This is a genomic window from Conexibacter sp. S30A1 (genome assembly GCF_023330665.1).
In the GTDB taxonomy this organism is placed as follows: domain Bacteria; phylum Actinomycetota; class Thermoleophilia; order Solirubrobacterales; family Solirubrobacteraceae; genus Palsa-465.
In genome coordinates this window covers 1-448,708 of record NZ_CP097127.1, presented here as the reverse complement: position 1 = coordinate 448,708, position 448,708 = coordinate 1, and the positions used below count along the sequence as shown (strand labels likewise).

Annotated in this window: 427 protein-coding genes, 16 tRNA genes, 1 other RNA gene, 10 pseudogenes and 1 riboswitch (1 of these 455 cut by a window edge); of the genes and pseudogenes, 176 read left to right on the top strand and 278 right to left on the bottom strand. The window is 68.5% G+C overall.

Annotation, left to right across the window (positions count from 1 at the left end; all coding sequences use genetic code 11):
• From M3M54_RS02230 to M3M54_RS02200, 7 genes are all read left to right on the top strand, one after another.
• Positions 1–1,254, top strand: the 3' portion of a protein-coding gene (locus tag M3M54_RS02230; protein ID WP_249019757.1) for a DDE-type integrase/transposase/recombinase. Its footprint begins 114 nt before the window's first position; the window shows 1,254 of its 1,368 coding nt (coding positions 115–1,368); the start codon falls outside the window, past its left edge; the stop codon is at positions 1,252–1,254.
• 3 nt (positions 1,255–1,257) lie between these two features.
• Positions 1,258–2,073 carry an ExeA family protein gene (locus tag M3M54_RS02225; protein WP_249019415.1) on the top strand — a complete coding sequence of 272 codons (816 nt, stop codon included), beginning with the start codon at positions 1,258–1,260 and terminating at the stop codon, positions 2,071–2,073.
• Positions 2,070–3,341, top strand: coding sequence for a YfjI family protein (locus M3M54_RS02220; RefSeq protein WP_249019416.1), 1,272 nt, complete (start codon positions 2,070–2,072; stop codon positions 3,339–3,341). The genes M3M54_RS02225 and M3M54_RS02220 overlap by 4 nt, the downstream gene beginning before the upstream one ends.
• A gap of 584 nt (positions 3,342–3,925) precedes the next feature.
• Positions 3,926–4,336: a hypothetical protein gene (locus tag M3M54_RS02215; protein ID WP_249020560.1), complete on the top strand. Its 411-nt coding sequence runs from the start codon at positions 3,926–3,928 to the stop codon at positions 4,334–4,336.
• Complete coding sequence (locus M3M54_RS02210) at positions 4,329–4,808, top strand: sigma-70 family RNA polymerase sigma factor (RefSeq protein ID WP_249020559.1); 480 nt, start codon at positions 4,329–4,331, stop codon at positions 4,806–4,808. The genes M3M54_RS02215 and M3M54_RS02210 overlap by 8 nt, the downstream gene beginning before the upstream one ends.
• On the top strand, positions 4,808–5,071 hold the full coding sequence (locus tag M3M54_RS02205) for a hypothetical protein (RefSeq protein ID WP_249020558.1): 264 nt from the start codon (positions 4,808–4,810) through the stop codon (positions 5,069–5,071). Before M3M54_RS02210 ends, M3M54_RS02205 begins: the two co-directional genes overlap by 1 nt.
• The gene (locus M3M54_RS02200) at positions 5,071–6,300 is read left to right on the top strand and encodes a site-specific integrase (protein ID WP_249020557.1); all 1,230 of its coding nucleotides are present in this window, start codon (positions 5,071–5,073) and stop codon (positions 6,298–6,300) included. The genes M3M54_RS02205 and M3M54_RS02200 overlap by 1 nt, the downstream gene beginning before the upstream one ends.
• 70 nt (positions 6,301–6,370) lie before the next feature.
• Here M3M54_RS02200 and M3M54_RS02195 read toward each other — a convergent pair whose 3' ends face one another.
• Positions 6,371–7,288: a helix-turn-helix transcriptional regulator gene (locus M3M54_RS02195; protein WP_249020556.1), complete on the bottom strand. Its 918-nt coding sequence runs from the start codon at positions 7,286–7,288 to the stop codon at positions 6,371–6,373.
• Positions 7,289–7,355: 67 nt separating this feature from the next.
• Here M3M54_RS02195 and M3M54_RS02190 point away from each other — a divergent pair, with 67 nt between their 5' ends.
• The 4 genes from M3M54_RS02190 (at position 7,356) to M3M54_RS02175 (ending at position 11,539) form a co-directional block, all read left to right on the top strand.
• Positions 7,356–8,261 carry a substrate-binding domain-containing protein gene (locus M3M54_RS02190; protein ID WP_249020555.1) on the top strand — a complete coding sequence of 302 codons (906 nt, stop codon included), beginning with the start codon at positions 7,356–7,358 and terminating at the stop codon, positions 8,259–8,261.
• Positions 8,262–8,271: 10 nt separating this feature from the next.
• Positions 8,272–10,146 carry an ATP-binding cassette domain-containing protein gene (locus M3M54_RS02185; RefSeq protein ID WP_249020554.1) on the top strand — a complete coding sequence of 625 codons (1,875 nt, stop codon included), beginning with the start codon at positions 8,272–8,274 and terminating at the stop codon, positions 10,144–10,146.
• A gap of 9 nt (positions 10,147–10,155) precedes the next feature.
• A tRNA-Gly gene (locus tag M3M54_RS02180) sits at positions 10,156–10,229 on the top strand.
• 689 nt (positions 10,230–10,918) lie between these two features.
• Complete coding sequence (locus tag M3M54_RS02175) at positions 10,919–11,539, top strand: phosphatase PAP2 family protein (RefSeq protein ID WP_249020553.1); 621 nt, start codon at positions 10,919–10,921, stop codon at positions 11,537–11,539.
• A 364-nt stretch (positions 11,540–11,903) separates the two neighbouring features.
• Here the strand turns inward: M3M54_RS02175 and M3M54_RS02170 are convergent, their stop codons facing one another.
• Positions 11,904–13,112: an ISAzo13 family transposase gene (locus M3M54_RS02170; RefSeq protein WP_249020552.1), complete on the bottom strand. Its 1,209-nt coding sequence runs from the start codon at positions 13,110–13,112 to the stop codon at positions 11,904–11,906.
• On the opposite strand from M3M54_RS02170, the pseudogene M3M54_RS16870 reads away from it, so the two are divergent.
• Positions 13,011–13,625, top strand: a pseudogene (locus M3M54_RS16870) (type II toxin-antitoxin system VapC family toxin); the annotation flags it as partial. The gene M3M54_RS02170 and the pseudogene M3M54_RS16870 sit on opposite strands and share 102 nt — an antisense overlap.
• Positions 13,626–13,990: 365 nt before the next feature.
• Here the strand turns inward: M3M54_RS16870 and M3M54_RS02165 are convergent.
• Both M3M54_RS02165 and M3M54_RS02160 read right to left on the bottom strand, forming a co-directional pair.
• Complete coding sequence (locus M3M54_RS02165; RefSeq protein ID WP_249020551.1) at positions 13,991–14,458, bottom strand: hypothetical protein; 468 nt, start codon at positions 14,456–14,458, stop codon at positions 13,991–13,993.
• Positions 14,459–14,744: 286 nt separating this feature from the next.
• Entirely contained in the window at positions 14,745–15,590 is an 846-nt protein-coding gene (locus M3M54_RS02160) for a class I SAM-dependent methyltransferase (protein ID WP_249020550.1), read from the bottom strand.
• Between the two features lie 385 nt (positions 15,591–15,975).
• Between M3M54_RS02160 and M3M54_RS02155 the strand changes: the two genes are divergently transcribed.
• The 3 genes from M3M54_RS02155 to M3M54_RS02145 all read left to right on the top strand — a co-directional run bounded on the left by M3M54_RS02155 (position 15,976) and on the right by M3M54_RS02145 (position 19,768).
• On the top strand, positions 15,976–17,214 hold the full coding sequence (locus M3M54_RS02155) for a hypothetical protein (RefSeq protein ID WP_249020549.1): 1,239 nt from the start codon (positions 15,976–15,978) through the stop codon (positions 17,212–17,214).
• A 63-nt stretch (positions 17,215–17,277) separates the two neighbouring features.
• Positions 17,278–18,264, top strand: a complete 987-nt coding sequence (locus tag M3M54_RS02150; protein ID WP_249020548.1) for an ERCC4 domain-containing protein — start codon at positions 17,278–17,280, stop codon at positions 18,262–18,264.
• Positions 18,265–18,364: 100 nt separating this feature from the next.
• Positions 18,365–19,768 (top strand): PP2C family protein-serine/threonine phosphatase, encoded by a 1,404-nt coding sequence (locus M3M54_RS02145; protein ID WP_249020547.1) that lies wholly within the window; start codon positions 18,365–18,367, stop codon positions 19,766–19,768.
• Positions 19,769–19,807: 39 nt separating this feature from the next.
• On the opposite strand, the gene M3M54_RS02140 is transcribed toward M3M54_RS02145, so the two are convergent.
• Positions 19,808–20,500: an ATP-binding protein gene (locus tag M3M54_RS02140; RefSeq protein WP_371878612.1), complete on the bottom strand. Its 693-nt coding sequence runs from the start codon at positions 20,498–20,500 to the stop codon at positions 19,808–19,810.
• A 133-nt stretch (positions 20,501–20,633) separates the two neighbouring features.
• Between M3M54_RS02140 and M3M54_RS02135 the strand changes: the two genes are divergently transcribed.
• Positions 20,634–21,029, top strand: a complete 396-nt coding sequence (locus M3M54_RS02135) for a hypothetical protein (protein WP_249020545.1) — start codon at positions 20,634–20,636, stop codon at positions 21,027–21,029.
• A gap of 47 nt (positions 21,030–21,076) precedes the next feature.
• On the opposite strand, the gene rpiA is transcribed toward M3M54_RS02135, so the two are convergent.
• The 4 genes from rpiA to ilvD form a co-directional block, all read right to left on the bottom strand.
• Positions 21,077–21,787 (bottom strand): ribose 5-phosphate isomerase A, encoded by a 711-nt coding sequence (gene rpiA, locus M3M54_RS02130; protein WP_249020544.1) that lies wholly within the window; start codon positions 21,785–21,787, stop codon positions 21,077–21,079.
• A gap of 67 nt (positions 21,788–21,854) precedes the next feature.
• The gene (locus M3M54_RS02125; protein WP_249020543.1) at positions 21,855–22,661 is read right to left on the bottom strand and encodes a GGDEF domain-containing protein; all 807 of its coding nucleotides are present in this window, start codon (positions 22,659–22,661) and stop codon (positions 21,855–21,857) included.
• 46 nt (positions 22,662–22,707) lie between these two features.
• Positions 22,708–23,886 (bottom strand): MFS transporter, encoded by a 1,179-nt coding sequence (locus M3M54_RS02120; RefSeq protein ID WP_249020542.1) that lies wholly within the window; start codon positions 23,884–23,886, stop codon positions 22,708–22,710.
• Between the two features lie 36 nt (positions 23,887–23,922).
• A complete protein-coding gene (gene ilvD / locus M3M54_RS02115; protein WP_249020541.1) occupies positions 23,923–25,812 on the bottom strand; it encodes a dihydroxy-acid dehydratase in 1,890 nt (629 codons plus the stop codon).
• A 174-nt stretch (positions 25,813–25,986) separates the two neighbouring features.
• On the opposite strand from ilvD, the gene M3M54_RS02110 reads away from it, so the two are divergent.
• From M3M54_RS02110 to M3M54_RS02100, 4 genes and pseudogenes are all read left to right on the top strand, one after another.
• A complete protein-coding gene (locus M3M54_RS02110) occupies positions 25,987–26,190 on the top strand; it encodes a heavy-metal-associated domain-containing protein (protein ID WP_249020540.1) in 204 nt (67 codons plus the stop codon).
• A pseudogene (locus tag M3M54_RS16865) lies at positions 26,190–26,300 on the top strand (cation transporter); the annotation flags it as partial. The gene M3M54_RS02110 and the pseudogene M3M54_RS16865, both read left to right, overlap by 1 nt.
• Before the next feature lie 83 nt (positions 26,301–26,383).
• Positions 26,384–26,866 (top strand): HAD-IC family P-type ATPase, encoded by a 483-nt coding sequence (locus tag M3M54_RS02105; RefSeq protein ID WP_249020539.1) that lies wholly within the window; start codon positions 26,384–26,386, stop codon positions 26,864–26,866.
• A complete protein-coding gene (locus tag M3M54_RS02100; protein ID WP_249020538.1) occupies positions 26,859–27,068 on the top strand; it encodes a metal-sensing transcriptional repressor in 210 nt (69 codons plus the stop codon). The genes M3M54_RS02105 and M3M54_RS02100 overlap by 8 nt, the downstream gene beginning before the upstream one ends.
• Before the next feature lie 65 nt (positions 27,069–27,133).
• On the opposite strand, the gene M3M54_RS02095 is transcribed toward M3M54_RS02100, so the two are convergent.
• The 3 genes and pseudogenes from M3M54_RS02095 to M3M54_RS16860 form a co-directional block, all read right to left on the bottom strand.
• On the bottom strand, positions 27,134–28,972 hold the full coding sequence (locus M3M54_RS02095; protein WP_249020537.1) for a coagulation factor 5/8 type domain-containing protein: 1,839 nt from the start codon (positions 28,970–28,972) through the stop codon (positions 27,134–27,136).
• A 684-nt stretch (positions 28,973–29,656) separates the two neighbouring features.
• Positions 29,657–30,031 (bottom strand): hypothetical protein, encoded by a 375-nt coding sequence (locus M3M54_RS02090; protein WP_249020536.1) that lies wholly within the window; start codon positions 30,029–30,031, stop codon positions 29,657–29,659.
• A gap of 322 nt (positions 30,032–30,353) precedes the next feature.
• Positions 30,354–30,602, bottom strand: a pseudogene (locus tag M3M54_RS16860) (YdeI/OmpD-associated family protein); the annotation flags it as partial.
• 135 nt (positions 30,603–30,737) lie between these two features.
• Here M3M54_RS16860 and M3M54_RS02085 point away from each other — a divergent pair.
• The 7 genes from M3M54_RS02085 (at position 30,738) to M3M54_RS02065 (ending at position 35,436) form a co-directional block, all read left to right on the top strand.
• Positions 30,738–31,058: a YbjQ family protein gene (locus M3M54_RS02085; protein ID WP_249020535.1), complete on the top strand. Its 321-nt coding sequence runs from the start codon at positions 30,738–30,740 to the stop codon at positions 31,056–31,058.
• 166 nt (positions 31,059–31,224) lie between these two features.
• Positions 31,225–31,476 (top strand): ribbon-helix-helix domain-containing protein, encoded by a 252-nt coding sequence (locus M3M54_RS02080; RefSeq protein ID WP_249021739.1) that lies wholly within the window; start codon positions 31,225–31,227, stop codon positions 31,474–31,476.
• Positions 31,477–31,496: 20 nt separating this feature from the next.
• The gene (locus M3M54_RS16855) at positions 31,497–31,715 is read left to right on the top strand and encodes a toxin (RefSeq protein ID WP_371878635.1); all 219 of its coding nucleotides are present in this window, start codon (positions 31,497–31,499) and stop codon (positions 31,713–31,715) included.
• A 141-nt stretch (positions 31,716–31,856) separates the two neighbouring features.
• Positions 31,857–32,408 carry a GNAT family N-acetyltransferase gene (locus M3M54_RS02075; protein WP_249020534.1) on the top strand — a complete coding sequence of 184 codons (552 nt, stop codon included), beginning with the start codon at positions 31,857–31,859 and terminating at the stop codon, positions 32,406–32,408.
• A 1,081-nt stretch (positions 32,409–33,489) separates the two neighbouring features.
• A complete protein-coding gene (locus M3M54_RS02070) occupies positions 33,490–34,860 on the top strand; it encodes an MFS transporter (RefSeq protein ID WP_249020533.1) in 1,371 nt (456 codons plus the stop codon).
• Complete coding sequence (locus tag M3M54_RS16850; RefSeq protein WP_371878611.1) at positions 34,857–35,228, top strand: type II toxin-antitoxin system HicA family toxin; 372 nt, start codon at positions 34,857–34,859, stop codon at positions 35,226–35,228. The genes M3M54_RS02070 and M3M54_RS16850 overlap by 4 nt, the downstream gene beginning before the upstream one ends.
• 61 nt (positions 35,229–35,289) lie before the next feature.
• Complete coding sequence (locus M3M54_RS02065) at positions 35,290–35,436, top strand: type II toxin-antitoxin system HicB family antitoxin (protein ID WP_249020532.1); 147 nt, start codon at positions 35,290–35,292, stop codon at positions 35,434–35,436.
• 330 nt (positions 35,437–35,766) lie between these two features.
• On the opposite strand, the gene M3M54_RS02060 is transcribed toward M3M54_RS02065, so the two are convergent.
• Positions 35,767–36,570 (bottom strand): DUF4232 domain-containing protein, encoded by an 804-nt coding sequence (locus M3M54_RS02060; RefSeq protein ID WP_249020531.1) that lies wholly within the window; start codon positions 36,568–36,570, stop codon positions 35,767–35,769.
• Between the two features lie 131 nt (positions 36,571–36,701).
• On the opposite strand from M3M54_RS02060, the gene M3M54_RS02055 reads away from it, so the two are divergent.
• Positions 36,702–37,079 carry a hypothetical protein gene (locus tag M3M54_RS02055; RefSeq protein WP_249020530.1) on the top strand — a complete coding sequence of 126 codons (378 nt, stop codon included), beginning with the start codon at positions 36,702–36,704 and terminating at the stop codon, positions 37,077–37,079.
• A gap of 481 nt (positions 37,080–37,560) precedes the next feature.
• Here the strand turns inward: M3M54_RS02055 and M3M54_RS02050 are convergent, their stop codons facing one another.
• Complete coding sequence (locus M3M54_RS02050) at positions 37,561–38,853, bottom strand: tyrosine-type recombinase/integrase (protein ID WP_249020529.1); 1,293 nt, start codon at positions 38,851–38,853, stop codon at positions 37,561–37,563.
• Positions 38,854–39,742: 889 nt separating this feature from the next.
• The gene (locus tag M3M54_RS02045) at positions 39,743–40,525 is read right to left on the bottom strand and encodes a hypothetical protein (protein ID WP_249020528.1); all 783 of its coding nucleotides are present in this window, start codon (positions 40,523–40,525) and stop codon (positions 39,743–39,745) included.
• A gap of 1,349 nt (positions 40,526–41,874) precedes the next feature.
• Here M3M54_RS02045 and M3M54_RS02040 point away from each other — a divergent pair.
• Positions 41,875–43,899 carry a recombinase family protein gene (locus tag M3M54_RS02040; protein WP_249020527.1) on the top strand — a complete coding sequence of 675 codons (2,025 nt, stop codon included), beginning with the start codon at positions 41,875–41,877 and terminating at the stop codon, positions 43,897–43,899.
• Between the two features lie 159 nt (positions 43,900–44,058).
• Here the strand turns inward: M3M54_RS02040 and M3M54_RS02035 are convergent, their stop codons facing one another.
• The 3 genes from M3M54_RS02035 to M3M54_RS02025 form a co-directional block, all read right to left on the bottom strand.
• A complete protein-coding gene (locus M3M54_RS02035) occupies positions 44,059–44,445 on the bottom strand; it encodes a hypothetical protein (RefSeq protein ID WP_249020526.1) in 387 nt (128 codons plus the stop codon).
• Between the two features lie 349 nt (positions 44,446–44,794).
• Entirely contained in the window at positions 44,795–45,826 is a 1,032-nt protein-coding gene (locus tag M3M54_RS02030; protein WP_249020525.1) for an MGMT family protein, read from the bottom strand.
• A 369-nt stretch (positions 45,827–46,195) separates the two neighbouring features.
• Positions 46,196–46,268: transfer RNA gene (locus tag M3M54_RS02025), tRNA-Glu, on the bottom strand.
• Positions 46,269–46,360: 92 nt separating this feature from the next.
• Here M3M54_RS02025 and M3M54_RS02020 point away from each other — a divergent pair.
• Together M3M54_RS02020 and M3M54_RS02015 are read left to right on the top strand one after the other, a co-directional pair.
• Positions 46,361–46,444 (top strand) — tRNA-Leu (locus tag M3M54_RS02020).
• Between the two features lie 87 nt (positions 46,445–46,531).
• Positions 46,532–48,169 (top strand): redoxin domain-containing protein, encoded by a 1,638-nt coding sequence (locus tag M3M54_RS02015; RefSeq protein ID WP_249020524.1) that lies wholly within the window; start codon positions 46,532–46,534, stop codon positions 48,167–48,169.
• A 27-nt stretch (positions 48,170–48,196) separates the two neighbouring features.
• Here the strand turns inward: M3M54_RS02015 and M3M54_RS02010 are convergent, their stop codons facing one another.
• The 7 genes from M3M54_RS02010 to tkt are packed head-to-tail and all read right to left on the bottom strand — an operon-like array spanning position 48,197 to position 57,924.
• On the bottom strand, positions 48,197–48,790 hold the full coding sequence (locus M3M54_RS02010; protein ID WP_249020523.1) for a histidine phosphatase family protein: 594 nt from the start codon (positions 48,788–48,790) through the stop codon (positions 48,197–48,199).
• Positions 48,787–49,755 (bottom strand): ROK family protein, encoded by a 969-nt coding sequence (locus M3M54_RS02005; RefSeq protein WP_249020522.1) that lies wholly within the window; start codon positions 49,753–49,755, stop codon positions 48,787–48,789. The genes M3M54_RS02010 and M3M54_RS02005 overlap by 4 nt, the downstream gene beginning before the upstream one ends.
• Positions 49,752–50,462, bottom strand: a complete 711-nt coding sequence (pgl, locus tag M3M54_RS02000) for a 6-phosphogluconolactonase (protein WP_249020521.1) — start codon at positions 50,460–50,462, stop codon at positions 49,752–49,754. Before pgl ends, M3M54_RS02005 begins: the two co-directional genes overlap by 4 nt.
• A complete protein-coding gene (locus tag M3M54_RS01995; protein ID WP_249020520.1) occupies positions 50,459–51,529 on the bottom strand; it encodes a glucose-6-phosphate dehydrogenase assembly protein OpcA in 1,071 nt (356 codons plus the stop codon). Before M3M54_RS01995 ends, pgl begins: the two co-directional genes overlap by 4 nt.
• A 54-nt stretch (positions 51,530–51,583) precedes the next feature.
• Positions 51,584–53,125 carry a glucose-6-phosphate dehydrogenase gene (gene zwf / locus M3M54_RS01990; protein WP_249020519.1) on the bottom strand — a complete coding sequence of 514 codons (1,542 nt, stop codon included), beginning with the start codon at positions 53,123–53,125 and terminating at the stop codon, positions 51,584–51,586.
• Positions 53,122–55,869 carry a bifunctional transaldolase/phosoglucose isomerase gene (locus tag M3M54_RS01985; RefSeq protein WP_249020518.1) on the bottom strand — a complete coding sequence of 916 codons (2,748 nt, stop codon included), beginning with the start codon at positions 55,867–55,869 and terminating at the stop codon, positions 53,122–53,124. The genes zwf and M3M54_RS01985 overlap by 4 nt, the downstream gene beginning before the upstream one ends.
• Positions 55,870–55,890: 21 nt before the next feature.
• Positions 55,891–57,924, bottom strand: coding sequence for a transketolase (tkt, locus tag M3M54_RS01980; protein ID WP_249020517.1), 2,034 nt, complete (start codon positions 57,922–57,924; stop codon positions 55,891–55,893).
• 72 nt (positions 57,925–57,996) lie between these two features.
• On the opposite strand from tkt, the gene M3M54_RS01975 reads away from it, so the two are divergent.
• Together M3M54_RS01975 and M3M54_RS01970 are read left to right on the top strand one after the other, a co-directional pair.
• Positions 57,997–59,064: an alpha/beta fold hydrolase gene (locus tag M3M54_RS01975; RefSeq protein ID WP_249020516.1), complete on the top strand. Its 1,068-nt coding sequence runs from the start codon at positions 57,997–57,999 to the stop codon at positions 59,062–59,064.
• A 218-nt stretch (positions 59,065–59,282) separates the two neighbouring features.
• Positions 59,283–59,356: transfer RNA gene (locus tag M3M54_RS01970), tRNA-Pro, on the top strand.
• A gap of 86 nt (positions 59,357–59,442) precedes the next feature.
• Here M3M54_RS01970 and M3M54_RS01965 read toward each other — a convergent pair.
• From M3M54_RS01965 to M3M54_RS01930, 8 genes are all read right to left on the bottom strand, one after another.
• On the bottom strand, positions 59,443–59,727 hold the full coding sequence (locus M3M54_RS01965; protein ID WP_249020515.1) for a DUF167 domain-containing protein: 285 nt from the start codon (positions 59,725–59,727) through the stop codon (positions 59,443–59,445).
• Between the two features lie 176 nt (positions 59,728–59,903).
• Positions 59,904–60,257, bottom strand: coding sequence for a hypothetical protein (locus M3M54_RS01960; RefSeq protein ID WP_249020514.1), 354 nt, complete (start codon positions 60,255–60,257; stop codon positions 59,904–59,906).
• Between the two features lie 185 nt (positions 60,258–60,442).
• Positions 60,443–60,925, bottom strand: coding sequence for an NADH-quinone oxidoreductase subunit B family protein (locus tag M3M54_RS01955; protein WP_249020513.1), 483 nt, complete (start codon positions 60,923–60,925; stop codon positions 60,443–60,445).
• On the bottom strand, positions 60,912–62,363 hold the full coding sequence (locus M3M54_RS01950; protein WP_249020512.1) for an NADH-quinone oxidoreductase subunit C: 1,452 nt from the start codon (positions 62,361–62,363) through the stop codon (positions 60,912–60,914). Before M3M54_RS01950 ends, M3M54_RS01955 begins: the two co-directional genes overlap by 14 nt.
• Entirely contained in the window at positions 62,360–63,637 is a 1,278-nt protein-coding gene (locus M3M54_RS01945; protein ID WP_249020511.1) for a proton-conducting transporter membrane subunit, read from the bottom strand. Before M3M54_RS01945 ends, M3M54_RS01950 begins: the two co-directional genes overlap by 4 nt.
• 187 nt (positions 63,638–63,824) lie before the next feature.
• Positions 63,825–64,442: a hypothetical protein gene (locus M3M54_RS01940; RefSeq protein WP_249020510.1), complete on the bottom strand. Its 618-nt coding sequence runs from the start codon at positions 64,440–64,442 to the stop codon at positions 63,825–63,827.
• On the bottom strand, positions 64,439–65,368 hold the full coding sequence (locus M3M54_RS01935; protein WP_249020509.1) for a respiratory chain complex I subunit 1 family protein: 930 nt from the start codon (positions 65,366–65,368) through the stop codon (positions 64,439–64,441). The genes M3M54_RS01940 and M3M54_RS01935 overlap by 4 nt, the downstream gene beginning before the upstream one ends.
• Entirely contained in the window at positions 65,365–67,308 is a 1,944-nt protein-coding gene (locus M3M54_RS01930) for a proton-conducting transporter membrane subunit (protein WP_249020508.1), read from the bottom strand. Before M3M54_RS01930 ends, M3M54_RS01935 begins: the two co-directional genes overlap by 4 nt.
• A gap of 788 nt (positions 67,309–68,096) precedes the next feature.
• On the opposite strand from M3M54_RS01930, the gene M3M54_RS01925 reads away from it, so the two are divergent.
• Entirely contained in the window at positions 68,097–68,465 is a 369-nt protein-coding gene (locus M3M54_RS01925; RefSeq protein ID WP_249020507.1) for a helix-turn-helix transcriptional regulator, read from the top strand.
• A gap of 407 nt (positions 68,466–68,872) precedes the next feature.
• Here the strand turns inward: M3M54_RS01925 and M3M54_RS01920 are convergent, their stop codons facing one another.
• The 6 genes from M3M54_RS01920 to M3M54_RS01895 all read right to left on the bottom strand — a co-directional run bounded on the left by M3M54_RS01920 (position 68,873) and on the right by M3M54_RS01895 (position 75,484).
• Entirely contained in the window at positions 68,873–70,321 is a 1,449-nt protein-coding gene (locus M3M54_RS01920) for a plasmid pRiA4b ORF-3 family protein (protein ID WP_249020506.1), read from the bottom strand.
• 200 nt (positions 70,322–70,521) lie between these two features.
• Positions 70,522–71,154 carry a class I SAM-dependent methyltransferase gene (locus M3M54_RS01915; protein ID WP_249020505.1) on the bottom strand — a complete coding sequence of 211 codons (633 nt, stop codon included), beginning with the start codon at positions 71,152–71,154 and terminating at the stop codon, positions 70,522–70,524.
• A gap of 106 nt (positions 71,155–71,260) precedes the next feature.
• A complete protein-coding gene (locus M3M54_RS01910; RefSeq protein ID WP_249020504.1) occupies positions 71,261–72,670 on the bottom strand; it encodes a rhodanese-like domain-containing protein in 1,410 nt (469 codons plus the stop codon).
• A 193-nt stretch (positions 72,671–72,863) separates the two neighbouring features.
• On the bottom strand, positions 72,864–74,126 hold the full coding sequence (locus M3M54_RS01905; RefSeq protein ID WP_249020503.1) for an FAD/NAD(P)-binding oxidoreductase: 1,263 nt from the start codon (positions 74,124–74,126) through the stop codon (positions 72,864–72,866).
• Between the two features lie 123 nt (positions 74,127–74,249).
• On the bottom strand, positions 74,250–75,098 hold the full coding sequence (locus tag M3M54_RS01900) for a sulfurtransferase (RefSeq protein WP_249020502.1): 849 nt from the start codon (positions 75,096–75,098) through the stop codon (positions 74,250–74,252).
• On the bottom strand, positions 75,095–75,484 hold the full coding sequence (locus tag M3M54_RS01895; protein WP_249020501.1) for a hypothetical protein: 390 nt from the start codon (positions 75,482–75,484) through the stop codon (positions 75,095–75,097). Before M3M54_RS01895 ends, M3M54_RS01900 begins: the two co-directional genes overlap by 4 nt.
• A 134-nt stretch (positions 75,485–75,618) precedes the next feature.
• On the opposite strand from M3M54_RS01895, the gene M3M54_RS01890 reads away from it, so the two are divergent.
• On the top strand, positions 75,619–77,133 hold the full coding sequence (locus M3M54_RS01890; RefSeq protein WP_249020500.1) for an MFS transporter: 1,515 nt from the start codon (positions 75,619–75,621) through the stop codon (positions 77,131–77,133).
• Positions 77,134–77,183: 50 nt separating this feature from the next.
• Positions 77,184–77,474 carry a LacI family DNA-binding transcriptional regulator gene (locus M3M54_RS16700; RefSeq protein WP_371878610.1) on the top strand — a complete coding sequence of 97 codons (291 nt, stop codon included), beginning with the start codon at positions 77,184–77,186 and terminating at the stop codon, positions 77,472–77,474.
• A 97-nt stretch (positions 77,475–77,571) separates the two neighbouring features.
• On the opposite strand, the gene M3M54_RS01885 is transcribed toward M3M54_RS16700, so the two are convergent.
• Positions 77,572–78,423 carry an endo alpha-1,4 polygalactosaminidase gene (locus tag M3M54_RS01885; protein ID WP_249020499.1) on the bottom strand — a complete coding sequence of 284 codons (852 nt, stop codon included), beginning with the start codon at positions 78,421–78,423 and terminating at the stop codon, positions 77,572–77,574.
• A 56-nt stretch (positions 78,424–78,479) separates the two neighbouring features.
• Here M3M54_RS01885 and M3M54_RS01880 point away from each other — a divergent pair, with 56 nt between their 5' ends.
• Positions 78,480–78,842 carry a PRC-barrel domain-containing protein gene (locus M3M54_RS01880; protein ID WP_249020498.1) on the top strand — a complete coding sequence of 121 codons (363 nt, stop codon included), beginning with the start codon at positions 78,480–78,482 and terminating at the stop codon, positions 78,840–78,842.
• A 59-nt stretch (positions 78,843–78,901) separates the two neighbouring features.
• Positions 78,902–79,240 (top strand): lipopolysaccharide assembly protein LapA domain-containing protein, encoded by a 339-nt coding sequence (locus tag M3M54_RS01875; RefSeq protein WP_249020497.1) that lies wholly within the window; start codon positions 78,902–78,904, stop codon positions 79,238–79,240.
• A gap of 4 nt (positions 79,241–79,244) precedes the next feature.
• On the opposite strand, the gene hpnH is transcribed toward M3M54_RS01875, so the two are convergent.
• The 6 genes from hpnH to shc are packed head-to-tail and all read right to left on the bottom strand — an operon-like array spanning position 79,245 to position 86,906.
• The gene (gene hpnH, locus M3M54_RS01870) at positions 79,245–80,249 is read right to left on the bottom strand and encodes an adenosyl-hopene transferase HpnH (protein WP_249020496.1); all 1,005 of its coding nucleotides are present in this window, start codon (positions 80,247–80,249) and stop codon (positions 79,245–79,247) included.
• Position 80,250: 1 nt separating this feature from the next.
• Positions 80,251–81,897 carry a 4-hydroxy-3-methylbut-2-enyl diphosphate reductase gene (gene ispH, locus M3M54_RS01865; RefSeq protein WP_249020495.1) on the bottom strand — a complete coding sequence of 549 codons (1,647 nt, stop codon included), beginning with the start codon at positions 81,895–81,897 and terminating at the stop codon, positions 80,251–80,253.
• A complete protein-coding gene (hpnE, locus tag M3M54_RS01860) occupies positions 81,894–83,261 on the bottom strand; it encodes a hydroxysqualene dehydroxylase HpnE (protein WP_249020494.1) in 1,368 nt (455 codons plus the stop codon). The genes ispH and hpnE overlap by 4 nt, the downstream gene beginning before the upstream one ends.
• Positions 83,258–84,172, bottom strand: a complete 915-nt coding sequence (locus M3M54_RS01855; RefSeq protein ID WP_249020493.1) for a squalene/phytoene synthase family protein — start codon at positions 84,170–84,172, stop codon at positions 83,258–83,260. Before M3M54_RS01855 ends, hpnE begins: the two co-directional genes overlap by 4 nt.
• Positions 84,139–84,996, bottom strand: coding sequence for a squalene synthase HpnC (gene hpnC / locus M3M54_RS01850; protein ID WP_249020492.1), 858 nt, complete (start codon positions 84,994–84,996; stop codon positions 84,139–84,141). Before hpnC ends, M3M54_RS01855 begins: the two co-directional genes overlap by 34 nt.
• Complete coding sequence (gene shc / locus M3M54_RS01845) at positions 84,993–86,906, bottom strand: squalene--hopene cyclase (RefSeq protein ID WP_371878609.1); 1,914 nt, start codon at positions 86,904–86,906, stop codon at positions 84,993–84,995. Before shc ends, hpnC begins: the two co-directional genes overlap by 4 nt.
• 33 nt (positions 86,907–86,939) lie before the next feature.
• On the opposite strand from shc, the gene M3M54_RS01840 reads away from it, so the two are divergent.
• A complete protein-coding gene (locus tag M3M54_RS01840; RefSeq protein ID WP_249020490.1) occupies positions 86,940–88,367 on the top strand; it encodes an aspartate aminotransferase family protein in 1,428 nt (475 codons plus the stop codon).
• Between the two features lie 17 nt (positions 88,368–88,384).
• Here M3M54_RS01840 and M3M54_RS01835 read toward each other — a convergent pair whose 3' ends face one another.
• Both M3M54_RS01835 and M3M54_RS01830 read right to left on the bottom strand, forming a co-directional pair.
• A complete protein-coding gene (locus tag M3M54_RS01835) occupies positions 88,385–89,299 on the bottom strand; it encodes an ABC transporter permease (RefSeq protein ID WP_249020489.1) in 915 nt (304 codons plus the stop codon).
• Positions 89,300–89,303: 4 nt separating this feature from the next.
• Positions 89,304–90,263 (bottom strand): ABC transporter ATP-binding protein, encoded by a 960-nt coding sequence (locus M3M54_RS01830; protein WP_249020488.1) that lies wholly within the window; start codon positions 90,261–90,263, stop codon positions 89,304–89,306.
• Positions 90,264–90,408: 145 nt separating this feature from the next.
• On the opposite strand from M3M54_RS01830, the gene M3M54_RS01825 reads away from it, so the two are divergent.
• From M3M54_RS01825 to fabF, 5 genes are all read left to right on the top strand, one after another.
• Positions 90,409–91,566, top strand: a complete 1,158-nt coding sequence (locus M3M54_RS01825) for a sensor histidine kinase (RefSeq protein WP_249020487.1) — start codon at positions 90,409–90,411, stop codon at positions 91,564–91,566.
• Positions 91,563–92,237 (top strand): response regulator transcription factor, encoded by a 675-nt coding sequence (locus tag M3M54_RS01820; protein WP_249020486.1) that lies wholly within the window; start codon positions 91,563–91,565, stop codon positions 92,235–92,237. The genes M3M54_RS01825 and M3M54_RS01820 overlap by 4 nt, the downstream gene beginning before the upstream one ends.
• A 116-nt stretch (positions 92,238–92,353) precedes the next feature.
• Positions 92,354–93,280 (top strand): LLM class flavin-dependent oxidoreductase, encoded by a 927-nt coding sequence (locus M3M54_RS01815; RefSeq protein WP_249020485.1) that lies wholly within the window; start codon positions 92,354–92,356, stop codon positions 93,278–93,280.
• The gene (locus M3M54_RS01810; RefSeq protein WP_249020484.1) at positions 93,277–94,947 is read left to right on the top strand and encodes a class I adenylate-forming enzyme family protein; all 1,671 of its coding nucleotides are present in this window, start codon (positions 93,277–93,279) and stop codon (positions 94,945–94,947) included. Before M3M54_RS01815 ends, M3M54_RS01810 begins: the two co-directional genes overlap by 4 nt.
• Positions 94,948–94,976: 29 nt before the next feature.
• Positions 94,977–96,212 (top strand): beta-ketoacyl-ACP synthase II, encoded by a 1,236-nt coding sequence (gene fabF, locus M3M54_RS01805; protein WP_371878634.1) that lies wholly within the window; start codon positions 94,977–94,979, stop codon positions 96,210–96,212.
• Positions 96,213–96,345: 133 nt separating this feature from the next.
• Here fabF and M3M54_RS01800 read toward each other — a convergent pair whose 3' ends face one another.
• The 7 genes from M3M54_RS01800 to M3M54_RS01770 all read right to left on the bottom strand — a co-directional run bounded on the left by M3M54_RS01800 (position 96,346) and on the right by M3M54_RS01770 (position 101,858).
• Entirely contained in the window at positions 96,346–97,017 is a 672-nt protein-coding gene (locus M3M54_RS01800) for a hypothetical protein (protein ID WP_249020482.1), read from the bottom strand.
• Positions 97,018–97,187: 170 nt separating this feature from the next.
• Positions 97,188–97,736 carry a hypothetical protein gene (locus M3M54_RS01795; protein WP_249020481.1) on the bottom strand — a complete coding sequence of 183 codons (549 nt, stop codon included), beginning with the start codon at positions 97,734–97,736 and terminating at the stop codon, positions 97,188–97,190.
• Positions 97,733–99,019: a DUF58 domain-containing protein gene (locus tag M3M54_RS01790; protein WP_249020480.1), complete on the bottom strand. Its 1,287-nt coding sequence runs from the start codon at positions 99,017–99,019 to the stop codon at positions 97,733–97,735. The genes M3M54_RS01795 and M3M54_RS01790 overlap by 4 nt, the downstream gene beginning before the upstream one ends.
• 59 nt (positions 99,020–99,078) lie before the next feature.
• Positions 99,079–100,053 (bottom strand): AAA family ATPase, encoded by a 975-nt coding sequence (locus M3M54_RS01785; protein ID WP_371878633.1) that lies wholly within the window; start codon positions 100,051–100,053, stop codon positions 99,079–99,081.
• 4 nt (positions 100,054–100,057) lie between these two features.
• The gene (locus M3M54_RS01780; protein ID WP_249020478.1) at positions 100,058–100,567 is read right to left on the bottom strand and encodes a hypothetical protein; all 510 of its coding nucleotides are present in this window, start codon (positions 100,565–100,567) and stop codon (positions 100,058–100,060) included.
• A gap of 1 nt (position 100,568) precedes the next feature.
• The gene (locus M3M54_RS01775) at positions 100,569–101,330 is read right to left on the bottom strand and encodes a DUF4129 domain-containing protein (protein WP_249020477.1); all 762 of its coding nucleotides are present in this window, start codon (positions 101,328–101,330) and stop codon (positions 100,569–100,571) included.
• A 78-nt stretch (positions 101,331–101,408) separates the two neighbouring features.
• Positions 101,409–101,858: an Lrp/AsnC family transcriptional regulator gene (locus M3M54_RS01770; protein WP_249020476.1), complete on the bottom strand. Its 450-nt coding sequence runs from the start codon at positions 101,856–101,858 to the stop codon at positions 101,409–101,411.
• A 142-nt stretch (positions 101,859–102,000) separates the two neighbouring features.
• On the opposite strand from M3M54_RS01770, the gene M3M54_RS01765 reads away from it, so the two are divergent.
• Together M3M54_RS01765 and M3M54_RS01760 are read left to right on the top strand one after the other, a co-directional pair.
• Positions 102,001–103,092, top strand: coding sequence for a Glu/Leu/Phe/Val dehydrogenase dimerization domain-containing protein (locus tag M3M54_RS01765; protein WP_249020475.1), 1,092 nt, complete (start codon positions 102,001–102,003; stop codon positions 103,090–103,092).
• Entirely contained in the window at positions 103,089–106,640 is a 3,552-nt protein-coding gene (locus M3M54_RS01760; protein WP_249020474.1) for an indolepyruvate ferredoxin oxidoreductase family protein, read from the top strand. Before M3M54_RS01765 ends, M3M54_RS01760 begins: the two co-directional genes overlap by 4 nt.
• Positions 106,641–106,643: 3 nt before the next feature.
• On the opposite strand, the gene M3M54_RS01755 is transcribed toward M3M54_RS01760, so the two are convergent.
• Both M3M54_RS01755 and M3M54_RS01750 read right to left on the bottom strand, forming a co-directional pair.
• Complete coding sequence (locus M3M54_RS01755; RefSeq protein ID WP_249020473.1) at positions 106,644–107,849, bottom strand: hypothetical protein; 1,206 nt, start codon at positions 107,847–107,849, stop codon at positions 106,644–106,646.
• Positions 107,850–107,898: 49 nt separating this feature from the next.
• A tRNA-Gly gene (locus M3M54_RS01750) sits at positions 107,899–107,969 on the bottom strand.
• Between the two features lie 64 nt (positions 107,970–108,033).
• Between M3M54_RS01750 and M3M54_RS01745 the strand changes: the two genes are divergently transcribed.
• A tRNA-Trp gene (locus M3M54_RS01745) sits at positions 108,034–108,106 on the top strand.
• Positions 108,107–108,500: 394 nt separating this feature from the next.
• Here the strand turns inward: M3M54_RS01745 and M3M54_RS01740 are convergent.
• From M3M54_RS01740 to M3M54_RS01725, 4 genes are all read right to left on the bottom strand, one after another.
• Positions 108,501–109,067: a histidine phosphatase family protein gene (locus M3M54_RS01740; protein ID WP_256465806.1), complete on the bottom strand. Its 567-nt coding sequence runs from the start codon at positions 109,065–109,067 to the stop codon at positions 108,501–108,503.
• A complete protein-coding gene (locus M3M54_RS01735; RefSeq protein ID WP_249020471.1) occupies positions 109,067–109,516 on the bottom strand; it encodes a GNAT family N-acetyltransferase in 450 nt (149 codons plus the stop codon). The genes M3M54_RS01740 and M3M54_RS01735 overlap by 1 nt, the downstream gene beginning before the upstream one ends.
• 121 nt (positions 109,517–109,637) lie before the next feature.
• Complete coding sequence (locus tag M3M54_RS01730; protein WP_249020470.1) at positions 109,638–110,051, bottom strand: PIN domain-containing protein; 414 nt, start codon at positions 110,049–110,051, stop codon at positions 109,638–109,640.
• Positions 110,042–110,236: a hypothetical protein gene (locus M3M54_RS01725; protein ID WP_249020469.1), complete on the bottom strand. Its 195-nt coding sequence runs from the start codon at positions 110,234–110,236 to the stop codon at positions 110,042–110,044. The genes M3M54_RS01730 and M3M54_RS01725 overlap by 10 nt, the downstream gene beginning before the upstream one ends.
• Before the next feature lie 325 nt (positions 110,237–110,561).
• Between M3M54_RS01725 and M3M54_RS01720 the strand changes: the two genes are divergently transcribed.
• A complete protein-coding gene (locus M3M54_RS01720; RefSeq protein WP_249020468.1) occupies positions 110,562–111,794 on the top strand; it encodes a cysteine desulfurase-like protein in 1,233 nt (410 codons plus the stop codon).
• Between the two features lie 74 nt (positions 111,795–111,868).
• Here M3M54_RS01720 and M3M54_RS01715 read toward each other — a convergent pair whose 3' ends face one another.
• The 9 genes from M3M54_RS01715 to M3M54_RS01675 all read right to left on the bottom strand — a co-directional run bounded on the left by M3M54_RS01715 (position 111,869) and on the right by M3M54_RS01675 (position 122,614).
• Entirely contained in the window at positions 111,869–112,540 is a 672-nt protein-coding gene (locus M3M54_RS01715) for a peroxiredoxin (protein WP_249020467.1), read from the bottom strand.
• Between the two features lie 59 nt (positions 112,541–112,599).
• On the bottom strand, positions 112,600–113,835 hold the full coding sequence (locus M3M54_RS01710; RefSeq protein WP_249020466.1) for an anaerobic glycerol-3-phosphate dehydrogenase subunit C: 1,236 nt from the start codon (positions 113,833–113,835) through the stop codon (positions 112,600–112,602).
• Positions 113,819–115,150, bottom strand: a complete 1,332-nt coding sequence (gene glpB, locus M3M54_RS01705) for an anaerobic glycerol-3-phosphate dehydrogenase subunit GlpB (protein ID WP_249020465.1) — start codon at positions 115,148–115,150, stop codon at positions 113,819–113,821. The genes M3M54_RS01710 and glpB overlap by 17 nt, the downstream gene beginning before the upstream one ends.
• Entirely contained in the window at positions 115,147–116,718 is a 1,572-nt protein-coding gene (gene glpA, locus M3M54_RS01700; RefSeq protein ID WP_249020464.1) for an anaerobic glycerol-3-phosphate dehydrogenase subunit GlpA, read from the bottom strand. The genes glpB and glpA overlap by 4 nt, the downstream gene beginning before the upstream one ends.
• A 20-nt stretch (positions 116,719–116,738) precedes the next feature.
• Positions 116,739–118,247 (bottom strand): glycerol kinase GlpK, encoded by a 1,509-nt coding sequence (glpK, locus tag M3M54_RS01695; protein ID WP_249020463.1) that lies wholly within the window; start codon positions 118,245–118,247, stop codon positions 116,739–116,741.
• A 9-nt stretch (positions 118,248–118,256) separates the two neighbouring features.
• Entirely contained in the window at positions 118,257–119,498 is a 1,242-nt protein-coding gene (locus tag M3M54_RS01690; RefSeq protein WP_249020462.1) for a D-arabinono-1,4-lactone oxidase, read from the bottom strand.
• A 53-nt stretch (positions 119,499–119,551) separates the two neighbouring features.
• Complete coding sequence (locus M3M54_RS01685) at positions 119,552–120,223, bottom strand: hypothetical protein (protein WP_249020461.1); 672 nt, start codon at positions 120,221–120,223, stop codon at positions 119,552–119,554.
• 90 nt (positions 120,224–120,313) lie between these two features.
• A complete protein-coding gene (locus M3M54_RS01680) occupies positions 120,314–121,633 on the bottom strand; it encodes a protein kinase (protein WP_249020460.1) in 1,320 nt (439 codons plus the stop codon).
• Between the two features lie 3 nt (positions 121,634–121,636).
• On the bottom strand, positions 121,637–122,614 hold the full coding sequence (locus tag M3M54_RS01675) for an ROK family protein (RefSeq protein ID WP_249020459.1): 978 nt from the start codon (positions 122,612–122,614) through the stop codon (positions 121,637–121,639).
• A gap of 65 nt (positions 122,615–122,679) precedes the next feature.
• Here M3M54_RS01675 and M3M54_RS01670 point away from each other — a divergent pair, with 65 nt between their 5' ends.
• Positions 122,680–123,699: a M48 family metallopeptidase gene (locus M3M54_RS01670; RefSeq protein WP_249020458.1), complete on the top strand. Its 1,020-nt coding sequence runs from the start codon at positions 122,680–122,682 to the stop codon at positions 123,697–123,699.
• A gap of 111 nt (positions 123,700–123,810) precedes the next feature.
• Complete coding sequence (locus M3M54_RS01665) at positions 123,811–124,224, top strand: hypothetical protein (RefSeq protein WP_249020457.1); 414 nt, start codon at positions 123,811–123,813, stop codon at positions 124,222–124,224.
• Between the two features lie 71 nt (positions 124,225–124,295).
• On the opposite strand, the gene M3M54_RS01660 is transcribed toward M3M54_RS01665, so the two are convergent.
• Positions 124,296–124,378: transfer RNA gene (locus M3M54_RS01660), tRNA-Leu, on the bottom strand.
• Positions 124,379–124,479: 101 nt separating this feature from the next.
• Here M3M54_RS01660 and M3M54_RS01655 point away from each other — a divergent pair.
• Positions 124,480–125,352 (top strand): homocysteine S-methyltransferase family protein, encoded by an 873-nt coding sequence (locus M3M54_RS01655; protein WP_249020456.1) that lies wholly within the window; start codon positions 124,480–124,482, stop codon positions 125,350–125,352.
• Positions 125,353–125,354: 2 nt separating this feature from the next.
• Here the strand turns inward: M3M54_RS01655 and pdxH are convergent, their stop codons facing one another.
• A complete protein-coding gene (gene pdxH, locus M3M54_RS01650) occupies positions 125,355–125,972 on the bottom strand; it encodes a pyridoxamine 5'-phosphate oxidase (protein ID WP_249020455.1) in 618 nt (205 codons plus the stop codon).
• 155 nt (positions 125,973–126,127) lie between these two features.
• Between pdxH and M3M54_RS01645 the strand changes: the two genes are divergently transcribed.
• Both M3M54_RS01645 and M3M54_RS01640 read left to right on the top strand, forming a co-directional pair.
• A complete protein-coding gene (locus M3M54_RS01645; RefSeq protein WP_249020454.1) occupies positions 126,128–126,826 on the top strand; it encodes a hypothetical protein in 699 nt (232 codons plus the stop codon).
• Positions 126,819–126,941: pseudogene (locus tag M3M54_RS01640) on the top strand (2-oxoacid:acceptor oxidoreductase family protein); the annotation flags it as partial. The gene M3M54_RS01645 and the pseudogene M3M54_RS01640, both read left to right, overlap by 8 nt.
• A 15-nt stretch (positions 126,942–126,956) precedes the next feature.
• Here the strand turns inward: M3M54_RS01640 and M3M54_RS01635 are convergent.
• The gene (locus M3M54_RS01635) at positions 126,957–128,306 is read right to left on the bottom strand and encodes a transposase (protein ID WP_249019411.1); all 1,350 of its coding nucleotides are present in this window, start codon (positions 128,304–128,306) and stop codon (positions 126,957–126,959) included.
• On the opposite strand from M3M54_RS01635, the gene M3M54_RS16695 reads away from it, so the two are divergent.
• From M3M54_RS16695 to M3M54_RS01615, 4 genes are read left to right on the top strand one after another with little or no spacing between them, the layout of a single operon-like run.
• Positions 128,196–128,993: a 2-oxoacid:acceptor oxidoreductase family protein gene (locus tag M3M54_RS16695; protein WP_371878632.1), complete on the top strand. Its 798-nt coding sequence runs from the start codon at positions 128,196–128,198 to the stop codon at positions 128,991–128,993. The genes M3M54_RS01635 and M3M54_RS16695 overlap by 111 nt on opposite strands.
• A complete protein-coding gene (locus M3M54_RS01625; protein WP_249020451.1) occupies positions 128,986–130,239 on the top strand; it encodes a transketolase C-terminal domain-containing protein in 1,254 nt (417 codons plus the stop codon). The genes M3M54_RS16695 and M3M54_RS01625 overlap by 8 nt, the downstream gene beginning before the upstream one ends.
• A gap of 20 nt (positions 130,240–130,259) precedes the next feature.
• Positions 130,260–131,294 (top strand): thiamine pyrophosphate-dependent enzyme, encoded by a 1,035-nt coding sequence (locus tag M3M54_RS01620; RefSeq protein WP_249020450.1) that lies wholly within the window; start codon positions 130,260–130,262, stop codon positions 131,292–131,294.
• On the top strand, positions 131,291–132,988 hold the full coding sequence (locus M3M54_RS01615; protein WP_249020449.1) for an NAD(P)-binding protein: 1,698 nt from the start codon (positions 131,291–131,293) through the stop codon (positions 132,986–132,988). The genes M3M54_RS01620 and M3M54_RS01615 overlap by 4 nt, the downstream gene beginning before the upstream one ends.
• Before the next feature lie 59 nt (positions 132,989–133,047).
• Here M3M54_RS01615 and ppsA read toward each other — a convergent pair whose 3' ends face one another.
• The gene (ppsA, locus tag M3M54_RS01610; RefSeq protein ID WP_249020448.1) at positions 133,048–135,438 is read right to left on the bottom strand and encodes a phosphoenolpyruvate synthase; all 2,391 of its coding nucleotides are present in this window, start codon (positions 135,436–135,438) and stop codon (positions 133,048–133,050) included.
• Positions 135,439–135,667: 229 nt separating this feature from the next.
• On the opposite strand from ppsA, the gene M3M54_RS01605 reads away from it, so the two are divergent.
• On the top strand, positions 135,668–137,284 hold the full coding sequence (locus M3M54_RS01605; RefSeq protein ID WP_249020447.1) for an MDR family MFS transporter: 1,617 nt from the start codon (positions 135,668–135,670) through the stop codon (positions 137,282–137,284).
• A gap of 21 nt (positions 137,285–137,305) precedes the next feature.
• Here the strand turns inward: M3M54_RS01605 and M3M54_RS01600 are convergent, their stop codons facing one another.
• The 5 genes from M3M54_RS01600 to M3M54_RS01580 all read right to left on the bottom strand — a co-directional run bounded on the left by M3M54_RS01600 (position 137,306) and on the right by M3M54_RS01580 (position 141,284).
• Entirely contained in the window at positions 137,306–137,554 is a 249-nt protein-coding gene (locus M3M54_RS01600) for a transglycosylase family protein (RefSeq protein ID WP_249020446.1), read from the bottom strand.
• A 326-nt stretch (positions 137,555–137,880) separates the two neighbouring features.
• Positions 137,881–137,963, bottom strand: a tRNA-Leu gene (locus tag M3M54_RS01595).
• A gap of 27 nt (positions 137,964–137,990) precedes the next feature.
• Positions 137,991–138,776, bottom strand: a complete 786-nt coding sequence (locus M3M54_RS01590) for an inositol monophosphatase family protein (protein WP_249020445.1) — start codon at positions 138,774–138,776, stop codon at positions 137,991–137,993.
• Positions 138,776–140,263 carry an acyl-CoA carboxylase subunit beta gene (locus tag M3M54_RS01585; RefSeq protein WP_371878631.1) on the bottom strand — a complete coding sequence of 496 codons (1,488 nt, stop codon included), beginning with the start codon at positions 140,261–140,263 and terminating at the stop codon, positions 138,776–138,778. The genes M3M54_RS01590 and M3M54_RS01585 overlap by 1 nt, the downstream gene beginning before the upstream one ends.
• Positions 140,264–140,363: 100 nt before the next feature.
• Complete coding sequence (locus M3M54_RS01580) at positions 140,364–141,284, bottom strand: hydroxymethylglutaryl-CoA lyase (protein WP_249020443.1); 921 nt, start codon at positions 141,282–141,284, stop codon at positions 140,364–140,366.
• A 59-nt stretch (positions 141,285–141,343) separates the two neighbouring features.
• Here M3M54_RS01580 and cofD point away from each other — a divergent pair, with 59 nt between their 5' ends.
• Genes cofD through cofE form a run of 3 tightly spaced genes read left to right on the top strand, consistent with a single transcriptional unit; the run spans position 141,344 to position 143,723 of the window.
• Complete coding sequence (gene cofD, locus M3M54_RS01575) at positions 141,344–142,309, top strand: 2-phospho-L-lactate transferase (RefSeq protein WP_249020442.1); 966 nt, start codon at positions 141,344–141,346, stop codon at positions 142,307–142,309.
• Positions 142,306–142,965 carry a 2-phospho-L-lactate guanylyltransferase gene (gene cofC / locus M3M54_RS01570; protein ID WP_249020441.1) on the top strand — a complete coding sequence of 220 codons (660 nt, stop codon included), beginning with the start codon at positions 142,306–142,308 and terminating at the stop codon, positions 142,963–142,965. Before cofD ends, cofC begins: the two co-directional genes overlap by 4 nt.
• On the top strand, positions 142,965–143,723 hold the full coding sequence (gene cofE, locus M3M54_RS01565; protein WP_249020440.1) for a coenzyme F420-0:L-glutamate ligase: 759 nt from the start codon (positions 142,965–142,967) through the stop codon (positions 143,721–143,723). Before cofC ends, cofE begins: the two co-directional genes overlap by 1 nt.
• Here the strand turns inward: cofE and M3M54_RS01560 are convergent.
• The 3 genes from M3M54_RS01560 to M3M54_RS01550 are packed head-to-tail and all read right to left on the bottom strand — an operon-like array spanning position 143,680 to position 147,024.
• Complete coding sequence (locus tag M3M54_RS01560; RefSeq protein WP_249020439.1) at positions 143,680–144,633, bottom strand: DMT family transporter; 954 nt, start codon at positions 144,631–144,633, stop codon at positions 143,680–143,682. The two genes, cofE and M3M54_RS01560, sit on opposite strands and share 44 nt — an antisense overlap.
• A complete protein-coding gene (locus tag M3M54_RS01555; protein ID WP_249020438.1) occupies positions 144,630–146,090 on the bottom strand; it encodes an aminotransferase class V-fold PLP-dependent enzyme in 1,461 nt (486 codons plus the stop codon). Before M3M54_RS01555 ends, M3M54_RS01560 begins: the two co-directional genes overlap by 4 nt.
• Positions 146,041–147,024 carry a LysR substrate-binding domain-containing protein gene (locus M3M54_RS01550; RefSeq protein WP_249020437.1) on the bottom strand — a complete coding sequence of 328 codons (984 nt, stop codon included), beginning with the start codon at positions 147,022–147,024 and terminating at the stop codon, positions 146,041–146,043. Before M3M54_RS01550 ends, M3M54_RS01555 begins: the two co-directional genes overlap by 50 nt.
• Positions 147,025–147,105: 81 nt before the next feature.
• On the opposite strand from M3M54_RS01550, the gene M3M54_RS01545 reads away from it, so the two are divergent.
• The 11 genes from M3M54_RS01545 to M3M54_RS01495 all read left to right on the top strand — a co-directional run bounded on the left by M3M54_RS01545 (position 147,106) and on the right by M3M54_RS01495 (position 158,226).
• On the top strand, positions 147,106–147,990 hold the full coding sequence (locus tag M3M54_RS01545) for a fumarylacetoacetate hydrolase family protein (RefSeq protein ID WP_249020436.1): 885 nt from the start codon (positions 147,106–147,108) through the stop codon (positions 147,988–147,990).
• On the top strand, positions 147,987–148,178 hold the full coding sequence (locus tag M3M54_RS01540) for a ferredoxin (protein WP_249020435.1): 192 nt from the start codon (positions 147,987–147,989) through the stop codon (positions 148,176–148,178). The genes M3M54_RS01545 and M3M54_RS01540 overlap by 4 nt, the downstream gene beginning before the upstream one ends.
• Before the next feature lie 11 nt (positions 148,179–148,189).
• Positions 148,190–149,428 (top strand): NAD(P)/FAD-dependent oxidoreductase, encoded by a 1,239-nt coding sequence (locus M3M54_RS01535; protein ID WP_249020434.1) that lies wholly within the window; start codon positions 148,190–148,192, stop codon positions 149,426–149,428.
• Positions 149,425–150,120: a type 1 glutamine amidotransferase gene (locus tag M3M54_RS01530; RefSeq protein ID WP_249020433.1), complete on the top strand. Its 696-nt coding sequence runs from the start codon at positions 149,425–149,427 to the stop codon at positions 150,118–150,120. The genes M3M54_RS01535 and M3M54_RS01530 overlap by 4 nt, the downstream gene beginning before the upstream one ends.
• Positions 150,117–151,430 (top strand): glutamine synthetase family protein, encoded by a 1,314-nt coding sequence (locus M3M54_RS01525; RefSeq protein WP_249020432.1) that lies wholly within the window; start codon positions 150,117–150,119, stop codon positions 151,428–151,430. The genes M3M54_RS01530 and M3M54_RS01525 overlap by 4 nt, the downstream gene beginning before the upstream one ends.
• The gene (locus M3M54_RS01520; RefSeq protein ID WP_249020431.1) at positions 151,430–152,635 is read left to right on the top strand and encodes a cytochrome P450; all 1,206 of its coding nucleotides are present in this window, start codon (positions 151,430–151,432) and stop codon (positions 152,633–152,635) included. Before M3M54_RS01525 ends, M3M54_RS01520 begins: the two co-directional genes overlap by 1 nt.
• Positions 152,632–153,555, top strand: a complete 924-nt coding sequence (locus M3M54_RS01515) for a VOC family protein (RefSeq protein ID WP_249020430.1) — start codon at positions 152,632–152,634, stop codon at positions 153,553–153,555. The genes M3M54_RS01520 and M3M54_RS01515 overlap by 4 nt, the downstream gene beginning before the upstream one ends.
• Positions 153,552–154,355 (top strand): acetoacetate decarboxylase family protein, encoded by an 804-nt coding sequence (locus M3M54_RS01510; protein WP_249020429.1) that lies wholly within the window; start codon positions 153,552–153,554, stop codon positions 154,353–154,355. Before M3M54_RS01515 ends, M3M54_RS01510 begins: the two co-directional genes overlap by 4 nt.
• On the top strand, positions 154,352–155,800 hold the full coding sequence (locus tag M3M54_RS01505) for an aldehyde dehydrogenase (protein WP_249020428.1): 1,449 nt from the start codon (positions 154,352–154,354) through the stop codon (positions 155,798–155,800). The genes M3M54_RS01510 and M3M54_RS01505 overlap by 4 nt, the downstream gene beginning before the upstream one ends.
• Positions 155,797–157,296, top strand: a complete 1,500-nt coding sequence (locus M3M54_RS01500) for an APC family permease (protein WP_249020427.1) — start codon at positions 155,797–155,799, stop codon at positions 157,294–157,296. Before M3M54_RS01505 ends, M3M54_RS01500 begins: the two co-directional genes overlap by 4 nt.
• An 87-nt stretch (positions 157,297–157,383) precedes the next feature.
• On the top strand, positions 157,384–158,226 hold the full coding sequence (locus tag M3M54_RS01495; protein WP_249020426.1) for a thioredoxin domain-containing protein: 843 nt from the start codon (positions 157,384–157,386) through the stop codon (positions 158,224–158,226).
• On the opposite strand, the gene fabI is transcribed toward M3M54_RS01495, so the two are convergent.
• The 6 genes from fabI to cofH all read right to left on the bottom strand — a co-directional run bounded on the left by fabI (position 158,210) and on the right by cofH (position 164,476).
• A complete protein-coding gene (gene fabI / locus M3M54_RS01490; RefSeq protein WP_249020425.1) occupies positions 158,210–158,995 on the bottom strand; it encodes an enoyl-ACP reductase FabI in 786 nt (261 codons plus the stop codon). The two genes, M3M54_RS01495 and fabI, sit on opposite strands and share 17 nt — an antisense overlap.
• Positions 158,996–159,011: 16 nt before the next feature.
• Positions 159,012–160,235 (bottom strand): beta-ketoacyl synthase, encoded by a 1,224-nt coding sequence (locus M3M54_RS01485; RefSeq protein ID WP_249020424.1) that lies wholly within the window; start codon positions 160,233–160,235, stop codon positions 159,012–159,014.
• Positions 160,236–160,267: 32 nt separating this feature from the next.
• Positions 160,268–160,513, bottom strand: coding sequence for an acyl carrier protein (locus tag M3M54_RS01480; protein ID WP_249020423.1), 246 nt, complete (start codon positions 160,511–160,513; stop codon positions 160,268–160,270).
• Between the two features lie 44 nt (positions 160,514–160,557).
• Positions 160,558–161,319: a 3-oxoacyl-ACP reductase FabG gene (fabG, locus tag M3M54_RS01475; protein WP_249020422.1), complete on the bottom strand. Its 762-nt coding sequence runs from the start codon at positions 161,317–161,319 to the stop codon at positions 160,558–160,560.
• Entirely contained in the window at positions 161,312–162,154 is an 843-nt protein-coding gene (locus tag M3M54_RS01470) for an ACP S-malonyltransferase (RefSeq protein ID WP_249020421.1), read from the bottom strand. The genes fabG and M3M54_RS01470 overlap by 8 nt, the downstream gene beginning before the upstream one ends.
• Positions 162,155–162,244: 90 nt before the next feature.
• On the bottom strand, positions 162,245–164,476 hold the full coding sequence (cofH, locus tag M3M54_RS01465; protein ID WP_249020420.1) for a 5-amino-6-(D-ribitylamino)uracil--L-tyrosine 4-hydroxyphenyl transferase CofH: 2,232 nt from the start codon (positions 164,474–164,476) through the stop codon (positions 162,245–162,247).
• 40 nt (positions 164,477–164,516) lie between these two features.
• Here cofH and M3M54_RS01460 point away from each other — a divergent pair, with 40 nt between their 5' ends.
• Positions 164,517–165,500, top strand: coding sequence for an ABC transporter substrate-binding protein (locus M3M54_RS01460; protein ID WP_249020419.1), 984 nt, complete (start codon positions 164,517–164,519; stop codon positions 165,498–165,500).
• 7 nt (positions 165,501–165,507) lie between these two features.
• Here M3M54_RS01460 and M3M54_RS01455 read toward each other — a convergent pair whose 3' ends face one another.
• The gene (locus M3M54_RS01455) at positions 165,508–165,870 is read right to left on the bottom strand and encodes a hypothetical protein (RefSeq protein WP_249020418.1); all 363 of its coding nucleotides are present in this window, start codon (positions 165,868–165,870) and stop codon (positions 165,508–165,510) included.
• Between the two features lie 62 nt (positions 165,871–165,932).
• Between M3M54_RS01455 and M3M54_RS01450 the strand changes: the two genes are divergently transcribed.
• The 3 genes from M3M54_RS01450 (at position 165,933) to M3M54_RS01440 (ending at position 167,539) form a co-directional block, all read left to right on the top strand.
• Positions 165,933–166,886, top strand: a complete 954-nt coding sequence (locus tag M3M54_RS01450) for a folate-binding protein YgfZ (protein WP_249020417.1) — start codon at positions 165,933–165,935, stop codon at positions 166,884–166,886.
• Between the two features lie 84 nt (positions 166,887–166,970).
• Entirely contained in the window at positions 166,971–167,162 is a 192-nt protein-coding gene (locus tag M3M54_RS01445; RefSeq protein ID WP_249020416.1) for a hypothetical protein, read from the top strand.
• Positions 167,163–167,176: 14 nt separating this feature from the next.
• Positions 167,177–167,539, top strand: coding sequence for a hypothetical protein (locus tag M3M54_RS01440; protein ID WP_249020415.1), 363 nt, complete (start codon positions 167,177–167,179; stop codon positions 167,537–167,539).
• Here the strand turns inward: M3M54_RS01440 and M3M54_RS01435 are convergent.
• Genes M3M54_RS01435 through M3M54_RS01420 form a run of 4 tightly spaced genes read right to left on the bottom strand, consistent with a single transcriptional unit; the run spans position 167,497 to position 170,316 of the window.
• On the bottom strand, positions 167,497–168,642 hold the full coding sequence (locus M3M54_RS01435) for a CdaR family transcriptional regulator (protein WP_249020414.1): 1,146 nt from the start codon (positions 168,640–168,642) through the stop codon (positions 167,497–167,499). The genes M3M54_RS01440 and M3M54_RS01435 overlap by 43 nt on opposite strands.
• A 39-nt stretch (positions 168,643–168,681) precedes the next feature.
• The gene (locus M3M54_RS01430) at positions 168,682–168,969 is read right to left on the bottom strand and encodes an ATP-dependent Clp protease adaptor ClpS (RefSeq protein ID WP_249020413.1); all 288 of its coding nucleotides are present in this window, start codon (positions 168,967–168,969) and stop codon (positions 168,682–168,684) included.
• Between the two features lie 17 nt (positions 168,970–168,986).
• Positions 168,987–169,781, bottom strand: a complete 795-nt coding sequence (locus M3M54_RS01425) for an MBL fold metallo-hydrolase (protein WP_249020412.1) — start codon at positions 169,779–169,781, stop codon at positions 168,987–168,989.
• Positions 169,782–169,824: 43 nt separating this feature from the next.
• Entirely contained in the window at positions 169,825–170,316 is a 492-nt protein-coding gene (locus tag M3M54_RS01420) for a hypothetical protein (RefSeq protein WP_249020411.1), read from the bottom strand.
• A gap of 73 nt (positions 170,317–170,389) precedes the next feature.
• On the opposite strand from M3M54_RS01420, the gene moaA reads away from it, so the two are divergent.
• Positions 170,390–171,406, top strand: coding sequence for a GTP 3',8-cyclase MoaA (gene moaA / locus M3M54_RS01415; protein ID WP_249020410.1), 1,017 nt, complete (start codon positions 170,390–170,392; stop codon positions 171,404–171,406).
• Positions 171,407–171,442: 36 nt separating this feature from the next.
• Positions 171,443–172,006 carry a hypothetical protein gene (locus M3M54_RS01410; protein ID WP_249020409.1) on the top strand — a complete coding sequence of 188 codons (564 nt, stop codon included), beginning with the start codon at positions 171,443–171,445 and terminating at the stop codon, positions 172,004–172,006.
• Here M3M54_RS01410 and M3M54_RS01405 read toward each other — a convergent pair.
• Both M3M54_RS01405 and M3M54_RS01400 read right to left on the bottom strand, forming a co-directional pair.
• Positions 171,948–172,616, bottom strand: coding sequence for a hypothetical protein (locus M3M54_RS01405; RefSeq protein WP_249020408.1), 669 nt, complete (start codon positions 172,614–172,616; stop codon positions 171,948–171,950). The two genes, M3M54_RS01410 and M3M54_RS01405, sit on opposite strands and share 59 nt — an antisense overlap.
• A 141-nt stretch (positions 172,617–172,757) precedes the next feature.
• On the bottom strand, positions 172,758–174,575 hold the full coding sequence (locus M3M54_RS01400) for a phosphoenolpyruvate carboxykinase (GTP) (protein WP_249020407.1): 1,818 nt from the start codon (positions 174,573–174,575) through the stop codon (positions 172,758–172,760).
• Between the two features lie 284 nt (positions 174,576–174,859).
• On the opposite strand from M3M54_RS01400, the gene M3M54_RS01395 reads away from it, so the two are divergent.
• From M3M54_RS01395 to M3M54_RS01385, 3 genes are read left to right on the top strand one after another with little or no spacing between them, the layout of a single operon-like run.
• A complete protein-coding gene (locus M3M54_RS01395) occupies positions 174,860–175,666 on the top strand; it encodes an enoyl-CoA hydratase/isomerase family protein (RefSeq protein ID WP_249020406.1) in 807 nt (268 codons plus the stop codon).
• 10 nt (positions 175,667–175,676) lie between these two features.
• On the top strand, positions 175,677–177,167 hold the full coding sequence (locus M3M54_RS01390) for a long-chain fatty acid--CoA ligase (protein ID WP_249020405.1): 1,491 nt from the start codon (positions 175,677–175,679) through the stop codon (positions 177,165–177,167).
• Entirely contained in the window at positions 177,164–177,682 is a 519-nt protein-coding gene (locus tag M3M54_RS01385; RefSeq protein WP_249020404.1) for a GNAT family N-acetyltransferase, read from the top strand. The genes M3M54_RS01390 and M3M54_RS01385 overlap by 4 nt, the downstream gene beginning before the upstream one ends.
• A 29-nt stretch (positions 177,683–177,711) precedes the next feature.
• Here M3M54_RS01385 and rnpB read toward each other — a convergent pair.
• Positions 177,712–178,060: RNase P RNA component class A (gene rnpB / locus M3M54_RS01380), an RNA gene on the bottom strand.
• A 47-nt stretch (positions 178,061–178,107) separates the two neighbouring features.
• Complete coding sequence (lexA, locus tag M3M54_RS01375; protein ID WP_249020403.1) at positions 178,108–178,716, bottom strand: transcriptional repressor LexA; 609 nt, start codon at positions 178,714–178,716, stop codon at positions 178,108–178,110.
• A 109-nt stretch (positions 178,717–178,825) separates the two neighbouring features.
• On the opposite strand from lexA, the gene M3M54_RS01370 reads away from it, so the two are divergent.
• Positions 178,826–178,910, top strand: a tRNA-Leu gene (locus tag M3M54_RS01370).
• Between the two features lie 32 nt (positions 178,911–178,942).
• Positions 178,943–179,899, top strand: coding sequence for a VOC family protein (locus M3M54_RS01365; RefSeq protein ID WP_249020402.1), 957 nt, complete (start codon positions 178,943–178,945; stop codon positions 179,897–179,899).
• Here M3M54_RS01365 and M3M54_RS01360 read toward each other — a convergent pair.
• Positions 179,874–181,346 (bottom strand): PQQ-binding-like beta-propeller repeat protein, encoded by a 1,473-nt coding sequence (locus M3M54_RS01360; RefSeq protein WP_249020401.1) that lies wholly within the window; start codon positions 181,344–181,346, stop codon positions 179,874–179,876. The genes M3M54_RS01365 and M3M54_RS01360 overlap by 26 nt on opposite strands.
• A 211-nt stretch (positions 181,347–181,557) precedes the next feature.
• Here M3M54_RS01360 and M3M54_RS01355 point away from each other — a divergent pair, with 211 nt between their 5' ends.
• The 4 genes from M3M54_RS01355 (at position 181,558) to M3M54_RS01340 (ending at position 186,708) form a co-directional block, all read left to right on the top strand.
• Positions 181,558–182,475 carry an N-acetylmuramoyl-L-alanine amidase gene (locus tag M3M54_RS01355; protein ID WP_249020400.1) on the top strand — a complete coding sequence of 306 codons (918 nt, stop codon included), beginning with the start codon at positions 181,558–181,560 and terminating at the stop codon, positions 182,473–182,475.
• Between the two features lie 37 nt (positions 182,476–182,512).
• On the top strand, positions 182,513–184,957 hold the full coding sequence (locus tag M3M54_RS01350) for an AAA family ATPase (protein ID WP_249020399.1): 2,445 nt from the start codon (positions 182,513–182,515) through the stop codon (positions 184,955–184,957).
• Positions 184,954–185,784: a hypothetical protein gene (locus tag M3M54_RS01345; RefSeq protein ID WP_249020398.1), complete on the top strand. Its 831-nt coding sequence runs from the start codon at positions 184,954–184,956 to the stop codon at positions 185,782–185,784. The genes M3M54_RS01350 and M3M54_RS01345 overlap by 4 nt, the downstream gene beginning before the upstream one ends.
• A gap of 159 nt (positions 185,785–185,943) precedes the next feature.
• Complete coding sequence (locus M3M54_RS01340; RefSeq protein WP_249020397.1) at positions 185,944–186,708, top strand: MOSC domain-containing protein; 765 nt, start codon at positions 185,944–185,946, stop codon at positions 186,706–186,708.
• On the opposite strand, the gene M3M54_RS01335 is transcribed toward M3M54_RS01340, so the two are convergent.
• From M3M54_RS01335 to M3M54_RS01235, 21 genes are read right to left on the bottom strand one after another with little or no spacing between them, the layout of a single operon-like run.
• Positions 186,692–187,825 carry a hypothetical protein gene (locus M3M54_RS01335; RefSeq protein ID WP_249020396.1) on the bottom strand — a complete coding sequence of 378 codons (1,134 nt, stop codon included), beginning with the start codon at positions 187,823–187,825 and terminating at the stop codon, positions 186,692–186,694. The genes M3M54_RS01340 and M3M54_RS01335 overlap by 17 nt on opposite strands.
• On the bottom strand, positions 187,822–188,493 hold the full coding sequence (locus M3M54_RS01330) for a Rieske 2Fe-2S domain-containing protein (protein ID WP_249020395.1): 672 nt from the start codon (positions 188,491–188,493) through the stop codon (positions 187,822–187,824). Before M3M54_RS01330 ends, M3M54_RS01335 begins: the two co-directional genes overlap by 4 nt.
• Complete coding sequence (locus M3M54_RS01325) at positions 188,493–188,948, bottom strand: hypothetical protein (RefSeq protein ID WP_249020394.1); 456 nt, start codon at positions 188,946–188,948, stop codon at positions 188,493–188,495. The genes M3M54_RS01330 and M3M54_RS01325 overlap by 1 nt, the downstream gene beginning before the upstream one ends.
• Position 188,949: 1 nt before the next feature.
• A complete protein-coding gene (locus M3M54_RS01320) occupies positions 188,950–189,390 on the bottom strand; it encodes a glycine cleavage system protein H (protein WP_249020393.1) in 441 nt (146 codons plus the stop codon).
• Positions 189,387–189,692, bottom strand: coding sequence for a hypothetical protein (locus M3M54_RS01315; RefSeq protein WP_249020392.1), 306 nt, complete (start codon positions 189,690–189,692; stop codon positions 189,387–189,389). The genes M3M54_RS01320 and M3M54_RS01315 overlap by 4 nt, the downstream gene beginning before the upstream one ends.
• A gap of 1 nt (position 189,693) precedes the next feature.
• Complete coding sequence (locus M3M54_RS01310; protein ID WP_249020391.1) at positions 189,694–190,155, bottom strand: hypothetical protein; 462 nt, start codon at positions 190,153–190,155, stop codon at positions 189,694–189,696.
• The gene (locus tag M3M54_RS01305; protein ID WP_249020390.1) at positions 190,152–192,227 is read right to left on the bottom strand and encodes a (Fe-S)-binding protein; all 2,076 of its coding nucleotides are present in this window, start codon (positions 192,225–192,227) and stop codon (positions 190,152–190,154) included. Before M3M54_RS01305 ends, M3M54_RS01310 begins: the two co-directional genes overlap by 4 nt.
• Positions 192,224–193,183, bottom strand: a complete 960-nt coding sequence (locus M3M54_RS01300; RefSeq protein WP_249020389.1) for an electron transfer flavoprotein subunit alpha/FixB family protein — start codon at positions 193,181–193,183, stop codon at positions 192,224–192,226. Before M3M54_RS01300 ends, M3M54_RS01305 begins: the two co-directional genes overlap by 4 nt.
• A 10-nt stretch (positions 193,184–193,193) precedes the next feature.
• Positions 193,194–193,964 (bottom strand): hypothetical protein, encoded by a 771-nt coding sequence (locus M3M54_RS01295; protein ID WP_249020388.1) that lies wholly within the window; start codon positions 193,962–193,964, stop codon positions 193,194–193,196.
• Positions 193,965–193,976: 12 nt separating this feature from the next.
• A complete protein-coding gene (locus M3M54_RS01290; protein WP_249020387.1) occupies positions 193,977–195,125 on the bottom strand; it encodes a radical SAM protein in 1,149 nt (382 codons plus the stop codon).
• On the bottom strand, positions 195,122–196,267 hold the full coding sequence (locus tag M3M54_RS01285; RefSeq protein ID WP_249020386.1) for a biotin/lipoate A/B protein ligase family protein: 1,146 nt from the start codon (positions 196,265–196,267) through the stop codon (positions 195,122–195,124). The genes M3M54_RS01290 and M3M54_RS01285 overlap by 4 nt, the downstream gene beginning before the upstream one ends.
• Positions 196,264–197,217 carry a radical SAM protein gene (locus M3M54_RS01280; protein WP_249020385.1) on the bottom strand — a complete coding sequence of 318 codons (954 nt, stop codon included), beginning with the start codon at positions 197,215–197,217 and terminating at the stop codon, positions 196,264–196,266. Before M3M54_RS01280 ends, M3M54_RS01285 begins: the two co-directional genes overlap by 4 nt.
• Positions 197,214–197,657: a glycine cleavage system protein H gene (locus tag M3M54_RS01275; protein WP_249020384.1), complete on the bottom strand. Its 444-nt coding sequence runs from the start codon at positions 197,655–197,657 to the stop codon at positions 197,214–197,216. The genes M3M54_RS01280 and M3M54_RS01275 overlap by 4 nt, the downstream gene beginning before the upstream one ends.
• On the bottom strand, positions 197,657–198,676 hold the full coding sequence (locus M3M54_RS01270) for a biotin/lipoate A/B protein ligase family protein (protein WP_249020383.1): 1,020 nt from the start codon (positions 198,674–198,676) through the stop codon (positions 197,657–197,659). The genes M3M54_RS01275 and M3M54_RS01270 overlap by 1 nt, the downstream gene beginning before the upstream one ends.
• A gap of 2 nt (positions 198,677–198,678) precedes the next feature.
• Complete coding sequence (locus M3M54_RS01265; protein ID WP_249020382.1) at positions 198,679–199,974, bottom strand: (Fe-S)-binding protein; 1,296 nt, start codon at positions 199,972–199,974, stop codon at positions 198,679–198,681.
• A 3-nt stretch (positions 199,975–199,977) separates the two neighbouring features.
• Entirely contained in the window at positions 199,978–200,745 is a 768-nt protein-coding gene (locus tag M3M54_RS01260; RefSeq protein WP_249020381.1) for a hypothetical protein, read from the bottom strand.
• 1 nt (position 200,746) lies between these two features.
• Positions 200,747–201,796 carry an FAD-dependent oxidoreductase gene (locus M3M54_RS01255; protein WP_249020380.1) on the bottom strand — a complete coding sequence of 350 codons (1,050 nt, stop codon included), beginning with the start codon at positions 201,794–201,796 and terminating at the stop codon, positions 200,747–200,749.
• Positions 201,789–202,991, bottom strand: a complete 1,203-nt coding sequence (locus M3M54_RS01250) for a heterodisulfide reductase-related iron-sulfur binding cluster (protein ID WP_249020379.1) — start codon at positions 202,989–202,991, stop codon at positions 201,789–201,791. The genes M3M54_RS01255 and M3M54_RS01250 overlap by 8 nt, the downstream gene beginning before the upstream one ends.
• Before the next feature lie 20 nt (positions 202,992–203,011).
• Positions 203,012–203,743 carry a 4Fe-4S dicluster domain-containing protein gene (locus tag M3M54_RS01245; RefSeq protein WP_249020378.1) on the bottom strand — a complete coding sequence of 244 codons (732 nt, stop codon included), beginning with the start codon at positions 203,741–203,743 and terminating at the stop codon, positions 203,012–203,014.
• Complete coding sequence (locus M3M54_RS01240; RefSeq protein WP_249020377.1) at positions 203,743–204,117, bottom strand: DsrE family protein; 375 nt, start codon at positions 204,115–204,117, stop codon at positions 203,743–203,745. Before M3M54_RS01240 ends, M3M54_RS01245 begins: the two co-directional genes overlap by 1 nt.
• Before the next feature lie 9 nt (positions 204,118–204,126).
• Complete coding sequence (locus tag M3M54_RS01235; RefSeq protein WP_249020376.1) at positions 204,127–204,369, bottom strand: sulfurtransferase TusA family protein; 243 nt, start codon at positions 204,367–204,369, stop codon at positions 204,127–204,129.
• Between the two features lie 166 nt (positions 204,370–204,535).
• On the opposite strand from M3M54_RS01235, the gene M3M54_RS01230 reads away from it, so the two are divergent.
• The gene (locus M3M54_RS01230; protein WP_249020375.1) at positions 204,536–204,895 is read left to right on the top strand and encodes a helix-turn-helix transcriptional regulator; all 360 of its coding nucleotides are present in this window, start codon (positions 204,536–204,538) and stop codon (positions 204,893–204,895) included.
• Positions 204,896–204,923: 28 nt separating this feature from the next.
• Complete coding sequence (locus tag M3M54_RS01225; protein ID WP_249020374.1) at positions 204,924–205,511, top strand: DsrE/DsrF/DrsH-like family protein; 588 nt, start codon at positions 204,924–204,926, stop codon at positions 205,509–205,511.
• 66 nt (positions 205,512–205,577) lie between these two features.
• Here the strand turns inward: M3M54_RS01225 and M3M54_RS01220 are convergent, their stop codons facing one another.
• Positions 205,578–205,802 carry a hypothetical protein gene (locus M3M54_RS01220; RefSeq protein ID WP_249020373.1) on the bottom strand — a complete coding sequence of 75 codons (225 nt, stop codon included), beginning with the start codon at positions 205,800–205,802 and terminating at the stop codon, positions 205,578–205,580.
• Positions 205,803–205,851: 49 nt separating this feature from the next.
• Positions 205,852–205,923: transfer RNA gene (locus tag M3M54_RS01215), tRNA-Gln, on the bottom strand.
• Between the two features lie 65 nt (positions 205,924–205,988).
• Here M3M54_RS01215 and M3M54_RS01210 point away from each other — a divergent pair.
• Positions 205,989–207,386 carry a deoxyribodipyrimidine photo-lyase gene (locus M3M54_RS01210; protein WP_249020372.1) on the top strand — a complete coding sequence of 466 codons (1,398 nt, stop codon included), beginning with the start codon at positions 205,989–205,991 and terminating at the stop codon, positions 207,384–207,386.
• Between the two features lie 21 nt (positions 207,387–207,407).
• On the opposite strand, the gene M3M54_RS01205 is transcribed toward M3M54_RS01210, so the two are convergent.
• From M3M54_RS01205 to M3M54_RS01190, 4 genes are read right to left on the bottom strand one after another with little or no spacing between them, the layout of a single operon-like run.
• Positions 207,408–208,649, bottom strand: a complete 1,242-nt coding sequence (locus M3M54_RS01205; RefSeq protein WP_249020371.1) for a cyclopropane-fatty-acyl-phospholipid synthase family protein — start codon at positions 208,647–208,649, stop codon at positions 207,408–207,410.
• Positions 208,646–209,374 carry a DUF1365 domain-containing protein gene (locus M3M54_RS01200; protein ID WP_249020370.1) on the bottom strand — a complete coding sequence of 243 codons (729 nt, stop codon included), beginning with the start codon at positions 209,372–209,374 and terminating at the stop codon, positions 208,646–208,648. Before M3M54_RS01200 ends, M3M54_RS01205 begins: the two co-directional genes overlap by 4 nt.
• Entirely contained in the window at positions 209,371–210,615 is a 1,245-nt protein-coding gene (locus M3M54_RS01195; RefSeq protein ID WP_249020369.1) for an NAD(P)/FAD-dependent oxidoreductase, read from the bottom strand. The genes M3M54_RS01200 and M3M54_RS01195 overlap by 4 nt, the downstream gene beginning before the upstream one ends.
• A gap of 34 nt (positions 210,616–210,649) precedes the next feature.
• Positions 210,650–211,486 carry a DICT sensory domain-containing protein gene (locus M3M54_RS01190; protein WP_249020368.1) on the bottom strand — a complete coding sequence of 279 codons (837 nt, stop codon included), beginning with the start codon at positions 211,484–211,486 and terminating at the stop codon, positions 210,650–210,652.
• A gap of 21 nt (positions 211,487–211,507) precedes the next feature.
• On the opposite strand from M3M54_RS01190, the gene M3M54_RS01185 reads away from it, so the two are divergent.
• Complete coding sequence (locus tag M3M54_RS01185) at positions 211,508–212,431, top strand: TIGR01777 family oxidoreductase (protein WP_249020367.1); 924 nt, start codon at positions 211,508–211,510, stop codon at positions 212,429–212,431.
• Positions 212,428–212,895: an SRPBCC family protein gene (locus M3M54_RS01180; RefSeq protein ID WP_249020366.1), complete on the top strand. Its 468-nt coding sequence runs from the start codon at positions 212,428–212,430 to the stop codon at positions 212,893–212,895. The genes M3M54_RS01185 and M3M54_RS01180 overlap by 4 nt, the downstream gene beginning before the upstream one ends.
• On the opposite strand, the gene M3M54_RS01175 is transcribed toward M3M54_RS01180, so the two are convergent.
• The 14 genes and pseudogenes from M3M54_RS01175 to M3M54_RS01115 form a co-directional block, all read right to left on the bottom strand.
• Positions 212,875–213,576, bottom strand: coding sequence for an anti-sigma factor domain-containing protein (locus M3M54_RS01175; RefSeq protein ID WP_249020365.1), 702 nt, complete (start codon positions 213,574–213,576; stop codon positions 212,875–212,877). The genes M3M54_RS01180 and M3M54_RS01175 overlap by 21 nt on opposite strands.
• Positions 213,573–214,157: an RNA polymerase sigma factor gene (locus M3M54_RS01170; protein WP_249020364.1), complete on the bottom strand. Its 585-nt coding sequence runs from the start codon at positions 214,155–214,157 to the stop codon at positions 213,573–213,575. Before M3M54_RS01170 ends, M3M54_RS01175 begins: the two co-directional genes overlap by 4 nt.
• A 33-nt stretch (positions 214,158–214,190) precedes the next feature.
• Positions 214,191–214,493 (bottom strand): TrkA C-terminal domain-containing protein, encoded by a 303-nt coding sequence (locus M3M54_RS16690; RefSeq protein ID WP_256465835.1) that lies wholly within the window; start codon positions 214,491–214,493, stop codon positions 214,191–214,193.
• Between the two features lie 27 nt (positions 214,494–214,520).
• Positions 214,521–214,865, bottom strand: a pseudogene (locus M3M54_RS16685) (TrkA family potassium uptake protein); the annotation flags it as partial.
• 18 nt (positions 214,866–214,883) lie between these two features.
• Complete coding sequence (locus M3M54_RS01160; RefSeq protein ID WP_249020362.1) at positions 214,884–215,306, bottom strand: NAD-binding protein; 423 nt, start codon at positions 215,304–215,306, stop codon at positions 214,884–214,886.
• 19 nt (positions 215,307–215,325) lie between these two features.
• Complete coding sequence (locus M3M54_RS01155; protein WP_249020361.1) at positions 215,326–215,730, bottom strand: hypothetical protein; 405 nt, start codon at positions 215,728–215,730, stop codon at positions 215,326–215,328.
• Positions 215,730–216,893, bottom strand: a complete 1,164-nt coding sequence (locus M3M54_RS01150; RefSeq protein WP_249020360.1) for a YbdK family carboxylate-amine ligase — start codon at positions 216,891–216,893, stop codon at positions 215,730–215,732. The genes M3M54_RS01155 and M3M54_RS01150 overlap by 1 nt, the downstream gene beginning before the upstream one ends.
• Positions 216,890–217,540 carry a redox-sensing transcriptional repressor Rex gene (locus M3M54_RS01145; protein WP_249020359.1) on the bottom strand — a complete coding sequence of 217 codons (651 nt, stop codon included), beginning with the start codon at positions 217,538–217,540 and terminating at the stop codon, positions 216,890–216,892. Before M3M54_RS01145 ends, M3M54_RS01150 begins: the two co-directional genes overlap by 4 nt.
• Before the next feature lie 9 nt (positions 217,541–217,549).
• A complete protein-coding gene (locus M3M54_RS01140) occupies positions 217,550–217,795 on the bottom strand; it encodes a glutaredoxin family protein (RefSeq protein WP_249020358.1) in 246 nt (81 codons plus the stop codon).
• Positions 217,792–218,781, bottom strand: coding sequence for a tRNA (adenosine(37)-N6)-threonylcarbamoyltransferase complex transferase subunit TsaD (gene tsaD / locus M3M54_RS01135; protein WP_249020357.1), 990 nt, complete (start codon positions 218,779–218,781; stop codon positions 217,792–217,794). The genes M3M54_RS01140 and tsaD overlap by 4 nt, the downstream gene beginning before the upstream one ends.
• A gap of 1 nt (position 218,782) precedes the next feature.
• Entirely contained in the window at positions 218,783–219,262 is a 480-nt protein-coding gene (gene rimI, locus M3M54_RS01130; protein ID WP_249020356.1) for a ribosomal protein S18-alanine N-acetyltransferase, read from the bottom strand.
• A complete protein-coding gene (gene tsaB / locus M3M54_RS01125; RefSeq protein ID WP_249020355.1) occupies positions 219,259–219,984 on the bottom strand; it encodes a tRNA (adenosine(37)-N6)-threonylcarbamoyltransferase complex dimerization subunit type 1 TsaB in 726 nt (241 codons plus the stop codon). The genes rimI and tsaB overlap by 4 nt, the downstream gene beginning before the upstream one ends.
• Entirely contained in the window at positions 219,981–220,421 is a 441-nt protein-coding gene (tsaE, locus tag M3M54_RS01120; RefSeq protein ID WP_249020354.1) for a tRNA (adenosine(37)-N6)-threonylcarbamoyltransferase complex ATPase subunit type 1 TsaE, read from the bottom strand. Before tsaE ends, tsaB begins: the two co-directional genes overlap by 4 nt.
• Positions 220,422–220,447: 26 nt before the next feature.
• Entirely contained in the window at positions 220,448–221,113 is a 666-nt protein-coding gene (locus M3M54_RS01115) for a uracil-DNA glycosylase (protein ID WP_249020353.1), read from the bottom strand.
• Positions 221,114–221,174: 61 nt separating this feature from the next.
• On the opposite strand from M3M54_RS01115, the gene M3M54_RS01110 reads away from it, so the two are divergent.
• From M3M54_RS01110 to M3M54_RS01095, 4 genes are read left to right on the top strand one after another with little or no spacing between them, the layout of a single operon-like run.
• A complete protein-coding gene (locus tag M3M54_RS01110; RefSeq protein WP_249020352.1) occupies positions 221,175–221,921 on the top strand; it encodes a Rossmann-like and DUF2520 domain-containing protein in 747 nt (248 codons plus the stop codon).
• A complete protein-coding gene (gene panC / locus M3M54_RS01105; RefSeq protein WP_249020351.1) occupies positions 221,918–222,760 on the top strand; it encodes a pantoate--beta-alanine ligase in 843 nt (280 codons plus the stop codon). Before M3M54_RS01110 ends, panC begins: the two co-directional genes overlap by 4 nt.
• Positions 222,761–222,773: 13 nt before the next feature.
• Complete coding sequence (panB, locus tag M3M54_RS01100) at positions 222,774–223,622, top strand: 3-methyl-2-oxobutanoate hydroxymethyltransferase (protein ID WP_249020350.1); 849 nt, start codon at positions 222,774–222,776, stop codon at positions 223,620–223,622.
• A 10-nt stretch (positions 223,623–223,632) separates the two neighbouring features.
• The gene (locus M3M54_RS01095; protein WP_249020349.1) at positions 223,633–224,223 is read left to right on the top strand and encodes a DUF47 domain-containing protein; all 591 of its coding nucleotides are present in this window, start codon (positions 223,633–223,635) and stop codon (positions 224,221–224,223) included.
• On the opposite strand, the gene M3M54_RS01090 is transcribed toward M3M54_RS01095, so the two are convergent.
• The 4 genes from M3M54_RS01090 to M3M54_RS01075 form a co-directional block, all read right to left on the bottom strand.
• Positions 224,210–224,782, bottom strand: a complete 573-nt coding sequence (locus M3M54_RS01090; protein WP_249020348.1) for a DapH/DapD/GlmU-related protein — start codon at positions 224,780–224,782, stop codon at positions 224,210–224,212. The two genes, M3M54_RS01095 and M3M54_RS01090, sit on opposite strands and share 14 nt — an antisense overlap.
• On the bottom strand, positions 224,779–227,637 hold the full coding sequence (gene uvrA, locus M3M54_RS01085; protein ID WP_371878608.1) for an excinuclease ABC subunit UvrA: 2,859 nt from the start codon (positions 227,635–227,637) through the stop codon (positions 224,779–224,781). The genes M3M54_RS01090 and uvrA overlap by 4 nt, the downstream gene beginning before the upstream one ends.
• 81 nt (positions 227,638–227,718) lie before the next feature.
• Positions 227,719–229,713, bottom strand: coding sequence for an excinuclease ABC subunit UvrB (gene uvrB, locus M3M54_RS01080; protein WP_249020346.1), 1,995 nt, complete (start codon positions 229,711–229,713; stop codon positions 227,719–227,721).
• A 15-nt stretch (positions 229,714–229,728) separates the two neighbouring features.
• Entirely contained in the window at positions 229,729–230,556 is an 828-nt protein-coding gene (locus tag M3M54_RS01075; RefSeq protein ID WP_249020345.1) for a serine hydrolase, read from the bottom strand.
• Between the two features lie 180 nt (positions 230,557–230,736).
• On the opposite strand from M3M54_RS01075, the gene M3M54_RS01070 reads away from it, so the two are divergent.
• Complete coding sequence (locus M3M54_RS01070) at positions 230,737–232,005, top strand: HNH endonuclease signature motif containing protein (RefSeq protein WP_249020344.1); 1,269 nt, start codon at positions 230,737–230,739, stop codon at positions 232,003–232,005.
• Here M3M54_RS01070 and M3M54_RS01065 read toward each other — a convergent pair.
• From M3M54_RS01065 to rpsA, 3 genes are read right to left on the bottom strand one after another with little or no spacing between them, the layout of a single operon-like run.
• Complete coding sequence (locus M3M54_RS01065; protein WP_249020343.1) at positions 231,993–232,613, bottom strand: lytic transglycosylase domain-containing protein; 621 nt, start codon at positions 232,611–232,613, stop codon at positions 231,993–231,995. The genes M3M54_RS01070 and M3M54_RS01065 overlap by 13 nt on opposite strands.
• Entirely contained in the window at positions 232,598–233,218 is a 621-nt protein-coding gene (coaE, locus tag M3M54_RS01060) for a dephospho-CoA kinase (RefSeq protein WP_249020342.1), read from the bottom strand. The genes M3M54_RS01065 and coaE overlap by 16 nt, the downstream gene beginning before the upstream one ends.
• Positions 233,219–233,272: 54 nt before the next feature.
• Positions 233,273–234,604, bottom strand: coding sequence for a 30S ribosomal protein S1 (gene rpsA / locus M3M54_RS01055; protein WP_249020341.1), 1,332 nt, complete (start codon positions 234,602–234,604; stop codon positions 233,273–233,275).
• 69 nt (positions 234,605–234,673) lie between these two features.
• Here rpsA and M3M54_RS01050 point away from each other — a divergent pair, with 69 nt between their 5' ends.
• On the top strand, positions 234,674–235,873 hold the full coding sequence (locus M3M54_RS01050) for an NAD(P)/FAD-dependent oxidoreductase (RefSeq protein ID WP_249020340.1): 1,200 nt from the start codon (positions 234,674–234,676) through the stop codon (positions 235,871–235,873).
• Here the strand turns inward: M3M54_RS01050 and polA are convergent.
• The 27 genes from polA to murJ all read right to left on the bottom strand — a co-directional run bounded on the left by polA (position 235,807) and on the right by murJ (position 264,277).
• Positions 235,807–238,422: a DNA polymerase I gene (gene polA / locus M3M54_RS01045; protein WP_249020339.1), complete on the bottom strand. Its 2,616-nt coding sequence runs from the start codon at positions 238,420–238,422 to the stop codon at positions 235,807–235,809. The two genes, M3M54_RS01050 and polA, sit on opposite strands and share 67 nt — an antisense overlap.
• A 12-nt stretch (positions 238,423–238,434) precedes the next feature.
• On the bottom strand, positions 238,435–239,814 hold the full coding sequence (locus M3M54_RS01040; protein WP_249020338.1) for a hypothetical protein: 1,380 nt from the start codon (positions 239,812–239,814) through the stop codon (positions 238,435–238,437).
• Positions 239,815–239,823: 9 nt separating this feature from the next.
• Complete coding sequence (locus M3M54_RS01035; protein WP_249020337.1) at positions 239,824–240,999, bottom strand: hypothetical protein; 1,176 nt, start codon at positions 240,997–240,999, stop codon at positions 239,824–239,826.
• Complete coding sequence (locus M3M54_RS01030; RefSeq protein WP_249020336.1) at positions 240,999–241,163, bottom strand: hypothetical protein; 165 nt, start codon at positions 241,161–241,163, stop codon at positions 240,999–241,001. Before M3M54_RS01030 ends, M3M54_RS01035 begins: the two co-directional genes overlap by 1 nt.
• 37 nt (positions 241,164–241,200) lie before the next feature.
• Positions 241,201–242,007 (bottom strand): tryptophan synthase subunit alpha, encoded by an 807-nt coding sequence (gene trpA / locus M3M54_RS01025; protein WP_249020335.1) that lies wholly within the window; start codon positions 242,005–242,007, stop codon positions 241,201–241,203.
• Positions 242,004–243,176: a tryptophan synthase subunit beta gene (gene trpB, locus M3M54_RS01020; RefSeq protein WP_249020334.1), complete on the bottom strand. Its 1,173-nt coding sequence runs from the start codon at positions 243,174–243,176 to the stop codon at positions 242,004–242,006. Before trpB ends, trpA begins: the two co-directional genes overlap by 4 nt.
• Positions 243,173–243,817 carry a phosphoribosylanthranilate isomerase gene (locus M3M54_RS01015; RefSeq protein ID WP_249020333.1) on the bottom strand — a complete coding sequence of 215 codons (645 nt, stop codon included), beginning with the start codon at positions 243,815–243,817 and terminating at the stop codon, positions 243,173–243,175. The genes trpB and M3M54_RS01015 overlap by 4 nt, the downstream gene beginning before the upstream one ends.
• Complete coding sequence (gene trpC, locus M3M54_RS01010) at positions 243,814–244,617, bottom strand: indole-3-glycerol phosphate synthase TrpC (protein WP_249020332.1); 804 nt, start codon at positions 244,615–244,617, stop codon at positions 243,814–243,816. Before trpC ends, M3M54_RS01015 begins: the two co-directional genes overlap by 4 nt.
• On the bottom strand, positions 244,614–245,654 hold the full coding sequence (gene trpD, locus M3M54_RS01005; RefSeq protein ID WP_249020331.1) for an anthranilate phosphoribosyltransferase: 1,041 nt from the start codon (positions 245,652–245,654) through the stop codon (positions 244,614–244,616). The genes trpC and trpD overlap by 4 nt, the downstream gene beginning before the upstream one ends.
• Complete coding sequence (locus M3M54_RS01000) at positions 245,651–246,226, bottom strand: aminodeoxychorismate/anthranilate synthase component II (protein ID WP_249020330.1); 576 nt, start codon at positions 246,224–246,226, stop codon at positions 245,651–245,653. Before M3M54_RS01000 ends, trpD begins: the two co-directional genes overlap by 4 nt.
• A gap of 6 nt (positions 246,227–246,232) precedes the next feature.
• Complete coding sequence (gene trpE / locus M3M54_RS00995) at positions 246,233–247,627, bottom strand: anthranilate synthase component I (RefSeq protein WP_249020329.1); 1,395 nt, start codon at positions 247,625–247,627, stop codon at positions 246,233–246,235.
• A gap of 17 nt (positions 247,628–247,644) precedes the next feature.
• Positions 247,645–248,268, bottom strand: coding sequence for a bifunctional phosphoribosyl-AMP cyclohydrolase/phosphoribosyl-ATP diphosphatase HisIE (hisIE, locus tag M3M54_RS00990; RefSeq protein WP_371878630.1), 624 nt, complete (start codon positions 248,266–248,268; stop codon positions 247,645–247,647).
• Between the two features lie 23 nt (positions 248,269–248,291).
• Entirely contained in the window at positions 248,292–249,881 is a 1,590-nt protein-coding gene (locus tag M3M54_RS00985; RefSeq protein ID WP_249020327.1) for a diguanylate cyclase, read from the bottom strand.
• 3 nt (positions 249,882–249,884) lie between these two features.
• Complete coding sequence (era, locus tag M3M54_RS00980) at positions 249,885–250,793, bottom strand: GTPase Era (RefSeq protein WP_249020326.1); 909 nt, start codon at positions 250,791–250,793, stop codon at positions 249,885–249,887.
• Positions 250,790–251,197 (bottom strand): rRNA maturation RNase YbeY, encoded by a 408-nt coding sequence (gene ybeY, locus M3M54_RS00975; protein ID WP_249020325.1) that lies wholly within the window; start codon positions 251,195–251,197, stop codon positions 250,790–250,792. The genes era and ybeY overlap by 4 nt, the downstream gene beginning before the upstream one ends.
• A complete protein-coding gene (locus M3M54_RS00970; protein ID WP_249020324.1) occupies positions 251,197–252,168 on the bottom strand; it encodes a PhoH family protein in 972 nt (323 codons plus the stop codon). Before M3M54_RS00970 ends, ybeY begins: the two co-directional genes overlap by 1 nt.
• 15 nt (positions 252,169–252,183) lie before the next feature.
• Entirely contained in the window at positions 252,184–252,624 is a 441-nt protein-coding gene (locus M3M54_RS00965) for a GatB/YqeY domain-containing protein (RefSeq protein ID WP_249020323.1), read from the bottom strand.
• 334 nt (positions 252,625–252,958) lie between these two features.
• Positions 252,959–253,813 (bottom strand): 50S ribosomal protein L11 methyltransferase, encoded by an 855-nt coding sequence (locus tag M3M54_RS00960; protein WP_249020322.1) that lies wholly within the window; start codon positions 253,811–253,813, stop codon positions 252,959–252,961.
• 6 nt (positions 253,814–253,819) lie between these two features.
• Complete coding sequence (dnaJ, locus tag M3M54_RS00955) at positions 253,820–254,959, bottom strand: molecular chaperone DnaJ (protein ID WP_249020321.1); 1,140 nt, start codon at positions 254,957–254,959, stop codon at positions 253,820–253,822.
• On the bottom strand, positions 254,956–255,966 hold the full coding sequence (gene hrcA / locus M3M54_RS00950) for a heat-inducible transcriptional repressor HrcA (RefSeq protein WP_249020320.1): 1,011 nt from the start codon (positions 255,964–255,966) through the stop codon (positions 254,956–254,958). The genes dnaJ and hrcA overlap by 4 nt, the downstream gene beginning before the upstream one ends.
• A 33-nt stretch (positions 255,967–255,999) precedes the next feature.
• Positions 256,000–256,389, bottom strand: a complete 390-nt coding sequence (locus tag M3M54_RS00945; RefSeq protein WP_249020319.1) for a MaoC/PaaZ C-terminal domain-containing protein — start codon at positions 256,387–256,389, stop codon at positions 256,000–256,002.
• 5 nt (positions 256,390–256,394) lie between these two features.
• A complete protein-coding gene (locus M3M54_RS00940; RefSeq protein WP_249020318.1) occupies positions 256,395–256,841 on the bottom strand; it encodes a MaoC family dehydratase N-terminal domain-containing protein in 447 nt (148 codons plus the stop codon).
• A 36-nt stretch (positions 256,842–256,877) separates the two neighbouring features.
• Positions 256,878–258,302, bottom strand: a complete 1,425-nt coding sequence (locus tag M3M54_RS00935; protein WP_249020317.1) for a hypothetical protein — start codon at positions 258,300–258,302, stop codon at positions 256,878–256,880.
• Positions 258,283–260,097, bottom strand: coding sequence for a translation elongation factor 4 (gene lepA, locus M3M54_RS00930; RefSeq protein ID WP_249020316.1), 1,815 nt, complete (start codon positions 260,095–260,097; stop codon positions 258,283–258,285). The genes M3M54_RS00935 and lepA overlap by 20 nt, the downstream gene beginning before the upstream one ends.
• 32 nt (positions 260,098–260,129) lie before the next feature.
• Complete coding sequence (locus M3M54_RS00925; protein WP_249020315.1) at positions 260,130–261,155, bottom strand: glycosyltransferase family 4 protein; 1,026 nt, start codon at positions 261,153–261,155, stop codon at positions 260,130–260,132.
• The gene (locus M3M54_RS00920; protein WP_249020314.1) at positions 261,152–262,699 is read right to left on the bottom strand and encodes an O-antigen ligase; all 1,548 of its coding nucleotides are present in this window, start codon (positions 262,697–262,699) and stop codon (positions 261,152–261,154) included. Before M3M54_RS00920 ends, M3M54_RS00925 begins: the two co-directional genes overlap by 4 nt.
• Before the next feature lie 33 nt (positions 262,700–262,732).
• Entirely contained in the window at positions 262,733–264,277 is a 1,545-nt protein-coding gene (murJ, locus tag M3M54_RS00915; protein WP_249020313.1) for a murein biosynthesis integral membrane protein MurJ, read from the bottom strand.
• Between the two features lie 58 nt (positions 264,278–264,335).
• Between murJ and rpsT the strand changes: the two genes are divergently transcribed.
• Complete coding sequence (gene rpsT / locus M3M54_RS00910) at positions 264,336–264,605, top strand: 30S ribosomal protein S20 (RefSeq protein WP_249020312.1); 270 nt, start codon at positions 264,336–264,338, stop codon at positions 264,603–264,605.
• Here rpsT and holA read toward each other — a convergent pair.
• Genes holA through leuS form a run of 3 tightly spaced genes read right to left on the bottom strand, consistent with a single transcriptional unit; the run spans position 264,602 to position 268,537 of the window.
• Positions 264,602–265,570, bottom strand: a complete 969-nt coding sequence (gene holA / locus M3M54_RS00905) for a DNA polymerase III subunit delta (RefSeq protein WP_249020311.1) — start codon at positions 265,568–265,570, stop codon at positions 264,602–264,604. The two genes, rpsT and holA, sit on opposite strands and share 4 nt — an antisense overlap.
• A gap of 4 nt (positions 265,571–265,574) precedes the next feature.
• On the bottom strand, positions 265,575–266,057 hold the full coding sequence (locus tag M3M54_RS00900) for a TIGR00725 family protein (protein WP_249020310.1): 483 nt from the start codon (positions 266,055–266,057) through the stop codon (positions 265,575–265,577).
• Between the two features lie 2 nt (positions 266,058–266,059).
• On the bottom strand, positions 266,060–268,537 hold the full coding sequence (leuS, locus tag M3M54_RS00895; RefSeq protein WP_249020309.1) for a leucine--tRNA ligase: 2,478 nt from the start codon (positions 268,535–268,537) through the stop codon (positions 266,060–266,062).
• A gap of 83 nt (positions 268,538–268,620) precedes the next feature.
• On the opposite strand from leuS, the gene M3M54_RS00890 reads away from it, so the two are divergent.
• Positions 268,621–268,693, top strand: a tRNA-Ala gene (locus M3M54_RS00890).
• Between the two features lie 40 nt (positions 268,694–268,733).
• Here M3M54_RS00890 and M3M54_RS00885 read toward each other — a convergent pair.
• From M3M54_RS00885 to M3M54_RS00875, 3 genes are read right to left on the bottom strand one after another with little or no spacing between them, the layout of a single operon-like run.
• Positions 268,734–269,693, bottom strand: coding sequence for a TrkA family potassium uptake protein (locus M3M54_RS00885; protein WP_249020308.1), 960 nt, complete (start codon positions 269,691–269,693; stop codon positions 268,734–268,736).
• 1 nt (position 269,694) lies between these two features.
• Positions 269,695–270,339 carry a hypothetical protein gene (locus M3M54_RS00880; protein WP_249020307.1) on the bottom strand — a complete coding sequence of 215 codons (645 nt, stop codon included), beginning with the start codon at positions 270,337–270,339 and terminating at the stop codon, positions 269,695–269,697.
• The gene (locus M3M54_RS00875; RefSeq protein ID WP_249020306.1) at positions 270,339–271,109 is read right to left on the bottom strand and encodes an AIM24 family protein; all 771 of its coding nucleotides are present in this window, start codon (positions 271,107–271,109) and stop codon (positions 270,339–270,341) included. Before M3M54_RS00875 ends, M3M54_RS00880 begins: the two co-directional genes overlap by 1 nt.
• Before the next feature lie 111 nt (positions 271,110–271,220).
• Here M3M54_RS00875 and M3M54_RS00870 point away from each other — a divergent pair, with 111 nt between their 5' ends.
• A complete protein-coding gene (locus M3M54_RS00870) occupies positions 271,221–272,846 on the top strand; it encodes a putative manganese-dependent inorganic diphosphatase (protein WP_249020305.1) in 1,626 nt (541 codons plus the stop codon).
• A gap of 19 nt (positions 272,847–272,865) precedes the next feature.
• Here the strand turns inward: M3M54_RS00870 and rsfS are convergent, their stop codons facing one another.
• Genes rsfS through obgE form a run of 5 tightly spaced genes read right to left on the bottom strand, consistent with a single transcriptional unit; the run spans position 272,866 to position 277,566 of the window.
• Positions 272,866–273,222, bottom strand: coding sequence for a ribosome silencing factor (rsfS, locus tag M3M54_RS00865; protein ID WP_249020304.1), 357 nt, complete (start codon positions 273,220–273,222; stop codon positions 272,866–272,868).
• Positions 273,219–273,857, bottom strand: coding sequence for a nicotinate-nucleotide adenylyltransferase (nadD, locus tag M3M54_RS00860; protein ID WP_249020303.1), 639 nt, complete (start codon positions 273,855–273,857; stop codon positions 273,219–273,221). Before nadD ends, rsfS begins: the two co-directional genes overlap by 4 nt.
• Positions 273,850–275,121 carry a glutamate-5-semialdehyde dehydrogenase gene (locus tag M3M54_RS00855; RefSeq protein WP_249020302.1) on the bottom strand — a complete coding sequence of 424 codons (1,272 nt, stop codon included), beginning with the start codon at positions 275,119–275,121 and terminating at the stop codon, positions 273,850–273,852. The genes nadD and M3M54_RS00855 overlap by 8 nt, the downstream gene beginning before the upstream one ends.
• A 15-nt stretch (positions 275,122–275,136) precedes the next feature.
• Positions 275,137–276,234: a glutamate 5-kinase gene (gene proB, locus M3M54_RS00850; protein WP_249020301.1), complete on the bottom strand. Its 1,098-nt coding sequence runs from the start codon at positions 276,232–276,234 to the stop codon at positions 275,137–275,139.
• A 9-nt stretch (positions 276,235–276,243) separates the two neighbouring features.
• On the bottom strand, positions 276,244–277,566 hold the full coding sequence (gene obgE / locus M3M54_RS00845) for a GTPase ObgE (protein WP_249020300.1): 1,323 nt from the start codon (positions 277,564–277,566) through the stop codon (positions 276,244–276,246).
• Between the two features lie 48 nt (positions 277,567–277,614).
• Between obgE and mscL the strand changes: the two genes are divergently transcribed.
• Positions 277,615–278,016 carry a large conductance mechanosensitive channel protein MscL gene (mscL, locus tag M3M54_RS00840; RefSeq protein WP_249020299.1) on the top strand — a complete coding sequence of 134 codons (402 nt, stop codon included), beginning with the start codon at positions 277,615–277,617 and terminating at the stop codon, positions 278,014–278,016.
• A gap of 24 nt (positions 278,017–278,040) precedes the next feature.
• On the opposite strand, the gene rpmA is transcribed toward mscL, so the two are convergent.
• From rpmA to M3M54_RS00740, 21 genes are all read right to left on the bottom strand, one after another.
• The gene (gene rpmA, locus M3M54_RS00835; RefSeq protein WP_249020298.1) at positions 278,041–278,304 is read right to left on the bottom strand and encodes a 50S ribosomal protein L27; all 264 of its coding nucleotides are present in this window, start codon (positions 278,302–278,304) and stop codon (positions 278,041–278,043) included.
• The gene (gene rplU / locus M3M54_RS00830) at positions 278,294–278,623 is read right to left on the bottom strand and encodes a 50S ribosomal protein L21 (RefSeq protein WP_249020297.1); all 330 of its coding nucleotides are present in this window, start codon (positions 278,621–278,623) and stop codon (positions 278,294–278,296) included. The genes rpmA and rplU overlap by 11 nt, the downstream gene beginning before the upstream one ends.
• 2 nt (positions 278,624–278,625) lie before the next feature.
• Complete coding sequence (locus M3M54_RS00825; protein ID WP_249020296.1) at positions 278,626–280,548, bottom strand: Rne/Rng family ribonuclease; 1,923 nt, start codon at positions 280,546–280,548, stop codon at positions 278,626–278,628.
• Between the two features lie 41 nt (positions 280,549–280,589).
• Positions 280,590–281,786: an FtsW/RodA/SpoVE family cell cycle protein gene (locus M3M54_RS00820; RefSeq protein WP_249020295.1), complete on the bottom strand. Its 1,197-nt coding sequence runs from the start codon at positions 281,784–281,786 to the stop codon at positions 280,590–280,592.
• 7 nt (positions 281,787–281,793) lie between these two features.
• Entirely contained in the window at positions 281,794–283,932 is a 2,139-nt protein-coding gene (locus tag M3M54_RS00815; protein WP_249020294.1) for a penicillin-binding transpeptidase domain-containing protein, read from the bottom strand.
• On the bottom strand, positions 283,932–284,546 hold the full coding sequence (gene mreD, locus M3M54_RS00810; protein ID WP_249020293.1) for a rod shape-determining protein MreD: 615 nt from the start codon (positions 284,544–284,546) through the stop codon (positions 283,932–283,934). The genes M3M54_RS00815 and mreD overlap by 1 nt, the downstream gene beginning before the upstream one ends.
• 13 nt (positions 284,547–284,559) lie before the next feature.
• Complete coding sequence (gene mreC, locus M3M54_RS00805; protein ID WP_249020292.1) at positions 284,560–285,432, bottom strand: rod shape-determining protein MreC; 873 nt, start codon at positions 285,430–285,432, stop codon at positions 284,560–284,562.
• Between the two features lie 24 nt (positions 285,433–285,456).
• Entirely contained in the window at positions 285,457–286,506 is a 1,050-nt protein-coding gene (locus M3M54_RS00800) for a rod shape-determining protein (protein ID WP_249020291.1), read from the bottom strand.
• A gap of 141 nt (positions 286,507–286,647) precedes the next feature.
• Positions 286,648–287,997 carry a transposase gene (locus M3M54_RS00795; RefSeq protein ID WP_249019411.1) on the bottom strand — a complete coding sequence of 450 codons (1,350 nt, stop codon included), beginning with the start codon at positions 287,995–287,997 and terminating at the stop codon, positions 286,648–286,650.
• 212 nt (positions 287,998–288,209) lie between these two features.
• Entirely contained in the window at positions 288,210–288,758 is a 549-nt protein-coding gene (locus M3M54_RS00790) for a nucleoside triphosphate pyrophosphatase (protein ID WP_249020290.1), read from the bottom strand.
• Positions 288,755–289,162: a nucleoside-diphosphate kinase gene (gene ndk / locus M3M54_RS00785; RefSeq protein ID WP_249020289.1), complete on the bottom strand. Its 408-nt coding sequence runs from the start codon at positions 289,160–289,162 to the stop codon at positions 288,755–288,757. Before ndk ends, M3M54_RS00790 begins: the two co-directional genes overlap by 4 nt.
• Before the next feature lie 65 nt (positions 289,163–289,227).
• Positions 289,228–289,770, bottom strand: a complete 543-nt coding sequence (locus tag M3M54_RS00780) for a zinc ribbon domain-containing protein (RefSeq protein WP_249020288.1) — start codon at positions 289,768–289,770, stop codon at positions 289,228–289,230.
• 30 nt (positions 289,771–289,800) lie between these two features.
• Positions 289,801–289,929: a hypothetical protein gene (locus M3M54_RS16680; protein ID WP_256465805.1), complete on the bottom strand. Its 129-nt coding sequence runs from the start codon at positions 289,927–289,929 to the stop codon at positions 289,801–289,803.
• Positions 289,926–291,197, bottom strand: coding sequence for a folylpolyglutamate synthase/dihydrofolate synthase family protein (locus tag M3M54_RS00775; RefSeq protein WP_249020287.1), 1,272 nt, complete (start codon positions 291,195–291,197; stop codon positions 289,926–289,928). Before M3M54_RS00775 ends, M3M54_RS16680 begins: the two co-directional genes overlap by 4 nt.
• Positions 291,198–291,199: 2 nt before the next feature.
• A complete protein-coding gene (locus M3M54_RS00770; RefSeq protein WP_249020286.1) occupies positions 291,200–293,812 on the bottom strand; it encodes a valine--tRNA ligase in 2,613 nt (870 codons plus the stop codon).
• 65 nt (positions 293,813–293,877) lie between these two features.
• A complete protein-coding gene (gene clpX / locus M3M54_RS00765; RefSeq protein ID WP_249020285.1) occupies positions 293,878–295,149 on the bottom strand; it encodes an ATP-dependent Clp protease ATP-binding subunit ClpX in 1,272 nt (423 codons plus the stop codon).
• Between the two features lie 16 nt (positions 295,150–295,165).
• The gene (gene clpP, locus M3M54_RS00760) at positions 295,166–295,870 is read right to left on the bottom strand and encodes an ATP-dependent Clp endopeptidase proteolytic subunit ClpP (protein WP_256465804.1); all 705 of its coding nucleotides are present in this window, start codon (positions 295,868–295,870) and stop codon (positions 295,166–295,168) included.
• Positions 295,794–297,116 carry a trigger factor gene (gene tig, locus M3M54_RS00755; RefSeq protein WP_249020283.1) on the bottom strand — a complete coding sequence of 441 codons (1,323 nt, stop codon included), beginning with the start codon at positions 297,114–297,116 and terminating at the stop codon, positions 295,794–295,796. Before tig ends, clpP begins: the two co-directional genes overlap by 77 nt.
• Positions 297,117–297,146: 30 nt before the next feature.
• Positions 297,147–298,298, bottom strand: a complete 1,152-nt coding sequence (locus M3M54_RS00750; protein ID WP_249020282.1) for a thiolase family protein — start codon at positions 298,296–298,298, stop codon at positions 297,147–297,149.
• A 58-nt stretch (positions 298,299–298,356) separates the two neighbouring features.
• Positions 298,357–298,429: transfer RNA gene (locus M3M54_RS00745), tRNA-His, on the bottom strand.
• Between the two features lie 18 nt (positions 298,430–298,447).
• Positions 298,448–299,335, bottom strand: a complete 888-nt coding sequence (locus M3M54_RS00740) for a DMT family transporter (protein ID WP_249020281.1) — start codon at positions 299,333–299,335, stop codon at positions 298,448–298,450.
• 90 nt (positions 299,336–299,425) lie between these two features.
• On the opposite strand from M3M54_RS00740, the gene M3M54_RS00735 reads away from it, so the two are divergent.
• Together M3M54_RS00735 and M3M54_RS00730 are read left to right on the top strand one after the other, a co-directional pair.
• The gene (locus M3M54_RS00735) at positions 299,426–299,905 is read left to right on the top strand and encodes an Lrp/AsnC family transcriptional regulator (protein WP_256465803.1); all 480 of its coding nucleotides are present in this window, start codon (positions 299,426–299,428) and stop codon (positions 299,903–299,905) included.
• A gap of 35 nt (positions 299,906–299,940) precedes the next feature.
• Entirely contained in the window at positions 299,941–301,404 is a 1,464-nt protein-coding gene (locus tag M3M54_RS00730) for an aldehyde dehydrogenase family protein (protein ID WP_249020279.1), read from the top strand.
• Positions 301,405–301,418: 14 nt separating this feature from the next.
• Here M3M54_RS00730 and M3M54_RS00725 read toward each other — a convergent pair whose 3' ends face one another.
• Positions 301,419–303,722: a glycoside hydrolase domain-containing protein gene (locus M3M54_RS00725; protein WP_249020278.1), complete on the bottom strand. Its 2,304-nt coding sequence runs from the start codon at positions 303,720–303,722 to the stop codon at positions 301,419–301,421.
• Positions 303,723–303,839: 117 nt separating this feature from the next.
• Here M3M54_RS00725 and M3M54_RS00720 point away from each other — a divergent pair, with 117 nt between their 5' ends.
• The 7 genes from M3M54_RS00720 (at position 303,840) to M3M54_RS00690 (ending at position 312,356) form a co-directional block, all read left to right on the top strand.
• Positions 303,840–305,168: an MFS transporter gene (locus M3M54_RS00720; protein WP_249020277.1), complete on the top strand. Its 1,329-nt coding sequence runs from the start codon at positions 303,840–303,842 to the stop codon at positions 305,166–305,168.
• A gap of 220 nt (positions 305,169–305,388) precedes the next feature.
• The gene (locus M3M54_RS00715; RefSeq protein ID WP_249020276.1) at positions 305,389–306,786 is read left to right on the top strand and encodes a diguanylate cyclase; all 1,398 of its coding nucleotides are present in this window, start codon (positions 305,389–305,391) and stop codon (positions 306,784–306,786) included.
• A gap of 92 nt (positions 306,787–306,878) precedes the next feature.
• Complete coding sequence (locus M3M54_RS00710; RefSeq protein WP_249020275.1) at positions 306,879–307,649, top strand: hypothetical protein; 771 nt, start codon at positions 306,879–306,881, stop codon at positions 307,647–307,649.
• Positions 307,649–309,388, top strand: a complete 1,740-nt coding sequence (locus M3M54_RS00705) for an FAD-binding protein (RefSeq protein ID WP_249020274.1) — start codon at positions 307,649–307,651, stop codon at positions 309,386–309,388. Before M3M54_RS00710 ends, M3M54_RS00705 begins: the two co-directional genes overlap by 1 nt.
• On the top strand, positions 309,385–310,209 hold the full coding sequence (locus M3M54_RS00700; RefSeq protein WP_249020273.1) for a succinate dehydrogenase/fumarate reductase iron-sulfur subunit: 825 nt from the start codon (positions 309,385–309,387) through the stop codon (positions 310,207–310,209). The genes M3M54_RS00705 and M3M54_RS00700 overlap by 4 nt, the downstream gene beginning before the upstream one ends.
• 49 nt (positions 310,210–310,258) lie before the next feature.
• Positions 310,259–311,155 (top strand): tRNA glutamyl-Q(34) synthetase GluQRS, encoded by an 897-nt coding sequence (gene gluQRS, locus M3M54_RS00695; RefSeq protein ID WP_249020272.1) that lies wholly within the window; start codon positions 310,259–310,261, stop codon positions 311,153–311,155.
• Positions 311,156–311,312: 157 nt separating this feature from the next.
• Positions 311,313–312,356 (top strand): fatty acid desaturase, encoded by a 1,044-nt coding sequence (locus M3M54_RS00690; protein ID WP_249020271.1) that lies wholly within the window; start codon positions 311,313–311,315, stop codon positions 312,354–312,356.
• Here the strand turns inward: M3M54_RS00690 and M3M54_RS00685 are convergent.
• On the bottom strand, positions 312,353–313,492 hold the full coding sequence (locus tag M3M54_RS00685) for a CaiB/BaiF CoA-transferase family protein (protein ID WP_249020270.1): 1,140 nt from the start codon (positions 313,490–313,492) through the stop codon (positions 312,353–312,355). The genes M3M54_RS00690 and M3M54_RS00685 overlap by 4 nt on opposite strands.
• 89 nt (positions 313,493–313,581) lie before the next feature.
• Here M3M54_RS00685 and M3M54_RS00680 point away from each other — a divergent pair, with 89 nt between their 5' ends.
• From M3M54_RS00680 to M3M54_RS00660, 5 genes are all read left to right on the top strand, one after another.
• On the top strand, positions 313,582–313,776 hold the full coding sequence (locus M3M54_RS00680) for a hypothetical protein (protein WP_249020269.1): 195 nt from the start codon (positions 313,582–313,584) through the stop codon (positions 313,774–313,776).
• 94 nt (positions 313,777–313,870) lie between these two features.
• Positions 313,871–314,542 carry a Bax inhibitor-1 family protein gene (locus M3M54_RS00675; RefSeq protein WP_249020268.1) on the top strand — a complete coding sequence of 224 codons (672 nt, stop codon included), beginning with the start codon at positions 313,871–313,873 and terminating at the stop codon, positions 314,540–314,542.
• A 61-nt stretch (positions 314,543–314,603) separates the two neighbouring features.
• Positions 314,604–315,281 carry a hypothetical protein gene (locus M3M54_RS00670; protein ID WP_249020267.1) on the top strand — a complete coding sequence of 226 codons (678 nt, stop codon included), beginning with the start codon at positions 314,604–314,606 and terminating at the stop codon, positions 315,279–315,281.
• A 24-nt stretch (positions 315,282–315,305) separates the two neighbouring features.
• On the top strand, positions 315,306–315,635 hold the full coding sequence (locus M3M54_RS00665) for a hypothetical protein (RefSeq protein WP_249020266.1): 330 nt from the start codon (positions 315,306–315,308) through the stop codon (positions 315,633–315,635).
• Between the two features lie 193 nt (positions 315,636–315,828).
• Positions 315,829–317,223: an ammonium transporter gene (locus M3M54_RS00660; protein ID WP_249020265.1), complete on the top strand. Its 1,395-nt coding sequence runs from the start codon at positions 315,829–315,831 to the stop codon at positions 317,221–317,223.
• A gap of 86 nt (positions 317,224–317,309) precedes the next feature.
• On the opposite strand, the gene ahcY is transcribed toward M3M54_RS00660, so the two are convergent.
• From ahcY to metK, 3 genes are read right to left on the bottom strand one after another with little or no spacing between them, the layout of a single operon-like run.
• Positions 317,310–318,758, bottom strand: a complete 1,449-nt coding sequence (ahcY, locus tag M3M54_RS00655; protein ID WP_249020264.1) for an adenosylhomocysteinase — start codon at positions 318,756–318,758, stop codon at positions 317,310–317,312.
• Positions 318,758–319,693 (bottom strand): PfkB family carbohydrate kinase, encoded by a 936-nt coding sequence (locus tag M3M54_RS00650; protein WP_249020263.1) that lies wholly within the window; start codon positions 319,691–319,693, stop codon positions 318,758–318,760. Before M3M54_RS00650 ends, ahcY begins: the two co-directional genes overlap by 1 nt.
• Entirely contained in the window at positions 319,690–320,943 is a 1,254-nt protein-coding gene (metK, locus tag M3M54_RS00645; protein WP_249020262.1) for a methionine adenosyltransferase, read from the bottom strand. Before metK ends, M3M54_RS00650 begins: the two co-directional genes overlap by 4 nt.
• A 153-nt stretch (positions 320,944–321,096) precedes the next feature.
• Between metK and M3M54_RS00640 the strand changes: the two genes are divergently transcribed.
• Entirely contained in the window at positions 321,097–322,215 is a 1,119-nt protein-coding gene (locus tag M3M54_RS00640; protein ID WP_249020261.1) for an NAD-binding protein, read from the top strand.
• Positions 322,216–322,220: 5 nt separating this feature from the next.
• Here the strand turns inward: M3M54_RS00640 and M3M54_RS00635 are convergent, their stop codons facing one another.
• Positions 322,221–322,520 (bottom strand): hypothetical protein, encoded by a 300-nt coding sequence (locus tag M3M54_RS00635; protein WP_249020260.1) that lies wholly within the window; start codon positions 322,518–322,520, stop codon positions 322,221–322,223.
• Between the two features lie 20 nt (positions 322,521–322,540).
• Here M3M54_RS00635 and M3M54_RS00630 point away from each other — a divergent pair, with 20 nt between their 5' ends.
• Positions 322,541–323,209 carry a sterol desaturase family protein gene (locus M3M54_RS00630; protein WP_249020259.1) on the top strand — a complete coding sequence of 223 codons (669 nt, stop codon included), beginning with the start codon at positions 322,541–322,543 and terminating at the stop codon, positions 323,207–323,209.
• An 11-nt stretch (positions 323,210–323,220) separates the two neighbouring features.
• On the opposite strand, the gene lhgO is transcribed toward M3M54_RS00630, so the two are convergent.
• Positions 323,221–324,414, bottom strand: a complete 1,194-nt coding sequence (gene lhgO, locus M3M54_RS00625) for an L-2-hydroxyglutarate oxidase (protein ID WP_249020258.1) — start codon at positions 324,412–324,414, stop codon at positions 323,221–323,223.
• Positions 324,415–324,475: 61 nt separating this feature from the next.
• Between lhgO and M3M54_RS00620 the strand changes: the two genes are divergently transcribed.
• The 4 genes from M3M54_RS00620 to M3M54_RS00605 all read left to right on the top strand — a co-directional run bounded on the left by M3M54_RS00620 (position 324,476) and on the right by M3M54_RS00605 (position 327,427).
• Positions 324,476–325,366 carry a class II glutamine amidotransferase gene (locus M3M54_RS00620; protein ID WP_256465834.1) on the top strand — a complete coding sequence of 297 codons (891 nt, stop codon included), beginning with the start codon at positions 324,476–324,478 and terminating at the stop codon, positions 325,364–325,366.
• Positions 325,367–325,434: 68 nt separating this feature from the next.
• A tRNA-Ser gene (locus M3M54_RS00615) sits at positions 325,435–325,523 on the top strand.
• 57 nt (positions 325,524–325,580) lie between these two features.
• Positions 325,581–326,612 carry an LLM class flavin-dependent oxidoreductase gene (locus tag M3M54_RS00610; protein WP_249020256.1) on the top strand — a complete coding sequence of 344 codons (1,032 nt, stop codon included), beginning with the start codon at positions 325,581–325,583 and terminating at the stop codon, positions 326,610–326,612.
• A complete protein-coding gene (locus tag M3M54_RS00605) occupies positions 326,609–327,427 on the top strand; it encodes an alpha/beta hydrolase fold domain-containing protein (protein WP_371878629.1) in 819 nt (272 codons plus the stop codon). Before M3M54_RS00610 ends, M3M54_RS00605 begins: the two co-directional genes overlap by 4 nt.
• A gap of 9 nt (positions 327,428–327,436) precedes the next feature.
• Here M3M54_RS00605 and M3M54_RS00600 read toward each other — a convergent pair whose 3' ends face one another.
• The 4 genes from M3M54_RS00600 to M3M54_RS00585 form a co-directional block, all read right to left on the bottom strand.
• Positions 327,437–328,063 carry a LysE family translocator gene (locus M3M54_RS00600; protein WP_249020254.1) on the bottom strand — a complete coding sequence of 209 codons (627 nt, stop codon included), beginning with the start codon at positions 328,061–328,063 and terminating at the stop codon, positions 327,437–327,439.
• Between the two features lie 12 nt (positions 328,064–328,075).
• The gene (locus M3M54_RS00595; protein WP_249020253.1) at positions 328,076–328,627 is read right to left on the bottom strand and encodes a glutathione peroxidase; all 552 of its coding nucleotides are present in this window, start codon (positions 328,625–328,627) and stop codon (positions 328,076–328,078) included.
• Positions 328,624–330,252 carry an APC family permease gene (locus M3M54_RS00590; protein WP_249020252.1) on the bottom strand — a complete coding sequence of 543 codons (1,629 nt, stop codon included), beginning with the start codon at positions 330,250–330,252 and terminating at the stop codon, positions 328,624–328,626. The genes M3M54_RS00595 and M3M54_RS00590 overlap by 4 nt, the downstream gene beginning before the upstream one ends.
• 103 nt (positions 330,253–330,355) lie before the next feature.
• A complete protein-coding gene (locus M3M54_RS00585; protein WP_249020251.1) occupies positions 330,356–331,486 on the bottom strand; it encodes a CaiB/BaiF CoA-transferase family protein in 1,131 nt (376 codons plus the stop codon).
• Positions 331,487–331,582: 96 nt separating this feature from the next.
• Between M3M54_RS00585 and M3M54_RS00580 the strand changes: the two genes are divergently transcribed.
• A complete protein-coding gene (locus M3M54_RS00580; protein ID WP_249020250.1) occupies positions 331,583–332,743 on the top strand; it encodes an acyl-CoA dehydrogenase family protein in 1,161 nt (386 codons plus the stop codon).
• Here M3M54_RS00580 and M3M54_RS00575 read toward each other — a convergent pair.
• Positions 332,718–333,872 carry an MFS transporter gene (locus M3M54_RS00575; RefSeq protein WP_249020249.1) on the bottom strand — a complete coding sequence of 385 codons (1,155 nt, stop codon included), beginning with the start codon at positions 333,870–333,872 and terminating at the stop codon, positions 332,718–332,720. The genes M3M54_RS00580 and M3M54_RS00575 overlap by 26 nt on opposite strands.
• A 103-nt stretch (positions 333,873–333,975) precedes the next feature.
• Here M3M54_RS00575 and M3M54_RS00570 point away from each other — a divergent pair, with 103 nt between their 5' ends.
• From M3M54_RS00570 to M3M54_RS00540, 7 genes are all read left to right on the top strand, one after another.
• Positions 333,976–334,971, top strand: coding sequence for a LacI family DNA-binding transcriptional regulator (locus tag M3M54_RS00570; protein WP_249020248.1), 996 nt, complete (start codon positions 333,976–333,978; stop codon positions 334,969–334,971).
• 37 nt (positions 334,972–335,008) lie between these two features.
• Positions 335,009–335,752, top strand: coding sequence for a sulfite exporter TauE/SafE family protein (locus M3M54_RS00565; protein ID WP_249020247.1), 744 nt, complete (start codon positions 335,009–335,011; stop codon positions 335,750–335,752).
• 33 nt (positions 335,753–335,785) lie between these two features.
• Positions 335,786–336,496, top strand: coding sequence for an RNA methyltransferase (locus tag M3M54_RS00560; RefSeq protein ID WP_249020246.1), 711 nt, complete (start codon positions 335,786–335,788; stop codon positions 336,494–336,496).
• 60 nt (positions 336,497–336,556) lie between these two features.
• Complete coding sequence (locus M3M54_RS00555; RefSeq protein WP_249020245.1) at positions 336,557–336,832, top strand: DUF503 domain-containing protein; 276 nt, start codon at positions 336,557–336,559, stop codon at positions 336,830–336,832.
• 48 nt (positions 336,833–336,880) lie between these two features.
• Positions 336,881–336,967 (top strand) — tRNA-Ser (locus M3M54_RS00550).
• Between the two features lie 37 nt (positions 336,968–337,004).
• On the top strand, positions 337,005–337,217 hold the full coding sequence (locus M3M54_RS00545) for a hypothetical protein (RefSeq protein WP_249020244.1): 213 nt from the start codon (positions 337,005–337,007) through the stop codon (positions 337,215–337,217).
• The gene (locus M3M54_RS00540) at positions 337,214–337,423 is read left to right on the top strand and encodes a hypothetical protein (protein WP_249020243.1); all 210 of its coding nucleotides are present in this window, start codon (positions 337,214–337,216) and stop codon (positions 337,421–337,423) included. Before M3M54_RS00545 ends, M3M54_RS00540 begins: the two co-directional genes overlap by 4 nt.
• Positions 337,424–337,694: 271 nt before the next feature.
• Here the strand turns inward: M3M54_RS00540 and M3M54_RS00535 are convergent, their stop codons facing one another.
• Positions 337,695–339,419 (bottom strand): APC family permease, encoded by a 1,725-nt coding sequence (locus M3M54_RS00535; RefSeq protein WP_249020242.1) that lies wholly within the window; start codon positions 339,417–339,419, stop codon positions 337,695–337,697.
• Between the two features lie 288 nt (positions 339,420–339,707).
• On the opposite strand from M3M54_RS00535, the gene M3M54_RS00530 reads away from it, so the two are divergent.
• Both M3M54_RS00530 and M3M54_RS00525 read left to right on the top strand, forming a co-directional pair.
• Positions 339,708–339,781: transfer RNA gene (locus tag M3M54_RS00530), tRNA-Arg, on the top strand.
• 253 nt (positions 339,782–340,034) lie between these two features.
• Positions 340,035–340,307, top strand: a complete 273-nt coding sequence (locus M3M54_RS00525) for a hypothetical protein (RefSeq protein WP_249020241.1) — start codon at positions 340,035–340,037, stop codon at positions 340,305–340,307.
• 353 nt (positions 340,308–340,660) lie between these two features.
• On the opposite strand, the gene M3M54_RS00520 is transcribed toward M3M54_RS00525, so the two are convergent.
• The 3 genes from M3M54_RS00520 to M3M54_RS00510 all read right to left on the bottom strand — a co-directional run bounded on the left by M3M54_RS00520 (position 340,661) and on the right by M3M54_RS00510 (position 344,093).
• Complete coding sequence (locus M3M54_RS00520; protein WP_249020240.1) at positions 340,661–341,215, bottom strand: peroxiredoxin; 555 nt, start codon at positions 341,213–341,215, stop codon at positions 340,661–340,663.
• 348 nt (positions 341,216–341,563) lie between these two features.
• The gene (locus tag M3M54_RS00515) at positions 341,564–341,902 is read right to left on the bottom strand and encodes a hypothetical protein (protein WP_249020239.1); all 339 of its coding nucleotides are present in this window, start codon (positions 341,900–341,902) and stop codon (positions 341,564–341,566) included.
• 1,297 nt (positions 341,903–343,199) lie between these two features.
• A complete protein-coding gene (locus tag M3M54_RS00510) occupies positions 343,200–344,093 on the bottom strand; it encodes a hypothetical protein (RefSeq protein ID WP_249020238.1) in 894 nt (297 codons plus the stop codon).
• 270 nt (positions 344,094–344,363) lie between these two features.
• Here M3M54_RS00510 and M3M54_RS00505 point away from each other — a divergent pair, with 270 nt between their 5' ends.
• The 3 genes from M3M54_RS00505 to mobF all read left to right on the top strand — a co-directional run bounded on the left by M3M54_RS00505 (position 344,364) and on the right by mobF (position 347,276).
• Entirely contained in the window at positions 344,364–344,510 is a 147-nt protein-coding gene (locus tag M3M54_RS00505) for a helix-turn-helix domain-containing protein (protein ID WP_249020237.1), read from the top strand.
• Between the two features lie 55 nt (positions 344,511–344,565).
• Positions 344,566–346,278: a type IV secretory system conjugative DNA transfer family protein gene (locus M3M54_RS00500; protein ID WP_249020236.1), complete on the top strand. Its 1,713-nt coding sequence runs from the start codon at positions 344,566–344,568 to the stop codon at positions 346,276–346,278.
• Positions 346,279–346,622: 344 nt separating this feature from the next.
• A complete protein-coding gene (gene mobF, locus M3M54_RS00495; RefSeq protein WP_249020235.1) occupies positions 346,623–347,276 on the top strand; it encodes a MobF family relaxase in 654 nt (217 codons plus the stop codon).
• Positions 347,277–347,676: 400 nt separating this feature from the next.
• On the opposite strand, the gene M3M54_RS00490 is transcribed toward mobF, so the two are convergent.
• The 8 genes and pseudogenes from M3M54_RS00490 to M3M54_RS00460 all read right to left on the bottom strand — a co-directional run bounded on the left by M3M54_RS00490 (position 347,677) and on the right by M3M54_RS00460 (position 354,240).
• The gene (locus M3M54_RS00490) at positions 347,677–348,126 is read right to left on the bottom strand and encodes a hypothetical protein (RefSeq protein ID WP_249020234.1); all 450 of its coding nucleotides are present in this window, start codon (positions 348,124–348,126) and stop codon (positions 347,677–347,679) included.
• A 128-nt stretch (positions 348,127–348,254) separates the two neighbouring features.
• Positions 348,255–348,467 (bottom strand): hypothetical protein, encoded by a 213-nt coding sequence (locus M3M54_RS00485; RefSeq protein WP_249020233.1) that lies wholly within the window; start codon positions 348,465–348,467, stop codon positions 348,255–348,257.
• 163 nt (positions 348,468–348,630) lie between these two features.
• The gene (locus tag M3M54_RS00480) at positions 348,631–349,386 is read right to left on the bottom strand and encodes a hypothetical protein (protein ID WP_249020232.1); all 756 of its coding nucleotides are present in this window, start codon (positions 349,384–349,386) and stop codon (positions 348,631–348,633) included.
• A complete protein-coding gene (locus M3M54_RS00475) occupies positions 349,379–350,011 on the bottom strand; it encodes an RNA polymerase sigma factor (RefSeq protein ID WP_249020231.1) in 633 nt (210 codons plus the stop codon). Before M3M54_RS00475 ends, M3M54_RS00480 begins: the two co-directional genes overlap by 8 nt.
• Before the next feature lie 1,171 nt (positions 350,012–351,182).
• The gene (locus tag M3M54_RS00470; protein WP_249020230.1) at positions 351,183–352,094 is read right to left on the bottom strand and encodes a nucleotidyl transferase AbiEii/AbiGii toxin family protein; all 912 of its coding nucleotides are present in this window, start codon (positions 352,092–352,094) and stop codon (positions 351,183–351,185) included.
• Positions 352,091–352,549 carry a hypothetical protein gene (locus M3M54_RS00465; protein WP_249020229.1) on the bottom strand — a complete coding sequence of 153 codons (459 nt, stop codon included), beginning with the start codon at positions 352,547–352,549 and terminating at the stop codon, positions 352,091–352,093. The genes M3M54_RS00470 and M3M54_RS00465 overlap by 4 nt, the downstream gene beginning before the upstream one ends.
• Before the next feature lie 12 nt (positions 352,550–352,561).
• Positions 352,562–352,696: pseudogene (locus M3M54_RS16845) on the bottom strand (type IV toxin-antitoxin system AbiEi family antitoxin domain-containing protein); the annotation flags it as partial.
• A gap of 203 nt (positions 352,697–352,899) precedes the next feature.
• Positions 352,900–354,240 carry a site-specific integrase gene (locus M3M54_RS00460; protein WP_249020228.1) on the bottom strand — a complete coding sequence of 447 codons (1,341 nt, stop codon included), beginning with the start codon at positions 354,238–354,240 and terminating at the stop codon, positions 352,900–352,902.
• Between the two features lie 127 nt (positions 354,241–354,367).
• On the opposite strand from M3M54_RS00460, the gene M3M54_RS00455 reads away from it, so the two are divergent.
• The 5 genes and pseudogenes from M3M54_RS00455 to M3M54_RS16835 all read left to right on the top strand — a co-directional run bounded on the left by M3M54_RS00455 (position 354,368) and on the right by M3M54_RS16835 (position 357,997).
• Positions 354,368–354,435 (top strand) — tRNA-Arg (locus M3M54_RS00455).
• Positions 354,436–354,652: 217 nt separating this feature from the next.
• Positions 354,653–355,936: an FIST signal transduction protein gene (locus M3M54_RS00450; protein ID WP_249020227.1), complete on the top strand. Its 1,284-nt coding sequence runs from the start codon at positions 354,653–354,655 to the stop codon at positions 355,934–355,936.
• 1 nt (position 355,937) lies between these two features.
• Positions 355,938–356,453 (top strand): GAF domain-containing protein, encoded by a 516-nt coding sequence (locus M3M54_RS00445; protein ID WP_249020226.1) that lies wholly within the window; start codon positions 355,938–355,940, stop codon positions 356,451–356,453.
• Between the two features lie 66 nt (positions 356,454–356,519).
• Positions 356,520–357,365, top strand: a pseudogene (locus M3M54_RS16840) (GGDEF domain-containing protein); the annotation flags it as partial.
• A gap of 153 nt (positions 357,366–357,518) precedes the next feature.
• A pseudogene (locus M3M54_RS16835) lies at positions 357,519–357,997 on the top strand (HD-GYP domain-containing protein).
• 785 nt (positions 357,998–358,782) lie between these two features.
• Here M3M54_RS16835 and M3M54_RS00430 read toward each other — a convergent pair.
• Positions 358,783–359,109: a hypothetical protein gene (locus M3M54_RS00430; protein WP_249020223.1), complete on the bottom strand. Its 327-nt coding sequence runs from the start codon at positions 359,107–359,109 to the stop codon at positions 358,783–358,785.
• A 721-nt stretch (positions 359,110–359,830) separates the two neighbouring features.
• On the opposite strand from M3M54_RS00430, the gene M3M54_RS00425 reads away from it, so the two are divergent.
• The gene (locus tag M3M54_RS00425; RefSeq protein WP_256465832.1) at positions 359,831–360,505 is read left to right on the top strand and encodes a transposase; all 675 of its coding nucleotides are present in this window, start codon (positions 359,831–359,833) and stop codon (positions 360,503–360,505) included.
• Positions 360,506–360,646: 141 nt separating this feature from the next.
• Here the strand turns inward: M3M54_RS00425 and M3M54_RS00420 are convergent, their stop codons facing one another.
• Positions 360,647–361,111, bottom strand: a complete 465-nt coding sequence (locus M3M54_RS00420) for an ANTAR domain-containing response regulator (protein WP_249020221.1) — start codon at positions 361,109–361,111, stop codon at positions 360,647–360,649.
• 477 nt (positions 361,112–361,588) lie between these two features.
• Here M3M54_RS00420 and M3M54_RS00415 point away from each other — a divergent pair, with 477 nt between their 5' ends.
• Entirely contained in the window at positions 361,589–362,374 is a 786-nt protein-coding gene (locus M3M54_RS00415; protein WP_249020220.1) for a slipin family protein, read from the top strand.
• A 151-nt stretch (positions 362,375–362,525) separates the two neighbouring features.
• Here the strand turns inward: M3M54_RS00415 and M3M54_RS00410 are convergent, their stop codons facing one another.
• On the bottom strand, positions 362,526–362,663 hold the full coding sequence (locus tag M3M54_RS00410; RefSeq protein ID WP_249020219.1) for a hypothetical protein: 138 nt from the start codon (positions 362,661–362,663) through the stop codon (positions 362,526–362,528).
• A 108-nt stretch (positions 362,664–362,771) separates the two neighbouring features.
• Between M3M54_RS00410 and M3M54_RS00405 the strand changes: the two genes are divergently transcribed.
• From M3M54_RS00405 to M3M54_RS00375, 7 genes and pseudogenes are all read left to right on the top strand, one after another.
• Complete coding sequence (locus tag M3M54_RS00405; protein WP_249020218.1) at positions 362,772–362,951, top strand: hypothetical protein; 180 nt, start codon at positions 362,772–362,774, stop codon at positions 362,949–362,951.
• A gap of 385 nt (positions 362,952–363,336) precedes the next feature.
• Complete coding sequence (locus M3M54_RS00400) at positions 363,337–363,519, top strand: AAA family ATPase (protein WP_249020217.1); 183 nt, start codon at positions 363,337–363,339, stop codon at positions 363,517–363,519.
• Positions 363,520–363,568: 49 nt separating this feature from the next.
• Positions 363,569–363,646 (top strand): annotated as a pseudogene (locus M3M54_RS16830) (hypothetical protein); the annotation flags it as partial.
• A 109-nt stretch (positions 363,647–363,755) separates the two neighbouring features.
• The gene (locus M3M54_RS00390; protein WP_249020215.1) at positions 363,756–364,070 is read left to right on the top strand and encodes a hypothetical protein; all 315 of its coding nucleotides are present in this window, start codon (positions 363,756–363,758) and stop codon (positions 364,068–364,070) included.
• Between the two features lie 319 nt (positions 364,071–364,389).
• A complete protein-coding gene (locus M3M54_RS00385; protein ID WP_249020214.1) occupies positions 364,390–364,803 on the top strand; it encodes a VOC family protein in 414 nt (137 codons plus the stop codon).
• The gene (locus M3M54_RS00380; protein ID WP_249020213.1) at positions 364,796–365,311 is read left to right on the top strand and encodes an SRPBCC domain-containing protein; all 516 of its coding nucleotides are present in this window, start codon (positions 364,796–364,798) and stop codon (positions 365,309–365,311) included. The genes M3M54_RS00385 and M3M54_RS00380 overlap by 8 nt, the downstream gene beginning before the upstream one ends.
• 185 nt (positions 365,312–365,496) lie before the next feature.
• Complete coding sequence (locus M3M54_RS00375) at positions 365,497–366,330, top strand: phosphoglyceromutase (protein WP_249020212.1); 834 nt, start codon at positions 365,497–365,499, stop codon at positions 366,328–366,330.
• 14 nt (positions 366,331–366,344) lie between these two features.
• On the opposite strand, the gene M3M54_RS00370 is transcribed toward M3M54_RS00375, so the two are convergent.
• From M3M54_RS00370 to M3M54_RS00320, 11 genes are all read right to left on the bottom strand, one after another.
• Positions 366,345–367,220 (bottom strand): ABC transporter permease, encoded by an 876-nt coding sequence (locus tag M3M54_RS00370; RefSeq protein ID WP_249020211.1) that lies wholly within the window; start codon positions 367,218–367,220, stop codon positions 366,345–366,347.
• A complete protein-coding gene (locus M3M54_RS00365) occupies positions 367,217–368,170 on the bottom strand; it encodes an ABC transporter ATP-binding protein (RefSeq protein ID WP_249020210.1) in 954 nt (317 codons plus the stop codon). The genes M3M54_RS00370 and M3M54_RS00365 overlap by 4 nt, the downstream gene beginning before the upstream one ends.
• A 24-nt stretch (positions 368,171–368,194) precedes the next feature.
• The gene (locus tag M3M54_RS00360; RefSeq protein WP_249020209.1) at positions 368,195–369,265 is read right to left on the bottom strand and encodes a hypothetical protein; all 1,071 of its coding nucleotides are present in this window, start codon (positions 369,263–369,265) and stop codon (positions 368,195–368,197) included.
• Between the two features lie 84 nt (positions 369,266–369,349).
• Entirely contained in the window at positions 369,350–370,231 is an 882-nt protein-coding gene (locus M3M54_RS00355; RefSeq protein WP_249020208.1) for a PhzF family phenazine biosynthesis protein, read from the bottom strand.
• 60 nt (positions 370,232–370,291) lie between these two features.
• Positions 370,292–371,365, bottom strand: coding sequence for a Fe-S cluster assembly protein SufD (gene sufD / locus M3M54_RS00350; protein ID WP_249020207.1), 1,074 nt, complete (start codon positions 371,363–371,365; stop codon positions 370,292–370,294).
• Positions 371,358–372,833, bottom strand: a complete 1,476-nt coding sequence (sufB, locus tag M3M54_RS00345) for a Fe-S cluster assembly protein SufB (RefSeq protein WP_249020206.1) — start codon at positions 372,831–372,833, stop codon at positions 371,358–371,360. Before sufB ends, sufD begins: the two co-directional genes overlap by 8 nt.
• Positions 372,833–373,150, bottom strand: coding sequence for a bifunctional 3-phenylpropionate/cinnamic acid dioxygenase ferredoxin subunit (locus tag M3M54_RS00340; RefSeq protein WP_249020205.1), 318 nt, complete (start codon positions 373,148–373,150; stop codon positions 372,833–372,835). Before M3M54_RS00340 ends, sufB begins: the two co-directional genes overlap by 1 nt.
• A gap of 73 nt (positions 373,151–373,223) precedes the next feature.
• On the bottom strand, positions 373,224–373,622 hold the full coding sequence (gene sufU, locus M3M54_RS00335; RefSeq protein WP_249020204.1) for a Fe-S cluster assembly sulfur transfer protein SufU: 399 nt from the start codon (positions 373,620–373,622) through the stop codon (positions 373,224–373,226).
• Entirely contained in the window at positions 373,622–374,857 is a 1,236-nt protein-coding gene (locus M3M54_RS00330; protein ID WP_249020203.1) for a SufS family cysteine desulfurase, read from the bottom strand. The genes sufU and M3M54_RS00330 overlap by 1 nt, the downstream gene beginning before the upstream one ends.
• Positions 374,857–375,642 (bottom strand): Fe-S cluster assembly ATPase SufC, encoded by a 786-nt coding sequence (gene sufC / locus M3M54_RS00325; protein WP_249020202.1) that lies wholly within the window; start codon positions 375,640–375,642, stop codon positions 374,857–374,859. The genes M3M54_RS00330 and sufC overlap by 1 nt, the downstream gene beginning before the upstream one ends.
• 62 nt (positions 375,643–375,704) lie before the next feature.
• Positions 375,705–376,193 (bottom strand): Rrf2 family transcriptional regulator, encoded by a 489-nt coding sequence (locus M3M54_RS00320; protein WP_249020201.1) that lies wholly within the window; start codon positions 376,191–376,193, stop codon positions 375,705–375,707.
• A 70-nt stretch (positions 376,194–376,263) separates the two neighbouring features.
• Here M3M54_RS00320 and M3M54_RS00315 point away from each other — a divergent pair, with 70 nt between their 5' ends.
• Complete coding sequence (locus M3M54_RS00315; protein ID WP_249020200.1) at positions 376,264–377,508, top strand: HRDC domain-containing protein; 1,245 nt, start codon at positions 376,264–376,266, stop codon at positions 377,506–377,508.
• Between the two features lie 13 nt (positions 377,509–377,521).
• Positions 377,522–379,336 (top strand): M3 family oligoendopeptidase, encoded by a 1,815-nt coding sequence (locus tag M3M54_RS00310; protein ID WP_249020199.1) that lies wholly within the window; start codon positions 377,522–377,524, stop codon positions 379,334–379,336.
• Between the two features lie 50 nt (positions 379,337–379,386).
• On the opposite strand, the gene M3M54_RS00305 is transcribed toward M3M54_RS00310, so the two are convergent.
• From M3M54_RS00305 to M3M54_RS00285, 5 genes are all read right to left on the bottom strand, one after another.
• Positions 379,387–379,695, bottom strand: a complete 309-nt coding sequence (locus M3M54_RS00305) for a hypothetical protein (protein WP_249020198.1) — start codon at positions 379,693–379,695, stop codon at positions 379,387–379,389.
• Positions 379,696–379,782: 87 nt separating this feature from the next.
• A complete protein-coding gene (locus M3M54_RS00300; RefSeq protein WP_249020197.1) occupies positions 379,783–380,853 on the bottom strand; it encodes an ABC transporter ATP-binding protein in 1,071 nt (356 codons plus the stop codon).
• Positions 380,853–381,746 carry an ABC transporter permease gene (locus M3M54_RS00295; protein WP_249020196.1) on the bottom strand — a complete coding sequence of 298 codons (894 nt, stop codon included), beginning with the start codon at positions 381,744–381,746 and terminating at the stop codon, positions 380,853–380,855. The genes M3M54_RS00300 and M3M54_RS00295 overlap by 1 nt, the downstream gene beginning before the upstream one ends.
• The gene (locus M3M54_RS00290; protein ID WP_249020195.1) at positions 381,743–382,606 is read right to left on the bottom strand and encodes an ABC transporter permease subunit; all 864 of its coding nucleotides are present in this window, start codon (positions 382,604–382,606) and stop codon (positions 381,743–381,745) included. Before M3M54_RS00290 ends, M3M54_RS00295 begins: the two co-directional genes overlap by 4 nt.
• A gap of 62 nt (positions 382,607–382,668) precedes the next feature.
• Positions 382,669–383,814 (bottom strand): ABC transporter substrate-binding protein, encoded by a 1,146-nt coding sequence (locus M3M54_RS00285; RefSeq protein WP_249020194.1) that lies wholly within the window; start codon positions 383,812–383,814, stop codon positions 382,669–382,671.
• Positions 383,815–384,024: 210 nt separating this feature from the next.
• Here M3M54_RS00285 and M3M54_RS00280 point away from each other — a divergent pair, with 210 nt between their 5' ends.
• Both M3M54_RS00280 and M3M54_RS00275 read left to right on the top strand, forming a co-directional pair.
• Positions 384,025–384,723, top strand: a complete 699-nt coding sequence (locus M3M54_RS00280; protein WP_249020193.1) for a glycerophosphodiester phosphodiesterase — start codon at positions 384,025–384,027, stop codon at positions 384,721–384,723.
• A gap of 10 nt (positions 384,724–384,733) precedes the next feature.
• The gene (locus M3M54_RS00275; protein WP_249020192.1) at positions 384,734–385,477 is read left to right on the top strand and encodes a gamma-glutamyl-gamma-aminobutyrate hydrolase family protein; all 744 of its coding nucleotides are present in this window, start codon (positions 384,734–384,736) and stop codon (positions 385,475–385,477) included.
• Positions 385,478–385,523: 46 nt separating this feature from the next.
• Here the strand turns inward: M3M54_RS00275 and M3M54_RS00270 are convergent, their stop codons facing one another.
• Positions 385,524–385,913 (bottom strand): Rid family detoxifying hydrolase, encoded by a 390-nt coding sequence (locus tag M3M54_RS00270; RefSeq protein WP_249020191.1) that lies wholly within the window; start codon positions 385,911–385,913, stop codon positions 385,524–385,526.
• 58 nt (positions 385,914–385,971) lie between these two features.
• On the opposite strand from M3M54_RS00270, the gene M3M54_RS00265 reads away from it, so the two are divergent.
• Together M3M54_RS00265 and M3M54_RS00260 are read left to right on the top strand one after the other, a co-directional pair.
• Positions 385,972–387,198 carry an MFS transporter gene (locus M3M54_RS00265; protein WP_249020190.1) on the top strand — a complete coding sequence of 409 codons (1,227 nt, stop codon included), beginning with the start codon at positions 385,972–385,974 and terminating at the stop codon, positions 387,196–387,198.
• A gap of 9 nt (positions 387,199–387,207) precedes the next feature.
• Complete coding sequence (locus M3M54_RS00260) at positions 387,208–389,202, top strand: thioredoxin domain-containing protein (RefSeq protein WP_249020189.1); 1,995 nt, start codon at positions 387,208–387,210, stop codon at positions 389,200–389,202.
• On the opposite strand, the gene M3M54_RS00255 is transcribed toward M3M54_RS00260, so the two are convergent.
• Positions 389,199–390,539 carry a glutamine synthetase family protein gene (locus M3M54_RS00255; protein ID WP_249020188.1) on the bottom strand — a complete coding sequence of 447 codons (1,341 nt, stop codon included), beginning with the start codon at positions 390,537–390,539 and terminating at the stop codon, positions 389,199–389,201. The two genes, M3M54_RS00260 and M3M54_RS00255, sit on opposite strands and share 4 nt — an antisense overlap.
• 143 nt (positions 390,540–390,682) lie before the next feature.
• Here M3M54_RS00255 and M3M54_RS00250 point away from each other — a divergent pair, with 143 nt between their 5' ends.
• On the top strand, positions 390,683–391,153 hold the full coding sequence (locus tag M3M54_RS00250) for an ATP-binding protein (protein ID WP_249020187.1): 471 nt from the start codon (positions 390,683–390,685) through the stop codon (positions 391,151–391,153).
• On the opposite strand, the gene M3M54_RS00245 is transcribed toward M3M54_RS00250, so the two are convergent.
• From M3M54_RS00245 to M3M54_RS00235, 3 genes are all read right to left on the bottom strand, one after another.
• On the bottom strand, positions 391,111–391,491 hold the full coding sequence (locus M3M54_RS00245; protein WP_249020186.1) for a helix-turn-helix domain-containing protein: 381 nt from the start codon (positions 391,489–391,491) through the stop codon (positions 391,111–391,113). The genes M3M54_RS00250 and M3M54_RS00245 overlap by 43 nt on opposite strands.
• Before the next feature lie 31 nt (positions 391,492–391,522).
• Positions 391,523–392,071: a carboxymuconolactone decarboxylase family protein gene (locus M3M54_RS00240; protein WP_249020185.1), complete on the bottom strand. Its 549-nt coding sequence runs from the start codon at positions 392,069–392,071 to the stop codon at positions 391,523–391,525.
• Positions 392,072–392,231: 160 nt separating this feature from the next.
• Positions 392,232–392,747: a hypothetical protein gene (locus M3M54_RS00235; RefSeq protein ID WP_249020184.1), complete on the bottom strand. Its 516-nt coding sequence runs from the start codon at positions 392,745–392,747 to the stop codon at positions 392,232–392,234.
• Positions 392,748–392,785: 38 nt separating this feature from the next.
• Positions 392,786–392,948, bottom strand: a riboswitch (cyclic di-AMP (ydaO/yuaA leader).
• A gap of 168 nt (positions 392,949–393,116) precedes the next feature.
• Here M3M54_RS00235 and M3M54_RS00230 point away from each other — a divergent pair.
• On the top strand, positions 393,117–394,622 hold the full coding sequence (locus M3M54_RS00230) for a DHA2 family efflux MFS transporter permease subunit (RefSeq protein ID WP_249020183.1): 1,506 nt from the start codon (positions 393,117–393,119) through the stop codon (positions 394,620–394,622).
• On the top strand, positions 394,619–395,314 hold the full coding sequence (locus M3M54_RS00225) for a TetR/AcrR family transcriptional regulator (RefSeq protein ID WP_249020182.1): 696 nt from the start codon (positions 394,619–394,621) through the stop codon (positions 395,312–395,314). The genes M3M54_RS00230 and M3M54_RS00225 overlap by 4 nt, the downstream gene beginning before the upstream one ends.
• A gap of 1 nt (position 395,315) precedes the next feature.
• On the opposite strand, the gene M3M54_RS00220 is transcribed toward M3M54_RS00225, so the two are convergent.
• Both M3M54_RS00220 and M3M54_RS00215 read right to left on the bottom strand, forming a co-directional pair.
• Entirely contained in the window at positions 395,316–395,846 is a 531-nt protein-coding gene (locus tag M3M54_RS00220; protein ID WP_249020181.1) for a cytochrome c, read from the bottom strand.
• A 97-nt stretch (positions 395,847–395,943) separates the two neighbouring features.
• Entirely contained in the window at positions 395,944–399,252 is a 3,309-nt protein-coding gene (locus M3M54_RS00215) for a DNA polymerase III subunit alpha (RefSeq protein WP_249020180.1), read from the bottom strand.
• A 102-nt stretch (positions 399,253–399,354) separates the two neighbouring features.
• Here M3M54_RS00215 and M3M54_RS00210 point away from each other — a divergent pair, with 102 nt between their 5' ends.
• Positions 399,355–400,539, top strand: coding sequence for an MFS transporter (locus M3M54_RS00210; RefSeq protein WP_249020179.1), 1,185 nt, complete (start codon positions 399,355–399,357; stop codon positions 400,537–400,539).
• A 50-nt stretch (positions 400,540–400,589) separates the two neighbouring features.
• On the opposite strand, the gene M3M54_RS00205 is transcribed toward M3M54_RS00210, so the two are convergent.
• From M3M54_RS00205 to M3M54_RS00190, 4 genes are all read right to left on the bottom strand, one after another.
• Entirely contained in the window at positions 400,590–401,729 is a 1,140-nt protein-coding gene (locus M3M54_RS00205; protein ID WP_249020178.1) for an aldo/keto reductase, read from the bottom strand.
• Between the two features lie 33 nt (positions 401,730–401,762).
• Positions 401,763–402,005, bottom strand: a complete 243-nt coding sequence (locus M3M54_RS00200; RefSeq protein ID WP_249020177.1) for a hypothetical protein — start codon at positions 402,003–402,005, stop codon at positions 401,763–401,765.
• Positions 402,005–403,222 carry a DNA polymerase Y family protein gene (locus tag M3M54_RS00195; RefSeq protein ID WP_249020176.1) on the bottom strand — a complete coding sequence of 406 codons (1,218 nt, stop codon included), beginning with the start codon at positions 403,220–403,222 and terminating at the stop codon, positions 402,005–402,007. Before M3M54_RS00195 ends, M3M54_RS00200 begins: the two co-directional genes overlap by 1 nt.
• A gap of 245 nt (positions 403,223–403,467) precedes the next feature.
• Positions 403,468–404,976: an ISKra4 family transposase gene (locus tag M3M54_RS00190; RefSeq protein ID WP_249019551.1), complete on the bottom strand. Its 1,509-nt coding sequence runs from the start codon at positions 404,974–404,976 to the stop codon at positions 403,468–403,470.
• 350 nt (positions 404,977–405,326) lie between these two features.
• Here M3M54_RS00190 and M3M54_RS00185 point away from each other — a divergent pair, with 350 nt between their 5' ends.
• Both M3M54_RS00185 and M3M54_RS00180 read left to right on the top strand, forming a co-directional pair.
• Complete coding sequence (locus M3M54_RS00185; protein ID WP_249020175.1) at positions 405,327–406,562, top strand: pilus assembly protein TadG-related protein; 1,236 nt, start codon at positions 405,327–405,329, stop codon at positions 406,560–406,562.
• Between the two features lie 123 nt (positions 406,563–406,685).
• Positions 406,686–408,095 carry a pilus assembly protein TadG-related protein gene (locus tag M3M54_RS00180; protein ID WP_249020174.1) on the top strand — a complete coding sequence of 470 codons (1,410 nt, stop codon included), beginning with the start codon at positions 406,686–406,688 and terminating at the stop codon, positions 408,093–408,095.
• A 16-nt stretch (positions 408,096–408,111) separates the two neighbouring features.
• Here the strand turns inward: M3M54_RS00180 and M3M54_RS00175 are convergent, their stop codons facing one another.
• Both M3M54_RS00175 and M3M54_RS00170 read right to left on the bottom strand, forming a co-directional pair.
• Positions 408,112–410,901: an NAD-dependent epimerase/dehydratase family protein gene (locus M3M54_RS00175; RefSeq protein ID WP_249020173.1), complete on the bottom strand. Its 2,790-nt coding sequence runs from the start codon at positions 410,899–410,901 to the stop codon at positions 408,112–408,114.
• Between the two features lie 141 nt (positions 410,902–411,042).
• The gene (locus M3M54_RS00170; protein WP_249020172.1) at positions 411,043–411,783 is read right to left on the bottom strand and encodes a polysaccharide deacetylase family protein; all 741 of its coding nucleotides are present in this window, start codon (positions 411,781–411,783) and stop codon (positions 411,043–411,045) included.
• A gap of 59 nt (positions 411,784–411,842) precedes the next feature.
• Here M3M54_RS00170 and M3M54_RS00165 point away from each other — a divergent pair, with 59 nt between their 5' ends.
• Positions 411,843–413,987, top strand: a complete 2,145-nt coding sequence (locus M3M54_RS00165) for an AAA family ATPase (RefSeq protein WP_249020171.1) — start codon at positions 411,843–411,845, stop codon at positions 413,985–413,987.
• On the opposite strand, the gene M3M54_RS00160 is transcribed toward M3M54_RS00165, so the two are convergent.
• Genes M3M54_RS00160 through greA form a run of 3 tightly spaced genes read right to left on the bottom strand, consistent with a single transcriptional unit; the run spans position 413,971 to position 415,437 of the window.
• The gene (locus M3M54_RS00160; protein WP_256465802.1) at positions 413,971–414,186 is read right to left on the bottom strand and encodes an RNA-binding S4 domain-containing protein; all 216 of its coding nucleotides are present in this window, start codon (positions 414,184–414,186) and stop codon (positions 413,971–413,973) included. The genes M3M54_RS00165 and M3M54_RS00160 overlap by 17 nt on opposite strands.
• 15 nt (positions 414,187–414,201) lie before the next feature.
• Positions 414,202–414,966, bottom strand: coding sequence for an SDR family NAD(P)-dependent oxidoreductase (locus tag M3M54_RS00155; protein WP_249020170.1), 765 nt, complete (start codon positions 414,964–414,966; stop codon positions 414,202–414,204).
• A gap of 21 nt (positions 414,967–414,987) precedes the next feature.
• A complete protein-coding gene (gene greA / locus M3M54_RS00150; protein WP_249020169.1) occupies positions 414,988–415,437 on the bottom strand; it encodes a transcription elongation factor GreA in 450 nt (149 codons plus the stop codon).
• Positions 415,438–415,541: 104 nt separating this feature from the next.
• Here greA and M3M54_RS00145 point away from each other — a divergent pair, with 104 nt between their 5' ends.
• A complete protein-coding gene (locus M3M54_RS00145) occupies positions 415,542–417,254 on the top strand; it encodes a hypothetical protein (RefSeq protein WP_249020168.1) in 1,713 nt (570 codons plus the stop codon).
• 7 nt (positions 417,255–417,261) lie between these two features.
• Here M3M54_RS00145 and M3M54_RS00140 read toward each other — a convergent pair whose 3' ends face one another.
• Positions 417,262–417,660, bottom strand: coding sequence for a DUF3307 domain-containing protein (locus tag M3M54_RS00140; protein ID WP_249020167.1), 399 nt, complete (start codon positions 417,658–417,660; stop codon positions 417,262–417,264).
• The gene (locus M3M54_RS00135; RefSeq protein WP_249020166.1) at positions 417,657–419,444 is read right to left on the bottom strand and encodes a CHASE2 domain-containing protein; all 1,788 of its coding nucleotides are present in this window, start codon (positions 419,442–419,444) and stop codon (positions 417,657–417,659) included. The genes M3M54_RS00140 and M3M54_RS00135 overlap by 4 nt, the downstream gene beginning before the upstream one ends.
• An 88-nt stretch (positions 419,445–419,532) precedes the next feature.
• Between M3M54_RS00135 and M3M54_RS16780 the strand changes: the two genes are divergently transcribed.
• Positions 419,533–420,996, top strand: a complete 1,464-nt coding sequence (locus M3M54_RS16780; protein WP_305883091.1) for an ABC-F family ATP-binding cassette domain-containing protein — start codon at positions 419,533–419,535, stop codon at positions 420,994–420,996.
• A 27-nt stretch (positions 420,997–421,023) separates the two neighbouring features.
• Positions 421,024–422,493: a hypothetical protein gene (locus M3M54_RS00120; RefSeq protein WP_249020165.1), complete on the top strand. Its 1,470-nt coding sequence runs from the start codon at positions 421,024–421,026 to the stop codon at positions 422,491–422,493.
• Here M3M54_RS00120 and M3M54_RS00115 read toward each other — a convergent pair.
• The 3 genes from M3M54_RS00115 to tnpA form a co-directional block, all read right to left on the bottom strand.
• Positions 422,391–422,816, bottom strand: a complete 426-nt coding sequence (locus tag M3M54_RS00115; RefSeq protein WP_249020164.1) for a nuclear transport factor 2 family protein — start codon at positions 422,814–422,816, stop codon at positions 422,391–422,393. The two genes, M3M54_RS00120 and M3M54_RS00115, sit on opposite strands and share 103 nt — an antisense overlap.
• Positions 422,813–423,868, bottom strand: coding sequence for a hypothetical protein (locus tag M3M54_RS00110; RefSeq protein ID WP_249020163.1), 1,056 nt, complete (start codon positions 423,866–423,868; stop codon positions 422,813–422,815). The genes M3M54_RS00115 and M3M54_RS00110 overlap by 4 nt, the downstream gene beginning before the upstream one ends.
• Before the next feature lie 242 nt (positions 423,869–424,110).
• The gene (gene tnpA / locus M3M54_RS00105; RefSeq protein ID WP_256465801.1) at positions 424,111–424,635 is read right to left on the bottom strand and encodes an IS200/IS605 family transposase; all 525 of its coding nucleotides are present in this window, start codon (positions 424,633–424,635) and stop codon (positions 424,111–424,113) included.
• Here tnpA and M3M54_RS00100 point away from each other — a divergent pair.
• Genes M3M54_RS00100 through M3M54_RS00085 form a run of 4 tightly spaced genes read left to right on the top strand, consistent with a single transcriptional unit; the run spans position 424,519 to position 427,075 of the window.
• Positions 424,519–425,760: an RNA-guided endonuclease InsQ/TnpB family protein gene (locus tag M3M54_RS00100; protein WP_371878607.1), complete on the top strand. Its 1,242-nt coding sequence runs from the start codon at positions 424,519–424,521 to the stop codon at positions 425,758–425,760. The genes tnpA and M3M54_RS00100 overlap by 117 nt on opposite strands.
• The gene (locus M3M54_RS00095) at positions 425,757–425,918 is read left to right on the top strand and encodes a sigma factor (protein WP_249020160.1); all 162 of its coding nucleotides are present in this window, start codon (positions 425,757–425,759) and stop codon (positions 425,916–425,918) included. Before M3M54_RS00100 ends, M3M54_RS00095 begins: the two co-directional genes overlap by 4 nt.
• 42 nt (positions 425,919–425,960) lie before the next feature.
• Positions 425,961–426,587, top strand: coding sequence for a nuclear transport factor 2 family protein (locus tag M3M54_RS00090; protein ID WP_249020159.1), 627 nt, complete (start codon positions 425,961–425,963; stop codon positions 426,585–426,587).
• Between the two features lie 41 nt (positions 426,588–426,628).
• Complete coding sequence (locus M3M54_RS00085; RefSeq protein WP_249020158.1) at positions 426,629–427,075, top strand: SRPBCC domain-containing protein; 447 nt, start codon at positions 426,629–426,631, stop codon at positions 427,073–427,075.
• Here the strand turns inward: M3M54_RS00085 and M3M54_RS00080 are convergent.
• Positions 427,053–427,931, bottom strand: a complete 879-nt coding sequence (locus M3M54_RS00080; RefSeq protein ID WP_371878688.1) for an N-acetyltransferase family protein — start codon at positions 427,929–427,931, stop codon at positions 427,053–427,055. The two genes, M3M54_RS00085 and M3M54_RS00080, sit on opposite strands and share 23 nt — an antisense overlap.
• Before the next feature lie 474 nt (positions 427,932–428,405).
• Between M3M54_RS00080 and M3M54_RS00075 the strand changes: the two genes are divergently transcribed.
• A complete protein-coding gene (locus tag M3M54_RS00075; RefSeq protein ID WP_249020156.1) occupies positions 428,406–428,927 on the top strand; it encodes a hypothetical protein in 522 nt (173 codons plus the stop codon).
• Here the strand turns inward: M3M54_RS00075 and M3M54_RS00070 are convergent.
• Both M3M54_RS00070 and M3M54_RS00065 read right to left on the bottom strand, forming a co-directional pair.
• Positions 428,924–429,742, bottom strand: a pseudogene (locus tag M3M54_RS00070) (sulfite exporter TauE/SafE family protein). The gene M3M54_RS00075 and the pseudogene M3M54_RS00070 sit on opposite strands and share 4 nt — an antisense overlap.
• Before the next feature lie 110 nt (positions 429,743–429,852).
• The gene (locus tag M3M54_RS00065) at positions 429,853–433,269 is read right to left on the bottom strand and encodes a methylmalonyl-CoA mutase family protein (RefSeq protein ID WP_249020155.1); all 3,417 of its coding nucleotides are present in this window, start codon (positions 433,267–433,269) and stop codon (positions 429,853–429,855) included.
• 102 nt (positions 433,270–433,371) lie between these two features.
• Between M3M54_RS00065 and M3M54_RS00060 the strand changes: the two genes are divergently transcribed.
• The gene (locus tag M3M54_RS00060) at positions 433,372–434,229 is read left to right on the top strand and encodes a 3-hydroxybutyryl-CoA dehydrogenase (RefSeq protein ID WP_249020154.1); all 858 of its coding nucleotides are present in this window, start codon (positions 433,372–433,374) and stop codon (positions 434,227–434,229) included.
• A 31-nt stretch (positions 434,230–434,260) separates the two neighbouring features.
• Here the strand turns inward: M3M54_RS00060 and M3M54_RS00055 are convergent, their stop codons facing one another.
• A complete protein-coding gene (locus tag M3M54_RS00055) occupies positions 434,261–434,764 on the bottom strand; it encodes a MarR family winged helix-turn-helix transcriptional regulator (RefSeq protein ID WP_249020153.1) in 504 nt (167 codons plus the stop codon).
• Positions 434,765–434,809: 45 nt separating this feature from the next.
• Between M3M54_RS00055 and M3M54_RS00050 the strand changes: the two genes are divergently transcribed.
• Entirely contained in the window at positions 434,810–436,006 is a 1,197-nt protein-coding gene (locus M3M54_RS00050; RefSeq protein ID WP_371878606.1) for a 4-hydroxybenzoate 3-monooxygenase, read from the top strand.
• Here the strand turns inward: M3M54_RS00050 and M3M54_RS00045 are convergent.
• Positions 436,003–437,109: an alcohol dehydrogenase catalytic domain-containing protein gene (locus M3M54_RS00045; RefSeq protein ID WP_249020151.1), complete on the bottom strand. Its 1,107-nt coding sequence runs from the start codon at positions 437,107–437,109 to the stop codon at positions 436,003–436,005. The two genes, M3M54_RS00050 and M3M54_RS00045, sit on opposite strands and share 4 nt — an antisense overlap.
• Positions 437,110–437,313: 204 nt before the next feature.
• Here M3M54_RS00045 and M3M54_RS00040 point away from each other — a divergent pair, with 204 nt between their 5' ends.
• Positions 437,314–438,540 (top strand): NAD(P)/FAD-dependent oxidoreductase, encoded by a 1,227-nt coding sequence (locus M3M54_RS00040; protein ID WP_249020150.1) that lies wholly within the window; start codon positions 437,314–437,316, stop codon positions 438,538–438,540.
• 87 nt (positions 438,541–438,627) lie between these two features.
• On the opposite strand, the gene M3M54_RS00035 is transcribed toward M3M54_RS00040, so the two are convergent.
• Positions 438,628–442,041 carry a pyruvate carboxylase gene (locus tag M3M54_RS00035; protein ID WP_371878687.1) on the bottom strand — a complete coding sequence of 1,138 codons (3,414 nt, stop codon included), beginning with the start codon at positions 442,039–442,041 and terminating at the stop codon, positions 438,628–438,630.
• Between the two features lie 75 nt (positions 442,042–442,116).
• Here M3M54_RS00035 and M3M54_RS00030 point away from each other — a divergent pair, with 75 nt between their 5' ends.
• Complete coding sequence (locus M3M54_RS00030) at positions 442,117–442,848, top strand: haloacid dehalogenase type II (RefSeq protein ID WP_249020148.1); 732 nt, start codon at positions 442,117–442,119, stop codon at positions 442,846–442,848.
• Positions 442,849–442,851: 3 nt separating this feature from the next.
• Here M3M54_RS00030 and M3M54_RS00025 read toward each other — a convergent pair whose 3' ends face one another.
• The gene (locus M3M54_RS00025; protein ID WP_249020147.1) at positions 442,852–443,895 is read right to left on the bottom strand and encodes a PLP-dependent aspartate aminotransferase family protein; all 1,044 of its coding nucleotides are present in this window, start codon (positions 443,893–443,895) and stop codon (positions 442,852–442,854) included.
• A gap of 122 nt (positions 443,896–444,017) precedes the next feature.
• Between M3M54_RS00025 and M3M54_RS00020 the strand changes: the two genes are divergently transcribed.
• Complete coding sequence (locus M3M54_RS00020) at positions 444,018–444,899, top strand: LLM class flavin-dependent oxidoreductase (protein ID WP_249020146.1); 882 nt, start codon at positions 444,018–444,020, stop codon at positions 444,897–444,899.
• A 42-nt stretch (positions 444,900–444,941) separates the two neighbouring features.
• A complete protein-coding gene (locus M3M54_RS00015; RefSeq protein WP_249020145.1) occupies positions 444,942–445,958 on the top strand; it encodes an aldo/keto reductase in 1,017 nt (338 codons plus the stop codon).
• A gap of 143 nt (positions 445,959–446,101) precedes the next feature.
• On the opposite strand, the gene M3M54_RS00010 is transcribed toward M3M54_RS00015, so the two are convergent.
• Together M3M54_RS00010 and M3M54_RS00005 are read right to left on the bottom strand one after the other, a co-directional pair.
• Positions 446,102–448,018 (bottom strand): AMP-binding protein, encoded by a 1,917-nt coding sequence (locus M3M54_RS00010; RefSeq protein WP_249020144.1) that lies wholly within the window; start codon positions 448,016–448,018, stop codon positions 446,102–446,104.
• Positions 448,019–448,048: 30 nt separating this feature from the next.
• Entirely contained in the window at positions 448,049–448,699 is a 651-nt protein-coding gene (locus M3M54_RS00005) for an acetate uptake transporter (protein ID WP_249020143.1), read from the bottom strand.
• Between the last annotated feature and the right edge of the window lie 9 nt (positions 448,700–448,708).

Sequence of the window (448,708 nt, the reverse complement as noted above, 5' to 3'; positions counted from 1 at the left end):
GGGCGTGAGCATGTCGGGCCTGATGGGCAGCTCGTCAGGGTCGCGCGCGGCACTCTGGATGAGTGGATTCGTGCTTATCGCCGCGGCGGGTTCGAGGCTTTGCTTCCCCGGCGGCGGGTCGTCCCGGTCAGGACACCGGCCGAGACATTGGAGCTGGCGTTCGCTTTGAAACGTGAGCGGCCGGAGCGAACCGCCGCGCAGGTCAGGCAGATCATGCTCGCCAGCGTCAAGGACGGTGAGGACGTGCCGGGGTTGCGGACATTGCAGACGCATCTGGCTCGTGCCGGGTTGAACGTCAGGGGTGATGGTCACACTGCAGGGAAGGTTTATGGCCGGTTCGAAGCCGCTGCCCGGAATGAGCTGTGGACTGGGGACGGGTTACATGGCCCCAGGCTCGCCGGCACCGCCGCGCGGGCGGTGCTCGTCGCGTTTATCGACGATCACTCTCGCCTGCTGACCGGGTGGCGGTGGGGGACCGGTGAGGATGTGTTCCGCCTCGAGGCCGCGCTCCGTGCCGGGTTGATGAGCCGTGGGGTGCCCGGCCAGATTTTGGTTGACCGCGGCTCGGCGTTCGTGTCCTCACAGCTATTTCGTGCGTGTGCGGTGCTTGGTGTGAGGCTGATTCACGCAAGCCCGAGGGCGGCGACAACGAAAGGGAAAATCGAACGCTTCTTCCGGACCGTGCGCGACCAGTTCCTGGTGGAGATCGATGATGGCATCGAGCTGGCGGAGCTGAACCGTCGGTTCTCCGCGTGGGTGGAGGTCGTTTATCACCGCCGGGTGCACTCAGAGACCAAGCAAGCCCCGCTGGCCCGGTTTGATGCGGCGGGCGCACCCCAGTTGCCGACCCCGGCGCTGTTGCGCGAAGCGTTTCTGTGGAGTCAGGAACGGACGGTCACGAAGACCGCGACCGTGTCGCTTTACGCCAACCAATACGAGGTCAACGCCGCGCTCGCCGGCTGCAAGGTCGAGTTGGTGTTCGACCCGTTCGATCTCACGATGATCGAGGTTCGCTACCAGCATCGCCCGATGGGGACCGCCACACCTTTGGTGATCGGCCGCCGCACCCACCCACAAGCCCAGCGGGAGCTGCCGCCACCACCGGCCGGCACAGGGATCGACTACCTGAAGCTGCTGGCTGAGCAGCGCGACGCTGAGCTGGGTGGTCAGCGGATCGACTACGCCAGCCTCACAAACAACGGCGACGGCGACGGCGAGAAGGATCGTGACATCAACCAAAAGCAGGAGGGATGAGCAGTGAGTATTGACAGGTTGCGCGCCCATTACGGGTTCACACGCATGCCGTTCGGGAAGGATCTGGCACCGGGAATGTTGCATGCCCATGGCTCGCATGCTGAGGCGGTCGCCCGGATGGCGTGGTGCATCAGTGAGCAGGCGATCGGTGTGATCAGCGGGGAGTGCGGCGCCGGCAAAACTGTTGCTGCCCGCGCCGCTGTGGCGAGCCTTGATGCCTCAAGGCACACGGTGCTTTATCTCGGAACCCCCGGCGTCGGGTTGCGCGGTATCTACGGGCTGATCATCAACACCCTGGGCGCCACCCCTAGGTTCCATCACGCCGCTCTGATCCCCCAAGCCCAAGAGATGCTCGCCGCCGAGAGCGCGGAGCGTGGCAAGCATGTCGTGATCATCATTGATGAAGCCCATTTGCTTGACGCGGAGAGCCTGGAGGGGATCCGGTGTTTGTCAAACATGGGGATGGACCAGACCGCCCCGTTCTGTTTGCTTTTGCTCGGCCAACCCACACTTCGGCGTCGGCTGCGCAACGGCACGTTCACCGCGCTGGACCAGAGGATCGCGGTGCGTTACACGATCAACGGCCTCGACCTGAAAGAGACCCGAAGCTATGTGCAGCATCATTTGGCGCTCGCGGGCCGCTCGGACACCCTGTTCTCCGATGATGCGATCAGCCTGATCCACACCACGTCCCGTGGTCTGCCGAGGTTGATCAACAACCTCGCTGTCGCGGCGCTGGTTGCCGCGTTCGCGGCAAACAAGGCGATCGTGGATGAGAGCTCGGCACGGGTCGCCGTCACAGAGGTCTCAGCCGAATGACCGCCACCCTGTCGCTGCTTGACCCGCCACCGGAGGATCAGCCTACAAACAGCGGGCTGCTGCCAGCACCGCCAGGCTGGCCGCAAGCACCAGCACCCGCCGTCTACCACGAGCTGCTCGGCGAGATCGTGGGCCGCGTCGCCCCGCACACCGAGGCTGACCCGGTCGCGATCCTCACCCAGCTGCTGGTCGGGTTCGGTACCGCCATCGGTCGTGGCGCGTGGTTCCAAGTCGAAGCGACCCGCCATCACACCAACGAGTTCATGCTGCTGGTCGGTGACAGCGCGAAGGCGAGAAAGGGGTCATCTTGGGATCATGTCCGTCGGCTTCTGGTCAGTGTCGACACGTCGATCGACTCACGGATTCTCACCGGCCTATCCAGTGGCGAGGGGTTGATCTGGGCGGTCCGTGACCCAGCCGGCCAGGATCCCGGTCACCCTGATCAGCGGCTGCTGGTGATCGAACCAGAATTCGCGTCAGTATTGAAGGCCGCAAGCCGTGAGATCTCGACACTCTCACCAACTCTGCGCTCAGCGTGGGATGGACGGCCACTGGCGATCCTGACCCGCACCGCGCCGGCGCGCGCCAGCACCGCGCACATCACGCTAATCGGTCACATCACCCAACACGAGTTGCGCCGCCACATAACCCAGGCAGAGCTCTCCAACGGGTATCTGAACCGGATCCTGATCGTCTGCTGCCGCCGCCAGCGCCTGCTCCCAGAAGGCGGCGAACCTGACCCCCTCGCCGGCACCGGCCTTGATCGCCTGCTCGCCACGGCGCTACGCCAAGCACGCACAGCCGGCCAGATCAAGCTTGATCCCGACGCCCGGGAGATGTGGCATCACGCCTACCGCACACTCGCCCAGCCACAGGCCGGGATTATCGGCCAGATCACCGCCCGCGCCGAAGCGCACGTCATCCGCCTCGCGCTTCTCTACGCCCTCGCTGACGGCAAAACCCAGATCGGCAGCCCGCACCTGAGCGCCGCACTCGCGCTCCAGGACTACGCCACCCGGTCCGCAGCATGGGCGCTCACCGGTGCGACCGGTCAGCCACTCGCCGAACAGATCCACACCATCCTCACAAACCATCCCGGCGGACTGACCCGCAGCCAAATCAGCCAGACCCTCAACCACAACCAGCCCGCCGGGCAGATCGACCACGCCCTCCAAGCCCTGCACGCCGCCCACCGCGTCCACAGCACCCAGATCCCGACCGGCGGACGACCCGCCCAGCTCTGGGCCGCCAGCAGCAGCGGGACATAACCGGCCGGCTGCCTACCGCCACGCGCGAGTGGGTCGAATCGCTCGCCGAGCACCCGGCCGCGCCACCAGACCGGTCACTCAGAAACCTGAGCACCTCATGGCGAGCGATCAAAAGCGAAAGCGAAGCGGTCACAAACGCGCGACAAGCAACCGCAAGCCCACGACCCTGACCGCCCTTCATTGCGAGCCGATCAGCCGTCAGCCCGGGACCCCACCCCGGACTTACTTCTTCTTTCGTACCCCACCCCCCGATGCCGCCGAACAAAAGCATCACCGTCCCGAAAATCAACGGCGCTCAACACCCAAGAGCGCCCCTTGGCGGCATAGTCAACCGTTGCACATGCGTTGGTCAAAGCGTGTCCACAGTGTGCCCACAAACCCCGGTTTGCGGCGGAAAGCCCTGCAAATTGCGCTCTTGACGTGGGTTATCGCGCGTTGTAGCGTCTGCGGCGTCAAACATAGTGGCCCCGGCAGTGTTGACGCACCACCGGGGCCTACGCGAGGAAGGTCGGGCCTTCCGCGCGCGCACGCAGCCTACCGCAGGCGTTCGCGTCGCATAGGGCCTGCCCGGAAAGGGTCAGGCAATGACTAGAGGAGTTCCACGCAGGGTCGCGCAGAGCTTCAAGCGCGCCAGCCAGCCGGTCCGGGTGGTGGTGACCCTCAGCCAGGGCGAGCTTGAGGAGCTTGAGCTGCTTGTCCACTGCCGCTCACCGAAGGCGACACGCTCGGAGGTCGTGCGTGAGGCGATCGGCTGGATGCTCGCGCGTGAGGCGACGAGACTGGTGCGCTATCGCACCCTCGAAGCCAAGCGGGCTGAGGAGGAGCGCATGGCGGCCGAGGCGATGGCGTTCAAACGTCAGCAGCGCGATGTCTGGGACGCTGAGCACGAGCGCACGCTCGCGCTGGCGCTCGCCCGCGGCGAGACGACCACCATCAGCAAGCGGGCGCCGGTCACGGTGAACCAGATCATCGACGAGGTGCGCGGCGATGCTTGAGCACTACTGCCAGGCGCTCGCCCACCGCTACTACGCGCCAGGGCTTGAGGCTCAGGATCTGGCGCAGGAGGCGCGCATCGGGATCTGGCAGGCGCGCAGCGGCTTTGATCCCGATCTTGGGCCGTGGGAGCCGTTCGCACGACTGGCTGCCAAGCGTGCGGTCCTTGACGCTGTGCGCGCGGCGACACGGCAGAAGCACCGGCCGCTCGGCCAGGGCGTGCCGCTTGACGACGCACAAGCGGTCGCTGCCAGCGGCGCCGATGACCCGCTGGCGGTCGTGATCGCCCGCGAGCAGCTCCGGGCGGTGCTTGTGTGCGTGAGTACGCTCTCAGCCCGCGAAAGCGACGCGCTGGCCGGATACGTGAACGGCCACACCTATGAGACGATCGCCAAGCGCCTCGACTGGCACACCAAGGGCGTCGATAACGCCTTGAGCCGTGTTCGGCGCAAGGTGCTGGCGGTGACCGGATGATGACCGAGCGGCAGTTCGCCGAGCGGGCGCTGGACGGGCTCACAGAGGCTGCTGTGCGGCTGCTGGCCGTCTCCGCGCTCCAATCCCACCTTGAGATAGACGAGTGCCCAGGATGCTTGCGCGCACGTAGGAGCTACCTCGAGGCGCTCGCTGACGGCTGGCAGCTCGTGCCGGCCGTCGGGCTGATCTGTCCGGCTTGCGTGCAGGCCAACGATCAGGTGGCGGATCTGACGCGCGCACTGAACTACACGGAGGAGGACTGATGACTACACGCGTAACGGGCCACGTCAGCCTGCGCCAGCGCCAGCGCGGGCCGGTCTACTACCTGAAGTACCGGCTTGCGGACGGCCGGCAGGTGCAGAAGCTGCTCGGCCCGGCATGGACGGAGCGCGGCCGGCCGCCAGCGGGGTGCTACACGCGGAAGATGGCCGAGGACAAGCTCGCGGAGATCCTGACCGATGAGCGGCGCGGAACGCTGGCCGTCGAGAAGTCCGGCGCGACGTTCGCGGACGCGGCGGCAGAGTTCCTGCGCTACATCGAGCAGGACCGCGAGCGCGAGCCCGTGACGATCGGCGACTACCGCGGCGTTATCAACGGCTACCTCCTCCCCCGGTTCGGTGAGCGCGATATCGCCTCGATCACGGCACAGGAGATCGAGCGCTACCGCGACGAGCTGAAGGCGCTCAAGCGCCCGGACGGCTCGCGGCGGCTGAGCAACCGCGTGGTGGTCCGGCACTTGGTGGTGCTCAACGGCATCTTCAAGCGGGCCGCGCGCGTGTGGAAGATCCAGGTAAACCCGGCGTCCGCGGATCTGGTGGACCGTCCCCCGGTTCGCTACGACAGCGGCGCCTACAAGACGCTGGAGCCCGACGAGGTTCGTCTGGTCGCCTCGCGCATGAAGGTCCCGGAAGAGTCGGCGCTGGTGCTGACAGCCGCGTTCACGGGCCTGCGGCTCGGTGAGCTGCTGGCGCTCCGCTGGCGAGACGTTGACTGGAGCCTACGGCGCGTTCACGTCGAGCGGTCCCTGTCGCAGTTCGGGGTCGAGAAGGTCCCGAAGTCCGGCAAGGTGCGCTCCTCGGTGCTGGTGGACGAGGTGGCGGCGGCGCTCGACAGCTTGAGCCGGCGCGAGCTGTTCACGGCGCCCGACAACCTCGTCTTCTGCTCGCAGACGGGCACCTACCTGTCGCACGGCATGATGCGGCGCAGGTTCTACGCGGCGCTGGACGGCGCTGGGCTGCCGCGTGTGCGCCTGCACGACCTACGGCACTGCTTCGCCACCTTCGCGGTCCAGGCGTTCGACGTGCCCAAGGTGCAGGGTTTCATGGGACACGCGCACGTCAGCACGACGATGCGATATTGGCACCGCTCGCCAGCGCACGACGATGCGGCCCGGTTGCAGCAGGTGCTCGGCTCGACGTGTCCCGAAACGTGTCCCGAACTGCCCGCTACTGAGCGCAACTCAGAGCAACTCAGCACCTCAAATCGCCCGTAAACACTGGGGTTGCACCGGCTCCTTTGGGCCTGCAAAGCCGTTTACACCGGTTCGAGTCCGGTCGTCGCCTTCACGTGGTGGGCGCCTGGGCGTGCTCGGATGCTGCCAACACGGTGCCGCAGCCAGCCAGGTCATAGCCACCGAGGCGCGATACGCGTGCACGGTAGGGACGGCTGTTGAGCACATCGAGCAGCGCCACGAAGCCAGGGTGCTCGCGCCAGCGCGCGGCCAGCCACAGCTCCACCGTGTGTTCCTCGATCTGCACGAAGCGAAGGCCGAGCTGACGCGCGGCGCCCTCGGTGGTGAGCCCAGCGGTGCCGAGCGCCGCGGCCGCGCGGGCGGAGTCACGGTGGCTGCTGGCGACGACGCCCGCCGCTAGGCGTCCATAGCCCAGCGCCGTGGCTGCGCGGTGCAGCGCTCGCTGGCTCGAGGCGCTCTCCTGACGCTGGACGATAGGCAGTCTCGCGTCCAACACCGCATCGAGCGTCCGCATTTTCAGCTGCGGCGCCAAGCACAGCCCGACCTGCCAGCTGGCCAGCCTGACCCGCGTCAGATCGACATGGGCCCTGCCGAGGCTCCCCGGAGGCCCATGCACGACAGCACCATGAATGGCTTGCGCGTCCAGCGCTGCGAGGGCGTTGCCAGAGGTCGCGTCGATCGCGACCAGGCCTGCCCGGGCACTACTGCCGAAGCCGGTGCTCACAGCGGAAAGCATCCGCTCCGCCACCGCAAGCGCAGGGTCACATCCCGCAAGGACAAGCGCGCCAGGCCCGGGCGTAGCCGACCGCACGCGCCCCTCCGGCACGGCGAACAGCTCCTCGACCGTGCAGTCGAGCACTCGGGCGATCCGCACCGCAGCGTCGGCGGCGGGCATGTTGACGCCGGCTTCCACCGCGACGATCAGCTGGCGGCTGACGTCGGCAGCGGCAGCCAGCTCTGCCTGCGTCAGCCCCAAAGCCGACCGTCGCGTGCGTAGCTCGGCTCGCATCAGATGAATATATCTGCCAGGATTCTGGCATCGTGGCCGCCAGATGCAGCAACCGTTGGAGCCACCCGTGAGCAATAAACGCCTGGCAGACCAATCACCGCGGCGCCGGCGTGGCGCGGTTAGTGCGCTCGCCGCGACGCTCGCCGTGGTCGCCGTCACGTCCGGGTTGGCCGCCGCAGCGGCGGCGGCCAGACGCTCGGGCGTCGTGGATGTTTACTCGGCCGGGTCGCTCGACACACTGCTCAGCAAATCGATCGGGCCGGCCTTTCACCGGGCGACCGGCTATACGCTCGTCAACACTCCTGGAGGATCTTCGACGCTCGCAGCCGAGATCCGCAACAAGACCGTCGTGGCGGATGTGTTCATCAGCGCCGCCCCGTCGGTCAACGCGCTGCTCGAGGGCCGCAAGAACGGCAGCTGGGTGACGTGGTACGCCTCCTTCGCCGCCTCCCCCTACGTGCTCGGCTATTACCCGAAGGGCCGGTTTGCCCACGACCTGCGCACCATGCCCTGGTACAAGGTGATCACGATGCGCGGTTTCCGGCTCGGGCGCACGAACCCGAGCCAGGACCCTGGCGGCGTGCTTGCGGTCAGAGCACTTCGGGAAATCGCGAAGAGCAGGCATCTGCCGGCGCTCGACAGGCTAGCCAGCGAGTCCTCCGACGAATATTCGGAGACCACCGAACAGGCGGGCATCCAGAACGGCGAGCTTGACGCCTCGTTCATGTACGAGGCTGACGCCAACTCTCAGCACAGCCCGTTCGTTGCGCTAACGGGGGTGAAGGTGCGCGGCGACTACACCGTCGCGCTGCTGCGCCGCGCGCCCCACACCGCCGCAGCGGAGGCCTTCATCAGGTTCCTGCTGGGTCCGAGCGGCCAGAGGGCGCTACGCGCAGATCACTTCATCGTCCTCTCCCCCGCACGCGCGACTGGCAGCGGCGTTCCGCCGGCGCTTGGCGGCGTGATCCGCTGATGCTCGCGCCGTGAAACGCCGCCAGCCGCGCCCGCTGCCCTGGCTCGGTGGGCTACTGGCCGTCTACCTCGGCTTTCCGCTGGTGGCCTTCGTCGTGCGCGTTCTGGGCGGCGGTCAGGAGGGCTGGAACGTCCCCGGGCTGTGGTCAGCGCTGGGGGTGTCGGTGATCAGCGCGAGCGCATCGCTCTTGATCGGCGTGATCACCGGCATCCCGCTGGCCTACATGCTGGCCAGGCGCGGCGGGCGACTGAGCGGCGCGATACGGGTGCTCGTGCAGCTTCCCCTGGCGCTGCCGCCACTGGTGACGGGCATCATCCTGATCTACATCGTGGGCCCCTACTCGTTCCTTGGTCGGCTCTCCGGACAGCGACTCACGGAGACGATCTGGGGTCTCATCATCGCCCAGTCGTTTGTATCGATCCCATTCCTGGTTGTCGTCGCTCGCAGCGCCTTTGCTGCGGTCGACGAGACTCTCGGCGAGGTTGCCGCCACCCTCGGGCACGGGCCGCTCGGGCGCTTTTTGCGAGTGGATGTGCCCGCTGCCTCGGACGGCATCCGCACCGGCATGATCCTGATGTGGCTGCGTGCCTTCGGCGAGTTCGGGACGGTCGTGATCCTCGCCTACCACCCCTACAGCCTGCCGGTGTACGTGGACAACCTCTTCTCCTCAGGACCGCTCTCGCAAGCAGAGGCGCCGACCGTGCTGGCGTTTGTCGTCGCGGCGCTCGCGATCTCGCTGAGCGCAATCCACCGCCTTCCGCGTGGCCTGCGCCATGGCCAGCTGGGGCCGCCACCCGACCCCACGGCACCACAGCAAGCAGCGCCAAGCGCGCTGAGCTTCCAGATCCGCGCGAACCTAGGAAGCTTCAGCCTGACGATCGGTAATGCCGCCGTGAGTGGCCGTATGGCGATCGTCGGCCCCTCGGGGTCTGGTAAGACGCTGACCCTGCGCGCGCTGGCGGGAGTTGCCGACGTCGCAAGCGCAGCGATCCGCTGCGGCGACCGAGATCTGGCTCTGCTACCCGCCGAGCGCCGACGGATCGGCTATGTGCCGCAGGGCTACGGCCTGCTGCCAGGGCGAGCCGTCTGGGACCAGATCATGTTCGGCACCGACGCCGACCCGCACGTGGCGGCCTGGTGGCTTCAACGACTGGCGATTGGTGAGCTGATGCACCGCTACCCCGGGCAGCTGTCCGGGGGACAGCGTCAGCGCGTAAGCCTCGCGCGAGCGCTGGCGATCGCGCCTGAGCTGGTTCTGCTGGACGAACCGTTCTCCGCACTCGACACGCCGGTCAGGGCGCAGCTGCGGCGCGAACTGCGAGTGCTGCAACGAGAACACGGCCTGGCCACCGTGCTGGTCACGCACGACCCACAGGAGGCCGCGATGCTCGCCGACGAGCTGATTATCCTCGCCCGCGGCCACGTCCTGCAGGCGGGCCCCGTCAGTGAGGTGTTCAGACATCCACTGTCGCTGGAGGTCAGCTCGATCCTGGGCCTGCGCAACGTGCACCAGGGTCGGGTGACGGCCGACGGCACGCACGTGCGCAGCGGCCGCCTGAGCGTCGCGCTGGCCGAGCGGGCAACCCCGGGCGCTGATGTACTGTGGGCCGTCGCGCCCGAGCGCGTGACCGTGCTGAGCGCCCCTCACGCACGCCCGCCGGTCGATACGGCAACCCACCTCACGCTGCCGGGCATCGTCACCGACCTCATCGACCTCGGTAGCCACGTCGAGGTGACCGCCACACTCGACCCCGGGATCGAGCTCACATCGCGCACCGCCACGCCCCTTGTGGGCGGCCCGGGTGAGGCGTGCGCGATCCACCTGGAGCGGGATGCCGTCCGCGCCTGGCAGGTGACCGCTCAATCCCCTGCGCAGCTATACTGAGCGACCCACGCGGCTGTAGCTCAGTTGGCTAGAGCGTCTGCTTGCCATGCAGAAGGTCGAGAGTTCGAGTCTCTTCAGCCGCTTGTCAGAGAAGCCCTGCCAATCGCGGGGCTTTTCTTGTTGGCGGCACCTGTCGCGAGGGCCGATATCGGCTTTGCACAGCACGGCCGGACAACATTTGAAGGGTCGGGGCGTCGCTCTCGGCGTTGGTCATCTGCGCGTCTCGCAGAAGGTTGAGGCACATTCGGCGAGCGCGTCTGCCCACATGAGCGCTCGCTTCACCGTGGTTGGCCATCTCCGCGCGCGCCCGTCACTCGGTCGCTTGAGCGGCAGGTGGTCCGGCTCGATCTGCGACCAACCGGAGGCCGATTTGCCAGCGGACATCTTGGACACCCGCACCGAGTGCATGGACTGCATGGCTGGATCGAAGTTGTCTGAGCGGTCGCAGGCGGACACAGATTGGCCGATCGACACGGCGGCTCGCCCCGTGTCATCACAATCGACCGAAGCCAATCGAGCGAAGCGAGATCCTCAGCTGGAGCGACGCGGCCTCCGACGCGCGAAGCTCGCTTCGGCTGGGCCGGACCGGTTCTTCAATGCGTTGGCCGGTCTGGCGCGGAATCGCGTGGTTCATCGTGGATTGTGGTGGCTCGGCGGGACCGTCTGATGAGCGCTGGATGCAATGGCAGGCGCCTTCTCGTCAGGTGCGGAACGGACCTTCAAGTCGCACCCTGCGACCATCGATGTGAACGAGCTGCGAACATAGGGCCCTGTGGATTGGTCAATCGTTCATTCGCTAAATGGATTTCTTTTTCACCACGACGCGATCGAGGATCCGTTGCTGTGGTGGGCGCAGAACGCGGAGCTTCTGTTCCTGGTCTTCGTCCTTGGGTTAACCGCGTTCGCCCGCCATCAAAGGTTCGCGCCCGTGCGACGGGCTGCCGTCGCGGCCGGGCTGAGCGCTGGACTGGGACTGCTGGTGGGCAAAGTCATCACCGAGTTCTACGATCGCGCACGTCCGTTCGTCGCCCACCCCGGTGCGGTGCACTTGTTCGCCAGCCACGGTCGTGACGCGAGCTTTCCGAGCGACCACGCAACCGCGTCGATGGCTATCGCCGTCGCGTTGCTGCTACGCAGGCGCTTCCGGCTGGGAGCGCCTGCGCTCGTGTTAGCGGTGATCCTGGACTTCGCGCGGGTCGCGGCCGGATTCCACTACCCAACTGACGTTCTCGGCGGTGCCGCGATCGGAGCACTTGCCGCACTCGCTCTATGGGCCTCTCAGCCACGCCGGCTGATCAACGCAGTCTCCAACTTCGCGGGCGAGTGGTGGGACCGAGCCCTGGACGCTGCGCTCAAGCGCCTTCTCCGCGTCGGCGTAGCCGAGCACCGCTAGCACCTCGACGCGGTCGCCCCGGTCGACTACGAACTGCGAAACCTCCTCGCGCAGGCCGGATCTGTCGCATATGCGTGCGGCGGCCGCTCGCTGCATGGCGGGGGCGGCTTCACTGTCGCCCAGTACAGAGGCTCGAACGATCTCCACAGCAGCGGTCGAGACATGGTCAAGTCGGACCTGCAGTGATCGGGCCATGCAAGGGAGTGCGGCGCAATCCGCGCGGCCCGGACCGTGGGTGGGGCGCGCATCGGCTAGGCACCCGGAGCAGTTGCCGCAGGCACCTCACTTGCGCGTAAGGCACGCTGGACCATTGGTGCCCGGAGGACCTACAGGTTTGCTACCGGTACCGCATGCTTAGGAAGCGTCAGTCGATAAGTCGCGGTTTGATGAGGTAGTTCCACTCGCCGTGGAACTCGTCCGGGGTTAGGTTGACCGCGGCCAGTTCAGCGTCGGGGACTTCGACGCCCCGCTGGTAGGTGTTCTCATCGAGCTGGGCGTAGACCTTCAACCCCGCGGTTGAGGTCGTCGCGCCGATCAGCTCGACGATCACTTGACGAGAGACGAGCGGCCGTCCACGCCAGTTTCTTGAGATGTAGCTGAACAGGCGGTGCTCGATCTTGTTCCACTTCGACGTTCCGGGCGGGAAGTGGCAGACCTGGATCTGCAGGCCGGTCTGATCAGCGAAGCGCTGTAGCTCGGTCTTCCAAAGCCTGGTCCGGTAACCGTTAGAGCCGCCACAGTCCGCGGTGATCGTCAAGGTCTCAGCGTTGGGGTAGCGCGGTTTGCCGAGCTGCTCCCACCAGCTTCGGATCGACGCGACCGCGAACTGTGCAGTGTCGGCGTCGATCCCGACGCTCACCCACCCCTCGTCGTTGGCGATGTCATAGACACCGTAAGGGTTGACCTTGCCCAGCTGTTGGTCCTTGAAATCATGAACCCGAACCGGGATCGGATCGCCCTTCGCTCGCCACTCGCGCCCACCGTTCTTGAAGTCCCCTGACAGCTCCTTCTTCTTGGTGTCCACAGACACCGCCGGCTGCCCAGCGCTGAGCGCCGTCTGGACGGTCCGGTTGATATGACGAAACTGAGCGTCGCGATCGGGATGACTAGATCCCTCCTTGGTCTTGCGGTTGGCCTGCAAGCTGTAACCAAGGGACCGCAGATACCGCGCGACCGTCTCGTGGCTGACCTGATGCCCTTGATCGCGTAGCGCACCAGCGATCGACCTGACGCTCTTCGCGGTCCACAGAAGCGGCGACTGCGGGTCACCACGAGCATCATCCCGGACAAGCCGCTCAAGATCCGTCAGCAACATCGGATCGCTCTCACTCAACGCCTTCGGGCCCCCACCACGCACACGAACCCGGCCGTGCTCGATCGACTCGCCAGCCTGGACCTCACGCACACCACGGCGGACCGTTCCCTCATTCAGGCCAGTCGCACGAACCACCGCCGCCTGACCACCACGACCATGCGAAAGCGCCTCCGCACCAGCCCACAACCGCCGCTGACGCTCGTTCAGATCACCAGCCAACGCCCGGTAACGCTCCCCGATCGCACGCTCATCGATCACACACAAAGAGTTCTACAAAACCCACAAAACTCCTTGACTTATTATCTGACGCCTCCTAAGCGGCCGTCGGCAACCTCTTGGCTCTGCCTGACCCGCTGCCGCTCGCGGCGGGCTCGGAGCCGCCGTCCTCGGTGCTCGCGCGACTGCGGCAGCATGAGCGCCGATCAACAGCTGACCTACCTGGACTCCTCGGCGATCGGCAAGCTCGTGGTCCGGGAACCAGCGTCATCCGCGCTTCGGCGCCACCTTTCGCGGCGCCAACCGCTGGTCAGCAGCGCGCTGGCCGGCACAGCGCTCGCGCGAGCGCCGCTGCCTAGCGGACCCGAGGCGCTGGCACGGGCCGAGCAGGTTCTGCGGTGCATCCAGCTTCTACCGGTCAACGATCGGGTCCTCCACCGAGCCCAACGCATGGAGCCGCTGGAGCTGCGCTTGCGCGACGCCATGCATCTCGCCAGTGCGCACCAGCTCGGAGTGTCCGTGCGCCAGATCGTCACCTACGACGACCGTATGGCCAACGCGGCCCGCTCGCTCGGCTGGAGGGTCGTAGCCCGAGCTGATCCGCCGCGGCTGCTGCACTCACGCAAGAACACTGGAGGACACGGCGTTTACCCACCAGCCGCTCTGGGCTGCGCACGAGGCTGCAGACGACCGTGCTCTGGAGTGTGTCCCGGCAACCGCCGATGCCCTGAGACCACGCCAGCAGCCGGCGTCCGTGGGCCGCACCCGGACGAGTTTGGCCGCGCCCGGACGAGTTCGGCCGCGCCACGAGCACCTCGGTCGCAAGGGCCGGGCAGCCGCGCGCAGCCCCATCCAACCAGGATGGTCGGCCCATCAGACCAGACCGCAGCAGCAGGCATCGGACAAGCTCAGCTGCGTCTTCAGCAGGTGCCGGAGGGCACTGCGACACCAACGCCGCTGCTGGGAGCGTCCACCACGCCGGTGGAACCGTCTTCGAGTACCGCCCCCAGGTGCACGACGAACCAGAACCCACGCCAGGAGATCATTGAGGCGATACCGAGCGAGTGCAGAGCACCCCCCTCCTCATACACCAGGCGCGAGTTCGCCGTCTCCCAGTACCGGTCTCGGTTGCTGCAGACGTTCAGCGCTACCAGGTGCGCGAACGATGCCGGCACGATGACGCGGACCAGACGCGCCGTGGCCGCGCCGGCCCCGAGCAGAGCGTGCGCGGCCTTGAGATCAAGCGCGTAGTGGCCGACCAGGCGCTCGTGCCAGTCGACCTGTGGGTCGAATATCGCCTTGACCTGGACGTAAGCTGCCTCAGGGAAGAACGCTGGCATGGCGGGCGCGAGCCTTCCGGTACGAATCCCCTTCCACAGCGCCTCCATCTCGCAACGGAAAGCAGCGGTCAGCGTCGATGGCAGCTTCAGCGTCTGCGGGCGATCTGCGACCCGCCGCCCAGGGCACGCTGCAGGCGTTGGATGTCGGGCAGCGAGCTTGGCTGCTTTGACGTCAGTCGAGGCCCGACTCGACAGCGTGACGTGGGCCGCGGCAGCTGCATGCGTGCCGTGAGGCTCGCGACGCGGTCTGTCATGCCCACCGCCCAGGACCATGACCAAGGCCAGCGCGGCGATCCCGACGGCGAGCAGAGTGCGCCACAACACGCGCTTTGGGTCAGGTGGTCGTGAGCGGCTTGGTTGCCGTGAGAACGCAGGCCTCCGCGACGATCCGGCGAACCTGCACGTCCGTGTAGCCTGCCTCGCGGACAGCCGCCTCCCAGCGCGCTGCCGTCATCGGTTTCTCGCGGATACGCAGCGAGAAGAGCACGATGTTCTTTGCCAGACGCCACCAGCCGGCGGGACCTCGCGCAAGCATGGCTCTGGCCTTGGTGGTGATGATCGTCCTGTCCTCAACGCTCGCGCCTCGCCCGAACATCATGTCGCCGATGACCAGCCTGCCACCAGGTTTCAGCCAACCCAGGCAGCGGTCCAAAACCAACTCTTTGTCTGCGTCGCGAAGGTGGTGAAGCGCGTAGTTTGTGACGACCAGATCGAGGCTCTCATTTGGGAGTTCGAGCGCCTCGATCGGCGTGGCGACCGTCTTTACGTTTTCGACTCCGAGCTCACGCGCCTTTGCCTCCAAACGCTCAAGCAGCGGTCTGCTGATATCAACGGCGAGCACGTGCGCGCAGGAGGGCGCCAGCGGCAGCGTGACCTGACCGGAACCGCAGCCGATGTCCAGCGCGACCGGTGAGTGCGCCGCTTCGCAGGCCTCCACGACGGCCGCAACGACCTGCGAGAGACCGGCAGAGCTGGTCGTGTCCCAGCTCTCCGCACGACTGTCCCAGAGCTCACGTTCGCGCTTTGCCGACAGCGACTGCGCACGGGTCATCGGCTGGACACCCACGGACGGCGGCGTTGCCGCAGCCGCGAGCCGCGGCTGCGCGTCGGAGTCAGCGCCTGACTGCTCGAGCAGCACCGCCGGCTGCGGCGGTTCTATGGGGTGCTGTTCGCTGGTCATTGGTTTCGGGGAGGCCCCGGCGCGTGCTTTGCAACTCGATTGGGCGCGGCAGGAAGAAGCTCACAGGCCAAGGTCAAGGCAGTCTCAGCAAGACGTGAGACATACCTTACCTTTATCTGCACGTCCGCCGCCCGCCAGCCACCGGAACGGACCCGCCCGGCGAAGCGCAGCGGGCCACGGCACCGTCGCGGACACGTCCCGGGTGGCGACTGCAGGCTGGTCCACGACCGTGCTTTGTACCATCGAGCGGCATTGAACGCACGTGAGGTCAGAGTCGCTTTGCGCCACCGCGGCATGACCGGTCTCGCCGCGGGGCGCATGCATACGCTCGCACTCGTCGGACCGAACCGGCGAGCCGGGCTGGCGCCTACCCACGGAGACTCGGATGCCTCGTCGCCCCGAGCGTGAGCTTCGCGCGATCCGCAAGGATCTGCAACGAGCACACGACGCGCGCCACGACCGGCCCGGAGGCAGCTATCGGAGACGCAGATTGGCGCTGGCGGGAGCATTCGCTGTCGTGCTGGCGGTCGCCGGGCTGATGGGCAACGCCATCGCCGGCAGCAGCGCAAAGCGCCCAGCACGCGCGCCGCGCGAGGTCACCGCCCCGATGCAAACGACGGGCCAGACGACGACCTCACGGTCCGCCACCGACACTAAACGGACACCGCCCGCCAAGCCCCGACCGGTCGTGTCGCGCTTGGAGCTCACCTTCCAAGAGCCTTCCGATCCAGACATCGCAACCGGCAGGACCGCACTCGGGCAGCCGGTGCGTACGCTCGCGACGCTCGTGCTGTACCCGAGCGAGCGGTCTCCCGAGGGCGCCGGGACCGCGGCTCACGCGAGCGTGCGCCGGGCGTATCCGCTGGTCATCTTCTCCCAAGGCTTTGACCTCGCGCCGACCGTCTACGGCGGGCTGCTGCACGCCTGGGCCAAGGCCGGCTACGTGGTGGCGGCGCCAACTTACCCAGACACCGACAGCACCGCGCCGGGCAGGCTCTACGAAGCCGACATCGTCAACCATCCGGCGGATCTGCGCTTTGTCCTGGCTTCGCTGCTGGCGGCATCACGCAACCGGCACAGCCGCCTGTACCGCCTGATCAACCCGCGGGAGATCGCGCTGATCGGCCATTCGGACGGTGGCGACGTGACGCTCGCTGTGGCCGCGGACTCATGCTGCGAGCTGCCCCACATCGCGGCCGCTGTGATCCTCTCGGGAGCCGAGCTCAGCTCATTCGGCGGCAGCTACTTCAGCCACGGGTCACCGCCGCTGCTGGTCGCGCAGGGTAGTGCCGACACCATCAACCTGCCCGCCTGCAGCGTGCAGATCTACAACGCGGCGCCGCAGCCCAAGTACTACCTGAACATACCCAACGCCGAGCATGAACCCCCCTACGTCGACCCCGGTCCGATGCGCACCGGCGTGATCCGCGCGACCGTGGCCTTCCTGAACGCCTACCTGAAGCGACGAACGGCCGCTCTGGTCGCGCTCGACCACGGTGGCCTGTTGCCTGCGCACGAGACGCTGACCTCAGCTCCAACTGCCCCACCGCTCGCCAACACGACCGTGGTCGGCACGACAACGCTCACCACTCCCGTGACCAACACGTTCTGCCCGGGAGCCTGAAGCTCGGGGCGGACCGGCGCGAGCAGTCGCCCAATCTCCGCAGCGCCCTTCACACTGAACGCAATGGAGATGCTCCTGGCGCGTAACCCCGACCCCTCCAGCTCGCTGCCATACCTGCTGTGGCTGCCGCTTGAGGGAGGCCTGGTGTTCCGGACCAAGGGCACCTGGCCCCGCACCGGTGCCCTCTACTGCCACCCTGCCGGGCCAGAGGAGTGGCCCGAGCGGCCTGAGCTCGTCGAGCGGGTGCGACTGCGCTCCTGCGTACGCCGTGGCGCGGCGATCGACATCGTCTGCGACCGCGGCCGAGAGCAGCGCTCACAGCTTGTGTTCACGCGAGCGCGCGGCCGTGAGGCGATCTTCTGGCAGTCTCCTCGCACCCGCAAGCAATCACGCCCCGACGTGGTACTGCCGAGCGCGCGTGCGCAGGGCCTGAGCGAACTGGAGATCCTGATCGACGCACACGAGCGCTACCCGTACCGGTTCGCGGACCAGCAGGCCCGCACGACCAGGCGCGGTCTTACCTGCGGCGACTACGCCGTGGCCGTTGCGGGTCGCATCGTCTGCGCGGTCGAGCGAAAGTCCATGCAAGACCTCGTGGCGAGCCTCACCAGCGGCCGCCTGCGCTACGCACTGGCCGAGCTGGCCGCTCTCCCCCGTGCCGCCGTGGTTGTTGAGGAGGGCTACGCACGCGTGTTTTCGCACGAGTACGTGCGGCCTGCGAGCATTGCCGACGGCCTGGCCGAGCTCCAGATCCGTTGGCCCAATGTCCCGATCGTGCACTGCGAGACCCGCAAGCTGGCGTCCGAGTGGACCTATCGGTATCTGGCTGCAGCGTATGTCTGGGCGCGTGATGAACCCGCCGCACTTGCCCGCCTCGCCGCAGCAAAGACGATCGAGACCACCACCGGCCCGCCTGCTCCCGTGCCCACCAGCGCGGAGCTGCGGTCGTGGGCGCGGTCGCACGGCTTTGCGACCGCTGAGCGTGGCCGCATCAGCGCCGAGATCCGCGCCGCCTGGGAGCGGGCGCAGCTATCAGACTCCGCGGCGTAGTACAGCGTCGCACCGCGCACCTATACGATTGCCCTGCACGCAGGTGTGTCGGACTGCTCGGCGCATTCGTCACCGAACCGAACTTGGGGAAGGTCGAGGTATGAGACGCAACCGCCCGGGACTGAGGGTCCGAGTGGCTCTGACGGTGACGATCGGCGCCCTGCTCGTTGCCATCGGACTGGGTCTGTTGCTGCGCAACACGCTTCAGCTGCGCGCCAGCGCCAACGCAACGATTCGCGGCGACGCCTACCTCCTGCGAGTCGTCGACCTCGAGCGGCTCGCCGTCGACGCCGAGACGGGACTGCGCGGCGATGTGATCACGCGACGGCGGCTGTTTCTCTCGCCGCTGCGCTTCGCTGACCGGGAACTGCCCAACACCGTGCGTCTGCTCCGCCTGTCGATCGCCAGAACGGGGCTGTACGGGAGCAAGAGCAGACATCTGATCACCGCGGTGGTTGCCTACATCCGCCAGTACGTTCCGCACGTGCTGGTGCTGGTGGCGCATGACCCTGCCGCTGCGCGGTCGTTTGCGACAACGCTCGAGGGCAAGCAGAAGCTCGACACGATCCGCAGCCAGGCCGCCATCCTCGAGCGCGAGCTGTCGACGCGCGACGCGCGACGACAGGAACGGGCGCACCGGATAGCCAACCAGTCAGTGACCGACGCGATCGGCGCGCTGGTGCTGCTCACGCTGCTGACCGGCCTGACCGGCGGCTACCTCGGTCATCTGGCCGACACGCGCGAACGGGCGAGGCGGGCCAGCGAGGACACCGCACGGACGCTCCAGGAAAGCATCCTGCCGGAGGCGATCGCCGAGATCCCCGGCTGTGACCTGGCCGTCCGCTTCCTGCCCGGCGCCGGGCCCGTCAGCGGCGACTTCTACGACGGGTTCGCCGTCTCCACGGACACGTGGGCGCTGATCATCGGTGACGTTTGTGGCAAGGGGGCGGCCGCTGCGGCGGCCACGGCGATGGCCCGCTGGACACTGCGCAGCTCGCTCGAGCAGGGGGCCACACCCGAACAGGCGCTCAGGCTGCTGAACTCGGTGATGCTCGGAAGGCAAAGCGACAGACGCTTCATCACGGCGGTCTGCATGGCGATCCGGGTGACCCCAGGCTCAGCGCGAGTCGATCTCGCCGCCGCCGGGCATCCGCCACCGATCCACCTCCGCACCGGCGCGGCCCCACGCGCCGTTGATGCACATGGGGATCTGCTGGGGGTCTTTGACACGATCCGCCTGAGCACCAGCACTTTCGAACTCGAACCAGGCGACGCGCTGGTGGCCTACACCGATGGCGTGACCGACCAGGGTCCGGGCCCGCGCGAAACGCCGGAGCGGGCGCTGGCCACCCAGGCGGGCGCTGACGCCAACGCGCTGGTCGCGACGCTCGAGCGTCTGGCCCAGTCCCCGCCCGGACCGCATCCTGACGACATAGCGATCATCGCACTGCGTTTTCTCGGTACACGCCAGCAGCTTGTGGTGCCCTCCACGGCCGACGCGTGAGAGCCTCGGCACAGCGGCATTCATAGCAGAGCAACACGGCTACTCCGGCGGACCATCCTGGTCGGCGAGCAGCACGTCCGCAAAGATGAAGCCGTCGCGCACAACCACCTCCCCGGGCCGCACGGCGATCGGCGCACGGAAGCCGGGGCCATCAACCACGACCGTGTGAAACTCGCCGTTCTCGCCGCAGGGGTCGACCCCCGCCGGCAGGCGCGCGAGCAGGGCCTCGTCATACCAGCAACCGGCGATGGGCTCAACGACCTGGGCGCTGTCGACGCAGGCGACAATCGCCTTGACACCGGACCTGAGCGCCTGACGCGCCAGCTCGGCGGTTGGCTGTCCCCAGAGCGGAAACTGCGGTTCGATCCCAGACCCGGCCAGCGCCCGCTCGCGGTAGCCACGCACGTCCTGCAGATAGAGATCGCCAAACACCATCACATCGATCCCCTCGCCGCGCGCGCGGGCGACCGCCGCACCCATCAGCCGCTCGTAGTCCTCGTTGCTGCACGGCCACGGCAGCTCCACCACGTGCAACGGCAGTCCCAGTGCCCCGGCCTGCGCCTGAAGCAAAGCGCGCCGCACGCCGTGCATGGCGACGCGGTCAAACTCGCTGTTTACGGTGGTGAGCAGGCCAACCACCTCAAGCTCACCCGCCTCACGGACGCTGTCAAGCGCCATCGCACTGTCCTTACCCGAGGACCAACTCACCCACGCTCGCGGTCGGCTGCTCACCAGGCGCAGGGTACCCTCCCGGCCGGATCGCTGAGCGAACCAGTTTGCCTGCACCGGGAGCGCTGACGGTCGAGCTGACCAGGCGCAACGCCCCAGACGGCGAGCGGAGATCACAGCCGATAGGGTTCTGCAGATGCCATCGCCGCGCTTTCGCTTCGTCTGCGCCCCCTCTGCACTGGCCGGTGTTTCCTCCGAGTGGAGCCGGGACATGCTGGCCGAAGGCGAACTGGCGCTGCTCGGCTCCGAAGGCCTCGAAGCGATCGACCGGGTCGCCCACGACCTCGGCCAGCGCGCGATCCTGCTGCTGCGCTCCGAATCGGATCCGGTGGGCCAGGAAGAAACGGTCATGGCCTATGCGCAGTCGCTGCCGTTGGTATGGGTCGCGCCTGCCTTCGGCCAGAGGACCCGCCGTTGGGCTGCTGAGCGCGGGCCGATGACCCTGCTGACAACGTCTGCGGGCGGTCTCGACGCCGAGGAGCAGCAGCGGATCGACCGGTTTCTGGCGATCCTGTCCCGTCAGTCCGAGTAGCGCGCTAGGCGCGCGGGCCGCGACCCCACCCGGCTCTGCAGCACCGCTCAGGCCAACTCGAAGCTGTAGCCCTCAAACAGCCCTGTCTCGATCACCCCGGAGACCTGCTTCAACTCGGCGTGCAGCCCCGACGGTATCTCATCAAACCACGCGTCGATCACAAGGTTGCCCCACTCGGTGATCACAGGACCGTCCTTGCCGGCGGCCAGCCTCAGGCCCCAGCGTGCACACCCCTGAGCCGCAAGCGCCCGTCCGACCAGGTCCACCGCATGCCGGTGCACCTCCACAGGTACTGGAAAGTTCTCTCCGAGTCGCTGCACCAGCTTGCTCGGATCGATCGCCAGATACATGCGCCGGCAGGTGGCCCACAGGATCTTCTCCATGAACATGGCGCCTCCGCGTCCCTTCAGCAAGCGGTCCTGCGGGTCGATCTCGTCGGCGCCGTCGACCCCCCAGTCCGGCTGTACCGAGCCGAGCGGCAGGGTCCGCAGGCCGAGCCTGGCGGCCGCCGCCTGCGTCTCGTAGGAACTCGTCACGACCTGCACCTGAAGCGACTCCTCGCGGACCCGCGCGCCGATCGCCCACAGCGACAGATAGCTTGCCGAGCCTGACCCGATCCCAACCAGTGCACCATCCTCGACACGCCCAGCGATCCGGCGAGCGACCTCCTGCTTGGCCTCCAGGTTCGACACCTGCTCAGGCCAGTGCAGCGCCTCTGAGGCGTAGAGCGCGCTGAGATCGTCGCTGCCAGCAGACACGGTGAAGGCACACCTTAGCGCCCACCGCCTTCCGGCACCCACAGCGTCATCCGCCCCCTACAGCGGCTCAGGCGGCTCGCCGTCGCGCGCCGCCGAGCAACCGGCGTTTGGCAGCGAGCAGACGCTCATCCGCGCGCTCGATCAACGCCTCGATCGTCGTTCCGTCGTCAGGGAAGACCGCGGCACCGAGGCTGGCCCGCAGCTCGTCGTTGCCGGCCGACGCGTTGGCCACCGCAGCGCTGATCTTGCCAGTCAGCGCCTCCGCGACAGCCGTCTCGGGCGCCAGCACGCAGAACTCGTCGCCCCCGAACCGCGCCACGGTGTCCTGCGTGCGCAGCGCTCGCACCAGCTGGTCTGCGACCGCCCTCAGCATCTCGTCACCGGCGGCGTGACCGAAGCGGTCATTGAGCGGCTTGAAGCCGTCAAGGTCGATCATCACCACGGTGAAGCGCCGCGCCGAGCGACGGTGACGCGCGATCTCGTGGGCTGCCACCGAGAGCAGCATGCGCCGGTTTGCGATACCGGTCAGCGCGTCGCTGAACGCGGCCTGCTCAAGCGTCTCACGCTCTCGGCGCAGCCTTCCCAAGCCGTGCTGGACGACGAGCACGCTCGCGAGCGGCACGACCACGACCATCCACACGGGGGGCAGCGAGCCGGCGGGCGCGAGCACCAGCACCGCGCCGGCGGCGAGCGCCACAACAGGCGCGGTGAGCGCCACAGCCGCCACCGCCGAATCCGCCTCTGCAGCGATCAACAACGCACCCGGGAGCACGATCCAGAAGCCCTCGCTGACAGAGGTGAGACCGGCCAGCAGCGCGAGCACCAACCCGACCAAACCAGCCCGAATCAACCCATCTCGAATCAACCCATCCATCGCCGGAGCAGTTTGCTACCGGCGCCGGACGATGCAGCGGCGCAGCCTAGGCGTTCTCACCGGCCTCGGCACCGAAGCGTCCGCGAAACCGCACTGCGCCCACAGCGGCCAGCCCGGCAGCGGCGAGCGCCAGCCCGAACGGTGCATGCACACCGGCCGGGGCGATCAGGAAGCCCGCCAACGCTGAGCCGCCCGCCACCCCGGCGACCAGCCCCGAGAGCGTCCAGCCGAAGGCTTCGTGTTCGCTGCCGGGAATCACAACGTGACCTACCAGCGAGTTCATGCACGAGAGCGCGGGGGCAATCGCAAGGCCTGCAATCAGGCTCGCTATCGCCGCCACGCCCAGTGACCCTGCGAGCGTGAGCGGCACGATCGAGACGCAGTTGAGCGCCAGCAGCGCGGCGTAGCGCGAGCCAAGCGGAGCGCCCGAGCGTGCCCGGCTGTAGGTGATGCCGCCCAGCATGCTGCCCAGACTCCAGAGCGCCAGCAGGTAGCCGGTCGCGGCGCGTGAGTGCTCGTGCAGCGCCAGCGATGGGATACCGACCTCGACGCCGCCGAGCGCGACCCCCATCAGTGAAACCGGTATGAGCAGCCAGCGCAGATCCACGCTGGCGAGCGCTGAGCCGCCTTCATGGGCCAGCAGACCGTGCTGATCGCCGAGACCGAGCAGCGGCGAGGTCATGAACAGCAGACTGCCGGCCAGGACCACAGCGGCGAGCATCGCCATCGCGAACTCCGCCGAGACCAGGGTCACCGCAAGCGTCGCCGCCAACGGTCCGACGATCCAGATCGTCTCCTGCGAAATCGCCTCAATCGCGTAGGCGGTCTCACGCACCGCATGCCGCTCGTAGAGCTCGCCGAACAGTGCCCGCACGACAGGGGCGATCGGTGGTACCGACGCGCCCACGAGCGCGGCGCAGGCGACCAGCACCGCCGCGCCCAGGTGCGCGCGGGCAGCCAGCGCGAGCGCAATGAATGCACATGCCTGCAGTACCGCCGCGGGACCGACCACAAGCCTACGCCCGACCCGGTCAACCAGCCGACCGAGCAGCGGCCCGCACGTCGCTGCAGCGAGCGCACTGGCTCCCACGGCCGCGCCGGCAGCCGCGTAGGAGTCGGTCGCCTGTCGCACCAGCAGCAGCGTGGCAAGCGAGGTCATGCCCTGGGGCATCCTGCCCACGAGCCCGGTCCCGATCAGGCGCGCAGCACCTGCGCGCGCCAGCACAGCGCGATATTCGGCGGCCACGGAGGACTTACGGCGTCAAGCGCGCAGCGGGTCGGACGCGGCGGCCGCGGCCGCCGCGCGCTCCACGGCGCTCACGTCACGCACAGCACCGGTGTCTGCGGAGGTGGCCATCGCCGCGTAAGCACGAAGCGCCGGGGAGACGACACGCTCACGCAGGTGCGGCAGGTAGCCGGCACCCGCCTCCGCCAGCTCACGTCTGGCCTGAAGCTCCTCATCTGAGACCTCGAGCGTCAGCCGGCGAGCGGGGATGTCAATCGTGATCGTGTCGCCCTGCTCGACGAGCGCAAGCGTTCCACCGGCCGCTGCCTCCGGTGAGACATGGCAGATCGACAGCCCGGACGTGCCGCCCGAGAAGCGCCCGTCGGTGATCAGCGCACAGGCCTTGCCAAGACCCTTGGCCTTCAGGTAGGAGGTCGGGTAGAGCATCTCCTGCATGCCCGGCCCGCCACGCGGGCCCTCGTAGCGGATCACGACCACGTCGCCCGCCGCCACCCGCCCGCCGAGGATCGCATCCACCGCGTCCTCCTGGGACTCGACCACGAACGCCGGCCCGCTGAAGTGCCACAGCTCCTCCTCGACGCCGGCCGTCTTGACGATCGCGCCGCGCGTCGCCACGTTGCCGTAGAGCACCGCCAAGCCTCCCTCCTGCGAGTAGGGGTGGGCGACATCACGGATGCAGCCGGTGACCGGGTCTGTGTCGAGCGTCTCCCAACGCTCCGACTGCGAGAAGGCACTTGCGGAGCGCCGGCACCCGGGCGCCGCGTGGAACAGCTCGATTGCCGCCTCGCTCGGCGACCCGCCACGGATGTCCCAGGCGCGCAGCCACTCGTCGAGGGCCGGAGAGTGCACCGTATGCACCGACTCGTCCAGCAGCCCGCCGCGCCACAGCTCCCCCAGGATCGCCGGGATGCCGCCGGCGCGATGCACATCCTCCATCAGATAGGCCGAGCTTGGCGCAACCTTGCACAGACACGGAATGCGCCTTGAGATCTCGTCGATGTCGCGCAGCGTGAAGTCGAGCTCAGCCTCCTGCGCGGCGGCCAGAATGTGCAGCACCGTGTTGGTCGAGCCGCCCATCGCAATGTCGAGCGTGATCGCGTTGGCGAACGCCTCGCGGCTTGCGACGGCGCGCGGCAGCACGGCGTGATCGTCCTGGTCGTAGTAACGGTGGCAGAGCTCGACGACGAGCTCGCCGGCGCGCTCGTAGAGCCCGCGGCGCGCGGTGTGCGTGGCGAGCGTCGAGCCGTTCCCCGGCAGGCTCAGGCCCAGCGCCTCGGTCAGGCAGTTCATCGAGTTGGCGGTGAACATCCCCGAGCACGAACCACAGGTGGGACAGGCCTGCTCCTCGATCAGCGCCACATCCTGGTCTGACACACGGTCATCGGCGGCGTCGACCATCGCCGTGATCAGGTTGAGGCCCTTGCGCACAGTTCCGTCGACGAGCACCGCCTGGCCACCCTCCATCGGCCCGCCGGAGACGAACACTGTCGGGATGTTCAGCCGCAGCGCGGCGTTCAGCATGCCGGGCGTGATCTTGTCGCAGTTGGAGATGCACACCAGCGCGTCGGCGCAGTGCGCGTTGACCATGTACTCGACGCTGTCTGAGATCAGCTCGCGAGACGGCAGCGAGTAGAGCATTCCGCCGTGGCCCATGGCGATCCCGTCGTCGACGGCGATCGTGTTGAACTCGCGCGGGATCCCACCCGCCCGCTTGACCGCCTCGGCGACGATCTGTCCGACCGGCGCGAGGTGCGTGTGGCCGGGAACAAACTGGGTGTAGGAGTTGGCGACGGCGATGATCGGCTTGCCGAAGTCTTCGCGTGCGACCCCGGCGGCTCGCAGCAGCGCGCGCGCCCCGGCCATGTTGCGCCCGCGTGTGACGGTGTTTGACCTGAGCTCTGGCATGCACAGAGCCTACCGCGCATCAGCGTTGTCACTCCTGATGCCGGCGCCGGCCCGCTGGCCGGCGCCCCGTCCGGGCCCGGACCCCGCCCACAACCGTGCACCGGCGCCTCTCGCATATACACCTGGGGGGTATATTCTTGGTCGCAGCGCACGCCACGACAAAGGAGCAGCGAAATGACCGAGCAAGCAAGTTACCTGGTCCCGGGAATGACCTGCGAGCACTGCCGACAAGCCGTCAGCAGCGAGATCTCCAAGCTGCCGGGCGTCGAGTCAGTCCTGGTCGATCTGGAGAGCAAGCGCGTTGAGGTCAGCGGACATGAGCTGGACGATGCGGCGCTGCGGGCGGCGATCGACGAGGCGGGTTACGAGGCGGCCTGATGGCAACCGCCGTCCGCGAGGAGGCGCCCGAGCACGCCACGCTGGCGATTGACGCGATGACCTGCGCGTCCTGCGCGACGAGGATCGAGCGGCGGTTGAACCCGCTCGACGGGGTCAGCGCGACCGTCAACTTCGCCTCGGAGCAGGCCGAGGTCAACTTCGACGCCGGGCGTGTCTCGCTGCCGGCCGGGGTGTGCGCCGAGGCGACGCGCCAGGCGGCCGCGGGCGCGACCGTCGTCGCCGTCGCCTGGGATGGCCGCGCCCGCGGGCTGATCGCAGCGGCGGACACCGTCAAGCCGGACGCCGCGGCAGCCGTCTGCGCACTGCGGGAGTTGGCGCTCGCACCGGCGCTTTCACCGGCGACAACCAGGCTGCGGCGCAGGCGGTGGCAGCGCGGGTCGGGATCACACGCGTGCTCGCCGGCGTGCTGCCGGAGAACAAGGCGGCGGAGGTCGCAAAGCTCCAGGCCCGCGGCGAGGTGGTGGCGATGGTCGGCGACAGCATCAACGACGCACCCGCGATTGCCCAGGCCGACCTCGGCCTGGCGATCGGCACCGGGTCGGACGTCGCGATCGAGACGGCCGCCATCGCGCTCGTGTGCGGCGACCCGCTGGCCGCCGCCGACGCGATCCTGCTGGCGCGGCGCTTCACGCCGCGAGGGGCATCCCTTGCCTGAGGCTGAAAACACAAGTTCCGCGCCTGCCGGCCACGGCTACGCAGCCGACAAGCAGGCGCTCGAGTCGGTCGCCCTGCGGATCCTCGACGACCACGTCAACCACTGCGTCGCAAACGCCCTGGCATCAGGCGACCCGGACATCGCCAACGAGAAGACGCGCGAGCTGCTCGACGCGGTCAAGCGCTTCAACGCCAGCCGCTGAGCCTGATGGCTGACCCCGTGGGGCGTCCCGGCGGTGCAGCGGCACCGCCGGGACAGCCTTGAGCCCTAGGGGTAGGTCGTCACGTCGACGGGCACATCGGCGTTGGCCGCGGTGGACGAGCCGCCCACGCCGTTGATCACGTTGTCGATCCCGCCATAGCCGCTGGTGGCGTTCAGGAACACCGTGAGCAGACTGTGGAACTGGACGCCGGCCGTGTCGGGCGCGACGAACGCGTCGCTCGCCTGGATCGGGATGCCGAGGTCGAAGAACGAGTAGCTGCCCATGCCGTAGCCCTGGAAGGTCTTCACCCAGGGAGCCACGGCAAACGCCGGGTAGCCATCGAAGGTCGGCGAGGCCATCCAGGCCGCCTGGCTCGGCGGGTCATAGGGCATCTCGTTCTGGAAGAAGACATCCTCGCCGTTCTGCCCGTTCCAGATGACCTCGGTCTTCTGGAAGTGCTCGACCGCCAGGCCGTAGGCGTAGACGTCGTTGCCGTTGACGATCACACCGGTGTTTGAGGTGTTCTGCGTCCAGCCCACGCCGGCGCCGTGGTCGGCCCGCCAGGCCCAGATGTCATCGAGGATCGTGTTGCTGTCGTTGACGACCATCGCTGTTGTCGCCATACCCGGCTCGGCGCCGCCGATCCGGAAGAACACGTCCTGGACGAGCGTCGGATCGTTGGGGTCGGCCAGACCCGGGTGGCCTCCGAACATGTCGAAGCGGCCCTGCCCACCCAACTGCAGCAGCACGGGCGAGTTGACCGGGCCGGCGTCAAAGATCATGCCCGAGAGCTTGATCCCCGGCACCGAGGCGGTCTGCATCGCGACGTTGCCGTTCTGCGGAATCAGAGTCGCGAAGCCGAGCCCCATCACGATCGTGTTGGGGTGATCGACCCGGATCGTCTGCGGCAGGTCGTAGACGCCCGGGGTGAGCAGCAGGTTGCTGCCCATCATTAGCGCGCGGTTGATCTGCCACACCGGCGTGCTCGGGCTTGCAACGAAGAAGCTCGAGATCGGCAGCGAGTAGCCGGCCTGCGAGCCTGACTGGTATGAGGGCCCGACCGAGTTGCGCTGTAGCGCCGGCACGAACACGCGCATGTTGCCGCTCGAGTCGGTGTAGAGGTAGGGCTCCTCCTGGCTGACGGGCGTCGATGCGAGGGTCGTGTACTGACCCGTGCCGCCGGTCACAGGCTGCCCGAAGTTGGTGGCCGGTGCGCCGTTGTCACCCATGAACACCTGGTTCCAGACGGGGTTGGTCCAGTTGTCGATGTTGCTGTTGCGGGTGAAGTACTGCTGCTGGCCGCAGTTGCAGATGATCCCGCCGTTGAACTCGTCGTTGGCCAAGTAACCGCCGCTGACGAAGCCCTGCCCGCAGTAGTCCTGAAGGAACAGGTTGCCGTTGACGATCACGCTGCGCATCGGGTCGGCCTGCGAGACCGCCCAGAAGTCGGCGCTGTTCAGGCACGATGCGGACTCTCCCGGATTCGGGGCGTAGGATGGCGGGCTCGCGGGCAGATGGACGTTGATCTCGAGATTCGAGAGCGAGCGCCAGAAGTTGTCGGTGCCCTCGCAGACGACCTTTTTTGGGCCGACGTTTGAGCACTGGTTGAAGACGTCCACGGCGCCGTTGATCACGACATCGCTCGGCTGCGCCCCAAGGCCCGCGACCTCGGTGTAGAAGCCGACCTGGAAGACCAGCGGGTCCGCCGCCGAGCCGTATGTCCCCGGCTCGAAGAAGATCGCGTAGCGCTGGGGGCCGAACTGGTTTGGCACCTGCTGGGTGGATATCGCGTTGAGCTCTGACTGGATGCTCGCCTGCGACATCGACGGGTTGAAGATGATCACGTTGGAACCCAGGTTCGGGTTGGCGTTGCTCATCGTGTGGCGGTAGCCGTGTCCATGCATGGGCGCAGCTGACGCTGCAGCCGGCGCTGAACAGAGCACCATGCAAGCCAGGGCCACGAGTGGCCTATTCCACTTCACGCTCTCCTCCTTCGTCGGACCGTGACGGTTGTGCTTCCGGGCTTCTCACGCTCGGACCAGGCGAACTTATCACCTTTCGCATACATAAGGTCGCTGCAAATATGATGAAACGCGTTGCAGAAAACGAGCTTCTTGCTGAAACGCGTTACAGCCCGGTGAGCGATCCGATGTACCGCCCAACGTGGAGCCGAGCCGCAAACCGGCGCGGAGCCCACCACTGCTCATGCCGGAGCTACGGTGAGCGAGTCCTCGAACACCAAAACCCCCGTAGAGGCCGGGGGTTTTGGCAGTACCGCTACCGGGATTCGCATGCGCAAGGCGACGCGACAGCGGCGGTGTTCTGCCTGCGAACCGACTAGTTTTCCGGTCGCCTGCGCATTGACAAGATGGGTCCGATGCAGGCCGACGCAGGCCGCAAACCCCGGACCTGCACCACTCTAGGAGCGGCAAGGCTGTCGACCGCGCTCTCGGGCGTTCGCGTGCACGTCACAAGGCATCACGCTTGACGCGCGTTGTTGGCGACCGCGTTCGTGGCAACCCGATCTTCCCGGCAAGCACCGTCAGATAAGTGCTTCTGGCTCAATGCAGAACGCTGCCAGCCAGAGGTCAGGCGTCTGAAGCGGGCTTTCCTTCGCCGGTGGCACGGAGTCTGAGCGAGTGCTCCTGCTCAAGCTGGATCGAATCGGGTTTTGGACTACCCCAGTGACTCTCTTGCAGCGATTGGCTCAGGCGCGGGTCGCGCATGTTCCCTTCGAGCACGTCGATCGTTGCCAGGCACATAGCGCGTGTGCCTCCCATGCTGCCGCCAAGTAGCTCCAGGGCGTCCTGGGACCACGCGTAATAGGCAGCCAGTTCGCCGATGCGATCCAGCTCGCCGTCCGTGATGGTCAGCACGCGCTCGGCGAGAGCCGCCTCCCCGTATTGAGGGAGAACGGAGTGCGCCAGCTGCTCACGGGTCGCTTGAATGCGAGGAGACGGCATCTGCGAACCGTATCCGCAAAAGTCGAGGTTCGCTGCTGGATCGGGCTTGACGCAATCGCACGGGTCTCGGGCTCGCGATCGCTGTGCCACGGATGCAGTCGCCCGAAAGAAGGCATCAGAAATGCTCCCGTTGTTGGCAACCGCGTTCCTGGTCAAGCGCTAGCGATGACTCGATTCCCTGCTACGAGTCCTGTCCGGGCAAAGAAATCGCCGTCGTCGGAGGCGCCGTATGTCGCCGTTGCGCTAGTTCCGGTTGGCCTGTCGCCAGCTTGGAAGCGATCCTCACGATTGGCCGCGTGCTAGCCGGTGGGCGGGTGCGGCGTCGGCTCATTCCTTCCCCAAGCTCCGCTTGGGTTCCTCGGCTGCCTCGCCGGCGGGTGGTCGTCCGCTTCGTGTCTTTGACCCAGCAGATGAACTTGTTGCGAGCCAGCGGCGTGATGTTGTTGTGAGCCTCAAGCGCTTGAGCGTCACTGACCAGCGCGGCATGCAGGTCGGCGGGGAGCTGATCAACAACACCGCCGGTGCTGTGACATCGGCCACACGCGGATACTGGAGGCCATGCGGCACCGATCAAGGTTTTCCGGTCAAGCGACCGCTGGCAGTCGTGGCCAGGCATCCAGGAACTTGCCGTGAGATCCGGTCGTGTCGGCCCCAGGCGCTCGCTCGCTGCTCACACGCGGCGCTGATGCTCGGATAGGGTTGGCGCATGCTGATTTCAACGATGAACGATCTACCAGGCTACGAGGTCACAGAGGTGCTCGGCGAGGTGTTCGGACTGATGGTCCGCAGCCGCAACGTCGGGTCCCAGCTCGGCGCCGGCTTGAAATCGCTGGCTGGCGGCGAGCTCAAAGGCATGACCAAGAATCTGGTTGACAGCCGCACAGAGGTACAGGCCCGCATGGTCGCAGAGGCGCAGAGCAAGGGAGCCGACGCAGTTCTGGCGATGCGGTTTGATACCTCCGAGATGGGCGGCAACTGGACCGAAGTGTGTGCCTATGGAACGGCGGTCAGGATCCGCAAACTCTGAACAACGGCGGGGTCCGCTCGCGCACGGCCGCGGCCCCGCCCGCAGGCAAGTTGCGTCACGGCCGCGGGTTGTCGCCAAAGCGCTCGTCTGGGGCCGAGGGTGGTGGTCTGAAAGCAGTCGTCGCGCCGACACCCACGGCTGTATTACAATATTTGTTGTGGACGACATGATCAACGGCGAGCCCGTCACTGAAGAACAGATCCGGGCTTGGCAGCAACAGGCGCGGGAAGGCCTCGATGTCGAGGGTCTGAGCCGCCGCGGACGTCCACGCCTCGGCAAGGCCGGCGAGAGCCCCGTCATCCCGGTGCGAATGGACACGGAACTGCTTGAAGCGCTAACCAAACGCGCTGAGCACGACGGGGTGAGCCGCTCCCAAGCGATCCGCGACGCCGTCCGCGCCTGGATCCACGCGGCGTAGTGCGCATCCACCAGTAGGCTCTGAGCCACGGGATCGAAGCCGACGACGCGATCTACGCCGCCGAGAACTGGGTCTTCGCAGCCCCACAGAACGACGACAGCCCGATGCCAGAGTTCCGGCTCGGCTTCGACCCACACGGAAGGCTGCTTGAACTCGTCGTACTCGTCTTCGACAGCGGCAATCAGATGCTGATTCATGCCATGAAGGCACGCAAGCAGTACCTCGCGCTCCTGCCGTAGAAGCCGCCGTGCCGCTTCGCTCCAAAGCGACACTTCGTCGCCAAGGCGATCGTGAGCGGCGTCGCGAACCTGATGCGGATGCGATAGCCGGTCGTGCTCGTAGCCACGTCTCCCCTATCGCCTGGAAATAGGCTCTTCTGTGTGATCGAGTTGCGGCCTCTCCTCCCCAACGACCTGCCGTTGGTCGCTGGCTGGCTGCGGGAGCAGCATGTCGCCCGCTGGTGGCTGAGTGGCACTACTGCGGCGGCCGAACTGGAGAAGATCAAGGCTCGCGTGGCCCAGCCGTCCGGGGACGCGACCCATTTGCTGATGGTTGTTGAACGAGGCGGCTCTGAGCTGGAGATCGGTGCTCCGGGCGGGTGGTGTCAGTGGTACCCCTACGACGCCTACCCGGCGGAAGCCAAGGCGATCGGCGCACGCCCGGGTGATTGCGGCATTGACTACGCGATTGGTGACCCGACTGCAACGGGACGCGGTCTTGGAAAGGCATTGATCGCCGTGCTGGTGGGCGAAGTGCGCCGGCACCATCCCGGGTGTGGGGTGATCGTGGACCCCAATGCCAAGAACGTGGCCTCGCGCTGGGTGCTCGAACGCAACGGCTTCACGCTCATCAGCGTCCAGGCGGTCGTAACCGAACCGACCGATGAGCCGGTCGCGATCTATCGCCTCAGCGCACCCGACTGCACAGCCTGATCATCAGCGCCTCGTCGTCGCCTTTGCACGAGTCCGGAAGCCTGGCCGCGTCGAGTAAGAGCAATCTGGTCGAACGATCTGTACGGCAAGAGTGTTACCGGGAATACTCGTGGCATGGTGAAGGTAATGACCTCGCTGCCCGACGACCTCCTCGCACGGGTCGACGCACAAGCCAACGCTCACGGCAGCACCCGCAGCGCCACCATCCGGCAGCTGGCAGAAGTCGGGCTCGGTGAACGTCAGCGACGACTGGGCGAACAGATGGCAGCGCTTGAAGGAACCGCTCAGGGGCATGGCGGGACCTCGCTCAGGGATCTCAAAGCCGGCCGGACTCGATCGCCAAACGCACGCCGCGGTGGATCAACTCCTGGGGATACTTCCTTCCCGAGGGCCAAAACCCTCGCGCAAAAGCCTCCGTCAAACCCAGGACAGCTCACATCGTCCGGGACGAGTTTCACGGCGATTGGAACTACACCAGCCAACCATCACACACGCCGCAGTAATTAGTTCGTGAGTCCTTAGCGGGGCGCGCACTGTTGAGAGCTAACTCGTCGCGAATGCGGCGTGGGAGACCGAAAAGGTACATGCGCACCCCGGAGGGCGTCAGTACTTCAACCGTCTCTTCGCCCGTCCTACATCAACGATGACGCGCATTTGGCGGCATACCGGCGATGGGGCGGTGCTCGGATTGCAAGGACGTGCGTCATGGCATCGGGAGTCTGTCGGCGTCTCTCCAAGCCGATGCGCGGACCGAGTTACTCTGAATCTGGCCGACAGGATAATTAGGCCATACTCGTCGGCGTGGGTCAATCCGAGAACATCACCGGTGACGCTGCGGCCACACGCGGGTATCTTCGTGCAGGCGAACACGCGAGGCGCCGTGTGGCGTCTCGGCGCGCAGAGTCGCGGTACCGGCGCCCAGTCCGCCGCGTTAGACGTGGTGGTCCGACGATGGCTCAAGAAAGCTGGGTTGATCGCGTTCGTGGACGTATCAATGGAGCGACTTGGTTCTCTCAGGCTGGGCACGAAGCAGGAACGGCGGGCGAGAATCACGATTCACCAGCGCTGGGGCTAGCGTAGCGTGCTCACGTGGCGCTTTAGACACGCGCGTAGAGCTAGAGCCGAACCTTCGACGGCACTAGCGCCGTTTAGATACCGTCAGTTTCGCTGGCTGTGGGCAGGACAGGCGATCTCAACGGTTGGGGGTCTGTTTTACACGATTGCGCTGCCTTGGTACGTCCTTGCCGACCACGGCGGAACGGTTCTGCTCGGCACGCTGTTGGCCTGTTACGGTGTGCCACGTCTCGCGGGAATCGCGATTGGCGGTGCGCTCAGCGACCGCCTCCATCCCTGGAGCGTGATGCTTGCCAGCGACCTCGCCAGGGCGGTGCTGACAGGGCTTTTCGCTACTGTTGCCGCGACGCTGCCACCACGCCCCATGACACTGATCCCGTTGGCGGCAGTGTTGGGCTTGGCATCCGGCGTGTTCACGCCGGCCGCCAGGTCAATAGTTCCGTCGCTGCTTCCAGACGGCGAGCTCCAGGCAGGTAACGCGCTGCTCGCTGGCGCACAGCAGAGCGCCATTTTTGTTGCGCCGCTGGCCGCCGGCTTGGTCGTCGCCAGCGTTGGCACGAGTTTTGCGTTCGCTGTCGACGCGGCGTCGTTTGTCGCGTCCGCCGTGTCTTTGGCCGGCGTCCACTCAATGCACCGCGAGCAGGAACTCACGCGCCGGCCTGCACCTGCTCAAGCGTCTCTTCAACCCCCAGAGAACTGTGAGCCTGCGTTGAAGATAGCGGAGCACTGGGCGGATGGGCCGGATACCCCTACGACACTGCGGCGGACACTCGCTCGCGAGCGGGGCCTGTTGATCTTCCTGATCATCGTGTTTGCTGGCAACATGGGTGAGGGAGCAGTAGGCGATGTCGCGTTGCCAGCCCTTGCGCACGGACCGTTGCACGAGGGTGCATTCGGTTACGGTGTCCTAGTCGCCTCGCTCGGCGCTGGCGGCATCCTCGGAACGCTCGTCGCTGCCCGCCTAGCCACACCAAGGCGTCCCGCCACGGTAAGCTCGACACTCTTCTTGATCGCCAGTACCTGCCTAGCAGCAGTGCCGTACCTAGGCGGCGCGGGCGCGGCAGGAGTGATGCTGTTCCTGTTTGGCGGGCTGCTTGGCCTCGGAAACACCATCGAGATCACCATGCTCCAACGCTGGACTCCGCCTCGGCTACTGGGCCGAGTCATGAGCGCCGCAACGCTCGCGCAGGGCGGCTTCTATCCGCTGTCCGTACTTTTGGGTGGTGTAATCGTGCATGCAGCCGGCCCATCGATCGTCTTCTTGGCTGCCGGCACGCTGATCGCGCTCTCGACCAGCTACGCACTCACCCAGCCAGCGTGGCGTAACTTCGCTGCCGGTAGCGCGGTAGTGACAAACAGCGGAAAAGACAACGAGTGAACGTTCGCGGTAGGGACGGGACTTCGCTGCTCGGAGTTCGGCCCGCCCCCGCACAGATCCCAGCGTGCACTGCTTGCGCACCGCGCTCCTCTCTTGGATTCTGGCGATGTTCGGTGCCTGCGGCTCAGCGCGAGCCGTGTCCGGATCGGCGCGTACGGTCTGGATGGGTGCCGAAGAAGTACCGAGAGGTTCGTGCCGCGCTGCAGGAAGCCGGCTGGAAGGTTGTCCACGAGCGTGGCTCGCACGAGGTATGGGCGCATCCGCAACGACCCGAACGGATCGTCGTTGCGGGTAAGGGCAGTGCAACGGTACCGGTTAGAACGCTCGGTAGCATCAGGAAGGCAACCGGCTTGGAGCATTTGCGTTGAGCGAGTACGTGGTCATCTACGAGCAGGCCGAGGACGGCGAGAGGGGGCTTACCTCCCAGACGTGCCTGGGGTCGTAGCGCTTGGCGCGACGCGCGAGGAGGTAGCGGCTGGCATCGAGGAGGCTCTGGCCGCCTACGCCGAGGATCTCTCAGAACGCGGTCTCGGCTTGCCGGCGCCCCACCACATCGCTGGCACCGTAGCCGCTTAGTCCCTGAGGGGCCAGGGGCGCCGGACGCCACCTGAGCATTGCCTTTCGCGTTCACCGTCGACAACACGCCAAGCTTGCGCTTCGGCGGCGTAGAAGCACTCTGCAGCCTCGGGGCCCGACGATCCCTTTGCCCAGACAGGACTCGTGGCAGGACGTCGAGTCGTCGCTATCGCTTTGCCACGGATGCAGCCGCCCGAAAGAAGGCATCGGAAATGCTTCCGTTGTTGGCGACCGCGTTCGTGGCAAAGCACTCGTGCCAGCCGGTCCGAGCCGAAGATGAAGGCCCTCACCTCGCGACCGCCGGGCACTCGGCCGTGCTGAATGCAGCGGCTATGGCGTTGTGAAGCCCGGAGCCATCTTGAATTCGCCACCCACGATCGCCGACGCGGAAGCGGCCGGAGGGCAGCGCGCGTGAACGACACACTCGCCGGTGAACACCAAGAATGAGGCATGCGCGCCGGGGTTAAGCGTGATCTGCGAGCCGGAATGGGGAATCACCCGGGGGCGGCCGTGCAGGCCGGACAGCTTTGGAACACCGCCGAGACTGCACGGTCGTGAATTGATGTTGGTCAGGATCCCCTCTGCATAAGCCCCAGGCATCCCGATATCAAGAAAACGGGAGTGGAATCGAAGGTCGGCGACGGTGCAACGGGCTGCGTGTGAGACGGAGCGCGGGAGCTTCGACACGATGCCGGGGTTGATCGCAGAGACGATGAGCTGCTGGCCAGTTTTCAGAGCAGGGGTGAGCTCAAGGTAGGCTGCGCCCGCGATCCCATGGAGCGTGATCGCGAGCAGCTTGGCGCTAGCGACCGGAATTCCATAGGGTGCCAATTCCTGCAACCAGAAGGATGCGGTCTGGCCGTGGTGCAGGGTCACGGCTCCAGTATTGCCGCTGCTCACCTGCGGCGGCGTGTAGACCGGGTTCCCGTTCTGATAGACAAGCGCCAGCCTGGGAACGCCCGACAGTCGGCACGTCGCCGTGCCGCGATCCATGAGCGCGATCGCCATGTGCCCGATAGCAGACTTCTCGATCGATGCGTGAAAGGCTCGCACCGTCAGCTCGCCCGCGCGACACGGTCTCCCCATGCTGGTCCGCTGCTGGGTGCTCCCGCAACCAGCCACGGCGGCGGCCATCGCCAGAATCGCTACGACGGAAGTGATGCGCGGTATCGGCATGAGCCTCAATCAGAGCTGGCCCCAGATTATCATTGCCTGCATTGCTTGAAACGACGCCGATGTGACGCCCACACTGAATCCTTTGCGCGTTGACAGCCGCAGAGGCATCGACGATCGCGTTTGATATGGCCAGCGGCATGACTTCGCGATCATCACGCCACGGATGCGGTCGCCCGAAAGAAGGCATCGGAAATGCTTCCGTTGTTGGCGACCGTGTTCGTGCCAGAGCGATTATGGGACTGAGTAACGCCCGGCTATCGCCTTTACCTTGCGTGATCGCTTACTACCAGATCGGGATCACGAGGTTCACAGTAAGCGTGCGGCCGCGCCTGAGGCGGATCATCTTCATCGCCCATTCACCAATCAGCCTGGTCTCCACCGTATACATGCCGGAACCCGGGTACAGCAGCGAAAAGCTTCTCAGTCTCGGCCCGACGCTACCCGAATGCTCCGCGGTGACCAAGTGACCACGCAGGTCGAGCAGGGCGACTTGTACGAATCCGACGACTCGGCACCGGTTCGAAGGTCCCCCACACTCCTCAACCCGGCCATTGACCTTCGCGCAGCCCGACGCGCAGTACGGCGTCGAAATGGGCTTCAGCCCAGAGTTCGACGTTGTAGTCGTCTTTGCGCTTCCTCCGCAACCAGCGACAGCCGCGGCACACAGAGGTGGAAGCAAAGCTGCAGTCAGAGCCCTCGCCGATCTACGCATACGACCATCCTACGTCGCAGGGCGGCAGGTGTCACACCCGCACATTCGTCACCCGAAAGCACTCGTGCGGTCTGGCCGACCGGCGTGATCGCTAAGCCACGGATGCAGTCGCCCGAAAGAAGGCATCAGAAATGCTTCTAATGACCGAGATCGTCGAAGGGCCATCTGGGCCCAACCGGCGGCTGTTCGATATCAGCCCGGTAGGCGACCATGAGGATTACGGTTAGCTGCAGCGGCTAGGCGGCGCGGCGGCGGTTTCGCTCCACCCCGAGGTCGACCAGTTTTGCGGTCGGCCGGTGAACAGGAGGGATGCGCGCGATGCACGCCGCTGCAGCCTCGTCGATGCCGAGCTTTTCGCGGGCCAGCTCGATCTGGCGCTTAACGGGCGTGCGCGGCAGGCCCATCTGGGCAGTAACGATGTGCCGGTAAGTCCGTCGCTGGGTGTCGATCGTGTGCCCCATCCTTGCGGCGAGCTGGTCCTCGCGCAGGTCTCTGCCTTCCGCCTGGGCAATGACCGAAACGATGCTGTGGCGCAGGTCATACGGGGTGAGTGCCAGGATGCGCCGTGTGCTGACGACGTCGTCGAGCCCAGCGACGGCTTCGCTCTTTGCCCGGTTGAAATGACGCTCACGCCAGTTGCGGTGCGTCCACTCGCTCACCTCGCCATCGTCGTCACCCAGGATGAAGTCGTCGGGCCCGAGTCCGGCCAACTCGATGAATGTTGCGATGTCCTGCATCACCGGTGGCCAGAGGCCCACGAACCTGGCCGGGGAGTGTGTCTTGTTATCGCCCTCACGGAGCTCTCCGGCGAGCACATCCTCGACCCAGAGTCCGCCTTGATCGAAGTTGATGTGACGGACCCTGAGCGCCACTAGTTCGGACGGCCTCAGTCCGCCGTAGCCAGCGAGCGACACTGCGAGTGCGTTACGCAAAGCGTCGAGCGCGCAGAACCGGCCGTATGGCTGGCGGTTGAGCATCGCCAGGCGGATGCGTTCCAGATCCTCTGGTGTCGCGGGATTGATCGGGCGCGGGGGACTCTTCTTGGGTCTGCGTACACCCTTGACTCCGTTTTCCTGGATGTACCCGCCCTCTTTGGCGGCGGTCAGGGCAGCGGAGAGCACGTCCATCGCTTCGCCGACCCGATGAGCTGTAAATCCGTCATCGAGCGCCTGCTCGCGAAAGCGTGCAACGCGCGGGCTAGTCAGCGAATACAGCGGAACGTTCTGCAGGTACGGTGCGAGCACACCGTTTATCGCTCGCTGGTAGGAGCGGCGGGTCTCGGGGGTCCAGCGGTCATAGCCCTGCTTCCACCAGATCAACAGCCATGCCCCGAGCTTTGTGCTCTTTGAACGGGCGATCACGGCGTCAGGGCTGAAGCCCTCCATTCCGTCGTCTCCGCGCAGCGGTGCCTCAAAGGCTTCGGCTTCGGCCTGGGTCGCGAATCCGCACTTAGAGCGCTGCTTTCCGAAGATGGTCCAGGTGGCGCGCCAGAACTCGGTACCGGTGCGCGTGGCGTACCGTGAAGCCATCAGCGCTCACCCACGCCTACGAGGCTCACCTTGGCCGGGCGGCGGGCCCGTCCTGGGTGAGGAGCCGAGTTCAGGGCTGTTGCGGACGTGCACTCCAGCTCGCGTGGCTGCGGTGCGTCTGCGGCGACAGAGCGCCTCTCGAACAACGTCGCAGCGTGGCAGCGGAAGATGCGGTACGGCTTACTAGGCGCGCCATCCTTACGGCGTCCCATCGCGATGGCAGGAAGCTCGCCGCTGCGGATGGCATCAAGCACACCGGAGTAACTGATGCCGAGCGCATCCGCGAACTTCTCGGGGGTCATATGCACGCACTGGTGAAAGGCATACAGCTCGTTTGCGGCGGCTTGGGCAGGAGTCACCACCTGTGAATACAGGACCACCGGCGAACAGACCCGGCTTTTCGCGTATGTCCTCAGACGGGCGTAATCACACCGTCCCCGTGACCGGTGACCGAGCTCAAACGACCAGCGGACCGGCGAGCCGCCGGCCCTGAGCGAGCCATCGGAAACGCGGGTCAGGACTCCAGGCAGAGGCGGCCCTGGCCCTGTTCGGTCATTTCGATGAGCGCGACGAGCCTCCCGGTCGGTTCGTCGTAGAGGACCGTCACAATCAGGGGGCAGATCGCTGTCCTCCTGCCCGATCTGAACCAAGTGGCCATGGAACACGCTGAGGCCGAGGTCGCGTGCGGTCACCCGCTCCTCAAGCAGGTGGCCGAGCCGGTTGCCAAGCGGCTCGACACGGTTGAGGTTGCGAAGGAAAGGGCGGGCACGGTCACGCGCCGACGGACCGGCCGGTTCGCCCGGCCCGCCGCCAGCGTCGCGCCTGGTGCCAAGCACGCTTGCGAACGGCGCGTCATGAGCGTCTGTCTCGTCGCGGGATCTGGGGAAGCTCACTGGAGTTCGTCCCCGGTGCGGTCGAGCACCTCGAAGCGGTGGGCCAGATGGATGCCGTAGGCGATCAGCGCAGCGGCGAACCTCTGCACGGGCTTGCGCTCGCGGCGGTTCCGCCGAACCTCGCGCACGTCCTCGGCGGCGATATCCGGGCTACCGAGCAACCAGTCGGCCTCCGTGGCGATGTACTCCTCCACCGTCTCCGACAACGGGATCGGACGCAGCCCGTTCCCGACGGTCAGCAGACGCCACTCGTCTGTCTCATGCTCCACGAGGCAGCCAACGGTCGCGCACTCATCCAGCCCGTCCGGCCACCAAAGCTCGGCCGCCCGCCGTGTCCCGCCATCGGATGAGATCAGCGTGAGGGCGGTGCCGTGCAGGAGAAAGTCCCAGAGCCGGTCAACGATCTCAGCGGAGCTGAACCCGCAACAGCCGAGACCCTGTTCCGCCCGCAGCGCGCGTTCAACCGCAGTCATGCTGCTCGACCAGAGGACGCGAAACCCGGTCGAAGCGTTCACCTGCACCACACGCAGACGATCGACGACCGTCACATCCGCATCCATACGCCGGTAAAAGTCGAGGATCGCTGCCTCGCGATAATCGAAGCTCGCCAGCACCGTTTCGGTCTCTGCGTCGACGATCACCGTCTGATGCCCCCAACTTGACGCCTTGGGCTGATCCCAGTCCGGATGCCGGCGCACAGCCGCAAGGAACTCGTCGACCGTGGCATTGTCCTGGTCCATCGCCTCACCGTTCGGCTGCGTCTGCTCCTGGCCGCTCAAGCCAACTCCCGGTAGTACCGGTTGGTCCCGCACAGGGGGTCACGCAAGGGCTGATAGAAGAGCGAACCGCCACACCCATCGTCGAGGTCGAGGATCAATCGCGGGCCTGACACCAGCGGAGAGAAACATGCCGTCAGCATGCAGAGCGTTCCGGAGACACCGGCGTTCCCGTGCGCCGCGCCCTCAATCCACCACGCCTGCGCAGACGACGCCAGTCCTAGCTGCCGCAACGCAGCTGCGGACTGCGAAGCGCAGTTGTGCCCGCACCCAAGTTGCTCGTCGTACAGTTGCCACACCGATTCACAGGCGTGTATGCGGTTTGTTGTCATTCGCTCTCCTGGTGCCGTGTGAAGGTGCGCAGAGCCGAGGCGCGAGTCCAACGCCGTCAAGCTCTACATGCATACGTGCGGTGCTTCTCGGCACCACACGCATCACTCGTACACGTCAACCAGAACCCGCCGGAAAGATCAAGTCCACTGCGCAAGGCTTCCGGTCCCACGGCCAGTCGATCGTCAACTGGCCGGCTAGACGCCGCAATGACGGCGCCTTACGATCCGCCCCCCATGAGATCCAAGCTCCGCCGGACCGGCTCCCGTAGGCATCCTGCGATCAGTGCGGCCAACCGGGATCGCATGTCGTCCGATTTCAAGTCCGCCCTCCGGGCGGCAACGGTCTGCTCGTGGTCGCCTCGCAGGTTCGCGACGGCCACCCCGGGTTTCCCGGGTTTCCCGTGTTTCCCGGGATTCCCGGGATTCCCGTACCCGGTAGTCCTCTTAACGGGATTCCTCTAGTCCGCCCAACCCGCCCCACCACCTGAGTTTGACCCCCAGCACGCGTCTTATCCCAGCTTTTACGCAGCCGCTCCCAGCCTTCTTGACATGCAGACTGCCAGCGACCGGTTCACGGCCGCACCGACGATCAGGGGGCTGGTGCCCCCCATGACTCTCGCTCCCGTTGTGCATGTCGTGTGGAGACGCGCTCAGGACCCGGGCCTGAGCGCGGAAAAAGCCGCGCGAGCGATAGCGGAGACCGTGGTCCTTCAGCGGCAACCAACACGAGCCGAGCCGTCTCCTCTCGCCCACCGTGACACTGGACGCAACCCTACCGCGAGCGATGGTGCGCTGCCTGTAAACGTCCCGCATCACCGGGTAGTGGGGTTCGAGCTGGAGGTCGGCGCGGGACAGGTACGACTCGTCCGTGACGACGGTGTCGTACTGACCGGAGGAACTCTCGTGCGCGCCGACGGCCCAGGCATGGTCGACGGTATGAGCACCGCAAGCCCACAGCCACGCCGACGTAAGCCGGCAGTGATCAACGTCCGTCCCGGCGCAAGCGGTCAACCTCGCCAAATGGTCGATGAGGACCCGACCGACGGGCTGGAGCGATTCGGGCAGGTCATCTGGCATCCGGTGGCGGGCGGCGCGCAGGTCGGCGTTCTGGAGATGAACCCGGAAGGCAACGCGATCCTGGCTGCGCGCCTCAGCGCAGAAGATCGCAACGAGCGTCTGGTGAATCAGCTCGAACCGATACTGGCGCTATCTGACCGCCACGCTGAGATCTTGCGGCCACGCTTCGCGGTCCTGTCGATCAAGATGAGCGGCACCCGTGAGGTGCGCCACGAGCGAGCAGGCGCACCGCCAGCGGGCGTACTTGAACGCGACGACATGCTGATCGTCGACCGCGCCATCAAAGAGCGCTGGCTTGAGCAGATCGTCTGGCGCGACGGAGACCGGATCGCGCGAGACCTGCTTCCTGGCGAGATGCTTCTGCGGCGCTGGCAGAAGAACGGCGTCGGCCTCTGGCTCTCAACGTACGGGCGGCAAATGGACTACGAGACCGACTGGATGGCGCTCACAGCGATGATGATGGTCTCTGCGGCCGAGCGACGCAACGCGACCCGCAGGATGCGCGCCGGGATGCTCACTAAGGGACCACTCGCCGGTAATGGATGGCTCGGACCGGTGCCATTCGGGTTTATTCGCGACAAGCGAACGAGGCGGCTGATGGCCGAGAAAGAAGGCATGAAGTGGATCAACCGCGCCTTTGAAATAGCCGACCCAGCAGGCCGGTCAGAAGACGAAAGCGTGGGCCTCAGCACCCGCCAAGTGGCCGAACTCCTCGCTAACGAAGGCTGTCCGTTCGACCATGAACACATCCGAAGAGTTCTCCAGAGCCCGATCTACAGCACCGGCGAGCACTACTGCTACGTCGGCGGGAAAAAGCACGGCGTGGCAGTGCTCCAGGAACCGCCTGAGAACCCGTGGCCCGTCCCCCGGGACCGGTTCGCCCGGGTGCAGGAAGTGCTCGCGTTGCGAAAAGGACGCTCCGACCGCACGCCGCTGGGAGAATTCCTCTTCAACACCGTTGAATGCGTCCACGCACAGTGCGAAGACAGCCGCCGCGACAGTGGCTTCTACGCCCAGATCGGCGGCTACATCCTCAAGGACGGCAACCCCGATCACCGACGGCTCCGCCACGCGCCGTTCGTTCCAGCCTGCTGCAAGCACGTCCGAGGCAGCGATCGTCGCCGGTTTGTCTGGGAGCGCGACACTCTCGAAAGACCGGTCGTGGAAGCGATCCGTGATCTGGTGCGGCATCCCGAGCTCCAACGGCAGCTCGCGGACGCGATGCGTGTCGAGCAGGCCCTCCCAGACGATTGCCTTTCGGAAGATGAGGAATTTCAGCTTGAGTCCGAGATTGCTGATCTGCACAACCGCGAAGCGGCGCTAGTCGATCGACACACGCGCGGAGAGCTCAGCCCCGAGGAATGGAAGATCCTGTTTCAGCCCCTGCAGTCGCGGCGGCGGGCACTGCAAGCACGCCTCGACTCTAACCGTGAGCGCGCCGCATCCAGTGCTGGGCCACCGAGCGTTCACAGCCAAGACGACCGAACGGCTGCATTCCTGACTCTGCTCACCGTCGAGACACCGACCGATCCACTTCACAAGGCGCTCCGCGCCCGGCTCTTCTCGCGCTGCATCAGCCGCATCGTCATTGACGACGACGGATACGCGGACATCATCATCACCATCGAAGGCCCGCTCGTTCCCCCGGGTGGACAGCCAGAGGACCTCAACCCGAATCTCGCGGGGGCCGATCTCATCGACCTCTACACCGAGACAATTGGAGATACCAGATCGGCCGACACCGCGTACTTGGGCCGCGAGATCGAAACTGACACCGAAGCAAGAGCAGCTAAGGCAGTTTCAAGAGCGGACACGAGCCTGGAATCCCTGCTGTTGCTCCCATCCGGAGCTGAGGTCGACCGACGGAACCGGGACGAGATCGCTTCGACCAGCTGGCGGCATCGAGGCGGAGTCAAATTCAAACCGGGTGACGTGGCGTGGCGAATCACCCTAAAAATCGTGGTGTAGCCACCGGATGGCGCGGCCGAAGACGGGGTGGGATCTACGTTCTCCTTGACTTCCGGCCGGCGGAAACGAGCACGCTCCCCGAGAGAATGCTTTGGTGCCGTCGATCCACTTCATTCGCCCTGGACAGGCTGAACAGGCGTGGGTTTGACGGAGAGTGGGTTAGTAGGTTTTAGAGGGGTTGTCGTATGCGTCACCGACCGATCCCATCGACGCGAGCACCCTCGCGTCGTTGAGCTCTTGGCCGTAGTCGAAGCTGGTGTACTGCTTCGACTCAACCGGTCCTCGCAACAGTGTGTGGTCGCGACCAGCGTAGGGACACTCCAGGCCGGACGGGTTCACGCGGCTGTCGTTGCGTAGGCGCGAGCGGAGCGAGTGCCGTAGCGGCGATAGCCGCGTGCGGCGCCGTTGGGTCTGCTGCGTCGCTGTGAGCAGGTCATGGCGCTGCCGCGAGCAGCTCGTCCAGCGGATGAACTCCTTGTGGCGCCCGTAGTAGCCGTCGTGGCGCACCCGGCCACTCGGGTGCTCTGCGCACACCGGACAAGACATCGAGCCTCCCTGCTCGAAGTCGGTCAGTCAGCAGCGACCGTAGCGGCCCAGCAGGACCAAAATCCCAACTCAGGTCCGCACCGCCTCCCTACCGGGGTCGGGCGCAAAAACGCGCGCAAAACCGAGCAGCTGCCCGAGCCGGGCGGTCGCGCGGGCGGGATGCGGCTCTGCGCCCGCCTGCGCGGCGCGTCCGGCGCGAGCCTCCAGCGCGGGTGCGCAGGACGGCCCGCTCGATGGTTACTCGTTGCGGTGAAACACCGTGAGGGTGCGACGGACACCCACGACAGCGCGCGGCGGGGGCGCTAGGGCGTGGGGGCGCGCTCCGAGGACTCGCAGGCCGCTGGAGGCGTCAGCTCGCGTGGGTTGAGCCGTCAGAAGCCGGCTGGTACCGCTTCGCGGGGTCAGCGCGCCCTTTGTCGTCGAAGCGGAGTCCTTCGGCTTCGAGCAGGGCCTGCGCCTCTTCGGGGCCGCCGATGTCGCCCTGCCAACCTGGGGAGACGCTGCCGTCGCTGCGCAGCACCCGGTGGGCACAGTGCTCCGGGAGGTCGCCGGCCTTCGCGAGGTACTGACCGACTGCCATCCCCGCTCGCGGAGTCCCCCCGGCGGCGACCGCGAGGTCCTGGTAGCTCATCCACCGCCCGTGCGGGATGGCTGCCATGACGCGCATCGCCTTCTCCCAGCTGATCTTCGACGCCGCCTCGGCCTTCTGGCGCTTCTGGTCGCGCTTGACCATGTACTCAGACGCCTCAGGCAAGGGGATCCGCACCGATGAGCTGAGCAGCACCTTCCCGTCGACGCTGTACGGCACGAGCTCGACGCAGGAGATGTCCATGCCCCAGGTCTCGCGCAGCCAGAGCACGGTTGCGGTGACCTCGACTTGGAAGGCCTTGGCGACGAGAATGATGCGCGGCCTCGTGTCCTCGTCGATGCCTTCGAGCGCGCCCTCGGTCACGTGGTTGGTGAAGCGACTGAGCGCCTCGTCCTTGGAGATGGCCGCAGGCGCCGCGCCATGATGCTTCGCGTAGAGGTCGAGGAGGTCGTCGAGCGTGAGCGTCGCCGAGAACGCGGCGTACCGCAGGGCCTGCAGGTCCTGCCGGGACCCGGAGCTGTCGCGCTTGAGCTCAATGACCACGAGCCGTCCGGCGCGGTCGAGCGCGAGGATGTCAGAGCGCTCCTTCGTCTTGTCGAATCCGGCGAACTGCGTCGTGACGACCAGCAGCTCCTCTCCGAGGACCGCGGGCGCCGCCGCGAGCCATCTCTCGATGTGCTGTAGCTCCAGCGCGCCAAGCTGAGCGAAGGAGTCGGGCTCGATGGCCTCCGGGGTGGCTGAGAGCGCACCGCCTGGAAGCTCGAACAGGAGGGATGCGGGTCGCGGCGTCATGACGGTCATTGTCGCCGGAACTGACCGCCGCGGCTACCGCACCTGCTAGATGGCAACTGCCGCGCTGCAGCGGAGCGGGAGCATTCACTCCACGCGGGTACCTGCCTGTCGGCGTCGTCTGTGAATCGTCCTGGGTGTGATGGAGGCTCTGGCGGTTTGATTTTGGCCAGGCCCTGGTCGTCCTGGTGGGTAGCGTAGAGCTGTCCTGGTCGGGCCTACGCCGCCTGCATCGCCTGCTCTCGCGATGCAGGGAGGTGCAGCGAAGCAGGTAGTAGGAGGGACTAGGAGGGGCCAGATGACCCCTCCCACCCTTAACAAAACCCCCGTCGCCTCTGGGGTCGTGGCCCGTTCGGCGATTTGAGGGGGGAATACCGCTACCGGGATTCGAACCCGGGTTACCGCCGTGAGAGGGCGGCGTCCTAGTCCCCTAGACGATAGCGGCTTGGACTGCGCGGCCTAGGGTAGCGAACGCGCGCAGCAAGCTGCCCGCACGGCACCGGACTCGGCGCCGATTGCTAATCTGAGCAGCTCACCGCGGCTGTGGTGAAATTGGTAGACACGCAGCGTTCAGGTCGCTGTGCTCTTACGGGCATGGGGGTTCGAGTCCCTCCAGCCGCATCGCCAAGCGCGAGCCCAGTCTGTGGGCTCGCGCGCGAGACTCGGGACCGCAAGCCGACGAACGCACAGAGGCCGGTACCGCAGCAGATGACGACGCTCAGCAAGATCGGCAGGGGACGCCTGGCTGTCGTTGCGGTTGTCGTGCTCGCGCTCGTGGCGCTCGCCGCGATCATCAGCTCGCAGCGCCCGCACCGCACACCGAGCGCCTCCCAGCAGGTCGCCTTCTCCCCCAACCTCGATCCCGGAACGGCGCTCAGCGGACCGGCCCCGAACTTCACGCTCACCGACCAGTACGACCGGCCGGTGTCGCTTAGCGAGTTCCGCGGCAAGGTGGTGCTGCTCGCCTTCAACGACGCGCAGTGCACGACCGTCTGCCCGCTCACCACAACGGTGATGGCCGACGCCAAGCGGATGCTCGGTAGCGCCGGCTCGCAGGTGGCACTTCTGGGCGTCAACGCCAACCCACGCGCGACGGCCGTCAAGTGGGTCCGGGCCTACACCGAGCTCCACGGCCTCACACACCTGTGGGACTTCGCCACCGGCACCTACACGCACCTGAAGCACGTCTGGGCGGCCTACCACATAGCCGTTGAGATCGAGGCCGGCCAGATCGACCACACCCCGGCGCTGTTTCTGATCAACCGGCACCAGCAGCTGACGCGCCTGTACCTGACGCAGATGTCCTACGCAAGCGTCCCCCAGCAGGCGCAGCTGCTCGCCCAGCAGGTCTCAAAGCTGCTCCCCGGTCACCCGGCTGTCCGGTCGCACCTCTCCTACGCCCCCGCCAAGAGCACGCCCCCCACCCAGCGCGCCGTGCTGCCGCTGGTCGGCCACGGCAGCGTCACCGTCGGGCCCGGTAGGCCACGGCTGCTGATGTTTTTCGCAAGCTGGGATCAGGAGGTGATGAACCTGCGGGTGCACCTTGACTTCATGAACCGCTACGTGGCGCTCGCCAAGCACGCGGGCCTGCCGCAGCTGGTCGCCGTGGATGAGGCAAGTGTCGAGCCAAACGCGCGGGCGCTGCCGCGCCTGCTCGCGACCCTGAAGGCACCGCTTTCCTACCCTGTCGCGATCGACAGAAGCGGCGCGCTCGCCGACGGCTACGGCGTGCAGGACGAGCCCTGGCTCGAGCTCGTCTCACGCAACGGCACCGAGCTCTATTTCCGCGATCTCTCGACCAGCGGCTGGCCTTCGCTGGCGACGCTCGCCCAGCAACTGCACGCCGCGCTTGCAACCTCAAGCGGCCCGCTCACCAAGACTGCGATTCGCGCCGAGCTGAGCGGCTCGCCCGCGCCGCTGGCGGCGCTGCACGCCCAGGCAAGCGAACTGATCGGCAGCGTCAGGGGGCTCAAGCAACGGCTTCGGGAGCTGCGCGGCTACCCGGTCGTGGTCAACTTCTGGGCCTCGTGGTGTGTCCCGTGCCGCACCGAGTTCAAGCTGTTCGCCTCCGCCTCGGCGCGTTACGGCCGCCAGGTCGCGTTCCTCGGCGCCGACGTGAACGACCCAGCCGGCGACGCGCGCGCTTTTCTGCGCGCGCACCCGGTCAGCTACCCGAGCTACCCGGTGTCGCTGGGCGGCACTACTCAGATCCTGCCGCAGGGCCTGGCCGCCACGCCAACCACCGTGTTCTTCAACCGCGTCGGCAAGCTCGACAGCGTGCACATCGGCCAGTATGAGTCGCAGGGCACGCTCGATCTGGCGATCGCCCAGCACGCGCTCGGCTGAGCCGCGCGTGCGCGTCTGAGGCCGCCGCTAGCCGGCCGAGGCGTTCCAGCGCTCGAGCACGCGAGTGTCATGCTCGTGCCCGAGGATCGAGATCGTCGCGGGATCGAGCGCCAGACGGGCACCCAGGGTCACATCGCCACCGGCCCAGCGCGCCGCCAGAACCCGCAGCACATGGCCGTGAGCGAAGATCAGCACGTCACCGTCGGCACGCACCGCCTCGTCGATCACGCCGTCCACGCGCGCGGCGACCTGGGCGGGCGACTCGCCTCCGGGCGCGCCGTCTCTCCAAAGCTCCCAGCCCGGCCGCTCACGCCAGATCTCCTCACTGGTCTTGCCCTCGTAGTGGCCGTAATCCCACTCGGTGAGCGCCGGCAGCACCTCGACCCGGTCACCGAACCCGGCGAGCCCGGCCGTTCGCCGAGCGCGCTGCAGCGGACTTGAGAGCACGCGCGCGAAGTGCATCGCCCCAAGCACCGGCGCGAGCGCCCGTGCACGCGTGACGCCCGAGGTGAGCAGCGGCAGGTCTGTGTGGCTCGTGTGCCGGCCGTTCTGACTCCACTCGGTCGCCCCGTGGCGCACCAGCACCAGACGCGGCTCGCCACCTCCGCCCATCCAGTTCATGTCGTCTCGTGCTCCAGCTCGTGTTGGGCCAAAAGCGCCGCGCCCAGCACGCCTGCGGTGGCCCCCCAACGCGCCAGACGCACGCTGGCACGGCCCCGCAGGCCGGGGTGCACGTAGCCGTCGGCAAAGCCAGCTGCGGTTTTGAGCAGCAGCTCGCCGGCGGCTGCCCCGCCGCCGCCGATCACCACCTCATCAGGGTCAAAGGTGTTGATCGCGTTGGCGATCCCGACACCCAGGGCGTGCGCCCAGCGTCTGACGGCCGCCGCTGCGGGCTCGTCGCCGGTACGCGCCGCCGCCACCGCGTCCGCACCGAGCACCTGGCGTCCGCCGGCGGCAAGGCGCCCGAGCGCCGAGTCCGGACGCTCGCGAGCGGCAGCCTGGGCGAGATGGTCAAGCGCCGTACCTGAGGCGAGCGACTCGAGCGAGCCGGGCTGCGGGAAGTTAGCCGAGGGGGCCTGCATCTCGGGCTTGCAGGCCAGCCCGATCAGCGTCATGCCGAGCTCACCGGCGCCGCCGCTGCCACCCCGGAAGATGTGCCCATCGATCACCACACCGCCACCGATCCCGGTGCCGACCGTGATCATCACGAGGTTCCGGGCAACGAGCTCCATGCGCTCGTCGTAAGCCTCGGCCAGGGCCGCGACGGTTGCGTCGTTATCGACGTAGACGGGGACCCCGAGCCGCTCGCCGAGCACGTGACGCAGTGGCACGCCGGCGAGCGGGATGTTCGTTGACGCGGCGATCTCCCCGGTCTGGAAGCGCACGATCGACGGCACGCCGATGCCGACCGCGCGGCATCCGCCTCCACCGGCCGCCTCTCCGACGATCGCCACGAGCTGGTCGATCAGCGCCTCGGCACTCGAGAGCGCCGTCGGCTGCTGATGATGCTCGCCCATCCCACCCGCGCCGAGCAGCGTGGCGGCGACCTTGGTGCCGCCGACGTCCACCCCCACCACATTCGTCATAGGCGCGCAGCCGCCGCATCGTCGAGCAGCACGACGATGTCCTCGACGTGCTCTGCCAACAGCGAGGCCGGCACCTGAGGCGTGTGCGGCGCGTCCGGCGCGAAGGCGGCGGCGATCGGGTCGGCTTTCTCCTGGCCCATCGCAAGCACGATCACCCGCTTGGCGTGGCTGAGCGCGGCGAAGGTGAGTGTCACGCGCGGCACGAACGGCTCGAGACCCGCCTCCGGCACCCCGACCGCGAAGCGCGCCCGCTCGTTCAGCGACTCCTGGCCCGGGAACATCGAGCAGATGTGGCCGTCTGAGCCGACCCCGAGCAGCACCAGCTCAAAGCGAATCGCGCCGGGGCCACCACCGACGTGCTCGAGCTCCCGCTCGTACTCGAGCGCCGCCTCCTCATGACCGCGCTCGCCGAGTATGCGGCGGCAGAACTCGACCTCCACACCGGCTGCTGCAAGCGGGTCAAGCAGTGACTGCTTGACCATCTTGAAGTTGGAACGGTCGTCCTCGGGTCCGACACAGCGGTCATCTGAGAACCACAGCCTCGCCCCTTGCCAGTCGCCCGCGCGCTGGCCTGCCGCCAGCGCGTAGGCGTGCCGCGGTGATGAACCACCGGTCAACACCACGTTCTCACCGGTCGCCGCGGCGGCGCTGAGCGCGTCGGCGCAGGCCTGTCCAGGGTCGTCGAGGACCCGAATATCGATGCTCATTGGCTGAAGCTCCTCGCTGCTTGTAGGGCGGGACCGTAGATATGATCCCGGATCAGCGCCTGCCTGACGCCCTCCCCGAGGATCCCTGCCTCGCCGCGTGAGGCACCGAACAGCTGCCACTGGCGGGGCTTTGAACCGGCGCGCTGCTCGCGTGCGACCAACCCGCCTGCCGCTCGCTCGAACGCCAGCGAGAAGCCGGAGCTGCCGCTCACGGTCACGCCCGCAAGGCCTCGGATCGCCTGCTTGACCGGGCTGAACTCGATCGCGACCGAGGGCCCACCACCGGTCCGGACTGCCACTGCGCTGCGGGCGCCCCCGGCGGTGGGCTCAAGCGCGCTGGCGCTCCAGCCCAGCCGCGAGGCCAGCCACCCGGTCAAAAGCAGCGCCGAGACGATCGACCCGGGGTGGTGACGCACATAGATCCGCCGCAGCCCATCAAGCAGACCGGCACGGGCGGGGTCGGAGAAGCTCCCCGCGAGGCGCTCGCGCCAGGCGATCGTCCGCAGCCACGCCAGATCGACGACGTCCACGTGTGAGTCCAGGAGCTCCGCGGCCCTTGACAGCGCCGCGCCGGGGCCGTCGAAGTAGACAGGATCGTCGGTGTCGATCAGGATCACGTCGGCGAGCGGCAGCAGCGCCTCGACGGCATCATCGCGGCAGTGCGGCGACCAGATCACGGTCGGCAGCTCGGGGATCAGGATCGGGTCGATGATCGTGTCCATCCGGCCCGTGTGCACGGCGCCGAGCGCGATCTCGACCGACTCTCGCAAAACGCCCACACCGCCCTCGTCGGCGACGTCGCCGCTGACCGTGGCGTAGCCGTCGATCGTCCGCCGCTCATCCTCAACCGTGCAGAGAATCGTGCGCGACGGGTGGTAGCTCCCCACCCGTTCGAGCCTGTTGACAACCTCACCGCGCCACTCCCGCTCGGCCACCACGATCAGGTTGAGCACCCTTGCTGGCACAAGCGCCTCGTTTTCGGCGTGGCGTTCGCGCAGCAGCTCGCGCAGGGCCGCCTCGATCCGCTCAGGCGTGGTGTCCCGCTCAGCCCAGCGAGCCTCACTCATCGGGCCGCCTCGCCGCTGCTTCGGCGGCCGACCGGAAGGCACACACAGACACGCTCACAGACGCCGCCACGCGCGTCCGTCAAGCAGCTCGACCGCCTGCACAGGTCCGGCCGACCCGGCCGCGTACTGGGGGATCGGCGTGTCGGTGTCAAGCTCCCAGGCGGCGAGGATCGGGTCGATGATGCGCCACAGCGCCTCGACCTCATCGGCGCGCGTGAACAGCGTCGCGTCGCCGCGCATCACATCGAGGATCAGCCGCTCGTAAGCCTCCGGCGACTCGGACAGGAACGAGGTGCCGTAATGGAACTCCATGTTCACCGGTCGGATCTGCATCTTGGTCCCGGGCACCTTGGCGCCCAACGACACCGATACCGCCTCGTCCGGCTGCAGCGTGAGGATCACCTGGTTGGGCTGCACGCCGCCTGAGTCCGGGCCCTGGAAGGCGCTGTGTGGGACCGGCCTAAGCGTGACCGCGATCTCGGTCAGCTTGCGCGCCAGGCGCTTGCCGGTGCGCAGGTAGAACGGCACCCCAGCCCAGCGCCAGTTGTTGATGTAAAGCCGCAGCGCCGCGTAGGTCTCGGTGCGCGAGTCGGCGGCCACGCCCGGCTCGTCGCGGTAGCCGGCGGCCTCCGCGCCGGAAACGACGCCAGGGCCGTACTGTGCCCGGACCGCCATCGCCGCCACCTCATCGAGCGCCGGTGGCGCGATCGCCTCGAGCACCTTGACCTTCTCGTCGCGCAGGCGGTTTGCCTCAAACTCCGTGGGCGGCTCCATCGCCAGCAGCGCGAGCAGCTGCAGCATGTGGTTCTGAACCAGGTCGCGCAGCGCCCCGGCGCCCTCGTAGTAGCCGGCGCGCGTACCGATACCGATGTCCTCGGCGGCCGTGATCTGCACATTGTCGATGAAGTTGCGGTTCCAGACCGGCTCAAACAGGGCGTTGGCGAAGCGCAGCGCCATCAGGTTCTGGACGGTCTCCTTGCCCAGGTAGTGGTCGATGCGAAAGACCTGTGACTCTTCGAAGTACTGGTGCACGGACTCGGTCTGGGCACGCGCCGAGGCCAGGTCGTAGCCGATCGGCTTCTCGATCACCACGCGCACCTCGGCGTCCTCGGAGCTGCTCAGGCCCTGAGCGCCAAGCCGGCCGGTGATCGTCGGAAAGAACTCGGGCGCGGTGGAAAGGTAGAAGATGCGGTTCAGCTGCGTCCCCAAGCTCTGATCCAGTCCCGTCAGCGTCTCCGCCAGCCGCGCATACAGCGTGTCGTCGTCAAAGGCGCCCTGCACGTAGCGGAAGTTCTCGAGCAGCCCGGCGAGCACGTCCGGGTCCGGCCGACGGCGGCTGAAGCGTTCGATCGCCTCACGGGCACTGGCACGGAAGTCCTCGTCGCTCAGCTTGCCGCGCGATACGCCGATCAGCGCGATCCGCTCCGGCAGGGCACCCTCGTGCGCGAGGTTGTAGATACCGGGAAGCAGCTTGCGGCTCGCCAGATCCCCAACCGCCCCGAAGATCACCATCGCCGTGGAGCGCACCGGCTGGCGCTCGAGCCCGGCCACGAGCGGGTTCTCGGCCTCGACGGGCTCGGACTCGGCCACGCTCATCGCTCGAGCAGCCCCTTGATCCTGGTGCTCAGCGACCGGATCGCCGCGGCCGCATCGCCCTCGAGCACCACCCGCTCGGCGGCCAGCCCGTGCGCCCTCAGCGTCGTGAGGTTCCCGGCTGAGGCGGCGTCGATCAGGGTCGTGAAGTCGTAGGACTCGCCCGGGATTGAGAGCTGCGCACTGGGCCTGTTGACCAGCTGCAGGAAGCGTCCGTGGGGCGCGCCACCGAGGTGCTCCTGACCGGTCGAGTGCTGGAAGCGCGGGCCGTAGCCCCAGGTCGTGGCCATGCCGGTCGCGGCACGGATCGTCTCGCGCAGCTCCGCCACCGCCTCGTCGATGCCTGAGCTGTGCGGGCCGGCGGTCGGCAGGTAGCCGAGGATCGCCGTGTAGTGCGGCGGCCCGACCGCCAACAGCTGCTTCAGGGCAGCGTCGTCGGCGGCCTCGATCGCCGGCAGCGCGCCGGACTGCAGCACCTTCCCGGTGTTGTCCTTTGCCTCCTGCACATTGGGCTGGTCAAAGGGGTTGATCGCAAGCGCCCAGCCGGCCACGGCGACCGCGAACTCGGAGATGAAGAACTGCCGGCCAAGGTCCCTGGCGTCTCCGGAGGTTGTGAGCGTGAGCGTCGGCTGGCCGGCCTCGGTCAGGGCGTCGACCAGCGTGTCAAGCCGTGCGTCGGGCCTTGCGCCGTTGCGCAGGTAGACGAACACGCGGTCATCGCCATACACCTCCGGGGCGCCGAGCGGCTCGTCGGCGACCGGTAGGATCCCCTTGCCCTGCTTGCCGGTCGACTCGGCGACCAGCTGCTCGACCCAGAGGCCGAAGCTGTCGATCGGCTCGCTGACGATGAACGTCAGCTTGTCGCGACCGCGCAGAGCGAGCTCGCCGATCGTCGCACCGAGCCAGAGCCCGGCGTTATCCGCCGAGGCGTTCAGGTGCGAGCAGCTCTGCTCACCCTCCTGGGCGCTGCGCAGCAGCTCCGCGACCGGCACCCCGGCGAGCGCCGCGGGCACCAGACCGAAGTAGGAGAGCACCGAGTAGCGCCCGCCGATGTCGCTGGGGTTCAAAAACGTCTTTCTGACCCGGTCCGCATCCGCCCTGGCAGCCAGCGGGCTGCCAGGGTCGGTGACCACGATGAACTGCTCGGGCTTCGCCTTGGCCTTGAAGTAGGCGTAGTGGCTGGTGGTCTCGATCGTGCCGCCCGACTTGGAGGAGACGATGAAGATCGTCTTGGCGAGATCGAGCGACGCTTCGACGGCTGCGATCGCGTCCGGGTGGGTGGAGTCGAGCACCTGCAGGCGCAGCCCGCCCGCGAGCTCGCCGAACGTGCGGCGGATCACCTCCGGGCCGAGCGACGAGCCGCCCATGCCGAGCAGGACGGCGTCGGTGTAGCCGGCGGCGAGCAGCTCGTCGCGGAGCGCCTCGAGGTCCGGGAGGTGCTCGAGCATCGTCTCGGTGACGTTCAGCCAGCCCAGCCGGTTCTCGATCTCGGGCACGCCGGGGCCGCCCCACAGGGCCTGGTCACGCTTCCATACACGCCTTGCGACCTGCTCGTTGACGGCCTGCTCGACGCGCGCCGCCTCCGCCTGCTCGAAGTCCGGCGGCAGGCTCGCGTCGATCGCCGGCGGCCGACCGGTGACAACCGCGGCGCGGGTCTTCTCGATCCCCGCAAGCAGCGATGCCATCGCGTCCTCGAAGAGCTTGATCCCCTCCTCGAGCAGCTGCTTGGTGACGGCCTCCATGTCGATTCCGGCGGCGGCGAGCGCTGCCAGCGCGGGTGTCGCGTCGATTGTCGCGGTGGCGCCCGGCACGCTGCCGTGGTCGGCGACCGCGTTGAGCGTCGCCAGCGGCATCGTGTTGACGGTGTGCGGAGCGATCAGCTGATCGACGTAGAGGGTGTCGGGGTAGGCGGGGTTCTTGACGCCGGTGGAGGCCCAGAGCGGTCGCTGATAGGCGGCGCCCGCCTCGGCCAGCGTCTCCCACTCGGGCCCGCTGAAGAGTTCCTGGAAGCGCGCGTAGGCGGCACGGGCGTTGGCCAGCGCGGCGGTGCCCTTGAGCCGCTCGGCGTCGGATCCGCCGAGCTTGTCGAGCTGCTTGTCGACCAGCGTGTCCACCCGTGAGACGAAGAACGAGGCGACCGAGTTCACGTCCAGGCTCTTGCCCTCGGCGTGCCGGCGCTCGAGGCCGCGAATGTAGGCGCGGGCGATCTGCTCGTAGGCCTCGACGGCGAACAGCAGCGTGACGTTGACGTTGATGCCCTCGTAGATCGCCTGCTCGATCGCCTGGACCCCCTCAGCGGTGCCGGGAATCTTGATCATCACGTTCGGCCGGCCCACCGCGTGCCAGTAAGTGCGGGCTGAGTGCAGCGTGCGCTCCGGGTCGCGAGCGAGGTCGGGCGCCACCTCCAGTGAGACGAACCCGTCCCGGCCGCCGCTCTGCTGGTGGACGCTTGCGAGCACGTCACAGGCGGCCTGCACGTCGGCCACCGCAAGCGTGTCGTAGATCTCCTGGGCTGACTTGGATTCGCGTGCCATGGCGGCGATCGCCTCGTCGTAGTCGGCCGTGCCGAGGATCGACTTCTCGAAGATCGAGGGGTTTGACGTCACGCCGCGCAGGCTCTCCTGCGCGACCATGCGCGCGAGCTCACCGCCCTGGACCAGCGAGCGGCCGAGCTGGTCAAGCCAGACGCTCACTCCCGCCTCGGTGAGCGCCTTCAGTTTCGGGTTCACATCGGCCAGCGTGCTCATCTCGTGTCCTTTTCGTCGTATTCAGTTGCTGCGCGCGCGCTCGAGCGAGCGCCGCGCGGCGGCGGCCACGGCCTCTGCCGTGATCCCGAAGTGCGCGTAGAGCTCGGCAGCGGGCGCCGAGGCGCCGAAGCCCTCCATGCCGACCGTCTCCCCTCTATCTCCCACCCAGCGGTGCCAGCCAAACGTCGCGGCGGCCTCGACCGAGACGCGCGCACGGATCGCGGGCGGGAGCACCTGGTCGCGGTACTCGGCAGCCTGAGCCGCGAAGTGATCCTCACAGGGCATGCTGACAACCCTGGCGGCGATGCCCTCCTGCTCAAGGACCTCAGCGGCCGCCACGGCTATCTGCAACTCGCTGCCGGTGGCGATCAGGATCACGTCCGGCCCGCCCTCCGCGGAGCGCTTGTCCGCCAGCACGTAGGCGCCGCGCTCCACAGCATCGGCGGGGATCCTTGCGGGGTCGAGCGTCGGCATGCTCTGGCGCGAGAGGATCAGCGCCACCGGATGGTCTGTGGAGTCGATCGCGTGACGCCACGCCAGGGCCGTCTCGTTGGCGTCGGCGGGCCGAATCACCGAGAGGTTCGGTGTCGCGCGCAGGTGCGCCAGCTGCTCGATCGGCTGGTGGGTAGGCCCGTCCTCGCCAAGCCCGATCGAGTCGTGGGTGAAGACGAAGATCGAGGGCAGGCGCATCAGCGCCGCGAGCCTGATCGAGCCCTTCATGTAGTCGCTGAAGGTCAAAAAGGTCGCACCGTAGGCACGCAGGTAGTGCAGGTTCAGGCCGTTGACGACGGCGCCCATCGCGTGCTCGCGGATGCCGAAGTGCAGGTTGCGCCCGGTGTAGCTGTGCAGATCGACGCTGCCCGCCTGATCGATCAGCGTCAGCGTGCTCGGCGCCAGGTCCGCGGAGCCACCGACCAGCATGGGAAGCTTCTGTGCGGCCCACTGAATGACGCGCTCAGAGGACTTGCGCGTCGCCTCGCCCTTGTCACTGGCTGGGTAGCTGGGCAGATCATCGGCCCAGCCGGCGGGACGCGTGCGCGCCACGACCCGCTCGAATTCGGCGGCCGAATCGGGGAAGTCGGCGCGGTAGCGCTCGAAGCGCTCGCGCCACTCGTGCTGCTGGGCGGCGCCGCGCTCAAGCGTCCGGCGACCGTGCTCAAGCGCCTGCGGCGGAACGAAGAACGGCTCCTCGCTGGGGAACTTGTAGAAGCGCTTGGCGGCCCGAATCTCCTCTTCGCCGAGCGGACTGCCGTGCGCTGCGGCGGTGTCCTGCTTGGTCGGTGCCCCGAAGGCGATGTGCGTGCGCATCATGATCAGGCTCGGCCTGTCGGTCACGCCCTGAGCGGTCGCGATCGCCTCCTCGAGCCGCGCGATCGATACGTCCTCACCGATGTCCTGCACGTCCCAGCCGTAGGCGGCGTAGCGCAGCGGCGTGTCCTCGGTGAAGGCGATCACGGTGTCGCCCTCGATCGAGATGTGGTTGCGGTCGAAGAAGACGATGAGCTTGCCGAGCCCGAGGTGGCCCGCGAGCGAGCTCGCCTCACCGCTGATGCCCTCCTCCATGTCGCCTTCGGAGGCGATCACGTAGGTGAAGTGGTTGACGACCTCGTGCTGATCGCGGTTGAAGCGCTCGGCCAGCATCCGCTCGGCCAGCGCGAAGCCGACCGCGTGGCTGATGCCCTGCCCGAGTGGCCCGGTCGTCACCTCGACACCCGGCACCTCCCCGTACTCGGGATGACCGGGGGTCTTGGAGTGCAGTTGCCGGAAGTTCTTGATGTCCTCGAGCGAGAGGTCGTAGCCGGTCAGGTAGAGCGATGCGTAAAGCAACATCGAGGCGTGACCGGCGGAGAGCACGAAGCGGTCACGGTCTGGCCATTGCGGGTCCGCGGGGTTGTGACGCATCGCCCGCGTGAACAGCGTGTAGGCCACGGGCGCCAGCGCCATCGGCGTGCCCGGGTGGCCCGAGTTGGCCTTCTGGACCGCATCCATCGACAGCGTGCGGATCGTGTCGATGCAGAGTTCGTCAAGCGAGACGCCGTCGTTGGTTGCAGTCAAAGCACTACCTCGCTATCCGATGGGCTTTTGTTGCAGTTCATACTCAACTGTCCAGCATAAACTGTCCTCGGGATGCAGAAGTCACGACCGCGTGAAGCGCACCGGCGCGGTCTCATCGGCGGCTTCGGGATCGGTGCCGGCCTGGTGGCGGCCGCCGGTGCCGGCACTGCCGTTGCGGCTGAGCTCCGCCATCGGCAGGCTCTGACCGAGGATCCCCTCTGGCCGCTCTTGAGCGCACCGCTTGAGGGCGAACCGCTCACGGTGCGCACCGACGATGGGGTCGCACTGCACGCCGAGGTCTTCGGCTCAGGCGCCGCGCCGACGGTGATGCTGATTCCAGGCTGGACGGAGGAGTTGCAGGTCTTCGATCTGCTCACGCGCGAGCTCATCCGGCGGGGGCTGCGGGTGGTTGCCTACGACCCGCGCGGCCAGGGCGCGAGCCCGGCTGACGCCGTGTCAGACCAGAGGATCGAACGATACGGTGAGGATCTCGGCGCCGTTTTGGCCGCAAGCTGCGCGGCGCGGCGCGATGTGGTCGTGGTGGGCCACTCGATGGGCGCGATGGCGCTCGTGGCCCGGGCGGGCACGGTCGGCGCAAGCGCGAACATGCGCGCGGCTGCGCTGATCAGCACCGGCGTCTCAGGGTTGCTGACGACGGCCAGCGTCCTGCCAGCGGTCATCCCCGACACGGCGCGTCGGACTCTGCTCGCAGCGCTCATCACCGGCGAGCAGCCGCTGCTGCCCATCTCCAGCCCAGTCAGTCGCGCGTTGAACCGCCACCTGCTCTTCGGCCCCGATGCGTCCGCCGCTCAGCTGGCGTTCATCGAGCCGATGGTCGCGCGCATGCCGGCTCGGCTACGGGCCGGCGCCGGTCAGACGATGCGCGACCTGGACCTGAGCGGCGCGCTCAAGCAACTCGACGTGCCGACGCTCGTGGTGGCCGGCGCGCAGGACCGGCTCACACCGCCGGCGCACGCACGGCAGATCGCAGCCGCGCTGCCCAATCTGGCCGAGCTTTTGATCCTCGAGCGCACAGGCCACATGACGCCGCTTGAGCGTCCACTCGAACTGGCGGCCGCGCTTGTGCGGCTGCTCGAGCGGGTGGGCCTATATCCGGAGCGCGAGCCAGCCGACGTCTGAGCACAATCCTCACGCACGCCTCGTGGGTGCCCGGGTGCCTTCACCAGCCCGCTTGTTGCCGCCCGCAGGGCTCACCTCCGCCATGGGGCGCGGCCTCAGCAGCCGGCGCGCAGACATCTTTGGCCGCCTTCTCAGCGCACTCGTCGGCCGTCCAGGCCATCCCCGTCGGTCATGGCAGCGCATCGCCCCGCCCCGCGCTGGCTATCATCGCCACACCACGGGGAGTGGCGCAGTCTGGTAGCGCACCCGGCTGGGGGCCGGGCGGTCGCAGGTTCAAATCCTGTCTCCCCGACTACTCCGTGACGGCTGCATCCTTGAGCGTCTGCCGAAGACCCCTGACGACGCCCACTTAGAGCAGCAGATCGGGCAGGCGCAGAGTCAGCCCGACTGGCCCGCCTTCAAGCCGAGCGTGGCTTCGGCGGTTTCTTGGTCGACGCCGTCGATTCGTAAGAGCTTCTCACGGGCCCGCTCCCCACGGATGATGGCCACACTCGCATCACGTACACCGAGTTCTCGGGCAAGCAGTCGGCAGAGGGCTTGGTTGGCGCGTCCATCAAGCGCGGGAGCCGCGACGCGGACGACCAAGACGCCAGCACGATCCGCGACCAAGCCTTCACGCCGCGAGCGAGCCTGCACCCTGACGGAGATCACCGCGCTTGCCATGCCACCCATGATGGTCGGCCGAGCTGTTCACAGCGACGCGCGCCGCCCGTTCGCTGCGCGCTCGGCGGCGAGAAGGCGCGTATGACCGCGATGCTTACCGCTAGATCAGACCATGCGACTCGCACGGCTGCTTGCCCTCACCCGGCACACACGCTGGTCGACGATGCGCGCTCCGGTCACGCGTTGGGTACGGCCGCCGTGTCGGCCGACGAGGCGATCTGCCTGCGCAGCGGAACGGACAGCTGGATGATGCGCCGAGCTTCCGCGAAGGCGGCCTGCCGCTCAACGCCCGAACTGGCAGTTGTGGCACGCCCGAGAGCCACCGCGTAACGGGCGCAGTAGATGCCCAGCACACAGCGCAACGTGGCCACGGAGGCTCCCGTTTCCGCAGCGCGGTCTGCTCGCCGCTGGGAGGCGAGCAGCTGGCGGCTCATCTCGAACCGATGCTGGATGCCATCATCGACTGGGCGCTGGATCAGCACCGACTTCATCGGCCAGCCAGGCGGGCCGACCTGTTCACTGGTGCGCATTCCATCCTCTAACCCTTGCTTACACCATACCTTATCATCTTATAAGACTAAGTGCAATCTCTGGGCCTCACCTCTCACCCATGCGATGGCTTGCGTCGTGAGGTTGAGCGCGCCCCGCTGATCGGAAGGCGGCGTTCGCCACCCAAGCCGCTTCCGTCCGCCGGAGCTGCGGCCGCTCGCCGCTGTCAGTCGGTTGCGAGTCTGTGAAGCGCCGCGGTGAGCGCCTGGGCAATCGCCTTCGGCGTGGGCGGACAGCCCGGGATGCGCAGGTCGACGGGGAGGATCGCTTCAAGCGGGCCAGCGAGTTCTGCTTGGTCGCCGAGGAGATTGCAGCCCAGGGCGCAGTCTCCGAGCGCGGCGACGAGTCTGGGCTCGGGCATCGCTTCGTAGGCTGTGCGGAGGGGTCCGGCCATGCGTGTGGTGATCGCGCCGGTGACGAGCAGGACATCGGCATGGCGCGGCGAGGCGACGACGTTCAGCCCGTATTGTTGGAGGTCGTAGAACGGATTTGTGGCTGCCGCAAGTTCGTGCTCACAGCCGTTGCAGGAGCCGGCATCGACGTGACGGACCGCAAGCGAGCCGCGCGCACGCACCGGCGACGGAGGCGTGGCTCGGCGCAGTCGCTGGAGGTGGTTGAGCAACACGAACATCGTCTCAGCGGTCCGCACAGGCGTAACAGAGCTCAAAGCTCTTATTGATGAGTGGAAAGTCCGGCAGCAGCTCGCCGACCACGGCGTGCGCCAGCACCGGCCAGTTGGCGTACGAGCCCGTGCGCAGGTGCAGCGCGGCCAACCGGTCGCCTTCGCGCACTACCACGCAGACGGTCACACCGCGCGGGCTTTCGACGCGACCCACAGCCGTGCTCGCCTCTTCCCCGCAGCGTCGGACCGTACCGGGCTCAAGCGGCTGGGTGAGCAGGTCGTCGAGGAGTTCCAGGGACTGGTGCAACTCGAGCGCGCGCTGGTTCGTGCGGGCCGCGACATCACCAGAGGCGGCCTCTGCGACCGCTACGCTGAAGCCGCTGTAGCTGAGGTGCGGACTGTGGATGCGATGGTCGTCGCGCAGGCCCGAGGCGCGTGCGGCCGGGCCGACGGCACCGAGGCGCTCGGCGTCAGCGGCGCTGAGCGTGGCGACCCCTTCGAGTCGCTCCTGCAGCGAGGACACGAACCGCAGATCCCGCCAGACGAGCTGGTGCTCCTGGCCGATCGCTGCCAGCTCCCGACGGGCATCCGCGGCCTCCTGACGATCGAATGAGATCGCACTTCTTCCCACGGACACCGTGTCAAACAGAAACCTATGCCATGCGAGGCGCTCGTTCAGGCGCTGGGCGCGCTCTTTGAGGGCGGCGTACGCCATCGCCCCGGGCGCAAACCCGACCCCAGCGCAGATCGCGGAGATGTCGTTCAGGTGGTTGTAGACGCGTTCGAGCTCAAGCAGGACCGTTCGGGCGCGCCGCAGGTGATCGTCCGGCTGAAGCCCGAGTGCGGCCTCACACGCTTGCGCGTAGGCCACTGTGTTGGTCACCGCGCACGCCGCACAGGCGCGCTGCGCGTAGGCGATTCCATCCCCCAGCGACCGTCCAGCAGCGGCGGTCTCCAGGCCGCGACGCTTGTAGGAGAGGCGGACGTCGAGGTGCAGTATCCGTTCTCCGACGACGTGGAAGCGGAAGTGGCCCGACTCGATCACGCCGGCATGGATCGGTCCGACCGCGACCTGATGCACATCCTCGCCGACGGTTGGAACCGTCCACGCCTCCAGCGGCGCGTGGTGGTCAATTAGCGGGCGCAGTGGCTCGTGGCCGATGAAGCTGATCGCGTGGAGGTCGTGTGCCTCGCGCTCGTCCCAGCCGGCCGCCGGGATCACGTCGACAATCGTCTCCACGGCGCCCTCGGTGGCCTCGCAGGTGATCAGCCGCTCGCCTGCCGGCGTGCTGAACACCGCTCGCAGTCGCGGTGGTCCCGACGCCGGCAGGTGGGAAAACAGCCCACCAAAGCGCTCGCCGTGGGCGTGCGCGTCGAGGCAGGCCCGGCGCCAGGCCGCGGCCGGTACCGCTCTGATCTCAGCAACACCGGGCATGCGCCCGGAGGCGTCGCGCGGCGTGCTCATGTGAGGCCATCCATCAGCATGCGGACGGCCACCGAACCAGGTAGCAGGTATGCGCAGGCTGCCAGCGCGAGAAGACTCAGACCGATCACGGTGGCCAGACCTTCGGTGACACGGACGCTACGCCCACGAGACCACGCGCGGCGTTGCTCACCGCCGAGCAGACCTTCGATCAGAGCGTGGGCCAGCCCGAGGAACCCGAGGCCGAGCAAGGCCGCGGCGATCAGCGCGACGACGAGATGCCCAGCGGCGATGCCGCCAATCAGGATGAGCAGCTCGCTGAAGAACAGTGGCGAGGGTGGTAACCCGCCGAGCGACCCGAGGCTGAGGCCGATCGCGGCGGCAGTACCAGCGCTGAGCTTCGCGATCCCACGCGGCGGGCGCTCGGCGCTTTCTGGTTGGTGGCGCAGCAGTGGCATTGCGGCGTAGAAGCCAAGCGATTTGGCAAGGGCATGGCCGGCCAGGTGCAGCAGCACGCCTGCGGTCGCCAGCGGGGAGGCGAAGCCGATGCCGAGCGCGAGCACGCCCATGTGCTCAAGGCTGGAGTACGCCAGCAGCCGCTTCCATGGCAGCGGCCGCCACAGGAACGGGACGGCAATCGCCAGCGACGCCAAACCGAACGCCATGAAGGTTGCGTCTCCCACGCCGGCGCGCAAGGCTGGGCCGAGCGTGACGAGCACACGCCATGCAACCAAGATCACCGTTGGCAGAAGCGCCGCGGACAGCAGAGCGCTGACTGGGGGCGGCGCTTCACTATGCGCGTCGGGCAACCAATTGTGTACCGGTGCCCAGCCGATCTTGGTCGCCAGCCCGCCGACAATCAGCAGAAACGCAAGCAGCGCATCTTTGGCTGGCAACAAGTGGGCATGGCGCGAAATCGATTGCCAGTCGAGAGTCCCCAGAACACCACCGTGCGGCGCCAGGCCGACATACAGCACGAGGATGCCGGCCAGCGCGATCGTCAGCCCGAATGTCGTCAGCACCAGGTACTTCCAGCCCGCCTCCAGCGCCGAGCGCCGGCCACTATAGGCAACGAGCAGCGCGGAGGCGCCGGTGGTTGCCTCGACCAGCAACCACGCAACGCCGAGGTTGTTGACCAACGGAATCGCCAGCAGCGCAGCCCAGAAAAGGTTAAGGCCGAAGTAGTACCACGCCCTCGCACGGGGGGCTCTAAAGAAGCTGCGACCCTCGGCGGCAAGGTATACCGGGGAGACCAGCGCACTCAGCAACCCGACGACCGCCACAACGCCAACGAACGCGCCACTGGCGCCGTCCACCACATACCACGCTCCCTGCGTGGGATTGGAGCTGCCGAGGAGCGCCAGGATCGCCAGGAGACCAGCGCATGCTCCGGTCAGCAGCGCGCCGGCGACATTGATCCGGTCTGCCACGCCCGGAGTGCGTGCCAACTGAACCAGCAGCCCGCAGGCGAGCGGCAGTGCCGGGACAGCGATGACGAGCGCTTCAATCACGCAGACCCCCCAACAACGAGGTATCGCCGGTCCCGAGCTCCCCGTGGATTCTGGCGCTGAACGCTCCCGCGACCGAGATCACAACGACGAGATCGAACACCAACCCGAGCTCGATGAACACCGGGAAGCCCCTCGGCACAGAGAGTGCAGCAAGGTAGAGGCCATTCTCGGCCACCAGAAACCCGCATGCCTGGAAGACCGTCGGTCGGCGCACAACGGCGATGGCGAGACCGAGCGCGACCAGGCCAACCGCGGTGTCCTCCACATCGGCATGCGTCAGTCCAAAGCGCGGCATGAGCGTCACGACCGCCAACGCGATCGCAAGCGCGACCATGAGCCGTGCCAGCGGATGACGCTCTGACGCCATCCGTCCCGGCTCACGGGTCCGCAGGACGATGAGCCCGAGGAGCACAGGCAGGACGATCGCCTTGGCCAGCAGCACGATCCCCGCGACCAGCAGCGCCGTCGACGTGCCCGCAGCCTGGGAGATCGCCTGTATGCCCAAAACCAGCGACTGCAGGGCCACCAGCGCGATCGCGACAGACCGTCGGCGGACAACCACCACCGCAAGCGCGCTGATTGTCAGCACCCAGAGCACGGCATGGCTCACGAGCCACCCCCAGCAAACCAACTCGCCAACCCAAGCAGGCAAACCAGCCCGCCGGCACCCAAGAACAGCGGCACGCGCAGAACACGCATCTTGGCCTGAGTCGTCTCGACCACCGCCAACAGGCCACACCAGACCGGCACAGACACCACAAGGACCGCCAAGCGTGCTGCAAACGGGCCGGGATGCGGAACGAACAACTCGGTGGCAAGCACCAGCATGATCCAGTGCCGCGCCGCCGCAGCCCACTGCAGGTACGCGAGTTCGCGACCCGCATACTCAAGCAGCGGCCCCTCATGCACCATCGTGAGCTCAAGATGCGTATCGGGGTTGTCAATCGGCTGGCGGCCAGTCTCGGCGAGCATGACCAGCACAAACGCCAGCAGCGCTGCCCAGTGCGCCGGTTCTCCCCACACGTGCGGACGTGCGGCCGCATCGCTCAGCGCAATCAGGTTGGTGCTGCCGACCGGCAGTGCTACAAGCACCATCACCATCAGCAGCACCGCCTCGACCGGCACCCCAAACGTCAGCTCGCGGCTCGCGCCCATCAGCCCAAAGCCGCCGCCGGTGTCCCATGCGGCCAGAGTGATTGCAAAGCGGCCCAGCGCCAGCAGCCCGACGAGCACGAGCGCATCGTGACCCACCGGCCAGCCCGGTGAGCGACCGCCGATCGGCAGCATCACGAGCGCCACAAGCGATGACGCAACCACCACAGGTGGCGCCAGCTCGTAGATCACGGTGCGGGGGAACGGCGCTACCCCACTCTTGTGCCACAACCGTCGCAGCTCACGGTAAGGCTGCAACGGCGAGGGACCGGGCCGACCCTGCAACCTCGCCTTGAGCCGCTGAATGAGGCCAGGGATCAAGGGCGCGAGCAAGACTCCGCCAAGGACCTGCACGGCCCCGGCGAGCGCTCCGGCCACGCTCACGCCAGCACCCCAAGGCGCACGAGCACCAGCAGCAACACCAACAGCCCCACCAGATAGATCAGATAGGTCCGCAGGCTCCCAGACTGCAGCCGGCGGACGAGCGCCGCTGCCCGCAGCGCCGCGGCAGTAACCGGCTCGTACAGCAGAGTGTCGAACAGGTGAGGCACCTCAGCCTCATACCGCACCTCCTGCACCACGCCTGACTGCGCACGCACGGTCGTCAGTTCGCGCGTCGGTCGCAGCACGCCCTCCAAGACCAATCTGATCGGCTTGGTGAACCCTGAGGACGTCCACGCCAAAGCCGGCACAACAGCCTGCCCGCAGGCCCATATTGGCGTGGGTGCGGCACGACGACCGGTGCCAAGGCGCCATAGCCCGATCGTCAGCAGCACCAGCGCGAGCGTCAAAGCAAGCGTCGGAAACCCGCCAGTTCCCGGCAGATACACGCCGGCATGCACCGACAACGGAACGCTGCTGAGGCGAAGCTTTGCGAGCGTCGGGACCAGCAGACCTGGCGTGACGCCGAGCAGCACGCACAGGGCGGCGAGAAAGACCACCGGGGCTCTCATGCCCACGCTGCTCTCCTTCGCAGCCTCACATTCCCCGGAGCGCGGCGCTCCGAGCAGCACCAAGCCGATGACCTTCACGAAACAGAACACGGCCAGCGCCGCGGTGGCGGCGAGCGCCGCGGTCGCCACCAGCGCCGTAAGCGAAACTCCAAAGGGCCCATACACGGCGACGTGAAGCAGCGACTGCAGAGTCATCCACTCCGAGACAAACCCGTTGAGCGGCGGCAGCCCCGCGATCGCCATCGCTCCGAGCGCGAAGGCCCCGCCAGTCCAGGGCATCCGGCGCAGCAGACCACCGAGCCGGTCCAGACCAAGTCCCCCAACGGCGGCTGCGAATGATCCCGCGCCGAGAAACAGCAGCGCCTTGAAAATCGCGTGATTGAGAATGTGAAGCAACGCCGCCGCAAACGCGATCGCGCTCCAAAGCGGCCGACCGATCGCCGCGAACACGAGCGATGCGCCCAGCCCCAGCAGGATGATTCCGACGTTCTCAATCGAGTGAAACGCCAACAGCCGCTTGAGCTCATGCTGAAAGAGCGCGTACAGCACGCCACCCACCGCCGACAGCGCGCCGAAGCCGAGCAGCACGACGCCCACCCACAGCGGCGCGGGCGCGTCCCACGCGAACAGCACCCGGATCAGACCGTACAGCGCGAGCTTGATCATCACCCCCGACATCAGCGCCGACACGTGCGCAGGCGCGAGCGGGTGCGCCCGTGGCAGCCACGAGTGCAACGGCATTGCGCCCGCCTTGGTGCCGAAGCCGATCAGCGCCAACACGGCGACGAGCGCGCGCAGGCCCTCTCCGTGCAGCGGCGTGCCACCGAGTGCGCCGTGCACCGCCAGCACCAGCATGCTGGCCCAGACACCCACCCCGCCGAGGTGTGTGATCGCCAAGTAGGCGAACACGTCCCGGCGCGCACGCTCGTCGTGGCGCCCAACCAGAATCAGGGCCGCCGGCAGTAGCGTCATCAGCTCCCAGAAGCCCAGAAAAGTCGTGACGTCGCGCGCGGTGAGCAGGCCCACAAGCGCCAGGCAGAAGGCGCCGCTCAACCCGGCCGTCACGCGCGCCCGCGGTGCGCCGCGTAGCGCATCGCGTGCGTAATACAGGGCAGGGACGGCGATCAGCGACAGCACCAGCAGAAAAAAGCCACTCATACGGTCAACCCCAAGCGCGGGCGAAAAGCCACTCCGAAACCGCGCCCCGACCGAGGCTGCACCAAACAGAACCGCGGTGCCGACGGCGCCGATCATCGCCATGCCGGCCGCCTGCAGCAACAGCGACCACCTCAGCCCGCCGATCAGAGCACCCACCAGACCGCAGGCCACCACCACCGCTCCAGCGGCGAGCAGGATCGCAAGCAGACTCACCGGCCGCAGGCCTCGGTCACCGTCGCGGCCATCCGCACGCCAAGCGGCCCGCCCGTGCGCACCTGCGCGCCCGAAACCAGGCCCGCAAGCGACGGCCGGTCGCCCCCCAGTCTGGCCGCAACGACATCGCGCGCCGATACCAGTGGATCAGGCGTCCGACGATGCCCAGGGCGACAGTGGACACTGGTCTCGAGCACGTGCATTTCCAGCAAACACCGGCGGCACATGGTTCCCAAATCGCGCGAGCCATCGACGGTCTGGCGGCTCGGCGCTCTCCGTGGGCCAGCAACCTTGCGCGCGCGGGCCCCCGGCCGATCGACTCGCTTCAGCCAAACCGCGTCCGCGAGGGTACCTAACACGTCGGTGTTGTGTCGGCGGACCGAGCAGCGCCGATCCCCATTCACACCCGCCGCTGGCATCCGGATGTTCAAGACGAGAGCCGGTCCATCTGAGGCATGCTGTTGGTCATCGGTGCCCAGGATAACGACTTATAACCTTCCAAGCTCATAAGCAAGCATGCCTATGGCTCGGGCAACCAACCGACGCGCCCGTCGTAGCGGTCCGCCAGCTCGACGTGAACCGAGTCGTGACTCCTCAGCGCAGGCTCCCGCCTAGCGGCGCAGTTCAAACTTGCGAGCGGCGGCGATCAAACCTTAGGATCTTATGAGGCTTTACGCGAAGGTGCGGTAGGATACTGCTGTGGCTCTGCCCAGCTTCGACCACCAATGTCAACTCGACGCAAGTTGACGACGCCCAAAACGCCTGCGGCCGATTCGACTGGAGTGCACGTGCGCTCCGACCCGGTGTACGTGGCCAAAGCCCAGCTGTTCCGAGTCCTCGGGCATCCAGTTCGCATCCGTATCCTGGAGCTGCTCGTCAGTGGTGAGCGTACCGTCGGCGATCTTCAGGCCGAACTTGAGCTGGACTCCAGCGGCACGTCCCAACACCTCGCGGCACTGCGCCAACTCGGAGTGCTGGAAAGCCGTCGCGCGGGCACGAGCACCTACTACCGTCTCAAGGATCCACGGGTCTCACAGCTGTTGGCGGTCGCGAAACAGATCCTCACCTCCGCACTGTCGGATTCGCAGGCTCTGCTAGGTGATCTGATCCAGCAGTCCGCAGAGAGCACGCGCCGCCGGTCAGACACGGTGCCATGAGCCATCCGCCCAACGTGAGCATGGGCACTCACCGCCGAAAGCACGGTCTTGCTGGATCCCCCCAAACGCCGGGCGGCGCTGCGTGTGAAACATCGGCAGCGAGCACCGGGTCTACTCAAACTCGGCACCGAGCGCCAGCTGCGACGCCCTGAGACACGGCCCTACATGCGAGGCGGAAGTGGGGCCGGTGGCCCGCCCCCACGTGCCAAGCCAAGCGTGCTCGCTTCGTTCCACGGTCCCGTGAAGGTCAAGCTGGAGATGAAGCGGGCTTGGCCCGCTCTCTCCTATGACACGGACCGCCGCAACCATCCGCGCCGCACGAAACGGCGCGTGGTCGTGAGCACCTTTGCCACAAAGAACGCCCCACAACCTTGTTCTCGGTGCACCATGCTGGGCTCGCCCAGCGCCTATGACCGCCGTTCCGGCTGGGTGACCCTCAGCGCAGCGTGGGCGAGCCTGGCCGCCGCCGGGCTGATCACTCGCCGCTCGCGCCAGCTCGATGGCGCACGCTTGACGTTCACAAGAACCTCGAGCGCCGGTAGCCAGTGAAGGTGGTGCGCGACGATCGGCTCGCCGCTTCCGGTCTGCCAGCCAAGGTTGTCAAGCGCCGTGGCAACGGTGTCCAGCGGGATCTCCGCGTCCGGCGATGTGGCGGCGTAGGTGAGTACAAGCAGTGACGCCAGCCGGTCAAAGTCGCTATCGGCGGCCACGAGTTTGCCGGCAAGGATGCTCAAGAGCGCGTCGTTGGAGACGCGGGCCGAGGCACCGACCCTGGTGAGCCTCAGCGCACCCTTGTACTTGCGCAACAGCCCGAGTTCCTGCAGAAGCTCTCGGAACCGCATCACCGGCGTGGTGTCGATCTCACGGTTGGCCTTGCCGATCCAGTCCGCCATCATTGGCACGACTTCGGCGGCGGCCTCGACATCGGACGGCCTCAGATAGCCCGCGGCGGTGAGCTGGATCCCGCCATCCGCAGCCCGGTCAAGGAACCATGTGAACGCCTGCAGGCAGTCGCGTACTTCTTGGTCATCGACCTGTGTCGGCTCGCCGATCAGCTGCAGCGCACGCGCGGTGAGATCCTCCCCGACCGAGCTGTAAGCAAGCCGGTTGACGAGATCGACCAACGCCGCGTTGACACCGGCCTCGCGCAGCGCGAAGTAGGGCGCCTGCAGGGCCTCGTTGATCTCCTCCAGGTCGAAGTGAGCCGGATCCTGAAGCACCTCGGCCAGATCCTCGGCGTCACGCAGGCTGCCGCAGTCCTCCGGAGGCGCAGCTCGGCGGCCGTCGACGCAAGCCGCCCACGGTGCTCCGGGGTCCACGGGCAGGATCTGTTCGAGCCGCAGCGCCAGCTCCCAGTTATCACCGTAGTCATACACGTAGGCGAGCACGTCCCCCGACTCTTGCATCGTCTCGTCGAGCCGCACCTCCCCGGCAGGGACCCCACCCTCATCCTCGAGCTCTCCCTCGTGCATGTCGTACGGACAGAGGAACAGCTGGTTGCCGTGGTCAAACGGTCCACCGCCCAGCGAGAAACGCCACAGGTGGTAGTCATCCCAGCCAAACGCCGCCTGCAGCACCTGGTGCATGGCATCCAGTCGCAGGTCCGAGCGGACCTCCAAACGCCGCCAGATCGGCGGCCGTGAATGCTTGAGATCGACCCTGATCCGGAACGTCTTCAAGTCAGCAAGCGGTGGACGCCGCAGATCCGGCATGCGGGGACGCCGTGCTTCCCGTGCCGTGCCGCCAAACGACAGCAGGTCCTTGGCGAGCTGACGCAGGTCATCCAGACCAGCGTCCGCGATCACCGCCTCAAAGCGACGCAGCAACTCAGCGTCTGGGTCCTGCTCCTCAGTCATGCCGGAGGCGCCGCCATCGGGCCGTGTCGTTGTCCGCCGCGAGGATCCGGGCGCGCAGTGGCGCTGGAGGCGGCGTGGTGATCCTCGCCAGTCACACCCCGAAGGATGTCATCAATGTCGAACGATGGTGGCGCGACTGCCGGGCGCGGCCCCTCAAGGAACCAGCCGTGACCGGCGAGTCCGATCACGCGCCTGCGCACTCAAGCAGCCGCAGGCGTGATCGGCGCAAGCGCACGCCCCACCACAAACGGCACCGGGCTGGCCAAAGCGCCGAGCCGCGCGGTGTGCACGTCCTGAATCCGGAAGCCGGCGGCGGTGATCGCAGCGAGCGTGTCACGCGAGAGGTGGCAACCGGCGCCCAACCGTGGCCACAACCCGCTGCGGTCAAGCCACCTCTGCACCGCAGCGACCGGGGGACCGGTGGCCAAGACGTGCTCGAAGAAGCGCAGCTCCCCGCCGGGCCGCAAGACGCGTCGCAGCTCGGCAAGCGCCTGCGCCTGGTCATCCACCGAGCAGAGCACGAGCGATGCGACCGCGAAATCAAAATTCCCTTCGACTGGCGGCAGACGTTCCGCCGTACCACCCAGGACCTTCACCGGCACCGGCGCGTGCGCGGATGCCAGCTCGGCACGGTGGCGCAGGTACGGCTCGGGCTCGACCGCGACCAGCTCGGTCACGGTCGGCGGGTAGTGCTTGAAACCTCGCCCGTCGCCGGCACCCACCTCGAGCCCGCGGCCATGCACGCCCCTCAGCAGATCCTCCCTGGCGTGCTGCATGGCGTCGCCGTCAGAGGCGAGCGTCCAGAGCCTGGCGAACACAGGATGCGACTGCACGGCACTCACCCCGAGACAACGAGGTAGCAGACCCCTTCACACCTGCCGGGATATGCCAGGGCTGGCCGCTGCCGCAGGCCAGCCCTGGCAGAATTAATCCGTGCGGTCAAGCGCCGGCACCCACGGTCCGCTCGCTCGTGTGCAGCTCGACCCCGTGTCCGGTGAGCGTCGGGATACCACCGCCGACAACGTGCACGACGTCGCGAGCGCCAAAGCGCTGCAGCAGGCTGGCTGCCGTCGCGGCCCGCTGCCCTGAGGCACAGACGACGGCGATCGTCCGCTCGGCGTCGACGCCGTCCGGGATCCCGTCGATCTCGTACCAGACCGCCAGCACTGAGCCAGGCAGGTGCCCAGCCTCCCACTCGTGCCGCTCGCGTACATCGACGATGTGCATGTGATCGGCGTCGCTCAATACGTATTCGGCCAGTTCCTCGACGTGCATCCGCCGGGTCTGTTCCACCTCGCGCTTCTCGTGGCGCCAGCTGGTCATGCCACCGTGCAGATAGCCGCCGAACTTACGCAGACCGACAGCCAGGGCAAGCTGCCCTGCACGCCGGCCGTCATCATCGTCACGGCCGATGAAGACGATCTCCCGCTCGCGGTCGGCGATCCAGGCAAGCTTGGTGCCAAAGCCAGCTCGCATCATGGGGTTGCAGACGGCGCCGGGGATGTGTGAGTCTGCGAACTGCTGGTCGGTACGAACGTCCACCAGCAACGCGCCGGCTTGGCGCTTGCTCTCCACCTGCCGCGGTGACAGCGGCAGGAGCTCGACGCCGTCGGTCAGCAGCGGGCCCTTGTTGAGCTCCACGATCGACCTGAAGTTCGGCGGCTGCGGTCCGAGCTTGGCGAGCGCCTGAGCGACAAACTCGTCCTCATCAGCGATCGCGAGCGTTGGGTTGTGAGCGAGCTCGAAGCCGATGGTCGAAGCGACCTTCATGTCCATACCGGGGCCCCCGCACATCGAGCCGCCGAGGTGCCCGGGCCAGACCTCGACATCCGCGGGCAGCGACAGGAGCTTGTCGTGCAGCGAGTGGAAGATCCCGCGCGCGCCCTCGGACTTCTCAATTGCGAGGTCCGGTCGAGCGACGTCGCCGACGAACAGCGTGTCACCGGAGAGCACGGCCCAAGGCTCGACACCACGCCGGGTGTCGATCAGCGCGAAGGCCGTGTGCTCGGGCCTGTGCCCTGGCGTATGCAGCGCCCGAACGACGAGTGTGCCAATTTGGAACTCGTCGCCGTCGTCGAAGGGCTCGTGGTCATAGCTCGGCTGAGCGTCACGGTGTATGTGGATCGTCGCTCCGGTTGCCGCCGCGAGCCTGCCGTGCCCGGACACGTGGTCGGCGTGGTTGTGAGTCTCGAAGATGTGCTCGATGCTCACGCCCATGTAGCGAGCGAGGTTGAGGTACTCGTCGATCTCCAAGCGCGGGTCGACGACGGCTGCGACCCCGGCCTTCTCGTCGCCGATCAGGTACGACGCGCAGCCAAGGTCGTCGTGGGTTATCTGACGAAAAATCATTCTGCCTCCCAGCGTGTCTGCTGAAGTTTGCGAGTCATCACAAATGCACCACTATACAACCTACTAGTTGATAAACACGGCGGCCACCCTCGTCCCCGCCGCGCCTGTGGAGGCGCGGCGGCCACGGCTTGTCAGGTTCCGGTGCGCCGGCTCCAGGTTCCAAGCCCGCGCCGGCGCACCCGACCACATGCGTCTAAAGCCTGCCCTTGCACATCCCCCTCCAATAGAGCATCGGCAGCCCATAGCGCTTGAGCTGGTACATCGACCAACGCTCCTTGGTCGTGTCGAAAGGAAACGACGGCTTGGGCTTCAGGTCGTAATCGAACTCGGCCAGCACGAGCTTGCCGTAGCCCGTGACAAGCGGGCAGGAGGCATAGCCGTCATAGGTCTTGAAGTCGGATGATGGCCTGCCGTTCATCGTGGCCATGAGGTTGTGCACGAGCACCGGCGCCTCCTTGCGCACCGCCGCGCCGGTCTTTGACGTCGGTAGACTGGAGGCGTCGCCGAGCGAGAAGACGTTCGGGTAGTCAGGGCTCTGCAGCGTGGCCTTGTCGACCTTGACCCAACCGGCCTCGTTGGCCAACGGGCTGTTCCTGACGACATCAGGCGGCCCCTGCGGCGGCGTGATGTGGATCATGTCGTACTTGATCTCCGTGAGTTCCTCGCCCTCGGTGCTCTGGAAGATCGCGCGCCGCTCGTTCGGGACAATCTCCACAAGCCTCTGCTTGAACATAGTCTCGATGCCCTTGCGCTCGATCACCTTGTTGAGCGTCGCCGCGAACTCCTTGACGGAGAAGATCCCGGGCGTGCCGGCCGCGTAGATCACCCGCGAACGGTCGCGTACGCCGCGCTTGCGGAAGTGGTCGTCGGCCAGGTACATGATCTTCTGCGGCGCGCCGGCGCACTTGATCGGCGGTGGCGGCATCGTGAAGACCGCTGTACCGCCCTGAAACTCCCGCAGCGTGCGCCAGGTGCCCTCGCAGGTGTCATAGCCATAGTTCGAACAGACGCCGTCGTGGCCGAGCTGCTCCACGCTGAGCCCCTTGACCTGCTCCCAGTTGAGCTTGATGCCGACCGCCACAATCAGGTAGTCGTAGCCGACGCGGCTGCCGTCAGCCAGGGTCACGGCGTTTTCATCGGGCTCGAAGCTCGTCACCGCCTGACGAATCCAGCTGGCCTTCTTCGGCAGCACGTCGATCTCGTGGCAGCGCGTTTTCTCCTTGTTGACTACACCACCTCCGACGAGGGTCCAGAGCGGCTGGTAGTCGTGCGTCTCCGACGGCTCGATCACCGCCACGTCCGGGTCGCGCAGCTTGCGACACAGGTGCGCGGCCGCCGTCGCGCCGCCGGCTCCGCCGCCGACAATCACGATCTGGTGGTGCCTGGTGGGCTTGGGTCTGACGTCTGCGCTCGCAAGCGCGTCAGGGATGTCTGACGACACCGACTGAGTGGTCATGCTGGGTCTCCTTGCTCTCCGCCTCGCATCGTCGACGCGCCACGCATCGACGCTATTAACATAGCTTGCCGCCTTGCATGTAGCAAATGCCACACGAGTCCCCACTCGTGTGGCATGCCTTGGTCAGCCCGGCTGCTCGCCGGTGGCGATCGGCATGCCGATCATGCTCCCCCACTCGACCCACGAGCCGTCGTAGTTGCGAGCCTCGCCGCCCAGCAGCTCATGCAGCACAAACCAGGTGTGCGCGCTGCGCTCGCCGATGCGGCAGTAGGTGATCGCCGGCGCCTCTAGGTCGACCCCGCGCGCGGCCAGGCGGACACGCAGCTGGTCCTCGTCAAGCAAGCGTCCGTCCTCGTCCACGGCAATATCCCAGGGCACGCTCAGCGCTCCCGGGATGTGTCCGGCGCGCTGCGCTCCCTCCTCTGCGTAACCCGCCTCGGCCAGCACATCGCCGCGATATTCCGCGGGGGTACGTACGTCGAGCAGCTGGATCCCGTTGTCCGCCGCCGCCAGCACGTCACGCCAGCGGGCGCGGTAGCGCGCACCGCTCGCAGCCGGCACGCGCGGCACGCAGCCGCTCTCAGGCACCGTCTCGCGAGTCAGTGGCCGCCCTTCGCGCACCCACACCTGGCGTCCGCCATCCAGGATGCGTAGATCCTCCACCCCGTAGAGCTTGAACAACCAGTAGGCGAAGCACGCGTGCCAGTTGCTCTGGTCGCCATAGAGCACGACCGTGCTGCGCTCAGCGAGCCCGATCCGCTGCCACAGTCGTGCGACCGAGTCGCCGTCTGGCAGGTCGCGGGCCACCGAGTCCTGAAGGTCGACCCGCCAGTCCAGGCACTGGGCACCCGGGATGTGGCCAACACGGTAGATCAGGGGTCGCTCGTCGACCTCGCAGATGACCAGGTCGGGGTCTTCGAGCCGCTCCTGCAGCCAGTCGCCGTCGACGAGCGACAGTTCGCGCCGGCTCACGGGAGCTCCGCCAGATACTCGTCGACCAGGCGCTGGCCGAACACTGTCAGCACAACACGACCCTCGAAGTGGCGCAGCGGCGCCCGCACGCCCGTGAAGAAGCCGCCAAGGCCACGCCGCTCATAGCCACGCGCAGCACCGATCCGCGCCCACTCCTCGAGGCTCACGCCGTGCCGGCCACCGAGGTCGTAGACATCAACCAGCACCTGGAGATACCGCTCCGGCCTGGGCCTGGGACGCACCGACGCCACCGCCCCCGCCTCCAGCTCAGCCAACCCGCGTTCGATCCGGCCGGCGGCCGTTCGGATGCGAGCGAGTTCGCTGCGAATGCTCGCCAGCGCGTGCTCCGGGTCCTCAGGCGGCTGCGCTGGACCGGAACTGCTCACGCCCAGATCCTAACGACTGCGTGCGCCGGCCCTGAGCGCCGCGCAGGTTTCGCGGCCAGGCCGGGTAGCAACAGCAGATCCGCTTTGTCTTACACGGCGGGCACGCGGTGCGCAAACCACGACCGGGAGGGCTCATGACTTCAACAACCGCCAGCTCCAGCCAACCGATCAAGAGCGCGATCCCAGCCCGACTGGACCGCCTTCCCTGGTCGCACTTCCACACCCGCATGGTCATCGCGCTCGGCGTCGCCTGGATCCTTGACGGCCTCGAGATCACGATCGCCGCCAACCTCAGTGCCGCCTTCACCCAGAGGAGCACGCTTGCGCTGACAGCCGGCCAGGCAGCGGATATCGCCACCTGGTATCTGGTGGGAGAGGTGATCGGGGCACTGTTCTTCGGCCGCCTGTCCGATCGGCTGGGACGCAAGAACCTCTTCATGGTCACGCTCGGCGTCTACTTGGTCGGTAGCGGATTGACCGCCGTCACGCAGGCGGGAGGTGCGTGGATCGTGTTCCTGTACGCCACGCGCGTGCTCGCTGGCACCGGCATCGGCGGCGAGTACGCCGCGATCAACTCGGCCATCGACGAGATGATCCCCGCCCGTTACCGCGGCCGGATCGACATCGCCATCAACGGTACCTACTGGGCCGGGGCGCTGATAGGGACCGCCGCCACGCTGTTCTTGCTCAACAAGCTCCCCGCAAACCTCGGCTGGAGGATCGCATTCCTGATCGGGCCGCTGCTCAGCCTGGTGATTATTTACGTCCGGCACAACCTGCCCGAGAGCCCACGCTGGCTGATCATGCACGGCCACGAGCAGCAGGCGGAGCGCGCGATCGCCGCAATCGAGGGCGAGGTCCAGGCGGCGACGGGCAAGCCGCTCGAGCCGGTCAGAGACCAGGATGAGATCGAAATCCGCCCGAGCGAACGGATCGGCTACCTCTCGCTGCTCTCCACGCTGTTCAAGCAGTACCCGGGGCGCTCGACCTTGACCGCGACGCTCATGATCACGCAATCCTTCCTCTACAACGCGATCTTCTTCACCTACGGTCTGGTGCTCAAGTTCTTCTTCCACGTGGGCGCCAACGACGTCGGCTACTACTTCTTCGCCTTCGCGGCGGGCAACCTGCTCGGCCCGCTCACGATCGGGCGCCTGTTCGACTCAATCGGGCGCCGAGGCATGATCTCCGGCACGTACATCATCTCGGGCACGTTGCTGATCATCACGGCGTTTCTGTTCAAGCAGGGCGACCTGACCGCGGTCACGCAGACGCTCGCCTGGTGCGTGATCTTCTTCTTCGCCTCAGCGGGCGCGAGCGCGGCCTACCTGACGGCAAGCGAGATCTTTCCGCTTGAGGTCCGCGCCCAGGCGATCGCCGTGTTCTTCGCGATCGCCCAGTCCTTCGGCCTCATCGGCACGCACCTGTACGGCAGTCTCATCGGTACGGGCAGGGATCCCAATGCGCTGTTCACCGGATACCTGATCGGGGCCGGGGCGATGATCCTTGGTGGCCTCGTCGCCGCCGTGCTGGGCGTGGACGCCGAGAGACGATCGCTCGAGGACATCGCGGAGCCCCTGTCGATGGTGCGCCGCGTGCTCGGTCACGCGGGCGGCCAGGCCGAACTGGACGAGGCATGGCTAGGTTGACGTCCTGAACAGCTCCGAGAGAGCGCGCAGGCCCCCAGATCTGACCGCAGGTGCTCGCCACTTGGAGCAGCTGGTTGAACGGGCGCGTGGCGAACGACCCCCATCAACCGAGCGATCGCGGTCGCGGTCGCGTGACGATTCGCCAGGTTGCAGAGCTGGCCGGAGTCTCGGTGGCCACGGCGTCTCGCGCACTCAACAGACGCGGCGACGTCTCGCCGGATACCAGGCGCCTGGTGGCACAGGCCGTGGCGACACCCCGTCAATCGCCGGCTGGCCGACGAGCACGAGCCCCGACTGGACGACGTTTGACCAGCTCTGGAGCCTGCAGACCGGCACGCTGACAACCGACCCGGCCGCTGGTCAGTGGTTCCCGGACCAGGCGCTTGCGCTGGCACCGAACGCCAGCCCGGCGCTGCCTCCTCTGGCTCCGCGGGCTCGCTACTGAGGTGAAACGGGGTGGGCGGCGCCCGTCGCGCGCCGCCCACCCCCACTCACACTCGCCTGAGCCGCCCGCGCCCAGCAGGGCACAAAACGCGCGCCGTTGAGCGCCATGTTGAGTCGGGCGCCCATGATCCCGGCCGCGTCATCGGCGGCGCAGAAGCGACTGGTGGGCAGGCTGTATTCGATGTTGAGGACAGGCTTGCCAGCCCGCAGGTAGGGCAGCAACCTGTCGCACTCGTGGTACTGGTTGCACTGCTCGTCGACGACACCATCGAAGTAGGGCTCCAGCTGCCTTGCCTGGGTCAGGTCGTTTTTCTCAAACACGGCCATACCGAGCGCATGCACCTCGCGCGCGACCCACTTGTCGTAGCGCAGCTGCTCGCGTGCCGTCAGCGGAAACCCGGTGTTGTTGCGAAAAGCATTGATGTTGTCGGGGTCGACGGCGTCAAAACCCTTGCGCCTGCACAGCTCAAAGCGCCTGGTCATGATCGGCTCGAGCACGCGCAGTGCGCGGATGTCGAGCCAGCGCTCCCCAGGCCAGCCGTCGCCGCGTCCCAGCACCCAGCGCGGGAAGTCGTGCGCATCGGGTCGCCAGTTCTCCCAGGTGCCCACATCGACGTAGCAGATCACCCGCCTGCCGTCAGCGTGCAGAGCCCGCACCTGGGCGGCCGTGGTGTCGAAACCATCCAGATCGTAGGCCTGCACCGGCTCGCCGTAGTTGATCCGGCCGGTGAACTGCATGTACCAGGTGAGGTGCTGCGGCGGTCGCCAGCGTGCCAGCGCGACAGCAGGTGAGAGCAGGAGGGCAAGCGCCGCGCAGATGAGCGAGGCACCGAGGCGAACAGACACGCTGCCAGGGTAGGCGTGCGCGGCGACCAGAACGCGTTGGTCTAAGCTGATGTCATATGGATCTAGGCGCAGCTGTGTCCTACGAGGTGCTGGCCGCCGGCACGCCGGTGTTCAGCTCCGACGGCGAGCAGATCGGCAAGGTGACCCACGTCCTGGCAGCTGAGGACGAAGATATCTTCGAGGGCATCGTGATTGGCGAGCACGCATTCGGTGAGGGTCACCGCTTTGTCGACGCCGAGCAGGTGGAACGGATCTATGAGCGTGGCGTGGAGCTGAACCTTGAGGCTGCGGCGTGTACCAGCTTGCCGAAGCCAACCAAGAACCCGGCGGTGATGCACGCCGATCCGGCCGCGACCCAGGCGGAACTGCATCAGGGGCGCCTGCACCGCGCCTGGAACCTGATCTCCGGCAACTACTGAAATAGCCCCACGGTAAGCGCCCGTCTCGCCCGGCGGTAGCGCGCGTGTAAGATCGCGGAATGGCTGGATCAGAGCCCCAGGAACCCCAGGAGTCCGCCGGCGACCTGCCTGCACCGGCGGCAGAGGAGCACCCACAACAGGCCCGAGCCGCCCGGCCGACCAACGCTGGCCGTGTGTGGGTGGCCATGTTCTTCGCGATCGCGTTCCTTGCGCTGCTCGTCGTGTTCGTGGCCGAGAACTCGGGCAGCGTGGAGGTCTCGTTCTTCGGTGCACACACGCGCATCTCACTGGCGCTCGCGCTGCTGATCGCCGCGCTCGTCGGCGCCGCCGTGACGCTCCTCGTGGGCAGCGCGCGCATCCTGCAGCTGCGCGCCGAGGTGCGCCGCCGCGGACGCTGATCCGTTAGGACTGGACCAACGCTCTGAGCGACTGCCGGACGGACCGCGTCGAGGCGAGGACGGCCGTCGGCTCGTAGCCGCAGTGCGCCATGCAGTTTTCGCAACGCGGGTCGTTGCCGCGCCCGTAGCTGTCCCAGTCGGTCGTCTCAAGCAGCTCCTTGTAGGTGGCGGTGTAGCCGTCGCCCATCAGGTAGCACGGGCGCTGCCAGCCGAACAGCGAGTAGCTCGGGATCCCCCACGGGGTGCACTCGTAGTCGGCCTTGCCCTCCAGGAAGTCCAGAAACAGCGGCGAGTGGTTCAGCCGCCAGCGCTTGCGCCGACCATCTGCAAAGGCAGCCCGAAACAGCTCACGCGTCTGGCGCACGCCGAGGAAGTGCTCCTGATCGGGAGCCTTCTCGTAGGCGTAGGCAGGTGAGATCATCATCTGGTCGACCTCGAGCTCGTCGTTGAGGAAGTCAAGCACCGAGCGTACGGTCTCCGGCGAGTCGTGGGTGAAGAAGGTGGTGTTGGTCGTAACACGGAAGCCCTTGGCCTTGGCCGCCTTGATCGCCGCCACGGCCTTGTCGAACACCCCGTCACGCGCAACCGACTCGTCGTGACGTTCACGCAGACCGTCGATGTGAACCGCCCAGGCGAAATATGGCGACGGCGTGAACCGGTCGAGCTTCCGCTCGAGTAGCAGGCCGTTGGTGCACAGGTACACGAACTTCTTGCGTTTGACGAGCTGACGGACGATCTCGTCGATCTCGGGGTGGATCAGCGGCTCGCCGCCCGCGATCGAGACCATCGGCGCGCCGCACTCCTCGATCGCCCCGACCGCCTGGGCCACCGGCATCCTCCGCCGCAGCTCATGCTCCGGATGCTGGATCTTGCCGCACCCCTCACAAGCCAGGTTGCACTGAAAGAGCGGCTCCAGCTCGACGATCAGCGGGTAGCGCTCGTTGCCCGCCAAGCGTTGCTTCAACAGGTAGGCGCCCATCCGCGCCGCCTGCCTCATCGGTACCGCCATTTCAGAGTCCTCCTTGAGTGCTCGACCGCTCCGATGATAGGGGCGCCCGAGACCGGCCCCGCAGCTCGGCCGGCAGCTTGAATTGCACGCTTTCGGTCGCGACACTGCGTTCGCCGAGCTCGACCTCGCCCAAACCGCTGATCGCGCTGATCACCTGCGCGACGAGATCCTCGGGCGCTGACGCCCCGGCGGTCAGGCCGATGCGGCGGGCTCCTCGCAACAACTCCGGCGGGATCTGGGTCGGCTCATCGATCAGCAGCGCCCGGCAGCCGGCACGCTGCGCGACCTCCACCAGCCGGCGCGAGTTCGACGAGTTCTGAGACCCGACCACGAGAATCACGTCACAGTCACGGGCGAGTGCCCGGACCGCATCCTGGCGGTTCTGGGTCGCGTAGCAAATGTCGCTTGACGCAGGGCCGACCACCGCCGGAAAGCGCTCGCGCAGCACTCCGACGACCTGCTCGGTCTCATCGACCGCCAGCGTCGTCTGGCTCAGATACGCCACGCGCGCCGGATCCCTGACCGTAACCGACGCCGCCTCGGCCTCACTGGCCACAACCGTGATGTGTTCCGGCGCCTCACCGAAGGTGCCCTCCACCTCCTCATGACCCTCGTGGCCCACGAGTACGATGTCGAACCCGGCCGCGGCGAAGCGTCTTGCCTCGGCGTGCACCTTGGCAACCAGCGGGCAGGTCGCATCAATGACCTCCAGCCCCCGCTGACGGGCCTGCGAGCGGACCGCGGGCGACACGCCGTGGGCGGAGAAGATCACCGTCTGGCCGGCGGGCACCTGGTCGAGCTCGTCGACGAAGATCACGCCCCGCTCCTCCAGCGAGCGCACGACGTGGGCATTGTGGACAATCTGCTTGCGCACGTAGACGGGCGCGCCGCGGTCGGCCAGCACGCGCTCCACGATCTCCACGGCGCGCTCAACGCCGGCACACGATGCGCGCGGCGAAGCCAGCAGCAGCTCACGCGCGCCGAGCGCCTGCGCCCACTCCTCAATCAGCGAACACGCGCGACGCAGCGCCCGATATGCGACGGCCGCACCCACAACCGTCTGCAGCGGCCGGTGCAGCTCGTGGCTGGCGGTGTCGAGCACCACCCGGAGCGTTACCAGCGGCCGGCGCCGGTGCGTGGGAGCAAGCCACGCAGACTCCATATCAACCGCCAGCGAGCCGCTTTGATAGAGCGTCTGACGCCGCTCGCCGACGACCAGGCGCTGGCTGGAAGCGACCGGGCCGATGTGCACCCGCAGACCGCCCCGGCGCAGAACGCCGGCCAGGATCGCGGGGTCCTCGCAGCTGGTGGTGCCGGTCGGTCCGCGCAGCTCACTGGCCAGCACGATGTCACCCGGCTCGAGCCCCGGGTCGAGTGCCCCGCAGAAGCCGGCGATCAGCATCGGCCGGTCTCCACCGGCAGCCCAGCGTCGTGCCGAGCGGGCGGCCCGACGTGGACCCATCCCGATCCGGCGCACATCCGCCCACGGGGCGCCGCTGCGCACCGCCCGCGCCTCGATGGCCAATGGCGCGAGCACCACGAGCCCATCATATGGCGGCTGTTCCGGCTCAGCCAGGCCAATCTCGGGGCGGCTCGCGAGGGTCGCGCTCATCGCGCCGCTGAGCATGTTGTCGGTGGCCTCACTCATGCCGGCACGCTCGCATGCTCAGCCCCACGCCGCGCACCGCTCAAGCCTGCCAGCGCCACGCGGGCGGCCGCCTGGCCGCTGCGCACAGCCCCTTCCATCGTCGCCGGCCAGCCCGTGTCGGTCCACGCCCCCGCGAGCAAAAGCCCATCCAACCGTGTGCGCGGACCCGGCCGCCACGCTCGCTGCCCGGGCGCAGCACGGAAGGTGGCCGTATGCTCCCGCGTGACGAAGAACTCGCGCACCTGCGCGCCGCGCGCGGCCGGCAGCACTCCCGCCAGCTCCGGCAGGTAGCGCGCACGCAGCGCCGCGACGCTGTCGTGACGCTCGCCATCGGCGGCTGAGAGCGACACCGCCAAGTACTGGCCTTCGCGCAGCCCGGAGCTCGCTGTGCGGTCGAATATCCACTGAAGCGGTGTGCCGATCGTGGCGGCGAACGGCTGCTCGAGCACCTTGCGGTCGTAGATGACGTGCAGGTTCAGGATGGCGGAGCTGCCAAGCGCCGCCGCGAACCCATCGCGCAGACCGGCCGCGGCCGGCACGATCTGCGCTGCGCGAGCCGGTGAAAGCGCGACGACCACGGCATCGGCGTGGCGCTCTCCGAACGCCCGGCCGCGCACCAGAAAGCCACCGGCCGGCTCGACGCTGATCGTCTGAGCACCAGAACGCAGCTGGACCTGCACACCGGCTCGCTGCAGCGCACGCGCCGCGGCCCGGTCGTGAATCTCAGACAGCGGTGCAAGCGCCCAGCCGATGTCGCCAGCCGCAGCGTCGCTCAGCAGTCCGACCTGAAAGACCTGTGCCGCCTGGGCGAGCGAGGCGTCATCGACGCCAAGATTGAGCGTCGGTCGCGTGATCAGCTCCCAGACTGCCGCCACCGCGTTCCGGCTCTGGCGCTGAGCGGCCAGCCAGCGGCCAAACGGCACCCCGTCGGCCTCCGGGTCATTTATGTCAACCGCCCGCAGGCGCTGCATCGCCCAGGCGAGAGACAGGCGTTCACGCCAGCTGATGTAGGGGTAGCGGGCCAGCGAGGCGGCCAGGTGCAATGGCGCCGGCAGACCCGTCCGGCTCAGGTAGCCACGGCGCCCGCCGGGGGCCAGTACCGCGACCGAGAGCCGCGGCTGCATCGTAACCAGCGCCTGCGCTTCGAGACGGCCGATGAGCTCCCGGTATGCGGTGCAGCAGCGCAGGAACACGTGCTGGCCATTGTCGACTTCCAGGCCTCCACGTTGAAACGAGTAGGCGGCGCCACCGAGCCGGCCACGGGCTTCGAGCAGGGTCACCTCCGCGCCGCCTGCGACGCTGTCCAAGGCCGCGGCGATCCCCGCCAGACCACCGCCGATCACGATCACCCGCCTGCTGCTCATCGCAGTTGCTCCCGGCCGGCGATCGCCAGGCTGCGGGCTGCCACCCAGGTCTTCTCAAGCGGCGAGAGTGAGATCCGCCCACCCATCACCTGTCCTGGATCGGCGAGGATGCGCTCGAGGATCCGCCCGTAGATGCCAGCCATCGCCTGTAGACAGGAGGCGCTGCGCAGGTCGAGCTGCTCGACCAGCGGCAGTCCCCTGGCAAACCACTCGGCAGCCCGCTGCGCCTCGAACTGCACGAGCGCGCTGACCGCCTGCGGATCGGCGGCGAAGAGTTCCCTGCAGCCAAAGCGCTCGCGATCCTGCGCCGGGAGGTACACCCGCCCACGCTCGTGGTCCTCGACGATGTCACGCAGGATGTTGGTCAGCTGCATGGCCACGCCCAGATCGTCCGCCAGACGGTGCGCGTGCGCGTCGGCGGCCCCGTCGCTGAAGATCGCCACACACAGCCGACCGACCGAGCCGGCGACGCAGCGGCAGTAGTTCACAAGCTCGTCGAAGCTCTCGTAGTCGGAGCCGACCACGTCGCGCTCGACGCCCTCGATCAGCAACGCCAACGCATCGAGCGGCAGGTTGTAGTAGCGATTGGCGTGAGCCAACGCGACCGCCACCGGATCGTCAGTGTGGGGGCGACCGGCCGCGAGCGCAGCGACCGCCTCGCGTTCGCGCGCAAGCAGCTCGAGCTGGGCGCCACGATCATGCCCACCGTCATCGCCGATATCGTCCACGCGGCGCGCAAAGGCGTAGGCCGCACACATCGCCTGGCGCTTGAAGCGCGGCAGCAACCTGATCCCGTAGTAAAAGTTCGCGGCCTGGCTGCGGGTGACCCGCTCACACTCCCGGTAGGCGAACTCGACCTCGACCGCCGCCGTCATCGTCACCGCCATCCCGCCGCCGTTCTCGCCACGCACCATATGTAAGCGGCTCGGCTCACGTGGCCTCGCTGACGCTGCTCAAGCGCCCTTAACCCTCCGGCCGTGAAGCCCGCCACGGCCAGACGCAGGCGTGGCGGCAGGGTCCGCGCGAGCGGCGCGCCGCTCGCAAGCAGCACTCGCGCCCTGGCCGCCTCCAGCTCGATCAGCGCACTCAGTGCGGCGCTGCGCTCCGGTCCCGCCAGGTCCCGTTCGCCGCAGCCACAGCGCTGCAGGTCCTCGCTGGGCATGTAGACGCGACCGCGCGCGTAATCCTCGGCGATGTCCTGCAGATGTTCGACCACCTGCAGACCGGCGCACACCCGGTCCGATAGCGCAACCCGCGCCGGTGTGGCAAGCCCAAAGACGCCCAGCACCAGCTCGCCCACGGGAGCAGCGGAGAGCTGGCAGTAGTCCAGCAGCTGTGCGAAGGTTTCGTAACGGGTGACGCGCTGATCGGTTCGGTTGGCTTCGATCAGGCGCTCGAAGGGGCCGAGAGGTAGGTCGCAGCGCGATACCGTGCGAGCCAGTTCCTGCATCAGCGGGTGCTCGGGCGCTCCCAGTCCAGGCTCAGCGAACGCGCGGCGCAACTCCAGGCTGACCAGATCCAACAGCGCCAAACGGTCGCCGGCGGCCTCGTCCCCGACATCGTCGACAAGTCGCGCGTACCCGTAGATGGCCATCAGGTCGCGGGCACGCTGCGCGCCGAGCACACGGCTTGCCACCGTGAAGTTCTCACTCCCAGCCTGTGGGAGAACCTGGGCGCGCGTTGGCAGCGCCGACACGGGCGGCAGCGCCGCGCTCGCCGGCGTGCCCATGCTCATCGCAGGAACCGGCCCATCGCCATCACCGGGAAGACCAGCCGGTAGAGGTGATATTTGATGTAGAAGTCCGACGGGAAGCCCGTGCCGGTGTGGTATGGCTCGTCCCAGCCGCCGTCATCGAGCTGGTTGGCCGCCAGCCACTGGATCCCCCTCAGCGCCGCTTGGCCGTCACGTTCGCCGGCAGCCTCCAGGGCCAGCAACGCCCAGGCCGTCTGTGAAGGGGTGCTCTCGCCCCGACCCACCCAGGCCGGGTCATCGTAGGAGCGGCAGTCCTCGCCCCAGCCGCCGTCGGCGTTCTGGTGATCCTCGAGCCAGCCCACCGCCCGTCTGATCGCCACGTGTGTCGTCGGCACGCCGGCGCTGACCAGCGCCGGCAGAGCCGCGCCAGTCCCATATACATGGTTGACGCCCCAGCGGCCAAACCAGGAGCCGTCGGCTTCCTGATTGTCGAGCAGCCAACGCACACCGCCGCGTGTGAGCTCGTCGGCGCTGCGGCCGAGCAGTCCAAGCATCTCGACGATGTGGGCGGTCACATCGGCGCTCGGCGGGTCGATCACCTCGCCGAAGTCGAGAAACGGGATCTCGCGGATCACCGTGCGGCAGTTGTCCACGTCAAACGCGCCCCAGCCACCATCCGAGCTGCGCATCCCCTCCAGCCAGCGAACGCCACGGTCGATCGCGGCCCGCACCCGCTCAGGTTCCGGGTGGCTAACGGTGCGCAATGCGATGACAACCTCGGCGGTGTCGTCAATGTCCGGGTAGTTGGCGTTGGCAAACTCAAACGCCCAGCCCCCAGGCTCGAGCTGCGGTCTTCTCACAGCCCAGTCGCCGCGCTCCAGGATCTGCTGCTCGAGCAGCCAGTCCGCTCCGCGCAGCACCGCATCGCTGTTGCCGGGAACACCGGCGTCATGTAGCGCGATCAGCGACAGACATGTGTCCCAGACCGGCGACTGGCAGGCTTCGACCCGGCGGAGCTGCTCGTCGATGGTGAAGCTCTGCATACCCTCAAGACCTCGTGCGATCACCGGATGATCTATCTCATACCCAAGCAGCCGTAGCGCGATCAGCGAATAAACCCACGGCGGCTGGATGCCACCCCAGCCGCCGTCGCGCTCCTGCCGGTCGACGATCCAGCGCTCCGCGCGCGCCAGAGCAAGGCGGCGCAGCGGGCCGAGCGGCAACCGCTGGTAGACCTGCAGGACCTGGTCGCCGGCGATCATCAAGCGGCCCAGCAGCGAGCGGGGTGTCGGCTGGCGCCACGGCTCCGGGCCGTCCAGCTCCTCGAGCGTGAACGGCAGCGCCTTCACGGGGCGCAGTGCCAGCACGACCGAGAGCGCCACCACCGTCTGCCTGGCCCAGCAGGCGAAGTCATAAACGCCCAGCGGACACCACCGCGGCAGGAAGATCATCTCCACCGGTAGCGCCGGCACCTGAGACCACGACCAGGCACCGAACAGCGCCAGCCAGATGTGCGTGAACACGCGCGCCTGCTGCAGGCCACCACGGGCACGGATCTGTTCCGCTGCCGCCTGCATGTGCGCCTCCTCGGGCTGATCCCCAGCCAGCCGCAGCGCAACGTAGGCCTCAATCGTCGTGGAGAGGTCGGCTGGAGCCCCATAGAAGTTGCCCCAGGTGCCGTCGTCGCGCTGGTTGGCTCGGATCCAGGCGGCGCACCGCACCGTGGCCTCAGGCTCGCGGATGCCGAGGAACTCGCGCAGCAGCATGTCCTCGGCGTCCATCGTCACATTCGTCTCGAGCTCCCCCTTCCACCAGCCCTCGGGCTCCTGCAACGCGAGCAGCCGCTCCACCGCGCGGGCGAGCGCGTCGGCAGCGCTGTCGCGCACCGCCTGCGCCTCAGAGGGCTCATCGGAGAGTCTCGGTTGTTCACGCGGCCGGCTGAGTGCATCCATACTGTTGGCTACCAACCCGTCTAGCTCGAAAATTTGGCCACTTCAGTCCCCCGCACCGACAAGCCCCGTAACCGGGAGATTAACGACCTCGCGACTTTACGGTCAGCACACGCCGGCCACGCGCTTGGCCTGAACCAGCGCTACCTCAACCGCCAGCTCGGGCGTGTGCTGCAAACACTGGGTTTTGACCGCGAGTGGGTGCGCGGCGAGGGCCCCTACCTCATCGACAGCGCCGGACAGAGCTACCTGGACCTCTACGCGGGCTACGGCGTCTTCAGCCTCGGCCGCAATCACCCCTTCGTCAAAGCTCAGCTGCACCAGCTCCTCGATAGTGACCCGCCGAGCCTACCGCAGCTCGGCGTCTCGACCCTGGCGGGCCTGCTTGCCAAGCGTCTGGTCGAGCTCGCGCCCGCTTCGCTCGACGCAGCCGTGCTAACCAGTTCCGGCACCGAGTCTGTCGAGAGCGCATTAAAGCTGGCACGCGCTGCGACCGGTCGTAGCCGCATCCTCTACTGCGAGCGCGGCTTTCACGGTCTCACCTACGGCTCGCTATCGGTCAACGGCAACGAGGAGTTCCGTGAACACTTCGGGCCACTGCTGCCGGGGTGTGAGGCAATCCCGTTTGGCGATCTGGACGCGCTGGCCATCGCGCTCGAGCAGGGGGACGTCGCCGGTTTCATCGTCGAGCCGATCCAGGGCAAGGGCGTCTACGTCGCCCCCGAGGGATACCTGGCGGGCGCGCAGCGCCTCTGCCGCCAGGCCGGAGCACTGCTGATCATCGACGAGGTCCAGACCGGTCTGGGCCGCAGCGGACGCTTCCTCGCGCTGGAGCATTGGGGTGTCGAGCCCGACATGGTGACGCTCTCAAAGGCGCTCTCAGGCGGCTACGTGCCCGTCGGCGCGCTGCTCGCCAGTCGCGCCGTGTTCGACGCGACCTTCAGCTCGATGGAGCGCAGCGTCGTTCACGGCTCGACCTTCGGGGGCGGTGACTTTGCCGCGGGGGCGGGGCTGGCCAGCCTGATGGCGATCGAGCAGGAGGGCCTGGTCGAGCGTGCGCGCGAGCTCGGCGACCTGCTGATGGATCTCACCCGTCCGCTGGCAGAGCGCTTCGAGGTCGTGCGCGAGGTGCGCGGCCTGGGTCTCATGTGGGGACTTGAGCTGGGCCCTCCGTCGGGCCCTGCGGCCCGGCGCGTCTGGGAGCAGGTCGAGCGCCGCCAACCTGGACTGTTCGCCCAGCTGGTGACCGTGCCGCTGTTCCGAGAGCATCACATCCTCACGCAGGTCGCTGGCCACCACATGAACGTGATCAAGGCGCTGCCGCCGCTGACCATCCCCGAGCACGAGCTGCGCCGCTTCGCTGAAGCCCTGGAAGCTGTGCTCTCAGCCGTCGAGTCGCGGCTGCTGCGCCGCTACGCGAGCCTCGGCCTGGGGCTCGGTCGTCGCGCCGCGCGCGCCCGCTGAGCGGGCAGCGGCGGCGCTCATCGCGATGCCCCCGCCGGCAGCCAGCTGAAGCGCCAGGCGCAGAAGGCACCGGCACCGAGCGCCCATGCCGCCAGCACGAGCATGTCGGTTGCAGAGATGGAGGCGCCGAAGGTCGCGTGCACCGAGGCCAGGTGCAGGCTGTTTGAGAGATGCTGCACCGGGAAGACGTCCGCCAGGTCGCGCAGCGCCGGGCTCAGGTTGGTGATCGGGATGAACACGCCGGAGATGAACCAGAGCGGCAGCATCGTCATCTGCACGGTCGGCTGCGCCGCCTCCTGCGATCCGATCATGCCGGAGACCGCGTAGCCGATGCAGGCAAACGCAAGCGTCCCCACGAGTGTCGTGCAAGCCGTCGCCGCCAGCGCCGGCGCCGCGAACGTGACCCCGTAGAAGAGCCTTGAGACCACCAGCAGGATCGTCGCGGTGATCGCCGTGTTGACCACGGTCGCCAGTGCCTGTCCGGCGATCAGCACGCTCGCGGGCACCGGCGTTGCGCGCCGGCGCTTGAGCACCCCGGTTTCGCGCAGGCCGGAGATCGAGATCACGAGGCTCGCATAGGCGTTCACGACGATCGACATCGCCAGGATCCCCGGCACGTAGAAGACCTTCAGCGAGACGCGCGTGCCGTCGACCAGCGTGTGGTCGTTGCCGAACACACCGATGAAGATGACCAGCAGCACGATCGGGAAGGCGACCCCCATGAACCGGGCACGCGGGCTCCGCAGGCTGATGCGCAGGTCATAGCCGGCCTCGTGCAGGACCATCGCCAGCGGCCCGCGGGCGGCGGCCGAGGGGCCGTCCGCGGTCACATTCGCGGCGCCAGCGCCGGCCGCGATCCCGGCGTCGGCCGGCGCCGCGCGCAGCTGCCTTGCCCGCCACAGCCGCATGAGCCGCTTGATCAGGAAGAACATCGCTTCACTCCTCGCTGGTCAGTTGCAGGTAGACATCCTCAAGGGTGGGGCGACTGACCTCAAGCGACCCGAGTTCGACGCCACGTTCAAGCGCCCAGCCTGAGAGCGCGTGCAGGTCGGCCGTGACCGCCGTGCTCGACAGCCTGAGCAAGCCAGAGTCGTCACGCGCAAGCCGCTCGGCAAGCGCCGGCGGCAGCGTCTGCAGGTCGACCGCCCCGTCGAGCATGAAGCTGATCTGGGTGGCCTCGAGCTGCCGGCCGCCAAGCGTCTGCGGGGTCCCCTCGGCGACGATCCGCCCAGCGGCGATCACGGCGATCCGGTCGGCGAGGCGCTCGGCCTCCTCCATGTAATGAGTGGTCAGAAAGATCGTCTTACCGAGCCGGCGCAGCCCGTCCACGACCTCCCAGGCGGCGCGGCGCGCCGACGGGTCAAAGCCGGTGGTGGGCTCGTCGAGGAAGATCAGCTCCGGATCACCGATCAGCGCGAGCGCCACATCGAGGCGGCGGCGCTGGCCCCCGGAGAGCTTCGCGGCGCGCTCACCGGCCTGCTCGCTCAACCCCACGAGAGCGAGCGTCTCATCGATGTTTCGCGGCGCAGGGTAGTAGCCGGCGTAGAGCGCCACACATTCACGCGTGGTCAGCCCCGGCTCGGCGCCTGACTCCTGCAGCACAATCCCAAGCCGTGCGCGCCAGGCGCCGGGCGCCTGCCAGGGATCGTGGCCGAGCACCGAGACCGAGCCGGCGCTCGCCTGCCGGAAGCCCTCGAGGACCTCGACCGTCGTGGTCTTGCCGGCACCATTGGGCCCGAGAAAGGCGAAGATCTCGCCGCGCTGCACGACGAGGTCGATGCCGTGCACCGCCTCGTGCTCGCCGTATCGCTTCACGAGGCCGTGCACGCGGATCACGGGCTCGGGCCGATCAGCATCTGTAGCGGCCACCGCTGCGTCAACTGAGTTGCTGAACATGACCGTCAAGGTACGCGCTCGCGCCGCGCGCGTCATCGGCGCAAGGGTCGATTCGCAGGCTCCACCCGCGGGTGGAGCCCCAGCTCCCGACACTCCACCCGGACGCCGATGACACCCCCGCGCATGCGGCTTATCGTGTGCGAGCATGAGCAGCGCGTCGAGCACGCCGACGGAGGCCAGGGTTCTGCGCAGCATTGGCGCTGGCTGGCTGGTGGTGCTGGTTGTCTTCACCGCGACCACAGCACCGCAACCCGGCCTGAGCGCACACGGCCTGCCGGTGCTCGCCGGCGCCACCCTGATGGCGGTCTGCGCCGTTCTGGGGCGACCGCGCGGTGGTGGCCCACCCGGCGCCCGGACGCTCAGCCCAGCGCAGGGCCGGCAGATGACGCTCCTGCTCGGGGTCGTTGCCGGCGCCGTGCTGCTGGCCATCTATCAACCAAACGGCGTCTGGCTGGCGGGCCCTTACTACGTGGCGATCGTCGCGGCGAGCACACTCGACCGCCGCTGGGGGGCGGTGATGCTGACTGCCGGGACGGCGCCGTTCACGCTCGGCGCGCTGGTCCAGGGGCGGTTCGACACGGCGCTCTCCGCGTCGGTGGCCATCATTCCCTGGTATCTCATCCTGCGGCTGATGCGGATGCTCGGCGAGCGCAACCGCGAGCTCGAAGCGTCGCGCACGGCCGCCGTGGAGGCGGCAGCGCAAGCCGAGCGAGCCCGGATCGCGCGCGAGCTGCACGACGTGCTCGCGCACTCGCTCTCAGCGCTCGCGCTGCAGCTCGAGTCAACGCGCCTGCTTGCGCGCGACCGCGGCGCCAACCCGCAGCTGATCGGCGCGATCGAGCAGGCCCACGCACTCGCGGCCGGCGGCCTGGACGACGCTCGCCGCGCGGTCGCCGTGGCACGCGGCGAAGAGCTGCCCGGTCCTGAGCGCCTGGCGGCGCTGGCGGGCGCCTTCGGAGAGCAGGCCGGGCTGCCGGTGGCGGTGGCGGTACACGGCGAGCCACGCGAGCTGAGTGCGGAGGCTCGCCTGGCGGTCTATCGCACAGCCCAGGAGGCGCTCACCAACGTGCGCCGCCACGCGGCCGCCGAGCGCGTGCAGATCAGCGTCGACTATCTGCCGGCGCTCACCGTGCTGGTCGTGGAGAACCATGGCGCCGCCGGCGTCCCGCCTCCAGCCGCGCCGCTACAGAGCGCCGGTCACGGACTGGCCGGGATGCGCGAGCGCGCAAGGCTGCTCGGCGGGGAGCTGCTCGCGTCCCCCACCGACCGCGGCTTTCGCGTCGAGCTGCGGCTACCGGCATGAGCGTCCGCGTACTGCTGGCAGACGACCAGCGCCTGGTCCGCGAGAGCCTCGCCACCCTGATCGGGCTGCTCGAGGGCGTAGAGCTGATCGGCGCTGCCGCGGACGGCGAGCAGGCGCTCGCGATGGCCGCCGAACTCGAGCCGCAGGTGGTGCTGATGGACCTGCGGATGCCCGGGATCGACGGGATCGAGGCGACCAGACGCCTGCGCGAGCGCGCTCCTCAGATCGGCGTGATCGCGCTCACCACCTACGCCGATGACGAGAGCGTGCTTGGCGTGCTGCGCGCCGGCGCGCGGGGCTATCTGACCAAGGACGCCGCGAGCGAGGACATCCGCGCCGCGATCCTGAGCGTAGCCTCGGGCGCTGCCAGCCTCGACCCGTCGATCCAACACCATGTGGTGGCGGCGCTGGCCAGCGGGCCAGCGCCGCCAGACAGGCCCGATGGCGCAGCCGCCGGCGCGCTGCCCGACGAGCTAACCACCCGCGAGGCGCAGGTGCTCGCGCTGATCGCCGCCGGGCTGAGCAACCTGGAGATTGCTCAGCGCCTGTGCGTCAGCCCCGCCACGGTCAAATCCCATATAAATCACAGCTTCGCCAAGGCGGGGCTGCGCGACCGCGCCCAGGCCGTCAACTACGCCTACCGCACCGGGCTGGCACAACCGCCCCGCTAGCGCGAGAAGCGCAACGGACGGTGAGCGTCCCGCCCGCAAGGATTCGCGCGAGGCCCCCCATGCGTCGGGGCCGGAGGGGCCAAGCGCCGCGAAGTTCGTTAGCTTCGAACATCGAGATGACCGCCTGGGGCGTTCTGCTGCCGACATTCGATCCACTGCGCACCGGTGCGGGCTTCCCCGTGGCCGAGGGCGCACGCCTGGCGGAGGCCGCCGGGTTTGACTCCGTGTGGGTCGGCGACCACCTCAAGTGCCCGGCGCCGGTGCTGGACGCGACCATCTGCCTCGGTGCCGCCGCCGCGGTCACCGAGCGCGTCACGCTCGGCTTCAGCGTGATGCTCCTGGGGCTGCGCCAGAGCGCGTGGGCCGCCAAGCAGATCGCGACGCTGCAGCATCTGTCGGCCGGCAGGCTCGCACTCGGGGTTGGGGTTGGCGGCGAGTTTCCGCAGGAGTACGCCGCCGCCGAGGTGCCGCTCGCGGGCCGTGGGGCACGGCTTGATGAGGCCCTTGAGCACCTGCCGACGCTGCTGGCGGGCGGTGGCGAGCCCATGCTCGAGCCGCCCGCGCCGATGCCGCCGCTGCTGGTCGGCGGGCGCAGCGACCGGGCGCTGGAGCGGGCCGCCCGCTTCGCCGACGCCTGGCTGCCGATGTGGATCTCGCCTCGGACACTCGCACAGCGCAGCGAGCGTCTGGCAGAGCTCGCGGCCGCGCGGGGCCGGCGGGCACCGAGGCTGTCGCTGCTTGTGCTGGCGCACGTCGGGGATGACGCAGCCAGCGCCCGCGAGCAGGCCGCCGCGCACCTGCAAGGCCAGTACGGGATGGCGCTCGAGCAGGTTGAGCGCTGGAGCGCGATCGGCACGGACGCGGCGGTGAGCGACTTCCTCGCGCCCTACGCGCAGGTCGGGGTCAGCGAGATCCTGCTGTTGCCGATGGGTTCTGCACCGCTTGAGCAGATCGGTCGCCTGGCGGCGGTCACGCAGGCATTAAGATCGACCGGCCAGGCGGCCGCAGAGGCCACCGGCGTAAGGTCAGGAGGTACCACGTGAGCTCGGGCAACCATCACTACCGCTACGACCCGGAGAGCTTCCGTGGGGTCTTTGAACAGCACTTCGGCTACCTGGCCGGAGTGCGGCGCAACAGCCTGCGCTACGCCACGCGGCCGGCGCTTCACGATCCCGCGGGCGGACGCCAATGGACCTACGCGCAGCTCTGGGAGGACACGGGCCGGCTGGCGGCCGGGCTGTACGAGCGTGGCGTGCGCGCCGAAGACGTGGTCGTCTTCGACCTGCTCAACGGCCCCGAGTTCGCGCTGGTCTGGATCGCCTGCCAGCGGCTCGGCGCGATCGCTGCGCCGATCAACTTCCGCCTGGCCGCCGGCGAGGTCGCGCACGTGCTGGACGACAGCCGTCCCAAGGTGTTCATCCTCGACTCGAGTCTGACGGCGGCCGGCGCGGAAGCGCTGTGGCTGGCTGACCACCACCCGTCGCTGGTGGTCGGTGTCAACCACCAGGACTGGACCAGCCCCGTCGGCGCCGCGATCCCGTTTGCCGAGGTCCTCGCGCCCGCCGGCAGCGAGCCGCCGCCGGCACCGGAGCGCTCGATCTACGCGGAGACCACACGCCTTTACACCTCCGGCACCACGGGCCTGCCCAAGGGTGTCTCGCTGCCCGACGTCGTGGAGGTCTTCTCAGCCCACGACGTGATCATGCACTTCCCGCTCTCGCCGGAGGACCGCACGCTCAACATGACCCCGTGGTTTCACCGCGGCGGCCTGTACTCGGGCGGGCCCAACCCCGTCTTCTATGTCGGCGCCTGCGCGGTGGCGCTGCGCAGCTTCGACGCCGCCACCGTGCTCGACTGGGTGGCCGAGCACCAGCTCACCTTCCTGATCGGCGCCCCCACCAACCTGGCGATGCTCGCCGCAGAGCAGCAGGCCCGCCCGCGCGAGCTCTCCAGCCTGCGCGGGATCGTGACCATGGGCTCACCGCTTGACCGCGAGTCCTGCCTGCGCTACCAGGAGCTGCTGACACCGCGCATCTTCAACGGCTACGGCACCACCGAGGCGTTCTGGAACACCTTCCTGCGCCCCAGCGACCTGCCGGCTCACGCCGGCTCGGCCGGCCGCGCCTGCACCGACGACGACGTCGCGGTGGTGAAGGTGTATGAGGACCGTGTCGCCGAGCCCGACGACCTCGCCGCGCAGGACGGACAGGAGGTCGGCGAGGTGATCGTGCGCTCGGTCAAGTCCGGCTACGCCTACGTCAACAACAACGAGGAACAGACCGCGCGCTTCCGCGACGGCTGGCTCTACATCGGCGACCTCGCCACCTGGGACGAGGAGCGCTACGTGACGATCGTGGGCCGCAAGGACGACATGATCATCTCCGGCGGCGAGAACGTCCATCCCACACAGGTCGAGGCGATCCTCAACGAGCACCCGGCGGTCGCCGACTCGGTTGTGGTCGGCCTGCCCGACGAGCGCTGGGGCGAGCTCGTGGTCGCCTACGTGGTTGCAAGCGGCGGCGTCCCGCTGGACGCCGCCGAGCTCGACCGCCACGCCCGCGAGCACCCGATGCTGGCCGACTACAAGCGCCCGCGCGCCTACCGGTTCATCGACGAGATCCCGCTGACGGCCACCGGCAAGAAGCTCCACTATCGGCTCCGCGAGCAGGCACTCGCCGACGCGCAGGCGGACCTGCTGGAGCGCCCTTGAGCAACCTGGGCGCACACGGCGCCGAGCCGGTGATCACCGGCATCGGCGCCGTCACACCACTGGGCCTGGACGTGCCGAGTACCTGGCGGGCGCTGCTCGCCGGCCAGTCGGGCGTCGGCGAGATCACCCACTTTGACGCCTCGGCGCTGCCCACCCGGATCGCCGCCGAGGTCAAGGGCTTTGACGCCGAGGCGCTGCTCGGCACCAAGCGCGCACGGCGCTCGGCACGCTTCTCGCAGCTGGCGGTGGCGGCCGCGCGCGAGGCGTTCGCCGACGCGGGCCTTGAGCCCGGCGCCGGGGTCGAGCAGCTGGCCGATTACGAGCGCGTGGGCGTGGTGGTGAACACCGCCGTGCCGGGCGTTCCCGAGAGCGAGACCAACGTTCGTGGCCTGATCGCCGAGGGTCTGCGAGGTGTGAGCCCCTACTACGTGCCGTCGATGATCCCGAACATGCCGGCCTGTGAGGTCGCGATCGACCTCGGCCTGCACGGCCCGGTCACCGCCAGCTCGCTGGCCTGCGCGAGCGGCAACGCGGCCCTGCTCGAGGCGCGGCGGCTGATCCTAGCCGGCGAGGCCGACGTGGTGGTGGCCGGCGGCACCGACGCCGGGATCGCGCCGGTGATGTTCGCCGGGCTCTGCAACATGGGAGCGCTGTCAGCCCGCAACGACGAGCCCCAGCGCGCCAGCCGGCCGTTCTCAGCCGACCGTGACGGTTTCGTCTACGGCGAAGGCGCGGTGCTGTTTGTGATCGAGTCAGCCGCGCACGCCGGCGCGCGCGGCGCCCGCACCTACGCCAGCCTGGCGGGCGGCGCGCTGACCGCCGATGCCTTTCACATCAGCCACCCGGACCCCACCGGACGCCAGCCGCGCCGGGCGATGGCGCTCGCGCTCGAGCGCACCGGCACCGACCCGGCCGAGGTCGACTACATCTGCGCTCACGGGACCGCCACCCGAATCAACGACGCGGTCGAGACAAGCGCGATCCGCGATGTTTTTGGCAGCGCCGCCGACAGCCTGTTGGTCAGCTCGCCGAAGTCGATGGTGGGGCACATGATCGGCGCGGCCGGCGCGCTCGGTGCGATGGTCAGCGTGCTGGCGATGCGCGACGGCCGCGTGCCGCCGACGATCAACCTCGAGACCCCCGACCCGGCCTGTGACCTTGACTACGTGCCGCTCGTGGCGCGTGAGGCGGCGGTCAGGACCGCCGTCGTCAACGCCTTCGGCTTCGGCGGGCAGAACTGCGTGCTGGTGCTGAAGGCCGCCTGAAACGCGCGACGCCCGCGCTGGTAAACCAGCGCGGGCGTCTTTGTTGGGGGCGTGTGGCGGAGGACCCCAGCGCTCGGCTCGCGGTCCCGCTCTCCCCGGTCAGGTTCCGGGCTGCGAGCCGAAGTTTGTGAAGCTACGAGACGCTGACGGTCTCCTTGCGCTCTGCCTTGTAGGCGTCGCTGCCGTCCAGAACCCGCGCCTCCGGTGGGGTCTGGGCTGCGTGACGGAGGCCGAGGAGAGTGAGGATCAGGAGCAGGACCGCGCCGGCGTAGGCGGCGACCGCGCCCCACATCATCACCGTTCCGACGACCCCGAATCCGTAGGCCTCAAGCAGCAGGCCACGTAGCGTGGTGCCCTGGAAGACGGTCGTCTCAAGCCCGCTGAACTCAAGCGCGGCCTTGCTACCCGGCTTGGCCGCACGGGCCGCCGAGCTGACCTTGCTGTAGATGCCGTGCAGCGGCATCGCGTACAGGTGCTGACCGATGAAGTCGTTGGCGTAGACCTGCGCCTCGGTGCCCGTCAGAAGCTGCTTGCCGGCATAGGGCGAAAGCGCCGGGATCATCAGCTTGGCGTTCGGAAACTCTGGGTCGGTTACGGCCTTCTGCCCGCCCTTGGCGTACTGCGCCTTGACGGCGTTGATCTCGCTCTGGGTGGGGAAGAAGATCTGCTGCTGGGCCAGCTGGTTGTGGACGTTGCTCGAGGCGAAGCTCGAGCCCCACGTGAGCAACCCGCCGGCGACCAGGAGCACCACCACCAACAGCGCGCCCGTGCCTGACACCAGCCTATCGAAAACTCTGCGTTGCATTCCGGGTTCCTCCTTGTTGTCTGGGAGTTTCAGTCCTCCGGTTGCAACACAGATGATCACCGCGCAGAGAGCCTGAGCCATCGTGGCAGGCTCCTACGTCGGTTGCGGAGCTACACCTAGAGCGCGTCGGTGTTTAAGCACGCGGCGGCCGTGTAATTTCCCGCCGGCGCTCAACGCCCGCGCAACAGCAGGCGTGCCAGCAGCGCCAGCGCCGCCGCGCCCGCCAGCGTGAAAGCGGCGAAGGTGAGCGGCCGGTGCCCGTTAGCGGCCGGCGCCAAAAGCTCGAGCGCCCCCACCGCGATCAGCTGACAGGGCACCTGGATGGCCAGAAAGCGCCGCAGCGGCGCGAGCAGAGCTGCCGGCGAGAGCCAGCTGCGCCACGGCACCACATAGCTCAGGCCGGCGAGGATGTGCAGCAGATGGACACCGGCGACGAGCACCAGGATGCGCCAGTCGAGCACCGCACGGTGACCGAGCTCGCCGAGTGCCAGAAACAGGATCAAAAGCCAGCCGAACAGGTAGTCGGGCACCGCGGCGGCGAGCAGCGCCAGCAGCACACCGACGTAGAACCAGCCGTGGGGCCCGTAGACCAGCAGTGCAAGCGCGACCGCCACAGCCACCAGCGCCACGCGCACCGCGGCGCCCGGGATCGGAGCCCGCACCGGTAGGTCGGCCGGCGATCGCAGGCGCCGAAGCGTCGGGAGCTCGCCCGCGTTCACCGCCACACCGCCTGCGAGCCACGGCGTCGCACCGGTCGGCTCAGCAGCTCGAGCCGCGCCGTGAGCGGCAGCGCATCTTCATCTGTGGCCCAGCGCAGGAGCTCCACCCCATGGCTGCGCAACATGCGGATGCGGTCGTCTCGGGCCATCATGATCATTCGGTGCGCGATCCGCTGGCGGCGGTCGGCGCGGGCAAAACGCGGCGGTGGCAGCACGTCCACGGCGATCACCCGGTGACCACCCGAGAGCCAGCGCAGCGCCAGTTCCGCGGGCTGGTCGTCCAGCAGGCTCGAGAGCAGATAGACCAGCGCCCCTGGCGGGACGATCGGCGCTCGCCTGTGCCTGAAGGGGACCTGCGAGGGGGCGGTCACCTCGATGGCGCGCGCCAGCTTCCAGAGGTGGCGGGTGCCGCCTGCGTGGGCGATCATGCGGGCGCGGCTCGAGAGATCCTGAAAGCCGACCCGGTCACCGGCCGCGATGTAGGCGCCGGCCAGCGAGCTGGCCGCCTCGCGGGCCACGTCCAGCGAGCTCAGTCCCTTCTTGCCGGCGGCGTTGGCGCTCCACTCGGCGACCTCCTCCCCCACGTCGTCGCGGCTGTCCATCACGATCAGCACGGTCGCGTCGGCCAGCGCGTTGGTGCGCCGCACATACAGCTCACCGGCGCTCATCCCCAGACGGGCGGTCGCGCGCCAGTCGATTCGGCGCAGGCGGTCACCGGGGTTGAACGGGTGGATGTCACGAAACTCGCCACCATCGCCGAGTCGTGCGGACGCGTGCGTGCCGGTCATCCCCTGCAGGCGCAATGGCAGCGGCAGCGAGCGGACCCGCGTGCTGGCGGGAGCCACGACGAGCTCACCGACGATCGGCTCTTCGGGCAGGCTGATGGCGGCCTGTTCGTCGCCGAGCAGGCGTAGCTCGAAGCGCACCACCTCCTGTGGCCCAGAGTGCAGCAGCGCCACCTCGCCGGCGAGATCGTCAGCCTGCCAGCCGGCGAGCACAAGCTCTCGGGGCTCTGCGCCCAGCAGGCTCTGGCGCACAACAACGGCCGCCACGCGCTCCGGCAGCGAGGTCTCCAGGCGGTAGGCGACACGGCCGCCGCCGGCATCTGTGAGCGTCAGGCGAGTTGACAGCCGGCCGTCCGCGGCCGGCAGGCGATCCCAGCCGATCGCCGCCGCCAGGACCAGCGGTAGCGCCATCAGCGCAATCACGAGATTGCCCGCAATCACGGCGATCGCCGCCAGGAGCACCGCGACGGCCGCAGCCGCCACCAGGGTCGGTGCCATCGTCCAGCGCGGCGTCGTTACCGAGCCCGCTGGCGGCGACGAGCTGGCGGGCGGCGTGCTCACCGCCCGGCGGCGGTGCGCTGAGCCACCGTCGGCGGCCCGGGAACCTGCGTAAGCACGCGCGCAACGACATCGGCCGTATTGGTGCCATCTGCCCAGGCCTGGGTTGTCAGCGAGAGGCGATGGGCGAGCACCGGAACCGCCACGCGCTTGACATCATCCGGGGTGACGAAGTCCCGGCCGTCGAGCACGGCCAGGGAGCGGCCGACGAGCATCAGCCCCTGGGAGCCACGCGGCGAGGAGCCGACCTCGACCACGCTCTCGCGCCTGGTGGCGGCGGCGATGTCGACGCAGTAGCGGGCGATGTCGGGCTCGACGTAGACGCTCTCGATGCCCGCCTGCATCGCCGCCAGCACACCCGGCGCGATAACGGGCTCGACGCTCGCCACCTCGTGGCGACGCTCCACGCGGCCCAGCAGCACCCTGGTCTCACCCTCGCGCGACGGGTAGCCGACCGCGAGCCGCAGCATGAAGCGATCGAGTTGCGCCTCCGGTAGCGCGTAGGTGCCCTCGTACTCGATCGGGTTGGAGGTGGCGATCACGTGGAACGGGGACGGCAGCTTGAAGCTCGTACCCTCGACCGTCACCTGTCCCTCGGCCATCGCCTCAAGCAGCGCCGACTGCGTCTTTGGCGATGTGCGGTTGATCTCGTCGGCAAGAAACAGCCCGGTGAACACCGGCCCTGGGCGGAAGCTGAACTCGGTGGTGGCGGGCGAGTAGACGAACGAGCCGGTGATATCGGCGGGCAGCAGGTCGGGGGTGCACTGCAGGCGGCGGAAGTCGAGGCCGAGCGCGCTCGCCAGGCTGCGGGCGGCGAGCGTCTTGCCCAACCCAGGCACGTCCTCGAACAGCACGTGGCCACCGGCCAGGATCGCGGCGAGCGCCAGCTCGAGCGACTCCTCCATGCCCACCACGACCGTGCTGACACGCTCAAGCACCCGCGCCGCCAGCGTCGCGATCTCCTCGACCGGCATGGCGTCAGTGCGATCGTCGGTGCTCACGGGTCTGCGGATAGTAGTTGGAGTTGACCTGATCGAGCGCATCCAGCGTGCGGCCCAACGTTCGCAGGCTCAGCCTGCCCCAGCGCTCGCGCGTCAGGACCTGGTAGACCGGCGCACCGACCAGCGCCTCGATCGCCGGCCGGTGCGCCGGGTTTGAGAGGTCAAGGCCCTCGAGCGCGAGCCTGCGGCGGGCGATCCTGCGCAGCTCGCGCTCGGCGGTCAGTCCGATCCGGCCCCAGCTGCCGCGCAGCGACCAGGCCATGGTCTCGACGTCCTTGCGTGAGCCGTCGGCACCCCGGCGCTCGCTGGCGCGCCAGGAGGGCAGCGCCGCGTCGGAGGCGGATGTGGCCACGCCAACCGCCAGAAAGATCACGGTGATCGCGGTGCCCAGCAGCAGCGCGTGCCACACGTCAACGCCGAAGTACCAGCAGATCGCCGCGATCACCAGCGCCGCAAGCACGCTTCGCAGCGCCGCGCGTGAGCGCATCTCAGACACCATCGCGCCTGCCCGCAGCCACGGCGCCGGCGACACTCACAGCGACTGACGGTCCGCGCCAGCTCGCCACCAGCTCGGCCAGCGCACCGCGCGCCGCCTCGACCTCCTCGGCGCTCACAGGATGGTCGCCGAAGCGCACACGCAGGTACAGTCCGAGCAGCCTGCGGACCGCGCCGTCGTCGGCGAGCGCCGAGGCGATGATCCGGGCGGTGAATTCAGTCGGGCTCTCCGAAGGGCTGCGAACCACCCCCGCCCCGGCGGCCGTCTCCTGCAGGCCGATCCAGGCCCGCACAACCGCGTCAGCCGGGTCGCGCTCCTCGTCCAGCACGCGCAGCGCCAGCTCGATCCCCGTGAGCAGCGGCTCCGGCTCCGGCTCCGGCTCGGTGGCAACCGGCACCGTAACGGTCTGCACCCGCGCCTGGCTGAGCGCCGGTGCACGGAGCCGCTGACGGCGGCTGAGTACGAACCGCAGGATCACGGCAGCCAGCCCGATCGCGATCATGACGAGCACGGCCACGCCGAGCCAGGTCGGTAGCTTGAGCGGCGTGATGTAGATGTGGCGCGGCTTGGCCTTGGCGGCCGCGCGCGGCGGCAGTTTGGTCGTTCTGCCGCCGTGCCTTCCCAGGCTGATGTGCGGATACCAGCGTGGCCCGGTGAAGTCCGCCGTGCCGCCGATGCCGGCCGCCACGACGATCAGAAGGGCCATGGTTGCGGCCAGCGGCAGCCTACCACGGGCCGTAACCGGTGCCCTCAAGCCGAAGCCGCCTACCCGCTCACCGCTGCGCACTCCCCAACGGTAGCCGAGGGGCGCGCCGGCGGAACGGCAGGCGGCTCAGCCAGAGCGCGACCAGCGGTCGAGCACCATCAGCGTCTTGGTTCCGGTCACGCGCCCGGTGCGCCGCAGACGGTTGACCACAGCCTTCAGGTGCTCGACATCGGTCACGCGGATGCGCAGCAGAGCGTCCGGATCCCCGGCCATGGTGAAGACCTCATGGATCTCGGGGATCTGCTCGACCTGACCGAGGATCTCGTCGATGTCGGCGTTGCCGGCCAAGCGCAGCTCGGTGAAGGCCTCGATCGTCGGGCCGATCACGGCGTGGTCGACAGCCACGGTGTAACCGGTGATCACGCCAAGCCGCTCAAGGCGGTCGATTCGGCGCTTGACCGGGGCCGAAGAGAGGTTCACACGCGCGGCGATGTCGGTGATGGTGCGGCGCGCGTCCTCGCGCAATAGCGCGATGATCCGCTCGTCAATCTCATCGAGCTTGACAACTCCGGCCATGGCGCAACAAATCGTATCTGTAAGCCGCGACATGCGCGAAATTCGTGCGCGCTTGGCCGGAACAGTGCTACTTGGTTGTGGCGCACGCACGGCTGCACTTTGCTTGTCGCATCTGCAACCAGACTCGCGGAGGGAGACTGCCATGGCGGAGGGAACCATCGACTACTGGAAGAGCGAGCAGCTCGTGCTCTGCCACGACGATGCGACCGGCCTGCGTGCGGCGATCGCAATCAACGACACGACGCTCGGCCCGGGCCTGGGTGGTGTGCGCTGCGTCCGCTACCCGTCCGACAGCGCGGCAATCACCGAAGCGCAGCGGCTGGCCGCCGCGATGACACTCAAGAACGCCTTTGCCGGGCTGCCCTACGGTGGCGCGAAATCGGTGATCGAGGCGCCCGCCCCGGACATCGACCGCGCCGCCCTGATGCGCCGCTTCGGCCAGTTTGTGATCCGCACCGGCGGCGCCTACATCCCTGGCGTGGACATGGGCACGAGCGTCGATGACCTCCAGCTGATGGCCGACGCCGGCGCCGAGGTCTCGTGCAACGAGGAGGACCCGTCGCCGTGGACGGCGGTGGGTGTCGCGGCTGCGGTGCGTGCAGCGATCGAGCACGTGGACCGGCGCGAGGGGATCGACGGCACCACCGTCCTGATCCAGGGCGCCGGTCATGTCGGCGCAGCCCTGGCAGCAGACCTTGCGGCCGACGGCGCGAGAATCCTGGTGGCCGACATCGACGGGGAGCGCGCCGCGGCGGTCGCCGCCAGCGTCGGCGGCAGCACCGTCGCCGCCGATGAGGTGCTCAGCACACCCTGCGACGTGCTCTCGCCGTGCTCGGTGGCCAAGGTCATAACGCCCGAGCGCGTGCCGCTTTTGGCCTGCCGGATGCTGGTGGGCGCAGCCAACGACACGCTCTCAGACGATGTCTGCGCTGAGCTGTTGGCGGCCCGCGAGATCACCTATGTGCCCGACTTCATTTCAAACGCGGGTGGCGTGATCCACATCCACAGCCTGCGCGCCGGCCACGACGAGCCGCGCCTGCGCGCCGACGTGCTGCGGATCGGCGCCCGCACGCACGAGGTGCTGGAGGCAGCTGCCGCGAGCGGGCAGACGCCGCTTGCGGTGGCGGTCCAGCGCGTGCGCCGGATCATCGCCGACGCTCGTGACGCTTCAGCCGGCGCGCGCAGCAGCGGCGCAGCGCGCCGGGAGGGCGATCGGACCCTGAGCGCGGCATGAGCACGCTAACGCCCCTGCGCCCGCTGGCCCTGGAGGACCGCTACGAGGCCACGAGCGGGCCGATCCTGCTCGACGGCATGCAGGCGATCGTGCGGATGATGCTCGACCTGCGCACGCTCGACCGCCAGCGCGGCCACAACACCGGCGTCTTCGTCAGCGGCTACCCCGGCTCCCCGCTCGGCGGGCTTGACCTCGAGCTCGCCCGCTGCGCGAAGCGCATCGCCACCGCCGGGATCGTCTTCCAGCCCGGTCTCAATGAGGAGCTGGCCGCGACGGCGGTGGCAGGCACGCAGCTCTTGCGCGAGCTGCCCGGCGCCACACGCGACGGTGTGACCGGCTTCTGGTACGGCAAGTCGCCGGGCCTTGACCGGGCAAGCGACGCGATCCGCCACGGCAACCTCTCCGGCACCGCCCCGCTGGGCGGTGCCGTCGCCCTGATCGGGGACGACCCGCTCGCGAAGTCCTCAACCGTGCCTGGCAGCTGCGAGCAGACCTGCCGCAGCCTGTGGCTGCCGGTGCTCGAGCCAGGGTCGGTGGCGGAGCTGATCGAGCTCGGCCTGCACGCGGTCGCGCTGTCGCGCCACTCCGGTGCCTGGACGGGGCTGAAGGTGCTGACCGATGTCGCCGACTCCTCAGGCCTCGCGGAGGCGGGTGCGGCGCTGGCGGCGATCCCGGAGCTTGAGCCACGCCCCTACAAGGCGCCGCCGGTTCTGCTCGCGCCGACCACCCTGGAGGCCGAGCACGACCTCTTCACCGCGAGGCTCGAGCGCGCCCGCGAGTACGCCAGGCTGGCGGGACTGAACTACGTGTGGTTTGAGCCCGAGCGGCCACGCCTTACGCTGGTGGCCGTCGGAATGGGGCAGCAGGCGCTCGTGAGGGCGCTCACCGAGCTGGGGCTCGGGCAGGAGCAGTGGCAGGCGCTCGGGCTGCGGATCGCGCACGTGCGGATGCCGTGGCCGTTCGACGAAGCGCAACTGCGGGGCTTTGCCGAAGCTGTTGAGCGCGTGCTGGTGATCGAGGACAAGCTGCCATTCGTCGAGGCTGCGCTCAAGGAGGCGCTCTACCGCACGCCACAGGCCCCCTGGGTGCTCGGCAAGACCGACGCCGAGGGTCGCGAGCTGCTGCCGGTCAGTGGCGCCATCTGCGCCGATGACGTCGCCCGCGCGCTCGCCCGATCGCTCCCCGAAGACCTCGCCTGGCCGGAGCTGCGCGTGCGCCTTGATGCCCTGCTCGAGGACCGCACGCACCCGCTTGACCGGCTCGCCCAAGAGCTGAAGCGAACCCCCTACTTCTGCTCCGGCTGCCCGCATAACACCTCCACGCGCGTCGGCGCCGAACAGCTAGTCGGCGTCGGGATCGGCTGCCACACCATGGTCGCGCTCGAGACCGGTGACCGCCGCGGTCACGTGCTCGGGATGCCGCAGATGGGTGGCGAGGGCGCCCAGTGGATCGGCCTTGCGCCGTTCTCGTCACAGCAGCACTTCACCCAGAACCTCGGTGACGGCACCTTCCACCACTCCGGCTCGCTGGCCGTGCGCGCGGCCATCGCCGCCGGGGTGAACATCACCTACCGGCTGCTCTACAACGACGCGGTCGCGATGACCGGCGGTCAGCAGCCGCAGGGCAAGATGTCGGTCTCACATATCGTCACCGAGCTTGCAGCGGAGGGCGTCTCGCAGGTCGTGATCACCACGCCGGAGCCGGAGCGCTACCAGGGCGTTACGCTGCCGCCGCTGGCGTCAGTGCGCCACCGCGACCAGATCGCCGCCGTACAGGCCGAGCTGGCGGGGGTCAAGGGGGTGACCGTGCTGATCCACGACGACCGCTGCGCGACCGAGAAGCGGCGCATGCGTAAGCGCGGCCTGCTGCCCACGCCGGCCGAGCGCGTCTGGATCAACGAGCGAGTCTGCGAGGGCTGCGGTGACTGCGGCGAGAAGTCATCCTGCCTGTCGGTGCAGCCCGTACAGACGGAGTTCGGCCGCAAGACGCGCATCCACCAGAGCTCGTGCAACCTGGACATGAGCTGTATCAAGGGCGACTGCCCATCGTTTCTGCTGGTCACGCCCGCCAAGGCTGCACGGCGGTCAGCAGCTTCGGGCGCGGCCCCCGCGGGCGCGAGCCGCCCGACGATCCCTCAGGCTCCCGATGATCTTCCCGAGCCCGAGCTGCGCGTCCCCGCAGAGGTGCTCGTGCGGATGCCCGGCGTCGGCGGCACCGGCGTGGTCACCGCCGCAGCGATCCTGCGCACCGCCGCGCACCTGGAGGGTCTGCACACCGCCGCGCTTGACCAGACCGGGCTCGCGCAGAAGGGCGGGCCGGTCATCTCAGACCTGCGCATCGCGCCCGAGCCGATCACCGGCCAGGTCCGCGCAAGCCTTGGCAGCGTCGATCTGCTGCTCGGCTTTGACCTGCTCGGCTGCGTGGCGCCGGAGACGATCAGGACGCTCTCAGACGAGCGCACCGTCGCGGTGCTGAGCACCGACGTCTCGCCGACGGCGTCGATGGTGCTGGACATCGCCACTCCAGCACCCGACCCCGAGCTGCTGGTCAGGCGCGTGCGGCGCATGACCCGTGGCGAGGAGTGCGTGGCGATCGCCGCCGAGACCCTCTCTGAGCGGCTCTTCGGCAGCCACCTGCAGGCCAACCTGATGCTGATCGGCGCCGCCTACCAGCAGGGCGCCCTACCGCTGCGCGCCGACGCGATCGAGCGCGCGATCGAGCTGAACGGCACCGCCGCAGCCGCCAACGTGGCCGCCTTCCGCTGGGGCCGAGTGGCGGTGGCCCGGCCGGAGCTCTTGCCGCCGGCAGGCGAGGCGCCGAGCCCGAGCGCGAGCGCATCGGGGTCGCGGACGCCCGGTTCGTCCGGCGAGCCGCTTGAGGAGCGCATCGGGCGCTACACGCGCGAGCTGACCGCCTACCAGGACGCTCGCTACGCGGCGCGTTTCAGCGCCGAGGTGCGCCGGCTGGCCTCGCTCGTGCGTGAGCGTCTGGGCGAGGGAGGCGACGCCCTGGCGCTGGCCTACGCCGACGGGCTCTACAAGCTGATGGCCTACAAGGACGAGTACGAGGTCGCGCGCCTGCACCTCGACAACATCGAGCGGGCGCGCCTGCAGTCCGAGTTCGGGCCCGGCGCGCGCGTGAAGGTGCTGCTGCACCCGCCGTTTTTGCGAGAGCGTGGCATGCAGCAAAAGCTCCGCCTGGGCCGCTCCGCAGAACCGCTGTTCCGCACGCTGCAGCGCGGCCGGCGGTTGCGCGGCACACCGCTTGACCCCTTCGGGCGCACCGAGGTGCGCCGCGTCGAGCGGGCGCTGATCGCCGAGTACCGCGGGCTCGCCGCACGTGCGGTCGCGCGCCTTGCGCCCTTGAACGCCGCCGTGGTCATGCAGGTCCTGGAGCTGCCGGACATGGTCCGCGGGTACGAGCAGATCAAGCTCGACAATGTCGCGCGGATGCGCGCGCGGGCGGCGGAGCTGCTGGCCGAGCTCGAGGCGCAGCCGGTGACCGGCGCGACGCCGGAGCTGGCGCTCGGCTCCGCACCGGGACGCTGAGCCTCAGGCGCGGCGCCAGCGCTCACCGCCGTCGCGTGTGCGCCACAGGCTCGAGGTGCCAGGCGCCTGCACGCCCTGGGCGAGCGCCCAGCCGTCGCGCGCGTTGATGAAGCTCACCTGCAGGCTGCCGGAGGCGTCAGCGCCGATCTGCGGCCAGACCCGCCAGCGCCGGCCGCCGTCGAAGGAGCCCGCCAGCGAGCTGCGCGATCCAACGTAGAACAGCGTGCGCGCCGACAGCGCGTAGAGCTCGCCGAGGTAGCCGCTTGACGGCAGGCCGCCGCGGCAGCGGCCAAAGTCAACACACGCCCTGCTCACAACCCGCCAGGCAGCCCCAGCGCCGGGCGATGCCGCAAGCGCCTTAAGCTGCTCCCCCGCTGAGGGCTCGCTGGCGCAGGCCAGGAGCCGCGCGCCGTCCGGTGCGACCGCAAGCTCGGTCGCAAACGGGGCGCTCATGCACGCAACCGTCGCCGAGACCCAGCGCGCAGCGCCCGGAGCGAGCGACTGAACGGCAACGGTCGTCGGATAGATCACGCGCGAGTGCGCTCGCAGGGTCGGCCAGGCGAGCACGACGCCGCCATCTGGCGCGAGCGCGAGGAGCTGATCGCCGCCCTCCTGGGCCACGCGCACGTCCAGGCCGGGAACGGCGCGCACGGGCGGCTGAGGGACCGCCGCCTGCCAGTGCTGGCCACCGTCGCCCGAGCGGATCAGCGACAGGGCGCAACGTGGCGCGTAGGCCCGGCAGCGCGTCACGAGTGCCCACACGCTCTGCCCGTGCGCCGCCAGGGCGACAAGCGCGCCGGGCAGCCTCACCGGCTCCCAGCCCTCCCCGTGGTTACGGCTGATCGCAAGCCCCGAGCCGTAGGCGAGCAGGGTGTGCGCACCGGCAAAGGTGATCGCGTGGAAGGCGGCGCCGAGCTCGCAGTCGGTGCGCGCGAGCGTCTGAGCTGCCGGCCCGAAGCTCACACCACCGCTGGTGGTTGCGCGGGTGTAGAGCACGCAGCGCACGGGCCCGTTGCCGCTGACCGGATAGCGCTCTGTCTGAAACAGCCCGACCCCGTCGCTCGGTGAGCTGAACGCGACCCATCGAAGCGTCCTGGCCAGCGCGTATCGCGACGCACCGCTCGCCGCTGCGGCGCTCAGCGCACAGGCGGCGACGACGGCTGCCAGCGCCGCCGCCACTCCGACTCGGCTGAGACGAAACCTTCGCATCCACCCTGTCATTGCCGCAGCGGCCGGTGGTGTGACCGCTCCGGCGGCAAGCGGGCGACGGGAATCGAACCCGCCCTAGAAGCTTGGAAGGCTTCGGTGCCACCACAACACTTCGCCCGCGGTGAGCACTAAAGATTAGAGCGTGCCGACCACCGGCCCTGGCCCCCTACAATTGCCCAACCGAAGGGGAGTAGCACAATTGGTAGTGCACCGGTCTCCAAAACCGGGGGTTGCAGGTTCGAGTCCTGTCTCCCCTGCTTCGGAAAGCCCTGGTAATCGACATCTTTTGTTGAACGCCAGGGCTTCTTTATTTGCGCCCATGGCCGCTGGGTCCTGTGGTCGGGTGCAGGTCAGCGGCTTTCATCACTTGCGCAACGGCTCGCGCGGCTGGACGTTGCCGCTCGGCCCTCGGGCCTCGCCCTCACCGCCTGCGAGCGCGTCAGCTCACACCCAGCCCGGATGGGGAAGTTAGGTGATCAGATACGAGGAGAAAACCGTGATCAGGGCCACGTGCCGTTGGTTACGGAGTAATAGTGGAAGCGTTAGTGGTCGCGCGGGCTTGCTATGCGCGCGCCACTGAGGTGTGATCCCAGGGGCCGCCGGACGCGCGCAGCGCACGCAAAGGGGACTGACATCGGAGCGGGAGCGCAGCTATCGGCCGATCAGCGGTACTGAGACGCTGACCTGCCCGGAGGTCCACCACCGCTCGATCTCTGGATCTGGCATCACCAGCAACGTCGGCATCGTGAGTGCCGCCCACCATGCCAGCGCTTCGTCGGTGGACTTGTCTCGGCAGGCCCATGCCGTCAGCACGAGCCCGTGCGTGCAGATCACGATGCCATCACCGCTCGAGCTGCCAACGACGTCTCGTAGCGCACGATCGAACCGTGCCGCTGCAGCGTCTGCGGTCTCCCAACCTGGCAATGGCGGACTCGAACGGACCGTGAAGAACCTGCGGACCGCATCGCGGTAATCATCCAGCCAACCTGCACGCGACACCTCTGCCAGCTCGGGCACAACCTGGTAGGGCAGATCGGTCAGTAGCCGCAGCGTCGCCGTTGCCTTGTCCTCTGGAGAACTGAACCAGCTGAGATCTCGACCTTGCAGCCATGCCCGAAGTGGCGCACAGGCCGCGGCCGCCTGGTGATCGAGCATCCACGATGATGCGGAGGTCTGCCTGTCAACCATCACCGCAGCGTGCCGAACAAAGATGACCATCATTCAGATCGGCGTTGCAGGTCTCGCTGGTAGACGATGAACCCGCGGTTCTCGGCGACCTGGTCATACAGCACGCGAGCTTTTGCGTTCGAGGCGTGCGTGCGCCAGTACAACTGGCTGCAACCCTGCTGCTGTCCCCAGGCGGCGACGTACTCGATCAGCGCTCGGCCGACCCCGCGGCCCCGGAACTCCTGATCAGTGAACAGGTCCTGCAGGTAGCAAACGTCGGCGGCGTTGGTGTGAGGATGCGTCAGGAAGTGAGCGATACCCACCACTCGCCCGTCATCTCGTGCCACACGACCATGAATCTCGCTGTCGGCTTGGAGGCGCTGCCAGGCCCGCTCATATTCCTCGTCGCTCAGCGTCCGCTGATAGAAGTCGATGTAGCCGCGGAAGAGGCCCTCCCAGGCATCGCGGTCGCCGAGCTGGAGTCTGTCGATGGTCAGCAAGGAGCTGCCAGTCTACGCCCGGCACCTACCGGCCCCGAACTCGTATCGATGGGCTATAGCCCCAATCTGGGAGCGCCGTCGCCTCAGCGGATCGCAAAGGCGAGGTCCGGTGATTGGCTGGTCAGTCGATCGAGCCGGCCGGCAGGAGCCATTCAGTGCTCTGGCCGGTGACGCTCGCGATGCGATCGAAGTCCGCGTCGTAGTGCAGGACGATCAGACCCTCGGCCTCGGCGGCGGCCGCGATCAGCAGGTCGGGCAGCTTGCGGCCTCGTTGGTGCCTGGTGGCCAGAAGCCGTTGCACCTGCCTGGCGCGGCGAATGTGGTCGCTGGTCGTCCCGATGAGATCGAAGAGCTCGAGCGCTCCAGCGAGCCGGTCCCACTCCGACGCGCTGCGCGCCGAATATCCGATCTCCAAGTCACTGATCCCGGCACGAGCCAGTTCGCGCCGCTCGACCCGGGACTGGATTGCCTTGCGAACCTCGGTTCGAGCCAGGCGCGTGAGCACACTGGTGTCGACCAGGTGCGTCAGCGCCATGCCTGCTCGCGTGGGGCGAGCTCGGCACGGGCGAGCACGTCGAGCAGTTCGTTGACGTCGTCGCCTCGTCGCGGGACGCTCTGACGCAGCGCGAAATTGATGGTGTCCTTGATCGTGCTGGTCCCCAGCTCGCGTTTGGCGCTGGCAAGCGCGTCTTCATCTATGTCCACGAGATGTTTGGCCATACCTCCAAGTATATATCGCGCAGTTCATATATATACGTCAGCGAGCGCCGCTGCCCGCTGGAGCTACGCGGCGCGCTGCTCCATCCGTCTCGCGCCGAGCACGCTGCCTGGCTACATGGTGACCCTGCCCTCGGCAACCAATCCCCAGCCGGGATTGTGCGGACTGTGGTTCTCGCCTGGATGGCCAGTGACTTGGCGCTCGTGCCGCCCGGCTTCATGCTCACCGGCCCTGGCCTGATCTCACGCCCAGAGCGGCGGCCGGCTACGCCGCCTCAGGCGTCGAGTGATCGACGCGCGCTGCGCCCGATCGGTCATGCTTTCACCCATGAGCGAGACCACCGCACCCCACCCCACCCTGCCCGCGATCGAGCTGGTGCGAAGCCAGTTCCCCGGACTGCACGACGATGACGCGGCGCTCGACGGCGCCGCCGGCACCAAGGTGCCGCAGGCGGTGATAGACGCGGTCAGCGGGGCCATGGTGAGCGCGATGGCAAACACGCACGGGGTCTTTGCCGCCAGCCATCAAACCGACCAGGTCGTGACGGCAGCGCGCCAGGCGCTCGCCGACCTGCTCGGCGGCGACCCAGGCGGGGTGATCCTCGGCCCGAACATGACGACGCTCACCTTCCACATGGCCGACACGCTCGCACGCGAGTGGCGAGCCGGCGATGAGATCGTCGTCAGCTCACTCGACCACGACGCCAACGTCCGCCCGTGGGTGCTGGCAGCCGAGCGCGCCGGCGCGAGCGTCCGCTTCGCCGAGGTGGACCCGCAGACCGGGGAGCTGCCGACCGAGGCCATCGCCGCGGTGCTTTCCGACCGCACGCGCCTGGTGGCCGTCACCGCGGCATCGAACCTGATCGGCACAAAGCCGGACATCCCCGCGATCACTGCGCTCGCCCACCAGGCGGGCGCCCTGACCTACATCGACGGCGTACACGCGACCGCGCACGGCCCGGTCGATGTCGCCGCACTCGGAGCCGACTTCTACGCCTGCTCCACCTACAAGTTCTACGGGCCGCACACCGGCTGTGTGATCGCCGCACCGGAGCTGCTCGAGCGGCTCACCCCCGCCAAGCTGCTGCCCTCCCCGACCGCGGTCCCCGACCGCTTCGAGCGCGGCACGCCCGCCTTTGAGCTGCTGGCCGGAGTGAGCGCGGCGGTCGACTGGTTGGCCGGACTGGCGGAGCGCACCGGCAGCCCCGGCACACGCCGGGAGCGTCTGCGCGAGAGCTTTGAGGCGATCGAGGCGCACACCCAGTCGCTGCTCGCACGCCTGCTTGAGGGCCTGCGCGCGACCGAGAAGGCCGAGCTGATCGGCTCCCCGCGCCGCCGCGCCTCGACCGTGGCCTTCACCGTGGGCGGCCAGCATCCGCAGCGGGTGGCAGAGCACCTGGCCAGCCGCGGCGTGTCGGTCTGGCACGGGGACAACTACGCGGTGGAGCTGGTGCGCCGTCTGGGGCTCGAGCGCAGCGGCGGGGTGGTCCGGGCGAGCATCGTGCTCTACAACACGCAGGCCGAGATCGACCGGCTGCTTGAGGCGGTCGCCGAGCTGTAGTCCACGACGTCGGCCCGCGCCCGGCGGCGGGCGGCCCGGCACTGTCGGCCGGGCCGCCCGAGCGGAGCCTCGGTCTAACGGGAGCCGGCCAGCGGGTCGGGCACGATGCGCATGTAGGGGACCGGTGCGCGCCAGCCCTCGGGGTAGCGCTGCTTGGCCTGCTCGTCGCTGACCGAGCCGGAGATGAACACATCGTCGCCCGGCTGCCACTGGGCGGGGGTGCTGAGCCCGCGGCTCTCGGTCAGCTGCAGCGCGTCGATCGCGCGCAGGATCTCGTCGAAGTTGCGGCCCACGCTCATCGGGTAGATGAGCACCAGTTTGATCCGCTTGTCCGGCCCGATCACGAACACGTTGCGCAGGGTCGCGTTCTCTGCGGCGGTGCGCTGCGTCGGGTCGCCGCTGACATCGGCGGGCAGCATCCCGTAGGCCTTGGCGACGGCGAAGTCGGTGTCGGCGATCATCGGATAGTTCGGCGCCGTGCCCTGCGTGGCCTCAATGTCTTTGGCCCACTTCGCGTGGTTGTCGACCGGATCGACCGAGAGGCCGATGATCTTCACGCCGCGGCGGTCGAACTCCGGCTTGATCTTGGCCATGTAACCGAGCTCCGTGGTGCACACGGGAGTGAAGTCACGGGGGTGGCTGAACAGCACGGCCCAGCCGTCTCCGACCCAGTCATGAAACTTGATCCGGCCCTCGGTCGTCTCAACCTCGAGGTCCGGGGCCAGATCACCAATCGTCAAAGTCATCTTGAACTCCTCTGGATTTAGCGGTTCTCGCCCTGCCGCCCTCCCCTCTACCAGAGAAACTACACCTCGTCCAGACCGTATGACCGGTAGAGGTAATCGATCGGGTGCGATGACGGCAGCCCGGTGCCGTGCGTGATCTGCCAGCGGCAGGTCTCCGAGTCGCAGGCCACAGTCGCGGCACGGCTCTCGCGCGCCTGCGCGAACAGGTCGGCGCCGACCGCCATCGCGATCTCGTACTTCTCGGCCTTGAGACCGTAGGTGCCCGCGATCCCACAGCAGCGCGCGTCCAGCTCCCTGACCTTCAGCCCGGGGATCAGCGCCAGGAGATCGAGCGCGGGCTTGCCGATCCCGTGGCCCTGCTGCTGACAGGGGGCGTGGTATGCGACCGTCTCGCGCAGCGGCTGCAGGTCGGTTTCAAGCTCGCCGGCCTGGTGGAGCTCCAACAGCAGCTCGCAGATGTCGTAGGTGCGCTCGGCGACCCTGGCGAGCACCGGGTCCTGCTCGAGGCCGAGGATCTCCCGCGCCTCGCGCTTGAGCATCAGCGTGCAGCTGGTCGCGTTGCCGACGATCACGGTTGCCGGGTCCGCCAGGTAGGGCTCGAGCGCGCGGGCGAGCGCCAGCACGCTGTGGCGCGCGTCGTCGAACAGGCCGCTTGACTGCTGCGGCAGCCCGCAACAGCCCTGCTTGGGAACCACCACCTCGAGGCCGTTGTGCTCGAGCACCGCGACCACCCGCTCACCCTCCCACGGCTCGTAGTACTCGGTCCCGCAGCCGTGGAAGTAGACGACGCGGCGCCGTCCCGCCTGGCTCTGGTGAGCGCGGGCCCAGGCCGAGAAGCGCCGGCCGGCAAAGCGCGGCGCCGGCGCGTCACGGTGCACACCGAGCAGCCGCTCGCCGGCGGTGCGCAGCGCGCGCGAGCCCAACGCCCGGTTGGCGATCTCCGCCACCGGCGTGCCCAACCGGCCGAGCAGCTCGGGCCGTGTGATGATCCGGTCGCGCACCGGCACCCCGCGCTGCGCCTTCATGGCGTGACGCGCCTGGGCGTTGAGCTCCGCGATCTTCACGCCCTGCGGACAGACCTGCGAGCAGATCCCGCAGCCCGAGCAGTAGTCGACCGACAGATCGACGCTCGGCTGCCCCGCCACCCGGTAGCGCTCGGCCTGCGGTCCCGCGTACTTGGGCCCAGGGAAGAGCGGCGTGACGGCGGCCACCGGGCAAGTGCTCTCACAGATCGTGCACTTCACGCAGTGGTCGAGCGTCCCGCGCAACGCCGCAAGCTCAGCCAGCTCGCTCATCAGGCCCCACCCCCTCTGCCGGCGCCGCTGCGCCGCTGCTTTGCGGCGCCGGGGTCGCGCCCAGCTCCGCCGCCACCAGCTCGGCGACCCGGTAGCCGCTCGCCAGCGCGATGCCCTCGCCCGAACCCTCCCGCCACGGCACCGCGCCGGGCAGCGACGCCCCGGCCACAAAGACGTTCTGCGCTCCCATCGAGCGCAGATCCGCGTCCACCGCGACCCCGACCCGCGAGAACGGCTGCTCGTCAAAGTAGTCGTGAACAAAGCGCGGAGCGCCCTCCCGCGGCAGCCCCGAAAGCGGCAGGCCTAAAACCGTTTCGCGCGCCTGCCAGCGAGAGTCGAGCTCCAGGGCGCCCGAGTGAAAGCCGCCGCTTGCAAGCACGTAGCACTCGGCCTCGTAGCCGCTCGGCGAGCCGGCGGTGGCCGTGTCGATCCGCGTCACCAGATCCCCCGAGCGCTCGTGCGAGACGACGCCCGCGCCCAGCACGAGCCGGCCCCCGGCGGAGCGCAGCGCGTGGCCCAGGATCTCGTAGAGGCGCATGCCGGGAACCGACGGCGGCAGCGTCGGGATCTCGAACACCGGCCGGCCGAGCCGCTCCTGAAGCTCGCTGTGCACGGCGGGCGCCTCGCGCAGGCCGAGGATCGCCGGCAGGCCGACGGCGTCGCTTGAGCCGACCACGGCCGCCAATGATGCCGCGAACGCGCGGCGGGCGCGGGTGTCGTCGAGCGCCCTGGCGAGCTCGAGCGCGGAGGCGTCAGCACGACGGAGATCCAGTGCAACGCTGTGGGCGCTCGCCTCGATTCCGGCGGCGCGGAGGTTGTCCGCGCACAGCCTGGGGTGAAAGTCGCGCAGCGCCGGCACACCGACGATCGCCACGCGCCTGAGCCCGGCCGCCTCACCGGCCGTGAACGTGATGGGAGCGCAGGCGCTCGGCCGCAGGCCGCCGAGCGCGGTCACCAGCCGCATGTTGACGTCGAGCCCACCATGATAGGTGTAACCGGAGAGCGGCCCGGCGGCCACGGTTGCAAGCAACCAGCCGAGCGCGTCGCTGACCGCCTGCACGCCGATCAGCGCGTACGGGTGATCGGGCCGGCGCGCGCTGAGCCGCTCGATCCCGCGCCGCGCCGAGGCGAGCGGTGCGCGCTCACCGGGCATGTAGCCGGCCACGTCGATCCAGCCGGGCGCAAGCTGTGTCGAGCCAGCGCCTTTGGCGATCACGGTGACCTGCGCGCCGGCCTGCGCGAGGCGGATCGCGGCAGTCAACCCGGCGCTGCCGGCGCCGATCACGACGACGTCCGAGCGCAGGCTGCCCCTCACGACGCACCGCCGTCCGCCGGCAGGTGCTCGACGTCGAGCACCGCGTGAAAGACCCATTCATCAAAGCGCATCTGGCGCAGCTGGTCGCCGTAGAGCACCGGCCAGATACCCTTCCAGCGCTCCTTCAGAAAGTCCGTGAGCGCCTGGTCCGCCCGGGCGACGGGAAGCGAGCCGCGGGCGTGCATGATGCCGGCGGCCCGGTAGCTGCAGAAGCCGCCCTGGCAGGGGCCCATGCCCAGGCGCAGGCGCCGGCGCAGGTCATCGATCTCGGTCGTCTCGGTCTCGTCGAGCACGGCCTCGAGCCGCTCGCGCGAGACGAGCTCGCACTCGCAGACGATCTGGCGCTCGCGCAGCGTGGCCTCCTTGCGCGCGAGCCGCTCACCCAGCCGGTGGTGCTCGCCGGACTCCGATCCCGGCAGCGGCGTGCTGCCGGTCGCGCACGGCCGCATGCGTGAGAGCATCCAGCAGACGAGATCGACGGTCTGCTGTGCCATCAGCCGGAACGTCGTGAGCTTGCCGCCGGTGATCGTGATCAGGCCACCGACGCCATCACGCTGGCGGTGGTCGAGCAGCGCATGGGCGCGCGTCAGGTCGCGTGTGGCCAACGCAGGCACTTTGCCGTCCTGGAAGAGGGGCCGCACACCGGTCCAGACCCGCAGTGCCCGCGCCTGCCTGAAGCCCGGGACGAGCTTCTCACCCTCGTCGAGCATGCTGTCAACCTCGGCCGGCGGGACGGTGTGATCGTCGGGATTCTCGGTGTGCTCGTCGGTGGTGCCGATCACCGACACGGTGCGGATCGGCACGAGGATGTCGCCGTCGGTGGGCATCTGACAGCGGTTGACAACCTGCTGCACCAGCCGATGGTTCATCGCGATCATGATCCCGCGCCCGGGCCGCACGTGCACGCCCTCGATCCCTGCCAAGGCGGCGATCTGTCCCGCCCAGGCACCGGCGGCGTTGACGGTCACGCGCGCCTCGATCGCGACATCCTCGCCGCGTCGGAGGTCGTGCACGAGCGCGCCGGTGACCGTGTCCCCGGCACCGGAGAGCGCTCTCACCTCGTGGCGGGTGAGGATCCTCGCCCCGCTGCGCCGCGCACCCTCAGCCAGCGCCGAGACCGTTTTCCACACGTCGATCGCGGCGTCCGGCACCCGGAACGCGCGCGAGATCTGGGGGTGCAGGCGCGGCTCCTCGCGCAGCGCCTGCGCGACCGGGATCTCGTCGCAGTCCACACCGGCAGCCGCACAACCGGCGAGGAACTGCTCGGCGTAGGCCGGGTCGTCCCAGGGCGTGGTGACGAACAGGCCACCGCAGTCCTCGATGCAGTCGGCGGCGACGCGCCGCAGGAGACGGTTCTCGGCGATGCACTCGCGCGCCGCACGCGGGTCCTTGACGACGTAGCGCCCGCCGGAGTGAAGCAGGCCATGGAAGCGCCCGCTGGTGCCCTCGGCGAGGTCACCACGCTCGACGAGGATCACGTCAAAGCCACGCAGCGCCGCGTCCCAGGCGACCCCGGCGCCCGTGGTCCCGCCGCCGATCACGAGCACTTCTGTGGCGAGCGCGATCACTTCAGGCTGAGACTACCGGCTCAGACCCAGTCAAACGTTCGGGTGACAGCCTTGCGCCAACGCTCGAGCTCGCGCGAGCGCCAGGCGCCGTCGGTGCGCGGCCGCCAGCGCCGGCCCTCAGACCAGTTCTCGCGAAGTTGCGCCTCGCCCTCCCAGAACCCGGTTGCCAGCCCGGCGGCGTAGGCGGCGCCGAGCGCGGTCGTCTCCGCCACCTCCGGGCGCACAACGTCGATCCCGAGGATGTCCGCCTGGAACTGCATCAGGATCTCATTGGCGACCATGCCGCCGTCGACCCTCAGTGCCTGCGGCTGGGTGCCGGTGTCGGACCGCATCGCGGCGAGCAGCTCAGCGGTCTGGAAGGCGCTCGCCTCGAGCGCCGCGCGCGCCACGTGGCCCGCGTTCACGTAGCGCGTCAGCCCGACGAACACACCCCGCGCATCGGGCCGCCAGTAGGGGGCATAGAGGCCGGAGAAGGCGGGCACGATGTAGAGCCCGCCGTTGTCGTTCACGCTCGCTGCCAGCGTCTCGACCTCTGCCGCCGAGCGGATGATCCCGAGGTTGTCTCGCAGCCACTGCACGAGCGCGCCGCTGACCGCGACCGAGCCCTCGAGCGCGTAGACCGGGGCCTGCTCGCCGATCCGGTAGCAGACGGTGGCCAGCAGCCCCGCGGAGGACCGGGCGATCCGCGCTCCGGTGTTGACCAGCATGAAGTTGCCGGTGCCGTAGGTGCACTTGGCCTCTCCCTCCCCGAAGCAGGCCTGTCCGAAGGTGGCCGCCTGCTGGTCACCGAGCACGCCCGCGATCGGCACCCCCGCCGCGCTCCCGCCGGCGATGTCCGCGCGCACCTCACCGTAGAGCTCGCTGGATGAGCGGATCTCGGGCAGCATCGCAAGCGGCACGCCGATCGCCTGCGCAAGCTCGCTGTCCCAGCACAGGCTGCGCAGATCCATGAGCAGGGTGCGGCTGGCGTTGGTGACGTCGGTCAGGTGCAGGCCGCCGTCCACTCCACCGGTCAGGTTCCATAAAAGCCAGCTGTCGATCGTGCCGCAGAGCAGCTCGCCAGCCTGCGCGCGCTCGCGCGCGCCGGGGGTGTGATCGAGCAACCAGCTGACCTTCGGACCGGAGAAGTAGCTTGCCGGTGAGAGCCCCGTGGCCGCGCGGAAGCGTTCCCGCCCACCGTCCGCCGCGAGCCGGGCGACGAGCTCCTCGGTGCGTGTGTCCTGCCAGACGATCGCGTTGGCGATCGGCAGGCCGCTGTGGCGCTCCCAGACGACCGTGGTCTCACGCTGGTTTGCGATGCCCAGCGCGCTGATGTCACCGGCGCGCGCGCCAGCGCGCTCGAGTGCCCTGGCGAGCACCGCCTTGACCGCCTCCCAGATCTCGAGCGGATCGTGCTCCACCCAGCCGGGCTGCGGGTAGATCTGCCGGTGTTCGCGCTGGGCGCTTGACACCGGCCGCCCGCCGCGATCAAAGACGATCGCGCGGCTGCTGGTCGTCCCCTGGTCGATCGCGACCGTGTAGCTGGTCATACGCCGCGCTCAGTTAAAGAGCGCCCGCAAGTGCGCGTTCAGGAACATGCCCTGCGGGTCGAGCTCTCGGCGGATCGCGATGAAGTCCTGCGCCCGCGGATAGAGCGCGTGCAGGCGCTCGGGGGTCAGGAAGTGCAGCTTGCCCCAGTGCACACGCGCGTCGAACTGCGTAAGCAGCGCGTCGACGGCGCGCAGGTAGGGCCAGTAGTCGGTCCCCGGCTGGCCGGAGACCGAGATCACGGCGCTCGCCCTGCCGTGGTTGGGCGATAGGTATGCGTTGTCGGCCCCGACGGTGCGGATCTCAAGCGGGAAGGCCGAGAGCGGCAGGCTCGCCAGCATCAGCTCGCGCATCGCGCGCATCGCCTCCGGGCCGCGCTCGAGCGGCACGAAGTACTCGAGCTCGTGGAAGTTCGCGTCATACACCATCGGGTAGATGCGATAGCAACGGTCGACGCGCCGCCCGGGGGTGCCGTCGTCGGGCTCGTCCGGCGCCGCCTCGTCGTAGATCTTCACGTAGCAGCGGTCGGCCATCGGCCGGCCGTGCCCGTCGAGGTTGTAGAGCGCACCGGAGGCCTCGGTGGGCAGCCAGAACAGGCCGAAGTGGCGGTGCTCCGCCACAAGCTCATCCCAGCGCTCGAGCACCTCGTCAAAGGACCAGAGGTCAACCTGCTCCCTCAGCCGGTATGCGGCGGTGACCTCGAGCTCGACACGCGTCATCACGCCGAGCATCCCGACCGCGACCTGTGCTGCGGCGAGCAGCTCGGGCTCATCCTCAGCGATCGTGCGCAGCTCGCCCGAGGCTGTGACGAGCGTCACGCCGCGCAGCACCCCGGAGAGGCTCGTGAAGCGCGGGCCGGAGCCGTGTGTGGCGGTCGCGATCGCGCCGGCGATCTGCTGGGTGTCGATGTCGCCCTGGTTGATCAGCGCGAGCCCCTGCTGCCAGAGCGGCTCATAGAAGCCGTGGATTGGCGTGCCCGCGAGCGCGACGGCGCGCCGGCGCCCGGCGTCGGCCGACACCACACCGCTCAGCGCTGAGAGGTCGAGCAGCAGGCCGTCGGTCTCAACGATCGGTGTGAACGAGTGCCGTGCGGCCGACACGCGCACGCCGAGCCCCTGACCGGCGGCGCGCCTGACCAGCTCGGCCACCTCGCTCTCCGCGCGCGGCGCGGCCGCGTGGCCGGGCGTGAAGCTCTGGTTTCCAACCCAGTTGGTCCAGCGACTTCCCGGTGGCAGGCTGCTCTCCGCGCTCATGACTGCCCCGCGAAGCCTAGCGACCGGAGCGCGGACACCAGCCGGCGCGTCGCTCAGAACTCCAGTCGGGTCTCGGCTGGCAGCACGAGCACCGAGCTGCGTGCGCTGCTGAGCTCGTTGCGGACCTCGCCTGCCACGACGACATGGCCCTTGGGCGCCCCCTGTGTGGAGCCGACGACGATCAGATCGAGCCCAGGGTGCCCGGCGTCCACCACCTCAGCGCCGAGTCGCGCGGCCAGCGATGCGGCCGTCGCGCGGGCATCGTCGTTGACGGGGCCGGCGAACGGCACGGCGATCCGGCGGATGACGGCGTCGGGCTTGGCCCGCAGGCCGGCGGCGGCGACCGCGATCGCCACCGTGCCACCATCCAGCAGGCGCTGCGCGGAGGCTCCCGGCTCGGCGCGGCCGAGCGGCGTGCGGTAATCCGAGCCGAAGACCACGATCGACGCGCCGTGCTCGGCCGCCAGCGCGCCGAGCACCTCGCCCGTGGCGGCTCCGACCACGACGTGTTGGCTCACGGGGACGCCGATCAGCGCGGCCCCCCGCCCGAGCCGCTGCTCGGCGTCGTACTGAGCGAGCTGCTCACGGCGGGGGTCGAACTCGCGGGCGTGGCGCACATAGGCAAGCGCCAGCGACACTCCGGTCGCGGCCAGCAGTCTGCCCAGCGCCAGCGCGTCGTCGTCGTTTGCCGTGCCGTCGTAGGAGATGATGATTTCAGCGCTCATATGGCGCAATGGTCGCTGGCAGCGGCCGGACATGCCTCCTCCAGCTGGCCAGCTTTCGCGCGCACGGTCTATCCATGCGGCTAGCGGAGCTCACTGCGCGGGCGGGCCGAGCTTGCGGGCCTGACCGGGCGGCAAGCCACCGGCGTGCGGGCCGCCGGGCAGCTGCCCGGGTGGCCCGTTCTGCTGTCCTGGCGGCCCGTTCTGCTGTCCGGCCGACTGATTTTGCTGTGCGGGCGTGCTCTGCGCGCCGGCGGACGTCGCCGTCGTCCCGGTCGTCGCCGTCGAGACTGTCGTGCTCGTCAACGCCACCGCGGTGTGGCTGGCCGTGAGCTTGCGCCGGACCCGCACGTGGCGGTGCCCGCCAGTGCGGCTGTGCGTGCCGGTGACGGCCGCTCGCCGCGCACTCCCACCGACCAGCAAACCGGTGAGAGTGAGCGCCACCACCGCAGCGAGCAGCGTGCCGGCGGCAACCGCACGACGCGTGAGCCGCGTTGCGACGGCGCCCGTTCGTAACGGCACGGTGGCCGCCAGCGCCGCGGCGTCAGCCTCAGCGACCGGCATCACCAGCGTCTGCACGCGCGTGACCGCGGCCTGCGGATCGTCGCCCTGCGCGATCTCCGCCAGCTCAGCTTCCAGCTCGGCGGCATCGGCCGGGCGTCGTGCAGGGTCCTTGGCGAGCAGGCGAGCGACCAGCTCGCTCAACCCCACCGGCACGGCTGGCACAAGCTCACACACCTGCCGGGGCGACGCGCTCATGTGCTGAGCGAGAACCGCCGCGGGTTGATCGCCCTGAAACGGCGGCCCTCCTGTGAGCAGCTCGTAAAGCACGCACCCGAGCGCATAGATGTCGGAGCGGGCGTCCGCTTCGGCGCCGTGCGCGAGCTCGGGAGCCAGGTATTGAGCCGAGCCAAGCACGGTCGCGGTCTGCGTCAGCGTGGCGCCCTGGTCAAGCCTGACGATGCCGAAATCAAGCACCTTCACGGTCCCCGCATCGTCAAGCATCACGTTCCCGGGCTTGATGTCGCGGTGCACGATTCCGGCTTGATGCGCCGCCGCTAGCGCACTGGCGACCTGCCTGCCCACGGCCACCGCCAACCGCCACTCGAATGCGCCGGTCTCGCTCAGGATCCTGTCCAGGCTGCGTCCGCTGACGCACTCCATGACGATGAAGCGCTCCACGCCGTCGCGGCCCGCGTCGAACACCGTGACGATGTTCGGATGCGACAGCGCCGCCGCCGCGAGCGCCTCACGCTCGAACCTGGCAACCGCCACCGGGTCGTCCGCGCTGGTGGCAGGCAGGCACTTGACCGCCACGACACGCTCAAGCGCCAAGTCGCGGGCCCGATACACGACCCCCATGCCACCACGCCCGAGCACCTCGCCCAGCTCGTATCTTCCCGCGAGGATCACGCGTCAGTCAACCACCAGGAGCGCAGCGCCGAGCGCCCCGCCGAGATCGCCGAGTGAAACCAGCTGCACATCGGGCATCGTGTGTCCACGGAAGAGGTGCTTCTCCATCGCCTCGCGGATCCGCTTGACGTACTCCTCACCGAAGCGCACCCCCAGCCCACCGCCGATCAGCACCGCCTCCACATCGAGCAGGTTGACCGCGGAGGCTGCACCCGCCCCGAGCGCCGCAACCGCCCCGTCAATCAGTTCGATCGCGAGCTCGTCGCCACGGTCCACCGCCGCCGCCCACACGGCACTGGTGAAGCGCACCCGCTGCTTCTCCTCCATCAGCTTCAGCAGATGCGACTTGCGCCCCTGCTCCATCTCGTGCCGGGCGTGGGCCTCCATTGCCGCGCGACCCGCGTAGGCCTCAACGCAGCCCTCGTTCCCACACGGGCAGTGACGACCGCCCACGTGAATGACCATGTGCCCGATCTCGCCCGCGCCGCCACGACCACGCCACGGCTTTCGATCGAGGATCAGGCCCCCGCCCACCCCGGTACCCCAGAAGACGCCGATCAGTGAGTTGTAGCGTTTGGCAGGGCCCAGCGCGTACTCGGCGCCGATCGCCACCTGGACGTCGTTGCCGACGGCCACACGCGTTTCCAGCAGCTTGCCGAGCTCGGCTGCCAGCGCGTAGCTGCCTTCCCAGCCTGGCAGGTTGCCGGCACTCGAGATCGTTCCCGCCGCCGCGTCCACTGACCCCGGTGATCCGACGCCCACACCGCGCAGCGCAGCGGTGGACGTGCCCGCGCCCGCCGCCGCCTCCTTCATCGTCGCTGCCATCTCCGCAGCCACATCCGCGGGACCGCCACTGGTCGGCGTCGGGTGGCGAGCCGACCCCAACACCTGGTTTGCAGCGTCCACGACGATCGCCTCGATCTTCGTGCCGCCGAGGTCGATGCCGCCGCGCAGGACCGGTTGCTCTTGTGTTGTGCTCATCATCGGATTATTCAGCGTCTGCTCTACCCGCGCGGCCGCTTGCTTGAACGTATAGGCTTCGTCGGGTGACCGGTGTCGCCCTCGACAACGTCGAGCCGTACATCAACATCTCGCCCAAGGCCTACGAGCACCCGGCGGATCGCGCCGCAACGGCGGCGCTCAGGTCGATCCCGATGCTCGAGACGCTGGTGCGCAAGCTGATCGAATGGCGCTACGAGCGCGCGCTGCGCCAGTTCTACCTGGGCACCTCACTGAAGGTTTCAGAGGAGCAGGTGCCCGAGCTGTGGTCCTCGCACCGGGCGGCGATCCGCATCCTCGATCTGCCGGAGACCTACGACCTCTACCTGACCACACCGGTCCCGGGCATGGCCGTGACGATCGGCTCGCGCAAGCCGATCATCGTCGTCGACTCCGCGGTGCTCAAGCGACTCGGAGCCGGCGAGCAACGGGCGATCCTGGGCCACGAGCTCGGGCATGTGCTCTCAGATCACGTGCTCTATATCACCGCGCTCAACATCCTGCTGGCCGCCGGCGGCTCACTGCCGATGCTGCTGGGGCTGCCGTTCCGCGCCGTCAAGACGGTCCTGCTCGAGTGGTACCGCGCCGCCGAGCTGAGCTGTGACCGGGCCGCGACGCTGGTCGTGCGCGACCCGCAGATCGTCTGCCGCATGTTGATGGTCGCGGCCTCGGGCCTGCCCGCCGAGGAGCTCAACCTCGACGCGTTCATGGCGCAGGCGATGCAGTACGAGAACTGGGATGACCCCTCCGATCGGGTGCGACGCTTCTTCTGGGAGATCAACGTGACCCACCCCTACGCGGTCAGGCGCGTCTCGGAGGTCATGCGCTGGGTGCAGAGCGGCGAGTACGACCGGATCCTGCGCGGCGACTACCGCACCCGCGACCAGGAGGCCGATGTCCGCGCCGAGGCCAGCGACGCCATGGAGTTCTACGCCGAGCGCTTCCGCTCGACCTTCCGCGACATCGGCGAGAACGTCACGAGCCTCGGCAGCCAGATGGGCAGCGCCGCCGACCAGCTCGCCGGCTGGCTGCGCAACCGCGGCGGGCGCGGCGATTCCGACAGCTGAGCGCCCCGGAAACGGGCCCGGCCGCGCTATCCTTTAGTTGCAACATCAACAATAGACGGACTGTCCGGATTCGCACCGGACACGCCCGCCGCATGGTGAAAGGAGCGCAAAATGCGTCTGCACTTCATCTCCCGGCTGGCCCTGTTGATCGTCGGCGCTTTCCTCGTGGTTGTCTCACAGGAGGGAGCTTGGACCGGCAGCACACTGCAGTGGATGTTCGTGGTCGGCGGGGCGCTCGCGATCGTGATCGCCGGCGCTGACGCGGGGCTGGACACGATCGAGCAGCGTGGCCTTGACTTCCTCACCGCCCTGATCGGCGCGTGGATGATCGTCGAGGTGCTCGCATTGAACTCCGGCACCGCCAAGTGGTGGTCGTTCGGCTCAGCGGTCGCCGTCATGGCGCTGAGCGCGATCGGCCTGGTCATCCATGAGTGGAGCACCGAACGCGTCGTGCACGAGTTGCGGGTGACCCACCACGAGGATGTCCGCCGCCGCACGGAGGAGCCCACGTCGCTGGCCGGCTGACACGTCGGCCGCGACCCCCAGCTGGCCGGTTTTGATTCTGGGCCGGCGCCCAATGCGCCGGCCCAGTTTGATGCGGGCGGAGGGACTCGAACCCCCAAGAGCAAAGCCCACCGGCACCTAAAGCCGGCGCGTCTACCAATTTCGCCACGCCCGCGGGACGCCCGCACGCCTCGCGCGAGCGCGCCAGCAAGTCTAAACCGAAGCGTGCCGCCCCCGGTGGGCCGGTGATCTCCGCGCTCGGCTAGCCTTGAGCCGATGCTCAGCTTCAGCGACCGGCTCGCAGGCGGCGGGATTCTGCTCGCCGACGGCGCCACCGGAACCAACTACCAGGATATGGGGATGGAGCCGGGCGTCGCCCCGGAGGAGTGGGTGTTCGACGCCCCCGAGCGCGTGATCGACCTGCACCGCCGCTTCGCACAGGCCGGCTCCGAGCTCGTGCTCACCTGCTCGTTTGGCGGCTCACCCGTGCGGCTCGCCGACGGGGCGCTCGCGGGCCGCGCACAAGAACTGAACCGACGCGCGGCCGAGCTCGCGCGCGAGGCGGTCGGCGGCGAGACGTTGGTCGCCGGCTCGATCGGTCCGACCGGCCAGCTGGTCGAGCCGCTCGGGCCACTCGGGCACGACGCGGCGGTGGCCGCCTTCGCCGAGCAGGCCCGCGCCCTGGCCGATGGCGGCGTGGACCTCCTGGTGCTCGAGACGTTCTTCGCACTGGACGAGGCGCTGTGGGCGGTCGAAGCGGTGCAGGCCGCGACGAACCTGCCACTGGTCGCCTCCTTCAGCTTCGACCAGGGCACTCGCACGATGATGGGGCTCAGCCCCACCCAGGTGATCGCCGCCACCGAGCCGCTCGGACTGGCCGCCGTCGGCGCCAACTGCGGGCGCTCGCTCGAGGACATGGCCGCCGTGCTCGCCGAGTTCACGGCGACCGGAACGAACACCCCGCTCTGGATCAAGCCGAACGCGGGCGTCCCCCAGGTCACCGCGCAGGGGGTCGTCTACCCCGAGAGCCCCGAGTCCTTCGGCGCGACGGTCGCCGGTTTCAAAGACGCCGGCGCCCGCATCCTGGGTGGCTGCTGCGGCTCGACCCCAGCCCACATCGCCGCGCTGCGTGCGGCGCTCGCAGCCTAGGCTCAGGGCGCCAACCGCTCGAGCCGCCAGCCTGAGCCCCGCTCCGGCAGGTAACGGATGCGGTCGTGGAGCCTGTCGTCGCGCAGCTGCCAGAACTCATAGCTGACAGGCCGCACACGCAGCCCACCCCAGGTCTCCGGCAGCGGCAGCTCGCCGGTCGCGTAACGCTCGGCGATTTCTGCCACGCGCTGCTCAAGCCACTCACGGCCAGCGATCACCTGGCTCTGGGGCGATGCCAGCGCGCTCAGCTGGCTGCGGCGCGGGCGACTGTGTACGTAGGCGGCCGTCTCCTCGGCCGAGACACGCTCAACCGGCCCCTCGATACGCACCTGCCTTGCCAGCGGCTCCCAGTAGAACAGCAGCGCAGCACGGGGGTTGTCGTGAAGCTCCCGGCCCTTCCGGCTGTCATAGTTGGAGAAGAAGACGAAGCCGCGCTCGTCGAAACGCTTGACGAGCACGTATCGCGCCGATGGGGCGCCGTCCGGCGTTGCGGTCGCTACGACCGCCGCCTCCGGCTGGGCCAGCCCTGTCTGGGCGGCGAGCCCGAACCACGCGGTGAACTGCCGCAGCGGATCGGGGTCAACATCCTGCTCCCGCAGTGGGACTATCGCGTTGGTCATGGCACGAGGTTACGTCGAATCAGCGGGAGAGCGAAGCCTCGCAAGCGCGCACCAGGCCCGAGCGCGTTTCGCGCAATCCACGACGCGTACTAGACCGTAGCCGTGTGCGTGACTTCCACGATGTCACTCGGCCCGCAGCCCAGGATCATCGTGGTGTGGCAACAGCGTCAGGCACCTCTCAGACACCCCGCTTTGCGGACCGCGGCGATGCCGGCCTGCGCCTGGCGCAGCGGCTCGGCGGCTACCGCTCCCACGAGCCCGTCGTGGTCGCCATCGGCCCCGGCGCGGTACCGGTCGCGGCCGAGGTGGCACGGGCCCTGGAGGCGCCGCTCGACGCCGTTGCGGTACAGCCGCTGACGCTTGGCCGGGGCCCCAGCAGGCGCTTTGGCGCCGCGGCCGAGGGCGCGGTCACGCTCTTTGACCGCAGACACCTGACGGCCGTGAACGCGCGGCCAGAGGCAGCCGACACCGAGATCATCGACGCACAGCAACGCCTCGAACGCCAGACCCACAGCTGGCACGCCGCCGGCGGGCGTGTGTCACTGAGCGGACGCGAGGTGCTGCTTGTCGCCGACACTGTCGCCGACGAGGAGCTCGCTGCGGCGGCGGCGTGTGAGGTGCGCGACCGCGGCGCCCAGCATGTGACGCTGGCGGTGCCGCTCGCGGGCCTGAGCACCGCCGAGACCCTGGTCGACTGGGTCGACGAGCTGATCTGCCTGGCCACTGCTAAGCAGACACCTGCAACCTCAAGCCTGTACGCCAACGATCGGCTGCCGAGCGATGCCGAGGTCACCGAGCTGCTCGTGCAGAACAAACGTGAGCGAGATGCGCGCAGAGCGCCCCGGCATGTTTGAGACACGCATTCATGGGCGCGGTGGCCAGGGTGTCGTGACCTCAGCCGAGCTGTTGGCGGTCGCCGCCTTCCGCGAGGACCGCCAAGCGCAGGCGTTTCCCAGCTTCGGCTCAGAACTCGGGTTTCGCAGTTCATAGGCCGGCGGCTGCCCATGCTTGCTGGACTTGGTTGATTTCCTGGGTTGTGGGGGTTCGGGCCTGTTCGGGTTGAAATTGGGTGGCGATGATCACTCGTCGTAGCTTGGCGAGCATGTCCTGGAATGATGGGGTGGTCTTGGAGACATACCAGGGGGCGCGGGCGCGATGCTCTGTGACGATGTCGGGGTGATGTCCGTAGAGCGCGTACCAGATGATCGTGAGGTCCATCGCCAAGAACTGGAATGGGACGGTCCGTTGCACGGCTTTCTCGGTCCGGTTGCGGGCATCACCGACGCCGAACAGTTCTTTGCCGTCCTGGAAGGCGACTTCGATCGGCCAGCGGTCTGCGTAGCGTTCGACGATCTGCGCGGCGGTGGCGTGAAGGTCGGTGGTGATCAGCGCGATCTGGTAGCCGCACGGCTTGGTGTCGTCTTTGACGAGGATCACACGGACCGGGGTTTCGGCGCCGAGCGGCTCCCACAGGCAGTTGATCTCAGCCAGCTCGAGCGTCTCGGTTTTGCTGTAGCGCCTGACGGTCGTCTTTACCCATTCGGTGGCGGGGTCGGCTGCGATCTGTTGAAGGCTTTCAAGCTGTTTGCCCCATTTGCGTGGCCGGCCGCGTTTGCCGGTGCGCGGCGGCGCAGGGGCGTAGATCACCGCGTTGCTACGCAGCCTCGATGTGATCGTCACCCGCTTGGGTGCAGCACGCCACGCCTGGCTGATGTAGGCGCTGTCACCGACCACGTTGATCTGGCGATCCGGCAGCCGTTTGGCGAGCAGGCAGACCATCGCCCTGGCCAGCTTGACCTTCCCGGGCCGCTCAGGATCGGGCTTGTGCTGCTTGACGAACTGTTCGCGCCGCGGCTGCCAGAGCCGGAACAGGACCGGCAAACATACGGTGCGCTGCAGGAACGGCAGCTTGACACAGATCCCGGCCACGATCCAGTTGTTCCCCCACGCGACCGAGCCTGAGCGGCTGTTGGCGGTCGCGTCGTGATGCCAGAAGGTGCCGTGGATCCGGCGTCCCCTGCGTTTCAGGAGCGTGTCGTCGACCGCGACCAGCACGCTCGCACCCGGTTCTGTGAACCGCTCAACGATCAGGCAGGCGAGCCGTAACCCGAGCTCGTCCACGGACCAGCGGGCATTGGCGAAGAACCGGTGGCAACGCGCGTGATGCCACACCCCCGACAGCCTTGAGCCTGTCAGCATCCCGGTCACGCACCGCAGAGAGGTCTGCGAGACCTGACCGACCAACACCCCCCGGAACGTCTCAAACGTGGGACGGGTGAAACACGACTCAAACAGGACAAGCAGCTCGTTCAGCGAAGATGGGACGCAGAGCATCGGCGGCAGCCTCCAAGAGAAGCCGCGCAGCGTGCCTCCCCTTGGCCGCGACGGACGGGTTATGTTGACAGCAACCGCTTTCGCGCAAGCCGCCGATGCTCCTTCCCCGACACCGCGCCAACAGGCCACACCAGCCCGCCACGGCCCCGTCCACCACCACCTGCTACGCCGCTATGCCGCTACAGGCCCAAAAGTGCGAAACCCGAGTCAGAACGGACAGGTGCGCCCGTGGTTTCCTTCTGCCGTATCGACGACCGCGTGATCCGCACGCGCGAACCGATCACAGACCCCGACGCGGTGATCGTCGTCGACCCCACGCTGCTGCATCACGTCGACGTCTTCGGCGGCCTCAAAGCCGGCGGCTACGTGCTGATCAACAGCTCGCGCAGCGTCGACGAGCTCGGCATCGAAAGCCTCAACGAGACCGCCCCCGGAGTCACACTGCTGACCGTGCCCGCCACCGAGCTGGCGCGTGAGCACCTCGGCAGGCCGCTGCCCAACGCGGCGCTGCTCGGCGCCTTCGCGGCGCTCACCGGCGTGGTCAGCGTCGACTCGGTCGCCGCCGCGATCCGCGAGCGCTTCAGCGGCGAGACCGGCGAGGCGAACGTGCGCGCGGCGCGGGCCGCGGCCGGATTCGTGGCGCCTTCCAGCGGGAAGGCGCCACAGGAGGAGAGGCTCAATGCTTGAGCAGATCGAGGGTTCGCAGGCGGTCGCGCGGGCGGTGGCGGCCTGCCGGCCGGAGGTGATCTGCGCCTACCCGATCTCACCGCAGACCCACATCGTCGAAGCCCTCTCGCGGCAGGTGAAGTCCGGCGCGCTCGCGCCCTGCGAGTTCGTCAACGTCGAGTCCGAGTACGCGGCGATGTCGGTCGCGATCGGCGCCAGCGCGACCGGGGCCCGGGCCTACACCGCCACCGCCAGCCAGGGCCTGCTGTACATGACCGAGGCGCTTTATAACGCCTCGGGTCTCGGACTGCCGATCGTGATGACGGTCGCAAACCGCGCGATCGGCGCGCCGATCAACATCTGGAACGACCACTCCGACTCGATGTCGCAGCGCGACTCCGGCTGGATCCAGCTCTACGTCGAGTCAAACCAGGAGGCGGTGGACGTCCACCTGCAGGCCTTTCGCCTGGCCGAAGCGGTGTCGCTGCCGGTCATGGTGTGCATGGACGGCTTCATCCTCACGCACGCCGTCGAGCGAGTCGAGCTGCCGGAGCAGGAGCAGGTCGACCAGTTCCTGCCCACCTTCGTACCACGCCAGCAGCTCGACCCCGAGCACCCGTTGACGATCGGCGCGATGGTCGGGCCCGAGGCCTTCACCGAGGTCCGCTACCTCGCCCACTACAAGCAGATGCAGGCGCTGGATCTGATCCCGGAGGTGGCGGGGCTCTTTGAGCAGCGCTTCGGCCGCAGCTCCGGTGGCCTCGTGCGCCGCTACCGCTCAGACGACGCCGAAACGATCATCGTCGCGCTCGGCTCGGTGCTCGGCACGATCGAGGACGTCGTCGACGAGCTGCGCGCAACCGGTGAGCGCATCGGCGCGGTCGCGATCCGCACGTTCCGCCCCTGGCCGGCCGCCGAGGTGCGCTCAGCGCTCGCGGGCGCGGGGCGCGTGATCGTGCTTGAGAAGGCGCTCTCGGTGGGGATCGGCGGGATCGTCTCACAGAACGTCCAGGGCGCACTGGCGGGGCTGCCGGCGAGCGTGCACACGGCGATCGCCGGCCTCGGCGGACGCCCGATCACCAAGGCGTCCCTGCGGCAGCTGTTCGCAGCGGCCCGCGCGGGCCGGCTCGGGGAACTCACCTTTGTCGACCTGAACCACCAGCTCGTCGACGCCGAGATCCAACGGATGCTCAGCGACCGGCGCTCCGGACCGCACGCGGAGAACATGCTGCGCGACGTCGGCGTCGTCGGCGCCGGACCGGTCTGATCGATCAGCGAGAGGGAGCGATGTCAGCGACAAGACTGAAGTACTTCCAGACCGGCAGCTTCGCTGCGGGTAACCGGCTCGTCGAACCCGACCAGCGCGCCGTTCAGTCCGACCCGCAGCGCGCAAACGCGATCACCTGCGGGCACCGTGCCTGCCAGGGTTGCGGCGAGGCGCTCGGTGCCCGCTACGCGCTCGACGCCGCGCTGCGCGCCACCGACGGTGACCTGATCGCCACCAACGCGACCGGCTGTCTGGAGGTGTTCTCCACACCCTATCCGGAGAGCTCCTGGCAGGTGCCCTGGATTCACTCTCTGTTCGGCAACGCAGCGGCGGTCGCGACCGGCGTCGCCGCCGCGCTCAAGGCCAAAGGCAACACGCACACGCGCGTGGTCGGGCAGGGCGGCGACGGCGGCACGGTCGACATCGGCTTCGCGTGCCTGTCGGGCATGTTCGAGCGCGGTGACGACGTGCTCTACATCTGCTACGACAACGAGGCCTACATGAACACGGGCGTGCAGCGCTCCGCCGCCACGCCGCCGGCCGCCTACACGACCACCACCCAGGCCGTCGGTGACCAGCCCGGCGCCGCCTGGGGCCAGGGCAAGGATGCGGCGCTGATCGCGCTCGCGCACGAGATCCCCTACGTCGCGACCGCCACGATCGCCGACCTGCGCGACCTGGAGCGCAAGGTACACACCGCGATGGAGATCCGTGGCGCACGCTACATCCACGTGCTCGTCACCTGCCCACTGGGCTGGGGAGCCGCCTCAGCCGACTCGATCAAGCTGGCGCGACTGGCGATGGAGACCGGGATCTTCCCGGTCTGGGAGGGTGAGCACGGCGATGTCGTCTCGGTCACCAAGATCCGCCACCGAACCCCGGTCGAGGAGTACCTGAAGCTGCAGACGCGCTTCCGCCACCTGTTTGCGCCGGTGCGCCGCGACGATGTGATCGCGCGCATCCAGGCACGCGCCGACCGCAACATCGCGCGCTTCGGGTTACTCGAGGCGCTGGATGAGGACCAACTGGACGAGGCAGTGGAGGTGGACGTATGAGCTCCGGCACACCGGCACCGCCGTTTGCGATCACCCTCGACGTCGGCTCAAGCCGCGCGAACCTGACCGGCTCCTGGCGGACCGAGCGACCCCAGTACGTGCGGCTGACAGCACCCTGCGGCGCGGGCTGCCCGGCGGCCGAGGATGTGCAGCAGTGGCTCTATCACGCCGAGGAGGGCGGCTACGAAGCGGCCTGGCGCAAGATCATGGAGCGCAACCCGTTCCCCGCTGTCTCTGGACGGATCTGTTACCACCCCTGCGAGACCGCCTGCAACCGCGCCCAGCTGGACGAGGCGGTCGGCATCAACTCGATCGAGCGCTTTCTCGGCGACCAGGCGCTCGCAGCTGGCTGGCAGATCGAGCGGCCGGCGCGTGACGGCGGCAGGCGTGTGCTGGTGATCGGCGCCGGCCCATCGGGCCTCTCGGCCGCCTACCACCTGGCGCTGCTCGGCCACCACGTGACCGTGCGCGACATGGCTCCGGCGGCCGGCGGGATGATGCGCTACGGCATCCCCAAGTACCGCCTCCCGCGCGAGATCCTCGACGCCGAGATCGCGCGGATCGCCGCCCTGGGCGCCGAGTTTCAGCTGGGCGCGCACGTCTCCGACGTGGTCGCCGAACGGGCCGCAGGCAGCTATGACGCGGTCTTCCTCGCGGTCGGCGCGACGCTGCCGCAGCGCACCTACATCCCCGCCGGCTCGGCCGCCAAGATCGTCGATGCGATCGCGCTGCTGCGCGACGCCGAGGATGGGTCCGCCGGCCCGCCGCTGCTGGGCCGGCGGGTTGCGGTCTACGGCGGCGGCAACACGGCGATGGACGCGGCGCGCACCGCCAAGCGCCTCGGCGCCGAGGAGTCGATCATCGTCTACCGGCGTGACCGCTCGCACATGCCCGCACACGAGTCGGAGCTGATGGAGGCGCTCGCGGAGGGCATCCAGGTCAAGTGGCTGACGACGATCACCGCCGCCGACGCTGGCGAGCTCACGGTCGAGCGGATGGAGCTCGACGAGCACGGTCGCCCGCAGCCGACCGGTGAGTTCGAAAAGCTCGGCGCCGACGCGGTCGTGCTCGCCACCGGCCAGGTCAGTGACCTGTCGCTGCTCGAGGGCGTCGCCGGGATCGAGACCGAGGACAACGTCGTGAAGGTCGACGGCAACATGATGACCGGACACGCGGGCATCTTCGCGGGCGGTGACATGGTCCCGGCCGAGCGCACCGCGACCGTCGCGATCGGCCACGGCCGCCGAGCCGCGCACGGGATCGACCGTTGGCTGCGCGGCGAGCCGGCCGACGAGGGGTGGGGCCTCGCGGACAGCGCCAGCGCCACCGGCGTCGGCCCCGCCCCGATGACGGCACAGGTCCCGTTTGAGCGGCTCAACACCTGGTACTACTCGGATGCGCCCAAGACGGTGCGGGCGGAGCTTGACGCGGTGCGTCGCAGCTCCACGTTCGATGAGGTCGTGCTCGGCCTGGACGAGTCAAACGCGCTGTTTGAGGCGCGCCGCTGCATGTCCTGCGGCAACTGCCTGGCGTGCGACAACTGCTACGGCGTCTGCCCCGACAACGCGGTCGTGAAGCTCGACCCACCCGGCGCCTACGCCTACGCGTTCGACCTCGACTACTGCAAGGGCTGCGGGGTCTGCGCCGCCGAGTGTCCGTGCGGCGCGATCGAGATGGTGCCCGAGCCAATCTAGGCGCTCAGTTCTGCGAGGGCCCGGCGAGCTGCTACTGGCCCGCCGGGCCCCCGGCTCTCCTACCTCCCGAGCCGCGCTTCGCACTCGACGATCCGCTGGGTGGTCTTCAGCACCGTGTCGGGGTTCAGGCTGATCGAGTCGATCCCGAGTTCGACGAGGTACTCGGCCATGTCCGGGTAGTCCGATGGCGCCTGCCCGCACAGGCCAGAGTGGATCTGGTTGCGCGCGCAGCCCTCGACCGCGAGCTTCAGCATCAGCTTCACACCCTCGTCGCGCTCGTCGTAGTCGAAGGCGACGATCTCGGAGTCGCGGTCGACGCCGAGCGTAAGCTGCGTGAGGTCGTTTGAGCCGATCGAGAAGCCGTCGAAGCGCTTGGCAAACTCGTCGATCAGGATCACGTTGTTGGGGATCTCACACATCGCGTAGATCTCCAAGCCGTTCTCTCCGCGCTTGAGGCCGAGTTCGGCCATCTGCGCGAGCACCGCATCGGCCTCCTGCACACGCCGCACGAACGGCAGCATCAGCACGACGTTGGTCAGGCCCATCTCGTCGCGCACCCGCTTCATCGCACGGCACTCGAGCGTAAAGCCCTCGACGTATGCCGGGTGCGCGTAGCGTGAGGCGCCACGGAAGCCGAGCATCGGGTTGCTCTCCACAGGCTCGAAGGCCGCACCACCCAGCAGGGTCGCGTACTCGTTGGTCTTGAAGTCCGACATGCGGACCACCACGGGCTTTGGCCAGAACGCCGCCGCGATCGTGCCGATCCCCTCGGAGAGCTCCCGCACAAAGAAGCTCTCACCATCCGGGTCGCGGCTGATCAACCGCCTGAGCCCCTCCTGCTCGACCGGGTCGCTGACGCGCTCTGGGTGCACGAGCGCCAGTGGGTGAGCCTTGATGTACTCGCTGATGATGAACTCCATGCGGGCGAGCCCAACCCCGTCGTTGGGAAGGAACGAGGTCTTGAACGCCAGGTCCGGGTTGCCGAGGTTGACCATCACCTTGGTCTTGGGCCGCTGCAGAGAGCCGATCTCGGCCCGGTCGACGTGGAACGGGATCTCGCCGCGGTAGATGCGGCCGACGTCCCCCTCGGCACACGACACGGTCACGGACTCGCCGCTGGTGATCGCCGTGGTCGCGTTGCCGGCCCCCACCACCGCCGGCACGCCCAGCTCGCGGGCGATGATCGCCGCGTGGCAGGTGCGTCCGCCGCGGTTTGTGACGATCGCCGCCGCGGTCTTCATCACCGGCTCCCAGTCGGGCGTGGTGATATCCGCGACCAGCACCTCGCCGGGCTGGAACTCAGACAGCTGCGCGAGGCTCTCCATCACCCTCGCCCTGCCGGCGGCGATCTTCTCGCCCACCGAGCGGCCCTCGGCGATGATCTCACCGGGCTGGTCCAGGGCATAGCTTTCGATCACGGTCGCCTTACGCTGTGAGGCGACGGTTTCCGGGCGCGCCTGGACGATGTAGATCTTGCCGTCCAGCCCGTCCTTGGCCCACTCCATGTCCATCGGCCGGCCGTAGTGACGCTCGATCTTGATCGCGTAATCGGCCAGCTCCAGCACATCATCGTCGGTGATGCAGAAACGCTCGCGATCCACATATGGGGTGGGTATGTTGCGGGTCGTGTTCTTGGTCTCACCCTCGACGAAAACCATCTTGACGGCCTTCTCGCCCAGCAGGCGGCGCAGCACCACGCGGTGCCCCTGCTCGAAGGTGGGCTTGTGCACATAGAACTCGTCGGGGTCGACGGCGCCCTGCACCACGTTCTCCCCGAGGCCGTAGGCGCCGGTGATGAACACGCTGTCGCGGAAGCCGGACTCGGTGTCCAGCGAGAAGAACACACCGGAGGCGGAAAGGTCGGAGCGCACCATCTTCATCACCCCGATGGACAGCGCGACCTGGAAGTGGTCAAAGCCCTGGTCCACGCGGTAGTGGATCGCACGGTCGGTGAACAGACTGGCGAAGCAGCGCCGACAGGAGTCAAGCAGGCTCTCATCACCGTGAACGTTCAGGTAGGTGTCCTGCTGGCCGGCGAAGCTCGCGGTGGGCAGGTCCTCCGCGGTCGCAGAGCTGCGGACCGCCAGCCGGATGTCCTCGCCACCCTCCTCCTGCAGGCGGCGGTAGGAGTCAAGGATCTCGCTCTGCAGATCGGCGGGCAGCCCCGCGCCGTAGACGATCTCACGGGCACGCTTGCCGCGACGGGCCAGGTCGCTGACGTCACTGGGGTCGAGGTCGTCGAGCGCCTCGTGTAGCTGGGCGATCGCGCCGGTCGCCTCCAGCATGTGCCGGTAGCCATCGGCGGTGATCGCAAAGCCGTGCGGCACCCGGACCCCGTCGCCCGACAGGTGGCGGTACATCTCGCCAAGCGACGCGTTCTTGCCGCCAACCAGCGGCACATCGTCGATCCCGATCTCCTCAAAGAAGCGCACGTAACGTTTGTCGGCCATGTCGGACCCTCCTGAGCGTCGTTCAGCCTGCGCCGAACCCTGATTACTTTCAACCTAGACCAGGACACGCTCCCTGCCGTGAGCACCAACCACCATTTCACTCAGTAGAAACTCCGCTGCACACCTCGCGCCCCAGCTCCACGATTGGCCCCGGCTAAGCTTGGTGGGTGGCCAGGATCCAGCTCAGACACGCGCGTCTTCAGTTCGATCCAGACGAAGTGCGGCGCAGTTGACAGACCAACAGTCCTCGGAGCGATCTGACCTTCAACACGGTCCGATCCTTGACCTCAGCCACCGGCGCGTCCTGCTGATCATCGGCGCGCTGATGCTGGGCATGTTCCTGGCCGCGCTGGATCAGACGATCGTCTCCACCGCGCTGCCGACGATCGTCGCCGACCTGCACGGGGCCTCGCACCTGGCCTGGATCATCGTCGCGTATCTGCTGGCGTCCACCGTCTCCACGCCGCTGTGGGGCAAGCTCGGCGATCAGTACGGGCGCAAGCTCTTCTTTCAGGCTGCGATCGTGATCTTCCTCGGCGGCTCGGCGCTGTCCGGACTCAGCCACACGATGACCCAGCTGATCGCCTTCCGCGCGTTGCAGGGGCTCGGCGGTGGCGGGTTGATGGTCGGCGCCCAGGCGATCGTCGGCGACGTCGTTTCGCCCCGCGAGCGCGGGCGCTACCAGGGCCTGTTCGGAGCCGTCTTCGGAATCGCGAGCATCATCGGGCCGCTGCTCGGCGGGCTCTTCGTCCAGGCGCTCTCCTGGCACTGGATCTTCTACATCAACCTCCCCATCGGCGCCGTCGCGCTGACGGTGATCGCGATCCAGGTGCCCGGCAAGCTGAGCCGCGTGGCGCATGTGATCGACTACACCGGAGCGCTCGTGCTGACGCTCTCAGCAAGCTGCCTGGTCCTGTTCACAAGCCTCGGCGGCACCACCCTGGCCTGGGGCTCGGCCACCAGTATCGGGCTGGCCGTGGGCGGCGTGGTGCTGCTCGTGGTCTTCGTGTTCGTGGAGCGGCGCGCGACCGAGCCCGTGCTGCCGCTGCACCTCTTCTCAAACCGCGCCTTTTCCGTCACGAGCGTCGTGGGCTTCATCATCGGCTTTGCGATGTTCGGCGCGATCACGTACCTGCCCGTCTTCTTCCAGGTCGTCCACGGCGAGTCCCCAACCGCCTCGGGCCTGCAGCTGCTGCCCCTGCTGGTCGGCATGATCCTCTTCTCCACCGTGTCGGGCGTTGCCATCACCCGCACGGGCCGCTACCGGATCTTCCCGATCGTCGGCACGGCGCTACTGACCGTCGGGCTACTGCTTTTGGCACAGGTTGACATCTCCACCAGCCTGCTGGTATCCGCCCTATACATGTTCGTGCTCGGGGTCGGCCTGGGCTGCGTGATGCAGGTGCTCGTGCTGATCGTGCAGAACGCCGTCCCATATTCGGAGCTGGGTGTGGGCACCTCGGGTGCGACGTTCTTCAGGTCAATCGGCGGATCGTTCGGCACCGCGATCTTCGGAGCGATCTTCAGCAACGTCCTGGTCGGCAACCTGGCCCGCCAGCTCGGACACACGAGGCTGCCTGGTGGACTCAGCAGCGCCAGCGTCACGCCCGCCATCCTCGACAGGCTGCCGCCGGCCGTGCATCACGGTATCGCGGTCGCGTACTCGCAGTCGATCCAGACCGTCTTCATCATCGCCGCGCCGATCGGCGTGATCGCGTTCGTGGCCGCGTGGCTGATACCACACGTCGAGCTGCGCCGGGGTGTTGGCGCCGCCGCGGGCGTCAAGCCGGAAAGCTCCGTGGAAGCGCAGCTTGAGGACGTTGCCGGCTCGCTTGCGCCCAGCTGAGCCGGCGCGGACCACACCCGCTCACCACGGCCCGCATCCGTACCGATCGGGTATCGCGGCGTTGTAGTGGGCGATCAGACGGTCGGCGACGCGGATCTCCGCCACCCGGCCGGCCGGACCGACCATCCCGGGCCCCATCGGCTTGCCGCCAAAGGCCAGCCAGTTGGCACGGTCGATACCGAGGCTGTCGGGATAGGCATAGCCGAGCACCTGCCAGCCGCCGGACTCGCACTCGGCAACCTGCGACCAGGCCCCGTAGTCCGAGGGCATGGCGTGTTCCCCTGGATGCCGGTGAGCGTGACGACCGTGGCCGTGTGAATGATGTCGTGTGGCCGCGGAGGCAACCGCGGTCATGTTCCCCGTGCAACAGACGAGGGTGAGAGCGCACACGACGGCGCGCAACTTGATGGACCGCATAGGGTTGACCGCGTCCAGCCCGCACAGGCGTCTACGTGACTTCGACTGCCAGCCGATACTCCGGCCGGCTACGGGTAGGACGGTGGCTCACCACCTCCTGATTCGGTTTACAGAGTCTGCGCCCGGGCACGCGCCCGTTTGCAGGCGCCAACGGTACCAGGCTGTCAACGCTCTGCGGATACCGCGGGAGAGATTCGAACTCTCACGCCCTTGCGGGCAGCGGATTTTGAGTCCGCCGTGTCTACCGTTCCACCACCGCGGCGTGGCAGGCCAAGTCTAGGGCGGCGCGTCAGGTGACGAGCGCGCTGAGCTCCTCGATCAGCGCCGCGCCGGCGACGATCACGCCGGCTGGCAGCCCACCCGCGGGCTTGAGCGTGCGCACGCTCAGGCCGGCTCGCTCGCAGATCAGACTGCCGGCGGCGATGTCCCAGTGGTTGACGTCGCGCTCCCAGTAGGCATCGAGCCGTCCCGCCGCGCAGGCGCAGAGGTCAAGCGCCGCCGCGCCGGCCCGTCGGATGTCCCGGGCGGCCGGGATCACCCGCGCCACGACCGTCGCCTGCTCGGTCCTGAGCGCAGCGTCGTAGGCAAAGCCGGTGCCGACGAGTGCGCGCGCAAGCGTCTCGCACCGCGTCGGCTCGAGCGCCTGCCCGTTACAGAGCGCCTGCCCGTGGCGGGTGGCGCTGAAGAGCTCGTCGGCGACCGGATCGAGCACCACCGCCGCCAACGCGCCCTGCGCGTCCTCGACCGCGATGCTGACCGCAAACGTCGCCAGGCCGTAGAGGAAGTTGACGGTGCCGTCGAGCGGGTCGATCACCCAGCGCAACGCTCCCTCACCGGTTTCACCGCCCTCCTCACCGAGGATCGCGTCATCGGGGCGGCGGCTGGAAAGCACCGCGCGGATCGCGCGCTCGGCGGCGAGGTCCGCGTCTGTGACCGGATCGGTGGGCGTGCTCTTGGTCTCGACGTGAAGCGGGCGGCGCCAGCGGGAGAGCAGCTGCGCGCCGGCGGCGCGCGCCGCCTCGCCTGCGATCTCGAGCAGCTCGCGCTCGAACGGGTCAGGACTGGCGGCGCCCATCAGACCGGCGTGACCGGGTTGCGCTTGGCGGGCCACTCGCGCACCCGGCTGGAGGCGAGCGCGAAGCGGGCGATCAGCTCGCCGCGCAGCTGGTCGGGCTCGACCACCGCGTCCACCACCTGCTCGGAGGCGAGGTGCAGGATGTCAATGTCGCGCGCGTACTCCTCGCGCAGCTCGCGCGTGCGCGCCTCGCGCTCCGTCTCGTCGGCGATCGCCGCAAGCTGGTTGTAGTGCACGGCGTTGATCGCCGCGCTCGGCCCCATGACCGCGATGTGCGCGCCCGGCAGCGCGATGCAGCAGTCGGGCTCGAACGCCGGCCCCGCCATTGCGTAGAGCCCGGCGCCGTAGGCCTTGCGCAGGATCACCGAGATCTTCGGCACGGTCGCCTCCGAGACGGCGCTGACGAGCTTGGCGCCGTGGCGGATGATCCCCTCGCGCTCCACCTGGGTCCCGATCATGAACCCGGGCACGTCGGCCAAAAACAAGAGCGGCAGGCCGTAGGCGTTGCAGGTCCAGATGAAGCGCGCCGCCTTGTCTGAGGAGTCGGTGAACAGCACGCCGCCCTTGACCTTGGGCTGGTTTGCGACCACACCCACCGCGCGCCCGTCCACGCGCCCGTAGCCGACCACGATCTCCTTGGCAAAACGGGCGTGTATCTCCAGAAACGAGCCGGCGTCGAGCAGCGCGTCGATCACCTCATGGATGTCAAACGGCTTGTTCTCATCCGCCGGGATCAGCGCCGCCAGCGAGCTTCCCGCCGCCGGCGCCAGCGCAGGCGCGGCCGGTGGCGGCGCCTCGAAGTTGGTCGGCATGAACGAGAGGTAGCGGCGGGCAAAGGCGATCCCCTCCGCGTCGCTTGCCACCAGCGCGTGACCCACCCCGCTCTTTGCGGTGTGCATCCGCGCACCGCCCATCTCCTCGAGCGTCACGCGCTCGCCGATCACCATCTCCGCCATGCGCGGCGAGCCGAGGTACATCGAGGCGTTGCCGTCGCGCATGATCACCACGTCGCAGAAGGCCGGGATGTAGGCGCCGCCGGCGGCGCTCGGGCCGAACAGCACGCAGACCTGCGGCACCACCCCCGAGAGTCGCACCTGGTTGTAGAAGATCCGCCCTGCGCCGCGCCGGCCGGGGAACATCCTCACCTGCTCGTTGATGCGGGCACCGGCGGAATCGACCAGATAGACGATCGGGCAGCGGAGCGCGCCGGCGCGCTCCTGCAGGCGCAGCATCTTCTCGACCGTTCCTGGTGCCCAGGACCCCGCTTTGACGGTCGGGTCGTTGGCGATGACCCCCACGGGCCGGCCGTCGAGCGTACCGACACCGGTGATCACGCCGTCGGCGCCCTCGCCGTCGGCTTCGCACTTGGCCAGCAGGCCGTCCTCGGTGAACGAGCCGTCATCCAGCAGCAACGCCACGCGCTCACGCACCGGCAGCTTGCCCTGCTCGGCGGCCTTCAGCCGGTGGCGCTCGGGTCCGCCGGCCAGTGCACGGCCCCTGGCCGCCGCGAGTGCCGCCGCTGACGCCGCCGCGGACGCTGTGGCTTGCTCCTCGCTCGTGCTCACGCGGGCCCCCACACTAGCGCCCCTACCCCCAACGCACCGGCCCGGCGCTCAGCAGGTGGCTTGTGAGCTTGCGCCCGAGCGCCTCCTGCGCCGCGCGCGCCGCCGCGACCAGCGCGGGCAGGTCGATCCCCGTGCTGATCCCCATCTCCTCGAGCATCGAGACGAGGTCCTCGCTGGCGATGTTGCCGGTCGCGCCCGCCGGCACCGGACAGCCGCCGAGCTCACCGAAGCTCGACTCAAACGAGTCGATGCCCACCTCGAGCGCCGCCAGCACGTTGGCAAGCCCCTGCCCGCGCGTGTTGTGGAAGTGCGCGGTCAGCTCCACGTCGTCCGGCAGCTCCGCGCGCGCCTGCCTGAAGAACTCGCGCACCTGACGCGGGTTGGCCATGCCGGTGGTGTCACCAAAACCGACCTCCTGTGCGCCCGCGGCAACCAGCCGCGCGGCGATCTCGAGCACGCGCCCCACCGGCACACGGCCCTCGTAGGGGCAGCCGAAGCTGGTTGAGATCACCGCCTCGCAGCGCAGCCCCTCGCCGCGGGCGCGCGCCAAGGTGCGCTCCAGTCCCACAAGCGACTGCTCGACAGAGCGCCCGACGTTGTGCTGGTTGTGGGTCTCTGAAGCCGAGAGGAACCCGTTGATCTCGCTGAAGTGCTCGCGGTGGCGCAGCGCCCGTTCGAGCCCGCGCTCGTTGGGGATCAGCACGCTGGCGCTGACCTGCGCCGGCAGCCGCACGCGCTCGAGCAGCGCCTCCGCGTCGGCCAGCTGCGGGATCACGTCCGGGCGCACGAAGCTGGTCAGCTCGATGCGGCGCACGCCGCTTGCGACGAGCAGCTCGATCAGGCGCAGCTTCACGTCCGTGGGGAGCACCTCGGGCTCGTTCTGAAAGCCGTCGCGGGGGCCGACCTCTCTGATCGTCACGCTCGCCGGCAGCGCCTCTGTCATGGCATAAACGTTACCCGGGTGGTGCCGTCGCTCACGCGCTCCAGCTAAGCTCGCGCCCGTTGTCTGAGAACCAAGGTCAGGTGGTGGTCCTCGCGGGGGGCACGGGAGGCGCGAAGCTCGCGCGCGGCATGCTCGACGTGGTCGGGCCCGAGCGGTTGAGCGTGATCGTCAACACCGGCGATGACACCGAGATCTACGGCGCGCACGTCTCCCCCGACCCCGACCTGGTCACCTTCTGGCTGGCCGACCGCATCGACGAGCGCGGCTGGGGGCTGGCCGGCGACAGCTTTCGCGTGATGGAGATGCTCGGCGAGCTGGGCGAAGATGTCTGGTTCAACCTTGGCGACCAGGACCTCGCGATCGCTATCCGCAGGGCCAGAGCACTGGCGGACGGGCGGCGGCTGACCGAGGCCCAGCTGGAGATCGCCCGGGCGCTCGGCGTCAGCGCCTCGGTGTTACCGATGAGCGACCGCCCCGTGCGCACCAGGATCAGGGCCACCGGCCGCTGGTGGACGCTTCAGGAGTTCATGATCCGGGCGCGCGGACAGGGCGAGGTCGAGGTCGAGGACGTGCGCTTCAGCGGCGCCCGCAGTGCCGGCACCACGCCCGAGGTCCTGGCCGCGATCGCGCGCGCGCAGGCGATTGTGATCGGGCCCTCGAACCCGGTGATCTCGATCGGCCCGATCCTCGCGATCCCGCAGCTGCGCGGCGCGCTGGCAGCAGCCACGGCACCGGTCGTGGCTGTCAGCCCGCTGGTCGAGGGCGCCGTGCTCAAGGGCCCGACGGCGGCGTTCATGCGCCACCGCGGCGTTGAGCTGGGCGCGGCGGGCCTCGCCAGCCTCTACGAGGGGGTCCTCGACGCGATCGTGACCGACGAGCAGACGCCGCTCGAGCTGCCCACGCTCCGTACGCGACTGCTGATGGACGGCGCCGAGGGCCGCGCGCGTCTGGCCGCGGAGACACTCGCCTTTGCGGACTCGCTAATCACATCCCGGCCCGCAGCCGGTAGCGTGCATGGCCTGTGAGCACCTTTGCGGTCATCCCCGTCAAGCGCTTTGAGCTTGCCAAGCAGCGACTCGCCACCGCCATCCCCGGCGGCCACCGGCGGGCGCTCGCCGAGGCGATGCTCTCCGACTGCCTGCTGGCGCTGCGCCGCGTGCCGGCGATCGACGAGATCTGCCTGGTCACCGCCGATCCGACGGCCACCCGACTCGCGGCCGAGCACGGGCTGACCACGGTCGAGGACACCGGCTCCAGCCACAGCGAAGCCGCCTCACTCGGTGTCGCCCATGCCCTCTCAGGCGGCGCCACACGGGTCCTGCTGGCCGCCGCGGACTGCCCGCTGATCGACCCACGCGAACTCGACGAGCTGCTCGCCCGCCCCACCCCGACACGCTCGGTGCTGGTTGTCCCAGACCGGCACGGCGATGGCACCAACGCGCTGCTGCTCAAGCCGCCGAACGTGATCACGCCCGCGTTCGGCGAGGGCAGCAGGCGGCGGCACACGACGACCGCAGCCACCGCCGGCGCGATGCCCGAGGTGGTGGCGCTGCCGTCGATGGGCCTGGACATCGACACTCCCGAGGACCTCGAGATGCTGGTCGCGACGCTCGCGGCAACCCGCGGCCGTGCCGCACACACGCGCGGGCTGCTCAATCAGCTCACCCGCGCCCACGGCTGATGCTCAGCGCCACACCCCTGGAAGGGCTGCCAGAGGTCACCCCGGGGCTCGATCTCGGCGCAGCGATCGTTACGGCACTGGCCCGCTGGCCAGTGCCTGAAAGAGCGCAACCCGGCGACGTGCTCGTGATCGCCCACAAGATCGTCTCAAAGGCCGAGGGCCGCACCCGCCGCCTGGCCGAGGTGACCGCGAGCGAGCGCGCCGTGGAACTGGCGGCCGGCGTCAGGGACCCGCGCCTGGTGCAGGTTGCGCTGGAGGAGAGCCGCGGCGTGGTCCGCGCGGCGCCGGGCGTGATCGTCTGCGAAACCCACCACGGCTTCGTCTGCGCCAACGCCGGGGTGGACCAGTCAAACGTGCCCGGCGAGCATCTGGTGCTGATGCTGCCGCTCGATCCGGACGCCTCGGCGCGCCGCATCCGCGCACGGCTGCGCGAGCTCACGGGATCTGCCCCAGGGGTCGTGATCACCGACTCCTTCGGCCGCGCCTGGCGCACGGGGCAGGTGGACGTGACGATCGGCCTGGCCGGGGTGGCGGCGCTTGATGACTGGCGTGGACGCACCGACAAGGATGGGCGCGAACTGCGAGCGACCGTCATCGCGGTGGCTGATCTGCTGGCCGCCACCGCCGACCTGGCGCGGCGCAAGGACGCCGCCCAGCCGGTCGTGTTGATCCGCGGTGCCGGCGAGTATGTGACCGACGAGGACGGTCCCGGCGTCAGACCACTGCTTCGAGAACGCGCTCAGGATCTCTTTCGTTGACGCCGCCGCGGCTTGCGATCAGCACCGCGGCCAGCACCACCGCCACCCCCAAAAGCTGCAGCGCGCTGGGTCGCTGCGCGAAGATCAGCACGCCCAGCAGCACCGAGCCCACCGGCTGGATCATCAAGAGCAGCGACGTCAGCGCGGCCGGCAGGCGCGGCAGCGAGATCGTGATGAGCAGCCAGCCGAGCACCTGCGAGCCCAGCGCCAGCACGATCAGCCAGCCGGCCCCTGGCCAGACCGGGATGAAGCGTGCGTCCCCCCATATCACGCCGATCACGCTCGCCGCCACGGCGGCGCTGAGCGTCAGATCCAAGAGCGGCCCGGCCGGGCGGCGCAGGTCGACGCCACCGCGGCGCAACAACAGCAGCGCGCCGGCGTAGGCGACACCGGCGCCGACACCATAGGCCGCCCCGACCGCGGGGTTGGCGCCGTAGGCGCCGCGCTCGAGCACACCGGAGATCAACAAAACGCCACAGAGGGTCGCCGGCATCGCCAGAAGCAACCGGCGCGCCGGCCGCTCGGCCAGCACAAGCCAGGCAGCCAACGGCACCAGCACCACCTGGATGTTGGCGAGCACGGTCGCGAGGCCCACCCCGACATCGTTGATCGCGTGGTCCCAGAGCACCAGGTCGATACCCATGAGCGCACCGCCAGCGAGCGCCGCGCGCCGGTCGCTCCAGGCCCGCGGGCCGTAGCGGCGGTCCTCGCGCCAGGTCAGCAGCAAAAGCAGCGGCACCGCGTAGATGCAGCGGAAGATCGCGGCGGTGGAGGGCGAGGCGCCGCTCAGCTTCACCCAGGTGCTGGAGAACGCGATCACCGCTGCGCCGAGCACGGCGCAGGTCACCGCGGCACGCCGGCTCGCGAGCCGCTCGTGTGGGCGCAGGTCCGCTCGCGCCGCCGCCGTCATCGCAGGGCGCCGGCGGCCAGCTCCTCAATCACCGACACCAGCTCGCCGACCTGTGCCGCGTCTGTGCGGAAGTTCATGAAGCAGACGCGCAGGCAGGTGCGCCCGTCGACCTGGGCCGGGGCCAGGTAGACACGGCCGTCGGCGATGATCGCCTGCGCCAGGCTCAGGTTGTGCGCGTCAAGCGCCTCGGGGCTCGCGTCGCCGTCGCCGCCGGCCATACGGTCGGGGCGGTGGCGGAAGCAGACCACTGAGAGCGACGGCTCGGCCAGCAGCTCGAAGTCGGGCCGGGCGGCGAGCATCTCGGCGAGCGTCTGGGCGTGGATGGCGGTCTGTGCGATCCACGCCCGCATCAGCTCGGAGCCGTAGAGGCGGAAGGCGAGCCAGAGCTTCAACGAGCGCACCGGGCGCGAATACTCGAGCGTGCGATCGACGCCGTTGGCGGCCATGCCGGCGTGCAGCATGTAGCGCTCGTCGTGCGCGAAGGCGCGCTCCAGATCGCCGGGGCGAGCCATCAGCACCAGGCTGCAGCTCTTCTGCACGCCCAGCCACTTGTGCGCGTCGATCGTCAGCGAATCAGCCCGCTCGATCCCCGCGAACGCCGGGGCCAAGCCGGGCACGCCGGCCGCGGGGCCGCCGTAGGCACCGTCCACGTGCAGCCACACCCCATGCTCGGCACACACCTCGGCGATCTCCTGGAGCGGGTCGACCGCCCCGGTCAACGTGGTTCCGGCCGTGGCCACCACGGCCACCGGGACCACGCCGGCAGCGAGATCGGCGGCCAGCGCCGCGCGCAGAAGGTCGACCCGCAGCCGCCGCCGGCCGTCGATCGGGATGCGACGCAGCGCCTCACTGCCCAGGCCGATCACCTCAACCGCACGTGCGACGGAGTGGTGTGACTCGTCCGAGCAGTAGACGGCCGCGGCCGCACCTCGCACCCCGGTCCGGCGGCAATCCGGCAGGGCACGGCTGCGTGCGGCCGTCAGCGCGGTCAGGTTCGAGGTCATCCCGCCGCTCGTGAACACACCCTCCGCATACGGGTAGCCGACGAACTCCGCCACCCAGCGCAGCGTCTGCTGCTCAAGCATCTCGGCGGCGCCGGCAGCGGCGGCAAGGTTGACGTCGTAGGCGTTGGCCAGCGCCCCGGCGAGCACGCCCGCCTCCAGTCCGGTCGAGCCGATGTAGGCCGCATACAGCGGACGTGCGGGCGAGACGCTCGCATCCAGGGCGCTGGCGATGTCCGCAAGCGCCGCCTCGGGATCACCAGGCCTGGCCGGAAGCGATTCGGAGAGGCGCTCGGTCAGCGCCTGGTCGAGCACCGGCTCCCGCAGGCGGGGGCTGTCGAAGGAGGCCCAGGCGTTCCCCAGATGCTCGGCCAGCAGCTCGAGCACGCGGGCGCGGTCGATCAGCTCAAGCGGATGCGGCGGTGGCTTCAGTGGTGTCTGCGACGGTTGGCTCATGGGGCTCCAGTCTGACCGGTGGCGCGTAGCCCGTGCCCGGATTGCGTGTGGCAACCAAGGCTAGTTCGGCGGCGAGCGCCACGAACTCGTCAAGCAGCGGCGGCGCCTGCTCTCTGCGGGTGGCGAGCACGAGCGTCGTCGGAGCCGCATCGCGCAGCGGCACGAACGCGACATCCGGTCTGACGAAGTAACGCGCGATGATCGCGGGGGCGGTGTCCACGCCCTCGCCGCGTCCGATCAGATAGAGCCACTCCTCCAGGTTGTCACCGACGTAGGGGCTGATCGGCGGCCGCCTGCCGAGCTCTGCGACGAGCATCCAGTAGTCGCGCCACTCCTGGGGCGTCACGTCCGGTTGTGCGACGAACGTCTCGCCCTCAAGCTCAGCCGGCGTCACCCACTCGCGTCCGGCCAGCCGGTGGGAGCGCGGCAGCACCACGACACGCGGTTCGCTGATCAGTGGGGTCACGCGCAGCTCGTCGTCCTTGAGCGGCGCGTAGAGGAAGGCGGCGTCGACGCGGCCGCGCCTGAGCACCGTGGTCATCTCGTAGAACTCGATCGCACGCACATCGATCCGCAGCCGCGGGTGGCGGCCGCTGAAGGTGGCAAGCAACGGCGAAAGCAGCGCGCCTGGCACGGGGCCAAGCGCGCCGATCGAGAACGACGCAGCCTCACCGCGCGCAAGCTCACCGGCGCGCGCGAGCAGGCTGTCGGCCGCGGCAAGCAGCGTGCGTCCCTCCGCCAGCAGCAGCTCACCGGCGACGGTCAGCTGTACCTGGCGCGTGCTGCGGACCAACAACGGCCCGCCGACCTCCGTCTCCAGACGCCTGATCTGGGCAGAGAGTGCCGACTGCGCCAGGTGCAGCCGCGCAGCGGCGCGCGAGAAGTGAAGCTCCTCGGCGACGGTGACGAAATAGCGCAGCTGCCTCAGCTCCATCCCCGGCAATTATCGCCTATGCCGCATAATCGATCGCTGATTCCTGTTGCCGACGATCGCTGCAGCGGTGACGATAAGCCTGTGAGGGAGGACACCAACGAAAGGCGCGTGCGCCTGACAATCGACGGCGTGCCCCAGTGGGGCACGCTCATGGCAGACACGATCAGGCTTGAGGACGGACGCACGCTGCCGGAGGCCGACGCGCACTATCTCGCGCCGGTGACGCCGTCAAAGATCATCGCGGTGCATCTCACCTATCGCAGTCGCCTGACCGAGTACGCGGCGCGCACACCCGCCTACCCGTCGTACTTCATGAAACCCCCGACCACGTTGAACGGTCACCGCGGCATCGTGCGCCGCCCGCGCGGCACCCGCTTTCTCAACTATGAGGGCGAGCTGGCGGTCGTGATCGGTGAGCGCATGCACGGTGTGCCGGTGGCCGAGGCCCTCGCCCATGTCGCCGGCTACGCGCCCGCCAATGATGTCGGCCTGCACGACTTCCGTCACGCCGACCGCGGCTCGATGCTGCGCGTCAAGGGCCAGGACGGGTTTCTGCCGATCGGTCCCTACGTCACCCCGGCGGACGAGTTTGACCCCACTGACTTCACGCTGCGCACCTACCTGAACGGCGATGTCGTGCAGGAGGCCACCGCCGAGGACATGGTGTGGGGTGTCGCCTACCAGCTGGCGGACCTCTGCCGGCTGATCACGCTTGAGCCGGGCGACGTGGTGCTGACCGGCACACCCGCCAACTCCCGTCCGATGCAGCCGGGCGACGTGGTCAGCGTCGAGATCAGCGGCCTTGGCAGCGTGCAGAGCACGGTCACCGACTGGGACGTTGACCTGAGCGCCGTGGGCGAGCAGCCGGCGGTTTCCGCCAACACGCTGCACGTGGCGCTCGCCGTCCCTGAGGACGAGGCCGAGCGCATGGTCACACAGAGCGAGCACCAAGGAGAAGCACAATGATCAAGGTCCACATCGACCTCAACCTCTGCCAGAGCCACGGCGAGTGCGTCGCCATCGCACCCGATCTCTTCCAGCTCGATGAGAACGACTTCATCAGCTGGCAGGAGGAGGTTGACGACAGCCGCCGCGCGGACCTCGAGGCGGCCGTCAACACCTGTCCGATGACGGCCATCCGGATCGAGGGCTAGGGCGGCCTGCGATGCGGCTCGTGATCGTCGGAGCCTCACTGTCCGGCCTGCGCGCGGCGCAAGCCGCGCGGCGCGCAGGCCATGAGGGCGAGCTGATCGTGATCGGCGCCGAGCCGCATCTCCCCTACACGCGCCCGCCGCTCTCCAAGGAGCTCTTGCAGGGCAGGCAGGAGATCGAGGATTCGGCGCTGCCCGTGGACGAGCTCGACGTGCAGTGGCGGTTGGCAACGGAGGCGACGGGACTCGACCGTGCGCGGCGGCGGATCCGGCTGCACGACGGCGACGAGGAGCACTACGACCGCCTGATAGTCGCCACGGGCTGCCGCGCGCGGCGCTTCGACGGCCCCGGTGCTCAGCTGGACGGCGTTCATACGCTGCGCACGCTGGAGGACGCTATCGCCCTGCGCGCCGCGCTAAAGGACACACGCAGGCTGCTGGTCGTTGGTGCCGGCTTCATCGGCTGCGAGGTGGCCGCCAGCGCGCGGAGCCTCGGCGTGGAGGTGACGATGATCGACATCGCAAGCCACCCGCTGCTGCCGTTCGGGCCCGTGCTCGGCGAGCGCTGGGCAGCGATGCATCGCGACCACGGTATCGAGCTGCGCCTCGGCGTGGGGCTCGCCGAGCTGCTCAGCGACGACGACGACCAGCGGGTCACCGGCGCCCGCCTGAGCGACGGCACCTCGCTGCAAGCCGACACGGTTCTGATCGCGCTCGGCGCGATGCTCAACACCGAATGGCTGACCGGCAGCGGGCTCGAGCTCGACCCAGGCGTGGCCTGCGACCCGACGCTGACCTGCACCCGCGATCCGGAGATCCTCGCCGCCGGCGACATCGCCTCGGTGCCGGCCGCACTGGCCGGTGGTGCGCGCGTGCGGGTCGAGCACTGGACGACGGCCGCTGAGCACGGGCAGCTGGCGGGGCGCAACGCCCTGGTGGCGCACGACGAGCGCACCGCTCACACGGCCCCGCCGTACTTCTGGACCGACCAGTACGACGCCAAGATCCAGGCGCTCGGCTGTCCGGCGCTGGCCGAGCACAGCGAGCTGCTCGAGCTCGCGCCTGACGGCGGGAGGTTCGTTGCCGCCTGCGTGCAGGGCCGCCTGGTGGTGGGTGTGGTAGCCGTGAACGCCGCGCGGCGGCTGGCCTGGTATCGCCGGGCGCTGCAGACACCGCGGCCGCTGGCCGAGCTCAAGGAGGCGCTCGCGCAGGAGGACGCCACCCTCGGCAGCCCGGTTGGAGCGACGCCGTGAGCGCCCCGGCGAGCGCGCTGATCCTCGAGCACGAGCCGGATACCCCGCCCGGCCTGCTCGCCGATTGGGCCAAGGCGCGTGGGATCCCCTTCGAGGTCCATCGCACCTACACCGACGATCCGGAACCGACGGTGGCGGACAGGAGCTTCGTCAGCTGCCTAGGCTCGGCCAACAGCCCGCTTGACCGCCACCTACCGGCCGTCGAGCAGACGCTTGGCCTGATCGGCGCAGCGGTGGCGGCCGACGTGCCCGTGCTCGGCCTCTGCTATGGCGGGCAGGTGCTGGCCGACGTGCTCGGCGGCGAGGTCCAGCATGCGCCGGAGCCCGAGATCGGCTGGTATCAGATCGAGACCGACGACCCCGAGCTGATCGCAGCCGGGCCGTGGCTCGAGTGGCACTACGAGCGCTTCACGCTGCCACCGGGCGCGCGCGAGCTGGCTCGCACGCCGGCCGGCGTGCAGGCCTTCAGCCACGGGCTCCATCTGGGCACCCAGTTTCACCCCGAGAGCACCATCGAGATCGTCTCCAAATGGGCCGCGATGGACACCGAGAGCCTCACCCGGCTCGGAATCGACGCGGTGGCGCGGCTCGAGGCAGGTCGCGGCGAGGCGCCGCTGGCAAAAGCCAACGCCTTCAAGCTGTTTGACGGTTTCTGGCAGCGCGCCCGACGCGCAGAGAGGAGCGGTAAGTGACAAGCGAGCCCGACGAGCCGATCACGACGGTGCGTGTGCTCTACCCCGACCTGCACGGGTTCGCCCGTGGCAAGGACATACCAATCCGGCAGTTCGACCGCGTCGCCGAGCACGGCGTAGCCTTCTGCGCCGCGGTGTTCGGCACCGACCTGCGCCACACGCCGGTGGTCGGCGGTGAGGAGGGCTATCCGGACTTCATCGCCTTCCCGGACCGCGCCACCATGCGGAGGCTGCCCTGGGAGCCCGGGGTCACCTGCTGCCTGGCCGACCTGCGCCCGGCCTCCGACGGTGCGAGCTTCCCTGACCCGCGCGGCGCGCTGGCGGCCGCCTGCGAGCAGGTGCGCGAACTCGGCTTTGAGCCGATCGTCGGTCCCGAGCTCGAGTTCTTCATCGTCGTTCGCGACCCCGAAGCACCTAACGGCGTGCGGCGGCTGCTTGACAACCTGAGCATGGTCTACACGGTCGGCCCGCTGGCCGACCCTGAAGGCCTGGTGCGCGAGATGACCGAGCAGCTCGAGCAGATCGGGCTTGAGGTCTTCGCGGTCAACCACGAGTTCATGAACTCGCAGTACGAGATCAACCTGCGCCACGGTGAAGCGCTCGCCGCCGCCGACCGCGCTTTCCTGCTCAAGACCGCCGTCAAGGACATCGCCGCGATCAACGGGCTGCACGCCACCTTCATGGGCAAGCCGTTCAACGACCAGGGCGGGTCCGGCACGCATCTGCATGTCTCGCTCGCACGTGACGGCCACAACGCGTTTGCCGCGCCCGCCTCCGATCAGGGTGTGAGCGATGAGCTGCGCTGGTTCACGGCAGGCCTGATCGAGCACGCGCCCGCGCTGATGGCGTTGCTCAACCCGACGGTCAACGCCTACTGCCGGCTTTTGCCCGACTCGCTCGCGCCGACACACGCCAACTGGGGCTTTGACAACCGCTCCACGTTTGTGCGCATCCCACCCGAGCGCGGCGGCTCCACACGGGTGGAGCTGCGCGTCGGCGACGGCTCGGCCAACCCCTATCTGGCGATCGCCGCCGTGCTGCACGCCGGCGCCGACGGTGTGCGCCGCCGGCTCGAGCCGCCGCCACCGCTGTCAGGTGACGCCTATCACGCTGCCCCCGAGCTGATCGGCACACAGCTCCCCTCCACGCTGGACCAGGCGCTCGCCGCGCTCGCCGCTGATGAGGTGCTGCGTGACGGGCTCGGTGCCGAGATCGTCGAGACGTTTCTGGCGATGAAGGGCTTTGAACTCAAACGCCACCGCGAATGGGTGTCGGACTGGCAAATCAACGAATACCTACACCACCTGTGATGATCGACCTCTCAGACCACGACAACTTCATAGACGCAGTACCGCACGCGGCGTTCGCGCAGCTGCGCCACGAGGACCCCGTGCACTGGAACCCGGAGCCAGACGGGGGGCGCGGCTTCTGGGCCGTGACCCGCTACGAGGACATCCGTACCGTGCACCGCAACCCTGACGTCTTCTCCTCCGAGATCGGTGGCACCTCACTCGAGGACCTCGAGCCCGAGCAGATCGAGGCGCGCAAGTCGATGATCGACACCGACCAGCCCCGCCACGACGAGCTGCGCGCGCTGGTCAACCGTCGCTTCACACCGAAGGCGGTGGGCGTCTGGGAGGAGCAGGTGCGCAAGGTTGTCAGAGAGGTGCTTGACGGCGCGATGGCCAAGGGCGAGTTTGACTTCGTGGCCGAGGTCGCCTCCGAGATCCCGATGCAGGTCTTTGCCGAGATCCTCGGCGTGCCGCAGTCGGAGCGGCGCGAGATCATCGAGATCGGCGACCGCCTGCTCGGCAACGCCGACCCCGAGTACGCGCACGACGGCGACGATGACGCACACCGCGACCTGCCGTTCTCGAGCCCGGCAGCGCTCGAGATGTTCGCCTTCGGCCGCCGCATCGCGGATGAGCGCCGCGAGCACCCGCGCAACGACGTGATGAGCGATCTGGTCGCGGCCGGGCTCACCCAGCGCGAGCTTGACGTGTACTTCGTGCTGCTGGCCACCGCTGGCAATGAGACGACCAGACACACGATCACCCACGGGCTGATCGCCCTCAGCGAGCACCCCGACGAGCGTGAGCGCCTGCGCGCCAACTACGCGGAGCTGGGGCGCACCGCGACCGAGGAGATACTCCGCTGGGCGACCCCCGTGCATCACTTCCGCCGCACCGCGCGCGTTGACACGGAGCTCGCGGGCACGCAGATCCGTGCGGGCGACAAGGTGACGACCTGGTTTGTCTCCGGAAACCGCGACGAGGCGGTGTTCGGATCGCCCGAGCGCTTCGACATCGGCCGCACACCGAACCCGCACCTGACCTTCGGGCCGGGTGGCGTGCACCACTGCCTGGGCGCCCATCTGGCCAAGCTCGAGGTGCGGATCACGTTCGAGGACCTGCTCGCACGCGACGTGCAGCTCGAGCTCGCCGGCCCGCCTGAGCGGCTGCGCTCGAACTTCTTCAACGGCATCAAGCGCCTGCCCGTGAGGGTCACGCGATGATCGAGATCTCCCGGATCGACCACGTCGGCCTGCGCGTCGCTGACCTCGACGAGGCCGCCAGCCGCTGGTCTGAGCAGTTCGGGCTGCGTCAGGCTGGGCGCGACGAGCACGTCGCGCGGCTTGCCTGCGACGACGAGCCCTGCGCGCTCGAGCTGATCGCCGGCGCCCCGGCGGGCTTTGATCACGTCGCCTACGAGCTGGCGGCGGGCTGCGGACTGGAGCAGGCACGCGCGCACCTCGAGCAGTTCGGCGCGCAGGTCACAGACGACGGCGAGGGCGGCATCGAGACCCATGACGCCGACGGCAACTCGATCAGGCTGATCGGCCACCGCCAGCCGCCGTCGCTGCTTGTGCCGCACGCGCGCCCCGCCGCCAACCCGGCACCGGGGCACCCGCGCAAGCTCGGCCACGTCAACTTCCTGACCGGCAACCTCACCGAGCAGGTGCGCTTCTACACCGAGGCGCTCGGCATGCACCTGACCGACTGGCTGGGTGACGGCGGCGTCTGGTTTCACGTCAACACCGACCACCACGTGATGGCGCTGATCGACAAGGGCGCGCCGCACCTTCACCATCTGGCCTTTGACGTGATCGACATCGGCCAGATGCGCGCCGCGCTTGACCACCTCGGCCGCCACGGACGCTGGCTGGGCTGGGGGCCGACGCGTCACGGCGTCGGCGGCAACATCGCCTCGTATGTGCGGATCCTCGAGGAGGAATGCTTCGTCGAGCTCTACTGCGACATGGAGCAGCTGCAGGCGGGCCACCGGCCCCGCCGCTGGCCCGACGACCGCTTCTCATCAAACACCTGGGGGCCGCTGCCGCCGCGCTCCTACTTCCGCTTTGACCAGGCGGCGATCGAATCGGAGCGCGAGAGCCTGGAGATGCTCGGCATCCCGCTCGGAGAGGAGTCCAAATGACGCTTCAGGGCTACACCGTTCCCCGCACACCGTCCGGTCGGGCGAGCCTCGTGCCGCCGCCGCCGTGGCACTACGTCGGCGACTTCATCGTGATCGACTTTCACGCCGATCCGGACGCGGCCGCCTCACTGCTGCCGGAGGGACTCGAGCGCCATCCCGACGCGGGCCGCTGCGCCGCGGTGTTCGTCGACTGGCAGTCCTGCTCACAGAGCGGTGAGGAGCTGATCGACCCGGTGCGCTCCCAGTATCGCGAGTTCTACCTGGTGGTCAGTGGTCTGCTCGACGGTGAGCCGGTCACCACCTGCCCGTTCATCTGGGTCAACCAGGACTTCGCGCTGGCCCGCGGCTGGATCCAGGGCTTTCCCAAGCAGCTCGGCGAGGTCTGGATGACACGCCAGTTCGCGCTGCCCTGCCGGGCCACGCCCGCCAGCGGCGCCGGTGGACGCTTCGGCGCAAGCTGCTCGGCGCGGGGGCGTGAGCTGGCGCGCGCAACGCTCACACTCGAGCGCGAGAGCGAATCCGGGTCGCTGCACACCGACCCGCCGTTGGTCAACGTGCGTCACTTCCCGCGCCTGACCTCCGGGCGCCACGACGAGCCGCAGGTGCACGAGCTGGTGCGCGCCCGCAGCCGCGACCGCAGCGTCTCCGAGGTCTGGGAGGGTGCCGCGACGCTGGAGCTCTCGCCCGCCCCCGGCGAGGAGCACACGCTGCTTGCGCCGCTTGATGTGGTGCGCGGCTACCGCTTCACGTTCGCCTACACGGTGGACGACCTCACCACGGTCCGGGATTACACGCGATGAGCAGCGCCACCGTCGCAGGTCACGAGGTTTCAACCGATCACTGGATCGGCGGTGAGCGCGTCGCAGGCGATGAGCGCTTCGAGGTGATAACGCCCATAGACGGCTCGGTGATCGCGCGGGTGGCCGCGGGCGGCGCGCGCGAGGCGGATCTGGCGGTGGCGGCCGCGCACGCGGCCGCGCCCGCTTGGGCCGCGCTTGGCGCAACCGGGCGGGCGACGCTGCTGGCTCGCCTGGCGGACCTGATCGATCAGAACGTCGAGCGCCTGGCCGCGGTCGAGTGCGCCGACATGGCCATGCTGCTTGAGTCGCTGCGACTGCGCGTGATCCACCGTGCCGCCGCGAACTTCCGTAACTACGCCGAGCTGGCGGCCACCTACGAGGAGCGCGACTGGCGATCAAAGGGCACCTGGAACCGGGTGCAGCGCATGCCGGCCGGCCCGGCGGCGGTGATCACCCCGTGGAACGCGCCCTTCATGCTCTCCACCTGGAAGGTCGCGCCGGCGCTGGCGGCCGGGTGCCCGGTGGTGCTGAAGCCCGCCGAGTGGTCGCCGCTGTCCTGCTCGCTGCTCGCGGATCTGACCGCCCAGGCGGGGTTTCCGCCGGGTGTCTTCAACGTGCTGCAGGGAACCGGCGAGCAGGCCGGAGCGGCGCTGGTCGCACACCCCCTGCTGCGGCGCATCTCCTTCACCGGCTCGCCCGAGACCGCGCGTGAGATCGGCGTCGCGGCCGCGCGCAACCTGGTGCCGTTCACCGGCGAGCTCGGCGGCAAGGGGCCGCTGATCGTCTTTGAAGACGCCGACCTGGACGCCGCCGCCGCCAAGGCGGCCGGGCAGTACGACGACGCCGGCCAGGTCTGCCTGGCAGGCACCCGACTGCTCGTGCAGGAGAGCGTCCGTGACGAGTTCCTGAAACGCTTCCACGCGGCCGTTGACCGCCATGTGCTGGGCGACCCGCGCGCGCCCGAGACAACCGTCTCGCCGCTCATTCATCCCGCGCATCTGGCGCGCGTCGACGGCTTCGTCAAGCGCGCGGTGGCGGCCGGTGACCGACTGGTGCGCGGCGGCCGGCCCGCCGGCGGCCTGCTGTATGAACCGACGCTGTTTGAACCGCGCACAAACGACTCTGAGATCGTGCAGCGCGAGGTCTTCGGACCGGTGCTGACGTTCCAGACCTTCGCCGACGAGGCGGAGGCGATCGCGCTTTCAAACTCGACGCCCTACGGCCTCTCGGGGATCGTCTACACGAGCTCCATGGGCCGCGCGGACCGTGTCGGCCGGGCGGTGCGCGCCGGGGTCGTGTGGGTCAACACCTTCCTGGTGCGTGACCTGACGGCGCCGTTTGGCGGGATCGGCATCTCGGGCCTGGGCCGGGAGGGCGGCAACTACGCCCTGGATTTCTATTCGGACTTGAAAACACTGCAGATCCTGGAGGGGAGCGTCAGATGAGCACTGTCAATGAGGTCGTGGCCGGCGAGTCGGGCCACCTGGGCGAACGGCGCCTGACAACGATCCACGCCGTCGGCCAGTCGCTGGCGATCGGGCCGATGTTCTCCGCCGGTCTCCTGACCGGCCTGATCGCGAGCGTGGCCGGCTTCAGCACGCCGCTCTCGGTACTGCTCGGCACGATCGGCGCGGTCTGCCTGGGCTACGTGATCTCGCTGTTTGCGCGCCGCTACGCGGGCGCCGGCGCGATGTATGAGTACCTGGTGCATGGCGCGCACCCGATGGCGGGCGTGTTTGGCGCCGGCATCTACGGCCTGGGCATCCTCTTCCTCGGCGGTGGCGGCGTGTTCATCGCCAACGGCTTTCTGGCCCAGACCTTCCTCGCCGACATCCACGTGAACGTCACCTGGTGGATCCCGTCGATCGTGATCCTGGCGATCGCCGTGGGCCTCAACCATCGCGGCGTGAGGGTCGCGATCCAGGGTGTGCTCGCGCTGGCGGGCATCTCGATGATCCCGTTTCTGATCCTGGCGGTCACGATCATCGCCAAGGGCGGCGCCAACGGCAACACGCTGGCCGTGTTCGGCACCGGCCACAGCTCGTGGGGCAGCGTCTTTCACGGCATCCTGTTCGCGGTCACGCTGTTCATCGGCTTCGAGGCCGCAGCATCGATCGGCGAGGAGGCGCGCGAGCCGCACAAGGCGATCCCGACGGCGCTGATCGGCTCGGTCGCGCTCGCCGGCGTGTTCTTCCTGCTGGTCACCTACGCGGGCGCCGTCGGCTTCGGCGTCAAACAGTCGGCCACCGCCTGGGCCGCGGACCCCTCGCCGATGGGGGCGCTGGCACAGACCTACGACGGTCACTGGCTCTCGGTGCTGATCGACCTGGTCGTGATGCTCGACTCGATCTCGGTGGCGCTGGCGTTCACCGTCGCCGGCTCGCGCGTGTTCTTCGCGCTCGGCCGCGACGGCCTGCTGCCGAAGTTCACCACGCGCCTCTCACGTCACGAGACACCGCTCGGCGGCAACCTCGTGATCCTCGCCGCGGGCACGATCGCGATCATCCTCGGCGGGGTGACAACGCTGGGCAACCTCGTCAAGCTGCCCAACAACATCGAGGCCTTCCAGGTCAGCGCCGGCGTCGGCTCGTTTCTGATCGAGGCGGTCTACGCGATGCTGGCGGTTGCAGCCTTCCGGATCATCTGGCGCGACTGGAGCGGCGGCGCGCGGCTCTGGCGGCTGGTGGTCGCAATCGTGGGTGTGGCCACGCCGGTGCTGGCCTACTACGGGTCGCTGAACCCGTTCCCCCCCTACCCCGGAGACCTCAGCCTGATCATCGCCGGCGCCTGCGCGGTGCTGGTCGGGGTGTGGCTCGCCTACATGCGCGCTCGTCACCCGGAGCGGGTCGCAGCCGCGGCTCAGCACGCACTCGAGCACCACGGCGTGCCGCCGCTGGATGAGAGCGCCACCTTCAAGCCGCAGCCCGGCCTGCAGGCGTAGGCTCGCGCCGCCAAACGACGGCCGGACTTGACGCGACCCTTACACAGTTGTTCGATTCGGCGGGCCCCCTCCTGATTTACTTGGCGTATGGCTTCACGCAAGGAACAGAAGGAGGCGGCCCGCCAGCAGCGCTTGGCCGCACAGCAGGAGGCGGCCAGCAGGGCCGCGCGCACGCGGCGCATCCAGATCCTGGGTGGGGCGGTGGTGGTGGCGGTCGCGGTCGTGGTCGTGGCGATCGCGCTCTCAGCGGGCGGCGGCAAGGCCGTCAACGTCAACAGCCCCGAGGCGAAGACGGCACAGACGCACGTAAACGGCCTGTTGGCCGGCATCCCGCAGTCGGGCGAGACGCTCGGCAAGCCCAGTGCACCGGTGACGATCACCGAGTACGGCGACCTCGAGTGCTCGGTCTGCGACGTGCTGGCGACGCCGACCAGCTTCACCAACCCTGAGAGCGAGCAGGGGTCGGGCTGGCTGGACAAGCTGATCACCGACTACGTGCGCCCCGGCAAGGCCAAGCTCGTCTACAAGTCGCTCGAGACCGCCTCGAGCCTGAACCCTGACAAGAGCGCGTTCATGCAGCAGCAGGTCGCCGCCTACGCCGCCGGCCTGCAGGGCAAGGGCTGGAACTACATCGAGCTGATGTACAACGAGCAGGGACACGAGGCGACCAACTACGTCACCGAGAGCTACCTGGAAGGGCTCGCCAAGCAGATCCCGGGCCTCAACTTCAAAAAGTGGATGGCCGACCGCAAGCTCGCGAGCCTGAAGCGCGAGATCAACGCTCAGAACCAGCAGGGCATCACGGTCAGCCAGGGTGGCTCCACCCCGACGCTCGTGATCAGCGGCCCCAAGGGCGTCGCCAACGCGATCATCGGTCTGCCGCAGAAGGGCTACAGCGCCTACGTGAGCGCGATCAACTCGGTGCAATAGCCGCGCCGACGGCGTGAAAGCCGCCGTCGACATGCAGGATCTCACCCGAGATCCCGCGCGCGAGCTCAGATAGCAGGAAGCAGACGGGCCCCGCGATGATCGCGGGGTCCGTTATGTCCCAGCCGAGCGGCGCCCCCTGCTGCCAGAGCGCGGCCAGCTGTTCAAAGCCGGGAATGTCGCGCGCGGCGACGGTGCCGAGCGGCCCCGCGCTCACGAGGTTCACGCGGATGCCACGGGCGCCCAGATCGCGTGCCAGGTAGCGTGACACCGACTCGAGCGCCGCCTTGGCGACCCCCATCCAGTCATACACCGGCCAGGCGCGCGAGGCATCGAAGTCAAGGCCGACGATCGATGCGCCTGGCGGCATCAGCGGCGCGAGCGCCGCCGCGAGCGCCTTGAGGCTGAAGGCGCTCGTTTGAAAAGCGGTCAAGGCGCTCGCGGCGGGCGTGGTCATGAAGCGCCCGCCGAGCGCGTCTGCGGGTGCGAAGGCGATCGCATGCAGCACACCGTCAAGGCCGCCCCAGCGTGAGCCGATCTCCGCCGCGACGGCCTCCAGGTCCTCGGGCCGGTTGACGTCAAGCTCGAGCACATCCACGGGCGTATCGAGCCGCGCCGCGGCTCGCTCGGTCAGCCGCCGCACGCGGCCGAAGCTCGTCAGCACCACCTCGGCGCCCTCCTGCTGCGCGCGCGCCGCGACGTGAAAGGCCATCGAGTCCTTGGTGATGACCCCGGTGATCAACAGCCGCTTGCCGGCCAGCAGGCCGGCCATCAGATCCCACCGCCGATCATCCCCGGCCCCTGATCACAAGCGAGACGTTGTGCCCGCCGAAGGCAAACGAGTTTGAGATCGCAGCCGGGGCGCCCTCGCCAGCCACCACCAGCTCGCGGGCGTTGTTGGGCACGTAGTCGAGGTCGAGCTCCGGGTCGGGAACCTCGTAGTTGAGCGTCGGCGGCACGACGCGCGCGTTCAGCGCCTGCACGGTCGCGACCGCCTCGATCGCGCCGGCGGCGCCGAGCAGATGCCCGGTGGCCGACTTGGTCGAGGAGACCGGGATCCGGTAGGCGTGCTCGCCGAGCGCCAGCTTGAGCGCCACGGTCTCGGCTGCGTCGTTGAGCTCGGTGGAGGTGCCGTGCGCGTTGACGTAGCTGACCTCGCCCGGCGTCAGGCCGGCATCGTCGAGCGCAAGCTTGATCGCCTGGGCGGCCGGGCGGCCGGTGGGCTCCGGTGCGGTCAGGTGGTGGGCGTCCGAGGTGGAGCCATAGCCCGCCACCTCGCCGATGATCGTGGCTCCGCGCGCGAGTGCCTGCTCGTACTCCTCGAGCACCAGCACACCGGCCCCCTCGCCCATGATGAAACCGTCGCGGCGCGCGTCAAACGGACACGAGATGCCGATCTTGGACAGCGCCGACATGGTGTTGAAGGAGCCGAAGCCGAAGTCGGTGAGCGTCGCCTCGGCGCCGCCGGCGATGACCGCATCCGCATCTCCGTACTGGATCATGCGGGCGGCCAGGCCGATCGCGTGCCCGCTGGAGGCGCAGGCGGAGGCGACGGCGAAGGACTGGCCCTGGATGCCGTGGCGCATCGAGACCGCCGCCGCAGCGGCGTTCGGCATGTACATCGGGATGCCCAGCGGCGAGATCCGTGTCGGGCCCTTCTCGCGCATCACGTCGAGGTTCGCCTGCACGGTCGTGAAGCCGCCGATCCCGGTCGCCATCACGAGTCCGACCCGCATCGGGTCATAGGGGCTGCCGTCGGACCAGCCCGCGTCGCCGATCGCCTCATCGGCGGCGATGACGGCGAACTGGGCGAAGCGGTCAAGCCTGCGGGCCTCCTTGACCGAGAGATGCTCAGCCGGGTCGTAGGCGTCACAGTAACCACCGGCCTGACCGTCGCGCACGCTGACGCCGCTGATACCCCGGGCCCAGCGCTCATGCAGGTAGCGCGCACCCACCCCAAGCGGGGTGACCGCACCGATCCCGGTTATCACAGCTCGACGCTTGTCAGCCATCGCGGCGCCTTCAGTCCCTGAGCGCGGCGCGCCTAGTTGGCGCGCTCGGTGATCAGGTCAACCGCCTCGCCGACGGTCTTGAGCTCCTTCATGTCCTCGCCCTTGAGCACCACGCCGTACTCGTCCTCCACGATCTGGGCCAGCTCGACCAGGTCCAGCGAGTCGATGTCGAGCTCCTCGAAGGTGGACTCCGGCGCGATGTCGGCGGCGTCCGGGCCAAAGCTCGCAAGCGCCTCGACGACCCGCTCCTGCACCTGCTCCTTGGTTACTGCGCTCATCTGCTCCTCTTTCGTTTCATTCGGGTTCACGGCAGCCGGAGCGCTCAGGCCCCCAGCCCGCCATCGACTGTAAGCACCGCGCCGGTCACGTAGCTCGCCTGCCGCGATACGAGAAAGCGTACGCAAGCTGCCACCTCTTCGACATTGCCAGCGCGCCTGGCAGGGATCGCCGCGAGCAGATCCGGTCCGATCAGCTCGCTGGTCATGTCCGTGGCGATGAAGCCCGGGGCGACGGCGTTCACCGTCACACCCCGGCGCGCGACCTCCACGGCGACGGTGCGCGTGAACTGCACCAGCCCCGCCTTGGCGGCGGCGTAGTTGGCCTGGCCCGGGTTCGCCCGCAGCGCGCTGACGGAGGCGATGTTGACGATCCGTCCGACCCGCGCGCGCATCATCCCCTTGAGCGCTCGCCGCGTGAAGCGAAACGCGCCGGTCAGGTTGGTCGCGATCACCGCGTCCCACTCCTCATCTGTCAGCGATGGCGCGAGGTTGTCGCGGGTGATACCGGCGTTGTTGACGAGCGCCAGCACCGGCACCCCCAGCCGTTCCTCGGCCTGCGCGAAGACCAGCTCGGGTACCTGTGGGTCAGCCACGTCCCCCTGCAGCGCCACGGCACGACCGCCCGCTGCCTCGATCGCTGAGACGACCTCGGCGGCCGCCTGTGCGCTGCCGTTGTAGTTCACCGCAACCGGCCAGCCTTCCTGGGCGAGCGCGCGCGCGATCGCGGCGCCGATCCCGCGCGAGCCGCCGGTGACCAGGGCACAGCCGGCCGGCGGCCAGGCCGGCGCAGACCCGAGCTCAGACACTGGCGAGCTCGACCTCTTTGAGGGTGCGCTTGGCAAGCCCGGTCAGCACCTTGCCGGGGCCAACCTCGACAAAGCGCCGCACGCCGCGTGCGTGCAGGTAGAGCAGCACCTCGCGCCAGCGCACCGGTCCGATGAGCGCCTCGACCAGCCGCGCGCGCACGTCGTCAAACGGCATGGCGGTGACCGCCGAGACGACGGTCACCGCGGTGGGGCGAAGCTCGACACGGTCAAGTGCCTGCCTGAACGGTGCCACGGCCGAGGCCATCAGCGGTGAGTGAAAGGCGCCCGTCACGGGCAGGATCATCGCCCGCAGGCCGATCGCGCGGGCTGTCGCCTCCGCCGCCGGCAGGGAGCTGCGCAACCCCGAGAGCACCACCTGCTGGGGGGAGTTGTCGTTGGCGACCGCCAACCCGTGCGGCTGCGCCACCTCGCTGGCGCGGGCCGCGGCCTCGGCGCCGAGCAGCGCGATCATGCCGCCGTCACCGGCGGTCTCGCCGGCCTCTTGCATCAGGCGGCCGCGCAGCGCCACGAGCTCCAGCCCGTCGCGCTCTGAGAGCGCGCCGGCCGCGACCAGCGCGCCGATCTCCCCGAGCGAGTGCCCGGCCATGTAACTGGCCGCCGCCCGCGTCGCAGCGTCGAGCGCGCCGTAGCCGGCGAGACTTGCGCAGAAGATCGCCGGCTGCGCGTAGGCGGTGCCGTGCTCGACCTGCAGGAAGGGATCCTCGCCCACCACCTCGCACGCCAGCGCGAGCAGGTCGGGGCGCAGCTGCGCGACCGTGTCGCGCATGTCTTCGGTCTGGCTTCCCTGACCGGGAAACATGAGAGCGCTCGTCATCACCATCACCGTACGTGTCCGTGGAGATGCAGGTTACGCGACCGCGCGCGCTGGCCCCCCGTTCGGGGGAGGCACGACGGCACGCGGCACCTACCGTACGCCGGCCGGCTCACCCAGCGAGTAGCGGCGGCGGATGCTGTAGAGCGTGGTGCGCTCGGCCGCGGGACGGCCGGCCGAGTGGGCGGCGGCCACCAGATCCTCTGGGTCGAGCTTGACGCCGTGGTAGGAACCGGCCAGGCGGCTGATCGACTCCTCCATCAGCGTGCCGCCCAGGTCGTTGACGCCCCAGCGCAGCGCCTCGGTCGCAGCGTCGAGCCCCATCTTCACCCAGCTTGCCTGCAGGTTTCTGATGCTGCGCCCGAGCGCCAGGCGGAAGACAGCGGTGTGCTTGAGGTTCTCCTCGGGGCTGATTTCCTCGATCCCGTGGGTGCGCCCGAGCAGCGTCTGGAACGGTATGAAGGAGAGCGGCACGAACTCCGTGATCCCACCCGTGCGCTCCTGCAGGGCCCGTACCACCCGCACGTGCTCGGCCAGCTCCGCGGGCTCCTCGATGTGGCCGAACATCACGGTCGCCGTGGAGCGCAGGCCCGCGCGGTGCGAGGCCTCGATGATCTGCACCCAGCGGGCGACCGGCAGCTTGTTGGGCGAGATCCGCTCGCGCACCCCGTCGTGCAGCACCTCGGCGGCGGTTCCAGGCGTCGAGCCCAGACCGGCGTCGCGCAGCCGCACAAAGACCTCGTCGGGCGAAAGACCGGAGATGTCGCACATGTGCGCGATCTCCATCGGCGAGTACGCGTGCAGGTGCAAATCGACCCCAAGCCGCGCCCCCTCCTGCTTGGCGAAGCGCAACCAGTGCAGGTAGGTGTCGAGCGTCCAGTCCGGGTGGATGCCCGATTGGATGCACAGCTCGGTGGCCCCGAACGCCACCGCGTCGGCAATACGCGCGGCAAAGTCCGCCTCCGAATGCTCGTAGGCGTCGGGTGAGCGCTTGCCCTGTCCGAAGCCGCAGAACGCGCAGCCGACGGTGCAGACGTTGGAGACGTTGATGTTGCGGTTCACGACGAAGGTGACGGTCTCCCCCGCCAGCTCGGCGCGCAGCGCGTCAGCGGCCGCCCGGAGCTCCTCGATCACCTCGGGTCGTTCCTCCGCAAACAGGGCGGTCAGCTCCTCGCTGTCCAGACGCTCGCCGCGGGCGCCCTTCTCGATCGCCCGTCCGGCCAGGTCCGGGGCGATCACCAGCTCGCTGCGCCGCCCCGAGCCGCGCCGCGGGATGAACGACCAGTAGCTGGTCTTGATCACGTCCAGCACGCCCTGCGCGACCCAGGCCTGGTCGATGAACTCCGGGTAGACGCAGAGCCGCTCAGACAACGCGTAGCCGTCCTGTGCGAGGCGTTTGCGCACCTGCGCAGGCGACGGGAAAGGGTGCTCAGGGCTGATGTGATCGCCGTTGGCCGACAGGCCGCCGAGGTCTGTGGCGCCCGCCGCCACGAGCTCGGGCCACCAGTCCGACAGGTTCGGCGGGACCTGGATGCCGACGCCGGGCAGCCGCGCGTGGGCATGGGCCACCAGGTCGCGCAGGTCGTCGAGGGTCACCTCGCACGCCCACGGCGGCGCCGCCAGCTCGGGCGCGGCGCCAATCCCGGTGCGCCAGTACCGAGCGGCCGCGTCGGTGGCGATCTGTGCCGGCTCGCGGCCGTAGTAGCTCTGGTGCGGAACGAAGTTCTGGATGATGATCTCCTGCAGATGGCCGTGCGCCGCGTGCAGGTCCGCCAGCGCATCGATCGCGGCGAAGCGCTCCTCCGGGCGTTCGCCGATCCCGACGAGGATGCCGCTGGTGAAAGGGATACGCAGCTCACCGGCGGCCGCGATCGTCTCAAGGCGTGCCTGCGGGTGCTTGGTCGGCGAGCCCTGGTGGGCGATCAGCTCGGCGTTGACTGACTCGAGCATCAGCCCCTGCGATGCGGTCACCTCGCGCAGCCGCGCCAGGTCCGTGGCGCTCAGCACACCGAGGTTGGTGTGCGGCAGCAGGCCACGCTCGAGCGCCCGCTCGCAGACCCACACGACGTAGGCCACGAAGTCCTCGAACCCGAGCGCTGAGAGCCGTTCCCGCACGCCCGCGTTGACCTCCGGACGCTCGCCGGTGAGCACCAGAAGCTCCTTGGCGCGATGGCGCGAAACGGCGCGGTCAAGCAGCTCGAGCACCTCCTCAGGCTCATGCAGGTGCGTCCTGTGGGTCGCAAACGCGCAGTACTTGCAGTAGCAGCGACACGTGCGCGAAAGCGACAGCGTGACGTTTCTTGAGAATGTGACGCGGCGGCGCACTGAAGCTCAGATTCTAGGAGGTGCCTATCCTCGGCCGAGCATGAGAACCAAACGCACACTGCTCGCCCTGGTCGCAGCGCTCGCGCTCAGCGCCGGCGCGGCCGCCAGCGCCACCGCCACCGCCAGCCGGCTTCCGACGGCCTCGCTGATCCTCGACTTCACGCCCAACGCGATCCACACCGGCATCTACACGGCGCTCGCACGCCACTACGACACCGCCAACGGCATCCACCTGCAGGTTCGCATCCCCGGCCAGAGCACCGACGCGATCGCGCTGCTCACCGCCGGCCGTGTGCAGTTCGCGATCCTCGACATCCACGACCTGGCGATCGCCGACGAGCAGGGCCGGCACCTGGTCGGGATCATGGCGCTCGAGCAGCAGCCACTGGCGGCGGTGATCGCCCAGCCGCGCTACCGGAACCCGCGCGAGCTCGACGGCAAGACGATCGGCGTGACCGGCGACCCGAGCGACCTGGCGGTGCTCGACTCGGTCGTCGCAGGCGCGGGCGGCAAGCCGCGGACGCTCAAGACCGTGACGATCGGCTACAACGCCGTACCCGACCTGCTGTCCGGCCACGTCGCGGCCGCAACCGCGTTCTGGAACGACGAGGGCGTGCAGCTCTCCCACCAGCACCCTCCGTTCAACGTCTTTCGCGTGCAGGACTTCTGCGCGCCGTCCTACCCGGAGCTGGTGCTCACCACAACCGCATCGCTGCTGAAGCGCGACCCTGGCCTGGCACGCGCGGTGGTGCACACGCTGGTTGACGGCTACCGCTTCGTGCTGCGCCACCCGGTGGCCGGCGAGCACTATCTGGAGTCACAGGTCAGCGGCCTGTCGAGCAGGGCCGTCAGCCAGCAGCTCAAGGTGGAGCTGCCGGCGTTTCTGCCACGTGGCGGTGGCCCCTATGGCGCGCTCAAGCACAGCGTGCTCAGCCGCTGGGCGAGCTGGGAGGTGCGCTTCGGGATCGTCAAGCGCCGCCCCGACATCGCGACGATGTTCGACCCGAGCTTCGTGCCACGCTGAGGCGGCGCTACTGCGCCCTCAGAACCCGGAACTCCTCGCGCACCGACTCGGTGCGGCCCCACATCGGCACCACCTCGACGCGACCGGTGCGCGTCTCGCGCAGTGCCAGCTCACCGTCGATGCCCGCGTCATCAAGCAGCGTCAGCGCCGCGTGCACCGCCGGCACCGAGGCGGCGTGGCCGAAGCGATGGGCGACCCGCAGCCGCCAGTGCCAGTCACGCCGGGAGTAGGGCTGGGCGTTGCAGGTGACAAGCAGAGTGGCGGCCTCGACGTAGCGGCGCTCGTCGAAGATGCGCAGGTCGAACTCCAGGTAGCTCCAGTCGTCAGGTAGCGACTGCACCAGGTCGGTGAAGGTCTGTGCCAACGCCATCGCCGCGAACACTAGCGAGCCGCCACGCCGCGCGCCTCACGGCTGTGTCACGCTTGGTCTGCATGGGCACGATCACAGGCTTCGAACGGGACTATCGCGTAGCCACCGAGTCGGTCGGCCTCCTGGACCGCTCGCAGCGTGGCAAGCTCGCGCTCACCGGCCAGGGCGCCAAGGAGTTTCTGCAGGGCCAGCTCACTCAGGACATCCTCGCACTCACCCCCGGCCACGGCACCTACGCCGCCTTCCTGACAGCGAAGGGCAAGATGCTTGGCGACGTGCGCGTGCTGAACGCCGGTGACGAGCTCCTGCTCGACACCGAGCGCGTGGCGCTGCAGGCGCTCTTCAACCTGATCCACCGCTATCGCCTGGGCTACGACGTGGAGCTGCACAAGCGCACCCTGGAGAGCGGCCTTTATTCGCTCGTCGGCCCGCTGGCCGACGAGCTCATCGCCGGCGCCGGTACGACGCTCGGCCCCACCGAGCACGATCACGCGCCGGTGTCGCTCGGTGCTGTCAGCGTACGGGCGATCCGCACCGACCTGGGCGTGGACCTGCTGTTCGCCTGCGAGCATGGCGACGCCGTGCGCGGGGCCGTGCTTGCGGCCGGTGCCGCGGCGATCGACGAGCAGGCCGCGGAGACGCTGCGCATCGAGCGCGGGCGCCCGCGCTACGGGATCGACCTGGACGAGAGCGTCATTCCCCAGGAGGCAGGGCTCAACGAGCGCGCCGTGTCGTTCACCAAGGGCTGCTATGTCGGTCAGGAGACGGTCGCGCGCCTCTACTACAAGGGCAAGCCCAACCGCCAGCTGCGGGGCCTGCGGGCGACCGAACCGCTCGCGCCCGGCACCGAGCTCTCGCTGGAGGGACGCGTCGTGGGCACCGTCACGAGCGCTGCCGTGTCTCCTCGCCTCGGTCCGATCGGCCTGGCACTGGTGCGGCGCGAGGCGCCGGTCGGCAGCACCATCGCGGCTGGCCCCGGGGTTGAGGCCGTGGTCAGCGAGCTGCCGTTCCTTTAGGCAGCTCTAACCTGCCCTTAGCCGTCAGCGACCGCGCGAGCGCCTACCATCGGTGGTGTCAAAGGAGAGGTTAAGGAGCAGCTCGTGAACACGATCGCCCCCGATAACGATGTCCTGCGCCAGCTGGAAGCCGAGACGCAGCGCGCCTGGACGCAGTACTACCAGGACCTGCATGACCTGACCGGCGCCGATTACGAGCGCGTCGAGCTCGAGTCCTGGGAGACGCTCCAGGTGGAGCTCCGGCAGATCGACCTGCGGCGGCGCCGCTGCGTGTAAGATCAGGCCTCGACATGGCCAAGGGCGTGATGCACATTCAGTGGTACGCAACCGTGCTGCGCGGCGACATGTTCGTGGACGGGGTCGTGCGGATGGCCGCGCCGGCGGCGCTCGACTACGGTGCCACCCGCTATGCGGTGCACCGCTCGCGCGATGACCAGTACCGGATCCTGCAACAGATCTGGTTTGACTCCAAGGACGACTGGTACCGCTACTGGGAGGGCCCCGAGATGCGCGAGTTCCGCGCCCGCTTCTCGGGCAAGTACCAGGTGCCGATCACCTACGTCTGGCACGACGAGTACGCGGCTGAAGAGCTGCCCCGGGACAGCAGCGATCAGGCGTCTGCGCCCGAGCCGGTCCCTGCCGCGGGCGTCTGAGCCACGCGCAGCGCCAGCGCCAGCCAGAAGCGCCCGTCAGGGTCATCCAGCTGCGCTCCGAAGAGTTCGCGCAGGCGCTCGACCCGGTAGCGGACGGTCTGTGGATGCACACCGAGCCGGGCGGCGACCGCCGCCAGCCGTCCCTGCTCGTCAAGCCATACCGCAAGCGTCGTGGTAAGCCGCTCGCGCCCACCGGCAGACAGGTCGCCAAGTGGCGCCAGCTGGGCGGCGGCGAACTCGGCCGCCAACACCGGGTCGGCGGCGAGCAGCAGCTCACCGGTGTGCTCGTCGGCGCTGACTAGCGGCTCCGCGCGGGCGAGCGCGAGCGCGAGCGCAGCTCGTGCTCGCGCAAAGCTGAGCGCGGCCTGGCGCCACGCGACCGTCGTCCCGACGCCTGCCCGAAAGCCCGCGCCGCGCAGCGTCGCCTCGATCTGCGACTGACGCCCAGGCGCCAGCGGATCCGGGACGATCAGGCACAGCACCTCGCCTGCACGCTCCGCGATCGCGCCGGCGGGAAGCCGCAGCGCCGTGCCGGCGGGCACCTCGATCGCCACCGCCGTGAGCTGGCGCGGCAGCTCCCAACCCGCCTCGCGGGCCGCCAGCTCAACCATCTCAAGCTCGGCCGGCGGGTCGCGCACCAGCAGCCTGACCAGGCGCCTGCGGGCCATCTCGAGCTCGCCCGCGCTGCGCGTCTGCTCGAGCGCATAGCCCTCCGCCGACTCGGCCGAGAGCACGTCGATGTAGGCGAAGATCGACTCGGCCAACAGGTAGAGGGTCGCGGGCGCAATGCCCCGCTCCTCGCAGGCCCTCGCCACCCGCCGCCAGGTGACCCGAGCGCCTGCACGGTAGGCGCCAAGCAGAGCGTCCAGACTGCGTCCCGCGCGCATCTCGCCGCGCCCCAAGCGCCGATAGACATCCGAGCGGGGCACCGGCCCACCCGCCTCGATCTCCAGCACCAAATGCGTGAGCGCCGCCTCAACACCAGCGCGCACACCGACGCCGAAGTCGCCCTCGAGCGGGCGCTGGTAGGCCGGGATCGAGCCGACCGCGGCGATGATCTCGTCGGCGAGCGCGGGCAGCAGCGGCCTGATCGCCTGCGCCACCTCGCCTGGCAGCTCATGCCAGGGCTGCGAGGCCGTGCCCTAGCCCTCCTCGAGCGGCGCCATCGTGAGACCGGCGCCGTCAAGGTTGGCCCAGTGGGTCTGGGCGTCGTCGCGCCCCCCGCTCCACACGATCGCAACACCGTCGTTGTGGATGCGATCCGCCAGCCGGTAGCCCTGGGCCAGCGTCACCCCCGGCAGATACGTGGCCAGCGTCTCAGCGACGTGGTCGAAGGTGTTGTGGTGGTCGTTGAGCACCACGACCCGCCACTGGCCGCCGGTGCCGCCGCCCGGCACGCGTGCACTTGGCAATTCCACGGTCTGTGACATCGGCGGCAACAATAACGTCATTCTGGCTGGCGGTGAAGGGTGCTCCGGTCCCAGTAGCGCCGCAAACCGGCGTAGGACTGGTCGATCGGCATGGCGGCGAGGAACGACTGGAGCTGATCCGCGCTGACCGCCGAGCGAACGTCCTGCTCGACATCCGCAACCCAGGCGTCACGGTCCTGCGTGCGGGCCGACCGCGCCCAGCGATCGAGTCGCCCTTCGAGCTCTGAGAGCTGCCGCTCGACGTCGTCGTAGGCACCGAAGTGGGTGAGTGCCAGCCGCTGCGGCCGCTGCGCGCGGATCAGCTCGATCGAACGGTGCCAGGCCTCGATGTCGATGTCAGGCGGCGGCGTCGGCGGCAGCGTCGGCGTCGCGCTGTCGATCCGCACACCGGCGACGTCACCGGCGAACGCGGTGCCCTCGTGCATATAGGTGACGTGGTGCTTGGCGTGGCCCGGGGTGTACAGCACGTCAAAGCGATCGGCGCCGACCTTGATCGTCTCGCCACCACTCAGGATCCGCAGGCGCTCCTGCGGCACCGCCACGAACTCGCCCCAGAGCGAGAGCATGTTCTGCTCGCCGTAGAGCTGTGCGGCGCTCGCCCACAACCGCGTCGGGTCGACCATGTGCGGCGCGCCACGCTCGTGCACATACACCTCGGCCTGCGGGAAGCGCGCCGCGAGCGTGCCGGTACCACCGGCGTGGTCGAAGTGGATGTGGGTCAAAAGCAGCGCCCGTGGCTCGAAGCCGTCGAGCTGTGCAAGCACGTGCTCGAGCGCGAGCGTCGGCCCCGGGTCGATCAGAACATCCCCCACCTGCCAGCAGCAGATCCAACGGCGCCGACCCAGATGCTGGGTGTCAATTGCGCGCATTCAGCGCCGCGGTGGCCTCGCCGTCGCTCGGGAAGCGAGCGGCGGCCTGATCGGCCAGCTGGATGAGCTGACGGGCAAGGTCGCGCGCGTCGGCAACGATCCGCTCGCGCTCACCCCAGATGCGATCCGTGTCCAGGTCTAGCTCGTGCACGCGCTGCTCCGCCACGGCGGTAACGTGCGCGGCCTCGCGCTTGGCGCGGGCGCGCTCCTCGGCGGCCTCCCGCTCCGCCTCTGCGACGATCTCACCAGCGGTGTCGTGGGCCTGCTTGAGCACGCTCACGACCTCGGCGCCCACCCGTTCAAGTGCCTCTCGGACCGCGTCATCGGGCCCGTGTTGCAGGTGCGCCTGAAGCTGCGCCTGAAGTTCACGGATCTGGCGCTGCAGCGTTGCCACGTAGGCGTCCACATCCTCGCGCTCGTAGCCGCGGCGAGCGAGCTTGAAAAGCGACTCCCCGCCCCTGGTCAGCTCTTCACTCATAACCTCACAGGCTAACCGTTCGCGCAGCGGAATGGTGAGCGCGCCGGCCACGCCTACAATCGATCGTCTGAAGATGTCAGCGAGCGAGCCTCTGATCGACGGCCACGGTCGGCTGATCTCCGACCTGCGGGTGTCGGTGACCGACCGCTGCAACTTCCGCTGCCAGTACTGCATGCCGGCCGAGGGCCTGCCCTGGCTCGAGCGCGCCGACGTGCTGAGCTTCGAGGAGATCGCGCGCCTGGTTGCCCTGTTCGCGAGTCTGGGCGTGCATGATCTCCGGCTCACAGGCGGAGAGCCACTGGTGCGCCGCGACTTTCCCCGCCTGCTGGCGATGCTGGCGGCCACCGAGGGCCTGCACGAGGTGGCGATCACGACCAACGGCTACCTGCTCGAGCGGGACGCGGCGGCCCTTGTAGCCGCCGGCCAGCGGGCCGGCGGCGCAAAGCTGCGCTTCAACGTCTCGGTCGACTCGCTGCAGCGCGACCGCTTCTACGCGCTCACCCGGCGCGACGCGCTCGCCCAGGTGCTGCGCGGGTTGGAGATGCTCGCGCAGTTTCCGCAGGCGCACCCGATCAAGGTCAACGCCGTGGCGCTGCGCGGCTTCACCGAGGACGAGGTGCCGGCCTTCGTGAAGCTGGCGCGCACCCATCCGTATGAGGTCCGCTTCATCGAATTCATGCCGCTGGATGCCGACCGCGCCTGGAGCTCAGAGCGGGTGCTGAGCGGCGCCGAGCTGCACGCGCTGATCGACGCGCTGCATCCGCTCGAGGCGCTTGAGCGCGAGCCGAGCGCCACCGCTCGCGTCTACCGCTTCGCCGACGGCAGGGGACGCATCGGCCTGATCAGCCCGGTCAGCGAGCCTTTCTGCTCCGACTGCAACCGCATCCGGCTGACCGCCGACGGCCGCCTGCGCACCTGCCTGTTCTCGCTGCGGGAGACCGATCTGCGCGGGCCGCTGCGAGCTGGCGCCGACGACGCCGAGCTCGAGCAGATCATCCGCGAGGCGGTCTGGCTCAAGGAGCTCAAGCACCACATCGGTGAGCAGGGCTTCACCCAGCCTGAGCGGACGATGTCGGCGATCGGCGGCTGAGCGTCCAAGCGACGGCGCGCGTCTAGAATCGGGCCGATGGAGCGCTCAACCGAGGTTCGCAGCTGGCTTCGCTGCTACCGCTGCTGGTCACAGAACCTCGAGGTCCAGCTGCACTACGAGGGGATTCACCGCATCGACCCCGAGACCGGTGAGCGCACCGAGGTCGTCGACGAGATGCAGGAGGCGGTCGTGCAGTGCCTGGAGTGCATGCACGACCAGCCGCATCTCGGCTTTCACAACGGCCGCGTGGAGCCGATCGAGGACCGCTGGGAGCGGATGATCACGGGCACGCCGTGGATCGCCTCGTGCACCGTCACGGTGGGCGCGGACGAGGTCGAGACCTGCTCGGGCCCCGACGCCGGCGATGCGCTCTCCTACGCGGCCTTCGGCGACCATGGCACACGCGAGTTCTTCACCCACGTGCGCTTCCACAAGCACGACGATGAGCGGATCGTGGTGCACCTGCTGGTCGAGCTCTACGCGCGCAGCGCCGAGGAGGCGACCGAGGTGCTGGAGCAGGCGGCCCGCGGCACGCTGGCCATCACGTCACTGGCGGAGGAGTCGCGTCCGCCGGCTTCGACCGGTCGCAGCACACACTGACGAGCACCAGCGCCAACGCGACCGGCACGGTTGCGGGCAGCTCGTAGACGACCAAAAACAGCAGGTCAAAGCCGCTCGCGACCGCGAGCGTCACGGCCGCCGCCAGGCGCTGGACGCGGGGGCGGGGTGCGAGCGCCCCGCCGAGCAGCGCAGCCACGAACAGATCGCCGTAGCCGAGCGTCATGCTGCCAAACTGCTCGCTCTGCAGCTGCGGCAGGCCGCCGCCGGGCCGAGCCGCCACGAGCACCGCGTTGGGGGCCTGCAGCTGGGCGGAGGCGACCAGCCAAACATCGGCTGCCGACATCGCGAGGATCCCGAGCTTCAGCCACCGTGACGGTGTCACGGCCGCCAACAGGACGCCGAGCGTCACGCAACTCAGGGCCGAGAGCAGCGCCGCAGCCGCCTCGCCGACGAGGCTCGCAGGTGCAAGCCAGGCCACGGCAAACAGCACCGGCGCAAGCGCAGCCAGCCACGGTCTGGCGCCGCGCGCCAGCCAGCCGAGCGCCAGGGCTGCCAGGATCGGCACCGCCACCAGCGCCAGATAGGTGAGCCAGGTGGCGGTCGCCGAGGCGTAACGGATCGCGAAGATCACGCCCACGATCGACGCCACCGGGATCAGTGCCCAGCCCCGCCCGCGCAGCCACCGCAGGCGCGTCTGCCAGGTCGCGTCAAGCGGCCGGGGTCCGGCGACGACGCCGGCCTGCAGGGCGAGCAGGCCGGCGTCGGATGGGATCAGTGCAAGCGTGGCCGCTCAGCCCAGGCGTTGCTCGAGCTCGCTGAGCTGGTCGGCGAGCTCGGCCGGCAGGGTCCCGGCGAACTTTGCGTAGTGGGCGTGAATCTGGGGGATCTGCTGCTTCCAGCCCTCGGCGTCGACCGCCAGGAGCTCCGCCAGCGCGGACTCGCTGAGCCCCAAACCGCTGACATCGATGCCGCCCTCGCCAAGCGGCGGCAGCAGGCCGATCTCGGTCTCCACGGCCGCGGCGCTGCCCTCGCAGCGGCCAAAGATCCACGCGAGCACGCGCGAGTTCTCGCCGAAGCCGGGCCAAAGGTAGTGGCCCGAGGCGTCCTTGCGGAACCAGTTGACATAGAAGATCTTCGGCAGCTGGACGCCCTCGCGCGTCTCGAGGCTGAGCCAGTACTGCCAGTAGTCGCCCATGTTGTAACCGCAGAACGGGAGCATCGCCATCGGGTCAAAGCGCAGCGTGCCAACCGCTCCGGTGGCAGCCGCGGTGGTCTCCGAGGACATGATCGAGCCGAGGAACACCCCGTGGCGCCAGTCGCGCGCCTCGTGTACGAGCGGCACCACCGTCGCTCGTCGCCCGCCAAACAGGAAGGCGTCGATCGGAACGCCGGCCGGGTCCTCCCACTCGGGGGCGATCGACGGGCACTGCGCCGCGGGGGTGGTGAAGCGCGAGTTGGGGTGCGCGGCCGGCGTCCCGCTCTCCGGAGTCCAGTCCTCTCCGCGCCAATCGGTCGCGTGCGCCGGCGGCTGCGCGGTCATGCCCTCCCACCAGACGTCGCCGTCGTCGGTCAACGCGCAGTTGGTGAAGATCGTGTTGCCAGCCGTCATCGCGAGCGCGTTGGGGTTGGATGTCGCGCTCGTGCCGGGCGCAACGCCGAAGAACCCGTACTCGGGGTTGACCGCGCGCAGGCGTCCATCGGCGCCGAACTTCATCCAGGCGATGTCGTCGCCGATCGTCTCGACCTTCCACCCCGGCAGCGTCGGCACGAGCATCGATAGGTTGGTCTTGCCGCAGGCGCTCGGGAAGGCCCCGGCCACGTACCGGACCGACCCCGCAGGCGAGGTGAGCTTGAGGATCAGCATGTGCTCCGCCAGCCAGCCTTCGGAGCGTGCCATGACCGATGCGATCCGCAATGCGAAGCACTTCTTGCCGAGCAGTGCGTTGCCGCCGTAGCCCGAGCCGTAGGACCAGATCTCGCGGGTCTCCGGGAAGTGAACGATGTACTTGTTCTCGGCGTTGCAGGGCCACGGCACATCCTCGGCCGGCGACTGCAGCGGCATGCCGACCGAGTGCACGCAGGGGACGAAGTCACCGTCGTCACCGAGCGCGTCGAGCGCAGCCTGGCCCATGCGGGTCATGATCCGCTGCGAGACGACCACGTAGGGGGAGTCGGTCAGCTCGACGCCGATGTAGGAGATCGGCGAGCCCAGCGGCCCCATGCTGAACGGCACCACGTACATCGTGCGCCCGCGCATGCTGCCCTGAAAGAGTCCATGCAGGGTCTCGCGCATCTGGGCGGGATCGACCCAGTTGTTGGTCGGGCCGGCGTCCTGCTCACGCTCGCTGCAGATGAACGTGCGGTCCTCGACGCGCGCGACATCAGCCGGGTCCGAGAGCGCCAGATATGAGTTCGGCCGCCTGTCCGGCGACAGACGCACGAAGGTGCCGGCGTCGATCAGCTCCTGCGCGAGCCGGTCGTACTCCGCCTGCGAGCCGTCGCACCAGTAGATCTCGTCGGGCTGCGTGAGCGCCGCGACCTCATCAACCCAGGCGCGGAGTCCTGCGTGGCTGGTCCGGCCCTCCTGCTCATTAACGGTCTGTGTCATGTCCGGGTCCTGCTCCTTCCCGCTGCTGCTCTCCGTCGAGATCAATTAACCCCGAAGTCGCACGGACGCTGCTGCGTTCGTGCGCATCGGCACATTCAGAGGTGCTGCGGCCCTTGGGCGGGCGCCGTGTGGCATACGGCATGCTAACCGAGGTGCCCGCATAAACAAAACGTGAACAGCCCCGGGCCAGACGGTTTCGATATGAGAGTTATGCGACGGCGCGGGGCCACCGCCGCCACAGGCGGGCCACCGCCGCCTCGGGCCGCGCGCGATACTGGGTCGAGATGAGCGCCTCACTGGCCTTTGAGTGCATCGACGTGCAGCTCCAGGAGCGCGTCGCCTGGATTACCCTCAACCGCCCTGGCTCGCTGAATGCGTTCACGCCCCAGATGGCCCACGAGCTGCTGGCCGCGCTGGAGCGCGCGGAGCGTGAGCCGCAGGTGCGAGCGGTCGTGCTGCGCGGCGCCGGGCGCGGGTTCTCCTCGGGGGCGGACCTCAGGCAGGTGGCAGCCTGGGGCGCGGACGGCGGCGCCGACCTGCTGACACCGCTGCGCGAGGTCTTTCACCCGCTGATCCTGCGCACCCGCACGCTCTCAAAGCCGGTGATCGCATCGGTTCACGGAGGCGCGGTCGGCTTCGGCTGCTCGCTTGCGCTCGCCGCCGACATCGTGCTCGCCGACGCCGGCGCCTACTTCCTGCTCGCATTCGCGAGCGTCGGCCTGGCGCTCGACGGCGGCTCCTCCGTGCTCGTCGCGGCGCGCGCCGGGCTCGGGATCGCCACCGAGCTGGGCCTGCTGGCCGAGCCGCTGGAGGCGCAGCGGGCGACCGCCTGCGGGCTGGCAAATCATGTCTACGCCGATGCCGAAGCGCTGGCGGCCGCCACCGCGGCGTTGGCAAACCGGCTGGCGCACGGCGCCCCCGGCTCCCACGCGGCGATCAAGCAGGCGCTGAACCGTGGTGTCCTGCCGCAGCTAGAACGCCAGCTGGAGCTCGAAGCCGAGCTGCAGCAGCAGCGCGCACAGTCGGCCGACTTTGTCGAGGGCGTGCGGGCATTTCTGGAAAAGCGCCCCGCGAGTTTCACCGGAGAGTGAGGAGACACAGATGAACCTGGCAGCAATACTGAGCGACGCCGCGGCACAGGGCCCCGAGCGGCTTGCGGTCAAGCTGGACGACTACGAGCTGAGCTACGGCCTGCTCGAGCAGGCCGCGATGCGGCTGGGGGGCCTGTTGCGCGCACACGGCCTGCAGCCGGGCGACCGTGTGGCGCTGATGCTTCCCAACGTGCCCTATTTCCCGGCGATCTACTACGGCGCCCTGGCGGCGGGGGCGATCGCGGTCCCGCTCAACGTGCTCAACAAGCGCCGCGAGGTCGAGTATTACCTGCGCGATTGCGGCGCGAAGCTGATGTTCGTCTGGCACGACTTTGCCGGCGAGGCGCAGCCGGCCGGCGCGGCCAGCGGCTGTGAGACGATCAGTGTCGTCCCGGGCGAGTTTGAGCAGACACTGTTCGCATCTGAACCCGCCGAGGGGCCGATCCCGCGCGAGCCGGATGACACCGCCGTGCTGCTCTACACCTCCGGGACGACCGGACACCCCAAGGGCGCCGAGCTCACGCACGCGAACCTGCTGAGCAACTGCGCCGCCTCGCGCGACCTGTTCGCACTCGACGCCGGCGTGGTCGTGCTCGGGGCGCTACCGCTGTTTCATTCCTTTGGACAGACCTGCGCGATGAACAGCTGTGTGCTGGCCGGCGGGCTGCTCACGCTGCTGCCGCGCTTTGAGCCGCGCAAGGCGCTCGAGATCATCGAGCGCGACCGTGTTTCGGTGTTCGTGGGCGTGCCGAGCATGTACGGGGCGATGCTCAACCTGCCCGACCGTGATCGCTACGACACCTCGGCGCTCAGAGTCTGCGGCTCCGGCGGTGCCTCCATGCCGGTGGAGCTGATGCGCGGCTTCGAGCAGGCGTTCGGCTGCGCGGTCCTCGAGGGCTACGGCCTGTCTGAGACCTCGCCGGTCGCCTCCTTCAACCATCCCGACCGCGAACGCAAGCCGGGGTCGGTCGGCACGCCGATCGCAGGGGTCGAGATGCGCGTTGTGGACGAGGCCGACCACGATCTGCCTGCGGGCGAGATCGGTGAGATCGTGGTCCGTGGCGCCAACGTGATGAAGGGCTACTGGAACCGCCCCGAGGCGACCGCCGAGGCGATGCGCGGCGGCTGGTTTCACACCGGTGATCTGGCGCGGGTCGACTCCGAGGGCTACTTCTTCATCGTCGATCGCAAGAAGGACATGATTATCCGCAATGGCTTCAACGTCTATCCGCGCGAGGTCGAGGAGGTGCTCTACGAGCACCCCGCGGTGCGAGAGGCTGCGGTCGTTGGCGTGCCGCACGATCAGTACGGAGAGGAGGTTGGGGCAGCGATCGCGCTCAAGCAGGACGCCTGCGCCACCGCCGAGGAGCTGCGGGGGTTCGTGCGCGAGCGCGTCGCCGCGTTCAAGTACCCGCGGCTGGTCTGGATCGTCGACGAGCTCCCGAAGGGCCCGACGGGCAAGATTCTCAAGCGCGAGATCAAACCGCCGGTGCAGGCGTGAGCGACGGTCCGTCACAGCTGACGGCCCGCGTGCAGATCCGGACCGCGAGCGACGCGGACGTCGAGCTGATCTTTGCGCTGATCAGAGCCCTGGCGGAGTACGAGCGGGCCCCCGACGAGGTCACCGGCAGCCCGGAGCAGCTGCGCCACTGGCTGTTTGGCAGCGAGCCCGCGGCCGAGGCGCTGATCGCGGAGGTGGACGGCGTCCCCGCTGGCTTTGCGCTGTTTCACGGCACGTTCTCGACCTGGGAGTGCGAGCCGGGGATCTGGCTTGAGGACCTCTTCGTGCTGCCGGAGCACAGACGCGCCGGAGTCGGTCAGGCGCTGCTGGCGCGGGTGGCCCGAATCACCCTGGAGCGTGGCCGCACGCGTCTCGGCTGGACGGCGCTTGACTGGAACCAGCCCGCCCTCGCCTTCTACCGCAAGCTTGGAGCGACCGTACTCGAGGAGTGGACCAACCACCGCCTGAGCGGCGCAGCGCTGGCGCTGGTGGCGGCGGCTGGCAGCGCAGATTAGAGGGTCCCCGGGCTGCCCCGGGGACCCTCCTTAGCAGGCCTGTAAGCCGGATCCTGTCTGGAGCAGCCATCCATCTAAAGCGGCCTACCCGAACCTTGGCGGGCAACCTACAAGCGGTTCTGCTCGGCCTTGCATCGGGTGGGGTTTACCTGGCCGCCGCGTCGCCGCGACGCCGGTGCGCTCTTACCGCACCATTTCACCCTTACCGGCCTCGTCAGCCCCGTCGTATCACGTCGAGACTTGCACCGAGGCTTAGGCGGTGTCTTTTCTGTGGCACTTTCCCGCGGGTTTCCCCGGGTCGGCGTTACCGACCACCCTGCCCTGTGATGTCCGGACTTTCCTCGAAGGCGCGTACACCTCCGCGGCTGCTCAGCCTGCGGTCCGCAGGATAGCGTCCAACCTCGCCGCGTCGATCGCCCGGACGCTTAAATGCTGCGCATCAGCCCCACCACTGTGCCGAGCACATTGACCTCGCGCACGATGATCGGAGCCATCAGCGCGTTCTCCGGTTGAAGCCGCACATGATCGCCCTCGCGATAGAAGCGCTTGACCGTCGCCTCATCATCGATCAGCGCAACAACGATCTCGCCGTCGCGAGCGGTCTGTTGCGGACGCACCACCACCAGGTCGCCATCGAGGATGCCGGCATCCTTCATCGACTCGCCCCGGACTCGCAGCAGATACTCGCCACGGTCACCGCCGCACGCCACCGGCGTCTCGATGTACTCCTCGACATTCTCCTGCGCCAGAATGGGTGTGCCGGCAGCCACCTGCCCCAGTAGCGGTAGACCTGAGCCGACCACACCCCTGGCCAGCGCCCCGGCGCGATCCAGCAACTCCATCGCGCGTGGCTTGGTCGGGTCGCGGCGAAGCAGACCAAGGCGTTCCAGATTGGCCAGGTGCGCGTGCACCGTGGAGGACGACGCGAGCCCAACCGCGCGACCGATGTCGCGCACCGTGGGGGGATAGCCGTGGTCCTCCGCGTAGCGTTTGATGAAGTCGATGATCTCCTGCTGACGTTTGGTCAGGTCCATCCGCTGGCTCCTTCCTAGAACCGTCCCGAGACTGTGGCGAACACGTGTTCGAACCATATCCTGACGCCAGGACGGAAGCCGTCGGCCACGGCTATACTCGGCGCCCCAGGCGCCTGTGGCGGAATTGGTAGACGCGCAAGGTTGAGGGCCTTGTGAGCGCTTAGCTCGTGGAGGTTCGAGTCCTCTCGGGCGCACTGGAGACAGCGGAAGCGACCGGTGGACGGGCATGCGACTCGACGGAATGCATCACATCACGATGATCACCGGCGACGCGCAGCGAGTGGTCGACTTCTACGCGGACGTGCTGGGGCTGCGACTGGTCAAGCAGACCGTCAACTTTGACGCCCCCGAGGCCTATCACCTCTACTTCGGCGACGAGGAGGGCACGCCGGGATCGATCCTGACCTGGTTTGAATTCCGCGGCGCAGCCCGGGGACGCCCAGGCGCGGGCGCGGTCCACACCATCGAGCTTGGCGTGCCCCACGCGCGCGCGCTGGACTTCTGGGAGCAGCGGCTCGCCGAGCACGGACATGCCCACCACCGTCCCGCACGCGACTCGCTGAAGCTCGCCGACCCAGACGGCCTCTCGCTCGAACTGGTCACGGCCGACCCGCACAACGCCCCGCTCACAGCCACGCATCATGCGATCCCCCCGGAGCACGCGATCACCGGCGTGGAGGGTGCGCGTGCCTACATCGGCCGTCCGCTAGAGGCCGACGCGCAACTGCTCACCGACACCCTCGGCTTCACCGCGACCGACACCGGCGGCGGCTACCTGCTGGACGGGCCCACGCGCCGCTTCCGCTGGACCTACGAGAACACCGCCCAGCATGCCCTTCAGGGCGCGGGGACCGTGCACCACATCGCCTGGCACGCGGCCGACTCAGACCACTCAGTCTGGCGTCAGCGCCTGCTCGACGTGGGCATGACGGTCACGCCCGTGATCGACCGCGACTACTTCCACTCGATCTACTTCCGCCAGCCGCAGGGCATCCTCTTTGAGCTCGCGACAACCTCACCGGGATTCGCCGTCGACGAGGATCCAGAGCACCTCGGCGAACGCCTGTGCCTGCCGACCCAGCACGAGCACCTGCGCACCCGGCTGGAGCGCACGCTGACGCCGCTTCGTAATCCGCGCGCCACAGCGAACGCTGGCCTCAGCGACGCGGCAGGTGGTAGATGAACAGCTCGCCCGTGCGCAGGTGTGCGTTGTCGTCACCGACGGGCAGAACGATCGTGCCAGCGAGCACGATCGGGCTGTTCCAGTGCCCGGGCGCCGCCGGCAGCGCCCGGTACAGATGCCCGTTTGCAGGGTTGTAGACGTTCAGTACCCCCTGCAACTGGTTGTAGACATAAAGCAGGCCGCCGGCAACGACGGGGCTCGTTCCCGCCTGGCCGTTCTGCCACGCCACGCGCAGACGCCGCGCCGCCGTCAGGGCGTAGGCGGCGGTCCCGCTGTTGCTGGTGACGAACACGTAAACCCTGCCGCCCGGTGCTCGCCAAACCGCGGGCTGGCTGTAGATGTCGGTGGCACCGGGACCCGCGATGGTCTGCAGCGAGCCCCCGGTGCGGGAACCACCGGACCCGCGGCTGCTGGCCAGACGGTTGATGTCGAGCAGGTTGAGCACGCCCTGCTTGCCGCCCTGGACGGCGAACTGCACCCCACCGTGGGTCGGTAGCAGCGCCGGCTCCGTGCTGCCGAGATCTTTGTCGTCCGCGTTCAGCTGGACTTGGTCAACCGGCGTCCAGTGACGCAGCAGACGCAGCGCCGGCGAGAGCTCGAGCACGCTGTCCCCCCAAGCCGTGCGTCCGTTGAACGGCCCGTTGCCCGTCGCAACCAGAATGTCGCCGGTGCCCGGCACGACCACGCTGCCGGGCCTACCCCAGATCGCAGAATCGCTCGCCCGGCAGCGCGTTGGCGGCTCGATCAACCGCTTGATGTTCGAGCAGAGCGTGTTGAAGACGTGCGTGATGACACCGGTCGCCGGGTCGATCGTGACGACGTGACCCTGGTAAGTGGGAACGTCGCCGTAGTAGCCGCCGGTGACCACGATCAACTCACCATCCGCGAGGTTCAGACTTCCCGCCAGCTTCTCGCGCGCCGGCGCAGCGGTTACGCGCGTGCTCCAGACGGGCCGGCCGCTGGCAACCCTGAGCTTGTGCACGTAACCGTCGGGGCTGGTCACGTACACATAGGCAAGACTCGGGTCGAGCACCGGCGCCGCGGTTGTGATCTGCGGCCCGCCCTGGAGCGAGCGCACGCTTGCGGGCGCGAACTGCCAGAGAATCCGTCCGTTCGCGAGGTTGAGCGCAAGCGTGCGTCCATAGGAGGTCGTCACGATCGCGATGTCATGTCTCGCGCCACGCACACGGACGTTGGTAAGCGCCACGGCGGCAGAGTCGACCGTGCCCGGGAGCCGGACCACGGTTCGCCGCAGCGAACCCAGGGCTGCGGCCGTGACACCGGTGTCGCTGGGGCCAACGCCGGTCCGCTGGGCGTTGTAGTCGAAGGTGGTCCAAGCTGAGGGCGCAACCGGTCCGGCGCTCGCGGCGGCGACCGTCGCGCCCGTGATCGCGGCCACCAGAACTAAAGCCAGCAGCAGCCTGAGCGAGCGCATTCCGTGTCGCACAGGACCAGCGTAGGCCCGCCGGCGGACAGCCGCGCAGCGCGAAGATGATGTTTCTCTTAGGGAGTTGCGTCATGCTCGCTGGGCCCTTGCCTCGCCAGCCAGACCTGACCAGCCCGCCGCTATGAGTCCGGCACCTCGCCGCTCCCCGCGAAACAGTCGCAAGGCGCGACACCGGCGTCGTGACCCACCCCGTCGCCAGGGCGCGCGGCGAATGTCCCTGATCTGGGGGCTGGCCGCGGCGGTGGTGATCGGCGTGGGCGCCGGTGTGCTTAGCGGCGGACACAGCGCCAGCCGCAGCCATGTTCGCAAGCCCCCCAAGCGATTGGCCAGAGCAGCAGTGCCAGTCGATGCCTCCTACTTTGAGCCGTCGGCCTGCATGGCCTATGCGCCCACACACGGCAACCGTCACCTGACCGTGTTCCTGGACGCGGGGCACGGCGGCCTCGACCCCGGCTCGATCGGTCGCACCGAGAGCGGCAAGACCATCTACGAGGCCCGCCTGACCCTCCCGGTTGAGCTCGACGCCATGGCACTCCTCCGTGCCAGAGGCTTTCGGGTCGTAGTTTCGCGCACACGCGACACTTCAGTGGCACGGCTGACGAAGGCTGACGTTGACGGCAACCTGCTGACCGCCGCGGGTGTGCATGCCGACGTGGCCGCACGCGCCCAGTGCGCCAACCGCGGACATGCCGATGCGCTCGTGGGCATCTACTTTGACGCCGGAGCGCCCAACAATGCCGGCTCGGTGACGGGCTACGACGCGGCACGCCCCTTCGCTGCCAAGAACCTCCGACTGGCAAAGCTCGTGCAGCACGACGTGCTGACGGCCATGAACCGTCACGGCTGGGGCATCCCCAATGAGGGCGTACAGCTCGACGGCGGCTTGGGCTCCGTCGTCAACGCCGCAGCGGGTGACGCCTACGGCCACCTGATGCTGCTCGGCCCGGCCAAGCCCGGCTGGTTCAACACGCCGAGCATGATGCCCGGCGCGCTGATCGAACCGCTCTTCATCACCGATCCCTTCGAGGGCTCGATCGCCGACAGCAGCCTCGGTCAGCATGTGATCGCGGGCGGCATCGCGGAAGCGATCACGCAGTACTTCGACGCCACCGGAAGTCATACCAATTGACGTAGGCCGGATCGGCGGTACCCTGACGGCCTAAGCGATGGCTTACGCCGAGCAGAGCACCGGGCTCCGCGGCCCGATCAATGAGCACGCCAGCGCGCTCGCGCACGAATGGCGACGGCTGACGCGCGCGGCCACGTTCGTGGCGCTGCTCACAGCGCCGGCTTTCTTCCTGGTTCTTTACGACTCCAACCACCTCGGCCTCCTCGCCTCGCTCCTGCTGACAGCGCTCGCCGTGGTGCTCTTCCGAGGTCTCGTGGAGGTCATCGCGCGGCGCTTCCTGCCTTGGCCAAGCCTCTACGGCGCCGGCGCCGAGCTCAAGGAGGAGGACATCGTCGCGCGGCGCCGCTACTGGTACTGGCGCGCAAAGTACAGGCGGCTGCCGATCTGGATCGGGGCTGTGTTGGTCCTGCTGGCGCTCTGCCAAGCGCTGTTCGCGTTCGCCGGCGTGAGCGCTGGTTTCTTCAACCCGTTCGCCGGCCTGCGGACGATCTTCCCGCCAGACACGCTGCCGCAGCTGGCGCTGATCTTCGTCCAGCTGCCGCTGCTGCTGTTCATCAACGTCTTCATCCTCTTCGGCCCCTTCCTGTTCATGGCCGCACGCGGGATCCGCAGCTATGAGCCGGGCGACGCAAGCTGGGGCGTGAAGATCGACGACGTTCGTGGCCAAGCCGAAGCCAAGGAGGAGATCACCCGCGTGATCACCCTGTGGCAGTCCGGCGAGGAGTTCGAGAAGGCGGGCGGCAAACGCGAGCGCGGCCTGCTTTTCCTCGGTGCCCCGGGTACCGGCAAGACAATGATCTCCAAGGCCATCGCCACCAACTTCAACTGTCCGTTCGTGACGATCCCGGGCTCTGGGTTTGCACAGATGTTCATGGGCATGGACGCGCTGGTCGTCCAGCTGTTGGCGCATCGCGCCCGCAAGCTGGCTCGCAAGTGGGGCGGTCAGTGCATCGTCTTCATCGACGAGATCGACGCCGTCGGCCTGCGGCGTCAGTCGCTCGGCACCTCGATGACCGCCGGCTCACAGAGCACCCCAAGCTCGATCCACGACTTCCTCTTCTTCGGCGCCAGCGGTGCGATCACGCCAACCGGGGACGTCGTGATCGAGACGCGCCAGTGGCGTGATCAGCTGTTTTCAGCGCGAGCGGGCAGCGCCCCGGTATCCGGCACCACCGGCTTCTTGCAACGGGTGTCCGCTCGCGTGAACGCCGTGTTCCCCGGCGGCATGGGCGGGATGGGCTATCAGGGCCAGGCGCTCAACCAACTGCTGGTGGTGATGGACGGGATGGGCGAGCCGCCGGTCTTCCAGAAGTTCATGATCAACCGCTTCAACACATTTCTCGACGCGCTGTTCGTCGTGCCGCAGCGAATCGGGAGTCTGCGCCTGCGCCTATCGACGCCCAAGCCCAGGCGCGAGGAGATCTACTTCATCGGCGCCTGCAACGTGCCGATCGAGGCGCTCGACCCGGCGCTCACGCGGCCGGGGCGCATGGGACGCCACATCTGGTTCCGCACACCGACCAAGGACGACCGCAAGGACATCTTCGACCTCTACATGGCCAAGGTCGCGCATGAGCCAGACCTGGACACCGACCATCGCCGCGACGAGCTGGCCCGGATCACCGGGGGCTACTCGCCCTCGATGATCGAACAGTGCTGTTCGATGGCGCTGACGATCGCCCACTCGGAGGGCAGGCACGCGTTCGCCTGGCGGGACATCGTCGAGGCCATGACCACGGTGGAATCCGGAACCGCCCAAAACATCGAGTACGTCGAGGAGGAGACCCGAGCGGTCGCGATCCACGAGGCCGGCCACGCGGCGGCTGGTCACGTCTTTCTCGGCAACGAGGTGCTCTCCACGCGGCTGTCGATCCGCAAGCGCGGAGGCTCTCTGGGCCACTACCAGTCGATGGAGAAAGACGAGCGCTTCAGCCACTTCAGGGGCCGCGTGATGGGTAGCCTGATCATGACGCTGGGCGCCATGGCAGCCGAGCACGTCTTCTACGGGGAGAACTCACAGGGCGTCAGCGGCGACCTGTACAGCGCCACGGCGACGGCCAGCGCCATGGTTGGCATGTGGGGCATGGGACCGGAGGAGCTGCCGATCAGCCTGCGTCCCAGCCGCCGACTCGGGCCAGGCGAACAACCAGACCAGCGCGACCGCGTCAAAGAGCGCCTCGAGGAGATCGGCAACCAGATCATGAATCGCGCCTCGGGCGGCTCGCCCCTCAGCGGCGATCCCATCAGCGCGGTGCTCTCGAGCCCCGGCAAGCGCGACGCCGTCGCTCAGCTCCTCGGCCAGGCATATGTGATGGCCTACAGCCTGATCGCGACCAACCGGGAGGCGATCGAGCAGATCGCAGACGAACTGATGGAGCGCCGCGAGATGCACGGCGACGAGGTTGGCAACCTGCTGGATCGGGTCGGCCTGGTGCGCCCGCAGGTGGACCTCTACAACGACGCGACTTGGCCCGGGGCATGACAACCGACCACACCGCCTCCGGCGGGCATCCGCATGCGCTTCGCTTCCGCGCGACCATCTCTGCCCTGGTCGGTATCGCCGCGGCCGCGCTCGCGATCGCGGCGATCGTGCTGGCCAACCACACCGGCGCCACCACCGCGACGATTGGCCCCGCGTGGTCCGGTTGGACGCCGACCAGCTCGGGCAGCGAGGGCGTCGCGGAGATCGCGGCGCACATCGCGCCCTACTACCGACTGAGCACCTCCCAGCAACTGGACGTGATCACGCCGATCACCGTGGCCCAGATGAACGCAGCGGGCACGTCATCCGGCAGCGGCCTGACGATCGCGGTGAACTCGAGCCCATCCGGCAAGGCCCAGTCGCTCGGGCTGCTCAACGGCAAAACGGTCGCCTACAACGTCTGCGGGCTCGGCTCCAAGAACTGCGAGCTGGCCGGCCAAGCGTCGACTGTCCGCATGCTGTTGCTCAGACGCGAAGCGCTCGAACTGGCGCTGTACACGCTCAAGTACATCCGTGGCACCCAGAACGTGGTGGTCGTGCTGCCGCCGGGCCACACCGTGAGCGCCGGCGGCTCCGGAGCTAGCTCCGCGCCGATAACTGTGGCGGTGGCGTTCGTTCGCAGCGAGCTGTCACCCTGGCTGGCCGTACCGCTCTCGCACACCCTCGCCCAGTATCCGCCTGAGACGGCGCAGCTGGCTCTCTGGAGCCGCACCCCAGAGGCTGGCTTCGTGGACCAGATCACCGCCCACGCGCTGTTCGCCTCGCAGGTGGAGGCCCAGCAGGTGGGCGGCAAGCTGCTGGTGCTCACACAGCTGCCCGCGCAGTGAGCCGACCGGCGGTCTCCGACTCACTGTGCTGTTCCTGCACACACCAGCAGCTGGTGCGTAACACGCGCGGGTCCGTGTTCTCACTGTGCCTGCGCTCGCGCGTGCAGCCGGCGCGCTACCCGCGCTATCCACGCCTGCCTGTGCTGCAATGTGACGGATATGAGCGTCACGGTAAGCGCGCTGCACACGGCGACGATCAAGGGGACACAGCTCGTTAGCGTCGCGCGCATTGCGCTCAGTGAACGCGGAGCCGAGGGAGACCGGCGCTTCTTTCTGGCAGACGACAAGCAGCGGATGCGTAACGCCAAGCAGATCGGATCGCTGCAGCAGCTGGTCAGCGGCCTCGAAGGCGACAGGCTGAGCGTCACGTTCCCCGACGGCAGCATGATCCGCGAGCAGGTCGAGCTCGGCGACACGCTCGACTGCCAGTTCTACTCGCATCGCGTTGCGGGACAGCTGGTCGAGGGCCCGTGGGCAGATGCGATCTCCGAGTTCTGCGGTACACGCTTACGGCTCTTTGCCGCCGGCTCTGCGGTTGACCGGGGCGCACGGGGAGCGGTCAGCCTCATCTCGCGCGCTTCCCTGAAGCGGCTCGCGCACGAGGCCGGCTCCGAAACGGTGGATGGACGCCGCTTCCGCATGCTGATCGAGGTCGACGGCGTGGCCGAGCACGCCGAGGATGGCTGGCTCGGACAGCGTCTGCAGGTCGGCGGGGCCGTGCTGCGCTTCGACGGCCACGTCGGGCGCTGCCTGGTCACGAGCCGCGACCCGGATACCGGAGAAGTCACGCTGCCGACGCTCGACCTGCTGCGCGCCTATCGCCGCGGGCTCGAGACCACCGAGCCGCTTCCGTTCGGCGTCTACGGGCGCGTGCTGAAGCCCGGCGCGGTCAGGGTCGGCGACAGCGTCAGCCCGCTGCCGTGACACCACTCCCCGGCGCGCCCGCGGCTTCCAAAAAACGGCGCAGCTCGCCCGTACGCGCGGGCCACAGATCGCGGCTCGGCCCGTCGATCCGCACCGACGGGCCGTCTCCGGTGTAACGCACGCCGATCCGGCTGATCGCCCGGCCGTGATGAAACATGAAACACGAGGCCTCCAGGGCTGGCGGTGGCGGCGCCGGAGCGATGCCCAGCGACTCGAGCGCCCCGTCAGCGGCCGCCACCGCGGCCCCGCTGGCGAAGCCGGCCGCGCGTGGAAGGCCAGTACCCGCCGCGTCACCGACCACATACAGCGGGCTGCCGTCGACGCTCCCGCGTTCGCCGACAGCGACCAGCGGTCCGGTGCCCGGAAGCCCCTCGAGGCAGGCCGCGCGACGGTGAGCCGGTACCAGGAAGGCTCCGTCGTAGGGTATCTCGCGCCCGTCGGTGGCGCGCAGCACCCCATCGGCGCTCGCCTGCAAGTCGGGCACGAAACCGCGCTCAAGCGTGACGCCCGCGGCGGCGCAGGCGTCGCTCACAAACGCCGGCGCCTCGCCGCCGACACCGGCCAAGGGCACCGCTTCGGGCGTCGCCACGGTGACCCTGACCGCGTGTCTGGCCTCCAGGTGGCGGCCGGCCAGACCGACTGCGAGCGCAAGCGGCGCAGGCGGGCAGCGGTAGGGTACGGCGGTGATCGCTACGAGCACGCGACCCGCGCGCAGGCCAAGCGCCCGCTCACGCAACCGCCGCGCCCCATAGGGGTCCCAAGCCGCCACCACCCGGGACCAACTCGGCATGCTGTTGGCGTCGACCACAAGCCCAGGAGCCGCGATCACCGCGTCGGCAGCAATACGATCGTCGCCGAGCGCGACCCCGTCGGGGGCGACAGCACTGACCGCAGCATCGATGCAGCGAACGCCAGCCATGTCAACTGGAGCCGAGAACGCCGTGGGCTCCTGGTCACCAAGCGCGACATCCAGAGTGCCACCGAGGAAGGTCGCGCGCAGCCCAGGTGCGATGAGGGTGACCGCAACGCGACCGCCGCCGCGATCGCGCAGCCGCGCGGCAGCGGCGAGCCCGCCCGGACCCGCGCCGACAACAACCACATGCCTGTCGCTGCTCAACCGGGCATCTCCACAAAGGCCTCTCCAACCTCCACCAGCACCGGGTAGGTGGAGACGCCGACGTCGGCTGGCCCTCGGACCCGGGCGCCGTCGGTGACCCGAAACTGACTTCCGTGCCGCGGGCAGGTGACGACGTCTCCGTGCAGCTCGCCCTCGCAGAGCGACGCACCCGCGTGCGGACATCTGTCGGCGATCGCCCACAGCGCACCGTCGAGGTGATAGAGCGAGATCGGCCCGACAGGCGTTTCCGCCACGCGGCCGACATACCCGAGGCGACCGGCGAACTCCGCAAGCGGCGCTAGCCGGATCCGCCTGGCCCGGCGCCGGCCACTGAGCCGGTCGGCGAGCGTGTCCGCCAGCGCGCGGTCCACACGGCCGCGCGTGGTGACCACGTCGGCGCCGGCGGCCTCCGCGCGCAGCCACAACTCCGAATCGGGCCGCGGCAGAAAGGCAACGATCGTGCAGTCGGGGGCGGCGCGACGGGTGTCCGCGATGACCTCCAGCGAGGCCTCTCCTCCGAGCTCGACAACCAGTCCCGTCAGAGCCGCGGGCTCCGGCAGAGGCGTAGTGATCGCGGTCGCCATATCCAGGCCGACCGCGACGGCGACCGCCGCGACTCGCCGGACGACGAGCGAATCAGTCGTGCGCAGGAGGATCACGCCCGCCATCACTCGACGCAGCGCATGCAGCGTATCTGCTCGCGCTCGATTCGCTCCCGCACGACCGGGAAGGCAGCCAAGCCGTCGACCAGGTCGTCGCGCTCCTGCGCGAGGGCTACAGGGTCCAGTCGCATCAGCCAACCGGCACCATAGGGATCGCGGTTGACGACTGCAATGTCAGCGCGGAACGCGTCCTGGTTGATCTCCAGCACCTCGCCGCTGAGCGGCGAGCGGAACGGGCCCACCCACTTTGCGCTCTCGATCACCACCAGCGTCCGGCCGCGCCTGACGCGGTCACCTGGACGCTTTTGAAATGAGATCGAGACCAGGCGTCCGCAGAGCGTCTGGGCGATGTCAGTCATCCCCAGGCGCGCACTGCCATCGGCTTCCAGCCTCACCCAGACGTCAAAGTCGAGGTGGTAGAGATACTCCTCGGGAAGCGCGCAACCGGCGTAGACCTGCATCTCACTGCTCCTGGCAGGAGATCCCCTGTGCGTCAAGGAAAGCCCGGTAGGCGTCCACTCCAGCCGAGCCCGTGACCAGGTCGGCCGAATCCGCGCTCCAGTCGTCGGCCCTGAGCTTTGCGATCCAGCCGAGCCCGTAGGGATCCCGGTTCAGCAGCCCTGGGTCGCTGGTCAGCGCGTCGTTGACCTCAACGATCTCGCCACTCACCGGCGCTGGTACCGGTCCGACCCACTTGGAGCTCTCCACAGTGCCGATGCTCTTGCCCTTGGCAAGCGACTTGCCGGCACGCTTGGTGGTTACTGAGATGATGCCCTTGGCGAGGTTCTGTGCGACATCGGTCAGACCGACCACGACCGCGTCGCCCTCGGGTCGTGCCCAGACGTGCTTGTCAACCAGGTAGTAAAGGTCGTCGGGGATGTTGCAGCCGTTGACCGTCGTCATCTCTCACTCCCAGCCTCTTGCTCGGATGTCACCGTTGCCTCGTGCTCCGCCACGATGTGGTTGATCAGCATGTCAAACGCCACCATCCTTATCTCTCGGGAGAACGTCTCCAGGAACACGGGATCCTGACCGCGAGGCTTAACTCTCGCCTCGTGCTCGGCGCCACAGCGAGGACAGACAATCCTGTAACGCATGCGGCCACTGCCGACGGTCCAGGTCTCGACGGCCTCACCATGGGCTTGTACCAGGTGCCCGTGAACGCTGTCCCTGGTGTCTTCGAACTCGCAGAGCGGACAGTGCATCTCATCCGGCCCGCCGCCGCTTCGACAGCCATCGCGCGATCTCTGCGTCCAGCTCGCGGATCAGCTCAAACAGCCCATCGCCGGCCGGTGAGGCGCAGACGCGGTCGTGCTCGAGGTCACGGCTCATCAGTCCGAGCTGGATCAACGCGTTGACCCGCTCGGTGACGGCCAGGCGTGGCCGCTGCAGCTGCGCCGCCAGATCGTCAAGCCCGATCCCGCCGCCAGGTACCGTTGCGGCAAGGATCTCCCAGTTGACCGGATCGCTAATCTCGCCCAGGGTGCGCAGCAGGAAGTCGTGAGCGACGTCGAGCTCGTCGCCGTCGACCAGCTCCGGGCCGGGAGTGGGAGCATCCTCGCCGAACGCAAAGGAGGCGAGCTGCTCGCCGGCCGCGGTCGCGTCCCTTAGCCGCGCCGCGAGCGAACGTGCCAGCTGCGGCGATACACAGGGCGTCGTGGAACTCACCGCTCTCTCCCGGCGGGCGCGGCGAGAACCTCAGGCTCCGCCACTCCCAAAGCCCGCTCCACGAGCGCGGTGAGCTCGGCGACCTCAAACGACGCTCCCACCGTCTTGGCCGCATCCGAGTACATCGCCAGATCCTTCGGGCAGCTGACGACGAAATAGTCAATGGTGCCGAGCTCCTGCGCCTCCCTGATCCGCTGTTCGCTGGGTCGCTCCTCGAGCTTGGAGTCGTCCATCCAGATCCGCCCGCCGCCCGCCCCACAGCAGAAGGTGTTGGTGCCATGGCGCGGCATCTCCACGAGCTCTGCGCCGGTCGCGGCGATCAGCTTGCGGGGCGCGTCCGTGATCCGGTTGTAACGGGCCAGATAGCACGGGTCGTGATAGGTGACACGGGTACCGGTGAGCGGCGTTGTCAGCTTGATGCGGCCGTCAGCTACGAGTTCTGCCAGCAGCTCGGTGTAGTGGTAGACCGGCTTGTCGAGCCCGTACGCCGGATACTCGTTGCGCAGGGTGTTGAGTGAGTGCGGGTCGGTGGTGAAGATCGCCTCGAAGCTGGCGTCCCTGAGCATGGCCATGTTGTGCTCGACGAGCATCTCGAACAGACCCTCCTCACCGACTCGACGCACGTCGTTGCCAGCGTTGCGCTCACCGTCGTAGAGAAGACCGAACGAAATCCCCGTCTCGTTGAGGATGCGTGCCACGCGCTGCGAAGCGGTCTGGACGCGCTCGTCGAAGGAGGCGAAGTCACCGACGAACCAGAGGTAGTCGACCGGCTCGGTGCGGGCGTCGGGGATGGTGAAGTCCAAGCCCTTGGTCCACCGGGCACGCATCCTCGAGGACTTCCCGTATGAGTTTCCCTGCTTTGCGAAGTTCTCGAGCGTCTGCTGTAGCAGCGGCTCCATGCGCCCCTGGTCGACGAGGCTGCGGCGCATGTCGACAATCGTCGGCACGTGCTCGATGCCGACCGGGCAGGCCTCGACGCAGGCCATGCAGGTCGTGCACGACCAGAGGACATCCTCGCTGATCAGTGGCGCCGCGCCCGCGACGGCGCCGCGCTGTTCGGCGGGGTGCGCGTAGAGCCGGTCGCGGATGTCGAGCACCAGCTGGCGCGGGGCGAGCGGACTGCCGCTCGCGGTCGCGGGGCACTTCGCGGTGCAGCGTCCGCATTCGGTACACGAGAACGCGTCGAGCACCTGCTTCCAGCTGACGTCGGCGAGCGAGGCGATGCCGGTGAGACCGGTGGGTGGCGGCTCAAGGCGTGCGACTCCGGCGGGCGGCGTCTGCAGGGCGCCCGGCTTGCGGGCCACCTGCTTGGGCGGTAGCTCTCCGAAGAAGACGTTCGGAACCGCGGTGATGATATGGAAGTGCTTCGATAGCGGCAGCAGGTTGAGGAAGGTCAGCACCGTCAGGTTGTGCAACCACCAGCCGATCTCGCTGACGGTGTGTCCGCCGCTCCGGCCCAGGCCGCCAATGATGTCCGCAACCAGCGCGGTGAGCGGTGCGAACTCGCGCTCGTTGCCGTGGATGTCGAGCCAGACCAGACGGCCAGCGTCGGCGAGCAGGCCGCCGACCATGATGAAGAGGATGAAGACCAGGATCAGGATCCCCTCCCAGTGCGGCGCTCCGCGGTAGCGCTCCTCTGCCCGTCCCAGCCCGAACAACCGTGGTGTGTGCACGACCAGCCGTCGGTAGAGCATGTAGCTCACAGCCACGATCACGACCAGCTCCAGCAGATCGCGCGCCACGAAGAACGGTGGACCGAGCAGCTGGTTGGGGCCGAATCCTGGGATGTTGAAGTTGACACTTAAGGCCCGCCCGAATTGGGTGATGACCTGAAGGCCGAGGACGACAAACCCCCAGAAGATCAACGCGTGCGCGATGCCGGCCGGCTGCTCGCCGGTCAGGAACTTCTTCTGCCCGAAGGCGTAGACGATGGTCCGCTGCACGCGCTCGGGAAGCCGGTCGAAACGACGCGCCGGGCGGGCCGTGGCGAGCAGTCTGATCCGGCCGCCGATCGTCCCGACGAAGACGAGCAGCGCGATCCCGAAGACGATCGGGAACGCCACATGACTCACGTGCTCACCGCCCTCACCTGGTCTGTCAGAGCCGGGAGCAGGTCGAATAGGTCAGCTGTGGCACCGTAGTGAGCAACGTCGAAGATCGGAGCCTTCTCATCCGTGTTGATGGCGATGATCAGCTCCGCGTCGCTCATGCCCTCCAGGTGCTCCGGGGCGCCGGAGATCCCGCAGGCGAGGTAGAGCTTCGGTTTGACCTTGCGCCCTGACTTGCCCACCTGGCGGCTCTTGGGCAGCCAGCCGGCGTCGGTGACGGGCCGTGACGCGGACACGGTTGCACCCAGGGCGTCGGCCAGTTCCTGGGCAAGCTCGATGTTGTCCTCACCACCGATCCCGCGACCGACCGAGACAAGGATCTCCTCGCCGGTGATATCGACGTCGCCTGACTGCGCTTCAACACGAGCCACGAAGGTCGTGCGCAGGCCGCTCAGATCCGGTGGCGCAACAGTCTCAACGGTCGGTGAGCCGCCGCTGGCCGCGGGCGCCGAGCCGCCGACGACCGACACGATCGCACCGCTGGCGGTCTGCACCTCCGCGTTGAGCTTGCCACCATAGACCTGGCTGGTCACCACGAGCGTGTCTCCCTCGACGGTGATCGCCGAGCAGTAGGCGACGAGCGGACGGCCTGTGCGACCCGAGACGGCGCCCGCCACATCCATTCCGACCGTCGTGTTGGCGATCAGCAGCACCCGTGGATCGCGCTCCGCGACCAGCGCGGCCAATGTCGCGGCGTACGCCTCGGGCACAAACGCGGCAAGCTCTGGGGCTTGCACAGACAGCACGGCGTCAGCCGCGAGCCCCTCCGCCAGGCTGCTCGCGCCGCTGCCCAGCAGGCAGCCGACGACCGCCCCACCGGACGCCTCAGCGAGCCCCCTGGCCATGCCGAAGAGTTCGTTGGTCGTCTCCGAAATCGCACCGCCGTGGTGCTCCACCAGAACGAAGATGTCGTTGCTCATACTCTCTCCCTCAGACCTTGAGCACGCCGCGCTCGCGGATTATCTCGATGATTCGTGCGGCGGCCGCGTCGGCATCGGCGCCCAACATCTCGGCGTGGGAGCTCGACTGTGGCGCGTACATGCGGCGCACCGTCAGGCCGCTCACCGCCTCAACCTCGGCGGCAGGTTGCTGTTCCAGTCCACCCTCCTGCATGGCGGCGCGGATCCGTGAGATCGGTACGTAGCGCGGCGCCGCGCGCGCAGCCTGCACACCCACCACCGCCGGGCCGACGATCCTCAGCTGGTGCGTCACCCCGGCTCCCATCTCCTGGGTGACCTTGAGCGCGTCGCCGTCGGGCTCGACCGCCACCGCAACCGATGCGTGCGGGAGTCCCAGCATGCCGGCCAGGATCACACCGGTCTGGCCGTCCAGATCCTCAGGCGTCTGAACGCCGATCAAGACCAGATCAAAGCTCTGCGACTCCAGGAATCCGGCGAGGATCGCGGCGCGGGCATGACTCGAAACGCCGGCGGCGAAATCTCCGGTCAGCTTCACGGCCCGATCCGCCCCCTTGGCGCGCGCGCCGTAGAGGCTCTGGTCGGCATCCGGCTCGTCGAGCGCGACCACCGTGACCTCGCCACCAACTGCGTCCTTGATCAGCAGCGCCTCCTCGAGCGCCTGCTCATCCCACTCGTTGAGCTTGAACGTGAGGTACTCGCGCTCGACGTCGGTGCCGTCGTCGTTGAGCTCGAGCTCCTCCACGAGGTCGACCGTCTGCTTCAGGGGAACAAGAGTTTTCATGCCCATCTCTCCTTATTCGGTTACCCGCCCCGCCGCGGGCGGTGCGCAAAGCTCAGGCGGCCGGCTGGGTCCGGGGCCGGGACTGACCAGGCTGTCAAGGTCGAGCGCGGCTCGGATGCCGTCTAACTCAACACCGCGTGGCCGCCAAGGGAAGTCGCGCGGGGGCTCGGTCGGCCGCCAGCTGCCCATCGGCCGAGTGCAGCCCGGCTCGCCACCGGATGACGGGCAGCCGTTGGTCATGAACGCATGACCGTCGGCGACCACAGCCTCCACCAACCCCCGTGGCGCGTGAATCCGGACAAGCGTGCCAGCGTCGTCATAGCGGAACTGCTCCGGCGCTATCCCGCGCTCCTCGAGCAGGAACTTGGCAAGCTGGACGCGTCGCCACCGTTGCAGCGGCGTCTTGGGAAGCGCCCCCATGCGCGAGTCAGGCTCCGGGTTGAAGCAGAACAGGTAGGAGAAGATCTGGCCCTCCAGCAGCCGGGTGAATATCCCCATCAGATCAGCGTCGCTCTCGCCCAGCCCGACAAGGGTGTGGCAGTTCACCTTCCACGCGCCAAAGATCAGCCGCGCCGCATCCACAATCCGCCAGTACTGGCTCCACTTCAGGCCGCCCTTCGGCACATCGCTGCGCAGCGATCTGAAGAGATCCTCGGTCACCGCATCAAGGCCGATCCCGATCATGTCGGCGCCAGCGTCACGGAACGCCTGAAGCCGCGCCTCGTTCAGGGTCGGCGGCGCTACGAGCAGCGACAGCGGCGTGGCCACGCTGCGGGTGATGCGCCCGGCAATGTCCAGCGTGTCAGGGTACGCGCGGCCGTGAGTGACCATGGAGATGCACAGTCTGGTCAGCTTGTCCTCGTGGCGGACGAGCCGGCGGACCAGCTCGTCGGTCTCCACCAGGGGCCAGTCGACCCGGATGAACGACTTCTCCTCATAGTCACCGGGACGGTTCCTGGCCAGGCCACAGTAACCGCAATCCGACAGGCATCCGCGGTCGTAGGAGAGCAACAGATTGATCCCGCCAAAGTCAAACGGCTGCGTGAAGCGGCCCGATCTGAAGCGCAGCGCCAGCGCGCTTGCGTATGAGATGCGAACCCACTCGGGACTCTGATGTTCGGTCTGTGTAGTCTGGGGAAGTTCAACGGTACTGGCGCTCACTGCGAAACCTCGCTTGCGTCGGTGGCCGCCACCACGGCCGGGAAGTAACACGATCCGGCGGTCCGGACAGGAACGGCGCCGCCGGTGCGCTCGAGCGCACGCTCGGCCGCGGCCCACACGACCCCAGCAAGCACCCCAGGGTCGATATCCACGCTGCTACCGGCGAGTTCGCCGGCGACGATCGCGGTGATCCGCTCGGGGTCTGCGCGACTCCAGCGCAGCGCCGCCTCAATCCGCGTGAGCTCCTCGGGCATGACCGAGAAGTCACCCGCGAGCATGACCGAGGAGAGCGAGCTGTCCTGGACGCCCGCGTAGGCCCGGATCAACCCGAGTCCGGTCTTGACAACGGCCGTGCCATGACTGTCGCCGGCCGGCACGCGCCCCGCTATCCACGCTGGCGCTGCATAACGTTCGCGCTCCAGCTCGGCTGCCCGGTCGCGCTCGGCGTCGTCGAGCTCGGAGTCGCGAAGCGTGATCCCGAGCTGCGCCGAGAACCCGTCACAGACAGCCGCGCGCAGTGCGGCGCCGTCGAGGGTGCGGTCGGTCTCGGCGCTCACCGTGGTTATACGCTCATGGACCCTCGCGACGCCCTTGTCTTCGAGTTTTGCCCCCGGGATGTGCAGAAGCTGGAGCATCAGCTCGACGTCGAGGTCAGCCAGCACGCTGGCGTGAAAAAGCAGCGCTCCGCGGTCATCGACGTAGAGGCCGAGTCCGGCGAGCTTACGTCCAGCGACCTCGATGTCGTTCTTGCCTCGGAAGCTCGCGCGCACGCCGAGGCGGGCGAGACCAGCCACGATCCCGCCGGCATACTGGCGCAGCAGCTGACGCGGCCCGAGATCGGCCGGGGCTCGGGTGCAAACGGCGACGCCGAGCTGACCCGGTCCCATGATGATCGCGCCACCACCGGTGGGGCGGCGGCCAACACCAACTCCGCGCTCCTGACAGGCCGCCCGGTTGACCTCCGCGTCGAGCACCTGGTAGCGGCCGACCAGCGCGACGTGAGGCCGGTAGGTGTAGAGCCGCATGACCGCCTCCGAGGCAGCCGTATGGTCACGGCCGTAGTGCACCATCAACGCCTCGTCGACGGCCAGCCCGTCGGCAGGGCCGGCGCCGTCGTCGGTAATCAGCCGCCAGAAGCTCAAAGCTCAGCCCAGGTCAGCGAGCAGCAGTACTCATGAAAGGCCGGCTCAAGACCACGCTCACGGGCGTAGGCGACCATCCCTTCGGCCGGGTAGGCGATCCCGTTCAGACCCTGATCGATCGCAGCCCGGTCGAGCGCAACCTTCATCTGTCCCATCGGGCGCCCGCAACCGAGGTTGATCCTCGTATCGGCCATGCGGGCGCGTGCGAGAGCGAAGAAATCGGTCACCTCGTCGACCGGCGGCGGCGGAACGTGCTCCATAGGCGTCCCCACCAGCGGCGTCAGAACCACGAGGATCAGCGTCGAGACCGGGTGGCTTGCGATCATCTCGAGCGCCTCCCACTCGCCCACGAACTGACCGTAGTGAAGGCCGAGAACGATGTGAGGGATGATCCTCAGGCCCCGCTCGGCCAGGACATCGAGCGACCGATCAAAGTCGGCCGGCGTCAGGTCGAGGTGGTAGACCTCGCGGATCGTCTGCTCGCTGCCGATGATGTCGAGCATCACGCCATCGACGCCGGCATCAGCGAGCCCCGCAGCGAGCTCGGGCGAAACGACGCCGGAATGGACGACCACCCGCATACCGAGTTCCTCCCGGACGCGACGCATCGCGTCGAAGTGTGGCTTGAGCGGTACGCCGCCGTGGCGCTGCGAACCACCCGAGACCAGCAGTCCATCGGTACCCTGCGCCTTCAGGCGCTCGGCAGTGGCAAACAGATCCCGGCCGTCACCGAGCGTCACCATGCCCTCGAGCACCTTGGTCTTGCAGTGTTCGCACTGCAATGCGCACGCCGTACCGGTCACCGACACCGGCAGGAAGCGATTGGCGCGCTCGGGCGTCCATTCACTCGACTGCCACCGCTTCAGACCGGGAGCGTAGAACTGGATGTCTTTACCGAAACGCTCCAAGCGGACTCGCATACCGTCGGGCAACTCTGTGACGGTGGTCACTCGGCGATCACCCCCTGCAGGCGAAAACGCTCGGCCGTCGCGCTGAACCAACTCCGGATCGCCTCCGCACCAGCGATCAGGTGCGAGAACGCGTCGTCAGTGACACCGTCGATTTCGGCTATCCAGCTGCCGAATGGATCGGAGTTGATGGCGCCGGGGTTCCGCGCCAGCGACTCGTTGACGGCCCTCACGTCCCCGGCGACCGGAGCCGGCAGCGGCCCGACGAACTTGGCAGCCTCGATGGTGGCCAGCGCCGATCCTCGAACCAGAGCCCGGCCCGGCGCCGCCAGCGCGACGGCGACAATGTCACCAACCGTCTCGGCTCCGAGCGGGTCGTAGCCAACACGCACCACACCCAAGCCGCGCCGTTCCACCCAGAGGTTGTAATCGGGATCGTATTCGAGCCCTTCATCGACGTCGTAGCCGGCCACCGTGATCATCACCGCACCACCAATCCGGGAGCGAGCGCAGCGAGCACACGCTCCCCCTCGTGTTCGAATCGATCCATGCTCGCGGCCACGCTGTGTGGTCGCGCAGCCACCCCGACGAGAGCACGCGCGAGCCCTGCGGCGGCACCGCTCAGCCAGGGGGCCGTCACCCGGGCTTCAGCTATGAGTCCCTCCTCCACCCGCACACGGACGCGCAGGCCGTCCGACTCGCCGTCATAGAGCCAGGTGCCGGCACGGACCTTCACCTGACGACCGGGGGTCGCCGCCAGCGCGGGCCCCTCGAGCCAGCTCGAGTCGCGCAGCCGCTCGTCCCACCGCTTGATCGCCGCCAGTTCATCCGACCGCAGCAGGTCCCGAACCGGCTCGCGGCCGAGCGCGGCTGCGTAGGCGCTCACCAGGCTCTGCTTCAGGGCCGTGGGGTCGAGGTCAGGGAGCGTTCCGAGGTTCGCGCGCAACAGGCACAGGAAGTCGGCCCGCATCGCCTCATCTGGGAATGCGAGCACCTCGCTCATCCGCTCGTGGTCGAATGCGAACATCACGTTGCCGACGACGGTCACGGCCTCACCGATCTGACCCGCACCGGTGCCCGAGACCTTTCGGCCACCGGCCACGATGTCGTTGACTCCCGCCAGAGCCGCGTCGACACCCAGCGCGCGCAGCGCTTGGACCGCCGGTCCCAGCAGCTCGCCGTAGAGCCGCAAGACGCCCGACGGCGCCGAGGATGCGGGCAGCGTGAGCTGGAAGAACAGCTGGTCGGAGTCGAGATAGACCGGTCCACCACCGATCTGGCGACGCAGAATCGGCAGGCCCAGCCGTGCGCACGCCGCACGATCAAGCTCGTCCAGCCGCCGGTGATATCCGATCCCGACGTAGGGCTCGGCGGGACGGCAGAACGACAGCACAGGCGCGTCAGCCGGCCCCATGGCGTCGGCGAGCCCATGCCAGAGCGCCTGAGAGCGCTCCGCGCCAACAGCGCCCGCATCGATCACACGCAGCGTTGCCTGGACCACGCTCAGCTGACCGCCCCCGGCCCGCCGAGGGCCTGATCCACCAGCTCGGCCAGGTCCCGGACCTTGAGCTGGCCGTCAAGTCCGGTCGACTTGACCCCGTCCTCGAAGCGGGACACCTCATAGGGGCAGCAGACGGCGAGCACGTTGGCGCCGGTCTCTGCCGCTTCACGCACGCGCCGCTCAGAGAGGCGCTCACTGGTGTGGTTGACGGTGTGGCCGTCGAGCCACATCCCGCCGCCACCGCCGCCGCAGCAGTAGCCGTTCTCGCGGCAGCGCATCATCTCGACCAGCTCCAACCCTGGCAATGCCTCGAGGATCTGACGCGGCGCGTCGTACTCGCCGTTGTGGCGGCCGAGGTAGCAGGGATCGTGAAAGGTGACCCGCATATCAAGCGGTGTGGTGAACTCCAGCTCACCGATTCGCGGCGCCAACAGCTGCGTGTAGTGCAGCACGTTGAACTCGTGACCGTACTTTGGATAGATCTTTGCCAGCGCGTTGAAGCCGTGGGGGTCGGGCGTGACGATCGCGCCGAACTCAAACCGGTCAAGCGTCTCCACCACCTGCTCCATCAGCATCTCAAACAGGCCCTTCTCGCCCGCCAAACGCTGCGAGTCACCGAGCGTCTTCTCCTCGTGACCGAGAATCCCGTAGTCGATGCCGAGCCGGTGCATGATTCGCGCAAACGCCTGGGCGGCATCGTTCCCGCGGGGGTGGTAGGCCCAATAGTCCTCGACGTAGAGCAGGTACTCAACCCGCCCCGGCTCCTTGGTGAGGTCACGTACCGGGACCCCAGCCCCCTTTGTCCACGCGGGGCGCTTGCGCGGCGACTGACCCAGCGCATTGCCGTACTTGAAGGTCGACTCGAACACGCCCTGAAGCTCGGCCGGGACCTCCTTGCCCTGCGCCATCGCCGCCTCGCGGGCCGCAGGCATGATCTTGATCATGTCTACCTGCTTGGGACAGACTCGCAGGCAGTTGCCGCAGGTGGTGCACAGCCAGAGGTCAGGATCGTCGAGCAGGTTGATGCCCGTCTGCAGCTTGCGGTGCACCTTCCGCGGCCCGTACTCGCCAACCACGTCGACCGGGCAGACGGGCACGCAGCGGCCACATCCGTAGCACCACTCGATCGACTCGGCCTCGGTGAGCGCCGCGAGCTCGAATAGCGGCGAGGAGTCGTAATCCTCGATCACCCGCGTCTCGAACTGACGGTTCCACTCCGCGGAGAGTTCCACACCGTCCAGCACCGCCGAGGCGAGTTCCCTGACGACCGGCGGCTGCTTCTGACCTCCGATGGGCATGAGCTATCGAACCTCCTGAAGCGCTTTGAAGTGAACCCCCAGGAGGCGGCGCACAAGTTGTGGCATCGCCGGCACCAGCGCGTTGAACTCCTGGGTCATCTTGAGACCGAGCACCGTGCGCATGTAGACCGCGTAGGTGCAGGCGAGCAGCAGGTCGGTGCCGAGGCTGCCCCCGCCAGCAGGGCGGAACGCGGACGCCTCGGGCGAGTCGTCGAGCATCGCGTACGCCCGGCCGACCCGCTCATAGGTCTCCCCCAGCGACCCGCCGTCGAGCTCGAAATCGTCGCCGATCAATAGGGGCAGCGCACCAGTGCGGCTCTCGTTGCTCCACATCCAGCGCGACCACAGCCAGTGGCGATCGGGTGCGGTGAAGTGCAGCAGCTCAGAGGCCAGTTCAGCCGCCTGGCCGCCGGCCAGCGGGCCGGCGGCCGCACAGAAGCGGTCAAAACGGGCGGCGAGGGGCGCCGAGGAGTCAAACAGACCGGAGACCCAGCTGGAGAGCTCAGCGTCTGAGCGGATGCCGAGGACGGCGCTGCCGCGCCGGCGTCCGACGAAGGTCCATTCGAGCGCCTGGCGCAGGCCAGCTGCTCCCGGAACCGGAGGCTCCAGGGACGTCCGCATCGCCGCGACCTTCGCCTCCAGCTCGCTGACGATCGCCGCGAGCGCGGCCACGCTCATGTGCTCGTGGATCTGCTCAATCAGCTCCTTGGCTGTGGGTACATCGACCTCTGGGATCTCTCCGACCGCCACCGGCCCCGCGCCGCCGGCCATCTCAGGCGACCGCGAGGTTGTCTCGGCGCACCAGCGCAACCGCCTTGCCGGCTGCGGCGCCGGCTGATGAGATGGTGTCCTCAAGGTCAGCTGGGCCGAGCGCGGCGCCACAGGCAAAGATGCCGCGCCGACTCGTGGTCACGGTGTCGAGCGGTGGGTTGATGACCTCGATGAAGCCATGGCGGTTGCGCTCGATCCCGAGGACGTCGCTCATCGCCTTGGTGCCGGCGGACGGTTCCATGCCGACCGAGAGGATGACCATATCCATCGGCACCTCCATCGGCCGGCCCATGGTGGTGTCCTCGCCACGCACGATCAGTCGGTCTCCGCGCTCGAGCACCTCGGTGATGATGCCCTTGATGTACTGCACGTGATACTGCTCCTGAGCCGGCCAGTAGAGCTGCGTCTCCCAGTACCCGTACATCCGCATGTCGATGTAGAAGATGTAGGCCCGGGTCTCGGGTGAGAGCTTGCGGACCTCGATCGCCTGCTTGGAGGCGATGCCGCAACAGACCTTGGAGCACCACTCATTGCCGATGTTGCGGTCGCGGGAGCCGACGCACTGAACCCAGCAGATGCTCGCGGGCGGCCTGCCGGTGGACGGGACAACAACCTTATGCTCCTTGAGCTGTGCCTCGAGGTCCTGCAGTGCGAGCACGTCCGGATACTGGTAGTAGTTGTAGATCTGGCGCTCCCGACCCGGGTCGAAGTGATCAAAGCCGGTCGCGACGATCACCGCGCCAGCGTCGAGGCGCTCGCCAGTGGACAGCTCAACCGTGAACGCGCCCGCCTCGCCGCTGAGCCCGGTGACGGTCGTGGAGGTGCGAACCTCGGCGCGCCCGCGCTGGGCCAGCTCGGCGATCATCGCGTCCATGGCCTCCTCCGCGTTGGCGAAGTAGGGCGTCAGCGCGGCGTAGTTGGCGAAGATGGGAGTCCCACCGAGCCGCTCACGCTGCTCAACCAGCACCGCCGGCAGCCCAAGGTCGGCGACCTGCCGGGCTGCCTCGATGCCGCCCGGACCGCCGCCGATCACAACGACTCTGTCAGACATCCGCATCCTCCCACGTCAGATACTGCTGCTCGCCTCGCTCGAGCCGCGCCGTCGCCTCCTCGAACTGCGCCCATGCCTTCTCATGGTCGATGCCCATCTTCTCGAGCAGCGGCTTGTAGTCCGCCGCGTGCCAGTGCAACTGGCAGACGAGGTAGGGATGCGCACCCATAGCCAGCGCCGCGAACTGAGCCTCTGACATCACCGGGATCGTTGCGAAGTTGGGGTCCTGCGCCTTGGCGGCAAACTGGCTCTTGTCGAGCGTCGTCACGCAGCCGGTGTCGTGGGTCAGGGTGACGTCCGGATCAGCCTCCTCCTTCATGCGTTTGATCTTGCGCTGCGTCGCGAACGAGCGCGTGAAGTCACGCGTGACCAGAATGTGACGAAACCCAAAGCCACAGCAGTCAAACCAGGTTGAGTAGTCACGCACCTCCGCACCGAGCGCCTGGGCGACCTCCGACACGATCGCTGTCCGCTGGCCGCCATACACCTCGGGGTCATAGATGGCGTCGCCTTCGACAAGCTTGTAGTAGTGGCAGGCCGGATGCACGGTGACGGCAATGTTGGAAAAGTCGCGCACCTGGTGCTTGGCGATCTCATGCCGCATCGCGTAAAACCATTCGGAGTAATGCACCATCTCCTCGGGAAGCACGAGGGGCTTACCCAGTGACTCCATCACGCGTCGCACCTCATCCCTGAGGTGATCGTGCGCGAGCAACTCCTGGCGGACCTCCTTGTAGTGGCCGAAGGACGTTCCGCAGTGAATGATCGGGAACCGGCCGGTCTCGTAGGCGGCGGCAAAGTTGCGCACGGCCACCGCCGCCTGAGCAGCGGCATTCGAGGTTGCCGACGCATAGTAGTTCCACGCCGTGCACGAGGTCTGGTCAGTCGGATCCTCATACTCGATCCCGAGCTTGCGGTTGACCCAGAAGATCGACGTGGAGTAGCCGGGGATGTGCCCGCACTGGCCACAGCTCTTGTGGTGCCAGGTGTGACCGATCGGCACCTTCTTGGTCCGTCCGTACTTCACCGGCACCTCGATGTGCTCGGTGTCAACGCGCTGGACCACAAGCTCACCCTTCTGTTCGAGCTCGAACAGCCGCTCATGAAAGTCGGCTGGCGCGTGCTCGTCGCTCCATCGGAACTCGGCCTTGTTCTGCCGGCGTGGACCGGCGACCTTCTCTACCGGAATGGTCATCTGATGCTCCTCTGGCTAACTCAGCTCGTAACCCTCTTCGTCCAGCAAGTCCTCCATGACCTCCTCCAACAGGCTGTGCAAGCTCGCGCGAGCTCGGCGATCATCGCCAACGCGCCCGTTTTGTGCCAGATCAGGTAAAGCTCGACGAGCGTCTTGGTCGATATCTGCCACCCTGTGGTGGTGGTGTGGTGCGTCTCAGGCGGCAACGCGCGCCGCCAGAGGTCGAGCTTCTCGGAGACCAGCGCAACACTTGGCCCCCAGTCCGGGAACGCATCGGCCTGGAGCATGTCGGGAGAGACCTGGGTGCCGGTCGACATGATCTTGTAGATGATCCGCGTGTAACCGCGCAGCGCCTGCTTGGCGGACTCGAGGCCATTGTTGACCGCGACCTCACGCATCAGCGTGATGATCCCGCCAGGGTTGTTACCACGCGGGCAACGCAGACAGGAGAAGCACTGCGAGCAGTCCCAGATGTCCTCCTGCATCTGCTGGTAGACGAGCTCGACGTCCTCTCGGGCAGCAGCCTGGGCGATCCGGCGCGGCGAAAAGTCGTAATAGCGCGCCGACGGGCAGGCGGCCACGCAGATCCCGCACTCGTAGCAGCCATAGAGGTAGTCGTGGAAGCGCTCATCCGTCTTGACCTCATCGAACAGGCGCTGCTTCTCTTCGAGCGGCACGTCTGGGTATGTGGTGCCGAGCTTGTAGGCGGCCGAGTCGGCACGCGTCGGGGTGAGGTGCGCGCTGGCCGACATCAGAACGTGATCACTGCATCAGCTCGCATGGCGATGTCGTTGAACGCCGCGCCGCCGATCATCCGCACCGGCTCGATCAGGTCATCGAGCGTCAGGTCGTTGAGGTCAAGCGACGGCTGACAGATCAGCAGCTGGACACCGCAGTCGAGCGCCTGTTCGATGAAGTAGCTCAGTCGCTCCCCCTGTTCACCCTTGGGGCCGATCTGATCGCCTACGTCCTTCTTGAGCAGCTCGGGTCCGCGCATTGTGAAGTAAATCGAGACCTCGGCGTCCATGGCGGCGGCAGCAGCAGCCAGGAAAAACGGGGTGGCACACCGCTCGGGATAATCCACACCGTGCGTCACCACGTAGACGACCGAGGACTCGTCGCTCATCGACGCACCTCAGCGCTTGCGCAGCAGGACACGGAAAGCACCCGCGGTCTGGTCGATGGAGATCAGCTCGTTCCCGGTCTGCCTCGCCCAAGCGTGCATGTCTGGCTCGACACCGGGGTCGGTGGCGAAGACCTCCAGCACATCGCCGGGGGTCATCTCCTTCATCAGCTTCGCGGTCCTTACAACCGGGATCGGGCACGCTTTACCCTTGACGTCCAGCGTCTGCGTGGGCGTCGCCACATCCGCACACATTTCCACAACCCTCCCTCGTTGGTTGATGGGCCGAGCATAGGCTCACCATCGGTGCCTGTCAAGTTTGGCGTAATAGGAAAACTGTGGGCGCGGCGGAAGTGAACAAACTGGGCCGTTACTCGACTACTTGCACAGTTTCGCAAATGCTCTAACCTAGCCGGGGTCTATGCCCAGAAACGGCATGCTTCCCGCCCTGGATCCAGCGCTGGTCGAACGCGTGGCCGACCGCTTCAGGTTGCTCAGCGACCCGACCAGGCTGCGCATCCTCAACGAGCTTCACGCGAGTGGCGAGCTGAGCGTTGGCGAGATCGTTGCGCGGATCGAGAGCTCCTACGCGACTGTGTCCAAACAGCTGTCGATGTTGCGAGCGCACCACACGGTCGCTCGGCGACGCGACGGTACCACCGCTTACTACCGGATCGTTGACCCGTCACTCGAGGAGGTTTGCAGCGTCGTCTGCAAGTCGCTCAACGACCATTGGCTCAAATGGGGCGCTGAGCTCGAGGCGGCGATGCCGGACCTTTAGCAGCAGGTCGACCCAGAGGAGGGGTTAAATGCAACCAACAACCATCACCAGCGAGGCCACCACGGTCGGGGATATGAGCCCGGAGGACCTGCGCGCCTTCGTAACCGAGCTCATCCTCGCACGCGAGCACGAGACGCGCGATCCGAACATGGCCACCTTCATTGCCTGGGGAGGCGACCTGGATCGGATCTGGCCCACGACGATCCTCGCCACGACGGCCGCGGCCAGCGGGATGGATGTGGCCGTTTTCTTCACCTTCTGGGGCCTCTTCCCGCTCGTGCGCGAGGAGCGGCGGATGACCGGAACCAATTGGATGACACGCGCACTGTCGTTGATGAATCGCGGTAGCGCCGAGCACGCCGCGCTGTCAAAGCTGAACATGGCCGGCATGGGCCCGATGATGATGCGAAAGCTCGCGGACAAGAACGGCGTGGCCACCCCCGAGGAGTTGATCGAGATGGCCCAGGACATGGACGTCAAGCTGTGGCCCTGCCGGATGACCATGGACCTGATGGGTCTCAAGGACGCCGATCTGATCGCCGGCTTGGATGAGCCGGCCGGCGCCGCGACCGCGCTGGAGCGGATGCAGCGCTCCGCCATCAGCCTGTTCATCTGAGGCCTTTCTTACGCGCTTCTGGACCGCCTCCTCAACGCGCCGCGCACCGGTGAGCCGGCGCGCAGTCTAGGGGTGGACGCGGCGGGCGGTGGTGCTGACCAAGTCGGTCACGTGGTGACCGATCGCCGCCAGTGCCACCACCGCCACGATCGAGACGAGCAGGAGCACCAGCCCGTATTCGAGCAATCCCTGGCCACTCTCCTGTAAGCCAAGCTCTCTGAGCCAGCGCCTGGGACGATCCAGGCAGGCGCGGCCCCAAGAGCCGATCACGGACAGCATCTCGCTTTGCATGGCCACAACATCGACCACCGAGGCCAGGCCTTTAGCGCCGAGACGCGAACTGCGGGACAAGGACTCGAACCTTGAATACCAGGGCCAGAACCTGGCGTGTTGCCAATTACACCATCCCGCAAATTGCCCGGGCGAGTATAGCCGTGACGGCTCGCCGGACGGGCGCCTGCGCTAGGGTGCGCCGCGGTGACCGCGATCGTCTGGTTCAGGCGCGACCTGAGACTCCATGACAACCCCACGTTGACGCGCGCCCTGGCCGAGCACGAACTGGTGGTGCCCGTGTTCTGCCTGGACGAGCGGCTGATTACGGGCCGCCACCGCTCCGCACCACGCGCAGCCTTCATGCGCGGCTGCCTGGTCGAACTCGACCGCAACCTACGCGCTGCCGGCTCGCGGCTCGTGTTTGTCGACCGCCCTCCCGAGCGAGCCATCCCCGACCTGGCACGCCAGCTGGCGGCCGAGGCGGTCTACGCCGCCGCCGATGTCAGCCCGTTCGCGCGGCGGCGCGACCGCGCGGTCGCCCACGCGCTCGCAGCCGGCGGCAGCAGCCTCACCCTTGGTCCCGGAACCTTCGTGGCCGACGACCTCGCCGCGGTCACGAGCGGCAGCGGAACCCCCTACACCGTCTTCACCCCTTTTTACAGGCGCTGGCTGACGCTGCCACGCCGAGCTGTGCACCCCGCGCCGCGGAGCCTGCCGGCACCGCCGCCCACGCCCGCATCCGGCCCGCTGCCCGAGCTCGGCGACCTGCCACCGCAAGCCCCGTTTGCGCCCGGTGAGCACGCGGCACGCGAACGCATGCTGGCGTTCGCCGCCGGCGAAGGCCTCGACGGCTACCACGAGCACCACGACGACCTCGGCCAGCCGCACGCCTCCGGCCTCTCCGCCTACCTTCACTTCGGCTGTGTATCGGCCCGCGAGCTGGAGAGCCTCCTGCCCGACAGCGACGATGCCGAGGCGGCCAGGCGGCAGCTGTGCTGGCGTGACTTCTACGCCCACGTGCTGCTCCACCACCCCGGCAACGCCCGCGCCGAGCAACAGCCGCAGCTGCGCGGCCGCATCGAGTGGAACCGGTCGATGCCGCTGTTTGACACCTGGCGTGAGGGACGTACCGGCTATCCGCTGGTCGACGCCGCGATGCGCGAGCTGCTGCACACCGGCCACATGCACAACCGTGCCCGCCTGGTCGTCGGCTCCTTCCTGGTGAAGGACATGGGAATCGACTGGCGCTGGGGCGAGCGCTGGTTCATGCGGACGCTGCTCGACGGCGACGAGGCCAACAACAACGGCAACTGGCAGTGGATCGCATCGGTCGGAGTCGACCCGCAGCCGCCTTCGCGGCGGATGTTCAACCCGACGCTGCAACAGCTCAAGTTCGACCCTGAAGGCCACTACGTGCGCCGCCACGTGCCAGAGCTGCGTTCGGTTCCCGACGCCTACCTGGCCGAGCCATGGACGATGCCAGCAGATGTCCAGCGCCACGCGGGGTGCATCATCGGAGCCGATTACCCGGTGCCGGTGCTCGACCACGCCCAGGCCCGACGCGAGGCGATCGCGCGTTACGAACGGGCCCGTAGCGGCTGAGCACGCCGCCCGGCTCCTGCCTCACAGGGCCCGCTCGAGCGCGCCCAGTCCGGGAGCGCCGCCGCTACTGGCAACCCCCGCACGGAACCCTGGCTTGCCCAGGAGAACCTGGATGTCGCCGATCCGTCGCTCAACGAACCCGGCCTCGCAATAGGCCAGGTAGAGGTCCCAGATGCGGCAGAAGCGCTCGTCGTAGCCGCGCTGCGCAAGCGCAGCGGTGTGCTCCTCAAAGCGGGCGCGCCAGCGCCGCAGCGTCTCGGGGTAGTGGTCGGTGAGATCCTCAAGGTCGAGGACCCGTAGATCGGTGTGGCGACCCAGCGCGCCCGCCAGAACCGAGAGGGAGGGCAGGGCGCCGCCGGGGAAGATGTACTCCTTGATGAACGAGCGCGACGCCTTCTCGACCTGATAGGCGCGGTCATCGATCGTGATCGCCTGCAGCAGCATCGCTCCGTCCACTTCAAGCAACTGGGCGCAGCGGCGCAGGAACGGGGCAAACCCACGCCAACCCACGGCCTCGATCATCTCGATCGAGACGAGCTTGTCGTAACGGCCGCGCAGATCCCGGTAGTCACGGTCCAACACGGTGATCAGCTCGCCCAGCCCCTCGCTCTCCACCCGGTTACGCACGTGGCGGTGCTGCTCGGCAGAGATCGTCGTGGTGGTGACGTGACAGCCGCGGGTGGCAGCAGCGTGCAGGGCAAACGAACCCCAGCCGCTGCCGATCTCCAGCACGCGGTCGCCGCGGTGCAGATCGAGCATCGTGCAGACCCGCTCGAGCTTGGCCAGCTGCGCCTCCTCCAGCGACATGCCGGGCTGCGCGAACAGCGCACAGGAATAGGTCATCGTTGGGTCCAGCATCAGCGAGAAGAGGTCGTTGCCGAGGTCGTAGTGCGCGCCCACGTCGCGGCGCCGCTGCTCGCGCCCGTGCGGCCTCACGACGGCGCGTGCCAGCTGCATCGGCCGCGAGAGTGGCGTGCCCAGCGTCCGCAGCCGGTCGAGCGTCGGCATCACGCGGGCACCGAGACGTACGAGCGCCACCAGGTCAGGAGAGTCCCACAGCCCTTCCGCGTAGGCCTCAGCCAACCCCAGACTGCCGTGCATGAAGCAGGACCAGACTCGGTCTGAGTGCATCCGCAGCTCGGAGCTGGGTGAGCCGGAGCCAAAGCAGGTGCGTGTCCCGTCGGGCTCGACAATCGTCAGCGTGCCGGCCCGCAAACGCGCAAGCGCAACACGGACCAGCGCCCGGGCGGAGTTGCCGTTCATCGCGGCAGCTCCCGCGGATGCGGATGGATGCGCACGCCCGCGAGCTTCAGCCCGAGCGCATGCCCGTAGATCAAAGCGAGCACCCGGACCGTCGCAAACGGGTAACGCGCAACCACGCGTCTGACACTGCCGGGGGTCATTTCGACCCGGTCCATGCGCAGCGCTGCACTGAAGACCCGCCGATGCTGGTCGTGGTTCTCGATCGTTACGCCCAGGCGCTCACCCGGCGCCTCGACACGACAGTGGTAGGTCTGATCCATCGGCTGAAACGGCGAGACGTGCATGAGCTTCTCGAAAGTGCCAGCGGCACCGTCCAGCACGTACGCCTGGCGCTCGCCCCACGGCGTGTTGGTGACCTCGACGAGGACCGCATCCAGATCCCTGCCGGCAGGATCGAAGCAGTAGTAAAAGCTGACAGGGTTGAAGCAGTGTCCGAGCGAGCGCAGCTGCGTCAGCAGCCGGATCGGCCCCGTTGGACGCCGGCCGATCGCCCGCTCCACGCTGTCGGCAACCGCCCGCCTGAGGTCCTGATCGGCGTCGCCGTGGTAGTCCGAGCGGCGGAAGCGCATCAGTCCGACCCCGGGCTCGAGGAGCCTGCCGTCGAGCAGACGCGGAAGCTCGTCCAGGTCGATGTAGGCCAGCGCCAACCGGTGCCGAAAGCTGCGCTCGGGCTCGAGCCGGCGGTGCACCAGCGTGCCCATGTAGAGACAGCTCGCCGTGCTCACAGCTTCACCCCGAAGCTCTCCGCCACACGCAGGGCGCTGCGCACACCATCCTCGTGAAACCCCCATCCCCAGTAGGCGCCGCAGAAGTGGGTCCGGCCGGCCCGACCGGAGATCTCCTCGAACCGCGCCTGCGCCGCGACTCCCTCAGGCGTGTAGACAGGGTGCGAGTAGGCGATCCGCTCGATCACGAGCTCCGGGTCGATGCGCTCGCTGAGGTTGAGCGTGACGCAGAACTGCCGCTCGTCGTCCAACTGCTGCAGGCGGTTGAGGTGATAGGTCACGGTCGTTCGCTCCCGCGGCTCGTCGGTGAGGTGGTAATTCCAGCTCGCCCAGGCACTGCGGCGGCGCGGCAGCAGCGACAGATCGGTGTGCAAAACAGCTTCATTCTCCTGGTACGGGATCAGCGAGAGAATCTCGCGCTCGCGCCCGGAGGCGTCCGCCAAGAGCTCAAGCGCCTGGTCGGAGTGGGTCGCGACGACCACCTGGTCAAAGCGCTGTGGCTCCTGACCGCGCACCCTGACCTCAACCGCCTCGGGCGTGCGCGTGATCGCTTCGACCGGCGCGTTTACGTGAATTCGCTCACGGTAATCGCTCGTCAGCCGTTCCACGTAGTTGCGTGACCCACCGACGATCGTGCGCCAGCGCGGGCGCCCGCGTAGGCTGAGCATCCCGTGGTTCTCGAAGAAGCGGGCGACAAACGCCGCCGGCATGCTCCACAGCTGCCGCGGGTCCGCTGACCAGACGGCGGAGACCTGCGGGACCAGCAGGCGCTCGACAAAGCTGCTCGAGAAGCCGTGCTCGGCCAGCCAACCACGAAGCGATACCTGCTGATCGCCACCGGTTGTCAGCTCCCTGGCGGCGTGCTGAAAACGGGGGATCTCGCCCAGCATGCGCAAAAAGCCCGGACTGAGCAGATGCCGTGGGTTGGCAAAGACCCCCGCCAGGGAGGTGCTCGCGTACTCGAAGTCACGTCCGTCGCTGACACTGAAGCTCATATCCGATGGCTGCCAGGCCACACCTATGCGCCTCATCAGACGCTCGAAGTTCGGGTAGTTGCGGTCGTTGAAGACGATGAACCCGGTGTCCAGCTGGACATCACGCGCGCCCTCGTTGAAGCTGACCGTGTGGGTGTGCCCGCCGATCCGGGCTTCGGACTCGAAGACGGTGACGTCGTGGCTGCGCTGCAGAAGGTATGCGGCGGTCAGCCCTGATATGCCCGTACCGATGACGGCGACTCTCATCGTCTCCTCCTACGCAAACCAGCGCCTCCCTGGATCATGTGAGTCCCGCCAGCGTCCTGTCGATGATCGCGGTGGCGAGCCGCATGAACTCAGCCGGGGTCGCGACTGATCCGGCCGCGAGCTCCTCCTCCGCGCGCGCGACGACGTCGGGGAGCCGATCGGCCATCACCGACAGGCAGGCGCGAGCCACCGCGTCAACCGCGTCAGGGTCGACGCTCCAGAGGGCTTCGAAGCTGCGCTCGCGGCTTGAGGCATCAACATTCGAGGATGCCAGCTCACGGGCAACCATGCACACCGAGCAGCGGCCGCCGTGCAGCACGATCGCCCACTCACGGGTGAGCTGCGCGTTCGGGCCGAACGGGACCTCGACCGGGTGAGCATCGTCCGTGCGCAGCCGCTCGAAGTCCGCCAGCACCGCGGCCACCGGTGCCGTGGAGGCGAGCTCGCGCCACCGCGCCTGCGAACGCCGATAAAAACCCTCCCGCTGGAAGCAGCCCAGAGCAAGCCGTGCCTGGGCGCAGGCCAGCGCCTCATCTTCGATCGCGTGGCTGAGCGCGATCAGCGCCGGCTTACGCACCGCCCGCGCGGCCCGTTCGCCCTCAAGCTCGCGGAGTGTCGCAAACAGCGAGACGCTGTCGGAGGCCGGTGGCCGCTCGACGCGCGCAATCGCCGCAGAGATCGTCATGCCCGTGTCCCGCAGGGCCAGCACGCGTGAAACGGCATCGGCCTGGGCCGTCGAGTAGCGACGGTGGCCGCTGGCCGTGCGGTGCGGGGTCGGGAAGCCGTAACGTCGCTCCCACACTCGCAGTGTGGGCTCGCTCACGCCCGTGCGCTCGACGATTTCACCGATGCTGAGCTCAAACCTGGACAAGGTGTATAAGATTACATCGACATGGCGAAGATAGTTGTCACCGGCGCGACCGGCACCATCGGAAATGCGGTCTGCAAGCACCTGCTTGAGCGAGGCGACCAACCCGTCGCTCTGTCCCGTGACCCCGCCACCGCCACCTCTCGCCTGCCGCAGGGCGTCCGGGTGCAAGCCTGGCCAGAACCACAGGCGCAAACGGCGCCCCTGGACGCGCTCGACGGCGCCCAAGCGGTCATCCACCTGCTCGGCGAGCCGATCTCGCAGCGCTGGACAGAGCCGGTGAAGCAGCGGATTCGCGACTCTCGTGTGCTCTCCACCCGGATGCTCACGGAGGCCATCGGTCAGCTGCCTGGGGACCGTCGTCCAACCGTGCTCATCTCTCAGTCAGCGACCGGCTACTACGGTCCGCGAGGCGGCGAGGAGCTCGACGAGCAGGCGAACCCAGGTGACGACTTCCTGGCGCGTGTCGTTCGCGACTGGGAGCAGGAGGCGCGCCGAGCCGAGGAGCATTGCCGTGTGGCGGTTATGCGTACCGGAGTCGTGCTTTCCCGGAGCGGAGGCGCGCTGGCCAAGATGCTGCCATTCTTCCGCGCCGGCATCGGAGGCCCAGTCGCCGGTGGCCGCCAGTACGTTCCCTGGGTTCACATCGACGACGTGGCGGCGGCCATGGTGCACTGCATCGAGGACGACGGCGCGACCGGACCGCTGAACGTGACCGCGCCGCACCCTGTCGACAACGCCGAGTTCTCTCGTGCGCTGGGCCGCGTCCTTCACCGTCCAGCCCTGCTGCCCGTTCCCACGCTCGCCCTCAAGCTCCTCTACGGCGAGATGTCGGTGATCGTCACCACCGGCCAAAGGGCCGTACCTCGCCGCCTCACCGAACTCGGCTTCCGCTTCGCCAACCCCGAGATCGGGGCCGCACTCGCGCAGGTGCTGAGCCGATCATGAGCTCCTTTGCGCCCACCGGCGAGCAGGTCTTTCGCGGCGAACAGCGAATCGACCGCCCGCTGCCTATCGTGTTCGAGTTCTTCTCGCGCGCAGGGAACCTCGAGCGGATCACGCCACCCTGGCTGTCCTTCTCGATCCTCGGCACAGAGCCGGCGAAGGTCGAGACCGGCACGGTCATCCCATATCGACTGCGTCTACACGGCGTACCGTTGATCTGGGTTTCGCAGATTGAATCCTTCGAGCCACGGCGCATGTTCGTCGACCGCCAGCTGATCGGCCCCTACAAGCTCTGGGTCCACACGCACAGCTTCGAAGCCGACGGTGACCAGACGATCATCCGCGACGAGGTGCGCTACGAGCTGCCATTCGGCCGACTCGGCGCCCTCGCCCAGGCGCTCTTCGTGCGCCGCGACGTGGAGCGGATCTTCGCCTACCGCCGCACGTCAATCGTCGGCCTTATCTAGACGGGCGACGATCACCGGCGCCGCAGTGGGGACCGATGTCCCCCCCAGCGGCTCGCGCGTCACGAGCACCGCGCTGACATGACCGATCTCCCCGGGGATGCCGACCTGAGCATCACCTGATGGCCCCACGCCGAATAGCACGCTCGCGGGCCGCGGTGCCGCGGTCCCAGACTGAAGCCAGACCTCATATACCTGGTTGCGGCCGAGAGCGCTCAGGTGCCTGACGACCAGTTCGGCACGACCGTGGGTGACCCTGACCTGCGCGCTGCCGCCGACTCCCCGTAGCTGCGCCGGAAACACAGTGGGGCCCAGCCCCGAACTCAGCTCCAGCACGACCACGGCAGCAGCAGCGACGGCCAGAGAGCCGGCTGCCGCGAGCAGTCCGCGTGCCGGGCGCCTTGCTGTGCGCCCGGCACGACCGGCCGCGGTGGCGGCCCGCTCTTCCCGGACCTGCGCCAGCAGCCGCCGGCGCAGACCCGCAGGCGCTCGGTACTGGCGTGCAGCGAGCGGCAGTTCACGCGCCACAGCGGTGAACGCCTGCAGCTCGTCCCGGCAGACCGCACACTCACGCAGGTGCTCACGGAAGACCTCCGCTTCGCCTGGCTCAAGCGCACCGAGCGCGTAGGCCGCGGCATCACCGCCGCAATCGTGCCGATCGGACATCTGCTCTCCAGCGCTCATGGTACGACTCCCACTTCCGTCAACGTCACACGCAGCTTGCCCAGGCCAAGTCGCATGCGCCCTTTCACCGTGCCTTCCGGCAGCTCAAGCATCGCGGCGATCTGCTGATGCGTGAAGCCCCCAAAGTAGGCGAGCTCGATCACCTTTCGCTGCTCGTCAGGGAGCTTCGCGAGCGCCTGGCGCAGCTGATCGGCCTCGCTGCGCCGTTCCACCTCGACCTCCGTCAACTCAGCTGCCGCAAGCCGCTCAGCCGCGCCCGACTCCTCCAGCGACCCCGCAGGGCGCGCCGACTGCCGGCGGAAGGAGTCAATCGCGCGGTTGTGGACCGTGCTCAGCACCCAGCTACGGACGCTGCCGCGCGACGGGTCATAACGCCCGCCCGCTCGCCACAGCGACAGGAACGCCTCTTGGACGACGTCTTCAGCCCGGGCGCGTGAGCCACACATGCGAAAGGCGAGCGAGAATGCGGGGCCGCCATGACGATCGAACAGCACCTCGAAGGCGCGGGCGTCACCCTCACGCACGCGCGCCATCAGATCGTCGTCAGCTAACTCCCTGAGGCTGCGCCGGTTGCCGAACATTGCAACCCAGTACGCGCACGCGGCACAGCTGGATCAGTCAGCCACGGTGGCTGGCGCGAACAGCGGCGTGATCTGGCTCTCGAGGCCGGGGTCAAGGATCAGCAGCACCTGGTCGCCCACCGCGACCGTGTCGCTGGGGGTCGGCACGAAACCACGGCCGGAACGCAGCACGGAGATCACAAGCGAGCCCTTGGGCAGCTGGATCTGCTCGATCTGCTTGCCCGCCGCCGGGGAGCCCTCGATCACCTCAAGCTCGATGATCTCGAGGTGCTCCTCCTCCAAGGCGAGCAGTTGCACCAGCCCGTGCTCGGGGACCTCGTGCTCGATCAGACGCATGATCAGCTGGGTCGCCGACACCGCGGGCTGGATCCCCAGCATCTTGAAATGCTGGTGGTTGCGCGGATTATTGACGCGCGCAACGATCCGCTGCACGCCGTACTTCTCCTTCGCCACCTGGCAGATCAGGATGTTGTCCTCGTCATCGCCGGTAACGGCGATCACCAGGTCGGCACGCTGGATACCCGCTCGCTCAAGCACCCACAGCTCGGTCGCATCGCCGTACTGCACCACGTGCTCGAGCTCCTGCTCGACAACCCGGAAACGATCGTGGTTGCGCTCGATCAGCGTGACCTCGCGATCCTTGTCGATCAGCTCACGCGCGAGGTTCCACCCCACCTTTCCGGCTCCAGCGATGATCACATACATGGGCTTCGGCTTCCAGCTGCCCTAGACGGCGAGCAGCGCTCGCTCGGCCTGGTCGATGGCGACCTGTGTCGGGCAGATCGTCTGCAACCCCTGCTCGGCATACCAGGCGGCGCGGCCTGGATCCGAGACACGCACCACCACGCGCGGCACCCGGAAGCGCCGCTGTGCGATCTGCGAGATCACCAGGTTCGTGTTGTCGCCGCTGGTCGCCGCCATGAACACGTCTGCCTGCTCGATCCCGGCAGCAACCAGACCGTCCACCTCGAGCGCGGTCCCGACCGTGAAACGGCCACCAGAGTCCTCCCAGCTGGAGGTCTCGTCGATGTCGAGACGGACGTGCGACAGCGGATCGACGTCCATGACCGACACCTCATGGCCGGCGTCAAGCGCACGCTTGGCGACCGCCGAGCCGACGCGGCCACATCCGACGATCAGGATGAACATGCCTGGAATGTACCGCCGATCACTGGCCGGGCACCCACAGCCGCCCACTGCGCTGTGCAGGCCCAGTGGGATCCGCCGGCTGCTGCTCCGTCGCGGCAGGCGTCGTGGCGCCGCCCTGCGCCTGCACGAAGGCGAGTTGCAGCTGGGCGACGGCGTCGCGAATGGCCTGCAACTGCTCAGGCGCGACGCGCTCGAGCTGCGGCATCAGCGCTGTGACCGAGTCGATCGCGAGCTGCACCTGGGCGGGGTCTCGCTCGTCCTCGGTGCCGGGCATGAGTCCGGTCCGCCGCATCCCGAGGTTGATCAGCGTCACGACATTCTCGAGCAGCACGTGCTCGACTCGCACGCGCTTGATCTCCTGTTCGTACGCCACCCGCAGCTGCTCCTCGGAGAGCTCGCCAGGGCCTGGTGCCTGCGCTGCCATCAGTTCACCTCCAGGGTGTTTTGAGCGCTTCCAGCATAGGTACGCTCCGTCTCCGCAACCGTCACCGCAAACGCCTCCTCGAGCGTCGCGCCTCCTGCCAGCAGGGTACGCTGGCGCTGGGCACCGTTGGCCGCCGGAAGTTCAACCGTGAGGCCCAGCTCTGAGCGTACCGGCTCGGTCCATGCGAGCAACCGGTCAATCGCCGCGCGCGCCGGATACGCCGTCGCCCGTTCGAGGTCGAGTAGCTGGCCGTCGAGCCCATGCCGGATTGCCCGCCACATGTTTTCCTCGATCAAACGCGGCGGCAGGTCACGGTGTGGGCGACGCTCGTCGACGTCGCGCGCCGCCTGCGCGACGCAGGCGAGGATCAGCGCGGAGAGCGCCGCCGATTCGCCGGCCGTGACCTGCGTGTCGCAGATCCGCACCTCCACCGTGCCGTAGGCCAGGTGCGGCCGCACCGACCACCAAACCTGGGTGTACTCGACGATCGAGCGCGTGTTGACCAGGAAGCTGATGTAGTCGGCGAAGCTCGTCCAGTCACCGAAAGCATCCGGGACCCCGCAGCGCGGGAAGCTCTTGGTGAAGATCTGCGAGCGCACGCTGTGAAGGCCCGTGTCACGACCCTCCAGAAACGGCGAGTTGGCCGAGATCGCCAACAGCATCGGCAACACCGGGCGCAACCGGTCGCAGACTGCAACCGCTCGGTCGGCGCCGCGGATGCCCACATGCACGTGCGTCGAGAAGGTGTTGTTGCGCCAGGCGACGTATTTGAGACCGTCCTCGACACGGTGGTAGTGGTCTGTGTTGATGATCCGTTGCCTGCGGTAATCGGCCCAGGGGTGGGTGCCGGTGGCGCCCAGCCTAACGCCCTGCGCGCGCGCCACCGCGAACAGCCGACGCCTGACCTCCCGCTGCAACTCGAGTGCCTGAGCATGCGTCTCACCGCGTCCCGAGCGAATCTCAATCTCGGAGGAGATCAGCTCCCCAGCCACCGCCTCCGCGAGGATCGGATCCTTGCCGGCCGCCGCAAGCAGATCCTCGAAGCGCTGGGTCAGATCGAGACTCCCCGCGTCGAGGATCGAGAACTCCTCCTCGAGGCCCACACTGAAGTCCGTTGCCTGCTCGAAGCGGGCAAAGCCACTGTCCAGGTCGATGTTGCTCACACCAGGTAGAAGTAGAGCGCGTAGAGCAGGTCGACCGCCGGGCTCGACGTATGCACGGTGACCTCGGGGGGCGTCCGCAACAGGCGCTCGGTGTAGTTGAAGATGACCCGCATCCCGGACGCCACCAGATCGTCGGCAACCCTCTGAGCCACATCTGACGGTACCGCCAAGACCGCTACGACCACGTCGTTATCGCGGATCGCCTCGCGCATGCCGTCGTAATGGCTTACGACGAGGTTGCCGACACGGGTACCGACCTTATCGGGGTCGGTGTCGAACAGCGCGACCACGTTGAACCCGTGGTCGGCGAAGATGTCCGAGCCGGCGATCGCCGTTCCCAGATTCCCGGCGCCAAAGAGGGCAATGTTGTGCTGCTCGGAGGTGCGCAGGATCTGACGGATCTCAGCAATCAGCGCCTCAACGTTGTAGCCCACTCCTCGTTTGCCGAACTTGCCGAAGCCGGAGAGGTCGCGGCGAATCTGCGTTGAGTTCACGTGCGTGTAGTCGGCGAGCTGCTGTGAGCTGATCGTCAGACTGCCCATCTTGCGCGCCTGTGTGAGCACCATCAGGTAGCGAGACATACGTGCCGCCACACCGAGGCCGAGCCGTTCGCCGGCGCCCGCGTCTTCCCGTCCCGCATCGGTCATTTCAACGCGTCACTGTACTGCGGGGCCGAGCGCACGTTCGAGTTCGTGCTCGTCGACGAAGAACTCGAAGCACTCGAGGCCGTCCACCGCGACGACCGGAATCCGCTCAAGGTAGCGCGCGAACAGGCGATCGTCCGACTCGATGTCGAGTTGCTCGAGCTCGAATGGGACTCGCTGGCGGACCCGACGCACCACCAGCAGCGCTTCCTCGCAGAGGTGGCATCCCGGCCTGGTGTAGAGCGTGACTCGTGTCACTGCGGGCGTTCGCCGCTGGAGTAGACGTCCAGTTCCAGGTAGGCCGGGAAGGGAGATGCGGGTGTGTAGCGTGCGGCGCTGGCGATCATCGCCGCGTTGTCGGTGCAGAGCTCGGCGGCGGGGATCTGCAGCTCTACGCCCAGTTGCTGGAGCGCGGCCCGGAGCGCCCCGTTGGCCGCTACGCCGCCACCGATCGCCAGCCGCGTGGCGCCCGTCGCCTCGAGCGCCCGCCGGACTCGGATCATGAGCGTCTCGACAATCGCGTGCTGGTATGACGCAGCCAGATCCGCCCGGCGACGCTGTGTCTCCGGCTCTCCGAGCTCGCGCACCTTGTAGAGCAGCGCGGTCTTCAGCCCGGCGAAGGAGAAATCGAGACTTTGCATCCGCCGGGCGGTCGGGAACGGAAAGGCGCCGGGGTCGCCCTCAGCGGCCAGCGCTTCGAGGGCCGCGCCGCCCGGATAGCCGAGCCCGAGTAGGCGCGCCCCCTTGTCGAACGCCTCGCCGGCGGCATCGTCCAGCGTCTGTCCGAGCAACTGCTGCACGGGGCCGTGGTCGCGCACGTCAGCCAACAGTGTGTGCCCGCCGCTCGCGATCAGCGCGAGAAACGGCGGCTCGAACCGGGCTGGAGCCAGAAAGCTCGCGGCGAGATGCCCGTGCAGATGGTCGACGGCAGCGAACGGCAGCTCGCGTGCAGCCGCGATCGCCTTGCCGGCGCTGAAGCCCACGAGCAGCGCGGCAACCAGGCCGGGGCCGCGGGTCGCGGCCACCAGCGTCACGTCGTCGAGCGTCGCGCCGGCCACCGCCAGCGCCTGCGAAACCACGACCGGCAGGAGCGACAGATGCTGACGCGAGGCGATCTCCGGCACCACGCCACCGAAGCGGTCATGCACGTGTTGCGAGCTGATCACGTTTGCGCGGATCTCGCCGTCTGGGGTGATGAGGGCCACGCAGGTGTCGTCGCAGCTCGTTTCGATCGCGAGGATCACCTTAGGCCTCCCAGGGCGCGCCAATCGCGCGCCACATGATGATCGCGTCCTCACCGTTATCGGCGTAGTAGCGGGGTCGGGTACCGACGCCGCGAAAGCCGTAGCGCTCATACAGCGAGATTGCACCGGTGTTGGAGACGCGCACCTCAAGCGTGTAGGAGCCGTCGACACCGCCCCTGGCGATCACCTCCTCCAGCAGCGCACTGGCGACGCCGCTGCGCCGGTGGGCGGGGTCCACGGCGATATTCATGATGTGCAGCGCCTCGTCGTAACGGGCACAGATCACGTAGCCGACGAGTCGGCCGCCGCGCCGCGCCGCCAGCGCTATCTCCGATGGCTTGGAGAGCTCGAGCACGAACATTGACAGCGACCAGGGCGCGGGAAAGGCCCGGCGTTCGATTGCGATCACCTGCGGCAGATCGCTGAAGTTGAGCGGCCGCACCGCGACGGTGGGCGTCTGGTCGCGTTCAGGCGTGCTCATCCGTGGACCGGCTCCGCGTCAGGCGCACGCAGGTACTCCGGCTCCACGCTGGCCGCCGCCGGCGTTGCCAGCGCGGCGATCCGGCAGTGCTGACGAGCGCTTATCCGGTGCCGCACGGAGTGATCCGGCGGGACCTCAACGCCAGCGCTCTCAAGCGCCGCCCGATATCTGACAGCGCCATCGCCGACGGCCAGCGGGTGACCGTGCCGCTGCGCAGCCTGCGCCGCTATAAGCGCCAGGCGCTCCGGCGAGAGCACCTGCGCAGGCCACGCGCCCTGCGCGTCCAGCGGATCCTGCCCCGGAGCCCAGCCAGCCAGATACGCCTCGCCACGACGCGCATCCAGCACCGCCAGAACCGGACGCTGATGCGCAGCCGACCCCAGCGCAAGCGCACGAAGCGACGAGACACCCACCAGCGGCAGACCGGTGCTGGTGGCCAGCGCCTGCGCCGTGGCAATGCCGATGCGAAGCCCGGTGAAGGTGCCCGGCCCGATCCCCACGGCGAGCCTGTCAACTCGCTCCCAGCCGGCGCCCGAACCATCGAGCAGCTCGTGCACGAGCGCGAGCAGACGGCGCGCGTGGTTGGGACGACCACCGGGCACCGGCTCGTCCACCGCAGCCAGGTCCACCACCTCGCGCAGACAGGCGTTGGCCTCGTCGTCAATGTCCTGCAGCGCCACCGCGGTCAGCGCCGTCGCGGTGTCAAAGGCGAGCACTCTCATGCGGCTTCGATGCTCCGACTCTCGCCGCCAAGATGCGCGAGCGTGACACGCATCGCGACGCGCCCGAGTCCTTCGAGCCACTCGCGCCCAGCGGCAGGCCACTCGACAAAGGTGACGATCGCTGCGCCGGTGTAGTCGGCGAGCAGATCTGGGTCCTCGTGTTCAAGCGAGGCGAGGCGATAGAGATCGACGTGAGCCACGTACTGGAGGGGCTGCGCCGCGCTGTAGCGCTGGCCGACCGTGAAGGTCGGGCTTGTGACCGGATCGGCCACGCCCAGCGCGCGCGCGGCGCCACGCACGAAGGTGGTTTTGCCGGCCCCCAGCTCGCCGCTGATCAGGACGATGTCGCCCGGCACAAGGCGCGCCGAGAGCGTCGCGGCAATGCGCTCAGTCTCAACCGCACTCGCGCTGGTAGTGCTGAACGGCAGGCTGACCATCCGAGAGGAGTCTATGCAGCGGGGCACTAAAACAGGCCAAGCTGATCCTGTTCCGCCGCAAGTGTCGGCGGCGGAACAGGCGGCGCAGGTTCCACAGCCGGCGCAGGCGGCCCGAGTGCGAGGATTTCCGGGATGCGGTGGAAGTCCTCACGCAGCATCGCAAGCGTCGACGGCGTGTACAGCGCAGCCGCTGGGTGATAGAGCGGATAGAGGCGCACGGTGCGCGGACCGATCGCGCGGACCTCGGCCTGGCCGTGGATCCTTGAGATCCCCGTCGGCTCACCGCGCAGCAGCTTGGTCGCGAAGTTGCCGAGCGTGCAGACCATCGTCGGCTCGATCAGCTCCAACTGCCTGTCCAAGAAGTGCCGACACGCATCCAGCTCGTGCGGATACGGATCACGGTTTCCCGGCGGCCGGCACTTGAGTGTGTTGGCGATGAACACGTCGTCGCGCACCATGCCGATCTCCTCGAGCAACTGCGCCAACAGCCGCCCCGCCTGCCCCACGAACGGCAGCCCTTGGAGATCCTCGTTGGCGCCTGGCGCCTCACCCACGAACATCAGCTCGGCGTCGGCGTTGCCCGCGCCGAAGACCACGTTCGTGCGTGTCTCGTGCAGCTTGCAGGCGACACAGCCCCTGGCCTCGTGGTAGACGGCTCTCAGCAGCTCACGACGCTCCGCTGCGCTTGCCATGCCACGACGGTAACATCTCAGACAGGCCGTCACCTCGTTTCAGAGGGATGGACCAGGAGAGATGCCAGCCACAGAAACCACCGGCAGCGGGCGCCGGATCGCGATCGTGGGCGCCGGCCGGCTCGGCTGCGCCCTGATCTCCGCCCTGCGCGCAGCCGCTAATCCAACCCTGGAAGCGGTTGGGCCGTTGGGCCGGGGTGCCGACGCCGCGGGCTGCGAGGTTGCGCTGTTGTGCGTGCCCGACCGCGAGATTGCGGCGGCCGCTGCTGCGCTCGCCCCAGGCGTGATCGCCGGGCACTGCTCCGGCGCCCTGGGTCTCGAGCCGCTCGCCCCTCGCGAGTGCTTCTCGCTGCACCCGCTGATGACCTTCACCGGCCAAGAAGCCGGTCTGCCCGGAGGCAGTCTGCGAGGCGTCACGGCGGCGCTCGACGCCAGCAGCGACCGCGCGCTGGCGCTCGCTGAGGAACTGGCCCGCGCCCTGGCGATAAGCCCTGTGCGGATCGCGCGCGAGGACCGCGTCGCCTACCACGCCGCCGCCTGCATCGCCTCCAACTTCCTGGTCACGCTCGAGGCCGCGGCCGAACGGCTCGGGGCAAGCGCCGGCCTGAGCCGCGAGATGCTCGCGCCGCTCGTGCGCCAGACGGTCGAGAACTGGCTGGCGCTCGGTCCGAAGCGGGCCCTGACCGGGCCGGTGGCCCGTGGCGATGCCGAGATTGTCGCGCGGCAACGCGCGACAATCTCGGCACGCGCTCCTGACCTGCTGGAGCTCTTCGACGCGCTCGTCGCCGCGACTGGGGAGCTCACGTGAGGACACTGCACACGGTCGCCGAGCTGCGTAGCGCGCTGGCCCAGCCGCGGCGCGAAGGTCGTCGGGTCGGACTGGTGCCAACGATGGGCGCTTTCCATGACGGGCACCGTTCGCTGATGCGCCGGGCCCGGGACGAGTGCGGCCTGGTTGTGGTCTCGCTGTTCGTCAACCCGGCCCAGTTCAACGAACAGTCGGACCTCGACACGTACCCGCGCGACGAGCGGCGCGACGCGATGATCGCCGCGGAGGAGAACGTCGACCTCCTGTTCGCGCCCACGGCGGCTGAGATGTACCCGCAGGGCTTCGCCACAACCGTGCATGTCGGTGGGGTCGCCAGCGGGCTGGAGGGCACGCAACGCGGCCCCGGGCACTTCGACGGCGTGGCCACCATAGTCACGAAGCTGTTCACGATCGTCGCCCCGGACGTCGCCTACTTCGGGCAGAAGGACGCTCAGCAGGTTTCGGTTGTCCGCCAGCTCGTGCGTGATCTCAACCTACCGCTGGAGATCGTCGCGTGCCCGACCGTGAGAGAGTCAGACGGCCTCGCGATGTCCAGTCGCAACGCGCTGCTCGACCCCTCGGAGCGACAGCGTGCGGTCGCGCTGTACGGCGCGCTGAACGCCGCCCAGGAGCTGGTCAGCGGCGGCGAACGCAGCGCCACGACGATCCTCGCCGCCGCCGCCGCCGCGCTCGCGCAGGCCTCGCTCGACCCCGACTACCTGGCGCTCGTCGACCCATCCACGTTCGCCGCCGTCAGCTCGGTGGACGGTCCGACGCTCGCGCTGGTCGCGGCTCGCGTGGGGTCGGTGCGCCTGATCGACAACCAGCTGCTCGTTTGAGGAGGAAAGGACCATGCAAGTCACATTGCCTGCACTGCACGAGAAGTACGAGCGCGGCGAGCCGCTCGTGATGGTCACCGCCTACGACTTTCCCGGCGCCCGCGCGGCGGAGGCGGCCGGCGTCGACCTGGTGCTGGTCGGCGACTCCGGCGCCGAGATGGTGCTCGGCTACCCGTCAACTGTCGGTGTCAGCACCGAGGAGATGCTGATGTTGACGGCAGCCGTGCGGCGGGGTCTGCACGACCCGTTTCTGATCGCCGACCTGCCGTTCGGCTCCTACGAGGCCTCGGACGAACAGGCGGTTTTGACCGCGGCGCGGTTCGTCAGAGAGGCGGGCGCACAGGCGGTCAAGCTCGAGCGCGGCAACGCGACGTCGGTTGCGCGTGCGCGGGCGATCGTGCAGGCGGGGATACTGGTGATGGGCCACGTGGGACTCACACCCCAGAGCGCCACTGCGCTGGGCGGCAACCGCGCCCAGGGCCGCAGCGGCGCCGCCGCAACGCGGATCGCTCAGGAGGCACTGGCGCTCCAGGAGGCCGGCTGCTTTGCGATCGTGCTCGAGGCGATACCCGCCGCTGTAACCGAGGAGCTCGTGCGCCTGCTCACCATCCCGACGATCGGGATCGGCGCGGGACCAGCGACCGCGGGCCAGGTGCTCGTGCTCCACGACCTGCTCGGAATCCGCGAGGGGACCGGAGCCCGCTTCGTGCGGAGCTACGCGAATCTCGGACCCGAGATGATCACGGCGCTCGCCGCGTATGCCGACGACGTGCGGGAGCGGCGCTATCCGGCAGCTGAGCACTGCTACACGATCGACCCCAGCGAGCTGGCCGAGTTTCGCACCGCGCTTGGCAGGCCATAAGATCCACCGGGTGAACTATTTTCAGCTGTTCGACGAGGCCAGCCGCAACGTCCTGGCCAGCGCTGCGCTGCTCGAGCAGCTGCTCGACGACTACCCGGACACGCGGGGGCTCGCCAAGGAGATCCGCGACCGCGAGCACGAAGGCGACCGAATCACACACGAGATCCTCTACCGGCTCAACCAGACCGGAGAGGCACCGATCGACAGCCAGGACGTGCTGGGCCTGGCGTCAGCGCTCGACGACATCACCGACTACGTCGACGAGGTGGCGGACTATCTGGGCCTCTACCGCATCGAGGCGCCGATGGAGCAGGCCGTCCAGCTGGCGGCCGTCCTGCACCAGGCCGCCGTACAGATCGCAGACGCGATGGCGCGACTGCCCGGATTCGCGGACATATCCACCCAGACGGTGGAGATCAACCGCCTCGAGAACGAGGGTGATCGTATCAGCCGCGAGGCAATCGCGTCGCTGTTTCACGGCGGCATCGACCCGATGGTCGTGATCCGCTGGAAGGACCTGTTCGAGCGCCTGGAGAACGCGATCGACGCGACCGAGCGCGTCGCTCACATCCTCGAGGCGATCGTCATCAAAAACTCCTGATGACCCGCGCCGGCGCGCCCGCCGCAACCGAGAAGGGCGGGATGTCTTCGGTCACCACCGAGTTGGCGCCGATCACGCAGCGCTCGCCTACGGTCACGCCGCTGGTGATGACCACGTGCGCGCCGCACCAGACGTTGTCACCGATGCGCGTCGGCCCCTTGCTCGTGAACCCCTGCCAGGGCACCGGCCGCTCGCGGTCGTCGAAGCGGTGGTTGGCGTCGGTGACCACGCAGCCGTTGGCGAACATGCAGTGCTCGCCGATCTCCACCAGCTCGAGCGCCGCCACCATGACGCCGAGGTTGAGCATGCTGCCGGAGCCGATCCGCACGCGCGCCGGCGCCGGCATCGTGATCCAGACGTGCGGCTCCAGCAGCACGTGCTCACCCAGCTCCAGGCGACCGTCGCGCAGCGCCTCGAGCACCTCGCCGTGCAGTGGCCAGCGCGCGTAGGCGCGCCGCCTGGCCAGTTCGTAGTTGACCGCCAACCGGTTCCACGGCAGCGCGTGGCGCTCGTACCAGCGCCACCGCTGTAACCACAGACGCGCGTCGGCGGGCTTCACACCCCGACCACCGCCGGCGCCCCGCCCCGGGAGCCCAGCAGAGGCGCGAGGAAGCGCCCCGTGTAAGAGCCGGCCACCAACGCAAGCTGCTCCGGTGTTCCGGCGCCGATCAGCCGACCGCCCTCATCCCCGCCTTCCGGGCCGAGATCGATCAGCCTGTCTGAAACCTTGATCACGTCGAGATTGTGCTCGATCACAACCACCGAGTTGCCGGCGTCCACAAGCCGCTGCAGAACCTCCAAAAGCCGCTGGATGTCGGCGAAATGAAGCCCCGTGGTCGGCTCGTCGAGGATGTAGATCGTGCGGCCGGTCGCCACTTTGGCAAGCTCCGCGGCGAGCTTCACGCGTTGCGCCTCACCCCCGGAGAGGGTGGTCGCCGGCTGCCCGAGCCGCATGTAGCCAAGACCCACATCGACCAGGGTCTGCACCCGGCGCCTGATCTTGGGGATGTGCGCGAAGAACTCCAGCGCCTCGGCGATCGGCATCTCGAGCACGTCGGCGATCGTCTTGCCCTTGAAGCGCACCTCCAGCGTCTCACGGTTGTAGCGTCTCCCATGGCACTGCTCGCAGGGGACGTAGACGTCGGGCAGGAAGTGCATCTCGATCTTGATCTGGCCGTCGCCCTTGCAGACTTCGCAGCGTCCGCCCTTCACGTTGAACGAGAAGCGGCCCGGCTTGTAGCCACGTGCGCGCGCCTCCGGTGTGCGCGCGAACAGGTCGCGGATCTGATCGAAGAGCCCGATGTAGGTGGCCGGGTTCGAGCGCGGCGTGCGCCCGATCGGCGACTGGTCCACCGAGATGATCTTGTCGAGCTGCTCGAGGCCGCTGATCGAGCGGTGCGCGCCGGCGCGCACGCGCGCCGACCCCAGCCGGTTGGCGACCGCCTTGTAAAGCACCTCGTTGACGAGCGTCGACTTGCCCGAACCCGACACCCCGGTGACGCTGCAGAGGACCCCGAGCGGGATCTTCACGTCGATCTCCTTGAGGTTGTTGGCGGACGCTCCGCGGACCTCGATGTAGCCACTCGGCCGCCGGCGGCGTTTGGGAACCTCGATGTAGCGCTCGCCCGAAAGGAACTGCCCCGTGAGCGAATCCGCCACCCGCGCGACCTCCTCGGCGGTCCCCTGCGCGACCACGTGCCCGCCGTACTCGCCCGCCCCCGGTCCGATGTCGAGCAGGTGGTCGGCGGCGCGCATCGTGTCCTCGTCGTGCTCCACCACCAGCACCGTGTTGCCGAGGTCGCGGAGCCGCTCCAATGTCGCGATCAGCCTGTGGTTGTCGCGCTGGTGCAGGCCGATCGAAGGCTCGTCGAGGATGTAGAGCACCCCCACCAGCGAGGAGCCGATCTGCGTCGCCAGCCGGATTCGCTGTGCCTCCCCACCGGACAACGTGGCCGCTGCCCGCTCCATGCTGAGGTAGCCGACGCCGACGTTCTCGAGGAAGCTCAGCCGCTCCTCGATCTCGCGCAGGATCAGGTGAGCGATGCGCCGGTCGTGCTCGGTGAGCTCCAGCTCCCTCACCCAGGCGAGCGCCCGCCGGGCCGACAGTGCGGTGAGCTCGTTGATCGCCATGCCGGCCACCAGCACCGCGCGTGACTCGGGTCGCAGGCGCGCCCCGCCACACTCGGGACACGGCCGCAACGTCATGTACTCCTCGATCTTCTCCTTCACGAGCTCCGACTCGGTCTCGCGGTAGCGGCGCTCCAGGCCGCGCACGATCCCCTCAAACGCCGTCGAATAATTGCGCCGGCGGCCGAAACGGTTGCGGTAGGCGACCTGAAAGCGCTCGCCACCGGTGCCGTAGAGAAAGAACTCGCGCTGCTCCACCGGCAGCTCTGCCCAGGGCGTCTCGGGGTCTATGTCGTAGCGCTCGCAGAGCGCCTGCGTCAGCTGCTCGTAGTACTCAGAGGCGCTCGCCGCCCAGGGCGCGATCGCGCCCTGCGCAATCGACAGCGAGGCGTCCGGAACCACCAACTCCGGGTCGATCTCCATCTGCGAGCCCAGACCCGTACAGCGCGGGCAGGCGCCGTGCGGAGAGTTGAAACTGAAGATCCTGGGCTCGAGCTCCACCAGGCTGGGCCCGTGCTCGGGGCAGGCGAACTTCTCGCTGTAGAGCGTGATCTCGCCCGAGTCAACCTGTTCGACCTCGACCAGACCACCGGCCAGCGCGACCGCTGTCTCGACCGAGTCAGCCAGACGCTTGCGCAGATCATCCTTCATCACCAGCCGGTCGACGACGATCGAGATGTCGTGCTTGAACTTCTTGTCGAGTGAGATCTCCTCGTCGAGCCGCCGCAGCTCGCCGTCTATCTTGGCGCGCGTGAAGCCCTCGGCGCGCAGCTCCTCGAGCTGTCTGCCGTACTCCCCCTTGCGACCCCGGACGAGTGGCGCCATCACCTGAAAGCGCGTGCCCTCCGGCAGCTCCATCACCTGGTCGATGATCTGCTCGGCGGACTGGCCGGCGATCGGCCGGCCGCAGATGTGGCAGTGCGGCTTGCCAACCCGCGCCCACAGCAGCCGCAGGTAGTCGTAGATCTCGGTCACGGTGCCGACCGTCGAGCGCGGGTTGCGTGAGGTCGTCTTCTGGTCGATCGAGATCGCCGGCGAGAGCCCCTCGATCGAGTCCACGTCGGGTTTGTCCATCTGACCCAGGAACTGCCGCGCGTACGCCGACAGCGACTCCACGTAGCGACGCTGCCCCTCGGCGTAGATCGTGTCGAAGGCGAGCGAGGACTTGCCAGACCCGGAAAGCCCGGTGATCACCGTCAGCGAGTCCCGTGGGATCGCCACCGAGATGTCCTTGAGGTTGTGCTCGCGCGCGCCGGTGACAATCAGCTGATCCACAGCTTGGATCATATGCGAGCGAACAGACGTTCCCCCGGCGGCCGCTGCCGCTTCAGCGACGCCGCCGGCCAGCGGGCCGGCGGCGGCAGGACTCTAGGCTCGCTGCAGCTCGCGCTTGAGGTCGCGGATCTCGTCCCGCAGCCTGGCCGCGTACTCGAAGCGCAGGTCCTCGGCGGCGGCCAGCATCTCCTCCTCGAGTTCGACGATCTTGCGCTCGATCTCGGCGGGCTGAAGCTTTGCGAGCTCCTCGCGTTGGCGGCGCCGGCGGGACTTCGGCACCTTGGCCTCGGACTGCAGGAACTCGGCAATGTCGGAGATGCCCTTGGTGATCGTCTCGGGCGTGATCCCATTGCGCTCGTTGTAGGCGACCTGAATCGCGCGGCGGCGGTCGGTCTCCTCGATCGCGGCGCTCATCGCCGCCGACTGCTTGTCGGCGTACATCAGCACCTTGCCATCGACGTTGCGGGCGGCGCGGCCGATCGTCTGGATCAGGCTCGTCGCGCCCCGTAGGAAGCCCTCCTTGTCGGCGTCGAGGATCGCCACCAGGCTCACCTCCGGCAGGTCGAGACCCTCACGCAGCAGGTTGACGCCGACGAGCACGTCGAAGTCGCCGAGGCGCAGCTCGCGGATGATCTGGATGCGCTCGAGCGTGTCGATCTCCGAGTGCAGGTAGCGGACCTTGAAGCCCATCTCGAGCAGATAGCCGGTGAGGTCCTCGGACATCTTCTTGGTCAGGGTTGTGACCAGCGTGCGCTCGTCGCGCTGCACGCGCACGCGGATCTCGTTCATCAGGTCGTCTATCTGGTTGGTGGTCTCGCGGACCTCGATCTCCGGGTCGACGATCCCGGTGGGACGCACGATCTGCTCCACCACCAGCTTTGAATGGGTGCGCTCGTACTCGCCGGGCGTGGCTGAGACGAAGACGATCTGCGGGGTGATCGAGAGGAACTCCTGAAAGGTCTGGGGGCGGTTGTCGAGCGCCGACGGAAGCCGGAAGCCGTAGTCCACGAGCGTCTGCTTGCGGCTGCGGTCACCCTCGTACATGCCGCCGATCTGCGGCACCGTCTGATGGGACTCGTCGATGAAGCAGACGAAGTCGTCGGGGAAGTAGTCGAGCAGGCAGTAGGGGCGCTCGCCGGGCTTGCGGCCATCGAGGATGCGGCTGTAGTTCTCGATGCCGCTGCAGAAGCCCATCTCGCGCAGCATCTCCATGTCGTACTGGGTGCGCTGCCTGAGGCGATGGGCCTCGAGCAGCTTGCCCTGGGCCTCGAGCTCGGCGCAGCGCTCGTTCAGCTCGGCGCCGATCTGCGCGACCGCGTCCTCGATCTGGCCCTCCCTGACGTTGTAGTGCGAGGCGGGCCAGATCGCGACGTGCTCGATGTCGTCCTCGAGCAGCTCGCCGGTCACCGGGTCGAAGTGCTGCAGATGCTCCACCTCATCACCGAACATGCTGATCCGGTAGGCGGTCTCGGCGTAGGCGGGCCAGATCTCGAGCGTCTCGCCCCGCACCCTGAAGGTGCCGCGAGCGAGCGCCGTGTCGTTGCGGCTGTACTGGATCGAGACGAGCTTTCTGAGCAGGGCGTCGCGGTCGATCATCGAGCCCTTTACCAGGGTCTGCAGGTTCTCGTCATAGACCTCGGGGCTACCGAGCCCGTAGATGCTCGACACCGACGCGACGATCAGCACGTCCCGGCGCGCGAACAGGGCGGCGGTGGCGGCGTGCCTGAGCCGGTCTATCTCCTGGTTGATCGCCGAGTCCTTCTCGATGTAGAGGTCCTTGCTGGGGACGTAGGCCTCGGGCTGGTAGTAGTCGTAGTAGGAGACGAAGTACTCGACCGCGTTGCGTGGGAAGAACGTGCGGAACTCGTTGCACAGCTGCGCGGCCAGGGTCTTGTTGTGGGCGATCACGAGCGCCGGGCGGTCGACCGCCGCGATCGTCGCCGCCATGGTCATCGTCTTGCCGGTGCCGGTCGCACCGAGCAGCGTCATCATCCGCTCGCCCCGCTCGATCCCCTCGGCCAGCGCGCTGATCGCCTGCGGCTGGTCGGCCGTGGGACTGAAGACGGAGTCGAGCTCGAAGCCGGGCATTGCTAGATCGTGATGCTAGCCGCCGTCGCGGGAGCGCAACTCGTCGACCAGGGAGCGTGCGATCCGTCCGATCGCGGCGTCTATCGCTCCTGGTTGCGCGACGCTGCCCGGATCCTTGCGGGTGAAGACCGCTACCTGCACAGTGTGGTCGAACCCAGAGGCGATCCTGGTCATGGCCAACTGGCGACCCATCGCCTCACGAACGCGGCGGCACGCCTGCGCGGGCGCCGCCGCGTCGGACCAGATCGCCTGCAGCAGCGCAACCATCTCGGCCGCCGTGGTGCGTGTTGCGCGAGTGGGATCCAGTGCGGTGGCCTGTGCGACCCGATGCCTGATCTCATCTGCCGATGGCGGCCCGTTCACAGTGGGGTCATGTTCGACCAACGCCGCGTATGTGGCAAACCCTGCGTCGGTCGCGATCTGCTCGAGCATCTGCCGAAGGTCACTACTGATGACCGTGCGTTCCATGCCGAACTGAGTCAGAAGCCAGTTGAGCTGCTCGAGTCCAACGAGCCCGATCAACTCATCGGTGGCTGCGTTGTCGCTGATGGTCAGCATCCCGAGAACCAGGTCGCGCACCGACATCGTCACCTCATCCAGCATCAAGGAGATGCCCGTCGGGCCCGGTGTGCGGCCAGCCGGGAGCATGACTCTGCGCTCAGAGCCGTCGAGTCGACCGGTCGCCACCAGCGTCTCAACAGCCAACGCAACCTGAACCTTCATGACCGACGCAGGGCTGACCAGCGCATGCTCCGCGAGCCCGATCCCCGTGCCGCCGCCAACTGGCGCCGCATACCACGACCCGCGTAGGCCAAGGGCAGCCACCACATCCAGTGCGTCCACCGCCGAAGTATCGACGAACGCCGGCCGGAGAGTCGGGCCTGTAAAAACTCCGCGGAGTTGTGGTTGCGCCATCAACTATCTCGGTCGGGGCGTTGAAAACTGGCGATCCCCACCGGACAGATGTCGCAGGCGAGGCCGCGTTCCGTCCGGTGGCGGTGCCATGATACGAACATGTGTTCGATGAGGGTTGATGGGTTGGGGCGTGGCGCGAGCGGCGCGGACACGCGCACGAGCGTGCAGACGTCGCTGGAGGTGCTCGAGTACGAGATCTGTGTGCTGGCCGCGCGCCTGGCGTCGGAGACGTGCCGGTGGTTGCTGCTGGTCGCCGAGTTCGACGCGCGCGAGGGCTGGGCCGCGTGGGGTATGAACTCGTGCGCGGAATGGCTCTCATGGCGCTGCGGGATAGGCATCGGCGCCGCACGCGACCACGTGCGCGTTGCGCGCATGCTGGGTTGCCTGCCGCTGGTGCAGGCGGCCTTTGCCGCTGGCGAGCTGTCCTACAGCAAGGTGCGCGCGCTCACACGCGTGGCAAGTGAGAAAACCGAAGCCGAGCTGGTCGAGCTGGCCAAGCATGCCACGGGTGCGCAACTGGAGAAGCTCTGCGGGAAGTACGGCCAGGCGTTGCGCGCCTCGTGCGAGCAGGCGAAGGCGATCAACGAACGGCAGGCCCTGTACCTGCACTGGGATGACGACGGCATGCTGGTCGTACAGGGGCGGCTCGCACCCGAGGACGGGGCGGCGTTGATGCGTGCGCTGGAGCGGGCCGCGGAGTCGGTTCCGGCCGACACACAGGAGCTCGGTACCCCCGCTGTTAGGGCCCAGGCGCTGGTGGGCCTGGCAACCGGTGGGGGCCAGGACGTCGAGCTCGTCGTGCATGTCGACGCACAGACGCTCACAGCGGAGGAGATCGTGCAGCAGGCCGAGATCGAGGGTGGGCCGGTGCTGGCGCCGGAGACGGTGCGGCGCCTGGGGTGCGACGCGGCGGTGGTGGCGATCATCGAGCAGGACGGCAAGCCGCTTTCGGTGGGTCGCAGAACGCGCGCGATCCCGCCGGCGCTGCGGCGAGCGCTGCGCAGCCGCGATCAAGGGTGCCGCTTCCCGGGGTGCACGCACACTCGGTACCTGCACGCTCACCACATCGAGCACTGGGCGCGAGGCGGAGCGACGGAAATCGACAACCTGCTGGCGCTCTGCTCGCACCACCATCGGCTGGTGCACGAGGGCGGCTACGCGGTGACGGGGCGGGCAGGCGACGAGCCGGAGTTCCGCGGACCGGACGGGCGGCTGATCGCAAGCGTCTGCGCGGCACCGAAGTTGACTGAGATGCAGGCGGTGCTGGGAGCCGAGGCGATCGGGCCCGAAAGCTGCCGACCGCTGTCGGCTGGCGACGGGCTCGATTACGAGATGGCCGTTGGCTGGCTGATGTGGCGGGAGGATCAGCCGCTGTAGCCGAGCTGGTCAGCGTAGCGGCGGCGGTAGGCGCGTTGCTCGGAGAGCACCTCGCTCACGTAGGCGCGGGTCTGGGAGAGCGGGATGTCGCGGGTGAGGAAACGACGGTGGGCGGCGCGTGCGGCTGACAGCCAGTCATCCACGTTGGTCTCGCCGCCGTTGTAGGCAGCGAGCGCGAGCACCGTGCTGCCGGAATAGGCGTTCAGCAGGTAGCGCAGGTAGTAGGTGCCGTAGGCGATGTTGACCGCTGGCGCGTCAAGGTCAGCGAGCTGGAAGTGGTGACCGCCGGAGCGGCGGGCGAGGAATCTGGCGGTGGCGGGCTCGATCTGCATCAGCCCCTCGGCGCCAGTCGGAGACGGGCGCGGGCGAAAGCGCGTCTCCGCGTAGATGACCGCGGCGACCAGCGCGGGGTCGAGGTGCTTGGCAGCCGCCTGCTGGCGGATGATCGGCGCGTAGCGCAGCGGCAGCTCGAAGTGCTCGATCACGCGCGTGGCCAGCGGCCAGGCGGCGATCACAAGGGCAGGCACACCGATCAGAGCGACGAGCGCCAGCACTCGCCGCCGCCAGATTCGGCGCCGGCGGCTGACAGGTCTCAGCGTTGCGACCATCGCTCCTTCAGCATGACAAGGATCGCCGACAGTTTGACCTCGAGTTCGGCGAGGTCGCCGTCGTTCACCACCACGTATGTCGCACGCGACGCCTTGTCCTCCTGGGAGAGCTGGCGGCGCTCTCGCTGCGTGAGCGCGCGATCGTCACGGTCGTGGGCGCGCGACCCGCGCAGCCGCTCATCGGCCACAACGGCGATGGTCGCGTCATACATCCCTTCGCTGCCGGACTCGAACAGGAGCGGCACCTCAACCACGAGCGCCGCGGGCGGCGAGGCACCGCCAGCCAGCGTGGCCGCGCGCCACTCGTCCACGCGCTGGCGCACCAGCGGCCACAGCAGCTGCTCGAGCCACTCCCGGTCGCCACCCGCACCGCCCGCGTCCGCCGCAAACACGCGCTGTGCGAGCGCCGAACGGTCAACGACGCCGTCGGGCGCGACCCCCGGGCCGAACCGTGCGACCACGGCGTCGCGGACGGTCGAGGAGCCGTAGAGCTCGTGGACGACGGCATCGGTGGAGATCGTGGCGGCGCCGAGCCGTGCAAGGATCTGCAGAGCGGTCGACTTGCCGGCGGCTAGGCCGCCTGTGAGACCAACAAAGGGCGGCACGGCGCTGACCGTACCGCCCTCGCGAACTCCGGATCTGCCGCTCGTGGGCCGGACCTAAGCCTCGGGCTCGTCGGCCTCAGCGGCCTCAGGCTCGTCGGCCTCAGCGGCCTCGGGCTCGGCGGCCTCGGGCTCGTCGGCAAACACTTCCTCGGACAGGCCGAGCTCGGGCATCTGCTCGAACTCGGACGCGTCGATCGGCTCCTGATCGATCTCGTCGGCGCCGGGAGCGACGATCGGGCGCACCGGGAGGACCTGGCCCTCCACACGTTTGATCGACAGCGAAAGCCGACGGCGTTCGGAGTCGATCTCGAGGATCTTCACCCGAACCGGATCGCCCGGCTGGATGATCTCACGCGGGTTCTCCACGTGGTGCTGAGCCAGCTCGGAGATGTGCACGAGACCCTCGACGCCGTCGAGTATCTCCACGAAGGCGCCGAAGGTGACGACCTTCGTGACGGTCCCCTCGAGCTCGTCGCCGATGTTGTAGGTGTCCACGACACGCTGCCACGGATCCTCCTGGGTCTGCTTCAGGCCCAGTGAGATGCGCTGGCGCTGACGGTCGATGTCGAGCACCTTCACCGACACCGTGTCGCCGATGTTGAGGATCTCCGAGGGGTGGTTGACATGCGACCAGGAGAGCTCCGAAATGTGGATCAGCCCGTCGATGCCGTCAAGGTCGACGAATGCTCCGAACTCGACAATGTTGGAGATCACACCCTCCACGACCTGGCCCGGCTGCAGGCGGTCGAGGATACGCTCGCGATCCTCCTTACGCTGCTCCTCGAGTACCGCACGACGCGAGAGCACGACGTTGTTGCGCGAACGGTTGAGCTCGATCACCTTGCACTCGATCGCGGTGCCCATGTACTCGTCGAGGTTCGGCACCCGGCGGATGTCGACCAGCGAGGCGGGCAGGAAGCCGCGCACGCCGAGGTCGATGATCAACCCGCCCTTGACGACCTCGATCACGGTGCCCTCGACCGGCTCGCCGGATTGCGCGGCGGCCTCGATCCGGCGCCACGCCTTCTCGAAGCGGGCGCGCTTCTTGGAGAGGATCAGCCGGCCATCCTGATCCTCCTTGGTCAGGACCAGCGCATCGACCTCCTCACCGAGCGAGACCTCCGAGCTGGGATCGACGGATTTGCGAATCGAAAGCTCGTTTGAGGGGATGACGCCCTCGGACTTGTAGCCGATGTCGACCAGGACCTCGTCGTTGTCGATACGGACGACGTGGCCGGTGACGACATCCCCTTCGGAGAAGGGGTGAATGGTGGCGTCGTAGTTGGGGACGATCTTGCCGTCGATCTCGAGCAGCAGGCCGTTGGAACCTGGCACGACCTTGACGTCCGCCTGTTCGGTGGGGTTGGGGGCTGTAAGCGTTGACATGTGGACACTTGAGTGTAGCCGCAGGCGGCCCGCGCCGGACTGCCATCAGGGCTTTTATCATCCCGCCCTGTGCCCATAAGAGCGACCAAGCGAGGGACCGAACGCACGCGGCTGGAGCGCGACTGTGACGTGCTGATCTGCGGCGCAAGCTTCGCCGGCCTGGCGGTCGCGCGCGAGCTGGCGGGCACCGGCGCGCATGTGCTCGTGGTTGACCGCTACGAGATCGGCGAGCGCCAGACATCGGCCTGCGGCATCCCGACGGGGTGGCTTCAGGCGCTCGAGCTGATGGGCTCGCACCGGCAGGAGTTCGGCGAGCTAGTGATCCACTCGCCCCACGCAACGGCGCGTTACCAGCTCCCGTGGAGCTTCTCCACCTTCGACTACCGCGAGCTCTGCGCGCTACTTGCCCAGCAGGGCAGCTTCGAGTTCGAGACCGCCAAGGTGGAGGGACCGCCGCCAGCGAACTCCGAGGCCATGCACGTGGTCAAAACCGACCGTGGTGAGATCCGCGCGCCGCTGGTCGTGGACGCGCTCGGCTGGCGCCGCGTGCTCGGTCGGGGCGCGCCGATCCAACCACCCGACGCCTACCTATCACGCGGTCTGGAGGTGCATCCCCACGGCCGCGGCGAGGAGCTGGAGATCTGGATCGACCGCCGCTACGTGCCCGCCGGCTACGGCTGGAGCTTCCCGGCAGGCGACGAGCTGCGCATCGGCGTCGGCTCGTTCGACCCCCGCTTTCACGTCAAGGACCCCACCGTCGCACTCGCCCGTGACCTCGAACGCGACCCGAGCGGCTATCAGGGCAACTGGATCCCGCACCGCATCCGCGAGGCGACCGAGGGCGGCATCTTCTTCGTGGGTGATTCGGCGGGCCACTGCCTGCCGCTGACCGCCGAGGGGATCCGGACCGCGTTCTATTTCGGCATCGCCTGCGGTCGCGAGCTCGCCGACGTCGTCGCCGGGCGCCAGAGCAGGGCGGCGGCGCTGGCCCGCTACGGCGCCTTCAGCGCGGCGCACCGCTGGCAGTACGAGTGGATGCTGCGTGTCCAGCGGCTGATCCCAAGGGTGCCACCGAGGGTGCTGGGACCGGCGCTCACCGGCATGAGCGTGAAACGCTTCGTGGACTGGTCCTTCAGCCACTACCTGGCGATCGCCCACCCCGACTACGTGTCAGCCCACGGCGACAGGGCGCGGGCCGGCGCTCACTTGGCCGCCAGCCAGTCGCCCCCGATGCCCGCCTCGACGGCCAGCGGCGGATCCATCGCGTAGGCACCCTCCATCGCGTCAATCGCGAGCGCGCGCACCTGCTCGGCCTCGGCGGCGGGGCCCTCGAACAGCAGCTCGTCGTGGATTTGCAGGATCAGCCGCGAGCGCAGCCCGGCGGTGCTGAGCGCCGCGTGGGCTCGCACCATCGCCACCTTCATGATGTCCGCCGCGGTGCCCTGGATCACCATGTTGACGGCGAAGCGCTCGCCCTGCTTGCGCATCTCATAGCGGCGGGAGCGCAGCTCCGGCACCTGGCGCCGGCGCCCGAACAGGGTGGAGACGTAACCCTGCTCGGTGCCCTGCGCGATCGTCTGCTCGATGAAACGCTTGACCGCCGGGAAGCCGTCCAGGTAGCGCTGGATGAACTCGTCGGCCTCGCTCTGCGGGATGTCCAGGCGGTCGGCCATCCCGTAGGCCGAGAGCCCGTAGACGATCCCGTAGTTGATCATCTTCGCCTTCGAGCGCATGCCGGAGTCGATCTGGTCGGCCTCGACGCCGAAGACGCGCATCGCGGTGGCGGTGTGGACGTCCGCGCCGCGGCGGAAGATCTCCTTGAGCACGTCCTCGCCGGCGATCTGCGCCAGCAGCCGCAGCTCAACCTGCGAGTAGTCGGCGCTGACCAGCAGGTTGCCGGGCTCGGCCACGAAGCAGGCGCGGATCTCGCGGCCAAGCGGCGTGCGGATCGGGATGTTCTGCAGGTTCGGGCTGTTGGAGGAGAGCCTGCCGGTCGCCGCCGCCGTCTGGTTGAAGGTTGTGTGGACACGGCCATCGGCCGCGATCAGCTGCGGGAGCGCCTCCAGGTAGGTGGCACTCAGCTTTGTCAGCTCGCGCCAACGCTCGATCCTTGCGACGATCGGGTGCTCGTCACGGATCGCCTGCAGCACGCGCGCATCCGTGCTGTAGCCGGTCTTGCCGCGGCGCTTACGCGAGAGCCCGAGCTTGCCGAAAAGGATCTCCTCCAGCTGCCGCGGCGAGGCGAGCGTGAACTCCTCCCCGGCCAGCTCGAAGATCTCCTGCTCGGTGGCCTGCGCCTCCGCCCTGACCTTGGCCGCGATCGCCGCGAGCCGCTCGGTGTCGAGCTTCAGCCCGGCGAGCTCCATCTCGCGCAGGATGCGGACCAGCGGCAGCTCGACATCGTCCATCAGCTCGGTCAGGCCCCGCTGCGCGAGCTGCTCGCGCTGCCAGCCCGCGAGCTCATCGAGCAACACCGCGTCGGCCGCGGCCGGCTCAAGCTCTGCCGGCGCGGCCAGCCCGCGCTCCTCCACGAGCTCGCGCAACGGGTAACCGCGGCGAGCCGGCTCGAGCAGGTAGGCGGCGATCTCGGTGTCGTGAGCCAGCCGCGCCGGAACCGTCCCCAGCGACTTGGCGTCGTGGGCGCTGACCGGATGGGCGCCGAGCGCAGCGACCACCTCGGCGGGATCGCCACAGGCCCCTGCCAGCACCTCCGTCAGCGGGCCCGCTGGCCCGCTGACGGCCAGACCGAAGCGCCACTCGCGCTCCTGCCCGAACAGCGCTCCCTCCGGCACCTCGGGGGCTCGCAGCGCCAGCGCGACGCGGGCGTCCGCCGCCAGCTGCGCGATCTCGTCCACGGCGACTGCGCGGCTGGGCACGGCCGCCGCAGCAGCGGCCGCGGCGGCCGTGGACGACGATGCGGGCGCGGCCGCATCGGGGGAGCCGAGAGCCTCCTCCAGGCGGCGCAGCGGGTCGCGCAGCTCGAACCGCCGGAAGGTCTCGCGCAGACGCGAGCGATCGGGCGCACGGGCGGCCAGCTCGTGCAGATCCAGCTCGAGCGGGATGTCACGCTTGGCGGTTGCCAGCTGCTTTGACAGGCGTGCGTCGTCGGCGTGCTCTACCAGGTTCTCCTTGCGCTTGGTGCCTGAGATCTGGTCGATCGATGCCAGCACCTGTTCGAGCGTGCCGAAGCGTTGCAGCAGCTCGGCGGCGGTCTTGTCGCCGATCCCGGGCACGCCCGGAATGTTGTCGGAGGTGTCGCCCTTGAGGCCGATGAAGTCGGGCACGAGCGCCGGCGGAATGCCGTAGCGGTCGATCACAGCCTGCTCGTCGTAGAGCTTCGTGTCGGTGATCCCGCGCCCCGGGGCCATGATCCGTGTCGTCTCGTCGACCAGTTGGAAGGCATCGCGGTCGCCGGTCAGGATCACCACCGGCAGTGGCCCGCCGTCGGGCCCGGCGTGCTTGGCCAGAGCGGCCAGCGACGCGATCACGTCGTCGGCCTCGTAGCCCTCGACCCGCAGGTTGTGGTAGCCGAACGCCTCGATCAGCGGCTCGAAGTTCGGCCACTGCTCCTTCAGCAGATCGGGGCGGCTGGAGCGCTGTGCCTTGTACTGCGGGTAGAGCTCCTTGCGTCCGGTGTAGCCGCCATCCCAGACCACGACCGTGGGCCGTTCGCCGTATTCGGTCAGCACCTTCACGAGCATTGACGCCAGCCCGAAGATCGCGTTTGTGGGGATGCCGGTGGAGGTCGCGATCGACTCGGGCAGCGCAAAGAAGGCGCGATAGGCGAGGCTGTTGCCGTCGATCAGCAATAGGGTCATGTGCGGCTGAGGCTACCCGCCCGGGGTCTCAGAGAGCAGCGACGGCGGGTCTATCGCGCGGTAGGCAACCGGCACGCCGTCGGTGACCTTGTCGATCTCGTAGTAGGTGGAGGAGATCTCGCCGTCGGCGCTGTCAAAGCCGTAGGTCTGAAGCGCGGTCGAAGCCAGGTTTCCGATCAGGTTCTCGAGCACCGCGTGGCGGCTGTCTGTGCTCGCGCCGATCTCGGAGATCGCCGCTAGCACGAGCCGTCCGGCCAGATAGCCGTAGTAGCCGTCGGCAGTCGCGCTCGCGTGTTCGGCCGCGCGGTAGATGCGCGCAAAGCTGCGGCCCCCGATGTAGTCGTCGACCGGACGCAGCGGCGTTGCGCAGTAGAGCGCGTTTGCAACCTTGAGCGGAACGCCTCCGCGGGCCTGCTCGCTCCAGCTCCTGTTACAGAGGCCACTGGTTCCAAAGATCGCGGAACCCACAGGCAGCTGCGCGTTCAACGCCTCGGTGAAGGCGACCGCGCTGCGCGTGACCCGCCCGGTCAGCGCGAAGCAGTTGACGCCGTGATCCCGCAGCGCGACCGCGTAGCTGTAGTAGTTCTTGACGTCCGTGCCGGGCGCTGCCGTGGCCTCGAACGTTAGTCCGTACAGGGGAGCGGTCCGCTGGATGGCAGCCACCAGTGGCGCTGCGCTGACGCCACCGCCAAAGGCCGCCGCAGCCAGGTGCGTGCAGCCGGTGTCGTGCTTGAGGAAATCCGCAATCGCGGCGGCCTCGACAACGTCATCTGGTATCAGCCTCAGCAGGGTCGGGCCGCCGTGGGGATAGAACCGCCCAGGTTCACCAGCCGCGGTGACGCCGGCAACCCTGTCGGTCAGCCCGGGGTAGCCGCTGCCCGGTGTGAGCTGCACGATGCCAGCCTGGTTGAGGATCGGCAGCGACAGCTCGGTGGCGCCGGAGTCGAGCTCACCGATGTAGGCAACGGTCTCGGTGTTGCGTGCGGCGGCCACGGCGTTGTCCACCGTGGCTGTCGCCCGCCAGTTGGTTGCGGGCACGTAGTGACGGGTCTTGGCCGCCGTGAGGCGGCCGCGTCCGGTCGTGCTCGCGCTGGCGGTGGTGGTCACACGCCGCAACGAGTCAGAGAGCGCCCGATAGACGACGCGGAAGCGACCGGCACGGTGGTGGGCCCGCGCGAGCGCGAGCCCGATGCCGCGCTCGATCTGCAGAGACGCCTGCCGTTGTGGGCCACTGAGCGGAAGGCTTGAGTAGATCACGAGCGTCTGGCGAACGTGACGCTTGGCGGCTGTGCGAGGGGTCCTGGGCGGCGCCGCCCGGCGGGCCGGGGCAGTGGAGCCGCAGGCGGCCAGCAACAGAGCGCAGCAGATTGCCAGCAGCCCCGCGCGTCCCACGGCTGTCGCTCAGCCCTGCGGCGCCGCCGCGAACGGGACCAGTCGCCCGCCGCGCACGCGGGCGAACACAAAGGCGTTGAGGTTGCTGTTGCCGGCGCTGTCAATCGAGTAGCTGCCCAGCAGCGAGGAGGCGTTGCGCTGGGCGAGGAACTCCTTGACATCGGCGGTGCGGTCGTTGGCGGCGGCGCCCTCGCGCGCGAGCACGTGCAGCAGCGCGCTCATCGCCGCGTAGCCGAAGATCGCCTCCACGTTCGGGCTGTGGTGGTAGGCGAGGCGGAAGGCGGCCAGGTACGCCCGGCCGGCGGCGGTCAGGTCCTTGGGCAGGTAGCCGGGGATCGAGACGTAGACGCGCGGCGCCACGGTCGGTGAGAGCAGGGAGGCGAAGGAGCCGAAGTTCAGTGACGATGGCCCAAAGAGCTTGGCGCTCGGAGCCTGCGCGCCGACGCGATTGAAGTAGCGCGCGGCGGTGGCAGGCGTCTGCGCCGCATAGAAGATCGCCCCGGCAGCCGCCGGCGAGTGCGTGACCGTGATGCCCGCGCCATGCGCGTCCGCGGCGACAGCGTCGGCCAGCGCGCGCCCGTAGTCGCTCGAGTCACTTGCGACATACACGCTTGAGATGCCCAGCGCGCGCATCTCGGCGACCTGGGCCCGCGCCTCCTCGCTGCCGCTCGGCACCAGGCGCGCGAACGTGCGCCCGTAGGTGCTCCACGACTCGAAGAAGCTCTTGGGCCCGCCGCTCACCGCCGGCGTGCTGGTGCTGAGCTCCAGGGCGTTGTCGGTGGGGCTGACCTGCAGAACATCCAGCGCGTTGGTGATCCCGACCGTCTGATCCGAGGTACCGGGCTCGATCTCTCCCATGTAGGCGATCGTGCTCGGGTCGATGATCGCCGCGCGGGCGTTGTCGGAGAGCTGCGCAGCTGAGTCGGTCTGGAGCTGGAGCTTGAAGTCGTGGACCTGACCGTGGCCGGCGGCGAACGCGAGCTTCTCGGCGTCAACCACGTCCAGCGCCGCGGGGTTGCTGGCGATGTCGTGCGGCTCGCTGACGAAGATCGTGAGCGTGCGACCGGTGACGGTGACCGCCGTGCTGGCGGACGAGGAACTCGAGCTGGTGCCGCAACCGGCGATGGCCAGCGCCGCCAAGCCGGCGGCGCCCGCAGCGGCAAGCGCCCGCGGTCGTCTGCGCACTAGCGGTCTTTCCGCGAGAGGTACGGCAGCACGTTGCGGACCGCGGTCACGACCAGCACCAGGACGACGCCGATGATCGCCGCGTCAAAACCGGACACGGTGCCCATGCCCCAGATCACGATCCAGACGACCAGACCGAAAGTTGCGGTGACTACGAGTCCCATCGGCGCACCATGCTAGCCGAGTTGGCGGCCGCTGGCGTCAAGCCGCCAGCGCTGCGGCGAACTCTGCGACCAGCGAGCGCACCTCACCAGGCGCCTCGCCGGCGGCTCGCACCAGCCGCGTGCCAACGATCACGCCGTCGGCGCCGGCAGCGGCCGCGGCTGCCGCCTGTGCGGGCGTGCCGATTCCGAAGCCGAGCGCAACCGGAACCTCGGAGTGGGCGCGCACACGCGCGAGGATCTCGGGCAGGCCGGCGTCGCTTTCATCACGCTCACCCGTCGTCCCGGTGACCGAGACGGTGTAGACGAACCCGCGGGCGGCGGCGCCGATCCGCGTCAGGCGCTCGTCGGGCGTGGTGGGGGCGACCAGGGGCACCAGCGCCAGGCCACGGGCATCCAGCAGCTCGCGGATCGCCGGCGCCTCCTCGAGCGGCAGATCCGGCACGATCAGGCCGCTGGCGCCGACCTCGGCGAGCAGATCGGCGAAGCGCTCCAGTCCGCGCGCGAGGATCACGTTCGCGTAGCACATGACCACGACCGGCACGTGCTCATCCACCGCGCGCACGACGCTCAGCGCGTCGGTGACGTTGGCCCCGGCCGCGAGCGCCGCCACGTCCGCGGCGTGGATCACCGGGCCGTCGGCCAGCGGGTCGGAGAAGGGTATGCCGAGCTCGATCAGATCGGCGCCGCCGGCGACATAGTCGCGCGCGATCTCGCGCGAGCGCTCGAGGTCCGGGTAGCCGGCCATCAGGTACGGCATCAGGGCCGCGCGACGGCCCTCAGCGCGCGCGGACTCGAAGGCGGCGGCGATCCGCTCCGCACCGCTCATGGCAGCGACCCCGCTCACAGCTTCGCGATCACCTCCGCCAGATCCTTGTCGCCACGACCGGAGAGACAGACGATGTCAAGCTCGCTGTCGGGATTGTTGAACAGCCAGGCGAGCGCGTGCGCGCTCTCGAGTGCTGGGATGATCCCCTCCAGGCGCGCCACACGCGCGAACGCGTCGAGCGCCTCACGGTCGGTGATGGCGGTGTAGGTTGCGCGCCCCTGGTCGCGCAGCCAGGCGTGCTCCGGGCCGCTGCCAGGGTAGTCGAGCCCGGCCGAAATCGAGTGCGCCTCGAGGATCTGGCCGTCCTCGTCCTGCATGATCGCCGAGTAGGAGCCGTGCAGGATGCCGCCGCTGCCACCGGGACCACCAACGGTCAGCGGCGCACCATGCCGGCCGGTTTCGATCCCCTCCCCCGCCGGCTCGACGCCGATCAGCCTCACCTCGGTGTCGGGCACGAAGGGTGTGAAGATGCCGATCGCGTTGGAGCCGCCGCCGACGCAGGCGATCACCCGCTCGGGCAACCGTCCGGTGAGCTCGAACACCTGTGCTCGCGCCTCGTCGCCGATCACGCGCTGCAGGTCGCGGACGATCGCCGGGTAGGGCGCCGGGCCGGCGGCGGTGCCGAGGATGTAGTGCGTGTCGGTGACGTTGGTGACCCAGTCACGAATCGCGGCCGAGACCGCCTCCTTGAGCGTGCGCGCACCCGCCTGCACGGGCATCACGGTCGCGCCGAGCAGCTCCATGCGCTGCACGTTGGGCTGCTGGCGGCGGATGTCCTCGGTGCCCATGTGCACGACGCACTCGAGGTCGAGCAGCGCGCAGGCGGTGGCGGTGGCGACGCCGTGCTGGCCGGCGCCGGTCTCAGCGACGATCCGCCGCTTGCCCATGCGCTGGGCCAGGAGCGCCTGCCCGAGCGCGTTGTTGATCTTGTGCGCGCCGGTGTGGTTGAGGTCCTCACGCTTCAGGTAGACCGGGTGGCCAACCTGCGCGCTGAGCCGCTCCGCCAGATACAGCGGCGAGGGCCGCCCGACGTAAGCCTGCAGCAGGCCACGCAGGCGTGCCTGGAAGCGCTCGTCGTCACGGGCCTCGAGCCACGCCTGCTCGAGCTCGGCGAGTGCCGGCATCAGCGTCTCGGGGACGTACTGGCCGCCGTAGGGACCGAAACGGTGCTCGATACCTGAGCTCATGCGGCCTCCGGCGCTGCCGTGGCGGCCACCGCATCCGCAAAGCGGCGCATGAGCTCGTGGTCCTTGCGACCCGGAGCAGACTCGACGCCGCTTGCGACATCGACCGCGAACGGCCGCACCGCCGCGATCGCGGCGGCGACATTGTCCGCCGTCAGCCCGCCGGCCAAGATCAGCGGCACCTTGCGCCGACCGCCGACGAGCCCCCAGTTGAAGACCTCGCCGGTCCCGCCGGGCGCGCCCGGTTGGTGCGAGTCCAGCAGGTGAAAGTCGGTGCGGTAGGCCGCGAGCGCCTGGATGTCGGCGCCGCTGCGCACACGCGCAGCCTTGATCACGCGGCAGCCTGTACGTCGCGCCGCCTCTGCACAGAAACGCGGCCCCTCGCGGCCGTGCAACTGCAGGATCGTGAACTCCACCGCCTCGGCGGCGGCCGTCAGCTCCTCAAGCGTCGGTTCGACGAACACGCCGACCACCTCGCAGCGGCGCTTGAGCGATGCGGCGAGCTCGGCAGCGCGGTCCAGCGGGACCGCGCGCGGCGAGCCGGGCCACATGATCAGGCCCACCGCCCAGGCGCCGAGGGAGACCGCCAGCTCGGCGTCGGAGGCGCGCGTGATGCCGCAGAACTTGATCCGGGTGGCGCTCATTGAGCCGATCCTAGAAGGGTTCGCGTCGCAGCCTCAATGTCGGCGGCGCGCATCAGAGCCTCGCCGACCAGCACCGCATCGACCCCCGCCCGCTCGAGTCGCTCAAGCTCGCCATGCTCGCGAAAGCCGGACTCGGCCACCAGCAGCGCACCCTTGGGGACGGCTGGCGCGAGCTCGATGGTGCGCTGCACATCCACCTCGAGCGTCGTCAGGTCGCGGTTATTGATGCCGATGATCGCCGCGCCCAGCTCGCCGGCCACGGCCAGCTCGGCGCGCGAGTGAACCTCAACGAGCGCCGCCAGACCGAGGGCGCCGGCGAGCGCGTGCAGACGCTCGAGCTGGTCGAGCGGCAGCGCTGCGACGATCAGCAGGATCGCGTCGGCACCGGCGGCCAGCGCCTCGTGCACCTGATAGGCGTCGACGATGAAGTCCTTGCGCAGGACGGGCAGCGGCGAGGCTGCCCGCGCCGCAGCGAGGTCGGCGAGACGGCCGCCGAAGCGCAACTCCTCGGTCAGCACCGACAGTGCGCGCGCGCCGGCGCGCGTGTAGGCGCCCACCACGTCGGCGAGCTGCAGGTCGGCACGGATCACCCCCGCCGACGGCGAGCTGCGCTTGTGCTCGGCGATCAGCGAGATCCCGGGGCGCCGCAGGGCCCCGGCGAAGTCCCGGATGGCGTCGATCTGACCACGGCCGGCTCGCCGCTGCTCGCCGGCCTGCTCGAGCGCCGCCAGCGGCACGGACTCAGCGCGGCGGGCGACCGCGGCGCGGGTGTCGGTCACGATCTGCTCGAGCACGTTCACGGCTGGGGCGCTCCCGGCGCAAGCGCCTGGGTGAGCGCCGCGAACTCCTCGAGCTTGGTGGCGGCGGCACCGGAGTCGAGTGCGCGCTGCGCGAGCGCCACACCCTCGGCGAGGCTCTCAGCGCGACCACCTGCGTAGATCGCCGCCCCCGCATTGAAGACGGCCAGGTCGCGGGCGGCCCCCGGCTCGCCTGCGAAGATCCGCCGGGCGGTCTGGGCGTTGGCCTGCGCGTCACCGCCGGGCACGGCGTCCGCCGGGTGGCGTGGCAGGCCGACATCCTCTGGGATGACCGTGTAGTTATCGATCCGTTCCTCGCGCACCTCGACTACACGCGTGGGAGCGGAGATGCTGAGCTCGTCCAGCGAATCCTCGCTGGAGACCAGCAGCGCGTGATCTGAGCCCAACAGCGCCAGCGCCCCGGCCAGCTTGTCGAGCTTGGCGATGTCAGAGACGCCGAGCAGCTGGCGCCGCGCGCCGGCGGGGTTGGTCAGCGGCCCGAGGAAGTTGAAGGTGGTGCGGACCTTGAGCTCCTTGCGGACCTTCACCACACGGGCGCTGGCGGGATGGTGGTAGGGGGCGAACATGAAGCCGAAGCCGATCTCGTCGATGCAGCGACCCACCGCCTGCGCATCCAGGTCGATGCGCGCGCCCAGCGCCTCCAACACGTCGGCGGAGCCGGAGAGCCCGGTTGACGAGCGGCTGCCGTGCTTGGCCACCGTGCAGCCGGCGGCGGCGGCGATCAACGCTGCAGTGGTCGAGACGTTGAAGGTGGTGCGCCCCCCGCCGGTGCCGGCGGTGTCAAGCAGGTCCTCGCCGCGGGTCGGCACGAACGCCGCCAGGGCGCGCATCGTGCGCGCCAGCCCGGCCAACTCCGGGACCGTCTCCCCCTTTACGCGCAGGGCGATCAGAAAGCCGGCGATCTCAATGTCCGTCGCCTCGCCCGCCATGATCTCGGCGAGCGCCTCGGCAGCGTCGGTCTCGCTGAGATCCTGCCCGTCGGCCAGGTGGTCGATCGCTCGCGTCAGAAGCTCGCTCATCGCGTCTGATCCACGAAGTTGGCAAGCAGCTCGCGGCCGTGCTCGGTGAGCACCGACTCGGGGTGAAACTGCACACCCTCGGCCGGCAGCTCGCGGTGGCGGACGGCCATCACCACACCGTCGCCGGTGGCGCTGCACTCGATCAGCTCTGGCAGAGCCGGGTCGACCACCAGCGAGTGGTAGCGGCCCACCTCGAGGTCCTGTGGCAGCCCGCTGAAGATCGTGCGCCCGTCGTGCTCGATCCGGGATGTCTTGCCATGCACCGGCGCGTGGCGGACGACGCGTCCGCCCCATGTCTGCACGAGCGCCTGGTGGCCGAGACAGACGCCGAGCGTCGGGATCCGCGCGGCGGGAAAGCTTCTGAGCGCTTCCAGGCTGATGCCGGCGTCGTCCGGTGTGCACGGGCCCGGGGAAACCACGAGCCGGTCGTAACCCCGTTCAAGCAGCTCCGTGACGGTCGCTTGATCGTTGCGGACCACATCGATCTCATGCGCTGGCGTCCTGAGCTCGCCGAGGTATTGGACGAGGTTGTAGGTGAAGCTGTCGTAGTTGTCGATCACGAGGATGCGCATCGACGCTCACTCCCAGTCCGGCTGCGCGAGCGCGGTCTCGATCGCCTTGATCAGAGCCTTTGACTTGTTCACCGATTCCTCATACTCATTCTCAGGCTTCGCGTCGGCCACGGTACCGCCTCCGGCCTGGACATGGACCCACCCGTCCTTGATCACCGCGGTGCGGATGTGGATGCAGGTGTCAAGGTCGCCGCCATAGCTCGCGTAGCCGATCGCGCCACCGTAGCCGCCGCGTTTGACCGGCTCGAGCTCGTCGATGATCTGCATCGCCCGGACCTTCGGGGCACCCGACAGGGTGCCGGCGGGCAGCACGGCGCGCAGCGCATCCAACGCGCGGACACCGGGGCGCAGCGTGCCGCTGACGTTGGAGACGATGTGCATCACGTGGCTGTAGTGCTCAACGAGCATCAGGTCGTCGACGTGGACCGAGCCGTACTCACAGACGCGGCCGATGTCGTTGCGGCCGAGGTCCACGAGCATCACGTGCTCGGCGCGTTCCTTGGGGTCGGCGAGCAACTCGCGCGCGTAGCGCGCATCCTCCTCGCTGGTTGCGCCGCGCGGGCGCGTGCCGGCGATCGGGGTGGTGCTGACCCGCCGGCCACTGACGGTGAGCAGCGGCTCAGGGCTGGCGCCAGCCAGCTCGAAGTCGCCAAAGTCGAGGTAGTACATGTACGGCGACGGGTTGACGGCCCGCAGGCCGCGGTAGATCGAGAAGCCGCTCACCGGCGAGCGCGCCGACCAGCGCTGCGAGGGCACCACCTGGAAGACGTCGCCCGCATGGATGTAATCGACGATCCGCGCGACGTTTGCCTCGAAGTGCTCGCGCGTCATGTTCGACCGGAAGTCCGGCGCTGTGCGGTCGCTGGCATCTGGTCCAGGCGCCGCCCGTGGCAGCGGGCGCGCGAGGATCTCGCGGATCGCCGCGACCTTCGCGCGCGCCGTGTCAGGCTCGTCTCCAGGGTGTGCGACGGCCGTGACGGTGTGCTTGAGGTGGTCGAAGGCAAGCAGGGTGTCGGTGAAGATCAGCGCCAGGTCCGGCAGCCCGAGCGTATCCGGACGCGGCTCGCCGAGCGGCTCGACGGTGCGCACGAGGTCGTAGGCGAACATGCCCACGGCACCGCCTCCGAACGGTAGCTCAACCCCCTCCGGCTGGCGGGTCGCGACGCGGTCAAGCTGGGCTTGGACCAGAGCGTAGGGATCGCCTGGATCGCCAAGCGACCAGCGCAGCACCTGCCGCGGTCGGTGGCCGATGAAGCTGAAGCGCCCGGCGCGGCCCTGTTCGGCGGACTCGAGCAGGAAGGCGGGTTCGCCCGGCGCGGCGGCACGCAGCTTGAGGAACGCCGACACCGGCGTCTCAGTGTCCTCGATCCAGGTCTCGGTCAGTGGTGCAGCGGCGTCCATGGCAGCGGCCTGCGGCTTCAGGCGCGGCGCTCGTCGAGCACGCGCTCGGCGTCCGCCAGGGTCAGGGAGCGGCTCGCCAGCAGCACCGTCAGGTGGTAGAGCACGTCGGCGGCCTCGTTGGCGACGCGTTCGTCGCTCTCTTCCCGCGCCGCGCGTGCCACCTCCTCAGCCTCCTCCTGCACCTTCTCGCCGATGTGGACCGGGTCGGCCAGCAGCGTCGCCGTGTAGGAGCCGGAGGGAGCGGCGGCGCGCCGCTCGGCGACGGTGCGCTCAAGCCCGGGCAGCACCTCGAATGGTGCCTGTGTGCGCGGCGCGCCGGGCTCGGGCTCACCCCGGTAGAAGCAGGAGCGCGCGCCGGTGTGACAGGCGGGACCGGCCGGCTCCACGAGCGCGAGCAGGGCGTCGGCGTCACAGTCGTAGCGCAGCGCACGAAGGCGCTGGACGTTGCCCGAGGTGGCGCCCTTGTGCCAGAGCTCCTGCCGTGAGCGACTGAACAGGTGCATCTCGCCGGTGCGCTGCGTGAGCTCGAAAGCTTCGGCGTTCATGTAGGCGAGCGTCAGAACCTCACCGCTTCGCCAATCCTGGATGATGCACGGGAGCAGGCCATCCGCGCCGAAATCAAGCTCTGAAGCGACCATGATCGCAGAGTCTATGGGCCCGCGCCTCAGCGCGGCCGTTCCATGGCGACGCGGTTACGACCCGCGCGCTTGGCGTCATAGAGCTTCGCGTCCGCACGGCTCAGCATGCCCGAGGGCTCGCTGCCAGCGCCGCCGCGCTCGATCGCGACGCCAACGCTGATCGTCAGGTTGACCTGCCGCCCGGCCGCGGGCCAATCCCAGCCTGCAACCTGGGCCCGCAGCTGCTCGCAGCAGGCTGCCACCACCTCGGCTTGCAGCCGTGGCAGGACGAGCAGAAACTCCTCGCCACCGATCCGCGCCGCGAAGCCCCCATCGCCGCCGACTTGCTCGACGTGCGCGCGCAGGATCCCGGCGAGCTCCTGAAGCACCGCGTCGCCCGCGTCGTGTCCGAAGCGATCGTTGATCACCTTGAAGTGGTCGAGGTCGATGAGCGCAAGCGTCAACGGCTCGCCGGCGAGCTCACTCAGGCGCCGGGCCATATAGCGACGGTTGTAGAGACCGGTCAGCGGGTCGGTGTCGGCCAACGCCTCCAGCGCCAGCCGCTGCTGGCGCTCGACCTCGACGGCGTAGATCGCCTGCAGCGTGACCGCGTGCAGCTCGCTGCGGTCACTGCGATGACGATCAAGCAGCCGGTTTCGCTCACGCAGGCGCTCGTAGGCGAGCTTGTAGTCACCGTCGAGCGCCGCCAGCTCGGAGAGCTCGTCGAGCGTTGGCGCGATGGCCTCACTGACGCCCGAATCGCGTGCCAGCGCCGCAGCCTCAAGCGCCCGCTCGTGGGCAGCCTCGCGGTTGCCCCGCGCGCGCTCGATCTTGGCCTGTGTGAGGATGCAGAGCGACCTGGCGGAGGGCTCCACCAGGTCGATTGGGGCGGCGCTGACGGCCCGTGCGCTCACCTCGGCGGCGGCGTCGAGCTCGCCCGCCTCAAGCAGGCCGACGGCGATCGTGTCAAGCCACGCCGACGGGCAGCGGCCACCGAGGCGTTCATCGATCAGCCGGCGCATCTCGTACACCATCGCCACGCCGGCGCCACGGTGCTCGGGGTGCCCGGGGTGCTCCAACGCCGTGTAGGCGTAGTTGTTGAGCGTCGCCAGCAGCAGGACCGGCTCGTCAGCCACGCGCGCAAGCCTGACCGCCTCGTCGAAGGTCGTGTAATCGACGGTTCCCTGGCGCCAGTAGGAGGTGCAGACCGCGAGCGTCATCATGTGCTCCGCCTGCCAGTGCGGCGGGTCTCCGGGCGCGAGCAGCTTGACGGCCTCCTCGGCGGCGAGCAGCGCCTTGCCGGCTTCGGCCAGGCGGTCGTAGGTGGCTGCGAGCATACATTGCGCGCGCGCGCAGATCATGCGGTCAGCGTCCAGCTCAGCCTCGGTGAGCAGCCCCATCTGCAGCCGCAGCGCCTGCTCCACCTGGCCACGACGCCCAATCGCGTCCGAGCGCAACAGCTGTGCGCGCCGCACGCGCGAGATCAGGTTCGCTTCGGCCGCCCGCTGTTCGAGTGCGCCGGCCTGCTCGACGACACCGGCCGTGGTCAGATAGATGTCCACCTCGACGCGTCTGAACTCGGCGTCGAGCGCGTCCTGGCGCCGCAGCGGCTCAGGGTCCGGGTCTGCGACCGCCATCACCTACTCGATCCCCAGCCGATCGAGCACGCGCTCGTCGCCACGCCAGTGGCGACGCACCCGCACCTGCAGCGCCAGATGCACGCGGCCGCCGAGCTCACGCTCAATTGCGCGGCGCGCCCCAACACCAATCGCCTTGATCATTTGTCCGCCGGAACCGATCAGAATGCCCTTCTGCGACTCGGTCTCGACCAGCGCCACCGCCTCGATCCGCACCAGACCATCATCTTGGGAGATCGACTCGACCTCGACCTCGACCGCGTGCGGGACCTCTTCGCGGGTGCGCATCAGGATCTGCTCGCGGACCAGCTCGGCGAGCAGAACGGCCTGTGACTGGTCGGAGCGCTGCTCGGGCTCGTAGTAGAAGTGTCCGGGCGGCAGCAGTGAGACGAGGTGGGTGAGCAGCTCCTGCACGCCGCTGCCCGTGCGGGCGCTGATCGGGAAGATGGATTCGGCGACCCCCAGTTGCTCGGCAGCCTGCAGCACGGCCACAGCGCGTGCGCGGTCGACCAGGTCGAGCTTGTTGACCGCGATCACAACCGGTACCGGCGAACGCTCGAGCAGCCCGGCGATGAAGCGATCCCCGGGGCCGATCCCCTGCTCGGCGTTGAAGACCATGAGCGCGCCGTCGGCACCTGCGAGCTCGGACTCGACGCGGCGCTGCATCCGCTCGGTGAGCGCGTCCCGGGGGCGCTGAACCCCGGGCAGGTCCACGAGCACGAGTTGCCAGTCGGGACCGCCGGCCACCGCGCGGATCGCCCTGCGGGTGGTCTGCGGCTTGTCGGAGACGATCGCCACCTTGCTGCCCACGAGCGCGTTGGTCAGCGTCGACTTGCCGACGTTCGGTCGGCCAGCCAGCGCGATGAACCCGGCACGGGTGGCGTGCTCGGCGCTGTCGGTCGTGGCGCTCATCGCACCCAGCGCATCAGCTCGGCCTGGAGCGCGAGCATCTCGCCGTCGTCGGTCTCGTGATCCATGCCGGTGAGGTGCAGCGCGCCGTGCACCACGGCCTCGCGCAGATCGACGGTGTGCTGTGGGCAGATGAAGATGTCGCCGAGCTCGCGTGGTCCGGCGCTCGCGCCATCCTCGTCCACGCCAAAGGAGAGCACGTCGGTGGGCTCATCGATCGCCCGAAAGCGCCGGTTGAGCTCACGGATGCGCTCGGCATCGACGAACTCGACCGCCATGTGACCGCTGTCGATCCCGGCCGAGGCGAGCGCCAGCACACAGAGCTCGCGCACCTCGAGCGCCGTCGGCGCGCCGGCGGCGAGCACGTCCGCACCGATCACCTCAATGTCCAGCGGCTCGTCGCTCATCAGGCACGCCGGGCCGAACGCAGCTCCGGAGCCAGGCGCTGCGCGTGCTCGTCGTAGGCAGCGACGATCCGGCGCACCAGCTTGTGGCGCACCACATCCTCCTCACCGAAGCGGATGAAGCCGATGTCCTCGATGCCGTCGAGAATCTCCGCTGCAGCGCTCAGGCCCGAGGTTTGGTCGCGGGGCAGGTCAACCTGCGTGACGTCGCCGGTCACCACGACCTTCGAGTGCATCCCCAGCCGGGTCAGGAACATCTTCATCTGCTCCGGGGTGGTGTTCTGAGCCTCGTCGAGGATGATGAAGCTGTCGTTGAGAGTGCGACCGCGCATGAACGCGAGCGGCGCCACCTCAATCACGCCGCGCTCCAAATGCTGGCTGAACTTGTCCGCCTCGAGCATGTCGTGCAGCGCGTCAAACAGGGGCCGCAGGTAGGGATCAACCTTCGCCATCAGGTCGCCTGGCAGGAACCCAAGCCGCTCCCCCGCCTCGACCGCCGGGCGCGTCAGAATGATGCGGCTGACCTCGCGGCGCGCGAGCGCAGCGGCCGCGAGTGCGACCGCAAGGAACGTCTTGCCGGTACCGGCCGGCCCGATCCCGAAGGTGATCGTGTTGGTGCGGATCGAATCCACGTAGCGCTTCTGATGGACGGTCTTGGGTGCCACCTTGAGTGCCCGACCGCGCCAGATCACATCGTCGAGGATCGCGCCGGGGTCCTCCTGCAACGCGAGTGCGCGCACGACCGACTCGACCGTGGCGGGAGCCAGCTCATGCCCCTGGGCCACCAGGCCGCTCAGCTGCCGGACCACGTCCTGCGCGGCCGCGACCGCCTGCGGCTCGCCGTCCAGGGTCACCAGATTCCCGCGCAGGTAAAGGTCGCAGTCGATCTGCTCGGCGAGCGCCCGCAGGATCGCGTCGCCGCTACCGGCCAGCTCGGCGGCCACAGCGTTGTCCAACTCGATCTGCGTGCGCATCGGACCAGTCCGTCCCTATCTGCTCGTGCCGCTCAGCGCGGCTCTGACCGCCGCCGAAGCCCGCTTGCCGTCCACCAGACCACCGGCCCGGTCCATCACCAACCTCATCACCGGACCCAGGTCGGGGAGCCCCGTGGCGCCGGTCTCGCTGACTGCTGTTTCGACCAGCTCACTGAGCTGCGCGTCGGTCAGCTCGGGTGGCAGGTAGCGCGCGATCATCACCGCTTCGGCCTCTTCCTGCTGTGCAAGCTCCGGCCGGTTGGCGCGCTGAAACTGCGTGGCCGCCTCCAGCCTGCGCTTGTGCTCGCGGCGCAACACCGCGATCTCGTCCCCGCTGCCCTCCTTCGCATCACGCTGCAGCTCCGAGACCAGCAGGCGGAGCGCGGACGCGACATCACGCTCCCCCGCCTTCATGGCGCGGATGACGTCCTGACGCACCTGTTCGAGAATGCTCAACTGTGCTCAAAGGATAGGACGTGGGGCTGACGGCGCCCCGCCGCGATCCGCCATCCCCCGAACCTCTGGCAGTTGGACGCCGCTTGAGCTGATCCTCGCCTCGGCACGCTGAGAGAGGAGAGAGAGCTCTTGCGTGACGCCGGGACGAGGCTTTGGCTGGAGAGCGGTGCCGCCCAGAGGTTGGCCACCGAGGGATTGACGGATCGCGGAGGACTTCAGCAGCCCTTCCTGACACCTCCTGAGCGTGTGCCTGTGATGCACTCCACGTCGACAATGATCGCCCGCAGACACGCCATCCACAGTGGCCAACGGGCCAGAATGTTGGCCTTCGCGGCTATCCAGCGGTCGGATCGGGGCGGCCCGGCGCCTGTAACAGCAGCGCCGCCCAGCCGTCGCGCACCAGCCGCTGCCGCTCGCGGTAGCCGCGCTGGGCAAAGGCGCCACTGACCGGTTCGGCCTCGTGCTCGAGCAGGCCGCTGGCGATGATCTCAGCGTGCTCTGGCCCCGGCATCGCTCGGGCCCAGGCGAGCAGCAGCGGCGCGAGCAGGTTGGCAAGCACCAGCGGAGCAGGCGGCACCGGCTCGCTCAGCAGATCGAAGTGCCGCACCGCGATCAGCTCGGCAACCCCATTGACGGCGGCGTTCTCCGCGGTCGCCGCGACCGCGAGCGGGTCGTTGTCCAGGGCCAGCACCGGGAGGTGGCCGAGCCTGGCGGCGGCGATCGCGAGCACGCCGGAGCCGCAGCCGAGGTCGATCACGCCGGGCCCCTGGCGGCCGGCGGCAGGCCTGCGGTCGAGCAGCAGCTCCAGGCACAGGCGGGTGGTGGCATGGGCACCGGTGCCGAATGCCTGTCCTGGATCGATCACCAGATCGAGCGCGGTGGCCGGTGCCGGCTCCCAGGGCGGACGGACGCTGAGCCGGTCCCCGAGCACCAGCGGCCGGTGGAACTCCCGCCAGCGCACCGCCCAGTCATCTGCCAGCTCGCTGTGCTCGAGTCCGACCAGGGCACCGCCGAGGAGCCGACGCAGATCGCCGTCGCTGGGCAGCTCTTCACCGCTGCCATAGAACGCATACTCCACTGTCTGGGCGTTGAGGTCGGTTTCCTCGAGGCCGGCGGGTGCGAGCTCGAGCAGCGCGGCCAGCACCAGCTCGGCGTCGGCGCGCCGCACGCGCACCCCGAGCCTGCGCACGGCGGGCTACCTGTGGTGCAGGGCGCGGCGCAGCTTCGCGAAGACGCCCTCGTCGCTGTGCAGGTTCTCCTCGGTGAGGCTTTCGCTGAGCTGCTCGAAGAGCTTGCGCTGCGCATGGCTCAGGTTGCGCGGCGTGACCACGTTGATCACCACCCGCAGGTCGCCGTGGCGGCGACCGCGCAGCGACGGCATGCCCTGGCCGCGCAGCACAAGCGTGTCGTGCGGTTGGGTGCCGGCCGGCACCTCGAGCGGCTGGGCTCCGTCAAGGGTGGGAACCTCGACATGGACGCCGAGTGCCGCCTGCGGCCCAGAGATGTCCACGGCGGTCACCAGGTCGTCGCCATCGCGCACGAAGCGCTGGTCCTCGCGCACTCGCACCAGGACGTAGAGGTCGCCCGGCGGGCCGCCGCGCTCACCCGCGTGGCCGCGACCGCTGACTCGGATGCGCTGGCCGTCCGCGATACCGGCCGGAATGTCCACAGAGACCTTCTGGTTCGCGCTCACGCGCCCGCGGCCGTGGCAGGTTTGGCAGGGGCTGACCGCGACCTTACCCTCGCCGCCGCACTGGTCGCAGGTGGTGGTGCTCATGACCTGGCCGATGAGTGTCCGCGCCACCGTGCGCAGCGTCCCGGTGCCCTGACACTTCGGGCAGGTCTCGATCGGCGTTCCGGGCTCCGCGCCGTTTCCGTGACAGTGCTCGCAGGTCACCACCGCGTCGAAGCTCAGCTCGACGGGCGCACCATGGGCCGCCTCGACAAGCGACACCTCGGCGCTGACCTGGATGTCGGCACCCTGGATCGGGCCGCTGCGGCCACCGCCGAAGGCTCCGCCCAGACCGCCGCCGAAGAACGCCTCGAAGAGGTCCGACATCGATCCGAAGCTCTCGAAGTTGGGGGCGTAGCCACCGCTGCGCAGCCCCTCGTGCCCGTAGCGGTCATACGTCGCCCGGCGCTCTGCGTCAGACAGCACCTCGTAGGCCTCGGCCGCCTCCTTGAACTTCTCCTCGGCGGCGGGGTCATCCTTGTTCACGTCCGGGTGCAGCTCCCGCGCGAGCCGCCGGAAAGCCTTCTTGATCGTGGCGTCATCGGCGTCGCGTGGCACGCCGAGGACGTCGTAGTAATCCCGTCTGGTTGGTGCCTGGCTCATCGCTCGTCGTAGACCTCGCTGACGAAGCGCGACAGCTGGTTGGCGGCGTCGCGCACGACGCCGATCACACGCGGGTAGTCCATGCGCAGCGGTCCGATCACCGACACGGTCCCGAGGTTGCGCTGCGGCAGTCCGTAGCCGGCCGCCACCAGAGCCAGCGACTGCAGCGCGGGCTGGCGGTTCTCGGCCCCGATACGAACGCTCACCGACCGACCGCCGAGCGCCTCACGTAACAGGCCGAGCATCGCCACGCGGCGCTCGAGCATGTCCATCAGCGCGTTCAACTCGGTGATATCGCCGCCGCGGTCGAGCTCGAGCAGGTGCGCGGTGCCATCGATGTAAACGCAGTCCTGGGATGCGTCGGAGAGGTCGGTGAAGGCAGGCGCGAGCGCCGTCAGGAAGTCCCGCTCGGCGCGGGCCAGTGTCGGGTCCAACAGCCGCTGCATCAGCCTGCGGGCACCGAGCCCGGTGCCCACCAGCCGCTCGTTGAGGTAGGCGCTGGCCCAATCGGCGAGCCCGGTGTCGACCGGTTGATCGAAGCTGAAAAGGCGCTTGGTGACACCACCCGCGGAGGTGATGACGACCACCATCAGGACCTGCGGCTGCAGCGTGAGCACCTCGATGTGGCGGATCGTCGCGGTCTCGATCGCGGGCGCGGTGACGATCGCGAGCAGGCTGGTCACCTGAGAGAGGGTCTCGGTCGTGACTCGCATCGCCTCGTCGAGTTCGCGCCGCACAAGCGAAAGCTCGAGCGGCGGCTGCGGCGCACCGGCGGGCAGCAGGCGGTCAACGAAGTAGCGGTAGCCGGACTCGGTCGGAACCCGTCCCGCGGATGTGTGCGGGTGCTGGAGCAGACCCTCCGCCTCCAGCTGGGCGAGCTCGTGCCGGATTGTGGACGGCCCCCACTCAAAGTCGGCGGCAAGTGCCTTGGAGCCGACGGGCTGGCCGTCGGCGAGGTAGTCCTCGACAACCCTGCGCAAAACCATCTCTTGGCGTTCGCTCAGCATCACCAGGTGATTCTAGGAGCGCCCGGCGGCGGCTCAGCGGAGCAGCAGCTCGGCCTGCGCGTTGCGGACCAGGCGCGTGTCACCCTGGCGCGCCTCGAGCTTGACGCGCGCCCGCGCGTCGCTCACCGCCTGCACCTCGCCACTGACGACGATCTCCTGCTCGAGCCGGCCCATGCCGCGAAACTGGACGCTCAGCTCGGTGAGCGCCAGCGGGTCACCGCCGGCCGCATCGGTGGCGGCGCGTGCCACCTGTGCCATCGACCACAGGCCGTGCAGGATCCGCCCCGGCAGGCCGACCGACAGCGCGAACTGCTCGTCGATGTGGATCGGGTTGAAGTCCCCTGAGGCGCCCGCATAGCGGACGGTTGTGTAGCGGTCCGGGGTGACACGCAACTCGAACTGTTCGCCGACTTCGAGCCCCATCGTCGCTAATGCTCCTCGCCGCGAATGATCGTCGACCAGGTCCCGACGGCGGTCCGCTCGCCGCGCTGGTTCACGGACACCGTTTCGAAGGTGTCAAACCGCAGGCCGGCGCGCTCGCTGATGTCCTTGACGGTCAGGGTGGTGGTGATCTCATCACCGGCGAGCACCGGCTGCTGCCAGCTGAACGCCTGGCCGCCATGCACCAGATGGGCAAAGTCGATCTCGAGCTCGGGGTCAAAGAGCGCGGCCTGAAACAGGCTCGCGCAGTAGACCACCACGAACATCGGTGGCGCCAGCAGGTCGGCGTAGCCGGCTGCGCGGGCCGTGTCAAGGTCGTGATGCAGCGGGTGCTCAAACCCGGTCGCGGCAGCGTACTCGCGAATCTTCTCGCGACCCACGGCGTAGGTGAGCGGCGGGTAGCGCTTGCCGACCTTGTCGCTTGGGACGGACATCCGGCGAGAGTGTGGCAGACAGCTGCGGCGGTCGGGCTATGCCGACACGGACCGGTCGAGCCGCCGGCAGGCGGTGGCGTCGGCGCGCGCGGGGTGCAGCACGCGGATCCGCCAGCCGAGACCGTCGGGCACGATCAGCACCGCAGGCTGGTGAGAGCGTCCGGCGGAGCGGGGGTCGAAGTAGACCGAGCCGACGTTCAGGCCCAGATACCAGGCGACCGTGCTCTGGTAGCCGAGCGTGCTGTACGGACGGCCGCAGGCCCTGAGGCGCCGCGCGCCGCCGTCGGCGGTGATCAGCGCGGCCAGTCGGTGCAGCACGCCCGCATCGGTGTGCGCCTGGGAGATCAGCGCGTGGTCGTAGCGTGAGGTGGTGCGTGTGAACGGCTGCAGCGAAACGATCAGCGCCACCACCGCCACCAGCGCGAGCCCGAACAGCGGCCGGCGTGTGCTGCTGAGCGCCGTGGCCACACCGATGCCGACCAGCACCATCAGCACCGCAGCCGGTTCGATCAGGTAGCGCTGCACCGCCGAGAAGCCGTGCAGCGCGAAGCCGAGCTCGATCAGCGACCACAGGAGCGCCGCGGCCGTCAGCCAGATCACCGGGCGCTGACGGCGCGTCAGGCCGACAAGAATCGTGGCGAGCGCAGCAAGCTGCAGCGGGAGTGCGGTCAGCGTGCGCAGACGGTCAAAGACGCCGATCAGCTTGTTGCCGTGGATCGCGGTCGCCTGGCCGAGCGCGAACTGGCTGGGCTGCAGCAGGTACTTAGAGGTGAACAATGGCACGAAGAACCAGATCGCGGGCGCGCTCAGCAGCGCCACCGTCATGGGCTGCAGCGCCAGGGCGCGCTCGCGCCAGCACCAGGCGGCGTAGAGCGCCAGGAACACAAAGGCCTCGGGGCGTCCGAGCGTCGCCAGCCAGAGCAACGCAAGCGCCGCCTTCCGTCGCCCGGCGACGTGGCACTCGATCGCCCCCAATAGCAGCGCCACCACGATCTGGTCGGAGTTCGCGATCAACGCCAGGTAGAAAAACCCACCCATCGTCGCCACGCCATATGCGGCAAACAGGGCGCCCACGAGTCGGGCCCAGGCACGTCCGCGAACCCGCGGCGCCAGACGGTAGGCGAGGTGACCGGCGAGCGCCACCGCCACCAACGAGCCGAACACGGAGGTGGCCGTCCACAGGTGCTCCTGCGCCGCGCGCCCGAACAGGGCGTAGGGCGCCGTGGCCAGGAAGGGCAGCGGCTTCCAGGAGGGGGCACCGTTGAGGTTCAGGCTCAGGTGCAGCGCCTGCTGACCCCAGACCAGAAAGCCCATGGCGTCGTAGGCGGGACGCGCCTGAGCGGCGTTGGCGATCAGCGCCGCGGCCACCGCCAGGACCAGCGCGGTGGCGGCCCATGACAGCCACCGGCGAGCGCCAGCGGGCGCCCGCCGGTGCGGGAACTCACTGATGCTGGCTGTCACCGATCTCCAGCACCGCGAGGAACGCTTCCTGGGGCACCTCGACGCGGCCGATCTGCTTCATCCGCTTCTTGCCCTTCTTCTGTGCCTCGAGCAGCTTGCGCTTGCGGCTGATGTCGCCGCCGTAGCACTTTGCCACCACGTCCTTGCGGTAGGCCTTGACGGTCTCGCGGGCGAGGATACGCGAGCCGATGGCCGCCTGAATCGGCACGTCGAACTGCTGACGCGGGATCTTCTCCTTGAGCTTCTCGGCCATCGTGCGACCGAGCATGTCGGCCTTGGAACGGTGCACGAGCATCGCCAGCGCGTCGACCGGGTCGCCCGCCAGCAGGATATCGAGCTTGACCAGGTCCGACTCGCGCAGGCCGGTGATCTCGTAGTCAAACGACGCATATCCGCGCGTGCGGGATTTGAGCTGGTCGAAGAAGTCAAGAACGATCTCCGCCAACGGCAGGTCGTAGGTGAGCTGCACGCGCTCGGCGGACAGGTAGTGCATGCCCACATGCTCGCCACGGCGCTCCTGGCAGAGCTCCATGATCGTGCCCACGTACTCCTTGGGGGTCAGCACCTGAGCGCGGATGTAGGGCTCACGGATCTGCTTGACGCGGCTGGGATCAGGCATGTCGGCGGCGCTGTGCACGCGCAGCAGCGTCTCGTCGGTGAGCGTGACCTCATATTCAACGCTCGGCATCGTCATCATCAGGTCCAGGTCGTACTCGCGCTCGAGCCGCTCACGCACGATGTCCATGTGCAACAGCCCCAAGAAGCCGCAGCGGAAGCCGAAGCCGAGCGCATCGGAGGTCTCGGGCTGCCAGGAGAGCGCGGCGTCGTTGAGCGTCAGCTTCTCGAGCGCGTCGCGCAGGTCCGGGTAGTCATCGGAGTCGATCGGGTACAGCCCGCAGAAGACCATCGGCTTGACCTCGCGGTAGCCCGGCAGCGCCTGCGTGGCGGGTCGGCGGGCGCTCGTGAGCGTGTCACCGACACGCAGCGCGGTCACCTCCTTGAGCCCCGTGATGACGAACCCGACCTCCCCCGGGCCGAGTGCCTGTGCCGAGATCATCTGCGGGCTGAAGAAGCCGATGTCGTCGATCTCGGCGGTGGTGCCAGCCTGCATCGCCAGGATCGCCTCGCCCTTGCGGAAGGTTCCGTCGACGACCCTGATGTAGGCGACCACGCCGCGGTACTGGTCAAACTCGGAGTCGAAGATCAGCGCCCGCGGTGGCCCGTCCGGGTCGCCGGACGGTGCCGGCACGCGAGCGATCAGCTCATCGAGAACCTCCGTGACGCCCTCACCGGTCTTGGCGCTGATGCGACGCACGTCCTGTGGCGGCTCACCGAGCAGGTCGGCGATCTCAGCCGCGACACGCTCGGGCTCGGCGCCGGGCAGGTCGAGCTTGTTCATGCAGGGGATCAGCTCCAGCCCTGCCTCCACCGCGAGATACGTGTTGGCGACCGTCTGCGCCTCCACGCCCTGACTGGCGTCGACCACCAGCAGCGCGCCCTCGCAGGCGGCCAGTGAACGCGAAACCTCGTAGGTGAAGTCGACGTGGCCGGGCGTGTCAATCAGGTGCAGCTGGTAGGTCTCGCCGTCAAGCGAAGAGGTGTAGAAGACGCGCACCGCCTGCGCCTTGATGGTGATGCCGCGCTCGCGCTCGAGCTCCATCGAGTCCAAGAGCTGCGCGCGCATCAGCCGCGGGTCCACGGTGTGGGTCAGTTCCAGGATGCGGTCAGCAAGCGTCGACTTGCCGTGGTCGATGTGCGCGATGATTGAGAAGTTGCGGATGTGGGCCTGGTCCATACGGCTCACCAAGAGTAGGCGCGCGCCAACGGCTAAGGACGGCTCGTCACCGTCAGCTCATCGAGCAACGCAAACAGCCCGGCGCGGCGCTGCTCGACGCTGAAGCTCGCGAGCACACGCTCGCGAGCCGCCTCGCCGCTGTCCAGGTGCAGCGCCTCACGCACACCCAGCGCGATCGTGCGCGGATCATCGTCTGCGAGCAGCACGCCGGTCTCGCCGACAACCTCCGGCAGCGCTCCGGCACGCGTCGCGACCGGGACGCAGCGGGCGAGCATCGCCTCAGCCAACGCCACCCCGAAACCCTCGTGGCGAGAGGCCTGAACGTATACATCCGCGCGCTCGAAGAGCTCGTCGAGCTCCTCCTGCTCAAGCCAACCGGTCAGGCGGACGTTGGCGCTCGCGACGCGACGCAACTGGCTGCCGGCGTCCCCGACGATCTTGCCGGCGAGCACGAAGTCGACCTCGGGCACGTGCGCGGCGGCCGCCACAAAGGCACTCAGCCCCTTGCGGGCCAGGTTCGCGGAATCGACCACCCCGACACTCAGCGCCAACGGCCGCCCGCCGGGTGCAAGCCGGCCGGGCCGACCCTCCGCCGCGCTCCCGTAACGGTCCGGAATACCGTGGTAGAGCACGCGCACCTGCTCCGGGGCGATGCCGGCGTTGCGCCGGAGTTCCTGGCGCGAATACTCGGAGTTGGTCATCAGGATGCGGGCGCGGCGCATGATGAAGCGGCTGAGCACAGCGCGCGCGCCGCCGAGCTGGTAGCCGTAGCCGAACGCGGGCTCGGCAGCCGTGTCAAAGCCGCCGACGATCAACAGCGTCGGCCGGCGCAGAAGCCAGGCGAGCGTGAACGGCGCAAATGTGTGCCAGGACGCCCACCAGCCGACGATCACATCCGCGGCCAGCACCTCCCGGAGCACCCGGCGCGGATCACCGAAGTGGCCCGGCTGGTAGAGCTCATGCACGTCGTAGCGTTCGGCCAGCAGACTCTCGTCGAGCTCGATGAAACTCGCCCGCCGGCTCTTCACGAACAGCAGGCGCGGCGCGACGGCGCTCACGCTACCGCCCGCAGATCGTGCTGAATCCCAGTGTCGCGCGTGGAACGTGCGCTCGCCGTCGCGGCCAGCGCGCCGCCGACCGCGAGCAGCGTCCAGGTGACCGGGTCCTCCAGAAAGTCGGCGTAGAGCATCGTGTGCAAGACCAGCGCCACGAACGCCGCCGCGACCGCGATCCGGTACGGGTCACCGCGGGCGCCCCGGAAGAGCGCGACGGCGGCGGCGACCAGCAGCGCCAGGTAGAGCAGCTCACCGATGATGCCCTGCTCGGCACCGATCGTGATCGCGATGTTGTGGGAGTCCGAAACCGAAGCGGCGGGACCCGGGAAGTGGTGCTTGTACTCGGTGGTGAACGAACCGGAGCCAAAGCCGGTCAACGGTCTGTCGAGGAAGAGCTGTACCCCACCGGTGATCAGGTTGGCCCGCCCGCCGGAGGCCAGATTGAAATTCTGCAGCCCGAACTTGCTGGGATGGGTCACAACAACCGCGCCGCCGATGACCACCACCACCAGGCCCAGGTAGATCACCGGGCGCGCCCGCCAGCGCATCGCCGCCAGCACCGCCATGCCGGCCGCCAGCGCCACCAGGCTGGAGCGCGACAGCGTGAACACCAGGCAGGTCCACATGATCGCGAGCAACGCGATCGAGCCGAGCTGCACCCGCACGCGCTCGTCGTAGAGCAGCACGGTCGTCGCCAGCAGCATCGCCAGCGCGAGGTAGCGACCGAAGATGTTGGGGTCAAAGAACACGGAGTTGACCGTGAAGTAGGCGTGCAGCGAGTTCGAGAGCACGAGCTTGGAGCTGAGGATCAGGTGCTTGGTGATCTCCTCGACGTAGCCGACAAACGAGAACGCCACAGCCAGCGTGAGCGTGACAGCCAGGCACTGCAACAGCAGCCTGCGGCTCCACTGCAGGTCGCGCAGCCGCGCCAAGAGCAGCGCGAACGGCAGGTAGAAGAAGACCTCGTTCTGCAGCGCCTTGACGAAGCCCGCCGGCGCGCCGGTGGCGGGCGAATAGAGCGACTGCAGCGCGTAGAGCACGACGTAGGCGGCAAGCAGCTTCTCGAACAGCAGCCGCGGCGGGCGCTGCGGCCCGGCCGCGCTCGCCGGCCCCGACCGCGTGACCCGGGCGCGCCACAGCACCGGCACCAGCCACCCGAGCGCCGAGGCGGCGATCACGAAGTAGAGCGGCACCAGCAGGTTGTTGGTGGTGCCGCCGGAGGCGATCGGGATCCGGAACGGGACCGTCAGCGCGGTGAGCGGTGCGACCAGCCACGGGACACGGTGGATCGCCCAGGCGGCGACGCCCAGCACGGCCAGCGCCACCAGCGCACCGATCACCGCCTCGAGTGGGTGCCGGTGCACGAAACCGAGCTGCGGCGAATGCCAGACGTCGACCAGCAGGAGCACCGGTGCCAGCACCAGCGCGCCTAGCATCGCCCAGGCACGCCGCTCGTCGCTGCGCGCGAGGATCGCGGTCGCCGCACAGGCGGCCGCGACCACCAAACCCAGCCGTGGCCACGGACCGGTCAAGACAGCGATGCTCAACACGGCGCGAAGCCTAGACGGTCGGAGACCGGCTCATACACGACCAAGCCGCCGCGCGAGCATCACCTCGATCTGCCGCCACTCGGCAATGCGCATGTGGCTCACGGCCCAGAGGTAGAAGGCGCCGGCCGCCAGCACAGCGCCACCGACGGAGACGAGCTGACCTGGCACCGAGATACCGACGATGCTGTTGAGCCCAGCCCACACGAGTCGGGCGACCGCACCGGTGATGATCGATGCGACCAGGATCCTCGCCGTGATCATCGTCGTACGCCCGAGCTCGAGGTTGCCGTTGAAGCCGATCCGCAGGCGGCGCAGCTGCAGCACGGCCATGACCATGTTGGCCGCGGCGGTGCCGATCACCAGCCCGGCGATCCCGAGTGGCCGGTAGAGGCTGAGGCTGACCACGACGTCCACAGCCAGGTTGAGCACCGCCAGCTTGGCCGGGATCCACGGCCGCCGCAGGGCGAAGAAGGTGCGAGTGAGCAACAGGTTGATCCCCGCGAACGGCAGGCTCCAGGCAAACCAGAAGAGCGCCGTGGAGGTGAGGTCGAGCGACAGTGCGCGGAACTGACCGTGCTCGAAGAGCAGCCGTATGATCGGCCGACCCAGCATCATCAACCCGGCAGCAGACGGGATCAAGAGCAGGTTGATCTGGCGCATGCCGTTGCCGATCGTCGCCCGCATCGTCCGTGGGTCGCGGCGCGTGGCCTGCCGGCTCAGCGTCGGGAAAAGGACCGTCGCCACCGCCACGCTGAACACGCCCTGAGGCATCATGTAGAGCAGAAAGGCCGCCTGAATCGCGCGCGGACCGTCCGGCGAGACCAGCGCGCCCAGGCTGGAGTTGATCAGCGCGTCGAGGTTGATGATCCCGAGCCCGACCGTGACCGGCAGCATCAGCACAAAGACCTCGCGGATCCGCGGGTCGTGCCAGTCGATGTGCGGCGTGAGCCGGAAGTCGATCCGCCGCAGCCCCCAGAAGATCAACAGAAACTGCACGATCGTCGCCGCCAGCCAGCCGATCGCGTAGGCGTAGATTCCGTGGCGCCCCAGATGGCTGTGCAGGAGCACGACCGTGAGGATGATCACGATGTTCCAGACGATCGGGGCGAGTGCCGGGATCGCGAAGTGGTCGTAGGACTGCAGCACACCCGTGAGCACGCTCGTCATCGCCAGGAACACGACGACCGGGAGCATGATCTGGGTTAGCGTGGCGGCGGTGGCACCCGCGAAGTTCTTGCCAGACAGCAGCGGCAGCAGCAGGCCCGCCAGGCCGATGCCTACGACCGTGATCGCGCCGAGGACGATCAGCACGATCCAGAACATGCTGCTTGCCAGGCGGAAGGCCTCGCGCCTGCGCCCCTCCTGCAAAAGGCGCGTGAACACGGGCACAAAGGCCGCCGAGAGCGCCGCCTGCGCGAACAGGTTGGTCATCAGGTTGGGGATCTGCGAGGCGATCGTGAAAGCGGAGGCGGCGAGCCCGGTTCCGTAGATCGCGAGCGCGATCGCGTCCCGCAGCAGCCCCGCGATTCGCGAGATCAGGGTTGCTGACGCGAAGATCGCGGTGTTGGTGGACACACGGCTGCGAGGGGTGTGATCGGCAGCGGCCAAGGGCCGCTATAGTACGGCCCCGCCCATGGCCAACATTCACTCACAGAAGAAGCGCATCGAGCGGGCGCTGCGCGAACGCGACGAAAACCGCCGCTATACCTCGCGCATCAGGACCTATTTCCGCCGGCTCGAGGCGGCTGTGGCGGCAGGCGACGAGACCGCCGCCGAGAGCGAGCACCGCACGCTCGTGCAGACGATCGACAAGGCCGTCAAGCGCGGCGCGCTGCACCGCAACAACGGCGCGCGCAAGAAGTCGCGCGCCGCACGTGTGCGCCGCAGCGGCGCAGCCAGCTAACGCGCGATCTGGCGGATCGTCAGCAGCGCCACGGTTTCGTCGGCCGCCGCACTCGTGCCACGCGAGGCGAGCTCCAGATCGGCGATCCGGCAGACCGCGTCAGCCAGACGCTCGGCGCCCATCCGGCGAGCGTCGGCGATCAGCCGGTCGGCGGCCGCCGACGGCATCCGCAGCGCTGAGCGGACCTCCGCCTGCGAGGCGCCGCGCTCGAGTTCGGTGGCCGCACGAGCGGCCTGCCGCAGGCGCGAGCTCATCCAATAGATCAGGCCCGGCAACCGCTCGCCCTGGGCGCGCAGCGCCAGCAGCATCCGCGTCGCCGCGGCGCCATCGCCCGAGAGCAACGTGTCGGCCAGCGCCCAGGCCCGCTGCTGCGCCGAGGCAGCGGTCAGCTCACCAACCGTCTCGACGTCCAGCGCAGCGCCCGGCGGCAGGTCAAGCGCAAGCTTCTCGAGCTCGCGCAGCAGCCGCTGCTGGCGCTCGCCCACGTGCGCCACCAGCGCTCGGGCCGCCTCCGGAGTCAGCTCCAAGCCCAGGGCGCGGGCCTGCGCGACCGCCCACCTGGGCAGCTCCCTGGCGTTGAGCGACTGCTCGGCGGCAACGTCGCCGCCAGCTCTGCGCACCGCCTTATGCAGGCGGGGCGGCGCCTTCATGCGGCCATCCTCGCGCGCGAAGAAAGCGACCGTCGTATCGCCATCGAGCCGCGCCAGCGCCGCCTCGAGCGGTTCGAGCTCCCGGTCCTTCCAGCGCTCCACGCCCTCGACGATCAGAAACCGTCTGCCGATCGCGAAGGTCATCGCGTCAAGCGCCGCCGCAACCATCTCCGGCGTCGCCCGCTCGCCCTCGAAGAGCTCGAGCCCCTGCGCGCCACCCTCCCGCTGCGCCAGATCGCGCAGCCGGGCGCGGCGCTCAGCGATGCGGCCGTGGTCGTCGCCGTGGATCAGATAGGCAGGCTTGAACGAAGGCACCGCCTCAGCCCTGCTGCCCGGTGCGACCACGTCCGGCGGCCAGCGCGGCAGCAACCGCCGCCTGCGGTGAGCCCACGGCGTCGACACCCTCTATATCCCAGCTGTGGAGCCCCTGGACGCTCAGCCCCGCCTGCAGCGCCAGCGCTATCTCAGACAGCGTCCCATAGGCACCGCCGACCGCGATCACGGCGTCGGCGCTGCGGATGATCAGCCCGTTGCGCAGCTCGCCCAGGCCGGTCGGGATCGCCACCGTGACCCACTCGTTGGCATCCTCGCGCCCGTCGCCGGGGAGCATGCCCACCACCATGCCGCCCGCCTCAGCGGCCCCACGAGAGGCGGCGGCCATAACGCCGCCGCGCCCGCCGCAGACCACCACCGCCCCCGCCTCGCCGAGCAGCCGGCCGACCTCACGCGCGTCCTCGAGGTCGGCCGCCGTGGCCTGCGAGGCGCCGATCACCGCGACATACGGTTTCGCGGCAGCATGCACGGTTATCTGACCACGACGTTTACGAGTTTGCCGGGGACGACCACGACCTTGACGATCTCGTGCCCGTCCAGGTGCGCCCTCAGGCCCGGAGCCCGCAGCGCGAGCTGCTCGAGCTGCTCGCGTTGCGCGCCGCTGGGCGCCGTGACGCGGTCGCGCAAACGGCCGTTGACCTGGCATACCAGCTCGAAGGTCTCAGCCGTCAGCATCTCGGGGTCAGCTGTCGGCCACGGCTGCTCCCACACGCGCTGGCCGCTGAGGAGCTCGTAGACCTCGGCGCCGGTGTGAGGCGCAAACGGGAAGATGAGCGACGCCGCGGTCGCCACCGCAAAGCGTCGCGCCGCGGGATCGGCGTCGGGCAGGCGGTAGAGCTCGTTGACCAGCTCGGTCACCGCGGCGATCGCGTTGTGGAAGCCGAAGCGGCCGTGAAACTCGCTGCTCACGCGCTCGATCGCCCAGTTGGCCTTGCGTACCAGCGTGAGCGCATCGCCGCTGGGCGCCGCGGGCTGGGCGACGCCGGTGGCCAGCGGGCCACCGGCGTCAGCGGCAAGCTGCGAGCCGAGCGTGTAAAGCCGCATGAGCAGCCGGTGCGTGCCCTGCAGGGCGCTGTCGTTCCAGGCTGCGTCCTGGTCGGGCGGGCCCATGTTGAGGATGTAGGCGCGCACCGCGTCGGCGCCGTGGCGCTCGATCAGCGGGGTCGGCGGGATCACGTTGCCACGCGACTTGGACATCTTCTGGCCGTCGGGGCCGAGGATCATGCCCTGCGTGAAGAGCGACTGGAAGGGCTCCTGCACGTCGAGCAGGCCCATATCGGCGAACACCTTGACGAAGAAGCGCGCGTAGAGCAGGTGCAGGATCGCGTGCTCGACGCCGCCGATGTACTGGTCGACGCTCATCCACTGACGCAGCGCGGCCGGGTCCCAGGCGGCCTTGTCGTTGCGGGCGTCGCAGTAGCGCAGGAAATACCAGCTCGAGTCCACGAACGTGTCCATCGTGTCGGTCTCACGACGGGCGGGGCCGCCGCAGGCCGGGCAGGTGGTGTTGACCCACTGCTCGGCGGCGGCCAGCGGCGAGCGGCCGCGTGGCTGGTAGTCCTCGATCTCGGGCAGCTCCACGGGCAGCTGATCCTCAGGCACCGCCACGATGCCGCAGTCTTCGCAGTAGACGATCGGGATCGGGCAGCCCCAGTAGCGCTGGCGCGAGATCAGCCAGTCGCGCAGCCGGAAGCTGACCGCGGCGCGGCCGATGCCCTCGCGCTCGAGCCAGGCGACGATGCGCTCAAAGCCCTCGCGCGGGGTGAGGCCGTCAAAGTCGCCGGAGTTGACGAGCCGCGCGTCGTCTGCCTTGGTCACGTAGGCCTGATCGGCGGGCGGCTTGGAGCCGTCGGCGGGCGCGACCACCTGGCGGATCGGCAGGCCGTAGGCGCGTGCGAAGGCGAAGTCGCGCTCGTCGTGGGCGGGCACGGCCATGATCGCGCCGGTGCCGTACTCCATCAGCACGTAGTCGGCGACGTACATCGGGATCTCCTCGCCGGTGACCGGATTGGTGACCGTGCGGCCGAGGAAGACGCCCGTCTTGGTCTTCTCCTGGTCGCCGCGCTCCTGCGCGGACTCGGTGAGGGCGTGATTTACGTAGTCGCGCACCTGCGCCTCGGCGGGCGTACCGGCGGCCAGCCTGAGCACGTCCGGATGCTCAGGCGCCATCACGAAGAAGGTTGCGCCGAAGAGCGTGTCGGGGCGTGTGGTGAAGACCGGGTAGTCGATCCCCAGCGCCTGGCAGCGGAAGTGAACCTCGGCGCCGGCGCTGCGCCCGATCCAGTTGCGCTGCATCGTCTTGACGTGCTCCGGCCAGTCGATCGTGTCCAGATCGTCCAGCAGCCGCTGCGCGTAGTCGGTGATGCGCAGGAACCACTGCTCCAGCTGGCGCAGCTCGACCTCGGCACCGCAGCGCTCGCAGCGGCCATCCACCACCTGCTCGTTGGCGAGCACGGTCTGGTCGTTGGGGCACCAGTTGACCGCCGACTCGCGGCGGTTGGCGAGCCCGCGCTCATAGAGCTTGAGGAAGATCCACTGCGTCCAGCGGTAGTAGGCGGGCTCGTGGCTTGCGAGCTCGCGCGACCAATCGATCGAGACCCCCCAGGAACGGAAGGCGCGGCGGAAGGAGTCGATCGAGCGCTCGGTCGCGATCCGCGGGTGCACCCCGGTCTTGATCGCGTTGTTCTCGGCCGGCAGACCGAAGGAGTCATAGCCCATCGGATGCAGCACGCGGTGGCCGGTACGGCGCTTGTGGTGGGCGATCGCGTCGCCGATCGCGTAGTTCTTCATGTGGCCAATGTGCGGCTCGCCGCTTGGGTAGGGGAGCATCTCGACCACGTAGGCCTTATCGCCTCCTGGGTCGTTGGTCACCTCCCAGGTGCGCTCGGCCGCCCACACGGCCTGCCACTTGGCCTCGATCGCACGCGGGTCGTAGTGGTGCTCGCTCATCCTGGCCGGGAGGTTAGAGATTCCTGGCGGCGCGCGAGCGCGACCAGCGGGGGCGCTGCCATGTACTAATCTGTGGATCTCGCGGGGCTATAGCTCAGCTGGGAGAGCGCTTGCATGGCATGCAAGAGGTCGCCGGTTCGATCCCGGCTAGCTCCACTCCACCCGTGTCGTCCAGGCAGACCGCCGTCTGCGACGCTCAGCTGGCGCGCTGCACCTGAATCAGCCGATCACCGGCCGCCAGCACCGGGTCGCTGGCGACGCCCAGGGAGATGTGCCCGTTCTGGTAGACGCCGAGGACCAGCCCGCCGGTGCGACCGCGCACAGCCGAGAGCAGCTGGCCCGCCAGATCAGGGCCAACCTCGGTCTCGACCATCCGGTAGGCGTCGCTCTCGACCAGCGCTAGCAGCACGTTGCCCGACTGGGGCGCCTCGAGGCTCTTGGCGAGCGTGTGCCCAATCAGCTCATCGGTCGCGAGCGTGTGCGTGATACCCAAATCGTCGAGCGCCCGCGCGACACTGGGTGACTGGGTCAGCGCATACACCTGCAACTCGGGCGCCAGGGCGCGCACGATGACCGCCACCACGAGCGTGTCAGCATCGCTCTCGCAGGCGATCAGCGCACGGTCGGCGCGCTCGGGGTGGCTGGCCCGCACGATGTTCTCGTCGGTCGGGTCGCCCGCTATGAAATGGTGGTCGTCGCCCAGATCCGGAGGTCTGACGCTGGCCACGTACACCACCTGCTGACCGGAGCGCGTCAACTCGGCCAGCACCCGCGAGAGCACCGGATGCGAGCCGTAGATCAGCGTGTAGTTGTTTGGCGGCAGGATGCGGTCCATGCCCATGAGCCTCCTGATGCGATTGAGTGCCGACGCCCCCGCAACCAGCGCGAAGACCGCCCCGACCACCGGGATTGTGCCGAGCATCACTGCGATTGCGATGATCCGGCCGATGGTGTTGTGCGGCGTGACGTCGCCGTAGCCGACGGTCGTGGCGGTCGTGACCGCCCAGTAGATCCCGATCCCGAAGGACACGTGCTGGGTCGCCGAGAAGAGCGCGGCGCCGATCAGGAGCACGGCTCCGGCGAAGACCAGCAGGCTCGCGACCCGGTAGCGGTTGACCCGGTGCACAAGCGTTGCGGCGATCAGGAACAGCGGCATCTCAGGCGTCCAGCTGCGAGCCCTCGCGTGCCTTGGCGAGCGCGGCTGCCGGATCGAGCGTCGGATCGCCACGCGAGAGCTCGACCGCTCGATCGGCAAGCTCCACAGCCTGCTCACCGCTCGTGTCCTCATCCGCCAGCGCTAGCGCGACAAGCGTCTGATGCAGCAGCTCCGGCCGACCGAGGTCGGGTGCCGGTCCGGCCGACGGCAGCGCCTTTGCCTGCGCCAGCAGCGAGCTCACATCCCGGCCGCCACCGAACAGGCGACCGGGGTGCTTGTCGGGGACTGTCATGGCGATCGCACCGCTCGCCGGGTCGATCAGCGAGATCCGCGAGCGCAGACCGGAGCGCTCGAGTCCCAGCCTGTAACCGGACAGCCGCAGGTAGCCGAGCTGGGCGGCCAGTTGTTGGTAGGCGAACGCCTCGCGCTCCGCACCCAGCCGGGTCTGGTGCAGCGAGATGTGGGTGAGCGCGTCGACGCCCGCTCCCTCCGGGTCCGGGGCCACGAGCAGGAACGCCTGCGGGCCCAGACGACCGGCGCCCACACCCGCCACATCAACCAGCAGCTGGTATCCGGCGAGGGACAGCGCTCCCACCACCCCGGAAGGCAGCGGGTGCTGCTTGAGATGTCCCGGCGCGAACGCCATCAGTTCCCGAGCAGACCGCCGAGCAGCCCACCCACACCGGGCGCCTGCGCTTGACCACCGCCCGCGCCCGTTTCCGCTCCGGGCGGGTGGTAGTAGGCGCTCTGCAGCCCGACCCGGCCGGGGCCGGTGAAGCGGTTGAAGACGAGGTTGCCACCGCCGCCGAGCAGGCCGGTCTTGAACCCGTAGACCTCCTGGCTCATCGACACCGAATGGTCGTAGTACAGCCAGCCGCCCGGTTCGATGTCAATCGACTCGCCCGGCTCGAGCGTCTTCTCGAACACGTTGCCGTAGCCGTGGACCCAGACAACACCCTCGCCGCTTGAGCACATGAACTGGTCGATGAAGAAGCCGCCGCCGTACATCATGTTGGCAAAGCCCTTCATGCGGCTGTAGTCGTATTCGACGTTCTGGGTGGCGGCCAGAAACTGGTGCTCGCGCACCTGTAGACCGGCGCCCGTCGGTAGGTGCAGCGCGACGACGTGCCCAGGCGCATCACGGCTGAAGGCGACCTCACCGCCGGACTCAACCTGAAGCAGCAGCAGCGGCATGCCCGCAAAGGCGCGGCGCACGAGCCCCTTGCGCAACGGGTGCAGCCCGATCTGCAGGTTCGGGTACTTCCACAGCAGCACGTGGTGCTCGAAGTAGACGGGCATGCTGCCGTCCAGCGCAAGGTGCAGAACGGGCACCAGCTCGCCCTCGAGCCTATATCTGATCCCGCTGGAGGTTCCCTCGGGGATCTGTGTTGGCAGCAGTTTCGGTGCAGAGGGCATTGGAGGCTCCGATGTCGGTTACCGCCGTCGTCACTTGCGGGCGAAGGCGCTGATGCGCCGCACGCTAGCGCCTGACGAGCGGCTTCGCTGCAATATCGAGATAATCGCCGGGTGCAACCTGTTTACGTGTGCGGCCACCGCAACCCCGACACGGATTCGATCGGCGCTGCGATCGGTTACGCGGAGCTCAAATCGGCACTCGATCCGGGGACCGTCTACATCCCAGTCCGACTCGGTGAGTGCAACCCGCAGACGCGCTGGGCGCTCGAGCGCGCGGGGCTTTCAGAGCCTGAGCTTTTGCCGCACATCAGGCTGCGCGCGGGGGATCTGATGCGAACCGAGTTTCCGCGGATGCAGGCCCATGATCCGGTTCGCGAAGCGGGTCTGGCGCTCGACCGCAGTGACTACGACCTCGTTCCCGTCATCGACGAGGCGGGCGTTCTGGCCGGAATCGTCTCGACCCGCGCGCTCGCCCGCCGCTACGTGCGCGAGTCGGACGCCGGCTCGGAGGTGCGCGTGCAAACCCGCTTGCAGGCCGTGGTCGACGCGCTGGACGGCGAGCTCCTGGCGGGCGAGGACCGCCCGCTCACCGGCCGCATCTGGATCCATGCAAGCGCAGTTGAGAGCGCGGCTGGGATCGCGGGAGCGGCGATCGTGGTGGTCGGGGACCGCCCGCGCGCCCAGCGCGGAGCATTGGAGCACGACCTGGCGCTGCTCGTGCTTGCGGGCGGCGCCCGCCCCACGCCGGAGATCCTTGAGCTCGCGCGGGCGCGGCACACGGCCGTGATCAGCTCGCCGCTTGACAGCTTCCTCGCCGCCCGCATGATCACGCTCGCCGCGCCATGTGACGAGTTGGTCGAACACGACCAGGTGCTTGCCACCGTGGACGACCTGATCAGCGAGGTCGCGGCGCAGATCAGGGACTCACGTCACGGCGCCGGGCTCGTCTGCGACGCTGAAGGCCGACCGATCGGCCTGATCGCACGCTCGGACCTGGACTCACCCCTGCGCCGCCGCGTGATCCTGGTCGACCACGCCGAGCAGGCGCAGAGCGTGCCCGGCATCGACCAGGCGGAGATTGTCGAGATCCTCGACCACCACCACATCGGCTCGATCGAGACCAGGGTTCCGGTCCGAGCGACGTTCGACCCGGTCGGGTCCACCTCCACCCTCGTGGTCGAGCGGTTCCGTCGCAGTGGCGTCGAGCCGAGCCGGTCAGCGGCGCTGCTGCTGCTCTGCGCAGTGCTCTCCGACACGGTGATTCTCGCCTCGCCGACCACCACCGAGCGCGACGCAGCGGTGGTCGAGCACCTCGAGCGCGTGCTCGAGCTGGACGCCCGTGCGTTCGGCCGCCAGATGTTCGAGGAGACATCTGATGTGGCGGGCATCGCCGCCGAGGACCTTGTCCGGCGTGACGCCAAGGCCTACCAGTCCACCGGCGGCACGCCGTTCGTGATCGCACAGGTTGAGGTCGTCGGCAAGGGTCTGCTGGAGCGCGAGGGCGAGCTGCTCAGGGCGATGGCACGCGAGCGCGCGGGCCAACAGGTGGCGCTCTACGCGCTGATGGTGACCGACGTGCTGGACAGCGGCACCGACCTGCTGGTCGACGGCGAGCCGGGTGCGGTCGCCGCGGCGAGCAAGGCCTTCGCGGTCACTCCCAACGGTGGCTGCCTGCACCTGCCGGGGGTCATGAGCCGCAAGAAGCAGGTGGCGCCGAAGCTGCTGGGCGCGCTCTGACGGTCGCGCCAGCGCGGGCTCAAACAGGCGCGAAATCGAAGCTTCTGGACGGCGCTTCGCCCCACAGCTGCTCGAGCCGGTAGAACTCGCGCATCTCCGGGCTGAAGATGTGAACGATCACGTCGCCGTAGTCCATCAGCACCCACTGGGCCGCAGTCGCCCCGTCCACCCGTGTCGGCGCCAGCGCGTGAGCGCGCTTGACGCCGAGCTGGATTCGCTCGTGGATCGCCCTGACCTGCCGGTCGCTGCGGCCGCTGCAGATCAGGAAGTAGTCGGCCACAGAGGACAGCTCGCGCAGATCGAGCGCGACGATCGCCTCCGCCTTGGCATCGGACGCATGCTCGGCGGCTGCCAGGGTGAGCTCTTCGGGCGTCATGTCGGGTTGATACCTCCATAGATACGGTGTTGTGCGATGTACTCGGCCACGGCCTCCGGAACGAGGTAGGTGAGCGGCCGGTGCTGCTGGACGCGCCGACGGATGTCCGTCGATGAGATCTCGATCTGCGGCATCCGGAAGAAGACCGAGCGCTCCGCACCGGGTAGGCCGGCGAGCGCCCGGTCGATCTCCGCGCGCGATGTGCCCCGCCGTTGGGCCACGGCCAGCCTCGCGTGGGCGAGCACGCGCTGCGGCTCACGCCAAGTCGGCAACCCGGCTGCGACATCGCCGCCGACGAGCAGGAACAGCTCGCTATCGGGCATCAGCGCTTTCAGTGCCTCAAGGGTATCGGCTGTGTACGACGGGCCGGCCCGGCCAACCTCGAGCTCGGATACGACAAAGCGCGCGTCGCCGGCCACGGCGCGCCGGCAGAGCTCAAGCCTGTGCGCCGCGCCCGGATCCTCCTTGAGTGGCTTGTGTGGCGGCTGCCCGGCCGGCATCACGATCACGCGCGCCAGGCCGAGCTGCTCGTGAGCCTCCTGAGCGAAGATCAGATGCCCCAGATGCGGCGGGTTGAAGGTTCCCCCAAGGATGCCGACGCGTTCGCTGACGGCCTGCGCAGCCGGCTCACTCACGGACGTGACCGGAGCCCTCGACCAGGTACTTGTAGGTGCACAGCTCGCGCAGGCCAATCGGGCCGCGCACATGCAGTTTCTGGGTCGAGTTGCCGATCTCAGCCCCCATGCCGAACTCACCGCCGTCGGTGAAGCGCGTGGAGGCGTTGACATACACACAGGCCGCGTCAACCTGCAGCTCGAAGGCTCGCGCCGCAGCCGTGTCGGAGGTGACGATCGCCTCAGAGTGGCCGCTGCCATGCCGGTTGACGTGCTCAATCGCAGCCGTGAGGTCGTCCACGACGGCCACGGCCAGCTCGAGCGCCAGGTACTCCGTGTCCCAGTCCTTTTCGGTGGCGCTCCGGATCGGGAGCTCCGGGACCAGCGCACGGGTGCGCTCGTCGCCGTGCAGCGTGACCCCGGCGTCGTGCAGCGCGTGCAACGCTCGCGGCAGAAAGACGGGCGCGACGCCAGCGTGCACGAGCAGTGTCTCGGCCGCATTGCAGACCCCGGGGCGTTGGACCTTGGCGTTGACGATGATCGCCTGCGCAGCCTCCAGGTCGGCGGCACGATCGACGTACACATGGCAGTTGCCGGACGCGGCGTAGATCACCGGCACGGTCGCCACGCCCTTGAGCGCAGCCTTCAGACCCTCGCCGCCCCGCGGAATGATCAGGTCCACGGTCGCGCTCTGCGTCGCCAGCTCGACCAGCTGCTCGCGACCGCCGCCCGCGATGAGCGTGACTGCGTCCGACGGCAGGCCCGCCTCCGCAACGGCCTGCGCGGCGATCGCCGCGAGCACCGCGTTGGAGTGCGCCGCCGTGCGCGAGCCGCGCAACAGCACCGCATTGCCGGACTTCAGGCACAGCGCGGCAGCGTCGATCGTGACGTTCGGCCGCGCCTCGTAGACGACCGCCACGACGCCCAGCGGGACCCGCACCTTGCGCACGTCCAGGCCGTTGGGCAGCCGGAAGCCGTCGATCACCTCACCGACGGGGTCGGGCAACGCGGCGATCCGGCGCGTACCCTCGGCGATCCTCGCGATGCGACGGGGATCCAGCGCCAGGCGGTCGACCAGGGCGGCGTCGAGACCGGCCTGGCGTCCGGCGTCCAGGTCGCGCGCATTGGCGGCGAGGATCTCCGGCTCGCGCTCTTTAAGCGCGGTGGCGATCGCCTCGAGCGCCGAGTTCTTGACGGCAGCGCTGAGGCTCGCCAGCGTGCGCGAGGCCTGCTTGGCACGGAAACAGCGTTCCGCTACGGATGCTTGCGCGGTGAGCGTGGACATGATCTGAGGCTAAGACTACGCGAGCACGAAGTGGTCGCGATGGACCACCTCGTCGCTGGCCGTGGGCATCAGCTCGCGCACCGCCGCGGACTTGAGCCCCCGCACACGCTCGAGCTCGGCGGCAGCGTAGTTGCTGATGCCCTTGCCGATGAGCTCTCCCGCACAGCTGACCTCCACGGCATCACCGGCCTCGAACTCGCCGTTGACCGCGACGACGCCAACCGGCAGCAGGCTGCGTCCCCCCTCCCGCAGCGCCCGCCCGGCGCCGGCGTCGACGTCGACGGTGCCGCGCGCGGGCTTGGCGTACTTCAGCCAGAGCTTGAAGCTCGGCACGCGCTCCTCGCGCGCCGCAAACGTGGTGCCGAGCCGCTCCCCGCGCGCGGCCGCGGCCACCGCGCCGGGACGGCGCCCGTTGGCGATCACGGTCGGGATCCCGGCGGCACTGGCCATCTCCGCGGCCACGACCTTCGACCTCATGCCGCCCGACCCGAGCGTCGATGTCGCCTGCGTGATCTGTAGCGCCTCGAGCTGGTCGAGCCGCTCGATCCTCTCCACCACCCGCGCCTGCGGGTCGCTGCGTGGGTCGGCCGTGAACACGCCGTCGGTGTTGGTCAACAGCAGCAGCCGCTCGGCCCCCACGAGGATCGCCACCTGCGCGGCCAGAAAGTCGTTGTCGCCGAAGGAGATCTCGTCGGTGGTGGTCGTGTCGTTCTCGTTGATCACCGGCACCACGCGCCAGTCGAGCAGCTTGCTCAGCGTGTGGCGCACGTTCAGGTAGTGGGTCCGTGCGTGGAGGTCGAAGAAGGTCAGCAGCACCTGGGCGCTGCGCAGCCCGCGGGCCGCCAACAGCTCGTCATAGACACGGTAGAGCTTGCCCTGGCCGATCGCACTGGCAGCCTGCAGCTCATCGATCGCCCGGGGGCGCCGCGCCGGGGGTATCTGCATCACCGAGAGCCCCCGAGCGATCGCGCCGCTGGTGACGATCACCGGTGCGATCCCGTCGGCGTGCAGCGCCGCCACGTCGTCGCAGATCCGCCCGAGCACCTGCTCGCGCACGCTGCCCTCGTCGTCTGCCACGACGCTCGAGCCAAGCTTGATCACGACCGCTCCCATGGCGTCAGGTTACGGCTCCAGATCGAAGCTGACCCCGGCGATCTCCACATCGTCGCCGGCCTCGAACCCGGCCGCCTCGAGCGCCCGGATCACCCCGAGCCCTCGCAGCCGCCGTTCCAGGTAGGCGAGCGCGTCCTCGTTGTCGAGGTCGAATCGTGCCACCATGGACTCGACCTCGGCGCCGACCACGCGGAAGCCACCGGCCTCGTCGCGCTCGACGCGAAAGCCGCCGGCCGGCGCGGGCCTGAACACACGGTGCTCGGCGAGCGTCTCGGCGCTCGGCGCTCCGGCGGTGGCCCGCTGGCCACCGCCGTCGTCAGCGGCGCTCAGCCCGGCGTCCTGCAGCGGCACGCGGCGCAGCAGCTCGACCGCGAGCTCGTCGAGCCCCAGGCGGCTGGCGGCCGAGGTGAGGATCACCGGCACCTGCGCGCCGAGCCGGACCTGCCAGCGTGCGCGCGCCTTGGCACCCTGCTCCGGCGTGACCAGATCGGCCTTGGAGAGCGCCAGGATCCGCGGCAGCGTCGCCAACCGTGCCTGATACAGCTCGAGCTCGCGCTCCACCGTCGCATAGTTCTCGTCTGGGTCTGACCCGTCGAGCGGCGCGAGGTCGAGCACGTGCACGAGCAGACGCGTGCGCTCGATGTGCGCCAGGAACTCGTGCCCCAGCCCGACGCCGGTGGACGCGCCCTCGATCAGGCCGGGGATGTCGGCGATCACCAGCTGGCGGTCATCGTGGTGCAGCGTGCCGAGCACCGGCTCAAGCGTCGTGAACGGATAGGCTGCGACCTTGGGCGTGGCCCGCGTGAGACGCGCGATCAGCGACGACTTGCCGGCGTTGGGGACGCCTACCAGCCCCACATCCGCGAGCAGCTTGAGCGCAAGCGTCAACCAGCCCTCCTCCCCAGGCAGGCCGCGCTCGGCAAAACGCGGCGCCTGGCGCGTGGAGCTCGTGAAGTGCCGGTTGCCGCGCCCGCCCTCGCCGCCACGGGCGACCAGCGCGCGCTGGCCGGGGCGCACCAGGTCGTAGCGGGTTCCGTCCGCTTCCCGCAGAACCTCCGTGCCGGGCGGCACGGGCACCTGAAGCTGTGGGCCATCGGCCCCGTGGCGCTGTGCGCCCTGCCCATGCGTGCCGCGCTTGGCTTTGAAGTGCTGCTGGCGGCGGAAGTGCTCCAGGTCCCGGTAGGAGTCGTCGCAGACGAGCACGACATCCCCGCCGCGGCCCCCGTCACCTCCGTCGGGGCCGCCCTTGGGCACGTGCGCCTCGCGTCGGAAGCTCATGCAGCCGTCGCCGCCGCCGCCCGCCTGCACGTGGATACGCGCCCTGTCCTTCATGTCATAAGCTCTGCGCCATCAGCCAACCGAGACCGGGAGTGTGTGGCGATGAAGACGCTTTCTGAGTTCAAGGCCTTCCTCATGCAAGGCAATCTCGTGGCTATGGCCGTCGCGTTTGTGATCGGCACGGTGTTCGCGGAGCTGGTCAAGGCGCTGGTGGCCGACCTGATCACACCGATCATCGCCCTGATCTTCGGAGACCCGAACTTCGGCAACCTGTCGTTCACGATCAACTCGAGCCACTTCGCCTACGGGGATTTCATCAATGCGGCGATCACGTTCCTGAGCGTCGCGGCGGCCGTCTTCTTCTTCGTCGTCAAGCCGTACGAGGGGTTCAAGCAGCGTTTTGTCGCGGAGGACACCTCGGTGAAGGCCTGCCCGGAGTGCACCTCGACGATCCCGGCGGCGGCACGGCGCTGCCCGCAGTGCACCGCCGTGCTAGCCGACTGAGCGCAACGAGTTGCGGCGTCGCGCTCAGGCCGCGTCGTCGGCCGGCGCCACGGAGATCATTCGCCCCTTGCGGCCGCGTGTGAACTGCACCACGCCAGCTGACCTGGCGTAGATCGTGTCGTCCTTGCCGATGCCGACGCCGACGCCGGGGTGAAAGCGGGTTCCGCGCTGGCGCACGATGATCTCGCCACCGGAGACGCTCTGGCCGCCAAAGACCTTGACGCCCAGGCGCTGTGCGTTTGAGTCGCGCCCGTTGCGTGACGAGCCGAGACCCTTCTTATGCGCCATGCTCAGCCTCCTGGCCAGCCTCGATGTTGGTTATCTGGATCCGGGTCAGCTCCTGCCGGTGGCCGTTGCGCCGCTTGTAGCCACGCTTGGGCTTGAACTTGACGACCCGTAGCTTGGGCCCGCGCTCGTGGGCGAGGACCGTGGCCGCGACCCTGGCCGAGGCCAGCCCCTCACCGTCGAGCATGCGCTCGCCGTCGACGACGAGCAGCGGCGGCAGCGACACGCTTTCGCCCTCTGCGGCCGCGAGCCGCTCAACGAGCAGGCTCTGGCCCTCCTGGACACGGTATTGCTTGCCGCCTGTCTTGACGATTGCGTACATGATCACTCTGAGGAAGGTTCGTGGTCGGCGGTTGCCGCACCAGCCGTTACCGTCGCCCGGCGCGCAGGTGAGCGCCGGCCGCGACGCCGGACAGACGATTCTACTGCATCGCCCACGGGCGCGTCAGCGACCAGGGCAGCGGGTGGCTGGTCGATCAGCACGGCGACCGCCTCGGTGCGCCCGACCTGCTCGATGCGCACCAGCCGCTTCTGACCGACCGCCGCGTCCGCGTTGCGCACGCAGATGATGTAGCCGTCCACCTTTGCCACGGCATCGCCGGCGCTGTACATGTGCGGCTCGATGATCTCGAGGTACACCTCCTCACCCTCGCGGAACGGCAGTGCGCGCTCCAGGACCTGCTGGCGGTCGGCCTCCATGAGCACCGCGAAGTGATCCAGCGGCAGCCCCTCTGAGCCCTCGAAGTGGAACCACTTTCCGGTCTCAGCCTCGATCGCGCGCAGCACACGCGCGTCGTGTCCGGTGAACTCCTGGCTCACACGCGGGTTCATCTGGATCAGCAGAGCCTCCGCCGAGACCTTGGTGGCGAGCTCACGCATGCGCCGCTCAAACTCAATCGCAATCGTCTCCTCGGACTTGATCACTCCCTCGCCGTGGCAGGTCGGACACGGTCGGGTCATGATCTCCCGCACGCCCTCGGTGACGTTCTGACGTGTCATCTCCACCAGCCCGAGTGGCGAGATCTCGACCACGAAGGTCTTTGTGCGGTCCTCGTCGAGCGCCTTGCGCAGCGTCTTGAGCACGGCATCGCGGTTCCTGGCACGCGCCATGTCGATGAAGTCGATCACGATGATCCCGCCGATGTCGCGCAACCGCAGCTGACGCACGACCTCCTCTGCCGCCTCGAGGTTGGTCTTGGTGATCGTGTCCTCCAGCCTGGCGCTCTTGCCCTTGCCGGTGAAGCTGCCGGAGTTCACGTCGATGACGGTCAGCGCCTCGGCGTAGTCGATCACCAGGTAGCCGCCGCTGGGCAGATCGACACGCCGCGAGAGCGTGGAGTCGAGCACGCGATCAACCCCAAAGGCCTCAAACAGCGGCCGCTCTTCGCTCCACAGCTCGACCAGGTCAACGAGCTCGGGGGCGGTACGCGAGAAGAACGAGACGAGGCGGTGGTGCTGCTTCTCGTCGTCGACGATCGCCCGCTCGAACTCGCCTGAGTAGATGTCGCGCACGACGCGCACCGACAGGTCGGCCTCCTGGAAGACGAGTGCCGGCGCCTCGGTCTCGGCCACCCGCTTGCGCAGCACCTCGTTGAGCTTGAACAGGTAGAGCAGCTCGCGTTCCAGGTCGGCGCGCTTGGCCCCCTGCGCGGCCGTACGGATGATCGCGCCCGCGCCCTGCAGATCCAGCTTGGCAGCCTCCTTGCGGAGCCGTTCGCGTTCGCGCTCATCGAGCCGGCGCGACACGCCCACACCCTCACCAAAGGGTGCGAGCACCATGTACCGTCCGGCGATCGTGAGATCCATGGACAGGCGTGCGCCCTTGGTCTTGAGCGGGTCCTTGACAACCTGCACGACGATGTCCTGACCGGGCTTGAGCAGGTCTCCGATCTGTGCCGCATCGCGACCGGAGCCGCGCCCGCGGCGCGGCGCCTCAACGCCCGGCAGAACGATCTCGTCGACGTGCAGAAAACCGTTCTTGTCAAGACCGATGTCAACGAACGCGGCCTCGAGCCCGGGCAGCACGTTGTCCACCCGCCCCTTGTAGATGTTGCCGACGATCGAGCGGTTGCCGCGGCGCTCGAGATAAAGCTCCGCCACCGCGTAGCCGGCACCGGGGTTGGCGCTGCGCCGCCGTCGCCGGGTGGTGGCGGGAGCTGCGGGCCGGGGAGCCGGCTCACCGGCCCGTTCGAGCAGGGCCACGCGGGTTTCGCCGCGGTCGACGCTGACCAGCACTTGCTTCTTCAATTTCTGTTCCTTTTCGAGTTCTTGCGTCCGACGGCGAACCGTCAGACGATCAGCGCCCGGGCCTTGCCCGTCGACGACATCCGTGCCTGGACGTGGATCGACTGCAGCAGGCCTATGGCTATGAAGGTTGTGACCACCGAGGAGCCGCCGTAGGCGATCAGTGGTAGCGGGATGCCGGTGACCGGCATGATTCCCATGTTCATGCCGATGGTCACGAAGACCTGGTACATGAACATGGCGAGGATCCCGCCCGCGATCAGGGTCCCGTACAGGTTCTTGGCCATCGTCACGATCCGCAGCGTGCGCCAGATCAAGAGCGCGTAGAGCGAGATCACGACGGCGGCGCCGACAAACCCGTACATCTCACCGACAGTGGCGAAGATGAAGTCGCTGTCGGCCTCCGGGATGAAGCCGCCCGTTGCCTGGCTGGCCTTGGCCGGTCCCGTGCCGGTCTTCTGTCCGGAGCCCAGCGCGATCAGGCCCTCGTGCAGCTGGTAGCAGTTGGTGTCCTTGGACACGTTGCAGTTCGGGTTCAGGAAGGTCGTCAGGCGCGCCGTCTGGTAGGGCTTCAGGACATGGACGCCAACCGCCGGCGCGACCGTCAGGACGATCACGGTGGCTGCCACCACCAGCGCCGCCAGCGCCGCCAGATGCTTCCAGCTGGTCCCCCAGAAGAACAGCACGGCGACCGAGATCACCCCGTAGATCAGCGCGTCACCGAGGTCGGGCTGAGCCATCACGATCATCGCCGGGATCAGCCCGAGCAGCAGGATGCGTGCGGTCGTGCGGTGCTCCCCCACTCGTCTCGAGCGCTCGACGGCGAAGGCCGACAGCGCCAGAATCAGCAGCACCATGCAGAACACCGAGGACTGGAAGCTGAAGCCCGGCAGCGGGATCCGTCGCTGTGAGGCGCCGGCGCTACCACCGGGCGCGTGGAAGGCGAACACCGCCAGGTTGAGCACGATCGTCAGGCCGTAGATCACGTAGCGCAGCTCACGCAGCCGCGAGTAGTCGAAGCGGCTGATCACGAGCGCCACCACGATCCCAAGCCCAGCGAAGATCGCCTGGCGCTTGTACTCGCCGACGTAGGGCGGGACGTTCAGCGCGTGCAGGACCACGATCGAGCAGGCCGAGAGCGCCACCGCGGCGAACATCAGCAGCGGGTCGATGCGCAGCAGCTGGCCGCTGGTCCGGCTGGAGGACTCTCCGCTCAGCTGCAGTGGGGTGGTCGCGCTCACGGTCACGTTACCCCAGCCCGACCATCGGTCCGGGTTTGCCGAAGTAGAACTGGGAGAGGATCTGGCGCGCGACCGGTGCCGCGGAGCTGGTGCCGTAGCCACCGCGCTCGATGTCGACGACCACCACGATCGGCTTGCGGGTCGCGGTGCCCGGCACGTAGCAGGCATACCAGCCGTCGGTGGGCCCGCCCGGGCTCGCGTTGAGCTCGGCGCTACCGGTCTTGCCGTAGACCGGCAGCGGCAGGCTCGACATCACGTCGGTGGAGGTCCCCTGCGGGCCCTTGGCGGCCAGGTAGAGACCCTGCCGGATCGCGTTCAGGTAGGCCGGGTTGATATTCAGCTTGCGCTTGGGGGCCGGGTTGATGTTCTGCACGAGCGTGCCGGTCGGCGACTGGATCTCGGAGCCGATGTGCGGCGTGACGATCGTGCCGCCGTTCTCAACCGCGGAGTAGACGACGGCCAGCTGGATCGGCGTGACCTGGTCAACGTACTGGCCGACACCGGTCTCGACGTTGTCGTCGACCGTCCAGTAGCTGGCGTTGGCGATACCGCAGCCGCCCGAGAGCACCTCGTTACCGAAATCACCCATCACCGCCGGATGCTTGGGGCCGCCCTTGTAGAGGCCGGTGGCGTTCTGGCACTGGAGCTCCTCCTTCCAGAGCGCCGTCTGCACCCTCGGCGAGCCGATCAGCCCAGGGCTCTCGCCGGGGAGGTCCACGCCGGTCGTCTGGCCGAGGCCGTAGCGGCGCGCCCAAGCCTGCAGGGCGAAGCCCTTCGGATAGTTGGCGGGGTTGCCGTTCAGCAGCCGGCCGAGGTTGTAGAAGAACTCGTCGTCTGAGACCTCGATCGCGGTCTGCAGATCCACGACTCCGTAGTTGGCATGCCCGGCGTTGCTCAGACACGGCGCGCCCTTCAGACAGAACAGCCGGCCGGGGTAATCGTTGAAGGTCTCACCCAGCTTCCAGACGCCGGTCTCGAGCGCCGCTGTGGCGGTCACCGGCTTGAAGGTCGAGCCGTCCGGGAAGGCCCCCTGAATCGCACGGTTGAGCAGCGGCTCGTGGTTTGCCGGGTTGTTCAGGAAGGCCCACTCCTTGGTGGGGATGCCGTTGGCGATCGAGGCGGGGTTGTAGGTGGGGCTCGAGCCCATCGCGTAGATCTGCCCGTTCTGCGGGTCGATTGCGACAAACGAGCCGCCATCGGCCCCGAGGCTTGAGTTGGCCTTGATCGACGTGGCCAGCGCCTGCTGCCCAACCTTCTCCAGCGCCGCGTTCAGCGAGAGCTTCAGCGTGTCACCAACGAGCGGTGCCGTCGCCTTCGCGTAGCCCTCGAACTGCCCCTGGGCGTTGACCTTCACACCCTCACTGCCGTTGACACCCTGCAGGTACTGGTTGTACTGCTCCTCCAGGCCGGACTGTCCGACGATGTCGCCGGCCTGCGCGCTCTTGTAGATCTTGTCCTTGATCTCAGCCGGCGTGACCTGGCTCAGGTATCCGAAGAGCTGCGCGCCGGCGGTCCCAAGCGCGTACTTGAGCTGGTAGGTGTCCTGCGAGACCACACCGGGAAACTCGGTCTGACGCTCGCCGATGTAATCCTGAATGTATGTCGGCACATCGGTCTTGATCGTCGCGTTGCCGTACTGAGACTGCGCGACGCTCTGGGCCACCAGACAGGCGATCGGCGAGAGGCGGACGTGCGAAACCTCCGGGCCCTTGTTGGCGATGTAGACGGTGTAGCTGCAGCGCGTGGGCGTGGCAGACATGCCGAGCAGCTTCGCCAGGCGCGCCATCACCGCTTCGGCGGCTTGGGGGATCACGACCGGGTGCTTGAGCTGCAGGTCGAGCGTGGCGCCGCCGCCCGGCAGGCTGCGGGGCGCAATCTGGATCGACGGCACCGGGACCGACTGCACGAGCGGCTGCCCGCTTGCGTCGACGATCTCACCGCGCGGTGCCGGCACCGGGATCGAGAGCACCGTCTGGCTCTGCGCCTGGGCCGCGTACTGGGTGCCGGTGAGCACCTGCAGGAACCAGAGGCGAAAGAAGATCACGGCGAACATCAACAGCGCCAGCCCGCCAACGAGCGCCACCCGCAGCGCCAGCTGCGGGGTCATGGGCGGCGTGCGATCGTCTGCGGGGGTCGGTCCGAGCATCAGCGCACCCTCGCGCGCGTGCTGCCCGCAAGCCGCTCAGACGGCCGCTCGAGCGGGCTCAGCGAAGCGTTGTAGGCGCGCGCGCCGCGGGTTCGGGGTCCGCGCGGCAGCACGCGGTAGAGCACACGCCGGATCAGCTCATAGACGGGCAGCGCCAGCAGGCTGTTGACGAGCACCTGCAGGACGATCTGCTGCAAAAGCAGCAGGCTGACGGGCGCCTCGACGCCGAGCAGAAACTGGATGACCGCCATGCCGACACCGGTGAAGCCCGTGGCGAGCGCCCCCAACAGGAGCGGCGCGAGGCCGTTTGCCGGGTCGCGCAGCTCGCGCAGGCGCCCTGACCAGTACCCGACGGTGATGAACAACAGCGACGTGACGCCGATCGTCTGGAACATGACCACATCCACCATCAGGCCGATCGCGAAACCGGCGATCGCGCCCGCCATCGAGCCGGCCAGCAGGCCGATGGACATCACCGCCAGCGAGGTGACATCGGCGGTGACACCGAACAGCGTGATCTGCGAGACAACGGCCACCTGCAAAACGACCGCGACCACCGCGATCAGCGCGATCCGGGCCACGAGCGCAAGCGTGTTGTTGTCCCTGCCGTTCACGGTCGCCTCGACGCTAACCGCCGTGTGGGCGGGTCAGGATCTGAACGAGGGTGAGGTGCTGCAGGTCGGCGAGCGGCGTGACCTGCTCCTCCTGGTTGGTCAGCACGCTGTTCTGCGGGTTGGTGCTCGACACCGTGCCGATCGGGATGCCGGGCGGCGCGAAGGACTGAATCGCGGGATCGTGCGGATCGCGAAAGCCGCTGGTGACCACCAGCTGGTTGAAGGACACGTTGGAGTTCGGTGGCAGGTCGATCAGCGTCAGCGCGTTGGGGTCACCAACCTGCGGCTCGATCAGACCGGCGGCGCCACTCTCGTTCTCGATCATCGCCCCCACGGAGAACTTGGACGAGGTGATCAGCGAGACGACCGACGCGTTGGGCGTGACCTGCGTCACGTCGCCGACCAGGCCGCCGGGCCCCACGACTGGGTCGTAGATACTCACGCCGGAGCTGCTGCCACGGTCGACGGTGATCGTCTCGTACCACAGCGACGGATCTTCACCGATCAGTCGGCCGGTCACCGGGCCGTAGCTCGCGAGGTTGTAGCTCTTGTCCAGCCCCAGCAGCTGCTGGGCCTGGCGGTAGAGGATGCCCTCGTACTGCACCCTGGCGTACTCACCCACCAGCTGGTTGTAGCGGCCCTGCAGCGTCGTCAGCTCGGACTTCGCGGTGAACACCGACGAGACATAGCTGGCGGCGTTGCGGATCGGCGAGAGCACGGTGCTCGCCCCTGCCTGCAGCGGCGAGAGCACGGTCGCGATGCCGCGCTGCACCTGGTGCAGAGGGCTGCTCGCAGAGCCCCCGAAGTAGTCGGTGAGAAGTATCAGGGAGACGGCAACGAGCAGCGCCAGGACAGCGCGTCGCCTGCGAATTTGCTTGTCGTGCAACGGGACATCTCCAGCGGCTCCGTGCTAGTAGCGGCGGCGCCGGTTACGTGAATTCTTACTCGAGCGGTGGATCGCCTCAAACTCTTCCAGTGACCTGCCAGAGCCTACCGCCACACAGGTCAGCGGCGACTCAGCGATGTGTGCGGGCATCTGGGTCTCGTGCCGCATGCGCTCGTCCAAGCCCTGCAACAGCGACCCGCCGCCCGCCAGCATGATGCCGCGGTCCATGATGTCGGACGCCAGCTCCGGCGGCGTCCGGTCGAGCGTCTCCTTGACAGCGTCGACGATCTGCGAGACCGGCTCCTCCAGCGCGCCCCTGATCTCCTCGCTGGTCAACACGACGGTCTTGGGCAGACCCGAGACCATGTCGCGGCCGCGGATCTCCGCCTGCACCTCATCGGGCATCGGAAACGCAGAGCCGATCTCGAGCTTGACCTCCTCGGCGGTCTGCTGGCCGATCAGCAGCTTGTACTCGCGCTTGACGTAGTTGATGATCGCCTCGTCAAGCTCGTCACCGGCCACCCGGATCGACTGCGAGACGACGATCCCGCCGAGTGAGATCACCGCCACCTCGCTGGTGCCGCCGCCGATGTCCACGACCATCGACCCGGTCGGCTCGCCGACCGGCAGGCCGGCGCCGATCGCGGCCGCCATCGGCTCCTCGATCAGGTAAGCCTGGCGCGCGCCGGCTGAGAGGCAGGCCTCTTCGACCGCGCGCTTCTCCACACCGGTCACGCCGGAGGGCACGCAGACGACCACCCGTGGGTGAGCCCAGCGGTTCTGGTGCACCTTCTGGATGAAGTGGCGCAGCATCTCCTCGGTGACCTCGAAGTCTGCGATCACGCCGTCCTTGAGCGGCCGGATCGCCGAGATCGTCCCCGGCGTGCGGCCGAGCATGCGCTTGGCCTCGATGCCCACCGCGTGGACCTCGCCGGTGCGCGAGTCAACGGCCACGACGCTCGGCTCAGATAGCACAATCCCACGCCCGCGGACGTAGACCAGGGTGTTGGCGGTGCCCAGGTCGACAGCCATGTCGCGGCCGCCGAAACCTGTCAGGTAGGTGAAGAAGCCCATGTGTTGATGAGAGGGTTTGAGGGTTCAGACGGGCGGCAGCTACGGTCCGGGTGAAACCCTGAGCCATTCCCATCGGTCGAGCCGAGTGTATCGGAACTCAGCCTACTTTCGGCCATTTGCAAACGTCTCGGGTTTCGCAGTTCATAGGCCGGCGGCTGCCCATGCTTGCTGGACTTGGTTGATTTCCTGGGTTGTGGGGGTTCGGGCCTGTTCGGGTTGAAATTGGGTGGCGATGATCACTCGTCGTAGCTTGGCGAGCATGTCCTGGAATGATGGGGTGGTCTTGGAGACATACCAGGGGGCGCGGGCGCGATGCTCTGTGACGATGTCGGGGTGATGTCCGTAGAGCGCGTACCAGATGATCGTGAGGTCCATCGCCAAGAACTGGAATGGGACGGTCCGTTGCACGGCTTTCTCGGTCCGGTTGCGGGCATCACCGACGCCGAACAGTTCTTTGCCGTCCTGGAAGGCGACTTCGATCGGCCAGCGGTCTGCGTAGCGTTCGACGATCTGCGCGGCGGTGGCGTGAAGGTCGGTGGTGATCAGCGCGATCTGGTAGCCGCACGGCTTGGTGTCGTCTTTGACGAGGATCACACGGACCGGGGTTTCGGCGCCGAGCGGCTCCCACAGGCAGTTGATCTCAGCCAGCTCGAGCGTCTCGGTTTTGCTGTAGCGCCTGACGGTCGTCTTTACCCATTCGGTGGCGGGGTCGGCTGCGATCTGTTGAAGGCTTTCAAGCTGTTTGCCCCATTTGCGTGGCCGGCCGCGTTTGCCGGTGCGCGGCGGCGCAGGGGCGTAGATCACCGCGTTGCTACGCAGCCTCGATGTGATCGTCACCCGCTTGGGTGCAGCACGCCACGCCTGGCTGATGTAGGCGCTGTCACCGACCACGTTGATCTGGCGATCCGGCAGCCGTTTGGCGAGCAGGCAGACCATCGCCCTGGCCAGCTTGACCTTCCCGGGCCGCTCAGGATCGGGCTTGTGCTGCTTGACGAACTGTTCGCGCCGCGGCTGCCAGAGCCGGAACAGGACCGGCAAACATACGGTGCGCTGCAGGAACGGCAGCTTGACACAGATCCCGGCCACGATCCAGTTGTTCCCCCACGCGACCGAGCCTGAGCGGCTGTTGGCGGTCGCGTCGTGATGCCAGAAGGTGCCGTGGATCCGGCGTCCCCTGCGTTTCAGGAGCGTGTCGTCGACCGCGACCAGCACGCTCGCACCCGGTTCTGTGAACCGCTCAACGATCAGGCAGGCGAGCCGTAACCCGAGCTCGTCCACGGACCAGCGGGCATTGGCGAAGAACCGGTGGCAACGCGCGTGATGCCACACCCCCGACAGCCTTGAGCCTGTCAGCATCCCGGTCACGCACCGCAGAGAGGTCTGCGAGACCTGACCGACCAACACCCCCCGGAACGTCTCAAACGTGGGACGGGTGAAACACGACTCAAACAGGACAAGCAGCTCGTTCAGCGAAGATGGGACGCAGAGCATCGGCGGCAGCCTCCAAGAGAAGCCGCGCAGCGTGCCTCCCCTTGGCCGCGACGGACGGGTTATGTTGACAGCAACCGCTTTCGCGCAAGCCGCCGATGCTCCTTCCCCGACACCGCGCCAACAGGCCACACCAGCCCGCCACGGCCCCGTCCACCACCACCTGCTACGCCGCTATGCCGCTACAGGCCCAAAAGTGCGAAACCCGAGAAACGTTAAATCGCTGGAAAGATGAGCGACGGCTCAAGCTCGATGAGCGCGGCGACCGGAAGGCCCACCACATTCAGGTAATCGCCCGCGATCGCCTGCACCAGCGCCGCGCCACGGCCCTGGATCGCGTAGGCGCCGGCGCGCCCGCGCCATTCGCCCGTATCCAGATACCACTCGAGCGCACCGTCGGTGATCTCTCTGAAGCGGACCTCCGTAACGGCCACGGTGGTCCGCTGGCGGGCGTCGGCCAGCAGGCAGAGGCCGCTCACCACCCGGTGGCAGCGCCCCGCCAGCGCCCGCAGCGTCGCAGCCGCCTCGCTCCGGTCGCCGGGCTTGCCGTAGAGACGTTCGCCGATCGAGACGACCGTGTCGACCGCCAGCACCGGCTCCTCCCTGGCGCCAACCGCGAGCGCCTTGCGCCGCGCATTCTCGAGCGCGACCTCACGCGGGTCGCCGTCCTCGACTTCCTCGGCGCCGCTGACACACACCGTGAAGCTGACGCCGAGCTGTTCGAGGATCGCGCGCCGCTGCGGCGAGCCCGAGGCGAGGATCACAGCCCTGGGAAGAAGAGTGCAGCCTCCCGCGCGGCCGACTCGGGCGAGTCCGAGCCGTGCACCATGTTGGTGCCGATCGCCACCGCGTAGTCGCCGCGAATCGAGCCGGGAGCGGCCTGCAGCGGGTTGGTGGCGCCGATCACCTGCCGCGCCGCGGCAACCGCCTGCTCGCCCTCGAGCACCATCGCCACCAGCGGTCCCGAGGTGATGAAGTCGACAAGCTCCGCAAAGAAGGGCTTACCCTCGTGCTCGGCGTAATGCCGCTGGGCGGTCTCCCGAGTCAGTGTGCGCAGCTCGAGGGCGACCAGTTTCAGGCCCTTGCGCTCGAAGCGCGCGATGATCTCACCGGTCAGGTTGCGGGCAAAGGCGTCGGGTTTTACGAGAATCAGCGTTCGCTCAGACATGGGCGCGTCTCCTTCGGGCTCGAGGTGTTGGCGGGCGTTGCGCCCGCGCGCAGGTTAGCGGCCTGCTAGATCAGATCCGTTGGCGGCGGATAGACCGCCGTCTGCTGCGGGTCACGACGCGCGCGGCGCCTGCGGTAGCTCGCAGAAACGTCCGGCTCGAGCTCGCGCTCGGTCTCGCAGTACGGACAGATCCGCCAATCGGCCTCGAGCGGCTTGCGGCAGTTCACGCACGCGTCCTTGAGCTTCTGCAGGCAGTGGGGGCAGCGCAGGAACTCCCGCTCCACAGCCTGATCGCAGTGGGGGCAGGCGCGTACTCCCAGCTGCTCCAGCCGAGCCTGGGCCGCCTCGATCTCGAGCTCACGCTCGCGCACATCCTCGAGGTACTCCGGAGGACGCACGATCGTGTAGACGAGCGTGCCGATGAACGGGAACAGCGCCACGAGCGTCGCACACGCCACCAGCACGCCGTCGTCGATACGCCGGCGGGCATCAGCCCACGTGTGGTACACGAGCGCCAGCCAGAGCACGGCCAAGAGGGCCAGCACGAGCTCCACCGCGAGGCTGGCGGTGTGGCTGTGGATACCGAAGATGCCGGCCGGGACCACCACTCAACGGCCCAGTGTAAACCCCCAGCGCAATTACAACAGAATGCGGCCCAGCAGATAGCCGATCGCGAAGAAGACCAGGATCGTGACCGCGACGCTCGCTGCGACCAGTCCCATCATGCGCAAAAACCGCGGCCTCCGTTCGGGATCGGGGTCGCTCACAGCATCGATGCGCGCCTGCGACCGGCGCTTGACTCATCCTGCAGCAGCTCGGAGACCAGGTACAACGAGCCGGTCGCGATCACGACGCCGCCTGCGCCGGCGAGCGTGCGAGCGCGGCGCAGCGCCGCATGTGCGCTGGGGACGACCTCGTGTTCGGTGGCCAGCTCAGGCGCCAGCTGGTCGAGCAACGCGCTGAGCGTCGGTGGTGGCAGCACGCGGGGGTTGTGGCTAGAGGTGAGCACGAGCGCGTCGCACGCGCAGGCGAGCGAGCGCAGCATGACCGCCGCGTCCTTGTCGTCGAGGATCGACACCACGGCCACCACGCGGCCGCCAGCATCGCGATGTCCGGCAACGATCGCCGGCAGCGACTCGATCAGCGCGGCCACGCCATCCGGGTTGTGAGCGCCGTCCAGGAGTGTCAACGGCCGCTGGTCGATCTCCTGCAGACGGCCGGGGACACGCACGCGCGCCGCCGCCTCGCTGGTCGCCGCCTCGTCGAGCCGGCCCAGAAAGGCACCTGCGGCGGCGCGGGCCAGAGCAAAGTTGCGCCGCTGGTATGACCCCAGTGCCGCCAGCTCGGCGTGCGGATCAGCCTCGGCCTGGATCACCCGGGCGCCACGCTCCGCGGTGACCTCGTAGGCCACCGCGAGCGCGTCCGGGTGCATGCCTGAGCCGAGCACCAGGGTCGCGCCGGGCTTCACCACGTCGAGCTTCTCCCTGGCTATGGCGCTCACCGTCGGACCAAGCCAGCGCGTGTGCTCCAGGCCCACGCTGGTGAGCACCTGCACGTTGGACGGGATCACGTTGGTGGCGTCGTAGCGGCCGCCGAGACCGGCCTCGATCACCGCCACCTGGACCTGGCTGGCCGCCAGCTCCGAGTATGCGGCGGCGGTCAGCAGCTCAAACTGCGTGACCGGGTCCTCAGCGCCCGATGAGCGGTTGACCTGATCGGCGGCGCGCAGCGCCCGCTCGATCGCGTCCGCGAACCGTTGTGGGGTGATGTCCTGCTCGTCGACACGGATCCGCTCGTTGAAGCCGATCAGGTGCGGTGAGGTGTATGCCCCGACCCGGAGGCCGTGTCCGGCGAGGATCGCAGCGATCATGCGCGTCGTCGACGACTTGCCGTTTGTGCCGACCACATGGATCGATTCGAACCTGCGCTCCGGATGCCCGAGCGCCGTCATCAGCCGTCGCATGCGCTCCAGGCCAAAGCGCATACCGAATAGCTCGAGCGACAGCAGACGCTGCTCGGCCTCCGTCGGGCCCATCGTCAGAGCGCCTCCAGCTCAGCGCGCAGTGCCGCCAGCTTCGCGCGCTCTGCGTCGACGACCGCCGCCGGCGCCTTGCCGACAAAGCCAGGGTTGGCGAGCTTGGTCTCACAGCGCGCGATCTCGGCATCCAGCGCGCGGCGCTTATCCTCACGCCTGCGGGCGGCCGCCTCGGCATCGAAGCCGTCGGAGGCCAGCAGGTCCACGGCGCCGCCCGGAATCGGGATCGTCGCCGTGACGTCAGCCGCACCGCCGTCGGCGACGAGCTCGAGCCTGCCCAGCCGCGCCAGCTGGGAAGCCGTTGCAGCGTACCCCGCCGCCTGCAGCCTGGCCTTGAGCACCACAGCGGGGCGCACGCCGGCGGCGTCACGCCAGGCGCGCACAGCCTGCACCGCGGCGATCAGCCGCTCGGTCTCCGCCGCCGCGGCGGCGTCCACGGCGTACGCCGGCGCGAAGCCTGCCCGCGCGGCCAGCAGACCATCTGCGCCCGGCAGGTGCGCGTAGATCTCCTCGGTCACGAACGGGATCAGCGGGTGAGCGAGCATCAGCGTCTGCGTGAGGACGTGCAGCAGGTTTCCGGCGGTGGCGTCGTCGCCGCCGTAGAGACGCGGCTTGACCAGCTCCAGATACCAGTCGCAGAGCTGTGCGTAGATGAAGTCATACAGCGTCAGCGCGGCGCGGCTGAAGTCAAAGTCATCGATCGCCCCATGCACATCGGAGATGGCCTGGTCAAGCCGCTCGAGGATCCAGTGGTCCTCGGGCGCTACCGGACTGGCCTGCGCTCGCACCGCCGGCCCAACGCGACCGAGGACCAACCGCGAGGCGTTCCAGAGCTTGTTTGCCAGGCCGTGACCCTGGGCCACCTTGTCCTCGTTGAACGGCACATCCTGGCCGGACGACATTGCCAAAAGTCCCCATCTGACCGCGTCCGCGCCGTAGGCTGGGAACTCGCCGGGGTCGGCCCCCGGGGCGGTGGCAAAGACCGGCGGCCGCGGCCCACCGTCGATCAGGTCGAGCGGATCGATCCCGGTGCCCAGGGACTTGGACATGCGGCGGCGGTCCGGTGCCTGGATGATCGAGTGAACGTAGACGTCGCAGAACGGGATCTCGCCGGTGAACTCGATCCCCATCATGATCATGCGCGCGACCCAGAGGAAGATGATGTCGCGAGCCGTGGAGAGCACGTCGGTCGGGTAGAAGGCGGCAAGCTCCGGTGTGCGCGCCGGCCAGCCGAGTGCGGCAAACGGCCACAGCGCACTCGAGAACCAGGTGTCGAGCACGTCCGGGTCGCGCATCCACCCGGGTCCGTCAGGCGGCGTGGTGGCGACGTGCACGCGCCCGTCCTCGTGGTAGTAGACGGGCAGCTGGTGGCCCCACCAGAGCTGGCGGCTGATGCACCACGGGCGGATGTTCTCCATCCAGTCCAGGTAGACCTTGGCCCAGCGATCCGGGTGGAAGCGCACGCGCCCGGAGCGGACGACATCAATCGCGGGCCGAGCCAGCTCGTCCATGCGCATGAACCACTGCAGCGAGATCAGCGGCTCGATACGGCTGCCCGAGCGCTGGCTGAAGGGGACCGTGTGCGTGTAGGGCTCGCGACGCGCGAGCAGCCCGAGCGCATCGAGCTCGTTGACGATCGCAGCCTGGGCATCGGCGGCGCTCAGACCCAGGAACCGCTCGGGTACGGCTTCGCCCTCCATGCGGCCGTCCTCGCCGATTACGCTGAGCTGCGCCAGGCCGTGGCGGGCGCCGATCTCGAAGTCGTTGGGGTCGTGGCCGGGGGTGATCTTCAATGCACCGGTGCCGAAGTCCGGCTTCACATAGGGGTCGGAGATGATCTTCAGCCGGCGGCCGCTGATCGGCAGGGTCGCGCTCTCCCCGATCAGGCGCTGGTAGCGCTCGTCGTCGGGGTGCACGGCGATCGCGACATCCGCCAGCATGGTCTCGGGACGAACGGTGGCGACGGTGATCGCACCGCTGCCGGAGTCAAGCGGGTAGTCGATGTAGTAGAGGGTGTCGGTGACCTCGCGCTCCTCCACCTCGAGGTCTGAGATCGCCGAAAGGCTGCCGGGATCCCAGTTGACCATGTAGCGATCGCGATAGATGTAGCCCTTCTCATAGAGTGCGACGAAGACCTCCAGCACCGCTTGGGCGTATGCCGGGTCCAGCGTGAAGCGCTCGTCGGCAAAGTCAGCGGTGGATCCGAGCCGCTTGATCTGTTCGATGATGCGCCCGCCGTAGCGCTCGCGCCAGGCCCAGACACGGGCGACGAACTGCTCGCGACCGACCTCCTCACGACTCGTGCCGAGTCCCACGAGCTCCTTCTCGACCTGGGTCTGCGTGGCGATCCCGGCGTGGTCGGTACCGAGAATCCACTTGGCCCGCTGGCCGCGCTGGCGCGCGCGGCGGATCAGCGTGTCCTGGATTGCGTTGTTGAGCGCGTGGCCCATGTGCAGAACGCCGGTCACATTCGGCGGCGGGATCGCGATCGAGTAGTTCTCGATCGCAGCGCCGACGGGCTCCGGGTGGCCGATGCCGGCGCCGATCCAGAGCTGCGCGACACGCGGCTCGACCTCAGCCGGGTCGTAGCGGGGATTCATCTCGGGGGCGGGCATGAGCGGCCGAGTTTAGGGACCGCGCTGTCCGTTGGCCGTCCCTGGGCCGAGCGCCCACCGCGGCGTCAGGCTGCGGCTTCGCCGTGCTCCCGGTCGTCGTCAACGGCCTGGGTAACCAGCGTCGGCGGTGTGCCTTTCTCGATCGTGTCGCGGGTCACCACGCACTTCTTGACATCGCGGCGGGATGGCAGCTCGAACTGAACCTCGAGCAGCACCTCCTCGATGATCGAGCGCAGGCCGCGGGCGCCAGTCTCACGCTCGAGGGCGCGGTCAGCGATCGAGTTCAGTGCCTCGTCGGCGAAGACCAACTCAATGCCGTCGAACTGAAAGAAACGCTGGAACTGCTTGACGAGGGCGTTCCGGGGCTCGGTGAGAATCTGCATCAGCTCGGCCCGCGAGAGCTGATGTACCGCCGAGACCACGGGCAGGCGGCCGATGAACTCTGGAATCAGCCCGTACTGGATGAGATCCTCCGGCAGGCAGTGTTCGAACATGTCGCCGAGGTCGCGCTCATCCTTGGACTGGATGGTCGCGCCGAAGCCGACCCCCTGGTGGCCGATGCGCCGCTCGATCACGCGGTCGAGGTTGGCGAAGGCGCCTCCACAGATGAACAGGACGTTGGTCGTGTCGATCGACAGGAACTCCTGGTGGGGGTGCTTGCGCCCACCCTGGGGCGGCACGCTCGCGGTCGTACCCTCGAGGATCTTCAGCAGTGCCTGCTGGACGCCCTCGCCGCTCACATCGCGGGTGATCGACGGGTTGTCGGCCTTGCGCGCGATCTTGTCGACCTCGTCTATGTAGATGATCCCGGTCTCGGCCTTCTTGACGTCGTAGTCGGCCGCCTGGATCAGTTTCAGGAGGATGTTCTCGACATCCTCGCCGACGTAGCCCGCCTCGGTCAGCGCGGTCGCGTCGGCGATCGCGAACGGGACGTTCAAGATCTTGGCGAGCGTCTGGGCCAGCAGCGTCTTGCCGCAACCGGTCGGCCCGAGCAGCAGGATGTTTGACTTCTGCAGCTCGATGTCCTGGTCGCCCGACTGCAGCATCTGCACGCGCTTGTAGTGGTTGTAGACGGCCACCGAGAGCGTGCGCTTTGCCTGCTCCTGGCCGACCACGTAGTCTCCCAGGACCTCATAGATCTCGCGCGGCTTGGGCAGGTGCTGCAGATCGAAGTTCGGAGTGGCGGTGAGCTCCTCGTCGATGATCTCGTTGCAGAGGTCGATGCACTCGTCGCAGATGTAGACGCCGGGGCCGGCGATCAGCTTCTTGACCTGGCGCTGCGACTTACCGCAGAAGCTGCAGAGCAGTTGCTCGTTTGAGTCGGTCGGACGTGCCATCGTGCACCTCGAAAGGCTAGTGCTGCGAGATCACCCGGTCGATGATCCCGTAGTCCTTCGCCTCCTCCGAGCTCATGAAGTAATCGCGCTCAGTGTCCTTGGCCACCTGCTCGACGGGCTTGCCCGTGTGGTGAGAGATGATCTCGTCGAGCCGGTGTCTCAGGTCGATGATCTCGCGTGCGTGGATCTCGATGTCGGTGGCCTGGCCCTGGAAGCCGGCCGAGACCTGGTGGATCAGGATCTTCGCGTTGGGTAGCGCCATGCGCTTTCCGGCGGCGCCACCGGCCAACAGCAGTGCCCCCATCGACATCGCGATCCCGACGCAGATCGTCTGCACGTCGGGCTTGATGAACTGCATCGTGTCGTAGATCGCAAGGCCCGCGTAGACGGACCCACCCGGCGAGTTGACGTACAGCGATATGTCCTTGTCGGGGTCCTCTGACTCCAGGTGCAGGAGCTGGGCCACCACCAGGTTGGCGATCTGGTCGTCGACCGGGGTGCCCAGGAAGATGATGCGCTCGTTGAGCAGCCGTGAGTAGATGTCAAACGCGCGCTCACCGCGAGAGGTCTGCTCGACGACCATGGGAACAAGTGGGCTCATGCTGCTCGCTTCTTTCGCTTCCGTTGGCGTATTCCTGCCGACTCTAGCGGTCGTCGGACGCAGGCGCGACAGGCTTGGCCTCGGCGACCAGCAGGTCGACGGCCTTGCGTCTTGCAACATCGGCGCGCACGCCGTTGCCACGGCCGCTTGACCGCAGGCGCTCCAGCAGCTTGGCGGCGGTGGTCTTCTCACGCGCAGCGGTTGCCTCGAGCGCGTCAAGCAGATCCTGCTCGGTCGGATCGATTTGCTCGGCCGCCACGACAGCCGCGATCACGGCCTCGCGGCGCAACGCTTTCTCGGCCTCTTCCTCGGCGCCCTGCGCGAGCTCCTCCTCACTCTGACCGGAGATCTGCAGGTACACCTCCCGAGAGATGCCCTGACGCGCAAGCGACGACATCGTTTCCTCCACCAGCTCGTGTGCGCGCGCGTGGATCAGCTGGTGCGGCACGTCGATCGTCGAGCCCGCGACGACCGCATCGACCACGTCACGCTCGAACTCGCTCGCGATCGCCTGACGCTCGTACTCCTCAAGCCGCTTGGCGATGTCCTCGCGCAGCTCGTCCAGCGAGTCCAGGCCGGCCGCGTCGGAGGCGAAGTCGTCGTCGAGCTCCGGCAGGCGCTTGGCCTTGACCTCGGTGACCGTGACCTCAAAGCTCGCTGGGCGGCCGGCCAGCTGCTCGGCGCCGTAGTCATCCGGGAAGGTCACCTCGACGAGACGCTGCTCGCCCGCGCTGGCGCCGATCAGCTGCTCCTCGAAACCGGGGATCAGCTGCCCCGAGCCGAGCTCGACCAGCTGGTCGCGACCCTCGCCGCCAGGGAACGGCTCGCCGTCCAGCCGGCCGAGGTAATCCAGCACGATGTGGTCGCCGCTTGCGGCCGGGCGCTCCACGGTTTCGAGCGTCGCCAGGCGCTCGCGCAGGCGCTCGAGCTCGGCGGCCACAGCCTCCTCGTCGGCACGCGGCTCGCGGCGTGGCACCTCGATCTCCCTGTAGGGACCGAGCGCGGCGACGGGCAGCACACCGACCTCGACGGTGAACTGAAGCGCCGAGCCGTCCGCCGGCGCCTCGCCAACCTTGATCTCCGGGGGCCCAACGGTCTCGATGCCGGCCACGTCCAGCGCTCTGGTGTACCAGGCGTCGATCGACTCACGCAGCGCCTCTTCCAACACGTAGTCGCGCCCCAAACGCCGGATCACCACCGGCGGCGGAACCTTGCCCTTGCGGAAGCCGGGGACCTTCAGTTGACCGGCGAGCCTGCGGGCGGCCTGCTGAACGCGGCGCTCGACCTCGGCCGGGTCGACGCTGGCCTCGACGCGGACGCGCGACTCGGGCAGCTCGGTGACGGTGGTGGTGACTGGTTCTGACATGTGGGCGCAGACGATAGCTGTCGGCCGCGCTCAGCAGCCTTCGAGCACGACTGCGAGCCCCTGGCCGACGCCGATGCAGATCGCAGCCAGCCCGTAACCGCCGCCGCGCGTATGCAACGCGTGCGCGAGGCGCCCGAGCACACGGGTGCCGGAGGCGCCGAGCGGGTGACCGATGGCGATCGCGCCACCGTGCCGGTTGACCTTCTCGGGGTCAAGCTCCGGCCAGCCCCGCAGGCAGGCCAGCGACTGACCGGCGAAGGCCTCGTTGAGCTCGACCAGATCGACCTGATCCCACCTCAGGCCGGCGCGCTCAAGCGCCGTGTTGGCGGCCTGCACCGGCCCGATCCCGAACACGTCTGGATCGACGCCGTGGGCGGCGCGTGAGACGACGCGGGCCAGGGGAGCGCGGCCCAGCGGGGCCGCGCTGGCCTCATCAGCGAGCAGCACCGCCGAGGCCCCGTCGTTGAGCGGCGATGAGTTGCCGGCGGTGACCGTGCCACCGGCACGGAACGCCGGCTCAAGCTTGGCGAGCTTCTCGAGCGATGTGTCGGCGCGGATGCTCTCGTCCACTTCGAGGTCGGTGCCGGGAACGGGCATCACCTCGGTCAGCACCCCGTCGGCGTAGGCGCGCGCGGCGAGCTGGTGGCTGCGCAGCGCGAATGCATCCTGCTCCCCGCGCGTGATCCCGTGCATCTGCACGAGCTTCTCGGTGCTCTCACCGAGCGAGATCGTCCACTGAGCAGGCATCTTCGGGTTGACCATGCGCCAGCCGAGCGCCGAGGAGTAAAGCGTCTCGTTGGCGGTCGGGAAGGCGCGCTCAGGCTTGCGCATGATCCAGGGCGAGCGGCTCATCGCCTCTCCCCCACCGGCCACGACGATGCTGGCGTCGCCGGTTTCGATCGCGCGGCTGCCCTGGATCGCCGCCTCCAGGCTCGAGCCGCACAGACGGTTGACGGTGGCGCCCGGCACATGGGTGGGCCAGCCGGCGAGCAGCACCGCCATGCGCGCGACGTTGCGGTTGTCCTCGCCGGCGCCGTTGGCGGTGCCGTAGATGACGTCGTCGATCCGCGCGGGGTCAAGGCCGGGTACGCGCTGGGCGAGCATCGCCAGCACGGCGGCGGCCAGGTCGTCGGGCCGCACCCCCGATAGCCTGCCGCCATAGCGGCCGAACGGGGTCCTCACCGCTTCGTACAAATAGGCGCTGCGCATGGGGTTTCCTTGCCGGGGGACGACCGCGAAAGGTGAGCGATGGGACTCGAACCCACGACCGCCTGGACCACAACCAGGAGCTCTACCAGCTGAGCTACGCCCACCGCGGGCTAAAGAATCTATCAGCGCCTGGCCGAGAGCGGCAGTCGCTGGAGCGGCGCGATCAGCTGCGGCGGCGTCAGGCTCACCAGAATGCCTGCCACGACCGCGAGCGCGCCGACGATCTGGGGCGCCCCGACCGGGTTTGAGAACGCGACCCAACCGACGATCGCGCCGACGAGCGGCTCCAGATTGACGAAGGCGCCCGCGAGCTCCGGGGACACCCGAGCCTGCCCATAGGCGAACAGCCAGAACGGCAGGACCGTGCCGACGAGCGCGAGCGCGAGGAAGGCAAACAACGGACCCGCTGTGGCTGGGGCGCTGGGCAGACCATGCATGAGCGCCAGCGGAGCCGAGACGGCCGCCCCGCCGAGGAACTGCACCGCCGTGACGGCCGCGGCGTCCTTGCCCCGGAGAACCGCCGGCTGCATGGCCATGAAGACGCCAGAGAGGATCACCGAGAGCAGCACGAGCGTGTCTCCGAACGTGCTGGCGCCACCGCCTCCGCCCTTCGCCACCAGCACCACACCGAACAGCGCCACGGCGTAACCGACCCACAGCGTCGGCCGCGACGCGCCCCTGCCGAGCGCCGCGGTAACGAGCGCCACCACGACCGGTAGGGCGCCCACGATGATCGCACCGTGGCTCACGCTGGTGTGCTCGATCCCGATGTTCTGTATGAGCATCTGGGCTCCGTAGCCGACAGTGCCAGAGAGGAAGACGCGCAGTGTGAGAGCGTCGCGCAGACCGCGGCGCCCGATCAGGGCCAGCACGGGCATCGCGACGAGGAAGCGCATCGCCGTCAGGGTGCTTGGGTCCAGCCAGCCGAGGGCCAGCTTCGAGAGCGCAACCGTGATCCCCCATAGGGATCCGGCAGCGAGCAGCGAGAGCATGGCGGTACGGTTTTTCATCGCTATTCATGATCGTGTATCCGTGCTCAAAACAAGCTAAGGGCGGCCATATATTGGACTTCTAGGTGTTATTGCGGTGTAATCCTGCGTATGCCTTCAATTTCACTGGATTTAATTGATCTGAACTTGCTCACGCTGCTGCAGCAGGACGCGGACCGTTCCAATGTCGAGCTCGCACGCCTCGTGGGCCTGTCGGCGACGGCCACGCTGCACCGGGTTCGCAGGCTCAAGACAGCCGGGGCGATCCGCGCCGTGGTCGCGCAGTTGGATGCTGAGCTGGTCGGCTTCCCGCTGCTCGTGCACCTGCTGGTGTCCATCCAGCGCCACGACGAAGCCAGCCATGAGCGTTTCCGGGCTGCGGTGCTGGCGACCGACGAAGTGATCTCAGCCGACTGGGTGACCGGCGAGATCGACGCGATCCTGGTGGTGGTCGCCCGCGAGGTCAGCGAGCTGCAGCGGGTGATCCTGCGGCTCTCCGCGCGCGGAGGCGCGGTCCGGGTCACGACGCTCCTGCGCCTGCAGCAGCTGAAGGCTCCCTCACCGCTACCACTCAGCCACCCCGGCGGATAAGCTTGACTGCACAACGGACCCGAGGAGAGGTAACGATGGCTATCAGCGAGCTCGTGCAGACGCCGCTCTACATCGACGGCGAGGAGCGCAGCTCCCGTGAAACGCTGGCCGTGCACGCACCGCACGACCAGAGCCTGGTTGGCCACGCCGCCGCAGCCAGCGCACAGGATGCAGAAGCAGCGGTCGCCGCCGCACAGCGCGCGTGGCCCGCGTGGGCGGCGCTCAGTGCAGCAGAGCGCGTGGAACGCTGCCTGGCCGCGCTGGAGACGCTGTCGGCAGATCTCGACGCGCGCGCCGAGGTGCTCTCGCGCGAGAACGGCAAGACGCGCTTCGAGGCGACGATCGATCTGCATGTGTTCGTCGGCCGCTTTCACGAGGCGGCCCGCTACGCGCGCGAGCTGGACACCGACGAGACGCTCGCCGGCCCGCCGTACAGGACGACCATCCGCCACGTGCCGCAGGGCGTGGTGACGATCATCTACCCGTTCAACTGGCCCCTTGCCATCCTCGCGGCCAGCCTGCCGCACGCGCTGATGGCCGGCAACACGGTGATCGCCAAGCCGCCGCCCACGGCGCCGCTCTCCTCGGTGCTGACCCTGCGCAAGGTCGCGGCGCTGCTGCCCCCCGGGGTGCTCAACGTCGTGACCGGCCAGGACGCCGTGATCGGGCCTGTGCTCGTCGGCGATCCCCGCGTCAAGCACGTCTGCTTCACGGGGTCGACAGCCGGCGGCAAGCGGATCATGCAGATGGCCTCCGGCAGCGTCACCAACGTCACGCTCGAGCTGGGTGGCAACGATCCCGCGGTGCTGCTCGACGACGTGCACCTGGACGAGGCGACGATCGCGCGGATCGGCATGGCCACGTTCATGACCACCGGTCAGGTCTGCATGGCGATCAAGCGCCTGTACGTGCCCCGCGCGCTCTATGACCAGGCCGTTGACGGCCTGCGCGGCTTCATCGAGGCACAGCGGATCGGCTCCGGCCTGCACCCCGAAGTCACGATGGGACCGCTCAACATGGGCCGTCAGCGCGACTACGTAACCGAGCTGCTTGCACAGGCACGCGCAGGCGGGTCCGAGGTGATCGAGGGCGGCGAGTACTTGGACGCCGATCCCAGCGTCGGCAACTACATGCGGCTAGCGCTGGTGCTGGACCCGGCGCCCGAGGAACAGATCGTCACCGAGGAGCAGTTCGGCCCGGCGTTGCCGATCATCCCCTACGACAGCGAAGAGCAGGCGATCGCGGCGGCCAACGACACCTGGGCCGGCCTCTGCGCGTCGGTCTGGTCAGCCGACGAGGAGCGCGCGCTGCGCGTCGGCAGACAGCTGCGGGCCGGCCACATCTTTTTCAACAACCACAACGCGACGGCCGTTGACGAGCGGGCGATGTTCGGTGGCTTCAACCAGAGCGGCATCGGCCGGGAGCTCGGGCGCGAAGGCGTGCTCGGCTTCACCGAGACACAGGTGCTGGCGATGCCCGACGGCGAGCAGCAGCACTAGCCGGCCGGCGACCCCTACCTGTAGCCGACCAGCGAGACGAGCGCCATTGTGTGCTTTGACCCGTCGGTGATCGTCACGCGTGCACCGAGCTGGTTGCCGCGAGCTTCGGCGAGCAGCTCGTGCGCGTGGTTGGTGAGGCGGTAGGTCACGTAGCCAATCTCGCCCGCGCCGATCGTCGCAGTCCGCGGAAAGGCCAGCCTGACTCCGCCCAGGGTCACGTTCGCGCGCGCCACACACGGTGTCTGCTGCCGGCAGGCGACCAGCACGCCGCCGGTCCAGCCGTTGCCAACGTAGCTTGTCTGGCCGATCACCTGGACCGCCGTGCTTGGCCACAGACGCCGCTTCGGCGCCGGGCCCGAGGTCAGATATGGGATCAGCTTGAGCGGCCTGGTCGCCTTGGCGCCGGCGCTGCTCTGCACGGTTACGCTGACGGGCAGCTCGTGCTGGCGCGCGTACAGAATCAGGTCCCGCGTATGAGCGCTGAGCGGTACCAGCAGCTGCCCCCCCTGCGCAGGGATCGAGCTGAGGCCACTGTGGGCGATCAGGCGCTTGCCGGCGAATATCTGCGCCTGTACCTGGCAGCTTGAGGTGGTGTTCAAGCACGCGACCGGGATCCCAACCGGGCCCCTGGCACCGACATAGGCGCTGTGACCGAATAGCGCCACGCTGTTGGCCGTCTGCACAGCGGGCGAGGTGCCCATAACCTGCCCGAGCGAGTCAAGCCCCTGCACCGCGTAGTAGGCATAGGCGTCGAGCAGTTTGACCTTGACGCTGGCGGCGTCGGCGGGCACCGTGGCCACCTCGTTGAGCGCCGTCGGCGAAGGTCCTGCCAGGACGGCGTACTGCGTTAGGCCGACCTGGCCCGGCCAGCTCAGCGACAGGTCCGTGGAGCCGTCGTAGCGCGGCGTGACCGAGACCGTGGGTGTCGTCACCACCGCCCCGACGAAGCTGCCGCTGCCGTAGGCGGCGGTGGGGGCGTCGATGAAGTCGCGGTCGATCGAGATCGTCACGCCACCATAGGTCTCCGCGGCGTTGCCACAGCCGGGGCCGTCGCTGTAGTACTGCAGCAGCTGGTGTGCGCCCGGCCAGTCGGCGGCGGGGACGTACGGGTTGGCCGGACTGGGCGGTGGCGGCGCGGACGGTGAGCAGTTCCAGTCCGCCGTCCAGAGCTCGTCGGGCTCCACGTACGTGGTGCCGTAGTTGTCAGCCAGGTCGGTGATCCCCGACGCGCCGCTGCTGTACACGCCGGAGTAGTAGTCGCTCAGGTGCAGCTGCTGCGTCCAGGCCTGCAGGAATGCGAGCACCGCGCCGGAGGTGGTGCTGGAGCGGGTGTAGCCCTCCATGTCGTAGTAGATCGGGTTGCCCGGGCCGATACCGAGGGCCTGCGCCTGCGCCACCGCGTCCTGGGCTGCCGCCGTCCCCTGGGCGATGGCGGTGGTGTACTGGCCGCCTGTCAGCGTCGTGGAGAGCGCCTGGCAGCCGCAGCTGTTGCCGGGCGCCTGGAGTCCGACGTAGATCGGGATCATGTGCCAGCCCGCGGCTGACTCGCTGCTCACCCAGGAGGGCGTGAGGTTGCCCCCCAGACAGGCGGCGTTCGCGCCGCCGATGTAGATGCCGATGGCAGCGTATGGCGAGCTCGCGCTCCACGCCGCCATGTCGCTGGCCGAAGGGGTTGTGCAGACATCAAAACCAAGCCCGCTGTAGGGCTCGCCCGGAAGGGCGGGGCTGGCGGAAGAGGTCGTGTGCGGGCGACGCGCGAGCACCGGTGTGGGGATCGGCTTGGGCGCATGGGCGTCGGTGGCCAGGGCCGCCTGGCGCAGCGAGCGCAGGTGCAGCGCCGTACGGATCACGCCCGGATGCGCGCCCCAGGTCGCCGTGATGACCACGTGATGCGCGCGGTTGTAAAGGCGCAGCATCGAGCCGGCGCCGTTCTGCGCAGCACGCCTGCTGACAGGCGCAAGCAGCGCGCCGCGATAGCTGGCCGGGGTGACCAGGATCGCCTCGGTGCGCCCGGCCGGCTGCATCGGGCAGATCTGGTTTGCGCCGGGCGTACCGAGATAGACGGCGTGCCGGTCAAAGCGCACACACACGTGCGAGTCGCGACCGAGTCGCAGCACCGGCCAGCTGGCCGGCACCCGGAGCCGCAGTCCGTGGTAGCCGATGGTTCGCGTGGCGGTCCCGGTACGGGTCGCTGGTCTCGGACGCGCTTGCCCGGCGGCGGCAGCGGCCGGCAGAGCGAGCAGGCCGACGAGCACGCCCAGGACGCTGATCAGCGCCGTGCGTGCGATCTTAGGCTGGCGGAAACGGCTCCTGATCACGACATCACCGAGAACATCACGTACAGCTAAAGGTTTCGGTCGCCAGCTTGCAAGCTTCCAGCTCTGCAAGCGGCGTTGCGCCGCGTGGATCAACCATCAACCGCTATCAACCATGACATGGACGTGACCACGCCTGGACAGCGCCGCGCGAGCAGGCGCCGGCCCGAGCTGCCGGGCGGCCGCGACGCCGGCCTGCTGCTCAGCGCCCGGGTACTGATGAGCGGCCAGCGCGCGTTCATCGGCGTCGTGGTCCCGATCTACCTGGCTCGCCGTGGCTATAGCGCAACCGAGTTGGGAATCCTGTTCAGCGTCGTGGCACTCGCCGCCGCAGCGATGAGCACGTTCATCGGCATCGCCGCCGATCGCGTGGGACGTAAGCCGTTTCTCATTTACGTTCCGCTGCTCACGGCCGCCAGCTGCGTCGTCTTCGCGCTCACCGCTCAGACTGTGCCACTGTTCATCGCGGCTGCTGTCGGCTCGGTTGGCCGAGGCTCCGGGGCGGGCGCGGCACAGGTGGGCCCATACCAGCCCGCCGAGCAGGCGCTGATGGCAGGCCTGGTCGACGACAGCCGGCGCCCGGCGCTGTTCGGGCTGATCGCCTCGGCCAGCGCGGCCGGCGGCCTGCTGGGCTCGCTGCTGGCCGCCACACCGCTCAGCTCGCCGCTGGCTGGCACCCACCCGAGCCCGGGGGCATACTGGCCGGCGTTCATGGCCGCAGCCCTGCTGGCAACTCTGGCGGCGGCGCTGGCCGTGCCCGTGCGCCAGCCGCCAAGGGCGCCGCGCCCGGGTGCTGGGGACAAGCGACCGGCGGACCCACACAGCGCGCAAACGGCGGACCAGCCCGACAGGCCGCCGCGGCTGTCACCGGCGAGCTGGCGGCTGGTGCGGCGCCTGTGGGCCACCAACACGGTCAACGGGGTCGCGGTGGGACTGTTCGGACCGTTTGTCACCTACTGGCTCTACCGGCGCTACGGCGCCAGCGCCGCGGAGATCGGCGTGCTCTACACGATCGGGAACGTGATCACGATCGCCAGCAGCCAGCTGGCTTCGCCGCTCGCCACACGCATCGGCACGGTGCGCACCGTGGTGATCGCGCGCACATTGCAGGCGCTGCTTCTACCCGTGCTGGCGCTGATGCCAAGCTTCGCGCTGGCGGGGGTTGTCTACACCATGCGGCTCGTCGCGCAGCGGCTCGGGGTCGCCCTGCGCCAGTCGTTCGTGATGAGCGCCGCTCCGGCCGCCGAGCGTGCCCGCGTGGGCGCGTTCGCGCAGCTGCCGACCCAGGGCGCCGCCGCCCTCGCCCCGATGCTGACCGGCTACCTCTTCACCGAGGTCAGCCTCGCGCTGCCCTTCGAGCTCGCCGGCGCGCTGCAATTGATCAATGCAGCCCTGTTCCAGCACTTCTTCGCCACGGACGACCGACCCAGCGCCGGCGAGCAGCCTTGAACACGTCGTCGGCGAAAGTCCCGCGCCCCGTCCGCGCCACTTAAGCTGAGCCAGCAGGTTGCCGAAGTCGAGTTGAGTGTTCAGTTCACGTGTAACTCGATCCCGATCGGCTCACGGCGGGTCGCGGTCGCGCGCCCACACGCAGCCTCGCGCCACGCAGCCCCCGCGCGCCTACGGGCTCTGGCCGTTCACACTCACCGCACTGGTTGCCTGGGCGAGCATGCTCTTTGGCACGCACCTGGATTGGCCCGAGTACGCGGCCTCTCTGGGCCTGCTGGTGCTCGCGTGGATCGCCGTGGCGACCGTCCAGGACGACGAACGCGGGCAGCGGCGGACCGTGACCGGCGCGCTGGTCTTCCTGGCAGCGCTCGGGCTGGCCCGCAACGCGGCCGGGGGTAGCTTGACGGCGATCGGCGTCGTCGTCCTGCTGCCGGTGCTGTTTGTAGCCCTGCACGTCCGCAACCAATTGGGACTCTGGCTCTCGCTCGCCGCCCTCGCGGCCTTCTACCTGGTACCGCTGCTGCTGATCGGTGGCCGTGACTACCCGGCCAGCGACTATCGTCCAGCGCTGTTGACGGCGGCGATCAGCGCCATCGCCGGCCTGGTCACCCACAGACTCGTCGATGACGTCCGCAGCCGAGCCGATCAGGCTCAGCGTCGCGAGCTGATGCTCACGCGCATCAGCGAGACGGTCTCCGAGCTCTATCTGAGCGCCGACCCTCGTAGGGCAGCCTGCCGTGCCACGTTGGAGATAACGCAGGCGCAGGCCGTTGCACTCTACGAGCCGGAGCCAGGAAGCGGCAGACTTGTGATGACCACGACCACGGGCACACCCGACTCGATCGCTGCAGGTGTGCCCGCCCGGGCAGGCAGCGCGCCGGACACGGCGCTGCGCACGCGCCGCCCACAGCTGATCGGCGACAACGTCGCTGAACACGTCGGCAGCCTCGAGCTGTGGCAGGCCGACGGCTGCCCGCCCTCGGTGCTCTACCAACCGTTGCTCAAGGGTGACCAGGCGATCGGCGTGCTGGTCGTCAGCTGGGCAGACAGGGCGACGATGGACGGCCCACGGGTGGCGGGCGCGAAGCTTCTGGCACACGAGATCGCGGCCGTGATCGACCGCGTCGACGTGCTCGAGCGTCTCACCGACGAGGCGCTCACCGACTCGCTCACCGGGCTGCCGAACCGACGCGCCTGGGACGCGGCGCTGGCGGGCGTGCTGGGCGACGGCGACCAGCGGGTCGCCGTCGCGGTTCTCGACCTGGACCACTTCAAGGCGTTCAACGACCAGCACGGGCACCCGGTGGGTGATCTCCTGTTGCGGGAGACCGCCGCGGCGTGGCGTGCGCAGCTGCGCGCTGGCGACCTGCTGGCCCGCATCGGTGGCGAGGAGTTCGCCCTGCTGCTGTATGAGCGAGACGCAGACAGCGCGCGCCGATTGGCTGAGCGGCTGCAAGCCTGCGTGCCCCGTGGACAGACCTGCTCGGTGGGGCTGGCCGACAGCGTTCCGGACGAGCAGCCGCAGCGACTGGTCGCTCGTGCCGACGCAGCGCTCTACGAAGCGAAGGCGCGCGGCCGCAATCGCGTGGTGACGGCCCAACCGCCGGACGCCTTATGAGTCAGCGCCCGGGTGCTGGCGCCATCCGCGCCCTAAAAGCCGGATAATCAATCCGTCTTGCCACAAACTCCCTCCAGAGAGCTCTCCTCCAGATGACAACCGTCGCCACACCCCCGCGCCGCTTCGGCGCGACCATGCGGCGCGACCGCTGGTGGGTGCAGCCGGTACTGGTCGTCACCTCGCTGACGCTGTTTGGCGTCTACACGATCATCCACGCGATCGTCAGCAAGTACTACGCGATCACCGCCGGCGGCGCGCACCTGCAGTCGCCCATGTTCTCGCCGGATTTGCCCGGCATCATCCAGTTTCACACGAGCCTGCCCTGGGCCTTCCTGGTGCTCTGGGCGCCGCTCGGGCTGCGCAGCACCTGTTACTACTACCGCAAGTCCTACTACCGCTCGTTCTTTCTGGCGCCCCCGTCCTGCGCGGTCGCAGGCGTGGCGCGGCGTAAATACACGGGCGAGACGAAGTTCCCGCTGGTGCTCAACAACATGCACCGTGTGTTCTTCTACTTCGCGGTGATCGTGATCGGCTTCCTCTGGTACGACGCGATCCGCGGTCTCTTCTACCACGGCAGCTTCGGCATCGGTGTCGGCAACGCGATCATGTTCATCAACGTGTTCTGCCTGTCGGCGTTCACGTTCGGCTGCAACTCCTGGCGCCATCTGATCGGCGGCAAGCTCAACTGCTTCTCCTGCACGCCCACCGCACAGACCCGGCACAGCGCCTGGAAGAAAGTCTCGATCCTCAACGGGCACCACATGCAGTGGGCCTGGATCAGCATGTTCACCGTCTGGGGCACAGACGTCTATATCTGGCTCGTGTCCTCCGGCGCGTTCAGCGACCCCCACCACGTGTTCTGATGAGCGAACAGCGCATCGAACACCACGACTACGACGTGCTAGTGCTGGGCTCCGGTGGCTCAGGCCTGCGCGCCGCGATCGCCGCCTCGGAGGCGGGCGCCCGCACGGGACTGGTCTGCAAGTCGCTGCTCGGCAAGGCGCACACGGTGATGGCCGAGGGCGGTCTGGCCGCCTCGCTGGGCAACGTCGACCCGAAGGACAACTGGTCCACACACTTCCAGGACACCATGTTCGGCGGCAAGTATCTGAACAACTGGCGCATGGCCGAACTGCACGCCAAGGAGGCACCCGACCGCGCCCGCGAGCTCGAGCACTGGGGGGCGGTCTTTGACCGCACGCCGCAGCGCACGATGTCGCAGCGCGCCTTTGGCGGCCACACCTACAGGCGCCTGGTGCATATCGGCGATCGCACCGGCCTTGAGATGATCCGCACGCTGCACGACCGGACCGTGCACTCAGACGTGGATGTCTTCATGGAGACCACCGTCACGCGCCTGATCAAGGACGGCGAGCGGGTGGTCGGCTGCTTCGGCTACCGCCGTCAGACCGGTGAGCTCTGCAGCTTCAGCGCCAAGGCGCTTGTGCTCGCGACCGGCGGCAGCGGCCGCATCTACAAGATCACCTCCAACTCGCAGGACTGCACAGGCGACGGTTACGCGCTGGCCTACGAGGCCGGGGCGCAGCTGGTGGACATGGAGTTCGTCCAGTTTCACCCGACCGGCATGGTCTACCCCCCCGGGGTCGCCGGCCTGCTGGTCACCGAGGCCGTGCGCGGCGAGGGCGGCATCCTCCGCAACGCCCTGGGCGAGCGCTTCATGGAGCGCTACGACCCCAAGCGGATGGAGCTCTCGACCCGCGATGTGGTCGCACGCTCGATCTACACCGAGGTCAAGGAGGGGCGCGGCACGCCGCACGGAGGCGCATATCTCGACGTCTCGCATCTCGACGCCGACTACGTCAAGCGCAAGCTGCCGAGCATGTACGACCAGTTCCTGGAGCTGGCCGGCGTTGACATCACCAAGGAGCCGATGCAGGTCGGCCCGACCTGCCACTACTTCATGGGCGGCGTCAAGGTCGATGCCGACAACGGCGCCTCGCGCGTGCCGGGACTGTTTGCCACCGGTGAGTGCAGCGGCGGCATGAACGGCGCCAACCGCCTGGGCGGCAACTCACTGGGCGATTTGCTGGTCTTCGGCCGGCGTGCGGGACTCGGTGCCGCAGAGGCGGCCAACGCGTCGGGCCCGGTGTCACTGCCGGCCGAACAGGTCGCCGAGGCCCGGGCCGAGATCGAAGGCTTCCTGCACGGCTCCGGCAACGAGAACCCGTTCCACGTGCACCGCGATCTGCAGAAGATCATGGGCGACGGCGTCGGCATCTTCCGCGACAAGGAGGGCCTCAGCGAAGCGATCGGCAAGCTTGAGGAGCTCGACGCCCGCGCCGCCAACCTGCGTGCACCGTCAGATCGGCTGGACTACAACCCTGGCCTGCAGCTCTGCCGCGAGGTCAAGAACATGCTCACCGTCTCGCACATGATCGCCCGCGGGGCGCTGCTGCGCGAGGAGAGCCGTGGCGCCCACAGCCGCCTTGACCACACCGGCTACAGCGACTACTGGGGCGAGCACAACATCATCATCGAAGGCGGCGGCCAGGACATGTCACTGACGCCGACGCCGGTCGTCAAGCGCGACGAGCTCCAGGAGCTGGTCGAGGCCCGTAAGGAGGCTGAGAAGGCATCATGAGCGAGACAGCGATGGCGGGTGGACCGCGCCGCCTGCAGATCTGGCGTGGCGACTTGACCGGAGGCGAGCTGGTTGACTATGAGCTCGAGACCGAGCCCGGCATGGTCGTGCTCGACGCGGTGCTCGAGATCCAGCGCTCTCAGGCTCCCGATCTGGCGGTGCGCTGGAACTGTAAGGCCGCGAAGTGCGGCTCCTGCAGCGCCGAGGTCAACGGCCGCCCACGGTTGATGTGCAAGACCCGCCTGGACCACCTGCCGGCCGATCAGCCGATCACCGTCGAGCCGATGCGCGCCTTCCCGCCGATCCGCGACCTGGTCACCGACGTGTCCTGGAATTACCGCGTCAACAAGCAGATCACCCCGTTCACGGCGCGCGAGAACCTGAAGCCGGGCGTCGAGATCAACGAGAAGGGCGAATTCCTGATCGACCAGGCCGACACCGACCGCATGAGCGAGTTCCGCAAGTGCATCGAGTGCTTCATGTGCCAGGACGTCTGTCACATCCTGCGTGATCACCGGATGCACAACCGCTACTACGGACCGCGCTTCATGATGCGCATGGCGAGCCTCGACATGCACCCGCTGGACGGGGTCGACCGTCTGGATCAGATCGCCGACGAGGGTGGCATCGGCCTGTGCAACATCACCAAGTGCTGCACCGAGGTCTGCCCCGAGGGCATCCACATCACCGACAACGCGATCATCCCGATGAAGGAGCGCATCGTCGATCAGCGCCACGACCCGCTGCTGAAGCTGCTCGGCCGCACACCCAACAAGGGCCGGCGCAAGCCGCCGCCGCGCACCGAAACACCCGAACTGTGAGCAGCGGCGGTCCCGCTGGACCGCCGCTGCTCAAGCCCGCCGACAGGCCGTGAACCGCGCCGGACGCTTCGCCCCCAGCCCGACCGGCCCGCTGCACCTGGGCAGCCTGCGCACGGCGTTGGTGGCCTGGCTGGCCGCGCGCTCCCAGGGCGGCCGCTTTCTGCTGCGCTTCGAGGACCTTGACCCGCGACGCTCCCGCAGCGAGTACGAGGCAATCCAGATCAGCGATCTGCGCGCGCTCGGAATCGACTGGGATGCTGCGCCGGTGCGCCAGTCACAGCGCAGCGCGCTCTACGCGCGCGCCGTTGAGCGGCTGCGCGCCGAGGGTCGCGTGTACCCGTGCTTCTGCAGCCGCGCGGAGATCCGCGAGGCCGCCAGCGCCCCGCACGGCGAGCTGCCAGAGGGCGCCTACCCGGGAACCTGCGCCACGCTGGCCCCGGCGCAGGCGTGGCGCCGCGCCGAGGTGGGCGAGCGCCACGCACTGCGGCTGCGGGCCGAGGGCGAGCATGTCGTCTGGCGCGACCGGCTGCTCGGCGAGCGGCGCGGCAGCGTTGATGATTTCGTGCTGGTGCGCTCAGACGGAGTGTTCGCCTACCAGCTCGCGGTCGTGGTCGACGACGCCGCGCAGGGCATCGGCGAGGTGGTGCGCGGCGCTGACCTGGCCGACTCGACCGCGCGCCAGATCCTGCTCCAGCGCCTGCTGGCGCTGCCTACACCGGGCTACGCGCATGTGCCGCTGGTGCTCGGCCCGCTGGGCCAGCGCCTGGCCAAGCGGGATGGCGGCGCGACGCTCGCGTCACGCGGCGAGCCTCCCGGCGTAACGCTGGCCTGGCTGGCCCACAGCCTGGGCCTGGCGCAGGACGCGGAATGTGTCGCATCCGCCTCAGCGCTTGTGGCGAACTTCGATCTCGATCGCATCCCCGGCCACAGCGTAAAGCTGTGCTAAGATTTCGCCGCTGCGCGTCCTGTCGCGAGGTTTCCTGCTACCGTCCCGCCCAGTCGGGCAGCAGCCAGACGACAAAGATGCACCGCGTGCTCTCGCAGCTGTAGGCCCGGCGGGTCGTTGCGCGCGCCGCTGGCGCAGGACCGGAGGTTAACCAACCATGCCACCCAGGACTGTTGCGTCCTACAAGGACGCGCTGGCTCCGTACGAGCGCGCGCAGACACGCCGCGGCGTGATCCAGATCGCCAACTCGCTCTTGCCCTATCTGGCCCTGACGGTCGCCAGCTACCTGACGTGGGGTCTCTCGCCGCTGCTCACCGCGGTGCTGGCGATCATCGCGGCAGGGTTCCTGGTGCGCACTTTTGTCGTCTTCCACGATTGCTCGCACGGGTCACTTTTGCCCTCGCGCAAGGGCAACGCACGCGTCGGCGCCGTGCTCGGGCTGTTTGTGCTGACGCCGTTTGCGCAGTGGCGCCATGGCCACGCGATCCACCACGCCACCTCGGGCGACCTCGACCGTCGTGGCGTCGGCGACGTGCTCACGCTGACCGTCGCCGAGTACCACGCGCAGCCCTGGTATGGGCGCCTGGGGTATCGCCTGTTCCGCAACCCCGTGGTGATGTTCGGCCTGGGGCCTGTCTTCGCCATGATCATCCTCCCGCGTGTCGCAGGTATCGGGCCGGGAGCGCGCAGCCGCCTGCGCAACAGCGTGCTGCTCAACGACGCGGTGCTGGCCGGCATCGTGTTTGCGCTCGGCTCGCTGCTCGGCTGGGCGCGCTTCCTCGAGGTCTGGGCGCCGTCGGCGCTGATCGCCGGCGCGGCCGGCATCTGGCTGTTCTACGTCCAGCACCAGTTCGAGGACGCCTACTGGGCAAGCGGCGAGGAGTGGAGCTACGCCGAGGCGGCGCTTGCCGGCAGCACCCACCTGAAGCTGCCACGGCTGCTCGCGTTCTTCAGCGCCGACATCGGCTGCCACCACGTTCACCACCTCAACGCCAAGATCCCCAACTACCACCTGCGCGCAGCCCACGCCTCCCACCCCGTGTTCGAGACGGTGCCGACCATCGGCATCGCCGACGGCATGCGCGCCGTCCGCTTCAAGCTCTGGGACGCCGACGCGGGCAAGCTCGTGACCTTCGCGCAGGCGCGCCGCAGCCAAGCGCGCGCCAGGGTCGCCCCGACCGTGGTCGGTGCCGAGGCCTAATCGGCCTTCTGTTCAACCCCCCAGCGGTGCAGCGCGGCAGCCGGGTCATGCTCGGCCGGCCGCGCGACCGGCGGGGTGCGGCTGAGCCGTGGCGCGGGCGCCGGCTGACGTACGCCGCCCAGCTCAACGAACGTTTCGCGCGCCCGCAGGTGTGGATCCTCAGGCGCAGCGAAGGGGCCGCGCACGACTGTCACACACACCTCCTGGGCACCGAGCAGCGCCTCCCACTCGTTGGCGGTACGTGTCGCGAACACCGCGGCGAAGCGCTCCTTCAACTCCGGCCAGCGCTCGGCCTGCCACTGCGGGAACTGGTCTGCGGGCAGCTCCAGAAGCTCCAGCAGCCGTGCGTAGAACCGCGGCTCGATCGCGCCGACCGCCAGGTGCCCGCCGTCGGCGGTGGCGTAGACCTCGTAGAAGTGCGCCCCACTGTCGAGCACGTTGAAACCCGGACGCTCGTCCCACTTACCCGCCGCGCGCAACGCGTGGACCATCGTCGTCAGCAGCGCCACTCCGTCGACCATCGCCGCATCGACGACCTGGCCGCGACCGGAGGTGCGAGCCTCGAGCAGCGCGCAGAGCACGCCAAACAGCAAAAACATCGCGCCGCCGCCGTAGTCGGCCCCGGCGTTTACGGCGAACATCGGCCGCTCGCCGACGCGCTGGGACACTCCCAACAGACCGGCGAGAGCGACGAAGTTGAGGTCGTGCCCGGGCAGTCCAGCCAGTGGGCCGGACTGCCCGTAACCGGTGATGCGCCCGTACACAAGCCGCGGATTGAGCTCCAGCAGGTCATCCGGCCCCAGTCCGAAGCGCTCCATGACGCCGGGCCTGAAGCCCTCGATCAGCACATCGGCGCGCCGAGCCAGCGCCCTGGCTAACGCCGCGCCAGCCGCGGTGGTGAGATCGGCGGCAAGCGTCTGGCGCCCGCGCAGAGACGGGTCGCCGGCACCCGCCTGACCGAAGCCTGCTCCCGGCTCGCGGTCGAGGCGGATCACGTCGGCACCCATGTCGGCGAGCATCATGCCGGCAAAGGGGTTGGGCCCGATGCCGCCAACCTCCAGCACGCGCACCCCGGCAAGCGCTCCGCCCCGTCCACCGTCGGAGTCCGCCTGGCGAACGTTTGCCTGATCGTGCACGGGGTAAATATGACGCTGCTTGCAGCCTTGACCATCCACGGTCCGTCGAGCGTCGTAATGGAAGGCTAACTTGCGAGCAGGTGAAGCCGATGAGGAGCAGTGAGACCATGGAAGCCACCCCCTCCAACCTCAGCCCCCGACATGTCCCCATCGACCGTGTCGCCCAACGGGAGCGCGTGCGCGAACTGGCACGCTTCCTGGGCCTCGAACCCGAGGCGATCGCGGCAGGGCTGCTCCATGCGGTCGAGCGCGACCCGAACCTGCGCGGGCGCGCCAAGACCTGACAGCTTTAAGCTCCTCTTCGACGGTGCTGCCACCTTATGCTCTAACTTTCTCACCAGCAGGTTTTTAGAGACACTTCGAGGAGCAATTAGAGAGATGCCCACTTACGAACAACTCGGTTTCGGCCAGGGGGCCGCGCTCACGGGGGACCGGGCACGGACTGTGTTCGGACACGTGATGGGCCTCGTGGCCTTCGCGCTGGGGTTCGCGGCGCTCGGCGCCTACATCGCCCGCAACGACGCCACCGGCGGCTTCATCTTCTTCATCGGCGCGTTCGCGTGCATCTTCGGCCTGCAGGCCGCCGCCGCACGCGGTCACGAGCAACTGGCCACCGGCCTGCTGTTCGGGCTGGCGCTGCTCTTGGGCATGGCGATCTCACCGATCATCGTCTACTACGCCAAGACCAATCCCGATGTCGTCTACCAGGCCGCCGGCTCAACAGCGCTGTTCGTCGGCGCGCTGGGTGCCTTCGGGTACAGCACGAGGCGTGACCTCTCGCGGTACCTGAAGCCGCTCATGATCGCGTTCGGGATCGTCTTCGTCTTCGGTCTGATCGCTCTGTTTGTGGCGATCCCAGGCTCGAACACGATCTACTGCGTGCTGATGCTGGTGGTGTTCGGCGGCTTTACGGTCTTCGACTTCAACCGCCTGGCCCACAGCGGTCGCTACCAGAGCGCGGTACCGATCGCAGCCGGTATCTTCCTGGACATCTTCAACGTCTTCCTGCTGCTGCTCACCCTCTTCGGTGGGGGCGGCAGGCGCCGCTAGCCGACGCGGCGGGGACCGACGCGCCCATGATCCGGCGCTAGACAAGGTGCAGGGTTGGCATGTGGCCGCGCTCGCTGCGAGCGCGGCCATCATCCTGGCCGGGTGCGGAGCCACAAAGGACGCCGTGCCACCGGCGCCCGCCAAACCGCTGACCTTCTCGGTCACCTCCACCACTCCGACCACCACGGTCGCGACGCCAACTGCACGCGCGTACGTCGGCCCAAACGGGCTGCCGATCGAGACAGGGCCGTTTCTGGCCCCGTCCACCACCACGGCGCTCGGGCGCATCGTGGACGGCGTGCAGTGCGAGCGCTTCGCGCAGCTCGCATACACCACCTACGCGCACCTGCAGGTTTACGTGGCGGGTCACTCGCGGGCGCTCCCGGGCGGAATCGGACTGGTCGACCAGATACCTGAAGCGACCCCCCAAGGGCTGTTCTACGGCGCCAGGGCCTGCATGTACTGGCTGCACACGCGCGCGGCCGACGGCCTGATCGAGGCTCAGTCTCCCGTGCCCAGGCGCTTCACGCTGGGCGAGCTCTTCGCGATCTGGAACCAGCCGCTCACACGCCGGCGTGTCGCCGCGGCGCACGGTCCCGTGACCGCCTTCGTCGACGGTCGCCGCTGGCGGCACTCACCGGCCGCGATCCCGCTCACCGCCAACGCGAGCATCGAGTTGGCGGTCGGGCGACCGGTCCCGAAGCCAGCGCGGGTCGACTGGGTCGGTACCGCGTTCTGATCCCGCTCATTAGACTCGCCCGCCATGGTCTACGCACCCGGGCACTTCCGGCAGGTCGCGCAGCGCCGCCAGCGCCGCGGCCGCGAGCGCGTGGCAGCCCGGCTGGGCGGACTCGTGGCAGCTGCACTCGTGACGGTGGCGATCTTCTCGCTCACCTCGGGCAGCGGCACCGTCGCTCGCGGCTGCGTCAGCTTCGACTACACGACGATGATCGGCGGTGGGCAGATGCACCGCTGCGGCGCGCAGGCGCGCACGCTCTGCGCGAGCCGGCCGAGCCGCGGCGGGATCGACGGAAGCTTCAGCGCTGCCCTGCAGGCCGCCTGTCGTAGGGCGCACCTCCCAGGCGGGCACTGAAGCGCCCGCCGACCGCCTGCGAGCCGCGCAAACAGCCGTCTTGTCCAGATGTCCAGGGGCCCTGCAGCAACGCTGTACCACTGGCCATGGTTCACCTCGCCTGGGTCAAAGACCCTTTCTTGCGTCAGCTTGATCAAGGGGTATCAAGCCGTCGCCCACCCGCGGGCGATGCCCTCACACAAGAAGGAGATGCATGACATCTGAGGCACTGCCCTGGCTAAACCAGGGCGACACCGCTTGGCAGGTGACGGCCGCGACGCTCGTCGGCCTGATGAGCGTACCCGGCCTGGTGGTGCTGTACGGCGGCGTGATGCAGAAGCGGTGGAGCATCAACTCGATGATGCTCACGTTCCTCACATTCGCGATCGTGCTGGTCATCTGGGTTCTGTACGCGTTCAAGATGGGCTTCGGCTCGCCAATGTTCCCCAGCCACCACCCGGGCTTCCTGAACGCCTTTGTCGGCAGCCCCGGCCCGTCCCTCAGTCCCGCTCAGCTGCAGGGTCACGCGACCTTACCGGGTGCCTACGGGACCCCGTCGCAGGAGAACTTCCCGCAGTCGGCGCTGGTCTACTTCCAGTTCGTCTTCGCTGCGATCACGCCGATCCTGTCTTTGGGCTCGGTGCTCGGCCGCGTCAACTGGAAGGCGTGGTGTGTCTATTCGGTCCTGTGGATCTCGATCGTCTACGTGGTCGACGCCTTCCTGATCTGGGGTGGCGGCTACTTCGCACACCACGGCGCGCTGGACTTCTCCGGCGGCTATGTGATCCACCTGTCCGCGGGTGTTTCCGGGTTCGTGGCGGCCTGGGTGATCGGGCCGAGACTCCAACGCGACCGCGAGATAGACGCCCCCAACAACGTGGCGATGGTCGCGGTCGGAGCCGGTCTGCTGTGGCTCGGCTGGAACGGGTTCAACGGCGGCGACCCTTACTCGGCCGCCAACTCGGCGGCGGCGGCGGTGCTCAACACGAACCTCGCGACCGCCATCGCGTTCCTGGTTTGGGTGGTCTGCGACATGGTCACAGGCCGCAAGCCGAGCCTGCTCGGCGGCGTCAACGGCATGATCGTCGGGCTGGTCGCGATCACTCCCGCGGCCGGCTTCGTCAACGGCTGGGGAGCGATCGCCTGCGGCGGGATCGCCTCGATCGTCGTCTACTACGCGATGAACTACGCCAGTTCGTGGCGCTTCTTCCGCAGCGTCGACGACACGCTCGGGGTGATCTACACGCACGGCATCGCCGGCTTCGCCGGCGGCCTGCTGACCGGTGTGTTCGCTGATCCCGGCATGGCCGTCTTCTACGACGTGTCTGGCAAGAAGTACATCCCAGCCGGCAGCGCAACCGGCCTGGTGTTCGGCTCCGCGACGCTGCTCAAGTGGCAGCTCTTCGCCGGGCTCTGGGTGATCGTGTTCTCAGCCGTGGCCACCTACGTGATCCTCAAGGTGATCGGTCTCTTCATCCCGTTGCGGATGAGCGACGAGAACATGGAGATCGGCGATGTGGCCGAGCATGGGCACGAGGTCTACCCGTCCGACATACCCTCGCTCGGTGCCTATCAGGAGGTGCCGGCGGCGGTCGCCACCGGCGTCTGACGCGGCGCCGCAGTTTGGTCAGGGGCTTTCGGGGGGCGGCTACTGCCGCCCCCCGAACCCGTTGCGCGCACCGGCGCCGCGGCCGCTCAGTAGCGGTAGTGGTCAGGCTTGTACGGGCCCTCTGCGGGTATGCCCAGGTAAGCCGCCTGCGACTCGCTGAGGGTGGTGAGCTTGACGCCCAGCGCGTCGAGGTGAAGACGCGCGACCTTCTCGTCGAGGTGCTTGGGGAGCGTGTAGACGCTGCGCTCGTAGCGCCCCGGCTGGGTGTAGAGCTCGATCTGCGCGATCACCTGGTTGGTGAAGCTGTTTGACATCACGAAGCTCGGATGGCCGGTGGCGTTGCCGAGGTTCAGCAGACGGCCCTCGGAAAGCACGATGATCGCGTGGCCGTCGGGGAAGACCCATTCGTCGACCTGTGGCTTGATGTTGATCCGCTCAATGCCGGGAACGGCGGCCAGGCCGGCCATGTCGATCTCGTTGTCGAAGTGACCGATGTTGCCGACGATCGCCTGGTGTTTCATCTGACCCATGTGCTGGGCGGTGATCACATCGCGGTTGCCGGTCGCGGTCACGAATATGTCGGCGGTTTCGAGGACGTCCTCGAGCGTGGTGACCTGATAGCCGTCCATCGCGGCCTGCAGGGCACAGATCGGGTCGATCTCGGTCACGATCACGCGAGCGCCCTGCCCAGCGAGCGATTCGGCGCAGCCCTTGCCAACGTCCCCGTAGCCGCAGACGACACAGACCTTGCCACCGATCAGCACGTCGGTGGCACGGTTGATCCCGTCGATCAGTGAGTGCCTGCAGCCGTACTTGTTGTCGAACTTGCTCTTGGTTACCGCGTCGTTGACATTGATCGCGGGGAACAGCAGCGCGTCCTGCTCAGCCAGCTGGTAGAGGCGATGCACGCCGGTCGTGGTCTCCTCGGTGACGCCGCGGATGCCGGCCGCAATCCGGGTGTAGCGCTGCGGATCCTCAGCCAGAGAGCGTGTCAGCATGGCGAGAATGACCGCGAGCTCCTCACTCTCGGCGCCGCCTGGGTCGGGAACAGCCCCGGCCCGCTCGTACTCACAGCCCTTGTGAACCAGGAGCGTCGCGTCCCCGCCGTCGTCGAGGATCATGTTCGGGCCCTCGGCAAAGCCGGTGATCGCCTGCTCGGTGCACCACCAGTACTCCTCGAGCGTCTCTCCCTTCCACGCGAACACCGGGACCCCGCGCGGGTCCTCCGGGGTCCCGTCCGGTCCGACCACCACCGCCGCCGCGGCGTGATCCTGGGTTGAGAAGATGTTGCACGACGCCCAGCGAACTTCAGCCCCGAGCGCGACCAGCGTCTCGATCAGCACGGCCGTCTGGACCGTCATGTGCAGGGACCCCATGATCCGCGCGCCCGCAAGCGGCTGCGCAGCTGCGTACTCGCGCCGGGTGGCCATCAACCCCGGCATCTCGTGCTCGGCCAGGCGGATCTCCTTGCGCCCGAACTCCGCCAGGGCAAGGTCAGCGACCTTGAAGTCGAGCCTTGTTTGCGTGCTGCTCATCAGACGGTCTCCTTGAGTAAGGGCATTTCGAACTGTGTGAAACGGTGAAGCTCGGCCACACGGGCATGAACCTCATCGAAGGAAAGCCGGGCCAGGCGCTCTGTCCCGAACTCCTGCACGTTGAAAGACGCGAGCGCGGTGCCGTAAGCCATCGCGCCAGCCAGCAGCTCACGGCTCACGGTGCGCTCGCGCGCGGCGGCGACATACCCGACCAGCCCACCGGCGAACGTGTCACCGGCACCGGTCGGATCGACCACCGAGACCAGCGGGTAGGCCGGAAGCGAGAAGAAGCCGTCCCGGGTGAACAGCGCAGCGCCGTACTCGCCCTGTTTGGCGATCACCGCCTCGGGTCCCAGCTCAAGCAGCTCGCGGGCCGCATCGGGAAGCGTGTGCCGGCCGGTCAGCTGCCGGATCTCTGCGTCGTTGAGGATCACGCAATCAACCCGCTCGATCACCGCGATGAGCTCCGCGCGGGCCGTCTCGATCCACAGGTTCATCGAGTCAAGTGCCGTGAATCTCGGACCGTCACACTGATCGAGCACCGAAGCCTGAAGCGACGGCTGGATGTTTGCCAAAAACAGCACCTCGCAGGCACGCGCCGCCGGGCTCAAACGCGGCTGAAAATCGGCAAAGACGCCCAGCTCGGTCGCGAGGGTCTCACGCGAGTTCAGATCATCGCCGTACACACCAGACCAGAAGAACGTCTCCCCGCCCGGAACGGTGACCACATCGTCTGTGATCGTGCCGCGGACCGACAGCGTCCGCAGGTCCTCGGTCGCGAAGTCACCCCCAACCGGCCCAACCGGCCTGACCGTGTCAAAAAACGACGCCGCCAGCGCAAAGTGCGTCGCCGCGCCCCCCAGCATCCGCCTGCGCTCTCCGAATGGCGTCCGGACGGCGTCGTAGGCGATCGAGCCGACAACCGTGATGCTCACGCGGACAGCGCCTCTGCGGAGCCGCGACCGTCGAGTGCCCCCAGCCCAGCAGCCTCGCGCAACAAAGCCGCGCGATCGGTTCGCTCCCACGTGAAATCATCACCCGCGCGCCCGAAGTGCCCGTAGGCAGCGGTCTGCTGATAGATCGGCCGGTGCAGGTTGAGCTCGCGCCGGAACGCACCGGGACGCAGGTCGAAGTGCTCTGAGACCAGCTGTGCGATCTTGCCCGGATCGATCAGCTCGGTGCCAAACGTTTCGACCATCAACGACACCGGGTGCGCAACGCCGATCGCGTAGGCCACCTGCACCTCGCAACGCGACGCCAACCCAGCCGCCACCACGTTCTTGGCCACCCAGCGGGCCGCGTAAGCTGCGCTGCGGTCCACCTTCGACGGATCCTTGCCCGAGAACGCGCCGCCGCCGTGCCTGGCCATCCCGCCGTAGGTGTCGACGATGATCTTGCGGCCGGTCAGACCGCAGTCGCCGACCGGCCCGCCGATCACGAACCGGCCCGTGGGATTCACCAAAAAGCTCTCTCGCAGCTCGTGCTCGTCGTAGAGCCAGGCGGGCAGCACCGGCATCACGACCTGCTCCCACAGGTCGTCGGGGATCAGCGCCTCGGCGCCCTCCGCGTGCTGTGCGGAGATCAAAAGCTTCTCAACCCGCACCGGACGCCCGTCCACGTAGCGAACCGACACCTGGGTCTTGCCGTCGGGCCGCAGGTACGGGATCGAGCCATCCTTGCGCACCGCCGCCAGGCGCGCCGCCAACTGGTGGGCCAGCGAGATCGGCAGCGGCATCAGCTCCGGCGTCTCATCGGTCGCGTAGCCGAACATCATTCCCTGATCGCCGGCACCGGCGCCCAGCAGCACATCGTCGGCTTCGTCGCCAGCCTCACCCGAGCGCACCTCGAGCGCGCGGTCGACCCCCTGCGCGATGTCGGGCGACTGCTGATCGATCGTGTTCAGCACCGCACACGAATCGGCGCTGAACCCGAGCGTGGCATCCACGTAGCCGATCCGCCGAATCGTCTCCCGGGCCACCGTCTGCACATCCACCCACGCCTCGGTTGAGATCTCCCCCGACACCACCACCAAACCCGTGTTCACCAGCGTCTCGCACGCCACTCGCGCCAACGGATCCTGGGCCAGCACCGCATCCAACACGCCGTCGGAGATCTGGTCCGCAACTTTGTCGGGATGACCCTCGGTCACCGACTCGGACGTGAACAGGAAGCCGCTCTCTTGCATCGCCTCTAGCTTTCGATCGTGTGGGCCGCTGGCAGTGACCAGAGGTGGCTTGCCGGTGGCAGTGAAGTCATCCGGGCAAGCTTAGCCTGCGTCCACGGCTGCACTCCACGAGTAAGATCCTGCAGCACCACACGGCGACCCTGCGGGAGCTCGATGGCGAGACATGTGCTGGTGCTTGGCGACGGCGGTGGTGTCGGCGAGGCGCTGATCAGGCGTCTGGAGCAGCTTGGCGCGAGCGCGTCGCTCGAGTCCTCGGGGAACGCACGCGCGCTCGCCGCAAGACTGGCCGAGCGCCACTGGACAGCGGTCGTGGTGCTGTCCCACGAAGACGCGCTGGCGCTGCGACTGACACTTCTGGCGGCGCAGCTTCGCCCCGACCTGACGCTCTGGGTGGGGCTGTTTGACCAAACGATCGCCCACCAGCTGCGCCAGATCGCGCCCGCGGTGAACGTGGTCGCGCCCGCTGCGCTGGTCGCCACCGCGCTGGCAGACCACTGTCACGCGCTGGGCGCGCGGCCGCATCCGCGCGGCTCCGGCGTGAGGATCGTTGATGACGCGCTGCGCCTGATGGTGCGGGCCGGCGGCGTGCTGCTGGCCGGGCTCGTGGCACAGACGGCGATCACGATGAGCGCACTGCACGACAGCCTGATTGACGCGATCTATTTCGGCGCGCGCTCGATCGTGGCCGCGGCGGATGTGCCGCGTGCCGCGCAGGCGGGCACGGTGTTCAAGCTGCTCTCAACCGTGATCACGCTCGCCTCAGTGGTCGCCATCGCGGTCTTCACAGCGGCGCTTGTCAGGCGCCTGAGCCGTCCGCGCTACACGGCGCTGCTCGGCCGCCGGCGTGTACCGGCCCGCGACCACGTGCTGTTGGTTGGGTTCGGGCAGATCGGCTTCCGCTTGGCCCTGGAGCTGCGCCGCCGCGGTATCCCCGTGGTCGCACTGGAGCGCAACCCCGAGGCACAGTGTCTACGGCTCGCGCGCGGGGTTGGCATCCCGGTGGTGTTGGGACGGGGCGATGACCGTGAGATGCTCGAGCTGCTCGGCGTTAGAACCTGCAGCGCGCTCGCCGCAGTTACCTCTGATGACCTGGCCAACGTGTCTGTGGGACTGGCCGCAATCGACATCCGCTCCGACCTGCCGCTGGTGCTGCGGCTGGGCGACGGCGACGTCGCGGCGGAAACCGAGTCGCTGCTGCACCTGGTTGACATTCTCGACGCCCACCGTCTGGTCGCGAACATGCTCGCCGAGCGCCTGCTCGACCTCGCCTGAGCTGTCTAACGCTCGCCCCGCAACCGGCGCCAGAAGCCGACTCGCTCACGGAACCCGGGCTGGGCCCGCTCCCACTCGGCCAGGGTCGGCAGCTCACCCCGGGCGCGGGCCCGCAGGACACAGTCGGTGTGGGCGTGACGGCGAGCGCGGTGATCGCCTTCGGGGAACATCAGCATGTGCTCGCGCATCGCCGGCAGCAACTCGCCACACAGCGGGCAGCGGTAGGTTGAGGGCTTCAGGTTCTGGGCACCGCGGATCTCCCACCAGCGGGCTTTAGTAGCTGCAGCGGATGCTCGTCGCGACACGCGTCAGATATCCTATGGACATGCCGGCACCGCATCCAGAGGAGCTCGAGGGCCTGAGCCGCAGCGAGGTTCTGCGGGCTTCGCCGACGATGTTTGACATCAAGTGGCTGGACAAGCTCTCGCGCGTACATTGGACCGTGCCGCTGTTCATCTTTGTGCCGACGATCACGGCCATGCTGGTGCTCGGCTTCGTCCACAACGTGGGCGTCTGGGCGCTCGCCTGGATCGCCGGTGGGTACGTGATCTGGACGCTCACCGAGTACTGGCTGCACCGCGTCGTCTTCCACTTCGCGCCGGACCATGGCATCGGGGCGCGACTGCACTGGATCATCCACGGGGTTCATCACGACCACCCCAACGACCCGCTGCGGCTCGTGATGCCGCCGTCTGTCAGTGTGCCGCTGGCCGCCCTGTTCGTGTACGTCTTCTACCTGATCTTCGGCTCCCCCGGTTTTCTACCGTTGAGCGCCGGCTTCCTGGGCGGGTACCTGGCCTACGACATGCTGCATTACCACGTGCATCACCGGCACGCGACGACACGGCTCGGCAAGCTGATGCGCGAGCTGCACATGCGCCACCACTTCCAGGACGGCGGCACGGGTTACGGCGTCAGCGCCCCGTTCTGGGACCACGTGTTCGGCACGCCCACCAAGCGGCCGCCGGCACGTCGACCGGCCGCGCATCACTAGGACAGGCCTGGTCAGGCCGGGCGCAGCTCACCGACGATCTGTTCGGCGATCGCGAGCGCCGCGGTGGCGGCTGGCGACGGTGCGTTTCGCACCAGCACGACACCGTCGAGCCTGTCGATGCGGAAGTCATCCACAAGCGCTCCGTCAGGATCAAGCGCCTGTGCCCGGATCCCGGCGGGCGCAGGCTCGACGTCGGCCGCGACGAGCTCCGGAATGAAGCTCCGGGAGCGTGCGACGAACGCCCGCCGCGAGCGCGAGCCCCAGAGCTCTGCCACACCGGCGCGCCAGTGGTGGCGCGCCAGCGTCCTGAATCCCGGGTAACGGAGGGTCTCGATCAGGTCGCCCACGGCAATATCTCGGCGCCTGTAGGCCTCGCGTCCCGTCGCCAGGATCGCGTTTGGCCCGATGTCCACGCCACCGCCGATGCGGCGCGTGAAGTGCACGCCGAGAAATGGGTAGGCGGGGTCCGGCACCGGGTATATGAGGCCGCGCACGAGATGCTCACGGGAGCTCACCAGGCGGTAGTACTCACCCCTGAAGGGAACGATCCTGGGTTGGGCGGGTGCCCCCGCCAAGCGCGCAAGACGGTCAGCCTGCAGACCAGCGCAGACGATCAGGCGATCGAACGCCAGCGTCTCGCCCCCGGAGAGGCCGACGCGGACCTCCGCCGCCTGACGGCTGATCGCCACCACCCGCGCGCCCAGCCGCAGCTCACCACGGGCGTCACGAACCTCCTGGGCGTAGGCGCTGGCGATGGCCCTGTAATCGACGATCGCTGTCTTGGGCGAGTGCAGCGCGGCGACGCCGCGAACGTGCGGCTCGATCTCGCGCATCTGCGCCGGTGCGAGCCTGCGAAGTCCCGGCACGCCGTTGGCGCGGGCACGGCGCTCGAGCTCGTCCAACCGGTCCAGTTCCTCGCGACCACGCGCGACGATTAGCTTGCCGCAAGCTTCGAAGGCGATGTTGCGCTGCGCGCAGTAGTCGGCCAGACGCTCGGCGCCCTCACGACAGAGCCTGGCTTTCAGCGAGCCGGGCGGGTAGTAGACCCCCATGTGCACCACGCCGCTGTTGTGGCCGGTCTGATGCAGGGCGACCTCCCGCTCCTTCTCGAGCACGGTCACCACCCACGACTGCCGCTGGACGAGCTCCCGCGCAACCGCGAGCCCGATGATGCCGGCACCCACAACGCCGATCCGGAGCGACATCTAACGTGTCGAGCTAGAGCGGCACACACGCCGATCATACGGCGGCGCTACCGTGTCGCCCATGTGCCGCCTGTTTGGCCTGAGCGGAGGGCGAGAGCCCGTGAGCGCGACCTTCTGGCTGCTGGAGGCGCCCGACTCGCTGGCCGTGCAGAGCCATCACGACCCGGACGGGACCGGGCTGGGCGCCTTCCGGCCCGATGGCAGTGCCTACATCGACAAACAGCCGCTCGCCGCCTACGCTGACCGCGCGTTCGCACAGGCCGCGCGGACCGTGCGCTCGCGGACGTTCGTAGCTCACATTCGCTATGCGTCCACGGGCGCGGTGGCAATGGAGAACACCCACCCGTTTGAGCAGCGCGGCCGGCTGTTTGCGCACAACGGCGTGATCGGCGAAGTTGTCCGCCTGGAACAGCGGCTCTCCGACAGCCGTGACCTGGTCCATGGTGAGACGGACTCGGAACGCTTCTTCGCGCTGATCACGCAGGAGATCGAAGCTGACGGCGACGTGGGCGGCGCGATCGCACGCGCGGCCGGCTGGATCGCCGCCAACCTGCCTGTGTTTGCGCTCAACTGCGTGCTCATCACGGATAGCGAGCTGTGGGCGCTGCGCTACCCGGCGGTTCATGAGCTCTACGTGCTCGAGCGGGGAACCGGCGAGGGCGGTCCCGCCCGGGGCGAGCATCTGCACCACCGTGGCTCGCACGGTGAGCTTCGCGTGCATTCGGCGGAGCTTGGCGAGCGCGCCGCCGTGGTTGTGGCCAGCGAGCGCATGGACGACGACCCCGGCTGGCGGTTGCTCGCGCCCGGCGAGCTGATCCACGTCGACGCGGACCTGCATGTCCACAGCCGCATCATCCTGCAAGAAGCACCCGCGCATCCGCTGACGCTGGCTGACCTGGATCCACGTGCGGCGGCATCACAGCGCGTCGCCCAGGGGCCGTCGCGCACCTGAGCCGCGGGCTCAGAACCTATACACTCCCGCTCACACCCGGCTCGCCAACGCTGCGCGCGCGGGCTTCCGGAGAGGTGGCCGAGTGGCTGAAGGCACTCGCCTGCTAAGCGAGTATGGGGCGAAATCTCCATCAGGGGTTCGAATCCCCTCCTCTCCGCTCGCCCGGGGTCGCCTGCCGGGATCGGCAGACGCTGGGCGATAAAGTCGCATGCCCATGCGCTTCGGCATCTTTGACCACATCGACGACTCTGGGCTCACGCGCACAGAGCAGCTCGGTCAGCGGCTGCGGCTGACCGAACAGTACGACCGTGATGGCTTTTACGCCTACCACCTCGCCGAGCACCACGGCACCCCGCTCGGGCTGGTCGGCTCACCGAACGTCTTTTTGGCCGCGGTGGCGCAGCGGACCAGCCGTCTGCGCTTCGGCGCGCTGGTCAACGTTCTGCCGCTGAATCACCCGGTCCGCCTGATCGAGGAGTGGTGCCTGCTCGATCAACTGAGCGGCGGGCGCCTCGAGCTTGGCGTCGGTCGCGGTGCCTCGCCGATCGAGGCCTCCTTCTACGGCGTGCCCGCAGAGCAGACCCCGGAGCTGTTCGAGGAGTCCTACGAGCTGGTGACAAGCTACTTCTCCGCGCGCTCGAGCTTCAGCCACCACGGCAAGCACTTCACGGTCTCCGAGCTGCCGCTGACGGCGCGGCCGCTGCAGGCTCCGCACCCACCACTCTGGTTCGGTGCCTCGCGGCCGGACCGCGCCGGCTGGTGCGCGGAGCGCTCGATCAACGTCATGTCGTTGGTCAGCGCGGAGCGCACGCGGGTGACGACCGACGGCTACCGCGAGCGCTGGCAGGAGCTCGGCCGCGACGCATCCGAGCTGCCTCACCTGGGCGTCAACCGCCACATCGTCCTGGCCGACACCGAAACCGAGGCGCTGCGGATCGCCGAGCGCGTATATCCACGCTTCAAGGCCTCCTTCGAACACCTGTGGCACGAGCGCGGCATGCCGTGCCCACCGATCTATCCGGAGCGGCTCGGCGAACTGCTTGACCAGGGCGGCGCCTTTGTCGGGACACCGGAGGGCGCACGCCAATACGTGTCCGACCAGATCCAGACGGCCGACATCAACTACATGACCGCCGACGTGGCCTTCAGCGGAGTCACGTTCGAGGAGGCGTCGCGCACCGCGAGCCTGTTTGCCACAGAGGTGATGCCGGCGTTTGCCGGTGATGGGACCGAGGTGGGTCGCTGAGCACCCGCAGCGTCCTTGACGTCCCCTACCGGACAATCGACGGCACAGATCTCTGCCTTGACATACACCGCCCCGCGGGTGGCCGCGAGGTGCCGTGCGTGGCGTACTTCCACGGTGGCGGCTGGGCGCGCGGCTCGCGACAGGACCGGGCTGAAGAGCGCCTGCTGGCGCTCGCCGCACACGGCGTGGCGGTGGCGAGCGTCAGCTATCGGCTGATTGACACCGCCACGCACCCCGCACAGCTGGAGGACGGCCGAGCGGCACTCGGCTGGCTGCGCACCCATGGCGTCGAGCACGGCCTCGCGACCGACCGGATCGGCGCCTGGGGAGCATCGGCGGGCGGCTGGATCGCGCTCATGCTTGCGCTCAGCGATCAGGGCGATGGGACCGGTCTGGCCAAGCGTCCGGACGCCGTGTGCGCCTGGTTTGCGCCGACCGATCTGACCACGGTCCGCAGCGAGCGCGACGGCGCCGCGCTCGCTCTCCCAGAGTTCATCCAGGGCCGTGCGATACCCGACATGGAGGCCGGCCTGCTCGGCCTGAGCAACATCGGCGATGACCCCATGCTCGCCCGAGCCGCCAGCCCGGTCACTCACGCACAGCACGCGCGCACGCCGGTACTGCTGATCCACGGCGACCGCGACGGCCTGATCAGCTGCGCGCAGAGCCGGGCCCTGCACGGCGCGCTCACCAGGGCCGGCGGTGACTCGCAGCTGTTGCTGCTCGCCGGCGCAAACCACGAGGACGAAGCCTTTCACAAGCCCGCCGTGCTGGCGGCAACGGCGGGCTTCTTCAGCGCCGCCCTGAGCGGCTAGCGGCTGGGCTCAGCGGTCGAGCACCAGGCCAACGCCAACGCCGACCAGCACAAGCCCCGAGACCCGGTCGATCGTCGCCTTCACGCGCGTGCGGCTCAACACGTCCGAGAGCCGCACAGCGGCGAGCGCGTAGCTCGCCATCCAGGCGAGGTTGAAGGCGATGAAGATGCCCCCGAGCAGCAGCAGCTGCGGCAGCGCAGACGCGTGCGGAGAGACGAACTGCGGCAGCAGGCTGGTGAAGAAGATGCCGACCTTGGGGTTCGAGAGGTTGCTGAGCAGACCCTGGCGCAGCCCGCCGCGCCCACTCACAGCCCGCGCCGCCAGCGTTGAGGAGGTGACGCCCGCGGCCACGCGGCGTGACTCCCAGAGCGTGCGTGCACCGATCCAGATCAGGTAGAGCGCCCCCGCGAGCTTGAGCGCGTCATACAGCGTCGCGGAGCTGCGCAGGAGCGCGGCCACCCCGAGCGCCGTTGCCCCGGTCCAGACCACCAGCCCGACGTTGATCCCCAGCGCGCTGCCGAGCGCCGCTTCGCGGCCGTGGACGAGGGCGTTGCGGGTCACGACCGCCGTGTCCGGGCCCGGGAGCAGCGCGATCGCCACCACCACTCCCAGGTACACAATCAGGTGGCTTGGCACCACCTCAGTATCTCAGACGCGGCCCTGCTCCCCGCCCGCCAGTGCGCGCTCGATCGACTCGGTGATCTTGGGGCCGTCCGGCTGCACGGTCGGACCCCAATGCTCGATCAGGCGACCGTCGCCTCCGACCAGGTACTTGGTGAAGTTCCACTTCGGCGGCGCCGAACCCGGCTGGCTGATCAGCGCCGCCCAAAGCGGGTCGGGACGGTCACGGACCGATAGGCGGGTGCTGAGCGGAAACTGAACGCCATAGTTGCGTTGGCAGAAGGAGCCGATCTCGCCGTCCTCCTCGTACTCCTGGTCGGCGAAGTCACCGGACGGACAGCCAAGCAGCTCAAGACCAGAGTCGTGGTAGCGCTCGTAGAGACGCTCAAGGCCCTCATACTGGGGCGTGAAGCCGCACTTGCTGGCGGTGTTGACGATCAGCGTCGGGTGCCCGCGCCAATCCGCCAGATCGAGCTCGCCCCCGTCAAGCAGCTTGACGCGGTGCGTGTAGAGGTCGGTCGCTTCCGCGAGCCGCTCCGGACGTCGCATGTACATCCGGAGCGTCGACAGTTTGCTCATGACTCCATGGTACGTTCCGCACCGGTGGGCTCGAGCGCGTCGTGGACGTGGGTGCCGAGCTTGCGGTCGGGCCGCCCAATCGCGTAGTAGATGCCGCCGATCAGCCCGATCACGACCATCACCATCAGCGTGATCCAGTCAATGTTGAAGTACGAGCGCGGGCTGCTCAGACCGCTCGGGATGACGACGTTTATGAACATCAGCGCCAGGTAGGCGAGGGCGATGACCGAAACCGTCCAGCCGAAGCGGCCAAGCCGGAAGGCGCCCGCCGGCACCCAGCCGCGCGCGCGGGCGATCATCGAGCCGATCACGGTCATCAAAAACGACAGGTAGATGCCGCTCACGCCGAAGGAGACCAGCGACACAAGCGCGCTGGTGTTGGCCGGGTAGGTGAACCAGAGGATGCTGACGTTGTGCTTGGGCGAGACGAACACGAGCAGCACGAACAGCACCGTCACCCCAGCGCCGCCGAGCAGCGCGTTGACCGGGATGCTGTGGCGGTCGCTGACCTTGGAGATCCAGCGCGACGCCGGCAGCGCGCCGTCACGCGCGTATGAGAACGCCAGGCGCGAGCCGGCGCCCTGCACCGAGGTGCCGCAGGAGAAGAAGGCGTAGATGATCAGCAGGAGCAGGACGTCCTGGAGCCACTGCGGCAGCTGGGCGAGGATCAGCGGGATGCCGCCGGTCACCGCCTGGGCGTTGCTGGTGTGAGCCGGGATCGCCAGCAGCAGGCCGCCCGTCAGCACCAGCGACGCGATCCCGCCCCAGATCAGCGCCAGGCGCATCGACCGCGGGATCATCCGGCTTGCCTCCTTGGTCTCCTCGGCGATGTCACCGGCGGACTCATAGCCGTAGAAGATGTAGACGGGTGCGAGCACGGCGATCAGCGCCGCGCCGGTCCACCAGTTGCCGTGGAAGTTGAAGCCGTAGGCGTTGGTCTTGAGGTGCGTGGCACCGTGGCTCGAGAACAGGTACCCAAGGCCGTGGTGGAAGCCGTTGATCGCGAGGATGATCGCGATCCCGAAGGTGCCCATCATCTCGACATACACGCCATAGCGCGCGACCCGCGCCATCACAGCGGTGCCGGTGATGTTCATGAACGTCTGGATCGCGACGAGCACGAGCGTGACGATCAGGATCGTCACATGGGCGCTGGGGTTGATGTTGGCCCCGAACCAGTTGTGCAAAAGCGACGTGACATAGCTGACCACGCCGGTGTCCACCGAGGCGACCGTGACCAGCAGCGCGACGCCGTAGAACCAGCCGACGAACCAGCCGTAACCGGCGCCGACCGAGAACTTGCCGTAGTTGTAGAGCGCCCCAGCCACGGGGTAGTGGCTGGCGAGCTCGCCGAACACGAGTGCGACAAACAGCATGCCGATCAGCGGCACCAGCGTCAGCCAGATGTATGAGGGACCCGCCATCCCGAGCCCGAGCACGAACAGCGAGTAGATGCCGACCATCGGCGAGAGATAGGTGAACGCCACCGAGAAGTTCGAGAACAGACCCAGGACACGGGTCAGCTGCGGCCGGTAGCCGAGCTGCTCGAGCCGCTGATCATCTGTGAGCGTCGCCGCATTCAACGCAGCGCCCGCCCCGGCCTGTGGACCACTACCGCTTGACACCCTCATCGCCTCCTGTCGTGTGGTAACGGGACTTCTATCACGGTGCGCGGCCATTGCCATACGCCTCGGCGGCCAAGACACGGGCCAGCTTTGGCCGCCGAGGCTAGGCGGGCAGGTCCGGCGGTGTCAGCCGGTAGCTGACGGGGGTGCGCGAGAGCTTGAGCGGGTTGCGCGGCAGCCTCACGACCGAACCGTCCGGGCTCGCCATGGCGACGATCGGCTCAAGCCCGAGTCGTGCCGCCAGCTCGAAGGCGTCGCCCAGGTCGTTGACGGCGCCGGCCGGCACCCGTGCATCGGTCAAGAGCTGCGTCCACTCGGCCGCCGGCCGCGCCGCGAGCAAGCGCTCGAGCTCCAGCCGCAGCGCCTCGCGGTGCTCAACCCGTGCGGGGTTGGTCGCAAAACGCTCCTCAGCGGCGAGCGCCGGCGCGCCCAGGACACGGCAGAGATCCTGAAACTGACGGTCGTTGCCGACCGCCAGCACGATCCGCTCGGCACCCGCGCGAAAGACGGCGTAGGGCGCGATGCTCGGATGCTCGTTGCCCATGCGGGCCGGCACGACGCCGGCGGCTGTGTAGGAGGAGGACTGGTTGACGAGCGCGGCCAGCAGCGCCGAAAAGAGGTCGACCTCCACAAGCTGGCCCTCGCCGGTGGCGTTGCGGTGCGCAAGCGCCGCCAGGATCCCGACCGTGGCAAACAGGCCCGTGATCACGTCAACGAGCGCCACACCGACCTTCTGCGGCTCCCCATCCGCCTCGCCGGTGATGCTCATCAGACCGCCCATCGCCTGCACCAGGAGGTCGTAGCCCGGCAGCGCAGCCGCCTGCGGCGTCCTGCCAAACCCCGTGATGGAGCAGTAGATCAGGCGCGGGTTGACGGCGGCAAGCTGGGCATAGCCGAGCCCGAAGCGATCAAGCAACCCGGGCCGGAAGTTCTCGACCACGACGTCCGCGTCGGCCGCCAGGCGCCTGATGACCGCCACGTCCGCCGGGTCGGTCAGGTCACTGGCGATGCTGCGCTTGTTGCGATTGACAGCATCGAAGTAGGTCGCGCGCCCCTGCGCGTCGTATGGTGGCCCCCAGGCCCGCGTGTCGTCGCCTGCGCCGGGACGCTCAACCTTGGTCACCTCCGCGCCGAGGTCGCCGAGCACCATCGTCGCGAGCGGCCCCGCCAACACACGTGAGAAGTCCAGTATCCGCAGGCCGGCCAGCGCGCCGTCGCCAACTCCGTCATTCATCTGCAACGATGCTAGGCGCTTTTTAAACCGGGCCTCGGAGTCAGGTGGAGGATCAGCCACCGGACCGAGGGGAGATGCGCTCAAGGAGCCGCCCACATGACACGGCCGCATGACTTCCTGGACATTGATTTTCTGCTCTCAGACGAGGAGCGCGAGATCCGCGACATGGTGCGGCGCTTCGTGGCTGAGCAGGTCACGCCCTACGTGGGTGAGTGGTTTGAGCAGGCGACGATTCCGCGCGAGCTGGCGCCGGCACTCGGCGCGCTCGGGCTGCTCGGCATGCACCTGGAGGGTTACGGCTGTGCCGGTGCCAGCGCGACCGCCTACGGCATCACCTGCATGGAGCTCGAGGCCGGTGACAGCGGCGTGCGCAGCCTGGTTTCGGTTCAGGGGTCGCTGGCGATGTTCGCGATCCACCGCTGGGGCTCCGAGGAGCAGAAGCAGGAGTGGCTCCCCAAGCTGGCCACCGGCGAGGCGATCGGCTGCTTCGGCCTGACCGAGCCGGACGCGGGCTCCGATCCTGGGGCGATGCGCACCCACGCGCGCCGCGACGGAGAGGACTGGATCCTGAATGGGCAGAAGATGTGGATCACCAACGGGTCGGTCGCGGACGTCGCCGTGGTCTGGGCTCGCACCGACGAGGGCATCAGGGGCTTTCTCGTGCCACGCGATACCAAAGGCTTCACAGCCCCGGAGATCCACCGCAAGCTGTCGCTGCGCGCCTCGGTGACCTCTGAGCTGGTGCTCGACGACGTGCGGCTGCCCGCAGCGGCGCAGCTGCCGCTGGCGACGTCGCTGCGCGCCCCCCTGTCATGCCTGAACGAGGCACGCTACGGCATCGTTTGGGGAGCGATCGGCGCCGCCCGCGCCTGCTTTGAGGCGGCGCTCTCCTACAGCCAGGAGCGCGTGGCGTTCGGGCGACCGATCGCTGCCACGCAGCTGCAGCAGGCCAAGCTGGCCGAGATGGCCACCGAGGTCAACCGCGGCCTGCTGCTGGCACTGCACCTCGGCCGCCTCAAGGACGCCGGCCGTCTCGAGCCGGAGCAGGTGAGCATGGGCAAGCTGGCGAACGTGGGCGCGGCGCTGCGGGTGGCGCGGACCGCACGCCAGGTTCTCGGCGCCAACGGCATCACGCTCGAGTACCCGGTCATCAGGCACATGAACAACCTCGAGTCGGTGATCACCTACGAGGGCACCGCCGACGTGCACGCGCTGGTGGTGGGCGGGGCGCTCACGGGGATCCAGGCGTTTCGCTGAGCCGGCCGGCCGGCAGCGCGAGCACCGCCAGTGCGCTGAGCGCGACCAGCGCGCCCAGCAGCGAGGCGTCACGCAGACCACCGGTGGCCAGTGCCAGGGCGCCGAGCAGCGGGCCGCTGGCGATGCCGACGTTGTACACGGTCGAATACCACGCGGTGCCATTCGTCGGCCCGTGCTCCATGACCGCCAGCTGGTTTGCGACCGTCATCAGGCTCTGGCCGAGCCCCAGCAGCGCCAGGCATGCGATCGCCGCCAACGGCTGCGCGCCGGTGGCAAAGAGGCCGAGCAGCGCCAGCGCCATGAGCGCGACCGCAAGCGCGCCGGCGTGGCGCGGGTGGCGACCATACAGCACCCCGCCGAAGCCCAGGCCAAGCGTCGACGCGAACCCGACGGCGAGCAGCACCGGTGCGACGGAGGCGCGCGGCAGGCCGGCCACACGCACCAGCAGCGGGTTGGCGTAGGTGTAGGCGGCAAAGTAGGCGCTGACGGCAAGGCAGGTGGCGGCCAGGACGCTGCGGTACCGCGAGCGGCCAGCGGGCCGCTCGCGGGAGGCTACGGCGGCGAGCGGCTCGTTGACCGGCAGCGCCAGCAGCAGGACGACAAGCAGCACGAGCGCGGCGCCACCCAGTGTCGCGAACGCAGGGCGCCAGCCGGCGAGGTGCCCGATCGCGGTGCCGAGCGGCAGCCCGATCACGAGGCCGGCGGCGCTGCCGGCGAAGACAGCGGTGACCGCCTGCCCGCGGCGCTCGGGTCGCACGAGCCTGGCGGCCTGCACGGGCCCGACCGCCCAGAAGAGCGCCTGCCCGCAGGCGGTCAGCGCCCGGGCGGCGAGCAGCAGGCCGTAGTCGGGCGCGAGCACGCTGCCCAGACAACCGAGCGCCAGTGTCGCGGCGGTGGCCGACAGCAGCGTGCGCCGGCGCAGCGCTCGCAGCGCATGGCTGAGCGGCACGGTGACGACGACGACGATCAGCGCGTAGATCGTCACCAGCAGACCGGTCAGCGCCAGCGAGGTGTGCATGCTCGCCGCGATCTGCGGCAGCAGCCCGATGGGCAGGCTCTCGGCCGTCACAAAGCAGGCCGCGCACGCTGCCAGCGCCGCCAGCGCAGCGACCAGCCGAGGCTTTGACATCGCACCCTGCAACCGGTTGCAAGCTAGCATCCGGCCCGCTACTCTGCAACCGGTTGCAATGATGTCAACCTGCCACAGGAGCCCACCGGAGCAGACGCTCACCATGGCTGACGTCGCCCGCCTGGCGGGCGTGTCCAAGGCGACCGTCTCGCGGGCCCTCAATGACAGCCCGCTGGTCAGCGCCGCCACGCGCACGCGTGTGCGCGAGATCGCAAACGCCCACCGCTTCCAGATCAACGCCACCGCGCGCAGCCTCAGCCGGCGCCAGAGCAACGTCGTGGCACTTGCCACCTACGACCATGGGACGCAGATGGCTGGCGAGAAGCTGCCGGACGCCTTCGTCCTGGAGCTCACGAGCGGCCTGATCGCCGGGCTGCACGAACACGGCTACGACCTGCTTGTGATTCAGATCGGGGCGACCGACACGAGCTGGGTCGAGCGCTACCTGGACTCGCAACGCGCGGACGGCTTCGTCCTGCTGGGCGCGCACTGCACCGCCAGGCATCTGGAGGCGCTTGAGCGCCGGGGAGCCGCGTTCGTCGTCTGGGGCCTTGACTCCGTCAGCCACAGCTTCAGCTCGGTGACGGGTGACAGCTTCGCGGGCGGACGCCTGGCCACGCGCCACCTGCTGGGGCGCGGGAGCAGACAGATCGCCTTCATCGGTGGCCCGGACCGCGAACAGGAGGTCCGTGATCGCTACCGCGGCTACGCGGCGGCGCTCGCACGCGCAGGAGTCCAGGTGGATGAGGAGCTGGTCAGCTACGGCTCCTACGAAAGGGAGTCCGCGACCGCCCGGATGCGGGCGCTGCTCGAGCGGCGCGGCGAGCTGGACGCGGTCTTCGCCTGCAGCGACGTGATGGCCATCGCGGCCATCGATGTCCTGCGCGAGTCGGGGCGCCGCGTACCAGACGACGTCGCCGTCGTGGGCTACGACGACATCTTCCTGGCCGCCCACACGGATCCGCCGCTGACCACCGTGCGCCAATCAGGGCCGCTGGCCGGCCACCTGCTGGCCGATAGCCTGCTCACACAGCTGCGGACCGGCGCGATTGGACACGTATCGATGCCCGCTGAGCTGGTCGTGCGACGCTCGGCGTGAGCCCAGGCCGGGCGCCGCGAGCTCCTACGATCACACCGTGACCCCGCTCGACGCCGTGGTGGCCCTCGTCGCCGCCCTTGCCGCAGGCGTTCAGACGGCGGTCGGGATGGGGTTCGCGCTGGTCCTCTCCCCCGTGCTGCTGGTGGCAACGACGCCACGTCCGGCGATCCTGATCCTGACGGTGCTCGGCCTCATGGTGAACGTCATCACGCTGGTGCGCGGGCGCCACCGGATGCAGGTTGCCTGGGAGGAGGTGGGGCCGATCCTTCTCGCGGCCGTCCCGGGCAGTCTCGGCGGTCTGCTGCTGCTGAGGGCGCTCAGCAAGCCGACGATCGAGACCGCCGTCGGCGCGATGGTCGTGGTGCTCGCGCTGGCGCGGCTGACACACCTCGAGCCGACCGTGTCCGGTCCCGTCAGGGTGGCGCGGCTCACGGTCGGTGCGCTGGCGGGCGTGCTCTCAACCGCGAGCGGGATCAACGGGCCACCGCTGGCCATCTGGCTCTCCCAGCGCCGGCTGTCAGCCACGGCGATCCGTGACTCGCTGGCCGTGATCTTCCTTGGGACCGGCGCCATCACGACCCTCACGCTGCTGCCTGACGTAGCTGGGACGCAGCTGCCTTGGACGCTCGCGGGTCTTGCACTGCTCGCCGTCCTGGCCGGGCAGCTGGCCGGCCACCACATCCACCTGCGCGCAAGCACCGAGCAGCTGCGCCGCGCGCTGTCGCTGATCATCCTTTTGACGGGGATCCTCGCGCTGCTCTCCGGACTCGGCGTGCTGTAGTGCTCATAGCAAATGTTGAAGGGCTCCACGCAAATGGAACTGGCTGACGTCACACGCGCCCGGCGCACACCTGGGCTGGTCGTACTGGAGGGCTTTCACGCCGTCAAGCACGCGCTGCGCTTCGGCGGTGAGCTGCTCGGTACCTGGACCGCCGACCCGGCGGCGCTCGAGGTGCTGCGCCTGCGCCTTGCCCCGGACATCGCGCTGGCCGCGCAGCTCGTCGCGCCAGATGAGCTGCGGCAGGTCAGCCCGCGTGCGCAGGTCGTGGCCGTCGCCCGCCGGCCCGCGCAGCCCGACGCCGACACGGTGCTCGCCGGCCCCGGACACGTGGTGCTGCTGGAGGATCCGCGCCACCTCGGCAACCTCGGCGCCGCCGTGCGCGTCGCCGCGGCAGCGGGCGCCGCGGGGGTGATGACGACGGGCAGGCAGGATCCGTGGCACCCCGATGCGCTGCGCGGCAGCGCCGGCCTTCACTTCGCGCTGCCCGTGCACCATCTGCGCGCGCCGAGAACCGGTGCGCGCGAACTGGTGGCGCTCGACCCGGCCGGCGAGCCGTTTGAACCAAACGCGCTTCCGCAGCGCATGCTCCTTGCCTTCGGGACCGAGCGCGACGGGCTGACCGACGAGCTGCTGGCGCTGGCCTCGCGCCGAGTGGCCCTGCCGATGGCCGCGGGCGTCTCGTCGCTCAACCTTGCCACGGCTGTTGCCGCCACGCTCTACGCGCTGAAGCTGGCCCAGGCCTGAAGCCCGATCCGGGTCGCCGCAGCTGGCGGGGCGATAATCATCACGGTGTACGTGGCTGCCATGCGCATCGAGCTTCACCTCCCCGCCGCGGGCTCGCTGAAGGCCAAGCGCGCGGTGGTCAGGCACCTGATCGAGACCGCACGCCAGCGCTACGGCGTGTCCGCCTCCGAGGTCTCCCACCACGATCTGTGGCAGCGCACCGGACTCGGGTTCTGCGTCGTTGCGCCCACCGCCGCCCACGCCGAGGAGCTGCTTGACCGCGTCGAGCGCTTCGTCCTCTCGCACCCGCAGGTGGAGGTCATCGCGCGTGAGCGCCACTGGCTGGAGACCGGGTGAGGCTGCGAGGCCCAGCCGGTTGGTAGCCTGCTTGCAGTCCACGCTCCCGGAGGGGTGGCAGAGCGGTTGAATGCACCGGTCTTGAAAACCGGCATGGGTGTGAGCCCATCGCGGGTTCGAATCCCGCCCCCTCCGCTGCACTGCGATATGTCGTCAATCGCTGATCGTGGCGGTGGCGCTCGACGCAACCTGGCCGCCTGACTTCATCCACGTCGTGTTCGGGTCCGCTTGGACGATCATCGACCTGTTCGCTGGCCTGATCCTCGGCCCGATCCTCGGCAGCCTTTCGATCCCAGCACGGATCGGATTCACCGTGAAGTTCATGCCGAAGATCGTGGTGCTGACGCCGGCGGTCGTGACCGCAACACTGGTGGCGGGGTCGTGACGGGCATGATCGCGGTCGGTGTGATGGCGGTGATCGCGCTCGGGTTGCTCGAGCCCGCCAACATCGCGGTGCCGGTGGAGCTCAAGAAGACGCGGCCGAACCCGGCGGTGATAGAGCGCCTGATGCAGCGTTTCGTCCACTGCCCGGGCATCACCGGCCTGCTGCAGATCGCCACCTTCGTGATCATGACGCGCCTGGCGAGCTGAGCGGACGCCATGACCGAGGAGCACATGGACGAGCACCGCTGTCCACCGATGACGCAGACCGCGATGCCGTGACTCGCGCTGATAGTTGCCGGTGGCATCTACCTCTCAGCGCACCTGCCGCACCAGGCGCCGCTCTTGCCGGGGTGGCGCGCTGGCACCAGGACGGCTGAGCTCAGCCCCCCGTCCACGTATGGCCGCCGAGCGCCACCACGAGTGGGTGCGGCCCGCTGGCCGCACCCACTCGCTTGAGCGACCGCCGCCTACGCGCCGCTCAGTGAACGAAGCCCTCGGCTGACGGGTAAACGTCCTCAACGTACTCGTCCACCTTGGACTCCGGCAGACGCGCACTCATCGCCCAGTAGAAGCAGACGATCGCCCAAACGGCTGAGACGCCCAGGGTCCCGCCGAGCGTCAGATCATCGTTGCCACCGCCGCTCAGGACGTTCTTGAAGAACCCGACGCCACCGATGATCCCGCCGGGTCCGAAGGCCCCAAAATACGAGATCACGAGCAGCCCGATGAAGTAGCCGGCGATCCAGGGGAGCGCCTGCCAGTCCATGGACGGCGCCCTTGAATTCGACTTGGTCAGATAGGAGATCCAGATCAGCAGGTAGCCGAGCAGCATCGCCACCATCAGCGTCGTGTAGGTCTGCCAGCCGGCGAAGATGATGATCCACGTCGCCCCAACGAACGCAGCCGGCGCCAGGAAGCCCATGCCCGAGACGGCGTAGGGTCGCTCGAGATTGGGCTTTGACCGGCGCAGAGCCGCGGCCGAAAGTGGCGCGCCCGCATACATCAGCACCGACGCGCTGGTGACGATCGCCACCAGTGACGCCCAGCTCGGGAACGGCAGCAGGAACAGGATGCCAACCAGCGTCGCGATGAGCACGCTGAACACGGGGATCTTCGTGCGCTGGTCGATGCGCTCAAACGCCGAGGGAACAAACCCGTTCTTGGACAGGCCGAAGCTGAGCCGCGAAGCCGACGTCGTGTAGATCAGCCCGGTGCCGGCGGGCGAGACCACCGCGTCGATCCGCAGGATCGTCGCCAGCCAGAAGACGCCCGCGAGACTGGAGATCTCGAAGAATGGGCCGCTGGTCAGCAGGCCAACCTCCGGTATCTTGGCCGCCGCAGGGCTGCTGAGACCGGCCCAGCCACCCACCTGCTTGAGCAGGTGCGGGTCCATCGCGCCGATGAAGGCGACCTGGACGAGGATATAGACCACGGTGCCAATGATCACCGAGCCCATCACTGCCTTGGCCAGGTGTCGTTTGGGATCGGCTGCCTCGCCGGCCAGCTGGACCGCCTGCTCGAAGCCCAGGAGCGAGAACACAATCCCGGCGGGCAGCGTCTCGATGATCCCCTTGATCGCGCCGTGCTTGAAGAAGAAGCCGCCGGCGGCCGCGCCGAAGTTGCCGCTGTGGAAGTGACCGAAGATCAGGATCACGATCGCCAGGCAGGGGATGATGACCTTCCAGGTTGTGACGACGTTGCTGATGCGCTCCAGCCAGCGGATGCCGATGAGGTTGAAGAGTACGAACAGCACGAGCAGGATCAGCGCCACCAGGTAGCCGAACCCGTGCAGCGTTCCGGCGGCGCCACCGGCCGCAGGGTTGTACTTGAAGAAGCTCCTCGCCCAGTGCGCTGTGGAGAGATACTGAACGGCTGCCAGCACCTCAATCGGCGCGACACTCGCCGCCTGCAGATAGGACGCCCAGCCGAACGTCGCTCCCGCAAAGGACCCGAACGCGTAGTGCGGGAAGCGGCTGGTGCCGCCGGTAACGGGGAAAAGACCACCGAGCTCGGCGTGCATCAGCGCGAGCACGGTGATGATGATCGCCGCGAGGACCCAACCGAGGATTGCGGCCGGACCGGCAAGCAGCGCCGCTCCCAATGCCCCGAACAGCCAGCCCGACCCGATGATCGAGGTCTCAGAGGCCCACAATAGGCCCAAAAACCCGAGCTTCCGGTCCAGACCGTCCGCATCGAGTCTCATCGTCGGCTGTGTTGAAGTAGCTCCCAACTTCCCTCCCTAGGGTGTTTGGCAAAGTGCGACTCTAACCGCCGCGTGCGGCGATTTGTGGAGCATTTAACTGTCGCGGGCGGCGGACCGAGTCTCACTGGGATCTGTCCACACGTACCCGGGTTGCTTGTGTGTACAGGCGACAGGCTGCCGCAAGCGGCCCGCAGCGGTCGCGCCCAGCTTGATGCCGTTATCCTTGTCCTGCGCACGCCAGCCTGCCGATCCTCGGTGGAGGTCATGCAGGCTGACGGAGCAAAACTCGCGCCCGTAGCTCAGCTGGATAGAGCGTCGGTCTACGGAACCGAAGGTCAGGGGTTCGAATCCCTTCGGGCGCGCTCAAGGAACTCCTCGCTTTTGCGGGGCTTTTCTGTTTGTCGACCCAACCGTAACCGAGCATCGTCGCGTTTGGCTACCACTTTTGGCTACCAAACTTCGCCAACTTTGAGCGGCAAGGCACGCGGCGCTACAGGTCCGGGCGGAAAGTCGCGATCGCGACCTGCCGTCCGCGCAACTGCGGATGATCCCGGCATCGGAACTCTGGAACATGATCATCCGCTGCCGTGGTCGGCCCGCCATGACCGGCAGCTCATGCCGCAGGAGCGGCAGCTGCTTGAGCAGATCGCGGCCGGTGAGATCGATCAGCAGCTCGTTGCGATTGCCGACGCCGTCGAGGCCCGGCTCGAGCTGTTGCACACGGTCCGCTCCGCGAACGCGCTGGCCGAGCTCTCAGTCGGCGATGCTGTGATGTTCACGGCCAGGGTCCGTCCGCGTTATCCCGAGCACGAGAACTGGTCCAGTGGCGAGATGGCGATGCGCTGGACAGCAGCCGGGAGACGGCACAAACCGCAACGATCGCGCTGACGCCAGCCCGGGCGGACTGCGACGATCACGTCACCCTCGTTGCTGATTGTCACGTCCTCGACCACCGTTCCATGCAGGCCCGACAGGCCCGCCCATACCCTGATGCTGCGCACGTCTCGTTCCGCCTCCATGAAGTTCCGACCCTGAAGAAGCCGGAAACGCCAGAGACGACGGGGCGTGCGCCCACTCCTCAGCCGGTTACTGCACCCACGAAAACGTCAGGAGAGCCCGAAAACCGGCTTGACTTACAGCGTTATTCGAGCGTGACGGAGTTGACCGCGCTCGGACAGGCGGCGTGACACTCGAGTGGCGAACCTCGATGAGAGCACAGAGCCGTGCGCCGCAGCTCGGACTCACGTGCTGCGAGCGAGAGCCAGATCCAGATTTTTGGTCAACCAGCCGTTCGTCACCACGACCGTCTCGGCTTGCACGTCGCCTTTGGGGCCCACGATATAGGTCTGCGGAATCTGATAGACGCCGTAAGCCTGCGCAAACGCGCCGGTCGGATCGCGTAAGGTCGGGAACGACAGGTGATATCTCGCGAGGAAGCTCATGGCGTCCGGACTCGAATCCTGAAACGTGACGCCGAGCACCGTGCCACCGCGGGCTCTCAGCTGAGCCTCAGCCGCGCGGATTTGGGGAGCTTCGGCCTGGCAGCTGTCACACCAGCCGGCGAAGAAGTTGATCATCACGACCTTGCCGCGCAGACTCGCCAGCGTTTTGCGTCCGTTGCTGGACCCCAGCAACGGAAGCGGCATCTTCGAGTCCGGGGCGATTGGATGGTGGCCAGCGTGCAACTGGCTGATGAGGGCCGAGGTTGTGCCGTCGTTTGAGACGCCAAAAGCCAACACCACCAGGAGCGCGACGACAACAGCCGAAACGACGGAGGGAACCGCGAACCTGCGCATCGACTGGAATATATCTCTGAAGGTTCCGAACGTCGGTCAATGGGCGTCCTCACGCAAGGGCTACTGGCGGATCGCAGGCTCCTGGGTCCTCTGCTACGCGCTGCCCAACGGCTACTTGGCCGATCTCGGCCGACAAGGGGTCGCCGAACCGCACCGCCGTTCCCGGGAATGCTAAGCGAACCGCCGGATGCGGACCCGCATGTCCGGTGGTGTGGGAGGCGCCGGGGTGAGCTCGGCGCCTACCCAACTTTTTCGGTCTCAACGTCTGCGCGCTCCCACGGAGCCGTCCAACGGCCCGAATTTCCATACGAGGTAATCTGGCCATAGACGCACTTCCCTGCGTCGACCTCATATCCGACGTAGAAATCGATTGGCGAGCGAGCGTTTGACGCGCGGAGCACGCTGTTCACTCCCCAGCTCGAAGTGTTGCCTGTGGTAGCTCCCGTCTTCAGCGCCGTGACGATACGCGCCGCGATCGGGGCCATGGCGGCCCCTGGGGCCACACAGCTCATCGACCTCCTCGGCCATGATCGTCTCCCACACGCCAAGACCAACGCCGACGCTCACTGCCAGCAGACCCACCTTTGCTGCCCCGGCCGGCTCGCCGAGCGCTTCAGCCACGCGCAGCGACAGACCATCTGCGACTTCCGACGCGGTGACGACACGGGCGGGCGATACGGTGTTCATGCGGTTGTCCTGTCCCCGTCCCGGAGCGCCAACTCCGGCAACGGCTTCTTGTTTTCACCCCCGCACACTGCCAACAGCAGTGGACGCAGGGCAGGAGAACCGCCATCTCAATTTCTACGGAACGCGGGACATCCTCCTGGATCGATCACAAACAACGTCCCCGAAGGCGACACGGCCAGCGCAGCCAGATTTCTCAAAAGTGCCGTCGTCTGCCGAGCATTCGCCGCCGAGCGCGACCCGCCGCTACGGCGCGCGGCACGAGTGTCACTCCCAAAGATAACGCGACGACCGCGATCCGAGACGTTCGGACCCAACGCTTACCGTAAGCGGTTAGCGATCGGCAACTGACGATGGACTCGATGAGGGGGCTCTTCTCGGCCAGTGGTTTGAGGCGCGGGAGGAAGGTGAGTTTGACGGGATCTCCGACAGCAGCCGGTGGGAGCGCAGTCCGATCCACTTCGGTGCTACGCGCGCAAGCTCAAGACAGATCTGGGAACAGACCAGAACCCGATCCATCCGGGTCACTCGGACTACATCGTCCAACACAGTTTCGAGAACCCCGGCCTGGCCGGCTGGCATAGCGTGCTCGATCTTTCAGATCAAGTCAGCGCGTGGGGCTGCGGGCGGGAGCGGGAACCCACCAGCACCCAGCGCGCCACCGAGACCCTGGCGCTCTCAGAGTCAGTGCTGGTTGTCGGGATGTCAAACGTGGCGATGGAACTCGTGCGCCAGCCGTTGGTGGCGGGCTACGCGCCGCTGCGGTCCCCGACTACACACGGGAACCCGCACGCGGGACTGGGCGGCCTTGACCGGGGGCGGCGTCGTCCAGGGCTGCCCCTTCCCGGACTCCCTGCTCTCCCGCGCCGGACGGCCGGGCTGTCACCGAGCCGCAGGCGAGGGCAAGGGTCGCGAAGCGGCCCTTGACTGCCCGGTTGCCGGCGCCACAATCACGTGTGTCCGGGAAGGGGCCATCAAGCCGGTAGCCGGTGTGCGCTGCGATGAGCCCACGCGTCGCGCAAGGGGCGTCGCGCGACAGCGGTAAGCGGGCGGCGGACGGGACCTGGCCGGTGAGCGGCGTGTGGGCCGCTACTGGCGTCGCCGGCGTTTGCGGCGCTTGTGGCTGGCTGCTAGCTGGCAGCCAGCGCGGGCCGTGACGGCGCTCGTGACGGGGCGGCTCGTCAGGGTGCGTTGGGCCGCCACGGTGACGGCGCTGCTGACGACTGTCGCGGTGACGGCGTCGGCGGCGCTTGAGGGTGTTTTCACCGCGAGCCGCGGCCGGGTCTCGGGATCGCGGCGGTCAGTCTGTTCGTCCGGGCCAGCGTCTTGGCGGCCGGCCCGCACCAGTTGCGGGCGCGGCTGCTGCCGCAGGACCGCCGGCAGACGGCTTGGCTGACGGCTGTTTGCTCGCGCCTGAATGTTGCTTGTGAGGGTCGTTTGCGCCAACACCATCCGCGTCTGCCGTCGTGCTGCTTTCGGGCTCGTTCGTGCTGTAGGTGTAGGGGGCTGTCTGCCAGAGCTCTTCGAACAGGCCGTGGAGGCGCTCGGCTAGGCCGCCTGGAATGGTGGCGTCCAGCTCGATCAGCGGGCAGTTGAACTGCAGCGTCTCGGCAGGCAGGTTGATCCCGGCGATCATCGTTCCGTCGGCTTGGATGAACCAGGTGTCCATGTGGATCTGGCCGGCTGCGATCTCGACGCCCGGGGCGTCTGCGAGCGTTCCGTACCCGGGGGTGTCCTGGTCGGTGATCACCCTCACCTGACGGCCGGCTGCAGCATGCACAGAGAGCAGCTCCAACAGTCCGGGAATGATCTCGAGGCGTCCGTAGGGGTCGAGGATCTCGATCGGCCCTTCGGTGGTGTTGATCAGCGCGACCAGGTCAGGGGCATCTGGCTGGTCGGGGTGCGCCCACGTGCCGGTCACGTCACCCGCACCCCGGCCTGTGTCGCCGGTCGTGCTGTCGCTGTCGGCCGGGTCGCTGTCGCCGGCAGGCTCGCCTGCCGAAAGCGCGGGCCAGAGCTCCTGTTCGGTTGTGTTCAGGGCGCGTGCGATCGCACGCCGGCGGCGGGCGTGCGGGACGGTGTCTGCGTTGACCCACCGTCCGACGCTCTTTGGGTCAACACCAACGATCCCGGCGAACGCCTCCAGCGTGACCCCTGAGGCGCTGATCGCGTCCGCGAGCCTGTCGTTTGCCACCCTCTTCACCCCTTCCACCGGACGTTTTCGGCAGCCACGAAACCGGCGTGTTTGCTGGCGTTCCGCTGATTGTAAGCGCGCGAAACGTCCGAAACGTCCTGGGTGGTGGTCGAAGACGTCTTTGAAAATGTCCAGAAACGTCCTTGCCGCCCCGGGGGGTTGTGGTGCATGTTGTTTGCCATGGCCGCTACCGCCACCCATAACAACCACACCCCTTCCGGTGGAGCGAACGCTGTGCCGCCGGTGCGTGGCCTTACGCGTGCTGAGGTGATGACCGCACCAGAGGTCGCCGAGCTGCTCGGCCTGCCGGTCTCGACCGTCTACTACCTCGCGCGTCGTGGTGAGATCCCCGCGTGCAGGTTCGGGCGCGCGTGGCGGTTTCTGAGACCAAGGATCGAGGAGAAGCTAGCCGCATGAGCCCACGACCCGCGATCATCCGCACAACCAACTGATCAGACAGCGAGGTGAGGGTATGAGCAGCCGGTGGGGGCCAGAGCACCAGGGTGAGCGGCAGCGACCGAGGCTCTCGCCACGGTGGCTCGCGTGGGTGATCATCGCGCTGGCGGTCTACGGCATTGCCCAGGACGGGATCTACGCCGGCAACCCCTCCCACAAGCTCGTGCCGGTGATCGCCGGGCCTGTGATCCTCGTGATGTTGGCGCTACTTGGACTCCCGGCCAGCGTGCAGCGACGGTTGTTGAAACCGTTTCTTGACCACACCGGACAAGGGGAAGGTCAGGGGCAGCGCCGGGCTGGAGGTGCTGGTGGTGTTCAGCGACCGTCTGGCGGGAAGCCAACAGGCGCCGCGACACCGGCTGACTTGTTGAAGGATGCGCGGGATGTGTGCTGGCGGGCTGGTGGCGGCCCGTACCTCGGCCTCACCGGCCAGGGGCAGCGACGCTACGGACGCAGCGAGCGGGCCGTGCTGATCCTCGGACCACCCCGGTCCGGGAAAACCAGCTCGGTGATCATCCCGACCGTGGTGGCGCACACCGGGCCGGTCGTCTCGACCTCAACCAAACCGGATGTGCTCACAGCGACCGGCAGGGCACGTGGCCGGGTTGGGCGGGTGTGGGTGTTTGACCCCGCCGGCAGCAGCGGTTCGAGGATGGGTGGGATGGAGCTTCGCTGGTCACCGGTCACAGGCTCCACCAGCTGGGATGGGGCGTTGCTGCTCGCACGTGCGATGACATCAGGTGTCGGGGCTGGGACAACGGACCGGTCGCACTGGGCTAACCGCTCCCAGGCTTTGTTGGCGGCGTTGCTTCACGCCGCCGCGATCCACAACCATGACATGGCGACCGTGGTTGGGTGGGTGATGTCCCATGACCTGGATCAGGCAGGTGTGCTGCTTGAGGATGAGCGCTGCTCCCCTCTGGCGTTCCAAACGCTGGTTGGGTTGTTTCACACCGAGGAGCGGGAGCGCTCAGCGATCTTCAGCACCACCGCCGGCGCGCTGACCGCCTACAGCAGCGAGACAGCGTTGCAAAGCGCGAGGATCCCGAACTTCAACACCACCGAATTCGTTGCCGGCCAGGACACCATCTATATTCACGCGCCCGCCGAGCAACAGGCAGCCGCCGCACCACTGGTGTGCGGGCTGCTTGCGGAGATCCGTCGCGCCACATATCACGCGCACGCCCAAGGACGGCTGAAAGGCCGGGTGCTGTTCGCGCTGGATGAGGTCGCGAACATCGCCCCGCTTGAGGAGCTGCCACAGATCGCCTCAGAAGGCGCAAGCCAAGGCCTCCTGCTTTTGGCAGCCCTACAGGACCTATCGCAGGCCCGAGCCAGGTGGGGGGAGCAGGCAGACGGGTTCTTGACGTTGTTCGGCACCAAGCTGATCCTGCCCGGGATCGCTGACACCAGAACCTTGGAGGCGGTGTCGGTGATGCTCGGGGAGTATGACCGCCAGGTGGTCTCTCGCACCCGCCCGCACACCGGGCTTGCCGAAGCGATCCTTGGTTCGTCAGCCCCAACCCAGAAACCGACCAGGACCTACTCAACACAGCGCACCCGGGTGCTCTCCCCCGGTCAGGTCGCAAACATCGCAACCGGCAAAGCCCTGCACCTCGACGGCGTCAAATGGGAGCTTGTCACCCTCACCCCCGCCCACGCACACGAACCGTGGCGGACCCTGACCGCACCCGCGCCGCCGGCCGCGCCGCCAGCCGCTTCGAGCTGACAGCAGCGGACCATGCTCACGACCAGCTCAGACACGGCTCGGAGCGCCGGAAGGGCGCGAACGAGGGTCTGGGTGATCGGAGCGGTGGCCAGGTCGTGCAGGGCCTGGTCGTGCGGCGCCTGGTCGTGCAGGGCCGGGTCGTGCGAGGCCAGGACCAGGTCGCTGCGAGCGATCGCAGGCAGCCCCAGGACCAGCCCGGACGCGGGCCGGTTCAGTCAAGGGCGGCCCGGACATCTAGGACAACTTGCGGGCCGAGCACCGAGTGCGTGGAGTGTATGTCTGGACGTCCTGGGCTCACAGCCGTCCCGCGGGCATGGCGGGACGGCCATGGCAGGTGATGCGGGATGTTGATCTTGGCGAAGATCACGCACGGCTCCGCGGGCGGGTATGCGGAGTATCTGGACGGCAAGACCCGCTCCGCGGAGCTTGGGGACTACTACCTCAAAGACGGTGAACGGGTCGAGGCACCAGGACGCTGGGCAGCCGGTGCTGAACGCTTCGGACTCGACGGAACGCCAGCCGTGACCGGGGAGCAGTTGCGAGCGTTGATGGCGGTCAAACGCCCGGACAACGACGAGCAACTGCGCCGCACCGGCGGCTCGGGTGAGGCGGTCGCGGCTGTGGACGCGACGTTCTCTGCCCCGAAGTCCGTGAGCGCTGCCTGGGCGATCTCAGACCGCGAGCTCCGCCGGAAGATCGAGGCCGCGCATGAGACGGCGATCGACCGTGCGCTCTCCTATGCGACCGGGCAGGTGCCGATGTTGCGCTGGCGTGTGAGCTCCACCAAGGTGATCCACGAAAAGGCAACGGGGCTTGTGGCGACGAGCTGGCGGAACACCACCGCACGTGCGGTCGCAGACCAGCTCCCCGACCCGCCACTGCACTCCCATGTGCTGTTGCACGCCGCCGTGAGACGCGATGGGAGGCTTGTGGCGATCGACTCCCGCTCCTGGCTGGTTCACCAACGCGTTCGCGCGGCTGGCGGCGCTACTGGCTAAACGCCACGGGCGTCGCGTCCGCTGCGGCTGGGGCATGCTGTGCGCCTCCCCGGACCGGATGGGGTTGATCACGCTCACTGGAACTGTCATCGCGCCCCGGCCCTCACGGCCCCGGCGCTCGGGACGTCGCTGAATGCCGACGGTAAAGAACGTCGGAGAGCCGTGTGCGGGAGAACCGCACGCACGGATCGAGGTGGCGGCGGGAGGAAACCAGGACCAGTCGGGCCAGCACGGCCGCGCGGTCCGAGCGCCTGTCGCCGACCCTACCGCAAACCATGATCCTTGACAGGTTTCGCCAGCCCGGGGTGAGTCAGCCTGGCGAGAAGCACGACCTCGTCGGCCCATCGTCGGCCAGCCGCACTTGGCTGGCCGACGATCACGATCGTGCCGCGTGGACGGCTCAGCCCGCAGCGTTGCCAGGCTCAGCGACCTCAAACTGTCCGATGACAGTTGTGCCGTCCTGCGCATACACGGGGATGAAGAGGCCTGCGGTGTTGGCTTCCTCTTGGGCGACGGCCGCGCTCGGGGAAGCAGGTGCCGGTGGGTTCAGCTGGCTTGAGTAGACGTAGCCAGTCTTGCCGTTGGTGGCGATTACCTGGACCAGCTCCGGGTCGCTGGCCGAGCTGGTTGAGTTCAACAGCGAGCCGTATGTCTGGCCGTTGGAGTTCACGGCCCAAGCGGGATCGTGCTTTGTGGTGGCGCCGGGGAGCTGCTGAATGACGACTTGGTCGCCGTTGGTCAATGCGGCTGTGGCGATGGCCGTGCCGCCGGCGGCAATCACGAACCCGGCGACCACCATGGTGATCCCTACTGCCAGCCGCCGTCCGCACAGACGGATTCTTGTGAGCATCACAGTAAACCTCTCTCTAACCGTTCAGGCTAGGGCTCTGTTGTGAGTAGTAATAGTTGTAACCACTGCCGTTCCAGACCGCGATCACGCCGTAGCTGTAATAGGTACCAGTGCCGCACGCTTTGCTGTCAGCTAGTGCGCCCTGGCTGCTGGACGAGCTGTTGTTGTACTGGTAGCCGGTAGATTCGCACACAGATCCAGTTGGTCGCGTACTGGTGGCCGTCTACGACCGGCGTGTAGCCGGTTGCGCTCGTCGCCTGCGCTGCCAGGGCTATCGCGGCGATCCCTAGGAACGCCCCGCAGACGAGTCCGACAACTGCGGTCCTCTTGGACTCAGCCAAGATTCTGATCAGTGTGCGCAATGACATCTGCCCTCCTTGTTGAGTGTTGCAAGCTTGATGCGTCGCGCGACGGCCACGGAACTCCGCGCGCGTACGCGAACTCGTGAGGCGGCGTCAGACCAGCAACGAGACACGAGACCTCCGGCACGGGAGCACTCTGGAGTCAGTGACCAACAACAAAGTGGCCGATCGGAGTCTTGCCGTCAGACTCATAGACGGTGATCGTCCGAGGCGCCGGACTCCAAGTGGCGGCCTCGGTCGGGGTTGTCGGCTGCGGGCCGTCGAGCTGGCTGGCGTACACGTAGCCAGACTGGCCGTTGGTAGCGATCGCCGCCACCAGATCTGGGACCCCGTTTGGATTCGGGGTGCCGTAGGTCTGTCCGCTCGCGTTGATCTTCCACGGGGTCGTGGTGGCGCTGGCGTAGAACAGCGTCAGGCGCCACCGGTCTCCGTGAGCGGCCGTGATGGTAGCGTCCGCGTCACCGGCTCCGAGAACGATGGTACCGGTAGCCGGATGCTCCAGCGTGTCAGCTACGTCAGCCTGATCGTTACAAGTCAAGCCAGCGCCATCGGCGAACGTGAAGGTCCCCGGGGTCAGGCAGCTCAACTCGAAATAGATCGCGTTGGCACCGGGCGGGCGCTGATTGAGCTGTACGGTCTGTGTCCCGGCGCCGCCGACGGTGAGCGGTGCTGATAGCGCAGTGACGCGCTGGCTACCGGGTAGGGCCGACGAGATGACCACGACCGCGGCGGCCGCGACCCCACTCGCGCCTGCGAGCAGAGTAGCTAGAAGCCCGAGGCTCGCGCTCCACCGTCCGGGCCTTCGCACCCGACTGCGGGCGCGACCTTCGGCACTGACCTGCTCGATCAGCAGCTCACGCAGCGCGGCGGTGAAGCTCTCGTCCATCTCATCACGCATGGTCGTTCCTCCTAGACGGTGGATCCTCGACGCGAGGCTTCACACCGATCGCGGTTGCTTTTACGCTTGCTCGAGCGCGATGGAGCCGCACCCTAGCCGCCGACTCGCTCAGATCCAGGCACTCTGCAGCCGCTGTGACCGTGTAGTCCTCCAGGGCCACCAGAGCCAACAATTGCGCGTCCCGTGGTTTCAGCGCCCGCAGCGCGGCCCTAAGGTGGCCATCGATCGCCAAGCCGTGGAAGCCAAGCGCGACATCGGCTGTGTCGGGCTGAGCGGCGGCGGTTCGCGGCAGCCGCGCCAACGCGCGGCTGTACCGTCGCCGCGCCCGGTTCGCGTTGAGGCCAAGATTAGTCGTGGTCGCGAGGAGCCACGGCAACACCGAACCGTCGACCAGCCGGACCCTACGCCGACGGCGCCACATCTCTAGAAATGCGGCTGCGACTAGATCCTCGGCGTCCTCACGTTGATCACCAGCAAGCCGACGGGCATGCCTGAAAACTCGGTCGCGGTGACGGTCGAACAGCACCGCAAACGCCTCCGCATCGCCTTCACGGCTCCTTCCCCACAGGTGCTCGTCACAGCGCTCGCCGATCGGGCGCGCTAGCTGAATCGCGGCAGGCTCCATGACAACGTAGTGTCCGCAGCCAGCCAAAACCGTACAACACCACGATCCGGGATGGATCTGCTGGCAGCAACCTGCAGCTGACCGGCGCCGCACTGCTGGAACTCTGACGTACTCGCATAGACGAATGAACGCTGCAAAGTTCGTGCTCTTGATCCGCGTATTGAGTCAGTCAGACCATATGCAGGAACGACTGGCCGCTTGTCGAACTGCGCCGACACTCCCGCTCGTGTGACGGTGCGATGGGTCTGACGCGCCGAGGTTGCACCCTCGGCGGTCGCCCACATCCCCCATGCGAAGAAGAGCGCCGCCCCATGACGAACGTTCGCGGCTGGGCTGGTCTGTACGTACACGCACGCAGCGTACTCGCGGTCACGATGGACTCAGAGACGGGTGAGCTGCGCCTACGGCGCCTGTCGGGGGACACCGAGAAGGTGCTGGAGCTCGCGGCTGTGCTGCCGGGCCCGACGCGGCCGGCGTATGAGGCCGGCCCGACCGGGTACGGCTCGCCCGCGCGCTTGACGGCGCGGGGATCGGTTGCGTGGTCGCGGCGCCGGGGAAAACCGAGCGTCGCTGCTCCGCCCGCCGCAACGGCACGAAGCGCGCGCGACCATCCCCAAATGATGCACCCGCATGGTGCACAGTTACCGCGCACGACCCATAGCGAAACAGCAAATATCGTGTTTACCAGAAAAATCGTCGATGGGCTGTGAGGGGCTCGAACCCCCGACATCCCGCGTGTAAAAGATACGGAGCGAGCAGAGGGCGAACGAGTCCGGACAGGGCGGCACACCCGAGCGCAAGCGGCGAGGCACGAACGCGACTGCGGGCGACCGACTACCCAGACCGTCGTCACCGGCCGGGCCGGCCGCACTGGCAGCTCGGCGACTTCCGGGCGGGCTCCCGCCGGGCCAGCGGGTGGCCACAAAGCGCGTCCCCAGCCCGAAACCGGACTCAAACCCCGGACTCAAACTTCACGGCCGGCCCGGCACCCAACCTCTGACATAAACAAAGCCTCGCATTAGCGGGGCCTCTTTTGAGTGGGCCGTGCAGGAATCGAACCTGCAACCTTGGGATTAAGAGCCCGACGAGCTCGCCGACGGAAGGTCAGCCTACGAGGGGCAGATCGGTTCTCGTGCGGCTGGCGACGAAATTGGTCCGCCCGCGCGGACGCTCAGCCCGCCTTGAGCCAGGTCTGCGTCGTCGGGTCCCAAGCATGCAATTGCCCGTCCTCATCCGCGACGAGTGGGTCGACGAAAGCGCGGAGGTCGTCGAGGAGGACGGACCAGGATTCCGGTGGCACGTGTTGATAGGCCATCCGTACGAGCATCGCCGAATAGGTGCCCTGGCGGTCTGGCATGTCGGCGACCGCGACCGCAAGCGGAACGACGTCATGGCCGCGGTGGTCTGCCACTTCGCTGATCGCCGTGCGCAGCTCGGTAGCGTCGAAGCGATGGATGCGGCTGAGGACCCAGACGTCGGAGAAGTCGCGGTCACGGGTGTTCAGCTCGCGCCGGCTCATCATCGTCGCGACCTTCTCCGCCACGTTCATCGCCGGCGGGTAGGAGGCAAGCCGGATGGTGCCGCTACCGAGCAGCTCGGGCAGCTCGACCACCACAGATCGATGAGGGTCGCCGAAGGAGAAGTCGAGCGTCGTGGTGATCCTCGCGCTCACCAGGCTCGCGATCAGCTTGACCCGGACTCCGTGGTATTCGGCGTCGGCGCGCATGATTTCGGTACGGATGCTGTCCAGGTCGAACTCCAGCCCATCATCGATGACAAGCTCAGCCGCGGCGATGCTGGCTACGACCGAGACGACCGTGGTTTGATCGTTGTGAATGCCCGTGGTTGAGAGGTCGGCGTCTCTGGTCATTCGGCGAGCGGAGGTCGCGGCCATCAGCATCCCGCCCTTCAGGGTCATCTTGTCGGCGTAGCTCGACCCGGCCAGGCGACGGAGAAAGCCCTCGACGGCGTAGACAACAAGCAGGGCGTCGGTGTTGCCGCGATAACGCTCACGCGCCAGGGTCTGGATCTGGCGGAAGATCCGCGTCGCGATCTGGGTCCGCGTCTCGAGGCCGTCGCTCACGCGAGGATCACCTCGAGCGCCTCCCGCACCCTGCGCTCGCCACCGAGCTGGCGCGCCAGAGCGGTGAGCCGAAGCGCATCCGACCCGGGTTGTCGCAGGTACCGGGACAGCGCCTCGAGGGCAACGTCGCGCCCGACAAGATGCGGAAGGCGCATCGCGTCGACGACGCACCGGGGCGCAGAGTAGATCCAGAAGCGGTCGCCTGCGTCTGTCTGCTGCTCCAAGCGGTCCAAACCAAACGTCTCGGTGGCGAACCGGTGAGGCTGAATGGCAGGCAGGCTGATCTTCGGCCAGTGCGCGTCCCGAGGCACCGCAAGATCGATCCGGTCGGGCAGAGCATCGGACAGCTCCCAGAACGACAGCCCCGACGTCAGGCACACCGTCCCGTGAGGAACCCGCAGCGCCAGCGCTGCGAACTCGGTATTGGTCGCCGGGCTGCTGGCGATCGACTGCATGACACCGCGTGAGAGCGTGAGCAGCTCCCCTTGATCGCGCAGTCTGTAAATCCGATGCCTGGGGATTCCGACCTCAGCCGCCTCGCGAACCCGGAACGGCCGGTTACCGAAGTGCTCGGTGATGAGTTCGAGGTCTGAGCGCGTCACGCGACAAATCCTACCTATTGTCACGCTAGGTAGTAAGCTTTTGTTGACAGGCCGGATGCACGGACCTGCCTGTCTCCCAGCGTGTCCAGAGTCCTGCTTTGCATCTGCATCTGATGCAAAGCGCAATGCTCGACACCCCGCGGCGAAAAGCGGTCCTCGATCGGCGCAGACCTGTTCCGAGCCACCGCGCCAATCGGATCGCGTCAGGTTCGTTCGACCGTGGCGTTGGCTGGCGCTGCGCGCTCAAACGCCGCTGTGAAGATCGCGGCGCGCTCGGTCGCGGGACGCGCGTGCAGATACCGGCTGGTCGTCGCCAGCTGCGAATGCCCCATCGCGTCCTGCACGCTGACAAGGTCAACCCCGCCAGCCACCAGCAGCGAGCCGAAGGTGTGGCGCAGATCATGCCAGCGCAGAGGACGCAGCCCCGCCTTGTCGCGTGCGTGCTTGTAGCGGCGGCGCAACGCGGAGCCGTCGAGCCGTCGTCCGTAGGAGTTACAGAAGACGTAGTCATCGGCTGAGGTGAAGTCCGGCCGCGCGGCCAAGCGCTTCAGCGCGGCCGCGCTCTGGTCGGCCATCGGTACCCGGCGCACGTGGCCGGTCTTGGTCGGGCCCTCGACCCCGGCGGACACCGCGCGGCTGATCGTCAGCACCGAGCCGGCCCAGTCGACGTCCCGCCAGCGCAGCGCCAGCTGCTCGCCCAGCCGCAGGCCGGAGTAGGCGGCAACGCGGACAGCCTCGGCGTCACGACGGTCGTCGAACTCCTCGGCAAGATCGCGTGTGACCCGGTGGCCGCGGTAGTCGCCTGTCTCTAGAACCTGGGAGAGCAACTCGACCTCCTCCGGGGTGAAGAAGACGAGCACTCCGGGCCCGGGGGTGCGGCGCCGATCGGTGTCCTTGGCCGGATTCGCTGGCAGCCGGAACTTGGTTGATCTGACCCCGAAGCTGAACACCGCGCGCACGACGTCGCGCACGCGATTGACGGTGCGGGGTGAGACCCCGGTAGCAGCTACAGCCTCGAGCAGCGCGTCGATCTCGTCCGCACCGATTCGTGCGGCCGGGAGATCGCCGAGCGCGGCCATGACGTGCCCGTTGGTCGTACCCGGGCCGCGACGGTAGCTGACACCTGGCTCCCCCAGGTCGCTGCGGTGCTGGCGAAGCGTCGCAGGCTTGGCTCCCTTGATCCGCTCGAGCCAGTCCAGGTACGCATGCGCGACCTCACGGAACGTCGCTCCCGCGGCAGCGCGCTCCTTGGCTTCCGTGGACAGCGCGTCTTGCTCACGCACGTAGGCCGCGACGATCTCCGCCGCACGGACGTGAGCAGCCCGCTCGTCGAAGTAACCCTCGCCGACCCGACCCCGGCGTGCGCGGAAGCGCTCTACGGTTGCGGCGACGGCGTCAGCGTCCGGGTTCAGCTCCATCCAGGCCGGACCGATCCGACGCCAAATCTGCTCCCCGCCGTAGCGGAACTTGGCCTCGTAGAAGACGCGACCGCGCTGCTCGCGCAGGACCAGATTCGCTGCCGGAAGGTTCGCTGGCTCGGGCATCTCGTTGACATGCTAGGGGCTTGGCTACCACTTGGCTACCAAAATCCTTGGCTACCACTTTGGCTACCAAACGAGGTCGAAAGTGCTGTGTTTTCGGGCTTTTTGGGCTCTCATATGCCCTGTATTTGCGGGCCTTGCAGGCCTCTGATCGGTCTACGGAACCGAAGGTCAGGGGTTCGAATCCCTTCGGGCGCGTTTCAGAAAGCCTCGGGTTTCCGGGACTTTCTTGCTTTTTGGTTGTGGACTGACCCCGTTTGTCGATCCACTGCGACGACGTCAGCATCGACCGTGCCGCTTCTTCCTCGCGGCATCTCCGCGGACGATCGCACGAGTCCCCGCCCCCGTCTTAAAGCAACCGCCGCCCCGGCCGATAGTTCTCGTGATTTATCTGCTTCGACGATGGGATCATCACATGAGCACCAGCACCACGGGTGCGCCGGATACCGCCGCCGTTGCCAGCCACTCGGCAGCGACGCCTCAACGCGCAGACGCAGCGACCGAAACGGGCGCCGCAAGGCCCGGATCTCCCTCCGCCCAGGTCGAGCCCAAGGCCTCAGCCTCCGAGTCGCAGGCGGCTGGCCGCCGGGCGGTGCGCGCCGCGCTCGGGGAGCGGGTTCCGACCGAGCGCGACCTGGTCATAGTCTTCACCAGCTTCGATTACGACCTGGAGGCCCTACACGCTGGCGCCAAATCCGAGGCGGCCCCCGCGTCAGTCGTCGGCTGCACCTCGATGGGCGGCTTCACGCGCTCTGAGCAGGTGCCACACGGTTGTGTCGCCACGCTGCTCTCCGGTGAGGGTCGCAGCTTCGGGGTGTCACACCTTCCGTGGGACGCGGACGACGTAGCCGGGACGGCGCGTGCTGCGGCTGAGGTGGCCAAGACTCGCGCCGGCCAGAGCCATCCACACTCCGTTCTGCTGCTGCTCACGGACGGACTCACCCCGAACCAGCGCGAAGTGGCGCGGGGGGCCTACGAGGTGACCGGTGCGCTCACCCCGTTCGTTGGGGGCGCTGCCGGGGACAACCTGCAGTGGACGCACACCGCCACCTTCGGTGAGGGAATTGTCCTCAAGCACGGCGTCCTGGCCGTGTGGATCAACTCGGCTACGCCGATGTCTGTTGCTGTCGGGCACGGCTGGCATCCTGCTGGCCAGCCGATGCTCGTCACGCGGAGCACCGGCACGATCGTGCATGAGCTCGACGGTGGCCCCGCGCTAGAGGGCTACCTGGCGGAGGTGCCGGATCCGAGCGTCCGTGATCTGGTGGCCGGCGGAGCAGCCTTCCTGCGGGCCGTGCTTGAGAACCCCGTAGGGGTCCCCAACGGCCGTGGGCGCTATGACGTGCGCCAGTTGCATGCCTACCTACCCGAGGGCGGGGGGCTGAACTTCAACACGGGCATCTCAGAGCACAGCATCCTGCAGGTCATGAACAGCGACGCCGACTCCCTGATCGAGGGCGCGCGGCAGGCCGCTGTGGACGCGCTGGCGAACCTCGGCACGCCCGCGACGCTCGCGCTGGTGTTCTCGTGCGGGTCGCGCGTGCCGCTGCTCGGTGAACGGCTGGGTGATGAGGCAAGGGCGATCGCGGAGGTGCTGGGTGACATCCCGGTCTGCGGCTTCTTCACGTTCGGTGAGTTCGCGCGAGTACACGGGTCCACGGGCGTACACAACTCAAGCGTCGCGATCCTGGTGTTGTGAGATGGCTGTGGACGGGTGTCAGCGCAGCTGTGGTGCTGAACTCGAGCACCTGAGCGACCAGAACTCGGCGCTGCGTGAGCGCCTGCTCGGTATGGAGCAGTACACGGCTCGCGCGCTGATGCGGGCGACCCGCCTCTCGCAGGTGATAGCCGTGCTCGGCAACGTGAGCGACCTGGAGTCGACGATAGGCAGGGCGACGGTCGAGCTGGCCGAGCTGTTCTCTTCCGATATCGCGCTTCTGCTGCTGGAGTCGTCCGACGGTCTGCGCGTCGATGGCCACTGGGGCGTGAAGGCAACGGATCTCCCGACCGCCGCCCGCGACCTGAGAGAGATTGAGGCCGCTGCCGCGGAGCGCCCGTTCGGCATCGCGTCTGCGGATGAGGTGGAGCTGCCGTCCTGGCTGGCTGGGTACGGGCCGCGCCAGCTTGCCTGGGCGAGCCTTGGGGCGGGGAAGAGGTCGGTTGGGCTGCTGCTGCTCATCCGCCGGGCCGATGAGCCGTTCGAGGACGATGAGTAGAGCGAGCTTCGGGCGATCGCCCATCGGCTCGCGCTCACGGTAGAGAACGCGCGCCTGCAACGCCACATGCGCTCCCAGCTCGCGCAGCTGCGCCGGCTCCAGCAGCTCACCGCCGACCTGGCGGGGATGATCGAGCCGAACGCCGTGGCGCGGCGGATCGCCGACACGCTCGTCGCCGAGGCCGGTGTGTCGGCCAGCACCGTGACGATCGACGACGGCCGCGGCTCCCGGCTGCTGGCACAGGCGCGAGCATCCTCTGCGACGGCCACGCGTGCCGACGTGACGACCAGTCGCCACTGGCAGAGCTTCCCGTTGACGATCGCGGAGCGCAGCTTCGGTGTGGTGGCGGTGGCGGACCCGCCAGACGCGGGCACGGAGGCCCATGAGCTGCTGCTACATGTCGTCGGCCTGGCGGCACTGGCGCTCGACAAGGCGCTGCTCCACGAGCGCACCATCGAGCAGGCCCGCCACGACGCGCTCACCGGTCTGCTCGGACATAGGGTCTTCTACGAGACGCTCGAACAGCAGCTTGCCGCCGGGCGCACGTTCAGCGTGGTGCTATTCGACATCGACGACTTCAAGGAGATCAACGATCTGCACGGTCACCAGACCGGAGATGATGTTCTCCGTCTCGTGGCACAGGTCCTGCGCCGTCACGTGCGCGCCCAGGACACCGTCTTCCGCGTCGGCGGAGAGGAGTTCTACGTCCTGCTGCCCGCTGTCGCGTCGGCGGAGGCTCTGACCATCGCCGAGCAGCTGCGTGTGGCGATCGCCCAGCTGTGCGCCACGCTGCCCTACCCGATAACGGTTAGCGCCGGCGTCGCCGCCTACCCGACCCACGCGACGGGCCGCGACGAGCTGCTGGCCAGCGCCGATTCCGCGCTCTATGTCTCCAAGCGAGCAGGCAAGAACCGAACCACCGTGGCCGGAGCTGAGCAACCATCGAGGGCGGCCGGCGGCGACCGCACCGTGCGCCTGGAGTTGCTGCTGCGCAAGGACCCCGAGACCGTGACGCACAGCCTCCACGCCGCCAACCTGGCCGTGCAGCTCGCCCGCGCGCTCGGGATGTCAGATGACCGCATCGCCGACTTGCGTGTGGCGGCCAAGCTGCACGACATAGGCAAGATCCGGTGCCGAGCGCGATCCTCAACAAACCCGGTCCGCTCGACGACGACGAGCTTCAGATCGTCAAGACCCACCCGGTCGTGGGCGCCGAGCTGCTCGCAGCATGGGGGATGCAGGCCCCCGCCGAGTTCGTCGCCCAGCATCACGAGCGGGTCGACGGGCGCGGCTATCCACTCGGCCTGCGGGGTGAGGAGATCACGCTCGAGGCCCGGATTCTCCATGTCGCCGACGCCTTCACCGCCATGACCCTGGACCGTCCGTATCGGCGCGCGCTCGGCCAGGCCGCCGCGATCGAGGAGCTGCGGCACAACCGGGGGACCCAGTTCGACGAGCGCGTCGTGGATGCCATGCTCGCCCTGGCGCCGGAGTGCCAAGGAGCGGGCGAAGGTGCGGGCTTCCCGGCCGGCGCCGCACGCTGACCCCCAAGGCGGGACTCCAAGCCAGCTCCCAGCCGCTCCATAACCGGCGCGTTGGCCGGCGACCAGCGCGACGTCAGCCGAAAGGTGGAGGTGTTCGAGTTCCACGTCGTCGAGCTCGACATCCTCCGACACTTGGAGGTGCATCGCGGGGCGCTCTCGGCGCTCGGCCTGGTCGAGGGCTACGCGTGAGGCAATCGAGACCTTCCTGATGATCAAGCGCCTGTTAGCGGGCCAACGCACCAGGCCACGGACGTCTACAGGATCCCTGGCAGCGACGGCCCTCGGGCGTGCTGGAGGTGCTGATGTTGAAGGAGGCGAGCGTCGCCCATGTCGGCCGAGCGCCCCAACCGCTCGCTATACGAGCGGATCGTCGAGGAGAAGCCCGGGGCCCTGGAGGTCGTCTATCGCGGCCCGCCCGCCGGCAGCCCTCTGGGTGTGCGACGACCTTCGCGCGCTCGCATCGGTGTTCTCCTCCATGCAGTAGCGCATCGTGCTGTCTGCGTGGCTCGGCCTGGGCACCTCGTTGCGCGAGGGGCAACAGCCCCACGCGCCCGGAGCATTGCCAGAGCGGGGACGAGTCTGTTCTCGCCGCCGCTGATCGCGTTCGCCTCCTCGTATGCGACGAGCATTTCATCGCTCACGCCGGCCGCGTCGGCGATCAAACCGGCGCCGCCGGTCATGCCGACCCCGACACAGAGCGGGCCAAATTCACGATCGAGGTCGTCGGCTGACCCACGGCAGCTCGCCGTCGGCAGCGCGCTGACTCCAGGGACGTCTCCCCGCGGTCACGCGAGCTCCTCCACGCTGGCCTGCACAAGTCGCTCACGCCGATGCAGGAATCCCCGGCGCGGGCCGTAGAGCACGAGCTCGGCCCGATCGGCCTGCAGCTCGGTCCCATCGGGATAGGTGACCTGCAGCGAGTCGAGGTCGTAGTAGGTGATCATGCGGGCAGCCACCCGGGCGCGCTCAAGCGGTCCAGACGGACCGGTCATCGGTGTGATTCGTGACCGCTGCACCAGCATCTCGGCGTCACCGCCCCAATGTTCGAGCACGACTCCGGGGCTCTGTGACCCGATCGGGCCGGTTGCGCCGGCCGATGGCGGCTCTGTCACCTGCACGCGGTACTGATCGGCTGATGCCGTGCACTGCCCTCGGCTAGCGCGGACCGTCGCGGCGCGAGAGAGACGTCCACATGTGATGGCCGCGAGTGCGACCACCACACGGTCCTGCTGGCCTCTGGCCGACATGGCGAGAACGATAACCGCCCCGGCGCTGCAGGCCGCCCAGCTCATCGGCAGCGCGCCGCCCACGCGCAGGGCTGGTTTCTGCACGACCACCGCCAGCGCCACCGCACAGCCACTGAGCAGCATGCGAGAGAAGCCCTCGCATTAGCATCGCGACGCCAAGCACCAGGCTGCCGATAACGATCCGTGTCAGCGCCGGCGGTCCCGGTGAGAGGTGCGTGCCGACCGTGCGGATCACCACAAACGCGGATGCCCACACACCGGCGTGACCGCCAGCACGGCCGCGATGCGGGCACGCTCGCCGTGGCTGAGGGTCTCGGCCTGGAACTCGGTTGTGGCGCTCATCAATCAACTGAACGCCCGAGCGCCGCGAATCGTGCGCCGCGTCTCCAGCCAAGATCAATGTCAAGTGGTTAGCTGGTGAGCAGGACCGGCAAATCGGGCTTGAAAGCTCCGCGCAGTTTGCTGGCCACGACCCGCTTTGTGCGGTGATGCTCGAGCGGATGCTTGCCGGGGTGTCTGCCCGGAAGGCACGGCGGGTCGATGAGCCGGTCGGTGGGCGTGTCGTTGTCGAGGCGCGCTCGACGTACTGGGTGGCACCAAGGCGCTGCGGAAGGCGGTGCGTGACCTGGCTGGGCAGCGGGCGCTGGCGCAACGCTTGCAGGTCCACAAGGCAAGGAATGTGTGCGGGCACCTGCCCGAGCACCAGCGCGCCTGGGTGCAAGCGAAGCTTCGCAAAGCCTGGTCAGAGCCCGATCACAGCAAGGCGCTTACCTCGCTCACGGCGCTCGCCTCACAGCTTGAGAAGACCCACCCCGACGCCGCCGGCTCGCTGCGGGAGGGCATGGAGGAGACCCTCACGCTCACCCGCCTCGGCATCGACGGTGCGCTGGCACGCACGCTGAGACAAACCAACAACATCGAGAGCATGTCAGGCACCGTCCGCACCACACAGCGCAACGTCAAACGCTGGCGTGACGGGGACATGCGCTTGCGCTGGACCGCCGCCGGGATGAGAGAGGCGGCCGCGCACTTCAACCGCGTCAAAGGCCATCGCGACCTCCCAAAGCTACAGGCAGCAATCCAGCGAGAGCTGCACCCGACCATACCGACCGCGCAGGCCGATACCCCCAAGCCGCCTGATCTGCTCCCGCTCCTCACTGGAGGGCAGCGCCGGTCTGAGACCCTGATCGGCCTCAGCCTGCCTGCCCCGCCTACGCAACGTCTCGAGCCGACAGACCCAGCTCAGCAGCGACCTGGCTGACAGGCAGTCCGGAGTCGATCGCCAAACGCACACCACGACAGATCAACTCCTGGGGGTACTTCCTTCCTCTTGGCATAACGGCGACCCCCTTCCCGAGGGCCGAAACCCTCGCATAGGGGTCTCCGTGAAACCCGGCCTGCCTCACTCGCGGGACTGCGGAGCGTGCGGATTAGCCGGGAGCAGACGGTGGCCGTCGACGACGGCGGCACACAGGTCGACCAGCTTGCGATTATCGACACGCGAGCGCTCGCGCAGCATCTCAAACGCGGTGGCCTCGTCCACTGAGTGGCGCTCCATCAAGATGCCCTTGGCGCGCTCGATCAGCGCGCGGCGGCCGAACGCTCCCTGGAGATCCTGGTACTCAGCGAACCGGCGCAGCACGATGTCGATCGAACTCTGCCAGTCCTCGACGTCGTCGTCTGAGATGTGAGCAAAAACGCCCCGCTTGGACGCTTCCCTGACAAACAAAGGATCCGGCTCATGTAGCAGGACAATCACGGGGCAAGCGGCCTCGTGGACGATCTTGTCGATCAGATCAAGCGCGTGCTGTGAGCTGGCGCCGAGCCCCACGAGCGACGTCGGGCCGCTCCCGCGCGGTGACAGCACCGACGTCCTCAACCTCGATCTCTCGCGCAATCACTTCATGGCCAAGCCCGGCGACAACCGGAACGACGCGCTCGAGACGATCCTTGCGTTCATTTGCGATCAGAACGCGCAGATGATCGGTTCCATCCCGGAGCGGCGGCATAGCCTGATTAGAGATTGTGGCACATGCTGATCGGAGCGCCGAACGTAGCCGAGTAACTGCGCACGCGGAGTAGAATAATGTGTAGTTCGCCTCGACCTTCGGCGGACTCGGTTGTTCCGGCTTCAGCGACTTGGCCGGCGTATTTGACACCGCTCGTGGTGATCGCGAGCCACCTCTTTGGAGTCCAAGTCCATGCATGTCCCCGTGGGAAAGCCAGGCCCGCCCGACCAGGCACTCCAGATGCCAGCCACACCAACGGGACTGATGTCAGGGCCGTCAGGGCCCGGGCCGTTCACGCATGGCGATCGCGCCACCCACACCAGGAAGGCAGCATCATGTTCGGGATCTATGTGATCAAGCAGTACGAGCGCGTTGTCGTGTTCAAGCTCGGCAAGGTTAAGAGCGAGGCGCGCGAGCCGGGACTGTTCTTCTGCGTCCCGGTGATCAATCGGATCCATCGTGTGTCGCTGCGAATCATCACGATGCCGATCCAGTCTCAGGGGATCATCACCAAGGACAACGTCAGCATCGACGTGTCCGCCGTGGCCTACTACCGCGTGGAGGATCCGGTCAAATCCGTGCTCGCGATCGAGAATGTGGCCGAGGCGATCAATCAGATTGCACAGACCACACTGCGCGCCGTGGTGGGGCGCCACACATTGGACGAGGCGCTGTCCGAGACCGAGGCGATCAACCAAAACATCCGTGAGATCCTCGATGTGCAGACCGAGGCGTGGGGCATCAAGGTCACGGTTGTGGAGCTGCGCGACATCCAGCTGCCGGAGAGCATGCAGCGCGCGATGGCGCGCCAGGCCGAGGCAGAGCGTGAGAAGCGCGCGAAGATCATCGCTGCCGAGGGTGAGGCGCTCGCCGCCGGAGAACTGGCCCGGGCCTCTGATGTGATGATGGCCCATCCGCTCGCGCTGCAGCTGCGCAACCTGCAAACGCTCGTCGAGGTGGCTGTGGACAAGAACTCGACGGTCGTGTTTCCGGCTCCGTTGATGAGCACGATCGGAGAGCTCGGCGCCTTCCTGACGCGCGAGCGCAACGCCGCCGCCGAGCTCCCCACCCCACCCGTGCTGCCGACACCATCGACCAACGGGGAGCTGATGCAGTCATGAAGACCTCACCCAATAACCCACCCTCGGCGCTGGAACCTGGGACGTCTGTGGGCGATCAACCGACCGCGTCGGCTCCGGCCCCACCGACCAGCCGCGCCGAGACCCGGCGCGAGCGTCTGCGTCGCGGCGCTCGTCAGGGCCGCCTTCAGGGCTACGCGATCGTAATCGTTGCGCTCATCGCGGTGCTGGTTGCGCTGGCCGCCACGAACACGGCGCGCGTACGGGTGGACTGGCTGGCGGGGAGTTCTCGCGTTTCGCTGGTCTGGCTGGTAATGGCGGCGGCGATCATCGGCTGGATCCTCGGGGTTCTCGTCAGTGTCCGATTCCAGTGGCTGACCCGACCGCGACCGCACCGACTTCAATCGACGAAGCGCTCAAGAGAAGGAAGGACGCTCTGATGAACATCAAGATCACCAAAGAACCCCGAGCTGAGACCAACGTCAGCACTCAGTTGGGAGTTGTCGCCGGCGACACTGGCCTTGACCACGAGGCTGGCGACCGGGTTCCGCACTCTCTCAAGCTAACCGTTGGCCGGCTGCTCGGTCCCGTTCGCAGGGCAAGCCGCAAGAAGCGCTGATCGAAGATGGGCAAGCGGTTCAATCGGCACCTCCCGCGCCTTTGCCACGCCTGCGGTGCGCCCATGCCCCGCCAGGAGGACAGCTGTTGGTCCTGTGGCGCGCGCTGGGTTGACAACATGACGGCGGTCGACGCGGCGACGGCGGAAGCCGCAATCCAAGCGCGCGCTCCGACCTCCGCTCGCTGGGCCGACGAGGGCGGCAGCGAGCCGTCCGAGTCCGGGGCGCCGCCCCCTGTGCCAGTCACCGCTCAGCGCTGACAGCCGGGGCCACAGGTGGTCGCGACAGGCCTCTGTCTCGTCGGCTGGCGCCAACGACGAGCGTGAGCAGAAACGCAACGAGATTCTGAGTGAACTCGACGGCTTCTAGCCCGCGGAGGCGGTCATCGTGCTGGCGGCGACCAACCGCCCAGAGGTCCTCGACCCGGCGCTGCTGCGCCCCGGAAGGTTCGACCGTCGCGCCGTGCAGGCTCCCGATCGCGTGTGCCGACGTCGAATCCTAGAGGTCCACACCCGGGCCATCCCGCTTGCTCGCCGCACGGCGCAACCACCAAAGGGTTCAGACGGCTGACTTCACAGATTCACTCGAGAAGAGCCTCCTGGGAGCACCGCGCGGGATCGTGCTCTCACCAGACGACGACCAAGCCTCCTGCACCCGTGAGGACCTGGTCGGAAAGATCGAGGTCGGGCTCGGTGGCCGGGTCGCCGAGGAAGCGGCCTACGGCACGATCACCACCGGCGCCGAGTCCGACATCGACCCCGGTTGTAACCGTGATCCCGAGCGAGCCAGGCAATGCGTTCGGATCCGTGCGCGAGACCTCAGAAGCCACGCAGCAGCTCATCGACGCGCAGGTACGCCAGCTCATCGACCGGGCTCACAGCCATGTGATCGAGCTGGTCGGCCAGCACCGCGATCAGCTCGAGGCACTCGCCGCGGCGCTTCTGAAGCAGGAGACGCTCGACGAGGCTGACGCCTACGCCGCAGCCGGACTGCCCAGCAAGGTCCCCGTGTCCGTGGCCATCGCTATCGGTGCCGCCCGGCCCGAGCCCCCGCGTCCCGATTCGGAGACGGTCTCTGCCGGCGCTAACGGTCATGGTCGGACGCTGAGCTCGAAGGCCTGAGCGCATACGACATCGTTGCCGGATGCGGCGGCCACAAGCGTGGTTCTGTCACCAGGCCCATCGCCCCTCCGGATCAGCGTATAGTCACCGGTGAGCTGGCCCTGCGGCCAGGATCCAGGGCCAAGCCTGAAAGCCACCAACGACGCACTCTGCGTCACGAGGCGCGAGGCGAGGGTTACCCGGCCTCGACTGCAGGGCCGGTGTTCTGGCCGAGCCAGAGACGCGGTGTGGGGCTTCACCACTGGCAGGGATATGCCGGTCGCCTACGCCGTTTGAAGCCAACCCCCACGGCGGGTTGCGCCGCGTTACGATCCCAGGCGTGGCGGGCCTGACGCCCTACATCCACTTCGACGGCACCGCACGCGAGGCGCTCTGGTTCTATGCCACCGTTTTCGGTGGCGAGCCGCGGTTTCACACCTTCGCCGAGTTCGGTCGTAGCGACGGCCCAGCCGGCGCGATCGCGCACGGCTACCTCGCGGGCTCGGCCGTACCGCTCTTCGCCTCGGATGTCAGCGCTGGCGAGCCCGCGGTTCGTACCCAGGGACTGATGCTTGCGCTGCTGGGCACCGCCGAGCCGGACACCATGCGCCGGTGGTTCTCCGCCCTGGCCGACGGAGGCAAGGTTGTTGATGATCTGCAGCAGCGGCCCTGGGGTGACTTTGACGGTCAGGTGCGTGACCGTTACGGACTGCATTGGCTCATAGGCTTTGAGGGCCACGAGGCAAATGGCTGACCAATCACAGGTGCTTGGCAGTCTGCGGTCGGTCGACGGGCACGGCGTCGTGCGGATGGAGCTTCGCCTCGACGTCGGCATCGAGGAGGTTTGGAGAGCTCTCACGGATCCCACGGCACTTATCCGCTGGTTCGGAGAGCTGCAGGGCGAGCCCTCAGCTGGAGGCGAATTTCGTGTCCGCGTCATCCTCTCGGGAGAGCGCACGGGCACGGTGGAGGCGTGTAGCCCTCCGCAGCACCTGCCGCTGAGCATGCGCGATCCCGATCCGCAGCCCGGACAGCCGGCGCAGACCACGATCGAGGTGCAGCTGACGGCGGAGAGCTCCCAGACCAAGCTGGTCTGGGAGCAGCGGGGCTTGCCAGAGCACCTGCTCGCGGCATACGGCACGGGCATCCAGATCCACGTCGAACATCTGGAGGACCATCTGCACGGTCGCGAGCTTCGTGACATCGACGCCCGCTGGGACGAGCTGCTCCCGGCCTACGAAGCCCTGCGCGCTGGTCGCTGACGCTTTGGCAGGGGTTGCGGAAGGTTCGGGTCGGTCTGTCACTGCTCGCGCCGTGGTCAGTGTTATGGAGCGCAGGAGGTGGTCCCGCGCCGTGATCGGCACAGCCCCGGACGCCTGTCGATGAAATCCCTGGGAAGCCGCGCCAGCCGCAGCGGCTAGGCTTTGGGCATGGTTCGGGAGCAGGCGTGACTGGCACACCAGCCTACGCGGCAAACGGCGGGCAGCGCCACGGCCGGTACCGGCTGCTGCTGCTGCGCCACGGTGAGAGCACCTGGAACCAAAAGGGGCTCTTCACCGGCTGGGTGGACGTGGGCCTCTCCGAACGCGGCGTGGCTGAAGCTGTGCGGGCGGGCGAGCTACTGAGATCCCAGGGCATGCAGGCCGACGTCGTGCATACATCACTGCTGCGCCGCGCGATCCGGACCGCCGAGCTCGCGCTCGAGGCTGCCGAGCGACAGTGGCTCCCGGTACACCGCTCATGGCGCCTGAACGAGCGCCACTACGGCGCCCTGCAGGGCCGCAGCAAAGAGCAGACGCGCCTCGAGTTCGGCGAAGAGCAGTTTCTGCTCTGGCGGCGTGCCTACGACATCCCACCGCCACCGCTCGAGCGCAGCTCCGAGCTCGCCGCCGGGCACGACCCCCGCTACCGTGAGCTGCCACCGGAGGCGATCCCGGACAGCGAGTGCCTCAAGGACGTGCTCGTGCGGCTATTGCCCTACTGGTACGACGCGATCGTCCCGGATCTGCGGGCCGGGCGACAGGTGCTGGTCGTGGCCCACGGTAACTCGCTGCGGGCGCTGGTCAAGCATCTGGACTCGATCCCGGACGACGCCATCGCCGGTCTCGACATCCCAACCGGCATCCCGCTGTTCTACGAGCTCGACGAACACATGCGGCCCGTCGCGGCGGTCGACCCTGCCCTTGGCGTCAGCGGCGTCTACCTGGACCAGGACGCGGCCGCCAGCGCGATCGTGAAGGTTCGCAACCAGGGCACCGCTCACGACGCGCCGGCAAGCTGACCTGCGCCAGCAGGCTAGCCGCCGGCCACGTCGCGGCGCATAAAGACCAGGAAGGCGACGAGCAGCGCCGGAATGCCGTAGAGCGCGCAGACCCAGAGCGCACGGATGATGGGGACCCAGTCTGTCGGCGTGCGCAGCAGCCCCTGCCAGGCGTTGAACTGCGTGCTCAGCAGGTACGGCTGGGCGCCGCTCATGCCCGGCAGGATGCCGATCAGCTGGATGAGCAGCGAGATCATCAGCGTGCCCACGACGGCGGCGGCGCTGTTGCGCGTCAGCGTCGAGAGCATCAGCCCGATCGCGACGATCGCCGCCGTGGGGATCAGGTAGACGACCAGGCTCGCATAGACGAGCTCCAGGCCCCTGGGCGCCGAGACGATCGTTCCGGAAAGGCTCTGCAGACTGTTGAAACCGGATTGCAGCGACCCGGCGATCACGCCGACAGTGCCGCTGAGCATGATCGCGAAGACCGCATAGGTGGCCGCCACGAGCATCTTGCCCGCAAAGATCTGTTGACGCTCGAGCGAACGGGTGAGGACCGTCTTCAGAGTGCCGTTGTGGTCCTCGGAGGCGAAGATGTCGCCGGCGACCAGCGCGACGATCAGTGGGAACATCCAGATGGCACCGAACAGCAAGATCACGAGTGGCACGACCAGGCCGCTGCGCGTCAGGTAGTTGGCGAAGGCGAACGCATCACCGTGACCGGCCCCCGAACGGAGACTGATCGCCAGCACCAGCAGGAGCGGCGCCAGCACCGACGCTGCCAGCCCGAGGTAGGTGCGCTTCTGGTAGCGCAGCTTGACGAGCTCCCAGCGGTAGACGGCCCAGACGCCGGGCGCTCTGCCGGTCGCATCCGTGCCGGCCGGCCTGGCGGGTGCTGCCAGCGCCGTCACGACGCACTCTCCACAACCAGTGGTTCAGGACCGTCAAGGACCACTCCATCGCCTTCGGTGAGCGAGAAGAACAGGTCCTCCAGGGTGACCGTCTGGGGGGCAAGCTCGTGGATCAGGACGTCCGCCTCGACCAGCGCGCGCGAGAGCTCGGCGACGGCCCGCTCCTCACCGGTGAAGACGATGTGGCCGTGCTCGGTGGACACCGCGTCGATCCCGGGCTGGGCAAGGCAGATCTCGCGCGCCCTGGTGTCGTCGGTGGTCGCCAGGCGATAGCTGGCGGCGGCACCGCGAGCCAGCGCGGCGATCGTGCCCTCATAGACGATGCGACCACGGCGCAGCACAGCCACGCGATTGCACAGCTCCTCGACCTCGGCCAGCAGGTGACTTGAGAGCAGCACCGTCATCCCGTCGTCGGCCAGACGGCGGATCAGGCGCCGCATATCGCGCATGCCCGCCGGGTCAAGTCCGGTGGCGGGCTCGTCCAGCAGCAGGAGCTTGGGCGCGCGCAGCAGCGCGGCCGCGATACCCAGACGCTGGCGCATACCGTGGGAGAAGCCGCCGACACGGTCGCGAGCCCGGGACCCAAGTTCAACCGTGTCAAGCGCGAAGTCGACGCGGCCGGCGGCACCGTATCCGTCATAGGCGGCCATCAGCTCGAGGTTGCGCCGCGCACTGAGATAGGGGTAGAAGGCCGGCGCCTCGACAAAGCCCGCCACCCCGTCGAGCGCCCTCACCGTCGAGTGCGGGTCGCGTCCGAACAACCGGACGCTGCCCTCGGTCGGGCTGATGAGCCCGAGCATCATGCGCAGCGAGGTGGTCTTGCCCGCACCGTTGGGTCCAAGATAGCCGTAAACGTCACCCGCCTGCACCGTCAGCTCAACGCCATCCACCGCGGTCAGCTCGCCGTAGCGCTTGACCAACCCGCGAACCTCAATCGGGGGGGCGCTCATGCCGGCCGTGAAAGCGTCGGGCCCTCAGAGGCCCTTTGCGATCGAATCGATCGTGGAGGCGCTCACCGAGCCCGCGAGCAGGTAGCTGACGCCGTTGTGCGTGAACTCGAGCACCGTTCCGAGCGCGGTCGGCAGCTGCTGGCCGGCGGCGCCGTTGATGCTCACCGTCTGCAGCGGCAGTGACCCGAGCGCACCGCTGCCGGCGGAGCTCGAGCCAGTGGCCGCCGGGTGCTGGGCGACGATCACAGAGCCGGGCCCGCTGCCAACCACCTTGACCGACCCACCGGTCGTCGAGCCGTCCGGCGCGGCGTTCGTGGCAGACGACGGGAACGACACGGTGACCACATGCGCCCCCACAGGCGGCGTGATCTGGAATACGGAAGTGGGCACCGACCCGTAGCTGATGCTCGTCGCCTTTAGCGCGAGCGCAGGCTGCGACTGGCCGCGGGCAATCACGGCGAACTCGAGCGGCACGGCGTGGTTGGCGTCGAAGCCGAGCCGCAGCGCGCCGACCAGCCCGGCGCTGCTTTTCGGCGTGATCGTCTCGACATAGGCCGGCTGGCCACCGATGTCGGTTGCGCGCGGACTCGAGAGCGAGACGTTCTGGCTCGCCTTCGTGAGCGCCGCCTGAATCGTGCTGAGGCTCGGAACCGTCCCGGTGCTGGACACGCCGCTGGCGGCCGGCTGGCTGGGCAGCGTCCCCTCATACACGGTGTTGGAGGCTGGGTCGTATGCCCAGACACTGCTGCCGTCAACCACGATCTGGCTGTCTCCGTTTGAGCCCTGCAGCTCAAGCCGCAGATGGCCCTGGGTGGCCCAGAGGCGTCCGCTTGCGCCGGTCAAAAGCGGATCGGGGGTCTGCAGCGAAGCCCCTGAGAAGAGGTTGTTGGTGAAGCTGACCTGCGCCGTCACGCCGCTGACGCCGCCGCCCTGGAGTGCACCGTTCACAGCCTGCGCCAGCGTCACGCCCGAGGCTGGCACGGGTCCGTTACTGACGGCGGCGAGCGCCACAGCCGCGGTCGCCAAGCAGGCCGCGCAGACCGCCGACAACGTGACCAGCAGCCGGCGAGTAGAGATCGTGCGCAGATTGTTCACGTGGCATCAGACTCCTTGAACCAACTCCAGCGTAGGACGCTCGGGTGCGCTCCAGCTAAATGTTTGGCCCTCGAGCCCGTCGCCTCAAGCGGCGCGGTAGCTCCCGCTGGCGACCACCACCGCGCTGCCACCGACGACGATCCGCGCCGGACGCTCCGCGGGGCCCTCCACCCGTGCGATGAGCTCCGAGGGACGCTCCAGCTCGACGCCCTGCGTGATCGTCACTGAAGTCCCGGGCGCGCACCGGCCGTGACGCGCCAGATGCCAGGCCAGCGGCCCGGCGGCCGAGCCGGTCGCCGGATCCTCAGGCACCCCCAGGCCGGGGCAGAAGACCCGGGTGCGGACGTATGCGGGCACGCCCGCTGGCGTGCCCGCACCGGGATCGGGCAACGCAAAGCAGTCGACGCAAAGCGTCCCGAGCCGCCCGAGCGCACCGAGGTCAGGCACGAGAGCGCGCAGCGCCGCGACGTCGGCCACGCCGACCATCACGTGCGTGGGGCCGTTGGTGTAGGCGTCGACCGGCAGCGTCGAGCCGGCCAGGCCAAGGGCGTCAAGCAGCTCGGCCGTGCGGTCGTAGGCCCGCACGCTCGGCAGCGGCTGCTCCATCTCGCCAGTTACGACCACACCGTGCTCGTGGGTGAGCCTCACCGGCACGATGCCCGCGCCGGTCCGCAGGCGAACGAGCTCGCGCCCGTGCTCGCCGGCGACCACGAAAGCGGCGCCCAGCACCGGGTGACCGGCGAACGGCAGCTCCGCCCGTGGTGTGAAAATCCGCACGGTGGCATCGGCCTCGCCGTCGCCCGGCAGCAGGAAAACGGTCTCTGAGAGGTTCAGCTCACGCGCCAGCGCCTGCATCAGGCGGCTCGGGATCAGCTCGCCGGCGGTGAACACGGCCAGCGGGTTGCCGGCGAGCGGCGTGTCTGTGAAGACGTCCAGGACCTTGTAGGGATGGGCGAACGCGGACATCAAAGCTCAGCGACCGAGTCAAGCACCTCAGCCATCCTGAGCCGACTGGACGTCCGGCACTCAGCCGAGGATCAGCTGCAGGCGACGCTCCAGCGCGGCCCCGAGGATCTCCCGCACCGGCCCGGGCTCGAAGCGCTCGACCAGCGCCGCCAGGAAGCCCTCGATCACCAGGCGCTTGGCGTCGGCTTCAGGCATCCCGTGCGCGCGCAGATAGAAGAGCTGCTCGGGGTCGACCTGGGCGACGGCCGCGGCGTGCGTGCAGCGCACGTCGTTTGCCTGGATCTCGAGCCCCGGGATCGAGTCCGCATGCGCGCGCTTTGAGAGCAGCAGGTTGCGGGAGTCCTGGAAGGCGTCGGTCTTCTGGGCGCCTGGGTCGACGATGATGTTGCCCTTCCAAACGGCGCTCGAGCGGTCCGTCAGCACGCCGCGGAAGGCCAGGTCCGAGGTGGTGTTGGCCGCCGCGTGCTCCTGGGTGGTATCGAAGTCGATGTGCTGGCCGCCGTGGGTCGCGTAGGCACCGGTCACACGCGCCTCGGCGCCTTCGCCGGTGAGCCGGGTCTGCATCAGCACGTGGCCGGAGCGCGAGCCGAAGCCAAGCGCCACCCAGTCAAGGCGCGCGTCACGCCCAACGGTCGCGTGCTGGGCGCCGAAGATCCAGGCTTGCTCGGCGAGGCCCTGGCCGCAGACGTAGCGCAGGCTCGCGCCGTCACCAAGCACCAGTTCGGTGCTGAGGTTCAGCAGGCAGTCGCCGTCTGAGAGCAGCTGCTCCCAAACCTCCGCCTGCGCGCCCTCTTCGAGCACCACGCGCGTGCGCTGGTTATACAGCCTGCCCTCGGGCACGATCACGTTCAGGGCGAGTGGCGCCGCGAGCACCGTGCCAGCGCCGACGCTCACCACCGTGGTCTCGTCCTCGAAGCGGACGCTGACGCCGTCCGGCAGCTCCGACGCCGGCAGCTCCCACAGTGAGCTGCCAGACGGCGTTGGCGTGCCCAAAGCCGCCGGCGCCGCGGGCATCAACTCGTAGGCTGAGACGTCCAGCGCCGAGATGTCGGTGAACTCCCAGCCTGGGCGGCCCTTGAAGGTGGGTAGGCCGCCGGCCAGCGGGCCGGCGGCCACAGCGGTCAGCTCAGCCAATTGAGCCCTCCATCTGCAGCTCGATGAGGCGATTCATCTCCACCGCGTACTCCATCGGCAGCTCCTTGGTGATCGGCTCGATGAAGCCGTTGACGATCAGCTTGGAGGCCTCGTCCTCGGGGATGCCGTGGCTCATCAGGTAGAAGAGCTGGTCCTCACCGACCTTGGAGACGGTCGCCTCGTGGCCGACGTTGACGTCGTCCTCGGAGATACGGATCGTCGGGTAGGTATCAGAGCGCGAGGTCTCGTCCAGCAGCAGCGCGTCACAGACGACCTTGGACCGTGAGCCGTGAGCGCCCTTGGCGATCTCGAGCAGGCCGCGGTAGGAGCCGCGGCCGCCGTCCTTTGAGATCGACTTGGCGAAGATGTTCGACGTCGTGTTCGGCGCGACGTGGATGATCTTGCCGCCGGCGTCCTGGTGCTGGCCGCGGCCGGCGAAGGCGATCGAGAGGATCTCGCCGTGCGCGCGCTCGCCCAACAGATAGACCGACGGGTACTTCATCGTCAGCTTGGAGCCGAGGTTGCAGTCGACCCACTCGACGGTCGCGTCCTCGTAGGCGACAGCCCGCTTGGTGACCAGGTTGAAGACGTTGGCCGACCAGTTCTGCACGGTCGTGTAGCGGATCCGGGCCCCCGGCTTGGCGATCAGCTCGACGACGGCGGAGTGCAGCGATGCCGAGCTGTAGGTCGGGGCGGTGCAGCCCTCCACGTAGTGCACGTAGGAGCCCTCGTCGGCGATGATCAGCGTGCGCTCGAACTGCCCCATCGACTCGGTGTTGATGCGGAAGTAGGCCTGCAGCGGCATCTCCACGTGCACGCCCTTGGGCACGTAGACGAAGGATCCGCCGGACCAGACCGACGAGTTCAGCGCCGCGAGCTTGTTGTCGTTGGGCGGGATGATCGTCGCGAAGTACTCGCGCACGAGCTCCTCGTGCTCGCGCAGCGCGGTGTCCATGTCGGTGAAGATCACGCCCTTGGCGACGAGCTCCTGGTTGATCTGGTGGTAGACGACCTCAGACTCGTACTGCGCCCCGACGCCGGAGAGGAACTTGCGCTCGGCCTCAGGGATGCCCAGGCGGTCGAAGGTGTTCTTGACGTCCTCGGGCACGTCGTCCCAGGAACGCTCGGCGCGCTCGGAGGCGCGGACGAAGTAGTGGATGTCGTCGTAGTCGACCTCCTGAAGCATCGGTGAGCCCCAGGTCGGCTGGGGCTTCGCGAAGAAGTACTCGAGCGCCTTGAGCCGGAAGTCACGCATCCACTGCGGCTCGGACTTGAACTCGGAGATCTTCTCGACGATCTCACGGTTGATGCCCTTGGGCGCCTTGTAGAGGTAGTTCTCGGCGTCGTGGAAGCCGTAGCGCTCGTCGTAGTCGGCGTTGATCGTGGCGAGCTGCTCGTTCTCGGTGAGCTGCTCCACCTGCGCCTCCTGCAACTCGTCGGCGTCGATTCGGGGTGCGGTAGTGGCCATCAGTCAACCTCCAGCTTGATCATTTCCTCATCGACGGTCACCGTGAAGGTTTCCACCGGCTCGTATGCGGGCAGGGTCTTTGGCCTGCCCGTCCTCAGATCGAAGATCGCCCCGTGGCGCGGGCACTCGACGGTGCAGGCGCCGGCGTCGATCACGCCCTCGGCGAGCGGGCCGTCATCATGGGAGCAGCGGTCCTCGATCGCGAACAGCTCGCCGTTGCAGTTGAAGATGCCGACCTCGATGCCGGCGTGCTCGACGATGCGCACCCGACCTGGCGGCAGCTCGCTCAGGGGGCAGACTTCGATCACACTCGTCATGCGTCAAATCCTAGCGACTTGATCGGATTTGGCAGGACGGACCGTCCGGCGCCTGCATGGGACCGCCCTCGCGTCATGCCTGATCCGACTCCCAGTCCGCCTCGTGGCCGAGCGCCGCGGCCTTCACGACCTTGAGCGACAGCAGCGCGCACTTCATCCGGGTCGCCGAGATATCGATTCCGAGCAGGTCGAGCACCGCCTGACGGTCGAGCTTCAGAAGCTCCTCGGTGGTCATCCCGCGCAGCTCGTCGGAGAGCATCGAGGCGGCGGCCTGTGAGATCGCGCAGCCGTGGCCGGCAAAGGCCACATCGCTCACCCGGCCGTCGGCATCGAGCGCAAACTGGAAGGTGAACTCATCGCCGCAGATCGGATTGAGGTCGTGGGCCTCCATGTCCGCGCGTTCCAGCGTCCCGTAGTTGTGGGGGTGCTTGTAATGCTCCAGGATGTACTCGCGGTAGAGCTGATCGTCCATCAGAGCACCAGCACCCTTCTGACACTCTCGAGCGCGTTCATCAGCCGGTCGATGTCCTCGGTCGTGTTGTGCACCGCGAAGGAGGCGCGCGTGGTCGAGCCGACCGCCAAGCGACGCATCAGCGGCTGCGCGCAGTGATGGCCCGTGCGCACACAGACACCTTCGCGGCCGAGGATCTCGCCGATGTCATGCGGGTGCGCGCCGTCGATCGCGAAGGAGACGAGCGCACCGCGCTTGGTCGCATCGAGCGGGCCGTGCACGTGCAGGCCCGGCAACTCCGCCAGCCGCTCGAGCAGCTGGGTGGTCAGCGCCAGCTCGTGAGCGCGGATCGACTCGATGCCGATCTCCTGGATGAAGTCAACGGCCGCACCCAGGCCGATCGCCTCGGCGATCTGTGACGTGCCGGCCTCGAACTTGCCCGGCAGGTCGGTCCACGTGGAGCTCGCCTCGCAGACCTGCTTGATCATGTGCCCACCAGAGATGAACGGCGGCATCGCCTGAAGCAGCTCGCGTCGGCCGTGCAGCACACCGATGCCGGTCGGGCCGTAGGCCTTGTGACCGGTCCAGGCGTAGAAGTCGGCGTCGATCTCGTGCAGGTCGACGGGAATCTGCGGCACCGCCTGAGTGCCATCGACGACGACCAGCGCGCCGGCCGCATGCGCCAGACGCGTGATCTCAGCCACCGGGTTGATCGTCCCCAGCACGTTGGAGACGTGGGCGACGCAGACCAGTCGCGGCTCCAGCGCCAGCAGCCGCTCGTAGGCATCGAGGTCCAGAGTGCCGTCGTCGAGCACGGGTACATAGACCAGCTCGGCCGCGCGCTCGGCGCAGATGAGCTGCCATGGCACGAGATTCGAGTGGTGCTCCATCTCGGTCACCAGCACGGTGTCGCCCGGTTGCAGGTTCGCCCGCCCCCAGGAGTGGGCAACGAGGTTCAGCGATGCCGTGGCGTTGGCGGTGAAGACCGTCTCCTGCGGGGTTGATCCGAGCCAGGCGGCAATCCGCTCCCTGGCCCCCTCGTAGAGCTCGGTGGCCTCGACGATCAGGGGATAGACCCCGCGGTGCACCGAGGCCCGGTGGTTGGTGTAGTAATCGACGATCGCGTCGACCACCGTCTGCGGCGTCAGCGACGTGGCGGCGGCATCCAGGTAGGTGATCGGATGACCATCGATGTTGCGTGCCAGCAGCGCGAACTCGGCGCTTGGAACACGGATGTCTGTGGCCGGAAGTGCCATCAGACCGCCGCCGTCTCCTGCGCGTCCACCTCGTCGGTGATCCAGCCGTAGCCCTTGGCCTCGAGCTCTGTCACGAGCTCGGGTCCGCCCTGCTTGACGATCTGGCCCCGGTAGAGCACGTGGACGTGGCTCGGCTTGACCATGTGCAGGATCCGCTGGTAGTGGGTGATGATCAGCACGCCGAGCTCGCTGCCCTGCTCACCGGCGACGGTGTTGACGCCCTCGGCCACGATGCGGAGCGCGTCGATGTCAAGCCCGGAGTCCGTCTCGTCGAGGATCGCCAACGACGGACGCTGGACGGCGAGCTGCAGGATCTCGAGCTTCTTCTTCTCGCCGCCGGAGAACCCGTCGTTGAGGTAGCGGCGCGTGAACTCCTCGGGGACCTTGGTCAGCTCCATCGCCGACTGCACCGTCTGGCGGAAGTCCTTGAGCGAGATCGGCTGCTCACCGCGCGCGCCGCGGTGCGCGTTGAGCACCGTGCGCAGATACTTGGTCACGGTCACGCCAGGGACCGCCACGGGGTACTGGAAGGCCATGAACAGCCCCATCCGGGCGCGCTCGTCGGTATCGGCCTCAGTGATGTTCTCGCCACCCCAGATGATCTCGCCGTCGGTGACCTCGAGGCTGGGGTGACCCATGATCACGTTGGCGAGCGTCGACTTGCCGGAGCCGTTGGGGCCCATGAGGGCGTGTATCTCACCACCGCCGACGTGCAGGTCGACGCCCCGCAGGATCTCCTTCTCGCCGGCGCGAACGTGGAGGTTTCGGATCTCTAGGTCTGGCATCTGTCTCTCGGGTTATCGGTATTTACAGGTCTTTTAAGTCAGTCGTCGCGGGCCCGCGAGGCTCACGCATGCACCTGCAGGACCGGCAGGTCAACGTCTGGTCGAGGTTGAGCATCGCGTCTCGAGAACTCGACCAACTCCGCAAGCGTGGTCGTCTGCAGAGAGCGGATGATCCCGCCTTGGACACGTGTCCACAGCAGCTTGGTGGCACATGGCCCGCTGCTCTGCGCCGGCATGTGCGAGCAGAGCACCCGCTCCATCTCGTCGTGGACGAAGCATTCCATCGGCGCGATCGGCCCCTCCAGCGCGCTGACGACGTCATACATGGTGATCTCGCCCGGCTCGCGCGCCAGCCAATAACCGCCGTGCGCCCCACGTGCGCTCAGCACGAGATCGGCTCGCTTTAGCCGTGCCACGACCTGCTCGAGATAGGCGAGCGGGAGCCCTTCAGCGTCGGCGATCGCCTTCAGGCTCACAGGGCGCTCGGGGCTCTGTCGCCCCAGCTCGACCATCAATCGCACACCGTATTCCGCCTTGGAGGAGAAAATCATCGTGGTAAATCCTACCACCGGGCTAGGTGTTGTCGTCACGCGGTGATTGCAAAGCCGATAGGGTGCCGTCATGCACGATCTCGATCCGCACGTTCTCGCCGATAGCGCTGACATCGCGGCCACCGCCGAGTCGGCGCGGCGCGCCGGACGACTTGGCATCGACACCGAGTTCATGTCGGAGGGACGCTACCGCGCGCTGCTGTGCCTCACGCAGGTGGCTGTGGAGGATCCTGGGGCTGCGACCGGCATCAGGACGATCCTGATCGACGGACTCGACGCGTCGGTCGATGTCAGCCCACTGGCGGAACTGCTCGCCGACCCGGCGATCCAGATCGTCGTCCACGCCGGACGCCAGGATGTCGCGATCCTGCGCCGCGCCTGGCTGACCTCGCCCTGCAACATTTTCGACACCCAGGTCGCGGCCGGCTTCGTCGGCGAGAGCGCCCAGGCCGGGTATGGAACCCTGATCACCTCGGTGCTCGGCCTCCGGGTTGGCAAGACCGCCAGCTACACGCGCTGGGACTCGCGCCCGCTGACCGCAGAGCAGCTCAGCTATGCGGCCGAGGACGTGACCCACCTGCTCGCGCTGGCCGACGAGCTGGGCCGCCGCCTGGAGACGACAGGACGGACGCAGTGGGCGCTCGAAGAGTGCCGGCGCCTGGAGTCAGCCACCGACGAGCGCGACCCGGAAACAGCCTGGGAGCGTCTGCCGCGTGCCAGCCAGCTCGATCCCAAGGCACGCGCGGTGGCCCGGCGCCTGGCCGCCTGGCGCGAACGCACCGCGGCAGCCGCCGACCGCCCGGTCGGCCAGATCCTGCAGGATCCACCGCTGCTGGAGTTCGCAAAGCGTCAGCCGCGCAGCCTCGACCAACTCGCCGCGATCCGTGGCGTGCACCCCTCCTTCATCAAGCGCCGCGGCCGCGAGGTGCTCGAGCAGGTGAGCGCCGGACTCGAGGATCCCCCGATCCCGCGCGAATCCAGACGCTCTTCTTCAGACGCGCGCGACGCGCCGCTGATCGCGTTGGCCGAGGCGCTGCTGCGGGCGCGCGCGCTGGACGCGGGCCTCGCCTATGAGCTGATCGCGAGCCGCAGCGACCTCGAGCAGATCGTCGCGGCCGCGCGCCAGGATGCACCGGAGCCCGACGTGCGAACACTCGCCGGCTGGCGGCGAGAGCTGGTGGGAGATGACCTCGAGGCGCTGCTGGACGGCGCGGTGGCCGTCGCGGTGGGAGCCGACCGGGCGCTCAAGCTGCACGCCGTGGAGCTCTCCTTAGCCGAGCGGGCGCCCGCCGCCGGCGGGCGCCCGCTCGGCTAAGCTCGCAGACTGCATGGCTTCCCCCGAACAACTGCTGCGCGACCCGGAGCTGACCGAGAGCGCGTGGGACCTCGCGCCGATCGTGGACGGCGAGGGCGATGAAGGTGTGAGGCGCCTGTTGGGCGAGGCGCTCGCGCGTTCGGGTGCGTTCGCCGAGGCCTACGCCGGCAAGGTCGCGACGCTCGCAAGCGCCGGTCTGCGTGAGGCGATGCTCGAGCTCGGGGCGATCATGGAGCTGGTCGACCGGGCCGGCAGCTACGCGATGCTGAGCTTCAGCACCGACAGCGCCGACCCGGCCCGCGGCGCGCTGCTCCAACACGTCCAGGAGCGCGGCACAGAAATCGAGACAGAGCTCTTGTTCTTCGAGCTCGAATGGGCGGCGCTCTCGGATGAGCAGGCGCAAACGCTGCTCGAGGGCGACGCCGACCTGGAGTTCTGCGCCCACCATCTGCGCAGTGCACGGCGCTACCGGCCGCACCTGCTCTCCGAGCCCGAGGAGCGCGTGCTGGCCGAGAAGGGACTGAGCTCAAGCGCCGCCTGGGCGCGCCTGTTCGGCGAGCAGGTCGCGGCGATCCGGGTGCATGACGAGGCCGGCCTGGAGCGGCCGCTCGAGGCCGCCTTCAGCGACCTGGCAAGCCCCGACCGGGAGCTGCGTGCACGGACCGCGGAGGCGATCAGCGCCGCGCTCGAGCCGGGGCTGCGGACACGCGCCTACATCTACAACACGCTGGTCTACGACAAGTCCGTCGATGACCGGCTGCGGCGCTACCCACACTGGCTCGCCGCGCGCAACCTCGCCAACGAGGCAGACGACGGCTCCGTGCTGGCGCTGATCAACGCGGTGCGCGGGCGCTACGACATCCCGCAGCGCTGGTACCGGCTCAAGGCGCGACTGCTCGGACTTGAGCGGCTGAGCGACTACGACCGCAACGCAACGGTCGCTGACAGCGAGCCGCTCTACTCCTACGCACAGGCGCGCGAGCTGGTCACGGACACATACGCGCGGTTCTCGCCGCAGGCAGGTCAGATCGCGCGTCGGTTCTTCGACGAGCATTGGATCGACGCGCCGCTGCGCGAGAACAAACGCGGCGGAGCCTATTGCGCCACGGTCTCCGGCGTACACCCCTACGTGATGCTGAACTTCACCGCGCGCCGGCGCGACGTGATGACGATCGCCCACGAGCTCGGTCACGGGCTGCACGCCGTGCTCGCCGACAAGCAGGGGATCTTTCACCAGAGCACGCCGCTGACGGTCGCCGAAACCGCTTCCGTGTTCGGCGAGACGCTCGTGTTCGAGCGACTGCTTGAGGAGTGCGAGGGCGACCAGCAGCGGCTCGAGCTGCTCGCCGGCAGAATCGACGACGCGGTCGCCACGGTCTTTCGTCAGATGGCGATGAACCGCTTCGAGCACCTGATCCACACACGCAGGCGCCAGCAGGGCGAGCTCTCGGTCGAGGACATATCTGCGGCTTGGGTTGAGAGCCAGGCTGAGATGCTCGGTGACGCGGTGGAGATCACCCCTGGCTACCACTCCTGGTGGTCCTACATCCCCCACTTCATCAACACGCCCGGCTACGTCTACGCGTACGCCTACGGTCAGCTCCTGGCGTTATCCGTCTACGGCCGCTACCGCGAGGTGGGCCCGACGCTGGTGCCGAAGTACCTCGAGATGCTCGCGGCAGGCGGCTCGCGGCCACCACAGGAGCTGGGCGCGATGGTCGGCGTCGACCTCGCAGACCCGGGCTTCTGGGATGCGGGGCTCGCGCTCGTCAACGCGCAGCTGGCGGCCGCCGAGGAGCTCGCGCAGCGCCTGGCGCCACAGGGCTGACACGCCCACGCGGCCGACGCGTCAGGCTGCCACCTGACCGCGTCCGGGCCCTATCGGGCGCGTCGCGTACGTGCCCGCTCCTCCTGCGCCTCGACCACCTTGACGATCAGCTTCAGGTACTGCTCGATCCCGGTCGCCCGCGCCTCACCGCGCTCGAACGCACCGCGCCAGTCGGCCAGCTGCCCCCTGGTCGCCAGCTCGTTGAAGCGTTCGCGGCGTATCTCAAGGGTCACCCTGGCGTCAGCGGGCACGGTCTTTGTGACCACCGGTCCCGGTAGCTCGATGCGGTAGAGCTGTACGTCGCCGCGCCCGTGCAGCTCGAGTCCGGCAACGAGCTTCAGGTGCGCAAGTCCAGGCACCTGCTCGAGGAAACGGCCGATCGCGGACTCGATCAGGCTCCTGGTGTCAGCCGGGGTGGTCAGAGCACCACGAGCTTACCGCGGCGCTCACGCCAGAGCGGGCTCGTCCGCGGCTGCCTGCGCTGGCACCGCGTCGGCAACGGCCACCGACTCGGCGAGGATGCGGACGCCGACACGCTCGCCCAGCTCGATGTTGGCGCTGTGGCTTGAGGCCTCGACCAGCACCCGCTGGCCGTCGTCGAGTTTTACCTCGAGCCGTACCGACGAGCCCAGGAAGGTCCGCTGGCTGATCTCGCCCGGACCGGCCGAGTCGGCCACCACCGCGACCGCCTCCGGGCGCAGCAGCGCCAGGCACGGGGTCCCGGCGCTGCGGCCTTCCAGGTTCAGCACCTGCAGGCGCTGGCCCAGGACCTGCACCTCGCCGCTGTCGCCGATCCGTCCCGGCAGCCGGTTCATCGCCCCGACGAACTCGGCCGCAAACGCGGTCGCCGGGCGCCGGTAGACGTTCTCCGGCGTATCCAGCTGATCGAGCCGGCCGTCGCGCATGACGCCGACCCGGTCAGCCATGGAGAGCGCTTCGGACTGGTCGTGGGTCACAAACAGCGTGGTGATCCCGAGACGCTGCTGCAGGCTACGGATCTCACCCCGCAGCTGCGCGCGCACGCGCGCGTCGAGCGCCGAGAGCGGCTCGTCCAGCAGCAGCACCTTGGGCTCGATCGCGAGCGCCCGGGCGATCGCCACCCGCTGCTGCTGGCCACCGGAGAGCTGGTAGGGGTAGCGCTCAGCTGCCTCCTGCAGCCCGACCAGCTCCAGCAGCTCGTCCGCACGGCGCAGACGCGTAGGCTTGTCCTGACCGCGCATGCGCAGCCCAAAGGCGACGTTGTTGCGCACATCCAGGTTCGGGAACAGGCTGTAGGCCTGAAATACCATGCCCATGTCACGCTTGTTCGCCGGGACGCCGGTGATATCGCGGCCGTCCATCAACACCCGCCCAGAGGTCGGCTGGTCAAAGCCGCCAAGGATCCGCAGCGCCGTCGTCTTGCCGCAGCCGGAGGGTCCGAGCAACGCCACCAGCTCGCCATCCTCGATCTCCAGGTCAAGGCCCGCGAGCGCTGCCACCGAGCCGTAGAGGCGCTTGACCCCTTCAAAGCGAATCATCAGATCACCCGTGAAGTTCTATTGCCACGCTTGCGCCCGGCGAGGAAGGATAGAGAGAACAGCAGTCCGAAGACGAACAGCAGGCTGAGGACCGAGAGCGCCACCGAGGTGCCGGCGTTGCCCGACTGGCTGGCCTGGATCAACTCCACGGGAAGCGTCACGTACAGCAGGATCGTCGAGATCACAACCTCCCCGAGGCAGAGCGCGACGGTCAGGAAGACCGCCCCCAGCACAGCCGTCTGGACGTTGGGCAGGATCACGCGCGTCACCGTCGTGAACCAGGAGGCGCCGAGGCTACGCGATGCGTCAACCAGGGTGCGCAGGTCGATCGCGCGCACACCCGTGTCAAAGGCGCGGTAGCTGAACGGCATCGCCAACACCACGTAGACGAAGCTCAGGCCGGTGACCGGTGAGTTGAACCACAGCTTGATCAGCCACTCCGGTGCGCTGCTCTGCAACTGCGCGAGGCCAGCGGCGATGACGATCGGCGGCACCACGATCGGCAGCACGGTGACGCCCTCCATGAACAGCGTCAGCCTCGGCAGCCGCAACCGCACGAGCACCACGGTGGGCAGCATCAACGCGACGACCACGACGGCCGCGATCCCGGCGATCTCAAGCGAGGTGATGAGCGCACTGCGGATCGCGCCGTTGGAGATGATCGCCGTGTAGTTGCCGATGCCGTAGGCGCCGCTGTTGAGGATCAGGCTGTACTTGATCGAGGCGAGGATCGGGCCGAGGAAGAAGATCGCCGCGAGCACGAAGATCGTCACGCGCCAGAGGCGCGGGCGCCCGCGCCTGCGCACCCGGCCCTGCTGGGGCTGGGGCTCCTCCTCGAGCTCAGCGAGCATCCCGGCGGCACCGATGCCGCCCGCAGCGGCGCCGAAGCTCACTGCAACCACCTCCGGGCGCGGCGCTGCACCAACCAGTAGAAGGTCAGGACGATCGCCGCGATCAGGATCATCTCAACCCCAAGCGCTTGCGCGATGCCCGCCTGGTTGACGAGCACGTTGCCGTTGATCGCCTCGTTGATCGCCGCCGGGATCAGAGGGATCGACGCGCCGACCAGCGCCAGCGCGGTGGCGTAGGCGGAGAAGGCGTTGCCGAAGAGGATCAGCAGCGAGCCGATGAAGGCTGGCGCCATCACCGGAATCGCGATGTGGCGCAGGTATTCGAGCCTTGAGGCGCCGAGGCTCTCCGCCGCCTCCTGCCACTGCGGCCGCAGCCCCTCGAGCGCCGGCGTGATCAGGATCACCATCATCGGCACCTGGAAGTAGGTGTAGGCGAGCCCGACGCCTAGCAGCGAGGTGATCGAGAAGCCGTGGGCGTAGAGGTCAAAGCCTATGTGCTTGAGCAGCGTCGTGACAACGCCACCCGGGGCGCGACCGAGCGCAGCGATGAACGCGAACGCCAGCGGCACGCCCGCGAAGTACGCGAGTACCCCGGACCCGCTGGAGACCATCCGGCGCAGCATGCTGCCCGCCGGGCTCGCGACCACCGCCGCCGCCAGCCAGGTGCCGAAGATCGCTCCCACGACCGCGGTCCAGGCGGAGAGGATGACACTGTTCTCAAGCGGAATCCAGTACTGCGAGCCGCTGAAGATCGTCTTGAAGTTCTCAAACGTGAAAGCGCCGGATGTGGTTGAGAGGGCGCCGCGGATCACCTCGTAGATCGGCAACCCCAGAAACACCAGCACGTAGACGCTGAAGGGCAACATCCCGATCCAGGCCCCACCGCCCGCCGAGACGCGCATGATCCCGCGGCGCCGTGGCGCCGCGGGATCGTTGACTACTTGAACTGTTGGAGCTGCCGCGCTCAAGCCGGGAAGGCAGCCGAGATGGCGAGCCCTGCCTTGGCCGAATCGGCAACCGATGGCAGGACCGGCGTACCGGTGACCTTCGGCAGCGCCGAGTAGGCCTTCTTGTTCTCCATGCCCTTCTTGACCAGAGCGGGAAGCTCGATCGGGCGGGCACCACCCTCAAGCCAGATGTTCTGGCCGGTGGTCGAGTACAGGAACTCCTCCCACAGGCGCGCGGCCGCGGGATGCGGTGCGTACTTGCTGATCGCCTGCACGTAGTAGCCGGCGAACTCCTTGCCGTTGGGGTCAATCACCTTCCAGTGCTTGGCGAAGCTAGCCGGCAGGCCGTAGGACTTCGCACTGTTCAGGTAATCCCAGTTGATCAGGATCGGGCACTGGTTGGCCTCGAGGATCGAGACGGCGTTGCAGTCGGTCGAGTTGAAGTTGCCGTCCGACTTCAGCTTGTTGAAGAACGCGATGCCGGGCTTGACGTTGGTCAGCGATCCGCCGTTGTTGAGCGCCGCCGCGTAAACGGCGTCGGTCGCAGCAGCGGCCTGGCCGATCGCGCCGTTCAGCGTCACGTCACCCTTGTACTGCGGGCTCAGCAGCGCCTTCCAGCTCGTCGGGCACTTCTTGACGACCGCCGTGTCGCAGCCGAACGAGATGTACCCGCCGTAATCGTTGTACCAGGAGCCCTTGGGGTCCTTGGCGGCGGCCGGGATCATGTTCCAGGTCGCAACCTTGTAGGGGGCAAACAGCGATGGGTCGGGCGCGGCCGTGTAGGACTCGCCCACATCGATCACGTCCGGCGCGGAGCTGCGGCCACGGTCCTGCTTGATCGCCTGGATCTCCTGCGCACTGGTGCCGTTGGGGTTGTAGCTGTGGACCTTGATGTGGTAGCGCTTCTCGAAGGTGTTGATCTCGGTTCCGTAGTTGGCCCAGGTCGGCGGCAACGCGATCACGTTGAGGTTGCCCTCGGCCTTGGCAGCCTTGATCAGCGCCGCCATGCCGCCGCCCGCCTTGGCGGAGGTGACGGTGGCCCAGTTGACCTTTGCGGCCTTGGCGTTCTTGGCGCTCGCGATCGAGCTGATGCCAAGCCCACCCGCGGCGATGACCACAGCTACTGCAGCCGAGGCACCGACGCGACGTTTGATAACAGACATGACCCTCCTCACAGGGACGATGTGATTGCTGGTCTTCCGACCGGCCACGCTGCGCCGGTCCTTACCGACAACAACCTAGCCTTCTCCATGGAAGAAATTGTGACGATCCTGTCAAGGTCTGATTCATATACCTTTTCGCCGGCAGCCGTCAACTCGCCTGCTTCCGGGCGTTGCCGCCATGACAGCCAGACCTGCTAGCGTCGCGCCAGGATGACGTCGACTCCACGGGTCGTGGCGCACCGTGGCCTGCACTCGGGCGCCGCCACCGAGAACACGATGCGAGCCTTCGAGCTGGCGCTCGCGGCCGGCGCGGAGATGATCGAGCTCGATGTCCGCCGCAGCCGCGACGGGCAGCTCGCGATCCTGCACGACCCCGGCCACGGGGGCGTCACGCTCGCGGACTGCGACATGGGCGAGTTCGCGCGCGTGGGTGGCCTGCGTCCGCCGCTGCTCAGCGAAGTGCTCGCCTGGGCCGCGGGTCGCATCGCCCTCGATGTCGAGCTCAAGGAGGACGGATACGCCGAACAGGTCGTGCCGCTGCTGACCGGCTTTCTAAACGCCGGCGGCGAGCTGATCGTGACCTCGTTCATCGACGCGCTGCTCGCGCGGATCGCGGGGTTGGAGCCGCGGCTGACACTCGGACTGCTGATCGATGGCAGCGCCGCAGGCGCGGTGGCGCGCGCCCGCGCCGCGGGCGCGCGCATCCTGCTGCCGGAGATGGCGATCGTCGACGAGGCGCTGATCGAGGCGGTGGACAGCGCCGGGCTCGAGCTGATCGTCTGGGACTTCATGGCAGCCGATCACGCCGCGCTGCTCTCAGACCCGCGCGTCGCCGCGGTGATCACCGACGACGTGCCGGGCGCGCTTGCGTCCCGTGCACGCACAAGCCCTTCGCAGCGACACGAGTAAGCTCGAGAGCATGACCTCCCGCCGCCCGATCATCGGCATCCCGACAGCCCTGGAACAGGCGCGCTACGGAGTCTGGGACGCACCCTGCGCGCTGCTGCAGTTCTCCTACGTGACGGCCGTCCAGCGGGCTGGCGCGATGGTCGTGATGCTGCCCCCGGACGCGGAGCTTGCCGCCGACCCGAGTGAAGCGCTGGAGCTGATCGACGGCCTGATACTGGCCGGTGGATGCGACGTCGATCCGGCCCGTTACGGACAGGATCGGCACCCGGAAACCGACGGACTCGTGCCCGCCCGCGACCAGTTCGAGCTGGCGCTGCTGGAGCGCGCGATCGATCTCGACATGCCAACCCTGTGCGTGTGCCGTGGCATGCAGGTGCTCAACATCCTGCGCGGCGGCACGCTCATCCAGCACCTACCAGACGTCCTGCACAGCGACGAGCACCGCCGCCACGCCGGCACCTTCGAAGGCAACGAGCACGATGTCCGCCTGGAGCCAGGCTCGCTGGCGGCCCGTGCGGCGGGCGCCGAGCTGACAATGACCAGATCCCACCATCACCAGGGGATCGACACGCTCGGCGATGGGCTGGTCGCGACCGGCCGTGCCACCAGCGATGGTCTGGTCGAAGCGATCGAGCTCCCCTCCTCAAGCTTCGTGCTGGGCGTGCAGTGGCACCCCGAGGCCGACCCACAGAGCGCGGTCATCGCCACGTTCGTGCAGGAGGTCCGTCAGCGGATCTCCGTGGCCTCGTGGTAGCCGGCCGCCTCGATGGCTGCCTGCGTCGGCATCGGTGCGCGTCGCCTCAGACCTCGACTGCCACCACCGCGTCGATCTCCACCTGCGCGCCCCTCGGCAACGCCGCCACCGCCAACGCCACCCTGGCCGGCGGATCGTGCTTGAAGAAATCCGCGTAGACCTCGTTGACCTCAGCGAAGGCAGCGATGTCCGTCAGATAGACGGTCATCTTCACCGCGTTGCGCAGCGACGTGCCAGCGTCCGCGGCAACCATCTCGAGGTTCTCCAGGCAGCGCCGTGCCTGCTCGCCAGGGGTGTCGCCGACGATCTCGCCGGTGGCCGGGTGAAGCGGAATCTGCCCGGAGATGAACAGCAGCTCACCACTGACGCGCACCGCGTGCGAGTACGGCCCGACCGCCGCCGGGGCGCTGTCTGAATTGATCGTGACTCTGTGCAACTTAGCCTCCCTGAGACCTCGGAACCTGGAACCCGTTTCGGACCTACGCTGAACAATCGTGACAGCAACGCGCGAAGCAGGCTTTGGCGGCGGCCCGCTGGCGGCGCTGCGTGTGCGGCCGTTCTTCTGGTGGTTCGCAGGACAGGTCACCTCGGCCTCGGGCGGAATGACCCAAACGGTGGCCGTCGGCTGGCTGATCCTCAGCTGGCATGGCAACGGTCTCGAGCTGGGCGTGCTGTCAGCGGCCGCCCTCGGACCGACGTTGCTGCTTGGGCTTTGGGCCGGCGCGCTGATCGACCAGCACCAGCGGCGCACGATCCTGATCTGGACGCAGAGCCTGTTCACGGTGCTCAGCCTGTTGCTCTACGCGATGATCGTCTCCGGAACGGCGAGCTACTGGCCGCTGATCGCCGTGACGCTGGCAACGGGGGTCATCACCGCGATCGACGCGCCCGCGCGCCAGATCTATGTGCTTGACCTGGTGGGAACCGAGCGGGTGGCGGGCGCGGTCAGCCTCTATGAGGTGATCGTCAACCTCTCGCGCGTGCTGGGGCCGGCACTCGGCGGTGTTCTGCTGGCCACCGCCGGCCCCAGCTGGTGCGTGCTGGTCAACGCGCTCAGTTTCCTGGCGCCGCTGGCGGTGCTCCTGCACTACCGGCCAGCACCGGCGCCGAGCACCCCCACCCGCAGCGCCCGCGGCAGTGCGATCGCTGGCGTGCGCTACGCCTTCTCGCAGCCGCTGCTGCGCACGCTGGTGTTGCTGGCCGCGAGCGCGGCGCCGCTGTTCACGCCGACGCTCTTCTTCCCGCTCTTGGCCACCCGCGTCTTTCACCTCGGCGGCAGCGGCTATGGGCTGCTCCTGGCGCTGTTCGGTATCGGCGCGCTGCCCGGCGCACTGCTGGCCTCGCGCGGGACGCCGACCGGCACGCGGGTGCGCACGCTGGCGCTCGCCACCAGCGTCTGCGTGCTTGTCTCGGCCACGGCCCCCGTGCTCCCGGTCCTGTTTGCCGGCACGGTGCTCACCGGCATGACCTCGATCTGGATGATCGCCGCCGCCAACGCGCTCGTGCAGCTGCGCGCCGCCCCGGAGCTGCGGGGGCGCGTGATGGGTGCCTGGACGGTCGCGCTGCCGGGTACGCTGCCCATCACGGCCGTGCTCGCCGGTGTGATCGCCGACGCGTTCGGGCCGAGGATCGCCTACGCGCTGGCGGGAATGGCGATCGCACTGGTCGCGCTCGGTGGCTGGCGCGCCTACGTGGAGCCACAGGCGCTGCGCGACAGCTAGCCTCAGCCCATGAACAGGCTCGCGCAGGAGACCTCCCCGTATCTGCGCCAGCACGCCACAAACCCGGTGAACTGGTACCCATGGGGCGAGGAGGCGCTGACCCACGCCCGCGCCGCGAAGCTCCCGCTGCTGGTTTCAATCGGCTACTCAGCCTGCCACTGGTGCCACGTGATGGCACACGAGTCCTTTGAGGATCCGCAGACGGCCGCACTGATGAACGCGCGCTTTGTGTGCATCAAGGTCGACCGCGAGGAGCGCCCCGACATCGACGCGATCTGCATGGCCGCCTGCCAGACGCTCACCGGCCAGGGCGGCTGGCCGCTGAACGTGTTTCTGACACCCGACGAGCGTCCGTTCTTCGCCGGCACCTACTTTCCGCCCGCCGCCCGCCCCGGGATGCCGAGCTGGCGCATGGTGCTCGAGGCGATCGACGAGGCCTGGCGCGAGCGTCCCACGCAGGTCACCGAGCAGGCCGCACGGCTCGCCGCGACGATCGCCGCCCGCGCCGAGGGCGTCGGCACACCGAGCAGCGGCACCACAGCCCTCAGCACATCGACGCTGAGCGAGGCGGTGCGCAGCCTGACGCAGAGCTTCGACCGCGTGTACGGCGGCTGGGGCGACGGCTCTGGCGGCGCCGCCGGCGGCCCCAAGTTCCCGCCGCACTGCACGCTCGAGTTCCTGCTCGCCACCGGCGACGTGGAGCTCGCGCCCGCGACGCTCCATGCGATGGCCGCCGGCGGCATCTACGACCAGGTCGGCGGCGGCTTCGCGCGCTACGCGGTTGACGCCGGCTGGACGGTGCCGCACTTCGAGAAGATGCTCTACGACAACGCGCTACTGGCCCGCGCCTACCTGCACGGCTGGCAGGTGACGCGGGAGGCGCGCTTCGCCGAGGTTGCGACCGAGACGCTCGACTGGGCGCTGGCTGCGCTGCGCGGTCCCGAAGGCGGCTTCTACGCCTCACTCGACGCGGACTCGGCCGGCGTCGAGGGGAGCTTCTACGTGTGGACGCTTGAGGAGCTGCGCGAGGCGCTCGGCGCCGAGCTCGCAGCGCCGGCCATCGCCTACTTCGGCGCCACCGAGGAGGGTAACTTCGAGCACGGCACAAACGTCCTGCAGGCGCGCGGCGAGCCTCCCGCACAGCTGGCGGAGATCCGCGCTGCCCTGCTGGCCGCGCGCTCCCGCCGTGAGCGTCCGGGCCTGGACGACAAGCGCCTGACCGCCTGGAACGCCCTCATGATCGCCGCACTCGCCGACGCCGGTGCCGCGCTTGCGCGGGAGGACTACGTGGACGCCGCGCGCCGGTGCGCGAGCTTCGTGCTGAGCGAGCTGCGTGACGGTCAGGGTGGGCTGCTGCGTAGCTGGAAGGACGGCGACGCCAGCCTGCCGGCGTACCTCGAGGACCACGCCTACCTTTTGCAGGCGCTGCTGGTGCTCTACGAGGCGACCTTCGATGAGCACTGGTACGTGCAGGCCATCGCGCTCGCCGACGTGATGATCGAGCGTTTCGCCGACCGCGCTGACGGCGGTTTCTTCACCACGGCGAGCGACCAGCCGCACCTGGTTGCGCGCATCAAGGACCTGGAGGACATGCCCACCGCGTCGGGCAACTCGGCAGCCGCGCTGGGACTGCTGCGCCTGGCGCGGCTTTCCGGGGAGCGCTCCTACGAGCGGCTGGCCCTCGGCGTGCTCGAGCGCCACGCGGCACTCGCACAGCACCATCCGCTCGCCTTCGGCCAGCTGCTCGAGGCGCTGGATTTCCACCTTGCGACCCCGCGCGAGGTCGCGATCGTCGGCGCCGGCCCGCTGGCCGGCGCCCTACGCACCCGCTACCGACCCCACATGGTGATCGCGGGCACGGACTCCAACAGCACCGACGCAAGCGCCGTGGCGCTGCTGCGCGGCCGCGAGCTCGTCGACGGCCGCCAGGCGGCGTATATCTGTGAGCGCTTCGTCTGCCGTCTGCCTGTCACCGAGCTCGAGGCGCTGGAGGCGCTGCTCTAGAGGACAGGCAGGTAGCGCTCGAGCTCCCAGGGCGTAACCTGAACGCGGTAGTCGTCCCACTCCTGGCGCTTGATCTCGATGTAGCGGTTGAACGTGTGCTCGCCGAGCGCGCGCAGCACGAGCTCCGACTGGGCGGTCAGCTCGATCGCCTCCCCAAGCGTGGCGGGCAGCTGCTCCACCCCGAGACGGCGGCGGTCCTCGGGCGAGAGGCGGTAGAGGTTCTTCTCCATCGGCGCAGGCAGCTCATAACCGTGCTCGATTCCCTCGAGCCCAGCCTGCAAAAGGACCGCGAAGGTCAGATAAGGGTTGCAGGCCGGGTCCGGGCAGCGCAGTTCGATGCGGGTGGCCCGCTCGCGTCCAGGGTGGTACATCGGCACGCGCACCAGCGCGGAGCGGTTGCGCCGCGACCAGGCGACATAGACGGGCGCCTCATAGCCGGGAACGAGCCGCTTGTAGGAGTTGACCCACTGGGCGAAGATCGAGCTGAGCTCGCGCGCGTGGCGCAGCTGCCCGGCCATGAACGCCTTGCCCACCGCGGAGAGGTTGTACTCGTCGTCGGGATCGAAGAAGGCGTTGCGTCCGTCACGGAAAAGCGACTGGTGGGTGTGCATGCCGGAACCGTTGCTGCCGAACAGGGGTTTGGGCATGAAGGTCGCATGACAGCCGTACTTGAGCGCGTACTCCTTGACCGTGATCCTGTAGGTCATGGTGTGGTCGGCCATCGTCTGCGCGTCGGCGTAGCGCATGTCGATCTCGTGCTGCGAGGGACCGACCTCGTGGTGGGAGTACTCGGTGTGGATGCCCAGCTGCTCCAGGCCGAGGACGGTGTCGCGCCGCAGATCCGAGCCGGCGTCGAGCGCGGTCAGGTCGAAGTAGCCGCCCTCGTCGAGCACCTCGGTGCCGCGCGCATCGCGGAAGTAGTAGTACTCGAGCTCGGGTCCGACCATCAGGTCGTCAAAGCCCATGTCGCGGGCGCGCTGCACCGCCCGGCGCAGGATGTGGCGCGGATCGCCCTCGTAGGGGTGACCCTCGGGCGTGCGGATGTCACAGAACATGCGCGCGACGGCGTGGTCACCGCCGCGCCAGGGCAGGACCGCGAACGTGCGGGGGTCGGGCACGGCGATCATGTCCGACTCCTCGACGGCGTTGAAGCCGGTGATCGAGGAGCCATCGAACCCCATGCCACCGTCGAAGGCGTCAGCCAGCTCGGTGGAGTTGATGCTGAAGGCCTTGAGGTTGCCGAGGATGTCGGTGAACCAGAGGCGGATGAAGCGGATGCCCTCCTGCTCGACGCGTCTGAGCACGCCCTCGGCGGTCACATCACCTTCGTCGTTCATCGCGCCCGAACGTTACTTGGTCGCCATGGCTTAGGAAAGCACCCGAACGGGAAGCAGGCTCTCTAACCGAACCGCAGTGGGGCCAGCCGGCGCGCCATGGGATCGCGAAACCAACAATCAGACACAGCTCGTACCATCGCTCCGTGATCGCGCTAGCCGCGCACCTCGATGAGTCTCGCACCGCCGTTCCGGAGGCGGTTGCGCGCCTGCGCAACCTTGTGGCGGCGTACGCCAGGACTGCCGGCCTCGCGGACGAGCGACTGGAGGCAGTGCGTCTGGCCGTTTCCGAGACGGTCACGAACGTCGTGCTGCACGCCTATCAGGATGGGCCCGGCGAGGTGCGCGTGAGCGCCCGCGTGAGCGGTGGCGAGCTCTGGGTGCTGGTGGCCGACGATGGTTGCGGGCCCAGCGTACCCTCCCCGCGGCCCGGCCTCGGCTGGGGGCTTGCGTTTGTGACCGACGCCTGCGACCGCTTCACGCTGGCCGAGCGCCCCGGCGGCGGCACCGAGGCGGCGATGGTCTTCCGCCTGCCCGAGGACCGGGCGCCGGCAGCAGCGCGGGTCCAGCGTCCTCAGTCGACGCCGCGCCCGAGCCAGCGCCGCGCCCACTCCTGAAGCTCGGTCAGCGCCGGACCGAGTTCACGACCCATCTCGGAGAGCGCATACTCGACTCTGATCGGCGGGCCGTCGTGCACGGTGCGGTTGACGATCCCGCGCGCCTCGAGCTCCTTCATGCGGGCCGACAGCAGACGGTCAGACAGCTCGGGGACTGCCTGACCGATCTCTGAAAAGCGCATCGGCCGCTCCATCAGCACCCGCAGGATCGCCCCTGTCCAGCGCCTGCCCACGAGCTCGATCGCCTCGTGATAGAGCGGACAGCAGCAGCCGTCCGTGCCCGGCTCACCGATCCCGTCGCCGGCCTGCGCGCGACTTGGATTTTGCACGACCCCCATCGCCTCTGGACTTTACGCCGACTGTCTCAGGTCAGGCGGCCTTCAGCAGCCGCGACTGCTCAGAGGACCCGTCCGGCGGGATCTCCGCCGCAACGCTCACCATCGCGACAAAGTGCTCGAGTGAGACAATCGCGATCGCCTCCAGCAACTGCTCCTCGCTCCAGCCGGCCTCGCGCGCCTGCTCGTGCAGGTGCAGCGGCAGACGTCCATCCACGACGATCGCCCGCACGTACTCCAGCAGCGCGGCCTCACCCGGATCCTGGGACCGAAAGCGCCGGGCAAGCTCGATCTCGTCACCGCCCAGGCCCGCGGCGCGAGCGGATCGGGCGTGCGTGGCCACCTCCTGCTCGCTGCCAAGCTGCTCGGCGACCGCGAGCGCGATCCGCTCGACCGTCGCCAGACTGAGAGTTCCGTGCCGCAGCTCGGAGCGAAAGCGAGCATAAGCCCGCAGGGCGGCAGGCGAGCCGGCCAGGACGCCGAGAAAGTTCGGCAGCTGCCCACCGCCGCTGAGCGCTCCGCGCAGAACCACCGCCGAGCGCTCAGGCGCCGTCAGCTCGTCGTGTATCGGAAATCTGCTCATCCTGGCTGACAAGCCAGTCTCCTAGGGCTCTTCACTTTCAGAACCTGCTTACTCTTGATAAGAGTAGCCCACCAGGAGCGCTCCAGGCGGTCGCGACGACCGCCTGGAGCGGCGGAGATCGTCTCGGCCCAGATGCCGGGGCAGTGGCCCCGCTGTGTGCTCAGTGCGCGACGGCGCCGATGACCAGCGCGATCCCGAGCAGCACCGCCCACATGCCCGCTCGATCGGGGCGCAGGCCCGCGCGCTCGTGAAAGCTCAGCCCTTCGGTTCGCCGCCGGCGCGGGGCCGGCAGGTAACGTCCGTCACCGTGGCCGCTGATCACGACCGTCCGACGCGACTCGCCGGCGCTCGCGCTCGCCCCAGGGTCAGACAGGTCGAACATGCGGGCGCGGCGCGGCCGATCGGGCCGGCGGCGCGGCTCGAAGCGCTCACGCTCCTCGAACCACTCCGCTTGAGCGGCTTCGAAAGCCGCGGGATCGCCGATCTCAAGTGGCACCCGCTGAGCGCCGCCGCTCGTGCCTGCGGACTCTTCCGCGAGCCCATGGGTGGCAGAGCGCCGGCGGGCTCGGATCGGCTCGTCGCTGACGGGCCGCCGGCGGCGCCGTGGCGGCTCTGACCAGCTGAAGTCGTCGTCGATTCTCAGCGGGCTACGGCCCTGCAGTTGCTGCCAATCCATAAATGTCGACCCCGTCTGCGGCAATTGAGATCGCGTCCTCTTTCTCGCATTTTTCGCTTACGGGGTTAGCTGACGGGCTCGCGCCGAAAGAGCGGCGCTACACGCTCACCTGAGCGCGACTCGCCCCAAAACAACTTGGGCCCCCCGCTTCCCACCGCCCTCGCAGGGGCGGTCCAGGCGGGAATTCAGCATTTGACGGTGCGGAGCCTAACAAGCCTCCCGGACGGATGCAGTTTGCGTAACCCTCAAACGTCCGGAGTTTCCGGGATCAGCCGATGAGCGCTGCGGCCCAGATCTAAACGCAGTCATAGTCTGCGCTTGTGCTAGGCTCAAACGCAGACTATGACTGCGTTTAGTGTGAGGTGAACGATGAACGGTGATGGACACGGCGCTGGCGGCGAGCTGCACGCGCGCCGCTGGTGGGTGCTAATGGTGCTGGCGCTGGCTCAGCTGATGGTCGTGCTCGACGCGACCGTCGTGAACATCGCGCTGCCACACGCCCAGCACGCCCTGGGCTTCTCCAATGGCGCCCGACAGTGGGTCGTGACCGCCTACTCGCTGGCGTTCGGCTCACTGCTGTTGCTCGGTGGCCGCCTGGCCGACGTGTTCGGACGCAAGCGCCTGTTCCTCACCGGGGTGATCGGCTTCGCCACAGCCTCGGCCGTGGGTGGCGCGTCGGTCGACTTCCCGATGCTGGTGGCCGCGCGCACGATTCAGGGCGCGTTCGGAGCGCTGCTCGCACCCGCCGCGCTGTCGCTTTTGTCAACCACCTTCACCCACGCCGACGAGCGTGGCAAGGCGTTCGGCATCTACGGCGGGATCGCAGCCGCGGGCAGCTCGGTGGGGCTGCTGCTCGGCGGTGTGCTCACCCAGTACCTGAGCTGGCGCTACACGATGTACGTCAACGACGTGATCGCGATCGCGGCGGTGGCGGGAGGCGTGGCGCTGCTGCCGGCACACTCCGCCGAGGACCGGGAGCCGATCGACCGCCGCGGCACGCTGCTGGCCTGCCTGAGCCTGTTCGCGATCGTCTACGGCTTCGCCCACGCGGCCACCAAGGCCGGCAGCGCCGGCTGGATCGATCCCCAGACGATCGGCTTCCTGACCGTGGGCGTCCTGCTGCTCGGCCTGTTCTTCGTGGTCGAACGGCGCGCCAGCCACCCACTGCTGCCACCGCGCGTGATCGTCGATCGCAACCGCGGCGGCGCCTACGCGGCGATGTTTCTGGCGTCGGTAGGACTGTTCGGGGTGTTCCTCTTTCTCACCTACTACCTGGAGACGGTGCTGCACTATAGCCCCGTCACGACCGGGCTCGCCTTCCTGCCGATGACCGGCATGGTGATGCTGACCGCCGGCCTGGCCAGCTCCGTGCTGATGTACCGCGTCAGCCCGAGGCTGCTCGTGCCGGCGGGTCTGCTCGTGGCCGCCGCGGGCCTGCTCTATCTACGTGGGATCGGGCTGCAATCACACTACGTGACCGCGGTGCTGCCGGCCCTGCTGATGGTGGCCGTGGGACTGGGCCTGGTGTTCGCGCCGTGCTTCAGCCTCGGCACGCTGGGCGTCGCCGGAGGCGACTCGGGCGTCGCCTCGGCAACCGTCAACGTCGCGCAGCAGATCGGCGGTTCGATCGGTACCGCGCTGCTGAACTCGATCGCCACCAGCGCGGCCGCCACCTACGTCAGCGCCCACGTGCACACCACCCACTCGGCGACGATGCTCACGGCGCTGTCTGCGATCCACTCCTACGTGGTCGCGTTCACCGTGTCGGCGGGGATCTTCGTCGGTGCCGCCGTGCTGATCGCGATCATGTTGCGCCCCGGCGTGGTCGATCTCGGCGCCAACGCCGAGCTTGAAGCCGCCATGATCCATGCATGAGCACCGGAGCACCAAGACGCATGCGGGCGGACGCTCAACGCAATCGTGACGCGCTGTTAGCAGCCGCGGAGCGGCTGCTAACAGCGCGTGGCCTCACGATCACGCTCGACGACGTGGCTGCAGAGGCGGGGCTCAACGTGGCCACCGCCTACCGTCACTTCGCCAACAAGCAGGAGCTGTTCGAGGCCGTGGTGCGCGAGGAGATCGACCGCGCCGCGGGCATCGTCGCGGACGCGGCCTCAAACCCGGACGCCGAGGCGGGGATGCGGGCGTTCCTGACGGATACGCTGGCGCTGATCACCACCAAGCGTTCGTTGCACGACATCCTCACACCGGGGGTCGCCGATCGCTGGTTGAGCGAGCTCGACGTGCGCCTGGAGCCGCTGCTCAGCGAGCTGATCGAACGGGGACAGCGAACCGGGGTCCTGCGCTCCGGGGTCGAGCCGGGCGACCTCGGCGTCGTCCTGCAGATGCTCTGCGCCGTGACCGACATCCCAACCGCCGACCCACAGGCGCTGCGCGTGCGGTATCTGGAGCTTTTGCTGGACGGGCTGCGAGCCACGGGCGGTACGGGTGACCTGCCCGGACAGGCGCCGTCGCCGCGAGTCGCGCGTGAGAGCCTCGAACAGGAGATGAAGTCGCGAACGCGCGCCGCGGGGCACGCCGCCAAGGCGGGCCCAGACCGCGGCTGAGCTAGCGGTGACCGGCGACGGCCGCCACGAACTTGGCGATGTCCTGGGCCTGCGTGCCCTCGACAATGTCGGCCTGCATGGTGCCGTAGCCCAGACAGGTCTCGCCGGAGTTGGCATCGACCGGCTTCTGCAGGCAGCCGTAGTTGATCGAACGCATCACCCTCGCATAGGACGGCTTGAGGATGTCGAGGTTCGGGCCGATCTGGCCGACGGCGTTGGCGGCCGCGAGCGTATGGCAGATCGCGCAGTGCTCGGCAAACAGCGCACGGCCGGTCTGCATCGCGGCGGTCAGCTTCACGCCGCCGATCTGGGCGTTTGTGCTGTCGCGGTTACCGAGCGTGAAGATCACGGGCACCGCAATGCCGACGCCCACGTACACGACGACGAGCGTCGTGGTCAGCAGTCGCGAGTTCGCGCGCTCGTTGCGCGCCAGTGCCTTGCCGATGAACTTGAAGCTGCCCCTCGACGCCCCGTAGAGGATCGCCGTGGCGACCAGCAGGAAGACAACGACGATGATGATTTCGCCAACCATGTGATCGGCACCTTACCGTGCGCGCCCGCGCGATGTCGCGCCAGCCGCAGCGCTCACGGGCACGTTCCCAGGCAGCAGCGGCCAGCGGGGTGCAGGCTCAGCGTCTGCGTCCCGCCGCAAAGCTCATCACCGCCGGCGCGACCGCGCGGAATCCGTCCAGGTCAGCTTCCTGACCGCCGCCTGGGGGTGCCTCGCGCCTGGCGCCCGGGAGCGACCGGACGTCTGCGTCCGGTCGCTCCCGGGCTTCAAGCGGCGCGATCCTGTCAGCCAGCACGTTGATCGCGCCGCCACCGCTGGCGTAGCGCTCAAGCCGGCCGGCCACCGCCAGCAGCGGCTCGGTGCGCACCGCCAGGCGGTGACGCTCGTAGACGGCCGGCGGCACGACCAGATTGATCACACCGAACTCGTCCTCGAGCAACACGAAGACGACTCCGGCGGCGGTGCCGGGACGCTGACGCGCCACCACCAACCCGCCCACGCGCACGCGCGTTCCGTGCGCCAGCGAAGCCAGATCGCGACTGTCCGCGAACCCCTCCAGAAGCCGCGGGCGCAGCAGCGCCAGCGGATGCGTGGCGGTGCTCATGCCCAGCGTGCCATAGTCGGCCAAAAGCGCCTCCCAGGCCTCCAGCGCAGGCAGCGCCGGCGCCGGCGGCAGCTCGAGCGGCAGCGCCAGCTGCCGGGAGCCGCCCCCCACATCGTGTGCCTTGGCTGCCACCCCCAGCTGCCAGAGCGCCAGACGCCGCGGGGCGACCGTGCCCGGCTGGCTTGAGGCGAGCGCGTCGCACGCACCCGACCAGGCCAGCAGATCGAGCGCCGGCGCACCGGCGCCGGCGCGGGAGGCGAGCGCCGCCAGGCTCGCAAACGGCCCGCCCTGCTCGCGCTCACCCACCAGCGCCTCGATCTCTGCGCGGCGCACGCCGCGGACGTAGCCAAGGCCGATCAGCACACGTCCCTCGGCGTCGAGCGTGCACTCGACGCTCGAGCGGTTGACATCCGGTGCGAGCACCTGGATGCCGCGCCGCTGCGCCTCGTGCACGAGCGCGTCGGGCGGGTAGAAGCCCATCGGCTGCTCGTTGAGCAGGGCGCAGAGGAACTCCGGCCCATAGTGCACCCGCAGCCAGGCCGACTGGTAGGCCAGCAGGCCGAAGGCGGCCGCGTGCGACTTGGGGAAGCCGAAGCCGGAGAAGCCCCTGACCTTGGCAAAGACGCGCTCAGCCAGTTCCGCGTCAACGCCATGCAGACGCATGGCACCTTCGATGAAGCGCCGGTGGTGGGCCTCGATCGCGGCCTGCGAGCGTTTGCGGCTCATCGCCCGGCGCAGATCCTCGGCCTCCCCGGGCTTGAATCCGGCAAAGGCGGCCGCGACCTCCAGCACCTGATCCTGAAAGATGATCGCGCCGAGCGTCTCGCGCAGCGCCGGCTCAAGCGACGGGTGCTCGTAGGGGATCTGATAGCCGGGGTCTGCGCGCAGCCGCTGGCGGCGCTCGATATAAGGGTTGACAGCCCCACCCTGGATCGGCCCGGGACGCACGATCGCGACCTGGATCGCGATGTCGGCGATGCTCTCCGGACGGGTGCGCAAAAGCGACTGCATCTGGGCGCGGCTTTCGATCTGAAAGACGCCGGTGGTCTGCGCGCTCTGAATCGCGTCATAGGTCTGCGGGTCGTCGTGCGGGATGCGGCTGAGGTCGACCCGCTCGCCGCGTGTGTGGGCGATCAGCTCGACGCATCGTTCCACCGCCGAGAGCATCCCCAGCCCGAGCAGGTCGATCTTCAGAAAGCCCGCGTCCGCGCACGAATCCTTGTCCCACTGCACGATGTAGCGGCCCGGCATCGCCGATGGCAGCACCGGGCAGCAGTCGACGAGCGGCCGCGTGGCGATGATCATCCCGCCAGGGTGCTGGCTCAGGTGGCGCGGCAGCCCGTGCGCCTGCGCCGCCAGCCGCGCAAGCCAGGCCCAGCGGCCGGTGAGCGGCGCGCCGCCGCTCACCGTCTCGATGTCGCGCCCCACCTCGCGCGCATCCCAGCCCTCGCTGCCGCGGGCAACCCGCTCAAGCTCCGCGGGCGCCAGCCCCAGCACCTTGCCCAGCTCGCGGATCGCGCCGCGCGCGCGGTAGGTCGGGAAGGCGGCCACCAGCGCCGCCCGGTCGGAGCCGAAGCGCTCGGAGACACGCGGGATCAGCACCTCGCGGATGTCGCGCGGGAAGTCCAGGTCGATGTCGGGAAGCGCCTTCAGGTCCTCGCTCAGGAAGCGTCCGATCGCAAGCCTGTTGGCGATCGGATCCACGTGTGAGAGCCCGGTCAGGTAGCAGACGATCGAGGAGACGCTCGAGCCGCGTCCGCGCCCCGGTGGCAGCAGTGAGCGCGCAGCGCCGACCTGCGGCCCACCTCGGCCGCGGACCTCGACGGCGACCTCGCGCGCCAGCTCGAGCAGCTCGTGATGAAGCACGAAGAAGCCCGCCAGGCCGAGCCCGTCGATCAGGCCGAGCTCTGTCTGCAGGCGCGCCGAGGCCTCCTCGCGCAGCGCCTGCGGCCCACCGTCGTAGCGCTCGCCCAGACGGGCCTCGCAGAGCGCTCGCAGCTCGCGCAGCTTGCCCTGATCCTCGGCGCCCGGGTAGCTGTAGCGCAGGTCACGGGTGAGGTCGAACTCGAGCGTCTGCGCCAGGCTGACGGTCTCGGCGACGGCCTGCGGATGCTCGTCAAAGCGCCTCGCCATCGCCGCCGGCGAGGCCAGCACGTGGCTCCAGTTGCCGCGCCGGTCGGGCTCTGAGGCGTCGAGCGTCGAGTGCAGGCGCAGGGCCACGAGCGCGTCCTGCAGCGGTGCCCGCGCGCGCGTGTGGGCGTGCACGTCGCCGCTGGCCACGCAGCCCAGGCCAAGCCGCCGGGCAAGCTCCGCCAGGCGGCGGTTGCGTGCCCGGTCGCCCTCCAGGTAGGGGCGCTGCAGCTCGACGCGCAGGCGCTCGCTGCCAAAGCCCTCGCGCAGGCGCCGCAGGGTGACCTCATCGTGGACCCCGTGCGCGTGGCAGCCGCTCAGGCAGACCAGGCCCTCGGCGTGGGCGAGCACCTCGTCGAGGCTCACGCACGGCTGGCCGAGCTCACCCGGGCGCTCGCGCGTGGCGGCATGCGCTCGCGTCAGCAACCGGCAGAGGTTCGCCCAGCCGCGCGCGTCGCGCACCAGAAGCGTCAGGTGGCGACCGTCGGCGAGGTCGAGCTCGGCGCCGTGCAGCGCCCGCAGGCCCAGCGCGGCTGCGCTCTGGGCGAACTCCATCGAGCCCGCCACGGAGTTGTGGTCGGTCAGCGCAAAGGCCTCATAGCCAAGCTCCAACGCGGCCACGACGAGCTCCTCGGGCAGCGAGGCGCCGTCCAGAAACGAGTAGGCCGAGTGTGCGTGCAGTTCCACGTACATGCGAACACATGTTCGCATCGAGCCACCCGCTTGACAAGCCTCCACAGCGGCGCCGCGTAGGATCCGCAGGTGCCAGGATGTTTGCGCCCAAGCCAACTGACGATGCGCATGCGTAGCCGGCCGACGCTGACCGCGGCGCTGCTGATCGCGGCGCTCAACCTGCGCCTTGCGGTGGCTGCGATACCGCCCGTGCTCGGGCAGATCCACGCGGGCACGGGCCTTGACTCGACGGGCGCCGGACTGCTCACAGGCCTGCCCTTGCTCTGCTTCGGACTGGCCGCGCTCGCCACGCCGCGCCTGATCCGGCGCTTCAGCATGGGCCCGGCGCTCACCCTGGTGCTGGCGCTGGTTGTCGCCGGCTGCGTGATCCGGCTGGCGCCGACGCTCGGGACGCTGTTTGCAGGAACCGCGCTGGTGGGCTGCGCGATCGCGGTCGGCAACGTGCTCGTCCCGGCGCTGATCAAACGCGACTTCCCAGGCAACCGGGTGCTGATGACGGCGCTCTACTCGGTTGCGATCTCAGGCGGCGCCGCCATCTCCGGTGGCCTGACCGTCCCGCTCGAGCGGCTGACGGGGCTGGGCTGGCGGGGCGCGGTCGCGCTCTGGGCGCTGCCCGCCGCGCTCGCGCTGCTGCTGTGGATGCCGCACGTACGCGCGGAGACCGGCGCCGGCGGCGGTGGTGACCACGGCGCGCCGATCCGCGCGCTCTGGCGAAGCCCCCTCGCCTGGGCCGTGAGCATCTTCATGGGCGCGCAATCGTTCGGCTTCTACGGCACCCTGAGCTGGCTGCCGACGATCGGCCACGCACGCGGCCTGTCGGCCACGCACGCGGGACTGCTGCTGTCGCTGGCGAGCTTCGCCGGCATGTTTGGCGCACTCGCGGCGCCGTGGTTTGAGCGGCGCGTGTCGCGTCCGATGACGGCGGTGGGCCTGACCGTCGCCACCTGCGCGGTCGGCTACGGTGGCCTGCTGCTCTTCCCGGGACCGCTGCTGGACCTCTGGTGCCTGCTCTTTGGCGTGGCGCAGGGCGCGCAGCTGGCGCTGGCGCTCGGCTACATCGTCGCGCGCGCGCCCGACAGCCATCACGCCGCCCAGCTCTCGACCATGGCGCAGAGCGTCGGCTACCTGATCGCGGCCACCGGCCCTCCGGCGATGGGCGCCCTGCACAGCGCCACCGGCAGCTGGACGCCGGCGATCGGGCTGCTTTTGCTGTCGCTGGTGGTCGTGTTCGGCGCGGGCCTCGTCGCCTCGCAGAACCGTCACGTGCTCGAGCCGCTGAGCGTCTGAGGCGGCGCTCTCAGCCGCGGGGCCGGCCAGCGGGCCGGGCCCCGCGGGAGTCAGGCCTTGACGAGGTCGCGGGCCGGCTCGATCGACCAGCGCTGGGCGACCTGCTCGAGGCGGTCATACAGCGGCCAGCTGTCGGCGCGCTCGGCACCCTGGTGCTCGGGCGTGGCGCCCTTGAGCGTCATGCAGCCGACGTTGTCCCCCAGGCTGCGGATCGTCTGAACGTCGGGCGCGCTCAGACGCTGCTCGGGCGGGAGCGCGGCCAGCTCGGCGCGCTTGTCCTCGATCGGCCGCGCCTGCGCGCCTGCCTCCTGCACGAGCGTGGGGACGACCGTGCGCACCGCCGGGTGGGCGAGGTTCCACTGACAGGCCAGCTGCAGCATCGTCAGCCCCGCCCGCTGGGCGATCGGGCGCATGCGCTCCATGCGCTCGCGGCCGGACGCGATCCAGCCGGCGGGCCGGAAGCTGCGGTGGTCGCGGGGACCGAGCTCGGCCTCCGAGGTGAGGTCGTCGTAGAAGAGCCCGCCGTAGTCGACCACGCGGGTGATCACGTCGATCCCGCGGGCCGCGGCGGCGTCGAGGCAGAGCTCGCCGGGCCAGGGTTCGAGCGGGTTGAGGATCACCATCGCCCAGTCGATCAGCCCGCCGAAGCGCTCGAAGCAGTCGATCAGGTCGAGTGTGAAGCCGTTCGCGGGTCCCGGGGCGACGCCGATCAGGCGCGTGAGTCCCGCCTCTTTGAGTGCCTGCATCCCCTCCCAGACCGTCTCGCTGGTGTAGCCGGTGCGATCGGGGTTGTGCAGCAAAAGCACGTCGAAGCGGTCGATCCCGCAGCGCTCGAGGCTGCGCTCGGTCGCCATCCGCAGGTAGCTCGCATACTCACCCGGACCCCGCAGGCGCGGGTCGGTGAAGCGCGGAAAGCCCTTGGCGCCGTCGCGCTCGCCCGTGTAGAAGTCGTGCCCGACGGCGCCGACGACGCAGATCCCATCGCGCGCAAGCGCGCTTGCCTGAAGCCCCCTGGCGACCCACGTGTCGGCCTCGCCGACGCCATAGACATCGGCGCTCATGAGCGTCGGGATCGCGCTGTCGGGGGTCATGAGCGCCAGGAAGCGCTCGTCGTCGAGCGGCTCGCCGAAGTGCATGAAGCGCCCGCCACTCCAGGTGCCGATCGCTGTGCGGGTGGGGTCGGTTGACATCTGTTGATCGATGTTAGGCGCTTGCCGGCAGGCTCAGCGCTGCCGCCACCAAGCGCCCTCGATCAGATCGTGGAACACGACCCGATCGACACCGTCGGTCGTGACGAGCTCCCAGTAGCGGCGCCGCAGCGGTCGGTCGGTCCACCAGCGATCCTCGAGCAGCCAGGTCTCCCGGATGGCGGTGACCGAGCGGCCCTCGACCACAAGCGGCCGCCCATCGCCATCGGCCTCGACCTGCGCCCGCCGTGGCTGCGCGAGCCTGCGCGCCCCAGCCATCACTCAAACGGGGTGAGGATCGCGCGGCGCTCGGGGTAGCGCGAACGCGGGTCGATGTAGAGGATCCGCAGCACCGCTTCGGGTCCGGCGCCGGCGCGGGTCTGACGGACCGCCTCGCGCAGGCGTGTGGCCCGCGCGCGGGCGGGCTCCTCGAGCAGCGCCCGCTGCTCGCCGGTGGCAGGCCCAAAGCGCTCAACCGTCAGTGTGAGCGCCTGAACGGGGGCCGGCAGGAGCTGCAGACGGGGCGTGAGCGCCAGGCGCATCCGCACGGGATCGCTGAGCGACTCGCGGAAGGTCACCTGCTGGCGCCAGCTCCCGCCGCCCTCCACCAGGGTCGCCGAGAGGATGACGGCGCGCAGCGTGCGGCCCCGCCGCTCAGGGCGAGCCAGCAGCCTGTCAACCAGCAGGCCGAGCGCGCGCTCGAGCTGCTCGCCCCCCGAGCTCTCCGGCAGCTCGAGCGACTCGCATACGGCCTCCGCGGGCTGGCGGGTACGCAGCGGCGTGTCGTAGCCGAGCGCCAGCTCGCGAGCCTCGAGGCCGACCCTGCCGAAGCGGTCGGCAACGTGGGCTCGCGGCAGCGCCGCGAGCTCGCCGAGCGTGCCGATGCCGAGCCGCCGCAGCGTCTGCGTCAAAGGCTCGAGCGCGTCCCCATGTGCCGCGTGGTTGAGCGCTTCGATCGGCAGCGGCGCGAGGAACTCGCGTGCCTGGCGCTGGCCGCCGGCGAGGATCAGCGGCTGGCGCGGACGCGCGCCCCGCGCCGCCATCACGGCCACAAAGCGCGCCTGCGCAACGCCGCAGCGCACGGGCATCCCGACCGCCGTCAGCACGACGCCCAGCACCGCCTGAACGCCGCCATAGAGCCGCAGGAGCCCGCCGATGTCAAAGCAGGCGACCCCCTGACCCAGGGTCTCCACCGCCGCGCCGGTCGACTCGAGCGCGCCCAGCACCCGTTCCCAGCGCTCCTGCACCGCCGACGGATCCGGGGGCAGCAGGATCAGCTGCCGGCAGCGCGCAAGCGCCTCCCCCAGCCGCATGCCGCGGCCCACGCCAAAGGCCTCGGCGGCCGCTGAGACCTCACCGATCCGCTGGCCGCCAGGTTCGGGCGCGATCGCCACCGGCGCGCCCAGCAACCCGGACCGTCGACCGGCGGTGATCACCAGCTCGAAGCGGGGAACAAGCACACAGGCGATCAGATCCGTGGCGGACAAGGCGAACATATGTTCGCACAGTCGGCGGCCGACAAGAGGGTCGCGTGAGGGTCGCGCAGCGCCATCGCGGATCAATGCCCGACACCCAGCCCAGCGCTCTATTCAAGTTTGGCCGTGGATCCCGAGAACGTCGCGGTAGGAGGCCTTGACCGAAGCCGAATACCCGACCGCGAGCGAGACAAATCGCTGCGCTGGATCGGTTTGTCGGTGCGCAGATATGCTTTGGGTGCGGCTCGTCTGAGGGGCGTGAGTTCTCAGGCGGCATGCGGGATTTTGGCGTGGGCGTAGCGTGATTGGTGGACGCGGCGGTGTTCTTGGTCGAGGTGGAAGCGCCAATAGGCGTTGAAATCGCTGTTGCTGACGATCGCGCGCAGCTTGAGGATGGCTTCGGCGCCGTCGAGCCCCCAGCGGGCGCCGGTGATGTCCATGCGGTCCTTGACCAAGTGGCGACACGCGCCCTCGATGACGCCGGTCGCGATCGGCCATCCGGCGGTGAGGGCGGTCGGGTAGTCCAGGTATGGCGCCTTGTTGGTCAGGTAGCGGGCGGCGGTGTCGGCGCCGGTGCGCTGCTTTGGGTCCAGGCCGGCGTTGGTCGCCTGGCGGCGGATGTTTCCCGCGACGACCCTCGCGCGGCCTTCGAGGATCTGGCGGGCGTGTTTGTGAACCCATGCCTCGGCGGCGGGGTCGCCCTCGTTGTGGAAGCTCCAGGCGGCCTTCCAGAGGTACTCGATGACATGGATGAAATCGATCAGGATCGAGACCGGCGCGCCGCGGGCCTTGGCTTCGGCGCGGGCGCGGTGGATCTGGTGGTTGTTGCCATCGACGAGCACGACCCACGTGCGGTCGTGGTCGCTGTCGCGGCGCTCGGCTTCGTCGAAGACGGCCGCGATGACCGTCGCGGCGTCGTCGTTGATGCTGGCCGTCAGCCACTTGGCGGTCGCCTTCGGCGCCTCGGTGCTGGCGCTGTCGCGCTCGCTGTCGGTCAGCGCGATCACGTCGGCGGCAGTCCGCGGCACGGGCTGTGCGTCGTAGACGGCGCCTACCTCAGCGACCCGCTTGCGGTTCGCCTTCTCGCCCCGCGACAAGCGGCTGCCGAGCTTGTTCTGCGCGGTGGCTGCCGCTTTTGCGGTCTGCTCGCGCAGCGCGTCGCGGCGCATCACGACGCCCTTGCCGTCGAACGACAACACCAGGACCGCGTTCTCACCGACGGCCTGTGCCGCGCGCTGGGCGTAGAACGCGTCGAAGTCGACGGCGCTGCGGGCCGCGAGATCCTCGACCTGGCGCTTGCCCAGCACCTGCCCGGTCGAGCGCGTGACCGCCGCCGCGGCATCGTCGAACGAGCCTCTGGAGGACTCCACCGCGGCCAGCATCCGCAGCCCGTGACTGTGACGCTCGGCTGGCAGGTTCAACAGTGCGTCGGCCGGATGCAGATCGCTGTAACCGCCGGCGCGGTAAGCCAGCCGCGAAACCGACAACTCACCGAACACGCTGGCCAGCGCCCGGCCGCGCCCCGCCTCGACCCGCTCACGCCTCACCCCCGCAGCATCAACGACGCTCGCGGCGCGCCGCTCCCGGCCAGCGCGCAGGTCCAGATGATCCTGAAAGAGCAGCCGCATCAGCTCACGGCCCTCGACCTGCAGACGCTCCTCCAGCTGCCCGTGCGTCAGCGCGCCGGCATCAGCGCCGTCCAGCAGAACCACCAGCGACTCGAACTTCGCGCGCGAGGCATCAAAGCCCAGCCCGGACCGCGCCGGCGCGGTCATCGCCGCCCCCCACCGCGACAGTGATGCACAGCCCTCTGCCCAAGCAGGAGAACGACCGCCGACACGTAAAGTGCATCGGCAAGGGCGCCAAACGAGGCGAGCACGGAGACCTCCAAGGTCGACGTTGCATAGACAACGCCTCCTTTCGGCGCCCTCTCTGCGTCCCCTGCCGGCTCCCCCCCGGACCACTCCTACGCGCCGACTCCACCGCGCCACACCGTCCCTCAGACGAGCCGCACCCATATGCTTTTGTGGACGAAAGTATTTAGTCCTTTACCACAGCTGGTGTGATGCCGATACGCTTATCGATGTCACCCATGCCCGCGAGGTCGGACACCGGGGAACGAATCTTGACACGCAAGCGCATACAAGCTGCGATCCACCACGAGAGCGGGCAGTCGCTCGTCGTGGTTGTGCTCGCGCTGATAGTGATCATGGGAGTATCAGCGCTGGCGATCGACGTCTCCGGCTGGTTCGTCACACGCCACCACGCCCAGGTCGCCGCGGACGCCGCCGCGCTCGCCGCCGCCAACTATATGGCCACCAGCAGCGGTCAGGGAAGCGTGACCACGGCCACGGGGTACGCCCGCCAGTACGTAGCAGACAACGGCTTTAACGGCAACAACGCGACCGTCACGGTGAACACCAGCGCGGCCACGGTCACCGTCACCGTGCCGACCACCGGCTCGATCTTCTTCGCGCGCGCACTCGGTTTCGGGCCGCCCAACATCTCGGCCACCGCGGTCGCAAGCTACGAGACGGGAAGCAGCCCCTACGCGCTGTTTGCTGGCGGCACGTGCACCACTGGGGGCGGCACGGGTATCGACCTGAACCTCAACGGGAACACCACCCTGGATGGCGTGCACTCCAACGGCGACCTGTCCGGACAAATAGGCAACAACACCTCGGTAAATCTGAACACGCTGAGCATGTACAGTAAATGCTCCAGCAGCCTCCAGAACGGGAACAACGCCAAATCGCCGACGGTCACCCCCGCGCCGACCGGCGTACTGAGCTACCCGGTGAACTACGCAAGTCCGACCTGCACGATCAACAACGTCAACTGCTACTTCCCAGTCGCACCCGCGGCGACCCCCCAGTGCACATACACGGCCGGGGTGGGCCAGTCTATCCCGTCTGGTCTCGCGATCACGTCCAGCGGCAACAACATCACGGTCACCGGCTCGATCGGCAGCTCCACCACGCCGGTCATCCTCTGCGCGCCGAACGGCACGATCACGGTGGCCACCAACAACACCACCTACTATGGGACCCTCTACGCCCAGACGGTCGACCTCAACGGCGAGGGGATCACGCTCTACCCGCCGCCCGACCAGCTTGGGATCTATGAGACCGGCACCACGACGGTACAGCTCAATCCGGGCCAGGGCAACGGCAAGGGCAGCAACAACGACGTGCTCGAGAACGCCTACATCTTTGCGCCGAACGCCACCGTGGACCTCGGCGGAAACAACGGCTCGGGCTTCATCGAGGCCAACAGCATCAACGTGAGCGGCAACAACTGGCAGTTTGTCGGCACGGGTCCAAGCGACCCCTACGTGTTCGCCGACACCCTCGTGCAGTGACCGTGGGATCGCGGCGCTGAGCCAGCGCATCCCCCGCCAGCCCCCGGCCGTCTAGATCAAACGTTCAGCAGCAACCCACCAGGCTAAAGCCGACGCGTGAGTGGCCGATATAGGGGGTCAGGTATGGCTGAGCGCGCCCGAGACTACTGGCGAGCACTGACAGCGGACAGCGGCCAGTCGCTGGTGGTCGTCATCGTCTCGTTGGGGGTGCTGCTCGGCATGGCCGCCTTCGGCATCGACACGGCAACCTGGATGGTCAAGCGCCACAACGATCAGGTGGTGGCGGACGCGGCGGCGCTGGCCGCCGCCAACTGCCTTGCCCATCCGAGCAAGATACCGACCAGCATGGTGATCAACGGCTCACAGACGTCCGTCCCGGCCTGTACGTCCGGGACGGACAGCGCCAATGCCCAGACGGTCGCGATCGACTACGCCGCCGCCAACGGCCTGACGATCACAAGCTCTGAGGTGAACGTGAACACGGGCGCCGGTACGGTCCAGGTCACCGCGCCGTCAACCTCGCCCGGGTTCTTCGCAAGGCTGTTCGGGATCGACCAGGCCACCCAGTCGGCCGCGTCAACGGCATCCTGGAGAAGCGGCCTTCAGAATTGCCCCAACCCCGGGTCAAACATCGCCTGCGGGTTCCTGTTCGCCTATAACAGCATCTGCACCAGCCAGTCCGACGGGATCAACCTGTCCAACAATGGCAACACGAGCGTGACCGGCACGATCATCAGCAACTCGAACCTCACGGGCTCGACAAACGGAAACGTGTCGTTGGGAACCGCCACATACGGACCGAATGGCTGCTCAAACACCGTCACCTACGCGGGCCAGGATCCCTGGTCAAGCGCGCCGACCCAGGCATCCACCGATTACCCGTATCCGATCAACTACGCCAACGACTTCCCAGCCTGTGGCGGCACCGGCGAGGCGGCCTGCCTGCCGAACAGCGCCGGTCCGCTCGCCGGCTACCCGAGCTTCTGCACAAACGCGGGGGCCAACATCACCCTGACCGGCAGCACCAACGGGGACAGCACCATCACCGACAACATCTACTGCGCGAGCGGGACCGGCAGCCCAGCGCAGCCGAGCACGTGGAACGGCTCGATCACGATAGACCTGAACGGCAAGGACACGCTCTTTGACACGTTCGTCGGCGGCACGATCACGTTCAGCGGAGCCGGCAAAGACGTGCTGTCCGCCTGCGGCTATGCGACCGGCGGATACACGGCGGCAAACTGCGCCGCCTCGGTCCCGAAGCCGACGACTGCCAACTACCCGATCTTCTACGTGACGGGCAACTCCTCAACAGCGCTCGATGTGACGGTCGCAGGCAGCCAGGTGCTGAACGGCGACATGTTCGTGCCCAACGGTGGCGCGAACCTCTCGCTGGCCGGCAAAAAGCCACTCACCACCTTCGTCGAGGGCTACAACATCGGCCTCTCGATGGGCGGAACGCTCGTGGGCGACGGGCCGGTATACAGCGGCTCCGGCGGTTACACCACGGGCACGGACTCGCTGACCCAGTGACAGCGGCCGCTCGCGCTCAGACCGCGCTCGTGGGCGAGCTCGCCAGCAGCGTGTCGAGTCGTACGGCATCCAGGTGACGGCGGCGCAGGTCGCGCTCGAGCACCGTCAGCTCGCGCCAGGCCGCCTGCGGGTTGCTGATGCGGATCTGCACGATCTCGCCGCGATGGAACGAGCGTGGCAGCTCACCCGGCCTGGTTAGCTTGACCTTGCCCTCGACGAAGGTGCCGCCGGCGCTGTTGCCGAGCAGCACCTGAATCACGCTGGGCCCGCTGGAGGTGTAGAGGAAGCGCCGTCCCCAGCCGAGCCGGCGCGCCAGACCGCGCACGCCCAGCTCGCGCTCCAAACGATGCAGCTCGCCCCTGGTCCTCACCCAGCCGAGCAGGCCGCTGCCGCTCAGCTGCGGCAGCAGCTCGTCGCCGTAATCGGCCAGCCGGTCGGTCGCGGCCCGCGACCCGCTGCGCAGGGCGAAGGTGACGTGGATGCCCTCGCGCCACAGGTCGTGTGCGAGCGCGGGCGCGTTGCTGGCGCTGGTCTCGACGATCACGCCCACCTGGGGCTTGAGCGTCGGCACGTTTGTGACCGGCGCCACGCCGCCGAGCGAGGAGACGAGCCCGTAGGCAACGCTCGACAGAAACGCGGTGAACACGACCGTGGCGGTGGCGGCTGTGGTCGTCAGCGTGCGCACGGCGCGCACCCGCCAGGCCGGCAGCGGCTTGATCCGCCGTGTCGAGCCGAGGATCAGCGCGGCCGTTGACGGGCGCTGCACAAACGACGTGTCCGGCAGCGCCCCGGCGTCCAGCGCCCGCTCGATCGCCGGCCCGAGCTCGGCGGCGGACCTGGCCACCTGCGCCAGCCCGTGGTCCTCGAGCGCCTGGTTTGAGACCCGCACGTGCCCGTAACCGAAACCGTAGGAGATCACCGGGCAGCCGGCGATCAGCGCCTCGAGCAGGGTCAGGCCGACGCTCGAGTGGACCAGCACATCGGCCGCGGCCAGCACGTCACCCATGCGGTTGGTAAAGCCCATCACGCGCACCCGCTCCTCGCCCGCGAAGCGCGCGGACACGCGCTCGCGCAGCTCCAGGTTGCGCCCGCAGAGGCAGAGTACCTGGGCCTCCGGCACGGTTGCGAGCGCCACCTGCACCGCACCTGTTACATCACCGACCCCCCAGCCACCGCCTGAGACGGCGATCACCCGCCCCGCCTGCGGGAGGTCAAGCGCCGCACGCGCCTGCGCGCGCTGACGCGGCTCGAGCACCGCCTGCGCCGTTGGCGGCTTGGCCCAACGGACACTGCCGGGACCGGCGATCCGCTCCACCTCCGCCTGGGACTCGGGGTGGGAGATGAAGTGCAGGTCGATTCCGGGGTGAGCCCAGTAGCGCAACCCGGCGATGTCGGTGATGGAGGCGTAGCAGGGCACGTCGAGCTCGCCGGTGCGACGCATTTCGCCGAGCACCTGGGTCGTACCCGGGTAGGTCGAGACGACGATGTCGGGTTCGTGCGCCCTGATCAGGCGTGAGAGCCCGCGTTTGCTGAAGCGCGTGAGCATCCGCGAAGCCAGCCAGCGGGTCGGCGGGAAGTCCATGAACAGCCGGTACTGCAGGTCAAACAGCCAGGGCACCCAGCGGAACATGAACGCCGAGTTCTCGCGCAACACGGCGGTCGCGACCGATCCCATCGCGGGCAGGCCGTTGACGACGGCGATGAACGCCTGTGGGTCCTCCTGCTTGAACTCGCGTGCGATCGCGCGCGCGGGCAGGTCGTGGCCGGCACCGATGTCGGCCGAGATGATCAGCACCTTGCGCGGGCAGGCCTCGACCTCCTCGGTCGCGACCACCTCGCCAGCCTCGGCCCCACCCGGCACCAGGATGTCGCCCTGCCCCCCGTCGTCACGCCTGGCGCCGGCCGCATCCTGCTCGCGGCGCCAGGCCACGTAGCGGCGGATGCCCTCGGCGATCGGCGTGGCCGCGCTCCAACCAAGCTCCTCGCGCGCCCTGTATGAGCGCACGATCTGTGAGCGCAGATCGCCGGCGCGCGCCGACCCAAAGGCGATCTGGGTGCCGCCCACCGTCTCCTGCACGAGCTCGGCGATCCGCCTGATCGTCACGCCCTCGTCGCTTGCAAGGTTGTAGACGCGGTTCTCGGCGATGTCGCCCAGGCCGGCCACAACCCGCTCGGCGAGGTCCTCGACGTAGACCAGGCGCAGCGACTGCGAGCCGTCACCGGACACCGTGAGCGGCTCGCCCGCCAGGGCGCTGTTGACGAGCGCCGGGATCACTCCCGCCTCGCGCGCGCGGGGTCCGTAGGGGATGCCGAGGCGCAGGATCGTATAGCTCAGGCCGTGGAGCTCCTGGTAGGACCTGCAGTAGAGCTCGCCCACGAGCCTGGTCGCAGCGCGTCGCTGCGATGGCGGCGGCAGCAGCGCCGTCTCCGCGACGGTCGTCTCCTCGGCGTCCGAGTAGACCGCGATCGTCGAGCCGTAAACCACCCGTCCGACCCCGGCCCGCCGCGCGGCCTCGAGCACCGCCGCGGTGGAGCCGGCGTTGAGCTGCTCGGCGTCGTCGGGCGCGGCGTGGATGTCCTCACCGTCGGCGACGCCGGCCAGGTGAACGACCGCGTCACAGTCGGCGAGCGCCGCTGTCAGCGCCCGTATGTCGGTCACCTGGCCGAGCACCGTCTCGACCTCCGCGTGCTCGGGCCAGGGCGACGCTCGCAGGTCGTAGATGACCGGCTCGTGCCCATGCACGCGCAGCTTGTCGACGACATGTGAGCCGATGAAGCCAGCGCCCCCTGTGACCAGGACTCTCATGGTGTGATTACTCTGTCGCTCGCTTGCTCGCTGTCAAGCGGACGGTAGTACAGCGGCGGGCAGAAATGGTGCTTTGCAACCCAATCTGTGTCGCGATGTCGGAAGCCAATCGCGAAGCGCGCCAAGCCCGGGACCGTCCGCTTACGCCAACCCTACGGTAGCGAGTCGCGCGGACCGCATCGCCTCGAGGATCAGCGGTAGCGCCGCAACGGTCCGGCGGTGTGAGCGCCGGGCACTATAGAAGTCGGCGTCGTGCAGCAGGATCACATCGTCGGCGCGCAGCTTATCGAGCACCCGCCCGGCGATCTGCTCGGGCGTGTTGACCTTGCGCCAATCCTTGCCCCAGCGCGACCACAAAAGCGGCTGCAGCCCGCGCTCGCGCGCGATCCACAGGCTCGCCGCGCTGTAGATCCCGTAGGGCGGGCGGTGCAGACGCGGCTCGACGCCGGTGGCGTCGGCGATCGCAGCGATCCCGCGCGCGAAGTCCTCGGCCAAGACCGGCGCCCGACGCGTCGGGTGCGGACGGTGCAGGTAGCCGTGCAGCGCGACGGTGTGGCCCTCGGCGAGGATCCGCCGGGCCAGCTCTGGCCGCCTGGCGACCTGCTCGCCGATCACGAAGAAGGTCGCCTTCGCCTGGAACTGGGCAAGCACGTCGAGCACCTGCGGGGTGCCCTCGGGGTGTGGTCCGTCGTCGAAGGTGAGCGCCACGTGACCCTCCGCCGCCGGCCCGCTGGCCGACGGCGTCGTCGCGACGCCCGCGGGCAGGATGTGCACCGGACTGGCGGCGGCGAACCCGGGCCGGCGCAGGTCGGCAAGCGTCAGCGGCAGCTTCAGGCTGCGCCCGAAGGCAGGCACGTGCATCGCAAAGACGTGGCGGATCATCGTGCCATTTTCGTCACAAAACGACCGCTTGGGTCGGTTCGGGCACTAAGTTCATCCTCATGTCTGATCCCTTCGAGGGCGAGGTGACCGTCCGCAGGCAGCGCTTTGCCAATCTGGAGAACGGCTTCGCGGTGCTGGACGCCGACTGCGATGGCGCTCCGGTCGTGCTCGTGGGACCGCTCGGCCACCTCGAAAGCGGCGAACGCGCGCACGTCACGGGGGTCTGGGTGACCGACCCGCGCTATGGCGAGCAGGTCAAGGTCGCACAGGCAGATCCGCTACCGCCGGACGATCGCGACGCGCTGATCTCATACCTGAGACGGATCCGCAACATCGGGGAGGCACGCGCGCAGCGCCTGATCGAGCGCTACGGGACCGGGCACGTGCTCGAGGCGATCGACGCCGAACCCGCCGCCGCCTTCCGCCAGGCCGGGCTGAACCCGTTCCGGGCCCAGGAAGCAGCGGTCTCCTGGAACGAGCTGCGCACGCTGCGCCGGTTGCACATGCTGCTGGCCCCCCACGGCCTGGCCTACCTGGCGCGGCGGATCAGCGAGCAGTACCCGAGCACCGCCCACCGCGTGATCACCGAGAACCCCTACGAGCTGACGCGCGTGTTCGGCGTCGGCTTCCGGGTCGCCGACCGGATCGCCCGTGCGGGCGCCACCTCGGTTGAGTCGATCCCGGGTCGTGTGGGCGCCGCGCTGGTCTATGCGCTCGCGGAGGCGGAGGGACGGTCGGGGAGCACCTGCCTGCCCGTCGGCCAATTGCTGAGCGCCGCCCGCGACCTGCTCGGCGAGCTGCCCGACGAGGATCAGATCACCACGCTCATCGACGATGGCGTGCTGGTGCGTGACGGCGACTTCATCTACCGGACGCCCACGTGGGAGCTCGAGCAGGAGCTCGCCGAACGGGTGCTCGCGATGCTGGAGGAGGCCGACACGCCGATGAGCCGCCGGGCGGCGAACGTGACGCCGAGCGGCGGCCAGGGCGGGCTTGAGCTGACCGCCGAGCAGGAGGCGGCGGTACGCGCCGCCCTGCGCTTTCGCCTGTCGGTGGTGACCGGCGGCCCCGGCACCGGCAAGACCGCGACGATCCGCGCGATCGCCGGGCTGGCGCAGTCGCGGCGGGCGGGCGTGCTGCTGGTCGCCCCCACCGGCCGGGCCGCGCGACGCATGACCGAAGCAAGCGGCTTGGAGGCCCGGACGATCCACTCGGCGCTCGGCTGGATCCCAGGCGAGGCACCCGAACACGACGAGGACGACCCCCTGGCCTGCGACCTTTTGATCGTCGACGAGTCCTCGATGGCCGACCTCGAGCTGATGGTCACGCTGCTGCGCGCCGTGGCGGCGCAGACACACGTGGTGCTGGTGGGCGACTGCGACCAGCTCGCGCCGGTCGGCGCGGGCAAGCCGTTTGCGGACCTGATCGGCGCCGGGGTCGTGCCGACCACCCGCCTGAACCATATCTTCCGCCAGGCGGCCGGCAGCATGATCATCCAGGGCGCGCACGCGATCCGCCGCGGCGAGACGCCCGAGTTCCGGCCCGCCGAGGGTATGCGCCAGGACCTGTTCTTGATGGAGCGCACCGATGCCCGCGAGGCGCTCGCGCTGATCGTCGCGCTGGTCACCGAGCGCCTGCCCGCCCACTATGGGATCGACCCGGTCTCAGAGATCCAGGTCTTCGCTCCCGTGTACCGCGGCGAGCTCGGGATCGACGCGCTCAACAGCGCCCTGCGTGACGCGCTGAACCCGCACGGCCCGCCGGTCGGCGCCGGTCGGCTGCGGATCGGGGACAAGCTGATGATGACCGGCCGCAACCTGCACGAGAAGGGTCTGATGAACGGCACGGTGCTGTACCTCGAGGACGAGCTCGCAGGCTCAGACGGCGAGCAGGCGGCGCTGCTACTGCGCAGCGACGAGCAGCTCTTCAGGATGGCGCCCGAGGAGGCCGAGAGCCTGCGGCTGGGCTACGCCTGCTCGGTGCACCGCGGACAGGGCATCGAGCTGCCGGTCGCGCTGATCGTCGCCCACGAGCAGGCGGGCGCCTTCTTCCTGCGCCGTGAGATGCTCTACACCGCGGTCACGCGCGCCAAGCTCGCGACGGTGATCGTCGGCAGCCGCGCACTGGTCGCCCGTGCGGCACGCACCCCCGACACCGACCGACGCCACTCGCGACTCGGTGAGCTGCTCAGCGTCCGGCGCTGACGCGAAACTCCCACTCCCCCACCTCGACAACGTCACCGGCGCGCAGCTGCCGGCCGCGACGGGCCTCCACAGCGCCGTTCACGCGCACCTCACCGGCCGCCAGCAGCTCCTTGCCGGCGCCGCCGCTCTCGACCACGCCGCCGAGCTTCAGAAGCTGGCCGAGACGGATCATCTCGCCGGTGATCTTGATCTCCTGCACCGCGCCACCCAGGCGCTAACGCGGCGCCATGCGGATCGCGCCGTCCAGGCGGATCACCTCGCCGTTGAGCATCGCGTTGGCGACGATGTGGCAGGCCAACGCGGCGTACTCATCGGGGTGAGCCAGACGCTTGGGGAACGGCACCTGAGCGCCGAGCGAGCGGCGCAGCTCCTCCGGCATCGCGGCCAGCATCGGCGTGTCGAAGATGCCCGGCGCGATGGTCATGGCGCGTATGCCCTTGGCGGCCAGCTCGCGTGCGACGGGCAGCGTCAGCGCGGCCACGCCGCCCTTGGAGGCGGCGTAGGCGACCTGGCCGATCTGACCGTCGTAGGCGGCGACCGAGGCGGTGTTGATCAGCACGCCGCGCTCGCCACCGGGGTCTGGCTCGTTGGCGCTCATCGCCTCGGCCGCCAGCCGCAGCACGTTGATCGTCCCGAGCAGGTTGATGTTGATCACATCGGCGAAGTGCTCAAGCGGCGTCGGCCCTTCCCGGCCGATCAGCTTGCCGGGCCAGGCGACGCCGGCACAGCAGACGCAGATCCGCAGGCCACGCGGCGCGGCGCCCGCGGCCGCCTGCACGGCGTCCGCCACCGCCTCCGGGTCGCGCACATCAGCGCCGCGCGCCAGCCCACCGATCTCCGACCCGACCTGCTCGGCCCGTTGCGCGTTGAGGTCGGCGACCGTCACGGCCGCGCCGCGCGCCGCCAGCGCCCGCGCGGTCGCCTCGCCGAGCCCCGAGGCACCGCCAAAGACGATTGCGGCCGCCCCGGGGATCTCCATGCCGCGCGCCTGTCCTCGAACTCAGTTGATCGACTCCACCCGAAGCCTGCGCACGCCGGCCGGAGTGGTGATTTCCACGACATCGCCCACACGAGCGCCGATCAGCGCCTGCGCAACCGGTGAACTCGATGAGATCAGCCCCTCGCGCGGCCTGGCCTCGTTGGGCGAGACGATCTTGAATGTCTGCGTGTCGCTCTTACCGAGGTCGGTCACGAGCACGCTCGCGCCGTGCCTGACCTCTTCGCCACCCTCAACGCGCTCCACCACGACCGCCGAGCGGACCTGCTCGCGGATCCGCAGGATGCGGGTCTCCAGGTGCGCCTGCGCCTCCTTGGCGGCGTGATACTCGCCGTTCTCGCTGAGATCGCCCCACTCACGCGCCGTCTTGATGCGCGCGGCGATCTGCGCGCGTCCGCCGCTTTCGAGCTCGTGCAGCTCTTCCCTCAGGCGCTCGAACTCCTCAGCGGTCATCGCGATCCCCTCCATGTCATATGACAGTAGCGAAGCACCCCACCCGCCGCTAGACTGCTGCCACCATGACCGGGGGGCGTCAGGTTGGTAGGGTCGCGGTAGCCTTGACCGTTTCGCTGGTGCTCGCCCTGGCCGCCTTCCTGATCCTCAGCTCAAGCGCCGGCGGCAGCACCGGTCTGGGCACAACCGGCGCCTACTGGTCGGGCCTGGCCCAGACCAAATCCGTCTCCTTCAAGCTCTACGTCGCAGCCGTGGACTGCGGCCGCGTGCGCCACGCAAACTATGTGGGCCAGCGCAACGGCGCGGAGCTGTTTGACAGCGCGACCGCGGGCAGCGGGCCGCTGCGTCCCTTTGACTTCGTCGGCTACGACAGCTTCTGCCACGCCGGCAGACCCGCTTACCGGGTGGGCTTTGAGATCAGCAATCCCGGCGCGCGGACGCTGAGGTTCAGGCCAGCCGGGTTCGGTGCCTCCCCCGGCGATCCGCTGGTGGTCACGATCACGGTGCGCGGCGCCCGCACGCTGCTCAGCATCCGCAACCTGAACACGCATCGCAGCGCAAATGCCAGCGGGCCGAGCCTCGGCCTCGGCACATCCTGGGCAGCCGGCGTGCTGCCGCTGTTCGCCGGTGCCACCGGGCGGCCGCTACTGCGTGGCACGGTCCCGCTGGTGCAGGAGTACTCGCTGACCGGCGCCCCCAACACCGATCTTGGTCCGGCTCCATTCGCACCGGTGGTCTTCGGCGACTTCCGCGTGAGCGGCTCCCGCCTCACCTACAACCGCCGCCGCATCGGCGCCTCGGCCTGGTTTGGCAGCACCGGCAACAGGGTCCACGTCACGCACCCGAGCGACGGCGCCTTCATCGCGATCGGGCGCCTCAAGCCCCCCAGGCTCGGCAAGACGCTCGACGCCACGCCGGTCACCGGCACGAGCCTCTACGAGGGCCCCGGCGGACATCGCTTCCACAAGCTCTCGCGCGGCGGTCAGATCCCCAATGGCTCGACGATCGACACCACTCACGGCCAGGTCCAGCTGACGCTCGGCCTGCCAAACGGGCGCTCGGAGACCGGCGTCTTCTACGCCGGCCGCTTTCAGCTGCACCAGAACCGCCGCACCGGCGCGACCACAGCCATCCTGCCCGGCGGCAGCAACGCTAACGTATGCGCGCTGAGCCAGTCCGGCGGCGGAGCCGTGTCGATCGCCTCAAAGCCCAGGCTGGTCGCCTCTGCTGCCAAGGCCAAGGGCAAGGGCAAGGGCAAGGGCAAACCGAAGGGCAAAGGCAAGCCCAAGAGCAAGGGCAAGAAGCTCGACAGCCTGTGGGCCAACGCCCACGGCACCTTCACCACCCAGGGCTCCGGCGGCGCCGCCGCCGTGCTCGGCACCAAGTGGTTCACCGAGAACACCTGCGCGGGCACCTACTTCAAGGTCGTGCGCGACACCCTGCGGGTGACGGTCTACTACCCACACGTGCACACCGTCGTGGTCAAGCAGGGCCACTCGCTGTTTGCCCCCAACGAGGCGCCGGAGATCTCGGTCTCGCCCGTGTCAGCGACCGGCGGGCGCTACAACGTCCAGCTCAGCGGCTACTACGAGCTCACGGTGATCGCCAGCCAGCAGCCCTATTACGTGGACGCGGCGGTCGCACCGCAGCTGCCGCTCGGCGGTAACGACGCGCTCTATCCCGACGGCGCGGTCGGTGGCACCCCGCGCTGGCACATCATCTTCCACATCACCCCGAACCTCGGCAACTTCCAGGACTGGAACGTCGGCGTGCGTGACAGCGGGCTGCTCTACGTGGTCAAGCTGCGCGTCAGCTGACGGCGTCTCAGCGCAACGCGCTGACCAGCAGCGCCGCGCCGAACAGCGCGATCATGTGCAGCGCCTGGTCGACGAGCGCGGCGACGACGTGGTTTGCAACCGGATCCATCCGCTTGACGCGCCGCATGTAGGCGCGCAGCACGCGCCCGTCGTCCTGTAACAGGTGCGGGACGACAACCGCCGCGGCGATCACCAGTGCGCTCCAGCCGACGCGCGTGGAGAGCCACACGAAAGCCGGCACGAAAGCGATGCCGTAGGTGAAGGTGTGCCCAAACAAAGCCCGGCGGGCGACCCGATCACGTCCGAGCCCGTAGCGCTTGTGGGTTGCCTGCCAGTCGGTCTGCAGCAGGTAGTCGCCGAGCTGGTGGCTGACGTAGAAGACGATGAAGACCGCGGGCCAGCTCATGGCGCAGCCGGTGACAGCGAGTGCACGCGCATCTTGGCCTGGCGGCCGCGGACCTCGAACTCGTCAACGAACACCAGGTCGGAGGGCGGGTCGTGCAGGGCCTCGCGCGTCGCCTCGGCGACGAACAGCATGTACTCGCTGTTCTTGGTCATGCCCTCAAGGCGCGAGGCGGTGTTGGTCGTATCACCGATCGCCGTGTACTCCACGCGCTGCTCGGCGCCGACGTTGCCGCACATCACCGGGCCGGTGTTGAGACCGACACCCATCCGGAATCCGGACTCGTAGCCCTGCTCGGCCAGCCAGGCGTTGAAGCCAGCAAGCCGCGGTCCGATCATCTCGCGCGCCGCCCGCAGCGCCCGGTCGGCGTGGTCATCCTGCTCGAGCGGCGCCCCAAAAACCGCCATGATCCCATCCCCCATGTAGGCGATCAGCGTACCGCCTGCGCCGAGAATCGCCTCCGTCATCTCGTTGAGGTAGTGGTTGACGACCGCGATCACCCGATCAACCGACTGCGTCTCGGAGAACTTCGTGAAACCGCGCAGGTCGCTGAACATGACGGTGCAGACGCGCTGCACACCCGCCAGCCTGAGGTCGTCGTCGGTGCTCGAGAGCACCTCGTCAACGACCCCGGGCGGCACGAAGCGCGCGAACGTCGTGCGCGCGTGCTGGCGCTCGAACGCCTCGCTGAGGTAGGTAACAGCCAGCGTCCCGAAGCTTGAGATCAGCAGCGCGAGCTCGGGGTCGACGACCGTGATGATGCGCCCGGCGTTGAAGACAAGCTGCGCGGCGAGCGCGTACAGCGCGCCCACGACCAGGCCGGCGCCGAGCGCCCGCAGCCCCCAGCCGCGCAGCCCGAGCGCCGGCACGACCGAGCCGAGCGCCAGGATCAGGAGCACGTTCAGCCAGCCGGGCGCGTCGCGCAGCGGGATCCCGTGCAGCACGGTGGCGGCAGCGTTGGCGACGATCTCGGTGCCGGCCATGAGGCCGGCGCCCATCGGGGTCGCGTGGCGGTCCTGGAGAATCGGCGCCGTGGCGCCGATGATCACCGTCCGCCCGCGCACCAGCGACGCCGGGAAGTGGCCGGTGAAGACGCGCCAGTAGCTGACGTAGGGCGCGGTGCCGGGCGGCCCGGCATAGTCGATCGGGACCTGCCTTCGGGCGCCGCCGAAGAGACCTGGCGCGATCGCGTGACCCGCGGCCTGCGCGGCGATCGCAGCGGGGAAGGTCTCAAGTCCCTGGTAGGAGTATTGGGTCCTCGAGATGATCCCGGTCGCGTCGGTCAGAATGCTGGCATCGGCGGCCACGGCATCGCCAAAGCGCCGCAGGTTGGCGTTGCCGCCGAGGATGTCGGTGGAGCCGTGCGGCCCCACCGCCGTCGTGGCGAGCACCACGTGCTTGGCGTGGGCCAGCGACTCAGCCAGCGCATAGTCGTCGCGCGGGTCGGTCGGCTGTGAGAACTGCAGGTCGATCGCGATGTGCGCCGCACCCGCCGTGACCAGGTTGTCAACCACGCGCGCGTCGTAGCGGCGCGGAAACGGCCAGTTGGCCGGGTGGGTCTTGGAGGTGGCGAAGAAGCTGAGCGTGGGCGCGTCGATCCCGACCACGACGAAGCGGTCAAGCAGCGACCGATCCGTGCCGCGCACCTGATAGCGGGCGTCGAGCGTCTGCAGCTCGGTGCGGTGCAGCGCACCGGTCGCGTAGGACAGCACGCCGACCGCGGCCGCAACCGCGGCGACCAGCGCCAGCAGCAGCCGGCGGCGACGGCGCCAGCGCAGACGCTGCATCTACAGCCCGGCGATCGATACGCGGCAGAGCATCGGCCGGGCAATCCTATTGGAGGCAGTCACCGACGGCGCAAAGCCTGCGAGCATCATGGCCGCAGTGGCCGCTTCCAATCTCGTCAACCTGAGCGCCGTGAGCAAGAGCTACGGGGCACGCACGGTCCTCGACGCGGTGACGCTCGGGGTCGCGGCGGGCGAGCGGATCGGCGTGGTCGGCGCAAACGGCCAGGGAAAGTCCACGCTGGTGGCGCTGATCGCGGGGCGGGAGCAGCCCGACAGCGGCCAGGTGACGCGCCGCGGCGACCTGCGCATCGGCCTGCTTGAGCAGGGCAATTCGCTGCCCGCGGGTGCGACGGTTGGTGCACTCGTGCGCGGCGACCGGGCCGAGCACGAGTGGGCCGGCGATCGCGCGCTGCGCGCCGTCTGCGACGGGCTGCTCGGTGGTGTTGCGCTGGGCGCCTTCAGCGCCGGGCCCGGCACGCCGGTCAGCAGCCTCTCGGGCGGCGAGCGGCGCCGCGTCGCGCTGGCGCTCACGCTGCTTGAGAGCCCGGAGCTGCTGCTGCTCGACGAGCCCACCAACCACCTCGACATCGATGCGATCAGCTGGCTCGCAGACCATCTCTCAGCGCGCAGCGGGGCGATGGTGATCGTCACCCACGACCGCTGGTTTTTGGACGCGGTCCGCACCCAGACCTGGGAGCTGGCGGGCGCCGCGGTCCACCGCTACGACGGCGGCTACGCCGCCTACGTGCTGGCCTGCGCTGAACGCGAGCGCGTCAGCGCCGCGCGCGAGGAGCGCCGCCGGCAGCTGTTGCGCAAGGAGCTCGCCTGGCTGCGGCGCGGCCCACCAGCCCGCACGTCAAAGCCGCGCTTCCGGATCGAGGCCGCCAACGAGGTCCGGGGGAGCGCACAGCTGGCGGGCGGCGAGGAGCTGACCGCCGCCCGCCTGATCGAGCGCTTCGGCTTCCGTGGCGCGCGCGCCCGCACGCGTGTCGGGGAGCTCTCGGGCGGCGAGCGACGGCGCCTGGAGCTGATGCGCCTGCTGATGTCAGAGCCCAACGTGCTGTTGCTCGACGAGCCGACCAACGACCTGGACATCGAGACGCTGCGCGCGCTCGAGGACCTGCTCGACCGCTGGCCCGGGACGCTCGTGGTGGTCAGCCACGACCGCTACTTCATCGAGCGCGTCTCAGACAACGTGTACGCGATCACGCCGGGCGGGGGCCTGCGACACCTGCCGGGCGGGGTCGACCAGTACCTGGAGGAGGCGGGCACAGCCGCCCAGGCCGCCACCGGCGCCGCGGCTCCCGCGTCGCGGGCGGCGCAGACAAAGCCCGGCAACCAGGTCCGCCAGGCGCGTAAGGACCTCGCCAGGCTGGAGCGCGAGCTCGAAGCGATCAGCGCCCGTGAGCGCGAGCTGCAGGCGGCGCTGGCGGCGAGCGCGACCGACCATGCGCGTCTGCTCGAGCTGAGCGCCGCGCTCGGCGAGCTGTCAGCGAACCGCGAGCGGCTGGAGGGGGACTGGCTCGAGGTGGCAGCGCTGCTTGAGCAGTGAGCCTGCGCCATTACAGTGTCCTCACCGATGGCCCTCGCAGAACGCCCCGTCCGCAGCCCGCGCACGCTGCCGCGCACCGGCCGCTGGTCACAGGTCCTGCGCGAGCACTGGCTGATCGCCCTGCTGGTGGCCGCCGGCGCGACGATCCGCCTGCTGGCGATGCTCGCCTACACGCCGGCGCTCTTCTTCCCTGACTCATGGGGCTACATCGACGCCGGGCTCAGCGGCGCCTTTGTCGGGCTGCCCAGCCTGCACCCGGTCGGCTATTCGCTGCTGATCCGCCTCTTTACGCTGCCGGACCGCAGCCTCGTGCAGCTGATCGCCGTCCAGCACCTCGCGATCATCGGCGTGGGCATCGCGATCTACCTGACATTGCTGCGCGCGCGGCTGCCCCGCTGGGCAGCCGCCGCGGCTGCGGCCCCGGTGCTGCTCGACGGCTACACGGTGACGCTCGAGCAGTACGTCATGTCCGACACCTTCTTCACCGTGCTGCTCTTCAGCGCAGCGCTGATCGTCGCCTGGCCGCGGATGGTTGGGTCGGGTTCGGCGCCCCGGCGCTTCGGGCTGCGGCGCGCGCTGCTGGCGGGCCTGGTGCTGGCGGGGGCGGCGCTGGACCGCGAGGCGATGCCGTTCGTGTTCCCGATCTTCTTCGTCTACCTGATCTGGATCAGGGTCGGCTGGCGGGCGATCGTCGCCTTCACACTGGCCGCGGCGCTGCCGCTTGTCGCCTACAGCGCGATGATCGACGCGCGCTACCACGTCTTCGGCATGACCGCCACCTCCGGCTGGACGCTCTACGGGCGGGTGGCCGGGTTCGCGAGCTGCCAGGGCGTGAAGCTCGGGGCACCCGAGCGGGCGCTGTGCGAGACCCCAGCCCAGCGCGCAAGCCATCCGGACGCGCCCGACTGGTACATCTGGGGGCCCTCGCCGGCCAACCGCATCTTCCACCCCGACACGCAGAGCATCGCACAGGTCGCTGCCACCAACCGCGTGCTCGAGTCGTTTGCCAAGACGATGATCCTGGCGCACCCACTCGGCTTCGTGAACGTCACGCTGGAGGACTTCGTGCACTACCTCACGCCGGGCGCGACCCCTTACGGCAACGCCGTGAGCGCGACCTCGCTGCCGCGCTCGGCGCACCTGGAGGCACGCGACCGGGCCGTGCAGCGCGCCGACCTGCCCGGCCTGAGGATCCGGGTGCGCTCACCGGCCGGGGTCGTGCGCGCCTACCGGCGGCTGGTGCACGTGCCGCGCGTGTTGCTCGGGCTGCTGGCGCTGGCGACGCTCGCGGCGCTGGCGGCGCGGGTGCCGGCCCGCCGTGAGATCTTTTTGTTCGGCGGCGGCGCGCTGCTTTTGCTGCTCGGCACCGCCGCGACCGGCGGCTTCGGGATCCGCTACCTGCTGCCGGCGGTGCCGCTGCTTGCGCTCGGCGGCGCGCTCGCGCTCGCCGGGCTTCTCAGGCGCAGCTCGGCGAGCGCCGCCTCGGGATCCTCGTAGTGCACCATCTCCACCACCAGGCCATCGCGCAGCGTCGTCAGATTGGCTGTGCGCGGCGGGTCGGGTTGCCCGGCGCGCGCACGCGGTTGCAGGACCACGACCACGCACTCGCCTGCCGGCACCACATCGACGATCTCCGGTAGCGGCCGGCCCGAGTCGCCCGCGCGGCGCATCCACGCGAGCGCCTGCTCACGGTTACGGCAGCCCTCCTGCGGGTTGCCGGCATGCCAGCACACAGCGGGGTCAAGCAGCGGCGCCACGGCGTCGTAGTCGCCACGGGCGAGCGCCGCGTGCACCTCCCGGACACGCTCGGCCGTGCTCATGGCAGCGAGCGGACCACGCGCGCGTGCTCGCGCAGCGTCTGATCGCCGTCCTGGCCGGGCTGGCGGCCGAAGCCGCAGTACATAGCCACGCCGAAGTCATCCAGGTAGCGGGAGGCGGTCTGGTGCCGACGGCGAAGCCCCGGCGAGCCGTCGAGCGGTAGGACGATGCCGAGGAACACGCGTGCGGGGCCGGGCTCGAGGTCTGTCAGCGGGCGGAAGAAGCGCCGGTCCTCGCTGCGCAGGTAGCGTGGGCCGGCGAGGTGCAGCCAGTCGACCGTGCGGCCGGACTCGCGCACGGCGAAGTTGGCCATCCGCACGAGCACCTCGTAGTCGCGCGCCTCATACATCGGCCACTCGGGGAAGGTGCCGTAGCAGAGGTGGTAGCCGACCAGCGTCTGCTCCGGGATCAGGCGGGTGAGGCGGGTGACCGGACCGGCGAAGCGCTCCCAGGCGCCCTCGTCTGTCCAGGCGAGCACCTGCTCGATGTCCTGCGTCTCGTAGGCGCAGTCCCACTGGATCGCGAGCTCCTCGGGCGCGATCGCGTCAAACAGGCGTGGCAGCTCGCGCGCGACAAGCTCCTCGTAGCCCGCGGCGGCGCGCGGGTAGTCGGCGGCGAAGTCGTGCTTGAAAGCGTTCATCGCGCTCGCCGGGAACGGCAGACCGACCTGAAAGCGCAGGTGCGCGGGGATCACGCCCGCCGCCTTGAGCTCGGCGAAGATCGCGTAGGAGGCGATCGCCACGTCGATCCGCGGCCAGGACGGGAAGTGGACCTGGGTGACGCCCGGCTTGACGGTGAACACCGGTGTCTCGTAGGCGTGTCGCGGCAGGCCGGTCGGGGAGTCGGTCTCGGATACGACCGCGACGTCGTCGCTTGCGCGGATCAGGCGCTCCCGCTCGAAGCTCACCCAGCCCGCCATCGCGCCGGTCTCGCCGTCGGGCAGCGCAAAGACCATGTCGCCAAACAGCTCCGCGCCGGCGCGCAGCGCGTGCTCGGGCGAGTCGGCGGGCAGGCTGCCGACCAGGAGCATCCTGCTGTTCACTCGTCTTGCCACCGCGACTCCCCGCTCGACGCCACCGGTGTTGGCGATTTTAGTCGCGGCGCAACTCCGCGGAGTTGTGCTTGCGCGCTCAACCAACTTTGGCGGCGTTTAGCTTTGCGAGGTGACCGGCGGTGTTTAGCATCGGTGGCCATGGGCGGGATTTTGTCGTCTGGGAGCTCTGGGTTTGCCGAGCTCGAGTCCTACCGGCGGGAGTTGACCAGTCTTAGGGCGCAAGCCCTTCGGTGAGGGAGGGGTCAAGCCCGTCCGGGTCGCCCTGGCCTGCGGTTGGGTTCTCGCTGGCTGGCGATGTACGCCCTAACGGCCTGGATGGGCGCACCGCCGGTGGAGAGGACGCAGTAGGACGGGGACCAGAAGTGCTGGCCCCACAGGGCTTGGCGGACCTCTGGCCAGTTCTGTTCCCGAACGATCCGGCTGCTGTTGGTTTTGATCGCCCCGACCAAAGTGGAGAGGCTGATCTTTGGCGGGTAGTCCAACAGCAGGTGTAGGTGGTCGTGCTCTCCGTCGGCCTCAACGAGTGTCACGTCGTGGCGTTCGCAGACCTCACGGGTCGTGGCGATCAGCAGTTCGCCTACCCGGTCGGTGATAGCACCCCGCCGGTATTTCGTTACGAGTACGACATGCGCGTGCAAACGGTAGACCACATGCCGTCCGTTCCTGAAATCGTTCGGGTCTGCCGACACAAACCGTATTATAGGGTTATGGCACACCGCTACCGCGCATACCCCACAGCCGGGCAGGCTGCCGGGTGCCGCCGCCATTGCGCGGAGACGCGGTATGTGAAGAATCTCGCGCTTGAGCAGCTCAACCTCTACGACCCGCGTCGTGGACCCACGCCTTCGAGCGCGCAGCGGTTCCGGCAGCTAGCCGAAGCCCGCCGCGAGACATGGCTCGGGGAAGGAAGCTCCGCCGTGCAACAGCAGGCGCTTAGGGATTTCGACCGGGCGCTTCAGAACTGGCGGAAGGGCCACGCGCGGCGGCCGACGTGGTGGAAGGCCGGAGTGCATGAGAGCTTCACGATCCGTGACGTGAACGTCCGCCGGTTCGACCGTCGTTGGGCCGCGATCCTCGTCCCGAAGGTAGGGTGGGTCAGGTTCCGGCTCTCACGTCCGCTCCCGGCCGTGTTCGGGATGGCGCGGTTCACGATGGACCGGGCCGGGCGCTGGCATGTTAGCTTCACCGCCCCCCAGCCCGTGATGCTGCGGGCGCTCACCGGGGCCGTGGTCGGCCTCGACCTCGGGGTCGCAGCCACCATCACGCTCAGTGATGGCCGCCACCTGAGAGCGCCCGTGATGAGCGCCGGGAAGGCGCAGCGGTTGCGGCGGTTGGAGCGCCGCAAAGCCCGCCAGAAGAAGGGCTCGAACCGGCGGGAGCGAACGAAGCGAAGCATCGCCCGCCTGCACGCCCGGCAAGCGGACCGTCGCAAGGATTTCGTGGAACAGACCTCGACCATGCTGGTGCGTGAGCACGACCTGATCGCGCTAGAAGCCCTGAACGTCAGGGGCATGCTCCGTAGCGCCCGTGGCACCGTCCAGCAGCCCGGCACAAGAGTCCGGCAGAAGGCCGGGCTGAACCGGGCGATCAGCCAGCAAGGCTGGTCAATGCTGCGTCGTCGCGTCGAGGACAAGGCCGTAACCTGCGGCGTGCAGGTGATCGCGGTCGATCCCCGTCGAACCTCACAGACCTGTAACGCCTGCGGTCACGTGGACCCGGTATCGCGCGAGAGCCAAGCGCGGTTCCGGTGTACCGGCTGCGGACAAGAAACACACGCGGACATAAACGCCGCACTGAACATCCTCGCCGCCGGACTGGCGGTCACAGGACGTGGAGGGACAGCCGGAAGTAACGGCCCCTGCGAAGCGTCAACCCTGGCAGGAGCGGCATGAGCCGCCCCGAGGGAATCCCCGTCCGCAAGGGCGGGGAGGAAGTCAACGGCTACTGCTATCGCATGCTCGGCTCTCCCTTTGACGCTGAGGATGCGGTGCAGGACACGCTGATCCGGGCGTGGCGGGCGCATGCGCGCTTCGAGGACCGCTCTGCATAGGACGGCGGTCTGCGGCCCTGGCTTTACCCCATCGCGACCAACGTGTGTCTTGACGCGCTGAAGGGTCGCGGCCGCAGGGCGTTGCCGGTCGAGCTCGGTCCGCCAGGCGCCGGAGAGCTCGTGATGGGCACCCCCCGGCCCGAGGCGACGTGGGTGGCGCCGATCCCGGACACACTGCTCACCGGCGACCCCGCGGTCGTGGTGCTGAGACGTGAGACCGTGCGGCTCGCGTTCATCGCGGCGCTGCAGCACCTCGACCCCGCCGCACCCGACAGTGTTGAGGTGGAGCGTGCGCTGCTCGAACGCTATGTGGACGCGTTTGAGCGCTATGACGTGGACGCGCTGGTGGCGCTCCTGCACGAGGACGCGATCATCACGATGCCGCCGTTTGAGCTCTGGCTGCAGGGCGTTCGCGACATCAGGGCGTTCCTGGCGGGAATGCGGGACGAGGGGGGTCACGACCGTCTGTTGTCACTCAGAGCCAACGGCTGCCCGGCGCTGGCCGTCCACCGCCCCGACGCGGCCGGCACGCCGGCGCCCTACGCGATCATGGTGCTCGAGATAACTGGGGATCGGATCGCCGCGATCCACGCCTCTCTGGACACCTCCCTGTTCTCCGCGTTCGGGCTTGCGCCCGGCGACCAGTTTTCGCCACCAGCGCAGTTGTAGAGGCAAAGGCAGCAGCGCAACCAACAGGGCGCTGGATACCAATGCAGAACTTCACCACCGAATTCACCGTCGAGCAGACACCCGAGCAGGCGTTCGCAGCGATCGTCGACGTTCGCGGCTGGTGGTCGGGAGAGATCGACGGTGCCACCGACCAACTCGGCGCCGAGTTCACCTACCGCTACCAGAACATCCACCGGTCAAGGCAGCGGATCACCGAACTGGCCCCGGGCCGTCGGGTTGTCTGGGAGGTGACCGACGCCCACCTCGACTTCACAGACGACCCCAGCGAGTGGGTCGGCAGCAAAATCGTCTTCGATATCGCGAGCGAGGGTGACAACACGGTCGTGCGCTTCAGCCACGTCGGGCTGACGCCCGAGATCGAGTGCTACGAGAAGTGCTCAAGCGCATGGGCCTTCTACATCAACACCAGCCTCATGCGGCTGATCACGGTCGACGAGGGAGCGCCTAACCCTGTCGAGCGCGGTTAGCCCGGAGCCGCAGGTCGTGCACGGCGGGCAGCTGCTGGAATCCGGCTGATCGGTAGGTCGCGACGGCGCCGAGGTTGGAGCTCGGCGTGCAGACGATCGCGCTTGAGCTGCCCATGTCGCGCAGCGCCGCGGCGGCCGCGGTGGTGACCGCCATTCCGTGGCCGCGGCCGCGATGGTCGCGATGGACGCCCATCGGTTCAAGCAGCCCCGGCCTTCCCGGGCCGGCCGACCACACCGTGACGCCCGCGACCGCCGTTCCCTGATCGTCGTAAGCGACAAGACAGCGAGCCTCCGCGTAGGGCGCTCCGGCGGCCATCGCGTGCCAGCGCTCCTCCGTGAACGTCGAGTTATCGAACGCGGCCCGCTGCACGGCCGCCCGAACCCAGGCCCGCTCGGGGCCGATCGCCTCAATCGGCACCTTGGGATGATCGACCGGCTCGGCGAGGTCCCGTCGCAGCGGCGTCCACGGCTCATCCAGGACCCCGCCCGCATCGCACAGGAGTTCTCGCAGCGGGCCGCCGCAGCGGACCTCGACGGACACGTCGCCTGGCGGCAGGACACCCCGCTCGGGGCGCATGATGTCCATCAGCAGCTGGTTGGCGAGCTCCTCGTCGGCCTGCTCCTGGGGCACAACCGCAAGACGCAGCAACCTGGGACTGTCCAGCATGCCAACCGCAACTATCTGCTCGTCGCGACTCCAGGTCCTGACCGCCGTCGCCGTCGCCTCCGCGCCGAAGCGCCACTGCCAGCCCAGGTCCCCCGGATGCAGCTGTCCCGGCGAGCGGTCGCAGGCCATCCGCCGTAGAGCGTCCACGACCTCAGGCAGCCGACCGACATCACACTCACTCAACACGATCACGACAGCATCCTCCCAGAGCCCGCCGCGTCCCTGCGGGGGACCAACCGCGGCGTAGCTCGTGGTCCTCCACGGATTGATCGCGACCCGCAGCGGCTCGGAGACCTACGCGCCGACGCGTGCCAGCGCCGGCCTCACGGGCCGGTCGGTCCGTTCGCGGAGAGCCGCGCGCGCAGCCGCCGCCTATCTCACAGCACGACGCAGCCCGTAGCAGGCGCTCTCAGGAGGCGCAACTCCGCGGAGTTGTGCTTGCGTCCGCAACCATCCCCGGAGTTTGAGCAGGCCCGAGCTCAAGCGCGGCTACACCCGATGCGCGCTGGCAAGCAGAGCGAGGCGCGACGACTGACCGCCGCGCTCGAGATCCATAGAGCCAAGAGCCCGCTCGCCGCGGATGCCCGCTGGAGCGCCTGGAGGTGGCGCCTCTGAGGCGGACCTCGGGCGGTGCGGGCTGCGATCATCTGTGCTGTACGCAGGGTGGCGATTGTGGGCTCCAGCGGTGCTGGCAAGAGCTGGCTGGCGTGCCGTCTCGCCGCTGTGCTCGGGTTCACCCATGTGGAGCTGGACGCCATCCACCATGGCCCCGGCTGGAGCGCCATGTCGGCCGATGAGATGCGCGCGCGACTCGAGGTGGCCTGCCCGGCTGACGGTGCCTGGGTGGCCGATGGCAACTACGAGACCAAGGGTGGCGATCTGGTCAGGGAGCGGGGAGACACGGTCATCTGGCTTGACTTTCCGCGCATGACCGTGATGCGTCAGCTGGCTTGGCGGACACTGCGGCGGGGCATCTTGCGCGAGCAGCTGTGGAACGGTAACCGCGAGTCCTTACGCGACGCGCTATCCCGCGATCCTCAACGCTCGGTTCTGCTCTGGTCGTGGACGCAGCATGAACCGCAGCGCCGTCGCTACGCCGCGCAACGCGACAGCCGCTGGATTTGCCTGACAAGCCGCGCCCAGGTGCGCCGGTTCCTGGCGACGCTGCCGGCCAGCCCAGGCTAGGGCGGGCCCTCGCCGCCGCGCAGCTGGAGGACGATGTAGGTTGCGCCGCCCAGCAGGGCGACCACGAGGATCCAGCCGAGCGTTGCTGGGCCGACGCCGACGTACTTGAGCCCTGAGGCGAAGATCACGAAGGCGATGACCGGCCGGATGAATCTGTCCGGGACGCTCGCGGAGAGCTTCGATCCGATCAGCACGGCGGGCACGCTACCGATGATCAGCGAGGTGGTGACAGCGAATTGCACGTGGCCGAAGATGAGTGAGCCCACAGCGGCCGCGAGCGTGAGCGGCACGGCCTAGGTGAGGTCGGTACCGACCAGCTGCTTGGCGCTGATCGTCGGGTAGACGAACAGCAGCATGATGATCATCAGCGACCCGGATCCGACCGAGGTCAAGCCGACGGTCACGCCGCCGACGATGCCGACCGCGACAGTCAGCAGTGGTCGCACCTCGAGCCTGTGGATCTCATCGCTCCTGTGTGCTCCGGCGCGGCGATCCAGCGTGAATCGCAGGACCATGGCGCCAGCGCCGACGAGCAGCGCGACTCCGAGCACGGTCTCGATGTGGCTCTTGGCCGCCGTCGAGCTGCCGAGCAGGTGCAGCAGGTAGGCGCCCAGGAAAGCTGCCGGTATCGAGCCGGTCGCGAGCAGCAGTACTAGCTGTCGGTTGACCGTCCCGGCCCTGAGGTGCACGGCCGAGCCGAACGGCCGCATCACCACCGCGGCGACGAGGTCGCTGGAGATCGCTGCGGTCGGTGTCACCCCGAAGAGCAGGATGAGCATCGGCGTCATCAGCGCACCACCGCCCGCGCCAGTCATGCCGACGAGCAGACCCACGACAGCGCTTCCGAGAACGATGTAGGGATCTATGTGCAAGGGCTACCGCTCACGGCCGAGCGCAGCCAGGGTACCGAGCCGACGCCCGAGACTCACATGTTGCGGCGGTATTCGCCGCCGACCGCATACAGCGTGTCGGTGATCTCGCCGAGTGAGGCGTATTTGACGGTTTCCATCAGCTCCGCAAAGACGTTCTGGCCGCTGCGGGCTACGTCTGCGAGGCGCTTTAGGGCGTTGTCGTGGTTCTCGCCGGCACAGCGGTCTTTGAAGGCGTTCAGGTTGGCGATCTGCTGGCGCTTCTCCTGATCGCTTGAGCGGATCAGCTCGAGCTTGTCGATCTGTTCGCCATGGCCGTCCTTGGGCAGGAAGGTGTTCACGCCGATCAGTGGCAGCTCACCGGAGTGCTTGAGACGCTCGTAGTGGAGGCTCTCCTCCTGGATCTTTGAGCGCTGGTACATCGTCTCCATCGCGCCGAGCACCCCGCCGCGTTGGGAGAGACGCTCGAACTCCGCGTAGACGGCCTCCTCGACCAGGTCGGTCAGCTCGCTGATGATGAAGGAGCCCTGCAGCGCGTTCTCGGTCTGGTTGAGCCCGAGCTCGCGGTTGATGATCAGCTGGATCGCCATCGCGCGACGGACCGACTCCTCGGTCGGAGTGGTGATCGCTTCGTCGTAGGCGTTGGTGTGCAGGCTCGAGCAGTTGTCGAGGATCGCGTAGAGCGCCTGCAGGGTGGTGCGGATGTCGTTGAAGCTGATCTCCTGCGCGTGCAGGCTGCGACCGGAGGTCTGGATGTGGTACTTCATCATCTGGCTGCGCGGCGAGGCGCCGTAGCGCTCGCGCATCGCGCGTGCCCAGATGCGGCGTGCGACCCGGCCGATGACCGCGTACTCGGGGTCCATGCCGTTTGAGAAGAAGAAGCTGAGGTTGGGGGCGAAGTCGTCGATCGCCATGCCTCGCGCGAGGTAGTACTCAACGATCGTGAAGCCGTTTGCGAGCGTGAACGCCAGCTGGGTGATCGGGTTGGCGCCCGCCTCGGCGATGTGGTAGCCGCTGATCGAGACGCTGTAGAAGTTGCGGACCTGATGGTCGATGAAATACCGCTGCACATCGCCCATCATCGACAGCGCGAACTGGGTTGAGAAGATGCAGGTGTTCTGCGCCTGGTCCTCCTTGAGGATGTCGGCCTGCACGGTGCCACGCACCGTGCTCAGGGTCTCGGCCTTGATCCGCTCATACACATCACGCTCGACCACGAGGTCGCCTGAGACGCCGAGCAGCCCGAGGCCGAGCCCACTGTTGCCGTCGGGCAGCTCGCCTGCGTAGTGCGGGCGGGGCCGGTCGCCGAGCCACTCCAGGATCCGTCGTTGCGCTGACTCGACCTGGCCGGTCTGTTGCAGATGCAGCTCGACCTGCTGGTCGATCGCGGCGTTTAGAAAGAACGCGAGGATGATCGGCGCGGGCCCGTTGATCGTCATCGACACCGACGTCGACGCTGCGCACAGGTCAAAGCCCGAGTAGAGCTTCTTGGCGTCATCGAGGGTGGCGACCGACACGCCCGAGTTGCCGACCTTGCCGAAGATGTCAGGGCGCTCGTGCGGGTCGGCGCCATACAGCGTGACCGAGTCAAACGCCGTTGACAGACGCGCCGCGGGCTGTCCCTGGGAGAGATAGTGGAAGCGGCGGTTGGTGCGCTCCGGTGTGCCCTCGCCCGCGAACATGCGGGTCGGCTCCTCGCTGGCACGGCGGTACGGGTACACACCACCGGTGTAGGGGTAGTGGCCGGGCAGGTTCTCCTTCATCAAGAAGCGCAGCCGGTCCCCCCAACCGTCGATGCGCGGTGGTGCAAGCTTGGGGATCTGAAGCCCGCTCAGCGAGCGGCGGTAGTTATCGCCGCTCACCTGCGCTCCGCGAACCTCGTAGCTGTAGCTGGGCGCGGTGATCGCGGCGATCCGCTGCTCCCAGCCCTCAAGCAGCATCCGGGCCTCCGGACCGATGTCGGCAAGCGCCTGTTGCGCGCGGCGCTCGAGCTCCGCCACCACCGGGCTATCGTCGCCAAGCGCCCTGACCGCCTCCAGATACGCCTGCGCCTGCGCGGCGCGCCGCGCGGCGTGCTCGATCGCGACGTTGATCGAACGGCCCTGCTCGGCGATCTCAGCCAGGTAGCGCACCCGCGGCTGCGGGATCAGAGCACCGCCGGCCGGGCCGGCCGGCTCGGGAGCCGGCGCGAGCGCGGTGGCGGTGGCGGGCGCTTCAGCGGGCAGGCCGAGCCGCTCACACAGGGCGAAGAACAGGGTGGTGAGGCCAGGGTCAGCAAAGCGGCTTGCGACCGTCGGGTAGACAGGCAGCTCTTCATCGGCAAGCTCAAAGGAGGCGTGGTTACGACGCCACTGCTTGCGCACATCACGCAGCGCATCCTGCGCCGCCGGACGATCCGCCTTGTTGATCACCACCAGCTGCGCAAGGTCGAGCATGTCGATCTTCTCAAGCTGGCTGGCGGCACCAAACTCGCTGGTCATCACATAAAGCGGCACATCAACGTGGTCGACGATCTCCGAGTCGCCCTGACCGGTGCCGGCGGTCTCAACGATCACCAGGTCAAAGCCCGCACCGGCGCGGAGGTAGGAGAGCGCGTCAGCGAGGGTCGCGCTGGTGGAACGGTTGCTCTGCCGGGTCGCGAGCGAGCGCATGTAGATCCGCTCGTTGCGCAGACTGTTCATCCGGATCCGGTCACCCAGAAGCGCGCCACCGGTGCGCCTGCGCGTCGGGTCCACCGCCAACACCGCGATCCGGTGCTCCGGCAAAAACTGTGAGAAACGGTTCAAAAGCTCGTCGGTGACCGTGCTCTTCCCCGCCCCACCGGGCCCGGTGATGCCGACCACCGGCGCCCGCTGCGAGACGGACGCCCAGCCCGCACGCAACCGCTTTAGCTCCGCTTCCGCCAGCAGGCCGTCCTCGAGCGCGGAGAGCACCCGCGCGACCGTCAGATCGTCGCTGCCAGCGGCCGCGTCGGGCGTGACCGCAAGGCCGGTGGCGGCCGTGGCGTCACGGTGCTCGCGGGCGCGCGCGATCAGGTCATCGATCATCCCCACAAGCCCAAGCGCCATCCCGTCATTGGGGTGATACACACGCTCCACCCCACGACGCTCGAGCTCAGCGATCTCCTCCAGCGTGATCGTGCCGCCACCACCACCGAAGACCAGGATGTGACCGGCACCACGCTCATGCAGCAGCTCGAGCATGTAGCTGAAGAACTCCATGTGACCGCCCTGATAGGAGCTGATCGCGATCGCATCAGCATCCTCCTGGACCGCCGCGCGGACGATCTCATCGACGCTGCGGTTGTGGCCGAGATGGATCACCTCGGCCCCGTGATCCTGGATCAAGCGGCGCATCACGTTGATCGCAGCGTCATGGCCGTCAAACAGCGACGCGGCCGTGATGAAGCGAAGCGGCGATGCGTCAGGGCGCGCCTGGCGCGGAAGCTCTGCGGTTGGCAGTGTCGCGCTCATCCCGTCTCCTCGAGAGTGCAGATGACAATAGAATAGGCGACCTTCAAACTATCTGAAGGTCACCGACACACATGAGGAGCCCGCAAGCGAGATGATCCTGACATGAGCATCGATCGATTGGCAGTGGTCGGGGCCGGTTTCATGGGCTCCGGGATCGCGGAGTCGGCCGCCGCCGCCGGTGTCGCAGTGACCGTCTTTGAGCCCGAGCTCCCGCCGCTTGAGCGCTCACGCGAGCGACTGGCTGTCTCTGTGGCACGCGCTGTGGAGGCCGGCAAGCGCAGCCGCGAGGAGGCTGACGCGCTGATCGCGCGCATCTCCTACACCACCACGATCGAAGACCTGACACAGGCCGATGCGCTCGTCGAGGCGGTCTACGAGGACCCCGAGCTCAAGGGCAAGCTCTTCGAGCAGCTGGACGCGCTGTTGCCGCAAGCGCGGTTTCTGGCCTCGAACACCTCATCGATCCCGATCGCGGCGCTGGCCGCGCGCACCCGCAGGCCCGAGCGCGTGGTCGGCCTGCACTTCTTCTCGCCGGTGCCGGTGATGAAACTGGTCGAGGTGGTCGCGGCGATCGACACCGACCCGCAGACCGTGACCGACGCAGAGGCGTTCGCAGCGCAGATCGGCAAGCAGCCGATCCGCACCAAGGACCGCGCCGGGTTCGTGGTCAACTTCCTGCTGGTCCCCTACCTGATGGCGGCGGTTCGCATGTACGAGGAGGGCTTCGCCAGCCGCGAGGACATCGACACCGGCATGAAGCTCGGCTGCGGACACCCGATGGGACCGCTCACGCTGTGTGACTTCATCGGCCTGGACGTGCTCCAAGCGGTCTGCGACTCGCTCCTTGACGAGTTCGGACGGCCCGAATACGCCGCACCACCACTGCTCAAGCGGATGGTGACCGCCGGACACCTCGGCCGCAAGAGCGGACGCGGGTTCTACAGCTACGGCGGCGCCTGACCGGCAGCGGGAAGCGAGCCCTGAGGCGCTGTCAGTAGTCGCCAGCGTCGCGCCGCAGCGGCTCGATCAGCGCGAAGAGCTGCTCGCAGGCTCCCAGGTCAAGGGCGCCGAGGCCAAACCCAGCTTCGTTGAGCGCGAGTGTCGCCTGCTCGGCGACGCTGCGGCCATGGTCGGTGATGCGCGCGAGGGTCGCGCGGCGGTCGCTTGAGTGCGCCACCCGCACGACCAGCCCACCGGACTCGAGCTTGTCGATCACGTTGGTGACGCTCGCACGGTGCACCTGCAGCCGCTGTGAGAGCTTGCCGAGCGGCAGCTCCCCGTGACGGCTGTAGAAGAGGACCATCAGCGTCTCATAACGCGGAAAGCTCAGATCAAACGGCGCGAGCAGCGCGTTCAGCCGCGCCATCAGGATCTGCTGGGCGCGCATGATCGAGGTGACCGCCACCATCTGCGGGCCGGCCTGCTGGCCCCAGTGCAGGTCCCACTGGCGGCGGGCCTCGGCGATCGGGTCAAAGTCGAGCTTGTGGTCCGGCATCGGCGGTCGCTCAAGGGTATTGGCCAGCGGGCGGCAGGTCATAAGATGCCCGGGGTGAGCAGCGCGCGCACACAGGTGGCGATCGTCGGCGCGGGCCCCGCCGGGCTGATGCTCTCGCATCTGCTGGGCGCCGCGGGGATCGAGTCGATCGTGATTGACAAGCGCACACGCGAGGCGATCCAGACGACCGTCCGTGCAGGGATCCTCGAGGCCGACACGGTCAGGCTGCTCAGCCAAACCGGTGCAAGCAGCAGGGTGCTGAGCGACGGGCAGCGCCACGACGGGATCGAACTGCGCTTCGCCGGCACCGGCCACAGGATCGACTTCATGGCGCTCACCGGCCGCAGCGTGTGGCTCTATCCCCAACACGAGGTGCTGCGCGACCTGATCGCCGCCCGACTCGCCGACGGCCAGGAGCTCCGCTTCGAGACCGAGGCGGTGCGCGTCGAGGACGACGGGGCGGTCGCGCGCGTGCTCGCCACCGACGCCGACGGCGAGCCGCTCACGATCACGGCCGACTTCGTCGTCGGCGCGGACGGGTCCCGCAGTGTCGCCCGCCGGGCCGTCACCGGCCCGGCGGGCGAGGGCTACTTCCGCGAGTACCCTTTCGCCTGGTTCGGAATCCTCTGCGAGGCGCCGGCAAGCGCACCGGAGCTGATCTACAGCAACTCACCCGAGGGCTTCGCGCTGATCAGCCAGCGCAGCGCCACCGTGCAGCGCATGTACCTGCAATGCGACCCCGACCTCGATCCGCAGTCGTGGAGCGAGGAGCAGATCTGGGAGGCCCTGGAGGCGCGCGTCGCCCCGCATCCGCTGATCCGCGGGCCGATCTTTCAGCGCGACGTGCTGCGCTTTCGCAGCTATGTGGCCAGCAGCCTGAGCAGTGGCCGTGTCGCGCTGGTCGGCGACTGCGCGCACACGGTGCCCCCGACGGGAGCAAAGGGGATGAACCTGGCGATCGCCGACGTGGTGGTCCTCGCGCGGGCGCTGCGGGCGCTGATGCGTAAGCGCGACCGGTCGCTGATCGAAAGCTACGAGCCCGACGTGCTCGAGCGGGTGTGGAAGGCTCAGCACTTCTCCTGGTGGATGACGCAGATGCTGCACCTGACGCCGGAGGCAAGCGAGTTTGATCGCCGCCGCCAGCTCGGAGAGCTCCAATCGGTGGTCTCCTCAGAGGCGGGGCGCCGCTACCTGGCAGAGGCCTACACGGGTTGGCCGCTTGACCTTGAGTCGCTGCTCTAGCGGAACTCGATCACGCTGCGGATCCCGTCCTGGGCCTCCATCAGCTCAAAGGCGTGGTTGACGTCCTCGAGGGCGATCCGGCGGGAGATGAACGCCTCCACGTCGATCTCGCCCGCCAGGTAGCGCTCCACCAGCTCCGGCACCTGGTCCCGGCCCCTGACCCCACCGAAGGACGAGCCCGCGATCCGGCGCCCCTGAATCAGCCAGCGCGGGATCACGTCGAGCGTCTCTCCCTTGCCCGCGACGCCCGCCACCGTGCACAGGCCCCAGCCCATGCGCGCCGACTCGACGGCCTGGCGCATCACCTCGACGCGGCCGGTCGCCTCGAACGTGTAGTCGGCGCCAAAACCGCGGGTCTGCTCGAGGATCTGCGCGACCGTGTCGGGACCAGCCAGCCAGGTGTCCGTGGCCCCATGCGCCGCCGCAAGCTCGAGCCGCTGGGGCGAGAGGTCGACACAGATGATCCGCTGCGCCCGCGCCAGCCGGCAGCCGACAACGGCCCCGAGCCCGACCATCCCAGCACCGAAGACAACGCAGGTCGAGCCCTCGCGTACCGCTGCGGTGTACATCGCCGCCCCCAGTCCCGTCGATAGCCCGCAGGCGAACAGGCACGCCGCCTCAAAAGGGGCCTCGGGGTTGACCTTCGCAAGCGCGATCTCCGGCATCACCGTGTACTGCGCAAAGGTCGAGGTGCCCATGAAGTGCCTGATCGGCACCCCGTCGCGCGAGAGTCGCGTGGTGCCATCGGGCAGGTAGCCCCTGTTCTGCTGCTCGCGGACCGCCAGACACAGGTTCGTGCGGCCGCTCTTGCAGTGCTCGCACTCACGGCACTGGGGCGCAAACAGGGTGACGACGTGGTCGCCGACCGCAAGCGAGCTGACACCGGCGCCGAGCTGCTCGACAACACCTGCCCCCTCATGCCCGAGCACGCAGGGTGCGTACCCGGACGGATCCACACCGGAGGCCGTGTACAGGTCGGTGTGACAGACCCCGCAGGCGGCCAGGCGCACCAGCACCTCGCCCTGGCGGGGCTCGGCGAGCTCGACTTCGGTCACGTTCAGCGGCTTGCCGAACTCCTCCAGTACCGCCGCTCTGATCTTCATCCGCGCCTCCCGGGGGACCGTCGCTCAATTAGATGATCGGTAAATGTTGCAGTTCCACCCGGCGTAGAGTAGATCTCTGGTGAGACACTCGGGCACGCCCGCTGCGGTTAGGGCTGCTGCGCATCTTGGTTGCGCAGGAGGCGTGCATGTGCCGAGTGCTGTGGCCGAGTTGCCGGTGCCGCGGGCGACCGCTACCGTCGCGTGATGGGCGACCGGGCGCGCGTGGTGATTCTCGGCGGCGGGTTCGCCGGGTTGCGAGCGCTGCATCGGCTCCAGGCTCTCGGTGAGCGCGTGGAGCTCGTGCTTGTCGACGCACGGGCAACGAGCCTCGCCCGGCCCGCATTGCCTGAGGTTGCAGTAGCCGGCAAGCTCGTCGATCACGCCCGCTTCCCGCTAGCGCCGCTGCTGGCCCACCACGGCGTGCGATTCGTGAACGAGTCCGCCGAGCGGATCGACGCCGACCAGCGCCAGATCCTGCTGACAGGCGGCGAGACGCTCGCCTACGACCACCTGCTGATAGCGCTCGGCGCGGTCAAGGACTACGACGCGATACCGGGCTTTCGCGAACATGGCTACTCGGTGTGCGACGACGTCGAGGCGCCACGCCTGTATGACGCGCTCAAGCGGTTCCGGGGCGGCCCGATCGTGATCGGCTCGGCGCGCAGCGTGTGGGGAAGCCGCGTGGATGCCCCCCGACTCGCTGCGCCGTGCGAGGGTCCGGTCGCCGAGCTCATGTTCATGATCGACCATGAGCTTCGCCGCCGCGGGCTACGAGAGCAGGCGACACTGCGGGTGTTCAGCCCCGGCGAGGTGTTCTTCGAGGACGTCGGACCCAAGGTGCACGCCGACGTCGAGCCGCTGGTCCACAGCCACGGGATCGAGGTGCAGACCGGCAAGGTGCTCGCCCGCGTCGACGCAGGCGGGGTCGTGTTCAGCGACGGCACGAGCTGGGAGAGCGCCCTCTCGATCGTGCTCCCGCCCTACTCCGGCAACCCGCTGATCAAGCGCTCCGAGCGCCTCGGCGACGAGCAGGGGTTCGTCCCCACCGACAAGACGATGCGCCACCTCGACCTCGACCGCGTCTACGCGGCGGGCGACTGCGCGGCGCTCGCGATGCCAAAGCTCGGCCACATCGCGGTGATGCAGGCCGACGTGGCAGCGGCCGCGATCCGGCACGATCTGACCGGCCAGGGCGAGATCCCGCCGCACCGCCCCGAGGTGTTCTGCATCGCCAACCGAGGCGGCATCCAGGCCACCCTGATCCTCTCCGACACGCTGTTTGGCGGATCGACGGACCTGACCCTCGACGGACCGCTCGCGCACCTCATGAAGTGGAGTTTCGACAGCTACTACTTCCACACCGTCGGCCGTCTGCCGCCCGACCTCCTCAGCGACGGCATGGAATCCTTCCTGCGCCGCCTGCAGCACTGATGGTCGGGGTGAGGTCGTCCGGTCAACCACCCGGTGGGCCCGCCGCCCGCCTCGCTCCCGGCCCAGGCTCGGATTTTGCGACGCGCCCTAAGGGGCTATCTCGAGCATCAGGTCGCGCGCCTCGACATGTCCGGTCTCACGCAACAGCACGCGCGTCACCGTCCCCGAAATCGGGGTCGTGATCGTCGCCTCCATCTTCATCGCCTCGATCATCGCGACCGGCTGGCCGGCCTCCACGCGCTCACCCTCAAGCACCTTGACGGTGGCGCTGCCGGCAAACGGCGCGGCAATGTGCCCCGGGTTCTCCGGATTGGCCTTCTCCGTCTCGCGAACCGCCACCTGGATGCTCTGATCGCGCACGATGATCGGACGCAGCTGGCCGTTGAGCGTCGCCATGACCGTCCGGTAACCGTGGTCATCGGCTTCCGAGATCGCCTCCAGGCCGACGTATAACTGGACGCCGCGAGTTACGGTGACCGACGCCTCGACCCCCGGCGTGAGACCGTAGAGATAGTCGATCGTGCCAAGCGGCGACAGGTCGCCGTAGCGCCTTACAAATTCATCGCGCTGCCTGGTCGGCCCCGGGAAGAGCAGGCGGTTCAGCGTCCGGCGGCGGGTCTGTGGCGAGGCAGCCTCAGCAAGCGCGGTCACATCCTCCTCGGCGAGCGGCTGCTCGCCGACGCCGCTTATGTCGCGGCCACTCAGCACCCTGCTGCGGAACGGCTCCGGCCAGCCGCCGGGTAGGTCGCCGAGCTCGCCTGCCATGAAGCCGATCACGGAGTCGGGGATGTCATAGCGCTCGGGGTGGCGCTCAAAGTCCTCCGGGTCGGCGTCGGCAGCGACCAGCTGCAGCGCCAGGTCGCCCACCACCTTCGACGAGGGTGTGACCTTGGTCGGCCGTCCGAGGATCCGGTTGGCCGCCGCATACCAATCCTCGACCTTCTCGAACTGGTCGCCCAGGCCCAGCGAGATCGCCTGCTGGCGGAGGTTGGAGAGCTGGCCGCCGGGAATCTCGTGCCGGTAGACCCTGCCGGTCGGCCCGGCCAGCCCCGACTCGAACGGCCGGTAGACGCGCCGCACCGCTTCCCAGTAGGGCTCGAGGTCGCAGACGGCCTGTAGCGAAAGGCCGGTGTCGAGCTCGGTGTGGGCGGTGGCGGCAACCAGCGAGGAGAGCGACGGCTGGCTGGTGGTGCCCGACATCGGCGCGCTTGAGGCGTCAACCGCGTCGGCGCCGGCGCGTGCGGCGGCCAGCAGCGTGGCGAGCTGACCGCCAGCGGTGTCGTGGGTGTGGACGTGAATCGGCAGCTGCGGAAAGCGCTCGCGCAGCGCGCCGACGAGGCGCTCGGCGGCGCTCGCGCGCAAAAGCCCCGCCATGTCCTTGATCGCAAGGATGTGCGCGCCCGTCTCGGCGATCCGCTCGGCCAGGCGCAGGTAGTAGTCGAGCGTGTAGAGGTCCTCGGCGGGATCCATCAAATCGCCCGAGTAGCACATCGCGACCTCGGCGACGGTGCTGCCGGTCTCAAGCACCGCCTCGATCGCCGGGCGCATCTGCGAGACGTCGTTGAGCGCGTCGAAGATGCGGAAGATGTCAAGGCCCGAGCGCGCCGCCTCCTGCACGAACGCGCGTGTCACCGCCTCCGGGAAGGGGGTGTAGCCGACGGTGTTGCGGCCACGCAGCAGCATCTGGATGCAGATGTTGGGCAGCGCCTCGCGCAGCGCGTCGAGCCGCTCCCAGGGGTCCTCGCCGAGGAAGCGCAGCGCCACGTCGTAGGTCGCGCCGCCCCAAGCCTCGACCGAGAGAAGCTGCGGCGTCATGCGCGCCACGTGGGGCAGCACCTGGGTGAGGTCGCGGGTGCGCAGCCGCGTCGCCAGCAGGCTCTGGTGCGCGTCACGGAAGGTGGTGTCGGTCACCGCCAACTCGCGCTGGGCACGCAGCGCCTGCGCGAAGGCGGCGGGCCCCAGCGCGAGAAGCGCCTGCCGCGAGCCGGCCGGCGCCGGTGATTCGGCATCGAGCGCCGGCAGCTTGGCGGCCGGATCGATCACGCCCGGATTGGGCCCGTTCGGTTGGTTGACGGTGACGTGCGCGAGCCAGCTCAGGACCTTGGTGCCGCGATCGGCCGACTCGCGGGGCTCGAGCAGCTGCGGGCGCTCCTCGATGAACGAGGTGGAGAGATCGCCGGCGGCAAAGTCGGGGTCCTCGAGCACCGCCTGCACGAACGGGATGTTGGTCGCCACCCCGCGGATCCGGAACTCGGCCAGGCCACGCTTGGCGCGCCGCACGGCGGCGGTGAAGTCCGGGCCGCGCGCGGTCATCTTGGCGAGCATCGAGTCGAAGTGCGGGCTCACGTACACACCGGCGTTGACCGTCCCGCCGTCCAGCCGGATGCCGGCGCCGCCGGGCGAGCGGTAGGTCGTGATCCGTCCGCTGTCGGGGCGGAAGTCGTGCCACGGATCCTCGGTGGTGATCCGGCACTGCAGCGCCGCGCCGCGCACGCGGATGCTCTCCTGGGTGAGGCCGAGGTCGGCGAGCGTCTCACCGGCGGCGATCCGGATCTGCGACTGCACGAGGTCCACATCGGTCACCTCCTCGGTGACGGTGTGCTCGACCTGGATGCGCGGGTTCATCTCGATCAGCACGTGGCGACCCGCGCGCGCGCCCCTGGTGTCGAGCAGGAACTCGACCGTGCCGGCGTTCAGGTAGCCGATTGAACGGGCGAAGGTCACCGCGTCGGCGAGGATCGCCTCGCGCACGGCGGGATCGAGGTTCGGTGCCGGCGCGATCTCAACGACCTTCTGATGGCGGCGCTGCAGCGAACAGTCACGCTCATACAGGTGGATCGTCTCGCCACCTGCGTCGGCGAGGATCTGCACCTCGATGTGGCGGGGACGCAGCACCGCCTGCTCGATGAACATCGACGGGTCACCGAACGCCGCCTGCGCCTCGCGCATCGCCGACTCGAGCGCCGCTCGCAGCTCCTCGCGTGTTTCGACGCGACGCATGCCGCGGCCACCGCCGCCGGCTACCGCCTTGGTGAAGACCGGAAAGCCGATCTCATCGGCGGCATCGAGCAGCGTCTGGATGTCGGTCGTGGCGGGGCTCGAGGCGAGCACCGGCACGCCCGCGGCGATCGCGTGCTGCTTGGCGGTGACCTTGTTGCCGGCCCGCTCGAGCACCGCTGGCGTCGGACCGATGAAGGTCAGGCCGGCGTCGATCGCGGCCTGCGCAAGCTCCGGGCTCTCCGACAGAAACCCGTATCCCGGATAGATCGCGTCGGCCCCGGAGAGCTTCGCCACGCGGATGATCTCGTCGATGTCCAGGTGCGCACGGATCGGGTGCCCGCGCTCGCCGATCAGATAGGCCTCGTCCGCCTTCTGGCGGTGCAGTGACGCGCGGTCCTCCCAGGTGTAGACGGCGACCGTCCGCACCCCGAGCTCGTACGCGGCCCGGAACGCCCTGATCGCGATCTCACCACGGTTGGCCACGAGGATCTTCTCGAACACAGACTGGTTCATATCAAGCATCGCGCCGCCGTGGCGGCAGCGGACAGCACGTCGTCCCGGCATACTCAGCGGTGAATGGCTGGAACGCTCGACCTCACCCGCTTCGAGGTGCTGAGCTTCGACTGCTACGGCACGCTGATCGACTGGGAGGCTGGGATCGCCGCGGTGCTCTCCCCCTGGGCGGCCGAACAGGGGCTCGCGCTCGACGCCGACGCGCTGCTTGCCGCCTACGCCGCCAGCGAGGCGGCGGTGGAGCGCGAGCAGCCGACCGCGCGTTACCCGGACGTGCTCGCCGCGGCCTTCAGGCGCACCGGCGAGGCGCTCGCGGCGCCCGTCAGCGAAGCCTGGGCGCAGCGCCTGGGCGACTCGGTGCCCGACTGGCCCGCCTTCCCGGACTCGCGCGGCGCGCTCGCCCGTTTGGCCGAGCACTACCGGCTGATCATCGTCTCAAACGTCCACCGCGAGGGCTTCGCTGCGAGCAACCGGCGCTTGCAGGGAGACTTCGCGGCGGTGATAACCGCGCAGGACGTGGGCGCCTACAAGCCGGCTCCAAACCACTTCGAGGCCCTCGAGGCAAAGCTCGCGCAGCTCGGCGTCGGCCGCGAGGCGCTGCTGCACGTCGCCCAGAGCCTCTTTCACGACCACGTCCCCGCCCGGCGCCACGGCATCCAGTCGGTGTGGATCAACCGCCGCCGCGATCAGGACGGCTGGGGCGCGACCCCGGAGCCCGACGGCACGGTGGCGTTCGCCGCCGAGTTTCACTCGCTGGCGGCGCTGGCCGAAGCCGCCGACGCGGCGTTCGCCTGACCGTCAGGCGGCGGCGAGCGCCTGCTGCAGATCCGCCCAGAGGTCTTCGACGTCCTCCAGGCCCGCGCTGAGGCGCAACAGGCCTGGCGGCACGCGCTCCCCCTCCCAGCGCGCCCTGGCCTCGAGCGTGGAGGCCACGCCGCCGAGGCTGGTCGCGTTCTCGATCAGCCGCAGGCCGCGCTCGACCGCCGCCGCGGCCTCACCGTCGGCGACGTCGAAGGACAGCAGCGGCCCGTAGGCGCTGACGTAGCGGTCGGCAACCGCGTCACCCAGGCCGGGGTAGCGCACGGTCGCCACGGCGGGATGGCCCGCGAGGCGGCGGGCGAGCTCAAGTGCGCTTGCCGATTGACGCTCGGCCCGCAGGCCGAGCGTCTTCATGCCGCGCAACAGCAGCCAGACGGGGTCGGGGGCGGCGACGATTCCAGAGGCGTTGCGGAAGGCGCGCAGCCGCGCCGCGGCCTCCTGATCGGCGCAGGCGACCACGCCCAAGAGCGCGTCGTGATGGCCGGCGAGGATCTTGCTGGCGCTGTGCAGCACAAGATCGGCGCCGTGCTCGAGCGGCCTGAGCAGCAGCGGGCTCAGCACAGTGTTGTCCACCAGCACGCGCCCACCCGCGGCGTGCACGCGCTCGCACACATGCGCGATGTCCGGGAAGGTCAACATCGGGTTGGAGCAGGGCTCAAGCCACACGAGTTCGGCCTCGGGAGGCTCGCCGGTCTGGTCAAAGACGCTCACCTGAAGCCCCCAGCGCGCGAGCTCGCCGCGCAGCAGCCCGACGGTGCCGTAGTAGCCGCCGTCGGCGACCGCGACACGCGCGCCTGGCTCAAGCAGCGCCAGACACAGGGCCGTGACCGCACCCATACCGGAGGGGAAGAGCAGCGCCTCGCCGCCCTCGAGCTCAGAGAGCCGCTGCTCGGCCTCGAGCCCAACCGGGTGCGCCTCGCGCTGGTAGTAGAAGGGACCCGGCTGGTTCTCCCGGTAGGCATGCACGGTGGCGCGGTCGAGCGCCGGCGGCGTCCCGGCCACGAGCTTGGTCTCAGCCTTCACGGGACGTGAGCGTAGTGCAAGCGCGTAGGCTGTGGACAGACAGGCACCGAGCTCGCGGCCAGCGGGCCGCGAGCTGCCCGGGCCTGCCGATACGCCAGTTCGCACGCAAGACAGGAGATGTGATGACAGAGCCGCTGCGCGTCGGGATCAAGCTCTCCCAGGACGCTCCGATCGAGAGCTACCGGGCCGTCTGGCAGATCGCCGACGAGGCCCGCTTCGATCACTGTTGGGCGATGGACCATCTGGCGAGCATCGGCCCGATCGGCGAGGAGCGGCCGATCTTCGACGGCTGGGAGCTGCTTGCGGCGATGGCGGTGGCGACCTCACACGTGCGCATCGGCCTGCTGGTCACCGGGATCACCTACCGCAACCCGGCGCTGCTGGCGAAGATCGCAACCACGGTCGACCATCTTTCGGGCGGCCGGCTCGAGTTCGGGATCGGCGCCGCGTGGGCCGCCAACGAGCACGAGATGTACGGGATCTCAGGGCTCGATCATCGCGTCGGGCTCTTCTCGGAGGGCCTGCAGATCATCCGCTCGCTGTGGACACAGGAGCGAACCGACTTCAGCGGCCGCTATTTCACGATGAAGAACGCGGTCGCCAACCCCAAGCCGGTGCAGAAGCCCTACCCGCCGATCTGGGTGGGCTCCGGCGGCCCCGCGATGCTGCGGCTCACAGCCCGTCACGCGGACGTGTGGAACGCAAGCGGCCCGGCCGGACGGGATGTGGCGGCGGCGGTGGATGGCTCACGGCAGCTCGACGAGGCGTGCGCGAAGATCGGCCGTGACCCCGCCGAGATCCGCCGGACGGTCCAGCTCGCTGCGGGCAACGACCCGGCGGAGCTTACCGAGCGCATCCACGGCTTCGCGCAGGCCGGTTTCAGCGAGGTCATCGTGATGCTGAGCGGCGGCTCGATGACGACCGCCTCGGACCCGGCGAGGACCGCGGCGATGGTCGCCGAGCAGGTTCTGCCGGAGCTGCGGGCCGCATACCCGTCCGCCTGAGCGGGCCTCAGGCCACATCTGCAAGCGGAGCACAATCTGATCATGGAATATCGCCCCCTGGGACGCACCGGTGTGCACGTCTCGAAGCTCTGCCTAGGCGCGATGATGTTCGGCGCCTGGGGCAACCCTGACCACGACGAGTCGATTCGCATCATCCACGCGGCCCTGGATGCCGGGATCAACTTCGTGGACACCGCCGACATCTACTCCGCCGGCGAGTCCGAGGAGATCGTCGGCAAGGCGCTCAAGGGCCGTCGCGAAGACATCGTGCTCGCCACCAAGTTCTTCATGCCGATGGGCGATGACCCCAACCGACGCGGTGGTTCGCGCCGCTGGATCATGCGTGCGGTCGAGGATTCGCTGCGGCGGCTTAGCACCGACTGGATCGACCTCTACCAGGTCCACAGGCCGGACCCCGCAACCGACGTTGAGGAGACGCTGAGCGCGTTGACAGACCTCGTCCGGCAGGGCAAGGTCCGCTACATCGGCTCCTCCTCATACTCGGCCGGCGAGATCGTCGAGGCGCAATGGACCGCCCGCGAGCGAAAGCTCGAGCGCTTCCGCACCGAACAGCCGCCCTACTCGCTGCTGGTGCGCGGGATCGAACTCGACGTGCTGCCCACCGCGGCGCGCCATGGGATGGGGATCCTCACCTACAGCCCGCTGGCGGGCGGCTGGCTGTCGGGCAGCTGGCACGCCGACAGTGCACCAACCTCCCCCGCCCGCCAGAGGCTCGCCGCGCGCTTCGACATGTCGCTGCCCGAGAACCAGCACAAGCTCCAAGTCGTCGGGGAGTTGCAGCAACTCGCCGACGAAGCCGGACTGTCGATGATCGAGCTGGCAATCGCGTTCGTCGTCAACCATCCGGCCGTCACCTCCGCGATCATCGGGCCGCGCACCCTGGTGCAGCTGGCGAGCCAGCTACCGGCCACGGAGGTCACGCTCGATCCGGGGATCCTGGATCGCATCGACGCGATCATCAAGCCCGGCGTCAACCTGAACCCTGCCGACACCAGCTATGGCGACCACGTTCTGGCCGCTTCAGCGCGCAGACGGTAGGTGAAGCGCCCCCGCGTTGGCATCGAGACCAACCTGGGGGCCGCCACCCGGCCAGCAATCGGCGCGCTTATGTCGGCGACCAACCACGACAGGGGGTGAACGGGAGGCTCTGGGCTCGCCGTCGAGCCCAGAGCCTCCGCCGCTCACTGCTCGGTCACCAGTACGCCCGCGTCGGCGTAGCCGAGCCGCCGCAGCAACGGGACCAAGTCGTCGAGCACGCCCGCGTCCTCGATCGTGGGCGGGACCTTCCAGGCGCGTCCGTCCGCGATCTGGCGGATCGTCGCCCGCAGGATCTTGCCGGAGCGTGTCTTGGGTAGGGCATCGACGACCGCGACCTGCTTCAGGGCCGCCACTGGGCCGAGCCGCTCGCGCACGAGCGCAACCAGTTCGGCGGCAACCTGCGCGTCACGATGCTCAACACCGTTCTTGAGGACCACGAGTCCGAGCGGCACCTGCCCTCTCTGGGCATCCGCCACACCGACGACCGCTGACTCGGCGACATCCTGGTGACTCGAGAGGATCTCCTCGAGCCGCCCCGTCGAGAGACGGTGACCGGCGACGTTGATCACGTCGTCGGTCCTGCCCATCACATACAGATAGCCATCCTCGTCGTAATAGCCCGCGTCAGCGGTTGAGTAATAGCCGGGCTGAGGTGCCAGGTAGGCCTGGATGAAACGCTCCTCACCGTTCCATAGCGTCGGTGTGAAGCCAGGTGGCAGTGGCAGGCGCACGCAGATCGCACCCTGCTCGCCGACAGCCGCAGGCAGACCATCGCTATCGATCACGTGGATCTCGTAGCCGGGAACCGGTTTGGTTGGTGAACCGGGCTTGACCGGCAACAGCTCCAGGCCGACACTGTTTGCCGCCATGGGCCAGCCACTCTCCGTCTGCCACCAATGGTCGACCACGGGCCGTTTGAGATGGTCGGAGGTCCAAACCAGCGTGTCCGGGTCGCACCGCTCACCAGCCAGGAACACGGTCCGCAACGAGCCAAGGTCGTACTCGGCGATCAGCCGGCCGTCCGAGTCCTCGCGCTTGATCGCCCGGACTGCCGTCGGCGCCGTGAACATCACACTGACTCGGTGCTGCTCGATCACCCGCCAGTATGCACCGGCATCGGGAGTTCCGACCGGCTTGCCCTCGTAGAGAACCGTCGTGCAGCCGTGCAGCAACGGTCCGTAGACGATGTAAGAATGGCCGACCACCCAGCCGATGTCGGAGGCCGCCCAGTAGACGTCGCCGGACTGCGCCCCATAAACGGCGTCCATCGACCACGAGAGTGCCACCGCGTGGCCACCGTTGTCGCGCACGATACCTTTCGGGATCCCCGTCGTCCCGGATGTGTAGAGAATGTAGAGCGGGTCGGTGGCACCGACGGGCACGCAGTCGACCGCGGGCGCGCCATCCAGGAACCGTTCGAACTCGATGTCTCGGCCCGGAATCAGGTCGGCCGGCCCCTGCTCGCGCTGCACAACAACGCAGCGTGACTGGTCGGAGCCGACCAGGTCCAGCGCACGGTCGACCAGTGGTTTGTAGGGCATAACCCCAGCAGGGCCGATTCCGCATGAAGCGCATACGATCACCCTCGCGCCGGAGTCAATAATCCGCGAGGCCAGCTCCTCAGCCCCGAAGCCGCCGAAGACGACCGAGTGCACGGCACCCAGTCGCGCGCAGGCGAGCATCGTGAAGACCGCCTCAGGGATCATTGGCATGTAGATAACGACCCGGTCGCCACGGCCCACACCCTCGCGCGCCAGTGCTCCTGCAAGGTGCGAGACGCGGTCCTGGAGCTCAGCGTAGGTGTATGTCCGCACGGTTTCGGTTACCGGGCTGTCATAGATCAACGCCGCCTGCTGTCCACGGCCGTCGCGCACATGGCGGTCGACGGCGTTGAAGCAGGTGTTCAGCTGCCCGTCAGGGAACCACGCCGGGATCGGCGTGTGCGCCTGGTCGAGAATGATCTCCGGGCGACGCTCCCAGTCGATCGCCTCACTTGCCGCGCACCAGAAGCCTTCGGGATCGTTCCGCCACCGGTTATACGTTTCGTCGTAGCGACCCATCGCGCGCTCCTTTCCTCATCGCCTGACTCCCTAGTGCCCAGCCAACGGCCACAGCGGCAGCACCGACCGGCCGTAGGATGCCTCGCACAGTTCGGCGCAGGCGATGTAACCGGCCATCGCCGCCGTGACCAGGCCCAGGTATCCGCCCCAATGAACGAGCGCTGGATGCGCTCCGTAGTTCCCGGCGCCGAGCAGTATGAACGTCACCAGCAGGCTGCTGAGCGCGGCTACCACCATGACATTGGTCTTGAAGGAAGCGAGCAGGATGACAAAGGTGAATATCCCAAACGCATACAGGAACAGCCCCAGCGCGTGACCGACCTGCGCTGGCGGAACACTCTTCAGGAAGTACTGAACGATCGCGAACAGTGACAGCCAGAAGGCCCCGAAGGTAGAGAACAGGACGCCGCCGAAGGTGTTGCCCATGCGTAGCTGAATGATCCCCGCGATGAGCTGTGTGAGACCGCCGAACATCAGCGCAACGCCAAACACCACCGGCTCCACGCCCGCGTTGATCAGGTTTGCGTTGACCATGCTCAGCATGAAGGTTGTTACCGCGAACGCGCACAGGGCCAACGGGCCTGAGTTGCCCCAGGTAAGCGTCTGCGGTGCCTGCAGGACCACCGCCTGTTGCTGTGGTCTTCCATCGGCGACAGCGGTCTCTCTGGTGATACTGGACATTTGGAACTC

Excerpts from the sequence above, each read along its gene's own strand:
- rimI (WP_249020356.1), bottom strand. The coding sequence starts at position 219,262 with ATGAGCACGCCTGAACGCGACCAGACGCCCACCGTCGCGGTGCGGCCG.
- M3M54_RS00480 (WP_249020232.1), bottom strand. The coding sequence starts at position 349,386 with ATGCGTGATGAGATGGACGAGAGCTTCACCGCCGCGCTGCGTGAGCTG.
- M3M54_RS01325 (WP_249020394.1), bottom strand. The coding sequence starts at position 188,948 with ATGCAGGTCTACGCCGGTTGCGCGCTTCCCGAGGAGTATCTCTACCAC.
- M3M54_RS00585 (WP_249020251.1), bottom strand. The coding sequence starts at position 331,486 with ATGAATGACGGAGTTGGCGACGGCGCGCTGGCCGGCCTGCGGATACTG.
- M3M54_RS00945 (WP_249020319.1), bottom strand. The coding sequence starts at position 256,389 with ATGGGGCTCGAAGTCGGCGAACAGTTCGAGTTGCGTGTCACCCCGGAC.
- M3M54_RS00220 (WP_249020181.1), bottom strand. The coding sequence starts at position 395,846 with ATGGTTGGCGAAATCATCATCGTCGTTGTCTTCCTGCTGGTCGCCACG.
- rsfS (WP_249020304.1), bottom strand. The coding sequence starts at position 273,222 with ATGACGCCCGAAGAGCTCACCCTGGCAGCCGCCGAGCATGCGTCCGAT.
- M3M54_RS00710 (WP_249020275.1), top strand. The coding sequence starts at position 306,879 with ATGACAACCGTCGCCACACCCCCGCGCCGCTTCGGCGCGACCATGCGG.
- mscL (WP_249020299.1), top strand. The coding sequence starts at position 277,615 with ATGAAGACGCTTTCTGAGTTCAAGGCCTTCCTCATGCAAGGCAATCTC.
- M3M54_RS00315 (WP_249020200.1), top strand. The coding sequence starts at position 376,264 with ATGCACGATCTCGATCCGCACGTTCTCGCCGATAGCGCTGACATCGCG.
- M3M54_RS00580 (WP_249020250.1), top strand. The coding sequence starts at position 331,583 with ATGACACGGCCGCATGACTTCCTGGACATTGATTTTCTGCTCTCAGAC.
- M3M54_RS01905 (WP_249020503.1), bottom strand. The coding sequence starts at position 74,126 with ATGACCACTCAGTCGGTGTCGTCAGACATCCCTGACGCGCTTGCGAGC.
- M3M54_RS01510 (WP_249020429.1), top strand. The coding sequence starts at position 153,552 with ATGACGCTTCAGGGCTACACCGTTCCCCGCACACCGTCCGGTCGGGCG.
- zwf (WP_249020519.1), bottom strand. The coding sequence starts at position 53,125 with ATGAGCGTGGCCGAGTCCGAGCCCGTCGAGGCCGAGAACCCGCTCGTG.
- M3M54_RS01505 (WP_249020428.1), top strand. The coding sequence starts at position 154,352 with ATGAGCAGCGCCACCGTCGCAGGTCACGAGGTTTCAACCGATCACTGG.
- M3M54_RS00885 (WP_249020308.1), bottom strand. The coding sequence starts at position 269,693 with ATGCCGCTGTTCCTGATCGCCGCAACGCTTGTGCACCGGGTCAACCGC.
- M3M54_RS00690 (WP_249020271.1), top strand. The coding sequence starts at position 311,313 with ATGCCACCCAGGACTGTTGCGTCCTACAAGGACGCGCTGGCTCCGTAC.
- M3M54_RS00170 (WP_249020172.1), bottom strand. The coding sequence starts at position 411,783 with ATGATCCGCCACGTCTTTGCGATGCACGTGCCTGCCTTCGGGCGCAGC.
- M3M54_RS01390 (WP_249020405.1), top strand. The coding sequence starts at position 175,677 with ATGAACCTGGCAGCAATACTGAGCGACGCCGCGGCACAGGGCCCCGAG.
- M3M54_RS00875 (WP_249020306.1), bottom strand. The coding sequence starts at position 271,109 with ATGCCCTCTGCACCGAAACTGCTGCCAACACAGATCCCCGAGGGAACC.
- M3M54_RS01195 (WP_249020369.1), bottom strand. The coding sequence starts at position 210,615 with ATGAGAGTCGCCGTCATCGGTACGGGCATATCAGGGCTGACCGCCGCA.
- M3M54_RS01295 (WP_249020388.1), bottom strand. The coding sequence starts at position 193,964 with ATGAAAACTCTTGTTCCCCTGAAGCAGACGGTCGACCTCGTGGAGGAG.
- pgl (WP_249020521.1), bottom strand. The coding sequence starts at position 50,462 with ATGAGCATCGATATTCGGGTCCTCGACGACCCTGGACAGGCCTGCGCC.
- M3M54_RS00310 (WP_249020199.1), top strand. The coding sequence starts at position 377,522 with ATGGCTTCCCCCGAACAACTGCTGCGCGACCCGGAGCTGACCGAGAGC.
- cofE (WP_249020440.1), top strand. The coding sequence starts at position 142,965 with ATGCTCAGCGCCACACCCCTGGAAGGGCTGCCAGAGGTCACCCCGGGG.
- M3M54_RS00620 (WP_256465834.1), top strand. The coding sequence starts at position 324,476 with ATGTGCCGCCTGTTTGGCCTGAGCGGAGGGCGAGAGCCCGTGAGCGCG.
- M3M54_RS01450 (WP_249020417.1), top strand. The coding sequence starts at position 165,933 with ATGGGCACGATCACAGGCTTCGAACGGGACTATCGCGTAGCCACCGAG.
- M3M54_RS02060 (WP_249020531.1), bottom strand. The coding sequence starts at position 36,570 with ATGGCCGCCGCCGTGGCTGGTTGCGGGAGCACCCAGCAGCGGACCAGC.
- M3M54_RS01235 (WP_249020376.1), bottom strand. The coding sequence starts at position 204,369 with ATGTGTGCGGATGTGGCGACGCCCACGCAGACGCTGGACGTCAAGGGT.
- M3M54_RS00940 (WP_249020318.1), bottom strand. The coding sequence starts at position 256,841 with ATGTCCGTCCCAAGCGACAAGGTCGGCAAGCGCTACCCGCCGCTCACC.
- greA (WP_249020169.1), bottom strand. The coding sequence starts at position 415,437 with ATGACCGCTGAGGAGTTCGAGCGCCTGAGGGAAGAGCTGCACGAGCTC.
- M3M54_RS01455 (WP_249020418.1), bottom strand. The coding sequence starts at position 165,870 with ATGGCGTTGGCACAGACCTTCACCGACCTGGTGCAGTCGCTACCTGAC.
- M3M54_RS02160 (WP_249020550.1), bottom strand. The coding sequence starts at position 15,590 with ATGACCAGCGAACAGCACCCCATAGAACCGCCGCAGCCGGCGGTGCTG.
- M3M54_RS01880 (WP_249020498.1), top strand. The coding sequence starts at position 78,480 with ATGGATCTAGGCGCAGCTGTGTCCTACGAGGTGCTGGCCGCCGGCACG.
- M3M54_RS00030 (WP_249020148.1), top strand. The coding sequence starts at position 442,117 with ATGGCTGGAACGCTCGACCTCACCCGCTTCGAGGTGCTGAGCTTCGAC.
- M3M54_RS01995 (WP_249020520.1), bottom strand. The coding sequence starts at position 51,529 with ATGAGTGAGGCTCGCTGGGCTGAGCGGGACACCACGCCTGAGCGGATC.
- fabI (WP_249020425.1), bottom strand. The coding sequence starts at position 158,995 with ATGGCCGGCCTGCTGGCCGGCAAGCGGCTGTTGATCACCGGGGTCATC.
- M3M54_RS01720 (WP_249020468.1), top strand. The coding sequence starts at position 110,562 with ATGAGCGAGACCACCGCACCCCACCCCACCCTGCCCGCGATCGAGCTG.
- M3M54_RS01485 (WP_249020424.1), bottom strand. The coding sequence starts at position 160,235 with ATGGCTGACAAGCGTCGAGCTGTGATAACCGGGATCGGTGCGGTCACC.
- M3M54_RS01725 (WP_249020469.1), bottom strand. The coding sequence starts at position 110,236 with ATGGCCAAACATCTCGTGGACATAGATGAAGACGCGCTTGCCAGCGCC.
- M3M54_RS00740 (WP_249020281.1), bottom strand. The coding sequence starts at position 299,335 with ATGAAAAACCGTACCGCCATGCTCTCGCTGCTCGCTGCCGGATCCCTA.
- M3M54_RS00045 (WP_249020151.1), bottom strand. The coding sequence starts at position 437,109 with ATGAAGATCAGAGCGGCGGTACTGGAGGAGTTCGGCAAGCCGCTGAAC.
- M3M54_RS01555 (WP_249020438.1), bottom strand. The coding sequence starts at position 146,090 with ATGAGCCAACCGTCGCAGACACCACTGAAGCCACCGCCGCATCCGCTT.
- M3M54_RS00525 (WP_249020241.1), top strand. The coding sequence starts at position 340,035 with ATGCCGCAGGAGCGGCAGCTGCTTGAGCAGATCGCGGCCGGTGAGATC.
- M3M54_RS02220 (WP_249019416.1), top strand. The coding sequence starts at position 2,070 with ATGACCGCCACCCTGTCGCTGCTTGACCCGCCACCGGAGGATCAGCCT.
- M3M54_RS01440 (WP_249020415.1), top strand. The coding sequence starts at position 167,177 with ATGGCCAAGGGCGTGATGCACATTCAGTGGTACGCAACCGTGCTGCGC.
- M3M54_RS00240 (WP_249020185.1), bottom strand. The coding sequence starts at position 392,071 with ATGAGCAGATTTCCGATACACGACGAGCTGACGGCGCCTGAGCGCTCG.
- M3M54_RS02005 (WP_249020522.1), bottom strand. The coding sequence starts at position 49,755 with ATGACGAATGTGGTGGGGGTGGACGTCGGCGGCACCAAGGTCGCCGCC.
- M3M54_RS01420 (WP_249020411.1), bottom strand. The coding sequence starts at position 170,316 with ATGAGTGAAGAGCTGACCAGGGGCGGGGAGTCGCTTTTCAAGCTCGCT.
- ahcY (WP_249020264.1), bottom strand. The coding sequence starts at position 318,758 with ATGAGCAGCACGCAAACAAGGCTCGACTTCAAGGTCGCTGACCTTGCC.
- M3M54_RS00535 (WP_249020242.1), bottom strand. The coding sequence starts at position 339,419 with ATGAGACTCGATGCGGACGGTCTGGACCGGAAGCTCGGGTTTTTGGGC.
- M3M54_RS00665 (WP_249020266.1), top strand. The coding sequence starts at position 315,306 with ATGGTCTACGCACCCGGGCACTTCCGGCAGGTCGCGCAGCGCCGCCAG.
- M3M54_RS00610 (WP_249020256.1), top strand. The coding sequence starts at position 325,581 with ATGCGCTTCGGCATCTTTGACCACATCGACGACTCTGGGCTCACGCGC.
- M3M54_RS00280 (WP_249020193.1), top strand. The coding sequence starts at position 384,025 with ATGACGTCGACTCCACGGGTCGTGGCGCACCGTGGCCTGCACTCGGGC.
- M3M54_RS00155 (WP_249020170.1), bottom strand. The coding sequence starts at position 414,966 with ATGGAGATCCCCGGGGCGGCCGCAATCGTCTTTGGCGGTGCCTCGGGG.
- M3M54_RS02210 (WP_249020559.1), top strand. The coding sequence starts at position 4,329 with ATGCTTGAGCACTACTGCCAGGCGCTCGCCCACCGCTACTACGCGCCA.
- M3M54_RS01350 (WP_249020399.1), top strand. The coding sequence starts at position 182,513 with ATGGCTTACGCCGAGCAGAGCACCGGGCTCCGCGGCCCGATCAATGAG.
- M3M54_RS01620 (WP_249020450.1), top strand. The coding sequence starts at position 130,260 with ATGTCAGCGACAAGACTGAAGTACTTCCAGACCGGCAGCTTCGCTGCG.
- M3M54_RS01580 (WP_249020443.1), bottom strand. The coding sequence starts at position 141,284 with ATGACAGAGGCGCTGCCGGCGAGCGTGACGATCAGAGAGGTCGGCCCC.
- proB (WP_249020301.1), bottom strand. The coding sequence starts at position 276,234 with ATGGGAGCGGTCGTGATCAAGCTTGGCTCGAGCGTCGTGGCAGACGAC.
- M3M54_RS00680 (WP_249020269.1), top strand. The coding sequence starts at position 313,582 with ATGAGGAGCAGTGAGACCATGGAAGCCACCCCCTCCAACCTCAGCCCC.
- M3M54_RS01770 (WP_249020476.1), bottom strand. The coding sequence starts at position 101,858 with ATGGCCGGAGTTGTCAAGCTCGATGAGATTGACGAGCGGATCATCGCG.
- M3M54_RS01965 (WP_249020515.1), bottom strand. The coding sequence starts at position 59,727 with ATGGCAAGCGCGGTGATCTCCGTCAGGGTGCAGGCTCGCTCGCGGCGT.
- M3M54_RS01185 (WP_249020367.1), top strand. The coding sequence starts at position 211,508 with ATGGCGAAGATAGTTGTCACCGGCGCGACCGGCACCATCGGAAATGCG.
- M3M54_RS00245 (WP_249020186.1), bottom strand. The coding sequence starts at position 391,491 with ATGGGGGTCGTGCAAAATCCAAGTCGCGCGCAGGCCGGCGACGGGATC.
- M3M54_RS00290 (WP_249020195.1), bottom strand. The coding sequence starts at position 382,606 with ATGCGCGTCTCGGCGGGCGGTGGGGCCTGGATCGGGATGTTGCCCTTC.
- M3M54_RS00460 (WP_249020228.1), bottom strand. The coding sequence starts at position 354,240 with ATGCCCGAGCCAGCGAACCTTCCGGCAGCGAATCTGGTCCTGCGCGAG.
- M3M54_RS00285 (WP_249020194.1), bottom strand. The coding sequence starts at position 383,814 with ATGTCTGTTATCAAACGTCGCGTCGGTGCCTCGGCTGCAGTAGCTGTG.
- M3M54_RS00005 (WP_249020143.1), bottom strand. The coding sequence starts at position 448,699 with ATGTCCAGTATCACCAGAGAGACCGCTGTCGCCGATGGAAGACCACAG.
- M3M54_RS01495 (WP_249020426.1), top strand. The coding sequence starts at position 157,384 with ATGGCTTCACGCAAGGAACAGAAGGAGGCGGCCCGCCAGCAGCGCTTG.
- M3M54_RS01500 (WP_249020427.1), top strand. The coding sequence starts at position 155,797 with ATGAGCACTGTCAATGAGGTCGTGGCCGGCGAGTCGGGCCACCTGGGC.
- metK (WP_249020262.1), bottom strand. The coding sequence starts at position 320,943 with ATGCAAGAGAGCGGCTTCCTGTTCACGTCCGAGTCGGTGACCGAGGGT.
- ispH (WP_249020495.1), bottom strand. The coding sequence starts at position 81,897 with ATGAGTGAGGCCACCGACAACATGCTCAGCGGCGCGATGAGCGCGACC.
- M3M54_RS00570 (WP_249020248.1), top strand. The coding sequence starts at position 333,976 with ATGGCTGACGTCGCCCGCCTGGCGGGCGTGTCCAAGGCGACCGTCTCG.
- M3M54_RS00505 (WP_249020237.1), top strand. The coding sequence starts at position 344,364 with ATGACCGCACCAGAGGTCGCCGAGCTGCTCGGCCTGCCGGTCTCGACC.
- M3M54_RS00630 (WP_249020259.1), top strand. The coding sequence starts at position 322,541 with ATGCCGGCACCGCATCCAGAGGAGCTCGAGGGCCTGAGCCGCAGCGAG.
- M3M54_RS00135 (WP_249020166.1), bottom strand. The coding sequence starts at position 419,444 with ATGCAGCGTCTGCGCTGGCGCCGTCGCCGCCGGCTGCTGCTGGCGCTG.
- polA (WP_249020339.1), bottom strand. The coding sequence starts at position 238,422 with ATGACCCTATTGCTGATCGACGGCAACAGCCTCGCCTATCGCGCCTTC.
- M3M54_RS00225 (WP_249020182.1), top strand. The coding sequence starts at position 394,619 with ATGAGCACCGGAGCACCAAGACGCATGCGGGCGGACGCTCAACGCAAT.
- M3M54_RS02155 (WP_249020549.1), top strand. The coding sequence starts at position 15,976 with ATGCCTCGTCGCCCCGAGCGTGAGCTTCGCGCGATCCGCAAGGATCTG.
- era (WP_249020326.1), bottom strand. The coding sequence starts at position 250,793 with ATGAGCGCCACGACCGACAGCGCCGAGCACGCCACCCGTGCCGGGTTC.
- M3M54_RS01910 (WP_249020504.1), bottom strand. The coding sequence starts at position 72,670 with ATGATTTTTCGTCAGATAACCCACGACGACCTTGGCTGCGCGTCGTAC.
- M3M54_RS01265 (WP_249020382.1), bottom strand. The coding sequence starts at position 199,974 with ATGCCCATCGGAGGTCAGAAGCAGCCGCCGGTCGTCAGGGAACTCGCC.
- M3M54_RS01815 (WP_249020485.1), top strand. The coding sequence starts at position 92,354 with ATGACCGCCTGGGGCGTTCTGCTGCCGACATTCGATCCACTGCGCACC.
- M3M54_RS01155 (WP_249020361.1), bottom strand. The coding sequence starts at position 215,730 with ATGGCAGCGCAGGCACCAGGCCCTGGCGAGCTCTCCGAGGAGCAGCTG.
- M3M54_RS00190 (WP_249019551.1), bottom strand. The coding sequence starts at position 404,976 with ATGACCGCGCCGGCGCGGTCCGGGCTGGGCTTTGATGCCTCGCGCGCG.
- M3M54_RS00020 (WP_249020146.1), top strand. The coding sequence starts at position 444,018 with ATGACAGAGCCGCTGCGCGTCGGGATCAAGCTCTCCCAGGACGCTCCG.
- M3M54_RS01780 (WP_249020478.1), bottom strand. The coding sequence starts at position 100,567 with ATGCGCTCACGCGCGGCGCTGCGAAGCGTGCTTGCGGCGCTGGTGATC.
- M3M54_RS01830 (WP_249020488.1), bottom strand. The coding sequence starts at position 90,263 with ATGTTCAGCAACTCAGTTGACGCAGCGGTGGCCGCTACAGATGCTGAT.
- M3M54_RS02125 (WP_249020543.1), bottom strand. The coding sequence starts at position 22,661 with ATGGATGGGTTGATTCGAGATGGGTTGATTCGGGCTGGTTTGGTCGGG.
- M3M54_RS00015 (WP_249020145.1), top strand. The coding sequence starts at position 444,942 with ATGGAATATCGCCCCCTGGGACGCACCGGTGTGCACGTCTCGAAGCTC.
- M3M54_RS00555 (WP_249020245.1), top strand. The coding sequence starts at position 336,557 with ATGCGCATCGAGCTTCACCTCCCCGCCGCGGGCTCGCTGAAGGCCAAG.
- M3M54_RS00730 (WP_249020279.1), top strand. The coding sequence starts at position 299,941 with ATGGCTATCAGCGAGCTCGTGCAGACGCCGCTCTACATCGACGGCGAG.
- M3M54_RS00970 (WP_249020324.1), bottom strand. The coding sequence starts at position 252,168 with ATGCGCACGCAGATCGAGTTGGACAACGCTGTGGCCGCCGAGCTGGCC.
- M3M54_RS00815 (WP_249020294.1), bottom strand. The coding sequence starts at position 283,932 with ATGCTCGGACCGACCCCCGCAGACGATCGCACGCCGCCCATGACCCCG.
- M3M54_RS00195 (WP_249020176.1), bottom strand. The coding sequence starts at position 403,222 with ATGTTCGCCTTGTCCGCCACGGATCTGATCGCCTGTGTGCTTGTTCCC.
- M3M54_RS00060 (WP_249020154.1), top strand. The coding sequence starts at position 433,372 with ATGAGCATCGATCGATTGGCAGTGGTCGGGGCCGGTTTCATGGGCTCC.
- M3M54_RS00040 (WP_249020150.1), top strand. The coding sequence starts at position 437,314 with ATGGGCGACCGGGCGCGCGTGGTGATTCTCGGCGGCGGGTTCGCCGGG.
- M3M54_RS00450 (WP_249020227.1), top strand. The coding sequence starts at position 354,653 with ATGAGCACCAGCACCACGGGTGCGCCGGATACCGCCGCCGTTGCCAGC.
- M3M54_RS00660 (WP_249020265.1), top strand. The coding sequence starts at position 315,829 with ATGACATCTGAGGCACTGCCCTGGCTAAACCAGGGCGACACCGCTTGG.
- rpsT (WP_249020312.1), top strand. The coding sequence starts at position 264,336 with ATGGCCAACATTCACTCACAGAAGAAGCGCATCGAGCGGGCGCTGCGC.
- M3M54_RS01715 (WP_249020467.1), bottom strand. The coding sequence starts at position 112,540 with ATGACTTTGACGATTGGTGATCTGGCCCCGGACCTCGAGGTTGAGACG.
- ndk (WP_249020289.1), bottom strand. The coding sequence starts at position 289,162 with ATGTCTGAGCGAACGCTGATTCTCGTAAAACCCGACGCCTTTGCCCGC.
- M3M54_RS00775 (WP_249020287.1), bottom strand. The coding sequence starts at position 291,197 with ATGGGCCCGACGGAGGCCGAGCAGCGTCTGCTGTCGCTCGAGCTATTC.
- M3M54_RS02050 (WP_249020529.1), bottom strand. The coding sequence starts at position 38,853 with ATGGCTTCACGGTACGCCACGCGCACCGGTACCGAGTTCTGGCGCGCC.
- M3M54_RS02085 (WP_249020535.1), top strand. The coding sequence starts at position 30,738 with ATGCTGATTTCAACGATGAACGATCTACCAGGCTACGAGGTCACAGAG.
- M3M54_RS01410 (WP_249020409.1), top strand. The coding sequence starts at position 171,443 with ATGGAGCGCTCAACCGAGGTTCGCAGCTGGCTTCGCTGCTACCGCTGC.
- rplU (WP_249020297.1), bottom strand. The coding sequence starts at position 278,623 with ATGTACGCAATCGTCAAGACAGGCGGCAAGCAATACCGTGTCCAGGAG.
- M3M54_RS00800 (WP_249020291.1), bottom strand. The coding sequence starts at position 286,506 with ATGGGCTTCTTCACCTACCTGACAGGTTTCGGCGGCCGCGACATGGCT.
- M3M54_RS02165 (WP_249020551.1), bottom strand. The coding sequence starts at position 14,458 with ATGGAGGCGCTGTGGAAGGGGATTCGTACCGGAAGGCTCGCGCCCGCC.
- trpE (WP_249020329.1), bottom strand. The coding sequence starts at position 247,627 with ATGGACGCCGCTGCACCACTGACCGAGACCTGGATCGAGGACACTGAG.
- M3M54_RS01015 (WP_249020333.1), bottom strand. The coding sequence starts at position 243,817 with ATGAGCGCCACCCGGATCAAGTTCTGCGGCATCACGCGCGCCTCCGAC.
- M3M54_RS00595 (WP_249020253.1), bottom strand. The coding sequence starts at position 328,627 with ATGAGCAAACTGTCGACGCTCCGGATGTACATGCGACGTCCGGAGCGG.
- M3M54_RS00575 (WP_249020249.1), bottom strand. The coding sequence starts at position 333,872 with ATGTCAAAGCCTCGGCTGGTCGCTGCGCTGGCGGCGCTGGCAGCGTGC.
- tsaE (WP_249020354.1), bottom strand. The coding sequence starts at position 220,421 with ATGGTCAGCCTGCCGTTCAGCACTACCAGCGCGAGTGCGGTTGAGACT.
- moaA (WP_249020410.1), top strand. The coding sequence starts at position 170,390 with ATGTCAGCGAGCGAGCCTCTGATCGACGGCCACGGTCGGCTGATCTCC.
- M3M54_RS01625 (WP_249020451.1), top strand. The coding sequence starts at position 128,986 with ATGCTTGAGCAGATCGAGGGTTCGCAGGCGGTCGCGCGGGCGGTGGCG.
- M3M54_RS01260 (WP_249020381.1), bottom strand. The coding sequence starts at position 200,745 with ATGGCCGGCGGCGCGGGGCCGGTGGCGGTCGGAGAGATCCCAGAGGTC.
- M3M54_RS00050 (WP_371878606.1), top strand. The coding sequence starts at position 434,810 with ATGCCCGGGGTGAGCAGCGCGCGCACACAGGTGGCGATCGTCGGCGCG.
- ybeY (WP_249020325.1), bottom strand. The coding sequence starts at position 251,197 with ATGAGCGACGAGCCGCTGGACATTGAGGTGATCGGTGCGGACGTGCTC.
- M3M54_RS16780 (WP_305883091.1), top strand. The coding sequence starts at position 419,533 with ATGGCCGCAGTGGCCGCTTCCAATCTCGTCAACCTGAGCGCCGTGAGC.
- M3M54_RS00410 (WP_249020219.1), bottom strand. The coding sequence starts at position 362,663 with ATGATCGCCGCCGCCATTACCAGCCAGACCAGCGAAACGCGAGAACTC.
- clpX (WP_249020285.1), bottom strand. The coding sequence starts at position 295,149 with ATGGCACGTCCGACCGACTCAAACGAGCAACTGCTCTGCAGCTTCTGC.
- M3M54_RS01365 (WP_249020402.1), top strand. The coding sequence starts at position 178,943 with ATGCGACTCGACGGAATGCATCACATCACGATGATCACCGGCGACGCG.
- glpK (WP_249020463.1), bottom strand. The coding sequence starts at position 118,247 with ATGACCAGCTACACGGTCGCGATCGACCAGGGGACGACCAGCAGCCGC.
- dnaJ (WP_249020321.1), bottom strand. The coding sequence starts at position 254,959 with ATGAGCCAGGCACCAACCAGACGGGATTACTACGACGTCCTCGGCGTG.
- M3M54_RS00205 (WP_249020178.1), bottom strand. The coding sequence starts at position 401,729 with ATGTCAACCGACCCCACCCGCACAGCGATCGGCACCTGGAGTGGCGGG.
- M3M54_RS00735 (WP_256465803.1), top strand. The coding sequence starts at position 299,426 with ATGCCTTCAATTTCACTGGATTTAATTGATCTGAACTTGCTCACGCTG.
- M3M54_RS02035 (WP_249020526.1), bottom strand. The coding sequence starts at position 44,445 with ATGTCTTGTCCGGTGTGCGCAGAGCACCCGAGTGGCCGGGTGCGCCAC.
- M3M54_RS01800 (WP_249020482.1), bottom strand. The coding sequence starts at position 97,017 with ATGCAACGCAGAGTTTTCGATAGGCTGGTGTCAGGCACGGGCGCGCTG.
- M3M54_RS01890 (WP_249020500.1), top strand. The coding sequence starts at position 75,619 with ATGACTTCAACAACCGCCAGCTCCAGCCAACCGATCAAGAGCGCGATC.
- M3M54_RS02110 (WP_249020540.1), top strand. The coding sequence starts at position 25,987 with ATGACCGAGCAAGCAAGTTACCTGGTCCCGGGAATGACCTGCGAGCAC.
- M3M54_RS01470 (WP_249020421.1), bottom strand. The coding sequence starts at position 162,154 with ATGACGAGCGCTCTCATGTTTCCCGGTCAGGGAAGCCAGACCGAAGAC.
- M3M54_RS00515 (WP_249020239.1), bottom strand. The coding sequence starts at position 341,902 with ATGAACACCGTATCGCCCGCCCGTGTCGTCACCGCGTCGGAAGTCGCA.
- ppsA (WP_249020448.1), bottom strand. The coding sequence starts at position 135,438 with ATGGCCGACAAACGTTACGTGCGCTTCTTTGAGGAGATCGGGATCGAC.
- M3M54_RS01875 (WP_249020497.1), top strand. The coding sequence starts at position 78,902 with ATGGCTGGATCAGAGCCCCAGGAACCCCAGGAGTCCGCCGGCGACCTG.
- M3M54_RS00055 (WP_249020153.1), bottom strand. The coding sequence starts at position 434,764 with ATGCCGGACCACAAGCTCGACTTTGACCCGATCGCCGAGGCCCGCCGC.
- M3M54_RS02080 (WP_249021739.1), top strand. The coding sequence starts at position 31,225 with ATGATCAACGGCGAGCCCGTCACTGAAGAACAGATCCGGGCTTGGCAG.
- M3M54_RS01000 (WP_249020330.1), bottom strand. The coding sequence starts at position 246,226 with ATGCGCATCCTCGTGATCGACAACTACGACAGCTTCACCTACAACCTC.
- M3M54_RS01395 (WP_249020406.1), top strand. The coding sequence starts at position 174,860 with ATGAGCGCCTCACTGGCCTTTGAGTGCATCGACGTGCAGCTCCAGGAG.
- rpmA (WP_249020298.1), bottom strand. The coding sequence starts at position 278,304 with ATGGCGCATAAGAAGGGTCTCGGCTCGTCACGCAACGGGCGCGACTCA.
- trpB (WP_249020334.1), bottom strand. The coding sequence starts at position 243,176 with ATGAGCTCAGGTATCGAGCACCGTTTCGGTCCCTACGGCGGCCAGTAC.
- M3M54_RS00985 (WP_249020327.1), bottom strand. The coding sequence starts at position 249,881 with ATGGCGGTCGCAGACCCGGACCCTGAGCCGCTGCGGCGCCAGGACGCG.
- M3M54_RS16690 (WP_256465835.1), bottom strand. The coding sequence starts at position 214,493 with ATGCGTCTGATCGAGCACGAGGTCCCCGAGCACGGGCTGGTGCAACTG.
- hpnH (WP_249020496.1), bottom strand. The coding sequence starts at position 80,249 with ATGGCGGTACCGATGAGGCAGGCGGCGCGGATGGGCGCCTACCTGTTG.
- M3M54_RS02040 (WP_249020527.1), top strand. The coding sequence starts at position 41,875 with ATGGTCGATGAGGACCCGACCGACGGGCTGGAGCGATTCGGGCAGGTC.
- M3M54_RS00475 (WP_249020231.1), bottom strand. The coding sequence starts at position 350,011 with ATGGAGCCTGCCGCGATTCAGCTAGCGCGCCCGATCGGCGAGCGCTGT.
- M3M54_RS00140 (WP_249020167.1), bottom strand. The coding sequence starts at position 417,660 with ATGAGCTGGCCCGCGGTCTTCATCGTCTTCTACGTCAGCCACCAGCTC.
- M3M54_RS01180 (WP_249020366.1), top strand. The coding sequence starts at position 212,428 with ATGAGCTCCTTTGCGCCCACCGGCGAGCAGGTCTTTCGCGGCGAACAG.
- ilvD (WP_249020541.1), bottom strand. The coding sequence starts at position 25,812 with ATGCCAGAGCTCAGGTCAAACACCGTCACACGCGGGCGCAACATGGCC.
- M3M54_RS00520 (WP_249020240.1), bottom strand. The coding sequence starts at position 341,215 with ATGCGCAGGTTCGCGGTTCCCTCCGTCGTTTCGGCTGTTGTCGTCGCG.
- M3M54_RS00465 (WP_249020229.1), bottom strand. The coding sequence starts at position 352,549 with ATGCAGTCGATCGCCAGCAGCCCGGCGACCAATACCGAGTTCGCAGCG.
- M3M54_RS00880 (WP_249020307.1), bottom strand. The coding sequence starts at position 270,339 with ATGGCGTTCGCGCCGGGACATCTCAAGCAGCACCCGCTGCCTTCCGGG.
- tnpA (WP_256465801.1), bottom strand. The coding sequence starts at position 424,635 with ATGGCGGCGGCACCCGGCAGCCTGCCCGGCTGTGGGGTATGCGCGGTA.
- M3M54_RS01985 (WP_249020518.1), bottom strand. The coding sequence starts at position 55,869 with ATGAGCACGCTGGCCGATGTGAACCCGAAACTGAAGGCGCTCACCGAG.
- M3M54_RS01975 (WP_249020516.1), top strand. The coding sequence starts at position 57,997 with ATGCAGAAGTCACGACCGCGTGAAGCGCACCGGCGCGGTCTCATCGGC.
- M3M54_RS00855 (WP_249020302.1), bottom strand. The coding sequence starts at position 275,121 with ATGTCCACGCTCACCGCGCAAGCATCCGTAGCGGAACGCTGTTTCCGT.
- M3M54_RS01600 (WP_249020446.1), bottom strand. The coding sequence starts at position 137,554 with ATGCCCTCGGACTACGGGGCCTGGTCGCAGGTTGCCGAGTGCGAGTCC.
- M3M54_RS01790 (WP_249020480.1), bottom strand. The coding sequence starts at position 99,019 with ATGGCACCGACCCTGGTGGCGGCTGCGGCCGTCGCGGTGCTCCTGGCG.
- M3M54_RS00700 (WP_249020273.1), top strand. The coding sequence starts at position 309,385 with ATGAGCGAGACAGCGATGGCGGGTGGACCGCGCCGCCTGCAGATCTGG.
- M3M54_RS00640 (WP_249020261.1), top strand. The coding sequence starts at position 321,097 with ATGGCGAGACATGTGCTGGTGCTTGGCGACGGCGGTGGTGTCGGCGAG.
- M3M54_RS00340 (WP_249020205.1), bottom strand. The coding sequence starts at position 373,150 with ATGACGAGTGTGATCGAAGTCTGCCCCCTGAGCGAGCTGCCGCCAGGT.
- M3M54_RS01240 (WP_249020377.1), bottom strand. The coding sequence starts at position 204,117 with ATGAGCGACGAGTCCTCGGTCGTCTACGTGGTGACGCACGGTGTGGAT.
- M3M54_RS00355 (WP_249020208.1), bottom strand. The coding sequence starts at position 370,231 with ATGTCCGCGTTCGCCCATCCCTACAAGGTCCTGGACGTCTTCACAGAC.
- M3M54_RS02015 (WP_249020524.1), top strand. The coding sequence starts at position 46,532 with ATGACGACGCTCAGCAAGATCGGCAGGGGACGCCTGGCTGTCGTTGCG.
- M3M54_RS01225 (WP_249020374.1), top strand. The coding sequence starts at position 204,924 with ATGCAACCAACAACCATCACCAGCGAGGCCACCACGGTCGGGGATATG.
- M3M54_RS01070 (WP_249020344.1), top strand. The coding sequence starts at position 230,737 with ATGAGGGTTGATGGGTTGGGGCGTGGCGCGAGCGGCGCGGACACGCGC.
- lexA (WP_249020403.1), bottom strand. The coding sequence starts at position 178,716 with ATGGACCTGACCAAACGTCAGCAGGAGATCATCGACTTCATCAAACGC.
- M3M54_RS01920 (WP_249020506.1), bottom strand. The coding sequence starts at position 70,321 with ATGACTGAGGAGCAGGACCCAGACGCTGAGTTGCTGCGTCGCTTTGAG.
- M3M54_RS00235 (WP_249020184.1), bottom strand. The coding sequence starts at position 392,747 with ATGGATTGGCAGCAACTGCAGGGCCGTAGCCCGCTGAGAATCGACGAC.
- M3M54_RS00180 (WP_249020174.1), top strand. The coding sequence starts at position 406,686 with ATGGCTGAGCGCGCCCGAGACTACTGGCGAGCACTGACAGCGGACAGC.
- M3M54_RS01950 (WP_249020512.1), bottom strand. The coding sequence starts at position 62,363 with ATGAGCACGCCGCGCGACGCCTCCGGGCGCATGCCCGGTGTTGCTGAG.
- M3M54_RS01755 (WP_249020473.1), bottom strand. The coding sequence starts at position 107,849 with ATGCGAAGGTTTCGTCTCAGCCGAGTCGGAGTGGCGGCGGCGCTGGCA.
- M3M54_RS01820 (WP_249020486.1), top strand. The coding sequence starts at position 91,563 with ATGAGCGTCCGCGTACTGCTGGCAGACGACCAGCGCCTGGTCCGCGAG.
- M3M54_RS00175 (WP_249020173.1), bottom strand. The coding sequence starts at position 410,901 with ATGAGAGTCCTGGTCACAGGGGGCGCTGGCTTCATCGGCTCACATGTC.
- M3M54_RS01065 (WP_249020343.1), bottom strand. The coding sequence starts at position 232,613 with ATGGTCGCAACGCTGAGACCTGTCAGCCGCCGGCGCCGAATCTGGCGG.
- M3M54_RS02195 (WP_249020556.1), bottom strand. The coding sequence starts at position 7,288 with ATGCGAGCCGAGCTACGCACGCGACGGTCGGCTTTGGGGCTGACGCAG.
- M3M54_RS00490 (WP_249020234.1), bottom strand. The coding sequence starts at position 348,126 with ATGCTCACAAGAATCCGTCTGTGCGGACGGCGGCTGGCAGTAGGGATC.
- M3M54_RS00380 (WP_249020213.1), top strand. The coding sequence starts at position 364,796 with ATGGCTGACCAATCACAGGTGCTTGGCAGTCTGCGGTCGGTCGACGGG.
- M3M54_RS02150 (WP_249020548.1), top strand. The coding sequence starts at position 17,278 with ATGGAGATGCTCCTGGCGCGTAACCCCGACCCCTCCAGCTCGCTGCCA.
- M3M54_RS00010 (WP_249020144.1), bottom strand. The coding sequence starts at position 448,018 with ATGGGTCGCTACGACGAAACGTATAACCGGTGGCGGAACGATCCCGAA.
- clpP (WP_256465804.1), bottom strand. The coding sequence starts at position 295,870 with ATGTTGCAAGACGCAAGGCCGTCGACCTGCTGGTCGCCGAGGCCAAGC.
- M3M54_RS01960 (WP_249020514.1), bottom strand. The coding sequence starts at position 60,257 with ATGCGCACCAGTGAACAGGTCGGCCCGCCTGGCTGGCCGATGAAGTCG.
- M3M54_RS01550 (WP_249020437.1), bottom strand. The coding sequence starts at position 147,024 with ATGGAGCTGAGGCAGCTGCGCTATTTCGTCACCGTCGCCGAGGAGCTT.
- M3M54_RS00100 (WP_371878607.1), top strand. The coding sequence starts at position 424,519 with ATGCCGTCCGTTCCTGAAATCGTTCGGGTCTGCCGACACAAACCGTAT.
- M3M54_RS01665 (WP_249020457.1), top strand. The coding sequence starts at position 123,811 with ATGCGTCTGCACTTCATCTCCCGGCTGGCCCTGTTGATCGTCGGCGCT.
- M3M54_RS01245 (WP_249020378.1), bottom strand. The coding sequence starts at position 203,743 with ATGTCGGCCAGCGCGCACCTCACCCCGACGCGTGCCGACTCGGCCGCC.
- M3M54_RS01430 (WP_249020413.1), bottom strand. The coding sequence starts at position 168,969 with ATGTCACAGACCGTGGAATTGCCAAGTGCACGCGTGCCGGGCGGCGGC.
- lhgO (WP_249020258.1), bottom strand. The coding sequence starts at position 324,414 with ATGTCGCTCCGGATCGGCGTTGTGGGTGCCGGCATCATCGGGCTCGCG.
- M3M54_RS01515 (WP_249020430.1), top strand. The coding sequence starts at position 152,632 with ATGATCGAGATCTCCCGGATCGACCACGTCGGCCTGCGCGTCGCTGAC.
- M3M54_RS00095 (WP_249020160.1), top strand. The coding sequence starts at position 425,757 with ATGAGCCGCCCCGAGGGAATCCCCGTCCGCAAGGGCGGGGAGGAAGTC.
- M3M54_RS02010 (WP_249020523.1), bottom strand. The coding sequence starts at position 48,790 with ATGAACTGGATGGGCGGAGGTGGCGAGCCGCGTCTGGTGCTGGTGCGC.
- M3M54_RS01835 (WP_249020489.1), bottom strand. The coding sequence starts at position 89,299 with ATGTTCTTCCTGATCAAGCGGCTCATGCGGCTGTGGCGGGCAAGGCAG.
- uvrB (WP_249020346.1), bottom strand. The coding sequence starts at position 229,713 with ATGCCCGGCTTCGAGCTCGACTCCGTCTTCAGTCCCACGGCCGACCAG.
- M3M54_RS01740 (WP_256465806.1), bottom strand. The coding sequence starts at position 109,067 with ATGGTCATCTTTGTTCGGCACGCTGCGGTGATGGTTGACAGGCAGACC.
- M3M54_RS00115 (WP_249020164.1), bottom strand. The coding sequence starts at position 422,816 with ATGAGCACGGCCGAGCGTGTCCGGGAGGTGCACGCGGCGCTCGCCCGT.
- M3M54_RS01535 (WP_249020434.1), top strand. The coding sequence starts at position 148,190 with ATGCGGCTCGTGATCGTCGGAGCCTCACTGTCCGGCCTGCGCGCGGCG.
- M3M54_RS01540 (WP_249020435.1), top strand. The coding sequence starts at position 147,987 with ATGATCAAGGTCCACATCGACCTCAACCTCTGCCAGAGCCACGGCGAG.
- sufC (WP_249020202.1), bottom strand. The coding sequence starts at position 375,642 with ATGCCAGACCTAGAGATCCGAAACCTCCACGTTCGCGCCGGCGAGAAG.
- M3M54_RS01205 (WP_249020371.1), bottom strand. The coding sequence starts at position 208,649 with ATGAACGGCAACTCCGCCCGGGCGCTGGTCCGTGTTGCGCTTGCGCGT.
- lepA (WP_249020316.1), bottom strand. The coding sequence starts at position 260,097 with ATGGACCAGGCCCACATCCGCAACTTCTCAATCATCGCGCACATCGAC.
- uvrA (WP_371878608.1), bottom strand. The coding sequence starts at position 227,637 with ATGATCCAAGCTGTGGATCAGCTGATTGTCACCGGCGCGCGCGAGCAC.
- M3M54_RS00445 (WP_249020226.1), top strand. The coding sequence starts at position 355,938 with ATGGCTGTGGACGGGTGTCAGCGCAGCTGTGGTGCTGAACTCGAGCAC.
- M3M54_RS01330 (WP_249020395.1), bottom strand. The coding sequence starts at position 188,493 with ATGGCGGGCGTGATCCTCCTGCGCACGACTGATTCGCTCGTCGTCCGG.
- M3M54_RS01255 (WP_249020380.1), bottom strand. The coding sequence starts at position 201,796 with ATGTCTGACAGAGTCGTTGTGATCGGCGGCGGTCCGGGCGGCATCGAG.
- M3M54_RS01170 (WP_249020364.1), bottom strand. The coding sequence starts at position 214,157 with ATGTTCGGCAACCGGCGCAGCCTCAGGGAGTTAGCTGACGACGATCTG.
- M3M54_RS00120 (WP_249020165.1), top strand. The coding sequence starts at position 421,024 with ATGGCCCTCGCAGAACGCCCCGTCCGCAGCCCGCGCACGCTGCCGCGC.
- M3M54_RS01480 (WP_249020423.1), bottom strand. The coding sequence starts at position 160,513 with ATGAGCGCAGTAACCAAGGAGCAGGTGCAGGAGCGGGTCGTCGAGGCG.
- rpsA (WP_249020341.1), bottom strand. The coding sequence starts at position 234,604 with ATGTCAACGCTTACAGCCCCCAACCCCACCGAACAGGCGGACGTCAAG.
- mobF (WP_249020235.1), top strand. The coding sequence starts at position 346,623 with ATGTTGATCTTGGCGAAGATCACGCACGGCTCCGCGGGCGGGTATGCG.
- M3M54_RS00330 (WP_249020203.1), bottom strand. The coding sequence starts at position 374,857 with ATGGCACTTCCGGCCACAGACATCCGTGTTCCAAGCGCCGAGTTCGCG.
- M3M54_RS01160 (WP_249020362.1), bottom strand. The coding sequence starts at position 215,306 with ATGTTCATCCTGATCGTCGGATGTGGCCGCGTCGGCTCGGCGGTCGCC.
- M3M54_RS01115 (WP_249020353.1), bottom strand. The coding sequence starts at position 221,113 with ATGGCAAGCGCAGCGGAGCGTCGTGAGCTGCTGAGAGCCGTCTACCAC.
- M3M54_RS02145 (WP_249020547.1), top strand. The coding sequence starts at position 18,365 with ATGAGACGCAACCGCCCGGGACTGAGGGTCCGAGTGGCTCTGACGGTG.
- M3M54_RS01030 (WP_249020336.1), bottom strand. The coding sequence starts at position 241,163 with ATGGGACTCGTAGTCACCGCAACTTTCGGTCTGGTCGTCTGGATCGTG.
- obgE (WP_249020300.1), bottom strand. The coding sequence starts at position 277,566 with ATGAAGGACAGGGCGCGTATCCACGTGCAGGCGGGCGGCGGCGGCGAC.
- M3M54_RS00165 (WP_249020171.1), top strand. The coding sequence starts at position 411,843 with ATGTCTGATCCCTTCGAGGGCGAGGTGACCGTCCGCAGGCAGCGCTTT.
- M3M54_RS02200 (WP_249020557.1), top strand. The coding sequence starts at position 5,071 with ATGACTACACGCGTAACGGGCCACGTCAGCCTGCGCCAGCGCCAGCGC.
- M3M54_RS02030 (WP_249020525.1), bottom strand. The coding sequence starts at position 45,826 with ATGACGCCGCGACCCGCATCCCTCCTGTTCGAGCTTCCAGGCGGTGCG.
- pdxH (WP_249020455.1), bottom strand. The coding sequence starts at position 125,972 with ATGACCAACGCGATAGTCCCACTGCGGGAGCAGGATGTTGACCCCGAT.
- M3M54_RS01275 (WP_249020384.1), bottom strand. The coding sequence starts at position 197,657 with ATGATCACGGTGGCCGGCTACGACGTCGATGAAGGGCTCGAATACGAT.
- tig (WP_249020283.1), bottom strand. The coding sequence starts at position 297,116 with ATGTCAGAACCAGTCACCACCACCGTCACCGAGCTGCCCGAGTCGCGC.
- M3M54_RS00500 (WP_249020236.1), top strand. The coding sequence starts at position 344,566 with ATGAGCAGCCGGTGGGGGCCAGAGCACCAGGGTGAGCGGCAGCGACCG.
- M3M54_RS00795 (WP_249019411.1), bottom strand. The coding sequence starts at position 287,997 with ATGCTCTGCGTCCCATCTTCGCTGAACGAGCTGCTTGTCCTGTTTGAG.
- hpnC (WP_249020492.1), bottom strand. The coding sequence starts at position 84,996 with ATGAGCATGGGCACGCCGGCGAGCGCGGCGCTGCCGCCCGTGTCGGCG.
- M3M54_RS01340 (WP_249020397.1), top strand. The coding sequence starts at position 185,944 with ATGAGCGTCACGGTAAGCGCGCTGCACACGGCGACGATCAAGGGGACA.
- M3M54_RS01320 (WP_249020393.1), bottom strand. The coding sequence starts at position 189,390 with ATGACGACGGTCAACGGCTGCAACATCCCCGACGACCTTTACTACCTG.
- M3M54_RS01785 (WP_371878633.1), bottom strand. The coding sequence starts at position 100,053 with ATGCCGGTCGAGGAGATCGCGACGCTGGCGGCGCGGGTGCTTGAGCGT.
- M3M54_RS01615 (WP_249020449.1), top strand. The coding sequence starts at position 131,291 with ATGAGCTCCGGCACACCGGCACCGCCGTTTGCGATCACCCTCGACGTC.
- tsaB (WP_249020355.1), bottom strand. The coding sequence starts at position 219,984 with ATGAGAGTGCTCGCCTTTGACACCGCGACGGCGCTGACCGCGGTGGCG.
- M3M54_RS01825 (WP_249020487.1), top strand. The coding sequence starts at position 90,409 with ATGAGCAGCGCGTCGAGCACGCCGACGGAGGCCAGGGTTCTGCGCAGC.
- M3M54_RS00065 (WP_249020155.1), bottom strand. The coding sequence starts at position 433,269 with ATGAGCGCGACACTGCCAACCGCAGAGCTTCCGCGCCAGGCGCGCCCT.
- M3M54_RS01635 (WP_249019411.1), bottom strand. The coding sequence starts at position 128,306 with ATGCTCTGCGTCCCATCTTCGCTGAACGAGCTGCTTGTCCTGTTTGAG.
- M3M54_RS00415 (WP_249020220.1), top strand. The coding sequence starts at position 361,589 with ATGTTCGGGATCTATGTGATCAAGCAGTACGAGCGCGTTGTCGTGTTC.
- M3M54_RS01355 (WP_249020400.1), top strand. The coding sequence starts at position 181,558 with ATGTCCCTGATCTGGGGGCTGGCCGCGGCGGTGGTGATCGGCGTGGGC.
- hpnE (WP_249020494.1), bottom strand. The coding sequence starts at position 83,261 with ATGAGCAGCAGGCGGGTGATCGTGATCGGCGGTGGTCTGGCGGGGATC.
- M3M54_RS01675 (WP_249020459.1), bottom strand. The coding sequence starts at position 122,614 with ATGAGCACAACACAAGAGCAACCGGTCCTGCGCGGCGGCATCGACCTC.
- M3M54_RS02090 (WP_249020536.1), bottom strand. The coding sequence starts at position 30,031 with ATGCCGTCTCCTCGCATTCAAGCGACCCGTGAGCAGCTGGCGCACTCC.
- M3M54_RS01690 (WP_249020462.1), bottom strand. The coding sequence starts at position 119,498 with ATGAGCGCGGAGAGCAGCCTGCCACCGGGAAGTCGCTGGACCAACTGG.
- M3M54_RS00365 (WP_249020210.1), bottom strand. The coding sequence starts at position 368,170 with ATGAGCGCCCCCCCGATTGAGGTTCGCGGGTTGGTCAAGCGCTACGGC.
- M3M54_RS01175 (WP_249020365.1), bottom strand. The coding sequence starts at position 213,576 with ATGAGCGCTGGAGAGCAGATGTCCGATCGGCACGATTGCGGCGGTGAT.
- M3M54_RS01315 (WP_249020392.1), bottom strand. The coding sequence starts at position 189,692 with ATGCACTGTCCGCTCTGCGAGTTCGAAGACACCAGGGACAGCGTTCAC.
- M3M54_RS01300 (WP_249020389.1), bottom strand. The coding sequence starts at position 193,183 with ATGAGCAACGACATCTTCGTTCTGGTGGAGCACCACGGCGGTGCGATT.
- M3M54_RS01460 (WP_249020419.1), top strand. The coding sequence starts at position 164,517 with ATGAGAACCAAACGCACACTGCTCGCCCTGGTCGCAGCGCTCGCGCTC.
- M3M54_RS01145 (WP_249020359.1), bottom strand. The coding sequence starts at position 217,540 with ATGACCGATGCGGGACGGGAAGACGCGGGCGCCGGCGAACGGCTCGGC.
- M3M54_RS00275 (WP_249020192.1), top strand. The coding sequence starts at position 384,734 with ATGACCTCCCGCCGCCCGATCATCGGCATCCCGACAGCCCTGGAACAG.
- M3M54_RS01345 (WP_249020398.1), top strand. The coding sequence starts at position 184,954 with ATGACAACCGACCACACCGCCTCCGGCGGGCATCCGCATGCGCTTCGC.
- M3M54_RS01730 (WP_249020470.1), bottom strand. The coding sequence starts at position 110,051 with ATGGCGCTGACGCACCTGGTCGACACCAGTGTGCTCACGCGCCTGGCT.
- hrcA (WP_249020320.1), bottom strand. The coding sequence starts at position 255,966 with ATGCTGAGCGAACGCCAAGAGATGGTTTTGCGCAGGGTTGTCGAGGAC.
- M3M54_RS00300 (WP_249020197.1), bottom strand. The coding sequence starts at position 380,853 with ATGATTCGCTTTGAAGGGGTCAAGCGCCTCTACGGCTCGGTGGCAGCG.
- M3M54_RS01710 (WP_249020466.1), bottom strand. The coding sequence starts at position 113,835 with ATGAGCGAGCTGGCTGAGCTTGCGGCGTTGCGCGGGACGCTCGACCAC.
- M3M54_RS01560 (WP_249020439.1), bottom strand. The coding sequence starts at position 144,633 with ATGACGGCGGCGGCGCGAGCGGACCTGCGCCCACACGAGCGGCTCGCG.
- panB (WP_249020350.1), top strand. The coding sequence starts at position 222,774 with ATGCAAGTCACATTGCCTGCACTGCACGAGAAGTACGAGCGCGGCGAG.
- M3M54_RS00720 (WP_249020277.1), top strand. The coding sequence starts at position 303,840 with ATGGACGTGACCACGCCTGGACAGCGCCGCGCGAGCAGGCGCCGGCCC.
- M3M54_RS00085 (WP_249020158.1), top strand. The coding sequence starts at position 426,629 with ATGCAGAACTTCACCACCGAATTCACCGTCGAGCAGACACCCGAGCAG.
- M3M54_RS00200 (WP_249020177.1), bottom strand. The coding sequence starts at position 402,005 with ATGGCTGGGGCGCGCAGGCTCGCGCAGCCACGGCGGGCGCAGGTCGAG.
- M3M54_RS00560 (WP_249020246.1), top strand. The coding sequence starts at position 335,786 with ATGGAACTGGCTGACGTCACACGCGCCCGGCGCACACCTGGGCTGGTC.
- M3M54_RS02095 (WP_249020537.1), bottom strand. The coding sequence starts at position 28,972 with ATGCATGGACACGGCTACCGCCACACGATGAGCAACGCCAACCCGAAC.
- M3M54_RS01220 (WP_249020373.1), bottom strand. The coding sequence starts at position 205,802 with ATGCAAAGCGAGATGCTGTCCGTGATCGGCTCTTGGGGCCGCGCCTGC.
- M3M54_RS02205 (WP_249020558.1), top strand. The coding sequence starts at position 4,808 with ATGACCGAGCGGCAGTTCGCCGAGCGGGCGCTGGACGGGCTCACAGAG.
- M3M54_RS00260 (WP_249020189.1), top strand. The coding sequence starts at position 387,208 with ATGAACAGGCTCGCGCAGGAGACCTCCCCGTATCTGCGCCAGCACGCC.
- M3M54_RS01230 (WP_249020375.1), top strand. The coding sequence starts at position 204,536 with ATGCCCAGAAACGGCATGCTTCCCGCCCTGGATCCAGCGCTGGTCGAA.
- trpD (WP_249020331.1), bottom strand. The coding sequence starts at position 245,654 with ATGAGCGAGCTTCTGACGCGAGCGATCGACCACCTGGCCGACGGGCAG.
- sufB (WP_249020206.1), bottom strand. The coding sequence starts at position 372,833 with ATGGCCACTACCGCACCCCGAATCGACGCCGACGAGTTGCAGGAGGCG.
- M3M54_RS00215 (WP_249020180.1), bottom strand. The coding sequence starts at position 399,252 with ATGTACGTGGAACTGCACGCACACTCGGCCTACTCGTTTCTGGACGGC.
- M3M54_RS01590 (WP_249020445.1), bottom strand. The coding sequence starts at position 138,776 with ATGGGCGCCGCCAGTCCTGACCCGTTCGAGCGCGAGCTGCTCGAGATC.
- M3M54_RS00405 (WP_249020218.1), top strand. The coding sequence starts at position 362,772 with ATGAACATCAAGATCACCAAAGAACCCCGAGCTGAGACCAACGTCAGC.
- M3M54_RS00210 (WP_249020179.1), top strand. The coding sequence starts at position 399,355 with ATGCGCATGCGTAGCCGGCCGACGCTGACCGCGGCGCTGCTGATCGCG.
- M3M54_RS02215 (WP_249020560.1), top strand. The coding sequence starts at position 3,926 with ATGACTAGAGGAGTTCCACGCAGGGTCGCGCAGAGCTTCAAGCGCGCC.
- M3M54_RS00320 (WP_249020201.1), bottom strand. The coding sequence starts at position 376,193 with ATGATTTTCTCCTCCAAGGCGGAATACGGTGTGCGATTGATGGTCGAG.
- shc (WP_371878609.1), bottom strand. The coding sequence starts at position 86,906 with ATGGATGCACTCAGCCGGCCGCGTGAACAACCGAGACTCTCCGATGAG.
- M3M54_RS01110 (WP_249020352.1), top strand. The coding sequence starts at position 221,175 with ATGCCAGCCACAGAAACCACCGGCAGCGGGCGCCGGATCGCGATCGTG.
- M3M54_RS00255 (WP_249020188.1), bottom strand. The coding sequence starts at position 390,539 with ATGAACGACGAAGGTGATGTGACCGCCGAGGGCGTGCTCAGACGCGTC.
- M3M54_RS01760 (WP_249020474.1), top strand. The coding sequence starts at position 103,089 with ATGAGCACGCTAACGCCCCTGCGCCCGCTGGCCCTGGAGGACCGCTAC.
- M3M54_RS00770 (WP_249020286.1), bottom strand. The coding sequence starts at position 293,812 with ATGCCCGCCCCCGAGATGAATCCCCGCTACGACCCGGCTGAGGTCGAG.
- M3M54_RS01520 (WP_249020431.1), top strand. The coding sequence starts at position 151,430 with ATGATCGACCTCTCAGACCACGACAACTTCATAGACGCAGTACCGCAC.
- M3M54_RS01655 (WP_249020456.1), top strand. The coding sequence starts at position 124,480 with ATGCTCAGCTTCAGCGACCGGCTCGCAGGCGGCGGGATTCTGCTCGCC.
- M3M54_RS01765 (WP_249020475.1), top strand. The coding sequence starts at position 102,001 with ATGGCGGAGGGAACCATCGACTACTGGAAGAGCGAGCAGCTCGTGCTC.
- M3M54_RS02135 (WP_249020545.1), top strand. The coding sequence starts at position 20,634 with ATGCCATCGCCGCGCTTTCGCTTCGTCTGCGCCCCCTCTGCACTGGCC.
- sufU (WP_249020204.1), bottom strand. The coding sequence starts at position 373,622 with ATGGACGATCAGCTCTACCGCGAGTACATCCTGGAGCATTACAAGCAC.
- M3M54_RS01685 (WP_249020461.1), bottom strand. The coding sequence starts at position 120,223 with ATGAGCGCTGAAATCATCATCTCCTACGACGGCACGGCAAACGACGAC.
- M3M54_RS00675 (WP_249020268.1), top strand. The coding sequence starts at position 313,871 with ATGCCCACTTACGAACAACTCGGTTTCGGCCAGGGGGCCGCGCTCACG.
- M3M54_RS00705 (WP_249020274.1), top strand. The coding sequence starts at position 307,649 with ATGAGCGAACAGCGCATCGAACACCACGACTACGACGTGCTAGTGCTG.
- M3M54_RS00230 (WP_249020183.1), top strand. The coding sequence starts at position 393,117 with ATGAACGGTGATGGACACGGCGCTGGCGGCGAGCTGCACGCGCGCCGC.
- leuS (WP_249020309.1), bottom strand. The coding sequence starts at position 268,537 with ATGAGCGAGCACCACTACGACCCGCGTGCGATCGAGGCCAAGTGGCAG.
- M3M54_RS01400 (WP_249020407.1), bottom strand. The coding sequence starts at position 174,575 with ATGACACAGACCGTTAATGAGCAGGAGGGCCGGACCAGCCACGCAGGA.
- M3M54_RS00715 (WP_249020276.1), top strand. The coding sequence starts at position 305,389 with ATGCTCTTTGGCACGCACCTGGATTGGCCCGAGTACGCGGCCTCTCTG.
- M3M54_RS01250 (WP_249020379.1), bottom strand. The coding sequence starts at position 202,991 with ATGACCATTCCGGTAGAGAAGGTCGCCGGTCCACGCCGGCAGAACAAG.